Genomic DNA, 446290 nt, shown 5'->3' with positions numbered 1-446290 from the left:
ACTCAGGTGTGTCGCTGCGCGACGAGGACGCCTGGACCGGCGAGCTGATGGCGATCGTCGACCAGCCGCCCGAGGGCGACGAGTCGGTCGCCGAGGCCGTCGTGGTCGAGGATGCCGGCGAGCCGCAGCATGTCGTCAACGGCAGCTCGGCAACCAACGGCAACGGGAGTGCCGCGGCGGGCAAGCTCAAGCCGTTCGCGCCGCAGCCGAAGGCCGAGCCGATGGTGGAGAAGCCCAAGCCGCCGTCGCCGTTCGCCGGACCGGCGGACCCCCAGCCGCCGGCGCTGATCACCACCCCGAAGGTCGAGCCCGTGCTGCCCGACCCGGAGCCGGTGGTCGTGGAGGAGCAGCCGGAACCGACCGCGCTCGAGAAGAAGCGGATGCGCGCGTACGCCCTGCTGTCCGACTGGCCGGCCGGTCACGAGCGCACGGCCAAGACGCTGGCCGACGCGATCACGTCGAGCGAGCCGATGGCCGCGCGCTTCATCGAGCAGTACGAGGCCGAGCACGGAGTCGTGTTCGCCTCGCAGAACTGAGCAGCGCTGATCGTGGGACTGCCGGTGGACCTCAGAGGTTGAGGTTCACCGGCAGTTCGGCGAGACCGCTCACCAGCACGCGTCGCCACTCGAGTTCTTCGGCCGGCTTCGCGAGACTCATCCGCGGGAACCGGCGTACCAGGGCCAGCAGCGACTCCTGCAGCTCGATCCGCGCCAGCTGTGCGCCGAGGCAGAAGTGCGGCCCGAAGCCGAAGGACATGTGCTTGTTCTCCGGCCGGTCCACCCGCAGCTCGTCGGGGGCGTCGAACGCCCGCGGGTCGCGGTTGGCCGAGTTGAGCGCGGCCATCACGCCTTCACCGGCCTTGATCTGAACGCCGTGCAGCTCGAGGTCCTCGACCGCGACCCGCAGCTGACCGACCTCGCTGAATCGGTTGAACCGCAGCAGCTCCTCGATCGCGGACGGAATCAGCTCAGGCTCCTCGACCAGGCGGGCCCAGTTCTCCGGCCAGCGCAGCAGGGTCGCGACGCAGCTCGAGATCTGGTTCGCCGATGTCTCGTGACCGGCGACCAGCAGGTTCACGCCGAAGGCGATCAGCTCTTCCTGGCTGAGCCGGTCACCCTCCTCGCGCGCCCGGACGAGCTCGTCGAGCAGGTCCTCGGCCGGCTGGTCGGTGTTCGCCAGCTTCTTGGTGACCAGGTCCTCGATGTAGGCCGTCAGGTTGGTCATCGCGTCCTCGACCAGGTCCTTCTCGGCCATCTTCATGCTGTACCCGAGCTCGGTCCACTCCCGGAACTGCGCACGGTCGGCATACGGTACGCCGAGCAACTGGCAGATCACCTGGATCGGCAACGGCAACGCGACGAGCTGCCGGATGTCGGCACCGTCTCCGGCGCGGGCGAGGTCCTCGGCCAGCTGCGCCGACAGCTCCGCCACCCACGGCCGGGTCCGCTCGATCTTCCGGTGCGCGAACGTTGGCACCACCAACCGTCGCAGCCGGGTGTGCTCCGGCGGGTCGGTCGTCGTCAGGCTGTTCGGCATCGGCTTGGCCAGCGCGACCCGCGGGGCTCCTTGCTTCACGACTGCCGCCCGCGAGAACCGCGGATCGGCGAGCACCAGCTTCACGTCGTCGTACCGCGTTACCAGCCACACCTCGGCCCCAGCCAGCGTCCGCACCCGAGCCACGGGCTCGTTCTCCCGCAGCTCGGCGAACGTAGGCGACGGATCGAACCGAAAAGCGTCCTCGAACGGAATCTCCAGCACCATGGCGTCAACCCTAAGCAAGTTAGGTAACCCTTGCTTCATGCCCCCGCGCGTCGGGGACCAGTGGCGACGGCCGGCACGATGCAGGCGGCGGCGAGGATCAGCAGCAGGACTCCGCCGATGAGGGAGCCGATGGTGATGCCCTCGACGACCGGCAAGGTCGCGCCCATGCTCAGTTCGGCGTCGACGTTCGGTGACCCGTCGGCGTTCATGATCACGACGGACCAGTCGCCTCCGGTGGCGTTCCAGCGCACGGAGCCGGTTCCGCCGGCGACCCAGAAGGACTGGTCGGCGGGAGCGGCAGCAGGCTTGTCGCCGGCCCGCGCCGTCGTCGAGAGCTTGAACGGATCGACGTCGAAGTCCGCCACCTCGTCGTGCCCGACGCCGTTCAGGTACGCCGCGACCTCCGCGGCCGGCCCGATGCCGACGAACACCGGGGTCCCGTTCTTCGACTTGGCGTCGATGCGAACCTCACCGAGGAAGTCGTCGCCGTACAACGCGTCCGGACCGGTCCCACCGACGTCGAGGGACGGCGCCACCAGCGCGGACGTACTGGTGGTGACCCGCTCCGGTCCCGCGGTGAAGGATCCGTTGGCACGTTGCTGCTGAACCCATAGGCCGAAGCCGCCGATCGCGAACAGGATGAGGCTGACCATGCCGAAGACGCCGCCCACGATGACGAGCAAGGTGCGCCCGCCGCCCCACCTGCGTTGGACCGGGGGAGAAGAAATGGTGGTCATGAGACTGGCTCCTTCACGATGGTGGTGTTGACGGCTGCGGCTGGTGCGGGACTGGTCCAGAAGCGACGGCTGACGATCAGCAGGACGAGGGCGACGGCGCACCACACAGCGACGTACAGCCAGGTCTCGCGCGTCGCGTCGCCACCGGCCGGCCAGAGGTCCTCGGTGTTGATGCTGCCTTCGGTTGCGTGTGCGATCAGCGTGATCAGAGCGCTGCCGGCGGCGTGGTTGAACAGCCACGCGTACCAGAAGGTGACGGCGACCGTGGTCAGCGCCTCGAACGGCTGCAGGCCGAACGACGAGATCAAGAACAGCGGCACGTGCCAGCCGGTGATGGCGACAGCCATGATCGCGGTCGCGGCGAGTGGTGTGCGCTTCGACTGGAGTCTCGGCTGCGCGAAGCCCCGGAAGCTCGGCTCCTCGCTGAACGGGCCGCCCATCGGGTCGACGATGTTCATCCCGATGACCATCGCGAGCCCGTAGAACGGCGTGAACTGTCCGGTGCCGGGCGCCGACGCACCCAACGCCGTGTTCACGGAGATCGTCACGAAGTGCACGAGCAGCGGTACGGCGATCGCGGCGACGTACCAGACCCAGCGGACCCGCCAGCGGATCAGCCGGGCGCCGACCGAACGCAGGCCGGCCAGGCCCTCGGTCAGCGTCACGACGACGACGGCGCGATCAGGGCGCCCGGGGCGAAGAAGCTCCCGAACGGGACAGCGCCCCAGGCCAGCGCGTAGGCGAGGACGAAGAAGGTCGCCACGGGGTGATTGCGGATGAACGTCATGATGGATCTCCTCTGCAGCGGATCAGGGGTGGGCTCCCGGCGGGGCCGGGGCTCGGGCTCGTTCTGGATCACGCGCGACTTGTGCACTTGCTCCTCCAGGGACTCGGTCTACGTCCGAGACTCCCGTTTCCGGGCGCGTTCGGGAGACCGGTCGGCCGGTGAAGGAGGGTTCGGGTTTCTGGTGTCAGGCCCGCAGGTAGAGCAGCACGGCCAGCACCCGGCGGGACTCGTTCCGGGTGGTCGGGATGCCGAGCTTGGTGAAGATGCCCGAGACGTACTTCTCGGCGGCGCGCAGCGTGATCGTCAGGGCGTCCGCGATGCCCTGGTTGGAGGCGCCGGTAGCCATCAGCTCCAGGGCCTCGCGCTCGCGCGGGGTCAGTGCGGCGAGCGGGTCGTCGTCACGCCGCCGCTTCAGCAGGGTGGAGACGATCTTCGGATCGACGGCCGAGCCGCCGCCGGCGACCCGCCGTACCGCGTCGATGAAGTCGTCGACGTCGCTGATCCGGTCCTTCAACAGGTAGCCGACGCCTTCGGCCGAGTCCGACAGCAACTGCAGGGCCAGGCCGAGTTCGAGGTACTGCGACAGCACCAGCACACCGATCTCAGGGTGCTGCTCGCGGATCCGCAGCGCGGCCCGGATCCCCTCGTCCTTGTGCGTCGGCGGCAACCTGATGTCGAGGATCGCGACCTGCGGCGGGACGCTGCGGACGTACCGCAGCAGGTCGTCGGCGTTGTCGTACGCCGCGACCACGTCGAGACCCGCACTCGCGAGGATCCGGGTCAGTCCCTCGCGGAGCAGCACGCTGTCCTCGGCGATCGCTACCTGCACGGGAACTCCGCCTCCAGCCGGGTCCCCTGCCCGGCCGGACTCCAGATCCGCAGCCGGCCGCCGACCGCCTCGACCCGGTCGGCGAGACCGCGAAGGCCCGTTCCGCCTTCGGTGTCCGCGCCGCCGATACCGTCGTCGACGATCTCGACCACCACGACGTCGCTCGAGCGGGTGACGTGCACGGAGGCCGCGGTCGCTCGGGCGTGCTTGCCGATGTTGGTGAGGCTCTCGCTGACGACGTAGTACGCGGCAACCTCGATCCGTTCGGCCAGCCGTTCGTCGACCGCGACGTCGAGCTCGACGGGTACGGCGGCCTGGGCGGCGAGCGACTCGAGCGCGACCGCCAGACCGTGGCCGGTGAGGACCGCCGGATGGATGCCGCGCGCAACGTCGCGCAACTCGTCGAGCGAGGCGGTGACCTCACGTTTGGCCTGCAACAGCCGGGCGGAGGTTTCGGCGTCTCCCGTCGAGCTGCGGGCGATCAGCTGGAGTTCGAGCGCCAGGGCGACCAGGCGTTGCTGTGCGCCGTCGTGCAGGTTGCGTTCGAGTCGTTGCCGCTCCTTCTGACCCGCGTCGACGACCCGGCCCGCGAGCCTTGGAGCTCCTGCAGACGGGCGCGGAGCTCGACCTGGAGCCGGCTGTTCTCCAGCGCGATCCCGGCGGCCGCGGCGACGGCGTCGAGCAGCTCCCGTTCGTCGGCGAGAGTTCGGTCGAACTCCAGCGCGACGACGGGCTGGTCGTCGCGGTAGATGATCCGGGTCGCGCGCCCCTCCTCGGCACCTCGCAGCGTGACCGCTCGTCCGTCCGGATCGGCCCAGGTGTCGTACTGCGGAAGCCAGTAGGCGAGGGTCAGCGACGGATCGTGCAGGGCGCGTGCCAACGGCTCGCGGAGATCACCGGTCGGGTGGGCGCGCAGCTCCATCAGCAGCGCGCCGACGTCCGCGCGGGCCAGTCGGGCGTCCAGGAGGCCGAGCAGGAACGCGATCGGCGCGAGACCGAGGGCGGCGAACGTGATGTGCCGGACGGTTTCGATCTGTCCCCAGCCACGGAGTCCCGCGATGTAGAGGACCGCGAGCATGATCAGGGCGAGGCCGAAGGCGTCGACCAGCAGCGTCGCCGGGCGTCTGCGCGCAGGGCTCCGGCGTACCAGCAGCAGTGCGGAGCCGGTCAACAGCAGAACGCTCATGACGATCAGCTGGACCTGTTCGATCCGGCCCGCGAGTGCTGCGTGCGAGGCAATTGCGAACAGACTGTCGGGATAGGCGCCGAGCAGGATCTTCGCCAGTTGGAGGATCATCACGGTCGCGTAGCCGGCGACGACGAGCACCTGGCGCGGCCGGGTCTCCAGCCGTCCGGTCGGGTACGCGAGAAACACGTGCAGGAACATGGCGGACGGCACCATGTCGAGCAGATGCCCGAGTGAGAACAGCCCGGGTACCTGCGACCACTGCAGAGCGGTCAGCGCCATCACGAACGCCGTCGCGATCATCAGCGGGCCGAGCCTGCTCTCCGGCCGGCGCCACCAGGCGAGCGCCCCGCTGATCAGGTACGGGATGGTGATCCAGTTGAACAGAAAAGCCTGCAGACCCGGCCGGACGAGTTCGTCACCCGCCATGGCGAGACCGATCGAGCCCAGCAACGTGCCGAGGCCCACCACCACGGTCCCGCACAGCACCCACGGCCCAGGGCCACGCGCGCCGAGTTCGGCCGGCGACGTCGAGCCCCCCACAACGGCCACGGTTCTCACGCCTCTTCCGAGTGAGCCGATCGCTGTGTCGATCCCCTGATCGTCAGCGTGCGCCCTCAGCTCGGTCCAGGCAATGCCTTGGTGCTGCCGGAGAGCCCGGGCCGGGGAGCCGGCCCGGGCTCGGGTGCGCCGGGACTACTTGGTGCCGAAGCTGTAGATCGTGCTGGTCCGGTAGGTCTCGCCGGGGCGGAGGACCGTCGACGGGAAGTTGGGGTGGTTGGGGGAGTCGGGGAAGTGCTGGGTCTCGAAGGCGAAGGCGTCGCCCTGGCGGTAGGCCTTGTTGCCGATGCCGAGGAAGGTGCCGTCGAGGAAGTTGCCGCTGTAGAACTGCACGCCGGGCTGGTCGGTGTGGACCTCGATGGTGCGGCCGTGCTCCGGCTCCCAGAACCGGCCGGCCAGGCGCATGCCGTGGCTGTCCGGCTGTCCGGCGAGCACGAAGTTGTGGTCGTAGCCGCGGCCGAAGATCAGCTGCTGGTGGTCGCCGCGGAGGCGGGCGCCGATCGCGGTCGGACGGTGGAAGTCGAACGGTGTCCCCGCGACCGGTGCGATCTCGCCGGTCGGGATCAGGTTCACGTCGACCGGGGTGTACTTCGCGGCGTTCAACTCCAGCACATGGTCGTAGATCGTGCCGTTGCCCTCGCCGAGCAGATTGAAGTACACGTGGTTGGTCAGGTTGACGATGGTCGCCTTGCCCGCCACGGTCGCGTGGTAGTCGATCCGCAGGTCGTCGCGCCGGTCCAGCGTGTACGTGACGGTGCTGGTGAGCTCACCGGGGAAGCCCATCTCGCCGTCCGCGCTGACGTAGGTGAACGCGACGCCGACCGCCATGTCGGACTTGACGACCTTGGCCTTCCACACCTTCTTGTCGAAGCCGATGGTGCCCCCGTGCAGGGCGTTCTCGCCGTTGTTGATCGGGATCTGGTACGTCGTCCCGTCGAGTGTGAACCTGCCCTTGGCGATCCGGTTGCCGTAACGGCCGATGGTGGCGCCGAAGTACGGGCTGAGCGCCGCGTAGTCCGGCAGGTTGTCGAAGCCGAGGCTGATGTTCTCGTGCTTCCCGCGCCGGTCCGGCGTGACGACCTTCTGGATGGTCGCGCCCCAGGTGAGCATCGAGATCGTCACCCGGCCGTTGGTGAACGTGTACACGTCCACTGCCTGGCCGTCCGGGGTCGTGCCGAACGGGTCCTTGTGGATCTCGAGCTTGCCATGGTGTTCGCCCATGGCGCTCAACTTATCCGTCGTACCAGCGCTGGAATTGGTCTGGGTGCCGGCGTCCGCGGTGCTGGTGAGAGCGCCCGCGGCGGCGGCACCGAGGCCCAGCGCGCCGGCGGTCCGCAGGACCTGGCGGCGGGGCAGGTGATCGGGCATCGCAATCCCCTCAATCGTTGTAGAAGCAGACCTTGGCACGATAAGCGCGCCAGACCGGTGTTTGGAACAGTTCGGATCGGTGTGAATTCGTCCGATCTCTTCACGGTGGTCGGTGGGATGACCAGATCGGTCCGGTCCGAGCCTCGATCGAGCCTTCCGCGGTACGGCGCCCGCGGGCCATCCTGGTTCAATGGCCCGAACCGCACTGATCGTGATCGACGTCCAGGAATCCTTCAAGGTCCGCGCGAACTGGCAGCTGGTGAACCACGCGGACATCGCCGAGCGGGTGAACCGTCTGGTGCACGCCGCCCGGGACCAGGGCGACCTGGTCGTGTGGGTGCTGCACACCGAGCCCGGCGCCGGCGGCCCGTTCGACCCGGCCGAGGGGCACGTCCGGCTGATGGACGGCCTCGAACCGTTGCCCGGTGAGCCGATGATCACCAAGACGGCGCACAACGCCTTCACCACAACGAATCTGCAGCAGCTGCTGACCCAGCACGGTGTCGGCAAGATCGTTGTCAGCGGCATCCGTACCGAGCAGTGCTGCGAGACGACCGCCCGGGTCGGATCGGACCTCGGGTACGAGGTCGTGTTCGTGACCGAGGCGACCGCGACGATGGCGCTGGCGCACTGGTCCGTGAGCGACGAGGCGACCGTCGAGGAGATCCTCGCCGATCCCCGGACCCTGACCGCCGAGCAGGTGGCCGAGCGTACGGAGTACGTGCTGGCGGGCCGCTTCGCCACGATCCGGACAATCGACGAGCTCATCGGCGTACCCGTGGCATCCTGACCGAATGCGTCCCACCCGTGTGGTCTTCCTGCTCGTGCCCAAGGTGCACCTGCTGGATCTGGCCGGCCCGGCGCAGGTGTTCTCGACGGCGAACGACCTCGGGTACGGATACGAGGTCAGTTATGTAGCCGAAGCCGACGAGGTGATGACCGCGCAGGGAGTGCCTCTGCGGGCACAACTGGACTGGCCGGAGATCACCCCGGACGACCTGATCGTCGTACCGGGGTGGCGGTCGCCGCGGCTGTCGCCGGTCCCGCCGATCGGGCCGGCGACCAGGCAGCGGCTGCGCGACCACCATGCGGCCGGTGGGACGGTGGCCAGTGTTTGTTCGGGCGCCGACGCGCTCGGGGCGAGCGGTCTGCTCGACGGCCGGCGGTTCACGACGCATCACGATCTGACCGACGAGCTGGCCGCCCGCTATCCGCTGGCGACCATCGTCCGCGACGTGCTGTACGTCGAGGACGACCGCGTCATCACCTCCGCCGGGATCGCGAGCGGCATCGACCTGACGCTTCACCTCGTCGCCGTCGCGCATGGTGCGGAGGCGGCCGCGCGGGTCGCCCGGCAGATGGTCGTGTACGCGCGCCGCAACGGCGACGAACTGCAGGAGTCCGCGATGCTCCGCCACCGCGGCCATCTCAGCGACGTCGCGCACCGCGTCCAGGACGTCATCGACGCCCGGTACGCCGACCGGCTCCCGCTCGCCGACCTCGCCGGCCAGGTCGGCGTCAGCGAGCGCACCCTGACCCGCATCTTCACCACCGCCACCGGCCTGACCCCGCTGCGCTACCAACAGGTCCTCCGCCTCGAACGCGCCGAACACCTCATCGGCCACGGCGCCACGATCGAGACCGCAGCCCGCACAGTCGGCTTCGAAGACGCCCGCATGCTGCGCCGCCTCCGCAGCCGAACCACCGTCTAGAGCTTCGAGGCCGCGGTCAGCTTGGTGATCGCGGTGGTCAGCTGTCCGGTGAGGACGGCGTGGTCCGCGTCCGAGACGAGTTTGGATGCGGGTTCGTCCAGGTTCTGGCCGATGTGGTTCTGGGCGATCCAGCGGGCGACGCCGACGACCGCGTCGTCCTCGGCGAAGCTGTCTGTCCTGGTGCGCTCCAGGAACTTGACGGACTGTGCCGCCGCGGCCAGCGCGATGGTTGCCTGCGGCCCCGACCAGTCCTTGACGCCCAGTGCGACGCTCGCGGCGACACCGGCCGCCAACGCGTACGGATCGTGCTGACGCAGCAGGCTGTTGCGCGCCACGGTCAGCTGCTGCCGGGCGGCCGCTTGTGTGGTCAGGCCCCAGCCGAACGGATACTGCGGATCGTACGACGCGTCGCCGACGTTCAGCGGCTGCTGGTCCTCGGCGCGCGGCCAGCTGACCGGCAGCCGCCCGCTGAACGGCACCTTCCCGAACAGTACGTCGGCAACGCCGGCGCCCTCGGTCCCCGGCAACCACGACGCGACCACCGCGTTGATCGTGCCGAGTTGGTCCGCGATCACCTGCGGCCGCCCGGACACGATCAGCACGACGCACTTCATCGCCCCGCACACCTTGTCCACCGCGGCCTTGTCCGCGGCCGAGAGCTGCAGGTCGTGACCGTTGCCCACGTCACCGATTCCCTCGGCGTACGGGCGTTCGCCGACCACGACAACCCCGACGTCATGGCCTTCCAGCGGGGCGGAGGCGTCGGCGCTGAACGTTGCCGTCGGCACCACCTGCTTGATCCCGTCGAGGATCGTCGTACCGGTGGTCGTCGCACCGGAACCGCCCTGCCAGGTGATGCTCCAGCCGCCCATCTGGTTGCCCAGGTCATTGGCGTTGCTGCCGGCAACATAAACCTTCGCATCAGCCTTCAGCGGCAGCAGATTGCCGTCGTTCTTCAACAGTACTTGGGACTTCGCCGCCGCCTCGCGCCCGACCGCGCGGTGCGCGGCCGATCCGACCGACGAGCTGTTCGACGTGTCGGCATACGGGTGCTCGAAGAGGCCGAGCCTGAACTTCTCGGTGAGGATCCGCCGTACCGCGTCGTTCACTCGCGCGAGCGGGACCCGGCCGGCGCCGATCTCGTCGGTCAGCCCCTGGATGAATCCCTGGTAGTTCGTCGGCACCATGATCATGTCGAGTCCGGCGTTGATCGAGGTACGGATGTCGCTCGCGTAGTCGCCCGGCAGCTGGTCGATCGCCTGCCAGTCGCTGATCACGAACCCGTCGAAGCCCATCCGCTGCTTCAGCACGCCGTTGATCAGCTCGCCGTCGGCGTGCATCTTCATCGGCGGCGCACCGTCGATCGACATGCTCGAGTACGACGGCATCACGGTGCCGATGCCCAGATCGACCGCGGTCCGGAACGGCGGCAGGTGCACGGACTCCAGTTGCTGCCGGGTGACCTGCGTGATCCCCTGGTCGATCTTGTACGAGCCCGTCGTCGAGCTGCCGTACGTCGTACCGCCGTCGCCGACGAAGTGCTTCGCGGTCGCCAGCACGTGGTTGTTCTTCGAGAGCTCGCTGCCGTCCGCCTTGCCCTGCAGCCCGGTGATGACGGTCTCCATCGACTGCACGAGCGCCGGGTCCTCGCCGTACCCCTCGTACGCGCGCCCCCAGCGGTCGTCGCGGACCACGCACACGCACGGCGCGAAGTCCCACGGGATGCCGGTCGCCCGAACCTCGGTCGCGGTCACCTCACCGGTACGACGGGCCAGGTCCGGGTCGCGGGTCGCGCCGATCGCGATGTTGTGCGGCAGGATCGTCGCGCCGACGACGTTGTTGTGTCCGTGGACCGCGTCGACCCCGTAGATCAGCGGGATCTGCAGCCGGGTCGCCTGCGCGTTGAGCTGGAAGTTGTCGATCATCGCGGCCCAGGCGGCCGGGGTGTTCGGGGTGGGGACCGAGCCGCCGCCGGAGAGCAGGGAGCCGAGCGCGTACGACGCGATGTCCGAGCGGGACCGCAACGCGTTGCGCTCGGCCTGCGTCATCTGGCCGACCTTCTCGGCCGTCGTCATCCGGGCGAGAAGGTCGTCGACGCGCTTCTTGATCGGGAGCTTCGGGTTCAGGTACGGCAGGTCGTGGGCGTTGATCACCACGGCGGGTTGGGTCGAGGGCGCCTTCGCGCCGGTGACCGTGAGCTCGAGCGGGATGGTCTCGGCGGCCTCTGCCGCCTTGTCCTTGCGAGTGGCGACCGCGACGCTCTGGGTCGTGTTGGACGCCGTACCCGCCGGGAAGGTGAGCGTGCCGCTGACCGGCGTGTAGTCGTCGGCGGAGGCGCTGCCTGCGCCGGTCTTGTAGTCGACCGTGACCGGCTCTTCGAGCGGGGTGCCGTCGGTGGTCGCAACCGACACCTTGACCTGGGCGGGGGCGCCCTCCTTGACCGGGTAGACGCCGGCGTCGGTGACGACGCTCGCCTTCAGCGCCGGGTCGGCCTTGCCGTACACCTCGATCTGGTCGATCGCGAACTCGCCGGGGGTCCCGACGGGCATGGTGAACGCGTAACCCCACATGTGGGTCAGGTTGAGGATCTGGTCGATGCCGCCGACCGGTTGGTAGTCACCGCGGTACACCAGCTGGCTGAACGGGATCTCGACCTGGTGCCAGCCCTGCCAGTCGTCGGTGAAGCTGGTGTTCCACAGCTCGGAGGCCTCGGCGTTCGCGCCGCCGTCCTTGATCTCGAAGAAGATCCGCTTCCCCGATCCGGGCGGCAGCGGTGCGGTGTTCTGCCCGTACCACCAGAACCGGATCCCCTTGTACACCGACCAGTCCGCCGGGTTCACGTCGTACGTGATGTCGTGGCTGAAACCGCCGTACCCGCTGATGTTGTACGTCCCGTGCAGCACCTTCTCGCCGGCCGGCGCGTCCGCCCGGGTCTGCAGCTCCATCGTCGGCGGGTCGTCCGCGTCGCTGCCCCAGGTGAAGATCCCCGCGTTCGGCGGTGAGGCGAACGGCTCGCCGCCCTCGAACGCCGCCAGCGTGACCGGCGTCGGATCGTCGGCCACCGCGTCCAACGGGAGCAGCCCGGCGATCAGCGCCGCCGCCGCAACCAGAGCAATCCGCCGAAACCCTCGCATGGGCGCTCCCCACCTCAGCGCGGGCCGCACACCCGCGTCGGGCCCGACTCTCAGCCCTCCCGCCGCACCGGTCAATACCTCGCCGGTTCCGGAACTAGAGCGCTCTCACGGCCTCCGGCCGCATGTGCGGTCTGGCGCTCTGGTGGTGGTCGGAGCGGACCAGTTCCGCGGTGGGGATCGTGGTGGTGCCGATGGGGGTACAGCGGTGGGCGGCGACCCAGTCGATCAGCTCGGTCGGCCGTGCGATGCCGGTGGTGAAGTGGAGGAGGTTGAGGTACCAGATGTCGCGGCGGTCGGGCTCGTACCAGGCGTCGGGGCCGAGCTCCGTGGCGAGTCGGTCGCTGAAGACGTCCGCGTTGGCGTCGAGCGACTCGGCGCAGGCCATTACCGAGCCCGGAGTCAGGGTCAGGCCGGTGATCCGGAAGCGAGCGGGCCAGTCGCCGGCGACTGTCGCCCGGTGGAGGGCGGACCGGTAGCGGGCGAGGGTGGGATCGTCCGGCGGGATCACGTCGCGGCGCGGTTCGAGCGCGCGGACGGTCAGGTGGGCGGAGCCGAGTTGGCCGGTCTCCCAGTGGCCGGGGCCGGCCAGCGCGGCGGCCTCTGCCGTCAGGGCGTCGAGGGCGTGTGCGAGCTCGTCCAGGGGAGGCCGCAGTACGACGGAAACAGGCCAGCGGCCGCCGTCCTTGGGTAGCTCGTCGCGCTGATGGGTGCCCTGTGCAATCTGCCGGGCGGCGTCGGTGAACAGCTGGTCGAACTTGTCGATGAGAGTTCTCCCTTGAGTCGGTTCGGGTAGGACGCGAAGTCTGGACAGTTGGTTGTCGGTTGGGTGACTGTGGTCGCGGCAACGAGGGGGAGGGGACTCCATGAAGCTCCGGTATGTGCTGAGCAGCGTGGCGCTGGTCGTTCCGATGGCTGTGGTCGCGGTGGTGTCACCCGCCTCCGCGGTATCCACGCAGGACCCGGCAGCGTCGGCGAAGGTGCCGACGATGCTGCGGGATGCTGCCAAGGTTGCGGCGGTCAAGGGCAAGTCGGCCGGCATCCAGTCCCGGGCCATGAGCGCCGAGAGCCCCGGCCGCCTCGGCGTCCAGGTGTACGCCGCCGCACCGATCACCGCGCAGCAGCAGGCGCAGCTCGCCTCGCTGGGTGTCTCGGTGGAGAAGAACGCCGCCGACTTCAAGGCCGTTCCTGGAGTCGACCTACCGACCACGGGCCTCGTGTCCGCGTCCGTGCCGTACGACAAGCTGGACGCAGTAGCCGCGCTCGACTGGGTGACCGCCCTGCGACCGTCGCTGCGGCCCGCCGTCGACGTCGGCCCGATCACCGCCGAAGGCGTCCAGCTGCACAAGGCGGACAAGGCGCAGGCCCGCGGTCTCACCGGCAAGGGTCAGAAGATCGGGGTGATCTCCGGCGACGTCGACCACCTCGCCGATTCGGTGGCCGCGGGTGAGTTGCCGGCCGGGATCCAGGTCCTCCAGCAGTCGGCGTCGTACGAGGACGACGAAGGCACCGGGATGATGGAGATCATCCACGACATGGCGCCGGGTGCGAAGCTGGCCTTCGCGAGCACGCTGGACACCAACGCGGACTATTTCGAGGCCTTCCACGTGCTGGCGAACGCCGGCGTCACGATGATCGCCGAAGACATCGCGCTGGACGACGAGCCGGTGTTCCAGCAGGGCCTCGGCGCCACCACCGCCGAAACGCTCGCCAGGCACGGGATCTGGGTCAGCTCGTCGGCGGGCAACCTCGGCACCCGGCACGGGCCCCGGATGACCGCGACCGGCACGGGCGCAGGTCCCGACGGCGTGACCGGACCGTTCACCGGCTGCCCGACCGCACCCGACAACGTGGTGAAGCTGCGCGGCAGCGACACGTCGTACGACCTCACCCTGCAGCCCGGCGCGGCGCTTCTGCCGACGCTGCAGTGGAGCGAGCCGCGGGCGATCTACCCGACCGCCGGCCAGGGCGGGTTCACCGACCTCAACCTCTACCTGATGGATGGCACCGGGACGAAGTGTCTCGCGGTCAGCAACGCGGTGCAGGCGAACGGCGTCGGTGACACCATCGAGCAGTTCATCTACCAGAACACGACCGACGCGGCCCAGCCGGTCAAGCTTGTCGTCGACGTCCAGGGGACCTCGACGGCCCGCAAGGCGCCGATCCTCGACCTGCGCTGGCGTGCGCTCACGGCCGGCGTCGCGAACGTCGACCCGGCGGACCGGGCCGGGTCGATGAACCCGGACTCCAACTACCTCGGCTTCGCCACCAGCGCGGGCGCCGTCGGCGCGAACGTGTCGGTCGATCCCAAGGCGACCCCGCTGCAGCCGTACAGCGGAACCGGCCCGATCCAGATCGTCACGACGACCCGCTGCCCGGGTGGCAAGCCCGGCCCGTGCCGCGGCGTACCGGGCGGGGGCTCGTTCAGCTTCCCCGCGCCGTCCTGGGTCGCGTCCGACACGGTCTCGGTGAGCGGAGCCGGCGGCTTCGGCGCCGGAACCTGCCCGACCACGACGCAAGGCGCCTGCGTGTTCCCGGGGACGTCGGCCTCCGCGCCGAGCGCAGCCGGTGTCGCGGCGCTGACCCGGCAGGAGTTCGGCGGCCGCCTGGCGCCGGTCGCGCTGAATGCGATCCTCGCGCTGCGGGCCGTCCACCGCAGCGGTCCCGGCTTCGGAGCGGGGGTCCTGAGCGCCCGGTGAATCGCCGGGTGAATTAAGAAGCTGCAGTGGTCCGATTGAGTGCAAATTCAGTACTCGTAGTGATGGACCGATACCGCCATCCCCGGAAAGGATGGCGGTATGACTACACGTTTCGGGGTTTTCGTCCCGCAGGGCTGGAAGATGGATCTGGCGCAGATCGCCGATCCGATCGAGCAGTGGGAGGCGATGACGGACGTCGCCAAGCGCGCCGACGAGCAGTCCTGGGACTCGATCTGGCTGTTCGACCACTTCCACACGGTGCCGGAGCCGAGTGACAACACCACGTTCGAGTGCTGGAGCGCGACCGCGGCGCTGGCCCGCGACACCAAGCGGGTGAACATCGGCCAGATGGTCGGCTGCAACGGGTACCGCAACCCGTCGCTGTACGCGAAGATCGCGTCCACCGTCGACGTCGCCAGCCACGGCCGCCTGTACGCCGGCATCGGCGCGGGCTGGTACGAGCACGAGTGGAAGGCATACGGCTACGAGTGGACCGACATCCCGCAGCGGATGGCCGCGTTCCGCGAGGCGACCGAGATCATCTACAAGATGTGGACCGAGGACAAGCCGGTCTACAACGGCAAGTACTACTCGATCGACGCGCCGATCAACGAGCCGAAGGGCGTCCGCAAGCCGCACCCGAGCTTCTGGATCGGCGGCGGCGGCCCGAAGGTCACGCTGAAGCTGGTCGCGCAGTACGCCGACGCGGCGAACATCGGCGGCGGCAACCCGGAGACGTTCAGGGAGAAGGCCGACATCCTCCGCGGCCACTGCCAGAAGGTCGGCCGGGACTACGACGAGATCATCAAGTCGACGAACTTCAACGTCTTCCCGATCGACAAGGGCGACGACCCGCAGAAGGCGACCGAGAAGGCGCTCGGCCCGATGAACCGGGAGAAGTTCGACCGGGACAACCTGATCACCACCGAGGACGAGATCGCGAACAAGGTCGAGGCGGTCCTCGAGGCCGGCGCCGACTACGTCATCTTCTACATCCCCGGCGTCGCCTACGACCTCGACCTGCTCGAGCGCGTCGAGAACATCACCAAGCGCTTCAGCTGAAAGAAAAGTGGGCCTGACCGGTACCGGTCATGGCGGGTGTACGTCAGACGGACCGGTGGACCGGGGCTGAAGGCAACTGACAGGCTCCCGATGATGGCCTCGCATGGGTCGGGGCATCGGGAGGTGTCCGCCTGTGTTTCCCCGAACGCCCCGGTTCGCATCCGGTCTGCTCGCTGCGGTGGTCGTCAGTTCCCTGCTGCTGACGACCACCCCGGCGCACGCCGCCCTGCCTGCCGCTGCCGATCCGACGCCGGGTGCGTCGGTCAAGCGGATCACCCTCGTCACCGGCGACGTCGCCGAGCTGACCACCAACGCCGACGGCCAGGTTTCCGCGCGGCTGACCGACGACGAGCCGTACTACTTCGGCACGTTCGACGGTGAGCTCAGCCTGATCCCGTCCGAGGCCTACCCGCTGCTGACCGCGGGACGGCTGGACAAGCGCCTGTTCAACCTCACCGAACTCGCTGCGCAGGGGTACGACGACGCGAGCAGCGATCGACTGCCCCTCCTCCTCACGGCGCCGGCATCCCTGCGCAGCGTTCCGAGCACGCCGGCCGCGGCCACGCTCCGCCGTACCCTCAGCAGCGTCGGAAGCTCCGCGGTCACCGTACAGAAGTCCGACGCGAAGGCCTTCTGGGACGGCATCAGCGGCCCGACCACGTTGAAGTCCGATCAGGTCACCAAGATCTGGCTCGACGGGCGTACTCACGCCACCGACGAGCAGTCGGACAAACAGATCGGTGCCCCGACCGCCTGGAAGCAGGGGTACGACGGCCATGGTGTCAAGGTGGCCGTCCTCGACACCGGGTACGACGCCGGCCACCCCGACCTCGCCAAGCAGGTCGTCGCATCGGAGAGCTTCGTCCCCGACGAGGCAGTCCAGGACCTGTTCGGACACGGTACCCACACCGCCTCGATCGTCGCCGGCCTCGGTACTGCGTCCGACGGCAAGCGCAAGGGTGTCGCGCCGGGCGCGGACCTGCTGATCGGCAAGGTACTCGACAACACCGGCGACGGCTACGACTCCGAGGCGATCGCCGGCATGGAGTGGGCCGTCCAGCAAGGCGCGAAGGTTGTCAGCATGAGCTTCGGCGGCCTGGCGACGGACGGCACCGACCCGATGAGCGAGGCCGTCGACCGGCTGTCGGAATCGAGCGGCACGCTGTTCGTGATCGCGGCCGGTAACGCCGGCGTCGAGCAGGGCGTCGGTGCGCCGGGCGCGGCGTCGGATGCGCTCACCGTCGGTGCGGTCGACCAGAACGACAGCCTGGCGAGCTTCTCCAGCCGTGGCCCGCGCATCGGCGACGGCGCGCTGAAGCCCGAGGTGACCGCGCCGGGCGTCGAGATCGCCGCCGCCCGGGCCGCCGGCACCGAGCTGGGTCACATCCTCGGCCAGTACTACACCGCGATGAGCGGCACCTCGATGGCGACGCCGCACGTCGCCGGCGCCGCCGCGATCCTGGCCCAGCGGCACCCGGACTGGACCGGCCCGGAGCTGAAGGCAGCGCTGGCATCGACGGCTGTCCCGTCCGCCGGCGCCCGCACCGACCAGCAGGGTCTCGGCCGGATCGACATCCCGAACGCGCTCGACCCGAAGGTCCTCCCGGACACCGCCAACCTGTACTTCGGCGACCTCTCCTGGACCGGACCGGCCGCTCCCGCACCGGTCTCCCGGACTGTTGCCTACCACAACCACTCGAACCGTCCGGTGACGCTCGACCTGTCCCTCGACGTACAGTCCCCGGCGCACGTGAAGGCCGCGATCTCCGTGCGACCTTCGCGTCTGACTGTCCCGGCCGGCGGCACTGCCTCCGCGACGGTCACGCTCGACCTCGCCAGGACACCGGCCACCAACTACGCCGGCGTACTGACGGCGCGGACCGGGAACACCTCGGTCCGCACCGGGCTCGGGTTCACGGCCGGCGGCCGGTTGAACCATGTGACCGTGAAGGCGATCGGCCGCGACGGCAAGCCCGCGACCGCCGCCGTCGGCTCGAGCGGGGTGCAGCTGTGGAACCAGGCCACCGGCAAAGTGAACCTGATCGCGTTCGACCAGACCGGCAGCCAGACCCTCGACCTACCGACCGGGCGTTACAGCGTGATGGCGTACGCCTTCGGCGGTGACGAGGCGAAGCAGGTCAACTCGACCACGCTGCTGGGTGATCCGGACGTGTTGATCAGCACCGACCGCACCTTCACGTTCGACGCCCGGACAGCGCACAAGGTGACGATCAAGACGCCCCGGCCGGCCGACGCGTACAGCGTCGCTCTCGCCTGGCATCGCAAGGTCGGCGACCGCGATGCCGTCTCCGGCTGGGTGGACAAGGGCAAGGTGGCCGACGGCGTGTACTCGCAGGACTTCGGCAAGGTTGCGGACGGCACCTTCCAGGTCCTGCAGCGCTGGGACATCGCCCAGCCGCAGCTGACCGTGGACGTACCCGGCGTGGGCCGGCTGCCGACCCCGGGAGCCGGATCCTCCTGGACCGTGTTCGTCGGGCACGAGAACCTGCCGCTCTACAACGGCGGTGACGGTACGCCGGCCGAGCTGACCGGCGCCAAGGACAAGATCGCGCTGATCCGCTGGAGGTCCACCGACGAGATGAACGCCCAGCTGCAGGCCGCGAAGGCGGCGGGTGCCAAGGTCGTCTTCTTCTACAACGAGGCGCCCGGCTACTGGTCGACCGGATCCGAGCAAGGCATCCCGCTCTACCTCCTGCGCGCCGAGCAGGGCAGGCAGTTGCTCGGCGTACTCGCGAACGGTCCGGTGTCGCTGCAACTGAATGGAGTCCGCGACAGCACCTACCGGTACGACGTCGTCCTCGGACAGTCGACGGTGAAGGGCCCGCTGACCTACGACGTTGCGAAGATGCACCCGGCCGTGGTGACGATGAACTACCAGCGCAACGACGTGTTCCCCACGCACCACGACGAGCGGAGCGCGCACCTGCCGGGGACCGCCGTCGGGCTGACCTCGTCGCGCGAGGTGACCGGTCCGGTCACCCGTACCGACTACCTGGTCACCGACCTCAAGGGCGTGACCTGGGACGAGACGGCGGTGGCCGGGGAGTGGAATGAGAGCGGCAGCGAATCCTCGGTTCCCCGCGGCTATCGCCCGGACGAGCACGCCACCCGGAGTTGGTGGGAGCCGCTGACGCGTCCCGCCGTACCGGGGCTGTCGGACGCGGCCGGTGATGTGGCGCAGGGGTGGCCGCCGGCGCGGTTCGAGAACGCGTTGCGGATCGCGATCCCGCAGTACGTGAGCGGCGATCGGAGCGTGTTCGCCTGGGGCGACCGCGGCGACGTGACGAGCATGAAGCTGAGCAGCAACGGAGTCGAGCTCGGCAGCAAGAGCTGGTCGGTCGGGCAGTTCGCCGTCCCGGAACGAGCCGCGTGGTACGACCTGACACTGGACCAGCAGCGCGGTCCGAACAGCTGGACGACCACGTCGACGTCGACACACACGACGTGGCACTTCCTGTCGGTGCCGACCAGGAGCCGGGCGGTGCTGCCTCTCGTGCAGGTCGACTACAAGCACACCAACGGGTGGCTCGAGCTGACACCGCGCTACCAGCCTGGTGTGCGTGGTCCGGGGATCTTCCGGACGACGGCCGAGATCTCGTTCGACGGGAAGACCTGGCAGAAGTTGTCGCTGAGGGGGATCGGAGGCACTGTCCGGGCGCAGGTCCCGGCCGGTTCCTATCCGAGCATCCGGGTGACCGCCAAGGATCTGATCGGTAACAGCATCACCCAGACCATCGACAGGGCCTGGCAGAACTGAACGTTAAAAAGGCGACGCCACGAAGCCGGGGGGATGTGCTCCGTGGCGTCGCCAGGGGCGCACCTAGGGAGGGGTGGGGGCAGGTGCGCCGGTCTGTGAGGGCTCAGCTCCCGAGGATGCCTCCACCGAGAACGCCCAGTAGTCCGAGCAGGGACAGCAGGTTGCGGATGACCTGGTCGACCGCCTTGGCCCCACCGGTCTGGTAGGCGGTCACGCACTTCTGCAGCTGGTCCTGGGTCGGCTTGGTGATCGTCACCTTCGCCATCTCGGACTGGCAGTACGTCGTGGCAGTCTGCAGCTCGCCAACGGTGGAGCCGACCGTGCCGACGATCAGGCCGACGGCCGTGGTGAGGGTCGAGACGCCGGGCGTGGTCGTGGTCGGGATGGTCGGCTTCGACGTCGGCTTGGTCGGGTCCGGCTTACCGGGCGTCGGCTTCGACGTCGGCTTGCCAGGCGTGGGCTTCGACGTCGGGCGGTCGGTCGGCACGACGGTCGGCCGGGTCTCGTCCCGCTCGTCCGTCGGCGTCGTGATCACCCCGGGCGGCGGTGTCGGCAGGTCGATCGTCTTCGGCAGGTTCTTGTCCGACGGCGCGTTGATGTCCTCGCCGCCGATCTGGCCGCGGGCCTCGTCGACGTCGTCGCCGGCGGTCCCGTTGCCGACCGCGATCCAGCTGCCACCGGCGTACGCCTTGGCGATGCTGACCACGAGGTCGACGTACTGCTGGGAGTGGTTGTAGCGCAGGACGGCCGAGTTGACGTCGGAGGCCTTGGACAGGTCGGTCTTGCCGGAGCACAGGTACACCGCGGTCGACATGGCCGCGTCGTCGATGTCCTGCGGATTCCGCACGCCGTCGCCGTCGCCGTCGACTCCCATGGCCCGCCAGGTGCCCGGGATGAACTGCATCGGGCCGACCGCGCGGTCGAACGCCCCGTCGCCGTCGAACGCTCCGGCGTCGCTGTCGGAGATCTTGGCCATGCCGGACGAGCCGTCCAGCCGCGGGCCGAAGATGCCGGGGATCGCGACGCCCTGCGAGTTCAGCGCGTTGCCGCCGAAGCGGCCGTGGTTGGACTCGACCCGGCCGATCGCGGCCACCAGCGTCCAGGGCAGGTGACAGGACGGGTCGACCTGGGCCAGCACCTGCTGGGCCCGGGAGTACGCCTTCAGTGCGGCGTTCGGGATGCCGTTCTTCGACAGTCCCGAGACGACCTGGGTCGGCTGCTCGCCAGGATCGACGCCCTGGCCGACCGATCCCGGCACCGGCACGTTGGCCGGCTCGGAGATCGGCTGCTTCGGCACGACGACCGACTTGCCTCCGGACAGACCTTGCTCCAGCGACGCCGTGGCGACCGCCGGATCATCCGTGGCACTGACGGTGAATGCGCTCGCGAACAGCGCCAACGGGATCAGCGGCGCCACCTGACGCCACCCGCTACCCGTGGCGCGGCGCTTGCCCTTCGCCATCGATGATTCCCCTCCGTGACTCATCGACCAGCCCGGCCCCACGCCGCGGACAGTCTTTGTGTCTTTCCCGGTTACTGCCGTAATAGGTCTAACGTCCGCCCCGTTGCGTGGGTTACGCGCCGGACGAGACCGTGTACGTGCGGTTACCGGGTACCCATACTGGCGCGTAACAAAGCGCCTGTGAACCCCCTGCGCACGATCCACCGCTGTAATTCGGACCGACCTGCCCACCGGCCCGCGTACCCGGTCGGGGAGAATGTCCGGCGTGCCCGCACACACAGAACAGTCCGCCGAGCTCTTCGACAGGGCCTCCGCAGTCACCCCGGGCGGGGTCAACTCTCCCGTACGTGCGTTCCGCGCCGTCGGCGGCGTACCGCGATTCATGACATCTGGTGACGGATGTCACATGACCGACGTCGATGGCAACCGCTATCTCGACCTGGTCTGCTCCTGGGGCCCGTTGCTGCTCGGACACGCTCACCCGGAGGTGATCGCCGCCGTCCAGGCCGCGGTCGGCCGGGGTACGTCGTACGGGACGCCGACCGAGACCGAAGTGCTGCTCGGCGAGGAGATCGTGGCCCGGACGCCGGTGGACAAGGTCCGGCTGGTGTCGTCCGGGACCGAGGCCACGATGTCCGCGCTCCGGCTCGCCCGCGGGTTCACCGGGCGCGCCAAGATCATCAAGTTCGCCGGCTGCTACCACGGTCACGTGGACGCGCTACTGGCCCAGGCCGGCTCCGGCGTCATCACGCTGGGCATCCCCGGTACGCCGGGTGTCACCGAGGCGACCACGGCCGACACGATCGTCCTGCCGTACAACGACCAGGCCGCGGTCACCGCCGCGTTCGCGGAGTACGGCGACCAGATCGCCGCCGTGATCACCGAGGCGTCGCCGGGCAACATGGGCGTCGTCCCGCCGCGGGACAACTTCAATGCGTTCCTGGCGCGGGCCTGCCGCGACAACGGCGCGCTGTTCATCTCCGACGAGGTGATGACCGGCTTCCGGATCACCCGCTCCGGCTGGTACGGCGTCGACGGCGTGCAGCCGGATCTGATGACGTTCGGCAAGGTGATGGGCGGCGGCTTCCCGGCCGCTGCCTTCGGTGGCCGCGCCGACGTGATGGCCCACCTGGCGCCGGAGGGCTCGGTCTACCAGGCCGGGACCCTGTCCGGGAACCCGATCGCGACCATGGCCGGTCTGACCACGCTGCGGCTGGCGACCGACGAGGTCTACGCCAAGATCGACGAGACGTCGCTCACGATCCAGCGGCTCGTGTCGACGGCGCTGGACAAGGAGGGTGTGCCGCACGTCATCCAGGCCGCCGGGAACCTCTTCAGCGTCTTCTTCGTGGAGTCCTCGGAGGGACCTGCCGAGATCCGGGACTTCACCGGTGCGAACGCTCAGGTGCTGCCACGGTTCACGGCGTTCTTCCATGCCATGCTGGACGCCGGCGTCTACCTGCCGCCGAGCGCCTTCGAGGCCTGGTTCGTCAGTGCGGCCATCGACGACGACGCGTTGGCCGCGTTGGAGTCGGCCCTCGCCCCGGCTGCTCGGGCGGCAGCCGCAGTAACGACAGTAGAGAACTGAAGGGACAGCGGTGACCGAAACGACGGTCGTGCACCTGATGCGTCACGGCGAGGTGCACAACCCGACCGGCGTGCTCTACGGCCGGATCCCCGACTTCCACCTGTCCGAGCTCGGCCGTGCGATGGCCGAGCGTGTGGCCGAGCACGTCAAGGGCCGCGACATCGTGCACCTGGTCAGCTCGCCGCTGGAGCGGGCCCAGGAGACGATGGAGCCGATCGCCAAGGTGTTCGGCATCACGCCCGACATCGACGAGCGGGTGATCGAGGCGGCGAACCTGTTCGAGGGCAAGAAGTTCGGCGTCGGCGACGGCGCGCTGAAGAACCCGAGCGCCTGGTGGCTGCTGCGGAACCCGTGGAAGCCGTCCTGGGGTGAGCCGTACCAGCAGCTCGTCCGGCGGATGCGGGACGCGATCGAGACCGCCCGCGAGAAGGCCGCCGGGCACGAGGCGCTGATCGTGTCGCACCAGCTGCCGATCTGGATCGTCCGGTCCGCGATCGAAGGCCGCCGGATGCTCCACGACCCGCGCAAGCGGCAGTGCAGCCTGGCCAGCCTGACCTCGTTCACCTTCCACGGCGACCAGATCGTCTCGGTCGGCTATTCGGAACCGGCGAAGGATCTGCTGCCGGTGAAGAACCCGAAGAAGTTCGTCGGCGGCGCGTGATGATGATTCGTCGTACGGCGGTCGTGGTGGCCGGACTGCTCCTCGTCGCGGGGTGCAGCTCGGGCCAGCAGGCGTCGCAGAACCGCCAGGGCCAGTCGGGCTTCGTCAGCGGCGCCGGCAACGTGTCTGTGTTCGCGGCGGCGGACCGGAAGGCTGCGCCGGAGCTGACCGGGAAGACGCTGGACGGGAAGACCTGGACGCTGTCCGACCAGTCCGGCAAGGTCGTCGTACTGAACGTGTGGGGCTCGTGGTGTCCGCCGTGTCGCAAGGAAGCGCCTGACCTGGTCGCGGCGTCGAAGGAGCTCGGCCCGTCGGTGCAGTTCATCGGCTTGAACACGCGTGACCTCGATCCGGCGCAGGCGAAGAAGTTCGTGCAGGAGTTCGGGGTTCCGTACCCGAACCTCTACGACCCGGACGGCAAGGGCCTGCTGCGGTTCCGCGGCCAGATCTCCTCGGCGGCGATCCCGACCACCTTGGTGATCGACAAGACCGGCAAGGTCGCCGGGCGGGTCGTCGGCGAAGTCACGAAGCAGACTTTGCTCGGCATGGTGAAGGACGCCGGTTGAGCTGATGGGACAGTGGTTCGCCGACTCGATGACGGGGTCGATGCTGGTAGCACTGCCGATCGCGGTGCTCGCCGGCGCGATCTCGTTCTTCTCGCCGTGCGTCGTACCGCTGCTGCCGGGCTACCTGTCGTACGTCACCGGCCTGTCCGCTGCCGAGCTGGACTCGGCCAAGCGCGGCCGGATGCTGGCCGGTACGGCGTTGTTCGTGGCCGGGTTCTCGGCGGTGTTCATCCTGACCGGGGTGGTGTTCGGCAAGGCCGGTGATCTGCTGATCGATCACCAGACCGCGATCACCCGGGTGCTCGGCGGGCTGACCGTCGTGCTCGGCATCGTCTTCCTCGGCGGGTTCGGGTTCATGCAGCGGGACCTGCGGGTGCACCGGGTGCCGGCGGTCGGGATCGCGGCGGCGCCGCTGTTCGGCGTACTGTTCGGATTCGGGTGGACTCCGTGTATCGGTCCGACGCTCGGGACCGTGATGACCTTGGCCACCACCGAGGGCAGCACCGGGCGGGGTGCGGCGCTGGCGCTGGTGTTCAGCCTCGGGCTCGGTATTCCGTTCATCGTCGCGGCCCTGGCGTTCCGGCGGATGCTGGGCGCGGTGGCGTGGGTCCGCAAGCACCAGCTGCTGGTGATCCGGATCGGTGGCGTACTGATGATCGCGGTGGGACTGCTGCTGCTGACGGGAGTGTGGGATGCGATGACCGCGGAGCTGCGGCAGTGGGTCGCCAACTTCGGATCGGCGGTCTGAGATGAGCGACGTCAAGGACCGGATCGCGGCGTCCTCGAAGCCCGAGGAGCCGTCGACACCGCCGGCGATGGGACTGGTCGGCTGGCTGCGGTGGACCTGGCGGCAGCTCACGTCGATGAAGACCGCGCTGGTGCTGCTGTTCCTGCTCGCGCTCGGCGCGGTGCCCGGATCGCTCGTCCCGCAGACGGCGATCGACCCGATCAAGGTCTCGGACTTCCTCGCCGCGCACAAGACGCTCGGCCCGATCTACGACAAGCTCGGGCTGTTCGACGTCTACAAGTCGGCGTGGTTCTCGGCGATCTACCTGCTGCTGTTCATCTCGCTGATCGGTTGCGTCGTACCCCGGCTGTCCGTTTACGCGAAGGGTCTGCGGGCCCGCCCGCCGAAGCCCCCGCGGAACCTGAACCGCTTGCCCGGGTACGAACGCTTCGAGGTCGATGCCGAAGGCGACGTCCTCGAGGCCGCGACCCGGGAGCTCCGCAAGCGCCGGTTCCGGGTCCAGACGTACGAGGGCGCGGTCGGCGCGGAGCGCGGCTATCTGCGCGAGGCGGGCAACCTGCTCTTCCACTTCTCGCTGATCCTGGCGCTGGTCGGCGTCGCGTGGGGTTCGCTGTTCGGGTACCGCGGCACGGTGCTGGTTGTCGTGGGCAACGGATTCTCGAACACGGTCGCGCAGTACGACGACTTCAATCCGGGGCGCGCGTTCAACGGTGACGACGACCTGCCGCCGTTCTCGCTGACCGTCAAGGACTTCCAGGTGAAGTTCCAGGAGGACGGACCGCAGAAGGGCGCGGCGCGGGAGTTCAAGGCGCAGCTGGACTACCAGCAGACGCCGGACGCGCCGCAGCAGTCGTACGAGCTGCAGGTCAACCATCCGCTGAAGCTGGACGGCAGCAGCGTCTACCTGCTCGGCCACGGATACGCGCCGCGGGTGACGGTGAAGGACGGCCAGGGGAACGTGGCGTTCTCGGGGCCGGCGCCGTTCCTGCCGCAGGACACGAACTTCTCGTCGTTCGGCGTGATCAAGGCGCCGGACGCCCGGCCGATGACGCTGGGCTTCGAAGGCTTCTTCCTGCCGACCGCGGTGATCGGCCAGAACGGTCCGGTGTCGGTGTTCCCCGACGACCTGAACCCGGAGCTGGTGATGACCGGGTACTACGGCCGGCCGCAGCCGGAGACCGGGAAGCCGGAGTCGGTGTACCAGCTGGACAAGTCGAAGCTGACGCAGTTCCAGCAGAACGGCGACAAGTGGCGGTTCCAGCTCGCGCCCGGGCAGACGGTCCCGCTGCCGGACAAGGCCGGGTCGATCACGTTCAACGGCTACAGCCGGTGGGTGAAGCTGCAGGTCAGCCACACCCCGGGCACGGATCTCGCGCTGGCGGGCATCCTGCTGGCGATCCTCGGGCTGATGGGCTCGCTGTTCGTGCATCCGCGGCGTACCTGGGTGCGCGTCCGCGACGAGGACGGGCGTACCGTTGTCGAGGTCGCCGGTCTGGACCGAGGCCCTGAACGCGGCCTCGGCGACGAGATCCACGCCATCACCAAGAGCCTTAGACCCGCCGGCCCGAGCAACGAGGAGCAGCCATGAGCCCGGAGACCTACGCACAAGTCTCCAACTTGCTGATCCCCACCGCCACGGTGATCTATGCCCTGGCCCTGGTCTCACACGCCATGGAGTGGGCCCTCGGCCGCACCGCCGTGGCAAAGGCTCCGGCGGAGCAGGAAGCCGATGCCGGGGTTCTGGTCGGCTCCGCCACTGCGGCGTCCGCTTCGACGGGGTCCGTCGCCTCGGGCTCGACCGGCTCCGGCTCAGCCGCGCCCTCCACGTCCGGTGCCGAGGGCGCCGCTTCCTCCGAGCGGATGGATGCGGCCAGCCGGATCGGTCTTCTGCTGACCTGGTTGGCGTTTGTTCTCCATCTGGGTGGTGTGGTGACGCGCGGGCTCGCGGCGGGGCGCGTGCCGTGGGGCAACATGTACGAGTTCTCCATCACGGCTTCGCTCGCGGTGGCGATCGTTTATCTGATCTTCGTGCAGCGGTACAAGCTGCAGTGGCTCGGACTCGGCGTGACGTTCGTGATCACCGCCGTGCTCGGCCTCGCATCGCTGGCGCTGTACACGCCGGCGGGTCCGCTCGTCCCGGCGCTGCACTCGTACTGGCTGGTGATCCACGTATCCGCGGCCGCCACCTCCGGCGGTGCGTTCACGGTCGGCGGGCTGATCTCCGTGCTGTACCTGGTGAAGGCCCGCGCCGAGCGCAAGGTCCTTGCCGGCGGCACGATGTCCGCCTCGCTGCGCCGGCTGCCGAGCTCCGAGGCGATGGACGGCACGGCGTACAAGGTGCTGGCGTTCGCGTTCCCGCTGTGGACGTTCGGCGTACTGGTGGCCGGTCCGATCTGGGCGGAGCACGCCTGGGGCCGGTACTGGGGCTGGGACCCCAAGGAGGTCTGGTCGCTGGTGACCTGGGTGGTGTACGCCTCCTACCTGCACGCCCGCGCGACCGCGGGCTGGCGGGGCCGCCGGGCCGCGACGATCGCGATCGTCGGCTGGGTCGTCTTCATCTTCAACTTCGTCGGCGTGAACCTGTTGGTCTCCGGCATGCACTCCTACGCTGGGGTGTGAGATGAAGGAGTTCGCGATCTACACCGGCCTGCGGGCGGCGTTGTTCGCCGTCTGCTTCGCGGTGCTGTGGTTCGCGCTGCGCAGTTGGCTGACGATCTTCCCGCTGCTCCTGGTCGCGCTGATCGTCTCCTCGATCCTGTCGATCTTCGTCCTCCGCGCCGCCCGCGAACGGCTGGCCGGCAAGATCGAGACCCGCGCCGCGAACATCTCGCAGCGCCTCGAGCAGGCCCGTACCGCCGAAGACGACGACTGAGCCTCCGTCCGGCGTGACAACGCCGTACCAGTGATCCACTGGTACGGAGAGTGACCTATGCCACTCGTGAATTCTGCGGAAAATCCTTTGTGCATTCCTTCACATGAGTCGTAGAGTGATGGATGAAACGAAACAGTTTCGTTCTATCGGTGTTCTTGTAGCTACGCAGGGTGATGAAGATGGACGCAGCAGGCGTACGGCAGCGGCCGCGGGTCGAAGGCGGCCGTGAGGACGAGATCCTCGACGCGACCGTGGCGGTGGTGGCCGAGCTCGGCTACGACCGGCTGACGATGGACGCGGTGGCGACGGCGGCGAAGGCCAGCAAGGCGACGCTGTACCGGCGCTGGTCCACCAAGGCCGAGCTGGTGGTCGACGCGATCAGCCGGGCGAAGGGCTGCCCGATGCCGGAGGAGGTCGACACCGGCAGCCTGCGCGGCGACCTGATCTCGATGGCGTGCGGGGCCGGCGGCTTCACCGACGAGCTGCCGATGTCGGTGATCGCGGGTCTGCTGACCGCGCTGCACCGCGACGACGAGTTGCAGCAGGCCTTCCGCGAGCGCTTCCTGGCGCCCCGGCAGGCGCTGACCAACAAGGTGTACGAGCGTGCTGTCGAGCGCGGCGAGATCGCGCCGGACGTCGACGTCGTCCTGCTGTCGGTGACGTTGCCCGCGGTGATCATCCACCACGCCTACATCCTCGGCGTCGAGCCGAGCGACGACCTGATTCTTCGAGTGATCGACAACGTGATCCTGCCTGCGGCGCGGGGGTCGCAGGTGAGCTGACCGGTGAGGGGCCGGTCCGCGACAAGCACGACAGTCTGCCCAAGAGGGGAAGTTTTTCTTATGTCCGAAGAAGTCATCAAGGCCGATCCGCCGGAAGGCAGGCCGACCGATGCGGTCGCCGGGTCCGACGGCCACGGTCACCGCAATCTCGGCATCGCGCTGGCGCTGATCTGCATGGCGCAGCTGATGGTGGTGCTGGACGGCACCATCGTCAACATCGCGCTGCCGCACATCAAGGGTGCGCTCGGTTTCAGCGACGCGTCGCTGCCGTGGGTGGTCAACGCCTACGCGCTGGCGTTCGGCGGTCTGCTGCTGCTCGGCGGCCGGATCGGTGACATCCTCGGTCGCCGCAAGGTCTTCGTGTTCGGCGTCATCCTGTTCGGCCTGGCGTCGTTCGTCGGCGGTATCGCGCAGAGCGAGACCGTGTTGCTGGTCAGCCGGATCCTGCAGGGCCTCGCGGCCGCCGCGGCCTCGCCGAACGCGCTCGCCCTGATCACCACGACGTTCCCGGCCGGCAAGGAGCGCAACCGGGCGATGGGTGTGTACGCCGCGATGTCCGGTGCGGGTGCTGCCGTCGGCCTGATCCTGGGTGGCGCGCTGACCGAGGCGTCCTGGCGCTGGACGTTCTTCATCAACACGCCGATCGGCCTGCTGGTCGCCGTACTGGCCTTCCGGTTCCTGGGTGAGTCGGCCCGCCAGTCCGGCAAGTTCGACCTGCCCGGCGCCATCACCGGCACCGTGGGTCTGACCTCGCTGGTCTACGGCCTGACGCACGCCGCCACCAACGGCTGGGGCGACGCGCTCACGCTGACCTACATCCTCGGCGGCCTGGCGCTGATCGGGATCTTCCTCGGTATCGAGGCCCGGTCGCGGCACGCGCTGATGCCGTTCCGGATCCTCGCGAACCGGACCCGCGGGGTCAGCTTCTTCGTGATGCTGATCGTCGGCGCCGCGATGTTCTCGATGTTCTACTTCCTGGGCATCTTCGTGCAGAGCATCATGGGCTACAGCGCGCTGAAGACCGGTATCTCGTTCCTGCCGTTCAGTGTCGGCATCGTGGTCGCGGCCCAGGTCGCGTCGACGCTGGTGGCGCGGATGGACCCGCGCTGGATCTCCGGCGTCGGTGGCGTGTTCGTCGCGGCCGGCATGTTCGGGTTCAGCCGGCTCGAGGTCGACTCGACGTACTGGACGCACCTGCTGCCGTACATCCTGGTGCTCTCGTTCGGCATGGGCCTGATCTTCGTGCCGCTCACGCTGACCGCGGTCAGTGGGGTCGCGGCGGAGGATTCGGGAGTGGGATCGGCCGTGCTGAACACGGTCCAGCAGATCGGTGGTGCGGTCGGCCTGGCGCTGCTGGGCACGATCTCCACCAGCGCGATCAAGGACAAGTTCGCCGAGCTGGCCCCGGGCCTGCAGAAGGCGGCCGAGTCCGGGCAGTCGCCGGACCAGATCAAGCAGCTGCAGGGTCAGTTCACCGCGCTGGCCACGACGCACGGTTTCACCCGGGCGTTCGTCTGGTCGGGGTTCCTGGCGCTGGGCGCCGCGCTGATCACGCTGGTCGGCCTGTCGATCAAGCACAAGGACCTGGCCAACGACGGCCAGGCCCCGGTCCACATGGGGTAGGTAATGCTCGAAGGGCCCGCTTCCCGGGAGGGGGGAAGCGGGCCCTTCGTCTTTGCTCAAATGAAATCTGAAGAGAAGAACAACCAAGGGAACTGGCTTCGGTGACCGGCGAACACGCTGGTCGGCGCGAGTTCGTGCGGGCGGGGGAATCTGGTTGGAGCGGCATGACCGCCCGGTATGTCCGCGACACCCGTCGGCGGGTGATCCCGTCGGGATCGGCGAGCACGGTCTGGGCGCCCCAATCTCCACGGCCCGGCTACTACCCCCGCCCGCTCGCCGGGCCGTGGCAACCGGCTCCGAGCCCGTCCGCCGAGTCGTGGAGAGGGGCTGTGAAAATCTGCCTTGATCCACGACTCGGCGTTCGAGGTCGGAGCCGTTCGCCACGACTCGGCGGGGCTGTGGATGACGTTGGCCGCCGGGTGGGGGAAAGCTGGACGACGGCAGGGTGTTGTTCACGGTGGCGCAAGCACGTGCCGCGGGATGTTGCGGGGATGTCGCGGGGCATTTGGTACTGGCCCTCAAAGGTGTTTTTGCATCACGATCTCGCGGCGTACGCCGTCCGGCATCAGGTCGCCGGGCTCGTCGGTGTCGACGTATCCGTGGCGGAGGTAGAGGTTGTGGGCCGGATCGTTGCCGGGGACAACGGATAGCTTGAGGGTGGTGGCGCCGATGCTGCGGGCCCAGTCCTCGATGGCGGTCATCAGCGCGTTGCCGACGCCTTTGCCGCGACCGGCCGAGGCGACCCACATCGACACCAGCTCGGCGTGGTCGTCGGCCGGGAACCCGCCGGCCATGCCTACCGGCGTACCGTCGATCGAGGCGATCACCTGGTAGGCGCCGGGCGCGCTGAGTCGCTCACGCCAGCGCTCCTCGGGGGCGTCGATCCAGTCCGCGAGCTGCGAACCGAAGGCGAACGGCGCTTCTTCCAGCGCGGCGAGCCGGAGTCGGCTCCAGGGTTTCCAGTCGTCCGGGCCGATGGCCTGTATGTCGATCACGCGCACAGGATCGCAGTCGGCCCGGACGATCGACCAGTCAGTTTCGGGTCAGGTTCGGGGTGGGAACCTGGACGAGACCCAGTCGCGGACGCCGCCCAGACCGTCGCCCAGGTCGCGGAGCAGCTTCGCCAGCGGGTCCTGGGAGCGGTTGAACGCGTCGGTGTACGACTTGGCGGCGTTCTTCGCCTCCTGCGAGATCGAGGCGTTGCCGTCGTCCTGGCGCTTCGGGTAGTCGCCGGACACGATCGTCGTGTACTCGCCCTCGTCGACCCAGCGGCGCAGCTCGTGCGCGCGGATGACGGCCAGCGGGTGCGACTGCGCCTCGAGCAGCAGCAGCTTCAGCACGCTGTCGCGCAGGTCGCCGGCGCTCTCGTACTCCGTGCCCTGCGCAAGGAACGCCGTCGTGTCGAGCTCGGCGAGCTGACCGCCGCTGGCGAGCTTCATCTGGACGCGCAGCGCGACCGCCGGGTCCTGGGTCGCGAGCAGACCGGCGCGGTCACCCGACAGCTCCGCCTTGCGGGACCACTCGTGCAGGGCGGCGATGATCGCGCGGAGCCCGAGCGCGCCCATCGGCATCCAGTTGAACGCGCCGGTGAGACGCATCAGCCAGAGCAGCAGCGACTGGTACAGCGCGTGGCCGCTCTGTGCGTGACCGAGCTCGTGGCCGAGGACGAACCGCAGCTCCTCCTCGTCCATGCCCTGGAGCAGCGCGCTGTTGACCACGATGAACGGCTTGTCCATGCCGATCGTCATCGCGTTCCAGATCGGGCTGTTGGTGACGAACAGCTCGGGAAGCTCGCGGACGTCCAGGGTCGCGGCCGCCTCGGTGAAGAGCCGGTGCACGGTCGGGAACTGCCGGTCGTCGACCCGGATCGCCGAGCCCAGGAACTGCAGGCGGAACGCGCGCTCGTTGATCAGCCCCGACATCTTCCGCAGGACGTAGTCGAAGCCCTTCAACTGCCGCAGCGCCACCAGCGCACCGCGGTCGGCAGGGTGCTCCCACGCCCGCGAACTGATATCGGTCAACGTCACCCGCTGCCGCGTCGGCCGATCGCCGTTCTCGCTCATCGCTCCCCCTGCTTCCCGGTCGTCATGGACCCCCAACTTAGCTCGCCTTCGGGTCTGATCGAGGTTTGAGTACTACGGCCAGCAACAAGGTCGGCAGCCAGCCCAGGGGCACGGCCCACCAGCCGAGGCCCCGGCCTGCCGCGAGCGCGGTGGTGGCGAGGCAGATCGCCGTACCGGACAGCCAATATCCGAACGCGCTCCAGCCCGGGTGGTCCTTGGCGCGGAGGTGACCGACCCAGGCGAACGTGAGGGTGGCCGGGAGGGCCAGCGCGGTCGCGCCGAGCGTCAGGACGGCGAGGATCAGGGCGACGTCGCCAGGGGAGAACTCGACCGCTCCGAGGGGGATCATGGGTCCGATCCTGTCGCCTGCCGGCCCCGGTCACCGAGCGTAGGAATACTCAAATCCCGCTATAAGTCCTAGCCTGGCCCGCATGAGTGAGGCTGACAGGGTGTGCCGCGAGGTCGACCGGCGGGACGACAAGGCACGCGCCTGGGTGTCCGAGGCGATCCGGATCGTCGACGCCGACGCGAACCGCAGCGCGGACACCCATCTGCACGTGTTCCCGATGCCCGAAGGTACGGGCGTCGACCTGTACCTCAAGGACGAGTCCGTCCATCCCACCGGCTCGCTCAAGCACCGGCTCGCCCGGTCCCTGTTCCTGTACGCCCTGTGCAACGGCTGGATCCACGAGGGCACGACGGTCATCGAGGCCTCCAGCGGCTCGACCGCGGTCAGCGAGGCGTACTTCGCCCGCCTGCTCGGGCTCCCGTTCGTGGCGGTGATGCCCCGCTCGACCAGCCCCGAGAAGGTCGAGCTGATCGAGTTCTACGGCGGTCGCTGCCACTTCGTCGAACGCTCCGGCCAGATCTACGGCGAGGCCAAGCGCCTGGCCGAGGAGACCGGCGGGCACTACATGGACCAGTTCACGTACGCCGAGCGTGCGACGGACTGGCGCGGCAACAACAACATCGCCGAGTCGATCTTCGGGCAGCTGTCGCTCGAGCAGCACCCGATCCCCGCCTGGATCGTGGTCGGCGCCGGCACCGGCGGTACGTCGGCCACCATCGGGCGGTACGTCCGCTACCAGCGGTACGACACGTCCGTCGCGGTCGTCGACCCGGAGAACTCCGCCTTCTTCCCCGCCTTCGAAGCCGGCGACCACGAGTTCTCCACCGGCCGCCCCTCCCGCATCGAAGGCATCGGCCGCCCGCGAGTCGAACCGTCCTTCGTCCTCGGCGTCGTCGACCGGATGATCTCGGTCCCCGACGCGGCCTCCATCGCCGCCATGCGCTTCTGCTCCCGCGTCACCGGCCGCCTCGTCGGCGGCTCCACCGGCACCAACCTCTGGGGCGCCCTGCGCCTGGCCGCCGAGATGCGCCGTACCGGATCCCGCGGCAGCATCGTCACCCTCCTCTGCGACAGCGGCGAACGCTACGGCAACACGTACTACGACGACGCCTGGCTACGCACCAGCGGCATAGACATCACGCCGTACACCACCACCCTCGAAACCTTCACCCGCACCGGCGTCTGGACCGAACCCCAGTAACACAGACTCCGCCCCGCCGCCCCGCCCGGCCGCCGGTCGCGCCAGCGGATATCCGCGCGGATTGGGGGTTCTCTGCTGGTATGCCAACGAACAACCCCCAACACCAGGGGATATCCACCCGAATGAGCCGCGCGTCGGCGCGGGTGCGGGGGGTGTCAGGCGCCGAGGGCTAGGCCGAGGGCCAGGCCGATGGCGTAGAGGAGTTCGGTTTGTCCGGTTCCTTTGAGTACTGGGATCAGGGCGGGGCCTACGGCGTCGCTGAGGACGACTCGGATCGACTTGATCGCTAGGGGTGCGGCGATGAAGGCGAGGAGGGTCCATGGGGTGGCGATGACGGAGACGGCCGCGAGGACGAAGGCGAGGATCACCAGGGCGGCGTACAGCTTGCGGGACCGCGGAGCGCCGAGGACTACGGCGAGGGTGCGCTTGCCGGTGACGGAGTCGGTCGGGATGTCGCGGAGGTTGTTGGCCACCAGGAGGGCGCAGGCGATGGAGCCGACCGAGATGGCGCCGGCGACGGCGGGCCAGGTGATGGTTTCGGCCTGCGCGTACGTCGTGCCCAGGACGGCGACCAGGCCGAAGAAGAGGAAGACGCTGACTTCGCCGAGGGCGCGATAGCCGTACGGGCGCTTGCCGCCGGTGTAGAACCACGCGCCCAGCAGGGACGCGGCGCCGGCGACCAGCAGCCACCAGGAGGTGGTGGCGCACAGGACGATGCCGAGGACGGCCCCGATGCCGAAGCAGGTGAAGGCCGCGGCCTTCACCTGGCCGGGAGGGGCGACCTTGGAGCCGACGAGGCGGAGCGGGCCGACGCGGTTCTCGTCGGTTCCGCGGATGCCGTCGCTGTAGTCGTTGGCGTAGTTGACGCCGATCTGCAGCGCCAGCGCGACGCCGAGGGCCAGCAGCGCTTTCCACCAGACGAAGCCGTCCAGGTACGCGGCCGCGCCGGTTCCGACGAGGACAGGGGAGATCGCGGCGGGCAAGGTGCGGGGGCGGGCGCCTTCGATCCACTGGGCAGGTGTGGCCATGACCGTCGATTCTGTCAGCCGGGAGGCCGAGTGCCGGAAGTGGGCCGGTCGGTGGATCGTCGAGCCGTGGGCCGGCGTCGAAGCGGCGGGCCGTACGCTCGGGGTTGTTATGGCTAGGTTGCGGCTGGTTTCGGGGACGCCGGATGCGGTGTTGGCGGCGCTCACCGGCGTGTTGGACGGCAGCGGTACGCCGTTCGCGCCGGTGCCGGAGGATGCGGTCGGGGCTGCGCGGGTCGAGCAGGCGGCTGTACCGGGTGAGCCGGTCGACGACGGGTGCGCTGTGGTGCTGACCACATCCGGGTCGTCCGGCGAGCCGAAAGGGGTGCTCCTGTCGCGGGAGGCGCTGATCGCGTCCGCCGTGGCTACACACGAGCGCCTGGGCGGGCCAGCGCAGTGGCTGCTCCCGATGAAGCCGTACTTCGTGGGTGGGTTGCAGATCCTCACGAGGTCGCTGATCGCGGGTACGACGCCGGTGATCCTGGGGGAGAGTTTCACCGGGAGCGCTGCCGCGATGACCGGCGCCCGGCGGTACACGGCGATGGTGCCGACGCAGCTGGCGCGGTACCTGGCGACGGATCTGGCGGCGCTGCGGTCGTTCGACGCGATCATCATCGGTGGGGCGTCGACGCCGGAGTCGTTGAAGGCGAAGGCGGCGGAGGCGGGTGTGACCGCGATCCCGTCGTACGGGATGACCGAGACCGGGAGCGGCTGTGTGTACGCCGGAAAGCCGCTGGACGGTACGTCGATCGCGCTCGACGACGATCAGCGGATCCTGATCAAGGGGAGCACGCTGTTCTCCGGGTACCGGTTGCGGCCGGAGTTGACGGCCGAGGTGCTCAAGGACGGGTGGTTCCGGACGCAGGACCGCGGCGAACTCGTGGACGGGCTGCTGCGGGTGGTCGGCCGGGTCGACGATGTAGTGATCTCCGGCGGGGTGAACGTGACGCTGACGACCGTGCAGGCGCGCCTGCTCGAGCATCCACAGGTGAAAGACGCCGTGGTCCTGGGCGTTCCGGACGCAGAGTGGGGGACCCGAGTGGTCGCGTTCGTGGTCGGGGAACCGGCTGGGATCGAGCGGGATGCGTTGCGGGACTGGGTGAGTGGGACCTTGCCTCGTACCTGGGCTCCGCAGGACGTGATCAGCCTGGAGGCTCTGCCGATGCTTGCCTCGGGCAAGGTTGATCGGCAGGGGTTGCTGGAGGGCGTGCGGTGATCACGTACTCGATCGGGTTGAAGAACAAGTTTCGCGGCATCACCGTTCGCGAGGGCATGCTGTTCGAAGGTCCGGCCGGGTGGGCGGAGTGGAGCCCGTTCCTGGACTACGACGACGCGACCTGTGTCTCCTGGTTGCGCGCGGCCCACGAGGCCGCGGAGCGAGGCTGGCCGGCGCCGGTGCGCGACCGCGTCCCCGTCAACTGCACCGTGCCCGCGATCGGTCCGGAGAAGGCCGCGGAGATCGTCAGAGCCAGTGGCTGCGGTACGGCGAAGGTGAAGGTGGCCGAGCCGGGACAGACGCTGGCCGACGACATCGCACGTGTAGAGGCAGTCCGGGACGCGATCGGCGCCGGGCAGGTCCGGATCGACGCGAACGGCGCGTGGTCCGTCGACCAGGCCGTGCGCAGCCTCAAGGAGCTGCAGCGCTTCGACCTCGAGTACGTCGAGCAGCCGGCCAGGACGGTGGAGGAGTTGGCGCAGGTACGGCGACGCACCGCCGTACCCGTGGCCGCGGACGAGTCGATCCGGCGGGCCGAGGATCCGCTGCTGGTGAAGAAGCTCGACGCCGCGGACATCGCCGTACTGAAGGTACAGCCCATCGGCGGCGTTCGCGCGTGCCTGGACATCGCCGAGCAGATCGGACTGCCCGTGGTGGTGTCGTCGGCCTTGGAGACGTCGGTGGGGATTGCCGCGGGCGTCGCGTTGGCAGCCGCGCTTCCTGAGCTTCCGTACGCATGCGGTCTGGCGACGGTGTCGATGTTCACCAGCGAAGTAGTTGCAGAGCCACTAGTTGCAGTCGACGGCTTTCTGCCGGTCAAGCGCGTCGTGCCCGATGCACAACGACTGGAAGCGGCCCGAGCCGACACCGAGCGGACCGCGGTGTGGGAAGAACGCCTGACCCGAGTGAGGAGTGCGGGATGAACCCGTCCACGGCCTTTGCGACTGTGGTGGTCGATGAGCTGATCCGCAACGGCGTGCGCGAAGCGGTGGTCTCGCCAGGCTCGCGGAGCGCGCCACTGGCCCTGGCCTTCGCGGAGGCCGACCGCGCCGGGCGACTGAGGCTCCACGTGCGCATCGACGAACGTACGGCGGGGTTCCTCGCCATCGGCCTGATGCGCGGCACCGGACTGCCCGTGCCAGTGGTCACCACGTCCGGCACGGCGGTGGCAAACCTGCACCCCGCCGTCCTGGAGGCATCGCACAGTGGGCTCCCGCTGATCGTGCTGAGCGCGGACCGGCCGCCGGCCCTCAGAGGGAGCGGTGCGAACCAGACGACCGACCAGATCAAGGTGTTCGGCTCTGCGGTCCGCCTGTTCCACGAGATGGGTACGCCGGTCCGTGAGATCGGCCAGGTGGCGTACTGGCGGTCGCAGGTCGCCCGGGCAGTCGCCAACGCGACAGGTGCCCGCTCCGCTGATCCAGGACCGGTGCAGCTCAACTGCCCACTCAGTGAGCCCCTGGTGCCCACAGACGGACCAGAGTGGCCGGAAGCGTTGAGTGGGCGCAGCACCGGGCCGTGGACTGCCGTGCACGCGGCGAGCGGTCACCCGGCGGCAGTGTCTCCGGGGCCTAGAACCGTAGTGGTTGCGGGTGACGGCGCTTCGCAGGCGGCGCGACTCGTTGCCGAGGCTGGGCGGTGGCCGTTGTTCGCGGAGCCGTCGAGTCGGGCGCGCACCGGGCCGGCGGTGATCGCGGCGTACCGGTTGTTGCTGCAGGCAAGCCCGCTCGCCGATCAGATCGAGCGGGTGCTGGTCTACGGGCATCCGACGTTGTCGCGGCCGATCTCGAAGCTGCTGGCGCGGCCGGACGTCGAGGTCGTCGTGGTGTCACCGACCGGGCTGTGGCCGGACCCGGCGCGCCGCGCCAAGTCCGTGGTGACCGCGTTGGAGGTCACCGCACCGGACACGACCGACTGGCTGACCAGGTGGCAGCATGCTGACCAGGCGGCGCGTCCGGAGATCGACAAGGTGCTGGCGGACGGCCTGAGCGGACCGCGCGTGGCGGCGCTGGTCGGCGAGGCCGTCGGCGCCGACGGCATGCTCGTGGTCGCGTCGTCGAACCCGGTCCGCGACCTCGACCTCGCCCCGGTCGTCCCGATCCGCACCATCGCGAACCGCGGTCTGGCCGGCATCGACGGCACGATCTCGACCGCCGTCGGCGCCGCGCTGGCGAACGCGGGGCCGACGTACGCGCTGATCGGCGACCTCGCCTTCCTGCACGACAGCAACGGGCTCGTCATCGGCCCGGACGAAGCCCGGCCCGACCTGCGGATCGTGGTCGTCAACGACAACGGCGGCGGGATCTTCTCCACGCTGGAGCAGGGCGACCCGACCCATGCGTCGCACTTCGAGCGAGTCTTCGGCACGCCGCACAACGTGGACCTCGGCGCACTGTGTGCCGCCACGCAGACGCCGTACACGCGGGTCGGGACGGTCGACGAGTTGCGTTCGGCGCTGGCGCCGACGGTCGCCGGCCTGGACGTCGTCGAGGTGAGGATCTCGCGCGGCAACCACCGCCCGCTGGGTGAGGCCATGGTGGCAGCGCTCAAGCGGCTGTAACCGGGACCTTCGAAGGCTTCCGGGCCGGGTGCAGCGTGCGGAGGTGGTTGAGCAGCGGCAAAGCCGCCGCGATCACCAGCGCCGTCGTCGTCAGGATCGGGATCGTCGCACCGCGCAGTGACGAGTTCAGCGGTGCGGCGATGGTGAGGATCAGGCTGACCGCGGTGATGATCGTCGTCAGCTTCCGGCCGGGCCGCACCACCGCCAGGAACGGCAGGCACCACAGGAAGTACCAGTCGTGTGCGCTCGGACCGAGCACCACCACCGCGAGGAGTGCGACACCAACGGCCCGCGCCGCGTAGTGGATCGACGACCGGAGACTCAGCCACGCGATCAGACCGAGCGCGGCGACCATTCCGAGCAGTCGGACGATCTGAAGGGCCTGCGCGGCCGCAGTGTCCTCACCCAGCCAGCCGAGGACGCCAGAAGCCGCCATACCGATCAGGTTGGCGACAGAGAACGGCGAACGGACCAGTCCGGGGACATCCAGCGCTCCAAGCCAGCCGGAGCCCACACCGGTCAGTGCGCCGATGGTGACCAGCGTCAGTACCGACACGGCCCCCGCAATGACCAGACTGGCGAACCGGAGCAGCCGTCCGGCGAGTGGACTCATCACTGCCGCGATGGCTATCACCACAAGCCCACCTGGCAGCTTCACCGCTGCTGCAGCGCCTGCCACGACAGCCGCCGTACCCCAACGACCAGTCAGCGCCAGCGCGAACGCACTGCAGGCGAGGCCCAGCATCAGTACGTCGTTATGGGCTGCACCGATGCCGTGGGTGATCAGCATCGGGTTCAGCACAACCAGCCAGGTGGCAAAAGCCGGGTCGACCCGACATGCGGTTGCCAAGCGCGGTACAGCCCACGCGATGAGCACTATGCCCAGTACAGCGAGGAGGCGGTGCGCCAGCATGAGCACGTACGGGTCCATGGTGAGGTGGGCGACCAGACCGCCGTACGCGAGCGGCAGGGGACCGTACGGCGCCGGCGTCTGCATCCACATCGGGTCGACTGCCTCGACGATGTGGCCGGACAGTACGCCGGGTCCCACGTCGTACGGGTTGTACCCCTTCGCGACGAGTGCGCCTTGGGCCGCGTAGCTCCAGGCGTCCCGGCTGAACAGCGGCGGAGCCAGCAGCAGCGGTGCGCTCCAGTACGCCGTCATGCGGAGCAGCTGGAACCGTTCGCCGGCCATGACTCGACGGCCCACGGTCAGCCAGGCCCAGGCCATCAGCCCGAGCCCGGCGACCATGAACGTCAGTCCGACCATCCGGCCGAGCAGTGTGTGCCGCAGGTCGCCCGTCACCGGCAGCGCGGCGACCCAGGAGGACGCCGGCACCACCGACGTCACCAGACTCGCCACAGCGACTATGACGGAGCCGACGACCCCACGGACCATCGGCGAACGCATGGCCGCACCGTAGCCCGGCCATGCGACGCACCGATGAACACTAAGCGGACTCCTTGCGGAACGTACGCGCACCGACAGCCAGACCGATCACGGTCAGCAGCACGACCCAGAACAGGCCCCAGAGCGACGCGGAGCTGCCGATGTCGCCGCGGAACAACGCCCGGACGCCGTTCACGACGTGCTTCAGCGGGCTGATGTCGGACAGGCGCTGCAGCCAGGTCGGACCGATCTGCATCGGCAGCAGGATGCCGGACAGCAGCAGCAACGGCATGGCGATGCCGTTGAGCAGCGGCGCCAGTGCGTCCTCGCTCTTGGTGATGAGCGCGACGGAGTACGACAGCGAAGCGAAGGTCGCGCCGAGCAGGGCGACGATCACCAAAGACAGCAGCACGCCGCCCCACGGGGCGCGCAGGCCGAGTGGGAGCGCCGCGAGCAGCAGCAGGATGGACTGAACCAGCAGTACGACGACATCGCGCAGTACCCGGCCTGCCATCAAGGCGATGCGGGACGCCGGGGTGACGCGGTCGGCCTCGATCACGCCGGCCCGGTACTCCGCGATCAGGCCGAAGCCGACGAACATCGCGCCGAACATGCCGAGCTGGACGATCAGACCGGGGATGAACACCTGGTAGGCGTTCGTGGTCGCGCCCTGGCTGATCTGGGCGGTGATCGGCTTCAGCAGCGGGCCGAACAGGAACAGGTACATCAGCGGCTGGCTGAGCATCAGGATCGACCACATCGGATTCCGCAGCGACAACCGCATCGCCCGGTGGAACACGATCCACGTCTCACGCAGGACGGTCATGCGGCAGCCTCTTCCTTCTTCTCCTCGGGCGCGCCTTCGTCGCGCAGCGAGCGGCCGGTCATGGTCAGGAACACGTCGTCGAGGGTCGGCCGGTGTACTTCGACACCGTGCAACTCGATGCCCTGGGCATCGATCGAGCGGAGCAGGCCCGGCAGCACCGAGCCGCCGCGCTGGATCCGGAAACCGACCACGTCGACGTCGGTCTCGACCTCCACCGCGCCGTCGAGCTCCTGGACGATCTTCATCACCTCCGGCGCCCGGGTGTTGTCCGCGAGGCTCAGGCGGACCGCGTCACCGGAGACCTGCTGCTTGAGGTTGTCCGGGGTGCCGGAGGCAACGATCTTGCCGTGGTCGATGACCAGGATCCGGTCGCAGAGCGCGTCCGCCTCGTCCAGGTAGTGCGTGGTGAGGAAGATCGTCGCGCCGCGGTCGCGGAGCCCGCGGATGTGCTCCCACAGGTTCGCGCGGGCCTGCGGGTCGAGGCCGGTCGTCGGCTCGTCCAGGAAGATCAGCTTCGGGTCGTGGATCAGGCCCATCACGATGTCCAGCCGCCGCCGCTGGCCGCCGGACAGCGTCTTGCACTGGCGGCGCCACAGGCCGGGGAGGTCGAGCTCCTCGAACAGCCGCCGGCCGTCCGCGGCAGCCTTCGCCTTCGGTACGCCGTACAGGCGGGCGTGGTCGACGACCTCGTCGCCGGCGACCGCCTCGGGGAGCGTGGATCCGCTCTGCGGCACGTACCCGATACCGCGGCGTACGCCGACCGGGTCCTTGGCGAGGTCACAGCCGGCCACGGTCGCGGTCCCGCTGGTCGGCTGGATCAGGGTCGCCAGCATCCGCATCGTCGTGGTCTTGCCGGCCCCGTTCGGGCCGAGAAAGCCGACGATCTCCCCGTCGGCCACATCGAGGTCAACACCTTGCACAGCCTGGACGGGTCCACGTTTGGTCTTGAAGGTCCGCACCAAGCCACGAGCTTCGATCATCATGCGAGACAGTGTGACTAATCAACTTTGACTAGTCAATGTTGATTAGTGGGTGGATCGGGGATCTCGCCCCAGTGGGTGATCATGCCGGGGTAGGGCTCCCAGTCGCCGGGTTCGTCGGCGAAGGCGTAGTCGCCGGACTTGATGCGGTCGTGGAACTGGCGGGTCCACTCCAGCTCGCCGCGGTCGCGCGCGGTGGTGATCCGGAACATCTCGACCACGTGGTTCGGCGTACCGGGGTCCTCGCGGATCTGGCGTTCGGAGTACGGGCCGGACTTCAGCCAGGCCTCCAGTTGGGAGATGCGGGCCTCCAGCGCGTCCAGCACCTCGTCGCGGCGCAGCGACCACATGAAGCTGAGGGCCGCCTGCATCTTGTCGGGGTGGAAGCCGTCGACCGTCCACAGCATGCCGCGGAGCAGGGAGAAGTACTCCGTCTCGCCGTCGACGGTGAGTTTGTACGACGTACGCCCGGGTCGGTGCGCGCCGTCCTGCTCCAGCTCCTGGAGATAGCCGTGCTTGGCCAGCGTCCGCAGCCCGGTGTAGATCGAGCCGGGGTTGATGTTCGCCCACGCCTGCACGTTCCACGTCATCAGCTCGCGCCGCAGCTGGTACCCGTAGGCCGGCTGGAAGATCCGCACGACCCCGAGCAGCAACAACCGCGTGGTGGACATGTTCGCAGTGTAAATCCGGACGACCCGCAACGGTCCCCAGGCGTACGCTCCGGGCATGGATGTCCGGGTGACGAGCGATCCGCAGGCGTTCGAGCAGGCCGTGTTCCCTTTCCTGCAACAGGATCCGGTGCTGCACACGATCATCATGAGCAATGTCCACGAGCGCGCGAACGGTACGGCGCCTGCCGAGCCCGAGCCGTCGTACTTCGTCTCCGTGCACGACCCGGACGTGATCGGCGTCGCGATGCGTACGCCGGGCCGCGGCGTGTACCTCGGTGCACTGCCCGAGGATCTCGCCGAGCTGATCGCCGATGCGTACGCCGACGTACTGCCGGAGCTCCCCGGTGTGGCGGGCGATCGGCCGGCCGCCCGCCGGTTCGCGGAGCGCTGGGTCGAGCGCCGCGGCGGGGGCCTGACCGAGATGCGGGGCACCCGGTTGCACAAGCTGATCGACCTCACGCCGCTCGAGGCGGAAGGCTCCGCCCGCCTGATGAGGGCCGACGAGGTCGAGCTGGTCGCGGCCTGGGGCAAGGACGGGTTCGCCGAGGAGCTGGCGACCGGCCATCGTGAGTGGGCCGAGCGCCGGATCGACGACGGGACGATGTGGATGTGGGAGGTCGGCGGCGAGGCGGTGAGTATGGCCGGCTACCACCTCCCGATCTTCGGCGTCTGCCGGGTCGGTCCGGTCTACACGCCGCCGGGCAAGCGTCGCCACGGGTATGCCGGCGCGCTCACCAGCCAGGTCTCCGCCACGATCCTTGCCGATGGCAACCAGGCCTGCCTGTACACGGACCTGGCGAATCCGACGTCCAACAAGATCTACTACCAGGCCGGCTACCGCCCGGTGGCCGATTTCGTCGATGTGGAGTTCAGTGCATGATCGTCCGTACCACCGCTGACCCGGCCGCGTTCCGGGAGCTCGTCTTCCCTTTCCTGCAACGCGATCCGGTACGCAACTCGACGATCCTGACCAACATCGCCGACCGGGTCAGCGGCATCATGAACGATCCGGAGCCGCCCGTCTTCGTCTCGGTGCACGACGGCGACGCCGGTGACGACGCCGGCGACGCCGGCGAAGTGGTTGGTGTGGTGATGTGCACCGCGTTGCGCGGCATCAACCTCGCCGATCTCCCGGTCGAGCTCGTGCCGGTGGTGGTCGACGTACTGGCCGAGGCGTCCCCGCGGGCGATCGGCGCGGTCGGGCCGGAGGAGTCGGCCCGGTTGTTCGCCGAGCAGTACGCCGTACGCACCGGGCGGACCTTCCGTGAGACGGAGCGGGCCCGGCTGCATCAGCTCGGCGAGTTGGTCGAGCAGAAGGCGGACGGGACGCCCCGGAGGGCGACGGTGGCGGATCTGGAGGTCGTCGCGCCGATGTTCGGGGGCTTCCGCGCCGAGTCCGGTCATGCGGGCGAGGGTGCGGCGGCCGATCGGCGCTGGATCGAGCAGCGGATCCTGCGGGATCGCGTGTGGGTGTGGGAGGACGGCGGCCGTGTCGTCAGCCTGGTCGGCCACCAGGAGCCGGTGTTCGGCGCGGCCCGGATCGGTCCGGTGTACACGCCCCCGGAGTACCGCGGCCGGGGCTATGCAAGCGCGCTGACGGCGGAGGTGAGTCGGCGGTTGCGCGATGCCGGGGATGAGGTGTGTTTGTTCACCGACCTCGCGAATCCGACGTCGAACCGGATCTATGCGGCCATCGGGTTCCGGGGTGTGCGGGATCTTGTGGGTTATGCGTTCGATTGATCCGGTGCGCTGACCGTCAGGGGTGTGGGCAGGTCGTGGCGGGAGGCGATGCCGAGCTTGGTGTAGATGTTGCCGAGGTGGTATTCGACGGTGCGGGGGCTGAGGAACAGCCGGCTGCCGATCTCGGGGTTGGAGAAACCGTCGCCGGCCAGGCGGGCGATCTGGCTTTCGCGGGCCGTTAGTTGGGTGGTTGTGGCGGGAGTGCGTTTGCGGGCGGTTTCGCCGGTGGCGAGGAGTTCCCGGCGGGCGCGTTCGGCGAAGGCTTCGGCTCCCATCTCGGTGAACAGGTCGTCGGCGGTGTGGAGATGTTCGCGGGCGTCGTTGCGGCGGCGCCGTCGCCGGAGCCATTCGCCGTACAGGAGGATGGCGCGGGCGAGTTCGGTGCGGACGCGGGTCCCGGCGAGTCGGTCGATCGCCTCACGGTAGAGGGTTTCGGCCGTCCGGTCGTCGCTGACCAGCGCGCGGGATCGGGCCTCGATCCCGAGGGCCCAGTCGGTGCCGCTCGCGCTGGTCATCGGGGTGATCCAGCCCAGCGTTTCCTTCGCCGCCTCGAGCCGCCCGCTGCGGACGGCCGCCTCGACGAACTCGGTCGCGGCCCAGCTCATCGCGCCCGGAGTCCGCGCCAGGGGAACGTTCACCTGGCCGAGTGCGCGGTGCGCGGCGGCCATCGCCTCGCGGTAGCAGCCGTGGCCGTTGTTCAGTACCGCCGTCGCCCGTTCGGCGACAACGACCCCGATGCCCTCGCCCCGGTGGGTCGCGTCCGGAATGGTGGTTTCGATCCGCGTGGACACCTCGGCGGTCGCACCGCGGAGCGCGGCAACGGCGAGTCCGGCGTACGGCGACGGGTTGCTGCCGGTCGCCTCGGTCACGGTCTGGATCTCGTCGACGAGTGCCCCCGCGGCGCCGAGTTCGCCGGTGAGCAGCAGCAGGTACGCGCGCATGCTGAGCGCGAGCGGAAGCTGACTCAAAGCGCCGGTCGTGCGGGCGAGCTCGAGGTACCGGGCGGAAAACCGGTCCCAGCACACGTCGTCCCACAAATGCAGAGCCGCCTCGCACGCCAGCCACGACCAGCGCAGCTCCTCCGGGGCGGACAGGTCGTCGCCGAACGAGGTCACGGCTCGCCGCAACAACGGCAGGCCGGCCGCGTAGCCCTCGGTGAAATTGGCGGCCAGGCCGGCCAGGAGGAGATCCGGTGAGGTGGGCTCGTGCGGTCGGGGCGTCGTACTGGCAGCTCGCGCCACGGCCAGGGTGTCGCCGTCCGGAGCGGCCAGTCGGCCCGCGAACATGGCAGCCGTCAGTGCGTCCAGGTAGGTCTCCCGGGACAGCGCGGTGTCGATCGGCTCGAGGCGCTTCGCGGCCTTGAGCAGCAGCGGCGCGGCGTCTCGGCCCCGGTTGGTAGCGAAGGTGACCTGCGCGCGCAGGAGGTCGACGCGAGCCCGTTGCAGTTCACTGAGCGGTCCCGCTTCGGCCATCACCAGCAGGTCCAGCGCGGCATCGAACGCTCCGGCCTGGCTCTTCGTCTGCGCCGCCGCCAGCGCCCGGGTGGCCCGCTGTGCCGGATCGATGGTCAGCCGCGCGGAGCGCTCGAGGAACGCGGCTGCCGCGGCCAGACCGCCGCGGGCCTGGGCGCGGCCGGCGGACTGTTCCAGTTCCGCGGCGATGGTGTCGTCGGGGCCGCTCGCCGCGTGGGCGAGATGCCAGGCCCGGCGGTCCGCGTCGCGCGCCGGATCGATGACCTCGGCCAGCGCACGGTGCGCCTCCCGGCGTTCCTGCGGCGTCGCCTCCCGCTGGATCGCCGAGCGCACCAGCGGATGCCGGAAGGTGATCCGCTCGTGGAACTGCACCAGGCCGGCGAACTCGGCCGGATCGACCGTGTCGACGGCGATGCCCAGTCGCTGCGCGGCACGGCGTACCAGGGCCGCGTCCCCGGCCGGCTCGACCGCGGCGATCAGGAGCAGCCGGCGGGTGTCGGACGGTAACGGTGCGAGGCGGCGCTGGAAGGTGCCCTCGATCCGATGGGTGAGTTGCTGTGCGTCGGGCAAGCCGAAGCCGCCGGCGAGTTCGGCGTAGCTGAGATCCTGCGGTAGTTCCAGAAGCGCCAGCGGGTTCCCGCGGGTCTCGGCCAGGATGCGGTCGCGGACCCGCTCGTCGATCGGTCCGGGGATCGCCGCGCTGAGCAGCTCTCGTGCGTGGTGTGGCGGGAGGCCGCCGAGGTCGAGCCGGGGTACGCCGGAGAACGGCCCGGCGTCGGCCGAGTCGCGGAGGGCGAAGACCAGGGCGACGGACTCGTGCATCAGCCGCCGGGCCACGAACGTGAGAGTTTGTGCGGAGGTGTCGTCGAGCCATTGCGCGTCGTCGACGACGCAGAGCAGTGGTTCGTCGGTCGCGGCGTCGGCCAGCAGGCTGAGGACGGCCAGGCCGACCAGGAAGCGATCCGGTGGCGGACCCGTTCGAAGGCCGAAGGCGGTGCCGAGCGCCTCACTCTGGGGGGACGGAATGTGGTCGAGCCGGTGCAAGAGCGTTGCGCACAGCTGGTGCAGGCCGGCGAACGCGAGCTCGGCTTCGGCCTGTACGCCGGCCGCCCGCATGACCCGGCACTTGGACGCCTCGCCGACCAGATACTCGAGCAACGCCGACTTGCCGATCCCCGCTTCCCCGCGGATCACCAGGGCCTGGCTCAGGCCGCTCCGGACGTGACCGAGGAGCTCGTCGAGCTGCCGGCGCTCGGCGATCCGATCAACCAGCCGGTCAACCAGCATGGTCTGAAAATAGACCGGTTCGACCCCCGGGACCATGACCCGGCCCGGTGATCGAACCCCGGGACTCCCGGATACGAAGGGCGAGACGACGCGGAAGGCTTTCGGACGACCAACCAGCAGCGGAGGTACGTCGCGCCATGACCACTGTCGAAGCAGCAGCGACCGAGGTACCGCTCCAGATCAACGGCCGGCAGCACGTCGTCGTACTCGAGCCGCGCGTCAGTCTGCTCGACGCGTTGCGTGAGCATCTCGATCTGACCGGTAGCAAGAAGGGATGCGACCAGGGGACGTGCGGGTCGTGCACGGTGTGGATCGACGGCCGCCGGGTGCTCGCCTGCCTGACGCTGGCGGCCGCCGCATCGGGGCACGAGATCGTCACGATCGAAGGGCTGGCCGACGGCGACCAGTTGCATCCGATGCAGCGAGCGTTCATCGAGTACGACGCGTTCCAGTGCGGTTACTGCACGTCCGGCCAGATCATGTCCGCGGTCAAGCTGATCGAAGAGGGCAATGCCGGCACCGACGAGGACATCGGCGAGTTCATGAGCGGCAACATCTGCCGGTGTGCGGCCTATCCGAACATCCGGGCAGCCATCCGGCACGTCCGCGACGCAGCGGGAGGACGGTCATGAGGCCCCTGACCTACAGCCGGGCCGCGGATGTGCAGGACGCGATCGCGCTGGCGACAGCGAATCCGGCGAGCGCATTCCTCGCGGGCGGGACCACCGAGGTGGACCTGATCCGGGCCGGCATCTCCGGATCCGAGCATCTCGTCGACATCAACGAGCTGCCGCTGCGCGGTGTCGAGGACCAGCCGGATGGCGGCCTGCACATCGGCGCCTTGGCGCGCATGAGCGATGTCGCGCGTACGCCGAGTGTCGTCGAGCGATACCCGGCGATCTCCCGGGCCTTGCTGCTGGGCGCCTCGGAGCAACTGCGCAACATGGCGTCGATGGGAGGCAACCTCCGCCAGCGCACCCGCTGTGCCTACCTGCGCGACGGCGTCTCGCCCTGCAACAAGCGCGAGCCGGGGTCCGGCTGCGCGGCGCTCGACGGGCTGAACCGCGGCCACGCGATCCTCGGCACCAGCGAGCACTGCATCGCCACGCATCCGTCCGACGTCGCCGTGGCGCTGGTGGCGTTCGACGCCGTCATCCGCACGGTCGGGCCGGCCGGTGAGCGCGAGATCCCGTTCGACGACTTCTTCCTGCTCCCGGGCGACACACCGCACCTCGAGCATCCGATCGCCCCGGGCGAGCTGATCGTCGGGATCGACGTACCCGGCGCGCCGATCGCCCGCGGCTCGATCTATCTCAAGTTCCGCGACCGGCAGTCGTACGAGTTCGCCCTGGTATCGGTCGCCGCCGCGATCGAGGTCGAGGGCAACCTGGTCACGGGCGTGCGGATCGCCATGGGCGGTATCGGTACCAAGCCCTGGCGGGCGCGCCGGGCCGAGGCCGCACTCGTCGGAAGTCCGGCGAACGAGACGTCGTTCCGGCACGCCGCCGCGGCCGAGCTGGCCGAAGCCGACGTACGGGAGCACAACGCGTTCAAGGTCGAGCTGGCCCAGCGGGCGATGGTGCGGGGCCTCGTCCACAGCTTGAACAGGAGCCAGTCATGAGTGCCGTCGGTACGCCGGTCACGCGCGTGGACGGCCCGGCCAAGGTCACCGGCGCGGCGAAGTACTCCGCCGAGATCAGTCTGCCCGGGATGACCTACCTGGCCGTCGTCGGAGCCACCATCGCCAGCGGGCGGGTGACGGCGGTCGACGCCGGGGCGGCGCGGGCCGCTGAGGGCGTGCTCGCCGTACTCACCCCGGAAGATCTGCCGAAGATCGCGGCCGAGCCCCATCTGTTGCCGTCCCTGGTCGGCGGCCCGGCTCCGGGCGAGAGCTTCTTCCCGATGCAGGACGACATCGTCCGGTACGCCGGACAGCCGGTCGCGCTGGTGATCGCGGAGGAGTACGAACAGGCGCACCACGCGGCGTCGTTGGTGCGGATCTCGTACCAACCGGCGAAGGCGGTCACCACGATCGACGAAGGCCGCGATCAGGCGTACGAAGCGCAGCGGCTCTTCGGCGGCCTGATGCCGGCGCGCAGCGAGCGCGGCGATGTCGAGGCCGGCCTGGCCGCCGCGGACGTGCGGATCGAGGTCGCGTACAAGATGGCGGCCAACCACCACAATCCGATCGAGGCACCCTCGACGGTGGCGACCTGGGACGGCGGCAACCTGACGCTGTACGAGTCGACCCAGGGGATCCGCGCCACCCAGCAGACCGTGGCCCTTCTACTCGGTCTGCCGATCGCCCGCGTCCGGGTCATCACCCGGTTCGTGGGCGGTGGGTTCGGTGCCAAGGCGATGGTGTGGCCGAACGTGACGCTGACTGCGATGGCCGCCCGGCACCTCGGCCGGCCGGTGAAGCTGATGCTCACCCGGCCGCAGATGTTCACGTCCAACGGGCATCGCGAGGAGCAGGAGCAGCGGATCACGCTCGGTGCCGCGCGGGACGGGCGGCTGACCGCGATCCGGCACGAGAAGCTGTCGATCACTTCGCCGTTCGACGACTGGGCCGAGCCGGCCACCGGTGTCTCGTCGCAGCTCTACGGCTGCCCGAACTACCTCGGCATCCACCGGCTGATCAAGGGCAACACGATGACGCCCACGTTCACCCGCGGCCCGGGTGAGTCGCTCGGCGTGTTCACTCTTGAGACGGCGATGGACGAGCTCGCCTACCAGCTGGAGATCGACCCCGTCGAGCTGCGGCTGCGCAGTCACACGCCGGTCGACCCGTTCGGCAATCCCTGGTCCAGCGACGGCCTGGTGGAGTGTCTCCGCCTCGGCGCCGAGCGGTTCGGGTGGTCCGAACGGAACCCCGCTCCACGGACGTCCCACGACGGCGAGTGGCTGATCGGCACCGGGGTGGCGTCGGCGGCGTACCCGATCGCGTTCTTCATGCCGCCGCAACGGGCACGGGCCCGGATCTTCGCCGACGGCAGCGCGATCGTGCAGACCTCGACGCAGGAGTTCGGCACCGGCGTACTCACGATGGCCACCCAGGTCGGTGCCGACGCACTCGGCGTCGCGCTGCGCGACATGGAGTTCCAGGCCGGCGACAGCGACCTGCCGAACAGTACGGCGGCCGTCGGCTCGGCCGGTGCCGGCATGGTCAGCTCCGCGGTCCACGCGGCCGGTACGGCGCTACGCGAGCAGCTGATCGCCTTGGCCGTCGGCGATGAGAAGTCGGCCCTGCACGGAGCCGGACCGGGTTCTGTGAATGTGGCGGACGGACACCTGACGTCGGCCGAACGTCCGGGGGCGGTCGACACGTACCGCGAGCTGCTGTCGCGCAATCACCTGTCCGACGCCGAGGCGCTCGGGACGTGGAGGCCGCCACCCTTGGACACGCCGCACGGGCTGCTCACGTTCGGCGCGCAGTTCGCCGAGGTCGCTGTCGATCCCGAGCTCGGCCTGGTCCGCGTACGCCGGCTGAACGGCGCGTTCGCGCCCGGGCGAGTGCTCAACCCGCTGCTGGCCCACAGCCAGCTGATGGGCGGCATGTTGTGGGGGATGAGTCAGGCGCTCCTCGAGGGCAACCACATGGATCCTCGGTACGGCCGCTGGGCCGAGACGAACCTGGCGGAGTACCTCGTCCCGGTCAACGCCGACGCCCCAGACGTGCACGTGGACTTCGTCGATGTGAACGACGAACTGGTCGGCCCGCTCGGTGCCAAGGGTGTGGGCGAGATCGGTCAGGTCGGTGTGGCGGCCGCCATCGCGAACGCGGTCTTCCATGCGACCGGCCGACGGGTCCGCAGTCTGCCGATGGCGCCGGAGCTCGTGATGGATCCGGCAGCCGGCGGGCAATGAGCGAGACCGGGCCGGCGGGCTCCGCGCTGCCCACCGGCCAATCCTGGTTGCCGGAACGACCGCCGATCTCGCAACCACGCAGCATGGGCTCGCGGTCGTCCCAGCAGCCCGCACTCGGGCTGCTCGGCCTGCTGCTCGTCGTCCCGATCGCCGTGCTGCTGGCAATAGGTGCTGGAGGCAACGGTTCGGCGCGCGTCCTCGGACCGCTCGTCACCTTCTCCCTGCCGCTCGTCGTGATGATCGCCTTCTGGTGGGAGGACTGGCCGGGCACCCGGCTGCGCAGTAGCTGGGCCGGCTGGGCCGACACCGCGCTGATCGTTGCGGGCGCGATCGTCCTGACCGCGGTCGGTCAGACCCTGGCCGGTCGTCTGGATCCCGTGGCTCTCTTCGACGCCTCACCCGGTCCGGGCCACGTACCGACGTTTCCCGCGACCATGCCACTGGCCGGCCTGGCGTTCGTCCTCATGCTCGAGATCACGCTTGTCGGTGAGGGGTGGCCGCTGCGGCGCCTCCCGCCGCTGGTCGGCGGTCCGATCGCGCTCGGGATCTCCTGGGCCGTCGCGATCGCCGGCTACCTGACCGTCGTACGGGTGGAGTCGCCGGCTGGTTCGGATGTGATTGCGCGGGACGGGCCGGTGCCAGGCGCCGTACTCGGCGCGGTGCTGGTCCTGATCGGCGCCTGGCAGGTGCTCTGTTACGTCGTCTGGCGCGGGTGGCCGTTCGCGACTGTCGCGAGTCGGGCGGTCCGCCTCACGATCGCCCACGTGACGGTGATCGGCGGCGGGATCGTCAGCTACCTCGTACTGCGTGAACTGCTGGAGCTGGCTCCTTCGCGCATCGCCGAACTCAGTGGCTGCTTCATCGCCGCCGGCCTGTTGTTCGGCATGCTGTTCGAGGGCTGGCTCAGCAACCGCACGGCCCTGTTGGTGGTCACGCTCACGCTGACGGCCGTACTAGCGGTGGCCTTGCAGGCGACCGCCGGCGCGATGCATCTGACGCACAGCGCCGCGGACGACTGGGTCGGCCACGCAACCCTCAACGCCCTCGCGGTCTCCACCATCCTGCACGTGGCGATCGGGCGCCGCTGGCCCTTTCAGTTGATCTCGGTGGACTCGCCCGGGGCCAGGCCGACGTAGGGGCGGTCGTCGGTGTCGAGGAAGCGGGAGAACATGCTCTGGCCGATCGGGCTGAGCAGGGCGTCGTGGATGCCGACGGTCTGCTGGGACTTGATCGACCGGGCGTAGTCGACGGCCGGCGGGAGCGCGAACCAGGGGCCGGAGATCGGCACCAGGTTGGTGTGTACGGCGCGGTCGGGCTGGGTGAACGAGTCGCCCGGGTGGTACACGGCGTCGTCGACCAGGAAGCCGATGTTCTCGCACGGCACACCCCACTCGGGCAGGATCACCGCGTGGTCCTTGCCGTAGGCACTGACCGAGAAGCCCGCGGCCTCGAACGACTGCCCACCCTCGACCACGTGCACCCGCTCGCCCAACGCAGTCAGCTGCGCGGCGACGCCGGCGTTCGTGTAGACGGGTACGTCGAGCGCCGCGACCCGGTCGACGTCCAGGTGGTCCTGATGCTCATGCGTGACGAGGATGGCGTCGGCCCGCTCGAACGCCGCATCCTCACTGAACGATCCCGGATCGATCAGCAGAACCTTCCCGTCCCGCTCCAACCGGACACAAGCGTGTGCGAACTTGGTGAGCTTCAACTCAATCTCCTAGCGCGTCTCTCATCGGTACCAGCTTGGCGTTCGTCTCGGCCAGTTCGGCGTCGGGGTTGGAACCCGCGACGATGCCGGCTCCGGCGAACAGGCGCATCCGGCGGGGGTTGTCCGGGTCGGCCTGGCCGCAGCGCAGGGCGATGCACCATTCGCCGTCGCCCGCGGCGTCCATCCACCCGACCGGTCCGCTGAACCGGCCGCGGTGCATGCCCTCGATCTCGCCGATCAGGTCACGCGCGACCGGCGTCGGCGTACCGCAGATCGCCGCGGACGGGTGCAGAGCGGCGGCCAGGCCGAGGGCGGACGCGCCGTTGTTCGCGACGCCGGCCACGTCGGTGGCCAGGTGCATCACGTTCGGCAGGTGCAGCACGAAGGGGGTCTCCGGCACGTTCATCGACTTGCAGTGCGGCTCGAGCGCCTCGGCGACGGACCGTACGGCGTACTCGTGCTCCTCGAGGTCCTTCGACGACCGCGCCAGCGACGCGGCCAGCGCCAGGTCGTGCGCGTCGTCCCCGGTACGGCGGATCGTCCCGGCCAGGACGCGCGACGTGATCAGGCCCTTCTCCCGGCGTACCAGCAGCTCGGGAGTGGCGCCGATCAGGCCGTCGACGGAGAACGTCCAGCAGTTCGGGTACGACGTCGCGAGCCGGTGCAGCGGCCACCGCAGGTCGATCGGCTGCGCGGCGATCGCGATCAGGTCGCGCGCGAGCACCACCTTGTCGAGCTCGCCCGCGGTGATCCGGCGGACCGCATCGGCCACGATGCTCGACCAGGCGGTCCCGGTCCGCGCGCCGTCGGCGAACGTGACGTCGTACACCGGGGACGGCTCGTGCTTGACCAGATCGGGAGGTGCGGCCAGGGAACTGGCCGGCGACACCGTGGTCACCCAGGTCGTCCCGGCGCGGCGGCCGACGATGACCTCGGGCACCACCAGCGCGCTCGGGTCCTGGTCGGTGAAGCCGAACGATCCGAAGCAGATCAGCCCCGAGCCCGGTACGCCGACGTCGTCGCGGACCACCGCCGCGGCGGTCAGCTCCTGCCACCAGCGCACCGCATCCTGAAAGCGGTTGCTACCGGCAACGTCGAGACGGGCGGCGGCACCCCAGCCGACCTGGCCGTCGCCACGCCGGACCCAGGCGAGTCCCCCCTCGGCCGGCAGGTGGTCCAGCAGCTGCGCCGACACCTCGTCGACGACCTGGCTGCGGATCACCAGGCGCGGAGCCTGGTTGCGAACCGGCTCAGACAAACTCACGGGACCACTCCTCGCACGTGCTGCGGCCCCGGGTTGCGGCGGCCGGACGGCTCCCAAGAGATGTACTCACGAGATGCAAGCGTATGCCTGCCCGTCGGCGGACCGCGTCACCCGTGATGAACTAGACAGGTGACCCGCGCTGATCTGAGTAAGGAACCGCATGCCGTGGCGGCCATGTTCGACAACGTGGCCGAGGGGTACGACCGGACCAACGCGGTCGCGACGATGGGTCTGGAGAAGCACTACTGGCGACCGGAGACCTTCAAGGAGATCGCGCCGCGGAAGGGGATGAAGATCCTCGACCTGGCCGCCGGGACCGGTGCGTCGAGCATCAGGCTGCGCGAGGCCGGCGCCGAGGTGGTGTCGTGCGACTTCTCGGTCGGCATGCTCCGGGTCGGCAAGCGCCGCCACCCCGAGCTCGACCTGATCGCCGGCGACGCGCTCCGGCTCCCGTTCACCGACGACACCTTCGACGTGGTGACGATCTCCTGGGCGCTGCGGAACGTGAACGACGTCACGGTCGCGCTCGAGGAGATGCTCCGGGTGACCCGCCCCGGCGGGCGGCTCGTCGTCCTCGAGCAGTCGCACCCGACCTGGAAGCCGTTCCGGGTGGTGTACCTCGAGTACATGATGCGCGCCGTACCGGCCGTCGCGAAGGTGGTCTCGAGCAACCCCGAGGCGTACGAGTACCTGGCCGAGTCCACCCGCGCCTGGCTCCCGCAGGAGCCGCTGGCCCGCGCGATCCAGGAAGCGGGCTGGACCCACGTCCAGTGGCGCAACCTGACCGGCGGCCTGGTCGCCATCCATCGCGGAGTGAAGCCAACTCAGGGTAAAAGCGCGGCCGTTTAATTACGCAACGGAACTTAAGCGTAATTTGCTTGCCTGCAAGGGGGTTGGGGCGAGTTTCGTGTCCGCGTCAGGCAGTCCTAGACTGTCAAGTGACGAGTGCTCGTGAAGCGATTCACGAGCGCACCAGCCCCCCTCAGCCAGGCCAGGAATCGAGATGAGCCAGAGCGTGCCGAGCGCGCAGCAGGTGGAGACCGCCGATGTGATCGTCGTCGGTGCCGGGCCCGCCGGATCAGCGGCGGCGTACCACCTGGCGAACGCCGGTCTCGACGTGCTGCTGCTGGAGAAGACCGCGTTCCCGCGGGAGAAGGTCTGCGGCGACGGGCTCACCCCGCGCGGCACCAAGCAGATCATCAACATGGGCATCGACATCTCCGAAGAGGCCGGCTGGATCCGCAACTACGGTCTGCGGATCCAGGGCGCCGGGCACCAGCTGCAGCTCGACTGGCCGGATCTGGCCAGCCACCCGAACTACGGCCTGACCCGCAACCGGATGGACTTCGACGACATGCTCGCCCGGCAGGCCGTGAAGGCCGGGGCGCGGCTGCGCGAGCGGACCAACGTCGGCGCCCCGATCCTGGACGACAAGGGCTTCATCGTCGGCGTCACCGCGAAGCCGGTCGACGACAACGGCCGCCGGGCCGGCGCAGACCTGGAGTTCCGGGCGCCGCTGGTGATGGCGGCCGACGGCAACTCGTCCCGGCTGAGCATCGCGATGGGCATCCACAAGCGCGACGACCGCCCGATGGGCGTCGCCGTCCGGACGTACTTCACCAGCCCGCGCACCCACGACGACTACCTGGAGTCGTGGCTGGAGCTGTGGGCCGACGACCCGAAGCAGCCCGGTGGCCGGGTGCTGCTTCCCGGCTACGGCTGGATCTTCGGGATGGGCGACGGCACCGTCAACGTCGGCCTCGGCATCCTGAACACCTCCGACGCGTTCGGCAAGGTCGACTACGCCGACCTGCTGAAGGCGTGGCTGAAGAACACGCCGGAGGAGTGGCAGTTCCGCGACGAGTTCCAGACCATCCCGATCCGCGGCGCGGCCCTGCCGATGGGCTTCAACCGCCAGCCGCACTACACCCGCGGCCTGATGCTGCTCGGCGACGCCGGCGGCATGGTCAACCCGTTCAACGGCGAGGGTATCCCGTACGCGATGGAGTCCGGGGCGTTCGCCGCCGAGGTCGCCGCCCAGGCCCTGCGCCGGCAGCCGAACCAGCGCGAGCGCGCGCTGACGGCGTACCCGAAGGCGCTGAAGCAGGAGTACGGCGGTTACTACACGCTCGGCCGGATCTTCGTGAAGCTGATCGGAAATCCGGAGGTGATGCGGCTGTGCACGAAGTACGGTCTGCCGCGCACCACCTTGATGAAGTTCACCTTGAAGTTGCTCGCGAACCTCACCGACCCGCGTGACGGGGACGTGATGGACAAGATCATCAACGGACTTACCAGGCTCGCACCGGCGGCGTGACCGGCGGGGCGAGTGAAGTGAGCCACAGCGGTACTGATAACACAGTCCTGGTAACCGGGCTGACCCGATAGACAGAACCAACCGGCTGAAGGAGGGAGCACCCAGCGATGCACCCCTACACACCGATTCTCGCTCTTGGTGTGCTCGCGGCGCTCTTCGTCGCAGGCAGTATCACCGTGAGCGCGCTGGTCGGCCCGAAGCGCTACAACCGGGCCAAGCTGGACTCCTACGAGTGCGGCATCGAGCCGACCCCGCAGCCGGTCGGCGGTGGACGCTTCCCGGTGAAGTACTACATCACCGCGATGCTGTTCATCGTGTTCGACATCGAGATCATCTTCCTCTACCCCTGGGCGGTCGCCTTCGACCAGATGGCCCTGTTCGGGTTGGTCGAGATGGTCATCTTCATCGTCACCGTCTTCGTCGCGTACGCCTACGTATGGCGCCGCGGCGGACTGGAGTGGGACTGACATGGGTCTAGAAGAACAGCTTCCGGCCGGCGTCCTGCTGAGCACCGTCGAAGGACTGCTCGGCTACATGCGCAAGGCGTCGTTGTGGCCGGCAACCTTCGGGCTGGCGTGCTGCGCGATCGAGATGATGACCACCGGGGCACCGCGCTACGACGCGGCCCGGTTCGGCATGGAGGTCTTCCGGGCGTCGCCGCGGCAGGCCGACCTGATGATCGTGGCCGGCCGGGTGAGCCAGAAGATGGCCCCGGTGCTGCGCCAGATCTACGACCAGATGCCCGGCCCGAAGTGGGTGCTGGCGATGGGCGTGTGCGCCTCGTCGGGCGGCATGTTCAACAACTACGCGGTCGTCCAGGGCGTGGACCACGTCGTACCGGTCGACATGTACCTGCCCGGCTGCCCGCCGCGGCCGGAGATGCTGCTGGACGCGTTCCTGAAGATCCACGACCAGATCCAGCACATGAAGCTCGGCGCGCACAAGAAGGCGCTGCAGACCGAGCAGGAGGCCGCGGCCCTGGTCGCCGCGCCGACGATCGAGATGAAGGGCCTGCTCCGGTGAGCGATACGCAACCCGAGAACTTGCCGGCGACGTCGGCCGCCAGTGACGCGCAGACGCCGCAGGCCGAGGTGATCGAGCAGCGCGAGGGCATGTTCGGTGTCCGCGGTACCGGTGACACCTCCGGCTTCGGCCGGCTCAAGCGCCAGATCGCGCTGCCGGGCAGTACGCCGAAGCCGTACGGCTCGTGGTTCGACGGCGCCACCGACCGGCTCGAGGGCCTGGTCGGCGAGGGCGCGATCGAGAAGGTCGTGGTCGACCGCGGCGAGCTGACCCTGCACATCAAGCGGGAGAACCTGGTCGAGGTCTGCCGGCACCTGCGCGACGACGAGGCGCTGCGGTTCGAGTTCTGCTCCGGTGTCAGCGGGGTGCACTACCCCGAGGAGACCGGCCGCGAACTGCACGCCGTCTACCACTTCCTGTCGATCACCCACAACCGCCGGATCCGGCTGGAGGTGTCGGCGCCCGACGGCGACCCGCACATCCCGTCGATCGTCTCGGTCTACCCGGCCAACGACTGGCACGAGCGGGAGACCTGGGACTTCTTCGGCATCGTCTTCGACGGACACCCGGCGCTGACCCGGATCCAGATGCCCGACGACTGGCCGGGCCACCCGCAGCGCAAGGACTACCCGCTCGGCGGCATCGACGTCGAGTACAAGGGCGCTGTCATCCCACCGCCCGACACGCGGAGGTCTTACAACTGATGACCACTACAGACCCGTACGCGACCACCCGGGACACCACCGAGGGCAAGGTCTTCACCGTCACCGGCCAGGACTGGGACTCGGTGGTATCCGGTCTCGGCGACGAGCCGGAAGAGCACGTCGTCGTCAACATGGGCCCGCAGCACCCGTCCACGCACGGCGTGCTCCGGCTGATCCTCGAGCTCGAGGGCGAGTCGGTGACCGAGGCCCGGTGCGGCATCGGCTACCTGCACACCGGCATCGAGAAGAACATGGAGTTCCGCTCCTGGGTGCAGGGCGTCACGTTCGTCACCCGGATGGACTACCTGTCGCCGTTCTACAACGAGGCGGCCTACTGCCTCGCGGTCGAGAAGCTGCTCGGGATCGAGGACGAGATCCCGGACAAGGCCAACGTGATGCGGGTGCTCCTGATGGAGCTCAACCGGATCAGCAGCCACCTGGTCTGCATCGCCACCGGCGGTATGGAGATCGGCGCGCTGACCGTGATGACGATCGGCTTCCGCGAGCGTGAGAAGACCCTGGACCTGTTCGAGCTGATCACCGGCCTGCGGATGAACCACGCGTTCATCCGGCCGGGCGGCGTCGCGCAGGACCTGCCGCCGGGCGCGCTGGACAACATCCGCGAGTACATCACCTGGATGAACAAGCACCTGCCGGAGTACGCCGAGCTCTGCAACGCCAACCCGATCTTCAAGGCCCGGCTGCAGAACGTCGGCTACCTCGATCTGGCCGGCTGCATGGCGCTCGGGATCTCCGGCCCGCCGGTGCGCTCGACCGGCTACGCGCTCGACCTGCGCAAGTCCCAGCCGTACTGCGGTTACGAGACCTACGACTTCGACGTACCGACCTGGGACACCTCGGACTCGTACGGACGGTTCCGCGTCCGGCTGCAGGAGATGCACGAGTCGCTGAAGATCGTCGAGCAGTGCGCCGACCGGCTGGAGAAGATGGAAGGCCAGCCGGTGATGGTGGCCGACAAGAAGATCGGCTGGCCGAGCCAGCTGGCCGTCGGCGCCGACGGGATGGGCAACTCGCTCGACCACATCAAGCACATCATGGGCGAGTCGATGGAAGCGCTGATCCACCACTTCAAGCTGGTCACCGAGGGCTTCCGGGTCCCGGCCGGCCAGGCGTACGTGGCGATCGAGTCGCCGCGCGGTGAGCTCGGCGCGCACGTCGTCTCCGACGGCGGCACCAAGCCGTACCGGGTGCACTTCCGTGACCCGTCCTTCGCAAACCTGCAGGCGATGCCGATCATGTGCGAGGGCGGCCAGGTCGCCGACGTGATCGTCGCTGTCGCCAGCCTTGACCCGGTGATGGGTGGAGTGGACCGCTAAATGGCCGAGAACCACACGACTGCTACCGACAAGCCGGTGCCCTACAGCACCGGTGACTCGAAGATCACCGACGCCACCGTCGCGGAGATGCGCGAGCTGATGGCGCGGTACCCGCAGGCCCAGTCGGCGCTGCTGCCGATGCTGCACCTGGTGCAGTCGGTCGAGGGCCGGGTCACCCCGGAGGGCATCGAGATCTGCGCCGAGCTGCTGGGGCTGACCGGCGCCGAGGTGTCGGCGGTGGCCACCTTCTACACGATGTACAAGCGCCGTCCGGTCGGCGACTACCACGTCGGCGTCTGCACCAACACGCTGTGCGCGGTGATGGGCGGTGACGCGATCTTCGACCGGTTGAAGCAGCACCTCGACGTCGGCAACGACGAGACCACCGAGGACGGCAAGATCACCCTCGAGCACCTCGAGTGCAACGCCGCCTGCGACTACGCACCGGTGATGATGGTGAACTGGGAGTTCTTCGACGACATGACGCCGGAGTCGGCGACCCAGCTGGTCGACGACCTGCGCGAGGGCGCCGAGGTCAAGTCGCCCCGGGGCGCGACGATCTGCACCTGGCGTGAGACCGAGCGGGTGCTGGCCGGCTTCTCCGACGGCCGCGCCGACGAGGGACCGACCGGCGGCAAGGCGACGCTGGCCGGCCTCCGCCTGGCCCGCGAGCGCAACTGGACCGCGCCCGGCGCCACCTCGAACGCCGACACCCGGAAGGAGGACTGACCATGGCTGACACGCTGACCCCGGTGCTGTCCGACAACTGGGACCAGATCAGGTCCTGGCAGTTGGCGTCGTACCAGCGCTCCGGCGGGTACGACGCCCTCCGTACGGCGTTCGGCATGCAGCCGGCCGACGTCGTTGCCGCCGTCAAGGACTCCGGTCTGCGCGGTCGTGGCGGCGCGGGCTTCCCGACCGGGATGAAGTGGTCGTTCATCCCGCAGGACAACCCGAAGCCGAAGTACCTCGTGGTGAACGCGGACGAGTCCGAGCCGGGCACCTGCAAGGACATCCCGCTGATGATGGCCTCGCCGCACACGCTGGTCGAGGGCGTCGTCATCGCGTCCTACGCGATCCGCGCGAGCGTCGCGTTCATCTACGTGCGCGGAGAAGTGCTGCACGTGGTCCGCCGGCTGCAGCAGGCCGTGCAGGAGGCCAAGGACGCGGGCTTCATCGGCCAGAACATCCTCGGCAGCGGCTACGACCTGGACGTGGTCGTCCACGCCGGCGCCGGCGCCTACATCTGCGGCGAGGAGACGGCGCTGCTGGACTCGCTGGAAGGACGTCGCGGTCAACCCCGGCTGCGTCCCCCCTTCCCCGCTGTCGCGGGTCTGTACGGCTGCCCCACTGTTATCAACAACGTCGAGTCGATCGCATCGGTTCCCGCCATCCTGAAGAACGGCGCGGACTGGTTCTCCTCGATGGGCACCGAGAAGTCCAAGGGCATGACGCTGTACTCGCTGTCCGGGCACGTCACCCGCCCGGGGCAGTACGAGGCGCCGATGGGCATCACGCTGCGGGAGCTGATCGACCTGGCCGGCGGTGTCCGGGCGGGACACACGCTGAAGTTCTGGACGCCGGGCGGTTCGTCCACGCCGCTGCTGACGGCGGAGCACCTCGACGTGCCGCTGGACTACGAGGGCGTCGGCTCGGTCGGGTCGATGCTGGGCACCAAGGCCCTGCAGATCTTCGACGACACCACCTGCGTGGTCCGCTCGGTGCTGCGCTGGACCGAGTTCTACAAGCACGAGTCCTGCGGCAAGTGCACGCCGTGCCGCGAGGGCACCTGGTGGCTGGTGCAGATCCTCGAGCGCCTGGAGCACGGCAACGGCACCGAGGAGGACCTGGTCACGCTGCTCGACCTGTGCGAGAACATCACCGGCCGGTCCTTCTGTGCACTCGCCGACGGCGCGACCGCGCCGATCAGCAGCTCGATCCAGCACTTCAAGGACGAGTACCTGGCGCACTTCGAGAACGGCGGCTGCCCGTTCGACCCGATGGCAAGCACTGTCTTCGCGACCGCTGGAGCTAGCGCATGACGATCCAAGCGAACCCGCCGGCCGGGTCGGAGGTGGAGCGGACCGACCTGGTCACCGTCACCATCGACGACATCGAGGTGAAGGTTCCGAAGAACAGCCTGGCGATCCGGGCCGCCGAGCAGATCGGGATCCAGATCCCGCGGTTCTGCGACCACCCGCTGCTCGACCCGGTCGGTGCCTGCCGGCAGTGCCTGGTCGAGGTCACCGACGCGGGCAACGGCCGCGGTATGCCGAAGCCGCAGGCGTCCTGCACGCTGACGGTCGCCGACGGCATGGTGATCCGCACCCAGGTGAGCTCGCCGGTGGCCGACAAGGCCCAGCACGGGAACATGGAGTTCCTGCTGATCAACCACCCGCTGGACTGCCCGGTCTGCGACAAGGGCGGCGAGTGCCCCCTGCAGAACCAGGCGATGTCCAACGGCGGCGGCGAGTCCCGGTTCCACACGAGCCATGGGATCAAGCGGACCTACCCGAAGCCGATCAACATCTCGGCCGAGGTGCTGCTGGACCGCGAGCGCTGCATCCTCTGCGCGCGCTGCACCCGCTTCTCCGAGCAGATCGCCGGTGACCCGTTCATCGCGCTGATCGAGCGCGGCGCGCTGCAGCAGGTCGGCATCTACGAGAAGGAGCCCTTCGAGAGCTACTTCTCCGGCAACACGATCCAGATCTGCCCGGTCGGCGCGCTCACCAGTGCGGCGTACCGGTTCCGCTCGCGGCCGTTCGACCTGGTGTCGGTGCCGTCGGTGGCCGAGCACGACTCGTCCGGTGCGGCGATCCGGGTCGACTACCGGCGCGGCAAGGTGATGCGCCGGCTTTCCGGCGACGACCCGCAGGTCAACGAGGAGTGGATCTCCGACAAGGACCGGTTCGCGTTCCAGTACGCGACCACCGGCGACCGGCTGACCCACCCGATGATCCGCGAGGACGGCGAGCTCCGGCCGGCGTCCTGGCCGGAGGCGCTGACCTTCGCGGCCGGGAAGCTGAACGCGGCCCGCGGCAATGCGGCCGTGCTGACCGGTGGCCGGCTCACCCTCGAGGACTCCTACGCGTACTCGAAGTTCGCGCGGGTCGCCCTCGGCAGCAACGACATCGACTTCCGGGCCCGGCCGCACTCGGCCGAGGAGGCGGACTTCCTCGCCGCCGCGGTGGCCGGCACCGGCCTGGGTACGACGTTCGCCGATCTGGAGAGCGCCGGCTCCGTCCTGTTCGTCGGGTTCGAGCCCGAGGAGGAGGCCCCGGCCGTCTTCCTGCGGGTCCGCAAGGGCGTCAGGACGCACGGGACCAAGGTCTTCACGGTCGCGGCGTACCCCTCGCGCGGTATCGAGAAGCTCGACGGCGTCGTCGTACCGGCGTCGCCGGGCACGGAGGCCGCCGTCCTCGCGGACCTCGGCAACGCCGGTGAGGCCGGGGCAGCTGCCCGGGCCGCTCTCGGCGCGGACTCGATCATCGTCGTCGGCGAGCGGCTGGCGAGCGTCCCGGGTGGGTACTCGGCGGCGCTGCGGCTGGCGCTCGACACGGGTGCGCAGCTGGCCTGGATCCCGCGTCGCGCGGGTGACCGGAGTGCGCTCGAGGCCGGCTGCCTGCCGGGCCTGCTGCCCGGCGGCCGGCTGGTGAACGACCCGCAGGCGCGGGTCGACCTGCAGGCTGCCTGGGGGGTGGAGAACCTGCCGGGCGAGACCGGCAAGGACCTCACCGAGATCATCGCGAACGCCGGATCCCTGCAGGCGCTGGTGGTCGCGGGTGTCGAGATCGACGACCTGCCCGACCCGGCCGCGGCGCTGGCCGCGCTTGAGGCGGCGCCGTTCGTGGTCAGCTTCGAGGTCCGCAACAGCCAGGTGACCGAGTACGCCGACGTCGTCTTCCCGGTCGTACCGCCGGTGGAGAAGTCCGGCACCTTCGTGAACTGGGAGGGCCGCGAGCGGTCGTTCCCGGTCGTGCTCAAGGTGCCGACCGCGATGCCCGACGTCCGGGCGCTGGCCGCGCTGGCGCAGGAGATGGGCCGCTCGATCGGGTTCAGCACGCCGGACGGCGCGAAGCGCGAGTTCGACGAGCTCGGCCGCTGGGACGGCGACCGCGCCCAGGAGCCGACGTACGGCGCCGCTCCGGCGCTCGGTGCGTTCGACTCCACCCGGCTCGCGACCTGGCGGATGCTGATCGACGACAGCCGCGCCTGCGACGGTGAGCCGCACCTGACCGCGACCGCGCGGACGCCGGTCGCCCGCATCTCGCTCACCACCGCGCACCGGGTCGGCGTCGCCGACGGGGACGAGCTGGTGGTCAGCACCGACGCCGGGTCCATCCGGCTGCCGGTGGTGATCACCCCGATGACCGACAACGTGGTCTGGCTGCCGGCCAACTCGGCCGACTCCCACGTCCGCCGGTCGCTGCACGCCGACCATGGCTCGATCGTGACGATCGCCGGAGGGAACTCATGAACATCCCGCTCGCCGTGCCGGATGCGGGGGTCGGTCACGACCCCTGGTGGGTGATCCTGATCAAGGTCCTCTTCATCTTCGTCTTCCTGGTTGTGCTGACGCTGTTCAACATCTGGTGGGAACGCCGGGTGGTGGCGCGCATGCAGCACCGGATCGGCCCGAACGTGCACGGACCGTTCGGTCTGCTGCAGTCGCTGGCCGACGGCGTGAAGCTGATGCTGAAGGAAGACCTGATGCCCAAGGGCGTCGACAGGTTCGTCTTCGTGCTGGCGCCGGCGATCGTCGCCGTACCGGCCTTCCTCACCTTCGCGGTGATCCCGTTCGGGCCGACGGTGAAGATCCCCGGCACCGACACCTACACCCGGCTGCAGCTGACCGACCTGCCGGTCTCGGTGCTGTACATCATGGCGATCGCCTCGATCGGCATCTACGGCATCGTGCTCGGCGGCTGGTCGTCGAACTCGACGTACTCGCTGCTCGGCGGCCTGCGGTCCAGTGCGCAGATGATCTCGTACGAGGTCGCGATGGGCCTGGCGCTGGTGACGGTGTTCCTGTTCGCCGGCTCGCTGTCCACCTCGGAGATCGTGGCGGCGCAGTCGCACCAGACCGTGCACTGGTTCGGGACCTCGATCCCGCTGCCTGGGTGGTACGCGTTCCTGTTGTTCCCGTCGTTCGTGATCTACGTGATCTCGATGGTCGGCGAGACGAACCGGGCCCCGTTCGACCTGCCGGAGGCCGAGGGCGAGCTGGTGGCCGGCTTCCTGACCGAGTACTCCTCGATCAAGTACGCGATGTTCTTCCTGGCGGAGTACATCAACATGGCGACCGTGTCCGCGCTGGCCACCACGCTGTTCCTGGGCGGCTGGCGGGCGCCGTGGCCGATCTCGCTCTGGGACGGCGCGAACTCCGGCTTCTGGCCGGTGCTGTGGTTCATGGGCAAGCTGATGGGCTTCATCTTCTTCTACATCTGGCTGCGCGGAACGCTGCCGCGACTGCGCTACGACCAGTTCATGAAGCTCGGCTGGAAGATCCTGATCCCGATCTCGCTGGCCTGGATCCTGCTGGTCGCCACCGTGCGCGCGGTCGGCCGGGAGACCAACTTCAGCCGTACGACGCTGCTGGTCGCGGCCGCCGTGGTGCTGGTGATCGCGGTCATCAGCATGTTCGTCCCGCAGAAGCCCAAGGAAGACAAGCCCGAGGTCGCCGACGGCAAGGAGTTCGACGCCTTCGCCGGCGGCTTCCCTGTGCCACCACCGCTCGTGAACACCGCGAGCCGAAGCGAGACCGACAGCCGAAGCAAGGAAGGCAGCCGTGGCTAGTGTCAAAGAGTCCCTCTGGGACCCGGTAGCCGGGTTCGGCGTCACCTTCCGGACGATGTTCCGGAAGGTGTTCACCGAGCAGTACCCGTTCGAGAAGAAGCCGACCGCACCACGGTTCCACGGCCGGCACCAGCTGAACCGCTGGCCGGACGGGCTGGAGAAGTGCATCGGCTGTGAGCTGTGTGCGTGGGCCTGCCCCGCGGACGCGATCTACGTCGAAGGCGCCGACAACACCGAGGGCGGCCGGATGTCGCCGGGTGAGCGGTACGGGCGCGTCTACCAGATCAACTACCTGCGCTGCATCCTCTGCGGTCTGTGCATCGAGGCCTGCCCGACCCGGGCGCTCACGATGACCAACGAGTACGAGCTGGCCGACACCAGCCGCGAGTCCCTCATCTACGAGAAGAAGGACCTGCTGGCGCCGCTGCTGCCGGGCATGCAGGAGCCGCCGCACGACATGCAGCTCGGCACGACCGAGAAGGACTACTACCTCGGTCTGACCGGTGCCGCCGTACCGGCCGAGGGGAGTGACGCCAAGTGATCGGCTTGGTTACCGGCCCGCAGGTCGCGTTCTGGCTGCTGGCCCCGGTGATGATCCTGGCCGCGATCGGCATGGTGCTCGTGCGCAAGGCGGTGCACTCGGCGCTGCTGCTGGCGACCGTGATGATCTGCCTCGCCGTGCAGTACGCCGCGCAGGACGCGCCGTTCCTGTTCGCCGTACAGATCATCGTCTACACCGGCGCGATCCTGATGCTGTTCCTGTTCGTGCTGATGCTGGTCGGCGTCGACGCGTCCGACTCGCTGGTGGAGACGATCCGCGGTCAGCGGCTGCTGGCCTCGATCGCCTTCATCGCCTTCGGTGTCCTGCTGGTCGCGGCCGTCGGCAATGCGACGTTCGGGCACCCGACCGGCCTCGCCGACGCGCAGCCGGACGGCAACCCGAAGGGCATCGCCGCGCTGCTGTTCGGCAAGTACGTCTGGGCGTTCGAGGTCACCTCGGCGCTGCTGATCACCGCTGCGATGGGCGCCATGATGCTGGCCCACCGCGAGCGGCTGACCAAGAAGCGCACCCAGCGCGACCATGCCGAGGAGCGGATCCGCAAGTACTCCGAGCAGGGCATCCACCCGGGGCCGCTGCCGACTCCCGGTGTGCTGGCCCGGCACAACGCCGTCGACACCCCGGCGCTGCTGCCGGACGGGTCGATCGCACCGACCTCGGTTTCGCGCGTGCTCCAGGCTCGTGGCACCGTGTTCCCCGAAGCCGAGGAGCGCGCCGACGTCGAAGAGGTGCGCGCGCTCGACCTGGGTGAGGCTTACCCGCGCGAAGCGGAGAGCACCGACACGACCGGATTTGGGCAGGAGGACAAGAAATGAGCACCGAGCCGTACATCGTGCTCGCGGCGATCCTGTTCAGTATCGGCGCGCTCGGCGTGCTGGTCCGCCGGAACGCGATCGTCGTCTTCATGTGCGTCGAGCTGATGCTGAACGCGACCAACCTCGCGTTCGTCACCTTCGCCCGCCAGCACGGCAACCTCGACGGCCAGATCGCCGCCTTCTTCGTGATGGTGGTGGCCGCGGCCGAGGTCGTGATCGGGCTGGCGATCATCATGGCCATCTTCCGCACCCGTCGCTCGGCCTCGGTCGACGACGCCAACCTGCTCAAGTACTGAGGTAAGCACCGATGAGTCATGAGCTGACGTGGCTGCTGGTCGCGGTACCGGCGGTGTCCGCGGCGATCCTGCTGCTCGGTGGCAAGGCCACCAACGCATGGGGTCACCTGCTGGGCACGCTGGCCCCGCTGATCTCCTTCGCCTTCGGCGTCGTGCTGTTCGTCCAGATGCGCGGCAAGGCCGAGGGTGAGCGGTCCGAGACGGTCCGGCTGTTCGAGTGGTTCTCGGTCGGCCACATCAAGGTCGACTTCACGCTGCTGATCGACCCGCTGTCGATCCTGTTCGTGCTGCTGATCACGGGTGTGGGTTCGCTGATCCACATCTACTCGATCGGCTACATGGAGCACGACGTACGGCGGCGCCGGTTCTTCGGCTACCTGAACCTGTTCATCGCGGCGATGCTGCTGCTGGTGCTCGCGGCCGACTACCTGCTGGTGTTCGTCGGCTGGGAGGGCGTCGGCCTGGCGTCGTACCTGCTGATCGGCTTCTGGCAGCACAAGAACTCGGCCGCGGTCGCCGCGAAGAAGGCGTTCGTGGTGAACCGGGTCGGTGACATCGGCCTGTCGCTCGCGGTGATGAGCATGTGGGCGCTGTTCGGCTCCTCGGCCTTCACCACCGTGAACTCCGGCGCCGAGCACCTGTCGAAGACCTGGGCCACGCTGCTCGGCCTGATGCTGCTGCTGGCCGCCTGCGGCAAGTCCGCGCAGGTGCCGCTGCAGTCCTGGCTGCTGGACGCGATGGAGGGCCCGACCCCGGTGTCGGCGCTGATCCACGCGGCGACCATGGTCACCGCCGGCGTCTACCTGGTGGTCCGCTCGCACGCGATCTTCGAGCAGTCCGACGCCGCCTCCACCGCGGTGGTGATCGTCGGCACGGTCACCGCGCTCGCCGGTGCGATCATCGGTTGCGCCAAGGACGACATCAAGAAGGCGCTGGCCGGTTCGACGATGAGCCAGATCGGCTACATGATGCTCGCCGCGGGCCTCGGCCCGGTGGGGTACGTGTTCGCGATCTTCCACCTGCTGACCCACGGCTTCTTCAAGGCCAACATGTTCCTCGGCGCCGGTTCCGTCATGCACGGCATGAACGACGACGTGAACATGCGGCACTACGGAGCCCTGCGGTCGGCGATGAAGGTCACCTTCGTGACGTTCGGCTTCGGCTACCTGGCGATCCTCGGCGTCCCGCCGTTCGCCGGCTTCTTCAGCAAGGACAAGATCATCGAGGCCGCGTTCGCGGACAACCTCGTGATCGGTCTGTGCGCGCTGCTCGGCGCCGGCATCACAGCGTTCTACATGACCCGGGTGATGATGATGACGTTCTTCGGCAAGAAGCGCTGGGCCGAGGACGTGCACCCGCACGAGTCGCCGAAGGTGATGACGTGGCCGCTGATCATCCTGGCGGCGCTCTCCCTCGGTGGCGGCGCGCTGTACTTCGCCGGCCACTGGATCGTCGACTGGCTGACGCCGATCGTCGGCCACGAGGAGGAGCACGCCCGGCTGAACGCCACCGTGATGACGATCATCACGCTCGCGGTCGTTGCCGTCGGCATCGCGATCTCGGTGCTGATGTACCGCCGGGACATCCCGCGGGAGGCGCCGGCCGGATCGCCGATCACCACGTTCGCGCGGCGTGACCTGTACGGCGACGCGCTGAACGAGGCCCTCTTCATGCGCCCGGGGCAGTACCTGACCCGGACGCTGGTCTGGCTCGACAACCGGGGCGTCGACGGCCTGGTCAACGGGCTGGCCGCACTCTTCGGCGGACTGTCCGGCCGGCTCCGTCGGTTCCAGACGGGCTTCGTCCGTTCGTACGCACTCAGCATGGTCTTCGGCGCCGCATTCGTGGTCGTCGCCCTCCTCGCGGTGAGGTTGTCGTGAACATCGGTTGGCTGACCCTGTTACTGCTCCTGCCGTTCGTCGGGGCCGTCGCGACGATGCTGGTGCCCAAGGCGAACGGCCTGCTGGCCAAGCAGGTCGCGCTCGGGTTCTCGCTCGTCACGCTGGTGCTGACCGCGATCGTCGCGATCGGCTACCACCGCAACGGCGCCGAGGACTACGCCGAGACGCACACCTGGATCAAGGCCTTCGGCGCGCACTACGCGCTCGGCCTCGACGGCGTCGGTGTCGTCCTGGTCGTGCTGACCGCGCTGCTGTCGCCGATCGTGATCATCGCTTCGTGGAACGACGCGCAGGACGGCCGCTGGTCGGAGAAGTCCTTCTTCGCCTGGATCCTCGGCCTGGAGGCCCTGTCGATCGGCGTGTTCGCCGCCACCGACGTGTTCCTCTTCTACGTGCTGTTCGAGGCGACGCTGATCCCGATGTACTTCCTGATCGGCGGCTTCGGCGGCCCGCAGCGTTCGTACGCCGCGGTGAAGTTCCTGCTGTACTCGCTGCTCGGCGGTCTGCTGATGCTGGCCTCGGTCGTCGGCCTGTACGTCGTCTCCGCCAAGCACGGCGCGCCGTCGTACCTGCTGACCGACATGATGAAGCTGGACATCAGCCAGAACACCGAGCGCTGGCTCTTCCTCGGCTTCTTCTTCGCCTTCGCGGTGAAGGCGCCGATGGTCCCGTTCCACACCTGGCTGCCGGACGCGGCCGGTGAGGCGACGCCGGGCACCTCGGTGCTGCTGGTCGGCATCCTGGACAAGATCGGCACGTTCGGGATGATCCGGTTCTGCCTGGGCCTGTTCCCGAACGCGTCCCAGTGGGCCACCCCGGTCGTCCTGGTGCTGGCGCTGATCTCGGTGCTGTACGGCGCCTTGCTGGCGATCGGGCAGACCGACATCAAGCGGCTGATCGCGTACACCTCGATCTCGCACTTCGGCTTCATCGTGATGGGCATCTTCGCGCTGACCTCGCAGGGCCTGACCGGGTCGACGCTGTACATGTTCAACCACGGTCTCTCCACGGCGGCGCTGTTCCTGGTCGCCGGGTATCTGATCTCCCGGCGCGGATCGGCGCGGATCGCGGACTACGGCGGGGTGGAGAAGGTGGCGCCGGTACTGGCCGGCACCTTCTTGTTCGCCGGCCTGTCCAGCCTCGCGCTGCCCGGTCTGTCGCCGTTCATCTCCGAGTTCATGGTGCTGGCCGGGACGTTCAGCCGGCACAAGGCGATCGCGGTGATCGCCGTACTCGGAATCGTGCTGGCCGCGCTGTACATCCTGCTGATGTACCAACGTACGATGACCGGCCCCGTCCGCGACGGGATCGAGAAGCTGAAGGACCTGAACAAGCGTGAGGTGCTCGCGATCGCGCCGCTGGTCATCCTGATCATCGGCCTGGGCATCTTCCCGAAGCCGGTGGTCGACATCATCAAGCCCGCGGTCGAATCGACCATGCAGCGGGTCGGCGTGACCGACAAGGCACCGCAGATCCCCGTGACGGAGGGACAGAAGTGAGCGCGATGTTGCTGCCGCTGGCGGACTTCACGGCGCCGAAGATCGAGTACAACGAGCTGGCTCCGCTGCTCGTCGTCTTCGGTGCGGCGTGCGTCGGCGTCCTGGGCGAGGCGTTCCTGCCCCGGCCCCTGCGGCACCTGGTGCAGCTGGCGATCACGGTGGTCGCCGTGGTCGTGTCCGGCGTACTGACCGGCATCCTGATGAACGACAAGAAGGAGCTGATCGCCGCCCAGGGCGCGATCTCGGTCGACGGCCCCGCGCTGTTCACCTGGATCATCCTGCTGGCGCTGACGCTGATCAGCGTGCTGCTGTTCGCCGAGCGTTCGGTCGACGGCGGCCTGTCCGCGTTCGCCGGCCAGGCGGCCGCCGTACCGGGCTCCGAGGCCGAGCGGGAGGGTACGGCGGCCCGGATCGAGCACACCGAGATCTTCCCGCTGACGCTCTTCGCGGTCGGCGGCATGATGCTGTTCGCCGCGTCGAACGACCTGCTGGTCCTCTTCGTAGCGCTCGAGGTCTTCTCGCTGCCGCTGTACCTGCTGTGCGGCCTGGCGCGTCGTCGCCGGCTGATCTCGCAGGAAGCCGCGATGAAGTACTTCCTGCTCGGTGCGTTCTCCTCGGCGTTCCTGCTGTTCGGGATCGCGCTGCTCTACGGGTACGCCGGCACGATGTCGCTGGGCGGGATCGCGGACGCGCTGTCCACCCAGACCAGTGGCGACACCATCCTGCTGGCCGGCACCGGCCTGCTGGGGGTCGGCCTGCTGTTCAAGGTCGGCGCAGTGCCGTTCCACTCCTGGACCCCGGACGTGTACCAGGGCGCCCCGACGCCGGTCACCGGCTTCATGGCGGCCTGCACCAAGATCGCCGCGTTCGTCGGGTTGATGCGGGTCTTCTACGTCGCCCTCGGCGGCACGCGCTGGGACTGGGCGCCGATGATGTGGATCGTCGCGATCCTCACCATGGTGGTCGGTTCGATCGTCGCGATCACGCAGACCGACGTGAAGCGGATGCTCGCGTACTCGTCGATCGCGCACGCGGGCTTCCTGCTGACCGCGTTCGTCGGTCTCGCGCAGGTGGGCAACGGCGTACACAACGGGATCACCTCGACCCAGGCGGTGCTGTTCTACCTGGTCTCGTACGGCTTCCCGACCATCGGCGCGTTCGCCGTCGTCACGCTGGTGCGCGACGCCGGCGGCGAGGCGACCCACCTGTCCCGCTGGGCCGGGCTGGGCAAGAAGTCGCCGTTGCTGGCCGGCATCTTCGCGTTCTTCCTGCTGTCCTTCGCCGGCATCCCGCTGACCGCGGGCTTCACCGGCAAGTGGGCGGTCTTCAGCGCGGCGTGGACCGGAGGCGCCTGGCCACTGGTTGTCGTCGCCGTACTGTCGAGCCTGGTGGCCGCGTTCTTCTACGTCCGCGTGATCGTGCTGATGTTCTTCTCCGACCTGCCGGCCGACGCGCCGGACGTGGCGCTGCCCGGCTGGCAGACCACCTCGGCCGTCGCGCTGGGTCTCGCCGCCACGGTGGTTCTCGGTCTGGTTCCCGGACCGGTGCTCGACCTGGCGGCCCGAGCTGGTGAGTTCATCCGTTGAGTCCGACCCCGCTGCCGGCCGAGAGCCTGGGATTCGAGTTCGCCGATGCGGCGCTCGAGTCCCGGGTTCGTGCTGGGCTGGAGCGGGTCGAGCAGGCTCTGCTCGACGCGACCCAGTCCGAGGCGCCGTTCGTCACCGCGGCCGCCCAGCACGTCATGGTTGCCGGGGGCAAGCGGTTCCGGCCGTTGCTGGTGCTGCTCGGGGCCGAGTTCGGTGCTGACGTCGCGTCCGACGAGGTGGTGAAGGCGGCGGTCGTCGTCGAGCTCACGCACGTCGCGACGCTGCACCACGACGACGTGATGGACGAGGCGGCGCTGCGTCGCGGCTCGTCCACCGCGAACGCGCGCTGGGACAACTCGGTCGCCATCCTGTCCGGCGACTGGCTGTTCGCCCGCGCGTCGGACCTGGTCGCGGATCTCGGGCCGGAAGCGGTCCGGATCCAGGCGCGGACCTTCGGCCGGCTGGTCGAGGGCCAGATCCGCGAGACGATGGGCGTCGGCGAAGGTCAGGACCCGTTGAAGCACTACCTGTCGGTGGTCGCCGACAAGACCGGCTCACTGATCGCGACGTCCGCCCTCTTCGGTGCCCGGTACGCCGGTGCCTCGGAGGAGGTCCAGGAATCGCTGCGGGCCTTCGGCGAGGAGATCGGCGTGGCCTTCCAGCTCGCCGACGACCTGCTCGACATCGCCTCCGAGTTCGACCAGTCCGGCAAGACGCCCGGCACCGACCTTCGCGAGGGCGTTCCCACCCTCCCGGTCCTCATCTTCCGGGCGCAGGCAGACCCGACCGATCCCACGGACGTCCGTCTGCTGGAGCTGCTGGACTCCGACCTCTCCGACGACGCCCGCCTGGCGGAGACGCTCGATCTCCTCCGCTCCCACCCGTCCTTCGCCCAGGCAGAGGACGACGTACGCCGCCGCGCCGCCGACGCCCGCAAGCTCCTCAGCACCCTCCCCGAAGGCCCCGGCCGCGAAGCCCTCGACACCCTCTGCGACCTGGTAGCAACGCGTAACGTCTGAGCAAGGCCTGTCCGGCACGGCGACGTTGTGCGATGCTGTGCCGACTATGAGTAAGGTCGCGGGTTCGGACACGACGTTGCCGGTGGCATCGTTGACCGTCGAAAGCCTGGCGGAGAGCGTGTTGCTGCATCTGCCGGCGCTGACCGACGCGCTGGTCGAGACGATCTACGAGCAGAACCCCGCTTATCGCGAGCTGGATTCGGTGCCACAGCAGGATCTGTGGCGGTCGTGTCATGACAACGTCGCTCGGGTCGTGCAGATGGTCGCCGATGCGAACCCCGGCGTTCGGTACTTCGACGCGGCGCTGGAGACCGGGCGTCGCCGGGCCGAGCAGCGGATGCCGCTGGACGACGTACTGCGGTCGTACCGCCTCGGCGGCCGGCTGGTGTGGGAGGCATTGATCGACGAGGCCCGCGCGCAGGGTGTCGTCGAGTCCGCGGCGCTGCTGGATGTCGCCAGCAAGGTCTGGGAGGTCGTCGACCGCACCTCCGCACAGGTCGCGGCCGCCTATCACGCCGCCGAACGACACCTCGTCCGTGCTGACGAGCGCCGGAGATCGACCCTCTGGGAGGGTTTGCTGCACGGCCGGGCGAAGGATCGCGCGTTCGTGCAGGAGGCGGCGACCGTCCTCGACGTCCCGGTGACCGGCCGATACGCGGTGGTGGCGATCGACAACCTGATCGACGACGACTGCACGGCGGCCTGGCTGGAGCGACAGCTCGCCCGCGTGCGCGTCGGCTCCGCGTGGCAGGTGCGCCCGCAGACGGTCGTCGGCTTGCTTGCCTTGGGCATGGAATCGCCCGAGACGGTGCTCCAGGTCCTGCGCGACTCCGTCCATGCGCCCGCCGGCCTGTCGGGCGTTGTCAACGGACTGGCCGAGGTGGAGATCGCGTACCGGCAGGCGATGCTGGCCCGGCGGACGTTGCTCGCGGGTCAGATCGACGTGGCGGCGCTGACGGACCGGCTTCCCGAGGCGTTGTTGCTCAGTGCACCGGAGTTGGCCGAGCAACTGGTCCAGACCTGGCTGGTGCCGCTGATGACCGTACCGACCGCCGAACGTGAGCTGCTGCTGGACACGTTGGACAAGTGGGTGACCGCGGCCGGATCGGTTCGCCGTACCGCGGATCTCGCGCACTGTCACCGCAACACGGTGATCAACCGGCTGCACCGCATCCATCAGATCACTGGCCGTGACTTGAACGACGACGGGCTCCGGTTGGAGCTCGGCCTTGCGCTGCGTGCTTTCAGGCTGTTCCCGCCTCCGGCGTGACCGACGGACCCCTCTGTGCGTTGTGCACAGTGAAGCCCCTTGAAACGTGGGCATCGCGGCTATCCCGCCGCGCGGCGGCCGGTGCCAGACTGCGTTCCCAGCATTGCTCAAGCACGGAGGTCCTTCATGGCCGGACAAGGTCAGCTCGGGCGGCGTCGCGTCCTCGGATACCTGATCGCGGCACCCACACTCGCGGTCGGCGTGAGCTGGATCGCGGACTCGACCGAAACCCAGAAAGCTGACGCCGCGGTTCCCTCACTGCCGCAGCCGGAGGACATCTTCGACCTCGGCGACCTGCAGAACCTCGCCGCCGCGGCGACGTCCGGCCTGATCACCGTCGAGCTCCGGACCGACGGTACGGCGTTCTTCGCGGTGCCCCGGGCCGAGGTCGGCCAGGGCATCACCACGGCGTTCGCGATGATGGTCGCCGAAGAGCTCGACCTGCCGATGGACAAGGTCGAGATCGGTCTCGCGGACGCGCGGCCGGAGCTGCTGATGAACCAGCTCACCGGCGGGTCGAACTCGATGCGCAGCATGTACCTCCCGGTCCGCACCGCGGCCGCGATCGCCCGGCAGCGCCTGCTCGACACGGCCGCCGCCGAGTGGGGCGTGGGGTCCGGCCGGGTGACCGCTCGCGCCGGCGTGGTGAGCGGTCCGGGCGGCCTGACGGCGACGTACGGATCGCTGGCCAAGGCGGCGGCCAGCGCCACGACGCTCACGGTGACCGCGCAGCTCAAGTCCCCGTCGGAGTTCAAGGTCCTCGGGAAGCCGCGCAGCCGCGTCGACGCCCACGACATCGTCACCGGCCGCAAGCAGTTCGCGATGGACATGCAGGTCCCGAACGCGAAGCCGACCATGGTGGCCAGGCCGCCGACGATCAACGGGACGCTGAAGTCGGTCAACAACCTCGGCGCGCTGCGGGCGATGCCGGGCGTCACCGACGTCGTCGCCATCGCCCACGGCGTCGCGATCCGGGCGGACACCTTCGGTCAGTGCATCGACGCGATCCAGAAGGTCGACGCGACCTGGGGACCGGGCACGGTGGACAACGAGTCCGATGCCACCGTGCTGGCGAAGCTGCGCGCGGCCCAGCTGCCGATGGCCGTGCCGCCGCTGTTGTCGAAGACGATCGACGCCGAGTTCGTGTTCGCCTTCGCCAGCAACAGCCCGCTCGAGCCGGACTGCGCGATCGCGGACGTCCGGCCGGACAGCGCCGAGATCTGGTCCAGCCTGAAGGTGCCGATCGTGGCCCAGGAGGACATCGCCAAACAGCTCGGCCTGCCGATCGACGCGGTGAAGGTGCACGTCGTCCAGGGCGGCGGCTCGTTCGGCCGGCACCTGTTCCACGACGTGGCGGCCGAGGCCGCGGACATCTCGCAGAAGATGGGCAAACCGGTCAAGCTGTCCTGGTCGCGGACGGACGACTTCCGCCACGGCCGTACCCATCCGATGTGTACGTCGCGGGTCCGGGCGAACTACCTGGCCGGCAACGTGCTGACCTACGAGCAGCGGCACACCAGCGTGCAGACCGACTTCGGTCACGGCCTCGGCGAGATGATCACGGCGTTCGCGGCGGATCTGCCGGTGGGCGGCAACCTGTCGTTCGCCGAGACGATCTTCGAGCTCAGCCAGTCCTCGCCGTACAACTTCGGCGTCACCACTCAGCTGCTCAACGAGATCCCGCTGAAGTTCAACACCGGCAGCATGCGCAACATCTACTCGCCGAACGTGGTCTGCGCCGAGGAGCTGGTGGTCGACCAGCTCGCCGCGAAGATGGGCCAGGACCCGGTCCGGTTCCGCCGGAGCTTCTTGAAGGACCAGCGGCTGCTCGCGGTGCTGAACAAGGCGGCCGAGGTCGGCAAGTGGGGCAAGGCGATGCCGAAGGGCACCGCACAGGGTGTCGGCGTGCACTCGGAGTACCGGGCCGCGGTCGCGACACTGGTCGAGATCGACTGCCGGCCCGAGACGGTGAACCGGCCCGTTCGCGACGGCGTGACCGGTCCACGCGTCACCAAGGCGGTGATCGTGGTCGATCCCGGCTTCTGTATCAACCCCCGTGGTCTCGAGGCGCAGATGATCGGCGGTCTGCAGGATGCGATCGCGCTGGCGCTGACCTCGAGCCTGCACATCAAGGACGGCATCCCGCTCGAAGGCAGCTGGGACAACTACTTCTACACCCGCGAGTGGAACTCCCCGCTGGACGTCGAGGTCGTGATCATGCCGAACACCAGCGAGAGCCCGAGCGGCGCCGGTGAGCTGGCCGTCGCGCCGGCGTTCGCCGCGGTCGCGTGTGCCTACGCCAGGGCGACCGGCACGATGCCGACGTACTTCCCGATCAACCACGGCACGCTCGGCTTCGAGCCGCTGCCGCTGCAGCCGTCCACCCCGCAGTCGCCGACCGACGGCCTCGACAACACGTTCTGAGGAATCCATGCCAACGCACACTTTCAAGCTCAACGGCAAGCAGATCAGCGTCGAGGCCGAGGGCAACGTCCGGCTGCTGTGGGTTCTCCGGGACCTGCTCGGCGTCACCGGACCGAAGTACGGCTGCGCCCTGGAGGTGTGCAAGGCCTGCACCTCGCACATCAACGGCAAGGCGTTCAACCCGTGCTCGGTGCAGGTGAAGGACATCGCGCCCACCGACGAGGTCACCACCATCGAAGGGCTGCCGGCGACGGTCGGCAAGGACCTGCACCCGATGCAGGAGGCGTGGCTGAGTGTCGACGTCGCCCAGTGCGGGTACTGCCAGCCGGGCCAGATCATGGCTGCTGTCGCGAAGGTCCGGCAGGCGAAGGCGGAGGGCCGCGACATCACCGACGCGGACCTCGACGAGCTGCGCAACATCTGCCGGTGCGGCACGTACTCGAGAATCCGCGAAGCGGTGAAGGCCGGCGCGGAGCAGATGGGTGCGTGACGTTGTCCAGCACGTCCGTGGGTGGTACGCCGAGGGTGATCGGTTCGCGATCGCCACGGTGATCGACACCTTCCGCTCGGCTCCTCGCCAGCCCGGCGCGGCGATGGCCGTGTCCAGCGTGGGGGTCGCGGTCGGCAGCGTGTCCGGCGGCTGCGTCGAGTCCGACGTGTACGCCGTGGCTGAGGAGGTCGTCCGGACCGGCGTACCGGCGGTCCGTCGGTACGGCGTCTCCGACGAGGACATGTTCGCCATCGGGCTGACCTGTGGCGGTGTGGTCGAAGTTCTCGTCGAGCCGGTAGATGCGGCGTCGTTCGCGGAGTTCGAGGCGGTCACGGCCGCGATCGAGTCGGGTGAGCCGGTTGCGGTTGCGACCGTGGTCACGCCGGGCGATCGTCTTGGCCGTCGCCTGGTCATCTGGCCGGATGCAGTCACCGGCAGCCTGGGCGATCCGGGTTTGGACAACGCTGTGGTCGAGGATGCCGTGGCCATGCTCGACAGCGGTTCCACAGCGATCCGGGAGTACGGCGTCCACGGGGAATGCCGGCGTGCCGAGGTCGCGGTGTTCGTGCAGTCGTTCACACCACCGCCGCGGATGTTCGTGTTCGGCGCGATCGACTTCGCGGCCGCGGTCGCCCGGGTCGGCAAGTTCCTCGGGTACCACGTGACGGTGTGCGACGCGCGTGGCGTGTTCGCCACCCGGCTGCGGTTCCCGGAGGCGGACGAGGTGGTGGTCGATTGGCCGCACCGGTTCCTCGCCGGGGCACTCGACCAGGTCGACAGCCGTACGGCGCTGTGCGTGCTGACCCACGATCCGAAGTTCGACGTACCGCTGCTGGAACTGGCGTTGCGGACCGACGCCGGCTACATCGGCGCGATGGGCTCGCGACGGACCCACCACGATCGGCTGTCCCGCCTACGGGCCGCGGGTGTCACCGAGGTCGAGCTCGCCCGGCTGCTGTCGCCGACCGGGCTCGATCTCGGCGCGCGGACCCCCGAGGAGACGGCGATCTCGATCGCTGCCGAGATCATCGCGCAGCGCAGCGCGGCGAGCGCCCGGCCGTTGTCAACGACGACCGGCCGCATCCACGCGGCCGTCCTCCCGTGAAGTGAGTTGACGGTTGGCCGGGCGGTGCTGTTCGACGTACCCGCCGCTGGGGAGCCGGAGGATCCGGCCGGTCTCGATCCCGTGCGTCGCGATCTCCGCGTCGCGTCGCTGCAGGCCAAGGCAGAGGCGGCGGGTGATCGTGAAGGCGACCGGTGGGCCCAGGATCAGCAGTGCTTGGAACAGGTGGATGAGAGCGTTCACCGAGAGGTGGAACTGGACGGCCATCGTGTCGGCGCCGGCGGCCGCCCAGAGTGTGCCGTAGAAGACGACTCCGGCCACACCGATGCCGGTGCGGATCGGGTTGCTGCGCGGGCGTTCGAGCAGGTGGTGCTCCCGCCGGTCGCGGGTCACCCGCTCCTCGATGAACGGGTAGATCCCGACGAGGGCGAGGAACAGCGTGCAGACCGCGACCGGCAGCAGGATGGCGAAGCTGATGGTCCTGCCCCACCAGACGGTCTCCCAGCCCGGCGCCAGCCGCAGGGCACCGTCCAGGAAGGCGAGGTACCACGCCGGACCGACTCCGGCGGAAGTGTTCGCCGGATCGGCGGGGCCGAACAGCCACACCGGGTTGATGGTGGCCAGCGAGGCCATCAGACCCACCACCCCGGCCACGAAGCAGAACAGGCCCGCGCCCTTGACCACAGCGACGGCTGCCCGACTTCCGACCACGTTGTCCTCGGTTCGCCCGGGGCCCGCGAACTGCGCCGGTTTGTTCCTCAGCGCGAGGACTCCGCCGGCGATGAAGAGCACAACGAGTAGTGCCGGCAGGACGATGATGTGCAGCGGGTAGAACCGGGTGATCACATCGCCCGGGAAGTCCCCTCCGAACAGCAGGGCCGAGAGCTGCGTACCCACGAACGGAGTCGCCTGCAGGACGCCGTCGAGTACGGCGAGACTCGTGCCGGACGCCATGTCGTCCGGGAGCGACGTACCGGTGAGGCAGGCGCCCAGGGTGATGATCAGCAACCCGAAGACGACCAGCCAGTTCAGCCGCCGCGGCCGGCGGAACCCCGCGGTGAAGAACAGCCGCAACAGGTGCAGCAGGATCGCCGCCACCATGATCAGTGCGCCCCAGTGGTGCATCTGGCGGATCAGCAGGCCGCCACGCATCTCGAAGCTGATCTTCATCGTCGAGTCCAGGGCCTGTGACATCTGTACGCCGTGCAGCGGTGCGTACGATCCGTCGTACACAACGTGTCCGGCCGACGGCTCGTACGGGACCATCAGCACGAGTCCGGTGAGCGTCACCACGACGAAGCTGTAGAAGGCGATCTGGCCGAACAGCAGCGTCCAGTGGTCAGGGAACACTCTCGCTCGCAGATCGCGCAGATTGCGCAGATTGGGACCCGGCACGATTCGGCCCTCCTCGGTCATACATACGACCCCGCAGCGACCGGGTTTGTGACGTCCCGTGTCGGACCTCACACAGCGCTAGAAGGTGTTCCGGCGGCGGGCCGCGCGGGGGCGGCCGTCGGGATCGTAGACGTGGTCGGCGAGCCAGCCGGCCCAGAGCGACTCGAACCGGCCGAGGGGCTGCGGGTGATGGGCGCGGATCCGTCCGGTGGGGCGTGGTCCGCGGCGACCGCCGGCGTGCCACTGGTCCAGGGCTGCGGCTGTTGTCCGCCAGTTGCTGAAGCCGGTGATCGGGTCCAGGTCGGGGTCGGGTTCGCCGAGGTGTTCGGACCAGAGCTGTGCGCGGAGGGACCGGGCGAGGTCGGGGGCGTCGATCGCGCAGGTGAGTTCGCTGTCGTTGGTCCAGGAGCGACGGTTGAAGTTGTCCGAGCCGCAGGTCATCCAGGCGTCGTCGACGATACAGACCTTGGCGTGGACGTAGATCGGTACGCCGTCGTCGTTCTCGAGGTCGTAGACGGCGACGCGGTCGGAGTCCAGCCGGTGGAGCGCCTCCAGTTGGGCATGCCGTGCGGGCGGCCCGCTGATGCGGCCGTCCTGGTCCGGGTACCGCGGTACCACCGCGATGATCCTCAGCTCCGGAGATCGTTCCAGCGCTTCCCGGAGCGCTTCGGCCACCGGTTCGGACCACAGGTACTGGTCTTCCAGGTAGATAAGGGACTTCGCCCGGCCGAACGCCTTCAGGTAGGCGCGCGCGATGCTGTGCTCACCGCGTGGTGCGAACGGGAATCCGGGATGCTTGTGCGCGTACGTCCGCAGTACCTGGACGGTGTCCTTCCCGGCCGTCGGCGGATCCGGGAACGCCTCCGGCAGGTCGCCGGGGTGCCGCGGCATCCGGGCCAGCCGCTGCATGACCATCCGGTACGGCGTCCGCCGGTCGAGTGGATGCGGATCGTCCCAGCGCTCGACGAAGGTTCGCAGCAGGTCCCCGACCACCGGACCGTGGATCTCGAGCGTCAGGTCGTGCCACGGCGCCCGGTCGCCGTACCGCGGATCCATCGGTGCGGTCTGCGGATCACCCAGGTGGCGCTCGTCGTCGCGCCGGCCGTGGCACAGATCGATGCCGCCGACGAAGGCCACGTCGGCGGCCGGATCGTCGCGATGCCGGATCACGAAGAGCTTCTGGTGGTGGGACGCAAGCCGGCGTACCCGTTGGTCCAGCAGCACCTCGCCGCCGGCCTCGTTGAGCTCGGTGCCGAGGTGCTGGTTCTCCCGCGAGTTGAAGCTGAGGTGGTCCGAGTGCGAGCGCCACAGGAGCGCCCGGACCTCGACTCCGGACCGGGCGAGGTCGCACAGCACCTCGCCGATCGACGGACCGTCGTCGTACAGCACTTCGTCCGGGTCACCGCGCCAGTCGGTGAAGTACACCCGGTCTCCACGCTGCAGCTTGCACAGCTCGTCGTACAGACGCCGGAAGTACGTCGCCCCGTGCACCAGCGGCCGGACGAGGTTGCCCTCGGACCAGGCACCGTCGGAGTCGATGTCTGTCGCCGGGTTTCCGCGTTCGGCCGCTGTCAGGAACCAGTCGTGCGCCATGGCTCCCTGTGCCCATCAGCTCAGACCTGACGCGTCTGCCAGGCCGGGCTCTCCACATAGTGGTTGTCGTACACGTCGCTGGTCTCCGCGACGTCGGTCCAACTGGTCTCTCCCCGGTAGGCGGACTCGAGCAGGCGGTAGTAGCCGAAGCGGGGTTTGGCCTGCGTGAGGACGAAGAGGACCTCGGCCGGTACGTCGCCGGCGGCCTCGAAGGCGTGCGGTGTGTTCGGCGGGACGAGCAGGAAGTCGCCCTGCTCGAGCGTGACCAGGTCCTCACCGACGAGCACCCGGAGCGATCCCTTCAACACGAAGAACAACTCTGCGGCCTCGCGGTGCTGGTGCGGGGGAGCGCCTTCCTTGCCGGGCCGGAAGATCGAACGGTGGCTGGTGAGATGGCCGTGGGTGTCGGGCACGTCGGCCAGCAACGTGACACCGCTCGCGGACAGAACCTCGGCTTCGTCGGCACGAACCAGAACAGTCATGACAGTTTCTCCTTCAGTTGCGTAGGGCAAAGACATGATTGAGGACATTGAATATCCAGAATCAATGCGTGGGTGAGACGAGCGCCGAGCCGATCAGAGGTTGGCGAACCTGTTGCGGGTGTTGCCCGGGGCGCTCGGGTTGAGGCGGACCACTTCGGCCGCGATGTCGGCGATCGACCTGCTCGCCAGCTCGCGGCGATAGGTCAGCTCGGCGCCGCGCATCGCCTGCGAGATCACGCAGACCTTGGTGTAGTCGGCCCGCGCGTCGGCGCCCGGACCCTCCTTGAGGATCTCCATGCAGCGGAACGCGTCGTCGGCTCCGTCGATCGCGACGACGATGTCGAGCAGGCTGATGTCGCGCGGGTCGCGGGCCAGCTGGAAGCCGCCCTTCGGCCCGGAGACCGAGGTGAGGATGCCGGCCCGGGCGAGTGCCTGGAGCTGCTTGTTCAGGTACGCCGTGGGCAGGTTGTAGAAGGCCGCGAGCCGCTTGGCGGCAACCGCCTCGCCGGACGCCCAGCTGAGATTCACACAGCTGTGCATCGCCCACTCGACGCCCTCGTTCATTTTCATAACCTGGATATTAGATGTCCTGAATAGGTGGCGTCAAGCAGTTCGAGTGGATCGGCGGGGTGCGTCAGACCGCGGAGGCGGTGACTGCGGCGCGTTCGAGGGCGAGGGTCCGGCGCCGGGAGTGCATGCTGTCGAAGGTGAACATGGCCAGCGCGACCCAGACCAGGCCGAATCCGGCCCAGCGCATCGACGTCATCTGCTCGTGGAAGATCAGCAGGCCGCAGATGAACTGCATGATCGGGGCGATGTAGTTCAGCAGCCCGAGGGTCGTCATCGAGATCCGGGTGGCCGCGGCGCCGAAGAGGAGCAGCGGTACGGCGGTGATCGGGCCGGTCAGCAGCACGAGGACGAGGTACCCCGTGCCGTGGTGGGTGACCGTCGCGTGGCCCTGCAGCCCGAGTACGACGATCGCGGCGAGCGCCAGCGGGGCGACGGTGCCGGACTCGACGGCCATCCCCTCGATCGCGCCCGCGCCGGCCTGCTTCTTCGCCAGTCCGTAGCACCCGAACGAGAACGTCAGGATGATCGCCACCCACGGCGGCTTCCCGTTCTCGATCGCCAGTCCGAGCACGGCGACGAAGGCGATCGCCAAGGCGGTCCACTGCAGCGGACGAAGCCGTTCCTTCAGTACGAAGACGCCGAGCAGGACCGTGAACAGCGGCGTGATGAAGTACCCGAGCGAGGTCTCCACGACGTGGCCGTTGCCGACGCCCCAGATGTAGGTGCCCCAGTTCGCCGAGATCAGGAACGCCGCCGCGATCAACGGCCAGTGGCGGCGCGGCTCGGCGAGGAGTGCCTTCACCCGGCCGTACTTCCGCAGTACTGAGACGAGGATCACGATCGTGACCAGCGACCAGAGCACGCGGTGGGCCAGCAGCTCGATCGCGCCGGACTGGTCGAGGAGTTTCCAGTACAGCGGGAACAGGCCCCAGATCAGGTAGGCGCTGAACCCGTAGGTGAATCCTCTTCGCTGTTCCGGCACGGCGTCAGCGTAAGCCCCCGCGACAGTCGCATCCAACAACTTTGCTCATGACGTGAGACGAGGTGCGACGTGGGGCGTGGGCGGGCTGGTGTGATGGGGTTGGATGGTGGTGTGAACACCAGGAGGCACGCGTGGGTGTGAGGACCGGTCTGGTCTCGGTGACGTTCCGTCAGTTGCCGGTCGACCAGGTGGTGGAGGTGGCGGCGAAGTCCGGGCTCGCGGCGATCGAGTGGGGCGGTGACGTGCATGTCCCGCTCGGCAACCTCGTCAACGCCAAACGGGTGCGGAACCTGACCGAGGTGCACGGCCTGCAGATCGCGGCGTACGGCTCGTACCTGCGGGCCGGCAACGTCGACCGGGAGGAGATGCGCTCCGCGGTCGCCACCGCCGAGGCGCTCGGCGCTCCCCGGATCCGCGTCTGGGCCGGCAACGTCGGTACGGCGGAAGCGGGCGTCGGGGACCGGATGGCGGTGACGCGTGGACTGGGCGAGCTGGCCGACATGGCCGCCGGTTCGGGGATCGAGATCGCGATGGAGTTCCACCGCAACACGCTCACCGACGAGGTCGACTCGACGATCACGCTGCTGCTCGACGTCGGCGCATCGAACCTCAAGACGTACTGGCAGCCGCCGGTCGACCTGGACGACGCTCAGTGCCTTCAGCAGCTCGAGGCGCTGATGCCGTGGCTGAGCACGGTCCACGTGTTCTCCTGGTGGCCGTCCAACAACCGGCTGCCGCTCGCGGCTCGCGAGTCCCTGTGGCGCCCGATCCTCGACCGCCTCGCCGCCGAGCCCCGCGAGATCAACGCCCTGCTCGAGTTCGTCGCCGAGGACTCGCCCGAGCAGTTCACCAAGGACGCGGCCGACCTGCACAGCTGGGTCTAGGCCGGCTCGTACAGCGCGATGGCGAGCTTGCCGCCGGTCGGCTTGCCGGCGTTCACGTAGAAGTCGACCGTCTTCGGCTCGGTCTGCGGACTCTCGTCGTGCCACCCGAAGCCGCCGCTCATCGGGCCGTCCTGGTGCGCGTCCAGGCCGTCCCAGCGCGTCCACACCCCGGCGCCGATCCCGACGCTGCCGTACGACCAGATGAACGGCTTGCCGACCGGAGTGGTCAGCTGGACCCGGCCCTGGGTCGCCGGTACGACGACCGAGCGGACGAAGCGGTACTTCGTGCCGTCGGACACCTTCTCCCGGTCGAAGTCGATCCCGTTCTGCCGGACCTGCGGCCCCGGATCGTAGATCGCCACCCCGATCCTTGCCTGCGGCACCGAAACCGGCTTGCCGCTCTTGTCCACCAGGCGGGCGGTCACCCGCATGGGGCGACCGGGCGGTCCCGTCAGCTGCAGCGGCACACTCGTGTCGACCTGGGACTGGTCGCCGGCCGACGTGTACCCGTTGACGGTCGTGCCGTCGCCGAAGCGGACCTGCACGCGGTACTCCGACGGGTTGTACAGGTAGTCCTGCGGCGTACCGACGGTCTGGACGACGACCGCGTGGCTGGTGGGGACGAAGCTCGTCGCGACCTGCATCGCTCCGCGATCGCCGATGACCGCGCCGAGCCTGGTCTGCGTGCCGACCTGCTTGCGGAACTGCAGTCCGCCGAGCACGTAGTCGCCGGGCCGCGTCTGGTCCGGTGGGTTGTTGCTCTCTGACTCGTCGGCGTAGATGCCGACCCCGATCTGCTGCTTCGGATCGTGGACGGCACGTCCCTCGGCATCGACCAGGTCGACGGTGACCTTCGCGGGCCGGCCGATCGGGGCGTCGTTCCAGAGGATGCTCTGGATCGGTACGGCGTTGCGGATCGGACCGCCGTCCCGAGTACATGGACCGGTGTCGACCGTGACGCCGTTGACGCGTACCCAGACCAGCACCTCGGAATCGACCTTGCAGCGGCTGACGAAGCTGATCTCCTTCGACGCCGGGGTCCAGTCGAAGGAGAGCTGGTTCTCGCCGACGTGCCCGGCCCAGCCCTTGAGCAGCTCGTCGCCGTCGAGCTCGCCGGGCAGCGTGAAGCCGTTCTGCGTGTACGACGGGTGCTCGGCCGGGTCGGGTGCCGGGGTGTTGAGCACCCCCGGTACGGCGGTGGCGGCGATCGCCAGCGCTGCCGCGGCCGTACCAGCGGCGGAGATGATCCGGCGCTGCTTGGTCCGGCGGATCTTGTGCTTGACGCCGGGGAGCAGGTCGGCGGGGTGCTGGTCGGTGGAGGCGGCGCGGGTGGCCAGCTCGTCGCGCAGGTCTTGGAGGTTCATCGCGGGGTCTCCAGGTCTGCCGTCGTACCCGCGGTGAGGGCGGGATCGACGCGGAGTTTGGCCAGGGCCTTGGCGGTCTGGCTCTTCACGGTGCCGACGCTGCTGCCCATCAGGCGGGCGGTCTCGGCTTCGGTGAGGTCTTCGTAGAAGCGCAGCACCACCACGATGCGCTGCCGGCGCGGGAGGCGGCCGATCGCGTCCCAGAGGTCGAGCCGGTCCTCACCGTGCGGGACGGGGGACTCCGGCAGTTCCTCGGTCGGTATCTCGCCGTTCCAGCGGCGCCGCCACCAGGAGGAGTACGTCGTGACGAGGATCCGCCGGACGTACGGCTCCGGGTTGTCCTCGCGGATCCTCGCCCAGTGGAACCACGCCTTGGCCAGCGCGGTCTGCACCAGATCCTCGGCGAGCGCATGATCGCGGGTCAGCAGGTACGCGGTCCGCAACAAGCTCTGCGACCGCGCCACCACGAACGCATCGAAGCTGCCCGTGCCGTCGCTGGCCCGCATCCGCGTCACCCCCGTCGTGACTACGCCATCCTCAATGCTCACATGCAGCTGGACCAGCTGGCCCGCTCAGATGGTTGCCTCCTGGTCGAGCGGGCGGTCGCCGAAGTCTGTCAGCGGCGGCAGATCCAGTTCTATCGCTGCTGCCAGGCGTTCCCAGCCCGCCCGGCCGAAGGGTTCCGTGCCTGCGGTGAAGTCGTGCTCCAAGGTGTGGGCGGCGGTTTCGGCTGCTTGGCGTTCGGCGTCGGTGACCAGGCCGGCGGCGTGGGCGTCGGCCAGTTCGTCCCAGTCTTCGGTGCCGATCGTCCCGTCCGCGCGGCGGAACGGGTCCAGCTCCAGGTCCTCGAACGTCCACTCAGCGCCCACGAGCGCCGGTTGGGTGCTCACGTCGACGTGGAGCAGGCCGCTGTGGCGGAAGTACGCGAACCACCATCCGTCGTACGGCGCGAGGTGGACCGAATGCTCGCCCGGCAGACCCGGACCGAGCTGGGCGACCTCGCACACCTCGCCGTTGTTCGCCCGGAAGAGCGAGTGCGCCGGCGTGTAGAACCACGTGCCGAACGCGTCGGTCCCCAGCTCGTACGTCGGCCAGAGCCCCGACCCCGACGGCCGCTTGCGTTTGCGGATGTACGTCGTCTTCACAGCAGCTGGCTCAACGTGTGGATGAGGAGCCCGACGAGCGCTCCGACGACGGTCCCGTTGATGCGGATGAACTGGAGGTCACGTCCGACGTGGAGCTCGATCCGGGCGGCGGCCTCCCGTCCGTCCCAGCGTTCGATCGTGTCGGAGATGACCGAGACGATCTCGGTGCCGTACGTGCGGACGACGTATCCGACCGCCTCGGCCGCGCGGTCGTCGACGCCGGCGCGGAGGGCCTCGTCGTCCTGGAGTCGCCGGCCGAGGTCGTGCAGGGCTCTGATCCCGCGGGACCGGAGGGTGCTGTTCGGGTCGTTGATCGCGTCGATCAGCGCCGTTCGCATCGCGTCCCAGACCGCCGTCAGGCTCGAACCCATGTCCGGATGCGTCAGCATCCGCGCCTTCCAGGCCTCGAAGCGTTCCATCGTCTCCGGGTCGTGCTGCAGGTCGTCGGCCAGCTTCGCGAGCAGCCGGTCGACCGCGCGTCGCGCCGGGTGCGACGGGTTGTCGCGTACGTCGGCCAGCCACGCCAGCGCCTCGCGATGGATCCGGTCGATCACGATCCGGTCCACCCACTGCGGCGACCAGCGCGGCGCCCGCGGGCCGACCACGTCCGCGAGCAGCTCCCGGTTGTTCGCCAGCCAGTCGTACGCCTCGACCATCAGCAGGTCGAACAGCGCGTGATGGGCGCCGTCCTCGACCACGGACTGCACGAAGTGCCCGGCGATCGGGCTCAACGGCTCCTTCACGAACCGCGGCAGCAACGACCCCCGCACGAACGCCGACACGTCGTCGTCGCCGAGCTTCGGCAACGCCGCCCCGATCGTCCGCGCGCCCTCGGCCACGATCCGCTCGGCGTGGTTGCCGTCGGCAAGCCACTCACCGGCCCGCCGGCTCACCTCCGCGGTGCGCATCTTCTCGGCCACCACTTCCTCGGACAGGAAGTTCTCGGTGACGAACTGCTCCAGGCTCTCGGCCAGGCTGTCCTTGCGGGTCGGCACGATCGCGGTGTGCGGGATCGGCAGCCCGAGCGGCCGCCGGAACAGCGCGGTCACCGCGAACCAGTCCGCCAGCGCACCCACCATCGCCGCCTCGGCCGCCGCGTTCAGGTACGCCCAGCCGCCGCTCAGGTGCAGCGTCGCCACGTAGATCACGGCCGCGAGCACCAGCAGCGCCAACGCCACCGACCGCATCCGCCGCAGTCCACTCCGCCGTACCTGGTCGGCAGCGCTCAGGGTCATGGTCGCCATACCCCGATTCAACCAAGTGGGCGGTGATGATCAGGTCAGGCAAGCACCTGATTTGTCCCTCGACGTTCCATCAGGCCGGAGATCAGCGCCAGCAGCAGACCGGCGACCGCGAGCGCGGCACCCAGCCGGCTCGGCCATTCGTAGCCGTAGCCGGCCGCGAGTACGACGCCGCCGAGCCAGGCGCCCAGCGCGTTGGCGATGTTCAGCGTCGAGTGGTTCAGCGACGCGGCCAGCGACTGACCCTCGTGCGCGACGTCCATCAAGCGGGTCTGCAGCGCCGGCACCAGGATGCTCGCCGAGCACCCCATCGCGAACACGGCGACCAGCGCGCCCGTCCGCGTCTGCGCGAGCCAGCCGAACGCCCCCAGTACGACGGCCACCGCGACCAGTCCGCCGTACACGCTGCCCATCAGCGAGCGGTCCGCCAGCCGTCCGCCCAGTACGGTGCCGACGGTCATGCCGACGCCGTACACGGCGAGCACGATCGTCACCGCGGACTCCGAGAAACCGGCCAGTTCCGTCATCGTCGGCGTGATGTAGGAGTACGTCGCGAACATCCCGCCGAAGCCGACCATCCCGACCAGCAGGGCCATCCACACCTGCGGCCGCGCCAGCGCACTCAGCTCGCTCCGGACGTTCACGTCGCTGCCGACCGGCTGCGGCGGCACCCAGAACCACACCGCGACGAGTGTCACGAGCCCGAGCACCCCGACCGCGAGGAACGGCACCTGCCACCCGAGCTTCTGCCCGAGCAAGGTCGTCAGCGGTACGCCGATGATGTTCGCGACCGGCAGCCCGACCATCGTCATCGACACGGCCCGCGCCCGGCGCTCCGGCGCTACCATCGACGCGCCGACGACGGCGCCGATCCCGAAGAACGCGCCGTGCGGCAGCCCGGACAGGAACCGCGCCGCCATCAGGAACTCGTAGCTCGAGGCAACCGACGACAGCACGTTGCCGACCACGAACACCGCGACCAGCCCGAGCAGCAACCGCTTCCGCCCGGTCCGCGCGCCGAACGCCGCGATCAACGGAGCGCCGACCACGACGCCCAGCGCGTACGCCGAGACGACATGGCCGGCCGTCGGGATCGAGATGTGTACGCCGTCAGCGATCTGCGGCAGCAGCCCCATCGTGACGAACTCGGTGGTCCCGATCGCGAAACCACCGGTCGCCAGCGCGAACAACGCCAGGCTGACGTGCCGCGCAGTGCCGCGTGTGTCAGGAGTCACCGAACTTGTCACACCTGATTGTCGCAGAGATCAGCAGGGCCACCGCGAGGAGGGCGAAGACCGTGTTGCCGACCAGATCGGTGGTGTGCGGGGCGTCGAAGACCGGCGTCTCGGGGAACGCGTGCCACGCGTAGGTGAGCAGCGCGCCGCCCGCGACCGCCATCGTGTGCTTCTGTGTCCAGCTCGTACGCCGCGAGTAGTGCACCAGGACGACGGCTGCCACAACGTCGATGACGAGCATCACGGCCGCACCCAGCCAGCCGTTCTTCACCACGTCGCTCGCGACCATCCAGCCCGAGCTCACCGCCAGGCCGGCCACCGCGAGCAGCCAGACCGGGGGCACCGTGCCCGCGGTGCGAGGCCGCGGCCGCTGGCCGATCCGGGCCGCGACGACGACCAGTACGACGATGGCGACCGCGACGCCGGCGAACTGGGCCGGCGATGCGACGAAGGAGTCCATCCCGAGTTGGACCGCGGTCGTGGCGACGATGCCGACCACGAACAGCGCGACGTACACACTGAGCCCGACCTTGCCCAGCCACGGATCACGCGGCCGGCGTGACATCGACTCCATCAGCACGATCGGGATCGTGATGCTCCAGATCGTGTGCAGTCCGAGCACGAACACCGTCCACGGCGCGCCCATGCCCAGGAAGCCGATGTGCCCCGGGTCCAGGAGCCGCTGGTCGACGTAGTTCGGGTTGAACAGCGACTGCGTGGTGATGCCCTCCTCGAGGACGCCGTACGCGAGCGCGAGGACCACCACGCTCGGGTAGCCCCAGCCGCGCCGCCGGACGATCTCCCGGATCAGGACCGCGCCGCCGCCGTACAGCGGCGCCAGGCCCAGTAGCGCGAAGAGGGCGCTGATCGGGATGTTCCCGAGCAGGAACTCCGCGACCAGGGGAGACAGGAAGAACAGGCCGAGGGCGGGCAGGCTCCGCTTCACGCTGTAGCGCTGAGGGGCGGTCACCACATTCGTGTTCGTCATGTCCACAACTCTCGTGGTCGCGGGCCGGTCGGGTGGATGCGATCCGTCCGGATCCTGCGCTGACGGACGTCCGGCCCCGGGCCTGACGGATGTCATGGCTCAGGGTCCGGTCAGGGTCATTCTGCCTATACGGCGTATAGGGAATGTGTATTTAATGGTCGTCATGAGAGACGTGACGACCAAGGACCGGATCACCGCCGCGGCGACGTACCTGCTGACCGAGCACGGCGCCGCCGGGGTGTCGATGCGGAAGGTGGCGGCCGCGGTCGGCATCACGCCGATGGCGATCTACCAGTACTTCGGGGATCGCGAGTCGTTGCTGAACGCGGTCGCGGACGCGGCGTTCGTCGAGCTGGTGCGGCGCTGGGAGTCGGCCGAGCGTCCCGTGGCGGCGGACGAGCTGCTGCGGGAGATGCTGATCGACCACGTCGACTTCGCGCTCGGGCAGCCGCGGCTGTACGACTACATGTTCACCGAGCGGCGCGACCAGGCGCGGAAGTTCCCCGCGGACTTCCAGGCTCGCAGGTCACCCACACTCAACCTGGTCGCCGACGCGATCATCGCGGGCGTCGACCAGCAGTTGTTCCGCGCCGACGCAGACCTGTGGGAAACCAGCCTGATGTTCGCCGCTCTCCTCCACGGCCTGATCCAACTCCACCACGGCGACCGCATCGGCATGCCGGACTCCGAGTTCCGCGCCCTCTGCCTCCGCCTGGGCGAAAGGATGATCAATGAACTACGTATCTAGACGGGTCGCGATCGCGGCGGCTGCCGGCACCGGGGTGCTGTTGTACTTCGGGTCCGGCTTGCACGCGATCCCCGCTCTGACCTGGCTTGCGCCTGTTCCGGTGTTTCTCGTGGCTCCTCGTCTTCGGGCCGGAGCGGCGGCTCTGACTGCCTGTGTGGGTTGGCTTCTGGGATTGTCCAACCTTGCGCGGTATCTGCTGGGTGATCTGGAGTTGCCGGTCGTCGTGCTGGTGTTCCTGCTGTTGCTGGCGGGGGTGTTCGCGCTCACCGTGGTGTTCTTCCGAGGGCTTGTCGTGCGGGGGCATCCGATCGTGGCGGCGGTCGCGGCTCCGGCTTTGTGGGCCGGGCTTGACTATGTGATCGCGGCCGTGTCGCCGCACGGTGCGTTCACGAGTCTTGCGTACACGCAGGTGGAAGTTGCCCCGGTCAACCAGATCGTGTCGTTGACCGGGCCGTGGGGGCTGAGTTTCCTGCTGCTTCTCCCGGCCGCGGTGATTGCCGCCCGCAAGCCGATGCTCGTCGGCGCCCTCGTGATAGTTGCCATCAGCACCTGTCTGTACGGCGCCGTCCGCCTGCACGGAACTCCGCAGAGCCGGCCCGTGAAGATCGCCGTCGTGTCCGCGCAAGGAGCCGGCAATGCCCGCTGGCCGAATGCCGGTGGACCGGCGATTCTCGAGCGTTATCGCCCACTGGTCGCCCGAGCCGCCAGTTCCGGCGCGAAGATCGTGCTGCTGCCGGAGAAGATGATCGACGTCGAGACCAGAGATCTCCCACAGCTCTCGCAACAGTTCCAAACGCTTGCCGCCAGCAACAAGATCGAGCTGGTCGTCGGTCTCACGGTTCTCGGCGACGGGGATCACAACCGCGCCCTGATGTTCCATCCCGACGGCACCGCGCCCACGTCGTACGACAAGCACCACCTCATCCCTGGGATCGAGCCGTACACCCCGGGCGACCAGCTGGCGACGTACGACACCTGGGGGCTGATGATCTGCAAGGACATGGACTTCCCGGCGCTGGCCCGTCAGTACGGCGAACTCAGTACCTCGCTCCTGCTCGTCCCCGCGCTCGACTTCGTCGACGACGGGTGGCTGCACAGCCGGATGGCGCTGCTCCGCGGTATCGAGAACGGCATCCCGATCGCCCGCGACGGCAGCCAGGGCCGCCTGACCCTCACCGACGCCAACGGCCGCATCGTCGCGGAGACCACCGCTCCCAAGGATGGCCCGGCCGTCCTGATCGGCGAGCTCCGGCCGGGCATCGACCGGACGATCTACACCGCCTGGGGTGACTGGTTCGCCTGGCTGTGCTGTCTGGTCGCCCTGGCCGGGTTGCTGTGGTTGAGGTCCCGCGGCGGGCGTGAAAACATCCGGCATGGCCAACTTCGGGGACTACCAGTTGCAGATCTACCTGCAGGGGATGTTGCAGGGGACGAAGCCGGAGATCACGACGGACCTGGCCCGGCTGGAGTCGCAGGCGGCCGGGAAGCTCCCGCTGGAGGCGATGGGGTACATCGTGCCGAGCGCGGGCGGCGGCGCGACGGCGCGGGCCAACCAGGCCGCGTTCGACCGGTGGCGCCTGGCGCCCCGGATGCTCCGCGGCAGCACCGAACGTGACCTGTCCTGCACCATTCTCGGTACGGCGATGCCCGCGCCCGTCCTGGTCGCACCGATCGGTGTCCAGACCCTCGCACATCCGGACGGCGAGCTGGCGACGGCACGGGCCGCCGACACCCTCGGCCTCACCTATACGCACTCGACCCAGGCGAGCCACGCGATCGAGCAGATCGAGGCGAGCAACAAGTGGTTCCAGCTGTACTACCCGACCGACCGCGACGTCTGCCTCAGCTTCCTGCAGCGCGCCAAGGCCGCGGGGTACGCCGTACTCGTCGTCACGCTGGACACCGGGACGATCGGGTGGCGGCCGGCCGATCTGGACCGCGGGTTCCTGCCGTTCCTGAAGGGGGAGGGCCTCGCGAACTACTTCAGCGACCCGGCCTTCCGGTCGAAGCTGGCCAAGCCCGTCGCCGAGGACCCGGGCGCGGCGGTGATGCTCTGGGCGCAGATCTTCCCGAACGTCGGGCTGGCCTGGGACGACCTGTCGTTCCTGCGCGACAACTGGGACGGCCCGATCGTCCTCAAGGGCATCACCGCGGTCGAGGACGCCAAGCTGGCCGCCGAGCACGGCGTCGACGGCATCGTGGTCTCGAACCACGGTGGTCGCCAGGTCGACGGTGCGGTGGCCTCCCTGGACGCACTGCCGGCGATCGCGGACGCGGTCGGCGAACAACTGACGGTCCTGTTCGACTCCGGCGTACGGACCGGCTCGGACGCGGCGAAGGCGCTCGCCCTGGGAGCCAAGGCGGTGCTGCTCGGTCGTCCGTTGCTGTACGGCCTCGCCCTCGCGGGGCAGACCGGTGTCGAGCACGTACTGCGCTGCTTCCTGGCCGAGCTCGACCTGACGTTGGCCTTGTCCGGGTACGCGAACCACCGCGAGCTCAACCGCGACTCGGTCGTGCGCGCATGAAGGCCGTCATCTTCGACCTCGACAACACCCTCTTCGACCACACGCTGTCGGCGACGTACGCGGTCCGGAGCTGGGTCACGGACCTCGGCGGTACGCCGACCGACGAGCTGGTCGCGCAGTGGTTCGGGATCGAGGACCGCGTCTACGGCCGCTGGCTGTCCGGAGAGCTCACACACCAGGGCCAGCGCCGTGTCCGCCTGCGCGAGTTCCTCCCGTTGATCGGCCAACCGGTCCCGACTGCCGACGCCGACCAGGACGAGGCCTTCACGGGTTACCTGCGGCACTACCAGGGCAGCTGGACGGCGTACCCGGACGCGCGGCCGGCGCTGGAGGTTGCCCGGGGCAACGGTTGGCGGATCGGCGTACTGACCAACGGCAACACGGTGCAGCAGAACGCGAAGCTGGCCGCGATCGGCCTGGCGGACCTGATCGACGTGGTGTGTACGTCCGAGGCCCTCGGCTTCAGCAAGCCCGCGCCCGAGGCTTACCTGCGCACCTGCGAGGCGTTGGGGGTCGAGCCGTCCGAGGTTCTGATGATCGGCGACAACCTCGACCTGGATGTGCTCGCCGCGCAGGCGGCCGGACTGGCGGCGCGGCACCTGGATCGCACCGTGGGACACACTCTGCCGGACCTGCTCGAGCTCATGTAGTCTCTGCGACAGAGATCCAATTCTCTGAAGCGATCATTACAGGAGGTCGCGATGCGGAACGTGCCGGCGCTGGTCCGGCGGTACGTCGACGACGGCCGGTTCCCGGGCACCGTCACGGTGGTCGCGCACCGCGACGAGGTGCTGCTGTTCGATGCGTACGGGCATCGCGACGTCGAGCGCGACCTGCCGATGACCGCGGACACGATCTTCCGGATCTACTCGATGACCAAGCCGATCGCGAGCCTCGGGCTGATGCAGCTCTACGAGGAAGGCCGCTTCCAGCTCGACGACCCGGTGGTGAAGTACCTGCCGGAGCTCGGCCGGCCGAAGGTGTACGACGACGGCACGCTCCGCGAGTCCACCCGCGAGCTGACCGTGCGGGATCTGCTGATGCATACGTCCGGACTCGCGGCCTCGAACGGCAAGCATCCGGTCAGCCTGCTCTATCAGCAGGCCGGGCTGACCGGGATGGATTCGGACGCATCGCTGTCCGAGCTGCCGGGCCGGCTGGCCGGCCTGCCGTTGCAGGCGGACCCCGGGACGCGCTGGATCTACGGAGTCTCCACCGATCTCGTCGGCCTGCTGTGCGAGGTGATCGGCGGACAACCGCTGGACGCGTACCTGCGGACCCGGATCTTCGAACCGCTCGGCATGACCGACACCGGCTTTTCGGTGCCCGAGGCAAGCATCTCGCGGTTCGCGGCCTGCTACGGATACGACGACGGCGGGTTCACGCTCACCGACGATCCGCGGACGAGTGCCTATGCCAGGCCGCGCGCCTTCCTGTCCGGGGTCGCCGGGCTGGTGTCGACGGCGAGCGACTACCTACGCTTCACCCGGATGCTTGCCGGTGGCGGTTCGCTCGACGGGACCCGGATCATCGGGTCGCGGACGCTGCGGTTCATGACCACCAACCATCTGCCCGGTGGTCAGGATCTCGCCGCGTTCGCGGACTTCGGCGGCGAGACGAAGCGGGCCGGCCAGGGCTTCGGCCTCGGCTTCGGGGTGTTGCTCGATCCGACCGTCGCGCAGACCATCGGGACGTCCGGTGAGTACTTCTGGGGCGGCAAGGCGTCGACCGCGTTCTTCGTCTCCCCGGCCGACGAGCTCGTCGTCGTCCTCCTCACCCAACTCGTCCCCTCCGCCAGGTACCCGATCCGCCGCGAACTCAGGGCCGCCGTCTATGGCGCACTTGACGGCTGACGACGGCTGCCGGCTCTGGACGGAGGTGAGTGGCTCCGGACCATCCGCCGTACTCGTGCATGGCGGTCCTGGCTGGTGGGACGTGTTCCACGACCTGTCGCTACCAGGGTTCACGCTGCACAGGTGGGACCAACGAGGCTGCGGCCGCTCGGAGCGCCGCGGTCCGTACACGCTCGCCCGCTTCGTCGCCGACCTCGCCACCGTGTGCGGCCCAGGTCCGTGCATCGTGATCGGGCATTCCTGGGGAGCCTCGCTGGCGTTGGAGTTCGCCCAAGCACATCCGGACGTCGTGTCCCGGTTGGTGCTGGTGTCGTCGGTCGGACTCGACGGTCCGCCGCCCGACTACCGGGCGCGGGTCGCCGAGCGCCTCGCCGGTACTGCGGAAGCTGATCCGTGGATCGCGCGGATCTCGGTGAACCTCGCCGATCGGATGACGGCCCTGACCCGGGCTCGCAGGTTGAACACGCCGTGGTTCGAGCCCAACCAGGTGTGCGCCGATGCGTTGCGCGACGAGCTGAGTGCCGTGCCGGATCGGGCGGGGGCTTGCCGGCGGGTCGTCGTACCGACGCTGATGGTGCACGGCGCGGAGGACCTGCGGCCGCCGTACGTGACCGACAGCTTGCTCGAGGCCCTGCCCAACGCGGAACGGGTAGTGCTCGACGGTGTCGGGCACTACCCGTGGATCGAAAACCCGACCGACTTCCAAAAAGCCGTCCGCGAATTCCTCACCCGTCCGAACGACGAGGTCGGATGAGCTGACCAAGGCGATGGTTATGTATTGCAAAACTAGGTAACGCTTACTACGTGGAGCGCGAATTCGATGAACCGCGCCCGCCGGCCACGCTCCGGCCGACACTGTTCATCGGACCACCCAGGCAGCTGGGTGGTGCATTGTTGGAGGTTATGGTCGAGATGAGTCCGCCTCGGGACCTCCATGTCTTTCCTGTGATGGTTGCACGGGGAAAGCACCTCGAGCGGATGGAGGAGGGCAGATGAGCGAGAAGGACTACGACGCGGCTGCGGAGTGGGCAGAGCACGACATGCAGCTCCCCGAGCAGTCGAAATCCGCTCTTCGGGGCGAGGCGGCGGCCGCCTTCGGCAAGGATCTCGTCGAGCGGTCCCGCGGCGGCCGGCCATCGATCGAGCCCGAGGCCGGGCCGGGCGAGGCCTCACCGGTTCGGCAGGTGCGCTTGCCCCGTGCCATCGACAACGACCTGGTTGTCTTCGCCGAGCAGAACCATCGCAACCTCAGTGAAGTGATGCGTGAGGCCATCGTCGAGTACCTGACCGCCCACCGACAGGCCAGCTAGTCCAAACGCGAGGCCCAAAGGCCAAGGGGATCTCGAGCCGATTCGCCATCGAGATCCCCGCGACGCTGCTAGTTGATCGTCAGTTGATCGTCCAGGTGTCGGCGCCGGTGACCAGGGCCTGCAGGTCGCCGGTGCCCTGGGTCTCCTGGGCGGTGGTGATCTGCTGGCGGACCAGGTCGTCGTACGCCGGGCGCTCGACCGAGCGGAACACGCCGATCGGGGCCTGGTGGAGGACGCCCGCGTCGGTCAGCCGGGACAGCGCGAACGCGTACGCCGGGTCCTCCGTGTGCGCGTCGTGGACGACGAGGTCGGCCTCGCCGCCGGGCAGGTCCGCGACCTCCCGGACGGCGAGGGACGCGAACCCGTCGCGGACCACACCGAGGTGTCCGTCCGTGCCGAAGCGGATCGGCTCGCCGTGGACCAGCGGGATGATCGCGTCGTCCCGGGTCTCCGGGTCCTTGAACGCCTCGAACGCGTTGTCGTTGAAGATCGGGCAGTTCTGGTAGATCTCGACGAACGCCGTACCGCGGTGCTCGGCCGCGGCCCGCAGTACCGAGGTGAGGTGCTTGCGGTCGGAGTCGACCGTCCGGGCCACGAACGTCGCCTCCGCGCCGAGCGCCAGCGAAACCGGGTTGAACGGGTTGTCGACCGAACCCATCGGCGTCGACTTCGTCACCTTGCCCGGCTCCGAGGTCGGCGAGTACTGCCCCTTGGTCAGGCCGTAGATCCGGTTGTTGAACAGCAGGATCTTGAGGTTCACGTTCCGCCGCAGCGTATGGATCAGGTGGTTGCCGCCGATCGACAGCGCGTCGCCGTCACCGGTCACCACCCACACGCTCAGGTCGGGCCGCGCCACCGCGAGGCCGGTCGCGATCGCCGGCGCGCGGCCGTGGATCGAGTGCATGCCGTACGTCGACAGGTAGTACGGGAAGCGGGACGAGCAGCCGATCCCGGAGACCATCGCGACGTTCTCGCGCTTGATCCCGAGCTCGGGCAGGAAGCCCTGGAAGGCCGCGAGTACGGCGTAGTCGCCGCAGCCCGGGCACCAGCGGACCTCCTGGTCCGACACGTATTCCTTGCGGTTCTGCGGCTCGGTCGCGGCCGGCACGCCACGCAGGCCACCGGGCAGACTCGGCAGACCGAGGTCGACCGTGCTCATCGTGCTCCCTCCGACGTGTGCAGTTGGCCGTTGGACTGGCCGTTGGACTGGCCGTTCGGTTCGGTGTGCAGCGCCTCGCCGTGGGTCAGGCTGGCGGCCGCCGAGCCGAGATGGCGGGCGTCGTCGTCGATGCCCTCGGTCTCCTCGACCAGGTTGCCGATCACCTCGGCCAGCTCCGCGGCGCCGAGCGGCATACCGCGGACCTGTGCGTACGAGACGACGTCGACCAGGTACTTGGCCCGCAGCAGCATCGCGAGCTGGCCCAGGTTCATCTCCGGGACCAGGACCTTGTCGTAGCTGCGGATCAGGTCGCCGAGGTTGTCCGGGAACGGGTTCAGGTGGCGCAGGTGGGCCTGCGCGACCTTGCCGCCGACCTTGCGGACCCGGCGGACACCGGCGCCGATGGGGCCGTACGTCGAACCCCACCCGAGCACCAGGACCTTCGCCGTACCGTCCGGGTCGTCGACCTCGACCGGCGGGATCGACCGCGCGACCGCGTCGACCTTGGCCTGGCGGGTGCGGATCATCAGGTCGTGGTTGGCCGGGTCGTAGGAGATGTTGCCGGTCTTGTCCTCCTTCTCCAGACCACCGATCCGGTGGTCCAGGCCCGGCGTACCCGGGATCGCCCACGCACGGGCGAGGGTCTCCGGGTCGCGCAGGTACGGAAGGTAGGTCGGCTGACCCTTGTCGTCGGTCGCGTTCGGCTCGAGGGTGAAGTTGGGCTCGATCGTCGGCAGGTCAGCGACCACCGGGATCTGCCACGGCTCGGAACCGTTGGCCAGGTAGCCGTCGGACAGCACGATCACCGGAGTGCGGTAGGTGATCGCGATCCGGGCCGCCTCGACCGCGATCGCGAAGCAGTCCGCGGGGGACTGGGCCGCGAGCACCGGCAGCGGCGCCTCGCCGTTACGGCCGAACATCACCTGCAGCAGGTCGGCCTGCTCGGTCTTGGTCGGCATACCGGTCGAGGGACCGGCGCGCTGGATGTCGCAGACGACCAGCGGCAGCTCGAGCATCACGCCGAGGCCGATCGTCTCGGACTTCAGGCTGATACCCGGGCCGGACGACGTGGTCACGCCGAGCGCGCCGCCGAACGACGCGCCCAGGGCGGCGCCGATGCCGGCGATCTCGTCCTCGGCCTGGACCGTGGTGACGTTGAACCGCTTGAGCTTGGACAGCTCGTGCAGTACGTCGGACGCCGGGGTGATCGGGTACGCGCCGAGGACCAGCGGCAGCCCGGCCTGCTGGGCGCCGGCGACCAGGCCGTACGCCAGCGCGAGGTTGCCGGAGATGTTCCGGTAGGTGCCGGTGGCCATGCTGGCCGGCTTCACCTCGTACCGGACGGAGAACTCCTCGGCCGTCTCGCCGAAGTTGTAGCCCGCGCGGAAGGCCGCGATGTTCGCGTCCCGGATGTCCGGCTTGCCCGCGAACTTCGTCTCGAGGAACGTGATCGTCGACTCGACCGGTCGCTGGAACAGCCAGGACACCAGGCCGAGCGCGTACATGTTCTTGGCCCGGGAAGCGTCCTTGCGGGTCAGCCCGAACTCCTTGACCGACTCCACCGTCATGCCGGTCAGGTTGAGCGGGACCACGTGGTACGCCTCGAGCTCGCCGGTCTCCAGCGGGTTCTCGTCGTACCCGATCCGCTTCAGGTTGCGGGCGGTGAAGTCCGCGGTGTCGATGATCAGCGTCGCACCGCGCGGGACGTCCTTGAGGTTCGCCTTCAGGGCCGCCGGGTTCATCGCGATCAGCACGTCGGGCGCGTCGCCCGGCGTGAGGATGTCGTGGTCGGCGAAGTGGAGCTGGAAGGACGACACTCCCGGCAGGGTCCCGGCTGGTGCCCGGATCTCGGCTGGGAAGTTGGGCAACGTCGACAGGTCATTGCCGAACGATGCCGTTTCCGCTGTGAACCTGTCCCCCGTGAGCTGCATCCCGTCACCGGAATCGCCGGCGAAGCGGATCACCACGCGGTCGAGCTGCTTGACCTCGATGGTCACTGTTCTTTTCATCTCCAAGTCGAAGCTTGGGTCGTCCGGCCGCCTTGTGGGCGACAGTCCGATCCCCCCGTCAGGGCGATAACCCCAATATTAGTTCGCCCTTAGAACAGAACCATGCGGAAGCCCCGGTGGTCCACAGCCTGGGACGCGGTGTTAACGGGTCGTTGGGTCAGGTAGAGACGAAACCTCCCAGTGTCACACTCCGCAGCGACTCGCTTGCGATCCGAAGTGAGAACCGGCAGGGTGTCGTCATCAAGCTGTGACTTCAAGGAGTTGTTTCATGCGTCGTGTGCTGGCCGGACTACTGACGTTGCTGCTCGCGGGGTGCGCGGCGCCGGTCGCCCCGGCGGACAGCTCGCTGAGTCTGGGCAGTACGGCGTCCGCGGCGGTTGCGGCGTCCGCGGCGCCGACGCGGACCGCGAAGATCGCCAGTATCCGGACGACGGACGCGACCAAGGGCGTGATCACCGTGGTCGGGACGCTGACACCCGCGCCGGCGGCCGGCACGCGGATCCCGCTGCACCAGTGGATCCCGTCGTTGAAGCGCTGGCAGGAAGTCGCGCACGGGTACTCGTCCGGCAGCAGCGTGACGATCACCACGGTCCAGCCGGGGTCGATCCGGACGTACCGGATCGCGGTCGGTGCGCAGGCGCCGTACGCCGCGGCGATCTCGCCGATGATCAGCTTCAAGCACTACGTGTGGCGCGGGATGTTCAAGAAGGGCCTCGTCGCCGCGGGCGGAGCGGGCCAGCCGCAGTTCACCGTCGTACCGCCGAGCGAAGGACCGCGGCGGGCCGAGGCGGATCTGCTGGCGAACCAGGGCGGGTACGTCTGGGGCGACGTGGACTCGACCGGCTGCCGCTACGCGCGGAACTGGCTCGGCAACCTGACCGACGGTCTGGTGCGGGTCTCGCTGCACAACGGGACGACGGCGATGACGTCGGTCCGGATGCAGCAGGAGACCGAGACCTGGCTGAACTACGACATCTCCGGCGTGACCCGGCTCCGGTTGCAGGTCGCGGACATCCGCTCCGGGTACGGGCCGTACGTTTCGATCGACTCACTGCTGCTCTGCACGAACTAAGCTGCTGCCTGTGTCGGACAGCTATGGCGTAGTCGCCGCGGTGGTCGCGCTCGGCCTGGTCGGGCTGATCGGCGCGTTCGCGCTGAACAAGGCGCTGACGGTCACCTATCCGACCGAGAACAAGCTCAAGACGTACGAGTCCGGCGTCGACCCCGTCGGCGAAGGCTGGGCCCAGGTCCACATCCGGTACTACCTGTTCGCCTACCTCTACGTGATCTTCGCCGTAGACGCGATCTACCTCTTCCCCTGGGCGACGATCTTCGCAACCCTCGGCTACGCCACCCTCATCGAGATGTTCGTCTTCCTGGCCTTCGTAGCCGCCGGCCTCCTCTACGCCTACCGCAAGGACGTCATCCGCTGGACGTGAGCGCCGGCGGCGGACCTGGGGCACTCACCAACCTGCCTCGCCGGCCTCTTTCGGCCGGCAGTTGAGCGTGAGCCGCCTCGACTGCCGGCGGTTGGTGAGTGCTGGAGGTCCGCTAGCCGCGGGCGAGTGCGGCGGCGATGGCCCAGTCCTGGGCTCCGACGCCGACGGACTTGAAGACGGTTCGGCCTTGGGGGGTTGGTGGCGTGGCGAGGGCGGGGCCGAGTTCGACCAGGTCTGGCTCTCGGAGGGCGCCCGACTTGATGGCGTCGATGATTTCGCCGGACTCTTCCAGGGCGGCTTCACGCTGGTCGACGAGGACGGTGGATGCGGTGGTGAGGAGGTCGCGGGGGAGTTCGCGCATGGTGGGGCGGAAGGCGCCGATGGCGTTCACGTGGACTGCGGCGGGCAGGGCGTCGGCGGAGAAGAGCGGGGTGGCCGAGGATGTGGCGCAACAGATGATGTCCGGGTCGGCGACGGACTCGGCGACGTCGGTGCTGGGGGTGAACTTCACCTCGGGGAACTCTGTCGACAGCTGGTCGGCGAGCGTGGTCGCGCGCTCCGCGGACCGGCCGGTGATCGTGACCTGAGCGATGGGCCGGACGGCGAGTACGGCGCGGACCTGGTCGGCGGCCTGCGCGCCGGTCCCGATCAGCGTGAGGCGGGTGGCGTCGGCGCGGGCGAGCAGGTCGGTTGCGACGCCGACGACCGCGCCGGTGCGCAAGGTGGTGATCGACCCGCCGTCGGCGACCAGCTGCTCGCCGTTCCCGGTCCAGATCAGGGTCGCGCGGATCGCCGGCACCTGGTCGAGGGCGATCCCGATCTTCTTCACCACCGCGGTCCCGGTCGGTGTGTGGTACGCCGACATCACCAGCACCGTCCCGTCCCCGAAGATCTGCCGCGGCGGCAGCACGAAGTTCCCGGCCGCCAGCTCCCGGAACGCGTCTCGCACGGCGTCGACCGCCGTACTCATCGGGACCAGCCGGCGAACATCCTCAGCAGAAAGAACCTTCACCGGCCCGAGCATATTCTGGTCCGATGGATCTGCACCGTGACGCGATCGTGGCCGACGGGCACAACGACCTCTTGATGCTGGTGGCGCGACGGCCCAAGGAGGTGTGGCCGGAGTACTTCCGGGAGCGGTGGATCCCGCAGCTGCGCGCCGGCGGGATCGACGTACAGGTCCTGCCGGTGTTCATCGACTCGGAGTTCCTGCCCGAGGGCGCGCTCCGCGAGACGCTGCGGATGATCGAGGCGGCGCACCGGATCGCGGCGGCGAACTCCGACGAGGTCGCGCTGTGTACGGCGCCCGGCGACATCGAGGCCGCTACGGCCACGGGCAAGCTCGCGCTGGTGCTCGCGCTCGAAGGCTGCCCGCAGATCGATACCGACCTCGAGCTTCTGCAGACGCTGCAGCGCCTCGGCGTACGGATGGTGTCGTTCACCCATTTCGGCCGCAGCGCGCTCGGCGACGGCTCCGGCGAGGACGCGACCCGCGGCAGGTTGACGCACGCCGGCGTCGAGGCAGTGGGACTGCTCGAGGAGCTCGGCGTACTGGTCGACGTCTCGCACGTCGGCCGCGCCGGGGTCGAGCACATCCTCGAGTTGGCCACCAAGCCGGTGGTCGCGTCGCACTCGAGCGCGTTCGCCTTGCGCGAGCACCACCGCAACCTGACCGACGACCAGCTGCGTGCCATCTCCGCGACCGGCGGCGTGATCTGCGTGAACTTCTTCGCCGGCTTCCTGACCACGGACGAGAAGCCGACCGTCGACCACCTGGCCGACCACATCCTGCACGTCCTCGACATCGCCGGCGAGGACCACGTCGGCCTGGGCAGCGACTTCGTCGCCGAGGTCTTCGGCGAGAAGATCCCCGCCTGCGACCGGCCGGTGATCATCCAGGGCCTCGACGCCGAGCTCTACGTCCCCGGCCTGGAGGGCCCGGCCGGCCTGCCCCTGGTCACCGACGCCCTCGTACGTCGAGGCTTGCCCGAGACAACCATCCGCAAAGTCCTCGGCGAGAACCTGGTCCGCGTTCTCGGCTGAGTATTACGTCCGCCCTTCGGTAAGGAGCGCTTCATGCAGCAGTGGCTCGACGAGAACCTGACCCGGCTGATCGGCAAGCACGGCGTACCCGCGGCTTCCGTCGCGGTACTGGCCGATGGCCGGGTGAGTACGGCCGCGGCCGGCGTCCTCAACCGGAACACCGGGGTCGAGGCAACTGTCGACTCGGTCTTCCAGGTCGGCTCGATCACCAAGCTCTGGACGACCACGCTGATCATGCAGCTGGTCGGAGAGGGCAAGGTCGATCTCGATCGCCCGGTCCGCGAGTACCTACCCGACTTCAAGCTCGCCGACGAGTCCACTGCGGCGGCGGTCACCCCGCGGCACCTCCTGACGCACACCAGCGGCTTCTCCGGCGATGCCTTCATCCCGACGTCGCGCGGCGACGACGGCGTCGAGCTGTTCGTCCGCGACGTCGTGCCGGGTCTGCCGCAGGAGGTCCCGCTCGGCGCCGGGTACTCGTACAACAACGCCGGATTCGTGGTCCTCGGCCGGATCGCGGAGGTCCTGCGCGGGAAGCCGTTCCACGAGCTCGTCCGCGAACACATCGCCGCACCGCTGGAGCTCGGGCACGTCGCGACGATTCCGGACGAGGCCCTCTTCCATCGGGCCGCCGTCGGTCATGTCTCGCCGAAGCCGGGCGCGCCGCTCGACGTCGCGCCGGTGTGGAGCCTGGTGCACAGCATGGCGCCGGCCGGATCGTTGCTGGCGATGAGCGCGAGCGATCTGATCACCTTCGGCCGGACGTTCCTCGACGCGACGCTGCTCGACCGGGCGACGATCGATCGACTGTGGGAGGCCCAGGTCGACGTACCCCAGACCGGTGGCGATCTGCATCAGCTCGGCCTCGGCTGGATGATCTTCGACAGCGAGCACGGCCCGTACTTCGGGCACGACGGCGGCACGGTCGGACAGGCCGCGTTCTTCCGGCTGGTCCCGGACCGGAACGTGGCCGTCGTACTGCTCACCAATGGCGGCAGGGCCTCGGCGCTGTACGACGAACTGATGGGTCACGTCCTGCGCGAGACGGCCGGGGTCGAACTGCCGGCGCGGCCGGTCCCGCCTGCGGAGCCGGCCGAGATCGCCGCCGAACTTGTTGTCGGACGGTACGACGGCGTGTTGTTCCGGGCGACAATCAGCGTCGAGGACGGCGAGTTCTGGGTGCTGGACGAGCCGCTGAGCGACGAAGCGAAGGTGCTGCTGTCCGAGCCGGAGCGTTCCCGGCTGGTAGCGCTCGACGGGTCGCGGCTGATCGCGGCCGAGCCGGAGAACGGAATGCACGAGGTGATGGCGTTCATGGAACCGGTCGACGGTCGCGCGACGTACTTGTTCAGGGGCGGACGCCTCAGCCCTCGTGGTGACTGAGAGTAGTTACCCGGCCCGATCCCAACTCGTTGCCTGATCACCCTTTGTGATTGCAGTTGGCAACAAACGTGAGTTTTAATCGCCTTTCTTAACGGTATGCGTACAGACGGTCGCCAAGTGGTGGGTTCGGGTCTATCGTGATTACACGGGGGAACGGGGCGAATACCGGACGGTGAGGCTATGTCGTGGCAACTCTGGGTGGTGATCGCACTCGCTGCGGCCGCGGTGGTGCTGTTGGCCGCGGCGCGCATGCGGCGCGCGCGTAAAGTCTTCGACGACATCACCGATCTGAACCGGCCGATCCGCATCACGCCGCCGGTCACAGCGGACGACCTGGCCCGAGCTCGCGCGCGGCACGCGCGCCCCGAGCCGGATCGCCACCGCAAACACGGTTAGGGCGCGTCGAGCAGGCCGTCACGGCGGGCCACTGCCGCCGCCTCCGTCCGCGAGCGGACGCCGAGCTTGGCCAGGATGTTCGACACGTGCACGCTGACGGTCTTCTCGCTGATGTACAGCTCGCGCGCCAGCTGCCGGTTGGTCCGTCCCTCCGCGAGCAAACGCAGTACTTCGGTCTCCCGGGACGTCAGCGCGCTCGCGCCGCCGGTGTCGCCGCCGCCGGTCTCGGCCAGCAGCGGCTTCGCCCGCAGCTCGCGACCGACCTCGCCGGCCAGCGCTGTCTGCTCGTTGGCTTCCGCGACCCGGCCTGCGGCCCGCAGCGCCGCCGACAGCCGGACCCGCGACCACGCCTGCTCGTGGATGTATCCGTACCCGAAGGCGTCCGTCGTCCGCTCCCAGGCGGAGACATGCTCCTCCGGCGTCGGCGCATCGACCCCAGCGAGCCACCGCAGCCGCTCCCACTCCGACTCCAGCCGCGCCAGCCAGGCGAGTCCCTCGACGCCCATCAATCGCCCGGGCGGCAGCCCCTTCTCCGCTGTCGCCTGCCCGAGTGCAACCAGCTCCGCACCGCGCGACACCAACTCGGCCGCCGCTGACGGCTCACCGACGGCGCGGTGGCACAGCAGTTGCAGACCGAGCGCCGAGAACCGGATCTGCGCGAAGAACCACTCGGTCTGGAACACGTCGGCGCACAGCGTGGACACGTCGGTGATCAGCTTCTCCGCCTCGGCCGGCTGATCCAGCTGCAGGTACGCCTCGACAGCCGGCTGCAGCCCGATGAGCGGCAGCATGATGTCGAGATCCCACCACTTCCGGGACAGCTCGAACTCCTCAGCGACCGCGGTGTCACCCCGCCCGCTTCGGACCGAGAACTCCACCGCCCGCAGCGCCGCCGCGGCCGCCGCAGGCGTCATCGAGTCGGTGCGGGCGGTCACGGTCGCCTCGTCCCACTCGCCGAGCATGAACTGCGTCAGCGCGAGCAGCCGCCGCGCGTCGAACCCGTACGCCGCCCACTGCCGCCCGAGCTCACCGGCGCGTTTCACCGCGAACGAGAAGGCGGACTTCGCGTTCAGCAGGTCGCCCTGCTCGTAGTGCGTCGACCCGAGCAGGAACCGGCTCCGCACCTCGGCAGCAGGATCGCCGGTGAGCTGCGCCCGTACGGCGGCCTCCTCCAGCTGCTTCGCCGCCGTCTCCGGATCGCCGGCCCGGCGACGGAGCTGGGCGAGCGTGATCCCCGCGTCACTGGCTGCGGACTCCTGACCGGCCTCGCGGGCGATCTCGAGCGCGCGGTGTGCCCAGCGCTCGGCCTCCATCGGCCGGCCGAGCGCGTCGGACACCCGCGCGTACAGCGAGGCGACCTGCGCCTTGAACACGCTGGACGGCTCGTCGTGGACCAGCTTGAGCGCCTGCGTGATCGCCTCGCTCGCCTCCTTGTCCTGGTCGATGATCAGCGCGATATCGGCCAGCGGCAGGAGGAGCTCGGCGCGCTGCAGCTTCGGTGCGTCGGCCGGCAGATCGGCCAGCGCCTTCCGGAGCAGCTTGAGGGCGCGCAGATGCTGTGAGGACAGCGTGGCCGCCGTCGCCGTGTCGACGATCAGCCAGGTCTTGTCGACCGTGCTCGTCGGTGCGGCGTTCGGGAACAGCTCCAGCGCCATCTCGTAGTGCTTCAGCGCCTCCTGCGGCGCCGCGACCGACAGCGCCTCCTGACCGGCCCGGACCCGCGCCTCGAACGCGGTCGCCAGGTCGTGCGACCGGGTGGCGTGCCCGGCCAGCTCGGCCGCGGTCCCTGCGACGGTCTTGTCTTCGAGTGCTTGTACGTACGCCGCGTGTTCGCGAACACGCTCGCCCGGCAGCAGATCGTCGTACACCGCCTCGGCAAGCAGGGCGTGGCGGAAGTAGTACCGATCGTTGGTCGGTACGTCGATGATGTGCGCATCGATCAGCTCGCGCAGGGCGTCGTCGAGCTCGCGATCCGGCAGCTTCGCGACCGCGGTGAGCAGGTCGTGTGGGACGCGGCGGCCGGCGACCGCGATCACGCGGGCGACCTGGCGGGCGTCGTCCGATACCGGGTCGAGGCGGACCAGCAGCAGGTCGGCGAGATCGGGCGGCACGGTGTCGCCGTCACCCATCGAGGCCGCGGCGGCCAGCTCCTCGGTGAAGAACGCGTTGCCGCCGGCGCGCTCGAGGATGCGACGCTCCTCGACTGCGGACAGGGGCTCGGCGAGCAGCGAATTCAGCAGGGTGCGGGACTCGGCGGCGTCGAGCGGCAGGAGGTTGACCCGGCGCACCCGGGGGTTGCGGGACCACTCGGCGATCGGACGGCGGAGCGGGTGGCGGCGGTGCAGGTCGTCGCTGCGGTACGACACGACCAGGGCGAGGCGCTGCGAGGTCAGCCGGGTGATCAGGAAACCGATCAGGTCCCGGGTCGAGTCGTCGGCCCAGTGGGCGTCCTCGATGATCACGACGATCGGCTCGCTGGTGGAGAGCGCGGTGAAGGCGCCCAGGACGGCGTCGAACAGCGCGGCGCGGTCGAGCTGGCCGTCCTGCGGCGCTGGCTGGGCGCTGAGCAGGCGGTGGGCCGGGAGCAGCCGGCTGATCGCCGGGAAGTTGGTCAGCACGCTCTCGACGAGGTCGGGGCGGTCGCCGGCCAGGCGGCCGAAGATCTCGGAGAACGGCTGGTACGGCAGGCCGGCGTCGCCGAAGTCGGTGCAGTGCCCGACCAGGACGCCGAAACCGCGCTCGTGCGCGCCGGTGGCCACCTCGTCCAGCATCCGGGTCTTGCCGACGCCGGCGTCGCCGGACAGCAGTACGGCGCCGGCGCGGCGCGTTTTCGCGTCGTCCACGGCGCTGAGCAGGGCGGCCATCTCGGTCGAGCGGCCGACGAGAGGTGTCGAATTCCAGGGCACGTCGTCCATCTTCGCCCCTGAAGCCGACACAAATCGACGGCATCCCGTCCGCTGAGCCCCGGTTCTGCTGTCCGCCGTGCTCGCCGCGGGTAAAAGAGCGCCGTCCCTGATCGGGTGATCAGGGACGGCGGCTTTGGCGGTCATCGGGCCGTGGTGGGTCGGAGGGCCCGGCGCTGGTGGCGCGGCTCGGGCTGCGAACCCTTCGCCGCGCGCTGCCGGCGGGTCGCGGAGCCGAAGTCACGCTTCGTCCGCTCCAGCCGGTACGCCGTCTCCGCCTTGATCGTGTCCTGACTCAGTGGAGTGTTGAACATGGTTTTCCTCCCTTCAGGCTTTCCGGCCGAACAGGTGGTTGATGGTCCGGCGGGCTCCGGTGTGCCGGTGCTGCCGGAAGTCGCGGCTGAGGCGCTCCCTGCGGTAGGCGACCTCTGCCTTGACCGAGTCGTTCGTGTACATGTCTTCCTCCGTCTTTCGGTGCCAGCTCCTTGCTGACAGGTGTAAATCTGCTCGTCTGAGGGGGGTCCGCACATCGGAACTCCTCCCTATCCCCGGGCGGGGTGGCGCCTTAGCCGGCCTTAGGGGGTCCTAGGCGGTGTCCAGGGACCCCCTGACGACGCCCGGAACAGGCCTGGAACGACGGTGGCGGGGGGGGGGGGGCCCCCCCCGCCCCCCCCCCGGGGGGGGGGGGGGGGGGGGGGGGGGGGGGGGGGGGCCCACCCCCCCCCCCCCCCCCCCCCCCCCCCCCCCCCCGCGCCCCCCCCCCCCCCCCCCCCCCCCCCCCCCCCCCCCCCCCCCCCCCCGTGGGGGGAGGGGGCCTGGGGCGGTGATCGAGCGGTCACATCGCCGGACGTGCACGCAGCTCGGGCGCACATTGCGCAGACGGCCGCTGCTCGAGCTTGCGCTGGAACCAGAACGGCCGCTGGAAGTCCCGCCGGATCCGCTCCTGCCGATACTTCATCTCGGCTCGCACCGCGTCGGTCGAGTACATGAACATGATGTCCTCCGAGCTCCTGTCGATGAGTAGACAGTGCGCCCCTGAGGCCACCCCCCACATCCGCACAACTCCCTATGCCACCGGCAACCAACCCCTTAGTCGCGCGCGGGGCTGGTCAGGTGCGGTAGGAGAGGTTCAGTTCGTAGTGGGTGGGGTCGAGGAGTTCGTCGGCGTGCTCGGCGAAGTGGTCGTTGGCGGTCCAGCTGGTTCGGGTGGTGTGGAGGAACCAGGTGCCGTCGGGGCGGTCGAGCTGGCCGGCTTCGGTGGGGGTCAGGGGGCGGCCCCGGAGGCGCTGCTCGCAGTGGTCCAGGTAGAGGCCGGCGCGGTTGAGGGTGACGCTGATCGAGTCGTTGTCGAGACCGCGTTCGGGGAGATCGCGGAGGGCGTCCAGCGCGGGGATGCGGCTGCGTTCGAATGAGATCGCCGTACCGTCGGTCAGCTGCCGGACCCGCTCGACGACCACCACCGCGGGAGATTCCAGACCCAGTCGGGAAGCCAGCTCGGGATCGTCCTCGCGTTCGATGCGTACGGTCCGCATCCGCGTCTCCACGCCCTGCTCGGACAGGGCATGGGTCCACCCGAGCCGCCCGTCCAGCGCCCGCCCGTCGAACAGCACGTACGACCCCTTGCCGGTGTGCGTCGCGATCAGCTCGTCCTCGGCCAGTACGGCGAGCGCGGCGCGGACCGTGTTCCGGCTGACCGAGAAACGCTTCGCCAGTTCCACCTCACCCGGCAGTTGCGCTCCACGCCGTACGACGCCGGACTTGATCTCCCGCGCGAGCACCCGCGCGACCCGCTCGTGTTTCAGGGAGATCCGCCGCATCACCGCAACTGCTCCACGTGCACGATCTCGATCATCGGCGCGTACAGCCGCATGATGTCGAGCGCCTTGCGATGGTTCTCGTCGGTCGATCCGGCGCAGGCGTCCTCGACCACCTGGACCTGTACGCCGGCGTCGACCGCGGCCAGCGCCGTACTGATCACGCAGCAGTCCGTCGTCACCCCGCCGAGCACGAGCCGCCCGCCCGCCGCGGCGGCCAGCTCCGGTCCCCACTTCCCGAACGAGATCTTGTCCACGGTTGGAGCGCCCTTGAACTCGTCGACCAGCTCGTACTCCGCCGCGTCCGGCGGCTGCAGCGCGAACGGGAACTCCTGGTAGTACGGCACCCAGGCACCGAACGGTTTCTCCGGCGCCACGAACCGGGTGAGGACAACGTCGGGCGCGAACAGCTCGATCAGTTGCTTCGCCGGCTCGATCACCCGCCCGAAGTCCGGCGTCGCCCAGCCGGACTCCGGGTCCGCGAAGATCCGCTGCAGGTCGATGAGAGCCAGCACCATCAGGCGGTCGCCTCCTGCCGGCGTACGGCGGACGCGCGGCCGAACCACTGCACCAGGAATCCGATCACCAGCGCCGCCAGCACGCCGAGGTTCGCGTACGCCCACGCGCCTTCCTTGCCGCCGAGGCCGAACGCTCCGAGCAGGTACCCCTGCCAGGTCAGCCACGACGCCAGCGTGTTCGTGACGAGGCCCCACCCGATGCCGGTGGCAACGAGCATGGTTGCCACCGGCAGCCATTGCACGTCGCCGTACCGCCCCTCCGGCCGGTACAGGTCGTCCTCGGCGTAGTCGCGCTGCCGGGCGATGATGTCGGCGAGCATGATGCCGCACCACGCCGCGATCGGTACGCCGAGCGTGATCAGGAACCCCTGGAACTGCCCGAGGAAGTCACCGCCGTAGAACACGACGTAGATCGTCCCGCCGATCATCACCACGCCGTCGATGAACGCCGCGACGTACCGCTTCACCGGCAGCCCGAGCGACAGCAGCGCGAGCCCGGACGAGTAGATGTCGAGTACGGCGCCGCCGACGAGGCCGAGCACCGCCACGATCACGAACGGCACCAGGAACCACGTCGGCAACGCCTCCGCCAGCGCACCGATCGGGTCGGCACTGATCGCCTTGCTGAGGTCCGCCGACGAACCCGCGAGCAGCAGACCGAAGATCAGGAGTACGACAGGAGCCACCGAGCCGCCGAACGTCGTCCACCCGATCACGCCGCGACTCGACGACCGCCGCGGGAGGTACCGCGAGTAGTCGGCGGCCGCGTTCACCCAGCCGAGCCCGAAGCCCGTCATCAGGAAGACCAGCGCACCGATCACGGCTTGCGCGGAGCCGCTCGGCAGCGCGGACACCGTGCTCCAGTGGATCTGGTCGGCGACCAGGATGATGTAGACGATCGTGAGTACCCCGGTGACCACGGTGATGATCGTCTGCGCCCGCATGATCAGGTCGAAGCCGAGCACGCCGCAGGCGACGGTCAGCAGACCGACGACAACCAGCGCGATCACCTTGGTCAGGTTGCCGCCGCCCCAGCCGAGCCGCTCGAACACGGTCGCGGTCGCGAGCGTCGCGAGGATCGTCAGCACGGTCTCCCAGCCGACGGTCAGCAGCCACGACACGAGTGACGGCAGTTTGTTGCCCCGGACACCGAACGCGGCGCGGCTCAGCACCATCGTCGGCGCCGATCCGCGCTTGCCGGCCAACGCGATCAGCCCGCAGAGCAGGAACGAGAACACCACCCCGATCACGCCGGCGATCACCGCCTGCCAGAACGAGATCCCGAATCCGAGTGCGAACGCGCCGTAGCTCAGCCCGAGCACGGAGACGTTCGCCCCGAACCACGGCCAGAACAGCTGGCTCGGACGGCCCTTCCGGTCCGCGTCGGCGATCACGTTCAGGCCGTTGGTCTCCACCGAGAGCGCGCGGGTCTGCTGAAGCTGTTCGGTCATAGGAGCTCTCCAACCCCTGAATGGACCTGTCCAGTCCTGTTCAATCACGGTAAGCCCGGCCGATCGGATGGTCAACAATGGGCGGATGCTGAGCGAAGCGGTGGACGGTTTCAGGCTCGCGTACGACCGGGACGGTGAAGGTCCCGCGGTGGTGCTCCTGCACGGCTGGCCCGGTGATCGGACCGACTACCGGCGGCTCGCGCCGCTGCTGGTCGAGCGCGGGGTCGAGGTGGTCGTGCCGGACCTGCGCGGGTTCGGTGGGTCGGACAGCCAGTCGATGGATCCGCAGCAGTACGGCGTGGACGCGCAAGGGCGCAGCGTCGTCGCGCTGATCGAGGAGCTCGGGCTGGATCGGCCGGTGCTCGCCGGGTACGACGTCGGCAGCCGGATCGCGCAAGGGATCGCCCGGAGCCGGCCCGAGCTGATCGAGGGCCTGGTGATCGCGCCGCCGCTGCCGGGGATCGGGAAGCGGGTGTTCTCCGAGCAGGCGCAGGCCGAGTTCTGGTACCAGGCGTTCCATCGGCTGCCGGTGATCGAGGAGCTGATCGACGGCAAGCCGGACGCGGTCCGCTCGTACCTGCTGCATTTCTGGACGCACTGGTCCGGGCCGGGGTTCGAGCCCGAGCTGGAGCACCTCGTGGATACGTATTCACAGCCGGGCGCGTTCACGGCGTCGATCCAGTGGTACCGGGCGGGCGCGGGTTCGGTCGCGGTGTCGGCCGCGGAGACAGCGCCGCCGTCGTACGACCGGATCGCGGTACCGACCGTGGTGCTGTGGCCGGAGTTCGACCCGCTGTTCCCGCGGGCCTGGTCCGACCGGGTCGACGACTTCTTCAGCGACGTCCGGGTGCGGTACGTCGACGGCGCCGGGCACTACGCCCCGCTGGAGTACCCAGAGGTCCTCGCGGAGGAGATTGTCGGACTAGGCTGACGGTATGACGGAGCTGGGGATGCCGACGGTGCGACCGGCGGTCGGCGCGCTGGCGAAGCTCGCGCCGGAGCCGGTTCGGTACCTGCTGAACTGGGGGCGGAAGTACTCGCTCTGGGTGTTCAACTTCGGGTTGGCCTGTTGCGCGATCGAGTTCATCGCCGCGTCGATGGGGCGGCACGACTTCATCCGGCTCGGCGTGATCCCGTTCGCGCCCGGTCCGCGGCAGGCCGACCTGATGGTGGTGTCGGGGACCGTCACGGACAAGATGGCGCCGGCGATCAAGCGGCTGTACGACCAGATGCCGGAGCCGAAGTACGTGATCTCCTTCGGCTCCTGCTCGAACTCGGGCGGCCCGTACTGGGACTCGTACTGCGTGACGAAGGGCGTCGACCAGATCATCCCCGTCGACGTGTACGTGCCTGGCTGCCCGCCGCGGCCGGAGGCGTTGCTGCAGGGGATCCTCAAGCTGCAGGAGAAGATCGCGGGCGAGGCGCTCGCCGATCGGTACGAGGAGCCGTCCGCGGCGGCACTGACCCGCGGCCTGGTGCAGCCTTGACCGCCGACGCACTGGAGGCGCTGACGAGTGCCGGCATCACCGCGACGTCGTCGGACAGCTTCGGCCCGATGGCGATCGACGTGCCGCCGGAGTCGTGGGTCGCGGCGCACGAGGTGCTGCGGGACGCTGTCGGGTTCACGTTCTTCGACTTCCTGAGCGCGTCGGACGAGCTCACCGACGGGTTCCGGGTGGTGTCGCACCTCGCGGACTTCTGGGGTGGATCGCACGTCGAGCATGTGCTGGTCCGGACGCTGGTGCCGCGGGACAAGGCGGTGCTGCCGACGCTGTCCGAGCTGTACGCCGGGGCGAACTGGCATGAGCGCGAGACATGCGAGATGTTCGGGATCAGCTTCGACGGGCACCCGAATCTGATCACCCTTCTACTGCCGGACGAGTTCGAGGGGCATCCGCTCCGCAAGGAGTTCGTGCTGGCCTCGCGAGTAGCCAAGCCGTGGCCCGGCGCCAAGGAACCCGGCGAGTCAGACCACGCCCCCACCGGCGCCCCCAGCCGCCGCCGAACCCTCCCCCCAGGCGTCCCCGACCCCGAGACGTGGGGACCCCGCCCACCCGGCTCCCCAGAGCCCGACCCCTTGGCCGCCGCGCAGGCAGCGGCAACTCCCGCCCGCCCCCGCCGAGCAGGCGCAGCCGGAGAACGCCGCACCCGCCGCCAGTCCCCACCAGCCGACGCCCCACCCGCCGACCCGGCGTCCTCGGATGGGTCGGAGGGTGAGTCGTTGTGATTCCTTCGGCTGAGGAGCTGGCGCGGTACACGTTGGAGCGCCAGCATCCGCTCACCCGTACGTGGGTCGACGACGCGCGCCGGCTGGCGATCCTGACCGAGGAGCACGCGGCGCTGGACATCCTGCTGGCCGAGGATCACGACATCGCGGCACAACGGGCCGCACGATTGGCCCCGGGGAAGCCGGCCGAAACGATGCTCAACCGATGGGTTGCCGTAGGCAACGACCTGCAGGTGATGTTCAGCATGCGCTTCGAGAACCTGAACCTCGCCAAACCGTTCGTCGACGCAACCCCGATGAGCCGCTCACCCGAGCCGCGCGACCTCCCGGCGCTCGCCGCGGCCGCCCAGGAGTACTACGGCATCCACCACCCGCTCTACCTCCGCCTGTGGAGCGCAGAGCCCGGCGTCGACGGGACCGTGCCCGACCGCCGTTTCCTCGCCGCACCGATCAGCGAGCTGCAGCCACACGACGTGCCGCCCGGCCTCGCCCTCCGCCAGGCGAAGACGGTCGCCCACTACGACGAGGCCCGCCGCGCGTACGAAGCAGTGGACGCCGACCACCCGCACCACACCGAGGAAGCAACCATCCAGGACCTCGACGATCTCCAGGAGTCAGCGGATGACGGCCTCCTGTTCGAGGTGACGGTGAACGACGACTGGGCCGGGTACGCCGCCGCCATCATCAAGCCCGACGACGCCCTCGGCCTGCCCGCCTACGTCGTCCGCGAACTGATCCTCGCCGAACACCACCGAGGCCACGGCTACGGCCCCCACCTCAGCACCCTGCTCGCCCAGGCCCTCCCTGACCCGACCCGCATCTTCATCGGCACCATCCACTCCGCCAACCAAGGCGCCCGCACCGCCGCCCTGACCGCCGGCCGCCACGACGTAGGCGGCTGGCTTCAACTCCCACTCGGCGGCGTGTAGTAGAAGACGTCTTCGCGGGTGATTTGGCCGGACTCGACTGTGCAGAGGGAGAGTTTGGTGGCTCGGGATCGGGTGCCGGTTGTGGTGTTGCGTTGGGTGAAGGTGAAGCGGATGGCGAAGTGGTTGGCGTGGAGGAGGGGGCCCAGGGTCTCGACGGCCAGGTATTCCACGTCGGTGTTGAGGCGCTGGGCGTTTTCGAGGATGGCGGCCGTGCCTTTGAGTTCGGTGGCTGACTCGAGTGGGGCGGCGCGGACCACGTCGGGGGCCAGGAAGCTGAAGGCTTCGTCCAGCCGGCCGGCGGACAGGGCGTCGACGTACCCCTGGGCTACCTCGGCGGTGGACAAGACGCGGAACTCGTCGGCGTGTTCGCGGGTCCAGTCGGCGAAGGTGAGGGCGGGGCGGCCGGTGAGTTCGGCGACGGTAGTGGTGATGGGCTCGGGGTTGTCGACGAGTGAGGCCCAGTAGTTGACCGCGCTCGCGGCGAGGGCCGGGGCGGCGCCTTGGTCGAGCATGGCCTGGCGGGCGGCGTCGCCGGCCAGAGGTACGACGTGGATGTCCCTGCCGACCGCTCGGCCGATGGTGGCGACCTGCTCGGCCTGGGTCAGCGCCTCGGGGCCGGTGAGCTCGTAGATCTGGCCGACGTGGCCGGGGTTGACGAAGGTGAGTACGGCGACGGCCGCGATGTCGCGCTCGTGGATCATCGAGCGAGAAGCCTCCGGGTACGGAAGGCGCAGCGAGTCGCCGGAGCGGATGGCGTCGGCCCAGCCCTGGGCATTGACCGCGAACCCGCTCGGCCGCAAGAACGTCCATGCCTTGTCCGACGAATCGCGCAGCAACTGCTCGATGTCACCCCACACCCCGCCCGAGGCGGCGTTCAGCGAGGACAGGTACACGACCCGCGAAGGCAGCTCCGGGACGATCTTCTCCACACCCTCCGCGCTGTACGACGGCCACAGCAGGAACGCAGCATCCACGCTCGCCGCGGCCCGTCGTACGGCATCGGCGTCGTGGATGTCGCCCTGGACCAGTTCGACGTCGGGCGGGAATCCGGCGAGGTCCGGCGTACGGACGAGGGCGCGAACGGTCACCCCGGCGGCGCGCAGTCCGGCGACGACATGCCGGCCGACCCGGCCGGTGGCTCCAGTGACAAGAACGGTAGTCATGACACCACCATTCGACCTAAACATTGGTTGAGGTCAAGCCGGACGCACTAGGCTGACGCTCATGCTGGAGTTCGTGGTGCGGGTGGTGGGCGTCCTGGTCGCCTTCCTGGTGGCGCCGTTGCTGGTCGGTCAGGCCGAGCACAAGGTGATGGCGCACATGCAGTCACGGCTCGGCCCGATGTACGCCGGCGCGTTCCACGGTTGGGCTCAGCTCGTCGCGGACGGGGTGAAGTTCGTCCAGAAGGAGAGCGTCGTCCCGGCGGCCGCGGACAAGCGGGTCTTCGAGTGGGCCCCGATCGTCGCGATCCTGCCGTACCTCGCCGCGCTGGCCGCGATTCCGCTGGCGCCGGGCATCGTCGGCGCGGACCTCGATTCCGGGCTGTTCTTCGTGCTCGCGGTGATGAGCATCGGCGTACTCGGGTCGCTGATGGCGGGCTGGGGCAGCGGGAACAAGTACAGCCTGCTCGGCGGTCTGCGGGTCGCCGCGCAGCTGATGAGCTACGAACTGCCGTTCGTGCTGTCCGCGGCGAGTGTCGCGGTCGCGGCCGGATCGCTCAGCCTGACCGGCATCGCGCACGCATGGAATCCGTGGTGGCTGCTCTGGCAGCTGCCCGGCATGATCGTCTTCTTCATCGCCGGACTGGCCGAGCTGCAGCGGCCGCCGTTCGACATGCCGGTCGCGGACTCCGAGGTGATCTTCGGGCCGTACACGGAGTACACCGGGCTCCGGTTCGCGATGTTCCTGCTTGCCGAGTACGCCGGGATCGTCGTCCTCGCGGGGCTGACCACAGTGCTGTTCCTCGGCGGCTGGAGCGGACCGGGGCCGGAGTCGATCGGCTGGATCTGGACTGTTCTGAAGGTCGCCCTGGTGTCGCTCGTGGTGATCTGGGTGCGCGTCTCGTTCCCCCGGATGCGCGCCGACCAGCTGCAGAAGCTGGCCTGGCAGGGCCTGGTGCCGGTGGCGCTCGCGCAGCTCGCACTCACCGGCATCGGCGTCGTCGTTTTCTGACGCGGACCTGCACCACTCACCAACCCCGCTTGTTGCGCTGCGCAGCGACGTGCTGAGCGTGCACGTCCGTCGATGGCGTTGGTTGGTGAGTGGTGGCGGTCCGTCAAGGCGTTGCAAGTGCCTCCGTCGGGGAGAGGCGCGAGGCGCGGACGGCGGGGTAGAGACCGGCCAGGGCGCCGATGATCAGCGTGGCCACGACGCCGCCGGCGAGGGCCCAGACGGGGATGACGGTCAACCAGTTCTGGTACGACGCGTACGCCGCCGTGACCGCGGATCCGAGCGCCGCGCCGCCGACTCCGCCTAGCGCGGAGAGCAACAGCGACTCGGTGAGGAACTGCGTGCGGATCTGGCCGCGGGTCGCGCCGAGTGAGCGGCGTAGGCCGATCTCCGCGCGGCGTTCGAGCACCGAGATCACCATGATGTTGGCGACCCCGACGCCGCCGACCAGGAGCGCGACCGCGCCCAGTCCGAGCAGCAGGCCGGTGAATGCCTGGCCGGCGGCCTGTTTCGCGGCGAGCGCGTCCGACGGCCGCGACACCTCGACCTCGTTCGGCGCCTCCGGATTGGCTGTTGCCCCGAGCACCGATCGGACCGCCGGCACCTGCGCGTCGTCCGACCTCGTGTAGATCGTGGTCGGATGCCCGTCGAAGGAGAGCCGGCCGGCGGCAGGCCAACCCATCAGGGCCGCGCTGTCGAGCTCGGGCGCCAGCGCGGCCGGCTCGAGAATGCCCAGGACCGTGAACCAGGTGTTGCCGATCAGCACCTGGGTGTCCGGGCCGGCCTTCGTGATCCCGAGCCGGTCGGCGGCACTCGAGCCGAGGACCGTCGCCGGGTAGGAGCCGGTTGCCGCGTCGATCCACTTGCCGCTGCGGACGGTCGCGCCGATGGTGTCGAGCAGGTTGTCGCGGGCGGCGTACGCGATGATGCCGTTGGTCTCGACGTCCGGGATCTTGTTGGTCCGGTAGACGGATGCGTCGTCGACCTTGCCGACGGCGGACTCGGTGCGAACCGGTGCGATCCGGCGGACCATGGCCTCGGCGGTCAGTGGCAGCTGGGCCTGCTCGCCGGTCAGTCGAGTGCTTGGAGCAACTGTCAGCAGATTGGTGCCCAGGGCATCGAGTTGGCCGTCGAGCTCGGCCCGCGAGGACGACGAGATCCCGACGACGGAAACCATGGCGGCAATCCCGATCGCGATCCCCAACGCGGACAGGAACGCCCGGGTAGGCCGGGTCCGCAGTCCGATCGCGCCGACCCGGACAACGTCCCGGAACTTCAGGGACGCCGGCTTGAGCTCGCCCCTCACGTGTGCACCTCCTCGATGATCAGGCCGTCGCGCATGCGGATCTGGCGGGGCAGGGAGGCGGCGATGTCGCGGTCGTGGGTGATGACGACAACCGTCGTACCTGCCGCGTGGAGGTCCTGCAGAAGTTGCATGACGCCGGCTCCGGACGCGGAGTCGAGTGCGCCCGTAGGTTCGTCGGCGAGCAGTACGGCGGGTTCACCGGCGACTGCCCGCGCGACAGCGACACGTTGCCGCTCACCACCGGACAGCTCGTGCGGCTCGTGATCCAGCCGGTGGGCGAGGCCGACGCGTTCCAGAGCGGCCGCAGCGCGTTTGCGTCGTACGCCGAGGCGAAGTCCGGAGTACAGCAACCCGTCCGCCACGTTGTCGACCGCGCGGACCCCGGCGGCCAGGTGGAACTGCTGGAACACGAACCCGATCCGCGTCGCCCGCAACGCGGAAAGTCCGGCGTCGGACAGCCGCGCCACGTCGTACCGGTCGATCCGGACCGTGCCGGAGGTCGGGCGGTCGAGCGTGCCGAGCACGTTGAGCATCGTCGACTTGCCCGAGCCGGACGGGCCGACGATCGCGACGAGTTCGCCCGGATCGATCCGCAGGCTCACACCGCCGAGCGCGTTCACCCCGCCCGGGTACACCTTGGTCACCTCGCTCAGCTCGATCACTTCGGGATCCCCACGGTGGTGCCGGCCTTGATTCCGGTGCCGCTGACCTCGACCTGACCGCTCGCGAACAGTCCTGTCTTCACCGGTACGTAGTGCGTCGACGTACCGTCCGTGACCTCGACCCCGAAGCCGCCTTCGCGGAGCGCGACCAGGGCCGCGACCGGGACGGTCAGCACGTTCTTGCGCTCCGAGGCGGTGAAGGTGACATCGGTTGCCGCCGACGACCACGCGGCGACGGCCTTCTGGTCGGCGATGGCAACGATCACCTCGACCTTGGTCTCCGGATCCTTGTCCGGGCTCTCCGCCGGAATGATCACCGTCGACACCTTCTCGATCCGGCCCGGCACGGTCTTGCCGTCCGGGAGCGCGACCGTGACGGCCGCGTTGAGCGTCGCAAGTCGCTGGTCCGCCGCGTCGAGCTGGACCGTCACGGCGCGGGTGGTGCCGGTGTAGCTGAGCACCGGCTGGTTCGGCCCGAGCGGCGTACCTTCCTGGCCCTGCACGCTGTCGACGCGGATCTGCCCCGGCGCGAACAGCACGCTGCCGAGCTCGACCACGCCGGTCTCGTCCAGACCGAGATCGTCCTGCCACTCCTCCACGGCTTCGGCGGTCGCGTCGGTGTACTCGTCGTCCACGGTGAAACCCGTGTACCCCATCGCCTTCAGGTTCTGCTCGAGCTGCAGTACGTCGTTGCCCTCAGCCCCGATCGCGAGCCTGCGGTACGCCGGAAGCGCGCCGTACAGCAAGGTGGTCGGCTTGTTGTCGATGCTGTAGACGGTGTTCCCGCGACGCAGCTCCTGCCCGCTGTCCGGGACGGCGGTAACGGTGCCGGCGGTCCGGCTGACGGCGGACGACGTCGTACCGAAGCCGAGTTGGCCGTCCTCGGTCTCGGTGTCCTTCAAGGTCTGCTGCGTGACCTTGGTGGTGTTGACCGGCAAGGCCTGCGCCGGCTGGTTCGATGCCTGGCTGGTGTCGCCGCGGTTCACCAGGAAGGCGCTCGCTGCGCCCCCGGCGGCCAGGACGACGACAGCCGTGAGGGCCTTACGCATCACCGCGCCGCCAGGATGCTCTGGCAGGCGTCCTGCGCCTTCTGGAAGTCCGGGTCGTCGGCGACGCCCGGGCCGATCATGATGCCGCGCTGGTCCGGCTTCGGGTCCGGGAACTTCTCGACACCGTTCTTCCGCATGCACTCGGCGTACTTGCGGCCGTTCTCCGCCTGCTGGGGGTTGGCACTGCCCTGCGACTGTGGGTTGTACTCGCGGCACGCCTCCATCGCTTTCTGGACTTGTTCCTGGGTGATACCGGAGTTCTTGTCGAACTTCAGCATCGGCCCCTTGCCCGGCTCCGGGTCCGGGACGTTGAGGCCGTTCTCCCGCAGGCACTGGGTGAACTTGACCGCCATCTCGTCCTGGCTCAGGCTGGCCGGCGCACTGGTCGGGGTGGTCGACTGGGCTCCTTCGCTGCCGGAGGCGACCTGGGCGTCGGGCTTGTCGGCTCCGCAACCAGTGATGAGTACGGCGGCCGCCAGCGCGGTGGCGGCCAGGATGGTCTTGCGCATCGGTGCGCTCCTCTCGTTTCCCCGAAGCCTTCGCCGGACGCCGTTTCCCGGCCGTTTCCGAGTGCGCTAACACCGGGGAAACACGGTCGTCGGGGATCATGGGATGCGTGCGGGTTCTGGTGGTCGAGGACGAGCCGTTGCTGGCGGCAGCGATCGCGGAGTGGTTGCGCGACGAATCACATGCCGTCGACGTGACCGGCGACGGCGGCGCTGCGCTCGAACGGCTGTCGGTGAACGCGTACGACGTACTCGTGCTGGATCGCGACATCCCGGTCGTGCGCGGCGACGACGTGTGCCGGCAGCTGGTGCAGTCCGGGTCGGACACCCGGGTGCTGATGCTGACGGCCGCCGCTGCGGTCACCGACCGGGTGGAGGGGCTCGGGCTAGGTGCGGACGACTACCTGACCAAGCCGTTCGCGTTCAGTGAGCTGGCCGCCCGGGTGCTGGCGTTGGGGCGGCGGAGTCGTCCGGCTGATCCGCCGGTACTGCGACGCGCCGGGGTGACGCTGGATCCGGCACGGCACGAGGTGTTCCGCGACGGCCGGTACGTGCCGTTGTCGAAGAAGGAGTTCGCCGTACTCGCGGAGCTGCTGCGAGCCGACGGCGCGACCGTGTCGGCCGAACAACTGCTGGAGAAGGCATGGGACGAGCACGTGGACCCGTTCACCGGGGCGGTGCGGCTGACGATCCTCAAGCTGCGCCGCAAGCTGGGCGAACCGGGGCTGGTCGAGACCGTCACCGGCGTCGGGTACCGCATCCCATGAGGCGGCTGACGCTGCGAGGACGGCTGACCCTGCTGTACGGCGGCTTGTTCATGATGGCGGGTGTGGTGCTGCTCGGCGTGACGTACGCGCTGTTCAACGCGAACCTCGGGCAGCAGTACCGGGTGATCGTGAAGGGGACGTACCTGAGCCCGGGGCCCGGTGCGCAGAAGCCACCGCCGCCGAGCAACGACGTCTACGTGATGAACAAGGACGGCGCGGTGCTCACCGGCTCCGATGCCGAGCGCGTGCTCAGCGAGCAGCGGGAGCAGGTCCGGCAGGCGGCGATCAAGTCGTTGCTGATCCAGGGGAGTGTCGCGCTGGTCCTGGTCGGCGGGTTGGCGGCGGGGTTCGGGTGGCTGGTCGCCGGGCGGGTGCTGGCGCCGCTGCATCGGGTCACGGACACAGCGCGGCGGATCTCCGCGTCACCTGCGGCCTTACATGAGCGGATCGCGTTGCAGGGGCCCGATGACGAGGTGAAGAACCTGGCTGACGCGTTCGACACGATGGTCGAGCGGCTGGACCATTCGTTCGACGGTCAGCGGCGGTTCGTCGCCAACGCGTCGCACGAGTTGCGTACGCCGTTGACGCTCGCCCGGGCACTGGTCGAGGTCGCGATGCATCGGCGTACCGCGTCTGCCGACGTCAAGGAACTGGGCGAGAGCCTGCTGACGATCAACGCCCGGCACGAGCAACTGATCGAGGGGCTGCTGATCCTCGCCGACTCCGAGAAGCAGTTGACGACGGTCTACCCGGTGAACCTGAGCGACATCGTCACGCACGTGTGCAGCCAGCTGAGCTCCGAGGCGGATGCGGTCGGTGTCGGACTCGTCCGCGGGCCAGGGGATGCGCCGACCCGCGGAGACGCTCTGCTGCTGGAACGCCTGGTCCACAACCTGGTCGAGAACGGCATCCGCCACAACCTCCCCGACGGTGAGCGGTGGGTGCGTGCGGTCAGCAAGACGGTCGGGGATCAGGCGCGGGTGGTCGTGACCAACACCGGTCCCGAGATTCCGCCGTACGAGGTGGAAAGCCTGTTCAAGCCGTTCTACCGCCTGGGCGCCGAGCGGCTGGTCAGCGGGAAGGGCGCCGGCCTCGGGTTGTCGATCGTGCGCTCGGTGGCCGAGGCGCACGGCGGCACCGTGACCGCCGTACCGCGCGCCGGCGGTGGGCTGGAAATTACTGTGGAGCTACCTGTCGATCCGGGCTGAGTTGATTCGTACAGCTGATGAGAAGGAGGAAACGATGAACCAGTACCTGCTCAGCATCTACCAGCCCGACGGCGCGATCCCGGAGCCGGAGGTCCTGGACCCGATCCTGCGGGAACTCCAGGCCTTGAACGAGGAGATGCAGTCAGCCGGCGTGTGGGTGTTTGCCGCCGGGTTGCATCCGCCGGAGACGGCAACCGTGCTGAAGGCGCACGGTGACGAGGTCCTGATCACGGACGGTCCGTTCACCGAGGGCAAGGAGCATCTCGGGGGATTCACCGTCATCCAGGTGGACGACCTGGACGCCGCGCTGCACTGGGCCCGGCGCCTCGCCAAGGTTCTGCGCAACCTGTCCGTGGAAGTCAGACCCTTCCAGTCGTGACACCTGATCTGGCCGGGATCTTCAGGGCCGAGCACGGGCGGGCGGTGGCTGTGCTGACGCGCGTGTTCGGGGATCTGGAGATCGCGGAGGACGCCGTACAGGATGCGTTCGCGACGGCGGTGGAGAAGTGGCCGGACAGCGGCGTACCGCCGAGTCCGGCCGGCTGGATCATCACCACCGCCCGGAACCGGGCGATCGACCGCCTGCGCCGCGAGTCGGCGCGGGCCGACAAGCAGGCCCAGGCGGCCCAGGCGGCACTGCTGCATGCCGAGGGCGAGCCGGAGGAGGTGGGCGCCGTGTACGACGACCGGCTCCGGCTGATCTTCACCTGTTGCCACCCGGCCCTGGCGCTGAACGTCCGCGTCGCCCTCACCCTCCGCATGCTCGGTGGCCTCACCACCGCCGAGATCGCGCACGCGTTCCTCGTCCCCGAGCCGACCATGGCCCAGCGGCTGGTCCGCGCCAAGGCGAAGATCCGGGCTGCCGGCATCCCGTACCGCGTCCCCTATGAGGCCGACCTGCCCGAGCGCGTGCGCGGCGTACTCGCGGTCGTCTACCTGATCTTCAACGAGGGGTACGCCGCCTCGTCGGGTGAATCGCTCGTCCGCGACGAGCTCGCGCTGGAGGCCATCCGCCTCGGTCGTCTGATGGTCGACCTGATGCCCGACGAGCCCGAGGCCGCCGGCCTACTCGCCCTGATGCTCCTCCAACACTCCCGCCGCCCAGCGCGGGTCGGCCCGGACGGCGCCCTGATCCGCCTGCCTGACCAGGACCGCGCGCTGTGGGACCGCCCGCTGCTCACCGAAGGCCAAGCGCTCGTCCGCCAGTGCCTCCGCCGCAACGACCCCGGCCCGTACCAACTCCAGGCCGCCATCAACGCCGTCCACGCCGACGCGGCGACCGCCGAGGGCACGGACTGGCGCCAGATCGTCCAGCTCTACGACCACCTGCTGACGCTCGAGCCTTCTCCGGTCGTCGCCCTCAACCGAGCGGTCGCAGTAGCCGAGGTAGACGGCCCCGCCGCGGCGCTGACCCTCGTCGAGGCGCTGGACCTCGACACGTATTACCTCTTCCACGCCATCCGCGCTGACCTGCTCACCCAACTGGATCGCTCCTCCGAGGCGCAGACGGCGTACCGGCGTGCCCTGTCGCTGACCCCCAACCAAGCAGAACAAGACTTCCTTCGCACCCGTCTGGCGTAAGGTCCACCCGTGCGGGGATTCGAGTTGGTTTGTGAGGTAGAGCCGCCCACTCGGCCTGATCTGAAGCGGGTTCGGCATCAGATCGGGGTGATGAGTCCGATCGCGGACGGGTTCCTCATCCCCGACAACCACATCGGCCGGGCGACCGTCTCCAGTGTCGCGGTGGCCAACGAGGTGCAGTTGATGGGTGCCCGGGGCATCGCCTGCCTCAACTCCCGCGACCGGAACCTGCTCGGCTTCCGCCGCGACCTGCTGACCGCGGCGGCGTACGGCGTGGAGCAGTTCCTGTTCGTCCACGGGGACGATCCGGCGGAGGGCGCACGGACGAGCCAGCTCACGGTCCGCACGATGATCGAGCAGGCGCGCGAGACGACGTACCCGGGCTGCAACCCCTTCCAGGTCGGCGCCGCGACCCGGCTGACGAAGGTCCCGCGCTGGAAGGCCGAGGCCGACTTCCTGTACGTCCAGGTCAGCTACGACCTCGACGAACTACTCCGCTGGCGCGAGAGCGTCGACCTCGACATCCCGGTGTACGCCGGCGTGATGGTGCTCGCCTCCGCGAAGATGGCCCACAATCTGGCAGCCCTGCCGCAGCTGAAGATCCCGCCGGCCCTCGTCGAGGCAGTCGAGTCCGACCGGGACGCCGGCGTGGACCATGCGTGCGAGCAGATCCTCGAGATCCGTGACTCCGGCGCCTTCGACGGCGTTCATCTGGTACCGGTGAGCCGCTACCGGCAGGTGGCCGCGCGGCTCGAGCGGGAGCTTTAGCGCGGCGGATCGGGCCGTGGGACGCTAGTGTCCTGCTAAGAGACGGGAGGTGGAGCGTGGGGGTGCCTGGTAAGGGGCTCGTCGAGGGGCTGAAGGTCACCGCGAGGACGCTGGCCCGTCGGTCGGTCACCGAGCAGTATCCGGACGTTCTGCCGGAGCTGCCGCCGCGCAGTCGTGGTGTGATCGCGCTGATGGAGGAGAACTGCACCTCCTGCATGCTGTGCGCCCGCGAGTGCCCGAGCTGGTGCATCTACATCGACTCGCACACCGAGACCGCGCCGTCGGTCGGCGAGCAGGCCCGCGAGCGCAGCCGGAACGTGCTGGACCGGTTCGCGATCGACTTCAGCCTGTGCATGTACTGCGGGATCTGCATCGAGGCCTGCCCGTTCGACGCGCTGTTCTGGTCGCCGGAGTTCGAGTACGCCGAGACCGACCTGCGCAACCTGACCCACGAGAAGGACCGCCTCCGCGACTGGATGTGGACCGTTCCCGCGCCGCAACCCATCGACCCCGGCCCGCCGGCCGAGCCTGCTCCTCCCGTGGAGGATGGGGCGTGACAACAGCTCTGTTCAGCGTTGCGGGCGCCGTCGCTCTCATCGCCGCCGTCATCGTCGTCACCTCCCGGCGGATCGTGCACGCCGCGCTCTGGCTCGTCGTCGCGCTCGGCGCGGTCGCGGGCTGCTTCGGCGCCTTGCACGCCGAGTTCGTCGCGCTGGTGCAGATCCTGGTGTACGTCGGCGCGATCGTCGTACTCGTCCTGTTCGCGCTCATGCTGACCAAGGCCCCGACCAACCCCCTGCCCAGCCTGACCACCGGCCGCAGCCCGTTCGCGGCCGTCGTCGCGGTCGTACTCGCACTGATCCTCGGTACCGGCGTGGTCCTCGCCTTCGGCAACGAGAAGATCAAGCCGGTGGCGGACGGGTCCGCGCAGGCCGTCGGCACGCAGGTCTTCAAGACCTGGGTGCTCCCGTTCGAAGTTCTCTCGGTCCTCCTGCTGGCCGCGCTGATCGGCGCGATCGCCCTGTCCCAGCGGAAGAAGGAGGACTGACGTGCCGTTGATCCTCCCGCTGCTGCTGGCCGTCGCGCTCTTCTGCATCGGGGTGTACGGCGTTCTCGCGCGCCGCAACATGATCACCCTGCTGATGTCGTTCGAGCTGATGCTGAACGCCGTCAACCTGAACCTCGTCGCCTTCGACGCGTGGCGGATCGACGATGCCACCGGCCAGACGCTGGCGGTCTTCGTGATCACGCTGGCCGCGGCCGAGATCGGTCTCGGCCTGGCGATCGTCCTGCTGCTCTTCCGCGGGCACGGTCATGTGGACGCCGACGCCGCCCGCGACCTGGTGGAACAGGAGAGGCCGACGTGATCGCCACCGCCTGGCGGGTGGCCGGCGTCGGCTTCTCGCTGCTCGTCGTGCTGGCGTCCGCCCTGCTGTACGGCGTGGATCCGCAGCAGAGCCATGCCGGCGGAGCCATGATCGGCCAGGACTTCTGGTTCTCCTACGAGTTCCGCACCGACGGGCTGACCGTGCTGATGCTCGCGATCGTCGGTGTCGTCTCCACCTGCGTCCAGGTCTATTCGATCGGGTACGTGCGGGAGCGCATCGCGTCGTACACGGCGCTCGTCACGCTGTTCACCGCGGCGATGGTGACCGTGGTCATCTCGGACAACCTGTTCCTCCTGCTGATCGGCTGGGAGGTGATGGGCGTCTGTTCGTACCTCTTGATCGGTCACTACTGGGAGCGTCGCGACGCCCGGGCCGGCGCGATGAAGGCGTTCCTGATGACCAGGCTGGCCGATGTCGGCTTCCTGTTCGGGATCTTCGTGCTCGGTGTCGGGTACCACGGGTTCCGGATCTCCGAACTGGGCACCAGCCCGATCGCGCCGCACACGCTGACGGTCGGCACGATCCTGCTGCTGGTCGGCGTCGTCGGCAAGTCCGCGCAGGTGCCGCTGCAGACCTGGCTGCCGGACGCGATGCCCGGCCCGAGCCCGGTCAGCGCGTTGATCCACGCTGCCACGATGGTTGCCGCCGGCGTCTTCCTGATCGCCCGGCTGTACAACGTGTTCGTCGAGGCGCAGACCACTCTGACGGTGCTGGCCGTGGTCGCCTGCGTGACGATGCTGTTCGCGGCGTCCTGTGCGATGGCGGCCGTGGAGGTGAAGCGGGTGCTCGCCTGGTCGACCGTGAGCCAGTTGGCGATCATGTTCGCCGGCCTCTCGCTCGGCACGCGTGACGGTCGCCATGCGGCACTCTTCCACCTGCTGACCCATGCCGCCTTCAAGGGCCTGCTCTTCCTCTGCGCCGGCGTTCTGTTGCATCAGGTGGGCAGCGCGGCCTTCGTCGTACTGCGTCGGTACACGCGCCGCGGCGCCTTGCGGAAGCGGCTGCGGGTCACGTTCGTGACGATGACGATCGGCCTCGCCGCGCTGGCCGGCGTACCGGGCTTCGCCGGGTTCTTCTCCAAGGACTCGGTCGTCGAGGCGGCGTGGGAGCAGGCCCGGGACGGTTCGACGGTCGGCTGGATCGTGCTCGTCTCGGTCTGCCTGACGGCCGCGATGACAGCCTTCTACTGCGTACGCCTGTGGTTGTGGGTGTTCTTCCGTACTCCCGCCCTCGCGGGCGCGGTCGGCGCGTTCGAGGGCGATGACCCGATGGCGGATCTCGACGAGCCGGACGCGACCAAGGTGCGCGACGGCTCGTGGCTGATGCTCGCGCCGATGGTGCTGCTCGCTGCCGCCGCGATCGCGTTGGGCTACACCGACGGTGTGCACGTCAACTGGCCGATCGCGCTGATCACGACTGTGCTCGCGGTGCTCGGCGCGCTCGCGGCGTACTCGCTGTGGCATCGCGGCGCTGATCCACGACCGGTCGTGCTCGAGCGCGAGTACGGCGTGGATCCGGCGTACCAGCGCCTGTTCGTGGTGCCGGTGCAATGGTTCGCGAAGCTTGCGGTCGGTGGGGATCGGGATGTGATCGGTGCCTACGTACGGGCGACCGGGCGGGCCGGCGTGCTCGCCTCGGAGGGCTTCCGGAAGCTGCAGACGGGCAACGTACAGACCTATCTGACCGCGGCCGTGGTCGGTGCGGTCGCGCTCGCGATCCTCGCGGGGGTGATCGGCTCGTGAGCGATTGGCTGCTGATCGCGCTCATCGCGGTCCCGGTGCTGACCGCCGTCGTGCTGTGGGCGCTGCCCGTGGTGACGGCCGATCGTGTCGCGGCGCTGGTCGGGACGATCGTGTCGGGGGTCCTGCTGGTCGCGTCGTTCGTCCTCTGGTGGGACATGCGCCGGCCGCACTGTCCGTGCACCACCGAGCTGGTGGATGTTTATGGGGCGCCACCGCGGACCGTGCCCGGCAAGCTCACGCCGTACGTCGACATCAACGTGCCGTGGATCCCCTCGCTGGACGTGCGCTTCCACCTCGCGGTCGACACCATCTCGATCCCGCTGATCGCATTGACGACGCTGCTGGTCTTCCTGTGCTGCGTCTACTCGCTGAAGATCACCCCGCGCATCGGCCGGACCCGCTCGCTGATCGCGCTGCTGCTGGTGATCGAGACCGGTGTGATCGGCACGTTCGCCGCCTCCGATCTGGTGCTGTTCTTCGTGTTCTTCGAGATCGTCCTGATCCCGATGTGGCTCGTGATCGACATCTGGGGCGACGATCACGACCGCGCCGGGCGTCGCCGCGCGGCGACCACCTTCATCCTGATGACGGTGTTCGGCTCGGCGCTGATGCTGCTGGGCTTCCTGCTCATCCATCGGCACGCGGGGACGTTCGACCTGGTGTTCCTCGGGCAGCATCCGATCAAGGGCGGACACGGCGTACCGCTGGCGGCCGCGGTACTGATCGCCGTCGGGCTCGCGGTGAAGATGCCGCTCTGGCCGCTGCACATCTGGTTGCCGGACGCCCATGCCAAGGCGCCGACGGTGGGCTCGGTGCTGCTGGCCGGCGTACTGCTGAAGCTCGGCAGCTACGGGATGATCCGCATCCTGCTGCCGGTCCTGCCGGACGCGACGGCCACCATCGCGCCGTACCTGGCCGGCTTCTCGGTCGTCGCGATCATCGCCGGCTCGCTGGCCTGCCTGGCGCAGACCGACGTGAAGCGGCTGATCGCGTACTCGAGTGTCGGGCACATGGGCTTCATCGGGCTCGGCATCGCGACGATGTCCCCGGAAGGACTGAACGGCGCGCTGTACGCGAACCTTGCCCACGGCATCATCACCGGCCTGCTGTTCTTCCTGGCCGGCGCGATCAAGGACCGGCACGACACCAGCGACCTGCGCGCGATCGGCCGGGCGCTGTACGCGCGGCTGCCGCGGATCAGCGGACTCCTGACGTACGCCTGTCTCGCCTCGCTCGGCCTGCCCGGGCTGGCCGGCTTCTGGGGCGAGATGCTGGTCCTGCTCGGTGCGTACCACCCGGCCGATTGGTTGCCGCGGGCCACATTCATCGTGCTGATGGTGATCGCCGGGCTCGGCGCCGTACTGACCGCCGCGTACTTCCTCCGGCTGATCCGCGAGCTCTGCCAGGGCGATCCGGCCGAGCATCCGGCCGCCGCGTTCGCGGTCGACCTCAGCCGGATCGAGCTGGTCACCTTTGCGCCGCTGGTCGTGCTGACGGTGTTCCTCGGCCTGTGGCCGTTCACGTTGCTCAACCAATGGACGTTCCTATGACGCTGACGTGGACCGCTTGGCAGGCGATCGCCGTACCGCTGGTGCTGGCGATCGGCGCGGTTGCCGTGTTGCTGATCGACAGCTTCTGGAAGAGCGCGTCGGCCGAGCTCCGGCACACTGTCGTCACGCTGCTGACCAGTGCTGTGCTTCTGTTCGGGCTGGTGTTCGTCTGGGCGCAGCGGGGTGGGTTCAAGGTCGCGTTCTGCCGGCCGGCGGTCGAAGGGCCGGCGGAGTGCAGCTTCGTGTTCGAGCCGTTGACGGCCGGGTTGTGGGCGGTGCTGCTGGTCGGTGGGCTCGGCGTGGTCGGCCTGTCGACGTACCGGTTGCTGGCCTCGGATGTGCCGATCGGGGAGTACCACTTCCTGTTGCTGAGCGCACTGACCGGTGCGACTGTGCTGGCGGGTGCGCGGGATCTCGCGACGCTGGTCATCGCGCTCGAGGTGGTGTCGCTGCCGAGCTTCGCGATGGTCGGGCTGCGGCGCGACCGGCGCGGCTCCGAGGGCGCGATGAAGGCGTTCCTGGTGTCGGTGCTGTCCACCGCGGTGATGCTCTTCGGCGTCTCCTATCTGTACGGCGTCACCGGCTCGCTGTACCTGACCACCATCGCGAACCGGCTGACCGGCCTCGACCCGGACCTCGGGCGGGTGGCGTTCGCGGCCGGGCTGTTCGTGATCGTCGGGTTCGCGTTCAAGATCGCGGCGGTGCCGTTCCACGCCTGGCTGCCGGACACGTACGTCGGGGCCCCGGTCGAGGTGACCACGTTCCTCGCGGTCGTCTCGAAGTCGGCCGGAGTCGCCGGACTGCTCGTCCTCGTGACGGCCGGGATCGCGCCGGACGGCTCGCAACTGCGGACCGTGATCGCGATCCTCGCAGCCGTGACGATGACGGTCGGCAACCTGGCCGCGCTGCGTCAGGTCGAGGCAGTCCGGCTGCTCGCCTGGTCGTCGATCGGGCAGGTCGGCTTCCTGCTCGCGCCGCTGGCGGTCGGCGACGCGCAGGCCGTCGTCGGGTACCTGGCCGCGTACGTCGTGGTCACGCTCGGCGCCTTCGGAGCGGTTGCCGTTGTCCAGCGTCATCGGGCCGGCGGGCTGCTCACCGACTACCGCGGCATGGTCCGCTCCGAGCCCGGTCTCGCCGCGGCCCTCATCTTCTTCCTCGTCGTCCTGGCCGGCCTGCCGCCGGGTCTCGCGGGCCTGTTCACCAAGTTCGCCGCCTTCCAGGCCGTCATCGACGCCCACCTGGGCTGGCTGGCGATCATCATGGCCGTCAACGTGATGATCGGCCTCGCCGTCTACCTCCGCTGGGTCGCCGAACTCTTCCGCCTCCCCGCCGACGACCCGTTCTCGGTCGACATCGAAACCCCGGCCGTCGCCATGCTCTCCCTCTTCGCCGCGGTAGCCGCCGTACTCTCGGTCCTCCCCAGCGTCCTCTTCGCACTGGCCACCTGACCGGCAGCTCGACAGGACGTATGCGTCCACTGCCGCCAAGCTCTCGCCTGCGCACACAGGGAATCGGGCGCAATGCCCCGACACCTCCTGTCGAACTGCAGATCAGGACCGAGTAGTCCTCGCGAGGAAGTCCTCGTACTGCGACCAGGCGCGGCGCCAGAGGTGGTCGCGGTCGGTCGCGGTGTAGTGGGGGAGGGGGAGGTGGAAGACGTCGGCGAGGACGTCGAAGTAGTCGGTGGGAGTTTCGAGCAGGGTGTTGTCGACTCGGTCGGCGGAGGTCTCGGACAGGCCGACGGAGCGGAGTACGACGACCGACGTCGGCGTACGGCGGAAGGCCGAGGCCAGGCGGACGAACGGGGAATCCGGCTCGGTGGACAGCCGGGCGTGCTGGGCCGCGAACGCGTCCAGGCCGACGGGGGCCGACTCGAAGTCCATGCCGATCAGGTTCGCGCGGGGATCGTGGTCGAGGCGCCAGCCATCGGTCAGCTCCGACGCGCGGAGCCGCAGCCTGAACGGGTGCTGGTAGACCTCGCCGGCCTCGAGCGGCATCGGCTGACGCAGGCCGTCGCCGAGTCCCACGTCGACCAGCCACACGCGATCCGGGTCCTCGATCAGCCCGGTCACCGTGAGGACCATGTGGCTGGCGTCGACGCCGCCGGGGCGGTTGGCCGTCTGTACGCCGCCCCGATGCATCTGCACGCCGTACCCGAGCTCCGTCAGTAGCAGTGCGAACGACCCGTTCATCTGGAAGCAGTAGCCGCCGGCCTCCCGCGCGATCATCCGCTTCGCCACGTCCTCCGGCTCCAGCGGTCCGCCCGTCGTCAGCTGGTACTGGATGGACTCGTACGGCACCTGGTCGACGAACGCCTCGTGCAGCTGGGCCAGCGCCTCCAGCCGGGGCGGACCGTCGTACCCGGTCAGTCCGATCCGCTGCAGGAACGCCGTGGTATCCATGCGCCTTAGGCTAGGCGAGGTGATCGACGTCCTCGACCGAAACGCAGCGCTCGCCCTCGCTCCTGAGCTCGGCGAGGTGTTCGCCGCGGCCTTCGGAGCGCCTGGGTACGACGAGGAGCCCGACCCCGGCCATTTCGCGACCGACCAGCTGCCGACGCACGCGGACCGCGACGACTTCAGGTTGGTCGCCGCACGCTCGGGCGGGAGCGTCGTCGGCTTCGCGTACGGGTTCACCGGGCAGCGCGGGCAGTGGTGGTCGGATCGGATCGCCGGTGCCGTGACCCCGGAGCTGGCCGGCGAATGGATCGGCGGGCACTTCGAGGTCGTCGAGCTCGCCGTCCGCCCCGATGCCCAGCGCAACGGTCTCGGCGCCGCGCTGATGACGGCGTTGATGTCCGGGCTACCTCATCGCAAGGCCCTGCTGACGACGTACGCCGATGACCGTCCGGCACCGCGGCTGTACCGACGGTTGGGATGGCAGCTGCTCGTCCCGGACCTCGGGTGGGGCAGCGCCCTCTACGGTTTGGACACGGGCGTGCCTGTCGCCCGATGAGCTGGCAGGGTAGGGCTCATGACTTCTGAGCGGATCTATGTCGGGAGCTACACCAGTCAGGCCGGCGGTGGGGACGGGATCGCGTTCGGCCCGCTGGACTCGCTGAATGGGATTGCTGGCTTGGCGACGGTGGCGACGATCGCCGACCCGTCGTTCCTGGTCAGGTCCGCGGACGGGCGGTTCCTCTACTCCACCGACGAGGAGGACAACGGCCGGATCGCGGCGTTCGCGATCCAGCCGGACGGCGGGCTCGAGCTGCTCAACCAGCAGCCGACCGGCGGTGTGCACCCCTGCCACCTGGACATCGACCCGTCGGGCCGGTTCGTGCTGTCGGCCAACTACACGTCCGGCTCGGTCGCCGTGCACCCGATCAACGAGGACGGTTCGCTCGGCGAGACGGCGTTCTTCCTCCAGCGCTCCGGGACCGGGCCGAACGCGGAGCGTCAGGAGGGGCCGCACGCGCACCAGATCGCGTTCGACCCGGCCGGTGCGTACGTGTTCGACATCGACCTGGGGTCCGACAGCGTCTACTCGTCCACGCTGACCGCGGACGGGAAGCTGGAGGAGGTCGACCGGCTGCAGATCCACCCGGGCGCGGGACCGCGGCACATGGTGTTCCACCCGGTCGCGGGCGCGGCGTACGTGATCAACGAGCTCGACTCGACGCTGACCGTCTGCAGCTACGCCGAAGGGAAGCTGCAGGTCGTGCAGACCGTCTCGACCCGGCCGGCCGACTCGCCGGGGGAGAACTTCCCGGCCGAGCTGCTGATCTCCGCCGACGGCCGGTTCCTCTACGGCTCGAACCGCGGCGACAACACCGTCGCGGTCTTCGCGACGGCGGCCGACGGTCTGTCCGTCGAGCTGGTGCAGACCATCGGCTCCGGCGGCGACTGGCCACGACACCTTGCCTTCAGCAACGACGGACAGACCCTGTACGCCGCCAACGAGCGCTCCGACCAGATCGCGACGTTCAGCATCGACGACGGCCGGCTGACCGCTCAGGGTGAGCCGGTCAGCTGGCCGAAGCCGGTGTGCATCCTGCCCGTCTAGACGAGCTTCTCGAAGAAGAACTCGTGCTTGAGGAACGACACGTCGTACTCGTGGCCCGGGTACGGCGGGTTCAGCTGCGACGCCTGGAACAGGCGCCAGCCGTCCTTGAGTGCGTCCAGACCGGTCTTGTACGGCGGCTCGTCGGAGTCACCCGTAGTGGGGTGGGTCTCGCCCGTGCCGTCGTACGTCGACCAGCCGACCACGCGCGCGTCCAGCGCGGAGGAGGCCAGGTAGAGCACCAGCACCTGCTGGCGCAGTCCGGTCTGCACCGGGGTCTCTGCCGTGGCGGTCATGCCATCTCCTTCTTGACCTTGGCGTGCGGGTTGTTGGCGCGGTCGGTGACGACGCGCTGCGGGCGGTTCGAGACGCGGGTGACCCAGTAGTTCGGGTCGTAGGTGTCGTCGCCGCTGATCGCCCGCCACATCACGATGCGGTTGTACTTCTCCAGCCGGCCGGTCGCGTTCTCGTACCACGGGAAGCTCTGATCGAGCTCGGCCGCGACCGCGTCGTCGTACAGGTCGTCGGTGTTCCACAGCCGGACCTGGCGGACGGTCGGGTTGAAGCGGATCTTGAACATGTAGCGGTCCAGGTCGCTGTCGTTCTTGCGGCCGCCGTGCCAGATGCCGTGGTGCAGGAACTGGACGGTGCCGGCCGGGCAGACCAGGCGGGTCTGGCCGAGCAGGTTCTGGTAGCGGCCGGTGTCGGACTCGTTGGTCCGGCGCAGGTGGCTGCCGGGAACGCTGAGCGTGCCGCCCATCTCGAGCGTCACGTCCTGCGGGTAGTACATGAGTTGTACGTCGAACGCGTCGGTGCGGACGTCGATGATCGCGTCACCGTGCAGGTTCTGCGCCTCGCCCTCGTGGGCCTTGCGGATGTGCACGGCGTGGTGGTCGACGGTCGGCTCGGGGCCGACCAGGCTGTGGATGGCGCCGGCGACCTCCGGCAGCTCCACCAGCCGCTGGACGAACTCGCTGTCCGCGAACGCCTCCGACAGCGGGGTGCCGTACGGAACCCCCGGAACGCCGTTGTTGAGGACCTCGATCGCCTGCTGGTTCATCTCGTCCGGTACGACGGCGTCCATCCGGAACGCGCCGGTGGCCACGAAGTGCGCCATCTGTACCGAGGTGAGCAGGTGCTTGCGATGCGGATGGGGCATCAAGACTCCCATGGTGGGTAGTGGTTACTACTCCTCCAGCGTAAGTTTGGACAGCGTTGTCTCGCGTGGGCTGTGATCACCACTAGTGGTAATTTCTCACCATGATCGAGTTGCACCTGGCTGCTCCGCCCGAGGTGGTGAACGTCGGCGCGGGGATCCACGGGGTGCGTAAGCGCCGGGACGTCTTCCGCCTGCCGGACCTGTGGCAGCTGCACGTGTACAACTACACGGCCGAGCTCACGGTGGACGGGACCACTTACACCGTGGCTCCTGGCTACGTCTCCCTCACACCTGCCGGGGCTTCGGTGCAGTTCGACTACCTGGGGCGTTCGGAGCATCTCTACGCCCACTTCCGGCCGCGTATGTCAGGCCAGCCGTCGCGCGTCCCCGTCGTCCAGGACGCGGCGGCGACTGCGCCTCTGCTCTCCACGCTGCTCCGGTCGGCCATCGAGTCGTCCCCGTCCGGCTCCGGCCGCACCACCGCCGAGGTCTGGACGGCGCTGTGGCGCATCGCCGACCTGACGCCCGCCACGACCGAGACCGGCCACCCGGCGGTCGCCACGGCCATCGCGTACATCGAGGCGAACCTCGCGCAGCCGTTGACCGTGCCCGCGCTGGCCCGGTTGGCCGGCATCTCGCACAACCACCTGACCCGTCTCTTCCAGCACGAGACCGGTCTGACGGTGATCGCCTACATCCGCACCCGCCGGATGAACCGCGCCCGCCATCTCCTGGTGTCCTCCACCTTGTCCATCCCCGCGGTGGCCGCATCGGTGGGGATCGCGGACCTGCAGGCCTTCAACAAGACCTGTCACCGCGAGCTCGGCGCGTCGCCGCGCGCGGTGCGTAATGCGGTGGCCGGGGCCGCGTCGGCGGGCTAGCGTTCGAGACATGTATGAGCTGATCCCGGTCGCCGACGGTCCGCAGTACGACGAAGAGGCCGAGCAGCGCTTCGTCGAGGAGTGGCCGGAGTTCATCTTCCACGACGAAGGCGTCAAGCCGTACCGGGATCGGCGCGTGGAGTACTTCCCGCAGTGGGAGTTCTATCTCGTGTCGTCCGACGAGCGGCTGATCGCGGGGTGCTGGGGAGTGCCGATCGCGTGGGACGGGACGGTGGGGGATCTGCCCGGTGGGTTCACGGACTCGCTGGCGCGGTCGGTGACGTCGTACGAGGAAGGCGTCGTACCGAACACCTTCGTGCTGATGGCGGCGGCCGTACGCTCCGACGAACAGGGCCAGGGCCACGCCGGCCGCGTAATCACGGCGGTCCGCGACCGTGCGATCGCCGGTGGCCTTCCGCAGGTCATCGCGCCCGTCCGCCCCACCCTGAAGTCGCGGTACCCGCTGACCCCGATCGAAATCTTCATGAACTGGACGCGCGACGACGGCCTACCGCTCGACCCGTGGCTCCGCACCCACGTCCGCCTCGGCGCCAAGCTCCTGGCCCCGGCCGTCGCCTCCCAGACCATGACCGGCACCGTTGCCGAGTGGGAGAAGTGGACCGAGATGCTGTTCCCGTCCACCGGGACCTACACCATCCCCGCCGGCCTGACCACCTTGACCGTCGACCGCGAGGCCGACCTCGGCACGTACGTCGAACCCAACATCTGGCTCCGCCACGCCTAGGCGGTATCGGCGACGGGGAACGCCGTAGCGACGGCCGCGGTGCGGCTGTTCACGCCGAGGCGCTCGTAGATGTTCTCCAGGTGCTTGCGAACGGTGCCCTCGGCAACGAACAGCCGGCGGGCGATCTGGGTGTTGCTGTGCCCGGCCGCGACCAGGCGGAGCAGCTCCCACTGGCGGCTGGTCAGATCGGGGATGCCTGCGCGGCGGCGCTCCAGGTCGCGGCGGATGTCGATCAGGTGCGGCCGGAGCAGCTGAAGCATCAACCGCTCACGCTCCGAGAAACCAGGTCCGTCGGACCGGAACAGCAGCATCCGGCGGTCCTCACCGTCGTGCTCCGGGAACGGCACCGCGATCTCGCTGCGTATTCCGTGTATCCGATCCCACAGGCCCTCCTCGCTGTTCACCAGTTGACGCAGGGACAGGTAGTCGGACAGCATCCAGACGCTCTCGTGGTCACCGGTCACCTGGGGCCGGCTACAGGTCTTGTGCCGCCAGTACAACTTCCAGAACAGGTCGTCCCAGCCGTCGTCTTCGTCCTCCGGAGGCAGGGTCGTCAGCTCCTCCAGGCCGATGAAGACGCGATCGTGCGGCCGGCTCACCTGGAACGTGATGTCGTCGGCCGGGATCAGCTCCCGGAGCGCGCGGAGTACGTCGCGCGGGAACTCCTGCCCGGCGCCGCCCCACCGCTGGTGATCGACGACGTCGAGCATCCGGTGCAGATCGCGTTCGGTGACCGTCAACTGTTCCATGGCTGCCCTCCCCCTGGAATTCAGCCTAGGCCCGATCCGCCACGGGGCAATACGCCGAACTGCGTATGGCCCGCCGGGTCCGGTGGCGGCAACGGTGGATGAGGGCGGCATCGCGCCGCCCGTTCTCGGGAAGGAACGACCATGAAACTACTGACTCGTCTTGCCGCACTGCTCGGCACGCTGGTCCTGTCCGGGGTGGCCTTGTCCGGTACGGCGTTCGCGATGCAGCCGCGTGATCCTTCGGGGCATTCGGTCCCTGCGGCTGTGCCCGCGAGTGCCCCGCCGTCGAATGTCGCGCCATCGATCGTTCATTCGGTCGGACCGTCCACACTGCAGGTGATCGGACTGATGCTCTGCGCGGCCGTGATCGCGTCGATCCTGACCGCCTTCGTCCTGCATCGGCCCCACCTGCGCGCGGCGTCGTGACGCGGCTGCCGGCCGGAGGGGGAGAGTCTGATGAGAACCGCATGGCTGGTCACCGGAGCGTTGGTTCTGACCGGTGTCGGGTTGTCGCCGGTGCCGAGCTCGGCCGGTGTGAGTGATGCTGCGCCGGTGCTCGATTGGAGTCGGTACGCGACGCAGGCGATCGTGACCGGTCGCCCGCCGGCCAGTTCGGAGGTGCTGCTCGGGATCGTGCACATTGCGATCGCGGACACGGTGGCCGGGCTCGGGTACGGCCGGCCGTTCAAGTTCGCAGTACGGCCGGATCATCGGGCGTCGGCTCCGGCGGCGGTTGCTACGGCGGCGTACGACGTACTGCGGGCTCGGGTACCTAACGCAACTGGGCTTGACGCGACGTACTCCGGCTATCTGGCTGGTGTGCCGGCTGGGCTCGCGAAGGACCGCGGCGTGGCCTTGGGGCGGTCCGTGGCGGCCGCGGTACTGGCGTGGCGGGCGGGAGACGGGTTCGACAACACCGTGCCGTACGTGCAGAGGACGCCGGGGCCGGGGGTGTGGGAGCCGACGGCGCCGACTCCGCCGGTGGACATCGTTCTGACGCAGGTCCGACCGCTCGCGTTGCGGTACCGGTCGCAGTTCCGTCCGGACGGGCCGGATGCGCTGACGAGCAAGCGGTACGCGCGCGACGTGGCTGAGGTCGCTTCTCTCGGCCGGAAGGACAGTACGACGCGGACTGCCGAGCAGACCGAGACGGCTCAGTTCTGGTCCGAACAGACTGCGCAGCAATGGAGTCGCGCGTTGTTGCAGCTGGCGGGGGACCGGCATCTCTCCCTGTCCGCGGCGGCGCAGATGCTCGCACTGGTGCACGTGTCGGCCGGTGACTCGGTGATCGCGTGCTGGGACGCCAAGTTCCACTATCTGTCGTGGCGGCCGGTGCATGCTGTCCAGCGAGCCGATACCGACGGCAACCCGCGTACGCAGGCCGATCCGAGCTGGCAGTCGCTGCTGAACGTGAACCACCCGGAGTACCCCTCCGGCCACGCCTGCTTCACCGCTGGTGCAGCTGGTGCGCTGCGGGCGTTCTTCCACACCTCGCATGTGCGGTTGGTGATGTCCAGTCTGGTCACCGGCACGACGCGGGTGTACCCGGACCTGTCCGCCGTGCGTAGCGACGTACGGGAAGCCCGGATCGTCTCAGGGCTGCACTTCCGTCACTCGATGACGGACGGCGACGCCCTGGGAAGTCAGGTCGCCGGATGGATCAGTGCTCGCCACTGACCGCCAAAGCTGCCAGGCCGTGGTCGAGGATTCCCTTGACCACGGCCAGGGCGTAGGACTCCTCTGGGCCGGTGATGGCCTGGTGGGACCAGCCGACGACGTCTTCGAAGGCTCTGACGTGGCGGTAGTAGTGGATGGCGTCCTGATCCAGGGTGTGAGGGCCGTAGCCCTCGAGGAATGCCTCGAGCTGGCTGGACGTGGTCGGCCCGACGTCGCCCATGCCGCCGAGCATGAACATCAGGTCCTGCTCGCGAGGGGCGTAGATGACGTCGTCCCAGTCGATCAGGTGGAGATGCTCGTCGACCAGGACGTTGCCGAGGTGCGGGTCGCCGTGGCAGATCACCCGCGGGCCGATCGGCGCCGGCGGGCGGTTGGTCTCGAGGTCCGTCACGACGTGCTCGTGCTGCTCCCACACCGCCGCCAGCTCCTCCTCGACCTCCCCATCGGGCGTCTGGAGCCGCTTGCGTACCTCCTGGGCGATCGCCGGCGTCCGCGCGTCGATATGGCTGTGCTTCGGCAGGGCATCCCTCAGCCGGTGCGGCGGCTCCGAGTCGTGCACCCGCCGGATGAGTACGCCGTACTCCGACCACTGCTCGTCCGTCAGCCCCGACTGCGCGGCCCGCACGCCGTCGATCCACGGCGTGATCGTCAGCCTCTTCTTCGCATGGACGCTCCACAGGCCACCCTCAGCGGTCCGGATCAGCTCCGGTACGCCGGGCAGCCCGCTGTCGGCCAGGAACGCCGCCACCTGATGGCCCGTGTTCGTGCCGGCGGCGCTCCACTTCACGGCGTACGTGTTGGTCGCCGTACCGGCCTTCCACACCTGCGCCGCGATGTCGGCGCCGTACGCCACCGGTGTGAGCTCCACCACCTCGAGCCCGAAGTCGGCCAGCAGCCATTTCCGCAGCAACGTCTCACCCACGCCCGCCAGCATGCCCGCCAACCGGCTCGCGTGCGAACCGATTAGGGGCGCGCCGGCCGTGGCAGGGTCAGCGGTAGTTGACGAACTGGACGGCGAAGTCGAGGTCCTGACCCTTGATCAGGGCCTGCACGGCCTGCAGGTCGTCGCGGCTCTTGCTGGAGACACGCAGCTCCTCGCCCTGGATCTGCGCCTTGACGCCCTTCGGGCCCTCGTCGCGGATCAGCTTGGACAGCTTCTTCGCGTTCTCCTGGGTGATGCCGGCGTCGATCGTGGCGGTGATCTTGTAGATCTTCCCGGACAGCTTCGGCTCGTCCGTGTCGAGCCCCTTGAGCGAGATCTGCCGCTTGACCAGCTTGTCCTTGAACACGTCCAGGACGGCGCTGACCCGCTCCTCGGTGTTCGCCTGCATGTCGATCGACTCGCCGGACCACTTGATCTGAGCGTCCACGTTCTTGAAGTCGAACCGCTGGCTGATCTCCTTCGCCGCCTGGTTCACGGCGTTGTCCACCTCCTGACGGTCCACCTTGTTCACGATGTCGAAGGAGGACTCCGAAGCCATGGGCACATCCTTTCCGATTTGCTGTCAGGGCCACTACCTGTTGTATCGTCTCCCACGCCGGTTCACGAACCAGCACCACCCTGGCGGGTTGCCCGAGCGGCCAAAGGGAGCAGACTGTAAATCTGTCGGCGTATGCCTACGCAGGTTCGAACCCTGCACCCGCCACCAGCTGTAAACCAGCCCCTGACCTGCGGAAACGTGGCTCAGGGGTTGTTCTTTGGGGTGGGCTGAGTGGTCGGGGGGCGCAGGGCGAGCCATTGTTCGGCGTTCCAGGCCTCGAAGCGTTCCAGTTCGGTGAAGCCCAGGTTCGTGGCCAGGCGCATTGAGCTGGTGTTGGCGGTTTGGGTGGTGAGAATGACGGGCTCGCCGGGGAGGGTGGCGCCGAACCAGGCGAGGGCCGCGGTGCAGGCCTCGGTGGCGTAGCCGAAACCCCATGCTTGGGGGAGGAAGAGGTAGCCGAGGTCGGCCTTGCCTCGGGCGGCCAAGGGACAGCGGACCCCAGATCTTCCATCCGCGCACGCTGACAAATGGTCGAACCAACGTCCTGCGGTCGTTCGAGGTGAGACCGGTGTCTGTCAGGATCACGGGTGTGCAGGAGTACTGGGAAGAGTCGTTGCCGGAGGCGTTGCGGGACGAGGTTTTGGGGCGGTACGGCGGGAAGCGGGTTGCGTACCGGGAGCGGTATCTCAGGGGAGTGCTGAAGGCGTTCGACGCGTTGGAGCAGTTGGCTACCGATCCGACGGCGGTGCGGTTGGCAGTGTGGTTTCATCGCGCCGAGAAGGACACCGAGGCGTCGGCGCGGCTGGCGGAGGAGCTGTTGCCGAAGTACGGCGTGAGCTCGGTGCGGACCGCCGAGGTCGCCCGGCTGGTCAGGCTGACCGACGCGCGCGCCACCGAGTCGGATGCCAACGGCAACGTCTTGCTCGATGCGATCAACTCCGTGTACGCCGATCCGCGGTACTCGACGCACGCCTCCGAGGTACGCCGAGCCTCGCACTACGACGTACAGGGCCGGCGTCAGCAGGTCGAGGCGCTGCTGGCGAGCGAGCGGATCTATCGGACGCAGCTCGCCCACGACCGCTACGAGACCGAGGCCCGCGCCAATCTCACCGAGGAGTTGGCGACGCTCGACGGACTGACGCCTCACCCGTGGCGCGGCTGGCAGCGGGCGGCGCTGCACACGGCGGCGGTGCTCTCGGCGCTCGTCGCGTTCATCGCGGGCGTGGCGGCGGTACGCAACCCCTGGCGCATCCCGGCGTACAGCGGCGACTCGGTCTGGCCGGCCGTCGTGCTGATGCTCGCCGCGCTCGCCACCGTCGCAGTCGTCTACAGCGCCGTACGCCGCAACGCCCGGATCGTGGCGGCCGCACCAGCAGTGGTCGGCGCCGCAGGGGTGCTGATCGTCTGGCTCACCACGCCGGACACCAACGGCGCCTCCGGTGTGGGCCAGCGCGTCCCGATGCTGATGATCCTGTCGATCATGCTCGTCGTGGCCGGTGCGGCGGCTTTCGCAGCCATCAGGTTCACCCGCAGCGAGACCAGGAACCGCGGCCAGCTGATCGCAGGCGTAGGCGCAGCAATAGTCGTGGTCCTGGCGGTCCTCCTGGTCATCGACCCGATACAGCGCGCCTACCTCCTCAGCGCCAACGAGTATCTGGAAACAAGCCAGCAGCCGGCCAACGACGCACGGTCGACTCTCGCCGGCGGATCGCTCTGGACCGCCCCGGGCAACTTGCAGAGCCTGGTCGCGACCTCTCATGGCATCGCGATCGCCCGCGCCCGGGGCTTCGTCGAGATGCTCGACCCCGCCACCGGCTCGTCGCGCTGGCGCTACACCCGCGCCGACACCGACGACGTACCGCATCTCTACTCGCTGAACGGCGGTCAGCAGGTGCTCGCGTCGTACGACGACCTCGGGTACATCGTCCTCGACGCGGACACGGGCAAACGCACAGCGGCCTGGCCGCAGAGCACCCGCGACTACGACATCGACGACACCGATCCGCTCATCACCGGCAAGTCGGTCAGCAAGGGCTCCGACAAGCTGTACGGCACGAAGCTCGACGGCTCGAACCGCTGGACCTACGAGCCCGGCCGCTGCACCAGCATCGGCGCGACCGCCACCGACGACACGGTCGTCGTCCAGCTCGACCACAGCTGCGGCAGCGAGCCGGACCAACTCGTCGGTCTCAACCTGAAGAACGGCAAGAAGCTGTGGACCCGCGACGACTCGATCAACGACCTGGCCACCGCCGGCGGCCTGGTCGTCGGTCTCCAAGGGAGACAAGGCCCGCTCGTCGGCGTCGATCCACGGACCGGTGACGTGAAATGGCGCTCGGACATCCCGACGGAGTGGGACTGCCCGCTCAAGACCGAGTCGTCCGGCGACCGCGTCGTACTGATGAGCTGCCCGAGCGAGGCGCAGAAGGTGACCGACACCGTCGTACGCGTCGTCGACGCCCGCACCGGGCAGACGATGTCGACCGCGTCGGCCAAGGTCCAGTTCGACGGGCGGTACGCCGTCACCGCGGACGGCGTCGTGGTCGGGATCGGGCCGTCGTACGGCGGGATCTGCCGACTGGCGACCGTCACCGACGGCAACGTCGCCTACCACGACCTCGATCGGTCGATCTCCTGCGGGTACGGCGTCCAGGCGGCCGGGAACCTGGTCTTGGTCAGTGGCGAGGACGGGATGATCGCGCTCAGATAGTGGGGAATAGGGTCTGCTTGGGCGGGAGTTGAAGGTTCCGACGGAGTGTCCGAGCGAGGAGAGCAATGAAACCCACTGAGTTCGTGAAGGTGAACGCACAGTTCTGGGGGGAGCACCTGAAGGAGGCCGCCGGTCACCTGCCGGTGAGCCACCGGGGCGAGCTGCCCGGGCCGATGCTGTTCCCGCGGATGATGGTGCTGACCGAGACGCCGGACTGGAACATCCTCGAGCTCGTCGGCCTGAGCCGCGAGTACCGCACCCTCGAAGTACGGCGGCAGAAGCTGGCCACCGTGGAGGAGTACTTCGGACTCGGCGACGGCACCGTGGTGGCGAACCTCGAAGGGCAGAACTGGTTCAAGGACGCGACGATCGCGACCGAGCCGGGACGGCACTCGCTGGACAAGCGGTTCCCGACAGCCGTGAACATGCTGGGCAACGAGGTGGTCGGCCCGGCGGACGAGCTGATGCGGTTCGCGCCCGGCAACTACTCGACCTTCGACCGGACGCTGCTCGTGCACGGCGGCGGCGACTCGCTGCGCGCGCACTGGGTGTTCTTCGCGCTGGCGATCCACCGCTCGGAGCCGGTCGACAAGTACCTGGACTTCCTGCGGAACTACTCCAACTCCCAGCCGCACATCGACCCGATCGGCACCATCAGCCTGCCCATCGACCCGGCCGAGCTGAAGGCGGACGCGTTCGAGAGCACGTACCTCGCGCACGGGCTGCAGGACTCGACCGTCGACGAGTTCCTCGACAAGCACGAGGGCATCCTGCTGTCGGCGTTCGACGCGGCCCGTTTGCTGCGGCAGCCGTCGCTCGACGACCTGCAGCCCGACTTCATCCTCGAGCGGGCCGATGGCCGTCACATCGTCGGCCGCCTCGAGCTCCCGGTCGTCGACGTCGTCAACGGCAAGAAGCGCCGCCGCTCCTTCCGGGTCCCGGTCCTCGAGAGCGCGGCCGAGCTCGAGCGCTACGCGGAGTACTTCGCGACCGCGGACAACCGCTCCCAGGTGAAGTCGAAGTACGACGTCGACGTGGCCGACCCGCGGCAGTTGCTGATCGTGCCGAGCCAGGAGACCGTGGTGCCTGCGCCGGGCGTGGAGATCGTCGACTACGACACGATGCTGCGCTTCCACCTGGCCGGCAAGTGACGCAGTACTTCGTCTACGGCCGCGATCGCGCCGGCACGGGTGACCTGAAGGGCCGGCTGACCGAGGAACACTGGGCCTTCATGGATCGGTACGCCGCGGAGCTGATCGCCCGCGGCCCGACCCTCACCGAGGACCGTGAGGAGTCGACCGGCAGCCTGCACATCGTCGACCTCCCGGACGACGAGGCGCTCAAGGTCTTCGCCTACGACGAGCCGTACTACGTCGGCGGCGCCTTCGAGACGGTCGAGCTGTACCGCTTCCACAACCGCACCGGCCGGACGATGTGGGAGTTCGCCACCGCGGTCGAGGGCTACAACCGCTATCTCGTCCTCACCAAGGACGAGTCGCGACCGCTCAGCTCCGATCACCTGATCGTGTACGGCGATCTGCGCGACGGCGACACGCACGTTGGTCGCGCGGCCCTCGTGGAGGCGCCCGACGCGGCGGCCGCGGCCGAGCTGGTCGAGGCCGAGCACGCCGAAGTACATCCTGGGGAGTTCGGCGGCAGGCGGTAATGAATTGGTCCCGGATTCAGCTGGGGCGCTCAGCGTTGCTGTGTGATCGATGACGAAGAGCTGTTCGAGTCGCACTCCTCACGGCGTTGATCACCGCGGCTGACCAGGCAATCCACGGCGGCCTGGGCGACGCGGCGACCATCAGCCGACGCGTCGCCCAGCCCGCAGGTCGAATGCGTCAGCCCCTCGAATTCCAGATACGTGAAACCAATGCCTTGCAACACCGGCCTGAGCTTCCGAAGCCGCCGGATCGCAGGGTCCGCCGTACCGAGGTAGGCCACCTTCACGCCCGGGTAGAGCCTGAGCTCGTGGTGCCAGTCGTACGAGCGACAACCCCGCCAGAACTCCAACGCAGGGCGCGGTAACCGCGGCTCCCGCTCGAGCCGCCGCATCTCCCCGTCGGTCGGGAACCCGATCGGCGAGACACCGCCCATGACCAGCGCCGTCGCGCGATCCGTCGACCGGGCGGCGATCTGCAGGACCCGGAATTGCTTGGAGAGCGTGTCGGCGATCGGGTAGTCCGGTGGGCGGCGGTTGTTCTTCATCAGTACGAGTGCCGGGCCGGAACCGCTTGCCCGGTAGGCGATGCGGGCGCCGGCCAGCTCGGCGTACTGGTACGTCATCGGGTGAGGATCGACTGGAGGGCGGCGGTGAGGGTGGCGCGGGTGCCGGCGGGGAGGTGGGAGGTGAGGTCCTGGATGCGGTCGACGACTGCGTCGTGGCACTGATGGGCCAGCTCTTTGCCGGCGGTCGTCAGCTCGATGTGGCACGCGCGGCGGTCGGTGGGGTTGGCGACGCGGGCCACGAGGTCGCGGCGTTCGAGGCGGTCGACCATGCTCGTCAGGCTGGAGCGCTCGATGCTCAGGATCCGGCTGAGGTCGGTCATGCCGAGCGGGCCGGTGATCAGCACGCAGAGCAGATGGGCCTGCTGTGGGGTCAGGCCGAGCGGCCGGCTCGTCTCGGCATGCAGGTCCTGCAGCCGATGCATCGTCTGGACCATCGCGCTCGCGAGGTCCGCGTCCCGAGCGGTCGTCGTCACCATCCCACCATGATAGTCCGGCTGCCTAATAGTTTGCTGTTCTAATGATTCGTGGTACTACTAGTTAGAACAGCGAACTATCTGAAGGAGTCGATATGACCGTGCGTTTCGGCTACGGATCGCCGGACGGAGTGCAGGAGGTGCCCGGGATCCTGCGGCTCGCCGAGCAGGCGGATCGCGACGGGTTGGACCACGTGAGCCTCGCGGACCATCCGTACGTGCCGGACATGCTCGACGGGTACGCCGCGATCGCGTTCGTCCTCGGCCGCACCGAGCGGCTGTCCGCGTTCGTCAACGTGACCAACCTGCCGCTGCGTCCCGCGCCTGTTCTTGCGCGTACGGCGACCTCGTTGTCCGCGCTGTCCGGTGGGCGATTCGTCCTCGGTCTGGGCGCCGGCGGGGCCTGGGACCGGATCACCACGATGGGCGTGCCGGAGCTGCGTCCTGGCGAGGCGGTCGAGGCGTTCGAGGAGGCGATGCAGTTGGTGCACTCGATGTCCGGCGGCGGATCTCCGAAGCCGACCAAGCATTACCCGATCGGCGCGCTCCGGCCGGCCGCCGTACCAGCGCCGCTGATCTGGACCGGCTCCAACGGTCCGAAATCGCTGGCAGCGACCGGAAGACAAGCCGACGGCTGGATCCCCGGCCACGCCGCCGACTGGCTGAGCGACCGCTACCGCTGGTCCCGCCCGATCATCGACGCGGCCGCGCTCGCCGTCGGCCGCAAACCTTCCGATGTGGCCACCATCTACAACTTCCCCGGTGCGATCACCGCGACCCCGCTCCGCCGTACCCGCGACGAGGACGGCCGCTGGATCGGGGGCTCCCCGGCCCAATGGATCGAAGAACTGACCGACGCCGTCGTCAACCACAACGCCGCCGGCTTCACCCTCTTCCCCCGCGGCGCCGACCCCTACGAAACCCAACTGACCCGCTGGTCCCAAGAAGTAGTCCCGGCCGTCCGGGCGGCAGCCGGAGTCTGATCAGTCCAGGGTCGCGAGTTCTTCTCGGGACAGCTGCAGGGCGCCGGCGGCGATGTTCTCCTCGAGGTGGGCGGGGTTGCCGGTGCCGGGGATGGCCAGGACGTTGGGGGACTGGTGGAGGGTCCAGGCCAGCCGGACCTGCTGGGGAGTGACGTTGTGAGTGGTCGCGATCTTCTCGATGGCCGCCGAGTGGTCGGTGGCGGCGCCGGCCTCGCGGGACGAGCCGGCGATGGCGAAGAACGGGACGTAGGCGATGTCGCGGCCGGCGCAGAAGCGGATGAGCTCGTCCTCGTCGCGGCGCTGATCGACGGCATAGCTGTTCTGTAGGCAGACGATCGGTGCGATCGCGAGCGCTTCCTCGACATGATCCAGCCGGACGTTCGAGATGCCGAGCTGCCGGATCAGGCCCTCGTCGCGGAGGTCGACGAGCCAGCCCAAGCGCTCGGCGATCGAGTCCTCACCGGGCTTCTTCATGATCCGCAGGTTCGCCACGTCGAGGGTGTCGACGCCGAGCTGCCGCAGGTTCGTCTCCACCTGCTCGCGCAACTCCGCGGCCGTCGAGGCGTGGTAGAACCCGCGCTCGGCATCCTCGCCCGGCCCGACCTTCGTGGTGATGGTCAAACCATCGGGGTACGGCGCCAGCGCCTCGCGGATCAGCTCGTTCGCGTACCGCTTCTCGCCCTCGCCGACCCGCAGCGTCCCGCCCGGTGACGCGTAGAACGCAGCTGTGTCGATGTGGTTCACGCCGAGCTCGACGGCGCGACGCAGTACTGCGATCGCGACCGAACGATCCGGGTTAGCGGTGATCCGCATCGCGCCGAAGCCCATCCGATTGACCGTGACGTCGCCCAGCCGCCAGGTCCCTGCCGCTGCCGCGTTCATTCCTCGATCGCTCCTCTCACCGCACGAAGATGCTGCCGGAACGTCAACGACGGATCCGCGGCCCGCTTGTCCAGGTACTCCGAGAACCGCACCTGCTCGCGCAACGACCGGCCGGCCCGGGTCTCGTCGGCCTGCCGGTGCTCGGTGTCACGGATCGACTCCGCGAGCGTCAGCAGCTCGTCCAGCCGCTCCGCCGGTACGAAGATCGCCCCGTCCTCATCCGCGAGTACGACGTCCTCCCGCGTCACCGTCCACTCGCCGATCGTTGCCTTGGACAACGCGTCGCCGGGCAGCGGGTCGAGCCGCAACGGACCGGTCGGCAGCGCGCCGAGGCTGAACACCGGCAACCCGATCGCGGTGATGTCGACCGTGTCCCGGTGCAGTCCCCAGATCACGATCCCCGCGATCCCCGCGGCCGCCGCCTCCAACGCAACCAGGTCCCCGACGCAGGCCTCGTCCCGCCGGCCACCGTTGTCCACGACCAGTACGTCGCCGTCAGCTGCGGACTCGAACGCCTCCAGGAACACATCCACGCTGCCCACATGCTGAGCCGGCAACACCCGTCCCGCGACCCGCTCGCCGACCACGGCCGTCAACGACACCGTTCGCACCGGCACACCAGCTCGAACACAAGCATCAGCAACATGCGCGGTGGTCAGGGCCGCAAACCGCTCAAACATGTCGATCCTCCCGGCGAAAGCGCTCACGACAGGAGGTAGTCCACCACGCCCGTCGACTTCCCGCGTGCGCGCCCCGCACTCGGCCGCGTGAAGCCGACTACCTCCTGTCGTTAGCGCGACAGAAACCTCAGTACGTCTTCCATCGGTGTCTCGGCTGTGGTGTCGATCGTGAGGCTGGGGACCGGTAGGTCAACGGCCTGGAAGGCGTTGTGGGTCCGCAGGCGGGCGTCGGCGCTGATCTGGGCGTCCTCGTGGGCCGAGCGGCGCGGGTCCGAGGTGGTCCGGTCGGTGATCCGTGCGAGCGCGACCTCGGCCGGCACCGTGCAGTGCACGATCCGGATGTCGGCGCGGGCGAGCAGCGGGGTCAGTCCGGGATTCCACAGCCGGTCCTGGAAGGCCGCCTCCGCGACCACCGTCGTACCGCGGCCGATCAGCAGGCCGATGACGTCGAAGAACGTCGACAGTGTCCGCATCGTGAGCGGATCACCGGGTCCGGGGACGAATCCCGGCGTCGCGTGCGCCATGCCTTCCTTGATCTCGTCGCGGCAGATCGCCGGGCAGCCGATCGCGGCCGCGATCCGGTGCGCCAGCGTCGTCTTCCCGGACCCGGGCGGGCCACTCACCACGACAAGCATCGGTTTCGAATGCACTCGCCGTACCTTATCGGTGACTGTCGGCGGGCGGTGTAAGACCAGCGTCAGGAACTGTCGGTGGGCGCGATTAGCGTCTGGTTCGTGACGACGTACTCCGCGGTCCGGACGACGGGGATCTACTGCCGGCCAGGCTGCGGCGCCAAGCCGCTCGCGGAGAACGTGAGCACCTTCGAGCTGCCCGCCGCGGCGGAGGCGGCCGGGTATCGCGCCTGTCTGCGCTGCCGTCCGTACCGAGTGGCAGGGACGGTCGCGGACGAGGCGCCGGAGCTGGTCTGCCGTGCGGTGCAGCTGATCATCGGCGGTCTGCTGGACGAGTCGGGCGAGGAGGAGCTGGGGGCGCGGCTCGGCGTCTCTGCGCGGCATCTGCGCCGGATGTTCAACGAGCACCTCGGTGTCACGCCGGACCAGTTCGCCCGGTCGCGGCGGGCACACTTCGCGCGCCGGTTGCTCGACGACACCGATCTCGGCATCGCGGAGATCGCGTTCGCGTCGGGGTTCGGCAGTCTGCGGCAGTTCAACCGGGCGATGCGGGAGATCTTCCGGGCGTCGCCGCGCGAGCTGCGCGACCGCCGGCGTCAGGGCGATCGCCTCACGGCTGACGGCGGACTGGTGCTGCGCTTGCCGTTCACCGCGCCGTACGACTGGGACGCGATGAGCGCGTTCCTGCAGGCACGCGCGATCCCGGGCGTCGAGTCGGTCGAGGACGGTGTGTACCGGCGGACGATCTCACTCGACGGCGAGCCGGGTGTGCTCGAGCTGAGACCGGGCGGCGATGATCATCTGATCCTGCGTGCGCACCTTCCGTTCTGGGAGGGCGTGATGCACGTCGTCGACCGGGCTGCTTGTCTGGTGGGTCTGGATTGTGAGCCGGTTCGGGCTCGTGCGCACCTCGCGGCCGATCCGGAGTTTGCGGCGATGGTGGCGGCTCGGCCCGGGGTTCGGGTGCCTGGTGCGTGGGGTCCGTTCGAGGTCGCGGTTGCCGCGGTCGTCCGGGATCAGTTGCCGCCGGAGGATGCGACCGAGGCTCTGCACAAGCTCGTCGAGGTGTACGGCGTGCCGGTGCCGGGGCTCGCGCACGGCCTGACGCACGCGTTCCCGGGGCCGGCGGCGCTGACCGGCGCGGAGCTGGTCGGGCCCCTCGCCCGGGAAGTTGCTGATGGCAACATCATGCTCGAGGGGGACCTTCAGGCGTTGGCTCCGTCCCTCGAAACCGTCACCAGCGCGCGTGCCGCGCAAGAGATCGCGCTACGCCTGGGCGCCCGCGATGCGTGGCCGCTGCCCGGCGAGAGCGAGCGCCTCCGCCCGTGGCGCTCACTCGCCGCCGTCTATCAGCTGGCCATCGCCTCGTAGGTGCCGGTCGTCAGCAGTTCCTTTGCCGCGGTGGTTGCCAAGGCATAGGCGGCACCGGTGATCGCCGGGCCCACGCTGATCCGGGCGACGCCGAGCTCCGCGAGTCGGCCGACGGTGGGAGCCCCCGGACCGACCATCACGTTGAGCGGTAGCGGCGATCCCTCGACGAGCTCCGCGATCGTCGCCGCGTCGACCACGCCGGGCACGAACAGCACGTCGGCACCCGCGTCGGCGTACATCTTCGCGCGCTCCAGCGTGCCCGTCCTGTCGCCGAACAGGTACGTATCGGTTCGTGCGTTGATCACCAGCTCGATGCCCGCGGCAACAGCCGCCGCCCGGGCCGCCTTGATCCGCTCGACGTGTACCGACGGCTCATCGAGCACCCGCCCAGTGCTGTCCTCGAGGTTCACGCCGACCACCCCGGCCTCGAGTACGCCGGCAATCGTGCCCGCGACGTCGCCGTACCCTGCCTCGATATCAGCCGTCACGGGAACCGGGACCGCCGCGCAGATCAGCCGCAGTGCGGCGACCGCCGACTCCCGGTTCAGGCCGCCCGCGTCGTCGACGCCATGCGCCCACGCGACACCGGCGCTCGTCGTCGCGATCGCCGTCGCCCCGGCGGCCTCGATCGCCCGTGCCGAGCCGGCGTCCCACGCGTTCGGCAGTACCAGCGGCGGCTGTTCGTGCAGCTCACGCAGCCGCCGCGCCAACTCGTTCTGCTCACTCCGCATCTGCATCCTCCTAAGGTTCGTCCCTCAAGGTTCGCCCGCCGGGCCGCCCCGGTCTGGCCATATTCGGTCAACTATGTCGTCTCATATTTCAAGACAATATGTCTCATAAATCAAGATTGTGGATTAGCGTGGACACTGTCGAGAGAGGGCAAAGGAGCCTGGGATGAACAACGTGTACACGCACGGACATCACGAGTCGGTACTGCGATCGCACAACTGGCGCACCGCCGGGAACTCGGCCGGATATCTGCTGGCGCACCTCCGCCCCGGGATGTCGTTGCTCGACGTCGGCGCCGGCCCGGGCACGATCACCGCCGACCTGGCCCGCCTGGTCGAGCCCGGCCGGACCACCGCGCTGGAGGCCAGCGACTCCGCCCTCGACATCACCAGGGCGACGTTCGCCGAGCTGGACCTCGACGTGGAGTTCGTCGTCGGCGACGTCCACGCGCTCGAGCTGCCGGACGATACGTACGACGTCGTCCACGCGCACCAGGTCCTGCAGCATGTCGCGGATCCGGTGCAGGCATTGCGCGAGATGCGCCGGGTCTGCAAGCCCGGCGGGATCGTCGCCGTTCGCGACTCGGACTACCACGGCTTCATCTGGTACCCGGAGCTGCCCGAGCTGGACGAGTGGATGGCGCTCTACCAGCGAATGGCGCGCGCCAACAGCGGCGAACCGGACGCCGGCCGGCGCCTACTGTCCTGGGCGCTGGCCGCCGGCTTCGAGGACGTCGAGGCCACCACGTCGACGTGGTCCTTCACCAACCCCGAGGACCGCGCCTTCTGGGGCGGCATGTGGGCCGACCGCATCCTCAAGTCCGCCCTCGCCGACCAGGCCCGCGCGGCCGGTGTGCCGGAGCAGCGCCTGGAAGCGATCTCCCGAGCCTGGCAGACCTGGACCACCACGCCGGACGCGACGATCTCGATCCTCCACGGCGAACTAATCTGCACGGCGTGAGCGCTGGCGCGAGATCTCGTAGAGGGTTGCGGTCGCGGCGTTGGCGGCGTTGAGGGAGCTGGCCGAGCCGGTGATGGGGATGCGGACCAGCTGGTCGGCCGCCTCCTTCCAGGCCGAGCTCAGACCGGCGGTCTCGTTGCCGATCAGGAGCAGGACCGGCTGCGTGAAGTCGAAGTCGTAGACGTCGGTCGACCCGTGCTCGTCGGTGCCGACGACAACGATCGGCACCGGCGAACGGCGTACCCAGTCGAGGACCTCGCGATGGGAGGGTACGCGGACGGCGGGAACCGCGAACAGCGAGCCCGTCGTCGCGCGGACCGCCTTCGGGTCGTACACGTCGGCGGCGTGCCCGGTGACGATCAGCCCGGCCGCGCCGAACGCGTCCGCGGACCGGATGATCGAGCCGATGTTCCCCGGCCCGGTCGGCCGGTCGAAGACCACCCCGAGGAACTCCGGCCCGACCGGGATCCGGTCGAGATCGTCGGCCGGCAACTCCAGTACGGCGATCAGCTCCGCGGGATCGTCCTTCTCGCAGAGCTCGGCCAGCAGCTCCGGGGCCATCGCGACCCGCTCGGCGCCCGGGACCCGCTGCAGCAGCTCCGAAGCCCATTTCGACGGCCGCCGCGAGGCGTCGGTGATCACCGTGCGCACCAGCCATCCGTTGTCTACAGCAACAGAAATCGGCCGCACGCCCTGGACCAGGAACTCGCCCGCCCGCTGCCGTTTGGTCCGGTTGGTCAGCGAGGCCTGCCAAACCTGAAACCGCGCATTCCGCGACGAGATCCGTTGCACGGCCACCACCCTACGACGGCGGCGGCGCGGTCGACTCCCGCACGATCAGCTCCGGGCGGAACAGCAGCGACTGCCCCTGGGTCGGACCCGAGTCGTCCAGCCGGGCCCGGAGCTGGGTGAACGCGGCCGAGGCCATCTCCGGCATCGGCTGCCGAACAGTGGTCAGCGTCGGCGCGTACAAATCGGCTAGCACGATGTCGTCGAAACCGACCACCGAGACGTCCTTGCCCACCTCGAGCCCGCCGTCCCGCAGTCCGCGGCAGACGCCGAGCGCGCACATGTCGTTGATCGCCACGATCGCCGTCGGGGGCTCGTCCAGCGCCACCAGCTCGGCGGCGGCTGCGCGGCCCAGTGCCGACGCCTCGACGTCGCCGAAATCGTCCGAGTCGCCCTTGACCGGCGCTCGCACCGACGCTGCCGGATCGATCCCCGCCTGCTCGAGACCGGCAGTGAACCCGCGGAACCGCTCCTTGCGGTTCACGCTCGCGAGCGCTCCGGACACGAAGGCCAGCCGGCGATGCCCGAGCTCGGTCAGATGCTGCGTGGCCAGTTGACTGCCGATCGCGTTGTCGACGCTGATACTCACCAGCGATGCGGGGTCCCCGGCCTGCGACGTACGGTCGAACGCCACCAGTTGGAGCCCGCGCTCGACCAACGGCATCACGTGCTCGAGCGACGGCAGCGACGAGCACAGTACGACGCCGTGCACGCCGTCGGCCCACAACTCGTCGATGTAGTCGCGCTCGCGGCGGGGATCGCGCTCGGAGTTGCAGAGCAGCACGTGGTATCCCTCGGCCAGCGCAGCGGACTCCAGATGCCGCGCGAGCGCGCCCCAGAACGGGTTGCCCACCGAGGGGACGACGAGGCCGATCGTGTTGGTGCGACCGGTGCGCAGTTGCCGGGCCGCCCGGTTCGGCCGGTAGCCGAGCTTGTCGATCGCGCGCTCGATCCGCTGCCGGGTCTCGGGCAGCATCCGGTGGTTCCGCCCGTTGAGCAGGTTGGACACCGTGCTCGGCGAGACGCCCGCCTCGGTCGCGACCTGCTGGATCGTCACCTCTCCAGTCCTCAATTCACCGCCCACCCGCGCATTCTGTCACCCCGTCGTCCTGCCGTCTCGCGGTGCAACGATGCATCACAGCCTCGCGAAAGTCCAGCCGAACTCGATCCTGGCCAACCCCTTGACGGCTGACGAAATCGCTTCCTAGCATGCGGTGCATCGTTGCACCAGCCTCGCACAGCTGCGCCGCTCCGGCTGGTAGATCGTTGCACCACTCCTCTTCCGCAGCACCACGAAAGGCGCGCCATGGAGTACACCCGCAGATCTGTCCTGACGGCCCTCGGGCTCGGCGCGGTCGCCGCCGCCACCGGGTGCTCGGCGTCGTCCGGCACCACCCAGGCGGCCGCCGACGGACCCGCCGAAGGCGAGATCACGCTGCTGACCCCGCTCTTCGAGGGCAGCACCGGTAAGCAGCTGCTGGAGGGCAAGCTGCTGCCGGCGTTCAAGCAGAAGAACCCGAACGTGACGGTGAAGGTCGACTACACGACGTACAGCGCGCTGAACGAGAAGCTCACCACCAGCCTGGCGGGCGGCCTGATGCCGGACGTGGTGATGCTCGGGGTCGGCTGGATCCCCCCGTTCGCGCACAAGAAGGTGCTCGCGCCGCTGCCCGACGCCCTCGCCAAGCGGTACGAGTACGAGGACCGGGTGCTCGAGCCGTCCCGGTTCGACGGCAAGCTGTACGCGCTGCCGATGGTGCTGGACACCCGGATCGTCACCTATCGCAAGGACCTGTTCGCCGAGGCCGGGATCAAGGCGCCGCCGAAGGACTGGGCCGAGCTGCGCGAGATGTCCAAGGAGCTGGCCCGCCAGGACGGCGCCGGCAAACTCACCCGGGTCGGGTTCGACCCGTTCTCGATCGATCTGCGGCAGTGCTGGGAGACCTTCCTGTTCGCGAACGACGGCAACCTGTTCGACGAGTCCGGGCAGCAGGTGAAGTTCGACGACGACCGCGGTGTCGAGGCGCTGCAGTTGTTCCTCGACGTGATCAAGGACAAGTCGGCGGACTACTCGTTCAAGTCGTCGGCCGGTCAGCCGAGCACTCTGCAGCAGGGCCGCGCCGCGATGATGATGGCGAACAACTCGCTCTGGGTGCAGCTGAAGCAGCAGACCCCCGAGCTGCTCGCGGAGGACAAGGTCGGTGCGTTCATCCTGGCCAACAAGGTGCCGGCGATGTTGCAGGGCGGGACGCTGGTCTCCCGCTCGGCCTCGACCAAGCACCCCGCGGCGGCCGAAGCGCTGGTGGAGTTCATGGGTACGCCCGATTCGATTCTGCCGACCGCACAGCAACGCGGGTCGGTGCCCGGCGTACAGAATCTGCGGACGTCGGACTACGTGAAGAACAACGGGTTCGTGAAGCTTGCCCTGGACAACATGAGCAAGGCCCGGTCGGAGGGCGGGACGCCCGCCTGGATGGAGATCCGGGAGAAGATCAAGACCACGCTGGAGACCGCGGTGGTCGGCAAGCGGTCCGCCAAGGAGGCGATCGACGAGCTCGCCGGCCTGAGCAAGGAAGCGATCTCGCGGCTGTGAGCGGCACGATCGTGTCGGAGCGGGTGCGTTCGGCGCCACCGGCTCCGGTCGCCGACCCACCTCGCCGTCTGCAACGCGGCCGACGGCGGGCCGGGTTGCTGATGGTTGCGCCGGCCGTGCTGCACGCGCTGATCTGGATCGGCATCCCACTGGTCGCCGCGGTCGTGCTGAGCTTCACGTCGTACGACGTGCTGACGCCGCCCCGCTTCGTCGGGCTGGAGAACTTCCGCGAGCTGCTGTCCGACGACGTGTTCCGCCGGGCGGTGCTGAACACCAGTGTCTACACGTTCTTCACCGTCCCGGTGGCGATGTCGATCGCGTTGCTGATCGCACTGATGCTCAACACCAGACTGGCCGGCCGGGCGATCTTCCGGACCGCGATCTTCATCCCGCAGGTGACCGCGACGATCGCGGTGGCGCTGGTCTGGCTGTGGATCTACGACCCGCGCAGCGGTCTGGCCAACGCCGTCCTGTCGTTCCTCGGCCTGGACGGACCGAACTGGCTGTCGTCCACCGACTGGGCGATGCCGGCGGTGATCGTGGTCGGCATCTGGCAGGGCATCGGCCTGAAGATGCTGATCTACCTGGCCGCGCTGCAGAGCCTGCCGACCGAGCTGTACGAGGCGGCGTCGGTCGACGGCGCCTCGAGGGTCCGGCAGTTCTTCAGCCTCACGCTGCCACTGTTGCGACCGGCAACGTTCTTCGTCTTCGTCACCTCGGTGATCGGCGCGTTCCAGTCGTTCGACCAGGTGTACATCCTGACCGACGGCGGCCCGGCGAACAGTACGACGATGATGACGTACGAGATCTACAAGTCGGCGTTCCGCGAGTTTCGGATGGGGTACGCGTGCGCGCAGAGCCTGGTGCTCTTCGCGCTGCTGCTGGTCCTGACCCTGCTGAACCGCCGGATCACCGGAGGTGACCGTGGCACCCGTTGAGACCGTACGCCGGGCCCGCGCCGGCCGGATCGCGCTGTACCTGACGCTGACCGCGATCTCGCTGGTGATGATCGTGCCGTTCGTCTGGATGCTGCTGACGTCGGTGAAGACGCCCGGCGACATCGCCGCGGTACCGCCGCGGCTGTTCCCGACGAAGTGGGCCTTCGGCAACTACGCCGACGCGCTGCGGGCCGCGCCGTTCGCGACGTACGCGCGGAACAGCTTCGTGATCGCGGTCAGTCACACCGTGCTGAACGTGGTGATCGCGTCGATGGCCGGGTACGCGCTGGCCCGGTTGCGGTTCCGGGGCAGCTCGCTGATCTTCCTCGCGTTCGTCGGTGCGCTGATGATCCCGACGTACACGAAGATCCTGCCGGAGTTCCTGATCGTGCGGTTCATGCCGCTGTTCGGCGGCAACGACATCACGGGGCAGGGCGGTACCGGCTGGCTGGACACGTGGTGGGCGCTGATCATCCCGGGCGCGGTCAGTCCGTTCTCGGTGTTCCTGTTCCGCCAGTTCTACCTGGACCTGCCGGTCGAGCTGGAGGAGGCGGCCCGGCTGGACGGCCTCGGCGAGCTCGGCATCTACGCGCGGATCATGACGCCGCTGGTGAAACCCGCGTTCATCACCGTCGCGCTGCTCACCTTCGAGGGGTCCTGGAACAACTTCCTCTGGCCGCTGCTGGTGACCAAGAGCGACAGCCTGCGGGTGATCCAGGTCGGGCTGTCGGTGTTCCGGACCGAGAACGACACCCAGTGGGCGTTCCTGATGGCCGGGACCACGCTGGCGACCGTGCCGATGGTGGTGCTGTTCCTGATCGGGCAGCGCTACTTCGTCCAAGGTTTCGCGACCGCGGGCATCAAATGACACTCACCGAAGGGAAGCAATCGATGGAACTGCAGGGGACGCGCGCATTGGTGACCGGCGCCGGGCACGGGATCGGCCGCGGGATCGCGCTCGGTCTCGCGGCGGCCGGAGCGGACGTCGTGGTCCACTACGGCAAGTCCGCCGACGCGGCCGCCCGGACGGTCGCCGACATCGAGGAACTCGGCCGCAAGGCGATCGCGGTCGCCGCCGACGTCACGAGTACGGCGGACGTCGACCGGCTGCTCGACGAGACCGTCGGGTTCCTCGGCGGCCTCGACGTGCTGGTGTGCAACGCCGGCCACCTGATCGGCCGGGTGAAGGTCGAGGAGATGTCCGACGAGCACTACCAGCAGGTGGTCGACGTGAACCTCGGCGCGACGTTCCGGACGACGCGCGCCGCGATCCCGCACCTGGCCCAGTCGGCGACTCCGCGGATCATCACCATGGCTTCGCTCGCCGCGCACAACGGCGGCGGACCCGGCTCGGTGCTGTACGCGGCGGCGAAGGCCGGGATCCGCGGCTTCACCAAGGGTCTGGCGAAGGAGCTCGGGCCGCGCGGGATCACGGTCAACTCGGTCGCACCCGGGTACATCGCCGAGACCGCCTTCCACCAGACCTTCTCGACCGCCGAGGCGCAGGCGAACATGGTCGCCGGTACGCCGATCGGTCGCGCCGGGCAGGTCGAGGACGTGGCGAACGCGGTCCGCTTCCTGGCGCTGCCGTCGTCGGGGTACCTGACCGGGATCACCCTCGACATCGACGGTGGCACGTGGCCCCGATGACCGGACATCCGCCGATCGAGCGCGGCGGCTGGTGGCACGAGTACGTCTGCCCGGCGCACGGTGTCGAGCTCGAGCACGCCGGGTTCGACACCGGTGAGTTTCCCGCGGCCGGCGCACAGTGCCGGCACGGTTGCCGCGTCGACACGCCCGCCGTTCGCGGGGCGTGGACCGTGCTCGCGCATCACTGGTGGGCACGACGGATCCGGCTGCTCTCGTACGACGGGGGTGGCGCCGAGCTGCTCACGTCGTACGCGCGGCTCTATCAAGAGCTCACGAAGGCCGGGGAGCATGAGCAGGCGCAGGGGTGGATGCAGCGCGGGCGGCTGTTCCACCAGGCGCTGACCGACGCGGTGTGGGGCGTGCCGATCGCCCACTCGATCGTGAATCTCGCCGGCCGGGCCGATCTCGCCGAGACGTTGCCGATGCTCGACGACATGGTCGCCGGCGCTCGTCGGGCCCGGGACGCGATGGTTGCCCAGGACAAGTTCTCGTCGAACTACACCGCCTGGTTCAACGCGTTGGGCGCAACGGCGAGTCAGGCGGCGGCCGCGGTTCGGGGTGAGGACTGGGACGGGGCGCACGAATGGCTGACGGGCGAGCGCGGACAGTTCGCCCACCTGGAGGTCGCGACCGGCGAGGACGGCTGGGAATGGGAAGGCAGCACGTACTACCACGGCTTCGTACTGCGGGCGTACCTGTTGAGCTTGCGAGGCTCCGATCCGGCCGCGGTACCGGAGCGGTTGGAGCGGATGATCGCGGCACTGGCCGGCATCGCGACCGAAGGCGGAATCCTGCCCGCGCTGCACGACGGTCCGTACCGCCGGGTGCCGCTCGCCCTGGAGTGGCTCGAGATCGTTGCTCTGGCGCGGCAACTCACGACACACCACGGCCTCGACGCGGTCGCGGACCGGGCTCGAGCGGAGATCGGTCCTGAGTACGACGGTCTTGAGGACAGGTTCACCGGCTGGTTCGCGGGCCCGCCACTCGATCGCGCCGTCGCGAGCTCGAGCTCTTCCTACGCGGTGATCCGCGCTGACGGCATCCACGCGGTCCTCGACCACGGCCCGCACGGTGGTTCGCACGGGCACCACGACAAGCTCGCGCTGTACCTGTACGGCGCGAGTACCCCATGGCAACCGGATCCAGGTCAGGTGCCGTACGGACATACGGAATGGCGTCGGCACTACAAGTCCGTCGTCGCGCACCCGACGATCCGCATCGACGGTCTCGAGCCTGCTGAGGCGACAGGTGTGCTCAGCCAGGACCAGACGTCGGCGACCGCGCAGGTCGACGGCTGGTACGACGGCGTACGGGCGACGCGGCAGTTGATCGTCGAGGACGGCCGACTGGTGGATGTGGTCCGTGTGACGGCGGATCGGGAGCGCGAGATCGTCCTGCAGTTCCGGCCGGATGTCCACCTGACCGTCGAGGTCGGGCCGGACGCGATCCGGACGACCTGGGCGGGCGACGAGACGCTCTACGGCTACCACCAGGGCGACGGCGTGCCCGTGACGCGGCCAGGCCCTGGACCGGCCGACGATCCACAGCGCCCCAGGACCTGGCTGGACTGGACAGTCGTGGGCACGTCGGCGGTCTTCCGATCCGTCTACTCGACCACACCGAACCCCGGGATGACTGATGTTTGACGAGCGCATCGACGTAGTCCGTGACGGTCTCGACGGCCGGTACGCCGCACAGTGGCGGCGGCTGCGTGAGCAGTGCGACTGGTACCGCACCCAGACCCCGCCGACCGAGCATCCGTCCGCGAGCATCACGTACTTCGGGCCGGCCGCCGCCAATCTGGCGCTGGCCTACCGGCTGACCGGGAACCCCGGGTACCGGGCCGAGGCGGCGCGCTGGATCTCGGCGGCGATCGGGTTCCCGCACTGGGGCAAGGCGCATCTGCCCGACCACGACCTCGACGCGGGCTGGCTGCTGCACGGGCTGTCGCTGGCCGCGACCTGGCTCGGCGACGACTTCGAACTGGCCGGCGAACTGCGGGCGAAGCTGGAGCTGCAGGGATCCCGGTTGTACGAGTACGCCGTGCAGTCCGAGGGCTCCTGGTGGAGTTCGTCGTACTGGCAGAACCACAACTGGATCTGCTACACCGGGCTCGCCGCGGCCGGGTACGCACTCGGCCACACGGAGTGGACCGAGCGGGCGAAGGCGAACTTCGCGACCGTGATCGAGTTGCTGCCCGCGGACGGCTCGGACATGGAGGGCGTCGTCTACTGGCGGTACGGCGTCCCGTGGCTGGCGACGTACCTCGACCTGCTGCAGGACCGCGAAGAGCTGGACTGGTGGGATCGGTGCCCGTTCCTGGCGAACACGTTCTCCTACCGGTTGCAGCAGTGTGCGCCAGGCTTCGAGGAGAACATCGACCACGGCGACTGCCACGACCGGCGGAGCGGCCACAGCGTCGCGCTGTACCGCAAGCTGGCCGCGGCGTACCGGATCGGCGAGGCGCAGTGGCTGGCCGATCTGGTCGCCGAGCGGTTCTTCTGGCGGGAGGCGTACGCGAGCGGCGTGAAGCCTGGCGTGATGCCGGAGGCGTATCTCGAGCTGCTCTGGTACGACGACTCGCTGCCGGCGGTCGATCCCGCGAAGAGCACCGCGTTGTCGGCGTACTTCCCGGACCTCGGCCTGGTCACCGCCCGGACCGGATGGGACGACGAGGCAACGATGGTGTCGTTCAAGGCCGCGCCCGGCGGCGGGCATCAGGCCTGGGAGACGTCGCACCGGCTGGATCGCGAGCGCGGCTGGGACACGCTGAGCGCCGGGCATCACCATCCCGACGCGGGGTCGTTCGTGCTGACCTCACGGGGTGCGTTCCTGGCGGTCGACGAGGGGTACAGCAATCGCAAGCGGGCCGGGGACCACAACCTGATCCTGGTGGACGGTTTCGGGTTCGCCGACGAGGACCGGTACCACGTGTACAAGGGGGCGCCGTACGAACGGCAGGCCCGGATGGTCGACGTTCTCGCGGCCGACGGGATGGCGCATGCGACCGCGCAGATCGCGGCGATGTACCCGGCCGAGCTCGGGATCACCCGGCTGGATCGCACGCTGGTGTTCACGCCGGCCGGTCGCCTGGTCCTGCTCGATCGGTGCGCTGCCGAGTCGCCACGGGACTGGACGCTGCTGCTGCACGCGGACTGGCCGATCGAGTACGGCGACGACATCGTGCTGCGGTCCGGGTCCGCGCAGGCGTGGGTGCGACTGCACACCCCGCTCGAGGTCGAGTCGGCCGTGACCGAGGTCGAGGCGAATCCGACGTCGAGCACCCCGAGCCTCCGGCTGACCCGCACGATGCACACGCTGCGCGCAACGGCCGCGAAGTCGACGACCGCGACGTTGCTGACCACGATCGAGCCGACTTCGGCGCTGCACCCGTCACCACCCACCGCTCGGCGCCTGCCGATGACCCGCGGCTACGGGATCGCTTTCGACGACGAGACCGTGCTGCTGGCAGACGACGGTCTGATCGAAGGGGAGCAGGCGAAGGCCGTGATCGAGACCGCGGACGGGAGGATCACGGTATGAGCCGCCGCGCGCTGGGCTGGCTCGGGTGGCTTGCGAGTCCGGCGCTCGCCGGCGTCGCGTTCTCGGTGCTGTGTCTGGGGATCGTGACGTGGTTGCCGGCCCTGGCCGCGGTGGGGTTCGCGTTGAACAGGTGGCGGACGGACGGCGACTCGCGCTGCTTCACCGGAGTGTTCGCCGGGTGGCGCAGGTACTGGCGTCCGCTGCTGCCGCAGTCGATCCTGATGACGATCGCCGCATTGGTTGCTGTGAGCAATTTGTCGTTCCTGGCCGGGCGGTCCGGCCCGCTCGTGGTGACACTGTTCATGATCCATGTCGGCCTGATCGCCGCCGCGGTCACTTACCACGTCGCGCTCGCCGTCTCGGCCGGCCGCGACCCGTCCGCCGCCGCGGCCGAGTGGCGTCGTACGGCGTTTCGGCTCGCCTTCACATCCGTACCGCGCGGCACCGCACTGCTCGGCGCCGCCATCGCCGCACCGGTCTTCTCGCTCGTGATCCCGGCCGGCCCGTTGCTCCTCGGCGCGACCGTGCCGGTCCTCGTCGGCCTCCTGGTCGCCGATCACGCCTAGGCGCACCATCAGTGCGCGCGCCTGCGTCTTCGGCCGCGGTGTCGGAGGCGGAGGGCGCCCCACAGGATCAAGGCGGGTAGCCACAGCGCGAGCAGCCAGGGGAGGCGCCACCAGCCGGAGGCGCCGTTGAGTTTCGGTTGTCCGGGGGCGACCAGCGGCCGGGCGGACGCTGACCAGGCGAGGAAGGCGTCGCCGATCGGCAGCGCGCCGAACGCGTACCGCTTGGTCTTCAGCCCGCTGAACGGCAGTCCGACCAGCTCGCCTTCGCGTGCCAGCCGGCCGGCGAGCGGATCGTTGTGTACCCGCGCCGCGCCGATCGCGACCACGGTCGCCGACATGCTCATCCCGAAGACCAGCGGCCCGGAGTCGACATCCCCCTGACCGCCGGTGCCCTTCGGGTACTCCCGCACGCCGACCCCGGTGACGAACTTGTCCTTGAAGATCTCGTACTGCGTGCGCGCGAACGTCGGGTCGATGTCCACCAGGAACCGCTGGATCATCGCCTGCGACGAACCCCGCGCCCCGGACACCTGTGGCGCGACCTGATGCGGAAGCAGACCCGTCGCGGGATCGAGCTTCGTCTTCGCCGCCGTCACCCAGTTGCGCGCGATCTGACCGAACCTCGGCGCGACGAGTGCGTCGTACTGGCGGAGCGAGGCGATCGCGACGACGGAGTCGACCGGCCACGCCTGGCCCGGGTACGCCGCCAGGAACGGTGTCTTCGCGGTCCGGAACGCGGTGGCGAGCTCGACCGACTCGCTCGTGAACGTGTCGAGGTCTGCGGCGTCGGAGTGACCGAGCGCGATCAGCCCGCCGCGCAGCCAGTTCGTCCAGCCTGCATAGAAGACGCCGTACTGCGGTTGCAGCGACTCGTCGAAGGGAGCGGTCCCGTCCGCGCCGGCCAGCCGGTCGAGGGACCAGCGGACCTCCAGGGTCGCATCGGCGGACCGTGCCGGGTCGCCGAGCCCGATCTGGACCCAGCTGAGCCCGTACAGCACGTTGAGGAAGAAGTATCCCTCCGGAAACTGTTTCTGCGCGGCCCGGTCCGCGCCGCCCTCGATCTCGGCGCGCAGGAACGCCAGCTGCTTCGGGATGCCACGGGTGGGATCAAGAACCAGGCGCGCGGTGCCCACCCCCGCCACGAGTGTGGCGATCACCGCTACGCCGATGACGAGCTTGCGCAGCACCCGAACAAATCTAGGGCCCGTTCGGCGACTACTGGGAGTCTCGAAGGTGACGTTCAGGTGCCCAGCGTCGATTCCCGCGTGATCAGGCGGGTCGGGAGCTTCATCGGGCCGGGGTGGGCCGAGCCGGCGATCGCGTCGAGGAGCAGGTTCGCGGTACGGCGGCCGAGCTCCTCCAGCTCCATGTCGACCGTGGTGAGCGGTGGCCGGCTCGCGAGGGCCATCACCGACCAGTTGTCGTAGCCGGTGACCGCGATGTCGTCCGGGACCGAGCGGCCCAGCTCGCGCAGGCGATCGCAGACACCGCGGGCGATCTGGTCGCTTCCGCAGGCGATCGCGTCGACGTCGGGCTGCGTCCGGAGCAGTACGTCGACCGCGTGCCGGCCCCAGCGCTCGCTCCACTCGCCGTGCAGGGGCTGGCCGGCGAACGCGTCGCCCGCAAACTCCACCGTGGCGGCGGCGCGGATCTGCGCGCTGTGGTGGGAATCCGGGCCGGTGACGTGCGCGATCTTCGAGCGACCGAGCGACAGCAGGTGCCGTACGGCGGAGCCGACCCCGCCGTGGTCGTCGACGATCACCGATGTGTCGCCCGGATCGGTCGACGGGCTGAAGGCGTACACGACCGGGATCGGCACCTCGATCGGCGCCCGCGGCTCGGTCCGGCGGCCGGTCACGATGATGCCGTCGACCCGTCGCGCGACCAGCGACTTCAGGTAGTGCTGCTCGCGGAGCGGGTCGTCGCGGGTGTCGCACAACACGAGCGCCATCTCGCCGGCGCTGAGGGCGTCCTCGGCGCCGAGCATGATCGGGATGCTGAACCGGCCGGAGCTGTCGGTGGTGATCAGCCCGACGGTGAAGCTGCGGCCGGACGACAACGCCCGGCCGCGGCTGTCGGGCGTGAATCCGAGCTGCTCGGCGGCCCGGCGGACCCGCTCGCGGGTCTCCTCGCGGAGCTGGCCGGTGTCGTTGAGCGCCTTGGACGCCGTGCTCGTGGAGACACCCGCCAACGCGGCCACGTCGGTGATCCGCGGCTGCGAATGCAGCGGTGACGCCATCCGGCAACTCCTTTCCGAGGTTTCCGGGAGTCTAGCCCGAAGGGTTGACCGCCGTCAGCATCCGCTCTACCTTCGTGCAGGAAAACGTGTTCCGGATTTTCCTAGACAGATTCCGTCCTCACTCAGGAGTCACGCGATATGAGCGCAGCCCCCCGCAGCCCCGCCGCCACCACCAAGGGGCGCCGCCGCCCGCTCGGACTCGGCCAGGCCACGATCACCGGCGGCTTCTGGGCGCCGCGGCAGACCCGCAACGGTCTGGACGCGATCCCGAGCGGCCAGGACCAGCTCGAGAAGGCCGGCAACCTGCAGAACCTCCGCCTGGCCGCGGGCATCGGCGAGGGCGAGGCGATCGGCCCGGTCTTCGCCGACTCCGACGTCTACAAGTGGCTCGAGGCCGCCGCCTGGGAGTACGGGCGCAACCCGGACGACGACCTGCTCAAGCGCATCCGCGAGCTGACCGCGGTGGTCGCCGCGGCGCAGCGCGACGACGGGTACCTCGACTCGGTCGTCCAGCTCCGGTACGGCGACGAGGGCCGCTACCAGCAACTCGTCTGGAGCCACGAGCACTACTGCGCCGGCCACCTGATCCAGGCCGCGGTCGCCCAGGTCCGCTGCACCGGCGACCGGGCCCTCCTCGACGTCGCGACCAAGCTCGCCGACCACCTCGCCGCGACGTTCGGCGACGGCAAGACGGTCGATGTCGACGGCCACCCGGTGATCGAGATGGCCCTGGTCGAGCTTTATCGAGAAACAGGTACGGCGGCGTACCTGGACCTGGCCAAGTGGTTCGTCGATGCCCGCGGTCACGGGATCATCGAGAACCACGGCCACTCCCCGGCGTACTTCTCCGACCGCGTCCCGGTCCGCGAGGCGACCTCGGTCGAAGGACACTCGGTCCGCGCGGTCTACCTGGCCGCGGGCGCGACCGACGTAGCGCTGGAGACCGGCGACGCCGAGCTGCTGGAGGCGTTGAAGCGGCAGTTCGACCACATGTGGTCGACCAAGACCTACGTCACCGGCGGACTCGGTGCACGCTGGGAGGGCGAGGCGTTCGGCGACGAGTACGAGCTGCCGGCGGACCGGGCGTACGCCGAGACCTGTGCGGCGATCGGCGGGATCCAGTGGGCCTGGCGGATGCTGCTCGCGACCGGCGAGGCGTCGTACGCCGACGCGATCGAGCGGATGCTCTACAACGGCTTCCTGGCCGGGGTGTCGCTCGCCGGCACGGAGTACTTCTACGTCAACCCGCTGCAGCTGCGCGGCGGCGCGTTCCCGGACAACGGCCGCAGTCCCGCCCACGGGCGCCGCGGCTGGTTCGACTGCGCCTGCTGCCCGCCGAACATCATGCGCACCCTCTCCAGCCTCGACGGCTACCTGGCAACCACCACCGACGACGCGATCCAGATCCACCAGTACGCGACCGGTGCGATCGGCGACCTGCAGGTGGAGACCGCCTACCCCTGGGAGGGCACGGTCCGCATCACGGCTCCGGAACCAACTGTTGTCGAGCTCCGCATTCCTGCCTGGGCAGAAGGTGCCACCGTCAACGGCGAGCCGGTCGAGCCCGGCACCTACGCCCGCGTCACCGCGGCCGACATCACCCTTCAACTGCCGCTGCACTCCCGGGTGGTCGGAGCAGATCCTCGGATCGACGCTGTCCGCGGTTGTGTCGCTCTCGAGCGTGGCCCGCTGGTGTACGCCGTCGAGCAGGTGGACAACTCGGCCGACGTGGACGACCTGCATCTGTTGCTAGAGGCACCTACCGCCGAGGAATCAGATCTCCTGGGTGGCGTAACTGTGCTGAGGGCCCAGGGTCGGGTGGGTACAGGGCACAAGCCGGGGTGGTCGTTCGAGCCTGGCGCCGACGACTCGACCGGGGACGCCGTCGAGGTGACCGCGGTTCCGTACTACGCGTGGGCGAACCGGGAGATCGGTGCCATGCGCGTCTGGCTCCCCAAGGTCTGATTGTGGTCACGCGTCGGCAGTTCCTCGGCCTTGCAGCCGGAGCGACCACGGCTGGTCTGCTTCCGGGCTGTAGCTCGGTCCTGCCCGAACCCGACGTCCAGGCGGCGGGTTTCGGGACGGAAGCCACCGGCACCGTGCAGGTGTGGTGCCGGGCGGCGACCCAGACCGGCCTGACCGACCTGGTGAAGAAGTTCAACGCGTCCCAGGACCGGCTCACCGTCGAGCTGACGCCGGTCCTGGACGCGCAGTACGTGACCAAGCTGGCGACCGCGATCCGCGGCCGGAGCGTGCCGGACCTGGTCGACATCGACGACATCAACTCGATGCTGTTCATCTACCGCGACGCGTTCACCGACCTCACCGATCCGCTGGCTGCGTTGGACTTCCGGGACAAGCTCAGCCCGGGCCACCTGCGGCTGGCGACCAAGAACGAGCGCGTGTACGGCGTTCCGTACCTCGCCGACAACTCGATGTTCTGGTTCAACACCGAGCTGTGCGACCGTGCCGAGATCGATCCGGACGAGGCAGTGAAGTCGTTCGACAACCTGCTCGACGCGGCCAAGAAGCTCCGCAAGCTCGGCGATGACATCTACGCGTGGAGCTTCCCGGCGAACAGCCCGGGCGCGCTCGGGTTCGTCGTACAGCCGATGGTGTGGGCCGCGGACACCGACCTGATCCAGGGCGCGATCGGCAGCCAGTCCGGGCACATCGTCGGCAACGACGTCGTCCAGCGGATGCTCGAGCTGCACCGGCAGCTGTGGGTGGACGGATTGGTGCCGAGGGCAAACTTCTCCGACGATGCGTCCCGCTGGGGCAGTGACTTCCGGGCCGGGAAGATCGGGATCTTCCCGTCGAACTACAGCGTGGTCGTGTCCGCGTCCGACGATGCGTTCCACCAGAAGGTCACGCCGCGGCTGCTGTCCGGGCCGGACGGCGGTTCGGCGTTCTTCGACGGCGGCGACAACATGTGTATCCCGCGCGGCGCGCGCAACGCCTCGGGGGCGTGGGAGTTCGTGCGGTTCGCGCTGGACCTGCCGCAGCAGATCGACCTGCCGGCCGGCGGGTACACGCCGGTGCGGTCGGACGCGCGGACTGCGGAGTTCGCGAAGAAGTATCCGTTGGCGACGCTGCCGCTGGAGCGCATCCAGGAGGGGTACGCGCCGACGACGCTGTCCTACAACCTCCTCTACAACCAGCCGGACGGGCCGTGGCTGCAGATGTTCCGCCGTGCGGTCTTCGACGGCGAACTGGAGGCCGCGATGAAGGAAGCCCAGCAGAACTACGACCGCATCCTGAAGCAGGGGCAGGCATGAGCACACCGCGATCGTTGACGCATCCGGGACGGACCGGGCTGTTGTTGGTCACCCCAGCGGTTCTCTTCGTCGGCGTCTTCGTGCTGGTGCCGTTGGCGTTCGCACTGGTGATCTCGCTGACCAACTGGCCGCTGATCGGCTCGGTGAAGTTCAGCGGGCTGAAGAACTACACCGCGATCATCTCCGACGCCGCGTTCGCCAAGTCCGTCCTCTACACGCTCCTGTACACGGTCATCGTGACCGGGCCGATCCTGGTGCTCGGCTACGCACTCGCAGTCCTGGTACGACGGAAACGCCGCGGCTCGACGCTGCTCCGTACCGTCTTCTTCCTCCCCTTCGTCGTCGGCCTCTCGACGCTCAGCTTCGTCACGGTTCTGGAGGCGCAGCCGGAGAGCGGCGTGATCAACATCGTGCTGAAGAAGCTCGGCATCACCGACGGTACGACGGCCTGGCTGGTGGACGGGCCGCTCGCCACCGGGCTGATCTGCGTGCTGGTCATCTGGGCGGTCAGCGGGCTGACGATGATGCTGCTGATGGCCGGCATGCAGGCGATCCCGCGCGAGTACTACGAGTCGGCCGAACTCGACGGCGCGGGCTGGTGGAAGCAGGAGCGGGACATCACGATCCCGATCCTGCGTCCGACGATCGCGATGTCGGTGATCATCTCGGTGGTCGGCTCGCTGCTCGCCTTCTCGCAGTTCTACATCCTGACCCGCGGCGGTCCGGGCACCGACACCACGACGGTGGTCCAGTACATCTACAACCGGGCCTTCGTCCAGCTGCAGCTCGGTGCCGCGACCGCGCTGTCGATCGTGCTCGTGATCGTGGTCGGACTCGTCACCGCGGCCCAGTTCCGGCTGCTCCGGGAGAAGGACTGATGAGACTCAAGAACACCTTCTACGTCATCGGCGGCGGCGGCGCCCTCCTCGTCTTCGCCGTACCGTTGCTCTGGGCCCTCTTCCGGTCGGTGCAGCCGAACGACGTGATCGTCGCGGCACCGAACGCGTCGACGTTCTTCCACCTGACCTGGGACAACTTCCGGACGTTGATCGAGGGGCCGGGCAACCTTGTCCGGGCCGTCGGCAACAGCCTGATCGTTGCCCTGAGCACCGCGGTGCTGACGGCGGTGCTGGCGACGTTCGCCGGCTACGGGTTCGCGCGGTTCCGGTTCCGGAGCGCACCGGTGCTGTTCGCGCTCGTGGTGGTGTCGATGATGATCCCGTTCCAGGCGATCCTGACGCCGCTCTACCTGGAGATGAACACGCTCCGGCTGACCGACAGCCTGCTCGGCCTGGTGCTGTTCTACACCACGGTCAACCTGCCGTTCGGGGTGTTCGTGATGCGGAACTCCTTCGCCTCGGTGCCGGTCGAGTTGGAAGACTCCGCGCACGTCGACGGCTGCGGCACGCTGCGGATGCTCGGCTCGGTACTGCGCCCGCTCATCACGCCGGGCGCCGCCACCGTCGCCCTCTACGCGTTCCTCGCCGCCTGGACGGAGTTCCTCGGCGCGCTGACCTTCCTGACCAAGGACAAGCTCTACACGCTGCCCGTCGCCTTGGTGAACGTCCAGGCGGGTGCGTACGGCGAGATCAACTTCGGCTCACTCGTCGCGGGCGCGGTGATCGCGATGATCCCCTGCGTGATCCTCTACGTCGGACTGCAGCGCTTCTACGTCACCGGCCTCGCCTCCGGAGCCGTCAAAGGCTGACTTTGAGCACGCACCAACCATTTCACCGCGTCCGAAGTGGTTGGTGCGTGCACAAGGTCAAAGGCTGGGGCGGATCTCGTGGTCGGCGTGGGCGGTGGCGTGGGCCTCGCCGACCTGGCGGCACAGGGCCATCAGGTCTTCCTCGTTCAGGACGTGCTGCTTGGCCTTCGGGCCTAGCTCGGTGATGTGGTCGCGGGCGCGGAGCAGCCGCTGGAAGACCCGCTCCCGCTCGGCCGGGTCGTCGGTGTAGTCCGGGTCGAGGTAGGCGTTCGCGTCGCGGCGGATGTGGGCCATCGCGGTCTGCGTCCGCCCGCGGGTGCTGAACAGTGAGGCGAAGATGGTGATCAGCAGTACCACGAGGATCACCACCAGCGAGAGACCGGTGCTGATCTCCATCACCTCGACGTGGTCGCCGCCGTTCACGAACGGCAGGTTGTTCTCGTGCAGCGCGTGCAGGATCAGCTTGGCGCCGATGAACATCAGGATCGCGGCCAGTCCGAACGACAGGTAGATCAGCCGGTCCAGCAGGCCGTCGAGCAGGAAGAACAGCTGCCGCAGGCCGAGCAGGCTGAACGCGGTCGCGGTGAACACGACGTACACGTTCTGCGTCAGGCCGAAGATCGCCGGGATCGAGTCGAGTGCGAACATCAGGTCGGTGGCGCCGATCGCGACCATCACCAGCAGCATCGGCGTCAGCATCCGGCGGCCGCCGACCACGGTGGTCAGCCGGTCCCCGTCGTACTCCTCGCTGGTCCGGAACAGCCTGCGGGCCAGCCGCACCACGATGTTCTGCGCCCGGTGCGACTCCTCGGTCTCCGGTTTGAGCATGTTGCCGGCGGTCAGCAGCAGCGCGACCCCGAACAGGTAGAACACCCAGGAGAACGTGTGCAGCAACGCGGAGCCGGCGAAGATGAACGCGGCCCGGGCGATCAGGCTCACCACGATCCCGACCAGCAGCACCTTCTGCTGGTTCTCCCGCGGCACCCGGAAGCCGGTCATGATGATCAGGAACACGAACAGGTTGTCGACCGAGAGCGCCTTCTCCGTGACGTACCCGGCGAAGTACTCCGAACCCATCTCGGTGCCGCCGATCACGAGCGCGCCGAGACCGAACAAGATCGCGATCCCGACGTACAACGTGGACCAGACCGCGGCCTCGCGCAGCGTCGGGACGTGTGCCGACCGGACGTGGAAGAAGTAGTCGAACAGCAGCAGGCCGGCGATCGCCAGCAATGTCAGCACCCAGACCAGCGGGGAGACCGTCATGTCGTAACCCAACCATGGTGGCCGCTCCTGATTCCCCGGTTGGCAAGAAATTGCCTAAAAGGCATCTTTGCTCTTTCGGCAACTTCTGCTACGGTCGGGTCATGGCCGAAGGGTTGCGGGAGCGGAAGAAGCAGGAGACGCGGATCGCGTTGAGTTGGGCGGCGATCCGGCTCGCCGTCGAGCGCGGGTACGGCGCGGTCCGGATCGAGGACATCGCCGCGGAGGCCGGGGTCTCGCTGCGGACGTTCCGCAACTACTTCGACAGCAAGGCCGACGCGATCGCCGCGCGCGAGGTGGACCGCAGCCTGAAGATCGCCGAGGAGCTGCGGGCCCGGCCTGCCGACGAGCCGCTGTGGGTGGCGATCCGCGCGGCGATCGAGGCCCACTTCGCGCTCGGCGAGGAGGGCCACGGCGGCCGGCGGCCGCCGGACGAGCAGTGGGTCAAGGGCATCCGGTTGATGATGACCGAGCCTGCGCTGCAGGGTGCGATCGTGCTCGCCTACGCACGGGTCGGCGAGGAGATGGCGGCCGCGATCGCCGAGCGGACCGGCACCTCGGGGATGTACCCGCGGCTGGTCGCCGACGTGATCGGCGCGGCCCGAGGGGTCGCGATGGCCGAGTGGATGCGGGCCGATCCGCCCCGCTCGATCGCCGACCTGCTGGCCGAGGCGCTCGACCAGATCGAGGCCGGCCTGCCAGTGCCTGAATAAACCAACTTGTTGATCCCCCCGGTCGCCGGGGTGGTCAGTCATGCCTAAACGGAGGAACGTCATGGACGCCGAAGTCGTCATTGCCGGGGCCGGACCGAACGGCCTCATGCTCGCCATCGAACTGCGCTTGGCCGGGGTCCAGCCTCTGGTGCTGGAGCGGCTGCCCGAACCGAACTCCACTCCGCGGGCCAATGGCCTGGTCGGCCAGGTCGTGCGGATGCTCGACCGCCGCGGGCTGTACGAGCGCCTCGCCGGTACGCCGGGTCCGCCGCAGCCACAATCGGCGTACATCTTCGGCGCCATGGAGCTGCCGCTGTCCGGGCTCGAGGACAATCCGGTGTATCTGCTGCCGGTCCCTCAGGTCCGGGTCGAGGCCGTGCTTCGCGAGCGTGCGTCGGAGCTTGGCGTCGAGATCCGTGCAGGTCATGAGCTGGCCGGACTGTCCCAGGATGCGGAGTCGGTCACGGTCGAGGTTGCCGGCCCGGACGGTGTGTACGACCTGCGCGCTCGCTATCTCGTCGGCGCCGACGGCGGCCACAGCCTGACCCGCAAGCTGGCCGGGATCGACTTCCCCGGCGTGACCAACGACCGCATGGTTTCCCGTACGGCGAGTGCGCTGGTGCCGCCGGAACTCATCGACCCGGCCACGGGTGCGCTAGAGGTCCCGGGGTACGGCGTGATCCCGCCGTTCATGCACCACCGGACCGAGCGCGGGATGTTCGTGTTCGCGCCGTTCCCCGGCCGGGAGGCAGTGAGCACCGGCGAGTGGGACGATCCCGCTGACGACGGCGAGATGACTTTCGAGGAGCTTCAGCAGAGCGCCGATCGCGTGCTCGGCGTGCACCTTCCGTTGACGCCGCCGGACGGCGACGGTCCGCGGTTGCTGCGTCGCCTCGCCGGCGGGAACAGCCGGCTGGCCGACCGGTACCGCGAAGGTCGGGTGTTGCTGGTCGGCGATGCCGCCCACGTTCACTCGGCGATCGGTGGGCCCGGGCTGAACCTCGGTCTGCAGGACGCGATCAACCTCGGCTGGAAGCTGGCTGCCGAGGTGCGGGGTACGGCGCCCGAGGGTCTGCTCGACACCTACGAGTCGGAGCGGAGGCCGGTGGGGGAGCGGGTCGTCCTGCAGACGCAGGCGCAGACGGCTTTGGTTGCTCCGGGCAATGAAGTGACGGCGTTGCGGGAGCTGTTCGGTGAACTGCTGACCGATCCGCACAACGTGCAGCGGATCGCGGACCTGATCACGGGCGCGGACATCCGGTACTACGACGGCGCACATCCGCTGGTCGGCCGCTGGGCACCGGACCTCACGGTGCGAGGCGCGACGTCTTCTCCTGCGCAGGTGCGGTTGGCTGAGTTGATGCGGTCGGCCCGCCCGCTCCTCCTGGACCTGACGCCGGACGGCGCGTTCGCCGAAACCGCTGTACCTGACGAGGTCGAGGTGGTCACCGGTCGCAGCGATCGCCCGATCGCCTTGCTCATTAGGCCTGACGGATACGTCGCCTGGGCAGCCGAGCGGGATGGGGTTGTCGAGCAGGGCGGTCTGCGGGACGCGCTGGCGCAGTGGTTTCAGGCCCGGCCTTTGACCAGCGCGACCAGGTAGCGGCACGGCGTCGTACCTGGATTGTGGAAGGTCGTCGCCGACGCCGGACCCAGTTGCAGGCAGTCGCCGGTGTGCAGGTCGTGGACCTGCGGGCCTTCGTGGAAGCGGAGATGTCCGTCGAGGATCCACAGCTGCTGGTATTTGAAGATGTACGCGTCGGCCGGGTAGGAGACCGACGCGCCTGCCGGCAGCTCGACCTCGACCAGCTCCAACGGTGATTCGGTCACCGGGGACACCGCGCGTCGGTGGTACCCGGTGACCGGGTCCGTCCAGACCGGCTGGTCGGCCGCCCGTCGCAGTAGCTCGCCGGTGTTCTCCGCGCGGGCGACCAGCTCGGACAACGTCATGCCGAGCGCGCCCGACAGCTTCCCCAGCAGTACGGCGGTGGGCTGCGCCTCGCCGCGCTCGATCTTGCCGATCATCGCCCGCGACACCCCCGACCGCTCCGCCAGCGCGTTCACGGACAGGTCCTGCGCTGTGCGGGCCTGCTGCACGGTCGCGGCCAGAGAGCGAGACAGATCGTCAATCACGTTGCCACTATAGCGGCAGTTGTGGCTACTATCGTGTCATGGTTCAGGTTAGAGACGCCTCGGCGGCCGACGCCGAGGCCTGTGCGGCGATCTACGCCCCCTACGTCACCGGCTCCGCCATCACCTTCGAGATCGACCCGCCGAGCGCCGAGGAGATGGCCGAGCGGATCGCCCGCGCCCAATCCACCCACGCCTGGCTGGTCGTGGAGGACGAAGAGCGCGTGGTCGGCTACGCGTACGGCGGCCCGATGAAGCCGCGCGCGGCGTACCGCTGGTCCTGCGAAGTCAGCGTCTACCTCGAAGCAGGCCGCCGCCGCACCGGCGCCGGCCGAGCCCTCTACGAAGCCCTCTTCACCCGCCTCACCAACCGCGGCTACCGCACCGCTGTGGCCGGTATGACCCTCCCCAACCCAGCCAGCGAAGGCCTCCACAAGTCCCTGGGCTTCGAACCCATCGGCACCTACCGAAACATCGGCTGGAAACTAGACACCTGGCACGACGTCGCGTGGGTTCAGCGTCCGCTCGCGGTCCTCCCCGACCCACCTCAAGAACCCAGCTAGCTCTTCGTCGGATCCGTCATCGGTGGGCAGTCCTCGCCCGGCTTGGTGACCAGTTCGAAGTGCCAGATCTCGTTGGAGAGGGTTTGGCAGAGGCCGTAGCGGTTGCCGTGACGGGAAAGCCAGTCGTCGGCGTTGGTGGGGCCAATGTCTACTGCGTGGCCGGTTACGTGGTGGGAGGCGTCGGGCTCGGCGACGTACTCGAGGGCCTTCTTCTTGCTGCCGTACTTGCGGATTGCCTTGTCCAGCAGCTCTTCCTGGTACTTCTTGCTGCGCCAGCCCGTGGTGACCTGCATCCGGATGCCGTCGTCCTTCATCGCGGTCTCGGCCTGCTGGACGGCCTTGCGGAGCGCGGGGTCCAGCTTGGCGATACCGGGGAGGCTCGTGTCGTAGGCGGACGTGTGGTCGGGGAGTACGCCGTCTGCCGAGCGCGGCGGTCCGCTCGAGCCGGCGGTCGACGGTGACGGGTCCTCCTGGGCCGAGACCGCCGTACACGAGGTCAGCCCCAGGCAGGTGACTGCGGCAACAATCGCCACGACAGTGGTGCGGTGATCGGTCAGCATGCAGACAGTTCATCCAAGGCGATGTTGCGAGAGCGTCTGCAAATCCGGATACGTTTTCGATACGCCCGGCCTGGTTCAATGGGTGGTATGCGGGTGCTTGTCGTCGAGGACGAGGTCTATCTCGCCGAGGCGATCCAGGCGGGGCTGCGGCTGGAGGCGATCGCGGCCGATCTGGCGTTCGACGGGAACGCCGCGCTGGAATCCGTCACCGTGAACGCGTACGACGTGGTCGTCCTGGACCGCGATCTCCCCGGCGTCAGCGGCGACGAGGTCTGCCGACGGATCGTTGCGCAGGGCATCGGATGCCGCGTGCTGATGCTCACCGCGGCGGGCGATCTCGACGACAAGGTCGCCGGGTTCGAGCTCGGCGCGGACGACTACCTGACCAAGCCGTTCGAGCTGCGCGAGCTCGTCGTACGCCTCCGGGCCCTGGTACGCCGCCCCGCTGCCGCCACGCCGACCGTGATCGAGTACGCCGGGGTGCGGCTCGATCCGTATCGGCGGGAGGTCTACCGCTCGGGGCGGTACGTGAAGCTCGCGCGGAAGCAGTTCGCCGTACTCGAGGTGCTGATGGCGGCTCGTGGCGGGGTCATCAGCGCGGAAACGCTGCTGGAGAAGGCCTGGGACGAGAACGCCGACCCGTTCAGCAACGCAGTACGGCTGACGATCTCGGCGTTGCGGAAGCGGCTGGGCGATCCGTGGGTGATCCACACCGTGCCCGGCGTCGGCTACCGGATCGGTGAGCCATGAGCGACGAGCGGCTGATGACCTGGCGACCGCGGCTGACGGTCCGGCTGCGGCTGACGCTGAGCTACGCGGGACTGCTGGTCGTGGCCGGCGCGGTCCTGTCGTGCATCATCTGGCTGGTCTTCCGGATCGTGCCGAACTACCCGCTCACCGCGGCCAACCCGCACGACCGGCAGCCCGCGCCGACCCGCGGCGAGATCCTCCATCTGGTGGTGACGCTGTCCGGGTGGGCGCTGGGATTCCTGGCCGTCATCGGGCTGGTCGGCGGGTGGTTCCTCGCGGGCCGGATGCTCAAGCCGCTGCAGGAGATCACGGCCGCGGCCCGGAAGGCGGCGAGTGGGTCGCTGGACCATCGGATCGGGCTGACCGGGATCCGGGACGAGTTCACCGATCTGTCGGACACGTTCGACGAGATGCTGGAGCGGTTGCAGCGGTCGTTCGAGCAGTACCGGCGGTTCGCGGCGAACGCCTCGCACGAGTTGCGCACGCCGCATGCGGTGATGAAGACGATGCTCGACGTGGCGCAGGCGGATCCCGAGCATCAGGACGTGCCGCAGCTGGTCAAGCGGCTGGCGGAGACCAACCAGCGCGGGATCGACATCGTGGAGACGCTGCTCAGCCTGACGGCGCTGAGCAACCGCGCAGTGGAGCTGGATCCGGTCGACCTGTCCGCCGTACTGCGGTCCGCCTGGCCGGCCTTGTCGGCGGAGGCGGCCGCGGCCGGAGTGACGCTGTCGTCCGAGCTGACCGAATCCGTTGTCGAGGGCAATGATGTGTTACTGCACCAAGTGGTAACGAACCTGGTGCAGAACGCGATCCGGCACGGCGGTCGCGACGTCGCGGTCACGGTCGCGCGCGGCGAGCTCGTCGTACGCAACGACGGCGCGGTGCTCGCCCCCGCGGCGGTACGGACGTTCGTGGAGCCGTTCGCGAAGAGCAGGTACGGCGCCGGGCATGGGCTCGGTCTGGCGTTGGTGGATCGGATCGTCGAGGTGCATCACGGCCGGTTGGCCCTGGCCGCGAACGTCGACGGTGGGCTGACCGCGTCCGTCGTACTGCCGGAAGCTCGACTGGATACCTGACCCGGCAGGTTGGTTGGCCCGGTGTGGGGGAGAGGATGGCGCGGTGAGTGACGAACGCCCTTCAGCCGACCGCCAGGTGACCGTACGAAGTGCTGTCGAGGAGGACGATGCCGCGCTGCTCGCGATCGAGCGCGTTTCGTGGGACGCGTCCTCCGGGTTCCCGTCGTACCAGGAGAACCTGAAGGACACGTTCTTCGCGCGCAGCGGGCCTGAGGCGCACCTGGTGGCGGAGTACGACGGTGAGGTCGTCGGCTATCTGCGGCTGCAGGACAAGTACCCGTTTCCCGAGGGCGCCGGTGTGCTGACCATCAACGGACTCGCGATCGCACCCACCGCGCGCCGCCTCGGCGCAGCCTCCGCACTCCTCGAAGCCGCCACGGCCGAGGGCGAACGGCAGGGCGCCCGCAAGATCAGCCTTCACGTCCACAGCACCAACACCGCAGCCCGCCGCCTCTACGAACGCCACGGCTACGTGGTCGAAGGCACCCATCCCAACGAATTCCTCATCGAGGGCGACCTCATCGCCGCCCTCGACATGGCCAAGATGCTCCAGCAGTAGCGAACTACGGGTTGAGGCCGTGCTCGCGGAGCCAGGGCTCGGGGTCGATGGGCGCGCCGCCGTGGGGGAGGACTTCGAGATGGACGTGCGGGCCGGTGGTGTTGCCGGTCATGCCGATGCGGCCGACCATGCTCCCGGCCTCGACAGAGTCGCCGACGGAGACGTCGAACTCCTCCATGTGGCTGTACGACGTGACGGTGCCGTCGGCGTGCCGGACCTTCACCTGGCGGCCGTAGGCGCCTTCCCAGTCGGCCTGGATGACCTCGCCGGCCATCACCGAACGGACCGGCGTACCCATGGGGGCCGCGAAGTCGAGTCCGGTGTGGTTGTGGGCCCAGCGGCCGCCGGCCTGGTTGAAGCGGGCGGTCAGGTGGTACCCCGTCGTCGGGAGGACGATCTTCGGCGCGGCCTTGGCGATGGCGGCTGCCTTCGCGATCGCCGCTGCCTTCGCGTCGGCGAGAGCCTTGGCCGATGCGGCCGCCTTCTTCGCCGCTGCTGCCTTCGCCGCCGCCAGGGCGAGCGCCCGGCGCTGTGTCAGCGTCGCGTTCGCGGCCATCTTCGCGGCACGCTGCTGGGCGGCCTTCGCGGCCGCGGCCTTCTGCGTCGCTGCCAGCGACAGGTCGATCCGGGACGCGTCCCGGGATCCGAGGTCGCGGCGGTCGATCCGGGCGGAGGTCAGAGCGCCGGCCTGTGAGGGGCTCAGGCCGGTTCCTGCGTTGGCGGTGGCCGGACCGGCTGCGGACGAGCTGAGCCCGACGGCGGTGGTACCGGCTGCCGCTGCCAGTGCGGCGGTCAGACCGATCAGCTGGGTACGGCGGGTTGCGAGGCGACTGATCGAGCGGTGCTTGGCCACCCGGCGCGGGGCAGCCGGACGACGAAGTGCCGGCCGATCCGCTTCCGGCACGTCTTGGTGCGTGGGCACGAGAAAACCTTCCAGGGAGGGGCGTTCGCCGTCGAGGGGGTACGGCGACCTCAACGACCATAACGAGGAGATCTCAAACGCCTCAAACACAGGTTGCGACCAGATGAACGAAATTGAACACGCTCAGTGAAGCTGTCCTGTCGCCGCGTGCGCACCCAGGCGTGAACCTGCACGATGAAGACTCAATGACCGGCGTGACACGGATCACCGGCCGATTGGCGCTGAGCAGGCCCTCCCGACCGGTATAAGCCCTCCCCGACGCGAAGGCGGGCACGGCGCCTGACGCCGTACTCCGCCTCCGCCTCGACCGTCCGGTCCTACCCGTACGTAGGCTCCTGCGGCCAGCCTTCGGGGGAGTCCTCCCAGTCTTCCTGGCGGCCGTACGGAGCGTGGTCGAGGAGGTGGTTGACGAACAGCAACCGGTCGACGCCGCGCTGGCCGGTCGAGTAGGTGCGGTAAACGGTGTCGCCGTCGCGCAGGAACATGCTGAGGAGGAATCCACCGCCCGCGCCACAGTCCGCGGAGAACGTCGTACCCGCGGAGGATGCGAACGGGACAGTCCAGCCCATCCGCTTCCAGTAGCCGGCCATCTGGTCGAGCGGCATGTCCGAGACGGTCGCCCAGGCGAGTCCGCTCCGGGCCAGCATGTCGAGGTTGGTGACGTGCTTGGTGAAGTACGTGCAGCCCGGGCAGAAGTGGTCCGGCCCGGAGTGCATGAACTGGTAGAGCGCGAGCTGCTGCTGGTCGCCGAACAGGTCCAGCAGCGTCACCGGTCCGTCCACCGACGCAAACGTGTACTCCCCGAACTCCACCATCGGCAGCCGTCGGCGCTGTGCGGCGATCCGGTCCTGCTCTCGAGTGGCAGCCTTCTCCGCGACCAGCAGCTCCGCGCGAGCCTTCTCCCACTCCTCTGCCGAAACAACAGTCGGCAATGCAGTCATGAGCTGTCCTTCCTTCTTCTAGGTCCTACTCGTACGACGGAGCCGTTCGGGCCTTCTCGACATCCGATTTCTGCCGGTCGCAGACGTCGCTGGGTTCCCGGTGCCCGGACCGGTAGGACTGTGCACATGAGGATCGCGATTCTGGGTGGAACCCGGTTCATCGGCAGGGCCGTCGTCGAGCGGCTGAGCGCGGAGGGGCACACGCTTCTGGTGGTGCACCGCGGCGACCACGAGCCGGACGGCCTGGCGGCGGTGGAGCACGCACACGTCGACCGCCACGACAGTACGGCGCTGGCCGCGGCCCTGAAGCCGTTCGACCCCGAGGCCCTCGTCGACATCTCCGGGATGAACGCGGCGGCCGCCGACGCAGCCCTCGGGGCGGTCGGGGCGTCGGTGAAGCTGATCGCGATCTCCAGCTGCGACGTGTACCGCGCGTACGACGGTGTGCACTCGGACCGTACGACGGACGCGCTGCCGCTGACCGAGGAGTCGCCACTGCGCGAGCGGCGCTTCATCGACGGACCGAAGAACGAGAACCTGGAGATGGAGGAGCGGTACCTGCCGCGCGGGGCGACCGTGCTGCGGCTGGGTGCGGTGTACGGCGAGCACGACTACCAGCAGCGGTTCGAGTTCATCCTGCGCCGGGTGCGGGCCGGCCGGAAGCGGATCCCGGTCGGATCGGGGCAGTTCCTCTTCAGTCGCGTGTACGTCGGGGATGTGGCGGCCGGGGTGTCCTTGGTGCTTGCGGGGGACTTCCCGGGCGCGTTCAACCTGGCGGAGCCGTCGACTGCGCCGTACCGGTTGTTCGCCGAGCAGATCCTGGCCGCGGCGGACGCTGCGGACGTGGAGCTGGTGAAGGTGCGGGACGACCTGCTGCCGGAGGATCTGGCCCTGACCGGGACCGTCGATCAGCATCTGCTGGTCGACTCGTCGAAGGCGCGGAGCGTGCTCGGCTGGGCGCCGGCGGATCCGGCCGGGACGCTCCGGACCTCGGTCCGATGGCACCTGGAGAACCCGCCGGCCGATGAGTCGGACGACTTCGCCGCCGATGACGCCGTACTGGACTGAAATTTGGTCAGAACCACGCGTGAGAACCGGTATGCTTTCCGGGACGGACTGAGGGGCTCGCAGGGTTGGCCGGCTCGATTTCACATCGAGGTGGCGGACCGTGTAATCTCTCTCCTCGGCCCGCCCCTTTAGCTCAGTCGGCAGAGCGTCTCCATGGTAAGGAGAAGGTCTACGGTTCGATTCCGTAAAGGGGCTCTGAGAACGGCATCCCACCTCCGGGTGGGATGACGAACTCTCCCGGCGGGGTAGCTCAGGTGGTTAGAGCACACGGCTCATAATCGTGGTGTCGCGGGTTCGACTCCCGCCCCCGCTACCAACGCAGTATCTCGAGAGTGCGATCACCCAAGTTGCGCACTCATGACAGAAGAGGCAGCAGTGGCCAAGTCAACCGACATTCGCCCGAAGATCACGCTGGCGTGCACGGTCTGCAAGGAGCGGAACTACATCACCAAGAAGAACCGGCGTAACGACCCGGACCGTCTTGAGCTGAAGAAGTACTGCCACCGCTGCAACGACCACACGGACCACCGCGAGACCCGCTGACCTCATCAGCTTCGCGAGGGCCGCTTCGGATTGCCGAAGCGGCCCTTTTGCTGTGTCTCAGACGGTCAGGATCGGGCGGCCGCACTCGTAGGCGGTGAGCCGCTCGTCACGCGGAGTGAGGCAGCAGGAGCCGCACAGCGTGCCCTTGCCGACCTCGCTCGTGTAGTAGAGGCAGCAGGTGTTGCGCAGGTAGACGAGCTTCCCGGCCGCGATCTCCACCTCGCCGAGACGCGCCAGTCCGCCGGGCGCTTTGGCCGCGAACGTCTGCCAGCGCTCGAGCAAGTACGCCGGCTGCACGGTGATCTCCTCGCGGGTCGCCGCGCAGAAGCCCATCGCGCATCCGGCCGCCACTCCGCCATGGAGTTGGCGTAGACCGGCCCGCGTCCGCCGGTGTAGTTCCTCGGACAGTGGGAGCAGGTGCTGCCGCAGTACGACGTCGTACAGCGTCTCCAGGCCGCCGGGGAGGAACTCGGCCGAGCGTACGGCGACAGCTGCGATGCCGTGGCCCTCGTGCGGCCTGACCCAGAGGTTCTGCGGGCGGATGTCGAGGACGCGGCCCTCCAGCGCCCAGAGCAGCAGCGCGGTCGCCGGTGCGCGGCCGGCGTAGAACGACATCATGCTGAGCGCGTTCGCATGGGCGGTGCGGTGGTTGCTGGCCTCGTCGTCGCGCTTGAGCAGCTCGGTGAGCTCGGGACTGCCCGGCTCCAGGATCCGGTCCACCCGGAGCCACTCGTCGCCCTCTGGTACGCCTAGCTCCACCTTGTACCTCGGCGCGTACCGCGCCAGCCCTGCGACCGCCGTCACCATCAACCTTCCCCAGTCAGATCGGTGGGCGGCGGCAACCCGTAAGGAGCGTACCTGGCGGTCCCACGCCTACTGCGCGGCACTCAGCACGGCACCTCGCACCTGCTCGCTACGGCGTGGGACCGCCAGGCACGCTCCGGCAGTGTGCCAGTAGGGTTAGCGGATATGACGATCGACGCCACGATGGTCGGCCGGAGCTACGCGGCCGCCGAGTCCTACCAGGTCGGCCGGGAGAAGATCCGGGAATTCGCCGACGCGATCGGTGATCCCAACCCGGCGTACCGCGGTGATGACGCCGTGGCGCCGCCGACGTTCGCGTTCATGCTCGGCAGTCGCGCGCTCGAGCAGCTGCTGAACGACGAGGAGCTCGGCCTGCGGCTGGACCGGATCGTGCACGGCGCGCAGAAGTTCAGCTACACCCGACCGATCAAGGCCGGCGACGACATCGCCGCGACCGCGACCATCACCACCGTCCGCAAGGCCGGTGACGTCGAGGTGATCATGTACGAGACCGCCCTGACCACCGTCGACGGCGACCCGATCGCCACGTCGACGTCGACGATCTCGCACAACCGGGGTGAATCGTGATCGAGGTAGGTACCGAGTTGCCGCCGCTGACCGTCACGTTCCGGCGCGAGGACCTGGTCCGGTACGCCGGCGCGAGCGGAGACTTCAACCCGATCCACTGGAGCGACCGGATGGCCGCGGCCCTCGGGCTGCCCGGCGTGATCGCGCACGGGATGCTGACGATGGCGACCGCGGTACGCGTCGTCACGGACTGGATCTCCGATCCGGCTGATCTGCTGGAGTACGGCGTGCGGTTCACCAAGCCGGTCGTCGTACCGGATGACGACAAGGGCGTGAACGTGACGTTCTCGGCGAAGGTCGACAAGGTCACCGAGGGGCGGGCCGAGATCGACATCACGGCGGTCGCCGGCGAGGAGAAGGTGCTCGGCCGGGCCAGGGCGGTCGTGCGCGTCCAGTGAGAACGCATGTGTCGCTGGCCGACTACACCACGCTGCGGATCGGCGGGTTGGCCGACAAGTTCGTCGAGGTCAGCACCGAGGACGACCTGATCACCGCCGTCCGCGACGCCGACGCCGCCGGGGAGCCGGTGCTGCTGCTGTCGGGCGGCAGCAACGTGGTGATCGGCGACGACGGGTTCCGCGGGACAGTCATCAAGATCGCGACGTCGGGTATCCGCGTCGAGTCGGACATGTGTTCCGGGGCGCTGGTGCACATCGCGGCCGGCGAAGACTGGGACGGCGTCGTACAGCGCGCGATCGCGGAGGAGTGGAGCGGCCTCGAGTCGATGTCCGGGATCCCCGGTCTGGCTGGGTCGACTCCCGTGCAGAACGTGGGCGCCTACGGTCACGAGGTTGCGGAGACGATCGCTTCGGTTCGGGTGTGGGACCGGGTTCACGGCAAGGTGCAGACGATTTTCGCCGCGGATTGTGGATTCAGCTACCGCAACTCCCGCTTCAAGGCGGATCCGTCGCGGTACGTCGTACTCGACGTCACCTTCCAGCTGCCACTGGGCGACCTGTCCGCCGAGGTCGGATATGCCGAACTGGCCCGGGTCCTCGACGTCGAACCAGGCTCCCGCGCGCCGATGACCGACGTACGCGAGGCCGTCCTCGCCCTGCGCCGCAGCAAGGGCATGGTCCTCGACCCCGCCGACCACGACACGTGGAGCGCCGGCTCCTTCTTCACCAACCCCATCCTCGACACCCCCGCCGAGGTCCCCGCCGGCGCCCCCCAATGGCCCCAACCGGACGGCCGAGTCAAAACCAGCGCCGCCTGGCTGATCGAACACGCCGGCGTCTCCAAAGGCTTCACCATCGGCGCCGCAGCCGTCAGTACCAAACACACCCTCGCCCTGACCAACCAGGGCAACGCCACCACCAAAGAACTCCTAACCCTCGCCACCCACGTCCGCACCCAGGTCCAACACTCCTTCAACATCACCCTCATCAACGAGCCCGTCCTGGTGAACTGCTCGCTCTGAGCGTCGGCGACGCGGCGGCCTCGACGGTCTGGGGTGCGTACCGAAGAACGGGTAGTGGTGCGCGATTCGGCTGGGGGATCGGTGGCGGTGCGCCTGGCTGGGGTCGGAGGGCTGCGGGACTACCCGTTCGTCGGTACCTGTGGACAAACTTCGGCCGGATTCGGCTGCAGGGGTGCAAGATGCCGCGGTGGAGATGGTCGGAGAAGTTCTCGCTCGGCTGGGTGGTTGGGCCTCAGCTGCCGAGTTGGTGCGGGTGACCTCCCGGAAATCGCTGGCAGCGGCAGTCCGGCGTGGCGATGTGGAACGACTCGCTCGTGGCGTCTACGGATTGCCAGGTCTCGCGACTGACCTGGCGACGGCCATCGCGCATGACGGCGTCCTGTCGCACACAAGCGCCGCAGCGGTCTGGCGATTGCCGCTTCTGGTGCCTCCAACCAAGCCTCACATCACGCTGCCGACGAACAGGAACGCCAAGGCTGGTCCGCCGGCCGTCCTGCATTGGGCGAATCTGCCGGCGGCGGACCGCCGCATCCGTCGGACCTCGCTGCTGCGAACCGTGCTGGACTGCGCCCGGATTCTCCCCTTCGGCGAGGCGCTGGCGGTGGCAGACGCAGCACTGGCCACCAGCAGGGTCACAGAGGAAGAGTTGATTGCGACTGCGGTCGCCCTGTCCGGATTCGGCCGGCCGAATGCGGTGCGCGTCGCGACAGCGGCCAATGGCAGCGCCGAGAGTTTCCTCGAGTCGATGCTGAGAAGCCTGCTGATCGAAGCCGGTATCGGAGGCTTCGAACCACAGGTGCACGTGAGCGCCGGCCCGTCGCGGGTGCGGGTCGATCTCGCAGATCGTGCGCTCAGGATCGTCCTCGAAGCCGAGGGATACGAGTTCCACGGTTCACCCGCGAAGTTCGCGGCGGACTGCCGCCGGTACGACGACCTGGTTGCGGCCGGCTGGCTGGTCCTTCGGTTCACCTACCAGCAGGTGATCGGCGACCCACGATGGGTGGTCGCGACTGTCGAGAGTGCGCGAGCGGGGCGGATCGCGGTACCGACGAACGGGTAGTGGTGCCGCGTCGATCGCCGGGGCGAGCGCGGACTGTGACGGGTGAGTTGGCGATCCGGGCACCACTACCCGTTCGTCGGTACCTGAAAAAGATTTGCGTGGGGACTAGGCGAGCTGAGCGAGAGGCGCTAATCTTTTGCGCAATCTGGTGGGAGGTGGAGTGTGAGGCGTAAAAGATTTTCTCGGCGGGAGGTGTTGGCCGGGGTGGGGGCCGGGCTGGCGGCTGGTGTGGTGCCTGGGTGTGCGGGTGGGGGTGGTGGGCAGTCGGGGGCGCTGCAGGTTTGGGGTGGGGTGCCGGCGGCTTCGGGGCCGGGGGATGTGGTGAAGGCGTTCCAGGCGAAGTTTCCGCAGTACAAGGTGAACTACACGCGGTTCGTGAACGACGACCGCGGCAACCTCAAGCTGGACACCGCGCTGCAGGGTGGCGTCGACATCGATGTCTACTTCACCTATTCGCAGGGTGCGATGGCGTTGCGGGCCGGCTCCGGGCTGGCGGCGGACCTGACCGACCGGGTGAGCGACGATCCGGAGCTGAAGGTCTTCCTCGACACCGAGCAGCCGCGATCGTACATCGACAACGGCAAGGTGAAGGCGCTCGCCACCGCCCGCGAGCCGTTCTTCGTGTTGTTCAACGAGAAGCTCCGGCAGCAGGCCGGCGTCGACCTCCCGCACGCGTGGACGATCGACGAGTTCCGCAGTACGGCGAAGCAGCTGACCACCGGCAAGACCGTCGGCGCGTACACGGTCCCCGACGTCGCAAGGATCGCCCTCGGACCCAACTACTGGTACGACGGCAACCGCAGCAACTTCGGCGACCCGCACTTCGAGCAGGGGTTCCGGCTCGGTCGCGAGATGATCGCCGACGGTACGGCGTTCCCGTGGACCGAGGTACTGGCCCGCCACCTCGACGCGTACCAGCAGAACTCGTTCCTGACCGAGGAGTTCCACCTCTGGTCGACCGCGCCGTTCAACCTGCGCTACCTGTACGACGCGAAGAAGTACCCGCACGACTTCAAGGTCGCGTTCGCCCCGTCGCCGACCGTCGACGGCAAGGACTGGAACGGCGGCTCGTACAGCAACTTCATCATGATCAACCCGAAGTCCCCGAAGTTCGAGGCGGCCTGGGCGTTCGTGAAGTTCTGGCTGACCGAGGGCGCGACGCCGATGCTCAAGGGCGGCAAGCTCCCCGCGCTCGGCAGCGTCACCGACGACCAGGTGATCACCGGCATGCTCGGCAAGGAGCCGGACAAGTACTTCGACCTGGACTCGTTCCGCCGCGTCGTACTCGAGGCGCATCCCAAGCTCGCCACCGACACCCGGCTGACCGGGTTCCCCGAGATCACGCTCGCCGTGAAGCAGCAGCGCGACCTGTGCTGGCTGGGGGAGAAGGATCCGGGCGTCGCGATCCGTGAGGTACGGCGGCTCGCCGACGCCGCGATCGCCCGTAACGAGAGAAGGCCCTGATGGCCACCGCCGCAGTCGCCACCGCCTCGCGGGTCCGGACCGAGAAGGCGCCCGGGATCAAGCCGCGCGGCTGGATCGGGTTCCTGTTCATCGCGCCCAACCTGCTCGGCGTGATCGCGTTCACCCTGATCCCGCTGATCAGTGTGGTCGTGCTCGCGTTCACCGACTGGAACCTGGTGTCCGGTCTCGGCGGCATCACCTTCAACGGCATCGACAACTTCGTCGCGATCGCCCGCGACCCGGGGTTCTGGCACGCGATCGGCCTGACGCTGGTGTACGTCGTGGTGTCCGTCCCGCTCACTGTCGTACTGGGACTCGGCCTCGGCATCGCACTGAACCGCCCACTCCCCGGACGCGCTCTGCTCCGGGCGATCTTCTTCCTCCCGTACATCGTCAACGTGGTCGCGATCGGGATGACCTGGCTGATGTTGATGAACCCGAAGGCCGGCCTGGTCAACCAGGTTCTGGACGCTTTCGGCGTCCAGCCGGGCTGGTTCGCCTCGTCGCACTGGGCGCTGCCCGCGCTGATCGTGATGGCGATCTGGGGCGGCGTCGGGTACTGCTCGCTGATCTACCTGTCCGCGCTGCAGGACGCGCCGCGGCAGCTGTACGAAGCGGCCGATATCGACGGCGCGTCGGCCTGGGCGAAGTTCCGCGTGATCACCTGGCCTTCGTTGCTACCGACAACGATCTTCCTGTTGGTCACGCTGATCATCGGAGCGTCACAGGGCTTCGGCCTGATCGCGCTGATCACCGCCGGCGGTCCGGGCGACTCCACCACGACGATCTCGTACTACATGTACCAGACGGGCTTCCAGTTCTACCGGTTCGGCTACGCGTCGGCGATCGGCTTGGTGACGTTCGTCGGCGTACTCGTCCTGACACTGGTGACCTGGCGGGCGCAGCGAGGAAGGGCCCTCAATGAGTAAGAAGTGGATGTGGGGGATCCCGCTGTGGATCCTCGCGATCGCGTTCCTCGCGCCGTTCGCTTGGATGATCTCGACCGCGCTGAAGCCGGACGTGGACGCGTACAAGATCCCGATGCAGTGGATCCCGAATCCGTTCCAGTGGGACAACTTCAGCACGGTGCTGACCGGGGCAACTTCGGTCCTCCCGGCGTTCGGCCGCTCGGTGTTCGTCGCCGTATTGCGGGTCGCGGGCGAGCTGATCACCGCGACGATGGCCGGCTACGCCTTCGCGCGGATGTCGTTCAAGGGCCGCGACAAGCTGTTCCTGCTGTACCTGGCGACCGCGATCATCCCGGCGCAGTTGCTGCTCGTCCCGCGGTTCATCTACTTCCAGAAGCTCGGCCTGTACGACACGTTGTGGGCGCTGATCCTGCCCGGCATGTTCACCGTCCTCGGGACGTTCCTGATGCGGCAGTTCTTCATCAGCCAGCCGGCCGAGTTCGCCGAGGCCGCCCGGATGGACGGCGCGAACGAGTGGCGCGTGTTCAGCCGCATCTACTTGCCATTGGCAACACCGGTGATGAGTGCGCTCGGCATCCTCGCGTTCGTCTGGTCCTGGAACGACTACGAGACGCCGCTGGTGCTGATCAGCAACCCGGACCGCTACACGCTGCCGCTCAGCCTGACCAATTTCGTCGACGAACAGGGACAGATCGCGCCCGGCCTGACGATGGCCGCCTCGGTGATCTCGATCGTGCCGGTGCTGATCGTGTTCGTCGTCCTGCAACGCCGGTTCATCGCCGCCATGACTCACACAGGGATCAAATGAACAACATCTCAGGTGTCTTTCCGCATCTCGCCCAGATCGGCGACTTCGGTCCGCCGCGCAGCGAGCTCGGCGTCGGTTCGCTGATGCCGTGGAACGGGAAGCTCTACGTCCAGAACTACAACTCCCACAAGGCCCGGTCGGGCGCCGGCGTCAGCCTGCGCCGGATCGACGCCGACCTCTCGATGGAGATCGTCGCCGAGACGCTCGGGGTCGACGGCACGTACACCAACCGGTTCGTGCACTTCCCGACGTCGAAGCTCGTCCTCGGTCCGCACGTGATCGACGAGCACCACAAGATCGTCACGATCCCCGAGCTCCAGCCGTTGCGCGTCTGCGGCACCGCGCGACACCTGACCAAGCCCGACACGCACGTGTACGTGCTCGCGATGGAGGGGGAGCTGCTCGAGCTCGACCTCACGACGTACGAGTGCACGCAGCTCTTCGATCTCAACGAGGAGCTCGGCACCGACGGCGAGATGAAGGTGCACTACAAGGACTGCTACACGTCCTTCGGCCGGCTGGTGGTGTGTTCCAACGAGTACGCCGAGCCCGAGTGGGCCGGCGAGCGGTCGCGCGGCCGGCTGGCGGAGTACGACGGAAGCGCGTGGAAGGTGCTGCGGGAGGATCCGTTCACCGCGATCGGCGGGCGGCACGAGTTCGGCGGGACGATCTTCGCGACCGGGTGGGACCGGGCGTCGGCGATCCTCGAGGTGTTCACCGAGGCCGATCAGAAGTGGACGCGGTACCGGCTGCCGAAGGCGTCGCACTGCTTCGACCACAAGTGGCAGACCGAGTGGCCGCGGATCCGGGAGGTCGAGCACGAGCGGCTGCTGCTCGACCACCACGGGATGTTCTACGAGCTGTCGCCGTGGGCGTACGGCGGTCGGATCTGGGGCGTGCGGCCGATCTCGACGCATCTGTGGGTGCTGGGCGACTTCTGCTCGTGGCGCGGGATGCTGGTCGCCGGGGCGGACAACGCATCGCCGAGTCACGGGCTGAACCCGACCACGGCCGAGCCGCAGTCGGGGTTGTGGTTCGGGAAGACCGACGACCTGTGGAGTTTCGGGAAGCCGGCTGGTTGGGGCGGTCCGTGGTGGGAGACACCGGTCGAGGCCGGGGTGCCGTCGGATCCGTACCTGATGACCGGCTTCGACGGGAAGTGTCTGCACCTGGAGAACTTCGGCGAGGAGGCGATACGGGTGACGCTCGAGATCGACTTCCACGGGCACGGGCGGTTCGGTGCAGTGGAGACGCTGGCGGTCGAACCGGGCCAGATCCGGACGCATGTGTTCCCGCCTGGTTTCAGTGCGCACTGGGTGCGGGTGGTGAGCGACACCGACGGTGTGGCCAGTGCGCAGTTCGTCTATACGTGATGATCACGGGATGGCAGACGACCGGCGCGGTGGGGTGGGGAAGGAATTTCACATGGAGAGAGCTGGTAGCCCGAGTCCGTTGCAGCTGGTCAAGCGGGCTCTGCCCGAGCTGAACGGTGCGATGCAGCGGGTCGCCGAGCACATCCTGGCGAACCCGGACGAGGTCGCGCGCGGGTCGATCACCAAGCTGGCCGAGGTCGCCCAGACCTCGGCCGCGACGGTGACGCGGCTGTCGACGCATCTCGGGTACGCCGGGTACCCGGCGCTGCGGGCCGCGCTGGCCATGGAGGTCGGTCGCGGTCTGGAGGCCGGGTGGGCGAGTGACATCGGGATGGCGATCGGTCCGGCCGATCCGCCCGAACAGGTGCTGAACGTGCTCGCCTCGACCCAGGCCAACGCACTCCGCAATGCGCTTGCCGCCATCGATCTCACCGCGGCCACCCGGGTCGCGGACGCGATCGCCGGCGCGGGCCGTACCCATATCTACGGCGAGTGGGGCGACGCGATCCCGGCCCGGGAGCTGTACATCCGGCTGCTGCGGATCGGGATCCCGGTGTGGTTTTTCGACGGACCGCAGTCGTCGCAGATTGGCGCGGGCCTGCTCGGCGAGGGCGATGTGGCGTTGACCGTCACACGATCTGGGACGGACCGGACCACGCTCGACTTCGTCAAACGCTCCGGGGAGGAAGGCGCTCTGACCGTCGCCATCACCGGGATGGTCGACTCGCCGATCGCGCGGCTGGCCGACATCACCTTCGACACCGGGACGCCGAACGGCGCGAACTGGACCGAGTTCTTCGCCGGGCGCGCGAGCGACGTACTGACGGCCGGCCTGTTGTTCGTCCTGGTTGCGCAGCGGGTGCCCGATCACCTCACCGCCAATCACCCGAACGGGCCCGGGCAGCCCGTCGTCCGTCCGGACGCCGATCTCCATCCCGACACGTTCGTCAATCCTGATACCTGAGAGGTCTTTGAATGCAGCAGCTCGAGGTCCAGACCGATCTGACCGTCGTCGGCGGCGGGCTCGCCGGGATCTGCGCGGCGATCGGCGCCGCGCGGCAGGGGAGCACCGTGGCGCTGGTGCAGAACCGGCCGGTGCTCGGCGGCAACTCGTCCAGTGAGGTGCGGGTGTGGGTGTGCGGGGCGACCGCGCACGGCGTCCAGAGCTTCGCGCGCGAGACCGGCATCATGGGTGAGCTGTTCGTCGAGAACCAGTACCAGAACCCGCTGGGGAATCCGTACTACTGGGATCTCGTGCTGCTGGAAGCAGTCCGGGCCGAGCCGCTGATCACGCTCTACCTGAACACCGACGTACGGTCGGTCGAGGCCGCGGACGGAGAGATCCGCTCGGTGACCGGCTGGCAGATGGGGTCGGAGAAGGAGATCCGGTTCGTCAGCCCGGCCTTCGTCGACTGCTCGGGCGACGGGCTGGTCGGGGTGCTTGCGGGGGCCGAGTACCGGACCGGGCGCGAGCCGCGATCGCTGTACGACGAGTCGTGGGCGCCGGACGTGCCGGACTCGAACACGCTCGGCAGCACGATCCTCTTCTACACCAAGGACGCCGGCGAGCCGGTGCGGTTCGTGCCGCCGTCGTTCGCGCGGGACGTCACCGAGACCGCGATCCCGGACCGCCGGGTGATCCGGACCGACCTGAACGGGTGCGCGTTCTGGTGGATCGAGTGGGGCGGCTCGCTCGATGTCGTCGACGACAACGAGGCGATCCGGGACGAGTTGCAGGCCGTCGTGTACGGGATCTGGGACTACATCAAGAATTCCGGGCGCTTCGACGCGGACAACCTGACGCTCGAGTGGATCGGATCGGTCCCGGGCAAGCGCGAGTACCGGCGGTTCCTCGGCGATCATGTGCTGACCCAGCAGGATGTTTTGCAACAGACCCCGTTCGAGGATCGCGTGGCCTTTGGTGGTTGGTCGATCGACCTGCATCCGCCTGGTGGGGTCTACGCGACCGAGCGCGGATCGAAGCACTGGCATCCGGACGGGAACTATCACATCCCGCTGCGCTCCCTGTACTCGCGGAACGTGCGCAACCTGTGGATGGCCGGGCGCAACATCAGCGCGAGTCACGTAGCGTTCGGTACGACGCGCGTGATGGCGACGTGTGCGCTGCTCGGCGAGGCGGCCGGGGTCGGCGCGTCTGTTGCCGTGCGCAACGAATTGTCTCCGCGGGAGGTGGCGCTCGAGCACTTCGACCTGGTGAAGCGGGCGCTGACCCGCGCCGACTCGTCGGTCCTCGGCGTGATCGACGACGATCCCGCCAACCTTGCGCTGTCTGCCTCCGTCACCGCCTCATCCACCCTCGCGCGGCCGGCTGTCGAGGTGTCGTCCGGGACTCTGCCGTTGACGAGCGACGTCGGCATGGTCATCCCCGTCGACCCGGCCCTTGACGGCTTCGAGCTGCTCGTCGACTCCACCGGTGGCACGCTGACCGTCGAGCTGCACGACCCGGTCAAGCCACAGAACTATCTGCCCGCCGCCCTCATCGACTCCTGCACGATCGAGGTACCCGCCGGCGAGAAGCGCTGGGTCCAGGTCCCGCTGTCGTGGCGGCCGTCCAGGCCGTCCAACGCCTTCATCGTACTGCGGAAGACGCCTGACATCTCGCTCCACACGGCGTCGACCGGGCTCCCCGGGACTGTGCACTTCGCCCATCGCGACCCGACTCCCGACGAGCAATGGACCGAGCAGTTCCGCGCCTGGAAACACATCCTGCCGCGCGGCGGTCTGTGCATCCGCCTCGGCGACACGGCGGCGTACTCGGCCTCGAAGGTGGTCGGCGGCTACTCCCGCCCGTACGGCGGACCCAATCTCTGGTCGTCCGAGGATCTGGCCTGGGACCCGAACCCCTGGGTGGAACTCACCTGGCCTGAGCCGGTCGAACTCTCCGAGGTCGTCGTCATCCTGGACGCCGACGTCCAGGAAGACCTCATCAATCTGCACCACCACCGCACCCCGTTCGAGTCGCTCCCCACGCTGCTCGCCGACTACGCGCTCGAATCGCGTATCGACGGTGGATCCTGGCAGCCCATCGCGACTGTCACCGACAACCACCACCGCACCCAACGACATCAACTGGCCGACCCCACCCAGGCCACCCAGCTGCGTCTGATCGCCCACCGCACCAACGGCGCCTCACGAGCCCACGTCGTCTCGATCCGCGCCTATGGTCAGTAGCGCCAGTCGAGTTCGTGCTCCTGCATCCACTGGGACAACGGATCGGCAGCGCGCGGGGAGGTGGCGGCACCGGTGAGCAGGTCCGCGAGGACCTGGCTGGGTGCGGCGAGGCGGAGTCCGGTGGAGGTCTTGCGCGCGCGGGTGTAGACGACGTCGGCCGCCGGCTCCGCGAGGACGATCGACCCCGTCTTTGCCGGTACCAGCTCCCAGGCGATCGCGGCGGCTTGCGCGTCCGGGGTGTAGATGACTGTCGGCCCGCTGGGAGTCTCCGGGGACCAGTGCCGGGCTGCTTGGGTGCCAGTGAGAGCGTGGCGAATCGGGGTGGTCGGGATGCGATCAAGGACGGGGCGGGCGCCTGGTTTGGTACGCCAGTAGGTCAGGCGGGTGGTGCGGGTGAAGCGGAAGTCCTCGTTCCAGCGGCGTAGCAGGGCAAGCCAGCCCGGGACGGTGACGACCCCGGGGGCACGACGTTCGACGAGTTCCTCTTGCTCGAGCCGGTCGACGATTCGCCGTACGGACTGGGCTGGAACGCCGCTGGTGGTCACCAGGTCGTGCGTCGTCCACAGGCTGCGGAAGTCCAGGAGGGCGCGGATGACCAGTGCGGCCTTGTCTCCGGCGTACGGCGTGGCGGCGGTCGCGTTCATCCGCCTGCCCCGTCGCTCGCCACCTGGATCCCGAGCGGCACGGTCGCGTACGTCGTCCACTCGTACTGGTCGTGGTCGCGGTTGAGCTCGATCAGGGTGACCTCCGTCAGTTCGGTCGTGGCGACCCCGCCGCCGAGAGCGCGCGCCAGCTTCTCGAGCGGCTCCGCGGGCGCGATCTGGTTCCAGTAGCCGAGGGAGACGTGGGGATCGAGCTCTGGCAGCACGGGCACGGAGTCGCGGCCCCAGACGTCGGTGATCGCGGCCCGGAGCTGAGCGCGGAGCCTGCGCATCCGATCAACCGGTGTGACCGGAAGTTGGAGGCTCTCGACATCGACGACCGCGGGGCCGAGCTTGATCTCGAACGGCCGGAAGTGCTCGAGCCGCCGCTGCGTCGCCTCGAGGATCGGCCCGAGATCGGTCTGCGGGACCTTGTCCGTGAACCCGACTCCTTGCAGCGTCAGATGCAGCCACTGCTGAGGAACCGGCGTGATCCCGGGGAGCGCCTCGACCAGTTGCTGGTACGCCGCGTGCACCTCGGTCAGCACGGAGTCCTCCGGAAAGAGGATGTGCCAGGTGTAGAACGATCGCCCGGGCCGCCAGTTGGGCCGCCAATACCAGTGATCGCGGACTTCCTTGATCATGTCTGGTCCTCTCGCATGCGTCGTGCCGTGTAGATACGTCGGGCATCGGCCGCCGTGAACCCGTTGGTCGTCGACCGGGCAGTGAGGTCCGGGCGCTGGGTGAACTCGACGACCCGGTCCCGGAGCAATCGGGTCTTCGCACTCCGCCCGAACGGCGCTGTGAGTGCCGCGACCTCTGCGAGCCGCTGGATCAGTGGGCGAACGCGGTACTCCGGCTGCGTGTCCAGCACCGGCTCGACGGCCTCCAGGGCACCGTCGAGCTCACCGAGGATCAGCCGCGCTTTCGCCTGCTGCAGGCGGGCCATGCGTTCGGATCCGACGTTCCGCAGGGCGTACGGCGCGGCCTCGAACAGGGCGACGCTGTGATCCGCATGCTCCGCCGTCTGGTGCGCCTCGCCGAAGGCCAGGTAGGTGTCGGTCCACAGCCCTCCGGCGCGCTCAGGCGTGCAGACGAAGATGCCGCCTGGTTCGGATCCCGCCTGCCGAACGGTGAGGGTCTGAGCCATTTCGAGCAGCTCGCGGGCCTTGTTCGTCCGGCCTGCCCGGGCGAGGTCGACCGAGGCTGCGCTGGCAAGGAAGAGCCGTGCTGTGCCGGCGGCGTACCGCAGTCCGTCCTCGGCGTACTCCGCCGCGCGGGCGAAGTCGTCCTGCCAGAACGCGGCGGTGTGCTGGGTGGCTCGGATCCAGCCCCGCAGTACGTCGTGATCCGCGGCTTCGGCGCAGGCCCAGGCTGTCCGCGTGTGGCTCTCGGCGATGTCGGGGCGGCCGAGGTCGACGGACATCCAGGCGAGCAGAGTGATGGCCCAGCCGGCGGCCGAGTACAGGTCGCGGGACTGGCGCGGCGACTGATTGCCGGCCAGCAACCCGAAGGCGCGGTCGCGGATCGCCCGGCTGGTGGCGAACAGTTGCCGCGTCGGCGTGCGGAGGTAGGACTGGGTGATGCGCTCGATGTCGGCCTGGAGTTGCTCGACGGTGAGCTCGCCGACGTTGGACTGCTCGGCGAACGACAGCAAGGTGATGGACTCGTCACCCGCGTCGATCAGGTCGTCGTCATGGCCGATCATCGACGGCGGGGCGAGGTCCGGCTCGGTGGCGGAGAGGCCGGACGGCGGGAAGAACCCGAGCTCGTTGTCAAAGGCAACATTCAGGACGTGGCGCAGGCCGGAACGGTAGGCCGCGCCGGGCCAGCGGACGGCGCCGCGTTCCAGCTTGGCGATGTAGTGGCCGTCGAGTTCGTACTTGATCTCGGTGGTGTCCCACAGCCAGGCGCAGATCGCGTCGGCCAGCTCGCCCCGGGACATGTGTTCGCCCGGAGCGCGGCGGGACGGAGTGTGTTCTCGCGCCGTCCGCAACAAGTCGTTGGGCTCTGGCATGGCGGTAACTGTAAGGCGCCGAACACCCTCTGCGACGGGCAAATCGGCCCCTGTGGATGATCTGCCCCGACATGCCCCGATCTGCCCCGGAAACACTGCTGGGAAAGGGTTTTCGGCTCTCGTCGCGTAAGGTTTGTGGCCCCGGACGCCCTCGCCGATGCCGATGAAGCCGCGCTAGACCGCTTGCTGAGCGTGAGCGCGGCGGGGCAGCACGGGGCAACCCGGGGCAGATAGGGGCAGCCCCTCACCACCCACCTGCGTCAGCCACCGGTCCTCCACCCACCCGCGCTCCACCCACCCGCGCTCCACCCACCCGCGCTCCACCCACCCGCGCTCCACCCACCCGCGCTCCACCCACCTGCGCCCCGCTCACCGACGCCGCGGCAACCCCACCTCGCTCCGCAGCCAACCCACCGTTGCAGCCCCTGCGGCCGCGGGGCATTCTGGGGCGGCCCTCGCCGGCCGCCGGCATCAGCCGATGGGCTTCCCTCCGTCCGGCTACCTGCTGTCCGGCGGGGTGGTGGGCAGTGCGGGGCAGAGTCCTGGGTGGTGGATAGGTTTGGTGGATGCCTGAGGAAGCTGTGACGACGTTGCGTGCTGAGTTGGAGCGGTTCGGGCGGGCTGAGGAAGGGTTTGCGCTGCTCGAGGTGTTTCTGGAGGTGGCTCGGCCGTGGTTGGGGGCGGTGGTGCTGGATCCGGTGGGGTTGCACCTGCCGGACGGCATGACTGAGGACCGCGCCGTCGTACAGGGGCTGATCGAGGAGCTCGAGCGGGCGCCGCGGGGGAAGGGCCGGGTTGTGGAGCGCGGGTTCGACATGGCCGATGAGCAGGCGCGGTGGGACTACGTACGGCTCGCGTACAGCTCCAACCAGGCAACGGTGTGGAGCCGACGCGGGCGAACGACGTACTTCGAGGCATCCGGGCGGCACAAGGCGACGTACTGGCTTCCGGACAGCCTCAAGCGCGACTACTTCGAGGCGCTCGGCTCCCGCGGCTGGACCATCCCGCCGGACTGGCTGACCGCGGTCGCCAAGCGCCCCAAGCCGTGGTGGAAACGCGGCGGACGCTAGCCAAGGGCGGGCAGACGGGTCAGGGCCTCGGCGACCGCCGACTGGATCTCGGCGTCGTCCCAGCTGCGGTCGGTCATGGTGTTGGAGAGATAGGCGTCGTACGCCGCCAGGTCGAGGTGGCCGTGGCCGCACAGTGCGGTGAGGATGACCTTCTCCTCGCCGGACTCCTTGCAGCGTTGGGCTTCCTCGATGGCGGCGGCGAGAGCGTGGGTCGGCTCGGGAGCGGGGACGATCCCTTCGGTGCGGGCGAACTGGACGCCGGCGGCGAAGCACTCGGACTGCGGTTTGGCGACCGCCTCGATCTCGCCCGACTCGTACAGGTGGCTGATCAACGGGCTCATCCCGTGGTACCGCAGGCCACCGGCGTGGATCGGGTCGGGGACGAAGTCATGGCCGAGGGTGTGCATCTTCATCAGCGGCGTCATGCCGAGCGTGTCACCGAAGTCGTACGCATAGGTGCCCTGCGTCAGCGACGGGCAGGCCTCGGGCTCGACTGCGCGGATGACCGGCGACATCCGGCCGGCCCACTTCTCCCGCAGGAACGGGAACGCCAGGCCGCCGAAGTTCGACCCGCCGCCGGTGCAGCCGACCAGGAGGTCGGCGGTCTCGCCGACCATCGCGAGCTGGATCAGCGCCTCCTCGCCGATGATGGTCTGGTGCATGAGCACGTGGTTGAGCACGGAGCCGAGCGCGTAGTGCACCTCGGGATCCTGGACCGCGGCCTCGACCGCCTCGCTGATCGCGATCCCGAGTGAACCGGTGGAATCGGGGTGCTCGGCAAGGATCTTCCGCCCGGCTTCGGTCAGGGCCGATGGACTCGGGTGCACGGTCGCGCCGAAGACCTGCATCATCGTCCGGCGGTACGGCTTCTGGTCGTACGACGCGCGCACCTGCCAGACCTCACACTCCAAGCCGTACTGCGCGCAGGCGAACGCGAGGGCCGTCCCCCACTGCCCCGCACCTGTCTCGGTGGTGAGCTTCCGGACGCCGGACTTCGCGTTGTAGTAGGCCTGTGGGACCGCCGTGTTGGGCTTGTGCGATCCCGCCGGCGAGACCCCTTCGTACTTGTAGTAGATCCGCGCCGGGGTATCGAGCGCCTTCTCCAGCCGATGCGCACGGTACAACGGGCTGGGTCGCCACAGCTTGTAGACGTCGAGCACCTCGCCCGGGATATCGACGTACTGCTCCGGTGAGACCTCTTGCATGATGAGGTCCATCGGGAACAACGGCGCCAGATCGTCCGGCCCGATCGGTTGCCCCGTCCCCGGATGTAGCACCGGCGGCGGTGGCGTCGGCAGATCGTGAAGCACGTTGTACCAACGGGTCGGCATCTCGTCTTCCGGCAGCAGGATCTTCGTCGGCGTCATGCCAGCAAAGTTAGGCCCGCCCCAATCCCCGAGCAATGACCTGAACCGGAACTCGACCAGCACTTAATTTGCACAGGTCAACCGCTCGACCGTGCCGCCGGTCCGGACGCGATAGACCACGTCGGACGGCTGCCGGGACTCGAGCGCATCCGGTACGCCGAGCTGCCGCAGCAGCATCCGTCCGATCATCTCGTGTGACACCGCCAACGGCCGCCGTACGCCGGCCCGCTCGATCTCCGCAAGCGCTCGACCAGCCCGTACATCGCCGTCCGCATAACTCTCACCCGCCGGAAAACGGAACCCGTACTTGTCCCGCTCCCGAACCACACGCTGCCCCGGCCAGCCCGCGTCGATCTCAGCCGACGTGAGCCCGGACCACAACCCATGGTCGATCTCCGCCAGATCGTCGAGCACCGTCACAGTCAGGCTGAGCTTCGAGGCGATGATCGAAGCTGTCCGCTGCGCACGGCCGAGCGGGCTCGCGAAGACCGCATCGATGCCCTCGGCCAACAGCAGTTCGGCGTTCCGAGCGGCCTGACGCAGGCCGAGCTCGGTGAGTGGTGAGTCCAGGCGACCTTGGCGGCGGCCGGTCTCGTTCCACTCGGTCTGGCCATGGCGGGCCAGGTGGATGGTCAGGCCGGGACGGCTGCGGGGGTGCCGAGCCACTGGTCTATTTCGGCCAGGAGGGATTTCTGGACCTCGGGTGGGGCGGTGGAGGCGAGGACCGAGCTGCGGGCGAGATCGGCCAGTTCGGGGTCGGTGAAGCCGTGGACGGTGCGGGCGGTTTCGTACTGTTCGGCTAGGCGGGAGCCGAAGAGGAGAGGGTCGTCGGCGCCGAGGGCGATGCGGGCGCCGGCCTCGTAGAGGTCGCGGAGGGGGACGTCCTCGGGGCGGCGGTAGACGCCGAGGGAGACGTTGGAGGCCGGGCAGACCTCCAGCGCGATCTGGGCGTCGACGACGCGCTTCAACAGGTCGGGATCCTCGACGGACCGTACGCCGTGACCGATGCGGCCCGCGCCCAGCTCGTCGAGGCAGGTGCGCACGGTGGCGGGACCGCACAGCTCACCGCCGTGCGGCGCGGCCAGGAGCCCGGCGTGGCGGGCGATGCGGAAGGCCGGCTCGAACTCCGACGTCGTACCGCGGCGCTCGTCGTTGGACAGGCCGAACCCGACCACCCCACGCCCGACGTACTGCGATGCCAGCCGGGCCAGCGTCCGTGCGTCCAGCGGATGGCGGGTCCGGTTCGCGGCGATGATCACCTGGACGGCGATCCCCGTCGACTCCGACGCGTCCCGCGCCGCGTCCAGCACCAGGTCCGTGAACTCCGTGATCCCGTGGAAGCGGTTCGCGTACCCGGACGGATCCACCTGGATCTCCAGCCAGCGCGATCCGTCCGCCCGGTCGTCCTCGGCCGCCTCGCGGACCAGACGCCGTACGTCGTCCTCCGTCCGCAGCACCGAGCGGGCGATGTCGTACAACCGCTGGAACCGGAACCAGCCGCGCTCGTCCGCCGCCGACAACTCCGGCGGCCAATCGGTCCGCAACGCGTCCGGCAGCCGGACCCCGTGCTTGTCTGCCAGCTCGACCAGCGTCAGATGCCGCATCGACCCGGAGAAGTGCAGATGCAGGTGTGTTTTCGGCAGCACCCGCAGATCCCGCTGCGTCATTACCGAAGGTTACCGAGGCCCTACCCGCCCGGCGAAATCCGGCCGCAGATCCGCCGGCGACATCCGGTCAGCCGAGGAGCTTGGCGATCCGGCCGAGGCCCTCGGCCAGGTCGTCGTCGCCGAGCGCATAGGACAGTCGCAGGTACCCCGGCGCGCCGAACGCCTCACCCGGCACCACCGCCACCTCGACCTCATCCAGGATCAGGTCGGCGAGCTCGGAGGACGTGGTCGGCGTACGACCGTGGATCTCCTTGCCGAGGACGCCCTTGACCGACGGGTACGCGTAGAACGCTCCGGTCGGCTCCGGGCACTCGACGCCGGGGATGTCGTTGAGCATCCGGACCATGGTCCGCCGACGCCGGTCGAACGCCCGCTTCATCTCGTCGACCGCGCTCAGGTCACCGGAGACGGCGGCGAGCGCGGCCCGCTGGGCGACGTTGCAGACATTCGAGGTCTGGTGCGACTGCAGGTTCGTCGCGGCCTTGATCACGTCCTTCGGACCGATCATCCAGCCGACCCGCCAGCCGGTCATCGCGTACGTCTTGGCGACACCGTTCAGTACGACGGTCTTGTCGGCCAGCTCCGGTACGGCGACCGGGATCGACGTCGCCTTCGCGTCGCCGTACGTGAGGTGCTCGTAGATCTCGTCGGTGATCACCCACAGGTCGTGCTCGAGGGCCCAGCGGCCGATCGCCTCGGGGCTGTCGACCGCGCCGGTCGGGTTGCTCGGCGAGCAGAACAACAGCGCCTTGGTCTTCCCGGTCCGGGCCGCCTCGAGCTGCTCGACGGTGACGCAGTAGTTCTGCGACTCGTCCGCGAGCACCTCGACCGGTACGCCACCGGCCAGACGGATGGTCTCCGGGTACGTCGTCCAGTACGGCGCCGGCAGCAGGACCTCGTCGCCCGGGTCGAGGAGCGTGGCGAACGCGTTGTACACCGCGTGCTTGCCGCCGTTCGTGACCAGGACCTGCGATGCCTCGACCTCGTAGCCGGAGTCGCGCCTCGTCTTGTCGGCGATCGCCTGCTTGAGCTCCGGCAGGCCGCCGGCCGGGGTGTAACGGTGGTTCTTCGGGTCCCGCGCGGCCTCGACCGCGGCCTCGACGATGTAGTCCGGAGTCGGGAAGTCCGGCTCGCCCGCGCCGAACCCGATGACCGGGCGCCCGGCCGCCTTGAGCGCCTTCGCCTTGGCGTCGACCGCCAGCGTCGCCGATTCACTGATGGCGCCGATCCGCGCCGAGATCCTGGAACCCATGCGGCCATCCTGGCACCCGCTCCGACCGCCCGCCGCGCGGTATCACCAGGTGACGTGGATCCCCAGGCCATCACAACCGGCGGTTTGCGATCGGCCCGGGCGGGCACGGCCCCGGGCGGGCCGATTGTGATGGCCTGGGGATCCGGGAACACGCGGGGGGTGCGGTCCGTTGGGACCGGGTGGAGGCTGTATGGTTCTGGTCGCGGTGCGGCGCCCGGGTAAGGGGTCGTTCGGGTGGAGCCTCAGTTCGACCAGGTGGCTCAGACCCCGTACACTCTTCTAGTCCGGGCGTTGGTGGCCCTGATCCGGCATGCCTGAGATCAGGTTCGACGCGGCGTCCGGATGGATTGCAGAGGGCACTAGCTCAACTGGCAGAGCATCGGTCTCCAAAACCGAAGGTTGGGGGTTCAAGTCCCTCGTGCCCTGCAAATCCTGACCGGCGCAGGGCCGGTCAGGCCGCCGCTAGCGAAAGAGGTAGGTCGTGACGGAGACGCGCACCCCGGCACCGTCCGGCGCCGGCAAGCCTGCGGAAGGCAAGCAGCGCCGTGGACTGGTGCGCTTCTACCGCGAGGTGGTCGCCGAGCTCCGCAAAGTCGTCTGGCCGACCCGCAAGCAGCTCTCCACCTACTTCGTGGTCGTGCTGACCTTCGTGGTGTTCGTCATCGCGATCGTCTCGGTCCTCGACCTCGCCTTCGGCTGGGCGATGTTCAAGATCTTCGGCTGAGGTTCGCCGAACGACCCACCGCAGGCCCGACCCGAAGCAGACAGACCCCGATCCAGATGACGGAGTACGACGTGTCCGAGCGCGACGACGAGATCCTCGACAACGAGGACGAGTTCGACGTATCCGACTCCGACGACGACCTCGAGGTCGACTTCGACGAGAACGCCACCGACGATGACCTGTTCGGTGACGACGACGACGATGACGACCCGTTCGCGGACCTCGACGACGAGGACAGCGACGAGGACGTGGTCGACGAAGAGTCCGACAACGAGTACGCCGCCGACGACGAGTCGGAGGTGCCCCCGGCCGACGCCGACACGTCCGACGACGAGCCGGTCGTCGTGGTCGCTGCCGCCGACGAGGCCGAGGACGCCGAGGTGGTGACCGAGGAGGACGTCGAGGACGCCGCCGAGGAACTGGCCGAGGAGACCGCCGAGACCGCGCCGCTGACGACCACCGAGCCGCCCGTCGCGGCCGACGACGTAGTCTTCTCCAGCGGCGAGACCGACGACGCGGACGACGACGCCGACACCGAGGCGCTGGCAGCAGCCGCCGCCGCTGCGGAGGCCGACGCCGCAGAGGCCGAGCCGGAGGAGCCGGGCGATCCGCTCGAGGAGCTTCGCAGCCGGCTGCGCTCGCAGATCGGCGACTGGTACGTCGTACACACGTACTCAGGGATGGAGAACCGGGTCAAGGGCAACCTCGAGAACCGGATCAACTCCCTGAACATGGAGGACTACATCTTCGAGATCATCGTGCCGACCGAAGAGGTCGCCGAGATCAAGAACGGTCAGCGCCGGATGGTCAAGCGCACCGTCCTCCCCGGCTACGTGCTGGTCCGGATGGACCTGACCGACGAGTCCTGGTCGACCGTGCGGCACACGCCGTCGGTGACCGGCTTCGTCGGGAACAGCCAGAAGCCGGTCCCGCTCAGCCTTGAAGAGGTTGAGAAGATGCTCGCTCCGGCCGTCGTGGCGGCGGCCGAAGCGGCGGCAGCCGAAGCTGGCGCCGCACCCGCCAAGACCGCGGCCAAGAAGAAGGTCGAGGTCGCCGACTTCGGTGTCGGAGACTCGGTCATGGTGGTCGACGGGCCGTTCGCGACCCTGCACGCCACAGTCACGGAGATCAATGCCGAGGCCCAGCGGATCAAGGCCCTGGTGGAGATCTTCGGCCGGGAGACCCCGGTGGAACTCAGCTTCAACCAGATCCAGAAAGTCTAAGGACCCGACAGAATGCCTCCCAAGAAGAAGATCGCTGCCCTGGTCAAGGTGCAGCTCCAGGCCGGTGCCGCGACGCCGGCGCCGCCGGTCGGTACCGCGCTCGGTCCGCACGGCGTCAACATCATGGAGTTCTGCAAGGCGTACAACGCCCAGACCGAATCCATGCGCGGAAACGTCGTACCGGTCGAGATCACGATCTACGAAGACCGTTCCTTCACCTTCATCACCAAGACGCCGCCGGCGCCGGAGATGATCAAGAAGGCCGCGGGTCTGCAGAAGGGCTCCGCCGTTCCGCAGCGCGACAAGGTCGGCAAGATCACCCGCGACCAGGTCCGCGAGATCGCGACCACCAAGATGCCGGACCTCAACGCCCGCGACATCGACGCTGCCATGAAGATCATCGAGGGTACGGCGCGCTCCATGGGCGTCACCGTCGACGGCTGACCGGCACCTACTTTCATCACGCAGTTGTGGCAGGGCGAAGCGCCGCCCGGGAGACCACACCCCAGAGAGGAACATCAGTAATGGCACAGCGCAGCAAGGCTTACCGCGCCGCCGCGGACAAGATCGACTTCGATCACCTGTACACGCCGCTCGAGGCGATCCGGCTGGCCAAGGAGTCTGCCGGCACCAAGAAGTTCAACTCGACCGTGGACGTCGCGATGCGTCTCGGGGTCGACCCCCGCAAGGCCGACCAGATGGTGCGCGGCACCGTCAACCTTCCGCACGGCACTGGCAAGACGGCACGGGTCCTCGTCTTCGCCACCGGTGAGAAGGCCGAGCAGGCGAAGGCCGCCGGCGCCGACTTCGTGGGCGACGACGACATGATCAAGAAGGTGACCGACGGCTGGCTCGACTTCGACGCCGTCGTCGCGACCCCTGACCTGATGGGCAAGGTCGGCCGTCTCGGCCGCGTCCTCGGCCCGCGTGGTCTGATGCCGAACCCGAAGACCGGCACCGTTACGCCGGACGTGGTGAAGGCCGTGAACGACATCAAGGGCGGCAAGATCGAGTTCCGGGTCGACCGGCACGCGAACCTGCACTTCATCATCGGCAAGGCGTCGTTCGACGAGGCCCAGCTGGTGGAGAACTACAGCGCCGCGCTCGACGAGATCCTCCGCCTCAAGCCGGCCAGCTCCAAGGGCCGCTACATCAAGAAGACCGTCTTCTCGACCACGATGGGACCGGGCGTACAGGTTGACCCCAACCTGTCCCGCAACCTCTCCGAGGACTCGGTAGAGGCCTGAAGCCTCACCTCTTCGCCAGCAATGCCCCCGGAATCTCCGGGGGCATTGCTGTTTCCCGTACTTCCGCGTCGTACCACCGCTCCGAGGTTAGTTCGTGAGGGTGGTTACCAGGTCCGGGGTTAGGGAGGACGGGGTGGGGTGGCCGATTAGACGGAGGGTGTGGGCCAGTTCTGCGGTTAGGTCGGTCAGGAGGCGGGTTACGGCGGGGGAGGAGCCTGCGGTCAGGGCCCAGAGGGCCGGGCGGCCGATGAAGGCTGCTCGGGCGCCCAGGGCGAGGGCGGCGAGGATGTGTTCGCCGCGGCGGATGCCGCCGTCGACGTACACCTCGACTCCGGTGCCGGCTACGGCTTCGGCGACCTCGGGCAGGGCCTGGGCGGTCGGGATCGAGGCGTCGAGCTGTCGGCCGCCGTGGTTCGACACGATGATCCCGGCGGCGCCGGCGTCCGCGCAGCGTTTCGCGTCGTCGCCGCGCAGTACGCCCTTCACGACCACGGGCAGACCGGTGCGCTCGGCCAGCCAGCCGATCACGTCGGGGTTCAGGTCGTCGGCCTTGTCGAGGTCCTCGTCGGTCCACTCGCCTTCAGGCAGGTTGGCGAGGAACTGTCCGGGTTCCGCCAGGTCCCAGACCGTCTCGCCGTCGTCTTCCTTCCGGCCGACCACCGGGGTGTCGACGGTGAGCACGACCGCTCGCGCGCCGGCTTCGACCGCGGCGTCGAGCATCCGATGGGTGATCTCGCGGTTCCGCAGGATGTAGAGCTGCAGCCACCACGGGGCCCCGGTCGCGCCGAGCTCGGCGAACTTCGTGCCCGCGTTGCTGGAGATCCCGAGCAGGGACTTCGCCGCGCCGACCCCGCGCGCCATCGCCAGCTCGCCGTCCGGATCGGCCATCCGGTGCATCGTCGACGGCGAGACCAGGATCGGCGAGTCGACGGGCACGCCGAGCACGGTCGTCCTCAGGTCGATCCTGGAGACGTCGTTCAGTACATGCGGGCGGAACCGGTACGCGGACCAGGCCGCGGTCGCCTCCCCCACACTCACGCCCCCGGCTGAGCCCTGCCGGAAATACCGGTGGACGGCCTCCGGGAGCTTCTCGGCGGCCGCGGCTTCCAGGGTGTCGATCCATCGCATGCGGCCCATCGTCGCACTCGTCCCGTCGGTGGTGCGATGAAATTTCGAGGGCGCCCCTGGTGCGAGGGCGGTACAGTTGACGGCATGACGCAGTACGGGCGGCGATTTCTGCGCCCCGGCCGGCACGACGGTGCCGACGGGGTGAGCTGCTGCTGCGCTCTCTCCTGAGGTGACCGCGGCCGACCGGGGTGGACCCCCGTTCGAGACCGTCATCCTGGAGAGAAACCCATGTCTGTCCTCACTGCTGAAGAACTCAACGCTGCCCTGGCGCTCCGCGACCTCACCGATCCGGCGCAGGGGGCACACTCCGTCCAGCTGATCGTCGACTCGATCCGTACGTCGCTCGGCGCGGCCTGGCCGTACACCGAGATCTGGACCCGCCGCGACCATCCCGTGGTACCGCTGGCGGACAACTACGACAACCTCGGCTACGCGACCGGCGCCGTGACCCGCGAAGCCCGCTACACGCGCTACGTCTCGGAGACCGAGGTACTGCGAAGCCACACGTCCGCGATGATCCCGCCCGCGCTTCGTGAGCTCGCGAAGTCGGACGTGTCCGATGTGCTGATGATCTGCGCGGGCATCTGCTACCGCCGGGACTCGGTCGACTGGCAGCACACCGGGACCCCGCACCAGCTCGATCTGTGGCGGATCAGCCGCAACGTGACGCTGGGCGAGCCGGAGCTGGAGGAGATGATCGCCCGCCTGGTCGACACGATCCTTCCCGGTCAGACCTACCGCACCGTGCCGGCGGTCCATCCGTACACGATCCACGGCCGCCAGATCGACGTACTGCTGGACGATCAGTGGATCGAGATCGGTGAGTGCGGGGTCGCGGCTCCGCACGTACTCCGCATGGCCGGTCTGGACGAGAGCTGGACCGGACTGGCGATGGGGCCCGGTCTCGACCGGCTCCTCATGCTCCGCAAGGGGATCCGCGACATCCGCCTGCTCAGATCGACGGAGTCACGCGTAGCGAGCCAGATGCTGGATCTCTCGCCGTACAAGCCGGTCTCGTCCATGCCGCCGGTACGACGCGACCTGTCCGTCGTGGTCGGAGCGGAGGCCGACGTGTCGGCGGAGGTGCTTGGTGACAAGGTCCGTGCCGCGCTCGGCGCGGACGCCGATGCGGCGGAGTCGCTGGAGGTGCTGGGCGAAACGTCGTACGACGACTTGCCGACGGGTGCCCGTGAACGCCTCCAGCTGACCCCGGGTCAACGCAATCTGCTGGTCAGGCTGGTCCTGAGGCCGGTGGACCGCACGCTGACCGACGCGGAAGCCAACTCCCTGCGGGACAAGGTGTACCGGGCTCTGCACGAAGGTCCGGTGATGGAACTCATCGCCTCTTGAGCTCGCGGGCCGCGACCACGAACGCGCACACGGCCAGGGGCAGCTCCAGCAGCAACGCCTCGGTCAGCGAGAGGGTGCGATCGAAGCCGGCCGACGCAGTACTGACGTCGAACCAGGCGTCGGCCGTCAGGAGCGTGCCGGCGGCCATCGCGCTCAGAGCGGCGTACCTGTTGCGCTTGTGCAGCAGGTACGCCGTGAGGCCCGCGGCGATCGCGGTGCCACAGTCGAGCCCGATCCAGGTGAGTTTCCAATGGCCAGCCTGGTAGGTGCTCGGCAGCGTGGCCGCGAGGATCAGGCACCACGGAAGCAACACCGCTGCAACGCCTGCAGCGACAAACGCGGCCAGACCCTGAGGGGATCGGCGTGGTCGGATCAGGCCGTCCAGCCGGCCCTCGGCGATGTAGTCCTCGAGGGCGTCGGCCACCCGGTCGTCGATCGCGTCGCCGAGCTTGCCGTCCAGGGCGTCAGCGACCGGGGCGGCGGGGTGGGGAAGGTGTTTGTACGGCCTGTTACCGAGTGTCGTCGTCATGTCTTCGAGCATCCCGGCGGCCCCCGCCCGGCACAGTCCGGTCAGCCCACGAACCGGGGTGGGGATAACCCCCGGTGAGCTCGGTGGGATGTCCTCATACCGGCTGCCCGTCCCGACGACGTAGGTTGTGACGGCACGCAGGCGCTGATACGGGGAGGTGGTCCGGATGACGGTTGTGGCGAGTCCGGTTCCCCGGGCACCGTGGCGGCTGTGGCGTTCGCCGTACTTGTGGTTGGCAACGATCCATCTGCTCGGTGATGCGGTGGTCGTGCTCACGTCCGGCCTGCTGGTCCTGCTGACCGTCACGGTCGCCGTCGTCGCCTGGCCGCTGGCGTACGTCGGCATCCCGCTGACCGTCGGCGCAAACCGGTTCGTCTACTCTGTGGCCGGCTGGGAGCTGGCCCGGGCGCGGATCACCCGCGGGCAGCAGATCCGGCCGTTGGTGCCGCCGCTGCCGACCGGTTCGCGGATCGCGGACGCGCGGGAGGCGCGGGTGGACCAGGGACTGTGGCGGCAGTTCCTGTACTACGTCCTGCTGTTGCCGCTAGCAATGATCTGGATCGCGCTGATCGTGGTCGCCTGGTCGATCCCGCCGGTGCTGATCGCGTTGCCGGCGTACTACTCGCACTTCGCCGCGTCGCAGGCGCAGCTCGGGCCGTTCGTGGTCGACTCGGTCACGAAGGCATCGGTGGTGGCGGTCATCGCGGCGATCTTCCTACTGTTCGCCTCGCCCTGGCTGATCCGCGCGGCGTCGGCCCTGGATGCGGAGCTCGCGCGGTCGCTGCTCGGCCGGTCCGAGACCGGCGCCTTGGCGGAGCGCGTCTCCCAGCTGGTGACGAGCCGGCAGCAGGTGGTCGACTCGGTCGAGGCCGAGCGGCGGCGGATGGAGCGTGACCTGCACGACGGTGCGCAGCAGCGGCTCGTGTCGCTGGCGATGACACTCGGGCGGGCCAAGAACCGGTTGGGGGACAAGGAGCCCGCGGTGCGTTCGCTGATCGAGGAGGCGCACTCCGAGGCGATGCAGGCGATCGCCGAGATCCGTGATCTGACCCGAGGTCTGCATCCCCCGGTGCTGAGCGACCGCGGTCTGGACGCGGCGTTGTCGGCTGTCGCGGCCCGGTCGCCGGTGCCGGTCCGGCTGAGTGTCGACGTACACCCGCGGCCGTCGCTGACGATCGAGTCGATCGCGTACTTCGTGGTGACGGAAGCGTTGGCCAACGTCGCCAAACATGCTGACGCGGCTCAGGCGGAGGTGCACGTGGCGCGGGTCGGTGACGTACTGCGGGTCGAGGTCAGTGACGACGGGCAGGGTGGTGCCGATCCGGCGAAGGGGAGCGGGTTGCGCGGACTGGCCGACCGGGTGGCCGGTGTTGACGGACGACTCACTGTGGACAGTCCGCTCGCCGGCGGGACCACGCTGATCGCGGAGGTGCCGTGTGGTTGAGCTGCGTGTGGTGATCGCCGAGGACTCGGTGCTGCTGCGTGAGGGCATCGTGCGGCTGCTGGAGGAGCAGGACTGCACGGTGGTCGCGGCGGTCGGGGACGGCGACGCGCTGCTGAAGGCTGTCGAGGCGCACCGGCCCGACGTGTGCGTGGTCGACGTACGGATGCCGCCGACGTTCACCGACGAGGGGCTGCGGGCAGCGCTGGTGATCCGCGAGCAGTACGCGGACGTCGGCGTACTGGTGTTGTCGCAGTACGTCGAGGAGCGGTACGCGAGCGAGCTGATCGGCGGGAATCCGGGTGGAGTCGGATACCTGCTGAAGGATCGGGTTGCCGATGTGGATCAGTTCATCGACGGACTGCGCCGGGTCGCGGACGGTGGCGCGGCGCTGGATCCGGAGGTGATCTCGCAGCTGCTGGTGCGCTCGCGCCGGGTGGATCCACTGGCTGTACTCAGTCCGCGGGAACAGGACGTTCTCCGGGCGATGGCGGAGGGCAAGTCGAACGGCGGGATCGCGCAGGCGCTGGTCGTGGGTGAGGGCGCCGTCGAGAAGCACATCAGCAACATCTTCCTGAAGCTCAACCTCACGCCGACCGACGGGGAGCATCGCCGGGTGCTCGCTGTCCTCAAGTTCCTCGGCACGTGATGACGAGCGCGCAGCGAAGGATGCTGATCATCGGACTGGTGCCGTTGCTGGTGCTTGTCGTCATCGGGTCCGCGGTGACGGTGTCGTTGATCCGGGGCAAGCTGTCCTACAGCTACTCGGCCGCCTTCGCGCCGGGCGCCGACGGGGTGCGGATCACGGCCGACGTGCCGACCCAGGTGCTGGCCAGCGTCGACGGGCAGGTGCATGTGAGCGTCGACGGGACATATGCCGAGCAGAAGCCGGACCTGAAGGTGTCGACGGTCGGCGGCCGGTTGCTCGTCGAGACCAGATGCCCGGACGCGCATTGCTCGGTCGATCTGACCGTGGAGGTGCCGACGGCCGCGGCAGTCCAGGCGAAGGTAGACAGCGCCTCGGTCAACGTGGTCGGCGTCTCGTCGCCGCTGACCCTGGCGGTCAGCGACGGGTCGGCCGACCTGATCCGGGTGCGGAGTCCACAGGTGTCGGTGGACGTCCAGCGCGGGTCGGCCACGCTGAGCTTCGACAGCCCGCCCGACCGGATCGCGGCGACCACGAGCGACGGATCGCTGACGGTGCAGGTGCCGCAAACCGCGACGTACGCGATCGATGCGGTGGCCGCGCAGGGGTCCACCGACTTCCACGTCCCGGACGATCCCACTTCGACCCGCCACATCTACTTGCGATCCAGCTACGGCAGCATCACCATCCAGTAGCTACAACGCCGCGCAGAAGGTCTTCGCCTTCGTCGTGATGGACGACCAGTTGGCGGCCGCGACGTCGGCCGGGGAGACGACGTCGGTGCCCGCGCTCACGGCCAGGGCGCCGGCGGCGAGGAAGTCGTGAGCGTTGGTGGCATTGACGCCGCCGGAGGGGATCAGCGGTACGCCGGGGAACGGGCCGTTCAGGTCCTTGAAGTACTTCGGCCCGAGGTGGTGGGCGGGGAAGATCTTCACGGCGGTCGAGCCGAGAGCCAACGCCGTCATCACCTCGGAGGGCGTGAAGGCGCCCAGTACGGCGGGGATCCCCGCGGCGCGCGCTGCCTCGGCGATCGCGGCCGCCCCGGGACCCTGGCCGGGGGTGACGAGGAACTGGGCGCCGGCGTCGATCGCCCGGGTTGCCTGGTCGGCGGTTTGCACGGTGCCGGCGCCGACGACCGCCCCGGTCTCGGCGGCCGTGGTGGCGGCGCGTTCCAGGTGCCGCGGCAGGTCGGGGGTGGTGTAGGTGAGCTCGACGACATGGATGCCGCCGGCAACCAATGCGGCGCAGAGGTCGCGGGCGTCGGAGATCTCCGGGGCGCGGACGACGGTCAGCACCCGGTCGGCTCGAAGCAGCTCCAAGGTGTTCACGGCAGGTTCCTCTCAGCTGGTGGTACGGCGAATGGCGTGGCCGGGGCGGGCCGACGTTCGGTGCGAGTCGTCGATGACGGGGGCACCGTTGACGAACACGTACGGGATGCCTTCGGCCTGTTGACGGGGCTCGGGGAAGGTGGCGGCGTCGCGGACGCTGTCGGGGTCGAAGAGAACCAGGTCCGCGGCGTAGCCCTCGCGAACGAAGCCCCGGTCGGGGAGGCGCAGGCGACGGGCCGGGCGGCCGGTGAGGTGGTGGATGCAGTCGGCGAGCTCGAGTACGCCGAGCTCGCGGACATAGTGCGCGAGGTACCGCGGAAAGGTGCCCCACGAGCGCGGGTGGGGTTTGCCGCCGACCAGGATCCCGTCGGAGCCGCCGGTGTGCGACGGGTGCCGCATGATCGCGCGGACGTTCTCCTCGTGGCCGACGTGCTGCAGGATCGAAGTGGCGAGGTCGTCGCCGACCAGGATGTCGAAGAAGATATCGGCCGCGGGAGTGCCGGAGCGCGCCGAAAGCTCAGCGATGGTGTGACCGACGGCGTCGGCCAGCAGCGGGTTGCGGACCCCGCCGATCTCGATCGTCTCCCACTCGACGACGCAACCGTGGCACCCGTCCGAGCCGACCTGCTCGAGTTCGTACGTGATCTTCGACCGCGCCGCCGGATCCTGAAGCCTGGCCAGCAACGCGTCCGGTCCGCCCTCGGCGGTCCAGCTCGGCAGGATCGCGGCCAGGGTGGTTGCCCCGGGCAAGTACGGGTAGGTGTCGGTGGTCAGGTCGACCCCGCTCGCGAGGGCCTCGTCGATCATGGCGACGAGGTCGGCCCCGCGGCCCGCGTTCGGCGCGAAGTTCATCACCGCGTGCGTCAGGTGCAGCGCGCAGCCGGAACGGCGGGCCACGTCGACCATCTCGCCGTACGCCTCGAGCGCACCTTTGCCGTACGAGCGTTGATGCGGCGCGTAGTACCCGCCGTACTGCGCGACGACCTCGCAGAGCGCGACGAGCTCGTCGGTGTCGGCGAACATGCCGGGTGTGTAGGTCAGCCCGCTGCTCATCCCGACCGCGCCGTCGCGCAGGCCGTCGGCGAGCAGCTGCTTCATCGTGGCAAGCTCCGCGGCGGTCGCTGGACGGTTGGAGGTGCCAACGACCATCATCCGCAGCGTGCCCTGCGGGACGAGATACGCCGCGTTGCAGGCGATGCCCTCGTCGAGACGGTCGAGGTACCCGGCAACCGTCGACCAGTTGAAGTCGAAGTCGTCGGGCTCGCCGTTCCAGCCGGCGATCTGACGGCGTACGACGGCCCGGGTCGGATCGTCGATGGGTGCGAACGAGAGCCCGTCCTGGCCGAGCACCTCCAGCGTGACGCCCTGGCTGACCTTCGCGGTGTGGTCCGGGTTGACCAGGATCTGCAGGTCCGAGTGCGAGTGCATGTCGATGAAACCGGGCGAGAGCACCAGCCCGTCGGCGTCGATGGTCCGATGCGCGGCAGGCAGGTTGTTGCCGATGGCCACGATCCGCCCGGCGTCGACCGCGACGTCGGCGTGGTATCCGGGCGACCCGGAGCCGTCGATGACCAGCGCCCCCGTGATGAGTAGATCCGTCATCTCAGAAGAACGTCCGGACCAGGTCGACGATCACCGGATCGGCCGCGTCGGGGTCGTCGATGACCGGGATCAGGCCCCACTTGTCGAACGCCGTACAGGGATGGGAGAGGCCGACGCGGAGTTCGTCGCCGATCACGACCGGTTGCTCGTCGCCGAAGTGCAGGTAGCCGTGCTGGTCGTTCAGGTTGGTGACGGTCATGCCGGTGGCCGGCAGGATGGGCGAACCCTCGGATCGCGGCCGGATCAGCTGCGGTTCGGGCCAGTCCTGGTCGAACGGGAAGTCGCGACGCCCGCCGTCGAAGATCGCCAGGCCGGGCTCGGGCTGGGAGGTGATCCGCATCCAGCCGTGCATCGCCGATACGAGCTGCTCGCCGTCCGTGCGCGGGTTCGCGCCGAGCGGCGACACCCGGCGGTAGAGCCCGTCGTCGTGCGTGATGTACGCACCGGACCGCAGTACGACCCGGGCGCCGTCGCCGGCCTCCGAGGCGAGGACCTTCGCGACCTGCTCGAAGTACTGGCTCCCGCCCGCACTGACGATGGGTACGACGTCCGCGTCGTACACGCTCTTGAGCCGGTGGTGGACCTCGGCCAGATCGCGCAGGTACGCGCGGACCTCCTCGAGGTTGGCCTCGTCGACGCCGTGGCCGATCGCGCCCTCGTACCCGGCCACGCCGACGAGCCGCAGCGTCGACGCGTCGGCGATCGCGTTGCCGACGGCCAGCGCGGTCTCGGCGTCGCGGGCACCGGTCCGGCCGCCGATGCCGCCGACCTCGACCATCACGTCGAGCGGACGCGCGTCGGGTCCGACGTACGCCGACCTGGCCGCCTCCATGATCTCGACGGTGCGGACCGAGTCGGCCCACACCATCACCTCGAACGACGGGTCGGCGGCGAGCTCGTCGGCGATCCAGCGCAGTTGGAGCGGGGAAATGACCGCGTTCGCGATCAGCACCCGCTGTACGCCGTACGCACGGGCGACGCCGAGCTGGAAGCCGTTGGCGAGCGTGATCGCCCAGGCGCCGGCGTCGAGCTGCATCGCCCAGAGCGCGGGCGCCATCGTGGTCTTGCCGTGCGGCGCGAGCTCGACGCCGTGGCGCTTGCACCAGGTGTCGAGGGTGTCGACGTTGTGCCGCAGGCCGGGCGCGGACAGCGTCATCAGCGGGGTGGGCAGTTGGGACAGCCGCGGCCGGCCGGCCAGGACCTCGGCGACGGTCCGGCCCCAGAAGGCGGGTGGAAAAGCCTTGTCCTGCCAACTCACCTGCTGATCGGCAAGAGCGGCGACGGCGGCGGCATCGTAAGCAGGCATCTGATCCCCTGGGGTCGAAGTTGCAGAATACGCAACGCTCATTGCGTATTCTGACTCGTCGGTTGTAGCATCACGGCCAAAGTTGCGTCAACGCACACCTATCCCATCACCCCGCCGCCAAGGAGTGCCGATGCCCGAACCGCTCCCTGAGACGGCAGCTGTCTGCATCGGCGAGGCGATGATCATGCTGGCCGGCGGGCCGGGGCCGCTCGCGGACGTCGAGGTGTTCCGGCGGTCGGTGGGCGGCGCGGAGTGCAATGTCGCCGGTGGGCTCGCCGCTCTGGGCGTTCCGACCGCCTGGATCTCGCGGCTGGGCGACGACGGCTTCGGCCAGCATGTACTGCGGGACTTGCAGAAGCGCGGCGTCGAAGTCGGAGGTGTGGAGCAGGATCCGGTTCGTCCGACGGCGCTGTACGTCAAGGAGTCGGAGGACGGCCGGTCGCGGATGCACTACTACCGGACCGGCTCGGCGGCAGCCGCAATGGATCCAGGGTTCCTGGACCGGCCCGCTGTGAGCGAGCGACTCACGCAAGCCCGGCTCGTACACACAACCGGCATCACTGCGGCGATCTCTGCGACCAGTGCGCAGATGCTGGAGCGGCTCGCGACCGAGCCGAGGTCCTTCCTGCTGAGTGTGGATCTGAACTGGCGGCCGATGCTGTGGCGGGACAAGGACCCGGCGCCGTTGTGGCGGTTGCTGAAGGCGGCCGACATCGTGCTGATCGGTGCGGATGAGGCGGAGGTCTTTGCCGGGACTGGCGACCCGGACGGGCTCTACGAGCGCATCGGCGCCTCCACGTTGGTGGTGAAGAACGACGCGCACACTGCGACGGTGATCGAGCCGGACGGCCGCACTGACGTGCCGGCGTTGTCGGTAGACGTCGTGGAGACCGTCGGGGCAGGGGATGCGTTTGCGGCGGGGTTCCTGGCAGGGACGCTGGGTGGGCTGCCGATGGTTCAGCGGCTGCGGCTGGGACACCTGACTGCCGCGGCTGTATTGACGGCGCCCGAGGATCACGCGCCGCCCCCGGCGCCGGAAGTGCGTGAGCGGCTGCTGACCTGCACCGACGAGGAGTGGGCGGCCACGAAGATCGGCCCGGCATGAGTCAGAGCCTCGGGCGGGCCCTGCAGATCCTCACCAGCCTCGGCGAGGGTGAGCGATCGCTGGACCAGCTCGCCGGTGAGCTGGGGGTGCACAAGACGACAGTGTTGCGGCTCCTGCGCACCATGGAGGCTGACCGGTTCGTCCGGCGCGACGCCGCGCACCGGTACCGGCTGGGGTCGCGACTGTTCGCCCTCGCGGATGTTGCGCGCGAACAACACGTCGTACGCGAAGTCGCCGCGCCGTACCTGCGTGAGCTGAACCAGAAGACCGGCCAGACCGTCCACCTGGCCGCGTGGGAGAACAATGAGGTCATCTACGTCGACAAGCTCGACAGTGTGCGCTCGGTGCGGATGTACTCACAGATCGGCGTACCGGCTGCGCTGCACTGCACAGCGGTCGGCAAGGTCCTGCTCGCCGCGCAGCCCAAGCGGCGGCGGGAGGCGTTGATCGAGGCGCTGGACTACCACGTTTACACCCCGAACACGATCACTGACCCTGGCCGGCTGCGGGACGAGCTGGACACGGCAAGAGAGCGTGGCTGGGCCCAGGACAAGGCGGAGCACGAGGCGTTCATCAACTGCATCGGTGCGCCGCTGAAGGACGGCGCCGGCCGCGTTGTGGGGGCCGTGTCGCTGTCGGTTCCCGACGTACTGCTGAACTATGAGCAGGTGCTCGAACTGCTACCCGAGCTGCTCGCCACCGCCAACGCGATCAGTGCCGACTACAACTGATCAGTGCCGACTACAACTGAGAGGTGTCAGACCTGATGTCCGACAAGACCGTCGTCTCCACCACCGACGCGCCGCCGCCGATGCCCGTGTTCTCCCAGGGCGTCCGCAAGGGCAACATCCTGCAGGTGTCCGGCCAGGGGTCGGTCGACCCGGCCAGCGGCGACTTCGTCTTCCACGGTGACGTGAAGGCGCAGACCACCCGGGTCCTGCAGAACATCGAGGCGATCCTGAAGGCCGGCGGGGGGAGTATCGACGATGTCGTGATGCTGCGCGTCTACCTCACCGAGCGCGACAACTTCGCCGCGATGAACGAGGCGTACGCCGACTTCGTGTCGACCCGCACCCCGAGCGGCGTGCTGCCGTCGCGTACCACCGTCTTCACCGGCCTGCCGCTCGCGGACATGCTGGTCGAGATCGACGCGCTCGCCGTTCTGAGCTGATTCACCCGAAGCCCGGGCCAGGTGGTCCGGGCTTCGAATTGCCCGCGCGCTTTCCCGTATGGCGGGATATGATTTCACGATGCAGGAAACCCGGGGTTCGGTGCAGTCGATCGACCGTGCTGTGGCGATCCTGCGGTGTTTCGACGCGCGTACTCCGGATCTCGGGATCAGTGATCTGGCCCGGGCAACCGGTCTGTCCACGAGCACGGTGCATCGGCTGCTGCTGGCCATGCAGGAGAACGGACTCGTCCGGCAGACGGCCCACCGGCGGTACGCGATCGGTCCGCTGGTCGTGCAGCTCGCGCACAGCGGTGGGATTCCGGCCGGCCTCCGCGACGCCGCCATGCCGGTGCTCCGTGCACTCCGCGATGACACAGGGGAGACCGCGGCCGTGCACGAGTTGCTGCCGTCCGGGCAGCGCGTCGTATTGGACCAGGTCGAGAGTCACCACCAGTTGCGCCGTACCTACACGGAATTCGGTCTACCGGTCGCGTTACCGCTCGGTGCGCCGGGGAAGTCGCTGCTCGCGTTCCTGCCGTTCGAGCGGCAGCAGGAGGTCCTGAAGGGGCCGCTCGAGCAGGTACAGCCGGCGACCATCACCGATCCGGAGGTGCTGGCCGAGCAGTTCGCGGACATCCGTCGGCGCGGGTTCGCGATGTCGAGGACCGAGCGGACGGCGGGGATCTGCAGTGTGGCGGCGCCGGTGTTCGGCTACTCCGGGCAGGTGGCCGGCTGTCTGAGTGTGTCCGGCCCCGAGACGCGGATGCCGGTCGAGCGGATGGAGGAGTTCGGGATGAGGGTCGTCGCGGGTGCCTGGTCGGTGTCGGAGTTGCTGGGTGCCACCCCGGCCGCACGGGACCGCAGTACGGCGCTGGCCGGCGGCCGGTGATGTCCCAGGCCCGAAGTCTTCTGAAGATCGCACCCGCGGTCTATCTGCCCGCTCTGCTGTACGGAATCGGCCAGGGCGCCATCGCGCCGGTCGTAGCGCTCTCGGCCACTCATCTGGGCGCCTCGGTTGCTGTCGCCGGTCTGGTCGTCGCGGCAGCCGGACTGGGCCAGGTGATCGGTGACATCCCAGCAGGTGCGCTGACGAACCGCATCGGTGAACGCAGGGCCATGCTCGGCGCGACAGTCCTGGTTGCGATCGCGCTGGCCGCATGTCTCGTCGTTCCGAATGTCTGGGGCCTGGCCATCGCCATCGGCTGCACCGGACTCGCCGGTGCGGTCTGGGGCCTGGCCCGGCAGGCGTATCTGAGTGAGGCCGTTCCGATCGAGCTCCGCGCTCGCGCACTGTCGACGCTGGGCGGCGTACAGCGCATCGGCTCCTTCATCGGCCCGTTCCTCGGTGCGGGCGTGATGAAGTTCCTCGGTACGGACGGCGCCTACTGGGTCCACCTGGTGGCCGCACTACTGGCTTGTGCGGTCCTGGTGAGCCTGCCGGATGTCGCACACACCCGCGACCACAGACCGGTCGCAGCACAGTCCACCTGGGTCGTCATCCGCGACCACCTCCCCGTACTGCGGACTCTCGGCGTCGGTGCGCTACTGGTAGGAGCAGTCCGGGCCTCGCGGCAGGTGGTGATCCCGCTGTGGGCGCTGCACATCGGACTGGATCCGCAGACGACCAGCATCATCTTCGGACTGTCCGGTGCGGTGGACATGCTGCTGTTCTATCCAGCCGGCTCGGTGATGGACCGGCTAGGCCGCAAGTGGGTCGCCGTACCGTCGATGTTCGTGCTGGGACTCGCGCACCTTCTACTGCCGCTCACGCACACCGCTGTCACGCTGACCCTGGTCGCGATGCTGATGGGGATCGGGAACGGGCTGGGCGCCGGCGTGATCATGACACTGGGCGCGGACGCGTCGCCGCCGGTCGGCCGGGCCCAGTTCCTCGGGGCGTTCCGGCTCTTCGCGGATACCGGCAACGGGGCAGGACCGTTGCTGCTGGCCGGTGCGACCGCCCTGCTCGGTCTCGGGCCCGCCATCGTCATCATGGCGGGCACCGGCTGGGCTGCGGCCACCGCGATGAGCCGCTGGATCCCACCGCATCCGGCGCGCTCCGACTGAGGTGGGTCACTGGTTCAGATAGGCCAGCACAGCGCGGACGCGGCGATGTGACTCGTCGTCCGGAGGGAGGTCGAGCTTGGTCAGGATGTTCGTGATGTGCTTCTCCACCGAGGCCGGGGCGAGCACCAGTTCCGAGCAGATCGCCGAGTTCGACAAGCCCTGGGCGACCAGGCCGAGGACCTCGCGTTCCCGTGGGGTCAGCGCACCGATGCCCTGATCGCCGCTGTTGCGCGCGAACAGCTGCCGGATCACCTCGGGGTCCATCGCCGTACCGCCCGCCGCCACCCGTTCGATCGCGTCCAGGAAGTCGTCGAGCGCTGTCACCCGATCCTTGAGCAGGTAGCCGACCGCGCCGTGCCCGTCGGCCAGCAACTCGGCCGCGTACACGCGCTCGACGTACTGGGACAAGATCAGCACCGGAGCCGTCGGCCGGCGCGCACGGATCGCGAGGGTGGCTCGCAGGCCCTCGTCGCGGAAACCGGGCGGTAGGCGTACGTCGACGATGGAGAGGTCGGGCTCGTACTCCTCGACGGCGGTCTCCAGCGCCGGTGCGCTGTCGACGGCCGCGACCACGGTGTGCCCTGTGTCGGTCAGCATCCGGACCAGGCCGTCGCGCAGGAGCAAGAGGTCTTCGGCGATCACGATGCGCATGGCAACTCCGTGAGGACGACGGTCGGGCCGCCAGGTGGACTGGTGATGGTCAGCGTGCCGTCCAGAGCCTCGACCCTGCGACGCAGGCCGACCAGCCCGGATCCGGCCGGGTCGGTCCCGCCGCGGCCGTCGTCACGGACCTCGACCTGAAGGCGTTCCGGCGTACGACGGACGACGACTGCGCACTCGGATGCCGCACTGTGCTTGGCGGCGTTCGCCAGCGCCTCCGCGACCACGAAGTAGGCCGCCGACTCGACGGCGGCCGGAAGCCGGCCGGCGTCCGCCGCATCGATGGTGACGGGCATCGGGGCATCGCCGGCCAGCGCGACGAGTGCGGCGGCCAGTCCGCGGTCGGTGAGGATCGGCGGATGAATGCCGCGGACGAGGCGGCGGAGCTCGGCGAGGGCGTCGTCGAGTTGGCGACGGGCGGTCCGGACGCCCTGCTGGACAGGATCGTCCTCGGGCACAGCCGTTCGCAGCCGGCGCTCGGTCAGCGCCAGCGTCATCCCGGCCGCGACGATCCGGGCCTGGGCACCGTCGTGCAGGTCCCGCTCGATCCGCTGCAGCTCGGCGGCCTGTGCGTCCACCACCCGGCGGCGGGTGTCGGCCAGCTCGACCGCCCGGTCCGCGAGCCGCTGGCGTGGGCCCGGTCCCAGCAGCTGCTCGGCAATGGTTGCCTGGAGCATCGAAATCCGGCGGACCAGCCAGGCGGAGAGCGGGGTCAGCGACAGCCCGATCGGAACCAGCAGCAGCAACCCGGGCACGGTGTTGACGAAGAAGTCGATTCCCGGCGGGGCGTTCGGGTTCGGGACGAAGCCCAGCCAGAGCGGTGCGAGCGCCATCCCCGTGGTCACCAGGGCCGCGATCGTGCCGATCAGGCCGATCCCGGTCCCCAGCGGGAACAGCAGCACGAGCCAGGCCAGGTCCCGCCAGGTCGCCGCCTGCCGGGCCAGTGCCCGGCCGCTGGTCCACGGGTTCCGCGTGCTCACGGTTTCGTACGGCGCGGCGACCCGCCGGCCGAGGACCCAGCCGGCCCGGCGCCGTTCCCCGCCGGCGATCCGGCGGGTCACCCAGGTCACCGGGACGAAGACCGGCGGGCCGAGGTACGTGATCGACAGCAGGCTGCAGATCACCGTGGTCACCACGACCCAGAACAGGGCGACGGGCCCGACCAGGACGCCGGCGACCAGCGACGCGAATCCCCTGACCGTACGACGAAGCACAGGCCCAAACCTAGCGGCCGGAGGGCGGATCACAGGCCGGGAAGGGACCGGCGCCGGATCACCAGGTGGGCGGGGACGGCGCCGGCGACGATCCCGAGGGCGGCCACGCCGCCCAGCAGACCGAAGTACCGCAACGGCTCGGCGAACAGCCGCCACCGACCGTCCTGGCCGACGCTGAACGCGCCGACCACGATCCCGGTGATCAGGCAACCGATCATCAGCGCGACCGCGACGGTGATGACCGTCTCCCGTGCGAGCAGACGGTGGAGCTGTGGACCGGTCGCCCCGGCCAGCCGCAGCCCGGTGAATTCCCGCCGCCGCGCCCCGGTCGAGACCGCGAACGTGTTGACCACCGCGATCGCGGTGAAGCCCAGCGAGATCAGGACCATCAGCTCCCACGCGCCCTGCTGCTTGCTCGCGTCACCCGGCTTGCTCGCCGTGTCGCTGACGACGGTCAGGCCGGGCCGGTCCGCGTGGATCGTCCGACCCAGCGTGTCCGGTCCGGTCAGGTGGAGCGCGCCGACCAGCCCACGCGGATCGTGTTCGACGACCAGGCCGGCCGGCAGCACCAGCTCGCCGAAACCGCGCCAATTGCCGTAGACGGCGATCACCGTGAGTTCCTTGCGCGTCCCGTCGGCCAGCCACAGGGGAATCCGGTCGCCGACCTTCCAGCCGCGCTGTTCCGCGATCGGCCGGCTGACGGCCACAGCGTCGTCGCGCAGGTCCAGCCGGCCGGACACCACGTCCAGATCGACGACAGCGCGCCCAGCCGACCGGAGTCCCTGAGCAGGATGGTGCTTGGGCTTGCCGCCCTCGTCGAGGATCACCTGCGTCGGCACGGTGGCCGCGGAACCCGCGACGTCCGGCGCGGACGCCAGCCGGATCGCAGTCCAAGGGGCAGACCGTCGCCGCTGACGCTGACGGTCGCCGCCGCGGTCCGGGCGGCCTCCTGATCAGCGGTGACCTTGGCGAGGATGTCGCCGTTGGCCAGCATCGTTGCGTTGACGGCGAACATCAGCGTCAGCGGAATCGCCACACCGGCGATCCGCCGGATCTCGGCCCGGCTGATCGCGGCCGCGACCCGGCCGGTGACCCCGGTCAGGGCGACCGGCCGGGACACCACGGCGGTCAGGAGCCGGACCACGACCGGCCCGGCGGCCGCCGCCGCGCAGAGCAGCAGCGAACTCGAGATGAACCCCATGCCCATCCCGAACGGCCCACCCAACGGCACCAGGATCAGCACAGCCGCGGCGCCGCCGGCCAGTACTGCGGCGACGACGACCCGCACGACCCATCCGCAGGCGGCTTCGGTCACCGTCTCTTGCAGTGCTTGCGTCGGAGCGATCTTGACCGTACGGCGGACGGCCACCCGCGTGGACACCTGCGACACCACAAGGCCGACCACTGCCGCGCCGATCAGCACCAGCGGATCGAGGCTGACGGCGAACTGCGCCGGCACCGCGCCGAGGTCACGCAGCCGGGTGGCGATCAGATGCGCGGCGACGATCCCCAGCGGCAGCGCCGGTACCGCCGCAACCAGCGTGACCAGGGCGTTCTCGAGCCCCAGCATCCGCCGCAACTGACCAGGGGTCGCACCGATGGTGCGGAGCAGAGCGAGTTCGCGCAACCGCTGCCGGACCCCGAGCGAGATCGTGCCGGTCAGCACGAACATCGCGGTGAACCCGGTGATACCCAGCACGAACCCGAAGATCGAGATGGCGGCGACGTAGTCCGGCACCGCACCCGGCAGATCCGCCATCGCCTTGTCGTGCCCCGTGCGTACCGGGAAACCACCCGCGGCCCTGCGCAGATCGGCGATCAGCCGGCCCCGATCCACCGACCCGTCGGCCAGTACGCCGATCGCGGTCGGTCCGGCCAGTCCGGACAACTCGCTGACGTCCTGATCCGCAACGAAGACGGCGGCTTGTCCCGGCACCTCGGTCGCAGCAGCGGCCACGCCGGCCAGGCGGAGGTCGCGTTCACCTGTCCTGTCGCTCAGATGGATCTGCTGACCCAGCCGCAGGCCCGCCGCGAGGCTCTTCTCGACAACCACCTCGCCCGGACCGGGCGCCGTACCGGCGGTCAAGCTGTACGGCGCCAACTGTGCCGACTGCCAGCCGTGAGCGACGACGGAACCGCGTTGTGGTGCGTGCAGCGGCCGGCCGGCCGACTCGAGCGCAACGGGAAAGGCGAAGTCCGCCACCGCGTGGGCCGTTCCGGGAATGCCGGCAACGGTTGCGGTCAACTCAGCAGGCAGGACGGGAGCACCGGTGAGCTGTTCGCTCTTGGTCTTGACCTTGACCTTGTCCTTCTTGTCCTTGGTCGTGCTGAGGACCACCGACCGCTCACCCGACACCATCGCCGCCGCGGCGCCGAAGCGGCTCTGCGCTGTCCCCGCGGTCAGCACGGAGAAGAGCAGCAGGCCGCCGCCGGCGAGCAGGGCGATCGCGAGCAGCGCGGTCAGGAAGGTTCCGGCGAACGCACCGAGGCGCTTCCGGGTGGTCGCGGCCGCGAGCCGGAGGCTCATCGGGTCAGCTCCGTCATCCGCGTCGCCACCACGTCCGCGGTGGGAGCGGTCAGGTCGCCGGCCAGCCGGCCGTCGGCGAGGAAGACCACCCGGTCGGCCCAGGCCGCGGCAGCCGGATCGTGAGTCACCATCACGATCGTCGCGGCGAACTCGTCCACGAAGCGGCGCAGCAGTCCGAGTACTTCGCGGCCCGTCGCGAGGTCCAGGGCACCGGTCGGCTCGTCGCCGAAGATGACCTCCGGCCGCGCGGCCAGCGCCCGGGCCAGGGCCACGCGCTGCTGCTGACCGCCCGACAGTTGCCCGGGCCGTGCGTGCTCACGACCCCGCAGGCCGACTCGATCGAGCACCTCGCGGGCCCAGTCCCGGTCCGGGCTGACGCCGGCGAAGCGCTGCGGCAGTACGACGTTCTCCAGGACGGTCAGCGCATCGACCAGGTTGAACGCCTGGAACACGAAACCGACATGGCGCCGACGTACCGTGGTCAGCTTCGGCTCGCGCAGCGCGCCGACGTCCTTCCCGGCCAGGGAGACCCGGCCGGACGTGGGCCGGTCGAGGCCGGCGGCGCAGTGCAGCAGGGTCGACTTGCCCGATCCGGACGGCCCCATCACCGCTGTGAAGGATCCCCGGGCGAAGCTCGTGGTGACGTCGTCGAGCGCCCGGACGCCGGTCCGGCCGGGATAGATCTTGGAGACCTCGGTCAGTTCGACCACGTCGCCGGTGTGGGGCCGCTGGGACTTCCGCCTGAACATCATGCGGTCGATCCTTCGCGAACGCGCTTCCCGCGCCCACCGTGCGACCCTGGATCATCGGGGTAGGGCAGGCCCTACCCCGGACCCGGCAACCGATTTGGTCCTGTCAGGCGGGCGTGTCACACTGGTTCCTGCCGAAGACCGCTGGTTGTCACCTCCGGGTGACTGAAGGTCCCATTCAGGTGGGCGGCCCGCGTAGGTGACTTGGATAGTGAAGCATGTATGTTCACGCCCCTTGCGCCTGCGCAAAGGGGCGTTTTTCTTTGTTCAGGGGTCCTAGGCGTGGAAGCCGATAGAAGGAGACCCCCATGGCGAGGCCGGACAAGGCAGCCGCTGTCGCGGAGCTGACGGACGAGTTCCGCAGCTCCAACGGCGCCGTGCTGACCGAGTACCGCGGTCTCACCGTTGCGCAGCTCAAGCAACTGCGGACTGCGCTCGGTGACGACGTGAACTACGCCGTGGTGAAGAACACGCTGACCAAGATCGCGGCCAAGGACGCAGGTGTCGACTCGTTCGACTCCCTGCTCGAAGGCCCCTCCGCGATCGCCTTTATCAAGGGCGACCCGGTGGTTGCGGCCAAGGGACTGCGTGACTTCGCCAAGGCGAACCCCCTGCTCGTCATCAAGGGTGGAGTGCTGGAAGGCAAGGCACTCGGCTCTGACGAGATCAGCAAGCTCGCTGACCTGGAGTCGCGTGAGGTCCTCCTCGCGAAGCTCGCAGGTGCGATGAAGGCGGCCCCGCAGCAAGCGGTGTCGCTGTTCGCTGCTCCGCTGTCGCAGGCCGCGCGCCTGTTCGCGGCGCTGCAGGACAAACTGCCGGCCGAGGCCGCCCCTGTGCAGGACGCAGTGGCGGACGAGGCGCCGGCCGTGCAGGACACGGTCGAGGCACCTGCCGAGGCGAGCACCGAGGAGACCGCTTCAGCCGAGAGCTGAGGCAGATCTCATCCGCAACACCCCATCAGTGATCACCAAGCAACATTTGTCAGGAAGGACCGCCATCATGGCGAAGCTCAGCACCGAAGAGCTCCTCGGCCAGTTCAAGGAACTGACCCTGCTGGAGCTGTCGGAGTTCGTTAAGGCGTTCGAGGAGGAGTTCGGCGTCACCGCCGCCGCCCCGGTCGCCGTTGCCGCTGCCCCGGCCGCGGGTGGAGGCGCCCCGGCCGAAGAGGCCGCGGAGCAGGACGAGTTCGACGTCGTCCTCGAGAGCGCCGGCGACAAGAAGATCCAGGTCATCAAGGAGGTGCGCGGTCTCACCAGCCTTGGGCTGAAGGAGGCCAAGGACCTCGTCGAGTCGGCCCCGAAGCCGGTTCTCGAGAAGGTCGACAAGGCTGCCGCGGAGAAGGCCAAGGAGGCCCTCGAGGGCGCCGGCGCCACCGTCACCCTGAAGTGACCTCAGTTACACTCCGTCAAGGAGCGTAACGAATGTGTAGAGAAGGGCGGTCCCCGCAGGGGGACCGCCCTTCTCGCATTTCGTCATGGTTAGGATCGCAACCGCTTGACTTCCAGGGGTTACGCAAAACCGTACTCGTGCGTAACCTAGGCCACTGCTCCGTCGTTGGACCCGCGTACTCGTCGGTTCGGGGCAGCCAGAACATTCCCGTGAGGAGGACCGGTGGGCGTAGAAGTCCGCGTCGAGGGTCTCACCAAGTCCTTCGGCAGCCAGCTGATCTGGGGCGACGTGTCCCTGACTCTGCCGGCCGGTGAGATCTGCGTCATGCTCGGCCCGTCCGGCACCGGGAAGTCCGTGTTCCTGAAGACGCTGATCGGGCTGCTCAAGCCCGACAAGGGACATGTCTGGATCGAAGGCACCGACATCGCCACCTGCAGCGAGCGTGAGCTCTACGACATCCGCAGGCTGTTCGGCGTGCTGTTCCAGGACGGCGCGATGTTCGGCTCGATGAACCTGTACGACAACGTCGCGTTCCCGCTGCGCGAGCACACCAAGAAGTCCGAGTCCGACATCCGCTCCATCGTGATGGAGAAGATGGAGATGGTCGGCCTGGTCGGCGCCGAGCGGAAGCTGCCCGGCGAGATCTCCGGCGGGATGCGCAAGCGGGCCGGCCTGGCCCGCGCGCTGGTTCTCGACCCGGAGATCCTGCTCGTCGACGAGCCCGACTCCGGTCTGGACCCGGTGCGGACGTCGTTCCTCAACCAGGTGATGATCGACCTCAACGAGGCATTCAGCCCGACGTTCCTGATCGTCACCCACGACGTGAACACCGCGCGGACGGTGCCGGACAACATCGGCATGCTGTACCACCGCCACCTGGCCATGTTCGGCCCGCGCGAGATGCTGCTGTCGAGCGAGGAGCCGGTGGTCCGCCAGTTCCTGAACGCGCAGATGGTCGGCCCGATCGGCATGTCCGAGGAGAAGGACGCCGAGGAGCTGGCCGCGGAGGCCGGCCAGGAGCTGCCGCCGCTGCCGCCGATCCCGATCCAGCAGCTGCCCAGCAGCGGCATGCTCCGGCCGACGCAACGTGAGCCGGGCGCCTGGTGCCGGGAGAACGGCGTCACCCCGCCGCCCGGTTCGTTCGAGTCGAACGTGGTGGGCGCCAGGTGACAGTTTCTGCAACCGCCCCGCTGAAGCACGCAGGTTCGCTGTTCGCTTTCGCTCTCGACACCGGCCGGGCCACGTTCCGGCGGCCGTTCCAGGTCAAGGAGTTCCTCCAGCAGGCCTGGTTCGTCGCGAGCGTGACGATCATCCCGACCGCGCTGGTCGCGATCCCGTTCGGCGCGGTGATCGCGCTGCAGGTCGGCGGCCTGATCAAGCAGTTCGGCGCGCAGGCGTTCACCGGCTCCGCGGCGGTGCTGGCCGTCGTACGAGAAGCGTCGCCGATCGCGACCGCGTTGCTGATCGCCGGGGCCGGTGGATCGGCGATCTGCGCGGACCTCGGCTCGCGGAAGATCCGTGAAGAGCTCGACGCGATGATGGTGCTCGGCATCGACCCGATCCAGCGCCTGGTCGTGCCGCGGGTGCTGGCGACGATGCTGGTCGCCTTCTTCCTCAACGGGTTCGTCAGCGTGGTCGGTGTGATGGGCGGCTACGTCTTCAACGTGGTCCTGCAGGACGGCACACCAGGTAGCTACATCGCGAGCTTCACCGCGCTCGCGCACCTGCCAGACCTGTGGCAGGGCCAGGCGAAGGCCCTGGTGTTCGGGTTCATCGCCGCCGTCGTCGCGGCGTACAAGGGTGTGAACGCGGGCGGCGGCCCGAAGGGTGTCGGCGACGCGGTGAACCAGTCCGTCGTCATCACGTTCATGCTGCTGTTCGTCGCGAACTTCTCGATGACCGCGATCTACTTCCAGCTCGTCCCGCCGAAGGGTGCGTGACGTGTCGGCCCTGATGGACAACCTGGTCAAGAAGCCGCTGAACTCGCTCGACCACCTCGGTGAACAGCTCGCGTTCTACATCAAGGCGCTGGCCTGGTCGGGCAAGTCCGTCACGCGGTACCGCAAGGAGATCTTCCGGCTGCTGGCCGAGGTGACGCTGGGCACGGGCGCGCTCGCGGTGATCGGCGGCACGGTCGGCGTGATCACGTTCCTGGCCTTCTTCACCGGCACCGAGGTCGGCCTGCAGGGCTACTCGGCGCTGAACCAGATCGGCACGTCGGCCTTCGCCGGCTTCGTGTCGGCGTACATCAACACCCGTGAGATCGGCCCGCTGATCGCCGGTATCGCGCTCGCCGCGACGGTCGGCTGTGGTTTCACCGCGCAGCTCGGCGCGATGCGGATCAGCGAGGAGATCGACGCCCTCGAGGTGATGGCGATCCCGTCGCTGCCGTTCCTGGTCACCACCCGGATCATCGCGGGGCTCGTCGCGGTCATCCCGCTGTACGTCGTGGGTCTGCTCGCGTCGTACTTCGCCACCCGGCTCACCGTGACCACGTTCTACGGGCAGAGCACGGGCACGTACGACCACTACTTCCATCTGTTCCTGCCACCCGGAGACGTGCTCTGGTCGTTCGGCAAGGTGCTCGTGTTCTCGGTCCTGGTCATCCTGGTGCACTGCTACCACGGCTACCACGCGACCGGCGGTCCGGCCGGTGTGGGCGTCGCCGTCGGTCGCGCCGTACGGACCTCCATCGTCGTCATCAACGTCGTCGACCTGCTGCTGTCGATGGCCATCTGGGGTACGACGACAACGGTGAGGTTGGCCGGATGACCAGGCTGATCTCGCACAAGGTCCTCGGCGTCGCGTTCATCGGCGTGCTGTGCTTCCTGCTCTGGCTCACCTACGCGTTCTACGCGAAGGTCTTCACCAAGACCGTGGACGTGGAGCTGAAGACCAGCCACATCGGCCTGCAGCTGAACGAGCACGCCGACGTGAAGCTGCGCGGGATCATCGTCGGCGAGGTCCGCGGGGTCTCCACCGACGGTGACGAGGCGACCGTCCGGCTGTCGCTGAAGCCGGACCAGGTCGGCGAGATCTCGCGCGCGGTCAGCGCCCGGATCCTGCCGAAGACGCTGTTCGGCGAGAAGTACGTCGCGCTGGTGCCGCCGACCGGCGCCGAAGGCCCGCACATCAAGGCCGGCGACGTGATCAGCCGGGACAAGACCGCGGTCGGCATCGAGATCGAGAAGGTGCTGAACGACGCGCTCCCGCTGCTGCAGGCCGTCGACCCGGCCGACCTGAACGCGACCCTGAACACGCTGGCCACCGCACTCGAGGGGCGCGGCACCGAGATCGCCGGGACGCTGACCCAGCTCGACGGCTACCTGAAGAAGCTGAACCCGAGCATCCCGAAGCTGATGGACGCCCTCGTCAGACTCACGCAGGTCTCCGACCTGTACGGCGACGTGACGCCCGACCTGGTCCGCGCCCTGCGCAACCTGACCATCACCGGCAACACCGTGGTGGAGAAGGAGCAACAGTTGCAGCAGTTCTTCGGCAACGTGCAGAACCTGTCCACGACCGGGAACGCGTTCCTGAAGGAGAACGAGGACCGCGTGATCCGGCTCGGCCAGGTCAGCCGCCCGGTGCTCGACCTGCTCGAGAAGTACTCGCCCGAGGTGCCGTGCTTCCTCCAGGTGATGACCGAGACCGCCCCGATCCTGAACGACACGTTCCGCGACGGCCGGCTGAACATCAACCTCGAGCTGATCACCAACCAGCCGACGCCGTACGAGCCGAACGAGCTCCCGGCCTACAAGGACCACCGCGGCCCGACCTGCGTCGGCAGGAACTACAGCCACCCCGGGTCGAAGCCCGGGCCGTACACGCAGGAGAACCCGGCGCCGTACATCACCGGTGACGACGGCGTGATCGGTGACCACAACAAGAACCAGCGCTTCCCGCTCAACCTGCAGCTGAACCGCGCGATGCCGGGCTTCGCGATGGACACCCAGGGCGTCGGCACGCCGGCCGAGCAGAAGGTCGTCGACTCGGTCGTCGGCCCCGAGATGGGCGTCGCGCCGCAGGACGTACCGGACCTGACCACGCTGATGGTCGGCCCGCTGCTCCGCGGAGGCCAGGTGAACCTGAAATGAGCTTCTTCGACAAGAAGACCACCTTCGACACTGTCCGGCTCGGGATCTTCGTGGTGGTCACCACGATCGCGACCGCGCTGCTCGCGGTGACGATCGGCAACATCACCTTCAACTCGACGACGAAGTACCGCGCGGTCTTCACCGACGCGGTCGGGCTGAACCAGGGCGACGACATCCGGATCGCCGGTGTGAAGGTCGGCCAGGTCGACAAGATCCAGCTGTACCAGAACACGCTGGCGATGGTGACGTTCAGCGTCGACTCCGACCAGGTCGTCGACACCTCGACGCACGCGACGCTGCGCTACCGGAACCTGGTCGGCAACCGCTACGTCGCGCTGACCGACGGCGTCGGCGGCGGGCAGCGGCTGAAGAAGAACGGGATCATCCCGAAGGAGCACACGACGCCCGCGCTCGACCTGTCGGTGCTGTTCAACGGCTTCAAGCCGCTGTTCACCGCGCTCACGCCGGCGGACGTGAACCAGTTCGCGTTCGAGGTGATCAAGGTGCTGCAGGGCGAGGGCGGCACGATCGAGTCGCTGCTGGCCAAGACCGCGTCGCTGACCACCACGCTGGCCGACGCGGACCAGGTCATCGGGGACCTGATCACGAACCTGACCTCGACCCTGCAGATCGTCTCCCAGCGGCAGCAGAACTTCTCCCAGCTGCTGGTCAACCTGCAGCAGTTCATCACCGGCCTGAGTCAGGACGTCACCCCGATCCTGAACTCGCTCGGCTCGATCAACTCGCTGAACACCAAGACCGCCGGCCTGCTGCAGCAGACGCGGGTGCCGATCAAGGCCGACCTGGACAAGCTGCGGATCACCGCCTCGACGCTGGACGACACCCAGGCGATCTGGGTGAAGACCCTGCAGTTCATGCCGCAGAAGCTGAACTCGATGACCCGCACCGCGTCGTACGGCTCGTGGTTCAACTTCTACCTGTGCAACTTCGACGGCAACGTCACGCTGCCGACGGGGACTCGCGTTCCGGTCGCCTACGACCTCAACTCGGCGAGGTGCAAGAAGTGAAGCCGTTCCGCGAGCAGAACCAGGTGACGATCGGCGTGATCGGGCTCACCGTGATCGGCCTGATCATGCTGGCCGCGTTCAAGGCGCAGGACCTGCCGCTGATCGGCGGCGGGACGAAGTACTCCGCGCAGTTCTCCGAGGCCGGCGGCCTGAAGGCGAACGACGAGATCCGGGTGGCCGGCGTCCGCGTCGGCAAGGTCCGCAAGGTCGAGCTCGAAGGCACCCACGTCCGCGTCGACTTCGTGGTCGACAAGGGCGTGAAGCTCGGCGACCAGACCGGCGCCGAGATGAAGATCAAGACGCTGCTCGGCCAGAAGTACCTGAAGCTCGACCCGGCCGGGCAGGGCCAGCTGAAGGCCGGCTCCGAGATCCCGTTGGCCCGGACGGTTTCGGCGTACGACGTCGTCGACGCCTTCACGGATCTGGCCAACACGACGGACCGGATCAACACCGCGCAGCTGGCCAAGGCGCTGGACACGTTGTCGGCGACGTTCAAGAACACACCCGAAGAGGTGCAGGCCTCGCTGACCGGACTGTCGCGGCTGTCGCGGAACGTGGCCAAGCGGGACGAGCAGCTCAAGTTGTTGCTCCAGCACTCCAACGTGGTCACCAAGGTCCTTGCCGACCGCAACCAGCAGCTGATCAAGCTGATGAAGGACGGCAACACGGTCTTCCAGGCGGTGCAGGCGCGGCGGGCGCTGATCCACCAGTTGCTGGTGTCGACGCAGCAGCTGTCCGCGCAGATCACCGCGCTGGTCCGGGAGAACCGCAAGGACCTCGCCCCGACCCTGCAGAAGGTCAACGCGGTCCTCGCGGTCCTGCTGCAGAACCAGAACTCCCTGGACGCGAGCATCAAGGGCCTGGCCCCGTTCGTCCGGGTCTTCACCAACACGCTCGGCACCGGGCCGTGGTTCGACACCTACCTGCAGAACCTCGCGCCGGTCCCGGAGATCCCGCTGCCGAAGGTGCCGATCCCCGGGCTGCCGGCGATCCTGGGAGGTGGCGGCTGATGAAGGTCAACGCCCTGTCCCGGCTGATCGCGATCGGCGTGGTCGTGGTGATCCTGGCGGTCAGCGCCGTGACGTTGTGGCCGAAGCCCGAGCGGGTGACGGCGACGGCGTACTTCCCACGCGCAGTCTCGGTGTACCCGGGGTCCGACGTCCGGATCCTCGGCATCAAGGTCGGCGAGGTGGAGAGCATCACGCCGGCCGGCCGGACCGTCCGGGTGAAGTTCTGGTGGGACGCGAAACACAAGGTGCCGGCGACCGCGAAGGCAGTGATCGCGTCGCCGTCGATCGTCGCCGACCGGTACATCCAGCTGACCCCGGTGTACTCCAAGGGCGCTGTGATGGCCGACGGCGCGCAGATCCCGATCGAGCGGACCGCCGTACCGCTGGAGCTCGACCAGATCTACCAGAGCCTGAACGACCTGTCCGTGGCGCTGGGTCCGAAGGGTGCGAACGACCAGGGCGCGCTGGCGCGGCTGCTGGACGTCTCGGCGAAGAACCTGAACGGCCAGGGCGCCAAACTGAACCAGACCATCACCGACGTCTCGAAGCTGACCAGCACGCTGTCCGGCAACTCCGCGGCGTTGTTCAACACCATCCGGCAGCTGCAGACGTTCGTGTCGGCGCTGGCCGCCAACGACCAGCTGGTCCGGCAGTTCAACTCGAACTTCGCCGCGGTCTCGACCACCCTGGCCGGCGAGCGTCAGGACCTGGGCTCCGCGTTGTCGCTGCTCGCGACAGCGCTCGGCGAGGTAGCGACGTTCGTCAAGGACAACCGCGGCCTGGTGAAGACCACGGTCAGCAGCGCCACCAAGCTGTCGCAGATCCTGGTCAAGGAGAAGGCCGCGATCGCTGAGGTGCTCGACACCGCGCCACTCGGTCTCGGCAACCTGGCCCGGATCTACAACCCGCAGTTCGGCACGCTGGACCAGCGCATCAACCCTGCTCAGCTCGACGATCCGGCGACGTTCATCTGTTCGCTGCTCCTGCAGGCGAACCAGTCGATGTCGACCTGCTCGGCCTTGAAGCCGGTCCTCGACGCCCTGGCCAAACTGCCGCTGATCACCCAGCTGACCGGGACCAACGCGGCGATCAGCGGCGGCCCGGCCGGTACGCCGTGGGCGCCCCCGCCGAAGGCTCCGTTGAGCAGCCCCGACCCGGTCGATCCGACGCTCGGGGGGCTGGTCAAGTGAGACGCCCCAGAACCCACCGCCGTACGTCGATCGTCGCGGGAATCGCCGCGCTGGCGATGCTGCTGAGCGGCTGCGACTTCAGCGTGTACTCGCTGCCGTTGCCGGGCGGCGCCAAGATCAAGGGCCCGTCGTACACGGTCACCGTCGAGTTCGCCGACGTGCTAGACCTGGTGCCGAAGTCGACGGTGAAGGTGGACGACGTCACCGTCGGCACGGTCGAGAAGGTGTGGCTGGACGGGTACGTCGCGAAGGTGCGGATCAAGCTGCCGAAGAGCCTCGACCTGCCGGACAACACCCACGCCACGATCCGCCAGACCAGCCTGCTCGGCGAGAAGTTCGTGTCGCTGTCGCGGCCGACCGGTTCCGAGCAGCCGCGCGGCAAGCTCGAGAACGGCGAGCTGATCCCGTTGTCGAGGACGACCAGCAACGTCGAGGTCGAGGAAGTCCTGTCCGCGCTGTCGCTGCTGCTGAACGGCGGCGGTGTCGCGCAGCTGCAGATCATCACCCAGGAGCTGAACAAGGCGCTGACCGGCAACGAGCCCGCCATCCGGGACGTGCTGACCCAGCTGAACACCTTCGTCGGCACCCTGGACCAGAACAAGGCGCGGATCGTCACCGCGATCACCGCGGTCGACGCGCTGGCCAAGAAGCTGAACGCGCAGAAGGTGACGCTGGCGACCGCGATCGACTCGCTGCCGAAGTCGATCGCGACCCTGGACAAGCAGCGGGCCGCGCTGGTCAAGACGCTGCAGGCCCTGGCCACGCTGGGCAACACCGCGACCCGGGTGATCACCTCGGCGCAGAAGGACCTGGTGGCCAACCTGCAGTCGCTCTACCCCATCCTGACCAAGCTGGCCGAGGCGGGGGAGAACCTCCCGAAGTCGCTCGAGCTGCTGTTCACCTATCCGTTCCCGGACCAGGCCGCCAACGCCGCGAAGGGCGACTACACCAACCTCGGGATCACCGTCGACGTGAACACCCAGAAGGCACTCAAGGGCCTGCTCGGACTGACGCTGCCGACGGTCGGACCGACCGCGCTGCCGACCGGCCGGATCAGCCTCCCGGTGCACCTGCCGACCAGTCCGGGCAAGAGCGGTGCCATCCTGCCGACGCTGCCGGTCCCGACCGGTACGGCGACGACCTGCATCACGCTGCTCGGACTGCCGGTCTGCACCCCGCAGCTGAAGCGGTCCGGATTCGATCCCGACCTGGCTCGGGCGCTGATGCCGGGGGCGGTCAAATGATCACCAGAGCGGTCCGGATCCAGCTGATGGTGTTCCTGCTCATCACCGTCGTCGGCGTCGCGTTCGTCGGCGCGAAGTACGCGCAGGTCGACAAGCTGATCGTCGACACCGACTACACCGTCAGCGCCAGCTTCGCCGAGTCCGGCGGCATCTTCTCCGGCGCCGAGGTGACGTACCGCGGCCAGCCGGTCGGCCGGGTCGGGCAGCTCAAGCTGCTGTCCGACGGCGTGGACGTGAACCTCGTGATCGAGAAGAAGTTCAAGATCCCGAACGACCTGCTCGCGGTGGTCGCGGACCGGTCCGCGATCGGCGAGCAGTACGTCGACCTGCAGCCGCGCCGCGACGGAGCGCCGTACCTGCAGAACAACTCCAAGATCGCCCGGCAGGACACCGCGATCCCGATCGACACCACCGAGCTGCTGCTGAACCTCGACCAGCTGGTGAACTCGGTCGACAAGAACAGCCTGAAGACCACCGTCCGCGAGCTCGGCGAGGCGCTGAAGGGCAAGGGCACCGACCTGCAGAAGATCATCGACAGCTCCGGCCAGCTGATCGACACCGCGGACGCGAACGTGCTGCAGACGATCAAGCTGATCAACGACGGCGACACCGTGCTCGCCACCCAGGTGGCCAGCGGCGACGCGATCAAGACCTGGGCGAAGAACCTGGCGCTGCTGTCCGACACCCTGGTCAGCTCGGACGCGAACCTGCGCAAGGTGATCGACCAGGGCTCGCTCGCATCCACCCAGATCACCGGGCTGATCCAGGACAACCGCGCGGACATCGCGGTGCTGCTGGGTAACCTGCTGACGGTGAGCGAACTGACCGCGGTCCGGCTGGATGCCGTCGAGCAGCTGTTCGTCGTCTACCCGGCGGTGGCGATGGGCGGGTACGTCGTACCGGCCAAGGACCCGGGCACCGGGCACTACGACGCGCACTTCGGTCTGGTCGTCGGCCTGACCCCGCCGGCCTGCCGGCCCGGGTACGGCGGCACGGACAAGCGGGTCCCGCAGGTGACCACGAATACCCCGGCCAACACCAAGGCCGGCTGTACGGCGAGCCCGTCGACGGGGATCAACGTCCGCGGCGCGCAGAACAAGCCGAGCCCGTCGTCGCGCGACCTGAACCGGACCGGCTACGGAGTCGGGTACGACCCGGTCACCGGCCAGGCGGGCGGGACGGCCGGGATGCCGGAACTCACGCTCGGCTCGACCGGCGGTCAGGAGGAGCTGCTCGGCAGCGACTCCTGGAAGGCCCTGATCCTCGGACCGGTGACGAGCAAGTGATCGCACGGAACGGCCGGATGATTCTGGCCTGGGCACTGAGCGTCCTGCTCCTGGTGGCGCTGGCCGGGCTGACGCTGTCGGTGGTCGGCCTGAGCAAGCAGCGGGCCGCCGACTCGCAGCGCGACGGCGCGATGAAGGCCGCGCGGCAGCTGGCGCTGGACTTCACGACGTACGACTACCAGACCTGGGACGCGGACTCCAAGCGGGTGCTGAACGACTCGACCGGGCAGTTCAAGCAGGAGTTCCAGTCCGGGATCGATGCGGTGAAGACCGACGTGGTGGCCAACAAGGCGACCTCCAAGGGGGACGTGAAGGAGGCCGCGGTGGTCTCGAACGACAAGGACTCCGCCCAGGTGCTGGTGATCGTGAACGCGGTGGTGACGAACACGGCCTCGACCGACGGGGTCGAGCGCCGGTACCGGATCAAGCTGGATCTGGTCCGGGAGAAGAGCCACTGGCTGACCGCCGACCTCCAGGTGGTGGGCTGATGGCAGACCGCCGCAACCGTCCCCGCATCGCCGGCCAGCGCCGCACTGCCGGTACGACGCCCACGGTCGACGAGACGCCCGTTGCCGACGACATGCTCGTCGCCGACGAGACGCTCGAAGCGTCGCCGCCCGTCGAGGACAAGGTCTCCGATGCCGTTCCGGAGGATGTGACACCAGCCACACCCGAGCCCCCGAAGGCCGAAACCAAGGCCGCTGTCACTACGCAGCGTGATCGTCGGCAGAGCGATGTGCTGCTCGCGGCCCTCGGGCTGGTCGTCGTTCTGACCCTGGTCGTCGCCGGCATTCTCGGGGTGAAGGCATGGCACGGGAAGCAGGCCGAGGGCGCCCGCGACCAGGCCGCGGTCGCCGGCCGGAAGGCGGCCGAGACCGCGCTCAGCTATGACTACCGTGACCTGGACAAGAGCTTCGCCGCCGCTCGCGCGACGATGACCCCGGACTTCGCCGCGAAGTTCGACGCGACCGCCAAGGTGGCCGGCGAGCTCGCCACCAAGACCAAGGCGACGGTGAAGGCCGACGTCCGCGAGGTCGGGGTCCGCGACGGCGACGCCGACCGGGTCACGCTGATCATCTTCGTCAACCAGACCACCACCAGCACGATCACGAAGGGTAGTCCCCGGGTGGATCTGAACCGGACCCGGTTCACAATGGTCCGAAACGGCGATCGATGGCTGGTCCAAGAGATCGCCGGACTGTAATCTCTAGGTGACTCCGCACCAAGAGGACGCTGGATGTCTCGTGGGTGATCTACCCACTGGAGACCCCGGGTCGGTCCTTGACGGAGAGGGTGGTCCAACGGCAAACTATTGGACCCCGTTGGACAGGCTTGCCTGGATCATGTAGCCTATTGCTTTGCGCTGCCTTTTTCCTCGCCTCGGCTTCGGGTCTCGACTTGACTGGGGCGGCTTGGCGTGCGCTCCCAGCACCGATGTGATTTTGCGAGCCCGTGGAAGGACGCCCCTTGGTCGCCTCGCGCAACCCCCAGTCCGACAGCATTTCCAACGTCACCGGCCCCCGCCGCATCTCCTTCGCAAAGATCTCCGAGCCGCTTCAGGTTCCGGATCTGCTTGCGCTTCAGGTGGATAGTTTCGACTGGCTGGTCGGTAACGAAACGTGGCAGGCCCGTGTGGCCGCCGCCGAGGCCGAGGGGCGGTCGGACCTGTCCGGCCCCAGCGGCCTGGAAGAGATTTTCGAGGAGATCTCCCCGATCGAGGACTTCAGCGGCACCATGTCGCTGTCGTTCCGCGACCACCGCTTCGAGCCTCCGAAGAACACGGTGGACGAATGCAAGGAGCGCGACGTCACGTACTCCGCGCCGCTGTTCGTCACCGCCGAGTTCATGAACAACGAAACCGGTGAGATCAAGAGCCAGACCGTCTTCATGGGCGACTTCCCGCTGATGACGCGCAAGGGCACCTTCGTCATCAACGGCACCGAGCGGGTCGTCGTGTCCCAGCTCGTCCGCTCGCCCGGTGTGTACTTCGAGCGCACCCCGGACAAGACGTCCGACAAGGACATCTTCACCGCCAAGATCATCCCGTCGCGCGGCGCGTGGCTGGAGTTCGAGGTGGACAAGCGCGACATGGTCGGCGTCCGCCTCGACCGCAAGCGCAAGCAGAACGTCACCGTCCTGCTCAAGGCGCTCGGCTGGACCGACGCGCAGATCCTGGAGGAGTTCGGCGACTACGAGTCGATCCGGCTGACCCTGGAGAAGGACCACACCTCCGGGCAGGACGACGCGCTGCTGGACATCTACCGCAAGCTGCGTCCGGGTGAGCCGCCGACCCGCGAGGCCGCGCAGGCGCTGCTGGAGAACTACTACTTCAACGGCAAGCGCTACGACCTGGCCAAGGTCGGCCGCTACAAGATCAACAAGAAGCTCGGCCGTGACGAGGCGCACGACATGGCGGTGCTGACCGTCGACGACATCGTCGCCACGATCAAGTACCTGGTCGCGCTGCACGAAGGCAAGACCGAGCTGCCGGCCCCGAAGGGCGAGATCGTCGTCGAGGAAGACGACATCGACCACTTCGGCAACCGCCGTCTGCGCACGGTCGGCGAGCTGATCCAGAACCAGCTCCGCACCGGCCTGGCCCGGATGGAGCGGGTGGTCCGGGAGCGGATGACGACCCAGGACGTCGAGGCGATCACGCCGCAGACCCTGATCAACATCCGTCCGGTGGTGGCGGCGCTGAAGGAGTTCTTCGGCACCTCCCAGCTGTCGCAGTTCATGGACCAGACCAACCCGGTCGCGGGCCTGACCCACAAGCGCCGGCTGAACGCGCTCGGCCCGGGTGGTCTGAGCCGTGAGCGGGCCGGCTTCGAGGTCCGCGACGTGCACCCGTCCCACTACGGCCGGATGTGCCCGATCGAGACCCCGGAAGGCCCGAACATCGGCCTGATCGGCTCGCTCGCGTCGTACGGCCGGGTGAACGCGTTCGGCTTCGTCGAAACGCCGTACCGCCGGGTCGTCAGCGGCCAGGTCACCGACGACGTCGACTACCTGACCGCGGACGAGGAGGACCGGTTCGTCATCGCGCAGGCCAACGCCGCGCTGACCGACGAGAACCGGTTCGCCGAGGAGCGGGTGCTGGTTCGCCGGCGTCACGGTGAGGTCGAGCTCGTGCCGGTCGACGACGTGGACTACATGGACGTCTCGCCGCGCCAGATGGTGTCGGTGGCGACCGCGCTGATCCCGTTCCTCGAGCACGACGACGCCAACCGCGCGCTGATGGGTTCGAACATGCAGCGCCAGGCGGTGCCGCTGATCACCTCGGACGCGCCGCTGGTCGGCACCGGGATGGAGTTCCGCGGTGCGGTCGACGCCGGCGACGTGGTGGTGTCGGACAAGGCCGGCGTGGTCAAGGAGGTCTCGGCCGACCTGATCGAGATCGCCGCCGACGACGGCACGTACCAGACCTACCGGATGGCGAAGTTCCGCCGCTCGAACCAGGGCACCTGCATCAACCAGCGTCCGCTGGTCGACGCCGGGCAGCGGGTCGAGATCGGTTCGCCGCTGGCCGACGGTCCGTGCACCGACGAGGGCGAGATGGCCCTCGGCCGGAACATGCTGGTCGCGTTCATGCCGTGGGAGGGTCACAACTACGAAGACGCGATCATCCTGTCCCAGCGCGTCGTACAGCAGGACCTGCTGACCTCGATCCACATCGAGGAGCACGAGGTCGACGCCCGCGACACCAAGCTGGGTCCGGAGGAGATCACCCGGGACATCCCGAACGTCTCCGACGAGATGCTGGCCGACCTCGACGAGCGCGGCATCATCCGCATCGGCGCCGAGGTCACCACCGGCGACATCCTGGTCGGCAAGGTCACCCCGAAGGGTGAGACCGAGCTGACCCCGGAGGAGCGGCTGCTCCGCGCGATCTTCGGTGAGAAGGCGCGCGAGGTCCGCGACACGTCGCTGAAGGTGCCGCACGGCGAGGAGGGCACCGTCATCGGTGTCCGCGTCTTCGACCGCGACAACGGCGACGAACTGCCGCCGGGCGTCAACCAGCTGGTCCGGGTGTACGTCGCCCAGAAGCGGAAGATCTCGGTCGGCGACAAGCTGGCCGGCCGCCACGGGAACAAGGGCGTCATCTCCAAGATCCTGCCGGTCGAGGACATGCCGTTCCTCGAGGACGGCACCCAGGTCGACATCATCCTGAACCCGCTGGGCGTGCCCGGCCGGATGAACGTCGGTCAGGTCCTGGAGACCCACCTCGGCTGGATCGCCAGCCGCGGCTGGGAGGTCGACCCGGACAACACCGAGGAGTGGGCACAGCGGCTGATCAAGATCGGCGCCGGTTCGGCCGAGCCGATGACGAACGTCGCCACCCCGGTCTTCGACGGCGCCAAGGAAGAAGAGGTCACCGGCCTGCTCTCCTCGACGCTGCCGAACCGCGACGGTGTCCGGATGGTCGACGGCTCGGGTAAGGCCAAGCTGTTCGACGGCCGCTCGGGTGAGCCGTTCCCGGAGCCGGTGGGCGTCGGCTACATGTACATGCTGAAGCTGCACCACCTGGTCGACGACAAGATCCACGCACGGTCGACCGGTCCGTACTCGATGATCACCCAGCAGCCGCTGGGTGGTAAGGCCCAGTTCGGTGGCCAGCGGTTCGGCGAGATGGAGGTGTGGGCCCTCGAGGCCTACGGTGCCGCCTTCGCGCTGCAGGAGCTGCTGACCATCAAGTCCGACGACGTCGTCGGGCGGGTCAAGGTGTACGAGGCGATCGTCAAGGGCGAGAACATCCCGGAGCCGGGTATCCCGGAGTCGTTCAAGGTTCTGGTCAAGGAAATGCAGTCCCTCTGCCTCAATGTCGAGGTGCTCTCGTCCGACGGAAGCCGGGTCGAGATGCGCGACAGCGAGGAGGACGTCTTCCGGGCGGCAGAGGAACTGGGCATCGACCTGTCCCGGCGCGAGCCGAACAGTGTCGAGGAGGTCTGAGCGGGTTGCCGCTTGACATCAACAACCAACCCACTCAGACCACTTTTAGCAACGGGAGATAACACATCGTGCTCGACGTGAACTTCTTCGACGAGCTTCGGATCGGCCTGGCCACCGCGGACGAGATCCGCCAGTGGTCCCACGGCGAGGTCAAGAAGCCGGAGACGATCAACTACCGGACGCTCAAGCCCGAGCGTGACGGACTCTTCTGCGAGAAGATCTTCGGTCCCACCCGGGACTGGGAGTGCTACTGCGGCAAGTACAAGCGCGTTCGCTTCAAGGGCATCATCTGCGAGCGGTGTGGCGTCGAGGTCACCCGCTCCAAGGTGCGCCGTGAGCGGATGGGCCACATCGAGCTGGCCGCGCCGGTCACCCACATCTGGTACTTCAAGGGTGTCCCGTCGCGGCTCGGCTACCTGCTCGACCTCGCCCCGAAGGACCTGGAGAAGGTCATCTACTTCGCGGCGTACATGATCACCGACGTCGACGACGAGGCCCGGCACCGCGACCTGTCCTCGCTCGAGGGCCGGGTGGACGTGGAGCGCAAGCAGCTCGAGAACCGTCGTGACAACGACATCGAGCAGCGGATGAAGAAGCTCGAGGAGGATCTGGCGCAGCTCGAGGCCGAGGGCGCCAAGGCCGACGTACGCCGCAAGGTGAAGGAAGGCGCCGAGCGTGAGGTCAAGCAGCTGCGCGACCGTGCGCAGCGCGAGATCGACCGCCTCGACGAGGTCTGGACCCGGTTCAAGAACCTCAAGGTCCAGGACCTGGAGGGCGACGAGATCCTCTACCGCGCCATGAAGGAGCGGTTCGGCAAGTACTTCGAGGGCGCGATGGGCGCCGCCGCGATCCAGCGCCGGCTGGAGACCTTCGACCTGAAGGCCGAGGCGGACAACCTGCGCGAGACGATCAAGACCGGCAAGGGCCAGCGCAAGACGCGGGCCCTGAAGCGGCTCAAGGTCGTCACCGCGTTCCTGGCCACCAACAACAGCCCGATGGGCATGGTGCTGGACTGCGTCCCGGTCATCCCGCCGGACCTGCGCCCGATGGTGCAGCTCGACGGTGGCCGGTTCGCGACCTCGGACCTGAACGACCTGTACCGCCGGGTGATCAACCGGAACAACCGGCTCAAGCGACTGCTCGACCTGGGCGCGCCGGAGATCATCGTCAACAACGAGAAGCGGATGCTGCAGGAGGCCGTCGACGCGCTGTTCGACAACGGCCGTCGTGGCCGTCCGGTCACCGGCCCGGGCAACCGGCCGCTGAAGTCGCTGTCCGACATGCTCAAGGGCAAGCAGGGCCGTTTCCGTCAGAACCTGCTGGGCAAGCGCGTCGACTACTCGGGCCGCTCCGTCATCGTGGTCGGCCCGCAGCTGAAGCTGCACCAGTGCGGTCTGCCGAAGGCGATGGCGCTGGAGCTGTTCAAGCCGTTCGTGATGAAGCGGCTGGTCGACCTCAACCACGCGCAGAACATCAAGTCCGCCAAGCGGATGGTCGAGCGTCAGCGCGCCCAGGTCTGGGACGTGCTGGAAGAGGTCATCACCGAGCACCCGGTCCTGCTCAACCGTGCGCCTACGCTGCACCGGTTGGGTATCCAGGCGTTCGAGCCGCAGCTGATCGAGGGCAAGGCGATCCAGATCCACCCGCTCGTCTGCTCCGCGTTCAACGCGGACTTCGACGGTGACCAGATGGCGGTGCACCTGCCGCTGTCGGCCGAGGCGCAGGCCGAGGCCCGGATCCTGATGCTGTCGACGAACAACATCCTGAAGCCGGCCGACGGCCGTCCGGTCACAATGCCGACGCAGGACATGATCATCGGCATCTACTTCCTGACCATGCTGAAGGAAGGCGCCAAGGGCGAGGGCCGGGCGTTCAGCTCCGTGGCCGAGGCGATCATGGCCTTCGACCGCAAGGAGCTGTCGCTGCAGGCCAAGGTCAACCTGCGGCTGGACGAGTCCGGTGTGCCGGCCGGTGTGACCGAGCGGGCCGAGGGTGGCTTCGCGCTGGAGACGACGCTGGGCCGCGCGCTGTTCAACGAGGCGCTGCCGCACGACTACCCGTTCGTGGACGTCGAGGTCGGCAAGAAGCAGCTGGGCGGGATCGTCAACGACCTGGCCGAGCGGTACACCAAGGTCGAGGTCGCGAACGCCCTCGACAACCTGAAGGACCTCGGTTTCCGCTGGGCCACCCGCTCCGGTGTCACGGTGTCGATCGACGACTTCAGCACGCCACCGTCCAAGCCGGAGATCATGGCCCGGTACGAGGCCCAGGCCGAGAAGGTCCAGAAGCAGTTCGAGCGGGGTCTGATCACCTCGTCCGAGCGGCGCCAGGAGCTGATCGAGATCTGGACCGGCGCCAACGCCGAGGTCGGTAAGGCGATGGAGGAGAACTTCGCCAAGGACAACCCGATCTGGATGATGGTGCACTCCGGTGCCCGAGGCAACATGATGCAGATCCGGCAGATCGCCGGTATGCGTGGTCTGGTCGCCAACCCGAAGGGCGAGATCATCGCCCGGCCGATCAAGTCCAACTTCCGCGAGGGCCTGTCGGTGGTCGAGTACTTCATCGCCACCCACGGCGCCCGGAAGGGTCTGGCCGACACCGCGCTGCGGACCGCCGACTCGGGGTACCTGACCCGTCGTCTGGTGGACGTGTCGCAGGACGTGATCATCCGCGAGGAGGACTGCGGCACCGAGCGGGGCCTGCCGAAGCAGATCGGCGAGAAGGACCCGTCCGGCAAGGTCGTGCACGCCGAGAACGTGGAGACCAGCGCGTACGCGCGGACCCTGGCCACCGACGCCCTGGACGCCGACGGCAACGTCGTGCTCGCCGGCGGCGCCGACCTGGGCGACGTGTCGATCGCGAAGCTGGTCGCGGCCGGGATCGAGGAGGTCAAGGTCCGGTCGGTGCTCACCTGTGACGCCAAGACCGGTACCTGCGCGAAGTGCTACGGCCGTTCGCTGGCGACCGGCAAGCCGGTCGACATCGGCGAGGCGGTCGGCATCATCGCGGCCCAGTCCATCGGTGAGCCGGGTACGCAGCTGACGATGCGCACCTTCCACACCGGTGGTGTCGCGGGTGATGACATCACCCACGGTCTGCCGCGTGTGGTCGAGCTCTTCGAGGCCCGTCAGCCCAAGGGCAAGGCGCCGATCGGCGAAGCGGCCGGCCGGATCGCGATCGAGGACACCGACAAGACCCGGAAGCTGGTGCTCACCCCGGACGACGGTTCCGAGGAGGTCGCCTACCCGGTGTCGAAGCGGGCCCGGCTGCTGATCGAGGACGGTCAGCACGTCGAGGTCGGTCAGCAGCTGACGCAGGGTACGCCGGACCCGCAGGAGGTTCTGCGGATCCTGGGTGTCCGCAAGGCGCAGGAGCACCTGGTGGACGAGGTCCAGGAGGTGTACCGGTCGCAGGGTGTGGCCATCCACGACAAGCACATCGAGATCATCGTCCGGCAGATGCTGCGCCGGGTCACGGTGATCGAGTCCGGCGAGGCGAACCTGCTCCCGGGTGAGCTCGCGGACCGGATCATGTTCGAGGCGGAGAACCGCCGCGTCGTGGCCGAGGGCGGTACTCCGGCCTCGGGTCGTCCGGTGCTGATGGGTATCACCAAGGCCTCGCTGGCCACCGAGTCGTGGCTGTCGGCCGCCTCCTTCCAGGAGACGACCCGCGTCCTCACCGAGGCCGCGATCCACGGCAAGTCCGACTCGCTGGTCGGTCTGAAGGAGAACGTCATCATCGGCAAGCTGATCCCGGCCGGTACGGGCATGGACCGGTACCGCAACATCCGGGTGGAGCCCACCGAGGAGGCGAAGGCCGCGATGTACTCGATGGTCGGCTACGAGTCGTACGACTACGACTTCGGCCCGTCCTCGGGCCAGTCGGTCCCGCTCGACGACTTCGACCTCGGTTCGTACCAGAACTGATTCGAAGCACGCGCAAGAGGGCGGCATTTCCCACTGGGAAGTGCCGCCCTCGCCGTTTGTTCGGGCCTGGTCACACGAGCGGATATCCACGCGTCTTGGGGGTTCTGCACTGGCACACCAGCGCAGAACCCCTCACTCGAGGGGATATCCACTCGTGTGTGGGGCACGGCCGGCGGGGTGTGTGCGGGCACAGTCGGGAAAAGACACTCGGGGTGGCGGCTGAAAGTGTGCGCGGGATAGGCCAAGATTGGTGCATGACGGATCTGCCGGCCTACCTGCGGCCTTTCGTCTTGGGGGTTCTGGATGGTCCCGATGTACGTGTCGATCGCTTGGGGGAGATCGACCTGTACCGCCCGCCCGGGACCGCCCGAGGCGGTGCAATTCTCTTTGTGCACGGGGGTCCTGGACCTGCCGGTCTCGAGGTCATGCCTCGGGAGTGGCCGGTCTACAAGGGCTATGCGACCGCTGCCGCCAGGCGAGGCCTGGTGGCTGCAGTCGTCGACCACAGCCTGATCCACGGACTCGACCGCCTGGTCGCGGCCGCGGACGAGGTGGAGGCCGCGGTCGGCGTACTGCGTTCCGATCCGCGGGTCGACCCTGATCGGGTCGGTCTGTGGTTCTTCTCCGGTGCCGGCCTGCTCGCCGGGGAGTGGCTGGACAGCCGCCCCGACTGGTTGCGGTTCGTCGCCCTGACCTACCCCCTGCTCGCCACCCCGCCCGGTGTCGACGAACTCGTTCCCGCCGCCGAAGTGATCGGCAAACACGACCGGGGCGGTGGGGCGGGGAAAGCATCAAGTACAGACCTGCCGGTTTTGCTGACCAGAGCTGGACTCGAGCGTGAGGAGCTCGCCGGTCCGGTCGCGGAGTTCGTTTCCGCGGGAGGCGCCGCGCTGGACATCATCGACGTACCGAAAGGGCACCACGGGTTCGACATGCTCGACCACACCGAAGAATCACGCGCCGCCGTCACCAAGGCTCTCGACTGGGCTATCGCCCACCTCGGCGAAGAGCCCGGCGACGACGGCAAGCTCCTCGTCCCACCCCCGGCCAAGAAGAAGACCACCGCGACCCGGCGTACGCCGACGGTCGCCAAACCGGCCGCAGCGGTCAAGGAAGCGCCTGCCGGGCCCGCCGGCCAGCAGACGCTGCCCACGACCCCCAAGGCCACTCCTGCCACTCCTGCTCCCGCTGTAGCCCCTGCACAGGCCCCGCTCGCCGATCTGGGGATGGCGACCATCGCGGCCGTCACCGCCGACACTCCGGCCGCCCGGGTGATCAGTCGCGAGCACGCAGCGTTCGCAGCGCACGACCTCGAGGCCTTCCTGGCCATGTACTCGCCGACGGCGCGGATCCTGCTCGCCGACGGCACCGAGCTGAAGGGCCGCCGGTTCCTGCGCGAGCACTACCGGCCGCGGTTCGACGCCGGCCAGTGCAAGACCGAAGTGGTGCAGCGACTGATGCTGGGGGAGTGGGTGGTCGAGCACGTGCTGTCGTACGACGACAGCGGGACCACTCCGCAACTCGGCCTGTACCGCGTCGTCGACGGCCTGATCACGGACGTCGAGTTCCGCGCCTGACCCGTGATCGACCACCTCGCCGAATTCGACCGGACGGCCGCGCTGTTCGCGGCCGTCCTGGCCGACGCCGACCCGGCGCTCCCGGTGCCGGCGTGCCCGGGCTGGACCGTCGCCGACCTGGCTCTGCACCTCGGAGCCGGCCAGCGCTGGGCGGCCTCGATCCTGCTCAGCAGCACGTCCCAGAAGGTCCCGCAGGTACTGCGTACGACGATCTCCTGGGCGGACTGGTATGCCGGGACCAGCGCGGCCCTGATCGCGGCGATCCGGGCGATCGACCCGGACGAGCCCTGCTGGAACTTCGCGCCGGTGGACCAGCGCGCGGGATTCTGGACCCGGCGGCGCATGCATGAGACGGCGATCCACCTCGTGGACGCCCTGCAGGCAACCGGTTCCGGGACGACTGGTCCGGCGACCGTACCTGCGGAGATCGCGGCCGATGGGGTGGACGAGGTGTTCGGGGTGTTCCTGCCCCGGATGCTGGCCCGCGGGTTCGCGCCGGCGGTGACCCGGCAGGTCGGCGTACGCGCCACCGACACCGGCCACGAATGGACCCTGATCCCTGTGTCACAAGGCGATCGGCCGCAGGTGGAGCGGGGCCGGGCGGTCGGGGAAGCGGTCCTGTCAGGGACCGCGTCGGAGCTCGACCTGTGCCTGTGGAAGCGCTTGCCGGGAGCCGTTCTGACGGTCGAGGGGGACGCCGGCGCGGCGGCTGATTTCCTCGCGGGGAGAGCCACTCCGTAGGCCTTGTACACTGGAACAGCGAAAGGTCCTCGACCGTGGTCGATTACTCATTTTGACCGTGCTTGAGGCACCCGCTAGTCTTAACGATCGTGCCCGGGGTCTTCCTTGGGCCGTCATGCGTGCCCCTCGTCCAACGGGTCGGGCCGCGTGGCACGGGACTTCTGACCGACAGTCTTGAGATTAAGGCCCCGGTACGCCCGTGCGCACGCGACACACCCGACCGCGGGGGTCAGGCAAGAGCTACAAACCCAGCCGGACGACAGAAAGAGACCCACGCGGTGCCCACCATTAACCAGCTGGTCCGCAAGGGCCGCCAGGACAAGGTGTCCAAGAACAAGACGCCGGCCCTGAAGGGTTCCCCTCAGCGTCGTGGTGTGTGCACGCGCGTCTACACGACCACGCCGAAGAAGCCGAACTCCGCTCTTCGTAAGGTTGCGCGTGTCCGCCTGACCAGCGGTATCGAGGTCACCGCGTACATTCCCGGCGTCGGCCACAACCTGCAGGAGCACTCGATCGTGCTCGTCCGCGGCGGCCGGGTGAAGGACCTCCCCGGTGTCCGGTACAAGATCATCCGCGGTTCGCTCGACACCCAGGGTGTGAAGAACCGTAAGCAGGCTCGCAGCCTCTACGGCGCGAAGAAGGAGAAGAGCTAATGCCGCGCAAGGGCCCCGCCCCGAAGCGCCCGGTCATCATCGACCCGGTCTACAGTTCGCCGCTCGTCACCCAGTTGATCTCCAAGATCCTGGTCGACGGCAAGAAGCAGATCGCGCAGAGCATCGTCTACAACGCGCTCGAGGGCACTCGCACCAAGACCGGCACCGACCCGGTGATCACGCTGAAGCGTGCGCTGGACAACGTGAAGCCGAGCATCGAGGTGAAGAGCCGCCGCGTCGGTGGTGCCACCTACCAGGTGCCGATCGAGGTCAAGCCCGGTCGCTCCACCACGCTGGCGCTGCGCTGGCTGACGTCGTACTCCCGCGCTCGTCGCGAGAAGACCATGTCCGAGCGCCTGATGAACGAGATCCTGGACGCGTCCAACGGTCTCGGTGCGTCGGTGAAGCGCCGCGAGGACACGCACAAGATGGCCGAAGCCAACAAGGCTTTCGCCCACTACCGCTGGTGATCCGGGGTCCGATCCGGACCCCAGCGATCACCGTTTGACGCAAGACAGAATCGAGAGGTAGACCACCGAGGTGGCCGTACAAATCACCACCGACCTGGCCAAGGTCCGCAACATCGGGATCATGGCCCACATCGACGCCGGCAAGACGACGACGACCGAGCGGATCCTCTTCTACACCGGTATCACCTACAAGATCGGTGAGGTCCACGACGGCGCCGCCACGATGGACTGGATGGAGCAGGAGCAGGAGCGCGGCATCACGATCACGTCCGCCGCGACGACCTGCACCTGGAAAGACCACACCATCAACATCATCGACACCCCGGGGCACGTCGACTTCACCGTCGAGGTGGAGCGCTCGCTGCGCGTCCTCGACGGCGCTGTCGCGGTGTTCGACGGTGTCGCCGGTGTCGAGCCGCAGTCCGAGACCGTGTGGCGCCAGGCGGACCGGTACGGCGTGCCGCGGATCTGCTTCGTCAACAAGCTGGACCGGACCGGCGCGGAGTTCATGCGCTGCGTCGACATGATCGTCGACCGGCTGGCCGCGGTGCCGCTGGTGCTGCAGCTGCCGATCGGTTCCGAGTCCGACTTCATCGGTGTCGTCGACCTGGTCGGCATGCGCGCGCTGACGTGGCGCGGTGAGACCACGATGGGTGAGGACTACACCGTCGAGGAGATCCCGGCCACCCACACCGAGATCGCCGCCGAGTGGCGCGACAAGCTGATCGAGACGCTGGCCGAGGCCGACGACGAGATCATGGAGATGTACCTGGAGGGCGACGAGCCCACCCAGGAGCAGGTTGTCGCGGGCATCCGGCGGGCGACCATCGCCAGCAAGCTGACCCCGGTGCTGACCGGCACGGCGTTCAAGAACAAGGGCGTCCAGCCGCTGCTCGACGCGATCAACGCCTACCTGCCGAGCCCGCTCGACGTCCCGGCCATCGAGGGCCACGACGTCAAGGACGCGGAGCAGGTCGTACTGCGCAAGCCGTCCGACAGCGAGCCGTTCTCGGCGCTGGCGTTCAAGATCGCGGCCGACCCGCACCTGGGCAAGCTGACCTTCATCCGGGTCTACTCGGGCAAGCTCGAGACCGGCACCCAGGTGCTGAACCCGACGAAGGGCCGCAAGGAGCGGATCGGCAAGATCTACCGCATGCACGCGAACAAGCGTGAGGAGATCGCGTCGATCGGCGCCGGCCACATCGTCGCCGTGATGGGCCTGAAGGACACCACCACCGGTGAGACCCTGTCCGACCCGGCCAAGCCGGTCGTGCTGGAGTCGATGCAGTTCCCGGCCCCGGTGATCTCGGTCGCCATCGAGCCCAAGTCGAAGGCCGACCAGGAGAAGCTGGGCGTCGCGATCCAGCGGCTCGCCGAGGAGGACCCGACCTTCCAGGTCCGGACCGACGAGGACACCGGCCAGACGATCATCGCCGGTATGGGCGAGCTGCACCTCGAGGTGCTGGTCGACCGGATGAAGCGCGAGTTCCGCGTCGAGGCGAACGTCGGCAAGCCGCAGGTGGCCTACCGCGAGACGATCAAGAAGAAGGTCGAGAAGGTCGACTACACGCACAAGAAGCAGACCGGTGGTTCGGGTCAGTTCGCGCGTGTGATCATCAACATCGAGCCGACCTCGGTCGAGGCCGGCGGCGAAGGCGGCTACGAGTTCGTCAACTCCGTCACCGGTGGCCGGATCCCCCGGGAGTACATCCCGTCGGTGGACGAGGGCGCCCAGGAGGCGATGGAGTTCGGCGTACTGGCCGGCTACCCGATGGTGGACGTCAAGGTCACGCTGACCGACGGCGCCTACCACGATGTCGACTCCTCCGAGCTCGCCTTCAAGATCGCCGGTTCGATGGCGTTCAAGGACGCGGCCCGGCGGGCGACCCCGGTCATCCTCGAGCCGATGTTCGCGGTCGAGGTCATCACCCCCGAGGACTACATGGGTGAAGTGATCGGCGACCTCAACTCACGCCGTGGCCAGATCCAGTCGATGGACGAGGGCCCCGGTGGCAGCCGGGCCGTGAAGGCTCTGGTGCCGTTGTCCGAGATGTTCGGGTATGTCGGTGACCTGCGGTCCAAGACCCAGGGCCGCGCGTCCTACTCGATGCAGTTCGATTCCTACGCCGAGGTTCCGAAGAACGTGGCGGAAGAGATCATCAAGAAGGCCCGGGGCGAGTAATCTCTCGCTCCTGACCACCACACCCCAAAGCGCGTCGGCGTACGGCGTAGTCAACATTTATCCAGGAGGGCCCCAGTGGCGAAGGCGAAGTTCGAGCGGACCAAGCCGCACGTCAACATCGGCACCATCGGTCACATCGACCACGGTAAGACCACGCTTACCGCGGCGATCACCAAGGTGCTGCACGACAAGTACCCGAACCTCAACGAGGCGTCGGCCTTCGATCAGATCGACAAGGCGCCCGAAGAGCGTCAGCGCGGTATCACCATCTCCATCGCGCACGTCGAGTACCAGACCGAGGCCCGGCACTACGCCCACGTCGACTGCCCGGGTCACGCGGACTACATCAAGAACATGATCACCGGTGCGGCCCAGATGGACGGTGCGATCCTGGTCGTCGCCGCCACCGACGGCCCGATGCCGCAGACGCGTGAGCACGTGCTGCTCGCCCGTCAGGTCGGCGTGCCGGCGATGGTCGTCGCGCTGAACAAGTGCGACATGGTCGACGACGAGGAGATCCTGGAGCTCGTCGAGCTCGAGGTTCGCGAGCTGCTCTCGGAGCAGGAGTTCGACGGCGACAACGCGCCGATCGTGCGGGTTGCCGCACACCCGGCGCTGCAGGGCGACGCCAAGTGGGGCGAGTCGATCATCGAGCTGATGAACGCGGTCGACTCCTACATCCCGCAGCCGGAGCGCGAGGTCGACAAGCCGTTCCTGATGCCGGTGGAGGACGTCTTCACCATCACCGGTCGCGGCACGGTCATCACCGGCCGGATCGAGCGCGGTGTGGTCAAGATCAACGAGACGGTCGACATCGTCGGCATCCGTCCGGAGAAGCAGACCACCACGGTCACCGGTATCGAGATGTTCCGCAAGCTGCTCGACGAGGGCCAGGCCGGTGAGAACGTCGGTCTGCTGCTTCGCGGCACGAAGCGCGAGGACGTCGAGCGCGGCATGGTCGTCATCAAGCCGGGCACCACGACCCCGCACACCAACTTCGAGGCTTCGGTCTACATCCTCTCGAAGGAGGAGGGCGGCCGTCACACGCCGTTCTTCCAGAACTACCGTCCGCAGTTCTACTTCCGGACCACGGACGTCACCGGCGTCGTCACGCTGCCCGAGGGCACCGAGATGGTCATGCCGGGCGACAACACCGACATGTCGGTCGAGCTGATCCAGCCGATCGCCATGGAGGAGGGTCTGAAGTTCGCGATCCGTGAAGGTGGCCGCACCGTCGGCGCCGGCCGGGTCACCAAGATCCTGAAGTGATCTCACGAGGTCCGCGTGGGCTCGTAGTCTGAGCCCCGCGGACCTCTGCTGTGCGCCTGATCCGGCGCTCAGGTGGTACCGGATCAGGCGTGGAGCCACCCGATTGGCGTTTCGGCGCCGATCTCTGGCACAATATTCAGGTTGCTCAGGCGAGGCCGCCGGGGTGCGCCCCAGATCTTCCGATCTGGCTGGTGCGCCGGACCGGAGACCATGCCGAGGTTCGGTCCGAGACCGGGCCCCGATCACCATCCCAGGTCGAAGAAGCGGTGGGTCACGCGCGTGCCGCGCAGTATTGCACCGGTGTGGCGACACACCCGACCTCGGGGGTCGGAGCAACGCACCGAAAGACGATAGAGAAGGACGAAGCGAAGCGATGGCGGGACAGAAGATCCGCATCCGGCTGAAGGCCTACGACCACGAGGTCATCGACAGCTCGGCACGCAAGATTGTCGACACGGTGACGCGTACTGGTGCGAAGGTTGCTGGCCCGGTGCCGTTGCCGACGGAAAAGAACGTGTTCTGCGTCATCCGCTCGCCGCACAAGTACAAGGACAGCCGCGAGCACTTCGAGATGCGCACCCACAAGCGGCTCATCGACATCATCGACCCCACGCCGAAGACCGTCGACTCGCTGATGCGCCTCGACCTGCCGGCCGGTGTCGACATCGAGATCAAGCTCTGAGGACGCGGAAAGACCAATGAGCACTGTTAAGAACACGCGCGGTCTGCTGGGCACCAAGCTCGGCATGACCCAGACCTGGGACGAGAACAACCGAGTCGTCCCCGTCACCGTGATCCAGGCCGGGCCCTGTGTCGTCACCGGCGTCCGCACCGCGGACCGGGACGGCTACGACGGCGTCCAGATCGCCTTCGGCGACATCGACCCGCGCAAGGTGACCAAGCCCCAGCGCGGCCACTTCGACAAGGCCGGCGTGACGCCGCGGCGCCACCTGCTGGAGTTGCGCACCGCCGACGCCAGCGAGTACACGCTGGGTCAGGAGATCAAGGCCGAGGCCTTCGAGGCCGGTGAGCGGGTCGACGTTTCCGCCACCAGCAAGGGCAAGGGTTTCGCCGGTGTGATGAAGCGGCACGGCTTCCACGGCCTGCGCGCCACCCACGGTGTGCACAAGAAGCACCGTTCGCCGGGCTCCATCGGCGGTTGCGCCACCCCGGGCCGGGTCTTCAAGGGCCTGCGGATGGCCGGCCGGATGGGCGCCGAGCAGATCACCACGCAGAACATCAGCGTGCACGCGATCGACACCGAGCGCGGCCTGATCCTGCTCAAGGGCGCCGTACCCGGCCCCAAGGGCGGGCTCGTGCTGATCCGCAACGCCGCGAAGGGAGCTGCGAAGTGAGCACCGTCGACGTCGTCGTCGTGAAGGGCGACAAGGTCAGCAAGAAGGGTTCCGCCGAGCTTCCGGCCGAGCTGTTCGACGTCCAGGTCAACGTGCCGCTGATCCACCAGGTCGTGGTGGCCCAGCTGGCCGCGGCCCGCCAGGGCACGCACAAGGCGAAGTCCCGGGGCGAGGTGTCCGGCGGTGGCGCCAAGCCGTACCGCCAGAAGGGCACCGGTCGCGCCCGCCAGGGTTCGACCCGCGCGCCGCAGTTCACCGGCGGTGGCGTCGTCCACGGCCCGGTGCCGCGCGACTACAGCCAGCGGACCCCGAAGAAGATGATCGCCGCCGCGCTCCGCGGCTCGCTGTCGGACCGGGCCCGTGACGGCCGCGTGTTCGTCGTCGAGAGCTTCGTGGACGGCGACAAGCCGTCCACCAGGTCGGCGCTGAAGGTGCTCGCCGAGGTCACCGACCCGGGCAAGGCGCTGGTCGTGGTCGACCGCGCCGACGAGCTGACCTGGCTGAGCCTGCGCAACGTGCAGCACGTGCACCTGATCGCGGCCGACCAGCTGAACGCGTACGACGTGCTGTGCAGCGACGCGGTCGTGTTCACCAAGAGCGCGCTCGACTCGTTCGTCGCCGGCGCGCCCAAGGGCAAGTCCGTCAAGGCCGTCGCCACGTCGACCGAGGCCGAGGAGGTAGAGGCATGAGCCACGGAATCAACAAGGACCCGCGCGACGTGCTGCTCCGGCCGGTCGTGAGCGAGAAGAGCTACGGCCTGCTCGACGAGCAGAAGTACACGTTCGAGGTCGACCCGGACGCCAACAAGACCGAGATCAAGCTCGCGGTCGAGAAGGTGTTCAAGGTCAAGGTCTCCGACGTCAACACGCTGAACCGCAAGGGCAAGCGCCGCCGGACCCGTAGTGGCTTCGGCAAGCGTCCCGACACCAAGCGGGCGATCGTGACCCTCAAGGGTGACGACCGCATCGATATCTTCGGAGGCCAGTCGTAATGGGAATCCGCAAGTACAAGCCGACGACCCCGGGCCGCCGTGGCTCGAGTGTGGCCGACTTCGTCGAGCTCACCCGTTCGACCCCCGAGAAGTCGCTGCTGCGTCCGCTGCCGAAGAAGGGCGGCCGGAACAACTCCGGCAAGATCACCACCAGGCACCACGGTGGCGGTCACAAGCGGGCGTACCGGCTGATCGACTTCAAGCGGTACGACAAGGACGGCGTGCCGGCGAAGGTCGCGCACATCGAGTACGACCCGAACCGCACCGCCCGGATCGCGCTGCTGCACTACGTGGACGGCGAGAAGCGCTACATCCTCGCCCCGTCGAACCTGCAGCAGGGCACGGTCGTCGAGAACGGCCCGGCCGCCGACATCAAGGTCGGCAACAACCTGCCGCTGCGCAACATCCCGGTCGGTTCCACCATCCACGCGGTCGAGCTGCGGCCGGGCGGTGGCGCCAAGATGGCCCGCTCCGCCGGCTCCAGCATCCAGCTGGTCGCGAAGGAAGGCCGGATGGCCACCCTGCGGATGCCGTCCGGCGAGGTCCGGATGGTCGACGTGCGCTGCCGCGCCACCCTCGGTGAGGTCGGCAACGGCGAGCAGTCGAACATCAACTGGGGCAAGGCGGGCCGGATGCGCTGGAAGGGCAAGCGCCCGACCGTCCGCGGTGTCGCGATGAACCCGGTCGACCACCCGCACGGTGGTGGTGAGGGTAAGACCTCGGGTGGTCGCCACCCGGTGTCCCCGTGGGGTCAGGCCGAGGGCCGGACCCGCACCCGCAAGGAAAGCGACCGCATGATCGTCCGGCGCCGCAAGGCCGGCAAGAAGCGCTGATAGGAGCCGGCCAGAATGCCACGCAGCTTGAAGAAGGGCCCGTTCGTCGACCACCACCTCGCGAAGAAGGTGGAGGTGCAGAACGAGAAGGGCACCAAGAACGTCATCAAGACCTGGTCCCGCCGATCGATGATCGTGCCGGACATGATCGGCCACACGATTGCGGTGCACGACGGCCGCAAGCACGTGCCGGTGTTCGTGACGGACGCGATGGTCGGGCACAAGCTCGGCGAGTTCGCACCGACCCGGACGTTCAGGGGTCACGAGAAGGACGACCGGAAGTCACGGCGTCGCTGACCATGGTCAGTGACGAAGCGAAAGCAACCTACGGAGAGATTCGAACATCATGAGCGTTCAAGAGCGTAGGGCGATCAGCGCCCGTCGCGAGAGCCTGCTGGGCGAGCAGCCCGGGGCCTTCGCGGTCGCGCGCTTCGTCCGCGTGACGCCGATGAAGGCGCGCCGCGTGGGTGACCTGGTGCGCGGTCTGGGCGTCGACGACGCACTCGCCACTCTGAAGTTCGCCCCGCAGGCCGCTGCCGCGACCGTGTACAAGGTCGTCGACAGCGCCGCGGCGAACGCCGAGGGCACCGAGCACCTGAGCCGGGCCGACCTGGTCGTGGCCAAGGTCCTCGTGGACGAGGGGCCGACGCTGAAGCGTCACCGCCCGCGTGCGCAGGGCCGGGCCACCCGGATCGACAAGCGGACCAGCCACATCACCATCGTGGTGACCCCGCGCGTCACCGACGAGCCGGTCGAGAAGGCCCCGGCCAAGAAGACGGCCGCCAAGAAGTCCGCGGACACCGCGGACACGGCGAAGAAGGCCCCCGCCAAGAAGACGGCCAAGAAGGCCGCCGACAAGGCAGAGGCCGCCGACAAGCCGGCCAAGAAGGCGACCGCCAAGAAGTCGGCCGCCAAGAAGGCCACCGCTGAGAAGAAGGAGTCCTGACGTGGGACAGAAGGTAAACCCGCACGGGTTCCGTCTCGGCATCAGCACCGACCACAAGAGCCGTTGGTACGCCGACAAGCTGTACAAGGACTACGTGGGCGAGGACGTCAAGATCCGCCGCCTGCTGAGCAAGGGCATGGAGCGCGCCGGCATCTCCCGCGTGGAGATCGAGCGCACCCGTGACCGGGTCCGGGTCGACATCCACACCGCTCGTCCGGGCATCGTCATCGGCCGCCGCGGCGCCGAGGCGGACCGGATCCGGGGCAGCCTGGAGGAGCTCACCGGCAAGCAGGTGCAGCTGAACATCCTCGAGGTGAAGAACTCCGAGGTCGACGCCCAGCTGGTCGCACAGGGTGTGGCCGAGCAGCTGTCCGGCCGCGTGGCGTTCCGCCGCGCGATGCGCAAGGCGATGCAGACCACCATGCGTGGCGGCGCCCTGGGCATCCGGATCCAGTGCTCCGGCCGGCTCGGTGGCGCGGAGATGTCGCGGTCGGAGTTCTACCGCGAGGGCCGCGTCCCGCTGCACACGCTGCGGGCCGACATCGACTACGGCTTCTACGAGGCCCGGACGACCTTCGGCCGGATCGGCGTGAAGGTCTGGATCTACAAGGGCGACGTCGCCGGCACCCGCGCCGAGCGCGAGGCGCAGGCTGCGGCCCGCGCAGCCACCCAGCAGCGTGGCCGTCCGGCCCGCCGTGACGGTGGCGACCGCGGCGACCGTGGCGGTCGCGGTGGTGACCGTGGTGGTCGCGGTGGTGACCGTGGCGGTCGTCGTGACGACAACAACGCCCGGAACGACGCGCCGAAGGCCGAGGCCGCCCCGGCGGCCGAGAAGCCGGCCGCGACGACCGGAACGGAGAGCTGAACCATGCTCATCCCCCGCAAGGTCAAGCACCGCAAGCAGCACCACCCGAAGCGGACCGGTGCTGCCAAGGGCGGTACGACGCTCGCCTTCGGTGAGTTCGGCATCCAGGCACTGGAGAGCCACTACGTCACCAACCGGCAGATCGAGGCCGCGCGTATCGCGATGACCCGGCACATCAAGCGTGGCGGCAAGGTGTGGATCAACATCTACCCGGACCGCCCGCTGACCAAGAAGCCGGCCGAGACCCGGATGGGTTCCGGTAAGGGTTCGCCGGAGTGGTGGATCGCCAACGTCAAGGCCGGTCGCGTGCTGTTCGAGCTCTCCGGTGTGCCGGAGGACATTGCTCGCGAGGCGATGCGCCGCGCGATCCACAAGTTGCCGATGAAGTGCCGCTTCATCTCCCGAGAGGCAGGTGAGAACTGATGGCTACCCTGACCGCCGCCGAGCTGCGGAACCTCGGGCGGGACGAGCTGATGACCAAGCTCGGTGAAGCCAAGGAGGAGCTGTTCAACCTCCGGTTCCAGGCTGCCACGGGCCAGCTGGAGTCCCACGGCCGGCTGCGCGCCGTCCGCAAGGACATCGCCCGCATCTACACGGTGCTGTCCGAGCGTGCGCTCGGGATCACCGAGGAGGTCGACGCCCCGGTTGCCGAGGCGGAGGCCGACGAGCCTGCGGACGACAGTGAGAAGGCGAACGCATGACCGAGAACGTGAAGGACGAGACCGTGAGCACGACCCCCGAGGCGCGAGGCCGCCGCAAGACCCGTGAGGGTCTGGTGCTGAGCGACAAGATGGACAAGACCGTCACCGTCGAGGTCGAGGACCGGGTCAAGCACAAGCTGTACGGCAAGGTCATCCGGCGTACCAGCAAGCTCAAGGCGCACGACGAGCAGAACGCCGCCGGTATCGGCGACCGCGTCCTCCTGATGGAGACCCGGCCGCTGTCGGCGACCAAGCGCTGGCGCGTCGTCGAGATCCTCGAGAAGGCCAAGTAGTTCCCGGCCCCCGGCCGGAAACCATTCGAATTTATTCGTTCCGCAAGGCTCACGCGAGTGAGAACCAGCGAGACAACCAGGAGATCAACAGATGATCCAGCAGGAGTCGCGACTGAAGGTCGCCGACAACACGGGTGCCAAGGAGATCTTGTGCATCCGCGTTCTCGGTGGCTCCGGTCGGCGCTACGCCGGTGTCGGTGACACGATCGTCGCCACCGTCAAGGACGCGATCCCCGGCGGTGGTGTCAAGAAGGGTGACGTCGTGAAGGCGGTCGTCGTGCGGACCGTGAAGGAGCGCCGGCGTCCGGACGGCTCCTACATCCGCTTCGACGAGAACGCCGCGGTGATCCTGAAGGCCGACGGCGAGCCGCGCGGCACCCGTATCTTCGGGCCGGTCGGCCGGGAGCTGCGGGAGAAGCGCTTCATGAAGATCATCTCGCTCGCGCCGGAGGTGCTCTGAGATGGCCCAGCAGAAGAAGCTGCACGTGAAGAAGGGCGATCAGGTCCGTGTGATCGCCGGTAAGTCCAAGGGCCTCGAGGGCAAGATCATCCAGGTCTTCCCCGACGACGAGAAGGTCATCGTCGAGGGCGTCAACCGGGTGAAGAAGCACACCAAGGTGCAGCAGGCCCAGCGCGGCGGCACCACCGGTGGCATCGTCACCCAGGAAGCCCCGATCCACGTCTCGAACGTGGCGCTTCTGGTCGAGGTCGACAAGGACGGCAAGAAGCAGAAGGTGACCACCCGCGTCGGCTACAACCGCGTCGAGGTGCAGAAGCGCCGTCCGGACGGTTCGACGTACACCGGTTTCCGGAGCGTCCGGATCGCCCGGCGTACCGGCGAGGAGATCTGATGACGACCGCAGTAACCGAGAGCAGGGTCCAGCCGCGGCTGAAGACGAAGTACCGCGAGGAGATCGTCGGCAAGCTGCAGGACGAGTTCCACTACGCCAACGTCATGCAGGTGCCCGGGCTCACCAAGATCGTGGTGAACATGGGCGTCGGCGAGGCGGCGCGTGACTCCAAGCTGATCGAGGGCGCGGTGAAGGACCTGGCCGCGATCACCGGCCAGAAGGCCCAGGTCACCAAGGCCCGCAAGTCGATCGCGCAGTTCAAGCTGCGCGAGGGGATGCCGATCGGCGCCCACGTGACGCTGCGCGGCGACCGGATGTGGGAGTTCCTGGACCGGCTGCTGGCGCTCGCGCTGCCCCGGATCCGCGACTTCCGCGGTCTGTCGCCGAAGCAGTTCGACGGCACTGGGAACTACACCTTCGGTCTGACCGAGCAGGTGATGTTCCACGAGATCAACCAGGACCGCATCGACCGGGTCCGGGGTATGGACATCACCGTGGTGACCACCGCGAAGAACGACGACGAGGGTCGGGCCCTGCTGCGGGCGCTCGGCTTCCCGTTCAAGGAGAACTGACGTGGCGAAGACAGCACTCAAGGTCAAGCAGGCCCGGAAGCCGAAGTTCGCGGTGCGTGGCTACACGCGCTGCCAGCGCTGCGGCCGGCCGAAGGCGGTCTTCCGCAAGTTCGGCCTGTGCCGGATCTGCCTGCGGGAGATGGCGCACCGGGGCGAGCTGCCCGGTGTGACCAAGTCCAGCTGGTGACCGTCTCCACCCCCGAACTTCTCCCCATTCACCATCTAGTCACCGTAGGTCGCCGAACGGCGAAACCACGGCGGGAAAGAGGCCCCAGGCCATGACGATGACCGACCCGATCGCAGACATGTTGACGCGTCTGCGGAACGCCAATCAGGCGTACCACGAGTCGACCGCGATGCCGTACAGCAAGATCAAGCAGGGTATCGCCGACATTCTCCAGCAGGAGGGCTACATCGCCTCCTACAAGGTGGAGGAGCCCAAGGAGGGCGCCGTCGGCAAGACCCTGATCGTGGACCTCAAGTTCGGCCCGAGCCGGGAGCGCTCCATTGCGGGCGTGCGCCGGATCAGCAAGCCGGGCCTGCGGGTCTACGCGAAGTCGACCAGCCTGCCCAAGGTCCTCGGTGGCCTGGGCGTCGCGATCATCTCGACGTCCCAGGGACTGCTGACCGACCGTCAGGCCAAGAACAAGGGCGTCGGCGGGGAAGTCCTCGCCTACGTCTGGTGACGAAGAACCGGAAGGAGGACCACTGAAATGTCTCGCATCGGTAAGCTCCCGGTCACGGTCCCGTCCGGCGTCGACGTCACGATCGACGGCCAGACGGTCACTGTGAAGGGTCCGAAGGGTCAGCTGTCGCACGTCGTCGCTGAGCCGATCGCGGTCAACCGCGAGGAGGACGGCGCGATCGCCGTCACCCGCCCGGACGACCAGCGCAAGAGCAAGGAACTGCACGGCCTGTCCCGCACCCTGATCGCCAACCTGGTCACCGGGGTCACGGACGGCTACGAGAAGAAGCTGGAGATCGTCGGCGTCGGGTACCGCGTCCTGTCCAAGGGACCGACCCAGCTGGAGTTCTCGCTCGGGTACAGCCACACCATCACGGTGGACGCGCCGGAAGGCATCACGTTCAACGTGGAGGCGCCGACCCGGTTCTCGGTGATCGGCATCGACAAGCAGTCGGTCGGTGAGGTCGCCGCCAACATCCGCAAGCTGCGTAAGCCCGAGCCGTACAAGGGCAAGGGTGTGCGGTACGCCGGCGAGCAGGTGCGCCGCAAGGTCGGAAAGGCTGGTAAGTAACCCATGGCGATCGGACTGCGTCCGCACAAGCACTCCGCCAAGAAGACGGCCTCCCGGCTGCGTCGGCAGATCCGGGTCCGGAAGAAGATCAACGGCACGGCCGAGCGGCCGCGGCTGGTGGTCACCAAGTCCTCGAGGCACCTGTTCGTTCAGGTCATCGACGACGTGGCCGGCAAGACGCTGGTCTCCGCCTCCACCATGGAGGCCGACCTGCGCGGCGCCGAGGCCAACAAGACCGACAAGGCCAAGACCGTCGGCGGCCTGATCGCCGACCGCGCCAAGGCTGCCGGGATCGACTCGGTCGTGTTCGACCGGGCCGGGAACAAGTACCAGGGCCGCATCGCAGCCCTGGCCGACGCCGCCCGCGAGGGCGGGCTCGGCTTCTGATGGCGACAAGGGAAGAAGGTAGTTCGAAATGAGCGGAGGCCAGCAGCGTCGCGGAGGCGGCGCCGGTGGTGAGCGCCGTGGCCGCGACGGTGGTCGCGGTCAGCAGGCGGACAAGACCGCCTACATCGAGCGCGTGGTAGCCATCAACCGTGTCGCCAAGGTCGTGAAGGGTGGTCGTCGCTTCAGCTTCACCGCCCTCGTGGTCGTCGGTGACGGTGAAGGCACCGTCGGTGTGGGTTACGGCAAGGCCAAGGAGGTGCCCGCGGCGATCGCCAAGGGCGTCGAGGAGGCCAAGAAGGCGTTCTTCAAGGTGCCGCGGATCCAGGGCACCATCCCGCACCCTGTCCAGGGCGAGAAGGCCGCAGGCGTTGTGATGCTGCGTCCGGCCGCTCCCGGTACCGGTGTGATCGCGGGTGGCTCGGCGCGCGCCGTACTGGAGTGCGCCGGGATCCACGACATCCTGAGCAAGTCGCTGGGCTCGTCCAACTCCATCAACGTGGTTCACGCCACCGTCGAGGCGTTGCGCAGCCTGGAGACCCCGGAGGCCGTGGCCGCGCGCCGTGGCCTGCCGGTCGAGGACGTCGCGCCGGCGGCCCTGCTGAAGGCACGGGCGGAGGTGTCGTCCTGATGGCTCGCCTGAAGGTGACCCAGACCCGTTCCGGCATCGGTGGCAAGCAGAACCAGCGCGACACGCTGCGCACCCTGGGCGTCAAGCGGATCGGCGACACCGCCGTCCACGAGGACAAGCCTGAGGTTCGCGGCATGGTCCGTGCGGTTCGCCACCTCATCACCGTCGAGGAGGTCGACTGACATGGCGCTCAAGGTTCATCACCTGCGCCCGGCGCCCGGCGCCAAGACCGCCAAGACCCGCGTGGGTCGTGGTGAGGGCAGCAAGGGCAAGACGGCCGGCCGCGGTACGAAGGGCAGCAAGGCTCGTAACAACATCCCCGAGTGGTTCGAGGGTGGCCAGATGCCGCTGCACATGCGGCTCCCGAAGCTGAAGGGCTTCAAGAGCAGGAACCGGGTGGAGTTCCAGGTCGTTAACCTGGACAAGCTCGGACAACTGTTCCCCGAAGGTGGCGAGGTCGGCATTGCGGACCTGGTCGCCAAGGGCGCGGTCCGTCGCGGTCAGCCGGTCAAGGTACTGGGTGACGGCGAGCTGACCGTGGCACTGCAGGTCTCGGCTCACAAGTTCTCCAAGTCCGCCACGGACAAGATCCAGGCGGCTGGGGGGACCACGACCGAGGTGTGACACGTGGTCCAGGGCTCGTAACGCCCGGTGCTTGATATCCTGCGCCGGTCGGACGAGCCCTGGCTCGTCTCTTGCCCAGCGGCTTAGCTAGGCCCCTGCCGTGCCCGCGGCAAGGGAAACTTGTGGGAGGACAGGGTGTTAGGCGCCTTTGCCAACGCGTTCAAGACTCCGGACCTGCGCCGGAAGATCTTGTTCGTGCTCTTCATCGTCGTGATCTTCCGGATCGGCTCCGTCGTACCGGCACCCGGCGTCAACGTTCAGTCTCTGCACACGTGTATCAAGATCTCGCAGGGCGGTGCGAACGCCAACCTGTACAGCCTGATCAACCTGTTCTCCGGCGGAGCGCTGCTGCAGCTCGCGATCTTCGCGCTCGGCATCATGCCCTACATCACCGCCAGCATCATTCTGCAGCTGCTCACCGTGGTGATCCCGCGGCTGGAGTCGCTGAAGAAGGAAGGCCAGGCGGGACAGGCCAAGATCACCCAGTACACCCGGTTCCTGACCGTCGGTCTCGCGATCCTGCAGTCGACCGCGTTCGTGGCGCTGGCCCGGACGCCGGGCCGCCTGTTCCAGGGCTGCACCGAGCCGCTGCTGTACAAGGACGACTGGTTCACCGTCAGCGTCATGGTGCTGACCATGACCGCCGGCACCGGCGTGATCATGTGGCTCGGTGAGCTGATCACCGACCGCGGCGTCGGCAACGGCATGTCGATCCTGATCTTCACCCAGATCGTCGCCACCTTCCCGACCAATCTGTGGAGCATCCGCAAGCAGAAGGGCGTCACCACCTTCGTCGTGGTGATCGCGATCGGGTTGGTCATCATGGCCGCGGTCATCTTCATCGAGCAGGCCCAGCGCCGGATCCCGGTGCAGTACGCCAAGCGCATGGTCGGACGCAAGATGTTCGGCGGTACGTCGACGTACATCCCGCTGAAGGTCAACCAGGCCGGTGTCATCCCGGTGATCTTCGCGTCCAGCCTGCTGTATCTCCCCGTCCTGGTCAGTCAGTTCCAGCAAGGCAAGGGCTGGTCCAACTGGATCCAGGGCAACTTGGTCAAGGGCGACCACCCGATCTACATGGTGACGTATGTCGCCCTGATCATCTTCTTCACGTACTTCTACGTCTCGATTACCTTCAATCCGAAGGAAGTTGCGGACAACATGAAGAAGTACGGCGGCTTCATTCCCGGGATCCGGGCGGGGCGGCCGACGGAGGAATACCTCAAGTACGTGTTGGACCGCATCACGCTGCCGGGCGCGGTGTACCTCGCGGCGATCTCGATGATCCCGCTGGTCGCTCTCGTCCTGCTGAACGCGAGCCAGAACTTCCCGTTCGGTGGTACGTCGATCCTGATCATGGTCGGCGTCGGACTCGACACGGTGAAGCAGATCGAGAGTCAGCTGCAGCAGCGAAACTACGAAGGGTTCCTGCGCTGATGAGAATGTTGCTGATGGGTCCGCCCGGGGCGGGCAAGGGTACGCAGGCAAAGGTGCTTGCCGATCGCCTGAATATCCCGGCCGTGTCCACCGGCGACATCTTCCGTGCGAACGTGAAGGACGAAACGCCGCTGGGCATCGAGGCCAAGCGGTACATGGATGCCGGCGACTACGTCCCGGACGAGGTCACCAACGCGATGGTGCGTGACCGGCTGTCCGAGGCCGACGCCGGCGACGGCTTCCTGCTGGACGGATATCCGCGGACACTCGCCCAGGTGGGCACGCTGGACGACATCCTGGCCGACCACGGCCACAAGCTGGACGCGGTGGTGGCGCTGGTTGCCGACATCGACGTCCTGGTCGGCCGGATGCTCAAGCGGGCCGAGACCGACGGCCGCACGGACGACTCCGAAGAGGTCATCCGGCACCGGCAGGACGTCTACACCGCCGAGACCAAGCCACTGCTGCAGGTGTACGCCGAGCGTGGCGTGCTGGTCGAGGTGGACGGTGTCGGCGAGATCGACGAAGTGAGCGAGCGGGTGCTCGCTGCCCTCAAGACGGTGACCGAATAACCCGATGATGTTCAGGGACCGCGGGATCGAGATCAAGACCCGCGAGCAGATTCTGGCCATGCGCAAGGCCGGCCTGGTGGTCGGCCGCACGCTGGAGCTGCTCCGCGGGCAGGTCAAGGCCGGTATCAGCACCGGTGAGCTGGACGCGATCGCGGAGGACAACATCCGGTCCTCCGGCGCGACCCCGTCGTTCAAGGGGTACCACGGCTTCACCGGCTCGATCTGCGCCTCGGTGAACGACGAGATCGTGCACGGCATCCCCGGCGGCCGGGTGCTCGCCGACGGTGACCTGATCTCGATCGACTGCGGCGCGATCGTCGACGGCTGGCACGGCGACGCCGCGATCACCGTCGGTGTCGGCGCGGTCGAGGACGAACTGCTCGAGCTCGCCCGGATCTGCGCGGAGTCGATGTGGCGCGGGTTCGCCGCCGCCCGGCTCGGCGGCCGGCTGACCGACATCTCGGCCGCGATCGAGGCGCACGTCCGCGCGAACTCGTCGTACGGCATCGTCGAGGACTTCGTCGGCCACGGGATCGGCTCGGCCATGCACCAGCCGCCGAACGTGCCGAACTTCGGCCGCCCGGGCCGTGGCCCGAAGCTGGTCGAGGGGATGGCACTCGCCGTCGAGCCGATGCTCACGCTCGGCAAGCAGGACAACCACACGCTCGAGGACGACTGGACGGTCGTCACCGACGACGGCCGGTCGGCCGCGCACACCGAGCACACGTTCACGCTCACGCCGCAGGGCCCGTGGGTGCTGACCGCGATCGACGGCGGCGAGTCGAAGCTGGCCGAGCTCGGCGTCAAGTTCGGCGCCCTGGCCGACTGACGGACACGGGGGTCCACCCGTCGGGGGACGCCGGGCGGACCGGAGCTGGGGCACACTTGAGACATGCCTCAGTACCAGCCGTACCAGCGTTTCACCGAAGCCGACCGGGACAAGATCGCCGGACGGCTGCGGGACGCGTTCGCGGACGGCCGGCTGGATCAGCCTGAGTTCTCGTCCCGCCTCGATCAGCTGTACACCGTCCAGACCTACGGCGAGCTCGAGCCGCTGGTGCGGGATCTGCCGCCGGTGCGCACCTACCAGACGCCCGCGGTCGTGCAGGACGCCAAGCCGGCCCCGGCTCCCGGTGACTTCCCGGAGAGGAAGAAGGATGCGCGTCCGCACCGCCACGGGCTCGGCGCGCTGGGTGGCGGCTTCACCGGCGTCGTGATGATCAACGTCGTGATCTGGTTCGTGATCGGGCTCGGCAACGGCGGGCACTGGCCGTCGTTCTGGCCGGTCTGGCTGCTGATCCCCTGGGCGATCATCGCCCTCGGCGGCCTCGGCAGGCGCCGTTGACGGCGGCCCAGGTCAGGGCGTACCTCCCGGCCCCACGGCTCCGGGCGGATCTCGCCTGGCAGCTGCACCAGGGGGCCGCGGTGGTCTACGTGATCTGGTTCGCGGTCGCCGTACCGCTGGCGATCGTGGGGCTGCTGCTGGAGCCGCGCTGGGTGGGCTGGTTCGTGCTGGCCTGGTTCCTGGTGCTGGTCGGGTTCACGCTGGCGCTGCGGGTCGCTGACGGACGCCGGCGGCGGTCGTGGACCGACGCGGCGGAGCAGATGGGCTGGCGGATCAGCGCCACCGGGGCGGACCTGCGCGACCGTTGGCCGTTCCCACCGTTCAACAGCGACCCCAAGGCCGAGGTCGTCGACGTGACCACCGGGCGGCACCGGGGCCGGGAGTTCTGGACCGGGCGTTTCCGGCACAAGGTACGGCGGCGCGAGCTCGGCTTCGACTTCCTCGACCTGCAGGTGGATCGCCCCCTGCCGCCGCTGCAGGTGCTGCCCGCGGGCCTGGCGCCGGTCGCCGCGGCGAGCCTGCTGCCGCTGCCGCTGACCATCGACGGGCTGCCGGCGCAGTACCGGTTGTTCAACGGCCGTGAGGACCACGCGATGGCGATCCTGCACCCGCGGGCGGTCGAGGCGCTGGCCGGCGTACCCCCGTTCGGCTTCAGCTGCGAAGGCAAGCGGTTCGTCGCGATCCTGCCGGCGTACCGCGATTCGGTCACTGCGCTCGCACAGTTGGATGCGGTCTGTGACGTCCTGGACCTGATGCCCGAGCAGGTGTGGCGCGAGGGCGAGCAGTGGGCGGCCACCCATACCTGAGCGGGGGGCTCGATTGGGTTTCCCGTGGGTGTGTGGCGTACACTTTTTCCTTGGCTCTTTGTAGCCATAGCCAGTCACGTCTACAGAAGTGCGAGGACATGCCCAAAAAAGAGGGAGTAATCGAACTCGAGGGCACCATCGTCGAGGCCCTGCCGAACGCGATGTTCCGTGTTGAGCTGTCCAACGGGCACAAGGTGCTCGCGCACATCAGCGGCAAGATGAGGCAGCACTACATCCGGATCCTCCCCGAGGACCGGGTCGTCGTGGAGCTGTCGCCGTACGACCTCACCAGGGGTCGGATCGTCTATCGGTACAAGTAAGACCCACCAACACCTGTCGAAGAAAGTAGCTCGATGAAGGTCAATCCGAGCGTCAAGAAGATCTGCGACAAGTGCAAGGTGATCCGCCGGCACGGCCGGGTCATGGTGATCTGCGAGAACCCGCGGCACAAGCAGCGGCAGGGCTGACAAAGCTCGACGCAGTACACGGCACTTTCGCACCACAGCGCGCATGCTCATCCAGGCGACTGGATGTTGCCCCCGGAACAGAGGCCGGGGCCTTGCCGGTGAACGCAATCCTCACCGAGGCGGGCAAGGACGCAGCGCGCCACCACACCTCTGCCGACGAAAGGAACACCGCCACATGGCACGCCTCGTAGGAGTCGACCTGCCGCGCGACAAGCGCATCGAGGTCGCTCTGACCTACATCTTCGGCGTGGGCCGCACGCGCGCCCACGAAACGCTGAAGAACACCGGGGTCTCCCCGGACAAGCGCGTCCACGAGCTGGGCGACGACGAGCTGGTCAAGCTCCGGGACTGGATCGAAGGCAACTACAAGATCGAAGGTGACCTCCGTCGCGAGGTGACCGCGGACATCCGCCGCAAGATCGAGATCGGGTCGTACCAGGGTCGCCGGCACCGCAGCGGGCTCCCGGTGCGCGGTCAGCGCACGCGGACCAACGCCCGTAGCCGCAAGGGTCGCCGTAAGGCGATCGCCGGCAAGAAGAAGAAGTGACCCGGATGCCTGCAAACGATTCCGTCGACCAGCCCAGGAGCAACTGACCTATGCCTCCCAAGAGCCGCAGCGCGGCCGGCGCGAAGAAGGTGCGCCGCAAGGAGAAGAAGAACGTGGCCGCCGGCCACGCGCACATCAAGAGCACGTTCAACAACACGATCGTGACGATCACCGACCCGACCGGCGCGGTCATCTCGTGGGCTTCCGCGGGCACCGTCGGCTTCAAGGGTTCGCGCAAGTCGACTCCGTTCGCCGCGCAGATGGCCGCCGAGGCCGCCGGGCGCCGGGCGATGGAGCACGGCATGCGCAAGATCGACGTGTTCGTCAAGGGTCCCGGCTCCGGCCGTGAGACCGCGATCCGTTCGCTGGGTGCGGTCGGCCTCGAGGTCGGCACCATCCAGGACGTCACCCCCGTCGCCCACAACGGCTGCCGCCCTCCCAAGCGGCGCCGGGTCTGACCCCAGAGAGAGGAAGGTAGCGAACCATGGCCCGTTACACCGGACCTATGACCAAGAAGTCGCGCCGTCTCGGGGTCGACCTCGTCGGTGGCGACAAGGCGTTCGAGCGTCGTCCGTACCCGCCGGGTATGCACGGCCGCGGCCGCCCGAAGGAGAGCGAGTACCTGCTCCAGCTGCGCGAGAAGCAGAAGGCGCGTTACTCGTACGGCGTTCTCGAGAAGCAGTTCCGCCGGTACTACGAGGAGGCCTCGCGGCGCTCCGGCAAGACCGGTGACAACCTGCTGCAGATCCTCGAGTCCCGCCTGGACAACGTGGTCTACCGCTCCGGCCTGGCCCGGACCCGGCGGCAGGCCCGTCAGCTCGTCGTCCACGGTCACTTCACCGTGAACGGCGTCAAGGTGAACATCCCGTCGTACCGGGTGGCTGCGCACGACATCATCGATGTCAAGCAGAAGTCGGCCGAGACGACGCCGTTCATCGTCGCCCGCGAGACGCACGCCGAGCGCGTCGTCCCCGCGTGGCTCGAGGTGATGCCCGAGCGTCTGCGGATCCTCGTCCACCAGCTGCCGACCCGGCAGCAGATCGACACCCAGGTCGCCGAGCACCTGATCGTCGAGCTCTACTCGAAGAACTGACCGCGTGCCGGCCGGTGGCCCCCGGGCTGCCGGCCGGTCCGGCGCGTTCTTCATCCATCGCGACCTCAAATAGTGGTCGTCGCGACAGAGAAGGAACACGAAGTTGCTGATCGCACAACGCCCCACCCTGACCGAAGAGGTCGTCGACGAGTACCGCTCGCGGTTCGTGATCGAGCCGCTGGAGCCGGGCTTCGGTTACACCCTCGGGAACTCGATCCGCCGGACCCTGCTGTCCTCCATCCCGGGGGCAGCCGTCACCAGCATCAAGATCGACGGTGTCCTGCACGAGTTCTCGACCGTTGCCGGGGTCAAGGAAGACGCCACCCAGCTGATCCTGAACCTGAAGGACCTGGTCGTCTCGTCCGAGCACGACGAGCCGGTCACCATGTACCTGCGCAAGCAGGGCCCTGGTGACGTGACCGCCGCCGACATCGCGCCGCCGGCCGGTGTCGAGGTGCACAACCCGGACCTGAAGATCGCCACCCTGAACGAGAAGGGCCGGCTCGAGATGGAGCTGGTCGTCGAGCGCGGCCGCGGTTACGTCTCCGCCGTGCAGAACAAGTCCGCCGACGCCGAGATCGGCCGGATGCCGGTCGACTCGATCTACTCGCCGGTGCTCAAGGTCACCTACAAGGTCGAGGCGACCCGTGTCGAGCAGCGCACCGACTTCGACCGCCTGGTCGTCGACGTCGAGACCAAGCCGTCGATGCTGCCCCGCGACGCCGTCGCGTCGGCCGGTAAGACGCTGGTCGAGCTGTTCGGCCTGGCCCGCGAGCTGAACGTCGAGGCCGAGGGCATCGACATCGGCCCGTCGCCGGTGGACGAGCAGATGGCCGCCGACCTGGCCCTGCCGGTCGAGGACCTGCAGCTGACCGTCCGGTCGTACAACTGCCTCAAGCGCGAGGGCATCCACACCGTGGGTGAGCTGATCTCGCGCAGCGAGCAGGACCTGCTGGACATCCGGAACTTCGGCTCCAAGTCGATCGACGAGGTCAAGCTGAAGCTGGCCGAGATGAGCCTGTCGCTGAAGGACTCCCCGCCCGGGTTCGACCTGCGCGCCGCGTCCGGTGCCTACGGCAACGAGGCGGACGACGAGGACGAGAGCTTCGCCGAGACCGAGCAGTACTGAGCTGACCAAAGGCCCGTCGAGGCCTCTTCCCGAGGCCCCTGGGCCTGAGATTCCTGGAGTAATGAGATGCCAACCCCCACCAAGGGTGCCCGGCTGGGCGGCAGCCCGGCGCACGAGAAGCTGATCCTCAGCAACCTCGCGACGTCGCTGTTCGAGCACGGCGCCATCACCACCACCGCGGCCAAGGCCAAGCGCCTGCAGCCGCTGGCGGAGCAGATGATCACCAAGGCGAAGCGTGGTGACCTGAACTCGCGCCGTCAGGTGATGAAGCGGATCAAGGACAAGAGCGTCGTGCACGCGCTCTTCACCGAGATCGGCGAGCGGTACGCCGACCGTCCGGGTGGCTACACCCGGATCACCAAGCTCGGCCCGCGTAAGGGCGACAACGCCCCGATGGCGAAGATCGAGCTGGTCGAGGCGCTGGCCGACTCCCCGAAGGCCAAGAAGACCGCCAAGAAGGCTCCGGCCAAGAAGGCGGCCGCTCCGAAGGCCGAGGAGAAGGTCCAGGACGAGCCGAAGTCGGACGTCCAGGACGTCGAGGCCGGCAAGTTCGAGAACTCCGCTGCTCCGCTCGCCGACGGCTCCGCGCCGGCCGGCTTCACCATCAAGGGCAACGAGAACTCGATGAAGTACCACACCGCCGAGTCGCCGTGGTACGACCAGACGGTCGCCGAGGTCTGGTTCAAGACCGAGGCGGACGCCGAGGCCGCGGGCTTCGCCAAGGCCGGCGAGACCGAGGACGACGACAAGTAAGCACTCCTTCAGTGCTCCTCGGAGCCCCCTCACCGCACGGTGAGGGGGCTCTGTTGCGTTAGATTGCCGTGTGCGTTGGCGGATAGACCTCAGGTACGACGGAACGGGCTTCCACGGCTGGGCGCGTCAAGAGGGACTCCGTACCGTGCAAGGTGCGCTGGAGGAGGCCATCCGGGTCGTACTGCGGCTGCCGGAGCCGGTGACCGTGACCTGTGCGGGCCGGACGGACACGGGGGTTCACGCCCGCGGCCAGGTCACCCATGTGGACGTGGAAGGCGCTGTGGACCCGCTGAGGCTCCTGAGAGGGCTGAACGGCGTCCTGCCCGAGGATGTAGCTGTCACGGCCGTCACGGCGGCTCCAGAGGGCTTTGACGCCAGGTTCTCCGCTCTGGCCCGCCGGTACGTGTACCGTCTGTGCGACGACCCGGCCGGCTGGGACCCGCTGACCAGGGGACAGGTACTGCGAGTGGGGCGGCCGCTCGACGTGGACCGCATGAACGCCGCCGCGGCCGGTCTGCTCGGCGAGCACGACTTCGCGGCGTACTGCAAGAAGCGCGAGGGTGCCAGCACGGTGCGCGCGCTGCTGGACTTCTCGTGGCAGCGCACCGGCCTCGGGCAGTTGAAGGGCACCGTGATCGCGGATGCCTTCTGTCACTCGATGGTGCGGGCTCTGGTCGGTTCGATGATCCCGGTGGGTGACGGACGCCGCGATGTGGAATGGCCGAGCGCCGTACTGGCCGGGAAGGTGCGGGACTCGGCTGTGTCCGTGTTGCCGGCGCATGGGCTGACGCTCGAGGAAGTGCGGTATCCGGCGGACGACGAGTTGGCCGCACGGGCGTTGCAGGCCAGGCAGGTCAGGGGAGAGGTGCATCAGCGTGGGTGACCACTTCTTCTCCGCGGACCCGCAGTCGGCGGACGTACGGCGTACCGTCGAGGCGCGGATCTGGGGGAAGCCCTACGTGTTCACGACGGCGACCGGTGTGTTCTCCCGGGACCGTCTGGACATCGGTACGGCGGTGTTGCTGCGGGAGACCGAGCCGCCGAAGCAGGCCGGCACGTTCCTCGACCTGGGCTGTGGCTACGGGCCGATCGCCTGTGCGCTGGCGCTGGAGGTCCCGAAGGCGACGGTGTGGGCGGTCGACGTGAACAACCGGGCGCTCGAGCTGACCGGGGTGAACGCGGCGGCGGCGGGGGTTGCCGAGCGGGTGCGGGCGGCGCTGCCTGACGACGTCCCCGAGGTCGTGCTGTTCGACCAGATCTGGTCCAACCCGGCGATCCACATCGGCAAACCCGAGCTGCACAAGATGCTGCTGCGCTGGCTGGCTCGGCTCGCCCCCGACGGCGTGGCCTGGTTCGTCGTCGGCAAGAACCTGGGTGGCGACTCCTTGCAGCGCTGGATGACCGAGCAGGGCTACCCCTGCGAGCGGGTAGGTAGCGCGAAGGGCTTCCGGGTCCTGCGGGCTACCCGCGGCCGTTGACGCCCTTGCCTGGCTGCCCCTTGCCGGACTGATGACCGCGCTCCGTTGAGGGATCCGCGCTGCTGGCCAGGGTGCTTCCGGCGCGTGGCTGGCCGGCCGTGGCGGCAGCGACGCTTCTGAGCAGGGCCTCGTCGCCCGAGACGCTGGTCTTGCTGACAGGCCTACCGGCCTTATTGATCGCTGCAGTGACCTGGTGGCTCAGCCGCTCGCCGGCCGTGGCCCGGTTCCAGGAGTGGAGCTTCGTCTGGCCCGACTGGTCGGCCTCCGCTGCTTTCGCGATGATGGTCCGCAGGTTCCCGGCCAGGGTCTCGCGGGCGCTCTCCAGCTGGGCCCTGTCGACGACTGCGCCGGGTTCGGCGAGGTTGAGGGCTGCGACCGTCTCGATGCGTTCGCTCGGCGGCGTGGTGAGCAATCTGGCCGTGATCTCGTGTGGCTCCAGGCCGAGCCTGCGTCCGGCGCTCTCGGTCAAGGTCGCGACGACCTGCGCGGTGGCCGTCGTACTGCGGGGAGCATTGTCGCCCAGCTGATCCGTGTCGAAGCCGAGTGCGGTGAAGACGCGGGTCCGTTGCCGGCCGACGAAGTCACTGCGGAGCTGGTCCTCGAGCGCCTGGTCCGCGGGATCGTTCGGCGTGGTTCCAGGGGTGACCGGGTTGCAGAGGCGGGTGGCCTGAGCAGTGACCTCGTCGACGGCCTGCCGGAGCTCCGGCGTGGGCGGTCTGCTCGGGTCGGCGGTCACGAGGACGTCGATCACCTTCTCCCGGTCGAAGGTCAGGGAGCGGTCCGTGCCCGCGAACCCGAGTGCTCCGTCGGGGAGGCCCGATGCGTGCAGTGCGCCGTTCCAGTAATCGGTCTTCATCTTGAGTTGCAGCACCGACGTCCCGCTCGCGCCGCCCTGCGAGATGGGCGCTCTGCCGGTGGACAGCTCGGTCTGGACGACCGCCATGACGTCCGCGACCTGCTGGTAGCCAGGCCGATCGGTGCTGATCTCGTCCCGTGCTTCCGCGTTGCGGCTGAGCAGGTTCGTCACCGCCTGCCGGCCCAGGTCGTCGCCGCGGCTCCGGGCACCGCGCGCCGGCTCGCTGCTCCGGTCGTGACACCGCTGGAAGGTGTCGTCGAGTTCCCGGACGAGGGACGCTTTCAGCCGGGCCACGTGATCGTCCGGCAGAGTACGCGCGGAGCCGTCCGGCAGCCGCCGCTGCAGGGGATCGTTCTCGATCACGGCATCGGCCAGGACGTCGAACCGCTGGGCCGGAGGAGTCCGGATCAGCAGGTCGTCGAGTTCGCCCGGCCGCATCCCCAGGTGGTTGCCCAGTCGCTCGGTGAGCGTGCTCGTCGCCCCCTGGACCAGCGGATGCAGGTCGTCCAGGTCCCGGAGCTGCGGAAAGGCACGATGGACGAGTGAGTCCTCGATGATCCGCGGGAGTACGACGTTGGCGCGCAGTCCCCGGTCCAGGGCCTCCAGCGCAGGGGTCATGGCCGGGTCGGGCGGCGCCACCTTCTCGAGGTAGACGGTGACGAAGGCGTCCAGCGCCTGCCGGACGTTCTCGGCTTCCTCGCGCGTCGGCTGGTACTGCCCCGCGTAGTGGGCGTTGAACATCCGGCCGCCGCACGTCTCGAGCCAGTGGGCGGTCCGCGCGCCGAGGAGGATCGAGCCGTCGGACCGTACCCTGCTCCGGTTGTCGTTCCAGTCGGTCCGCCGGTACAGGTCGAACACGTCGTACCGGCTGTTGTGACCCAGGACGGAGGTCAGCTTGTGTGCCCAGTCGAACGCCTGCTGGTCACCGCGACTGAAGCGACCATCGATCAATTCGTATCTGCCCGGCATGTCGCGGCCCTTCGTCCTCGGGGGAAGAACCGCGCCAGACTAGCGACGGAACGGGCTACGAACAGCAGGCGTCAAGCACCGATTGGGTTACGCTGCGGACCGTCCAGTGCCGGGATCCCGGGTCCCGCTGCAACGAACGCGCCACCGGCGCCGTCCTGAGGGTATGGAGGCAGCCTTGGCGGCAGCACAGGCACGGACAGGGCCGCTCGACTTCGAGGTGTGGGTCACCGCGAAGGCAGACGCCCTGCTGCGGTTCGCCTATGTGCTGACCGGCGACGCCAACCTCGCGGAGGACGCCGTACAGGATGCCCTGACGACGGCGTGTGCGCGCTGGGGTCGGGTCAGCCGGGCCGACGACCCCGAGGCGTACGTGAAGCGGATGGTGGTGAACGCGCACATCTCCTGGTGGCGCAGGTTCCGCCGGCGGGAGACACCCGCGCCGGACCCGGTGCGGACCGCTCGTGCTGTTTCGGACGGGACGGCGGCCCGGGCCGAGTCCGAGGCGATCTGGGCGCTGTGCGCGACGCTGCCGGACAAACAGCGAGCTGCCGTCGTACTGCGCTTCTACGAGGAGCTGTCGTACGCCGAGATCGCGCAACTGCTGCATTGCGCGGAGGCGACCGCACGGTCGCATGTCCATCGAGCACTGGCTGCACTGAAGACCACGCTGAGTACGGAAGGAGCCGAGGATGCCTGAGCACGACCCTGAGCAGGAGCTCGGCCCCAAGTTCACAGCTGCACTGCACAACCAGGCCGCCCACCAGGCTGCCAACCAGATCCACCCGCAGAACAGCGGCCTGGCCCACGAGGCCCGTCGGCGTGTGCATCGGCGCAGGCAGGGGTGGTCGGTCGCGGCAGGCGCAGTACTGGTGGCTGCTGCCATCGGAGGTGTCTGGGGCCTGGCCGGGGGCGAGTCGCCGGTTGCCACCAGCAACAACGACTCCAGCGGCGACAGCAAGGCTGCGGCCCCGAACACAGTTCAAGGTGTCGCTCCGTCCCACCAGTCGGCGGTCGGGTGTCCGGTCGACCACCCGATCCTCAAGGCGGCCGGTCCGGACGTGCTGCAGGCCGACGTCGGGCTCGACGTGAACACTCCGGTGACCGGGCTGCGTGCCTGCCGCTACGGCTTTGCCGCGGGTGGGACCGGGCTGCTCGGGCAGGAGTCGTTCAACGCTGCGACGGCACAACAGGTCGTCAACGCGATCAAGGTGCTCCCGGAGCGGAACGCGCAGCTCCCGACGTTCAAGTGCGTACCGCAGATCGCCAAGCCGTCCGAGGCGATCGTGCTCCGCTTCGACACCCCTGCGGGTATCCGGGAGATCTGGGTCGAGTACGACGGTTGTCAATCGGCCGGGTTCTTCACCGGCACGCACACCTACGGCCTGTTCTCGGCGCCGCTCAAGCTGTTCATGACCGGATCGGTCCGTCCGTCCGGCGGGACCTACCTGGACGCGCTCAAGGACTGGTAGCTCACTCGACTCCGCGCTGTGGCATGCGGACCGAGCGGTCCCGGCTGCTCGTACAGCTTGCCGTTCCAGTGCGAGCCGGCAAACGATAACCGGTCGCCCGGGACGGGCCTCGGCGGTCAGACTGGGGGGATGGGTCACGTGGATGTCGGTGGTGTCGGGTACGAGTTGCCGGACGGGCGGGTGTTGCTGGACGACATCACGTTCCGCGTCGGCGACGGCGCGAAGGTCGCACTGGTCGGTGCGAACGGGTCCGGCAAGACCACGCTGACCCGGATCATCGCGGGCGACCTGAAGCCGCACAGTGGCAGCATCGCCCGGTCCGGTGGGCTGGGCGTGATGCGGCAGTTCGTCGGCTCGGTGCGGGATTCGTCGACCGTTCGCGACCTCCTGCTCGGGGTGGCGCCGGAGGCGATCCAGCAGGCCGCGGCCAAGCTCGACAAGGCCGAGCTGGCGATGATGGAGTCCGACCACGAGAAGACCCAGCTCAAGTACGCGCAGGCTGTGTCCGACTGGGGCGAGGTCGGCGGGTACGACGCCGAGGTGCTGTGGGACGTGTGTACGACGGCAGCGCTCGGCGTACCGTTCGACCGCTGTCGCTGGCGTGAGGTGAAGACGCTGTCCGGCGGTGAGCAGAAGCGCCTGGTGCTGGAGGCGTTGCTGCGCGGTCCGGACGAGGTGCTGATCCTGGACGAGCCGGACAACTACCTCGACGTACCGGGCAAGCGCTGGCTGGAGGAGCAGCTGCGCAGCAGCGACAAGACCGTGCTGTACATCAGCCATGACCGGGAGCTGCTGGCGAACACCGCCACCAGGATCGTCACCGTCGAGCTGGGCGCCGCGGGCAACAACGCGTGGACGCACGGCGGCGGGTTCGCGACGTACCACGAGGCCAGGCGGCACCGGTTCGAGCGCTTCGAGGAGCTGCGCAAGCGGTGGGACGAGGAGCACGCGAAGCTCCGGGCACAGATGCTGATGTACAAGCAGAAGGCGGCGTACAACTCCGACATGGCGTCGCGCTACCGCGCGTCCCAGACCCGGCTGCGCAAGTTCGAGGAGGCCGGTCCGCCGCAGGCGCTGCCGCGCGAGCAGAAGGTCAGCATGCGCCTCACCGGCGGCCGCACCGGCAAACGGGCCGTGGTGTGCACCGGGCTCGAGCTGACCGGTCTGATGAAGCCCTTCGACCTGGAGGTCTGGTACGGCGAACGCGTCGCCGTACTGGGATCGAACGGCTCCGGGAAGTCGCACTTCCTCCGGCTGCTCGCCAACGGCGGTTCGGATCCGGACGTGGAGCACCAGCCGGTCGGTGACGTGAAGATCGCCCCGGTGGCGCACACCGGCAACGCCAAGCTCGGTGCGCGCGTGCGGCCCGGGTGGTTCGCGCAGACACACGAGCACCCGGAGCTGCTCGGCCGGACGCTGCTGGAGATCCTGCACCGCGGTGACGACCACCGCGAGGGCATGGGGCGCGAGCTGGCGTCACGGAAGCTGGACCGGTACGAGCTGGCGCATGCGGCCGAGCAGTCCTTCGACAGCCTGTCAGGTGGGCAGCAGGCGCGGTTCCAGATCCTGCTGCTCGAGCTGTCCGGCGCGACGCTGCTCCTGCTCGACGAGCCGACCGACAACCTGGACGTCGAGTCTGCGGAGGCACTGGAAGAGGGTCTGGACGCCTTCGACGGCACAGTCCTCGCAGTCACCCACGACCGCTGGTTCGCCCGCGGCTTCGACCGCTACCTCGTCTTCGGCGCCGACGGCTCCGTCTACGAGCCCGACGAACCGGTCTGGGACGAGGGCCGCGTCGAACGCGCACGCTAGGGCGCGACGCACCAGCCGTCGCGGTAGGCGGTCCAGTTGCCCTCGGTGGCGGCGAAGTCGACGTACAGGGCCAGGCCGAAGTTCTGACGGGTTGAGTCGCCCAGACCGAGGCGGGCGCCGCGGACTGCCGCTGCGACTGTCTCGGCGTGGCCCCAGTGGGCCGGGTTGTTCTCCCAGTACGCAGGGAGGCCCATGAGGAGGTCTGTGGTCGGAGGAGTGACCTCCAGCGCCAGCTTGGTCTGCTTGGCCACGTACCCGCCGTACAGCGATTCCAGGGGCATGGCGGTGTCGTAGGACATGACAGCGATCTGGTTGACCCTGCGCGCCACCTGAGCGAAGTAGTCCTGCGACCACCACTTGTCGATCGGGATCGCGTGCAGATACCAGAGCGGGTCGATCTGCGCGGCCGCGACCGACAGTGTCGTGCCCAGTGCGCGAGTCTCGTCCAGGACCGCCAGGTAGCCGTTCGAACCGGACCGCACCGGCTCGAAGTCGTAGTGGATGCCCTGGAACCCCTGCTCCAGCACGGCTTTCGCCGACGTGACGACCTGCCGGCGGACGGCTGGATCCTCGAGATCCATCCCGGGGTCCTTGCCCGGCTGTACGACGTCGCCGAGCCAGGCCTGCACACGTACGGCGGGTGCCGCCGCGTGCATCGCGTCGACGAACCAGCGCGCCTTCGGCGATACCTTTGCCAGCGGCAACGAACCGTCGTGCTCCAGCGGTCCGGCGTGTACGTACAGGTCGCGGATGCCGGTGCCCTGCAACCGCTGGGCGAGCGCCGTCACGTCGGCGGGGGTCTTGCGGCCGTCGACCCAGGCATGTCCGAGCCAGAGCGCGTCGTGGTCTCGTGTCCGGCCCGATGGGTCTCCGGAGTACTGCAGTCGAAGCGAGGCCGCATAGGTGCCCAGCGGTGCGACCAGCAGTACAACGACAGCGAGGGCAGCCGGCACGACGATTCGCCGGAGGCGGGACCAGGAGCGCCAGCGGCGTCTCACGAACGCGGCTCGAGGCCGTCGTAGATCAGGGCGAGCATCCGGTCACGGATCGCCGGCTCGAGCTTGACCGCGGTCGCGCCGCGGGACGCGCCGATCAGCAACGCGTACACCTCGGCCATCTCCGCGTCCGCCCGGACCGCGCCGGCCCGTTGCGCCGCGGTGAGCAGGCCGTTGAACGCCTCCCGCATGCCGCGACCGGCCGCCTGGGCTTCCTCGCCGGCAGCCGCTCCGGCGGCGGCCAGCGCCTCGCCGATCGCCAGCTTCGACGCCGACTCCGACACCACCTGGGTGAAGAACTCGAAGAACGCCTTCCCCGGGTCGTCGCAGCCGGCCAGCTCCAGCGCCCGGTCCCGCAGCCGCTCCAGCCGCAAGGTCAGGACGGCCTCGAGCAGCTCGGTCTTGGTCGGGAAGTGCCGGAACACGGTGGCGATCCCGACCCCGGCCAGCCGGGCGACATCGTCGGTGGACGCGCTCGGCGATCGCCCGAAGACATCGTCCGCCGCGGTCATGATCCTGGCCCGGTTGTCGCGCGCGTCTGCTCGCACCCCAGCTCCCCTCCGTCGCCCTCAGCCTAAGAGACGCCGCGAATCGCTCATGGGTTGTAAACGAAGTCGTTACTCCATATATTCGATAGTCATCACTCCGTTTATCTCCTGTGAGGAACCCGATGACTCCCGAAGAGGTCTTCCTGAAGCTGGTCCACGGCGTCGCCGACCGCGACTTCGCCGTACTGCCCGAGCTGTACGCCGAGCAGACCGACGTCCGCCACCCGATGAACCCGTACGGCGACCATCCGCTGCTGTCGAAGGCCGCTCTCGCGGAGCACTTCGGCGTGACCGGTCCGCGGGTGACCGAGGTGGTTCGCTTCCAGCCGGCCAACCTCCGGGTCCACCAGACCGCCGACCCGGAGGTGATCGTCGCCGAGTTCGAGTACGCCGGGACCGTCGTGGCCACCGATGAGCCGTTCAGCGTGCCCGCGATCTTCGTACTCCGCGTCCGTGACGGCCTGATCGTCGAGTCCCGCGACTACATCGACCACCTGGCGATGATCCGCGCCCGCGGCCAGGTCGAGGAACTCATCAGCCACCTACGGGAACCGGCCACCGCTCCGGCGGCGTCCTAGTCCGCAGAGGCGCCGGATGGCCCCGGACCGAGGCACTCAGCCCGCCCGGGGCCATCTCCAATCCAGCTACTCCAGCCGGCGCCCGTCCAGCTTCAGCCGGCGGACTGTCGTCTCTGGGAAGCGCGCACGGTCCCGCGTGTCCGGGTACGGCGTTACCGTCGCGGGCTGCCCTTCGACTCGAGCGATCTCGGCCAAGAGCTGCTCCCGCAGTCCGGATGCGATCTCCTGGTGGTTCACGCTGTCGATCAGGTTGTCGAGCTCGTACGGATCGGCGTCGAGGTCGTAGAGAGCCCGCTCGACGTACGTGTCAGCCGCCGGCACATCGCCGGCCGAGGGAGCGTGCACGTAGTACTTCCACCGGTCTGTCCGTAGTGCCCGGCCCACCTCGGACTCGCTGACCTGGATCAGCACACCGTCGCGTGCAGACTCCCGCAGTGGTACTCCGTCGAGGTGGTCCGGCAGTGCGATCCCAGCGGCGTCCAGCAGCGTCGGTACGACGTCCACCGTGCTGACCGGTGTGCTGACGCGAGCACCACCGCGGTACCCGGGCCCCTCGACCACCAACGGCACCCGGACCGACCCGTCATGTGGTGAGCGCTTGTACTCGCTGTTGCGGGTCTTGAAGTGCGAGCCGTGGTCAGACGTGTACAGCAGGAGCGTGTCGTCCGTGAGGTCGAGGCTGACGAGTGCGTCCCGCAGTCGGCCCAGGCACTCGTCCACACGTTTGATCTGGCCGTAGTACCCGGCTGCGTGCTGATGCGCCGTACCAGGGAGGGTCGCCAGGTCAGGTGGGAGCCACGCGTCGGTGTAGGTGTCCCGGTAGACCTGCGGCGCCGGGTAGTCGTCGTGCTCGTTCTGGTGGTGCGGCTCGATCAGCGACAGGAACAACATGAACGGTCCGTCGGCTCTGGTGATGAAACGGATCGCCGCGTCGGTCAGTGCGTCCGGCCGGTAGCCCGGCAGGAACACCGGTTCGCCGTCGCCGTCGTACACGACGGTCCGATAGGCGTCCGAGGTGAACTCGAGCAGGTTCGAGGCCAGCCAGTAGTCGTACCCGGCCTGCTCGTCGCGCGGCACCGGGTCCTGCGTGGCGAGGTGCCACTTGCCGATGTACGCCGTCTGGTAGCCCGCCTCGCCGAACAGGCGGCCGAGCGTCGGTGCGTCGGTCGGCAGCGGTACGCCGTTGCGGAAGACGCCGGTGTTGGTCGGGTACATCCCGGTCTGCATCGCGGCGCGGGCCGGTGCGCAGACCGGGTTGGTGGTGCAGGCGGTCTCGAACATCGTGCCGCGACGGGCCATCAGGTCGAGGTTGGGCGTGATGCCCAACGGGCTCCCGACGGTGTCCCAGCGCTGCTGGTCGGTGAAGAAGACGATCACATTAGGGCGCATCAAGAGGTCTCATTTCAGTCCGGAGAGAGCGATGCCCTCCACCAGGAACTTCTGGGTGATCACGAAGAAGACGGCGGTCGGGATGAACAGGATCAGCGCGCCGGCGGCGGTCAGGTTCCACTGCGTGAAGTACTCCTGGTTGAACAGCGTCAACCCGATCGGCAGCGTGCGCATCTCGGTCCGGCTGGTGACGATCAGCGGCCAGAGGAACTCGTTCCACTGGAAGACGAAGGTGAACAGTCCGAGCACGGCCAGCGCCGGCTTGCACTGCGGCAGGATCACCCGCAGATAGATCCGGAACTCGCCCGCGCCGTCCACCCGGGCCGCCTCGATCAGCTCGTCCGGCAGCGGCCGGATGAACTGCCGCATCAGAAAGATGCCGTAGGCATCCATCAGGAACGGCACGATCAGCCCTTGGTAGCTGTCGATCCAGCCGAGGCTCGCGAAGATCGAGTAGATCGGCAGCATCCGGACGAAGAACGGCACCATCAGCGTCGACAGCACAGCGACGAACGCGATCCGCTTGCCCGGGAACTCCAGCTTCGCGAACACATACCCGACCAGCGGGTCGAAGATCAGGTGCGAGACCGTGATCGCGCCGGCCATCACCAAGCTGTTCAGGAAGAACCGCCCGAACGGCGCGGCCTCGAACAGCCGGGTGAAGTTGTCCCAGTGCAACTCGGCCGGCCACAGCACGGGGTCACCCGACTGCACCTCGCCGTCGCTCTGCAGCGCCAGCACGATCATGTAGAGCAGCGGAAGTACGGTGACCAGGGCGAGCGCGACGAGGACGACGTACGCCGCGATGCGGTCACCGGGGAAGAGTCGTTCACGCATCGGTCTTGTCTCCGATCCGCAGCTGTACGAGGGACAGGATCAGGACGACGATCAGCAGCAGCAGCGAAAGCGCCGACGCGTACCCGAAGTCGTTGTCGTTGAACGCGACGATGAACAGGCGATGCGCGTACAGGCTCGTCGCGTTGCCCGGGCCGCCGCCGGTCACGATGTACGGCAGCGCGAACTGTTGCAGCGTGCTGATCAGCCCGATGATCGAGACGAACAACGTCGTCGGCGCGAGCAGCGGCAGCGTGATCGAGAAGAACCGGCGCCACGGTCCGGCGCCGTCGATCCGCGCGGCTTCGTAGTACAGGCCCGGAATGCCTTGCAGGCCGGCGAGGAACAGGACCATCGTGTAGCCCGCGCTCGACCAGACCGTGATACCGACGATCGTCGACAGCGGATGGGTGCTGAGCCAGGTCTGGCCGGGCAGGCCGATCGCCTCGAGCAGCCGGTTGAGGATGCCGACCTGCGGGTCGAGGATGTTGCGCCAGAGCAGGCCGATGATCGACACCGACGTCAGGTACGGGATCAGCAGTACCGAGCGGAACAGGGTGCGGCCGCGCAGCGACTGGTTGAGGATCACGGCCAGTCCCAGGCCCACCGCCGTACCGACGACCAGCGTGCCCGCGGCGTACGCGAGCGTGATCAGGAACGAGTGCACCACCTCGGGATCGCCGAAGGCGCGGCTGAAGTTGCCCAGGCCGACGAACGAGGCGCCGTCGGAGTCGTACACGCCGGTCAGCAGTTGGTTGCCGATCGGGAGGAAGAACAGGAGCACGAAGAACAGCACTGCCGGGGTGAGGAACAGCCATGCGGTCAGCGCCTGCCGGCGACGGATCACAGTGCCGCCCCGGCCTGCTTGCGGAAGTCGTCCAGCGTCGGGCCGACCGGCGCGTGCTGGATGATCATCTGCTGGTAGGCCTTCTTCCACAGCTCGTTGATCTGCGCGGCCTTGCCGCTCGCGGACAGGGCGATGTCCTGCTTGGCCACGACCGCGAGCGACTTGGCGATGACGGCCAGGTTCGGATCGGCGGCGACGGACGGGTCGGCGGCCCAGCTCTTCCGCGGCATCGACATGCCGGCCTCCTTGGTGGCGGCCAGCTCGACCTTCACCGCGGCGAGCTTGGTGATCAGTTCCCAGGACAGCTTGGGGTCCTTCGCCTTCGACGGGATCATCAGCCCGGACCCCGCCATCGCCGCGGACTGGACCGCGCCGGTCAGCGGTACGGCGACACCGAGCTCGATGTCCGGACTGCCCTGCCGGATCGGCCCGATGTCCCACGGCCCGGACACGAACATGGCGGCGCGCTTGGCGGAGAACAGCTTCTGCGGACCCGAGTAGTCGGTAGTCGCCACCGGCGCGGGGGAGACCTTGTGGGTGTAGACCAGGTCCTGCATGAACTGCAGCGCCTTCAACGCGTCGTCGTCCGGCATCATGAACTGCTTGGCGCCGACGTTGCTGAAGTCCACCCGCTGCTGGTTGTAGAACGGCGCCGCGTAGCTCGCGTCGGAGTTCAGCGCGCAGCCCGAGACCTTGTCCTTGGTGTTGGACTTGGCCGCATCGAGGAACTCGTCCCAGGTCGTCGGCGGGGTGTCGACCATCGCCTTGTTGTAGAAGAGCAGGCCGTTGGCGGTCAGGTGCAGCGGGATCGAGTACGTCTTGCCTTCGTACTGGCGGGCGACGACGGCCTGGTCGAGGAAGTCGCCGGGGAAGCCGAACGCCTTGTCGTTCGTGGCGAAGTCGTCCAACGCGAGGACGTTGCCAGCCAGGCCGTACTGCGTGCCGGTGCCGGCGCTGACCTCTTCGACCAGGTCAGGCACGTTGCCGGAGCGGAAGTCCGCGGTCAGCTTGGTGGTCAGGTCGGGCCACTGGAACTTCTGCCAGTTCATCTGCAGGTCGTGGTCCTTGCCGAACTGGTCGATCACTTCCTTGTAGGCCTGGTACCCGTGCCCGGCGTTCCAGTAGATGGTGAACGTCCGGCTGTCGGCCTTCTTCGAGGCGGGTTTCGCGGGCGAACAGCCGACGGCGCCGAGCACGGTGGCGCCGAGGCCGAGCTGGAGGAACGAGCGGCGGTTGAAGGAGGGCATGACAAACCTTTCGAACGGCGTTTCTGGGGGCGCGGTGGTTCTGCGGTCAGGCGGAGGCGCGGTGGTTCAGCACCCAGGGCATGGACAGCTCCCGGGCCGGCAGCGTGGGATCGTCGATCCGGGCGAACAGCGCCTCGACCATCTCGGTGAAGTCGAGTTGGTGCATGCCGACGCTGGTCAGCGGCGGCTGGGAGTACGTCGCCTCCCGGGTGTTGCCGGTACCGATCACGGCCAGGTCGTCCGGCACCTTGACGCCCCGGTCGACCGCCGCCTGCAACGCCGCGAACGCGCCGCGATCGGACTCGGAGACGACCGCGTCCGGCGGGTTCGGTGAGTCGAGCAGCTCCCGGACCACGAGTACGGCGTCCTCACGGGAGGCGGCTCCCACCCGGACCAGGTTCGGATCGACGTCCCGGCCGGCCTGCCGGTGCGCGTCGACGTACCCGAGGTAGCGATCCTCGGGGGCGCCGTTGTGGGACAGGAAGGCGATCCGCTCGCGGCCGGCGTCGATCAGGTACGAGGTCGCCTCCGCGAGCGCCGTACGAACGTTGTTGCGGACGACATCGACCCCTGGCATCCGCAGGCCGTCGCTGAAGGCCATCAGGGCGCGGGTGGAGCGGCGGGCGGCGGTCAGGTCGAGGTCGTCGCTCAGGCCCGGGGTGAAGATCGCGCCGTCGACATGGCCGCGGGTGATGACCCGCAGGGACTGGGCGGCGCGGTCGAGACGGCGTACGGGAACGCCGATCACGGAGTACCCGTGCGCGGCAGCGACGTCCTCGCACTCCCAGGTCAGCCGATCCAGCCACGGTCCCACCGGCGGGGCATACACGATCGCAATCAACTCCGACCGCTGCCGCCGCAAGCTCCGCGCCGCGGTGTTGCCCTTGTAGCCGAGCTTCTGTGCCGCGGTCTGCACCCGCTTCCGGGTCGCCTCCGGCAACGGCGTGGTCCGATCGGCCCGCCCGCTCAGCACATAGGAACAGGTAGCAACGGAAACCCCCGCCGCCTCCGCCACATCCCTGAGCGTCGTCCGCCCTTCCCGAACCATGGTGAAAGCATTAACCTACCTACAGAAGCAGGCAATACCTCTAAGTTGGTTAATTTCCTACACATTAACCAGTTCGGCAACCCCCGCGGGTTTCCCGCCGAGTCGTGGCGATCGGTCGGCCGCCCAGCCGACGAGTCGTGGATTCTGGCTGGAATTCGTCGCCCTGTCCCACGACTCGGCGAGCGGCTCGAAGTTGCGGATGCCGGCGGAGGTCGGAGCGGAGCGGGGGTGGGGTCGGTGAAGACGCCGACCTGCGCGTCGCGACCTGGCCAAGCGGCTCCCGTACGACGACGCCGCGTTCGATGACGTCATGGCGTCCCTTGTCCTGCACTACCTGGAGGACTGGACCGAGCCGCTCGCCGAGCTCCGTCGCGTCCTGAGGGGGCGGACGCCTGATCCTGTCGGTGAACCACCCGATCGTGTACCAGGCGTTGAACCCAGACGCCGACTACTTCGACGTCACCGAGTTCTCCTTCGACGCCGGACACGGCGGCCGCGGCGACGAGGACATGCGAACGGCCCCTCGGCCGGGAGTGGTCGAGGGGCCGTCCGAGCGAATTGAGGTCAGCGGTCGCCCATGGGGACGTACTGGGTGCCTCGTTCGCCGGTGTAGATCTGCTTGGGGCGGGCGATCTTCTGGTCGCCGTCGCCGAGCATTTCCAGCCACTGCGCCAGCCAGCCGGAGGTGCGGGGGATGGCGAACAGGACGGTGAACATCTCCGGCGGGAACTGCAGGGCCTCGTAGATCAGGCCGGAGTAGAAGTCGACGTTCGGGTAGAGCTTGCGGGAGACGAAGTACTCGTCCTCCAGCGCGATCTTCTCCAGCTCGACGGCGATCTTCAGCAGCGGGTTGATGCCGGTGACCTCGAAGACGTCGTCGGCGGCCTTCTTGATGATCTTGGCCCGCGGGTCGTAGTTCTTGTAGACCCGGTGGCCGAAGCCCATCAGCCGCTCTTCGCCGTTCTTCACGCCCTCGATGAACGACGGGACGTGGTCGACCGAGCCGATCCGGCGGAGCATCTTCAGCACGGCCTCGTTGGCGCCGCCGTGCAGCGGGCCGTAGAGCGCCCCGATCCCGCCGGCCACCGCGGTGTACGGGTCGACCTGGGTGGAGCCGATCGCGCGGACCGCGTTCGTGGACGCGTTCTGCTCGTGGTCGGCGTGCAGGATGAACAGGATCTCCAGCGCGCGCACCAGCCGGTCGTCGGCGGCGTACTTCGGCTCGCTCATCTTGAACAGCATCGACAAGAAGTTCGCCGTGTAGCTGAGCTCGTTGTCCGGGTACACGTACGGCTTGCCCTGCGCGTGCCGGAACGCGAACGCGCCGAGCGTCGGCATCTTCGCGATCAGCCGGCGGATCTGCAGCGCCCGCGACTCCTCGTCGAAGATGTTGCGCGACTCGGGGTAGAACGTGGACAGGCCGCCGACCGAGGCCAGCAGCATCCCCATCGGGTGCGCGTCGTACCGGAAGCCCTGCATGAAGGTCTTCAGGTTCTCGTGCACGAACGTGTGATACGTCACGTCGTGCGCCCAAGCCTCGTACTCCGCCTTGTTGGGCAGCTTGCCGTTCACCAGGAGGTACGCGACCTCGAGGTAGTTCGACTGCTCGGCGAGCTGCTCGATCGGGTACCCGCGGTACTCCAGGATGCCCTTGTCACCGTCGATGAAGGTGACGGAGGAGCGGCAGGACGCGGTGTTGACGAAGCCCGGGTCGTAGGTGGCCAGGCCCCCGTCGCCGTCGGATGCGCTGATCTGCTTGAGGTCGGCGGCACGGATGGTGCCATCGGTGATGGCAAGGTCGAAGTCCTTGCCGGTCCGGTTGTCCCGGACGGTGAGCGACTGTTCGGTCACAATGCCCTCTTCGGAAGCTGGCGTCATCGCCTGGATGAATGAGGGTAGATCAGCCGGCGGGACGCGGGTTCGGACTGCAATCTTCACCGCTAAACTAGTGCGGTCCTCAGCTGCTTCCAAGCCGGGGTCCCCTCGGCGTGTGGGCTCGCTTTGACCCACGCGTGGCCTCACCGGTATTCTGGGCTGCTGTTGTGCGTTCCAGGTCGATGCCGTGTCGGCTGACCGCTCGCCGACGTCCAGTTCTAGTCAACCTCTGAGAAACGAAGGTCAACGACCGTGCGCACGTACAGCCCGAAGCCTGCTGACGTCACTCGTGAGTGGCACGTGATCGACGCCACCGACGTCACGCTCGGTCGGCTCGCCGTCCAGATCGCCACCCTGCTGCGCGGCAAGCACAAGCCGACGTTCGCACCGCACGTGGACGGCGGCGACTTCGTCATCGTCGTCAACGCCTCCAAGGTGGCCCTGTCCGGCACCAAGCGGACCGACAAGCTGGCGTACCGCCACTCGGGTCACCCGGGTGGTCTGACCGCGACGCCGATCGGCGAGATCCTCGACAAGGACCCGCGTAAGGCCGTCGAGAAGGCCGTCTGGGGGATGCTGCCGAAGAACCGCCTGAGCCGGAAGCTGCTGACCAAGCTGAAGGTGTACGCCGGCCCGGAGCACCCGCACACGGCCCAGCAGCCGAAGCCGTTCGAGATCACCCAGATCGCCCAGTAAGCGATCGACGAACCAGGTAAACGAGGATTCACAGCGTGAGCGACATCACCACCGAGACCGAAGAACTCGACACCGAGGTCCCCATCGACACCGAGGGCCCGGTCGCCTACACCTCCGAGACCAACCCGGCTCCGGAGCAGCGCGCCGAGCAGGGTCGGGTCGCGGTCATCAACCCGGCCGGCGCCACTGGTCGCCGCAAGGAGGCCGTCGCCCGCGTCCGGATCGTCCCGGGCACCGGCAAGTGGAAGATCAACGGGAAGGACCTCGACGTCTACTTCCCGAACAAGGTCCACCAGCAGCACGTGAACGAGCCGTTCGTCGTCGCGGGCCTCGAGGGCTCGTACGACGTGATCGCCCGGATCAACGGCGGCGGCATCACCGGCCAGGCCGGTGCGCTGCAGCTCGGGGTGGCCCGCTGCCTGAACGCGGCGGACCTCGAGGCCAACCGCCCGGGTCTGAAGAAGGCCGGTCTGCTCACCCGCGACGCGCGGATCAAGGAGCGCAAGAAGGCCGGACTCAAGAAGGCCCGTAAGGCGCCTCAGTACAGCAAGCGCTGATCACCTGATGGGGCGTTTGTTCGGCACGGACGGAGTCCGTGGCCTGGCGAACGTGGACCTGACCGCGGAGCTGGCGCTCGACCTCTCGGTCGCGGCAGCTCACGTACTCGGCGAGGCCGGTGCCTTCGAAGGGCACCGGCCACGCGCCGTTGTGGGCCGGGATCCTCGTGCCAGTGGTGAGTTCCTGGAAGCCGCCGTGGTGGCCGGTCTGGCCAGCGCCGGCGTCGATGTCGTCCGGCTCGGCGTACTGCCGACGCCGGCCGTCGCGTATCTGACCGGCTCGACCGGCGCCGACCTCGGTGTGATGCTGTCCGCCAGCCACAACCCGATGCCGGACAACGGCATCAAGTTCCTGGCCCGCGGCGGGATCAAGCTCGACGACGTGATCGAGGACGCCATCGAGGCCCGGATGAACGAGGAGTGGCAGCGTCCGACCGGCGCGGCCGTCGGCCGCGTGATGGACGACGGGCAGGGCTTCGAGACATATGTCTCGCACCTGGTCCGCTCGGCCCCGAACCGGTTCGACGGGCTCAAGGTCGTGATCGACTGCGCCAACGGCGCCGCCTCGCAGACCGCGCCGGAGGCACTGCGCCGGCTCGGCGCCGAGGTGGTCACGGTCGCCGCCGCCCCCGACGGCCTGAACATCAACCTGAACTGCGGATCCACGCATATCGAGGGTCTGCAGCGCGAGGTGATCGGTCACCGCGCCGACGTGGGTATCGCCCTCGACGGCGACGCCGACCGCTGCCTGGCGGTGGACGCGAACGGCGAGCTCGTCGACGGCGACCAGATCCTCGCCGTACTGGCGCTCGCGATGCGCGACAGCGGCCGGCTGTCCAACGACACCGTCGTCGCGACCGTGATGAGCAACCTGGGCTTCGTCCAGGCGATGGTGCGGGAGCGGATCGCGGTCGAGCAGACCAAGGTCGGCGACCGGTACGTGCTCGAGGCAATGAAGGCCGGCGGCCACAAGCTCGGCGGTGAGCAGTCCGGGCACGTGATCCTGTCCGACCACGCCACCACCGGCGACGGCACGCTGACCGCGGTCATGCTGTTGGCCCGGGTCGCGCAGACGGGGAAGAGCCTGGCCGACCTGGCCGGCGCGATGACCCGCCTCCCGCAGGTGCTCGTCAACGTGAAGAACGTCGACAAGTCCCGCGCCGGCACCGACAGCGCGGTCCAGTCCGCCGTCGCCGAGGCCACCAGCCGCCTGGGCGACACCGGCCGGGTCCTGCTTCGCCCGTCGGGCACCGAGCCCCTCGTCCGGGTCATGGTCGAAGCCGAGTCCTCGGACACCGCGGACGAGATCGCTCACTCCCTCGCAGACGTGGTTGCGACTTCCCTGAAACTCTGACGTCCACACCCAATGGGGGCCTTGAACAAGCAATAACTTGTTCAAGGCCTCCACTGCTTGTGACCGGGTGGTGGCGTGGGGGCTGTGACCGTCGCGCCGGGGAAGAGCTTGGCGGGGACCAGTTGGGGTGGGAGCGGGTCGGCGCCCTCGAGCTCGCGGATCAGCGCCTCGGTGCCGAGCTGGCCAAGTTCCGGGCCGGGAGTCCGCATCATGGTGAGTTCCGGGTCGGACATGGCCGCGGTCTCGGGGACCATCAGCAAGGCCAGCACCGACAGGTCGCCGGGGATGTCGCGGCCGTTGTGTCGGAGGCCGGAGACGACTCCGAGCGCGGCGTACTCGTTCAGGACCAGGACCGCGGTCGTCTCGGGATGGTCGGCCAGCAGGCGTTCCGCGGCGAGCTTGCCGGCCTGAGTGGTGTCCGAGCAGGGGAGTACGACCACCGGCAGCCCGTACGACGCCGCGACCCGTCGATAGGCGTCCTCGGTCCGGACCCAGGGGCCGTAGTCGTGGAACCGCGGATCGTCCAGATCGCCCGAAATCAAGGCCATTTCGCGATGCCCGTGCTCGTACAGATGCTTCACCGCGTCCTCGACCGTCGTGTCGAAATCGATGTCCACGTGCGACAGTCCTTCGAGCTCGGTGGTCCGGCCGATCAGCGCGAACGGCGTCCGGGCCTGCTGCAGTACGTCGACCCGCGGATCGTCCAGCTGCACCTCCATCAGTACGACACCGTCGACCAGGCCCTGGCCGAGGAGCTCGCGCAATTCGACCCCGTCGTTGCCGACCGGCCACAGCACAAGGTGGTAATCCTCCTTGCGCGCCGCCTCGGCCGCGCTGGTGAAGAACTCCGCCGTCGACATCCCGAACCGGTGCTCGAGCGCCGGGTACGCCATCGCGATGATGTGCGTACGACGGCTCGCCAGCGCGCGGGCCACCACGTTGCGGCGGTACCCGAGCTCGGCCATCGCCTGCTCGATCCGCGCCCGCGTCGCCGCCGTCACCGGTTTCGTGTCGTTCAGCAGGAACGAGACGGTCGCGATCGACACACCGGCACGCTGAGCGACGTCCCGCATCGTGACCATCGATTCAACCCCCTTCGAGGACCTCTGACCTCTTGACAGCGATGTGACCTACGGAACATAGTCCTTCAACGCCTCAGTTAAGCGGTTTACCGCCCAATCGACAAGTGCATCACCGGTTTTCCTCGTCCCTTGGTTAAACGCTTAGAAGGAGCCCGATGTCATGATCAGCAAGCGGATCGCCGCCGCGCTGGCGGGTGCGACGACGGTGTCGCTCCTGCTGGTCGCCTGCGGCGACAACGGTGGCGGCGGCCAGTCGTCGTCCTCGTCCGGCGACAGCGTCAAGAGCCTCACGATCCTGGACTACTACAACAACGACCCGGACAAATCCCTTGTGCAGAAGGGACTTGACTCCTGCGCGTCGAAGCTCGGCATCACCATCCAGCGGGAGACGGTGCCTGGTGACACCTTGATCCAGAAGGTGCTGCAGCAGGCCTCGTCGAAGACGCTGCCCGACGTGCTGATGCTCGACAACCCCGACGTACAGCAGATCGCCGCGACCGGCGCGCTGGCGCCGCTCAACGACATGGGGCTGAGCGGCGACGGAGTCATCAAGGGCATGGTCGACGCGACGTCGTACCAGGGCAAGCTCTACGGGCTCGCCCCGGTGACGAACACGATCGCGCTGTTCTACAACAAGGACATGCTGGCCGAGGCCGGCGTACAACCGCCGAAGACCTGGGACGAGCTGAAGGCCGCGGCCAAGAAGCTGACCAAGCCCGGCCGCTACGGGATGGCCTTCAACGCCAACGCGACGTACGAGGGCTCGTGGCAGTTCCTGCCGGCGATGTGGACCAACGGCGGTGACGAGACCGACCTGACCAGCCCGCAGGTGGCCGAGGCGCTGCAGCTGTGGACCGACCTGGTGAAGTCCGGGTCCGCTTCCAAGAGCGTGATCAACTGGACCCAGGGCGACGTCAACGACCAGTTCATCGCCGGCAAGACCGCGATGATGGTCAACGGCCCGTGGCAGATCCCGGCGCTGAACAAGAATCCCAAGATCAAGTGGGACGTGGTCACGTTCCCGCTGAACAAGCCGGACCAGACCCCGGTCGCGCCGCTCGGCGGCGAGGCGTGGACGGTCCCGCTGAACAAGGACCAGGCCAAGCAGCAGAAGGCCGCGGACTTCGTGAAGTGCCTGAACTCGGACGAGAACGAGCTGGCCTGGGCGAAGGCCCGGTTCACCATCCCGACCAAGACCTCGCTGCTCGACGAGTACGTCAAGGAAGTGCCGTCGATGAAGGCCTTCACCGAGCAGGTCAAGACGGCCCGCGCGCGGACCGGCAAGCTCGGCGACAAGTGGCCGGACGCGGCGAAGGTGATCTACCAGGCCATCCAGCTGGCGCTGACCGGCAAGGCCTCGCCCCAGGACGCCTTCAAGCAGGCGTCCGGAGGCTGATCCATGGTGGCTCTGACACGTACGTCGGTGGCCGGCCGCGAGCGGGTACGCGGCCGGCGCCGCCGGGGCGAGGACCTGACCAAGATCCTGTTCGTGCTGCCGGCCGCGGTGGCGATGGTCGCGCTGTTCGGCTACCCGGTGGTGAAGAACCTGCTGATGAGCCTGCAGGACTACGGCCTGAAGACGTTCTTCACCGGGGTCGCGCCGTGGGTCGGGCTGCAGAACTACTCCACGGTCGTGCACGACAAGCTGTTCTCGGACGCGATGCTCAACACCGCGCTGTTCACGATCGGGTCGATCGCGTTCCAGTTCGTGATCGGGCTCGGGCTGGCGCTGTTCTTCCGGCAGCGCTTCCCGCTCGGCGGCCTGCTGCGCTCCCTGCTCCTGCTGCCGTGGCTGCTGCCGCTGATCGTGTCGAGCGCGACCTGGCGCTCGATCCTCGAGCAGGACAGCGGCATCCTCAACCGGACCCTGATGGGCCTGCACATCGTCAACGATCCGGTGCCGTGGCTGAACTCGCCGTCGGTCGCCCTGATCGCGGTGATCGGCGTGAACATCTGGATCGGCATCCCGTTCAACGTGACGCTGCTGTACTCCGGTCTGACCGAGATCCCGGACGAGCTCTACGAGGCCGGGCAACTCGACGGCGCGACCGGGTGGCGCGCGTTCTGGCACATCACCTGGCCGAACCTGCGGTCGGTGGCGGGTGTGGTGCTGATGCTCGGGGTCGTCTACACGATCAAGGTCCTGGACATCATCCTCGGCCTGACCGGCGGCGGACCGGCGAACGCGACCCAGACGCTCGCGACCCAGTCGTACGAGAAGTCCTTCGTGGAGTTCAAGTTCGGGCAGGGCGCCGCGTTGAGCAACATCCTGATCGCGATCTCGTTCGTGTTCGCGATCTTCTACCTGCGCAGCACCCGCCGCGCGGTCGACGAGTAGGAGGGCAGCATGCGACGTACGGCGTACACCGTCATCGGGATCGTGATCCTGGCCGTGATGCTGTTCCCGGTCTACTGGATGGTCAACGCGTCCCTGCAGCCGTCCGGCAACACCTTGACCGCCGGCTTCCTGCCGTTGCACCCGACGTTCGGCGGCTACAAACGCGCCCTCGACGAGCAGGGCGGCAACCTGGTCACCAGCATGATCATCGCGGCCGGGACGGTCGTGCTCAGCCTCGCGATCGCGACGCCGTGTGCCTACGCGTTGTCGCAGTTCAGGTCCCGCTGGGTGTCGATCGGGCTGCTGGCGATCCTGATCTCGCAGATGATCCCGGGGATCGTGATCGCGAACGCGCTGTACACGGCGTACGAACGGATCGGGCTGCTGAACTCGATCCCGGGGCTGATCGTGGCGAACTGCAGCAGCGGGATCCCGTTCGCGATCCTGATCCTGCGTTCGTTCATGATGTCGCTGCCGCCGTCGCTGGTGGAGGCCGCGCGGGTGGACGGCGCCGGGCTGTTCTGGGCGTTCGTGGCGATCGTGCTGCCGATCAGCAAGAACTCTCTCATCACCGCGGGACTGTTCAGTTTCCTCTTTTCCTGGAGCGACTTCCTGTTCGCGCTGACGCTGACCACCAAGGGCGGCATACGGCCGGTGACGCTCGGGATCTACCAGTACCTCGGCACGCAGGTGCAGAACTGGAACGCGGTGATGGCGACCGCGGTGCTCTCGGCGATCCCGGCCATCGTGCTGCTGGTCGCCGCGCAGAAGTACATCGCCGCCGGCGCCATCGGCGGGGCCGTCAAATAACCCTTACAAACAAGGACAGACTATGACGATTCGCGTACTCGTCTGGGGCGAGAACCGGCACGAGCAGATCGAGCCGCACGTCCGGGAGATCTATCCCGACGGCATGCACACCACGATCGCGGCCGGGATCGCCGAGAACCTCACCGACGCCAAGGTCACCACCACGACGCTGGACGAACCGGAGCACGGCCTGACCGAGGAGGTGCTGGCCGAGACCGACGTACTCGTGTGGTGGGGTCATGCCGCACACGGAGAGGTCGACGACAAGGTGGTCGACCGCGTGTACCAGCACGTGCTGTCGGGTATGGGCCTCATCGTGCTGCACTCCGGTCACTGGTCGAAGATCTTCGGCAAACTGATGGGGACCACGTGCACGCTGCGCTGGCGCAGTGAGCGCGACCGTGAGCTGGTGTGGACGATCAACCCGACGCACCCGATCGCGCAGGGCGTCCCGCACCCGATCGTGATCGAGCAGCAGGAGATGTACGGCGAGTTCTTCGACATCCCGGTCCCGGACGAGCTGATCTTCGTGTCGTCGTTCACCGGTGGCGAGGTGTTCCGCTCCGGCTGCACGTTCCGCCGCGGGCACGGGAAGATCTTCTACTTCTCACCGGGTGACCAGGACTTCCCGGTGTACCACCACAAGGACGTCCGTCGCGTCATCGCGAACGGGGTCGCGTGGGCGAAGTCCGACCTGCCGGAGCGGGCGGTGCCGACCTTGCTGCGGTACGAGACCGACGACTTCTTCAACGGTCACGGCTACACCGGCCCGATCGAGGAGCCTGCGGATGCCTGAGCCGTTGCGCCTGCTCCAGGTCGGCGCCGGCGGCATGGGCCGCGCCTGGCTCCGCACCATCGCCGCGAACCCAGATGTGCGGCTGGTAGGGCTCGTCGACCTCGACCTCGAGACGGCGCGCGCGGCCGCCGACGAACACGGCTACCCCGACCTCCCCATCGCGACCTCGATCGACGAACTAGCCGGCCAGGCGGAGGCGCTCATCGACGTCACCGTCCCGGTAGCGCATCCGAAAGTCAGCGTCGACGCACTGCTTCGCGGCCTCCCGGTCCTGTGCGAGAAGCCCTTGGCCGAGACAGTCCGCGAGTGCCTGCAGATGGTCGCGGCTTCCGAAGTCAGCGGCAAACTGCTGATGGTCTCGCAGTCCCGCCGCTACTTCCGCGCCGTAGCGGCCTTCCAACGCCAGCTCGCCGAGCTCGGCCCGATCGGCACGCTGTCGTGCGAGTTCTACAAGGCCCCGCACTTCAGCGGCTTCCGGGAGCGGATGGCCGAGCCGCTCCTGGTCGACATGGCGATCCACCAGTTCGACCTGTCCCGCAAGCTGATCGGGGCCGAGCCGGTCTCGGTGTACTGCGACTCGTACAACCCGTCCTGGAGCTGGTTCGACGGCAACGCGGCCGCGTCCGCGATCTTCACGTACGCCGACGGCACCCGCTTCTCCTTCGTCGGCAGCTGGTGCGCGTCAGGCCTCGAAACGTCCTGGAACGGCCTGTGGCGAGCCAGCACCCCAGGCGGTACGGCGACCTGGGACGGCGACAACCCGCCCGTCGCACAACTGTCCTCCGGCGATCCCCTCCCCGCCGTGATGGCCGACGAGCCCGAGGAGATCGCCGGCTCGTTGGTCGAGTTCGTCAACGCGGTCCGTACGTCGGCGACGCCGCAGTCCGAAGTCCACTCCAACGTGGTAAGCCTCGCCATGGTCGAAGCCGCCGTACGCTCCGCCACCACCGGAGCGCCCGTCCGCATCGCCGACGTCATCACCGGCGCGTACGACGAGGCGCTCGCAACCACTGAGGACCCGGCCCTTCACGCCGCGCTGAAATCCTGGCCCAACCCGCTGAAGGCCGTCGGCCTCGAGCCCTAGCCTCGGACAGCCTCCGGGGACCTTGGACAAGCAATGCCTTGTCCAAGGTCCCCAGTGCTGGTCAGAAGATCGCTTCCGCAGGCGCTGAACCTGCGGGACATTTCCGTTTAGCCTGTCGGCCATGACGACGACGCGGTCACGGCTGATCCCCATGCGCCCGAGGGACCCGCACGAGCCTGGTCGCACGGCGTCCTCGCTCGAACTGTTCTTCGACCTGGTGTTCGTGGTCGCGGTGAGTGTCGCCGCGTCCCAGTTGCACCACGCGCTGTCGGACAAGCACATCGTCGACGGCCTGGGGTCGTACGCGATGGTGTTCTTCGCGATCTGGTGGGCGTGGATGAACTTCACCTGGTTCGCCACCTCGTTCGCCACCGACGACTGGCTGTACCGGCTGCTGACGATCCTGCAGATGAGCGGTGTACTCGTGCTCGCCGCAGGTATCGAGCAGGTCTTCGCCGACCGTGACTTCAAAGTGGTGGTGTTCGGCTACGTCGTGATGCGGGTCGCGATGATCGCGCAGTGGCTGCGGGCGTCCCACCGGACCGGGGAGAGCCGGCAGGCGACCCTGCGGTACGCCGGTGGGATCGCCGTCGTGCAGGTGCTCTGGCTGACCACACTGGTGATGTCCGGGCCGGTGGTGGTGGTCGCCTGGTGCATCTTCGTGCTCGCCGAGCTCGCGGTACCGGTGGTGGCGGAGCGGCGCTGGACGACGCCCTGGCACCCGCACCACATCACCGAGCGGTACGGCCTGTTCACGCTGATCCTGCTCGGCGAGAGCCTGCTCGCGTCCGCCAACGCGATCATCGAGGCCGTCCACGACCACGAGTCGCTCGGCCCGCTGATCGCGCTCTCGGTGCTCACGCTCGTGGTCACCGCGGCAATGTGGTGGATCTACTTCTGGCCGCCGCATCACACCGCGATCAGGTCGTTCACGAGCTCCTTGCGGTACGGCTACACGCACTACTTCGTGTTCGCCGCAGCCGGTGCGTTCTCGGCCGGAATCGAGGTCGAGATCGACAGCATCACGCACCACACCGAGCTGAGCGACATCGCCGCGTCCTACACGGTGACGATCCCGATCGCGATCTTCGTCCTCAGCATCTGGTGGATCGCGATCCGCGACAACGCCGATCGGACCGTCAACGTCGTCGTACCGCTGGGTGCCGTGCTCGTCCTGCTGGATCCGCTGATCCCCGTCCCGTTCGCCCTCACCGCGGTGTTCATGGCGCTGATCGTGGCGACCCTCGTCGTCCACCCGCCGGTGCAGCGGTCAGATGGGGTTGCGGAGCTCCGCTAGAGCGGTCGCCACGCGGCCGTGAGCGGCCTCCAGAGCGGCCCGGGCCTCCCCGACGGGTGATCCGGTGAGGAGATGGACCAAGGCGGGCTTGAGCTCGCCGTCGGCCTCGGCCAGGGCGGTCTCGCAGGCGGCCTCGTCGGCGCCGGTCGCCTCGGCGAGGATGCGGAGCATCCGGCCGCGGAGCTTGTTGTTGGTCGCGACCAGGTCGACCATCAGGTTGGACCAGGTGCGGCCGAGCTTGATCATCAGCGTCGTGGAGAACGCGTTCAGGATCATCTTCTGCGCGGTGCCGGCCTTCAGCCGGGTCGAGCCCGCGATCACCTCGGGGCCGGTGTCCGCCGCGATCACCACGTCGGCCAGCGGCGCCAGCGGGGCGTCCGGGTTCGACGTGACCAGCACGGTGGTCGCCCCGGCCGCCCGGGCGGCCTTCAAGGCGCCGGCGACGTACGGCGTGCTTCCGGAAGCGGCGAGGCCGACGACGAGGTCCTGGCCGGTGACAGCGGCCGCGTCCAGCGCGCCGCCCTCCTCGGAGTCCTCGACGTTCTCGACCGCGCGCAGCAGCGCCTCCATCCCGCCGGCATGGTGGGCGACCACCAGACCGTCCGGCACATGGAACGTGGGCAGCAGCTCGGCGGCGTCCAGGACCGCCAGGCGTCCCGACGTTCCGGCGCCGAAGTAGTGCACCCGGCCACCGCCGCGGACCGCCTCGACGGCGGCGTCCACGGCCTTGGTCAGCTCCGGGATCACTGCGCTGACGGCGCCCGCGACGCGGGCGTCCTCGTTGTTCAGCATCTGGAGGATCTCGGACGTGCCCACCGCATCGATGGCGAGCGTCCTCGGGTTGCGCTGCTCGGTCGGTGAGGTCACGGGATTGATGTTAGTTTTCTACTGAAGGATTTTCAATTCCGTTCATCTTTGACAAAAGGGTTGACGTCACTCGGAACCTTTGAGCCGGTGCCCGCGGACCGCGCTGGCGGTCTCCTCGAGCGCCTTCCGGGCGTCCGGCAGCACCTGCTGAGCGACCCCGATGAACAGGCAGTCGATCACTGTCAGTTGCGCGATCCGGCTCGCCATCGCTCCCGAGCGGTACGTCGTCTCGCGGGCGGCCGTGGTCAGGACGAGATCCGCCGTCCGGGCCAGCGGCGAGCGCGGGAAGTTCGTCACCGCGACCGTGGTGGCGCCGTGCTTGGCCGCCTCCTCGAGCGCCTCGACGACCTCGACCGTGGTGCCGGTGTGCGAGATGCCGATCGCGACGTCGCCCTCACCGAGCAGCGCGGCGCTGGTCAGCGCGATGTGCACGTCGGACCAGGCGAACGCCACGCGGCGGATCCGGTGCAGCTTCTGCTGCAGGTCGAGGGCCACGAACGCGCTCGCGGCGAAACCGTACAGATCGACCCGCGGCGCCTTCACGACGGCATCGACCACCTTGGCCAGGGCGTTCACGTCGACCTGCTGCGCGGTCTCGCGGACCGCCCGCTCGTCGGCGAACGCGACCTTGCTGACAACGTCGGCCAGCGAGTCACCGGGCTCGATGTCGCCGCCCACCTCCGGGCGGATGCTCTCCTGCGCAGACTGGGCCGCCAGTTGCAGGCGGAGCTGCGGGTAGCCGGGGACGCCGATCTGCTTGCAGAACCGGATGACCGTGGTCTCCGAGGTGGAGGCCACCTCGGCCAGTTCGGAGATCGTCATCGCGGCCACTCCGCCCGGGTCGGCGAGGACCGCGTTCGCCACCCGCTGCTCGGCCGGCGCCAGCGCGGGCATCACCGCGCGGACCCGGACCAGCAGCGGCCCCGTGGGTTCTGGAGAGGTTGTTGAATTCATGACAGCCACGGTACGGCGACTATGCACGAAGTGGGGTCACCGACGCGAAAGTCTCCAACCTGTTGCGGTAAATGATTCAGGCGTTCGTTCGCCGTCGAGAAGAACACCAGTCCCGCTCGTGATCTTCACACCGTCGACGTAGACACCGCGGCCCTGGTACAGCGGGTCGGTCGTGTACCGCCAGCGGATCGTCTGATCGCCCGCACCCAGCTCAGCGGTGACCTGATGCCAATGCCGGTCGCCGGAGCCGCTGATGGAGCCGTCGGTGTCGGTCACCGAGCCGCGGTCCCGCACCGAGAACGGAACTTTCGTCCAGGTCGTCCCATCGGCGGAAGTCTCCAGATACAGCAGATCCGTGTCCTCGGTGTCGACGAACAGGTCGAAGGCCAGCTTGGCTCCGCCCGCCGGTACGGCGACCTTGGTGGACAGCGTCGTGGTCGCGTTGTCCGTCGTACCGGAGAACCAGGCGTCCTTGCCGTGGCGCGGGCCGACGCCGAGCGCCAGCGCGAGCGCCTGGGTGACGGCCCGCCGGGCCGGGTTGTTGCTGCCCCAGTCGCGGCTCGGGTGGACCCGGTTCGTCAGCAGGATCGCGAACGACCGGGAGTCGAAGTCGATCACGATCGAGGTGCCGGTGTACCCGGTGTGGCCGGCCGTCCGTGGGCCGGACAGACCGCCCATGTACCAACGCTGGTTGAGCTCGAAGCCGAGGCCGTGGTCGTTGCCCGGGAAGGCCTGGTTGAAGTTCGTGATCATCGCGGTGACCGAGGATTCCTTGAGGATCCGGGCGCCGCGGTAGCTGCCGCCGTTCAGGAAGGTCTGCGCCAGTACGGCGAGGTCGTCCGCAGTACTGAAAACGCCCGCGTGGCCGGCGACGCCGCCCAGCGACCAGGCGTTCTCGTCGTGCACCTCGCCCCAGACCATGCCGCGCGGCGGCGAGGTCTGGTACTCCGTGGCGGCGATCCGCGGCTTCTTCTTCGGGTCCGGGTTGTAGCCGGTGTCGCGCATCCGCAGCGGCTTGGTGATGCCGTCGGCGACCAGCTTGTCGAGCGTCTTGCCGGTCACCCGGTGCGCGACCTCGCCGAGCGAGATCAGGTTCAGGTCGCTGTAGAGGTAGGTGCTGCCGGGCGGGTTCTGCAGCTTCGCGGTCAGCGCCATGTGCAGGCGGGAGGCCGGGTCCGGCTGCGAGCTCCACAGCGGCAGCCAGGACGGGAATCCGCTGGTGTGCGTAAGCGCCATGCGGACGGTCACGGCCTCCTTGCCGTTCTCCGCGAACTCCGGGACGTACGTCGCGATCGGCGCGTCCAGGTCGACCTTGCCCTTCTCGACCAGCTGCATCACCACGATCGACGTGAACAGCTTGGACACCGACGCCAGGTCGAAGATCGTGTCGGTCCGCATCGGGATCTGCTGGTCCGGCGGCAACTCGGTCCCGGCGCCGTCGGCGTACTTCAGCGCCATCCCCGTGGCCGTCCGGGTGACGACCTTCCCGTCGTGGCCGAGCAGCGTGACCGCGCCGGCGTACAACGGCTTCGTCGTCCCGCTCGGTTGCGTCCAGCCGGCCACCTGGGTCAGGGCCGCGTCGATCGGCGCCGGGTCCAGGCCCGCGGCCGCAGGGGTCGAGTCGCGCAGCAGCGTGGACTTCGGCGCGTATCCGTCGTACGGGTGGTCGAACCGGCCCGAATTGTTGCCGCCAGCAACCGCAGGCGTTCCCATCGTCAGCATCACCGCCGAAGCTATCGTGAGCGCAGCGAGCCGTTTCATCGGTGCGCGCCCTTGTACAGAAGGTACTTCGCCCGGCGGGCCGTCCAGGCGTCGGTCTCGGACTTCCAGGCTGCCACGATCTCCTCGGCGGTCGCATCCGCCAAAAGCATGGTCCGGAACCGGTCCGATCCGGTGAGCAGATCGATCCACCGGCCGGGTGGGGTCTCCTCCCGCCAGGTGAATTCCGGGTAGAGCTTACGGGCCTCGACGATCATGTGCGTCGCCGCGGTGATCGCCTCGATCCGGTGCGGGTCGGTGATCTGCACCTGGACGCCGCCGCAGAGCACGTTCGCGTTCTTGCTGATCGTCGGCGTGAAGTACGCCTCCCGGAACGCCACGCCCGGGATGTTCTTGGTCTGCAGCGCCTCGGCCCACTTGTAGTCGACGTACGGCGCGCCGATCAGCTCGAACGGTCGCGTCGTACCGCGGCCCTCGGACATGTTGGTCGCTTCGAACAGGCACAGGCCCGGGTACACCAGCGCGGTGTCCGGGGTCGGCATGTTCGGGCTGGGCATCACCCAGGTCAGCCCGGTGTCGTCGTACAGCTGGTCGCGCTTCCAGTTCGACGCCTGGATGACCTGGAGCTCCTTGAGCCGGCCGCCGTTCGGCTCGAGCGGGAGGTACTCCGCGTTGAACATGCGGGCCAGCTCGCCGACGGTCATGCCGTGCTGCTGGACGATCTCCTTCTTGCCGACGCCGGAGGTGTAGCCGGGCTTGAGCATCGGACCGCGGGCGTAGCCGCCGACCGGGTTGGGCCGGTCGAGGACGACGAACTTCGCGCCGGTGCGGACCGCGGCCAGCATCGCCTCGAACATCGTCCAGATGTAGGTGTAGAAGCGGGCGCCGACGTCCTGGATGTCGAAGACGACGGTCTCGACGCCGGCCTTGGTGTAGAGACCGGCCAGCTTGTCCGCGTTCGCGCCGTAGGCGTCGTACACCATGATCCCGGTGCGCGGGTCGATGTGGTCGCCCTCCGACCCGCCGGCCTGCGCGCTGCCGCGGAAGCCGTGCTCGGGGCCGAACACGGCGGCGATGTTCACCTTCCCGGAGGCGTGCATCGTGTCGACGATGTGCTGGAAGTCCGGCAGGATCCCGGTCGGGTTGCTGATCACGCCGACCTTCTGCCCGGCCAGCGCCCGCCAGCCGTCCTTGGCCAGCACCTCGGCGCCGGTCATCACCTTGCGACCCGACGCGGGCTGTGCGGCCCCGCCGGCCTGGGCGGCCGGTACGTCGATCAGCGGGGCGGCGGCCAGCGCACCGGCGCCGGCGAGCAAACTACGTCGCTTCATGGACATCTCCTCAGGGACGGAACGTGAGGTCGGCGATCATCGGACGGTGATCGCTGGCGGCCTGAGCCACTGGTACTTCGGCGGGCACCTCGGCGTGGCGCACTGTCAGACCGGTGCCCACCGTGACGAAGTCGATCCGCTTGTTGGCGGCCACCGCCGGGTAGGTGTACGGGCCGCCGGTCGTCGAGCCGGCCGCGGCCCACGAGTCGGTGAGCCGGGTCCACAGCCCGGCCAGCTCCGGCGCGTCGGCCTCCGCGTTGAGGTCACCGACGAGGACCTGCAGATCCTTCTTGCGGTCCTGGGCCAGGATCCGGAGAGTGTCTGCCACCTGCATCTGCCGGACCGACGGGTCAGCTCGATAGTCGAGGTGCGTGCAGTAGACGTGCAGCCGACGCCCGCGCACGTCGACCTCCGCCTCGAGGAAGCCGGGCGCGGGAGCGGGGACCGGGTTCGGGTCTTGCGTGGACAGCCGCGTGATCGAGTGGTTCTCGGTCCGGATGAGCGGGAAGCGCGAGAGCAGCCCGACGCCGTACTGACGCCTCGGCTGACCGGCGGCCGGCGGGTCGAGGTCGTAGATCGGCGCGAACGCCGAGTGCATGCCGAGCTTGGTCGCGAGCTCCGACAGAGTGTCCAGCCATTGGCTACGGACGTCCCAGTGGACGTCGACCTCCTGTAGCCCGATCACGTCGGCATCGAGCGCCTTCAGGGCCTGCGCGGTGCGGTCCAGGTCGAAGACGTTGTCCTCGCCGGCGCCCGCGTGGATGTTGTACGAGGCAACGGTCAGGCGGGTCCGCCTGGGGTCGAAGGTCAGCCCATGACCGAACGGATGCATGGCCTTGGCCGGATCTGCCTTGGTCGGGATGTCCACCGGGAGCTTCCCCGTCGGGGCGATCTCGCCGTACAGGACCTTGGCCAGCGCTTCCATCGACGGAGCCGTGCTGCCGTACGTGACGAGCGTCGTCGGCGCCGGGTCGAAGTACGCGACGTCGTACGGGTCACGCACCGGAACCACGATCACCGGCCGGCCTGTCGCGAGCAGCGCGTTGACCAGTTTCTGCTGTTTGGCCTGCTTGTCGGTGACCTCGGTGTCCCACGCCTTGTTGGTCAGCACCACCGTGAGATCCGCGACGGCGGCCACCGCGTCGGCGATCTTCGCGTCGGTCGGCGTCGTGCCGGTGTCCTTCACAACCGCGGTGGCGCCGCGCGCCTGGAGCGCGGCCGCGAGGTTCGTGGGGCTGTAGCCGGTGACCAGGATGGTTCGCGGCGCGGGGGAGAGCGGCAGCAGGGCGGCGTCGTCGCGGAGGAGCGTCGTACTGCGGTCCGCGATGCGCTGCGCCTCCGCGTAGTTGGCCGGCGTACCGACGATCTTCGCGACGCGGGCCAGGTCGACGTACGGGTGGTCGACCAGACCGGTGCCGCGCTTCAGGGTCAGGATGCGTCCGACGCTCTCGTCGATCCGCGACTCGCTGATCCGGCCGCTGCGGACCGCGTCGAGCACCGAGTTGTACGCGAGGCCGGGGTCGACGGGCATCAGCAGCTGGTCGACGCCGGCCTCGATCGCCCGGAGCGGGATCTCGGCGTCGCCGTACTTGTCCCGGACGCCCTGCATCCCCAGCGAGTCGGTGATCACCACGCCGTCGAAGCGGAGCTGCTCGCGCAGGATCCCGGTCAGGATCGGCCGGCTCAACGTCGCCGGGTCGCCGGACGGGTCGAGCGCGGGCACGACGATGTGCGCGGTCATGATCGACTGGATGCCGGCCCGGATCGCGGCCTGGAACGGCGGCAGGTCGATCCGGGTCCACTCGTCGAGGGTGTGGCCGATCACCGGGATGCCGGTGTGGCTGTCGGTCGCGGTGTCGCCGTGGCCGGGGAAGTGCTTCGCGGTCGAGACGACCCCGCCGTCGCGCTGGTAGCCCTTCACCTGGGCGGCGACGAGCTCGGCGACCAGGGCCGGGTCGGACGAGACCGAGCGGACACCGATGACCGGGTTCAGCGGGTTCACGTTGACGTCGGCGTCCGGCGCGAAATCGGTGGTGATGCCGAGCGCCTTGAGCTCGCGGCCGGCGATCGCCCCGGCCGAGCGCGCGTACGCCGCCGAGCGGGTCGCGCCGAGCGCCATCCCGCCGGGGAACTGGGTCGCGGGCGGTCCGACCCGGACCACCGAGCCGTACTCCTGGTCGGTGCCGATCTGCAGCGGGATGCCGGTGTTGGTGAGCGACGCCTCCTGCAGACCGTTCGACAGGCGGGCGATCTGCTGCGGGTCCTTCGTCGAGTCGGTCCAGGTGAAGTAGATGACGCCGCCGAGGTTGAACTTGGCGACCACCTCGGCCGGCGTGGCCACGCCGTACAGGCTGGTGTTGCGGGCGTCGGCGGTGTCGGCGGCGGGCCCGTAGGCGTAGCAGACGAAGAGCTGGCCGACTTTCTGCTCGAGCGTCATCCGGCGCAGGGTGTCGCGGACCCAGCGGTCCGGGGTGGCGTCAGCGGTCGTGGTAGCGGCAACCGTCGTCCCCGCGACGGCTGCCGCCGCGAGTCCGAGGGTCTGTCGGCGGGTCAGTTCCATGGGCGTCACCAAATCGGTCCGGCGGGCAGGGGCGAACGTCACGGTAATTGAATTACAGATACTCCCCCGCGACGCGAAAGTTACCCACGCGCGCACGGTGGGTCAAGAGTCGGTGACGGTCAGCGTAGAGAGGTGTCGTGACGTACGACGATCTCGGTCAGCCCGACGGGCGCTACGACGGCGAGCACGGCGCCCCTCCACGGCACGTATGTGACGAGAAGCTCCGGGTCGGATTCCACGACGCCACCACCGAGCGGCATTGCGCGCCGTAGCCCGGACTGCCTCAACCCGAGCCCGCGGGCCTTTCCGACTGCTTCTTTTGCCGTCCACAGCTCAAGGAACGCGACCAGTCCATCGGGCTGCTGTTTCGTCCACGCCAGCTCCTCCGAGCTGAACCGGCGCTGGGCCAACCGCTGCACGTCCCGCGGGTAAACCTCCTCGAGATCCACGCCGACCGGACCGTCGTCCGACGCTGCGACGACGACCAGGTGATGGCTGTGGCTGATGCTCACCGCCAGCCCCGGCACGTGTGGTCGCCCGGTCTCGTCGTGGTGGAGGACGGGCTTGTCGACCAACGTGCCCGCCAGATCGAGCAGCAGCCTGTGAGCCGCCGCACGCGGCTCGGCGCCAGCGGGCGCGACCCAGACATGTACAGAACCGCCCACTGGTCGAAGGTATCCCGACCGGCAGACGTCGCCTCAGGAACCTTTGTCGACAAACTGACACACCTCCTGTAATTGGTCCTCTCGACCGCCTGGAAACTGGATCTGTGGCTCGTACCGGTATCGCACTAACTTCGAGATATGACCGCCGCGTGTGAGATCCCCACAGTCCAGGTAGCCAGTCACGGACGCTTGCTGAACAGCCAGTTCGTGCGGTTGCTGGCGATGGTGTTCGGGTCGGGGTTGAGCATGTATCTGCTGACCTCGGTCGTGCCGCTCTACCTGGCCGCCAACGGCTCCGGTGGGATGGGCGCCGGGCTGTCGACCGCCGCGATGATGTTCTCCGCGGTAGGGGTCGAGTTGCTGGTGCCTCGGATGCTGGCTCGCTGGGGCTATCAGGTCGTCCTCGGGCTCGGTCTCGTGCTGCTCGGCGCACCCTCGCTGGTCCTGCTCGCCTCCGCGGCGCTGCCGGTCGTGCTCGGCGTCTGCATCGTGCGCGGCGCCGGCCTGGCGATCCTGGTCGTCGGCGCGGTCGTGCTGGTCGCCGAACTCACCCCGTCCACCCGCCGCGGTGAAGCCCTCGGTGTGTACGGCGTGGCTGTCGGCGTACCCGCGGTCATCGGCCTCCCGCTCGGCGTGTACCTGACCAACGTGATCGGCTTCGGCGCACTGTTCGTCCTGGCTGCGGTCGCCTCGCTCGCCGGCCTCCTCGCCTTGGTCGGTCTGCCGGGTAAGGCGAGCACCGAGGAGCAGCACGTGAAGGTGCTGGGCGGCGTACGGCCCAGCGGGCTTCTGACCCCTACTCTGATCTTCGCCGCAGTGACTGTTGCTGCGGGCATCAGCGTCACCTTCCTGCCGCTGGCCGTTGCCGGTGACAAACATTCCCTTGTCGCCACAGCCCTTCTGCTGCAGGCGATCGGAGCGCCGATCGCCCGCTGGCTGGCAGGTCGCTACGCCGACCGCGTGGGTCCTGCCAAGCTCCTGGCGCCCGCGCTCGTCCTCGCCGCCGCGGGTGCTGGTTCGCTCGTCTTCCTGCCCAGCGCCGTCGCGATCCTGGTCGGCTCGACCTGCTTCGGCATCGGCTTCGGCGCCGCGCAGAACCTCACCCTGACCCTGATGTACAACCGCGTGGATCGCTCCCGCTACGGCCAGGTCAGCGCGCTGTGGAACCTGGCGTACGACGGCGGCTGGGGTGCCGGCGCGATGATCTTCGGCGCGGTGGTCGGCGGGGTCGGTTTCCAGGTCGCCTTCGCGCTGACAGCGGCGGTCGTCGCGGCAGCCGTCGTGCCTGCGATCAGAGCTTGCGCAGTCTGACCCAGCGGACGGCGTGGTCGGGGCCCTTGCGGAGGACCAGAGTTGCGCGGGAGCGCGTCGGGAGGATGTTCTCGCGCAGGTTCGGGCCGTTGATGCCGTCCCACAGCGACTCGGCCTTCTTGATCGCTTCCTCGCGGCTCAGCTCGCCGTAGCGGACGAAGTACGACTCGGGGTTGCGGAACGCCGTCTCCCACAGCTTGAGGAAGCGCGCCACGTACCACGAGCGGACGTCGTCGGCCGCGGCGTCGACGTACACCGAGAAGTCGAAGAAGTCGCTGACCGCGAGGCCGCTCTTGCCGTCCGCGTGCCGCGGCGCCGGCTGCAGGACGTTCAGGCCCTCGAGCAGCAGGATGTCCGGCTGCTCGACCGTCGTCCGTACGCCGGGCATCCGGTCGTAGTGGAGGTGCGAGTAGACCGGCGCCTCGACCGCGTCGATGCCCGACTTCACCTCGACCACGAACCGGAGCAGGGCCTTGCGGTCGTACGACTCCGGGAAACCCTTGCGCTGCATCAGGTTCCGGCGCTCGAGCTCGGCGTTCGGCCAGAGGAATCCGTCGGTGGTGACGAGCGCGACCCGTGGGTGCTCCGGCCAGCGGGCGAGCAGTTCGCGCAGCAGACGGGCGGTCGTGGACTTGCCGACGGCAACCGACCCGCCGATGCCGATCACGAACGGGGTGCGGGTCGCGGCCGGCTGGCCGAGGAAGCTCTCGGTATCGGCGTGCAGCGCGCGGGCGTGCCGGACGTACAGCGACAGGATCCGCGACAGCGGCAGGTACACCTCGCGGACCTCGTCCATGTCGATCTCGTCGCCGAGACCGCGCAGCCGCTCCACCTCGTCCGCCGTCAGCGGTGAGACCGTGGTCTCGGCCAGTTGCGCCCAGGTGGCCCGGTCGAGCTCGGTATAGGGAGTCACCTCCCGCGACGGCTGCAGCATGTGGCCCATTCTTCCCACCGGCGGGGATCGCACCCACATCGGGCCGACGTGGCCTTCGTCTCAACTGAGCCACGACGCCGAAACTTTCGGTGACCGCCTGGTGTGTAAGGATCACCATCCGATGACCGTTGATCCCGCCTGGCTCGGTTTCCAGCGGCTGCCCGAGGTGACGGTGCATGCCTCCGGGGCGCTCGCTCAGACGATCCGTGCCGAACTCCGGCAGACCCGGCGCGTGCGCACGGACGTACAAGTTGCCGTGTGCATCCTGACCCGGGTCCGGGAAACCCCGTTGTGGCGTGAGGTCGAGGCGGCGGTGCCCGAGCACGGCCTCGGCCTCGAAGGGTTCGTGGTGGTTCGACGCGGCAACGATCTCGTCGTCGCGGCCGAGGGCGGCCACGGACTGCTCTACGGCTACTTCTACCTGCTCCGGTACTTCGAGTGGATGAGCGGCGACTTCACCGTCGTCGAGCAGCCGGCGGTCCCGATCCGGATGCTGGACCACGGTGACCAACTGACCGGCGTGGTCGAGCGCGGGTACTCAGGTCGATCGATATTCTTCCGCGACGGCCGGGTGCTGCCCGACCTCACCAGGGTCCGTGCGTACGCGCGCCTGCTGGCCTCGATCGGGATCAACGCCGTCGCGCTCGCCAACGCCGACCTGCCCGAGGTGGCCCGGCTGGCGGCGGTGTTCCGCGAGTACGGGATCGCGGTCAGCCTCGCGGTCGAGTTCGCCGACGATCCGTCCGACGAGCGGGTCGCCCGCTGGTGGTCCGCCACGATCAGCCGCGTGTACGACGCCGTACCCGATTGCGGCGGCCTCGTCGTGCGCGCGGGCCGGGATGCCGAGGGTGCCAACCTGCTCGCGCGGGCGGTCGCGCCGTACGGCGGGACGGTGTTCTGGCGGTGTTCCGGCGACGAGCAGAACCACGACTGGCGTGATCGCGGTGCGGATCGCGCGCGGGCGGCGTACGACCAGCTGATCCCGCTCGACGGGCGGTTCGAGGAGAACGTCGTACTGCAGGTCAAGCACGGACCGACGGACTTCCAGGTCCGCGAGGCGATGTCGCCGGTGCTCGGCGAGTTGCAGGAGACGACGTTCGCTCTCGAGCTGCAAGTTACGCAGGAGTACTCCGGTCAGCAGCAGGACCTGTGCTATCTCGGGCCCTGGTGGCGGGAGATCCTGCAGTTCGACACCACCGGCGGCGGCGGTACGACGGTTGCCGACCGCATCGGCGCGATCGTTGCCATGTCCAACGTTGGCGACGACGACAATTGGACCGGACACAAGCTTGCCCAGAGCAATCTCTACGCCTTCGGCCGGCTGGCGTGGGAGCCGGCCGCGGATCCGGTCAGCCTGCTGCACGAATGGGCCGCGGCGACGTTCGCGATGGACGACCGGACCCGCAGCGAGCTGGTCACGATCATGGCCGGCTCGTGGCGGACGTACGAGCGGTACACAGCGCCGCTGGGTGTCGGATTCATGGTGACGCCGCGGACGCACTATGGGCCGAGCGTCAACGGGTACGAGTACTCGGCGCGCGGGACGTACCACTTCGCGGACCGGTACGGCGTCGGCGTGGACCGGACCGTGAAGACCGGGTCCGGATTCACCGGGCAGTACCCGGAGCCGCTCGCCGGCCGGTACGAGGACGTCAGCACCTGTCCGGACGAGCTGCTGCTGTTCTTCCACCATGTGCCCTATGACCATGTGCTGCACAGCGGCAGCACGGTGTTGCAGCACATCTACGACACGCACTTCCAGGGGTACGCCGAGGTGCAGGCGATGGTCGCGCGCTGGCGGGTGATCGCTGAGCGGTTCGAGCCGGTGGTGCGCGAGAACCTCACGGCCCGGTTCGAGGCGCAACTGGCGAACGCGCGGGAGTGGCGCGATCAGGTCAACACGTTCTTCTACCGGCTCAGCGGCATACCGGATGCCCAAGGCCGCACAATCCACAGGTAGGCTGGCTCGAAAGTTTCGAACCGGGAGGCGTGGTGAGCGAGCGGCCGACCATTGCGAAAATTGCGGAACAGGCCGGGGTGTCGGTGCCGACCGTCTCCAAGGTGCTGAACGGTCGCGCCGATGTGGCAGAGGCGACCCGGGCCCGGATCGAGAGCCTGATCCAGGAGTACGGGTACCGGCGGCGGAGCCCGGGTACGGCGGCCAGCCCGATGATCGACCTGGTGTTCAACCAGCTCGGCGGCGAGTGGGCGATGGAGCTGATCCGCGGCGTCGAGGAGGTCGCCCGGGCCGAGGGCGTGGAGCTGGTGCTGTCCGAATGCGGCGGAGCGCTGCGCCCCCGGCAGGAGTGGATCGAGTCGGTGCTGAACCGGCGGCCGCTGGGCGTGATCATGGTGTTCTCGGACCTCGACACGGATCAGCGCGCGCAGCTGGAGGCGCGGCGGATCCCGTTCGTGGTGGTCGATCCGGTCGGCGACGTGGGTGACGACGTACCGTCGATCGGCTCGGCGAACTGGAACGGCGGGCGGATGGCGACGACCCATCTACGCACGCTCGGCCACACCCGGATCGCGATGATCGGCGGGCCGGTCGAGACGCTCTGCTCGCGGCAGCGCGTGGACGGCTACACCGATGCGCTGCGCTCCACCGGCATCGAGGTGGATCCGGACCTGATCCGGTACGGCGACTTCGAGGTCGGCGGCGCGCATCGCGAGGCGCTCGCGCTGCTGAGCCGGCCGGACCGCCCCACCGCGATCTTCGCCGGCAGCGACATGCAGGCCCTCGGCGTCTACCAGGCGGCCCGCGAGCTGGGCCTGGACATTCCCCACGACCTGTCCGTCGTCGGCTATGACGACCTGCCCGTCGCCCAGTGGGTCACCCCAGCGCTCACGACCGTCCACCAACCCCTCCACCAGATGGCCGAGCTCGCTGCCCGCGTGGTCCTGGACCTCTCCCGCGGCCGCACCCCGACCGCCCTCCGCCTGGACCTGGCCGTGGACATGAGAGTCCGCCACTCCACCGCGCAACCCCACACCTGACGCCCCTCTCACCCCCGGCCGCCCCGCCCCCGCCGTCCTCGTCCATTTGAGAGGTGAGGCGCACGGGGCACGCGGTGGGGGAGGTGGGGCGGCTAGGCTGGCCCGCATGATCGTCGGCGTGGGAATCGATGTGGTCGACGTGGATCGGTTCATGCGGACGCTGGAGCGGACGCCGAGTTTGCGGGAGCGGGTGTTCACGCCGCTCGAGGCGGTGAAACCGCCGGCCTCGCTGGCGGCTCGGTTCGCGGCCAAGGAAGCGTTGGCCAAGGCGCTCGGCGCTCCCGCGGGCATGCACTGGCACGACGCCGAAGTACAGACCGACGAGACCGGCCGGCCGTGGCTGGAGATCAGCGGGACCGTGGCGGCGCAGGCGTCGCGGCTCGGCGTACAGAACCTGCATCTGTCGCTCAGCCACGACGCGGGCATCGCCTCGGCCGTGGTCATCCTGGAGGGCTGACCATGCGCAGCGCGCACACCGTCGAACAGGTCCGCGCCGCCGAGGCCGACCTGATGGCCCGCCTGCCCGAAGGCACCCTGATGCAACGCGCCGCCACCGGCCTGGCAGTTGCCATCAGCAACTTTCTCGGCGGCACGTACGGCGCCCGTGTGGTCCTGCTGATCGGCTCCGGCGACAACGGCGGCGACGCCCTGTACGCCGGCGCCCGCCTGGCAAGACGCGGTGCCCAGGTCACCGCCGTCCTCCTCTCCGACAAGGCCCACACAGCCGGGCTCGCAGCGCTTCGGCTCTCCGGTGGTCGGGCCGGCTCTGTCGACGACATCCGGACCGCCGACGTGGTCGTCGATGGGATTGTGGGCATCGGCGGACGTCCGGGTCTCCGCCCCGACGCTCTGGCGGCGGTGCAGCTCGCCGAGCATCACGGCGTACCGATCATTGCCGTCGACACTCCCTCCGGCGTCGACGTCGACACCGGCGAGACGCCCGAGCCTCACGTCCACGCCGCCCTCACCGTCACCTTCGGCACTCACAAGATCTGCCACTTCATCGACCCCGCCGCCACCGCCTGCGGCCCGGTCCACCTGGTCGAGATCGGCCTGGATCTTCCACCCGCCGAGGTCGAGTCCCTCCAGGCCCCCGACATCCGTCACACCTACCCCGTCCCGCACGGCGAGTCGGACAAGTACTCCCGCGGCGTCCTCGGGCTGATGGTCGGCTCGACGCAGTACCCCGGAGCCGCCGTGATCGCGACCGCCGGCGCCCTCGGCGGACCGGTCGGCATGGTCCGGTATGTCGGACCGGATGCCGTCGCGGAGGCTGTTCGCGCCGCACATCCCGAGATCGTCGCCGGCGACGGCCGCGTGCAGGCCTGGACGATCGGTTCCGGCCTGGGCGACGAGCTCGACATCCCGCGCATCCGCGAACTGCTCGACGCCGAGGAGCCCGTGGTCCTGGACGCGGACGGCCTGAAGGCCCTGGACGACACCGGCGACCACGTCGACGTACTCGCCACTCCGCACGCCGGCGAACTCGCCCGCCTCCTGGACGTCGACCGCGCAACCGTCGAGGCCGAACGCCTGAAGCACGCCCGCCTGGCTGCCGAACGCTTCGACGTAACCGTCCTGCTCAAGGGTGCGACCACCGTGATCGCAGCCCCCGACGGCCAGGTCCGCGTCAACGCCAACGCGACCCCCTGGCTGGCCACCGCTGGCGCCGGCGACGTCCTGGCCGGCCTCTGCGGCTCCCTCCTGGCCGGCGGTCTGACCCCACTGGACGCAGCCAGCCTCGGCGCTTACCTCCATGCCGCCGCCGCCAACCTCGCCTCCTCGTCGGGCCCGATCACCGCACTGTCGGTCGCATCCGCTCTCCCAGAAGCCACGCGGTATCTGCTGGGGTAGATCCACCCTTGTGAATCCGATCACAAAGGGGTGGGTGGGCCAGTATTGCTGGAAGGATCTGGGCATGGCCAGCGACGGTGCGCGACGGCGAGGGGCCGGCGTTCGTCTGTGGCTGGACAAGATGAACGAGACCTGGGTCCCGCCGGACGCGACCGATCTGACCGGTCCGATGCGCTTCCTGTACTGGCTGACTCGTTCGCAGGCGCGAAGGATCGCGTTGGGCGCGGCGCTGGGCACCTGCTGGACTGTCGGCCTGACTGTGCCGCCGTGGGTGCTGTCCCGTGCCGTCGATGACGGACTCGTCGCAGGCGACAACGCCGCCCTCGTCGAATGGGCTCTTGTCTTGCTCGCAGTCAGCGTGCTCAACGCGCTGCTAGGCATCGCCCGGCATCGGACGATGACCAAGATCCGGATGGACGCATCCTTCCGCGCCGTCCGCGCCACTGTCTGGCACACCTCCCGCTTGGGGGCTTCCTTGGCGAGGCGTGTCAGCGCCGGCGAGGTCGTGACGGTCGGCATCGCCGACGTGTACACGGTCGCGATGGCCCTGACTGTGACCGGTCCCGGCGTCGGCGCGGTCATCGCGTACGCCGTTGTCGCGGTGGTGCTGTTCACCATCTCCCCGCTACTTGCCGGGGTGGTCCTGGCTGGAGTCCCACTACTTGCCATCGCAGTAGGCCCGTTCCTGCAGCGCATCGAACGTACTGGTGGCGACTACCGTGTCCACCAGGGCCGGTTGACGATCCGTCTGGTCGACGTACTGGCTGGGCTCCGGGTCCTGAACGGCCTTGGTGGCAAGCGTTTTGTCGCCGATCGGTACGAACGGCAGTCGCAAGGACTGGTACGACAGGGATACCGGGTCGCCGGGCCGAGCAGTTGGGTCGGCGCGTTGTCGGCCGGCCTGCCGGCACTGTTCCTTGCCGTCGTGGTGTGGTTGTCGGCGCGGATGGCCGCCACCGGAGCGATCACGATCGGCGATGTCGTCGCCGTCTACGGGTACGTCGCCGTTCTCGTCGTACCGGTGTCGTTCTTCATCGAGGGTGGCGGGGACATCGCTCGCGCTCGGGTGGCGGGGCAACGAATCGTCGACCTGCTCAATCTTCCAGTTGCTCGCGGCAACGACGTTTCCGTGTCCGGGCCGTTGGCCGACCTCGAGTCGGGCGTGATCGTCCGGCCCGGTGTGCTGACCGCGTTGGTCGCTGCGCGGCCGGCGGAGGCGATCGCGGTGATCGATCGGCTCGGGCAAGTGAGCACTCGAGCGACCGTGGGCATCGACGAGCCTGCCCGCGAGGAGTTCAGGCGCCGGTTGGTTGTCGCCGACAACGACGCCGAGGTGTTCGCGGGTACGGTTCGTGACGTTGTGGCGGGGCGACTCGAGCCCGACGACAAGCGGATCCGCGCGGCTCTTCGCGTCGCGGTGGCCGAGGATGTCGTGGAGGCGCTGCCCGGTGGTCTGGACGCGCGGATCGCCGCCGGTGGCAGTGATCTGTCCGGCGGCCAACGGCAACGGATCCGGCTCGCCCGCGCGGTCTATTCGACCCCCGACGTCCTGCTCGCCGTCGAACCGACGTCCGCGGTCGACGCGAACACCGAAGCGGCCATGATCGACCGGATCCGCGAAACCCGGCGCGACACGACAACGGTGATCACGACGACGTCGCCGCTCGTACTGGACCGCGCTGACGAGGTCATCGTTCTGGTCGACGGCAAGGTGTCGGCGGCCGGGACGCACGCGGAACTCCTGCGCAGCGACTCCTTCTACCGCGACCTTGTCTCCCGTGCTCAGGGTGAGGCCACATGAGTCCGCAGATGCCGGTTGCGAGCCCAGCCGAAGTGCGCGCCGCGGCGATCCGCGACCTGGGCGCGGATCGTGGCGCTGTGGCCGGGGTCGTCCTGGTCAACGGGCTCGCCGCCGCGGCAGGTCTGGTGGGTCCGTGGTTGCTCGGCCGAATCATCGACACGATCCGGGCCGGCTCCGGGGACGTGCTCGGCGCGGTGGATCGGCTTGCGTTCGGCGCGCTGCTGTTCACCGTCGTACAGTCGGTGCTCGCGTGGTGGGCGCTCAAGATCGGCTACCGGTTCGGCGAACGTACGGCGGCACGGGTTCGGGAGCGCTTCTTGCAGCGGACCCTGGCGCTGCCCCCGCGGGTGGCGGACCACCTTCCCGCCGGTGACCTGATTTCGCGCGGAAGCACCGACGCCTCGCTCGTGGCGTTCACGCTGCGATCCGCCGTACCCGAGGTCCTCATCGCCATTGTCCATGCGCTCTTTCTCATCGTCGCTGTGCTGTTCCTTGATCTGCGTCTTGGGCTCTGCGGGCTGGTGTGCTTGCTCGGCGTCGGAGCGGCGGTGCGGTGGTACGTACGTCGGGCGCGGCCGGCGTACCTGGCGGTTGCGGCGACCGGCGCAGAGATGGCCGATGTCGTCGCCAGTACTGCGAAGGGCGCCCGTACGGTCGAACTGCTCGGGCTCGAGCACCGCCGGACGGAGGCGACCGAAGCCGCGATCACTCAAGCCCGCTCCGCGCGACTGCGGGCGCTGTGGTTGCGGACGGTTCTCTTTCCGTGGTCGGAAGTCTCGCTGGCGCTCCCGGTGGTGGGCGTCCTGCTGGTCGGCGGCGCGCTGTACGCGAACGACCTGGTCAGTCTCGGAGTCGTCGTGACGGCGACGGTCTACCTGCGCCAACTTGTCGGTCCGCTCGACACGCTGATGCTCTGGATCGAACAGCTACAAGGTGCCGGAGCCTCGTACGCACGCGTCGAGGGCCTGGCCGACATCCCCGAGGCGGAGCTGACTCCATCTGCCCGGAACGTCGCCGGTGACCGCATCCGCGTGGACAACGCCCACTACAGCTACACGGGCGCGCGCGACGTACTGCATGGAATCGACCTGGTCGTGCAGCCCGGAGAGCGCCTGGCCATCGTCGGCACGTCCGGAGCCGGCAAGTCGACCCTTGCGCGTCTGCTCGCGGGCCTGGACCGTCCGCACACCGGGTCGGTGACGATCGGTGGTACGCCGGTCGCCGACCTGCCACCCGACCAGCTGCGCGAACACGTCGTACTGATCACCCAGGATCATCACGTCTTCCACGACACCGTGCGCGACAACCTGCTGATCGCACAACCGGCCGCAACCGACGACGAGCTGTCCGCCGCACTCGACGCAGTCGGGGCTACCTGGTGGAACGATCTGCCTCAGGGACTGGACACCGAGATCGGCCGGGAGACCGAGCTCGACGACGCCGCCGCCCAGCAACTCTCCCTCGCCCGGGTCGTCCTCGCCGACCCCCACACGCTGATCCTCGACGAGGCAACCTCACTCCTGGACCCCAGAACAGCCCGTCGGACAGAGCAGTCCCTGGCCGCCGTACTGCGGGGTCGCACAGTGATCGCGATCGCCCACCGCCTGCAAACCGCCCACGACGCCGACCGGATAGCAGTAATGGAAGCCGGCGAACTGGTCGAACTAGGCACCCACCAGGCCCTGGTCACCGCCAACGGCCCGTACGGCCAACTCTGGCAGACCTGGCACGCAGAAACCTGACTGTAAGCGCACTGTCGGCGAGCGGTCAGCGCGCCCTCCTAGCTTCCTCGGTATCCGCCCGAGTCATTCACGACAGCCAAGGAGGGCAAGATGAGAGCACATCGAATTCTGAGCACCGCGGTGGCCGTCGGCGCGCTGGGGTGCGCGAGCCTGGCGAGCCCCGCGATGGCCGCGTCGAGCGGAGGACTGCATCCCGGAAGCTGTGGCGGCGCACGGTCGTCGATCGGCTTCGAGTACGAGACGGACCTCGGGCACGACTGGGTCTGCTGGGAGGGCCACGGCGACCAGGTGGACACCGACATCGACATCGTCCACTTCCTCGCCGGCCCCGAATCCTCGGGCTACTTCTGGTACGCCGGCCAGGGCAGCGACGCCTGCGTCAACCAGAAGCACTTCACGTCACTACAGACCGAGGACTTCGTCGTGCCGATCAACCTCTGCTCGATCCACTTGAACTGACGCACTCGACCGCCCCCAGGCTGCCTGCCTGGGGGCGGTCGTGCAGGCGGCGAGACGACGGACCGCAGTACCAAGGCGCGCGGTTATCTGTTGCGCGGTCCGCCTTCGCGGACGTAGGACTGGTGTTGCTGGTGCCTCCGCCGCCTTTGGAGTGTGCACGTGAAGCGATTCGTGGGGTTTGTGGTTCTTGTCCTGCTGGCCGTTCTCCCGGTGCCGGCTGTTGCGCAACCGCATCAGTACGTCGCCGACGCGCGGACCAAGATCGACGTGATGGGGGAGTGGGCCCATCCCGACGACGACACGAGTTTCATCGGGCCGTGTGGTGTGTGGCATCAGCTGTACGGCGTGAAGTGCGGCGTGATCATGGTGACCCGCGGCGAGGGCGGCGGGAACGCGGCCGGCAACGAGCTCGGCCCGGATCTCGGCCTGCGCCGCGAGAACGAGGATCGCGTCGCGCACTACCGCTCCGGCACGGTCGACATCTTCAACCTCGACCGGATCGACTTCTTCTACAACCAGAGTGCGCCGTTGACGCAGTACTTCTGGGACGAGCAGGAGACGCTCCGCCGGGTCACCCGGGTGATTCGCGAGACCCAGCCGGACGTCTACATCGGCTTCACGCCGACCCTCGCCGCCGGCCACGGCAACCACCAGCAGGCCGGTCGGCTGATCTGGGAAGGCGTGATCGCCGCTGCCGACCCGACCATGTTCCCGGAGCAGCTGAAGGGCCCGCACGCGCTCAGCACCTGGCAGGTGAAGAAGGTCTTCTCCGGCGGCAGCACGGCGGGCACCGGCGGTACGACGACCGCCGCGAACTGCACCACCGGATTCACCCCGACCGGCGTCGACACCGTCGCCGGCGTGTGGACCGGCTACAACTCGCCGTACACCTGGCCGGCCGGCAACTCGCAGGGGCAGCCCGTCGGTACGCCGAAGAGCTGGCAGCAGGTGACCGACGAGGGCCGCGCGGCGTACCCGACGCAGAGTCGGGTGATGTACAAGGGCGTCTCGGTCCCGGCCTGCCCGCGCTTCGGCATGACCGAGTCGTTCGTGCCGTTCCAGCCGAACAGCAACGCCGCGGCCGGGCGTGACGACGCGATCCTGTTCGGCGCGAAGAAGCCGGACCCGGGCGGACTCCCGCTCGGAACGCTCGAGTACATCACCTTCAGCCGCTTCTACAACGTCGCCGGCGAGCCGTTCCAGGCGACCGTCCACCTCAAGGCGCCGCACGGAAAGCTTGCCAAGGGCAACGTTGCGTTGACGGCGCCGGCCGGCTGGTCGGTCAGCGGACCGCAGCAGGTGAAGTCGAAGCCGTCCGCCGACCTGACGTTCACCGTGACCCCGGCCGCCGGCGCGACCGTCGACCAGAACGCGAAGATCTCCGCGCTCTACACGACCAAGCACGCGACCGGCTACACCGACAACGTCGTACGGATCGTCGCCGCCGCCGAAGGACGCTTCCAGCGCTGGGGCAACTGGGCGGAGTACGACCAATGGCTGCAGACCACCGCCCCGCAGGCCAACCGTCTCGGCCGTTCCCAGGCGATCCAGTCGATGGGCATCGGCCAGACCATCGACGTACCGGTCGTCGTGCACAACTGGTCCACGCAACCGCAGACCGGTGCGGTCTCGCTCGACCTGCCGGCGGACTTCACCATCGACGCGGCATCCAAGCCGTACGACGTGCAGCCCGGAGCCGACCAGACGGTCACGTTCAAGCTGACCAACACCGACACAACCCTGCCCGCCAACCAGAACGTGAGCATCCCGATCCGCACCGCCACCGGCAGCGAGACGCTGACGCTCACCCTGGTCCCGACCACGGTGATCCCGCAGGCGACACCGGTCGTCGACGGCAAGGCCGAGCCGGGCGAGTACCCGGGCCAGACCCTCGACCTCGGCCGGATCTGGCAGGGCGCAGCCACCTGCACCGGCGTCGACGACTGCGGCGTTTCGGCAACCGGAGAGGGCAGTACCGCGAAGGTGAGCTGGTCCGGCGACGCGCTGTACTTCTTCGTCCACGTCCGCGACGACTACCAGTCGTACGCCGTGACCCCGGCCGAGTGTGTCGGTCACTGGCAGGCCGACTCCGTCGAGATCCTGCTCGACCCGCGCGGCAACGCGTCCGAGGCGCTGAAGGACACCGCGAACACGTTCAAGCTCGGCATCTTCCCGTTCACCCAGAGCGGCGGACCGTGCTGGGAGCGTGACGCGGACAACCACCAGGGCTACTCCAGCGGCGCCCTCGACACGGGCAACGCGCCGGGCGTCCAGGTCGCGTCGACCGCACAGTGGGTCGGCAGCAACGAGACGACCGTGCCGCACGCGTACGCCGGTGGCGGGTACGACCTCGAGGTGAAGATCCCGCTCGCGGACCTGCCGGCCGCCGTCGACCCGTCGCGGCTGGGGATGAACATCACGCCGTACGACAACGACGACACGTCGGCTCCTGGTACGACGACGTTGCGGCACATCGACATGAGCACGCGACTGGGATGGTCGGCGCTCGGATCCGTGCAGTCCGACCCGTACCGCTGGGGTCTGGCCACGCTCCCCGGCTACACCCCGCCGGCCGATCGTCCGACGACGCCGGCGCCGCCGAACGTCTCGAACCCGAACCTCAACGGCGCGCTGTCTCCGCAGACGATCGCGCAGTCCGCGCGGAACGGCGTACCGATCTCCGGTCGCGTGCCGACCGACGACCTGAAGATCCTGTCCAGCAAGGTGCGCCCGACCGGAGTCGATCTGGTCACATCGTCGAAGGGCTCCGGTACTGCCCGGGCCTTCCTGACCAGCGGGCAACTGGCAGCGATCCCGGTCTGGACGACGTCCTGCACCACAGATCCGCCACCGGACTACGGCTTCACTCCGTGTGCCATCACCGACGGCGCCACCCCGCCGTGGTCACCGGACATGAGCGGTCACCTGGTCAAGCAGGCCAGCCAACCGATCACCCGCGGCGTCCAGCACTGGACGATCCCGCTGACCGCGGCCCAACGCGCACAACTGAAGGACCGCGGCCACCTGCTCGTCTCCTACGAAACAACCCGGAACGAGGTCCAAGCCTTCGATATCCGCATCGCCTAGTCAGCGGACCGCCGTGAAGTCCAGGCCACCGCCCGCGGAGCGCAGCTTGAGGGTCGCGCTGTCGACTTCGTAGGTCACTTCGCCCTTCAATCCCTTCAGCAGTTGGGATTCCAGCTTCGCGGCGTCGCCGGCGCAGGCTCGGCGGGTGGTGGCAAGCTCGCCGAAGGTGAGCTTGCCGGTGGACCGCGCCACCGTGCCCTGGAACTCGTTGCAACCGGTTGAACCGGTAACGCGTTCGCCGTTCAGCGTCAGCCACGCCGTCTCGGACCCGGCCTGGTGCGAGGCGGCCTCACCGGTGATGACCGAGGACAGCGCCCACTTGGTGCCGTCGACGGCGACGTCGGGCTCGGCGACCTTCCGGTCGGTCAGGGAGATCGTCGTACTGCCCGCGGTGAGGTCGAGTTTGCTGCCGTCCAGCTTCCAGGCCGGCTTCGCGCTGATGATGCCGGCCAGCCACGCGTCCTGGCCCTGCTGCGGGCCGGGGCACCCCATCGCGGTCGATGCCAGCTCGCCGTCCAGCGTGAGCTTGCCGTCCTTGGTCGAGACCTTCGTCTGCATCGAGTTGCAGCCGGCGTCGGCGACCAGCCGGCCGTCGTCGGTGAACTGCAGCCGGACGCGGGTCTTCGGCGCGAGCTGCTTCGGCTTGCCGTTCTCGGTCACCGACGTGGACAGGTACGTCCTGCCGGTGGGGGAGCCGCCGGCGTCGGTGGTCGTGGTGGTGCTCTGCCCGCAGCCCACCAGCAGCAGCGTCGCTCCGACGAGGCCGATCATCCGTTTGTTCACACCCCGAGGACGTCACCACGCACGTTCGCGTTGCGTTAAATCGGTACCCAGGGTTGGCAGGCATGATCACGGTTCGATAACGTCACCGCCGTACGCGAGAGCGAATAGCACGACAAGGCCGGACAAACCGGCCCCTCTGGGGATTCAATCGAACAGGTGAGGGCCGCGCTGCAGTTCTGGGGCGAGCAGGGCGACCCGTCGAGCAAACAAAGGAACGCTTCGCATGCCCCCCACCCGAACTGCCCGGCGTCGCAAGCTCGTCCCGGCGGTGGTCCTTGCTGTCGGCGCACTCGTCGCTGCGCCGATCGTCGTACACGCGGCCAAGGACTCGCCGGTCTCGACTGCGAACGCAGCGGACAGCACGGTCTCTGCCCTCCCGAGCGTCGGACGCGTCGAAACCTGCGTCCTGGACGCGTACTCCGGCTGCACGGTCCTGCACGGTTTCGGCCAGAAGCCCGTCGCGATCACCGCGACCGCTTCCGGACCGGCGATGGTGTCGATCGACCCGAGCCGCACCACAGACAAGGACTACCGGTTGCGCGCCGTGCGGTACGACGGCAAGAAGTACCGCGCCGGCACCAAACTGACGTACACGGTCCACTACGACTTCACCGCCGTACCCGCGCAGCCGACCACGCCGACGCCGACCAGCGCGCCGACCACGACGGCGACGCCGACCAAGCCGCCGACGACGACCACCCCCACCGCGACGCCGACGCACACCACCACGACGCCGACCAAGCCCCCGACCTCGACGACGACCGCGCCCACCACGACGACCCCCACGTCGACCGGTAGCCCGAGCGCGACCTGCACCAACCCGTCGTTCGTCACCACGTCGACGAACAACCAGGGTGACGGCCGGACGTTCGGTGCGTACTACGTCCACAACAACATGTGGAACAACGACAACGGCACCTACACGCTGAGCGCCTGCAACTACAACAACTGGTTCCTCGACGTGACCCAGCCGAAGCCGGGCGACAACGGCGTCCAGGCGTACCCGAACGTGCACAAGGACTACAACGACGTCGCGCTGTCGAAGATTCAGTCGGCCAAGTTCGCGGCCAGCACGCCGGCCAACTGCTCGGCCTGCGTCTACGACGTGGCGTTCGACGTCTGGGTCGGCGACGGCCTGAACAACGAGTTGATGATCTGGACCGACAACAAGGGCCAGACCCCGGCCGGCCGCAAGTCGGGCACGGTGACGTTCGGCGGCTTCACCTACGACGTCTGGCACGAGGACGGCTACACCGCGTACGTGTCCCAGGTGACGCAGAAGTCGGGCACGATGCCGCTGGCCAGCTTCTTCAACGACATGGCGACCCGCGGCTGGGCGCCGAAGCAGACGACGTGGCAGGTCGACTACGGCGTCGAGGTCGTCTCCACCGGCAACACCAAGCAGCGCTTCAACTTCACCGACTTCTCCATCCAGGAGAACTGACCCCCGGATCGCTCGCGCGTACCGCGGGGGATATCCGGCTCGCGCCACGCGAGGGGATATCCCCCGCTGTTGCTGCTTCTTCGTCTTCATACCAGGGCAGAAGGAGCAGCAGGAAGGGATATCCCATCGGGTGCCGGTGGGGCGTTGCATAGGGTTCTGTTGTGATCGGACTGGTGATTTTCGACAACGACGGTGTGCTGGTGGACTCCGAGCGGCTGGCCAACACGATCTTGGCCGAGCTGCTCACCGAGGCAGGGCTGCCGTACAGCTTCGAGGAGACGGTGCGGGACTTCATGGGCGGCTCGATGGCCTCGATGCGGCAGAAGGCCGAGGCGCAGCTCGGGCGGCCGCTGCCGGCGGATCTCGAGGACCGGTACCACCAGCGGTTGTTCGACGGGTTCGCCCAGCTCCGGGCGATCGAGGGCGTTGAGGCTGTCCTCGATCACCTGGACGCCCGCGGCATCGTCTACTGCCTGGCCTCGTCCGGCACCCATCGGCGGATCCGTACGGCGCTGACCGCGGTCGGGTTCCTGCACCGGTTCGAGGGCCGGATCTTCAGCGCCGAGGACGTTGCCCACGGCAAACCGGCGCCCGACCTGTTCCTGCACGCGGCCGGTTCGATGGGCGTGAAGCCGGCCGACTGCCTGGTGATCGAGGACAGCCCGCTCGGTGTCGCCGCGGCGGTCGCGGCCGGGATGAAGGTGTTCGGGTACGCCGGGATGACGGACCCGGCGAAACTTTCCGATGCGGATACGGTTTTCCACAACATGACGGCCCTGGCCGACCTGATCGACGGCGCCTGAGACACTGGACTGACCATGTCTACTCCTCAGTCACGTCCGGTCCGCGCTGAGGCGGTCGTCGATCTCGCTGCGATCCGCCACAACGTCGCCACGCTGCGTGCCCGCGCCGAGGGTGCGCAAGTGATGACCGTGGTCAAGGCCGACGGCTACGGGCACGGGATGGTGCCGGTCGCCCGGGCCGCCCGCGAGGCCGGCGCCGGCTGGATCGGCGCCGCGGTGCTCGAGGAGGCCCTCGCCCTGCGCGAGTCCGGTGACACCGGTCCGATCTTCTGCTGGCTGACCACGCCCGGAGAGCCGCTGACCGACGCGATCGACGCGGGGATCGACCTGTCCGCGGGGGCGCCGTGGGAGATCGACGAGCTGGCCGCCGGCGTCACGGACCGGCCCGCCCGGGTGCACCTCAAGATCGACACGGGCATGTCGCGCGGTGGCGCTGTACCGGAGGAGTGGCCGGCGTTGATCCGGGCCGCGGTCCGTGAGCAGGCGACCGGGCGGATCGAGATCAAGGGCATCTGGTCGCATCTGGCCTCCTCCGACGAGCCGAAGAGCTCGGCGAACGAGTCCCAGCTGGCGACCTTCACCGAGGCCGTCGAGGTGGCGGAGTCGTTCGGCATCGACGCCGAGTTCAAGCACCTGGCCAACTCGGGCGCGACGCTCGCGCTGCCGGAGACCCGTTTCAGCCTGGTCCGGCCGGGCGTCGCGACGTACGGCTTGTCGCCGTTCGGGCATGCGTTGCCGTCGTCGGAGCTCGGGCTGGAGCCGGCGATGACGCTGAGGGCTCGGTTCGCGATGGTGAAGCGGGTGCCGGCCGGTGCGGGCGTCTCGTACGGTCTGACCTGGACCGCGCCGCGTCCGTCGACCCTCGGCCTGATCCCGCTCGGGTACGGCGACGGTCTGCCGCGGCACGCGTCGAACGGCGCCCCGGTGCAGGCCGGCGGCAAACGCCGTACGGTCGTCGGCCGGATCTGCATGGACCAGTGCGTGGTCAACCTCGAGGACGACGAGGCCGCCGCGGGCGACGAGGTCGTGCTGTTCGGTCCGGGTACGTCCGGCGAGCCGACGGCCGACGACTGGGCCGATGCGGCCGGCACCATCAACTACGAGATCGTCACCCGCCTGGGCGCCCGGATCCCGCGCAGGTACGTCGACAGCGAAAGGTAGACCAGCATGTCCAAGGCAGGGCGGACTGCTGGTCTGATCGGGGCCGCGGTCGGTGTGCTGGCTGCCGGTGCCGCAGCCGGAGTCGCGGTCGAGCGCACAGTCATCGGCCGGCGATCGGGTCAGCGCAAGCAACTCGAGGCGGAGCCGTTCGGTTCACAACGCGGTACGCCGCACATCTTCACCGCCGACGACGGCGTCGAGCTGTACGTCGAGGTCGACGAACTGAAGCGGTCCCGGCGACCTGCTCCGGCGCCGAAGCGCCGACTCGGCCTGACCGGGGCGGCGGGGCGGGGAAAGAATGAGCACAGCAAGCTTGCGTTGCCGCCCGAGGACCTGACCGTGATCTTCGCGCACGGCTACGGGCTGAACATGGATGCCTGGCACTTCGAGCGCCGTGACCTGGCCGGCATCGGGACGATGGTCTTCTACGACCAGCGCTCGCACGGGCGGTCCGGGCGGTCGCCGAGGGAGCACGTCAGCATCGAGCAGCTCGGCCAGGACCTGTACGGGATCGTCGAGCGGTTCGCGCCGACCGGCCCGGTGATCCTGGTCGGTCACTCGATGGGCGGCATGACGATCATGGCGCTGGCCGAGCAGCACCCCGAGATCTTCGGGGACCGGGTGATCGGCGTCGGCCTGTGCTCGACCAGCGCGGGCGGGCTGGACGGCGTCCCGATTGTGTTCCCGGGCAAGCTCGGCATGCTCGCGCGCTCCCTCGCGACGCCGACGGTTGCGGCGCTGGCCCGGATCCCGGACGTGGTCGAGCGCAGCCGGAAGGCCGGCTCGGACATCAGCTACCTGCTGACCCGGAAGTACTCGTTCGGCTCGGAGGTGCCGCCGGCGTTCACCGAGTTCGTCAACGAGATGATCGCGGCCACGCCGATCGAGGTGATCGCGGAGTTCTACCCGATCTTCGCGCTGCACGACAAGTTCGACGCCCTCGAGCCGCTGCAGAAGGTCGAGTGCGTGGTGATCGGCGGCGACAAGGACCACCTGACGCCGTTCGCGCACGCCGAGGAGATCGTCCGGCGGGTGCCCGGCGCGGAGCTCGTCGAGGTGAAGAACTGCGGGCATCTGGGCCTGATCGAGCACCACCGTGAATTCACCGCAGCCCTCCTTGGGATGATCGAGAGAGCCGAACAATCCTTGGGACCCACATGACCGACTTGCACGTCGTCGATGCCACCGCCGAACACGTGGATGACATCGTCAAGGTGATTCACCACGCCTTCTCTGCGCGGCGGGTGCTCGACCCGCCGTCGACTGCCCTGTCCGAGAACGCCACCACCGTTGCCGCGGTGGTTGCGGAGCACGGCGGGTTGCTGGTGCTGCGCGACGGCGCTCCGGTGGGGGCGATGCTGTTCGAGCAGACCGGCGACATCCTCAACCTGCGCCGCGTCTCCGTCGACCCGCGATGCCAGGCCCGCGGTGTCGCCTCGGCGATGGTCGGCTGCGCCGAGGAGGTCGCCGTACGGCGTGGGCTCACCCGGGTGAACCTGATCGCCCGGGTCGAACTGCCGGACACCGTGGAGTTCTGGCGGCGACGCGGCTACTCCATAGTCGATCAGCAGGCGCACAACCTGACGTATGCGAAGGCTCTCCCGATCGAGCTGACCGTGCCGACCGCCGAGGACATGCAGGCGATCGGCGAGGAGCTCGCCGGGCAGCTCCGGCCGGCTGACCTGCTGGTGTTGTCCGGTGACCTGGGTGCCGGCAAGACGACGTTCACGCAGGGACTCGGAGCCGGGCTGAAGGTGCGGGGCGCGATCACCTCGCCGACGTTCGTGATCTCGCGGGTGCATCCGTCGCTCGCCGGCGGGCCGGCGCTGGTGCATGTCGATGCCTACCGCATCGGCGGCTTCGCCGAGCTCGACGACCTCGATCTGGATGCGAGCCTCGAGGACGCGGTCACGGTGGTCGAGTGGGGTCACGGTCTGGCCGAGGCGCTCGCGCCGGACCGGCTGGAAGTCGTGATCACCCGAGGCGACGACGACACCGACGAGACCCGCGCGCTGCGCATCACCCCCGTGGGTCCGCGCTGGGCCGCATCCGGCGTCCGGGTGTCCGTACTGGAGAAGAACTGACATGTTGCTTGCCTTTGACACCTCGAGTGCCGCCGTCACCGTCGCACTGGCCACGCCGGAGGGCGAGATCGTTGCCTCGTCGACGACCGTGGACGCGCTACGCCATGGCGAGTTGCTCGCCCCGGCGATCGCGGCCGCGCTGGAATCGGCCGGAATCACGCCGCGCGATCTGACCGGCATCGCGGTCGGAGTCGGCCCAGGTCCGTTCACCGGGTTGCGGGTCGGTCTGGTGACCGCGCGAACCATGGGCGAGGCCCTCGGCATCGAGGTTTCCGGCGTCTGCAGCCTCGACATCCTCGCGCGGCAGTCGTCGTTGTCGCTGCCGGTCGCGGTCGCGACGGATGCCCGGCGCAAGGAGATCTACTGGGCGCTGTACGACGGCCCGGCCGCGGACGGCAGCCGCCGTCGGCTCGAGGGACCCGCTGTCGACAAGCCGGCCGAGGTCGCGCACGTGCTGTCCGGTCTGCCGGTGATCGGCCGCGGCGCGGTGCTGTACGCCGACGTGCTGGGCGTGGCCGAGGTCGACGTCACGGAGTACCCGTCGGCCGACGTACTGGCGATGGGTGTGGCGACCCGGACGCTCGACGTCGTCGCGCCGGAGCCGCTGTACTTGCGCCGGCCCGACGTGACGATGTCTGCCGGGCCCAAGAGCGTGCTGTGAGACCTGCCATCAGGGCGGCGGTGGCGGACGATCTGCCCGCGCTGGCCGCGCTCGACGAGGTGTGCTTCGGGCCGGCGGCCTGGAGTACCGTCGCGTGGTCGGACGAGTTCGAGCGGCTGTCCGAGGACCGGGTGATCCTGGTCGCGGACGAGGGCGCGGTCGTCGGGTACGTCGTGCTGCTGGTGCCGCCGGTGGTGGCGGACGTGGTCGAGGTACTGCGGATCGCGGTGATCCCGGCCGAGCGGCGAACGGGCATCGGCGGGCAGCTGATGACGGCGGCCCTGGGCCGGTGTGCGGGGCGGACCGTCCTGCTGGAAGTTGCTGCGGGCAACGAGTCGGCGCGAGGGATGTATGCGGGGTTCGGGTTCGAGGAGATCAGCCGGCGGCGTGGGTACTACGGTGACGGCGAGGATGCGGTGATCATGCGGTGGAGGATCGATGAGTGAGCCCCTGATCCTGGGGATCGAGACGTCGTGCGACGAGACCGGTGTCGGGATCGTGCGCGGGCAGACGCTGCTCGCCGACGCGATCGCGTCGAGTGTCGAGGAGCACGCCCGGTTCGGCGGCGTCGTACCCGAGGTGGCCAGTCGCGCGCACCTCGAGGCGATGGTGCCGACGATCCGGCGTGCGTGCGAGACGGCCGGCATCAAGCCGACCGACGTCGACGCGGTCGCGGTGACCAGCGGACCCGGCCTCGCCGGCGCGCTGCTGGTCGGCGTCGCCGCCGCCAAGGGTTTGGCGCTGTCGCTGGACAAGCCGCTGTACGGCGTGAACCACCTGGCGGCGCATGTCGCGGTGGACACGCTGGAGCACGGCGATCTGCCGAAGGGCTGCGTCGCGATGCTGGTGTCCGGCGGGCACTCGTCGCTGCTGTCGGTCGAGGACATCACCGACGGCGTCGTGCCGATGGGCAGCACGATCGACGATGCGGCCGGCGAGGCGTTCGACAAGGTGGCGCGGGTGCTCGGGCTGCCGTTCCCCGGTGGGCCGTACATCGACAAGGCGGCGCGGGACGGCGGGGACCGGTTGTACGTGACGTTCCCGCGCGGGCTGACGTCGCAGCGGGACCTCGAGCGGCACCGGTTCGACTTCTCGTTCTCGGGGTTGAAGACCGCGGTGGCGCGCTGGGTCGAGGCACGCCGGCGGGACGGCGAGGACGTGCCGGTGAACCACGTCGCCGCTGCCTTCCAGGAGGCGGTCTGCGACGTGCTGACCCGCAAGGCGATCGACGCGTGCAAGGACCGCGGCTTCGAGCACCTGCTGATCGGCGGCGGCGTCGCGGCGAACTCACGGCTCCGGGTGATGGCCGAGGAGCGTGCGTCCGCTGCGGGTATCGCCGTACGGGTGCCGCGGCCGGGGTTGTGCACCGACAACGGTGCGATGGTCGCGGCGCTGGGCTCGGAGCTCGTCCGGGCCGGTCGGGCGCCGTCGCCGCTCGACCTGCCTGCTGATTCGTCGATGCCGATCACGGAGGTGCTGAACAAGTGAAGTGGACCGGGGCGGACGGCTTCGAGGCCGATGACGATGCCGCGCGCATCGATGTCGACGTGGTGCACGGCTTCCTGAATACGTCGTACTGGGCGCCTGGGATCCCGCGTGAGGTCGTGCAGCGGTCGATCGAGGGCTCGCTGAACCTGGGGGTCTACGACGCCGACGGGGCGATGGTCGCGTTCGCACGGATGGTGACCGACCGCGCGACCTTCGCCTGGCTGGCGGACGTCTTCGTGCTGGAGTCGCACCGCGGGCACGGCCTCGGCCGGTTCGTGGTGTCCACGCTGCTCGAGCACCCGGACCTGAAGGGTGTCCGGCGGTTCATGCTGGGGACCGCGGACGCGCATGAGCTCTACCGCTCCTACGGCTTTGCCGAACTCCCCGACCCGGGCAGCATGATGATCATCCGCAAGGACCCGGCGGACATCTACGGCCGCGGGTGAGTCCGCCCGGGGTGGACCTGGTGTGGAATCCGGCCGGGGCGACCGATCTCGTCCTGCTGGCCCACGGCGGCATGGAAGAGTCGAAGGCGAATCCACACGCGTGGCGCGCGCCCATCCTCCGCATGTGGCCGTTTGCCGCAGCCGCCCGCGCAGCCGTGCCGAACGCGGCCGTCGGTCTCGTTCGCTACCGGTACCGGGGGTGGAACGGCGCTGCGGACCCCGCGATGGATCTGCGTGCTGTGCTTGACGAACTCCCGCCGGTGATCCGCCGGGTCGTCCTGATCGGCCACTCGATGGGCGGGCGCGCGGTCGTCGCCGTGGGCGATCATCCCCGGGTGGCCGGCGTACTGGCTCTGGCTCCCTGGCTCCCGGACGGCGAGCCGCTCACCAAACTCCGCGGGCCCGTCACCTTCGCGCACGGGACCGACGACACCATCACCGACCCGCGCGCCACCACCGCGTACGCCAACCGGCTGCGCGCAGCCGGTACGCCGGTCACCGTCTATGCGGTCACCGGCGAGACCCATGCCATGCTGCATCGCCCCGCCGACTGGAACGCACTGGTCGCCACGTTCGCTGCCGGCGCCCTCACGTCCTCGGACCCCGGGCCGGTATCTGAGGCCGGCACCGAGCCACTGCCGGAGTGCGCGCCGAGGTCGTCGCTGCCTGCCGCGGTCGGGTCGATCGCGCTGGCCCGTCTTCGCCTCCCGGTCGTCGAACGCTTCGAGGTGAAGAGCAGCCCGGCACAGTAGAAGTTAGTGGCGGGCCTCCGGGGAGTGCGGCAGCGGACGCAGCACCTCGCCCGCCGGCTTGTCACCCGGAGACCCGCTCGCAGATCGATCATATGTTCGAATATGCGTCGAGCGCAAGTGCCGTCCGGGAGTCGTCCCGACGAGGGCCGAGAACGCCGCGATGAAGCCGCTCGGATTCGCCCAGCCGCACGCGTGGGCGACGTACGTGGTGTCGTGGCCGTCGGCGAGCAGGACGAGGGCATGATAGATCCGCAGTTGCGTGCGCCATTCGTAGTACGTCATGCCAAGCTCGTCGCGGAACAGGCGGCTGAGCGTGCGAGCGCCGGCTCCCGCCTTGCGTCCCAGCTCAGCGAGTGAGGTGTTGTCCGCGGGGTTCTCGTCGAGGTGCTGCGCGATCGTGCGCAGGCGATCGTCGCGTGGCTCCGGCAGCTGCAGGGGCTGCTCGGTCGCCTCGTGGAGCTCGTCGACGAGGACCCGCTGGAGGCGGGCGCGGGCGGCTTCGTCGAGCTGACGGCTGGTGAGGGCGAGCACAACCTCGCGGGCGAGGCCTGAGGCCAGGAAGACCGCAGGGCGGTCCGGGATGTGCCGGGCGAGTGTGGCCGGCAGGAACACGATGCGCATGTCGGTCTCGCCGTGCGCGCGGTGCTGGTGGGTGAATCCGGCCGGTGTCCAGGCGACTCGGTTGGCGGGGACGATCGACGTACCCCGGTCGGTATGCACGGACAGCACGCCGCGGGCGGCGTACACCAGATGCCCTTCTTCATGCGTCTGTACGGAGCTGGTGCCGCCGGAGGCCCACTCGTGCGCGCCCGCAGCAGGGAAGAGTTCCGAGCGGAGCGGTTGGCCGTCGTCGGGCATAGCTGGGGATTCTATCGGCTGTCGGCCAGCCTGCGGCAGGAGTAGGCGACTGCGTCCCTGCCGATCCGGGTGATGATCAGGGTCGCCGACGCCGAGCCCTTCGGAGCGAGCTTCTTACGCAGCTGGGCCGGGTCGACGTCCACGCCGCGCTTCTTGATCTCCAGCGTCCCGATGCCCTGGCCGCGAACCCAGGAGCGCAGCGCCTTCTCCTTGTAGGGCAGCTCGTCCACCACCTCGTACGCCGAAGCGAGCGGCGTCGGGATGTGCTTCGCTGCCGTGACGTAAGCGATACGCGGATCCAGCAGCCAACCGTCTACCGCTGCGGCGACCGCAGTGACCAGACCGGCCCGGACGACTGCACCGTCGGGCTCGTAGACGTACTGGCCGACCGGACCGACCTCAGCTTCCGGTGCGTCCGTCACGGTCGCCTGGCTGGGCAGCAGGGTCGCCCGCCGCTGCGTACCGCCGTAGAGCTCGCCGGACCACAGCGCGGCCTCCTTCACCTCGCCGGAGTCGCTGATCCACTCCGCTTCCACACCAGCGGGGATCGCATCGTGCGGGATGCCGGGTGCCACCTTGACGCAGGCAGTGCGCTGCAGCAGCTCGAGGACGAACGACCAGGGCGGCGAGTAGGCGTTGTGATCGAACACGCGCCGCCCATCCGCCCGCCGAGCTGGGTCGGCGAACACCACGTCGTACGGCGTGAGGTCGGTCGACTCGGCCTCGCCTACCAGGACGTCACCGACCAGTCCGAGAGCTGCCAGGTTGGCGCGGGCGGTGGCCGCTGTCTCGGGATCACGTTCGACGCCAGTCACTCGCAGGCCTGCGCGGGCGGCGCTGATGAGGTCGCCGCCGATCCCGCATCCCAGGTCGACCACGCCGGCGTCCGGCAGAGTCGCTGCGAGCCGTGCGGCGCGGTGCGTGCCGACTGTGGTCCGAGTGGCTTGCTCGAGGCCGTCTGGTGTGAAGTACATGCGCTCGGCGTCCGGACCGAACTTGGGAACCGCCCGACGTCGCAGCGCGGCCTGCGTGACTGCAGTGGTGACAAGCGTCGCGTCGTACCGGCGTCGCAGCTTCTCGACCAACTGAAGCTCACGCCCAGGCTGGTACTCCGCACACGCCGCCGCGAGCACCTCTGCGCCCGGTCCGTCGAGCAAGGCCGTGACTGTCACCCGGCAACTCTAGAGCGGGCTGGAACAGCTCCTGCTCCAGCTTCTCGTTGCCATCGAGTAGAGGCGCCAGTTCATCGCTGAGCGCGTCTTGGGGCCGTAGATGCCGTCGACGACCAAGTGGTGCTTGCGCTGGACCGACTTGATCACCGCGCGGGTATTGCTGCCGTAGATGCCGTCGACGGCGAGCTTGGTGCCGTAGCAGAAGTTCAGGTTGCGCTGGAGCACCTGGATGGCGGTGTCCGGGTCGCCGTACCGGTTGGAGCCGCGGTACGGGTCGTCGCCGTACATGAGGTTGCAGGTGGTGCTGCTGCTCGCGTAGATCGACGGCATCGGGATGCCCCAGCTGCGGTTGACCGGGACGAGCCGGGCCGCCCGGCACTGCGGCAGGGCGGCAGCCGCCTTGAGCTCGGCAGCGGTCGCCTCGTGGGAGGCGGTCTGGTCGGTCGGGGCCTTGGGCGCCGGCGCGGCCGCTGGTGCGGCGGCGGCCGGGGACTCGTGCTTCGACGCGTTGGCGGCGACGGCTCCGACCGCGACCGCGGCGACGGCGGCCAGGAGTGCGATCGTCCGGCCGGAGAGCTTGGGCAGTGCCGGCAATGAGAACGCCATGGCTCCTCCTCGGACCCGTTCTGACGCAACGGTCCCATGAACGCGCGGCCTTGACCACAATCCGTGCCCGCCCGCTTACCGGCCCTGAGTGCCTCAGGGTGAGAATCCTTTGGCACTCGAGTTGACCGAGTGCTAATCGCGGCCTAGATTCGGTGTTGGCACTCTCGGTGTGAGGGTGCCAGCGGTCCGGCCCTTGACCCCCGCGACGGCAGGGGAGCGCGACCACCATGAACGCAGCCAAGCAAATCGACCGTGGAGGTCAGCAAGTGTCGGTCACGATCAAGCCGCTCGAGGACCGCGTCCTCGTCGCGCCGCTCGAAGCCGAGCAGACCACGAAGTCCGGCCTGGTGATCCCGGACACCGCCAAGGAGAAGCCGCAGGAGGGCGAGATCCTCGCCGTCGGCCCGGGCCGGATCGACGACAACGGCAACCGCGTCCCGCTGGACGTCGCCGTCGGCGACAAGGTCATCTACTCCAAGTACGGCGGCACCGAGGTCAAGTACGACGGCCAGGACTACCTGATCCTGGGCGCCCGCGACATCCTCGCAGTCGTCAGCAAGTGACGACCGCTCGCTGTTCCTGACCGACACCGCCCTGGTGCCCTCCGGCGCCGGGGCGGAGTCGGTGCAGGACCCGGCGATGGTTCGTACCTGCAACGATTTAGCGATTTCAGAGAGGGACTGGATTTTTCATGCCGAAGATCCTCGAGTTCGACGAGAACGCTCGGCGCGCGCTGGAGCGCGGCGTCGACAAGCTCGCGAACACGGTGAAGGTGACGCTGGGCCCGAAGGGCCGCTACGTCGTCCTGGACAAGAAGTGGGGCGCCCCGACCATCACCAACGACGGTGTCACCGTCGCCCGTGAGGTCGAGCTGGACGACCCGTTCGAGAACCTTGGTGCGCAGCTGACCAAGGAGGTCGCCACCAAGACCAACGACATCGCCGGTGACGGCACCACCACCGCGACGGTGCTGGCGCAGGCGCTGGTGCACGAGGGCCTGCGGGCGGTCGCCGCCGGCGCCAACCCGATGGGCCTCAAGCGCGGTATCGAGGCGGCCGTCGAGGCCATCTCGGCCAAGCTGGTCGACACCGCCCGCGCGGTCGACGACAAGGGCGACATGGCCCACGTCGCGACCATCTCCGCGCGTGACGCCGAGATCGGCACGCTGATCGCCGACGCGTTCGACAAGGTCGGCAAGGACGGTGTCATCACCGTCGAGGAGTCGAACACCTTCGGGACCGAGCTCGAGTTCACCGAGGGCATGCAGTTCGACAAGGGCTACATCTCGCCGTACTTCATCACCGACGCCGAGGCCGGCGAAGCGGTGCTGGAGGACCCGTACATCCTGATCCACCAGGGCAAGATCTCCGCGATCGCGGACCTGCTGCCGCTGCTGGAGAAGGTCGTGCAGTCCGGCAAGACGCTGCTGATCATCGCCGAGGACGTCGAGGCCGAGGCCCTGTCCACCCTCGTGGTGAACAAGATCCGCGGCAACTTCACCTCGGTCGCCGTCAAGGCGCCGGGCTTCGGCGACCGCCGCAAGGCGATGCTGGAGGACCTGGCCGCGCTCACCGGCGCGCAGGTCGTGGCCCCGGAGGTCGGCCTCAAGCTCGACCAGGTCGGTCTGGAGGTGCTCGGTACGGCGCGCCGCATCGTGGTCACCAAGGACAACACCACGGTCGTCGAGGGCGCCGGCAAGGCCGAGGACATCGAGGGCCGGGTCAACCAGATCAAGTCCGAGATCGAGCGCACCGACTCCGACTGGGACCGCGAGAAGCTGCAGGAGCGGCTGGCCAAGCTGGCCGGCGGCGTCTGCGTGATCAAGGTCGGCGCGGCCACCGAGGTCGAGCTCAAGGAGAAGAAGCACCGGATCGAGGACGCGGTGTCCGCGACCCGGGCCGCGATCGAGGAGGGCATCGTCGCCGGCGGCGGCTCCGCCCTCGTGCACGCGGCCACCGTGCTGGACAAGGACCTCGAGCTCGACGGTGACGAGGCCACCGGCGTCCGGATCGTCCGCAAGGCGGTCGTCGAGCCGCTGCGCTGGATCGCCGAGAACGGCGGCTACGAGGGCTATGTCGTGGTTGCCAAGGTGTCCGAGCTGGAGCCGGGCTTCGGCTTCAACGCGGCCTCCGGCGAGTACGGCGACCTGCTCGGCAGCGGCGTGCTGGACCCGGTCAAGGTGACCCGGTCCGCGCTTGCCAACGCCGGCTCGATCGCCGCGCTGCTGCTGACCACCGAGACCCTGGTGGTCGACAAGCCCGAGGAAGAAGAGCCCGCGGCGGCCGGTCACGGCCACGGCCACGGTCACTGAGCCTCAGGCAACCAGTTCGACAGCACGGCACACAGCACGGCACAGCACCACAGCACCACAGCACCGCCCGGCAGGTAACTGCCGGGCGGTGCTTTCATGGGGCCTGTGCTGATTCGAGAGCGTCGTGACGATGACCTGGCCGTCTGCGTGGAGTTGCTGCGGGACGTGCACGAACTAGCCGGCTACCCGATCAACTGGCCCGCCGAGCCGGCACAGTGGCTGAGCCCGAAGAACGCTCTGGGCAGCTGGGTCGCGGTCGGGGACGGGCCGGTCGTCGGGCACGTCGTACTGACCGCGGTCGACGATCACGCCGAGGTCGAGCGGCTCTTCGTCGACCCGAAGGCGACCCGCCAAGGGCTCGGCCGGTTGCTCCTCGACCGCTGCGTCCGGACCGCTGCCGAGCTGGGGCGGAAGCTCTCGCTCGAGGTCGTCGACAATCGAGGCCCCGCGGTTCAGCTTTACCGGCGGGCGGGTTGGCTCGAAACCCGTCGTACGCCGATCGACTGGGGCGGCGATCAGGCCTCGGAGCTGATCCACTTCAGCGGACCCGATCAGTGAACTCGTGAGTAGTGACGGATCGTGATCAAGTGGCCGGTAGTGACCACGAATTGCCACTAGGCAAGAAGAGTTGAGCGCCGTACCATCTTTCAGGCTGACCGGTCTGAACACGAGGGGGCGAGGGGTGACCGAGGTCCGAGTACCTGACACCCACGACCGGGTCGAGCTTAGGGATCTTGCCGCGCTGGCCGGCGACGGGGACCGTACAGCTCTTAACGACCTGCTCACACGGGTGCGCGCTGTGGCGCACCGATACGTACGGTCCCGTCTGTGGACCTATCCCGGCGGCGCCGACATGGTCGACGACGTCGCACAAGAGGTTTGTGTCGCGGTCTTCGGTGCGCTGAGCCGGTACCGCGACGAGGGGAGGCCTTTCGAGGCTTTCGTCTACGGCATCGCGGCCCGCAAGGTCGCCGATGCCCAGCGTGCGTTCGCGGTCGCCGACGTCTCGACGCCGGACCTGCCGGACGGCGCGGACGAGTCACCGACGCCGGAGGAGCGTGCGGTCCGGCAGTCCGAGGTCCAGCACATCATGGGCCTGCTGGACAAGCTGCCGGAGAAGTTGCGGGAGATCCTGCGCCTCCGGGTGGTCGCGGGGATGTCAGCCGAGGAGACCGGCCGGGCACTGGGGATGACACCGGGGGCGGTGAGGGTCGCACAGCATCGGGCGTTGAACACGCTCAGGGGGTTCGTGGGGCATGAAGCACAGCTGGAACGAGGAAGAGCAGGGGAGGGGCATCATGGCTGACCGTTTCGACTTGGACGCGATCGAGGCCGATGACGCGCTGCTCGATCTGCTCGCCGCCGGTGGGGAGTCCGCCCGTGCGGCGGGCGAGCACGACGCGGCCGTTCAGCTACTGGCCGAGCTACGGCTGGCAGTTGAGGTCGAGGACGAGCTCCCGGTGGAGACCATCGACGATCCGGAGAGCTTCCTGGCGCGTTGCGCCGCGCTCAACCCGATCACCGACCCGTTCGCCCGCAAGATGGCGACCCGTGGTCTGGCGCTCGGAGTGGCCGCGGTCGCCGCATTGTCGGTTTCCGGGGTGGCCGCGGCCGTCAACGGCGACCCGCTGTCGCCGTACGAGAAGGTCATCGAGAAGATGGTCGACGCGGTCCGTCCGCAGACCAGCTTCCCGAAGGAAGACCTCGACGGTCTGCCGGTGATGGACAAGACGAAGATCGTCAAGGTCGGCAAGGACTACAAGAAGCAGGTCCAGGCCGAGCACGCCGCCCAGGCGGCGGGCAAGGGCTCACTCATCGACGTCGACCCGAACGCGGTTGACCTCAAGGTGTCGCCGCCGATGGTCGTGCCGGAGAGGCCGCTGGCGATCCAGATCGAGCAGAAGCCGGTCGCGCCGCTTCCGGTGAAGACCGAGGACCCGGACAACGTCAGCGTCGACAAGCCGACCGACACCAAGACGGATCCGCCGACCGACACCACGGGTGACGGCACGGACGGCACCACGGACGGCACCACGACGCCGACGCCACCGCCGTCCACGCCGACGGACACTCCGACGTCGACACCGACCGACACGCCGACGTCGGAGCCGACGGACACCGCGACGGACACGCCGCCGGCGAACGTCGACACCGGCACGGGCGACAACACCACGGACGGCGGCACGACCGGCACTCCGACCACGACGCCGACCGGCGACACCGGTCAGACCAACGGTTCCGGGGCCGACGGCAGCGGTTCGAGCGACAACAGTGGTTCGAGCGACAACAGCGGTTCGGACTCGACGACGCCGGCCGGCGACGACCAGAAGCCGGGCGACGAGGTCACCCAGGTTCCGGACGTCCCGAAGGCCGTGGCGGACGCACTCGAGAAGGTCCTGCCGGTGCTGCCGACGCCGACCGGCGAGCCGATCGCGATCGAGAGTGCCCAGCAGTTCTTCGGCGAGTCGCAGGCGGGCAAGCCGCCGACGGTGAAGAAGCCGGCCACCACCAAGAAGGCCACGGCGGCCAAGAAGGCGGCGCAGAAGGCGGCCGGGAAGCACTCGACCGGGAAGGTCACGACGGGATCGGTCCGTAAGACCTACCCGACGGGCAAGCACTCGACCGGTCAGTACCCCGAGGGCAAGCACGCGGCGATCGAGCGTACCTACGGGTCCACCGCCGACACGGACGTCCTGGCGATCCTGCAGGTCGTCAACGCGCCGGTCAACAAGTAGCCGACCACCCGCTCCGCCCGCCGCAGCACTGCGGCGGGCGGAGCGCTGTGGACGGCCGGTTCGGGGGCCGGTGCGGGCGCGGATAGGATGGGGTTCCGTTCTCGCCGTGTAAAGGTGCTTGTTTTACCCATGGACATCACACCCGCTGGAGTTCCCGACAAGTTCGCCGTCCTCGGCCTCACCTTCGACGACGTGCTGCTGCAGCCCAACGAGTCCGACGTCATCCCCTCCGAGGCGAACACCCGGTCCCGGGTCAGCCGCAACGTCTGGGTGAACATCCCGCTGATGTCGAGCGCGATGGACACCGTCACCGAGGCCCGGATGGCGATCGCGATGGCCCGCCAGGGCGGTCTCGGCGTCCTGCACCGCAATCTCTCGATCGAGGACCAGTCCCAGCAGGTCGACCTGGTCAAGCGCTCCGAGTCCGGCATGATCGCCCAGCCGATCACGATCGGTCCGGACGCCAGCATCGGCGAGGCCGACGCGCTCTGCGCGCAGTACCGGATCTCCGGTGTGCCCGTCGTGGACGACGCCGGGGTGCTGGTCGGCATCGTGACGAACCGCGACATGCGCTTCGAGAACGATCTGTCCCGCCCGGTGCGCGAGGTGATGACCAGGCAGCCGCTGATCACCGGCAAGCAGGGCATCTCGGCCGACGACGCGATGGCGCTGCTGAGCAAGCACAAGGTGGAGAAGCTGCCGCTGGTCGACGACGCCGGCAAGCTGACCGGCCTGATCACGCTGAAGGACTTCGTCAAGCGCGACAAGTTCCCGCTGTCCACCAAGGACGCCTCCGGCCGGCTGATGGTCGGCGCCGCGATCGGCTTCTTCGGTGAGGCGTACAAGCGGGCCATGTCCCTGGTCGAGGCCGGTGTCGACGTGCTGGTGGTGGACACCGCGCACGGCCACTCGCAGGCGCAGCTGGAGATCATCCGCAAGCTCAAGGCCGACCCGGCGACCCGTGGCGTGGACATCGTCGGCGGCAACGTCGGCACCCGCGCCGGTGCGCAGGCGCTGGTCGACGCGGGCGCTGACGGCGTGAAGGTCGGCGTCGGGCCGGGCTCCATCTGTACGACGCGGGTCGTGTCCGGCGTCGGCGTGCCGCAGGTCACCGCGATCTACGAGGCGTCGCTGGCGTGCAAGCCGGCCGGGGTCCCGGTCATCGGCGACGGCGGCCTGCAGTACTCCGGTGACATCGCCAAGGCGCTCGTCGCCGGTGCGGACACGGTCATGCTGGGCTCGCTGCTGGCCGGCTGCGAGGAGTCGCCGGGCGACCTGGTGTTCATCAACGGCAAGCAGTTCAAGGCGTACCGCGGGATGGGTTCGCTCGGCGCGATGCAGTCCGGCGGCCTGCGCAAGTCGTACTCGAAGGACCGCTACTTCCAGCACGACGGCGGCTCCGACGAGAAGCTGATCGCCGAGGGCGTCGAGGGCCAGGTCCCGTACCGCGGCCCGCTGTCGGCCGTCGCGCACCAGCTGATCGGCGGCCTGCGGCAGTCGATGTGGTACACCGGCGCCCGCACCGTCCCGGAGCTCCAGGAGAACGGCCGCTTCGTCCGCATCACCTCCGCCGGCCTGCAGGAGTCCCACCCGCACGACATCCAGATGACGGTCGAGGCCCCGAACTACTCCGGCCGCTGACCGCCTGCACCAGAAGAGGAACCAGATGACCGAGATCGAGATCGGCCGCGCCAAGCGCGGGCGGCAGGCGTACGCGTTCGACGACATCGCGATCGTGCCGTCGCGCCGGACGCGGGACCCCGAGGAAGTCTCGGTCGCCTGGCAGATCGACGCGTACCGGTTCGAGCTGCCGATCCTGGCCGCGCCGATGGACTCGGTGATGTCGCCGGCCACCGCGATCGCGATCGGCAAGGCCGGCGGCCTCGGCGTACTGAATCTGGAAGGTCTCTGGACGCGGTACGAGGACCCGGCGAGCCTGCTCGAGGAGATCACCAGCCTCGATCAGAAGCAGGCCACGCACCGGCTGCAGGAGATCTACGCGGCGCCCATCAAGCCCGAGCTGATCTCCCAGCGGGTGCAGGAGATCCGCGACTCCGGCGTGACCGTGGCCGGTGCGCTGTCGCCGCAACGGACCAAGCAGTTCGCCAAGCACGTCGTGGACGCGGGCGTCGACCTGTTCGTCATCCGCGGTACGACGGTGTCGGCCGAGCACGTGTCCGGCCAGGCGGAGCCGCTCAACCTGAAGCAGTTCATCTACGACCTCGACGTACCGGTGATCGTCGGCGGCTGCGCGACCCATCAGGCGGCGCTGCACCTGATGCGGACCGGCGCGGCCGGCGTGCTCGTCGGCTTCGGCGGTGGCGCGGCGCACACGACGCGCAAGGTGCTCGGCGTTGCGGTCCCGATGGCAAGCGCGGTGGCTGACGTGGCGGCGGCGCGGCGAGACTACATGGACGAGTCCGGCGGCCGGTATGTGCACGTCATCGCGGACGGCTCGGTCGGTCGGTCCGGCGACGTGGCGAAGGCGATCGCCTGCGGCGCGGACGCGGTGATGGTCGGCTCCCCGCTGGCGCGGGCGAGCGACGCCCCGGGTGGCGGGTTCCACTGGGGCGCCGAGGCCTGGCACCAGGATCTGCCCCGCGGCGAGCGGGTCGAGGTCGGCGTCACCGGCACGATGGAGCAGATCCTGTTCGGCCCGTCCTGGGTCCCGGACGGCACGATGAACCTGGTCGGCGCCCTCAAGCGCGCGATGGCGACCACCGGTTACACGGAGCTCAAGGAGTTCCAGCGGGTCGAGGTCGTTGTAGGTTGAGCAGCACCGGCGTACTACTCCTCCATGGTTCGAGTGGTGCGCCGGACCTCCAGCGCGCCCGTCTGCTCGAGGCCGAGGGGTACGACGTCCTCGCGCCGCGGTGGACCGTCACGCACGAGGTGCCGCTGGAGTCGTTTCCGCTCGACGAGTTGGCGGCGCGCAACGACCGGCTGGTCGTGATGGGCAGTTCATGGGGTGCCGAGGCCGCGCTGCTGCTCGGCGCGCTCGACGACCGGTTGGACTCGGTGGTCGCGTTCGCGCCGAGCGCCTACGTCTGGGGCCGAGTCCTGGAGGACGGGAGCCAACGGTCGGCGTGGACCTGGCGGGGGGAGTCGCTGCCGTTCGTGCCGTTCGACCAGGACTGGAAGGCGGACGACGATCCGCCGAGCTACGCCGGTCTGTACCGTCAGAGCTTGCTCAGCGCGCCCGAGGAGGCACGGATCCCGGTGGAGCGCATCGGTGATGTGCTGCTGATCGCCGGAGGGGACGACAAGGTGTGGCCGGCGGTGGAGTTCGCGGAGGAGATCGTCCGCCGGCGCGGCGAGCGTCCGACCCGGCTCCTGGTCGGGCCGGAGGCGGGGCATCGTCCGGTGCTACCCGGCGAGGAGCCGAAGTCGGCCGGGCAACGGATGGCGCGAGGTGGGACCGAGCAGGCCGATCGTGAGCTCGGCGCGCGAGCCTGGACCGAGATCCGGAGCATGCTCGCAGGCTGAGCGACGTGCTAGGAGTCCACACACCTTGATGGGTTCTGCAAGGATTGCCGCATGGGACTTTTCAGCCGACGGAGCAGCCAGGACACGGACAATGTTGCCCTCGCCGCAGCGCGAGGCCAATTGTCCCCCGATGACGTGGACCAGGTGCGTTTCCTGATCACCACCAAGAAGGCGGTGCATGCGGTCAAGCTGATCCGCGACCGCACCGGGCTGGACCTCAAGCAGTCCAAGGAGCTGGTCGACGACATCCGCCTCGGCCGCTACGTACCGCCGACCACCGGCACACCGCTCGTCCGCCGCCCGGGCACCAACCTGGCCGAGCGCACCCGCGCCCTCAAGGCCGCGGGCGAGCTCCACCAGGCGACCGCCCTCGTCGTCTCCGAAACCGGCATGACCGAGGTCGAAGCCGGCCTGTTCGTCGGTGCCCTCCGCGCCGACGCCCAGGACCTCTAACCCTTGACGTAGGAGAGCTTCTCGGCGATCTTCCCGTCGCGCAGCCGCAGTACGTCGACCCCGCGGATGTGGCCGCGATCGCCGGAAGACTCGCGCCAGGAGTAGCGCCACCGCACCACGGCCCGATCACCGAACCGCACGGTCTCCTCGGTCTCGAAGTGCGGGTCGCCCGTGTTCGCGAACAGCCGCGCCCACTCCGCCCGTACGGCGTCCGCGCCCTCCAGCCGGTTGCCGTCCGGGGCGGGCGACGTGGACTCGAAGACGATATCGCCGGTGACCAGCGACATCACCGCGTCCAGATCCCCTGCGTCGAAGGCGCTTCCGAACCGCTCGATCAGCTCGAGCGCCGGGCTCCAGCGCGGATCACGGCCGAAGGCTGCCAGCAGTTCGTCGGCCGCCGTGGTGAAGCCTTCGAGGTGTTTGCCGATCATGCCGGCCGAGCGGTAGATCTGCTCGCGGTCCGCGAACCACGGCCCGACCTCGCCGACCAGATCCGAGTCGAGCCGGGGATCGGCGCCGATTGCCACCGCCAGGTCCCACCCGTGGATCAGGTGATCGGCGGCGAGTTGGCGCAGGTACTCGTGCGGATCCTCGTCGCCGTACGACAGATGCACCTTGGCGATCGGCCGGCTCGCCGCCGTGGCCGCCTCCCGGGCCGCAGCCGATGCCGCGCCGGCCGGATCCTGGCCGAGCAGGTCGCCGTCGAGCTCGTCCCCGACCTCGGCGATCGTCTTGCCCGCCATCAGCGGCACGGCCCACCGCTCCTCGCCGACAACGTGGTTGACCAGCGCCCGGACGTCCCAGTCCGAGCAGGGCGTCGGCGCCGACCATTGATCGGCCGCCACCCCTGAGACCAGCTCCGCGAAGTTCGCGACCGTGCGGTTGTGCAGTTCTACGACATCCATTGCCCGCACCCCCTCCCAGCGTCAGCGTCCGCCCGCGACAGGGTCCGGTCAATTACCCCGGGGTTACCTACCGGCCGAGCTGGAGCTGCTCGGCCGCCTCGTGGGCGTGGCGGGACGCGGTCAGGTCGCCGGCCGCGGAGAGCAGGTTGCCGTGGTGCCGGTAGCAGGACCCGGCCAGCTCCTTCATCGTCTCGTTGTCGTCGGTGAACGGGATCAGCGCGGTCGCGACCTCGGCGCACCAGCCGCCCAGGTCGAGCGCGATGTCGGTCCGGCCGGCCTGGTAGTACGCCTCGGAGATGTCGAGCAGGAGCTGTGCCCAGATCGGCACGTACGTGCTGGTCTCGTACCGCATCCGGTGCGACTCGCGCTCCGACGAGATCGCGAACAGGTAGTGCGCCTCCAGCCCGAGCGTCAGCGCGGCGTCCCCGTCCTGCAGGAGCAGCGGCGGGACCAGCTCCGCCAGCTCGGTCGCGCGTACGGCGGCCGATTCCGGGTCCGTCCGGCCCGACACCGTCGCGAGCGTCATCCCCGGCGCGGGCTCGCTCAACGCCAGCAACCGGTGGTACTGCTCGAACGGCCCCAGCTTGATCTCCGCGTTCTCCAACGCGGCAACCAGCGTCAGCGGCAGCCCACGGTCCAGCTCCTCGACCACCCGGACGGCCGTCTCGCCGTCGGTGTCGTACGCCGTCCGCAGGCACGCCTCACCCTCGAGGCGGCCGACGATGCCGAGGTGCTTGCCCTTCCGGACGAGTGCGGCGACCAGCGTGCGCATGTCGGTCGGCGAGTCCGAGTCGGCGAGCGTGTCGGCGGTGGTCAGCCCGATCTCGTCGGCCTCGAGCGCGAGGTCGAGTCGTCCCTCGGCTGCATGGACGTCGGCCGACACCGCGGTCGCCGTACACAGGTAGCGGGCGTAAGACAGCGACTGGGGGCTCTCGTTGATCTGGTCGGCGAGCTGCAGGAACAGCTGGGTCGCCGCATCCGCGGACGCGACCGCCAGCGCGGGATCGCCGTACCGCCGCAGGATCAGGGCGTTCATCGCGAGCACCCGGGCGAAATCCGGCTGGTGCTTGATGCCCTCTTCGCCGCCGACCAGCTGGCCGTACGCGATCACCGCGCCGTCCATCTCCAGTACGGCGGTGGCGCCGTGGCCGCGATGCGCCTGCGTCATGGCGCGCCGGGCGCGGATGTCGGCGAGGAAGCAGGTGGCATCCAGTACGCCGGCGTCCTGCAACTCGGTGTAGCCGAGTTGGGCCTCGTGCAGCGCGGCCAGCGCCTCCTCGTGCCGGCCGGACGCGTTCAGCGATCCCGCCAGCTCGTACTGGGTCGCGGCCATCAGGTGCTTGGCCTCGTAGTGGTTCGGGTGCCCTTCGGCCCGCTCCCTGGCCAGCTCGATGACCCGCTGCTGGTACGGCCCGGCCTCGTCGGCGCGGCCTTCCTCGATCAGCACCTGGGCTGTCTGCAGCGCCTCGCCGAGCTCGTCCTCAGGAGGCGTCCAGAGCCCCCCGCTGTCCACCATCTTGACGTTCCACCCCTTCGCAGGCTTCAGCCGCACAGCTTAATGGGGATCTGATACTGACACTGTCGATTACTGGCAGGTAGCCTAGGCAGATGAGTGAGCAGACGTCGATCCCCGCGGATCCGGAACTGGATCCGACCGCGTCGTATGCGACCGACCAGTCGGTCATCCGCCGGTTGTCGGGGCTGCTGCGGGCGACGGCCGGCACCAGGACGTCGTACGCGCCGGCGACCGGGCAGCCGATCGCGGACCTGCCGGTGTCGAGCGAGGACGACGTGGTCGCCGCGGTCCGGCTGGCCCGGAAGACGCAGCAGACCTGGCGGCGGGTGCCGCTCGCCGAGCGCGCCGCGATCCTGCTGCGGTACCACGACCTGGTCCTCGACCACCGCCACGAGTTGGTCGACCTGATCATCCGCGAGTCCGGCAAGGCGCGGAAGCAGGCGTTCGAGGAGCTCGCCCACGTCGCGCTGACGGCGCGGTACTACGGGCGCAAGGCGCAGGAGCTGCTCGAGCCGCAGCGCAAGCTCGGCATCTTCCCGGTGCTCACCCGCGCCGAGGAGCGGTTCGTGCCGAAGGGTGTCGTCGGCATCATCTCGCCGTGGAACTACCCGCTGACGATGGCGATCTCCGACGGCCTGCCCGCGATCCTGGCCGGCAACACGGTCGTGCACAAACCGGACAGCCAGACCCCGCTGACCGCGCTCCGCGGGATCGAGCTGCTGTACGAGGCCGGCCTGCCGCGCGAGGCCTGGCTCGCCGTGAACGGCGACGGCCCGACCGTCGGCGGCGCGCTGATCCAGAACGCGGACTACATCTGCTTCACCGGCTCCACCAGGACCGGCCGGCTGGTCGCGAAGCAGTGCGGTGAGCGGCTGATCGGCTGCAGCCTCGAGCTCGGCGGCAAGAACCCGATGCTCGTACTGCGCGACGCCGACATCAACCGGGCCGCGGAAGGCGCCGTCCGCGCCTGCTTCGCGAACGCGGGCCAGCTGTGCGTCTCGATGGAGCGGCTGTACGTCGCCGACCAGGTGTACGACGCCTTCGTGACGGCGTTCGTGGACCGGGTGAAGAAGCTCCGCATCTCGGCCGGCACCGGCTGGGACGTCGACATGGGCTCGCTGATCTCGAAGGCTCAGCTGGAGACGGTCACCCGGCACGTCGAGGACGCTCGCTCGCGGGGCGCGACGGTCCTGGCCGGCGGCAAGCCGCGCCCGGACATCGGCCCGCTGTTCTACGAGCCGACCGTGCTGTCCGGCGTCACCCCGGCGATGGAGTGTTTCGACAACGAGACCTTCGGGCCGGTTGTCTCGATCTACCGCTTCTCCGACGAGTCCGAGGCGATCCAGCGCGCCAACGAGGGCGAGTACGGCCTGAACGCGAGCGTCTGGACCCGCGACGGCCGGCGCGGCCGTGCGGTCGCCGCACAGCTGATGGCCGGCACGGTCAATGTCAACGAGGGGTACGGCGCGACGTTCGGCTCGATCGACACGCCGATGGGCGGCATGCGGTCCTCGGGCCTCGGCCGGCGGCAGGGCGTCGAAGGGATCCGCCGGTACGTCGAACCGCAGGCGATCGCCACCCAAAGACTGATCCCGATCGCTGCCTCGCACGGCCTGTCCGACGAGAAGTTCGCCGAGCTGATGACCGGCGCACTGCGCGTCCTCAAGAAGATCGGCCGCCCGTGAGGTTCGACTACGACGTCGTCATCGTCGGGTCCGGCTTCGGCGGGTCCGTGTCGGCTCTGCGGTTGACCGAGAAGGGCTACCACGTCGCCGTCATGGAAGCCGGCGCGCGATTCGAGGACGGCGCCTTCGCGAAGAACTCGTGGGACACCAAGCGGTTTCTGTTCGCGCCGAAGCTCGGCATGTACGGCATCCAGCGGATCAGCGCGCTGCGCGACGTGATCATCCTGTCCGGCGCCGGTGTCGGCGGCGGCAGCCTCGTCTACGCGAACACGCTCTACGAACCGCTGCCCGCCTTCTACACCGACCGCCAGTGGGCGCACATCACCGACTGGAAGTCCGAGCTCGCGCCGTACTACGACCAGGCGAAGCGAATGCTCGGCGTCACGACGTACCCGGGCTTCACGCCGGCGGACAAGGTGATGAAGCAGGTCGCCGACGACCTCGGGGTGGGGGAGACGTTCCACCCGACGCCGGTCGGAGTCTTCTTCGGGGAGGCCGGTGTCGAGGTCGACGACCCGTACTTCGGCGGCGCCGGACCGCGGCGTACCGGCTGCATCGACTGCGGCGAGTGCATGACCGGCTGCCGGCACAACGCGAAGAACACGCTGACGAAGAACTACCTCTACCTGGCCGAGAAGTCCGGCGCCGAGGTGTACTCGCTGACCACCGTCACCTCGGTCGAGCCGCTGCCCGGCGGCGGGTACGCCGTGGACACCCGCCGTACGTCGAACCGGAAGCTCACCCGGCGCTTCACCGCCCAGCAAGTGATCTTCGCCGCGTCGGCCCTCGGTACGGCGAAGCTCCTGCACCGGCTCCGCGACGAGGGGAAGCTGCCCGGGCTGTCCGACCGGCTCGGCGTGCTCACCCGGACCAACTCGGAGTCCCTGCTCGGCGCGATCGCGAAGGACCGCGACGTCGACTACAGCCGTGGGGTCGCGATCACCTCGTCGTTCCACCCGGACGACATCACCCACATCGAGCCGGTGCGGTACGGCAAGGGCAGCAACGTGATGTCGCTGCTGCAGACCGTGCTGACCGACGGCGACGGGGACAAGCCGCGCTGGCGGACCTGGCTGCGGGAGCTCGGCGTACAGCGGAAGAACATCCGCAAGCTGTACGACCTGAAGCACTGGTCCGAGCGGACCGTGATCGCGCTGGTGATGCAGACCGCGGACAACTCGATCACCACGTTCGGCAAGCGGGACCGTCTCGGCCGCTGGCGGCTGACGTCCAAGCAGGGCCACGGCGCCCCGAACCCGTCCTGGATCCCGGTCGCGAACCAGGTGGTCCGGCGGATGGCGAAGCTGATGAACGGGACCCCGGGCGGCACGATCGGGGAGCCGTTCAACGTGCCGATGACCGCGCACTTCATCGGCGGCTGCGCGATCGGCGACTCCGCCGCATCCGGAGTGGTGGATCCGTACCACCGCGTCTACGGGTACGACGGCCTGCACATCGTCGACGGCTCGACGATCTCCGCGAACCTCGGCGTCAACCCGTCGCTGACGATCACCGCCCAGGCCGAGCGAGCCCTGTCCTTCTGGCCGAACAAAGGCGGAATTGATCCCCGCCCCGCGGCCGGTGCCGGCTATCTGCGCATCCAGCCGGTCAAGCCCGAACACCCCGTCGTCCCGGCCGACGCCCCCGGCGCTCTGCGGCTGCCGATCTTCCCGAAACAGTCTGTGACGAAGCCGTAACGCATTCGCGATCCGCGGAGATCGAAAAGAATGCGCCGGTGGGGAAATGAATAAGCCTCAGCAGTAAGTTTGCTGAGGCTTTGTGAAAAGGTCCGGAAAAGGGAGCAGGTCCCTCGGGAACGTTTCCGCCCAAATCGTTTCCCGAGGGACCCACTCAAGCCGGGGTGAGGCGCCCGGCGCTTTGGGATCGGGTCACCAACCATGGCTGGCGACCCGAGCTCTTGGTTACTACCTTACATCCGATTCCCACCGCTTCGAGGCCTTGTGACCACTCTGCGTGCTGATCGTAATGATCAGCTTTTGTTGCTCCTGGTAACCGGGTGGCGGTCTTCCTTGCGGTAACCGCCTTCGTACACATCAACGAGCCCGTCTACGGGGGGTTACGAGGTTCCAAAGAAAAGTCCAGAAACTTTTCCCGGGAAGTGCGGAGAGTGGTCGTGAGGCACCATGGCCCGATCTGTTCCACGTGACGCCCGCCGCAGAACCGGCGTACCTGTCTGACCTACTCTGAGCCGACCGTTCTGATGAGGCAGGAGAAGGCATGAGCGACATCCTGGACGTGGCACGTGAGCAGGTTCTGGGGCAAGGCACCGGGCTGAGCCAGGAGCAATTGGTCGAGGTCCTCGGCACACCCGACGACCGGCTGCCCGAACTGCTCGCCCTCGCGCACGACGTTCGGGTGAAGTGGTGCGGCGAGGAGGTCGAGGTCGAGGGGATCATCTCGCTCAAGACCGGCGGCTGCCCCGAGGACTGCCACTTCTGCTCCCAGTCGGGTCAGTTCACCTCGCCGGTGCGGTCGGTCTGGCTGAACATCCCCGAGCTGGTCGAGGCCGCCAAGGAGACCGCGAAGACCGGCGCGACCGAGTTCTGCATCGTCGCCGCGGTCCGCGGGCCGGACCAGCGGCTGATGAGCCAGGTGAAGGCCGGCATCGAGGCGATCAACGCCGAGGTCGACATCAACATCGCCTGCTCGCTCGGCATGCTTACCCAGGAGCAGGTCGACGAGCTCAAGTCGTGGGGCGTGCACCGGTACAACCACAACCTCGAGTCGGCCCGGTCGTACTTCGGTGACGTCGTCACCACGCACTCCTTCGAGGAGCGCTGGGAGACCTGCCTGATGGTGCGCGACTCCGGGATGGAGCTGTGCTGCGGCGGTCTGGTCGGCATGGGGGAGTCCCTGGAGCAGCGTGCCGAGCTGGCCGCGCAGCTGGCCGAGCTGGACCCGCACGAGGTCCCGCTGAACTTCCTCAACCCGCGACCGGGTACGCCGTTCGGCGATCTGGAGGTCATGGACGGCAAGGACGCGCTGCGGACCATCGCCGCGTTCCGGCTGGCCATGCCGCGCACCGTCCTGCGGTACGCCGGCGGTCGCGAGCTGACCCTTGGCGACCTAGGCACCCGGGAGGGACTGCTCGGCGGGATCAACGCCGTCATCGTCGGCAACTACCTGACCACCCTGGGCCGCCCGGCGACCGCCGACCTCGACCTCCTCACCGAGCTGAAGATGCCGGTGAAAGAGCTGCAGAAGACGCTGTGACCGAGACCTACTGCGGTCGCTGTGGCCGCGAGGTCGCCGACGGCGGTCACGACGACTGCGGCCGGGCGCTCGCGCTGGAGCCGCCGAGGTACTGCGCCGAGTGCCGCCGCCGGATGATCGTCCAGGTGCACCCGATGGGCTGGACGGCCCGCTGCTCCGTCCACGGTGAACTGGCCTCCGACTGAGCGCGGCTAGGCTGGTCGGCATGTCCGACGACGTGCCTCGCCTGCTGATCGCTGTGTACGGGCCGACCTCGGCGGGCAAGACCGCGGTGTCGGTCGACCTGTGCCTGCGGATCCGGGACGAGCTCGGGCTGCCGCCGACGGTCGTCTCCGCGGACTCGCGGCAGGTGTACCGGTACATGGACATCGGCACCAGCAAGACGACGCCGGCGGAGATGCGCGGCGTCCCGCACACGATGATGGACGTCACCGAGCCGGTGCGGAAGCTGGAGCTGGAGACGTTCGTCTCACGGGCACGCAAGCACATGGAGGACTGCTGGACGTCCGGCGGCGTGCCCGTGATCGTCGGCGGCACCAGCGTGTACGTCCGCTCGCTCCTCGAGGGCTGGGAGGTGGACGCGGTCGCCGAGGCGCGGAACGCCGTCCGCCGCGACTTCCCGCGGAGCATGGCCGAGGACGCGTACGCCGTACTCACCCGGCTCGACCCGAAGGCGGCCGGGAAGATCCACGCGAACAACTACGACGCGATCGTGAACGCGCTGGCACGAGCCATGGGCAACGATCCGGAGCGGGCCGTGGCCCCGGCCACCCGGCAGGTCGTGCTGTCGGTCGATCGTCCTGCCGCCGAGATCGATCAGCGGGTCGCGGCGACGTACGACCGTCAGGTCGAGCTCGGGCTCCGCGACGAGGTCCTCCGGCTCGACGAGCGGTACGACGTGCTCTCGCAGTACCGCCGGCTCGGACAGAAGTCGCCCAACCAGGTCGTCCACACGCACGGGTACACCGAGTGGTTCGACGTGGCGATCGAGCATGGCAAAGCGGTCGAGGACCTGGGCGGCGCCGACCTGGTCGAGGTGCGGAGCCGGGTCGTCGAGCGCATCCAGACCCACACCCGCCGGCAGCGGTCCGCGATCCCCAAGCTGACCGGCGTCCGGCCGATCCGAAGCGCGGCCGAGGCATTCGCAGCGGTGAAGAAGAGCCTGGAGCCCGGCCCTGCTCCGGCGTCCACCACACGAAAGCGCCCAGGTGGCCGAAAGGGGCGCACTGTCGCTCGGAAACGTGGGATCGGACCGGGTTCACCGGCTGCTCGGCGGAGTGTGTAGCCCCGGTTGGGCTGACCCGAGCCGTCGGATATCTTCCTTGTGTGGTTAACGTCGCCGACCCACTTGTGCTCCCGGAGCTGGGCAAGCCGAAGTGGACCCCGGCGCAGATCTTTGCCTACGAGATCGCTCTCGAAGGCGTCCGGCAGGCGGTCGCGTTCTACGCCCACCACCTCGCCGCGGCGGAAGCGGCGGAAGCGGCCGACGAGCCCGACGAAGCCGCGATCGCCACCCTGCGCGCGGCTCAGGCCGCCTGGGCGGCCCGCGGCCAGGAGCTCGACCCACTCGATACGCGCGCGGTCGGCCGCGTCCGCGACGATGCCGACGAGCTCCTCAGCGAGGACGGGGACGAAGAGGACGGCGCCGGCGGGGACGCCGGCGAAGAGGACGCACAGGGGGAGGGCGGCGAGTCAGGTGAGCTGGATGGCCCAGGTGACTGAGCTTGATCGGTTCCTGCTGAGCGACGCGGACAACGAGCGGATCTTCCGCGACCGGATCGTCCCCGACGTGCTCACCGGTACCGCGCAGGACCGTCCCGTGGCCGTCTTCGTCGCCGCTCAACCCGGCGCCGGCAAGGCCTCCGTCACGGCTCTCGTCAAGGCCGTCCTGGCCAGGCGCGGCCGTCCTGTCGTGCTCAGCCCCCTCACCCTGGAGGGCTACCACCCACGGCTCCACGAGCCGATCACCGACGAGCTCCCGACCCTCGACCGGTCCGTCGAGACCGACGGCCTGCGTTGGCTCGCCCGCGCCGAGGAGCTGGTGATCCAGGAGCGGTACGACGTGATCGTAGAGACCGAGCTGGTCGACCCGGAGGCGTTCGCGGCCTCGGCCCGCGGGTTCAAAGCAGCCGGTTACCACGTCGAGGTCGCGATCGTGGCGGTGCACGAGGCCCTCAGCCGCCTCGGGGTACTGCAGCGTCACCTCCGTGCCCTGGAAGCCTTCGGGTTCGGCCGCCTGGCTACGCAGAGCCGCCACGACGCCGGGTACGCCGGCGTACTGCGAGCCGCCGAGCTGATCGACGGAGGCGACTGGGTCGACCGCATCGGCGTACTGCGGCCGGACGGCCAGCTGATCTACGGCAACGAGCGCGACGGCGACTGGCAGCAGCCGGCCCGGACCGTGGACGCGATCACCTGGGAGCGCGAACGGACCTGGACGGTGGCCGAGTCGCGCGACTTCCTCGATGCGTCCAGCGCGATCGAGCGGTTCGGGCTGTCGGCGCCGGTGCAGTGGATCCGGGACGAGGGGGTCGACGGGGCGAGGGCCCTGATGGCGCTGGCCAGGCCGCGCCTCGATCCGGTAGCCGTCACGTTGCACATCGCGAAGGCCGGGACGTCGTTCTAGAGGCGCTGATCACATCCTGACCACCCGTGAGCCGGGTCGGTCGACGCAGCGATTACCGTGGTGAATCCTCAGGACGGAGGCGGACGGTGTCACAGTCGGTCAATGCGTGGCGACAGCGGGACGCGGAGCTGCTCTGGCACCCGTATTCCTCGCTGACCGAGCCGTCACCGGTGCGGCTGGTCCGGGGTGCGTCGGGCGTCCGGTTGCAGCTCGACGACGGCGCCGGCGGGACCGTCGAGGCGATCGATGCCATGTCGTCGTGGTGGTGCATGATCCACGGCTACCGGCACCCGGTGCTCGACGCGGCGGTGAAGAGTCAGGTCGACGACTTCAGTCACGTGATGTTCGGCGGGCTGACGCACGAGCCGGCGATCCGGCTCGCGGAGCGGCTGGTGGAGATCACGCCCGCAGCGCTGCGGCACGTCTTCTTCTGCGACTCGGGATCGGTCTCGGTCGAGGTCGCGATCAAGCTGGCCCTGCAGTACCAAGTTGCGCGCGGCAACAACGGCCGGACCCGGATGCTCACCGTCCGCGGCGGCTACCACGGCGACACGTTCGCGCCGATGAGTGTGTGCGATCCGGTCAACGGCATGCACTCCCTCTTCACCGGCGCCCTGAAGGAGCAGGTCTTCGGCCCGCAGCCACCAGCCGGTTTCGACCGACCCTCCGACGACCCGGAGTTGCAGGCCTGGGCCGACTCGATCGCTGACCTCGCCGAGCGGCATTCGGATGAGGTCGCCGCCATCATCGTCGAGCCGATCCTCCAGGGGGCGGGCGGAATGTACCCGTACAGCCCGGCCTGCCTGCGGGTACTACGCGAGCTGGCCGACCGCCATGGCTTCCTCCTGATCCTCGACGAGATCGCCACCGGCTTCGGCCGCACCGGCACGCTTTTCGCCTCGGAGCACGCCGGCGTCGAGCCCGACATCCTGTGCGTCGGCAAGGCGTTGACCGGCGGCTATCTGACTCTCGCGGCCATGCTGTGTACGACAGAGGTCGCGCGAACGGTCTCGGACGGGCCGGGGGGTGCGCTGATGCACGGGCCTACGTTCATGGCGAACCCGCTGGCGTGTGCGGTCGCGCTTGCTTCGATCGAGTTGCTGTTGTCCCAGGACTGGGCTGGACGCGTGCATGCGATTTCTGCGGGGCTGGCCGCCGGCCTGGCACCTGCGCGCGAGTTGCCTGCGGTGAAGGACGTGCGGGTGCTGGGCGCGGTCGGCGTCGTACAGCTCGGTGGGCCGGTGGATCTGCCGCGGACGACCGAGGCGGCGTTGCGGCGCGGGGTGTGGGTGCGTCCGTTCCGCGACCTCGTCTACACGATGCCGCCGTACGTGTGCACCGACGAGGAGATCGCGACGATCGCGGCGGCGATCACGGGCGCGGTCGAGGAGGCCGGCTGATGCTCGAGGACTGGCTCGCGCCGAAGGCGGCCGCGCTGGAGGCCCGGGGGCTGACCCGGCGGCTGCGGGTCCGGTCCGCAGACGACGACCTGATCGACCTCGCGGGCAACGACTACCTTGGTCTGTCCAACGATTCCCGGGTCATCGCCGCGGCAGCCGATGCCGTTCGTACGTGGGGCACCGGCGCAACCGCCTCCCGTCTCGTGACCGGCACGACGGCCTTGCACGAGGAGCTCGAGTCCGCGCTGGCTGCTTATGCCGGGCAGGAATCCGCGCTCGCTTTCTCGTCCGGGTACCTCGCGAACCTCGGCGTTGTCACCGCGCTCGGCGGACCGGGTACCTTGCTGGTCTCCGACGAGCACATCCACGCCTCGCTCGTGGACGCTTGCAGGCTGTCCCGATCCCGTGTCGAGGTCGTGCCGCACAACGACCTGGAAGCCGTCGAGAAGGTGCTTGCCGAGCGCAACGAACCGCACGCCGTGGTGATGACTGAGTCCGTCTTCAGCGTGCTCAGCGACGAGGCGCCGCTGACCGAACTGGCGGCCGTTGCCGAGGCTCATGACGCGCTGCTGCTGGTCGACGAGGCCCACGGCCTGGGCGTCACCGGCAAAGGCCACGGCTCCGTCCACGCCCGCGACTTGGCAGGCCTGGACCACGTCGTCATCACCATGACCCTCTCCAAAGCCCTGGCCTCCCAGGGCGGCGTAGTCCTGGGTCCGGCGATCCTCCGCGACCACTTGATCAACCGCTCCCGCCCCTTCATCTACGACACCGGCCTGACCCCCGCCGCCTGCGCCGCCGCCCTCGCCGCCCTCCAGATCCTGAACTCAGAACCCGACCGCCCCGCAGCGATCCACGCCGCGACAACTCGCCTGGCTGCAGCCTGCGGCGTCCCCCCGGCGTCTGGCCCGGTCGTCTCGATCCCGATGCCCGGCCCTCGCGAGACTGTCCGCGCGGCCGAGTTGTGCCTGACCGCAGGAGTGCGGGTCGGCAGCTTCCGGCCGCCGTCCGTGCCTGACGGCATCTCCCGCCTCCGCCTCACGGCGAATGCCGGGTTGTCCGCCGCGGACCTCGATCGTGCGTGCGCGGTGATCGCGGACGCGATCGGCAAGGTGTCATGATCACGCTGATCACCGGCACCGACACCGAGGTGGGCAAGACGATCACGACGGCTGCGCTCGCGGCTCGGGCGGGTGGCTCCGTGGTCGTGGTCAAGCCCGCCCAGACCGGGGTGACTCCGGACGAGCCAGGCGATCTCGCCGAGGTTGGCCGGCTCACGGGGGTTACCGCGCTGCACGAAGGCGTCCGGCTGCCCGAACCGCTCGCGCCGACGACCGCCGCTCGGCGTGCCGGGGTTGCGCTTCCGTCGGTCGGGGAGCATGCCAAGTCGATCGACGAACTCGCGGGGCGCTACGAGTCCGTGCTGGTCGAGGGCGCGGGCGGGTTACTTGTCGGGCTTGATGCTGACGGCAACAACCTGGCTGATCTCGCCGGGCACCTGACGGTGCCGTTCCGGTTCGTGGTGGTGGCGCGGGCCGGGCTGGGCACGTTGAACCATTCGGGGCTGACCCTCGAAGCGCTGCGGGCTCGTGGGCTGCCGGTCGAAGGTCTCGTGATCGGTGCGTGGCCGGCTGAGCCCGACCTTGCCGAGCGGTGCAACCTGGAAGATCTGCCGGCCACGACCGGCGTTCCGGTGATCGGACGGATCCCGGCCGGGGTCGGGGGACTGGGCCGGGAGGACTTCCTCGCCGCCGCGCCGGGATGGTTCGAGTGAGCGGATGTCCTGCTCGGTACGACGAAGGGCTTGGGTACTGGGTCGTCGATGATCCGGCGCTGGCGCGTGAGGTTCTGCTGGATCCGGAGACGTTCCGGCCGGACAACGCCGTACTCGCGCATACTCCGCTGTCGGTGAAGGCGTTGCGGGTACTGTCGGGGGTCGGGTTCGCGTTGCCGCCGACGTTGGCCAACAACGCCGGGGAGTCGCATCGGCCGATCCGGGCTGCCGTCGCTCGGTTCTTCAGTCCGGCGCGGGTCGCCGCCGTCGAGCCGTTGACCAGGGAGCTGACGTCCGTGCGGGTGGCTGCGGCCTCGGCGCGCCTCGCCGCCGGTGAACAGGTGGACCTCGTGCAGGCGATCGCCGCGGAGCCGCCGGCCATCGTCGTACTGCGGCTGCTTGGACTGCTCGACGTCGACGTACCGCTGCTGAAGGCTTGGAGCCTGGACTCGCTCGAGCTGTTCTGGGGCTGGCCATCCGAGGACCGGCAGTTGGAGTTGGCCCACAGTGCGGCCGAGTTCTACGCCTGGTTGCGGGCGAGGACGACGGCTGCTCGACGCGCGCCTGCGGACGATTTGTTCGGCGTGCTCGTCGGTCTGGGGTTGAGCGACGAAGAGGTCTGCGCCGTCGGCTACTTCTTACTGATCGCCGGCCAGGAGACCACGACCCAGCTCATCTCCACCGCCTTCCACCGGTCGTTGCGTGACCTCTGTGAGCCGGCGGAGGTCGTCGAGCAGGTGCTGCGGGAGGCGTCGTCCGTCCCCACCTGGCGGCGGATCACCTCGAGCCCGGCGACCGTCGGTGAGGTCGAGCTCCCCGCGGGCGCGCCGGTGCTGCTCGGGTTGAGCGGTCATGGCGGGCCGGCTGATCTTGCGTTCGGGATCGGGATCCACCGGTGCCTCGGCGCCGGCCTCGCCCGGATGGAGGCGCGGGTCGCGTTGGAATGTGCTCAGGGCTTGTTGGCTGGTGTGCGGTTGGTGGAGCGGCCGCCGATGATCGACCTGCTCTCGTTCAGGGCGCCGAAGCGGCTGCTGGTGACTGCATTACAGCCTTCGTGACCTGCACCGATACCCTTTGCACGTGGCTGAGCATGAACTTGTCCTGGTTGTTGACTTCGGCGCGCAGTATGCGCAGCTGATCGCGCGGCGCGTGCGCGAGGCGAAGGTGTACTCCGAGATCGTGCCGCACTCGATGCCGGTCGAGGAGATGCTGGCGCGCAAGCCGAAGGCGATCATCCTGTCCGGCGGTCCGCAGTCGGTGTACGCCGAGGGCGCGCCGCGGGTCGAGACCGGCCTGTTCGAGGCCGGCGTACCGGCGTTCGGGATCTGCTACGGCTTCCAGGCGATGGCGCAGACGCTCGGCGGCGACGTACGGCGGACCGGGCTGCGCGAGTTCGGCCGGACGCCGGTCACCGTCAGCGAGCCGGGGACGCTGCTCGCGGACATTCCCGAGGACCTGAACGTGTGGATGTCGCACGGCGACGCGGTGCACGCTCCGCCGGCGGGGTTCGCCGTACTGGCCGCGTCCGAGGGTGCGCCGGTGGCGGCGTTCGAGGATCTGGACCGGCGGCTGGCCGGCGTCCAGTGGCACCCGGAGGTCCTGCACTCGCAGGCCGGTCAGGCTGTGCTGGAGCACTTCCTGTACAAGATCGCCGGCTGCAAGGGCGACTGGACGACCACGAACGTCGTCGACGAGCAGGTCGAGCTGATCCGCCGGCAGGTCGGCGACAAGCAGGTGCTGTGCGCGCTGTCCGGCGGCGTCGACTCCGCGGTCGCGGCGGCCCTGGTGCACAAGGCGATCGGTGACCAGTTGACCTGTGTGTACGTCGACCACGGCCTGCAGCGGGCCGGTGAGTCCGAGCAGATCGAGAAGGACTTCGTCGCCGCGATCGGGATCCGGCTCGAGGCGATCGACGCCGAGGAACAGTTCCTGTCCGCGCTGGCCGGGGTGATCGATCCCGAGCAGAAGCGGAAGATCGTCGGCCGGGAGTTCATCCGGACCTTCGAGGCGACCGCGCGCAAGGTGGACGCCGAGCGGCACATCGAGTTCCTGGTCCAGGGCACGCTGTACCCGGACGTGGTCGAGTCCGGCGGCGGCACCGGCGCGGCGAACATCAAGTCGCACCACAACGTCGGCGGTCTGCCCGACGACCTGCAGTTCAGCCTGATCGAGCCGCTGCGGACGCTGTTCAAGGACGAGGTCCGCGAGCTCGGCCTGGCGCTCGGCCTGCCGGAGACGATGGTCTACCGGCACCCGTTCCCGGGTCCCGGCCTGAGCATCCGGATCATCGGCGAGGTCACCCGCGAGCGCCTGGACATCCTCCGCGCCGCCGACCTGATCGCCCGGACCGAGCTGACCGCGGCCGGTCTCGACCGCGACATCTGGCAGTTCCCGGTCGTGCTGCTGGCCGACGTCCGCTCGGTCGGCGTCCAGGGCGACGGCCGGACCTACGGACACCCCGTCGTACTGCGTCCCGTCACCAGCGAGGACGCGATGACGGCGGACTGGGCCCGCCTGCCGTACGACGTGATCGAGCGCATCTCGACCCGCATCACCAACGAGGTCGACGAGATCAACCGCGTGACCCTCGACGTCACCAGCAAGCCCCCGGGCACCATCGAGTGGGAGTAGTTCGTCACTGGAGGTGAACCCGGCGGCTGTTAATGTCGAAGGGTCGCCTACTGACCACGGTGGGTGACTTCCTCGGGGGAGGGGGTCGTGGTGTTCCGCATTCATTTCGAATGCACGGATCTGGCCAGGACGACGATTGCGCAGCGGCCGGATCCGCTGTGGGAGGTCCTGCTGGGGCTTCACGTCCTGCAGGGAGACGAGGAGCCGGAGGTCTACGGGCCTTGGCGCGAGCGGGCGCGATCCCGCCTGAGTGCGCTCGAGCACGAGTTGCTCGCGTTGACGCCGCCGGTGGGGTACTCGCCGGACTTCCTCACGCCGCGCGCGGCGGGGGAAGGGCTCGACGCGGGGTTGGCCGCGGTCGCGGCGACGCCGTCCGGGCAGCTGATGTCGGAGCTGCGGCGGTTGTCGGACAGCGTCCGGCTGCCGGCCTGGACCCGGCGGCTCGCGACCGGCGACACGAAGGTGATGACGCGGCTCGTGCATGGGCTGCGGTCGTTCCACCGGACCAAGATCGCGCCGCAGATGCCGATGATCGCGACCGCGATCCAGCCGACCGTCGCGCGGCACAACGACACCGTGGCCAGCGACGGATTCGAGTCGTTGATCCCGCAGCTGCATCAGTCCCTGCGCTGGTCGGCGCCGGTGCTCTCGGTGGACACGCCGCACATCGAGCGCGACCTGCACCTGAACGGCCGGGGTCTTCGGCTGGTGCCCTCGTTCTTCTGCTGGAAGTACCCGATGATGCTGCTCGATCCGTCGCTGCCACCGGTGCTGGTGTATCCGGTGCGGCACGATCCCGGGCAGCCTGCCGTCGTCGTACGCCGCCCAGATCGCGACCGTGCGGTCGCCGACCTGCTCGGCAAGACGAGAGCGCTGGTGCTTCGGAGCATCTCGGTCGGTGCTTGCTCGACGAGTGAGCTCGCGGCCCGGGTCGGCATCTCGTTGGCATCGGCAAGCGAACACGCCCGGGTGCTCCATGACACCGGTCTCGTCACCACCCACCGGATCGGAAGCTCGGTCCGCCACAGCCTCAATCCGGTCGGCGCCGACGTCTTGTCGGGGATCCGCACCTGATGGCTGGTTCGGATCGGTGACGACGGCGTACCTTTCCGTCAGGGGGTGGGGGACATGGCTCTGACGGTGGGCACGTTCAATCTGAACAACCTGTTCGACCGGTGGAACTTCGAGGGCGCGGTCGACGTGCTGGCGAGCGGGACCGGTTCGGTGCCGGCGACGTACACGTTCGACGACGAGCACCGGCGGCGGTTGCAGCTCGACGGGCACGGGAAGTTGCTGACGGCCAAGAAGCCGGAGGACACCAACCGGGTGGCGGAGCGACTGCTCGGTGCGGACGTGGATGTCTGGATCGTGCAGGAGGTCGAGAACGTCGACGTACTGCGGGAGTTCAACCGCGACCACCTGAGCGGGGCCTACGAGCACGTGATGGTGATCGACGGGAACGACTCGACGCGGTTCATCGACATCGGGCTGCTGTCGCGCCGGCCGCTCGGCGGGGTGACGAGTTATCAGCGGACGTTCCATCCCGACGTACCGGATCGGCCGATCTTCTCGCGTGATCTGGTCGAGGCGGAGATCCTGGACGCCCGCGGGCGGAAGGTGCTGACCGTGTTCGGCACACATCTGAAGTCGAAGTACGTCGACTTCACCGTGCCGGACCAGGCAGCGGCTGAGGCGGCGGCGCTGCTGTTGCGTCGGCAGCAGGCCGAGACGATCGTGCGGATCATGGCTTCGCGGATGGGCACTCGCCAGCGGTACCTGCTCTGCGGCGACATGAACGACACTCCGGACTCGTCCGCACTGGTCGCGTATACGCAGTCCGGGCTCGTCAACGCGCTGACGGCGCCGACCGAGATCGGCACGGTGCAGACGACGGTGGAGCTGCCGGCCAGCGCGGCGTGGACGTCGACGTTCAAGGAGTCGCGGCAGCCGCGGTCGTTCGACCTGATCGATCAGATCTGGTTGTCGCCTGCGCTCGCGCCGCGGTTGACGGGATCGTTCATCGGTCGCCGGCGCAAGCTGGCGCGCGACGGGACGGACCACGATCCGGCCTGGATCACCCTTGATCTATAGGGGTTTCATCGCCTGGATCCCGTCCAGGAGGCGGTCGAGGCCGTAGCGGTACGAGTCGGCGGCAGTGGACTGGTAGCCCTTCGCGTGCCAGATCGACGTCATCGTGGGATGCCTCTCGACATCGAAGTACGTCTCCCACAGGTCGTTCCGCTCGTACCACCAGGCGTCGTTGGTCTGCCCGGTCGTGCGCTCGACCAGGCGGCTCTCTGCCTCGAGGTGAGCCGCGGAGTCGACGTACGTCGTGATGGCGAGCGCGGCCGTATTCGTCTCGGTGGGGCTGAGGCCGAGTGCCAGCACCGCCGACAGCAGGTACTCGCGGCCGGCCAGCATGCCGGGTCCGACCGGCGGACGGATCGTCGAGACCTGCGACAGCCAAAGGTGTTGCTGGAACATCGCACGGGTCTGCTGGGAGTAGACCTCCACCTGCTCGCGCCAGTCGTCGGGGCGTGGCGCCCCCGGGCCGGGGAGCTCGCGCTCGACGAGGACCTGGTCGACCATCAGATCGAGCAGCTCGTCCTTCGACGGCACGTACGTGTAGAGGGTCATCGTGCCGACGCCGAGCTCCTTGGCGAGCCCGCCCATCGACGCCGCCGCGAGCCCCTGGTCATCCGCCAGCCGGATGCCTGCCTGCACCACGTCGTCGACGTTGAGCGATGGTCTGCGGCCTGCGCCGCGGCTCCTTGTCGGCTCGTTGGCTGCCGGGTCCGAGCCGGGACGGCGGTGGTTGCGCCACAGCAACGCCAGTGTCTTGTCTGGCTGGCCTTCACCGCTCCGACGCTCGCTCACGAGCCAACGATAGGCGCTGATTTGAATTCCCGTATACCCTACGAGAATTGTTGGCGAGAGGGGAGAGGCATGACGATCCTGGTGACGGGAGCGACTGGCAGCGTCGGTCGGCTGTTGGTGGACGAGTTGGTGTCGGCGGGCGCGGCGGTCCGGGCGTTGACGAACCACCCGGCCCGCGCCGCGCTGCCGGACGGGGTGGAGGTCGCCCGCGGGTATCTGGGGAAGCCGTCGACGCTGCCGGCTGCGCTGGCCGGCATCGATACGGTCTACCTCGCGCCGCTTCCGGCGTACGTCGACGACTTCGTCCGCTGCGCCAAGGACGCCGGCGTGCGGCGGGTCGTCGTACTCTCGGGCGAGCCGGCCGAGTATGAGGCGCAAGGGGATCCGGCGGCGTGGCACTACTACCGGATCGAACGGGCGATCGAGGCGGGTGGCTTCGAGTGGACTTTCCTGCGGCCGGGGCAGTTCATGACCAACACGCTCGGCTGGGCGCCGTCGATCAAGGCCGAGAGCGTCGTGCGGGCGCCGTACGCCGGGGCTGTGCAGACGCCGATCGATCTCGGGGATATCGCCGCGGTGGCGCGCGTGGTGCTGCTGTCCGAACGCTTCAACGGCCAGAAGATCATGATGAGCGGGCCGGAAGCGCTCACTCCGCCGGAAGAGGTCGAGCAGATCGCGGAGGCCATCGGGCGAGAGGTGCGGTTCGTGGAGCAGACGCCGCAGGAGTATCTCGACGAGCTGGCGCCGGCGATCGGGCTGGAGACGGCGCAGTGGTTGCTGGACGGCTTCCGGATGATGGCGGAGTGGCCGATGAAGCCAGAGCCTGCCGTGCCTGAGCTCACCGGTCGACCCGCGATCACCTACCGCGAGTGGGTGAAGGCGAACGCCGACGCCTTCCGCTGACTTGCCTGTGAGCTCGAGCCTGGTTCCTTGAGCGCGGAGAACGTGGTGGCGGTGTTAGAGCTCAGAGCCGCGCACGGATTTGGTTGCGGCGATCAGTGCCGCGAGCAGGCAGATCACCGCGCACCCTGCGAAGAAGACGCCTGTCCCCCAGGCCGCCGCGACGAAGCCGGTGGCCGGGTACAGGAGTGGACTCAGGCCCACGGTGGAGAGGGAGGTCACCGAGCTGACTCTGCCGAGGTAACGAGGATCGGTCTTGCGTTGCAGTACGGCGTTGCCGATCGCAGACGCGACACCGCTGAGCGCTCCGAGCACAGCCGCACAGGCGATGAGCAGGCCGGCGGTGGTGACCTGCCCCAAGGTGCCGACCAGAACGGCGGTCGCCAGCAGGCAGCACGCGAGTGCGACGCCTGCTCTCCGGACGCGCGTCAGAGCGGTGAGCAGAATCCCGGCGACGGCACCTCCGACGCTGAACGCACTGAGCGTCCATCCGAGAACGGCCGGGGCCCAGTGGCGTTCGGCGGTGAGCAGGACCAGGCCGATGCTGACCGGGCCGCTGAAGCACAGCTCTCCCAGCCCAACCACTACAACCAGCCGGGTCAGTTGCCGGTTTCGCCGCAGGTGTCGCAGCCCGTCCTTGAGGTCGGCGAACGGTGAGCCTGTCGACCGCACGCCGGGTTGGATCCGGTTCAGGCGCACCGCAAGCAGAAGACCTACGGACAAGCTGAACAGCAAGCCGGCCAATCCGAACCCTGCGGCAACTCCTGCGGCGCTCAACACGATCGCCGCGATCAGGGGACCGACCGCGTTGCTGAGCCGGACCGCCAGCATCCGCAGCCCTTGGACCCGGCCGAGTTGCCCCACATCGGTGAGCCGGCCGGCCAGGGCCCCGACCGCAGGCATGAACAACGCGTCGATCACGCCGAAGATCAGCGCGACGGCGAACAGCAGCGGCAGCCGAGCAGCTGCGAACTGCATCAGCCCGGCGGCGCAGAACACGATCAGGCAGCGGGCGAGATCGCTGCCTATCACCACGCGGCCGGGCCCGAACCGGTCGGCGATCACCCCGCCGGCCAGCATCAGCACCGCCCGGGGAACGGCACCGACGGCCAGGACCGCGCCGACCTGGGCAGGTCCGGCCATCCGGGTCACCGCCCAGGGCAGGGTGAGGAAGAAGACCACGTCGCCACTGACCGATGCGGTGTAGGCGGCCGTCCAGCGAAGGACATTGCCGTCCCGGTAGGCGACGCCGGGAGTTGCGCCGCTAAGCGTCATCGTCGGGCTCTACCAGCGGAAAGGCGTGCAACTGCAGGGCTACGGGCACGCCCGCACCCTCATCGCGGTCGCGGTACTTCTTGATCACCGCGGCCAGCTCGGACTTGGCCTCGTTGAGCTCTTCCGGCGTCATTCGGAGCGTGTAGTTGCTGAAGGTGGACGCCTCGTACCACTCGTCCGGCAGTAGCGGCGCGGTGTAGGCGAGCCGTCGCAGCTGCTCGCTGTACGCCAGCACCACCGCATGCAGGTATGCACGGCTGTCCTGTTGCTCGTCGGGACCGCTGTCGGCGGGCTGGTGCACCGACGAGCGATGCCGAGCCCGCCACCAGCGGTCACGCCGGGTGCCGCGCTCGTGGTCCTCTTCGATCAGACCTCCGTCCGCCAGCCGCCGCAGGTGATAGCTCGCCGCACCCGAGTCGATCTCGTACTGCGCCGCAAGCTGCCGTGCTGTCGCAGGACCGCGCTGCCGCAGGTGCTCCAGCAAGGTCAGCCGCATCGGATGAGCCAGCACCCGCAGGGTCGCCGCATCCAAGACGATGTCGCGTGACGGCGTCTGATCGCTCATGACGCCAGCCTAACCCAGAAGAGTTCTTCGCGAAGAGTTCTTCTTCATTGAGGAGGGCTCCGCGGTCCGTGGTCAAGGTTTGTTCTGGAGATTTAAGGGAACATGTGTTCGACTATATGGCATGAGATGGGCAGGTCAGCAGATCGATGTCGAGACCCCGGGGACGCTGCCAGGGCTCGGGTTGATCGCGGGACTGGTCAGGTCGGTGACGACGCCGGAGTTCCAGGGGATCACATTCCATGAGGTGCTCGCGCGGTCCGCGCTGAACTCGGTGCCCGGGACGGGGCTGCCGTTCAACTGGACGGTCAATCCGTATCGCGGCTGCACACACGCCTGCAGGTACTGCTTCGCCCGGCCGACCCACAAGTACCTGGAGCTCGACACCGGCCAGGACTTCGACCGGCAGATCGTGGTGAAGACCAACGTCGCCGACGTGCTGCGGCGCGAGCTCGCCCGCCCGTCCTGGACCCACGAGCAAGTTGCCCTCGGCACCAATACCGATCCGTACCAGCGCGCCGAGGGCCGCTACCGCCTGATGCCCGGCATCATCGAGGCCCTCGCCGCGTCCGGCACGCCGTTGTCGGTCCTCACCAAGGGCACCTTGCTCCGGCGCGATCTGGCCTTGCTGTCTTCGGCGGCTGCCGAGGTGCGGGTCGGCATCGGCATCTCCCTGGCTCTGGGCGACGAAGAACTCCGCCGTCGCCTGGAGCCCGGCGTCCCATCGGTCCGCGGTCGCCTCGACCTCATCCGCGCGATCCGCGATGCCGGTCTCCCGTGTGGGGTGATGGTCGCCCCCGTCCTCCCGTGGCTGACGGACTCCGCCGACCACCTGGACCACCTCTTCGCCCAACTCTCCGAAGCCGGCGCCACGGGCGTGACCACCCTCATCCTCCACCTACGCCCCGGCGTCAAAGACTGGTTCATGAGCTGGCTGGCCCACGACCATCCCAACCTCGTCAGCCGCTACGAATCCCTGTACGCCCACGGCTCCTACGCCAGCCCCAGCTACCGCAAAGCCTTCGAAGACAAGGCCCGCCCCCTCCTCGACAAACACGGCTTCGGCCGAGGCTCCTCCCACCGCTCCAAACCCATCAACGGCATGCACCCCACCGGCATCGTCGAAGTCTCCGGCTCCATCTCCGAATCCGGCTGGGGCGAGCCCGATCCCACCACCAGCCGCTTCCGCGCCCCACCCACAGGAGCGCGCACCGGCGGGCAGCGCCGGGCCCGCCGGCAACCGCGCCCCGAACCCCCGACCCAGCAACCCCTCTTCTGAGGCCGCCGGACGATCATCAATGAGCCGCTGGAGGAGCGATCGTCAAGTTCGCACTCAGCGTCTGCGAGTAGCGTTTGCTGCCTTGCTCGTAGACGAACCTGACGCCATCGGACTTGAGTGGTCGCGTGCTGGTGGTGACCCGGATGTGCAAGTAGACGACCTTGTCGTCCGGCAAGGTCTGCCCGGGGAACAGCGTGAAGCCCCGGACTTCGGTCGACGGCTTCGTCGACGGATCGTCGTTGGCCGAGCCACCGCTGGTATCCCATGACATCGGGATACCGGCGATGAACGCGTCCTTGTCGAAAGCCTGGCTCCGACAAAGGTCAAACCCTCGGGCAAGGTTCCGGGCTCGACACCTTCCAAGGTCAACTTCTCCGCCGACTGGTTGGTGATGGCGGGCGCGAAATACCAGTCGGCGGGCTCTCGAACCGCCGGCCAAACCCCGATACAGACCGCCGCCAGACACGCGACGCCCGCGATCACGCGCCTCTTCCGCACCTGTTCCTCCGTAAGCAGTGCTTAGGGAAGGGTGAGGATCTGGGGGCCGTCCTGGGTGATGGCGACGGTGTGTTCGGCGTGGGCGCCTCGGGTTTTGTCGGCGGAGCGGAGGGTCCAGCCGTCGTCGTCGATGAGGTAGGTGCTGCCGGGGCCGGACCAGAACCAGGGTTCGATGGCGAAGACGTGGCCGGCGCGGAGTTTGAGGCCTCGGCCGGGGCGGCCGCCGTTGGCGATGTGGGGATCTTCGTGCATCCGCCGGCCGACGCCGTGGCCGCCGAAGTCGAGGTTCGTGCCGACGCCGTCGCGCTTGCCGATCCGTCCGATCGCGGCGCTGATGTCGCCGATGCGGTTGCCTGCGACGGCGGCCGCGATGCCCGCGGCGAGTGCTTCCTCGGTGGTCGCGATCAACTCGAGGTCCTCGGCCCGCGGCGTACCGACGCAGAAACTGGTCGCCGCGTCCGCGCACCATCCGTCGACCGACGCCCCGCAGTCGACGTTGAGGAGGTCGCCGTCCTCAAGCCGGAGGTCGCTCGGCAGGCCGTGCAGTACGGCGTCGTTCACCGACGTGCAGATCACCCCGCTGAACGGCGATGTCGCGAACCCGGGCTGGTACCCCTCGAACAACGACACCGCCCCGGCGGAACGCAGTACCTCCCGCGCGACCTCGTCGAGTTCGCGGAGCGAGACCCCGGGCGCGGCCTCTTTCTTCACCGCGGCCAGCGCGTTGCCGACGACCCGCCCGGCCTCGCGCATCTGCTCGATCTCCGCCGCCGTCTTCAACTCGACCATCGTTCTGCTTCCTCGTCCACGACTCGATTTCCCGGGATAACTATACCGGTACTACTATCACACTCATGGTCCGACCACCTTTGTCCAGCTGGGATCGCGAACGCGGTCGCCAGCTCGGCCGTCTGCTCCGGGAGGCACGCGGCGAGCGCAGCATGGTCGAGGTGGCCGCGGCGTGCGGCGTCTCGGTCGACACGCTCCGCAAGATCGAGACCGGGCGCATCCCGACGCCGGCGCTGTTCACGGTGGCTGCCGTCGCCGCGACCCTCGAGATCTCCCTCGACGACCTGGTCAACGCCTGCCAGGACAACCGGCAGGACGGCAGAACAGGCAGCTCGAACCTGATCGCCTAAGACACGATCAGATCTCCGTCCCAACCAACAGCCCTTGTGTCGCGTCTTCATCGGCGACAAGGGGGGTGGGGATGGCAGTACGACGACGTGCGGTGCTCGGGGGGATGCTTGCCGGCGCCGCGGCGATGGCGACGACCGGATGTATCGCGGACACCTACGCGGACACGACCAGCGGTCAGGCAACGAAGAGCGCGCCGCCCAAACCGCGCAACGAGCCTGACCGGATCACAGTCGTGGCGACCGGCGACGTACTGCTCCATGAGCGCCTGTGGACGACGGCCAAGCATGACGGCAAAGGTGGAGCCTGGGACTTCGCGCCGCTGATGAGCAGCGTGAAACCCCTTGTGCAGAAGGCGGATCTCGCCATCTCGCACCTGGAGACGCCGCTCGCACCGCTCGGCGGTCCGTACCACGGGTACCCGCTCTTCCAGGGTCCGCCGCAGATGGCGACCGCGCTCAAGCAGACCGGGTACGACTTGTGCACCACCGCCAGCAACCACAGCTTCGACGGCGGTGCGGCCGGTGTCGATCGGACCCTCAACACCTTGGAGAAGGTGGGTTTGAGGCACGCGGGTACGGCGCGGTCGCGGGTCGAGGCCGAGCAGACGACGATCATCGACGTCGGCGGTGTGAAGATCGCTTCGCTCAGCTTCACGTTCGGGTTCAACGGGCTCCCGTACCCGAACGGTCAGACGTGGCGCGCAGGCACGATCGACCCGAAGATGATCAGCCGCAAGGCGCAGGAGGCCAAGGACCGCGGTGCCGACCTGGTGCTGGTCAGCTGCCACTGGGGTACGGAGTACTCGAGCAAGCTGAACGACCAGCAGCGCGAGATCGCTCCGCAACTGCTTGCCGATAGCAACATCGATCTGGTGCTCGGCCATCACGCGCATGTGGTGCAGCCGATGGAGGAGATCGACGGCAAGTGGGTCGCGTACGGCCTCGGGAACCTGGTCGCGGCGCATCGCGAGCCCCAGAGCGCCAAGGCTGAAGGGCTTCTGGTTCGCTTCACGTTCAAGCGCGACGGGGATCGCTGGTCGACCGAGCACGCTGAGTTCGCGCCGCTGTTGATGACGGATGTGCTGCCGGTACGGGTCCTCGACGTACGGCGTGAGTTGGCGAAGGGTGCGTCCGTGGCGAAGAAGAGCCGGCTCGAGCTGGCGCAGCGGCGTACGACGGAGACGGTTCTGTCGCTGGGGGCGGCGCCGAAAATGCTTTGAGGCGTGGCGGTTCGACGGTCTAGGGTCGGTCGCATGAATACGTACTTTGTGATGGTCCGTCGTGCCCGGCTCCGGGCAGGCGAGGGGTGCCTGGGGATGGCATCCGCTCGATAGTCGTTGGGCCCAACGGGTTGTGGACGCGGCCGGGGTCGAACCGGGTGAGCTCGTCCTCGACGTCGGGGCCGGACTCGGTGCGCTGACCGCGCCGCTGGTGCGGGCTGGTGCCCGGGTGCTCGCCGTCGAACTCCATCCTGGTCGCGCCGATCGGTTGCGCCAGCGGTTCGCGGATGCGCCGGTGACGGTGGTCCGTGCCGATGCCGGTGATCTCCGGTTGCCGTCGCGGCCGTTCCGGGTGGTGTCGAGTCCGCCGTACAACATCTCCACGTTGCTGCTGAAGCGGTTGCTGGCGCCGGGCTCGCGTCTGGTGTCGGCGGATCTCGTGCTCCAGCGCCAGGTGGCGAACCGGTGGGCACGCGGCGAAGCACCCGGCGCAAACCGCTGGTACCGCTACTACAACCCGTCCATCGGACTACGCCTTCCCCGCAAGGCTTTCACCCCACCCCCACACGTCGACTCCTCAGTCCTCCAACTACGCAAACGCTGAAAGACCCCGGCCGGGATGGCGGGGGTCTTTCAGTTAGGCGTGCCAGGAGGTCCAGAGGGCGGCGTACGAGCCTTGGCGGGTTACTAGGTCGTCGTGGCTGCCTAGTTCGGTTATGCGGCCGTCTTCTACTACTGCGACGCGGTCGGCGTCGTGGGCGGTGTAGAGGCGGTGGGCGATTGCTATGACTGTGCGGCCTTCCAGAACGGCGGCTAGGGAGCGCTCCATGTGGCGGGCGGCTCGGGGGTCGATCAGGGACGTCGCCTCGTCGAGGACCAGCGTGTGCGGGTCGGCCAGGACCAACCGGGCTAGTGCCAACTGCTGTGCCTGGGCAGGGGTTAGCGCCAACTGACCAGAGCCGACGCGAGTGTCTAGCCCATCCGGCAGCGCCTGCGCCCACTCACGCGCGTCAACCGCCGCCAACGCCTCCAGCAGCTCGGGGTCCGTGGCCGACGGACGCGCCATCGACAGGTTGTCCCGCAGCGTGCCGACGAAGACATGGTGTTCCTGGGTGACCAGCGCGACCTGCTTGCGGAGCTCGTCCAGCGGAAGGTCGGTCATCCCGACACCGCCGACCGTCACCGAACCGGTCCGCGGCGGGTGAATGCCCGCGACCAGCCGCCCCAGCGTCGACTTCCCCGCACCGGACGGCCCGACCATCGCGATCCGCTCACCCGGCTGGATGGTCAGGTCCACACCGTGCAGTACGTCGCGACCCTCCACGTACGAGAACCGCACATCGCGCGCCTCGACCAACTCCGACGAAGGTTCCTGCCCCGAAGGCGTCCGGTCATCCGGTACGTCGCTGATGCCCAACAGCCGCGCGAAGGCAGCACCACCGGACTGAAGCTCGTCCAGCCACGAGAGCAGTCGGTCGACCGGATCGATCAGCTGGTTCACGTACAGCACGGCGGCCGTCACCGCGCCGAGCGAGACATGACCGTTGAGGTGCAGCCAGCCACCGAACAGCAACGTGCCCACGACCGGCACGAGATACCCCAGCTCGGCAGCCGGGAAGTAGATCGTCCGCAAGAACAACGTGTACCGCTCGGCGAGGTACGAACCCCGGATGTCCACATCACCGCGCCGCACGCGATCGTCGTACCGCCGGAGCGCCTCGACGGTGCGTGCGCCCTCGACCGTCTCGGCGAGCGAGCTGGTCATCTGCGCGTACGCCGCATTCTCGCGAAGGTAACCGGCCTTCGCGCGACGCAGGTACCACTTCGTGCTCAGCCACAGCAGCGGGACCATCGCGACCAGCGGCACCAGCACCCAGACCCCGACCAGCACCGTCGCGACGACCGTGAAGATCACGGTGACGAACGCGATGATCGTCTCGGGTACGGCGAACCGCACCGTCCGCGACAGCGTGTCGACGTCCCGCGACGTCCGGGACAGCAGGTCGCCGGTGCCGGCCCGCTCGACCGTGCCGATCGGGAGCGCGAGCGCGTTGTCGACGAACTCCTCCCGCAACTCGGCCAGCACCTGCTCGCCCAGCGCGAACGAGCGGTACCGCGCCCAGCGGGTCAGCAGCGACTGCGCCACGATGAAGACGGCGATCACGACGATCACCTCGTTGACCTTCGTGGCGGTCGTGCCGTGCTGCACGTCCTCCACCAGGTCACCGATCAGCCGCGGCGCCGCCAGCCCGGACACTGCCGCCAACGCGTGCAACACCAACGCGATCAACAGATTGCGCGGGTGCCGCCGGGCCAGCCGGCGAGCATGCTGCCGAATCTCGGCCGACCCGGCCACGGGCAGGATCTGCCTCATCGGAGGGCCTCCTCTTCTTCGGTCTGGCGGGTGACGGTACGGCGGTACTGCGGCTCGCTCTCGAGCAGCTCACGGTGCTTGCCGGTGGCAACCACCCGGCCGGCGGCGACGAAGATGACCTCGTCGACCCGGTCGAGCAGCAGCGGACTCGCGGTCAGCACGACAGTGCTCCGGCCGGCTCGGTGGTCGCGCAGCCGCTCCGCGATCCGCGCCTCGGTGTGCGCGTCCACGGCCGAGGTCGGCTCGACCAGGACCAGCACCGACGGGTCCGCGAGCAGCGCCCGCACCAGGACGAGTCGCTGGCGTTGTCCACCGGAGAACGAGCGGCCCTTCTCCTCCACCTCGGAGTCGAGCCCGTCCGGCAGCGCGACGAGGACGTCCTCCGCGGACGCCGTACGCAGCGCGGCCATGAGCTCGTCATCGGTACGGCGTCCGTCCGGGTCGAGCTCGGTCCGCAGTACTCCGGTGAACATCTGGGAGCCGATGTCGCTCACCAGGATCCGCTCCCGGACATCCGCCCTGGTCGCGCTGGCCAGCGTCACTCCGCCGTACCGGACCTCGCTGCTGTCGTCGTAGCGACCTAGGCGGTCTGCGAGGTCGGCGTAGCTGTCCGACTCGGCAGAAACGACCGCGGTGAGCACTCCGTCGCGCGCTCGGACGCCTGACACCGGATCGACCAGGTCGCCGTGGTCCGGCAGCCGCACCGGCTTCTCCGGATCGGTGACGTCCGGCTCCAACTTCAGGACCCGGATGACCCGGCCCGCGGCGACCAGCCCACGCATGAGCTGGTTCGCGAAGTCGGTCGCTGTCCGCAGGGGGAGGACCAGGAACGTCGCATATCCGTAGAAGGCCACCAGCGACCCGGCGCTCAGGTCACCTCGCAGCGCGAAGTGCGCACCCAGGCCGACCACGAGCACCACGAAGATCCCTGGCAGCAGCACCTGGGCCGCATCCAGCACCGACTGGATCCCGGCCACCCGGACGCCTGCCTTCCGCACCTGCTGCGACTCACTCCGGTATCGCCGGGAGAACGACTCCTCACCGCCGATACCGCGCAGCACCCGCAGCCCGGCCACGATGTCCGAACCCAACGAGTTCAGCTCGCCGACTGCCTCGCGCTGCGCGGACTGCCTCCGGTGCAGCGGCCTCAGCATCGGTCCGAGACAGAACAGCATGATCGGCACCCCGATGAGCACGACCAGGCCGAGCGTGGTCGAGGACGACAGCAGAATCGCCGCGACCACGACGAACGCGACGATCGCGCCCGCGAACCGGGCCGAGACCTCCATCAGGTTCCCGACGTAGGCGAGGTCGCCGGCGCCGACGCTGACGACCTCACCGGTGGCCAGGTGCTTGGGCAGCGTCGCTCCGAGGTGGGCCGACTTCCGCGTCACCACCTGGACCGTCCGGTACGCCGCCATCAGCCAGTTGGTCACCGCGAACCGGTGCCGCATGATGCCGGCCAGCGCCTGCACCACGCCGACCACGAGCAGCAGCGCCGTCCACCGCAGCAGCCGCTCGCCGTCCTGCGCGGCGATGCCCTCGTCGATCGCCCGGCCGAGGATCGCCGGGATGAAGGCCTGCGCCCCCATCCACAGAATGCCGAAGGCCATGCCGCCGGCGAGCGTGCGGGCCTGACCGCCGGCGACCCACCACAGGTAGCGGGCCGGCGAGCGGTGATTCGGGACGCCGGGATCGGCGAGGGGAAGTTGTCTCATGGCCCCCTCAGGCTAGGTGTCGGCTCCGACAGTTTGCATGCGAATTAATCGCGTCTGTGGACCCCGCGAACGGCACCCTCGTGACGGTCGGTAGAGCTTCACCTTGCGTTGGGCAACGGGTTCCCGACGGGCAATCTCCGGCCCCTGTCCTGGATCCATGTTGGTGATCGCGCATCGGGGAGCGAGCGGCTACCGCCCGGAACACACGCCGGCGGCCTATCGGCTGGCCGCGGCACAGGGCGCCGACTACCTGGAACCCGATCTGGTCGCGACCCTCGACGGCATCCTCGTCTGCCGGCACGAGAACGAGATCTCCAGTACCACGGACGTCGCCGAGCATCCGGTCTTCGCGGACCGGAAGATCACCAAGATCGTCGACGGCACCGCGGTCACCGGCTGGTTCGTCGAGGACTTCACGCTCGCCGAACTGCGCACGCTGCGGGCGCGCGAGCGGATGCCCGCGCTCCGGGCGGGCAACACGGCGTACGACGGGTCGGAGGAGATCCCGACCTTCGACGAGGTGGTCGCGCTGGCGCGGCGGGAGTCCGCGCGGCTCGGGCGGCCGATCGGGGTGATCCCCGAGATCAAGCATCCGGCGTACTTCCGGCGGCTCGGGCTGCCGCTGGAGGAGCTGCTGACGGAGCGGATCCTGGCGCTCGGACTGCGCGAGGACGAAGTCATGGTGCAGTCGTTCGAGCCGACCAGTTTGCGGCGGCTGTCGGTGATGACGCGGGTGCCGTTGGTGCAGCTGATCGACTCCGAGAGTGCGCCGAACGACTTCCTGCGGAACGGTGACGGTCGCACGTACGCCGATCTGATCGAGCCGGCGGGGCTGCGGGAGATTGCGACGTACGCTCAGGTACTGGCGCCGAACAAGGACCTGGTGATCCCGCGGACCGTCGACGGGTGTCTGGGGGAGCCGACCCGACTGGTCGAGCAGGCGCACCGCGCCGGGCTGGCGGTCCAGGTCTGGACGTTCCGCGCCGAGCGCCGCTTCCTGCCCGCTGCGACCGACTACCCGACCGAACTGAAGCGCTTCGCCGCTCTGGGGTTGCAGGGCGTCTTCGCCGACCACCCGGACCAGGCGCTCGCAGCACTTCGCAAGCCGGCCCTGCAGGTCTAGACGGTCGCCGGCGGAGTGATCGCCGGTGCGATCACCCCGCCGTGTTCGCTGCGCCTGCGCGAGGCGCAGACGGTGTCATGCGGCCGGGGGCTTGTTGTTGGTCGTGGTGTCGTCGTAGATGCGGGAGGCGATGTCGTTCTCGGTCGTGTCCTGGTGCTGGTGCTGGTGCTGGTTCTGGTTGACCGACTGCTGGACGTTCTGCCACACGGCCTTGCCGTCGGACTCCGGGATCACGATCCAGGCGACCGCGTAGCCGATCATCGCGGCGCCGCCGGTGATCAGGGTGAGGCCGACCCAGCCGAGGCGGACCAGGGTCACGTCGATGTTCAGGTACTCGGCGATGCCGCCGGAGACACCGGAGAGCATCCGCTGGTTCGAGGACCGACGGAGGACCTTGCCGGACAGGTTCTGGAACGGTGCGTTGGAGTTCGTCATGGCTCAACTGTCCCGTTCCGGCACCCCTCACCACATCAGGATCCGTACCGACCGACCCCTGATCGACCCCTGACGACTTTCGATTCCGCAGTACGCCGTCCGTGCGGGAACCCCAGGTAGCAGTCACCCTGTCTGTAGGGGTGAGGAGGGGCGGATGGACGAGTTCACGGAGTACGTGACCGCGCGCTGGCCCACGCTGGTCCGAGCGGCGGTTCTGCTCGGCTGTACCCCGCCAGAGGCCGAGGACCTGGTCCAGACCGCCCTGGAGCGCTGCCTGGTGAAGTGGAACCGCGTCCGCGCCGCCGACGACCGCGACGCCTATGTGCACCGGGTCTTGGTCAACTGCTTCCGCTCCTCCCGCAGACGCCGCTGGCACGGCGAGCTGCCGTCGGCCGCCATCCCGGAGTCCGGCGGTGGCGACCGGACCGCGGATGTCGACGACTCGGACGCGGTTATGCGCGCACTCGGCCGCCTACCGGACGACCAGCGGACAGCCGTCGTACTGCGGTACTACGCGCACCTGAATGAACAGCAGATGGCCACCGTCCTGGGCGTCGCCGCCGGCACGGTCAAGAGCCGCCTGTCCCGTGCGGTGAAGGCACTCGCACAGGACCCACACCTGGCAGAACTGCGAGACCCCCGATGACCAACCTGACCGACCTCCTGGAACGCGCAGCCGACCAAACCCCGGTAGGCCCGCCACCACTCGACGCCTTGTACGCCGGAGCGACCCACCGACGGCGTCGTCGCACCGTCGTTTGGTCGGCGCTCAGCACCGCCGCTGTGGTCGCGGTCATCGCTGGGACGACACTGGCCGCTCAGCGCGGTCCCGCTGTGTCACCACCTGCTACATCTCCCAGCCCGCCGCCGGCCGCCATGCGTCTGGTCGGCCTCGGACACATTGCTATCGCCGTACCCAGTGACTGGGGGACGAATCAGAGCCGATGCGGTACGCCGCTGCGGGACACGGTCCAGATCGACGATCCCAGTGCGGGGCAGTACTGCATGGCCTATCGCCCGGCCGGGGTCGACAGCGTGAAGCTGGGACGTGGCGGACCCGATCTAGGGGTCAAAACCGACCAGCACATCACGGTGGGCGGCGTACCTGCCTTACGACGGCAGACGACGTGCGCCACCGGAAGCAGCGGCGTCCGGATCTGCTCGGGTGAGGTGCGTTTTTCCGACGTGTGGTTCCGTGCCGAGTCCTCGACGAGCGCCGCTGAGGTCGACCGGCTCCTGTCGCGGGTCGTGATCGTGCCTGACCAGGTCGGCGTACCCGGCTACCAGTCGTTTCCGCAGGTGCTTCGGGGTGTGCAGTACGCAGCTGTGCTCGAGCAGCTCGGATTGAAGGCGACCTTCCGGTCGACCAAGAACGTCAACTACCTCTCTGGACAGGTCCTCGGGGTCTCGCCTGCTCCGGGCACGATGCTGGCGCTCGGGACGGCTGTGACGGTCACCGTGGTGAAGTGAAACTGTCGGCGGGGGTGCTTAGCGTCGGGGTATGGATGCGCAGGTGGTGGTGAAGGTGATGGCTGGGTTGCCGGGCGCCGAAGAGCATGAGGGGTGGGCGGGGCAGCCGGTGTTCAAGGTGCGGAACAAGAGCTTCGCCTACATGTCCGAGGACCAGACGCAGCTGCACCTCAAGGCGCTCCGCGAGGAGCAGGAGGCGCTCGTCGCCGAGAGCCCTGAGGTCTACGCCAGGTCGTGGGACGGCGGCCGCTTCACCTGGGTCCTCATCCAGCTGGACCTGGCCGACGAGGAGGAGCTGGCCGAGCTGATCACCGAAGCGTGGCGCCTGACTGCCCCGAAGTACCTCATCGCCCAGCTGGCCGGCTGACCGAACGCGGCCCGCAGGGCAGCCGGTGTGACCGGATGCGTCCGGTGGAGGACCGGGATGAGACTGTTGCGGGACAGATCGTGATGCCAGATTGTGAGCATGTCGAACGAACCTCAAGCAGTCCTTCTCGATAACGCCGAAACCACCGCGGTCGCACCGGGCATCGTCCGCCGTGCGCTGCCGTCCAGCGGGCAGGTCCTGGTCCGCGCCTTCGATCTCGAGCCCGGGATCACCTGGCCGGAGGTCGACGTGCACGACCGGGACGAGTTGATCTATGTCGCGTCGGGCGAGCTGCTGGACCACGGCCGGTCCTACCCGGCGGGGACGTACCTCTACTACCAGGCCGGCAGCCGGCACCAGCCGGGGACCGAGACCGGCGTCCGGATCATCGTCTTCGGCCCGGCGGAGGCGTGAGCGTCCGAGGTGCCTGGCTTGCACTCGTTTGGGTCGAGTGCTAATACTTGGTTAGCACTCCAAGGGCGAGAGTGATAAGTGCTCGCGCCCCGGAGTGTGCAAGAAGACGGCCTCGATGAGGTGCCGGAGCGTGGCGGGACATGAGCGTCGCGGGTCGGTGCCGTCCGTCGCGGGCATCCGGGCCGGCTGGACCACAAAGACTCGACGCGGGAGGACTCGCGGAGAATGCCCAAGCTGATTGCTTTCGATGAAGAGGCGCGCCGTGGCCTCGAGCGAGGGATGAATACCCTCGCCGATGCCGTCAAGGTGACGCTCGGCCCGAAGGGCCGCAACGTCGTGCTGGAGAAGAAGTGGGGCGCCCCCACGATCACCAACGACGGCGTCTCCATCGCCAAGGAGATCGAGCTCGAGGACCCGTACGAGAAGATCGGGGCCGAGCTCGTCAAGGAAGTTGCCAAGAAGACCGACGATGTCGCCGGTGACGGCACCACCACGGCCACCGTGCTGGCACAGGCTCTCGTCCGCGAGGGTCTGCGCAACGTCGCGGCCGGCGCCAACCCGATGGGCCTGAAGAAGGGCATCGAGAAGGCGACCGAGGCAGTCAGCGAGCAGCTGCTGTCGCTGGCCAAGCCGGTCGAGACCCGCGAGCAGATCGCGGCGACCGCGTCCATCTCGGCCGCGGACACCCAGGTCGGCTCGATCATCGCCGAAGCGATGGACAAGGTCGGCAAGGAAGGCGTCATCACCGTCGAGGAGAGCAACACCTTCGGCCTCGAGCTCGAGCTCACCGAGGGTATGCGCTTCGACAAGGGCTACATCTCGCCGTACTTCGTGACCGACACCGACCGGATGGAAGCGGTCCTCGACGACCCGTACGTCCTGATCGTCAACAGCAAGATCTCGAGCATCAAGGACCTGGTCCCGGTGCTGGAGAAGGTCATGCAGACCGGCAAGCCGCTGGCCATCATCGCCGAGGACATCGAGGGTGAGGCGCTGGCGACCCTGGTCGTCAACAAGATCAAGGGCACCTTCAAGGCCGTCGCCGTCAAGGCGCCGGGCTTCGGTGACCGCCGCAAGGCCATGCTGGTCGACATCGCCGTCCTTACCGGCGGCGAGGTGATCTCCGAGGAGGTCGGTCTCAAGCTCGACTCGGTCGACCTGGAGCTGCTCGGCCAGGCCCGCAAGATCGTCGTCACCAAGGACGAGACGACCATCGTCGAGGGCGAGGGCGACGCGGACCAGATCGGCGGCCGGGTCAACCAGATCCGCGCCGAGATCGAGAAGTCGGACTCCGACTACGACCGCGAGAAGCTGCAGGAGCGCCTGGCCAAGCTGGCCGGCGGTGTTGCGGTGATCAAGGTCGGCGCGGCCACCGAGGTCGAGCTGAAGGAGCGCAAGCACCGCATCGAGGACGCCGTTCGCAACGCGAAGGCGGCCGTCGAGGAGGGCATCGTCGCCGGTGGCGGCGTGGCTCTGCTGCAGGCGTCCGTCGCGGCGTTCGAGAAGCTGGAGCTCGAGGGTGACGAGGCGACCGGTGCGCAGATCGTGCGCCAGGCCGTCGAGGCTCCGCTCAAGCAGATCGCCGTGAACGCCGGCCTCGAGGGCGGCGTCGTGGTGGAGAAGGTTCGCAACCTCGAGCCGGGTCACGGTCTGAACGCCGCGACCGGTGAGTACGTGGACCTGATCAAGACCGGCATCATCGACCCGGCCAAGGTGACGCGCTCGGCGCTGCAGAACGCGGCGTCCATCGCGGCCCTGTTCCTCACCACCGAGGCCGTCATCGCCGACAAGCCGGAGAAGGCCGCGGCCGCTCCGGGCGGCGCGCCCGACATGGGCGGCATGGACTTCTGATCTGAAGTCCGACAACACCCAGCAGTAACCAAGCGGTCCCGGGCCCCGTCCCGGGACCGCTTGCCGTTGCACCAGGACCCGCATCCCCCAGCCCCCTCCACCGCCACCCCGCCCACCACGCCCCACCAGCTCCGCCCCGCCAGGCCCGCCCCCGGCCAGGCCCGCCCTCCGCCAGGCCCGCCGCCCGGCCAGGTCCGCCCCGCCCAGCTCGCCCCGCCAGGTCCGCCCGGCCAGGTCCGCCCCGCCCAGCTCGCCCGGCCAGGTCCGCCCGGCCAGGTCCGCCCCCGGCCAGGCCCGTCCCGCCAGATCCGCTCCGCCAGGCCCGCCGCCCGCCAGGTCCGCCCCGCCGTCCCGCCCGGCCAGGTCCGCCCGCCGGCTAGGTCCGCCCTCCGCCAGGTCCGCTTTGCCGAGTCGTGGTGTTTGGGTTGTTTGTGGAACGGCGAGTCGTGGGTTGGGGCTGGAATTTGTCGCCGTATCCCACGACTCGGCGAGGCGGCCTCCAGCCGTTTGACACGACTCGGGGCGGAGGGCTGGGGGGAGGGGTTAGAGGCCGGTGATTAGGTTGTGGGCTAGGAGGGGGGAGAAGGTTCGGGTGGGGAGGGTGGGGGTTTGGCCGCAGGGGCCGTCGGATTCGCCGGGGGTGCGGAGCCAGAGGTGGAGGTCGACCGGGGAGGGGGCCTTGGCGGGGGGAGTGCCTAGTTTGCGGGCGGGTGGGTTGCAGGAGCTGCCGTCGGAGCCGTTGCCGTTGCGGCTTGTGTCGATGACGTAGTGGCTGCCACCGCCGAGCGCCTGGAGGATCGCCGTACCGCGGGTGACCGACTGCTCGGTCGTGAAGTAGTTCGCCGTGTTCAGCGCGAAGCCACGGACCTTCCCGACATCGGCGAGCCGGAGCCGGCGCGCCATCTCCTTCGCGTCGCCGGACGACACGTTCCCGGCGTCGAGGTACACCCAGGTGTTCGCGTTCTTCACCGCCAGCAGCCCGACGGCGTACTTCAGCATCGCGATCCGCCCGTCCCACTGCGCGGGCGGGAAGCAGTCGAGCCGCGCCAGCGCATCCGGCTCGAGCACCACGACGGCAGGCCGTGCGCCGATCCCGGCCGACAGAGCCGCGATCCAGCCCTGGTACGCCGCTGCGTCGGCGGCCCCGCCACCGATACCGCAGGGTCCACCGGGCAGGTTGTCCGCGACCAGCACCGGCAGCTTGTCGGCCTGGTCCGCAGCCGTCGTGTACGCCGTGACGCCCGCCGTCACGTCCCCGCTCCACGCGCCGAACCACCGCGCCGACGCCTGGCCGGCGATCTTCAACGCGAGCTCGGTGTCCTCGGGGTGCCGTCGTACGTAGGCTGCCGCGGCCGAGTCGGGGTCGACGTACAGCCCGTTGGTCAGCTTCAGCGGGTCGCCGGTCGCTTCGGCCAGCCCGGCTTCGGGCCGGCCGAAGGCGAGCAGCGCGGCAGCCAGCAACAGACCGGCAGCCACCGCACGGCCGGCACGGCCCAAACGGCCCGCACGGCCCAAACGGCGGGCGCGACACGCAGGGCCTGGTCGCGGAGTCGGCATCGGTGAGGCGTCCTTCCATCGATGGAGTGATCACTCAACGTGCCGACGAGACTACTCTCAGCGGTTCAGCTGTTCTCGTCCACCTCGCAGAACGTCGCGTAGTGGTCGCCGGTGTAGTAGAGGTGCTCGGGGTCGGTCGTCGCGCCGCCGCCGATCAGCCGGCGGGCACCGCGGTCGGTGGAGCCGGGCGTCTTCACGGTGTACTCGTGGTAGTAGCTGCTCGACTCGTCGGGGAGGATGCCTTCCCGGTTCTGGAAGACGATGCCGTCCTGGCGGTACGGGAACGGTCCGCCGGAGTGGATCAGGCCGAGCGTGTCGGCTGCCTGCGACGGCAGCGAGCTGAGCGCACACGTGTCGATCGCAGCGACGACGTACGTGCTGGAGGCGGGGCTGGAGGTGGGGGCGGTGGTCGGGGCGGCGTAGGCCGTGGAGCCGAAGGCGGCGGTGGTCGCCAGGACCACGGCGGCGATGAGGGTTCTCATGCCTGGACGCTTCCCCGGCAAACAAACGTTCGTACATCCCAGGTGTGAATACCAGATGGACTATGACCCCGCCCGGCCCCTAAGCTCTGGCCCGGCGAGAACGACGATGGAGTGGAAGGAGCGACCGATGAGCACACCGACTTGTTTCCCGGCGCACCTGACCCGCTCCCGCAGCTCGCACTGAGCCGGTCCGCGCCTCCTGCTGGAGGATTCGTGACGATTCGCAACACCGTCGAGGCCGACCTCGACACCATCCTTGCTCTGATCGAGCAGCAGAAGTCCGTCAACACGGTCACCCACGAGCGGTACCTCGAATACGTTGCCGAGGGCTACTACCGGCACGAGTGGAACTGGGTCGTCGAGGAGAACGGCGTGATCCAGGCCCTCGCCATCTGGTGGGGCGCACCGGGCGAGGAGCAGCCGTTCAGCATCGACGGCCTGTACTACACCGGCGACGGCGACCCGGTGCCCGCGTGGACCGAACTGATCAAGCATGTCCTCGCCTCGAGGCCGGCCGACGCCGAGCCGCCGGAGTACCACTTCTTCCTGGCCGGCGACTGGCAGGACAAGCCGGATGTCGTCGCGGCGCTCGAACCGCGGGCCCAGGCGGCCGCGGCGGCCGGGCTGACCGCGATCACCGACCGGCTGCGCTACGAGTGGAAGCCGGAGTACGGCCTGCCGGAGCGTTCCACGCGGATCAGGTTCGAGCCGGCCGACGACGAGGCGTTCGTCGACGTGTTCATGCGGGTCAGCCAGGGCAGTCTGGACGCCGCGACCGCGCGGGAGATCGCCCGGCTCGGCGTCGAGGGCTCGGCCCGGGAGGAACTCAAGGTCTACAAGTCGATGCCGAACAGCGACCGGGCCTGGTGGCGGCTCGGGTACGACGACGCCGACGGCAAGCTGATCGGGTTCGCCATCCCGTCGGCGAACGCGGCCGGCCCGACGGTCGGCTACCTGGGTGTCGTGCCCGAACAGCGCGGCCACCGTTTCATCGACGACCTGCTGGCCGAGATCACCCACATGCAGGCTGAGATGGACGCCAAGCGGGTCCGGGCCGACACCGACTTCGGCAACGTCCCGATGGCGAAGTCCTTTGAACGGCAGGGATATCGGAACTTCGCAGTCCGCCGGGTGCTGTCCTTCCCGGAGAGCTGAACTCGCGCTTCCGAGGTACAGACGAGCGACGACCCCGCGCCCTATGCTCCCTGACATGTCAGTTAGCTCCGGGGGGAGCGGGGAGCGGGGGAGTCGCCGCGATGCGTGACATCGCGCTGATTCTGCACGTCGTGGCGGGGATTCTCGCCGTGCTGTTCGGCCCGCTCGCGATCGTGCTGACGCTGCGCCGGCGCGGGCTGAACTGGGCCGGCGAGGTCTACCACTGGACGATCGCGCTGGTCTGCCTGAGCGCCCTGGTGATGGTCCCCTACGACTGGGGCCGGCTCTGGTACTTCTGGCCGATCACCATCGCGTCGTACCTGTTCGTGTACCTCGGCCAGCGCTCCGCCGAAGCCCCCGGCGGTCTCTGGTACCGCGGGGTCCTGCGTGGGTACGGCGGGGGCTGGATCGCGCTCTGGACCGCCGTCGCCATCGTCAGCATCCCGCGCCACCCGTGGACCTGGGCCATCCCGATCGTCGTCGGCTCGACCGTCATCGAATGGCTGTGCTTCAACCCGTCGCCGGTGTGGACCCACGAGCCGCAACCAGGCAGCTGACGAGCCGCGACATGCCTGCTGGGAGACAATAGGCGGGTGACCGAGTTCGAGCGGTTCCTGCGGCAGTTGCCCGCGGACGAGGCGGATCGCGGCCGCCGGTTGTTCCGGCCGGTGCGGGTCGAGCGCGGGGAGCTGTTCGTGCGGCAAGGCGATGCACCGAATCGGGTTGCGCTGGTCGAGCACGGGCTGTTCCGGTTGTTCGGCGCCGACGAGTCCGGCGCCGAGCGGACGCTCGCGTTCCGCGCCGAGGGCGAGCTGGTGTGTGCGTACAGCGCCGTACTCCGGCAGGAACCGTCGCGGATCGCGATCGAGGCGCTCGAGCCTTCCGAGGTGATGGTCGCCGAGCGGCCGGCGTACGACGATCTGGTTGCCGAGAGCCCCGGATGGCAGCAGCTGATCGCCAAGCTCACCGAGGCGCTGTACGTGCGGCTCGACCAGCGGCAGAGCGAACTGCTGCTGGACGACGCGGGCACCCGGTACCAGCGCTTCCTCGCCGACCAGGGCGCCCTCGCGTCCCGGCTCACCCAGCGGCACATCGCGTCGTACGTCGGTGTCACGCCCGAGGCGCTCAGCCGGATCCGGCGGCGATTGATCTCGATCAACGACAGCCGGCCCGGTGCTGCCTACCGTCGTGAGCATGACGACGATGCGCGCGATGGCAACCGATCGAGTGGGTCCCGGAGCAACGCTCCGGCCGCACACCCTGGCGGTGAAGGAACCCGCTGACGGCGAGGTCCTGATCAAGGTGCTGGCCGCGGCGGTGAACCCCGCGGACCTCGGCATGGTGGCCGGCCAATACCGGTGGTACGACGAACTTCGCCTGCCGCTGGTCCCGGGGTACGACGTGGCGGGCGTCGTCGAGGCCGGTGACTGGCCGCGTGGTGCGGCGGTCATCGCGAGCACCGGTCACTCGCGGAGCCAAGCCGGTGGGTACGCCGAGTACGTGACGCTGCCGGCGTCGTACGTCGCTGCGGCCCCGGAGAACCTGGACTGGGCCGAAGCGGCGACGATCCCCCTCGCCGGCCTCACTGCTCACCAGGCGCTGGAGCTCCTCGATCTGAAGCCGGGTCAATCCCTGCTCGTGAACGGCCCGCGCGGCGCGATCGGACGCTTCGCGGTCGAGCTCGCCCGCGCCGGCGGCATCACGGTCATCGAGGCGGGCCGCGACAGTGCCCCGGTCGCCGAGGCTTCGGTTGATGCTGCGCTCGATGTCGTGGGTGGACCGCGAGCGCGCCAGGCCTTCGCGGCCGTCCGCGACGCCGGCGTCTATGTCACCACGGTGCCTGAGTTCTGGGTGCCTGGCGGCCAGTTCACCGCCGAGCGCGGCATCGAGCCGCAGATCGTTCGCGCGGAACCGGACGGCACCCGGCTCGCCGCCCTCGTCCGCGCAGCGGAAGCCGGCGAACTCACCACCTCGGTCGCCAAGACCCTGCCGCTCACCGACGCCCAGCAAGCCCTGGATCTGCTCGCGACCGGCGGCGCCGGCGGCAAGCTGGTCCTGATTCCTTAAGCCTGTCCGGCCTGCTCCTCCGGGGTGGCCTTGCGGACCACCAGGCGGGTCCAGGCGCCGACGTAGATGCGGTCGTCCGGGTTCAGCTCCTGGCGTTGGCCCGGGATGATCGGGTCCTCCGGGAGCGGTCCGGCGGCCGAGGCGACGTACGTGCCGTTGGAGGACTGCAGGTCCTCCACCCACCAGCGCTGGCCGTCGGTGGTGAGCTGGGCCTGGCGGCGACTGACGCCGGTGTCGTCGCCGCAGTCGATCTCGGGGTGGATGTTCCGGCTGCGGGACGGACGGCCGATCAGCAGGCTCTTCTCGGTCAACGGGATGACGGTCGGCAGGCCAGGTGACGGACACGGGTCGTCGCTCTGCTGTACGGCGTACCAGTCCGGGTCGACCCAGCGCTCGGCCACCCACTCGGCGATCGCAGCGGGCGGGGCCGGCGGTGCCGGAGTACTCGAGATGTCCAGCGAGGACGCGGCCCGTGGCATGGTGCCGGTGGTGAAGTCGTAGCCGCAGTTCTCACAGAACAACGCGTCCGTGGACGCCGGCTCCTGGCAGTTGGGGCACGTCTGTCCGGCCGGAGCAGGCGCCGGCGTGGCAGCCGGACCAGGCGCGGCAACCGCGGGCGCCGGGACGGAGGCCGCCGCCGGAGTGGCGGCAGCGCCGATCGGGAGGCCGCAGACGTCGCAGTAGTCGGTCGAGGTGGACGGGTGCCCACTCGGACAGTTGACGGTCATTTCTTCACCCGTGTCGTCTTGGTGGAGGCCGTGTCGAGAGCCATCTCGTCGGCCTTCTCCACGGTCCGCTTCAGCCGCACCGTACCCGTTTCCTGGTCGTCGATGTCGACAACCTTGCGCAGCCGCGTGGTCGCTTCCTCGTTGCCGGTCGCGGCCGCGAGCTGGACCGCCCGGCCGAGCTTCGTCGTCGCAGTCGCCGTGTCACCGGCGGCCTTGGCGGCCAGACCGTCCTGGATCGCCTGCGCCAGCTCGGTCTGCCCGGTGTAGTGCGCGACCTCCGGGCTGATCCGGGTCGTCAGCGCCTCGTCGGCCGACCACAGCGCCTTGACCAGGCCCTGCGCGACCACGTCGTCGCCGAGCACTAGCTGGACCCGCGCAGCGAGCTGCTCCTGCCCGATCGCCTTCGCGGCCAGCCGGATCGCCACGTGGTAGTCGCGGGACTCGTCACCCCACGAACCGGTCGGGTAGGACCCCGTGAGCGGGTTGATCGCCGTACGCCGGGACGTCAGGTCCTCGACCGTCGGAGCGACCTGCCGGACGAACAGCACCTCGGCGCCCTGCGGCGCCCACACCCGCAGGTCCGCCTGGGCCACACCGCGGCTCATGGCGTTCTGAATCAGTTTGGAGAACTCGGCGGCCAGCTGGTCCGGCGCCGGGATGATATCGACGGTGCCGAGCAGGGCCTGCGCGATCCGCCGTACTTCGTCCACCTGCCAGGCCACGCCGACGCCACGGGTGTCGCACTGGAACTGGCCGGTCACCGACTCGATGGCCTGGGTCAGCGCCTCCGGGGTCTCGTGCTGGTTCTCGCCGTCGGTCAGCAGGATCGCGTGCTTCTGGGACAGCGACGGCACGGTCGCGAAGACCCGCGACGCCAGCCGCAGCCAGGTGCCCATCGCAGTACCGCCGTCGGCGTAGAACCGGGACACGGCGTCCTTGGCCGCCTGCCGCGTGTAGGGGTCCATCCTGACCATCACCGGCTCCGCCGACGGCGGGAAGGCGAGCTGCGCGCGGTCGTTGCCGGAGATCACCGCGAACCACACCCCGTCGAGGATCTGGTCGAGCGCGGTCTGGGCGGCGAACGCCGCGGCCTGCACGCCGTCGCGGCCCATCGAGCCGGAGGTGTCGACGATGATGATCTCGCCCGCGTCTCCGCTACCGGACTGCCCGGCAGCGCCGGCACCGGTGCAGTTCACCGTGACGATGGCGTGTACGTCGGTCCCGCCGTCGGGCAGGAACTCGTTCTGGTAGACGCTGGCGGTGAAGTCGGCCATCTCGGGTCTCTCTCCTTAGACGCGTGCGAGCGCGACGGTGATGTTGTCCTGGCCACCCTGGGCGTTGGCCCAGTCGACCAGTGCGGACGCGGTGGCCTTCGGCTCGCCACCACACCCCGCAGCTGTCTGACGGACGAGGTCGGCCAGCGGTGCCGCCTCTGAGCAGTAGTTCCACAGGCCGTCCGAGCAGACGACCAGCCAGCCCGGCCCGGTCACGTGCAGCGTCGTGGTCCGGGGCGTGTGGTCGGGCGCGTCCTTGCCGAGCCAGCGGGTGATCGCGTGCGCGTGCGGACCGGACTCGGCCTCCTCACGCGAGATGCCGGTCGCGATCAGCTCGGCCGCCCAGGAGTCGTCGACGGTCAGTGCGACCGGCTCAGCCTCGTCCGGGAACCAGTACGCCCGGCTGTCTCCGACATTGCCCGCCACCAGCAGCCCGTCCTCCAGGACCGCCGCCACGAAGGTGCAGGACGCCGGGTTGGGGCTGTCAGGACTGGTGTTGTCCAGTACTGCGTCACTCGCAGCGTCAGCCGCGGCCTTGAGCCGAGCGGCGATCGCACTGCCCCGGGAGGAGTCGGTGCCGAGGCCCTGCGCGTGCCCGGCCTGCAGCACCTCACACGCTGCCCGGGCCGCCGCGAGCGACGCGACGTCGGAGTCGAGCGAGGAGCTGACGCCGTCGCAGACCACGAGCAGCGCCCGGCTGCCCGGCTCGGCGTCGGCCGCGATCGCCATGGCGTCCTCGTTCCGGCTGTGGCGGATGCCGCGGTCGCACACGCCGGCCACCCACGGTGCGGGCTGCTCCTCGAAGTGGTCCCGCAGCTTGGCTGCCTTGACGCCGCACGTCTCGCAGTACCCGTCCGCGCCGACGACGCCGCCGCACGACTTGCACGGGCCGACCTCCTCGACCGTGGCCGCGGTGATCTCGATCGTCGGCTCGGTGTCGGTGTCCAGAGCAGTCGAGCTGGGCGCGGCCGCCGCCGGGCTGAGCTCGGCGCCGCAGGCCTCGCAGAAGCGATCCGCCTCGGACACCGGCCCGCCGCAGCTGGGACAGACCGTCTCGGTCGTACTCGTCATCGCAACGTCCATCCTCGAACCTCGTTGGCCTGGTCGACCAGGGCGATCCGTTCCGGCCGGGTCCCGGCCTGGTCGGCCAGCAACCGGTAGGTTGCCTCGAGCCCGTCCCGCAGGGCCGGCTCGGTGGCTGCCCGCCCGTCGATCCGCAGAGCCTCCTGCGGACCGGACTGCTGGACCTCGGCCAGCGCGGTCCGGAACACGTCCGCGGCCAGGTTCGCCCGGTCGATCGGGTCGATGGTCAGCGCGGTGATGCTGTCCATCGCCTGGGCGAGCGCGGGAAGGCCACGCCCCGATCCTGCCAGCAGACCGGCTCGCTGGCGACGGGCCCGCACATACGCGCCGCTGGTCCGGGGGACGAGGTCGAGGGCGCCGAGCGCTCCGTCGAGGTCGTTGCGCTGCGTACGGATCGTGGCCAGGCCGAACGCGGACGGTGCGATGTAGTTGGCGTCGGTCCGCGCACAGGTGAGGTAGAGGCCCTCGGCAACGTCGTACTCGCCGGAGTGCTCGCAGGCGATCGCCAGCGCGAGCTTCGGCCCCAGCTCGCCCGGCACCTGGCCGTAGACGGCGTTGAACGCGGACTGCGCAGCTGCCGAGTCACCGCGAGCCAGAGCGACCAGTCCAGCCATCCAGACTGCCCGCCACTCCCACGGGTCGGCGTTGAGCAGGTCGGCGACCGCAGTGTCCACCATGTCGTAGCGCTCGGGTCCGACCTCCAGTGCGGCCTCTGCGACCTCCAGCAACGTCTGTGCGGACTGCTCCGGTGCGTCGATCAGCAGCTCGAGCCGCTTGGCAGCGTCCGGCACGCTGACGGTCTTCAACCAGCCGGCCATCTTGTCGCTCTCGTCGGGTGCCAGCGACGGCAGCTGCTGCCATGGCTCTACCGTGTCGCCCAGTCCGGTGGACTTGTCACCCGGCGTGCCGAACAGCAGCGACGACGCGGAGTGCTGCGCTGCCTTCACGCCCTGCTTGTCCGCCACCACCTCACGCAGTACGCCGAGCAGCTGCACGCGGAACTCGTCCGCGGACTGGAAGCGGTCCGCCGGGTCCTTCGCGCACGCCTTGGCCAGCAGGCGATACACCGAGTCGTACTTCTGGAAGAGCGGTACTTCGGCCACCGGCGGCAGCGAGTCGACGTACCGGCCCTGGTACCCGCGGAACTCCATGGCCAGCACGCACAGCGTCCGGCCGAGCGTGAAGATGTCGGAGGCAACCGACGGGCCGACCTCAGCCACCTCGGGCGCCTGGAACCCGACCGTGCCGTAGATCGCCGAGTCGAGGTCGTCGATCCGCCGGACACCGCCGAGGTCGATCAGCTTGACCGCGTCGCCGACCTGGATGATGTTGTCCGGCTTGAAGTCGCAGTACACCAGGCCGAGGTCGTGCAGGTACGAGAACGCGGGCAGGATCTCCAGCAGGTACGCGATCGCCTGGTCGATCGGCAGCGCGTCGTACTGGCCGTTGTTGGCGGTCATCCGTTGCTTGAGCAACGTCTTCAGCGAGGTGCCGCCGACGTACTCCATCACGATGTAGCCGGCGCCGTCGTGGGTGACGAAGTTGTAGATCTCGACGATCAGCGGGTGCTCGACGCGGGCCAGGAACTGCTGCTCGGCGATCGCGGCGGCGACGGCGTCCGGGTCCTCGGAGTTCAGCAGGCCCTTCAGAACGACCCAGCGGTTGGACACGTTCTGGTCCTGGGCCAGGTAGATCCAGCCGAAACCGCCGTGGGCCAGGCAGCCGGCCACCTTGTACTGGCCGCCGACCAGGTCGCCTGCCTGCAGCTTCGGCGAGAACGAGAACCGGTTGCGGCACTTCGGGCAGAAACCCTCGGTCCGGCCGGGCTGCCCGCTGCGGGACCGGCCGACCGGGTTGCCGCAGCTCGGGCAGTTCCGGCGGTCCTCCGGGACCATCGGGTTGGCCAGGATCGCCTTGCTGGCGTCGATCGCGGGGATCGACGGCACGTGCGTCAGGCCGGCGCCGAGTCGCGCGCCGCGCAGGCGAGTGGACGACGTACCGAGTTTGCGGGTCAGCTTCGAGCCGGCCTGGGCGGCGCGGGCCGACCCGAGCGGCGTGGAGGCCAGGCGGTTGGAGGCGCGGGAGACGGTCGACACGGTGCTGATCGGGTCGGCCTCGTGGACGACGGCCGGGGCTCCGGAGACCGCGGACGGGCTGGAGGCGCCATCCGGCGCGGGCGAGCCGCAGACGTCGCAGTACCCGTCGACGTACGTGCCGGTGCAGCCGGGCTGGGTGCATCCACCGGTCGTGGCCGCCGCTTGGCTCGGGGCCGCGGGGGAGCCGCAGACGTCGCAGTACCCGTCCACGATGGAGCCGGTGCAGCCCGGTTGAGTGCAGGTCGTCATTTCGTCCCTTCCAGGTAGGCCTGGTAGGCCGCTACCAGTGCACCGAGGCGGGCCAGGTCCACCGGCTCCGCCTCGATCACCGCTCGGCCGCGCCGGTACAGCTCGGCGAGATCCTCGTTGCCTGGGGCAACACTTGCCGCCTTCACCTGATAGGCGTCCAGCAGTTGGGCCAGCTCGTCCCGTTTACCCAGCGCAGCGCCGTACGCCGCCTGCGCCTGGCCGAGCGCCCGCCGTACGGCGTCCAGCCGGGTCAGGTACTTCTCGAGCTCGGCCGGCGTGTTCGGAACCGGTCCGAGTGCGGTGACATCCGGTACGGCGAGGCGCGGGGCCGGGGTGACCGTGGCGACAGCCTTGTCGGCGAGCGCGCGAACCGCAGTACCCTGCGCTTCGAGCTCGCCGCGCAGCGTTCGCGCCCGGGCGACGTCGGCGGCCCGTTCCTTGCGGGTGGCAGCGCCGACGATCAAGTCGCGTTCGGTGCGGGCGGCATCGATCTCGAACGGCCCGATCAGGCCGCCGATGTCCGCGCCGCGTTTGTTGCGGTCGGCAAGGTCCGTGAGACGGCGATCCAGGTCGTGGTGCTGCGCGAGCGCCTGGTCGCGGACGTTCGCCGGCTCCAGCTTGACCAGGTCGCTGATCCGCTCGACCTGCGCGCGCAGCTGCCGAAGCCGTGCGGCCAGGTCGGCGTCACCGGGCTCGAGCGCCAGCTTGGCGCGCAGGGTCGCCGCCAGCGCATCCGACAGTTTGCATGCTTCAGGCAACGAAACCGCGAGCGATCCGCCCGCGCCGCCGGCATCCAGTCCGCCCCAGATCAGCGCCGAGATCCGCTCGGTCTCCGTCTGCCCGACCCGGCCCGAGTCCCACGTCACCAGGATCAGTTCGTAGCGGTCCGACACCGCCTTCCAGACCGTCATGCTGAGCACGACGTCAGCGCTCAACGCATCCCCGTCCGGCGAATGCAGCGCAGCCTGGTCCAGCTCGTCCAGCTCCGCCTTCCGCCGATCCCGCCAGCTCCCCAGCGCATCCAGGAAATGCAGCAACTCCGAAGCCGGAACGCTGCTCCCCATCTTCCCCGGCGGCGGAGGCGCCGACACGGTCGGCGTACGAACGGTCATGGCGTCCGGCCGTAGACGGCTGCCGGCGGGGCTGCCAGCTTGCCCAGGTCTGTTCCCAGCCACTTGTTGTACGACGTCATCCACGCGCTGGTGCCTGAAGGGCCAGGGGTCTTCATCTGTGCGAGGGCGGCGTTGACGAACCGGACGAAGTCCACGTTCTCCTTCTTGATACCGAGGCCGTAGGGCTCGTCGCTGAACCGCTCCGGCAGGATCTTGGCGTACGGGTCCTGCGCGGCGTCGCCGGCCAGGACAGTGTCGTCGCCGCTGATCCCTTGTGCCTTGCCCTGCTGGAAGAGGACCAGGCAGCCGGTGTCCGTGTCGGCCGTGACCGGCTTGACCGCCGGGTTCTTCTTCTTGAGGTTGTCCAGGCTCGTCGACCCGGCTGGAGCGCAGATGGTCTGGCCGTTCAGGTCGGCCGTGCTCTTGGCCGTGGAGTCTCGCTGCACGAGCGTCTTCTGGCCGGAGCGGTAGTACTCGGCCGAGAACGCGATCTGCTGCCAGCGGGCGCAGTTGATGGTCATGTTCCGGGCGACGATGTCGACCTGACCGCTCTGCAGCACCGGGATGCGCTGCGGACTGGAAATCACCCGTAGCTCGACCTGGTGTGGCCGGCCTGGCGCGGGAGGACCGAAGATCGCGTCGGCGACCATGTTGATCATGTCGATGTCGAAGCCCTCGATCTGCCCGCTCAGCGGGTTCCGGGAGCCGAGGTGCAGGCTGTCCGCCGAGACGCCGGCGATCAGCCGGCCGCGCGCCTGGATCTTCGCCATCGTCGTGTCGGCCGTCATGTGCATGGGCGCGGGCAGCGGGCCGTCGGGTGCGTAGGACTGTAGCTCGGTGGTCTTGTCGCACGGCGCAGTCGTGGTCGGGGCCGCCGACGAGGTCGTCGGCGCGGGCTCGGCCGGCATCTGGGTCGCCGCGTAGTTGCCGGAGCCGCAGGCGGTGAGGAGAAGGGCGCTCGCTAGCGCGAGGGGGATGAGCTTTTTCATCGGTACTCCTCCAGGCGCTGTGACATGCCCCAGGCGACGAGTAGGGCGGCGAGGATGCCGATCGGGAGGCCTAGCCAGCCGAAGAAGCGGATGCTGCCGCGGGCGTCGGAGAGCTGGCTCGAGACGTCGTCGCTGGTGGACTGCAGTTGGCCGGCCGACTGCTCGTCGAACGCCTTGAAGGTCGCGACCGAGTTGTCCGCGGTCTTCGTCGTACCGACGGCCATGTCGACGGCCCCGTCCCAGTTGCCGTTGGTGGCGTCGGCCGTCCGGATCTTCTTGTGCACGTCTTTGTATTTGCCCCACAGGCGCTGCAGACCGTCCGTCGTACCGGATGCCTTGCCGAGCTGGTCGTCGACCTCGGCCGCCGCGTCGTTGTAGGCCTTGTCGAAGGCGTCACCGGACCCGCGAGCGATGAGCGTCAGGCTTTCGTTCGAGCGGGCGTCGTACGCCGCGATCCGGGCCGTCGACAACGCCAGCGTCTTCGCGTAGGCGTCGGACCGGGTGTCGGACGCCGCGCCGGACGCCGACGAGAGCGAGACGCCGCCCATGATCGTGACGATCAGGACGAGCGCGGCTCCTACGACGATCGGGATGTTCAGATAGCGATGCGTACGCCGGGCCAGCCAGCGCAGGGTGATCCCGAAGACCACCAGCGTCAGCAGACCGCCGACGAGGACCCAGATCGTTCCGTGCCCGATGCCGTCGAACTCGTCGCTGACCCGCTTCTGGTTGGCCTGGACCAGTGCGTTCACCAGCGGGAGCGAGTCGTCCTGCAGGACGGCGTTCGCGTCCTTGAGGTACTGCGATCCGATCGGGAGGCCCTGCCGGTTGTTCGCGCGGGCCTGCTCGATGAGGCCGTTGTAGGTGAGCAGGGTCGTGTTCAGCTGGCCGAGGACGTTCTGGTCGGCGGGCTGTGCGGTCGACGCCTCGGAGATCAGCCGGGCGGCCGCGGCCATCGAGTCGACGAAGTGCTGACGCTGGTCGGGCGGCTCCAGACCGCCGACCAGGAAGGCGTTGGTGGCGTCGGCGTTGGCGCTGACCAGGTTGGTGTGGATCCCCTGGATCCGGACCAGTTGGGCCGCGTTCGCCTCGGCGCGCTCGAGCGCGCCGTTCGACTGGGCGTGGCCCTGGGCGGCCGCGATGCCGAACAGGATGCTGACCACCGCGGCCAGGATCAGGAACGCGCGCATCCGGCCGGGGGTGCCCTGGAACCACTGGGCGACGGCGTTACGGCGGCTCGGTGTCCGGGCGGCGGGTTGCGCCGTACCTGCGGGTGGTGCCGGCGGCGACCAGGTCGCAGGAGGCGCACTGTGGGTCTGGGTCACGCCTGATCTCCTTGGTCTTCGTCCTCGGTCGGCTCGTCGGTCGGCTCGTCGGTGAGGTCTTCGGCGAGGATCTGACGCAGTTGGTCCGTGGTCGGTGCCGTGACGTCGCGCAGGCGCCAGGCGTGGCGGCCGATGGCGGCCTCGAGGACGTTGCGGGCGAAGCGGCCGTTGCCGAACGAGCTGTCGCGCGGCGTCGCGACCAGGATCTCCTGGAACTTCTCCAGCGACTCCGGAACCAGCTCGTAATCGGACGCTTCGGCGAGCCCGGTGAGGATGTCGGCGAGTTCTTCGTCGGTGTAGTTCTCGAACTCGATCGTGGTCCGGAACCGGCTGGCCAGACCGGGGTTCGCGGCGATGAACGCCTCCATCGGCTCGGGGTACCCGGCGACGATCACGACCAGGTCGTCGCGCCGGTCCTCCATCTCCTTGACCAGTGTGTCGACGGCTTCCCGCCCGTACTGGTCGGCGCCGGTGTCGCCCGAGGTCAGGCTGTACGCCTCGTCGATGAACAGCACGCCACCCGCCGCGGACGCGACCACCTCGGCCGTCTTCGTGGCGGTCTGCCCGAGGTAGCCGGCCACCAGCTCGGACCGGTCGACCTCGACCAGTTGGCCCTTGGACAGCAGTCCGAGCGCCTTGTAGATCCCACTCACCAGCCGCGCGACTGTGGTCTTCCCGGTGCCCGGATTCCCCACGAACACCAGGTGCCGGGTGATCGTCGGACTCTTCAGTCCCGCCTCGGCCCGCAGCTTCTCGACCCGCAGTACGGCGACCTGCCGGTGCACCTCGCGCTTGACCCGAGCCAGCCCGGTCAGCTCGTCCAGCTCGGCCAGCAGCTCCTCGACCGTCTTCGCGGGAACCTCTACTTCTTCTGCTTCTTTTACTGGTTCCTGAGGCTGCGGTGTCGAGGCAGCTTGGAGTGGCCTTGCGCCCGCGGCCTGCAGTTGCGCGGCTGCTGCCACCGATGCATTGCCTACTACCCGCATGGTCGGCTCGCCCAGCGTGCATGCGGCCGACGCCACCTCCGCCAGCGCCTCGGCGTACGCCGCCTTCTCCGCGGAGCCGTTGGCGACCAGCTCGGTCAGGACACCCGTCGGAGCGCCCCGCCAGCGACGTCCGCGGACGGCCGCGTCGAAGAAGTCCTGTGTTGTGCCGCCCGGGACCGCCTTCGCCCAGTCGGCAGGTGCGCCCGGGGCCGACTCGGCCAACGCGGCAGCCAGCGCAAGCGCCTCGCCGCGCGCGGTGTCTTCCGTGACACCGGCCCTGGCGGCGACGGTGACCAGCGCAGACAGCGCCTCCGGAAGTCCCCCCGTGCCGCTCATGACCCTCCTCGTCCCGGTGGTGGTGCAAGTGGTCCCGCCGGCCCTGGATCGGGTGGCGGGGTCGACGCGGTCGGGCCGAGGGCCAATCCTCCGCCGGTGGAGCCGGTGCCGAACTTCTCCTGCAGGAACCTGCCGTGGGCGATCAGCGCCGCCGCGTCGGCCCGGTTCACCGCGTCGAACACCTTGTCCATCGTTGCGGCCAAGAGGTCCAACTGGTCGATCAGGATCATCAGCGACGTCTTCCCGCGGTCGACCGGCCGGGTGTCCGCCCACTGCCGGGGCAGCCGCAGGTACCCGCCGATGGCCTCCGGCAGGTAGTCGGTTGCCGTCGCCATCACGGAGTACGCCTGCGCGCTGCCGCCGAGGTTCCCGAGCCGGGGGATCGTCTCCCGTACGACGCGGACCACGCGGCCGACACGCGACGCGACGACGGCCGGTACGGCGCCGCCCGCGACCAGTTCCTCCACCCTGACCAGCGCCGCCAGCAGGTCGTCGTTCGTCGGCGGCCCGGGCACCGGGGCAGGCTCGGGCTCCTCCTTGCGGCCGGTCAGCCGCGCGAAGAAGTCACCGATCGCCATGCAGTTCCCCCAGTCGAGCCGTGGATCAGCGACCGAGGTCGAGGTCGAGGCTGCCGTGCACGACCTGCTGGTTCTGCTGGGCGACCCGGTCCAGGTAGCTGCGGGACTTGGTCACCTCGGTCTCCAGCGTGCCGATGGTGGCGGCCATGTTGTCCAGCGCTTCGACCTTGTACGTGTCGATCGCGTCCATGGTCGCGTAGATGTTCGCGAACGCGGCCTGCAGCTGCGGCAGCCCGATCGAAGCCGACGCGGCCTGCTGCTGGATCGCCACCGAGTTGTCCCGCAGCATCTCCGAGGTGCGCTCGATCATGCCGCTGGTGGTCGTGTTCAGCGCGGTGATCTGGTCCAGCACGAGCTTCTGGTTGCCCAGGGCCTGCGCCACGATGACCGCCGTACGCAACGCCGAGACCGTGGTCGTCGACGCGCGGTCGACGCCCTTGATCAGCTCGATGTTGTTCTTGATCACGATGTCGATGGCCAGGTAGTTCTGGATCGACACGGCCAGCTGGGTGAGCAGATCCTGGTGCTTCTGGCGGACGTAGAAGAGCACGTCCTCGCGGAACGCCTTCGCCTTCTCCGGGTTCGTCGCTTCGAGCTCGGCGATCGCCGCGGACAGCCGCGCGTCGAGGCGCTCGGCGACGTACACGTACTGGTTCAGCCGGGTCATCGCGTCCCAGAGGTTCTGCTTCTCCATGTTCAGCGCGGCGTTGTCCTTGCCGAGCTCGTCCTGGCCGTTGCGCAGGCTGTGCAGGATGCCCTCGAGGTGGTTCTGCGCGCTCTGGTACTTGCGGAAGTAGTCCTCGATCTTGTCGCCGAACGGGATCATCCCGAGCAGCTTCTTGGCCCCGGTGGCTTCCTTCGGGTCGAGGTCCTCGACGGTACGGCGCAGTTCGAGCAGCGTCTTGCCGACGGTCGACCCTTCCGACAGGCCACCGCTCTGCAGCGCCTTCACCGGCTGCTGCAGCAACCGGTTCGAGCTCTCGGCCGCGGCGCGGATGTCGACGTCGCCCATGCTGCGGACGTCACCCGCCTTCGCCGCGAACTCCGGCGACCGCGGCTCGGCCGCCATCAGCGAGGTCAGGAACGTGTCGACCTTCGCGTCGAGCCCCGGCAGGGCAGCCGCGTCGACGGCCGGCGCCATCGTCGGCGCCGCGGTGGCCGCGACAGGCTGTGACGGCGGCGGCGCGGTCAGTATCAGTCCCGGCGCGGTAGCCGTAGGCGGCTGCAACGGCTGTGCCGCGGCGGCCGATTGTGCCGCGCCTGCTGTGTTGTCTGCTTCGGTCATCGTCGTTCCCCTCCGGTGGCCTGTGGCAGGCGTCCCCTCCCGCCCGCGCGCTGTCACCTCCGTGACGCGCACACAATCTAGTCGGTTCCAGGTCCCCGTGGTTGACCTGTTGCCTACTCGTTGCGAGGTGTGATCGCCAGACCCCACCTAGCTGCGGCGGTAACTAACAAAGGTGAAGCCGTCGCGGGGGTCGCGGGCTGTTTCGGTCCAGTCTGCTGCGGTAATCGGCGGGAAGGTGACGTCACCCTCGGGGGACTGGTCGACCTCAGTGAGTTCGAGGGTGTGGGCGTGGGGGAGGGCCTGGCGGTAGATGTCGCCGCCACCGGCGACGTACAGCGTGCCGTCGTACGCGAGGGCCTCGTCGAGGGAGTTGGCGACGGTGACGCCGTCGGCGGACCAGTCCGGTTGGCGGGTGACGACGACGGTACGGCGGCCCGGTAGCGGCCGGCCGATCGAGTCGTAGGTCTTGCGGCCCATGACGAGGGTGTGGCCGAGCGTCAGCTGCTTGAACCGTTGCAGGTCCTCGCGGATGCGCCAGGGCAGGTCATTGTCCCGCCCGATCACGCCGTTCTGCCCGACCGCGGCGATGAGGATGATGCTCATACCGCGATGGGCGCCTTGATGCCGGGGTGCGGGTCGTACCCGACCAGCTCGACGTCGGCGATCTCGTAGCCGTCGATCGAGTCGCGCTTCGCCAGCTGCAGCGTCGGCAGCGGGCGCGGCTCACGGGTGAGCTGCAGGCGAGCCTGGTCGAGGTGGTTCAGGTACAGGTGGGCGTCGCCGAGCGTGTGGACGAAGTCGCCGACCTCGAGCCCGGTCTGCTGCGCGACCATGTGGGTGAGCAGCGCGTACGACGCGATGTTGAACGGCACGCCGAGGAAGATGTCGGCGGACCGCTGGTACAGCTGGCAGGAGAGCCGGCCGTCGGCGACGTAGAACTGGAACATGGTGTGACACGGCGGCAACGCCATGTCGTCCACGTCGGCCACGTTCCACGCGCTGACGATGTGGCGGCGCGAGTCCGGGTTGTGCTTGATCGACTCGATCAGCTTGGTGATCTGGTCGACGTGCCGGCCGTCCGGCGTCGGCCAGGACCGCCACTGGTATCCGTACACCGGCCCGAGCTCGCCGTCTGCGTCGGCCCACTCGTCCCAGATCGAGATGTTGTTCTCGTGCAGCCATTTGACGTTGGTTGAGCCGCTGAGGAACCAGATCAGCTCGCCGATCACCGACCGCAGATGCAGCTTCTTCGTCGTCACCGCGGGGAAACCCTGGGTGAGGTCGTACCGCGACTGGTACCCGAACACACTCAACGTGCCCGTCCCGGTCCGGTCCCCCTTCTCCGCCCCGTTGTCCAACACATGCTTCAACAGATCCAGGTACTGCCGCATGCCGCCAACTTACACCGGGGCGGCGGATCCCCAGGCCATCACAATCGCGGCCGGCTGCCGTGTCCCCGCCGAAGCCCCAGCGCCACAGGCCATTGTGATGGCCTGGAGATCCGCACTGGCAGACTCGCGTCTGTGGAACAGGTATTGACCCTGGTGGTCCGGGTGGAGAAGAACGCGCGGCCGGCGCAGACGGATGCGTTGGAGACGGCCGCGCGTGCGGTGCTCGCGATCCTCGCGGACGAGCGGTCGTACGGCGAAGGCGAGTGGGCGGAGGCGATGACGTCCTGGCAGGACGACCGCATCCGCAAGATCGTCAAGCGCGCCCGCGGCACCGAATGGCGTCGGGCCGAGACCCTGCCGGGGATCACCGTGCATGGTCGCGGGGTTGGGGCCGAGGAGACCGCGGCCGCTGAGGTTCGGGTGTTTCCGCCTACCGGGGTTGATGTTGTTCCGGCTGAGATTGCCAACCTGCAGGTGAGTGGGACGGACTTTGTGGATGCCGGGGAGCTGCCGTCGGTCGAGGCCGGAGTACCTGTGCTGTGGGTGAATCCGGAGTTGGAGATGTCGAGCGGCAAGGCGATGGCCCAGTGCGGTCACGCGGCGCAGCTCTCCTGGTGGGCGTTGTCCGACGAGGCCCGCAAGGAGTGGCAGGCGTCCGACTTCGCGCTGGCCGTGCGTACGGCGACCCGCGCGCGCTGGAGCGAACTCCTAGCGAGCGACCGCCCCGTCGTCCAGGACGCCGGCTTCACCGAGATCGCGCCCGGCTCCCACACCGTGATCGCCGACCACCCTCAACTCAACCGATAACCCGCCAGCACGATCCGCTCCAGATCCGGGGCGTCGGCCGGCGGCATGCCCTCGTAGACGAAGCCGAACAGCGCGCTCAGCGCGTCCTCGCCGAGCTCCAGCGGGTTGAAGTCGAACGGCTGCTGCTTGACCGCGACGGGCCGCTCGACGACCACGAACTTGGTGAATTCGGCCCAGTCGGCGTCGTCCTCCTCGGCCCGCTCACCGGCCCAGTACGGCTGTTCGAACGGCAGCGGGTCGCCGACGTTCTCCAGGATCCCGTCGTCCGGCGACAGGCTCAGCGACCGTCGCAGTACGCCGTTCTCCCAGACCGCGTAGGCGAACCAGCCCACGACGCTATGCATGGCATGCAGGTAGACAGTCCGCCCCTGCGCCTCGTCGATGAACCGCTGAGGCAGCTTGGAGGGGCAATCCTGAGCAGCCTCTTCGGTCAGGAGCACGGTGAGCCCGGGATAGACCCCGGCGTACACCGTGCCGTCTTCCGGATTCGACTGCTCTGCGAGAGTGCCGTCCTCGAAGGGGATCACGCTGGCGCCCGGATGAAGCCGTTCGACGAATGCGCGGGTGGCGGCGCGGTCGATCGGCGGGTGGTCTCGGAGTACACCCGCGACGTCTGTGTCGGCGTACATGATCATCCAGTCCTTGGCGCCCATGCGGGACTTTCTATCGGATGACGCGGTAATGCAGGTGGGTGACACGGTCGCCTTGGACGAATCGGGGGTTGTCGAGGATGACCTGCGGGCCGACGTACTCGCCGAAGAACTTCACGCCGGCGCCGAACAGGACCGGGACGAGGTTGTACGCGATCTCGTCAACCAGGCCGGCCGCGATCGCCTGGCCGGTGAGGTTGCCGCCGGTGACGCTGATGTCGTGGTCGCCGGCATGGTCCCGCGCCTGCGCGATCGCGTCCTCGATGCCGTTGACGAACGTGAACGGCGCGTCCGGGAACGGCCAGTCGGCCGGCGGCTCGTGCGTGACGACGAAGACGTGATCGCCGACAGCCGGTACGCCGTTCCAGCCGTTGGTGATGTCGAACAGCCGGCGCCCGATGACACACGAGCGGACGTTCGGCCAGGTCGCGTTGATGTAGTCGGCGCTGGCCTGACTGAGGTGGAACGGCCGGTCGGGATCGGTCCCGTAGACCTCGACCGGGCCGTTGCCGTACCAGTCGAACAGCGGCCCGACCCCGTCCTCGGTGTCCGCGACGAACCCGTCCAGCGATACCGCTGCAGTTGCGATGACGTTGCCCATGGCTACTTCTCCTTCACGATGTCGTAAGTGAGGTGCTGCGCGCTCGGAGTGGAGACGGCCTCGGTCAGGTCGAGCTTCAGCCCGTTCGCCGGCTCGGCCGGGAACAGCCGCGTCCCGTCACCGAGTACGACGGTTGCCACGTGCAACCGCAGTACGTCGGCCAGCCCGGCGTCGAGGACCTCGTGACAGATCTGGCCGCCGCCCATCACCACGACGTCCTTGCCATCAGCAACTTCCAGTGCCTGCGTGACCGCCTCGGCGGGGCTGCCGAGGAACCGGAACCGGTCGCCGAGGCGAGTCTTCTCCGGCGGAGTGTGGGTGACGACGAAGACCGGCGGATTCACCTCGCCGGTCGGCTTCGCGCCGTACCCCATCTCCTCGCTCCAGCCACCGGGCCCGTCGATGATGTCGAACAGGTTGCGGCCCTGGATGACGGCGCCGGTCTCCTCGAAGGCGGCGTCCAGTACGGCGCGGTCCGCGTCGTTGCCATGGAAGACCCAGTCGTGCAGGGCCATGCCGTTGTCACCGAGCCCGTTGTCGAGGCCGACGTTCGGGCCGGTGACGTAGCCGTCCAGGGATACCGAGATGTCGACGACGACCCGGCTCATGACTTCGCCAGCAGTTCGGCGAGGCGGTCCATGGAGTCGTTGATGCCGTTCTCCATGCCGTACTCGATCGACTGGTCGCGGGCGCCGACCGACGGGAACACCGACTGCTGGTGCAGCCGTACGCCGTTCTCGGTCGGCTCGAGCGTCATCTTCTCCAGGCAGACCTCGCCCGGCGCGCCTTCCCACTCGAAGGTCTGGATGACCAGCTTGTCCTGCTCGACGGTGTGGAAGACCCCACGGAACGCATACTCACCGGAGTCGTCGCGGTGGATGTAGCGGTAGGTGCCGCCGGGACGAACGTCGTACTCCTCGACGGTTGCGTCCAGGTTCCGCGGGCCGAGCCAGTCCGCGACCAGGTCGCGGTCGGTCATGATCTTGAACAGCTGGGCCGGCGTGGCGGCGAACTCCCGGGTGACCTCGACGAACGGGGTCCCTGCGGGGGTGTTGATGACGGTTCCAGTCATGATGTCTGCTCCCTCAACAGTGCTTCCATTCGGCGGAAGCGGCGTTCGGTTTCGAGCCGGTACTCGTCGATCCAGCTCGTCAGTGCTTCGAGGGCCGACGGCACCAGGTGACACGGGCGGCGCTGGCCGTCCCGGCTCCGGGTGATCAGCCCGGCGGCCTCGAGCACCTGGATGTGCCGCGACACCGCCTGCTTGGTGATCGGGAACGGCTCGGCCAGCTCGTTCACCGTGGCCGGTCCGCGCGACAGTCGCGCGATCATCGCCCGCCGGACCGGGTCGGCGAGTGCCGCGAACGACCGGTCAAGCTGATCATCGTCAACTGTCATCTTTATCAACCATTCCCTTGATCAACCGATGTGTTGAATATATGACTCGGGCGTGCGGTCGTCAACCCCGGTCGGCGTTAGCAACCTTGGTTGACAGTCTGGTCTTGTCAACCTAAGTTGCTTACATGACCGAGTTGGTGGATCCCGAGGACCCTGCGGCCGGGCTGGCCGCGGTGGTGGCGCTGCGCCGGCTGGCTGACCGGCTCGAGGACAGCCAGGTGGAGCGCGCGATGCGGTCCGGCTGGAGCTGGGCGGAGGTGGCCGAGGTGCTGGGGGTCACCCGGCAGGCGGTGCACAAGAAACATGCCCGGCGGCTGCTCGCCGCCGGCGTTGCCCTGAGGAGGCGCTGATGTCGACCGATGTTCGCTCGATCCTGGTGCGGTCGGCCCGCGCCGAGGCCCGCCGCGACGGCTCCCGGACGATCGAGGCCGAGCACGTACTGCTCGCGCTGGCCGGGATGCGGGACACGGCGGCCGCGCAGCTACTGGCCGAGGAGGGGCTGTCGGAGGAGGCGATCCGGGCCGCGCTGGACCGCGAATGGGAGCAGAGCCTGGCCGTCGCCGGGATCGCGGTCCGGATGGGACTGTTGCCAGAAGCAACACCCGACCGCGCCCGCGACCCGCACATCGGCGAGTCCACCAAACTCCTGCTCCACCGCGCGATGGACGCGGCACCCAAGCTCGGCGGCGGCCGCATCGGTCCGATGCGCATCCTCGTCGGCCTGCTCGCCACCGAACGCGGCCGCGTGGCTCGCGCCCTCGAGGCCGCCGGCGTAGACCGCGCCGCCCTTCGCACGAGGGCCGCTGACGCGTTAGCTGCAGGCACACGCTGATGTCCGCGTCGGTGGTCGTCGAGCGCCGGACTCTGACGGATCGGCTGTTGGTCTGCGGCCTGATGGCGGGCCCGCTCTTCGTCGCCGTCTTCATGCTCGAGAGTGCGTTCAAGGGCGCCGGGTACAGCGCGTTCCGGCATCCAGTCAGCTCGCTGTCGCTCGGTGCCGGCGGGTGGGTGCAGGTCCTGAACTTCGTTGTCGCCGGCGTGCTCACGATCGCGTTCGCTCTTGGTGTCTGGCGATCTGGCCATCGCGCGGGCGCCGTATTGATCGGTGTTTGGGGAGTTGGGCTGCTCGGGGCGGGTGTGTTCACAACCGACCCGGTGAGTGGCTTTCCACTCGGTACGCCGGCTTCGTCCGACTACACCACCTCCGGCGCACTGCATGACGGCTTCTCGTTGCCGGCTTTCTTGGCGTTGTTCGTTGCGCAGCTTGTGCTGTCCCGGGGCAACGGCCGGAGGTGGTTGGCGTATTCGTTGCTTAGTGCAACGGCCTGTCTGGTCTGCTTCTTCCTTGCCAGTGCGGGCTTCAATCAGACGGCGGGGTTGGTCGCGGTGGGCGGGTTGTTCCAGCGGCTCGCGGTTGTTGTCGGGTGGGGGTTCACGGTCGCGCTCGCGGTTCGGTTGCGTCGTACCTAGATCGTTTCGAAGGCGGCCATCATTGCCATGTCCTCGTGTTCGAGATTGTGGCAGTGGATCAGGTATTTGCCCTTGTGGGCGGTGAACCTGACCAGGACCTCGACCACCTCCGCCGGACGGATGTCGACGGTGTCCTTCCAGCCGTGGTCGTACTCCGCCACCTTCGTCTTCCCACCGCGGCTGAGCACCTGGAACGGCGCGAGGTGGACGTGGACCGGGTGGTGGACGTCGGTGACGAAGGTCCAGATCTCGTACTGATCCAGCTTCACCTGCGCCTGCATGACCTGGGGATCGAACGCCTTCCCGTTGATCGTCCACCCCGAGTGACCACCCCCGCGGCGGAAGCGCCACTCCCGCCGTACGACGCCGGTCGGCCGGGGCGTGACGGCGTACGACGAGAGCTTGGTCGGGATGCTGCTCTCGTCGACGGCCTTGCGGGCGACCTTGAAGCGCATGACGTCGGCGTTGTTGTCGAGCTTGTTGACGATCGTCACCTCGTCGCCCGGCTGGTACTGCGAGAAGTCGACGATCACGTCGAACCGCTCGGCCGGCGCGATCACGATCGTCTTGTGCTCGACCGGCTTGTCGAGCAGTCCGCCGTCGCTGCCGATCTGGACGAACGTCGCCGGCCCCTTGTCGAAGGCGAGCTCGTACCGGCGGGCGTTGCTGGCGTTGAGGATGCGGAAGCGGTAGCGGACCGCGTCCACCTCGTGCACCGGCCACGGCGCGCCGTTGACCAGTGTGACGTCCGCGATCACGCCTTCCATGTACGCCGGTTCGACGCCGTGACCGTCCTTCGCGGCCGGGTACAGGAACGAGCCGTCGGCGTCGAACGCTCGGTCCGCGATCACCAGCGGGATCTCCCGATCGCCCTTCGGGAGCGGGAGGTTGTCCTCCTCGTCGTCACGGACGATGTGCAGCCCGAACAGTCCTCGATAGACCTGTGGTGCGGTGTAGTCCATCGTGTGGTCGTGGTACCAGAGCGTCGCGGCGCGCTGGGTGTTCGGGTACGTGTACGTGCGTTTGCCCATCGCCATGTCACCGCCGGACATGTGGTCCGTGTGGTCCATATGGTCCATGTCGTCGCCGTTCGCGGGCATGATGAGGTCGAGCGGCCAGCCGTCGCTCGGCGCCGGTGTGTGGCCGCCGTGCAGGTGGACCACGGTCGACACGTCGAGCTCGTTGACCTGCTCGACGACGGTCGTGCGGCCGCTTCGTACGTCGAAGGTCGGCCCGGGCAGCAGGCCGTCGTACCCCATCACCTCGGTTTTGAGTCCGGGCAGGATCTCGAGGCTCGCCTTGCGCTGGACGACGCGGTAGTAGTCGGCCTTCGCATCCGAGCGGGTCGGCTTCTTCACCGGTGGGATCGGGAGCGGGACCTGGAACGGCACGGGGAGTTTCGCCTTGCTGCGCAGGAGTTCGCCGGCCTGCCCGGGGTCCGCCTCCTCGCCGCACGCGGTGAGAACCAGGGTGCCGCCGGTCGCGGCCAGGAACACTCGGCGGGACATCTTCATCGCTTCGCCTCCCGGCGGCTCAGGCGTGCGGTGGAACGGAACGACCAGACCGTCATCCAGACGACGGCGGTCACGATGGCGGTGCCGAGCGGGATGTGTACGGCGAAGTTCTGCAGATAGCCGAACGTGAGCTGGACGAACTCCGCCACGAGCAGTCCTGCCGATGCGACGACCGGCCAGACGCGACCACGACCCGCGATCGTGTAGCACGCGGCGACGATCGTCTGGAGGAACGCGACCATCCAGACGGATCCGCCGATCGTCGCGTGGATGTCGGTCATCGCGTCGACGTTGCCGGCCAGGAAGTACCCGGCCGCGATCGGCTGGGCGATGATGAGCGCGGCGTGCGCGACGAGGACGATGCGCAGTACCTGCAGGCTGACGCGCGGACGGCGTACTTTGGTCGGCTGCTCGAGCGTGGCGGTCATGCCGTCACCTGCCGGCGGTTGACCCAGAACGCGAAGACCACTGTGCCCGCCACCAGCGCCACGCCGAGCGGGATGTGGATCGCGAGCTGACGGCTGTAGCCCATCGAGACCTGGACGACTTCGCCGGCCAGGATCAACAGACTCACCGCCGCCACCGTCCAGCGGCCGCCCGCGCGCGACCAGATTATTGCCGCCAGCAACTGCGCGAGCCCGAGGAAGACCAGCGCCAGCCCGGTCGGCTCATGCATCCGCATGCCGGCCGGCGAGCCGTTCAAATACAGCCCCGCGAACACCGGCTGCAGGCAGATCGCAACAGCATGCACCCCGGCCGTCACCCGCAGCACCACCAAAGCCCTCATGTAGACAGACAATAGTAGTCTGGCTACATGTAGATCAATCAGGTATTCCCCGGAGGGTCAGGTGAGGTGTCCCAGGGGTGCGACGGTGATGCCCGCTCGTTCGCAGACCCAGTGGGGGTCGGGGCCGAGCTCTGGTTCGATGCGGAGTTCGTGGTCGTGGAGGTCGTCGCAGGCGGTGCAGCGGGGCCAGCGGATGCCGGAGTCGACGAGGCGGTCCTGCACGTCTTGCGCGACCAGGCCGGCGATGTGCTCGGCTCCGTCGGGCCACTGGTCCAGCCACCACTGACGACCGGCCACGGCGTCCTCCAGCAGCGACACCATCACCGCGTCGTCGAAGCTCCGCGCGGCGAGGTCGTGGAGCACCATCGCCCGCGCGGTCAGTAACACCCCTGGCTCGTTCATCGCCCTTCAGAGTGCCAGACGACACCGACAAATCCACGCCTCCTGAAGTGCGCACCGAGGGATATCCCCTGGCGTTGCCGGTTCTCCCGTCCTTGCAGGAGGGGAGAACCGGCGCGACCAGGGGGATATCCGTTGGTGTAGCTCAGCCGAGGGTGGTGCAGGTCGGGTCGATGCGGTTGGCGAGGCGGAGTTCGCGTTCGGCGGTGGAGCGCAGTACGGCGCTGAGGCGGGCGCGGACCGCGCGCGGCCGGCGGCGGGGCTCGTCGTACTCCTCCTGGGGAGCGTTCGGAAGAGCCGACTGGGCGAGGTTGCGGGCGTTTTCGACCGCGGTGTTGCCGGGGATGAAGTACGTCATGATTCTGCTCCCTCCTGAGAGCGTGGTTGATCAACCTGGGAACCGGACGGTTCCAGGTGGGTGTGTGGATTTGTCAGCGCTTCGGAGCCGGCCCGCTGCTGGAGCGGACGATCAGCTGCGTCGGCATCAGTAGTTGGCGCTCGGTGGTCGTCGGGTCGAGCAGGATGCGACCGACCGTGCGTCCTTTGTCCTTGATCGGCTGCCGGACCGTGGTCAGTCCGGCGGCCTCCGCGGCGGGGATGTCGTCGAATCCCGCCACGGTCAGATCGCGACCGGGGGTCAGCCCCCGGACCTTCATCGCTTCCATCACGCCGATCGCCTGGACGTCGCTCAGCCCGACGATCGCGGTCGGCCGGTCCTGCGAGTCGAGCACGTACTCCGCGCCGCGCAACCCGGAGGCGAACGCGTTGTGCCCGCCCGAGACGATCCGCAGCCGCGCGTCCGGCATCGTCTTCTGCAGGCCGCGGATCCGCAGCTCGCAGTCGGTGTACCCGACCTCGTCGAGCGTCAGCTCCACCGGCGGGCCACCGGCGGCCTGGGCGTTGTCGACCAGTACGACGACGTCGCGGTGACCGAGCCGGGCCAGGTGCTCGCCCAGTTGCGCGGCCGCCTCCACCTCGTCGATCGCGACCCAGGACAGGTCCGGGTGGTCGCCCCGGTCGGTGGACACCGCGGGAATTCCACGGTTGGCGAGGATCTCGAGCGCCGGATGCCCGCCCGGCACACAGAAGATCGCCGCCGCGTCGATGGCTGCCTGCTGTACTGCGTTGCTGCCGCCGGCGATGTCGGTCGAGCTGAGCGGCATCAGCAGCAGGCTGGTGGCGAACTCCTCGGCGACCTCCGCGAGCCCGGCCAGGAAGCCAACCGCGTACGGGTCCGAGAAGGCGTAGGCCAGCTTGTCCGTGAACAGCACCCCGACCGCGCCGGCCCGCCCGCTTCGCAGAGCGCGTGCCGATGCGTCCGGTCCGGCGTACCCGAGCTCCTGCGCGGTGGCCAGGATCCGCTCGCGGAGCCCGGTGGAGAGCTGGTCGGGCTTGTTGTACGCGTTCGAGACGGTCGACGGCGACACGCCGACGGCCTTGGCCACCGTCTTCAGCGTCACTCCCGCCATCTCGCCCACCTCTTCTGTATCGTTCTTCTAAATCGATCTAGAAAAACGATACAGAAGCCTGGCGGCGAGTGCAACACCATTTCGCGGAAGGTGCGAGAAGATAGCGGTCATGGGTTCGTTGCTGGAGATCATCGCGCTGCATCCGGCGGATGCGGAGGCGGCGCAGGAGGGTGGGGCGGACCGGCTGGAGCTGTGCGCCTCGATGGAGGCGGACGGGTTGTGCCCGTCGGTGTCGACGGTCAGTGCGATCCGGCGCGTCACCGATCTGCCGCTGCGGGTGATGCTGCGGCTGGAGAACTCGTTCACCACCAACGGCGCCGAGCTGAACCGGCTGACCGCCATGGCGCAGTCCTACCTGTCTGCCGGTGCGGATGGGTTCGTGCTGGGCTTCCTGACGCCCGACAACCAGGTGGACGTCGAGTCGGTGTCCGCACTGACCAGCACCTTCGCCGGTACGCCGTGGACGTTCCACCGCGCTGTTGACGCAGTGCTCGAGCAGCAGCGTGCCTGGGCCGCACTGCGCACGCTGCCCGGTCTGGACTGCGTGCTGACCGCCGGTTCGTCGATCGGTGTCAGCCACGGGCTGGATGACCTGTGCAAGCTGGCCAAGGAGGACCCTGCCGTAGCCGGCGTCATGATGGCCGGCGGCGGGCTCCAGCCGGAGCATGTGCCGTGGCTGTACCAGAGCGGCGTACGGCGTTTCCACGTCGGCACGTCGGTGCGCCAGGACGGCTCGTGGACGAAGGCGTACGTGAACTCCAGGTTCGTCCGCGCCTGGCGCAATCTGCTCGACGCCCAGGACGCCCGCGGATGATCCTCATCGACCCACCCGCCTGGCCGGCCTGGAACAGAGTCTGGTCCCACCTGGTCAGCGACGAGTCCTACGAGGAGCTACACACGTTCGCGAAGGCCGCCGGCATCCCGTCCCGCGGCTTCGACCGCGACCACTACGACGTACCCAGCGACCGCTACGACGACCTGGTCGCAGCCGGCGCCGTACCTGTCTCCAGCCGCGAGCTGGTCCGCCGGATCACCGCTGCGGGACTTCGGCACAGAAAACGGCCCCCGACCGAATAGATCGGGGGCCGTTGTTCAGTCGAGCAGTTCCGTCACGGTGCCGGCGGCTACGGTGTGGCCGCCTTCGCGAACGGCGAAGCCGAGGCCGACGTTCATCGCGATCGGCTTCTCCAGCTCCACGCCGAGGTCGATCGTGTCGCCGGGCAGCACCAGGGTGATCTCACCGAGGTCGATGCCGCCGGACACGTCCGTCGTACGGAAGTAGAACTGCGGGCGGTAGTCCGCGGCGAACGGCGTGTGCCGGCCGCCCTCGGCGGTGGACAGCGCGTGCAGGGTCGCCCGGAACTTCCGGTGCGGCTGCACACTGCCCGGCAACGCCACCACCTGGCCGCGACGTACCTCGTCGCGCTTCACACCACGCAGCAGCACCGCCGCGTTGTCGCCCGCGTCGGCGGACTCCAGCGACTTGCCGAACGTCTCCATGCCGATGGCCGTGCTGGTCACCGTCGGGCCGAGCCCGACCACCTCGACCGCGTCGCCGAGCTTCAGCGAACCGCGCTCGACCGCGCCGGTGACCACTGTGCCGCGGCCGCTGATGGTGAGCACGTTCTCGATCGGCATCAGGAACGGCTCGCCCAGCTCACGGTCCGGCACCGGTACGTAGCTGTCGACCGCGTCCAGCAGCTCGCCGATCGCGGCGGTCCACTTCGGGTCGCCCTCCAGCGCCTTCAGACCGGACACGCGCACGACCGGTACGTCGTCACCCGGGAAGCCGTACTCCGACAGGAGCTCACGGACCTCCAGCTCGACCAGGTCGAGCAGCTCGGGGTCGTCGACGGTGTCCGCCTTGTTCAGCGCGACCACCAGGTACGGCACACCCACGCGGCGCGCGAGCAGCACATGCTCCCGCGTCTGCGGCATGGCGCCGTCCTGCGCGGAGACGACCAGGATCGCGGCGTCCACCTGCGCGGCGCCGGTGATCATGTTCTTCACGTAGTCGGCGTGCCCGGGCATGTCGACGTGCGCGTAGTGGCGGGTCGCCGTCTCGTACTCGACGTGCGAGATGTTGATCGTGATCCCGCGCTGGATCTCCTCCGGCGCACGGTCGATGCCGTCGAAGGCGATGAAGCGGTTGACGCTCGGGTCGCGCTCCGCGAGCACCTTGGTGATCGCGGCGGTCAGGGTGGTCTTGCCGTGGTCGACGTGACCCATCGTGCCGATGTTGAGGTGCGGCTTGGTCCGCACGAACTGGCTCTTGGCCATGAGTTTTTCCTTAGCTATCAGTCGAATTGACGAGCCAGGACCCTCCGGCAAGCCCTCCAGTGCTGTCACCGCGTGGAGGGGGCCGGTGCGGGCCACCCTCCTCCGCGGGTCCTGCAGAGCAGGAGGAGGGTCAGCGTCGCGCGCCGGTGCAATCGACTGAAGCAGCCCACGTGGGAGCGCCCGTCAGGCCGGTGCCTGACAGGTCGTGCTCGAAGAGAACCACGCGGAACATGGGCATCACGGTAGATGTCAACGCTGCCCTGGGCAACGGAATTCCCGGCGGCTAGTTCAGTGCGAAGAGGCGGGTGCCGTCGGAGAAGACCGGGCGGGCGGCCGCGACTGTGACGGCCGGCTTGTTGCAGGTGACCTCTTCGGACTTGGCCACCGGCTGGGCGTTCACGCTGGGCAGGATCGGTCGCGGCTGGACGCCGGTGGAGCCGATCATGACGGGGGAGCAACTGCCGTTCGGCTGCGGCATCAGCGTGACCACTCGCCCGTCCGGCAACAGCCCGAACCCGTTCCGCGGGTACTCCGGTTGCTGCAACTTCGGCGGCACCTGCAGGAGGTGGTGCCACTGCGGCGTACCGTCAGCGGGACTCGACGACGACACGTCGTACGTCTGCGGCTGGCCAGGGTCGTTCCCGGTGCGGCACGTGACGAGTACCAGCGACGCGTGTGTGGCGGCCAGTTGCGCGTCGCAGGACGACGACCCGAGCCGCGGCCGCGGCGTGCCGGGGACCGGCGTGGTCCAGATGACGTGACCCTCGCTGACGTCGACGCTCCACTGGTACAGCGTCCCGCCGGCAGCCCCGGTCCAGATCAGCCCCGACACCTCACGAGTGTCCGGTACGGCGACCAGGTCCCCGACCCAGGTCGACGGGTCCAGCTCCGCGCTCAGATCGATGCGGGCGCCCAGGTCGACCTCCCAGCGCTGGGCGCCGGTCTTGAGGTCCAGTCCGCGTACGACGGCACTGTTTCCGGCGCATGCGTCCACAACGACTGCCTGGTCGCCGATCAGCGTGCCCTGTGTCACGTGGCAGCGCACCTGCGCCCGCCAGTGCGTCGGGCTGCTCACGCCGTGCGCGACGACGTAGTTGCCTTCAGCCACGAGCAGCTGGTTCTCGTCGACCGCCAGCGCCGTCCCGTCGGTGTGAACCTCGGTCAGCACCTTGCCGCTCACCGCATCCAGTACGGCGTACGTCGGCAGGTCGATACCCGCGGGTTCGCGGTAGTCGGAGTGCGGGAGATGTGCGGCGATGGTCCTGGTGTCCGCCGACACCAGCAAGCCCTTGGCGCCACTGGACGCGGCGTCCTGAACGTCGGCGCGCGAGTAGCGCCACCGGATCTGGCCAGTGGCCGCGTCGGACATGACCACACCGTCGGAGCGCAACTCGGCGACTCCACCCGCAGTACCCGTGATCGCCCCGGTCGCCGGCACCTCGCGGCTCCACGCCAGCGTTCCGTCGAGCTGCACCGGGAGCTGGGTCGGCTCGATCGTGGTCGTCGTACTGACCGTGTTGGCCGTCTCCAGCCGGGCCTGCACGAACGGCTCACCGGCTGACACCACGACCCAGGCCAGCAGCGCACCGAACACGGCGGTCGCACCGACACCCAGCCAACCCGGGGGAGCCTGCGCGTACGGCGGCGCCAGCCGCAACCGTCGCGCCAGCGCCAGCAACGCACCGGCCAGCACCAGTGCCACCGAAGCGAGCATCAGGTACGGCCAGCGCTCCGACATGGCCGCGCCGGGCTGTGCGGCCGGCCAGCGCCACCAGCACACGCCGATCGCGGCCACTCCGACGACAGCGAAGAGGATCGCCGGAACGGTCACCAGCCGCTGCTGGGACCGCCGGAACCACGCACAGGTCAGGGCCGCCGCAACCGCCGTACCGGCGATGGGCGCCCACACCGGGAAGCCGCTGACGTCGGACGGGTCGGCCGGCCACTTGGCAGCTGCACCGAGGCCACGGCCGAGTAGTACCGAGGATGCGACGATCGCACCGAGAGCAGCGCCGAAGTAGATGACCGGAATCAGCCCGCCGATCGGCCGGGCCGCCCTAGGGCCCAGTGACCCGACCTCCCGGGTCAGGTTGTCCCGGGCTGGTCGTTCCCACTCCTCATGGCCTCTCGGCGTCGCGTACAGGCGCGTCTCGCTCAGGCTCTGCAGGAACGTCATCCGGCCGCGGGCGAAGTCCCGGTCGGCGATGTGCGCGTACTCCTGGCGGATGCCCGCGGCGTACTCGTCGTAGCGCTGCGGCGGCAGGCTCAGGATCCGCAGGTCGGCGTCGCACAGTACGGCGCCGTTGCGGTCGTCCGGCGCGCAGTCGTGCTTGGCGGTCAGCCGGACCAGGCGACCGATCTCCTCGACCCGGGCGGCCTCGACGCCGTACGCCGCCAGCTCGAGCTCGGCCAGCTGGGCCGAGACCTCCTCGTTCTCGCCGGGGTCGGCCTGCGGGTCGTAGATCGCGTCGTGGAACCAGGCCGCCAGCCGGACCGAGTCCGCGTCGTCGGCGTACTCGGCCAGTTCGTCGATGGTCTCCAGCACGTCGGTCAGGTGGCGCTGGTCGTGATAGTGGCGGTGTTGCTCTGCGTAACGAGCCAGCAGATCGTCGCCCAACGGCTGCGCGTGCGGCAGCAGGCGATTCCACCGGTCGCGCAGGTCCATGGCCAATGAGTCTGGCACCGGTTGGGAGTCTGTACCGACCGATCCGGGCTTCCCGGATAGGGTCGTGGCCAAAGCGATATCGGCTCGTCACCTGACCGGTTCGACAGGTGCGTCCGGCATCGAATTCCACCGGTGGGATTGCGGTGCAGATCACACTTTCGGCTCCGGGAGGACGAGATGCGGTTCGGTCTGGTGGGGACGGGCCCGTGGGCGACGCGGACGCACGGCCCGGGGCTCACGGCGGCGGCCGGGGTCGAGTTGAGCGGCGTGTGGGGCCGGCATCCCGGCAGAACCGCCGTCCTCGCGGGTGAGCTCGGCGTGCCGGCGTACGACGACTACGCGGAGTTACTCGAGTCCGTGGACGCGGTCGCGTTCGCCGTACCGCCCAGGGTGCAGGCGGCGATGGCGCTCGAGGCGGCCGCGGTGGGGAAGCATCTGCTACTCGACAAGCCGGTCGCGGACTCGGTGGACGACGCCCGCGCGCTCGACGACGAGGTCACGGCCGAGGGTGTCGCATCGGTCGTGATGCTCACCCAGCGGTTCCAGCCGCCGATGCGGGAGTTCTTCGCGGGCCTCGAGGCCACTGGTGGCTGGAAGGGCGGCTGGTGCCGGATGCTGGCGTCGCTGGACGCCCCGGGCAACCCGTACGTGAACTCGGTCTGGCGGCGTGAGCAGTGGGGAGCGCTGTGGGACGTCGGTCCGCATGCGCTGTCCAACCTGACCTCGATGCTCGGTCCGATCGGTGAGCTGCGCGCTGCCGGCGGCGACGACGGTCTGATCCATATGGTTCTCACCCACGAGTCCGGCGCGACCAGCACCGTCAGCATCACCCTGTCTGCCCCACCGGCGGGGCAGACCTTCGAGACCGGCGTGTGGGGCGAGTCTGGTACGGCGCTGCTGCCGCAGCGGACCACAACAGGCGCCGAGGCGCTCCAGCTTGCCGCGGAGGAGCTGGTCGTGGCGGCGGAGTCCGGCGAGTCCCACCCGACCGACGTTGCCTACGGCACCCGCATCGTCGAGCTCCTTGCCTCCGCCCAGCAGCAACTCTCGTGAGTGGTCCCCGCGCGCTTTCGCTTGCCCTGCGTTGAACATGTGTTTAGTCTGTTAAACATGCGTACAGCGGATCTCACGGCGACGGCCCGGATCCGGAACGCGGCGATCGAGCTGTTCGCCCGGGACGGATTCCAGAAGACGAACGTCCGCGCGATCGCGACCGCCGCGGGAGTCAGTGCCGGGCTGGTCATCCATCACTTCGGCAGCAAGGACGGACTGCGGACGGCCTGCGACGAGTACGTGCTGGAAGTGCTGACGAGCCGGGCGCGGGCCGCCGGGTCGTCCGATCTGCTGCGTGAGTACCTCGCCGATCCGGGCGGGTACCGCCGGCAGATCCAGTACATGAACCGGGCGCTGGCGGAGGACTCCACGGCCGCGCAGGCGTTCGTCGAGCGCTTGGTCAGCGAGTCAGAGGCGGTGCAACAGGCCGGCGTGGCCTCCGGCGCCATGCGCCAGTCCTCGGACCCGCGGGCGCTGGCCGTGTTCAACGTCCTGGTCAGCCTCGCCACCTTGACCATGCCACCGGCGCTGGCGCGGGCGCTCGGCCAGGACGAGTTCGGGCCCGCAGTACTGCGTCGGCTCGCCGTACCGACGCTCGAGCTCTACACGCACGGCCTCTATACCGACGACAGCGCACTGCGGACTGCAACCGCGGCGCAGGAGGAGATGGGCGAGTCATGACGATCACGCTCCCGAAGTTCGACCAGCTGGAGAGCAGCCTGTGGCTGACGTTGTGCGGTCGAGCGCTCGACAACCGCCGGGACCACCCGGTGCTGGGGGATGAGCTGGCGGACCGGATCGTCCGGACGCTCGACTACGACTACCGCGCGCTGAAGGTCAGCGCGAGCAGTGCGATCTACATCGCGCACCGGGCCCTGAAGCTCGACCAGATCGCGCAGAACTTCGTCAGCGCCCACCCGGACGCGATCGGGCTGGACCTCGGCGCCGGTCTGGACTCACGCGCGCACCGGATCGAGCTGCCCACGACGGCCGACTGGTACGACGTGGACTTCCCGGACGTCGTCGCCGCGCGCGGACAGGTCGTCCCGGCGCATCCGCGGGCGCACGACCTGGCGGCCGATCTCGGCGACCCGGGCTGGCTCGACGCGATCCCGTCGGACCGTCCGGCGGTCGTGGTCGCGGACGGCCTGCTCGCGTTCTTCCCGCTGGCCGAGTGGAGCGCCATCCTGAACCGGATCATCGACCACTTCCCGAGCGGCGAGATCGCGTTCAACGGCTACTCGACGTTCGCGGTCAAGGCCGCGAGGATCTTCCCGGTGGGGAAGGCCGTCCGGGAGATCATGCGGTCCGAAGGCTTCGACGACCCGCGGACGCCGGAGCAGTGGAATCCGAAGCTCAAGCTCGTCCGCGAGATCCTGATGACCCGCGAGCCCGAGGTGGAGCAGTTCCCGGCCGGGCTGCGATGGGCCAACAAGCTGTCGGCGCGGAGCGAGTCGTTGTCCCGGCGCGGCAACGTCGTACTGCACTACCGGTTCTGAGTCAGCGCAGAGCGATGACGGTGTCCGTTCCGGACGTGAGGACGAGGTTGCCGACGGCGCGGGGGTCGCGGCTGCAGGAGATGCCGGTCGGCAGGCGGACCTGACGGAAGCCGGCCTGGCTGATCACGTTCGCGAGGCAGCCGGTGGAGCCACGGCTCAGGGAGATGACGCGGCCGTCGGCGGTCACCGTGACCTTCATGCGTGGGCTGACCGGCGCCTCGGTCTGCCAGGCGGTCAGACCGGTGTTGGCGTCGACCGCGGTGACGATCGTCTTGCGGTTCTCCAGGCTGCTCGGTCCTGGGCAGTCGACGACGATCAGGTACTTCCCGGCCGCGTTGAGAAGAGTGCGGCAGGCCCAGGTCCTCGGCACTTCCCAACGCCAGCGGATGTCGCCGGTGCGCGGCTCGATCGCTGTCAGTGCGGCAGGTACGTCGGAGTCCCCGCCGGGCTCGGCCACGACCACCAGGCCGCCGACGACGACAGGCCGGCGGTACGTGTCCGACGTCTTGGTCCACAGCTTCTTGCCGGACTGCACGTCCAGGGCGGCCATCTCGTCGGGCCGGTCGTCGCAGGTGTGACTGACGAACGTGACGACGGTCTCGGCCGTCGAGATGGCGCCCAGGTCGGTGCAGCTCCCGGAGTCGTACGTCCAGCGTTCGTGGCCGGTAGGGTCCACGCCGTGCAGCTTGCCGGAGCGTTCGCCGGTCAGCAGCGGCTGGGACTGCTGGATGAAGCGGTCCCGCGTCCGGCCGGGCCAGGCGGCCTTGCGCCGGCCGGTGTTCGCGTCGAGCAGCAGGTAGCCGACATCGGCGAACTGGGCGAGCACGTAGTCGCCGTTGCCGGTCGCTGCGATGACCGGCTTCTCGTCGGAGTCGGAGCGGCTGTAGCGCCAGCGCAGTTCGCCGGTGGCTGCGTCGAGCATCTCCACCACGCCGCTCGGGCGGGGGATCGCGATGCCGTAGCGAGTGCCGATCGCTTCCTCGGCGCCAGTGCCGGCAACCGACCCACTGACCCACGCGACGCGGCCGTCGAGGACGGACGGAGCCGACTTGCCCGCTTCACCCGGTGTTCCCTCGACTCGCTCGTTCGAGCCGAGCACATAGCCGCGGGACAGCGGCTGGATGATCAGCAACAGGGCGAGAGCCACCGCGGCCGGTGCTGCGAGCCACGCGAGCTGCTGGCCGAGGTTGCGCGCGGGGAGGAAGCGGGCGGTCCTGGTGCGAAGCAGCGAGGCCACAAGAGCGGCGGCGCCGGCGATCAGCAGCAGGAGGAGTGCGGAGATCAGCAGCGGTACGCGAAGGCCGACGCCGACGGCAACGTTCGTCCTGGGGGCTTGGGCCCAGGCGATGAGCAGTCCGGTCACTGCGATCGCCAGGACCGCGCCCGCGATGAGGCGAGCGCGCTGACTGGCGCTACGGGCGCAGCGGAAGAGAATCGGTGCGCTGAAGAACGAGAGGACGGCCAGCGCGACAGGTGGCCAGCCTGGTTCGTCTTGTGCTGCAGGGGTCTGCCAGGACGCGCCGGAGGCGGCGATGGCGACCACAGCGGCAGCGATCGCCGTGAAGGTCGCGGTTGCGGTCAGCGCGGCCTGTTGCCAACCACGCCAAGGGGCCGGGAGCTCCGTGTCCAGTCCGGCCAGCTCCGACTCCAGGTTGACCCGCGCGACCGGGCCGAGCCGTTGACGGGCCAGCTGGGTGCGGTACAGGTGGCCGTCGAGCAGTTCGCGCACGTCGCCGTACCGGTGTTCGAGCGCGGTCTTGCGGTCACTGGCGTCGCGGCGCACCTCGGCGGTGTGTACGGCGTACCGGCTGGGGTCGGAGGCGAGGATCGCGTTGACGGCGTCGAGCAGTACGTCGCCGTTCGCGTCGCGGCGGGGCGGGGCGTAGGAGTCCGGTGGTGGTGCGGCGAGGTCACCGGTCAACCGGATCAGCCGGGCCACCTCGGCGATCCGGATCGGCGCAACGCCGTACTGCGGGAGGATCTGCTCGGCCAACCGGGCCGAAGCCTCGGCGTCCTCGGACGGCGTGCCGCCGGGCTCGTGGACCGCGCGGTGGAACCAGGCCGCCAGCCGGACGCTCGTCGGGTCGGTCGAGAGCTGGATGAGTGAGTCCAGTGCGGTCAGGACGATGCCGAGGTACTGGTCCCGGTACGCGCGCCGGTTGCGTTCGACGTAGCGGGCGACCAGCTCGTCGGCCAGCGGGGCAGAACCGGGCACCAGGTCAGCCCACCGCGCCCGAAGCTCCACCACTGCTTCAGTCTGCCAGCCGCACTTCTACAACCAGCCCTCGATCACCCCACCGCCACCTTGCGGTTGGAGGTCGGGTTCACCAGGCGTGTGCGAGCGGTTACTGCTTCGCGCCCAGGATGCCCGTGAGCAGGCCCGGGTAGAGCGCCTCGAGGTCCTCGCGGCGCAGGATGCTGATCCGGCGGGTGCCGTCGGTGTGCGTGGACAGCACACCCGCTTCCCGCAGGGTCTTGAGGTGGTGGGCCCGCGTGGACGCGGTCACCGGGAGCTCGATCTCGCCGCAGGCGATACCTGCCGGGCTGTCGGCCAGCGCACGGACGATCGTCAGCCGGACAGGCTCGCCCAGTGCCTGCAGAACCGCTTCGACGCGGATCTCGTCCCGCTCCGGCTGCGGGAGAACCTTAGAACTCATCGACGCCCTCCGCTTCGCTCCGGGCGCCGGCGAGGCACGAGGTGGCTGTGCTGGTAGATGAACTCGCTCCGCTCGTTCATGGTGTCCATAGTACGACGCCGGTCGAAGTTCGATGAAGATCGTAGTACGATGACGATCGAACTACTGAACCTCGTCCGGAAGGCCTTCGATGTCCGCACGGATCTACCTGCTCGGCGCCGGTGCGTTCGCGGTCGGCACCAGCGCGTACGTCGTGTCCGGTGTGCTCCCCGACGTCAGCTCCGAGCTGCACGTCTCGCTGACCGCCGCGGGCCAGCTCGCCACCGCGTTCTCCTTGTCCTATGCGATCGGTGCGCCGATCCTCGCCACGCTGACCGGCCGGTGGGAGCGCCGTACGCTCCTGATCGCCGCCCTGGTCCTGGCCGCGCTCGGCAACCTGATCGCCGCGCTGGCCGTCAACTACCCGATCCTGATCGCCGGCCGGGTGGTGGCCGCGTTCGGCGCCGCCATGTACACCCCGGCTGCCACGCTGTTCGCCACCAGCCTGCTGCGACCGGAGGAGCGCGGGAGGGCCGTTGCCATCGTGTTCGGCGGCCTGACCTTCGCACTGGTCCTGGGTGTGCCGGCCGGCACACTGCTCGGCCCGACGCTTGGCTACAAGGGTGTCTTCGCCCTTATCACCGCAGTGGCCGTGCTGGTCGCGATCGCCGAGCGGACCGCGCTGCCCACGGTCGACGCACCTCCAGTGGTCAGTCTGCGCGAACGCTTCGCCGGTGTGACCGATCGTCGGGTGCAGATCATCCTGGCGATCACGGTCCTCGCAGTGCTGGCCGCCTTCAGCGTGTACATCTACATCGTCCCGTTGCTGAAGCACACCGCCGGCCTGACCGGCAACATCACGGGCCTGCTGCTCCTGCTGTACGGCGTCGGCGCGGTCGTCGGCAACTTCCTCGGCGGACGGATGACGGACCGCTTCGGCAGCCTGCGTACGCTCGCGGTCCTGATGACGGGCATCACCGCCCTCCTCGCCACCCTCGATGTCACGCTGACGACCGAGGTGGGCGCGGGTGTGGCCCTGGCGGTGTGGGGCATGTTCACCTGGGCCATCAACCCGCCGATCCAGAACCTGCTGCTCGAGCTCGGCGGCGGTCTGCTCATCTCGCTCAACGCCTCTGCGATCTACCTGGGCGCCGGGCTGTCGGCAGTGGTGGGCGGACTGGTCATCAAGTCGTTCGGTGTCGGCTATCTGTCGGTGCTGGCGAGCGCACTGTCGCTGGTCGTACTCGGTCTGGTCTACGCGCTCTGGCGGGACACTGCGCTCCAGCAGGTCGAGAAGCTCGAGCGCGAGGACGACATCTACGTCACAGCCGCCGCTGACTGAAGAGGACCTGCGGTAGGGCAGGCTTCTGCCCATGCGTCTGCTTGCCGGTGTGCTGTTGCTCGCCTCCACCCTGACGGGCTCCAGCGATCCGGCGGCCGTGGTGGACGGCTGGAAGACCTCACCGGTGTACGTCGATCCGACACAGCGATCTCTGGTGTCGGACAAGGACGCCGCTGAGCTGGCCGAACGGGTGAACGGGCACGATCCAGCGATTCGCATCGCGGTCGTGCCCGCCGCCGTACTCAAGGCCGGTGACCAGAGTGCCGCGGCCCATACGTACGTCGATCAGGTGGTGGATCGTCAGCAGGCGGATGGCATCTACCTGGTGGTGTTCGGCGGAGCCATCAGCTGGGGGAGCGCGGTCGGCGTAGACACGCCGATCGCGGACATCCTCACCGACGAGCTCGGTAAGCACAGCCGCTCCGATCCGGTCGGCACGCTCAACGGCGTGCTCGACCAACTCGACGTGCCGAAGGCGTCCAGTCGTGGGCCTGGCTGGCTGTGGCCGCTGCTGATCGTCGTCGTTCTGCTGATCGCCGGCGGCCTGGCGCTGCGCTGGTGGAAGACACGCGCGCGCAAGGACGAAGGGCCTGCGCTCTACCGACCGTCGTACGACGTGCTGCCGGACGAGGTGGACACGGTCGACGAGAGGCGTGCGACTGCCCGCGAGGACGTCACGCGGTTCGGTGAGGAACTGGATGCGGCGGACGTGCGTCTGGACAGCCATGACCTCACTGGCACTGCGGCGGATGTGCAAGCGGCGATGGATGCGTACGCCGACGCCGGACGCGTGGTCGACGGTCAGCCGGACGACGACAAGCTGCGCGAGGTCCGCGCCACGGTCGAGTACGGGCGCTGGCGACTGGCCTGTGCGCAGGCCAAGGTCGCCGGAACGCCTTCACCTGCGCGCCGCGCAGCATGCTTCTTCGACCCCGGCCACGGCACGTCCGTGACCGACTGGATGTACACGCCACCCGGCGGCAGGTCCCGGGAAGTCCCGGTCTGCAGTGCCTGCCGCGACCGCCTCTCGGGAGGATCACGATGAAACGACTGCTCGGTGCGCTCGCACTGATCACTCTCTGGGCGCTACCCGTGTCGCCGGCACACGCCGAGACGGATCCGGACGCGTACATGAACACCGTCGCCAGTCACCTGGGTGACGCCGGTGTCTGGGTCGACCCGGACGTGAAGGAGTTGACCCCGGCCGAGGTCGCCCAGCTCGACGCCGCCGCCAAGAGCGCGGCCGCTCCGATCCGCATCGCCGTCATCCCCGCTGCCAAGATCAACACCTCGGACAGCGGGTACTTCGTGAACCTCGCCTGGGAGGGTGAGGAGATCGCGGACCAGCTGTACGACCGCGTCGGTGTCGAGGGCGTGTACGGCGTTCTGGTCGACGCGAACTCCGAGTCCGACGGGCGTGGATTCCACGCTGTTCAGCGGGCCGACCACGGGCCGACGTACTTCGTGGGCGACGCGGTGGACCAGGCAGTCGACTGCTGTGCACCCGAGTACGAGCCGATGCTGGAGCGGTTCATCCAGCGCGCACAGGTGGTGAACAAGCCGTTCTACGTCGACGCAGCGCCGTACGCCGGTGGTTTGGCCGGGGTGATCGCGCTCTGGTGCAGCCTGACCGCGCTGGGCGCCCGCAGGGAACGGCGGCGGGACGAGAAGGCCCACCTGGAGCTCACCAGGCCGCTGCTCAACGAGGAGATCATCGCGCTCTCGCAGCAGGTCTCCGCACTGCCGACCGTGTCGGACCCGCAACAGTCGAAGCTGTCGAAGGACGTGCTCGACACGGTCGAGAAAGCGCGGCACCGCCTGGACGAGGCCAAGGGCGACAAGGACGTCGAGGCTGTCACCACGCTGCTCGGTTCGGCCCGCTATGGGATGGTGTGTTTGGACGCCGTACGAGCCGGCAAGCCGATCCCCGAGCCGACGGCGCCCTGCTTCTTCGACCCGCGGCACGGGCCCAGCACGGACCAGATCGAGTGGAAGCCCGAGGACGGATCCGCTCGCGCGGTCGACGTGTGCGCGGCCTGCAAGCAGCGCGACGAGGCTGGTCAGGCGCCTGAGATCCGGATGGTCACGCGGGTACAGACCCCGCGGCCCTACTGGGAGTTCGGCGAGGACCTGGCCGCCTACGTCGACGGCTACTGGTCGCAGGGCGACGGCCGCGTGTGGTGGTTCCCGGACTCCGACTTCCGGCGGCGTGGCGAGGAGATGCGGTCGCGTTGGAGGTCCCGCCGGCCGGGTGCGCGCTTCGGCCGGTTCAGCTCGAACGTCGGCAGCTCAGTCGGTGACTGGGCGGCTTCGTCCAGCAACAGCTCGGACGACGGCGGCGGGAGCAGCTGGTACAGCGGTTCGAGCCGACGCAGCTCCTGGTCGTCCCGCACCCGCTCCAGCGGTGGCGGCTCGTCCCGGCGCTCGTCACGCCGGTCCGGTGGGTCACGCGGCTTCTAGTACTCCTGGTAGGTCTTCGCGGTGCACCACGATCAGTGAGGTGACCGCACGGGTCAGGCAGACGTAGAGCCGACGGAGGCCGGTCCGCTCGTCGGCCTCACCTGCCACGATGTCAGCCGGCTCCACGAGCACCACATGGTCGAACTCGAGACCCTTGGCCAGGGACGCCGGCACGACGTCCAGGTGGGCGTCGGCGTCGTCTTCGTCGCCAAGGACCGAGAACGCGATGCCATGCAGGGCCTTCCGGGTCGCTGGCACCAGTGCGTCCGGAACGATCAGTCCGATCGACCCGGGACGCTCGGACACCTCACGGACGGCTGTGACCGCGGCAACGAGGCTGTCCGGTACGCGGGAGATGGTGAGCTCACCGCGCGCCCGCCGTACCGCTGTCGGGGGCTTGAGGTGCGGTGCGATCGTCGGGAGGAGGCGGGCGGCGTACTCGATCACCTGGCCGGGGACGCGGAAGCCTGCGGTCAGCTCTTCGGTGTGGGCGCCGGTCTTGCCCAAGTGCTTCAACGCGTCGTCCCAGGACGGCGTGGCCCACGGTGTGGTGCCCTGCGCGATGTCACCGAGGACAGTCATCGAGCCGGTGGAGCAGCGTCGGCCGACAGCTCGCAGCTGCATGGCGGACAGGTCCTGTGCCTCGTCCAGCACCACGTGGCCGAGAGACGGCGTGCGGTCGACCAGGTCGGCGATCTCGTCGATCAGAGTGGCGTCGGCGACGGACCACTTGGCCGCACCGGCCGACCGCGGCACCTTGTCCCAGATCAGCATGGCCTGCTCGTCAGCGGTGAGGATGCCGTCGGCGTGCTCGGCCAGCAGCTCCGGATCGGAGAAGAGCCGGAAGAGCAGCTTCGCCGGGTCTACAGCCGGCCACAGCGCCTCGGCGTACTGCTTGACCGGTCGGCTCCGCGCCACCGAGTCCTGCACGCGGTCGTCGGGGGAGTCGCCCGCAGCCTCCATGCGCAGCAGCACCGCGTGGGCGAGTCGCTGCGGCAGCATCGCCCGCCCGGCGCCGTACCGGATGCCGCGGTTGCGCAGCTCGGTGATCAGCTCCTCGGCCTGGTACGCCGCGACTCGCCAGCGGTGCGCTCCGCGGGGCACGACCAGCGACTCCTTCGGCAGGTCGACGTGCGACCAGACGGCGCGGTGCAGCACCTTCGCCATCCGCACGTCGCCCTTGAGCACGTCGACCAGCGCGGGCCCGGGCCCGGCGATCTTCACCCGGGAGACCAGCTCCTCGACGGTGGTCTGCTTCGCCTCGATCTCGCCCAGTGCGGGGAGGACGTCGCCGATGTAGCGCAGGAAGCTCGCGTTCGGGCCGACCACGAGCACACCGGCCCGGCTGAGCTGGTCGCGGTACGCGTAGAGCAGGTACGCCGCCCGGTGCAGCCCGACTGCCGTCTTACCCGTGCCAGGCGCCCCCTGCACACAGATGGTGTCGTCGACACCAGCCCGGACGATCACGTCCTGCTCGGGCTGGATGGTCGCGACGATGTCCCGCATCGGGCCCGAGCGAGGGCGCTCGATCTCGGCGTCCAGGATGTTGCTGTGCTGCTGGGTCGGGGCCGTGCTGGTCAGGTCCTCGTCCTCGAACGCGGTCATCTCGCCGTGCGTGAAGCCGAACCGCCGGCGTACCCCCACGCCCATCGGCTCGGTCTTGCTGGCCCGGTAGAACGGCACCGAGATGTCCGCTCGCCAGTCCACCACCAGCGGTTCGCCCAGTGCGTCGTTCACGTGCCGGCGGCCGATGTGGAACGTCTCGTCGGTCGGCTCGAGGTAATCCAGCCGGCCGAAGAACAGCGGCACGTCGGGGTCGTCCTCCAGCTCCTTCATCCGCCGGTAGATCGCGGCCTTCAGGAACTCCTGGTTGACCCGGTCGGCGCTGTGGATCTCCAGGGCGCCGGTCTTCTCCCGCATGACCGCCAGCGCGGCCCGGGAGTTCTTGAGGTAGTCCTTCTCGGCCTGGAGGGTGTCAGACGTATCGGGGGGCATGCAGAAACCTCCGGCAGCAGTGGGGGAGCCCAGCTACGTTACTTGAGCACCTTCCGCGGTGGTACCGAATTACGCGTCCTGCGCTTATAGGCGTGCAGACCGGGGCGGAGCAGGAGCGGCAGACTGACGGCGAGCAGGAGCAGTGCGACGATGCCGTCCAGCCAGTAGTGGTTGGCCGTCACCACGACCACGGTGAACGTGATGATCGGGTGCAGCAGCCACAGCCAGCGCCAGCGCGACCTGGTGATCAGGATCATCGACAGCGCGATCAAGGCCGCCCAGCCGACGTGCAGGCTCGGCATCGCGGCGAACTGGTTCACCGGGCCGCCGGAGTGCTCCTGGCCGTACACGGACTGACCGAACCGCAGCCCGGTGTCGACGAAGCCCGGCATCATCCGCGGCGGCGCCAGTGGGAACGCGATGTGACCGATCAGTGCCAGTCCGGTCAGCGACACCATCGTCCAGCGCACATGCGAGTACGCCTTCGGTCGCCAGATGCTCAGCCAGAGCAGTACGGCGGCGGTCAACGGCGCGTGCACGCTCGCGTAGTACAGGTTGGCGCCCTGGATCAGATGAGGGAACTGCAGCGCCCAGTGCTGCAGCGTGGCCTCGTTGGGCAGATGCAGCCAGTTCTGGAACGACAGCACCTCGTGTGCGTGGTCGAACGCGGATCCGGTATGTCGGGCCGCGATCTGCCGGCCCGCACTGTAGACGAGGAAGAGGGTGGCCAACAGGACTGCTTCCCGTACCACCCTCCAGAAGACCTGAGTCTTCCGCTGTTGCTCTTCCCCACCCTGCCCCACCCGCTCCAGCGCTTCGATCCCCATACTTTTCGACGGTACCCGTCGTTCCCACAGGGTTTGCCCAGGCGCAACCCTGGCGTTGCCCTGGGCAACCCCGGAACGACGCTTCGAGACGGAGCTGTGATCAGCCCTTTACAGCGCCGGTGAGCACGCCCTTGGCGAAGTGCCGCTGCAGGAACGGGTAGATGATCAGGATCGGCACGATCGAGACGACCAGGATCGCCATCTGGATCGACGCCTGCGGCGGGAGCAGTTCGGTGCCCAGCTCGGCGCTGCCCAGTTGCGTGTCGTTGATGACGTACGTCCGCAGTACGAGCTGCAACGGCCAGAGCTTGGAGTCGTTCAGGTAGAGCAGCGCGGAGAAGAACGCGTTCCAGTACGCCACCGCGTAGAACAGGCCGATCACCGACAGCACCGCCTTGGACAGCGGCAGCACGATGTAGGTGAACGTCTTGAGCTCACCCGCGCCGTCGATCCGGGCGCTCTCGGTGATCTCGTTCGGCAGGTTCATGAAGAACGCCCGCAGTACGACGACGTTGAACGCGCTGATCATCGTCGGCACGATCAGCGCCCAGATGCTGTCCAGCAACCCGGCGCCCTTCACGGTCAGGTACGTCGGGATGATGCCGGGCGAGAACAGCATGCTGAACAGCACGACCAGCAGGATCGGCCGCCCGGCTGTGAACCCGGGTCGCGCCAGCGCGTACGCGAGCAGGCACGACACGGTCAGGCTGAGCAGCGTGCCGATGACGGTGACGAAGATGCTGACGAACAGTGCCTGCGTGACCACGCCGCCGGCGAACAGCGATTCGTACGCCGCGAAGTTCACCGACTTCGGGAACAGCACCAGACCGCCGGACTCGTTGATCTGCTTGTTCGGCGCGACGCTGGTCGAGATCACCCCGACGAACGGGATGATCACGACCGCGCAGAAGATCAGCAGGACGAGGCCCTTGAAGATCCGCATGGGCCAGCCGGGCATCGGCACCCCCTGGACGATTTTGGCGGTCATCGCTGGTACACCCCTTGCTCGCCGAAGATGTGGGCGACCTTGTTCGCGGTCAGGACGAGGATCACGCCGACGACGCCCTTCACCAGGCCGACGGCGGCTGCCACACCCCAGGCGCCACCGAGGACGCCGTTGTTGTAGACGTACGTGTCGAGTACCTCGCTGACGTCCCGGCCGACCGCCTGTTGCTGCAGGATGATTTGCTCGAACCCGACGGTCAGCGAGTCACCGAGCCGCAGGATGAACAGCAGGATGATGATCCCGCGCAGTCCGGGCAGCGTGACGTGCCAGAGCTGCCGCATCCGGGTGGCCCCGTCCACACTCGCCGCCTCGTACAGCTGCGAGTCGATCTGGGACAGGGCGGCCAGGAACAGGATGGTCGCCCAGCCGGTGTCCTTCCAGATGATCTGCGACGTCAGCAGCACGTGGAACAGCTCGGAGTTCCCGATGAGGTTGATCGTGGCCAGGTCGTGGGACCGCAGGTAGTTGTTCAGCAACCCGCTGCCGCCGAGCATCTGCTGGAACAGCGCGACCACGATCACCCACGACATGAAGTGCGGCAGGTAGAGGATGCTCTGCGCGATCCGCTTGATCCGCTCGGAGAAGAGCGAGTTCAGCAGGAGGGCGAGCAGGATCGGCGCCGGGAACACGAAGACCGACTGCAGGCTGGTGAGGATCAGCGTGTTCTTCAGCGCCCGCAGGAATGCCGGATCGCCGTTGAAGATGACGGTGAAGTTCTCCCAGCCCGACCAGTCGCTGCCGGCGATGCCGAGGAACGGCTGGTAGTCCTTGAACGCGATCACGTTGCCCAGCAGCGGCACGTAGTGGAAGACGATGATCAGCGCGGTCCCGGGCAGCGCGAACAGCAGCAGGACGCGGTCCCGCAGCAGCCGCCGGCCGAGGCTCAGCTGCTGCTGCGGACCCGTCTTGGATCTAAAGAGCGAGGATCGTTGCAGCATTACTTCCCGCCTGCCGTGGCGAAAGCGTCCTGCAGCTCGCCGCGGATCTTCTCACCGCCGGAGGACAGGAAGGTCTTGACCGCGGGCGCCCAGTCGGACACCTGCTTCTTGCCCTGCACGATCTGGTTCTCCAGGTCGGTCAGTACGCCGGTCAGCTGGCCCCACTGCTTCGACATCGTCTCGGAGTACAGCCCGTACGACGCGTCGTACACGAGCCGGTCCGCGATCTTCTGCTGGATCTTGTGCTGGTTCGTCGGTACGGCGGGCTTGCCGGCCCAGTAGAGCGCCAGCGTCGAGTCGGAGATGTACTGCAGGCCGATGCCCGTCTCCACGACACCGGTCTTGGTCGGGACCGGGTCCGTGCCCTGCATGGTGTAGTGCCGGCCTTCCACGCCGTACTTGCGGAACAGGTACTCCTCCGTGCCGAACGGTGCGGCCATCCAGTTCGCCACCTTGAGCAGCGTCTCCGCGGAGTGCTTGGTGGACTTGTTGAACGCGGTGACGTTGTTCAGCGCCGCGCCCATCCACACCTTGCCGTCACCGCTGCTGAAGCCCGGTACGTCGAGCATGTTGACGCCGAACGCGTCGCCCGCGGTGTTGTCGGAGTAGTACTGGTTCCAGGCCACGAAGCTGTCGTAGTCGAAGGCCGCGGTGCCGCCGTTGAACCACTGCTTGCGGGCCGCCGCCTTGGCGCTGAACGTGTCCGGGTTGACGACGCCGGCGGCCACCATCTTGCGGGCCGCCTCGAGCGCGTCCTCGTTGCCGTCCACCTCGTAGACCGACGTGAACTTGCCGCCCTCCTCCTTCCAGTTGTTCGGAAGGCCGAGCATCATCCGGATGTACGAAGTAGGCACGCGGGTCCACGACCAGCGGTTCTCCTTCGCCGCGGTCATCTCCTTGCACAGGTCGAAGAACTCCTCGAAGTTCTTCGGCGCCGGGTCGTTGATGCCCTTCACGGCGAGCAGGTCGGTGCGGTACAGCGGCAGCGACGTACGGGACATACCGCGCGGCACCGGCACGCCGTAGATCGCGCCGTTGAAGACGCAGCCCTTCCAGTACAGGCTCGGGATGTTCGCCAGGAACGGGTACTTGTTCACCGCGTCGCCGGACAGGTGCTCGGTCAGGTCCATCGCCTTGGCCTTGAGCAGCCCCGGGATCTGCGGCGTGCCCGGCGGGACGTTGAGGATGTCCGGCAGGTCACCGCCGGCGATCCGGGTGGCGAACTTGTCGTTGTACTCGTCGTTCGACGCCATGCTGATCTGCAGCTCGGAGCCGAGCCGCTTGTTCAGCTCCTGCCAGAACTGGTTCTTGTCGACGCCTGGCGGGATCGCGCCGGGGATGTTCGTCATGAACGTGATCGGCTTGCCGTCGCCCGGAGCGTCGGCGATCGCCTTCACCGGGTTCGCCGGGTACTTCAGGAAGCCGTCGAGCACCACGTCGGTGCCGGGCAGGTCCGGCTTGATCTCGCCGTACTTGGTGTACGTCGGGAGTTTCACCGCCGAGTTGGCGGCCGCGGTGTTCTTCTTGTCCGACGCGCACCCCGCCAGCAGCGGCGTACCCGTGACCGCGACAGCGGCGGCGGCCAGGCCACCGCCGAGGAAAGATCTTCTGCTGACTGGCATGAGGCCTCACTTCCATCGGAGGGCCACACCATGACATAGTACGTCCTATGTCTTCAAGAGTCGGCACGGTGGAAATCGTCTTCGACCCTGCTGGGAGCGGCTATCACACGTTCCGGATCCCATCCGTCGTGGCGCGGGGCTCCCTCGTGCTGGCGTTCTGCGAGGGGCGGCTGCACGGGTCCGGCGACGCGGGTGAGATCGAGCTGGTCCTGCGGCGTTCGCTGGACGGCGGGCAGACCTGGTTGCCGCTGCAGGTGGTGTCGGCGGTGGCCGGCAAGACCTGTGGGAACCCGGTGCCGGTCTTCGACCCGGTGTCCGGCGACGTCGTGCTGGTGACGGTGGAGAACGGTGCGGACGCGGTCGAGATGTCGCTTGCCCGGGGCACCGATCCTGAGTCGGGACGGCGGGTGTTCGTGCAGCGGTCGTCGGACGACGGTGCGTCGTGGACGCCGACCGTGGAGGTCACCTCGCAGGTCAAGCCGGCCGACTGGGGCTGGTACGCGACCGGTCCGTGCCACGGGATCGCGCTGCGGTCGGGGCGGATCGTCGTACCGGCGAACCACTCGTTCGTGCCGTCGGAGCCGGTCGACGATCTGATCCGGCTCAATGGCGGGCACTGCATCTACAGCGACGACGGTGGGGTCACGTGGGCCGTTGGCTTCGTGGATCGCAACGACGGCGCGGAGATCAACGCCAACGAGACCACCGTGGCCGAGCTGCCCGACGGACGCCTGTACTTCAACGCCCGCAACCACCAGGGCACCGGACCGGCCCGGGTGCACGCCTGGTCGTCCGACAACGGCCAGACCCTCGATGCGCCGTACGCCGGGATCCCTGAGATCACCGCACCGGGCATCCAGGGCAGCGTCGTTTGTCTGCCCGACGGACGGTTGCTGCTGTCGACACCGGTGAACCCGTCTTCGCGCCGGGAGCTGACCGTCTTCGTTTCCGAGGACTCCGGTGTGTCGTGGGAGCCGGCCTTCGTCGTACACGAGGCCATGGCCGGTTACTCCGATCTGGTGCTGCTCGCCGACGGGTCGGTCGGCATCTTCTACGAGGCCGGTGAGACGTCCTCGTTCGCGACCTTGCGCTTTGCCACATTCGCCCTTTGAGGTTGGGAGACCCCTTGACCGCATCCGCCCGCTTGACTGGCGTCGTACCGCCGCTCGTCACTCCGCTCACCCCGTCGTACGACGTCGACACCGCATCGCTCGCGCGGCTGATCCAGTACCAGCTGACCGGAGGTGTGGACGGGGTATTCGTGCTCGGCACCTCCGGTGAGGGCACGTTCCTGACCGACGAGCAACGGCAGGTCGTGCTGGAGACGACTGTGGCGGAGGTGGCCGGGCAGGTTCCGGTGCTGGCCGGCGTCATCGACACGTCGACCAACCGGGTCGCCGCACACGTCTCTGCCGCTCTCAAGGCAGGTGTCGACGCACTGGTCGCCACAGCGCCCTTCTACGCAGCCACACATCGCGCCGAGATCGAACGCCACTTCGAGAAGCTGGCTGGTCTCGCGGGCGACGTGCCGCTCTATGCCTACGACATCCCTTCCCGGGTGGGCACCAAGCTCCCCGCCTCCGTCGTCATGGCTCTTGGCGAGCAGGGGGTGATCGCCGGTGTGAAGGATTCGTCCGGCCAGGAGACCTCGTTGCGCGAGTTGGTGCTGTCGCGTCGCGAGAAGCAGTTGGACGACTTCGCGATCATGACCGGTTCCGAGGTGACGGTCGATTCCGCACTGGCCTTCGGGGTGGACGGCGTCGTACCTGGTCTCGGTAACGTCGACCCGGCCGGCTATGTCCGGCTGTTCAACGCGGCTGTCGCTGGTGACGCGGCGGCTGCGCGGGCGGAGCAGGACCGGCTGTTCCGGTTGTTCGACATCATCAACGTCGCGGACCGGTCGCGGATGGGCGCGAGCTCGGCCGCACTGGGCGCGTTCAAGGCGGGGCTGCATCTGCTCGGCGTGATCGACTGCCCCGTGACGGCGTACCCCTGCATTCCTTTGAACGACACGGAGATCGCGGCAGTCCGGCCGCTACTGGACCGCGCCGGATTACACTGAGCGGTCCTGACCAAGGGAGGCCGGCAGTGACAACGGGTGGGCTCAGCCGGGCACGAGGTGCGGCGGGGAATCAGTCCTTCATCCGGGATGCGATGAAGTCGTACATCCTGGAGCGTGGGCTGAAGGCGGGTGACCCGCTGCCCAACGAGCAGGAGCTGATGGCTCAGCTCGGCGTCGGCCGGCATCCCCTGCGCGAGGCGATGAAGGCGCTGCAGGCCGTGGGAATCATCGAGATCCGGCACGGGTACGGCACGTACGTCGGCGAGGTGAACCTGCAGTCCCTGGAGGACGGTCTCGCCTTCCGCATGTCCCAGTCGATGGCCGGCGACCTCCGCGACGTACAGAACGTCCTGGAGGTCCGCCAGGCCATCGAGGTCGGCCTGGCCGACGACGTGGTCGACCACTTCAAGCAGTACGGGTACGACGCGCTGGAGCCCATCGTCCAACGGATGGAAGCCAAGGCCGCCGACGGCGAGTACTTCCCCGACGAGGACTGGGCCTTCCACCAAGCCCTCTACGAGCCTCTCGGCAACGCCCTCGTCATAGACCTACTCTCCGTCTTCTGGCGAACCTTCGCCCAGGTAGACGCCCGCCTCCCCGGCGCCCGCTACACCCCCGCCGACGCCGCCGCCTGGCACCGGGACCTCCTCAACGCCCTACAGTCCGCCAACCCCGACACCTACGCCCACTCCATGAAAAGCCACTTCAACGGCATCCACACCCGCCTGGGCGAGTAGGTTCACCTGCATCTCGACAGGACGTATATGTCCACTGTGAGGCAGCGGCGAATCGGCTGAGCGTGCAGATGGCGGCTGAGGGCGCACACCTCCTGTCGAGTTGTCGCCTGTGGATGAACCAACGCAGCGGCCGGCCGATGTGAGGCACCATCCTGGGATGCAATCGGTCGCCCAGTTCGTGATGCACCAGGGTGGCTAGGCTACCTTCGCCGACCTGGCGCGGGTGGCCTCTCGCCACGCTGTTGCGAAGGCGCTCGAGCGCGGCGAGATCCAGCGGATCGCGTCGGGAATCTATGCGTTGCCCGACCTTCCGGCCGACACCGTGGCGGTGCTTGCCTACGACGGCGTCCTCTCGCATGTCAGCGCTGCGGCTGCCTCGGGTCTGCCGCTTCTGGTGACACCGGAGAAGCCCCACGTGATGGTTCCGCCGCACCGTCGTCCACGCCCTGGCCCACCCGCTGTGGTGCACTGGGCGGATGTCAGTTCCGGCGAGCGACGGGACCGAGTCACCTCGCTGTCGAGGACTGTCCTCGACTGTTCGCGAACCCTGCCGTTCGCCGAGGGACTCGCCGTCGCGGATGCAGCGCTGGCAACCGGGCGCTTGAACTCGGAGGAGCTGGTCTCCGGCGCAGTCGCGATGCGGGGCGCCGGTTGCCCGAAAGCTCGCCGGGTGGCCGTCGCTGCGACGCCGCTGTCCGGCAGCTTCCTGGAATCGATGCTCCGCGCGTTGCTTGTCAGCCAGGCCATCGAGGACTTCGAACCGCAGCTCCTGGTCACGCACGAGGGCTTCCGGGCACGGGTGGACCTGGGACATCGGCGGGCCAGATTGGCGCTGGAAGCCGAAGGCTTCGAGTTCCACGGTTCTCGACGGGATTTCGCGGCGGACTGCTACCGCTACGACGAGCTGAACGCGGCCGGTTGGCTGGTGCTCCGGTTCACCTACGAGCAGATCATCGGCGACCCCACCTGGGTCGTGGCCACCGTTCGCGCGACGCTGGCTCAGCTGCTCGCCGGATGACTCCTGCATCTCGACAGGAGGTGTCCCTCAAATCGCAACGGACGGTCGCCGTGCTGAGCGTGGCGATCGCTCGCTCCAGCCGACACGTCCTGTCGAGATGCAGATTCAGGAGCTAGGCGAAGAGGTTCTCGGCATCCACGATGGTGTAGGCGTAGCCCTGTTCGGCCAGGAAGCGTTGGCGGTGGGCGGCGAATTCGGCGTCGATGGTGTCTCTGGCGACGATGGAGTAGAAGCGGGCGGTTCGGCCGTCGCCCTTGGGGCGGAGGACTCGGCCCAGGCGCTGGGCTTCTTCCTGGCGGGAGCCGAAGGTGCCGGAGACCTGGATGGCGACGGACGCCTCGGGGAGGTCGATGGAGAAGTTGGCGACCTTGCTGACCACCAGGCGGGTGATCTCGCCGTGGCGGAAGGCGTCGAAGAGCCGCTGGCGCTCGCGGACGGTGGTCTCGCCCTTGATCACCGGGCATTCGAGCCGTTCACCCAGCTCGTCCAGCTGGTCGATGTACTGACCGATGACGAGCAGCGGCTCACCGGCGTGGTGGTCGGCGATGCGTCGCACCAGCCGGGACTTGGCCGGTGTGGACGCGGCCAGGCGGTAGCGGTCCTCGGGCTCGGCGGTCGCGTACACGAACCGCTCGGTCTGCTCGAGATCCACCCGCACCTCGATGCAGTCGGCCGGCGCGATCCAGCCCTGGGCCTCGATGTCCTTCCACGGCGCGTCGTACCGCTTGGGGCCGATCAGCGAGAACACGTCGCCCTCGCGGCCGTCCTCGCGCACCAGCGTCGCGGTCAGACCGATCCGGCGCCGGGTCTGCAGGTCCGCGGTCATCCGGAAGATCGGCGCCGGTAGCAGGTGCACCTCGTCGTACACGATCAGGCCCCAGTCGCGGGCGTCGAACAGCTCCAGGTGGGAGTAGACGCCCTTCCGGCGCGTCGTCATCACCTGGTACGTCGCGATCGTGACCGGGCGGATCTCCTTGCGCGCGCCGGAGTACTCGCCGATCTCCTCCTCGGTCAGGCTGGTCCGCCGCAGCAGTTCGTCCTTCCACTGCCGCGCCGACACGGTGTTGGTGACGAGGATCAGCGTGGTCGCGGACGCCTGTGCCATCGCGGCCGCGCCGACGATCGTCTTGCCGGCCCCACAGGGCAGTACGACGACACCGGAGCCGCCGTGCCAGAACGAGTCGACCGCCTGCTGCTGGTACGGGCGCATCTCCCAGCCGTCCAGCTTCAGCTCAATCTTGTGCGCCTCGCCGTCGACGTACCCGGCCAGGTCCTCCGCGGGCCAGCCGAGCTTCAGCAGGGTCTGCTTGAGGTGGCCGCGCTCCGAGGGGTGTACCAGGACGGTGTCGTCGTCGATGCGCTCACCCAGCATCGGCTTGACCTTGTTACTGCGCAGCACCTCCTCCAGCACCGGCCGGTCGGTCGTCACCAGCACCAGTCCGTGCTGCGGGTGCTTCTCCAGGCGCAGCCGCCCGTACCGGTCCAGTGTCTCGGCGATGTCGACGAGCAGCGAGTGGGGGACCGGGTAGCGGCTGTAGCGCAGCAGCACGTCGATGACCTGCTCCGCGTCGTGCCCCGCGGCCCGAGCGTTCCACAGCCCCAGCGGTGTCAGCCGGTAGGTGTGCACATGCTCCGGCGCCCGCTCCAACTCGGAGAACGGCGCAATAGCCTTCCGACACTCGTTGGCGTCCGCATGCGCGGTCTCCAACAACAACGTTTTGTCCGACTGCACGATCAGTGGACCGTCTGTCACGCGTTGCTCCTCAATCTCGCCCCGACCTTCCATTGTGCCTGAGCGGTCAATTCACAGGGCTGCGGTCACGACCTCGAGCTGCTTCTGGGTGCTCCAGCCCGCTTCGACAACCAGCGCGCTGTCCTCCGCCGGTGGCTGGAACCGCCGCTGCACGCGCTGCAGAACCTCGTCGGAGAGCATGTGGCGGTCCGGTGCCGCAACAGCGACGCTGCGCCGGGTGTCGAGCAGCTCCTGGTCAGCGGCGAGGTACACGACCTGATGGCGCATGCCGCGTGCCGACGCGAAGTCTCGCCAGCGCCGGCGATCGCGCTCACTCGGATTGACCCAGCTGAGGACGACCACGTCCGCGCTGCTCTCCTCGATCCTCGCCTCTGCCTGGCGGATGGTTTCCGGCCACTCTGCCATCGGTACGCCGTCCTCGATCCGGAAGCCGCGCTCGCGGTTGATGTGGTCCAGCTCGACCACGGTCGCGCCGTTGCGTTCGAGTGCGCGAGCCAGCGTCGTCTTACCGCTGTACGGCAAGCCGGTCAGGACTACCAGCAGCGCGGTCAATCGACGACCCGGGCGGCGGAGATGCGGTGGAGGGCGTAGGTGCGGGGGTTGTCGGTGGTGTCGTCGTACGCGGTCAGCCAGCCGTCGGCCACCCGGACCGGCTCGACGATGCACTCCGACGAGGTGCCGTTGTGGTCGACGTACGCGATCCAGGTGCGGGTGTGGGACTCGGCGGCGTTGGTCAGTACGGCGATGGTCTCGGCGGGAGCGGCCGGCTCGACCAGGCCCTGGTCGCCGGGGCGCTCGGCGACGATCCGGTCGCCGGCGCGGACCTTCTCGATGACTGCCTTCACCTGGTCGTCGGTCAGGTCGAACGCGCTCTCGTTGAAGTCCCGGCCGGTACGGCGACGCGGAGCCTCGCCACGCCGCGGCGTACCGGTCACGTGCAGAGCCCCGTCGAACGTCTCGGCGAGTGGCGCCAACCCGGCGTCCCGCAGTCGGCTCAGCACCATGTCCGGCGGCGACGGCGACACCACCACGGTCGGCGCCAGGCGACGGAACCGGACACCAGGCAGGTTCGAGTTGAGCAGCTGGGTCAGTACGTTCTCGTCGTCGCACCGCAGGTACGTCGACGCCGTCCCGAGCCGCAGTACGCCGTGACGTCGCGCAACGTCGTCGATGAGGTACGCCAGCGGCTGTGGCACCGGAGTACGTGAATGCTCGGCCAGCCAGGTGTGCAGCTGCTCCGCGGTCCGCCCGAGGTCGAACGCGCGCCGCACCGAGCTCTCGCTGAACCGGTAGACACCCGCGCCACCGTCCGACTCGACATCCGCCATCGCGGACAGCTCGTCCTGCACAACCCGCACCAGCGGGCCGGGAGCGATCGCGGTCAGGTCAGCCTGCAACAGCACCTCGGACACCGGCTCCGGCATCAGCGGACTGATCGCGTCGGCCAGCTCGTCAGCGGTCGGCTCCGCACCCAGCAGTGGTTGTGCATGACTCGCCAGCGCGCCCAGCCCGGTCACCCCGAGCAAGGCCGCCTCAGACACGCTCCACTCGACCAGGTCGTCCCGGAACTGCCCACCGCGCCGAGGCCGATGCCACGCGACCCACGTCACCACTGTCTGCGGAGCCGGCGCATTACCCACGCCGGCGCCGGCCAGGGCCTGCAACGCAAGGACGCGGATCTCCGGCGCCAGCAGCCGCTCCAGGTCCGGCGCCAGTGCGTTGATCAGACGCTCACGAGCAGCCGCCGTACCAGCACCGCTGTCGCGCCGTCCGATCAGTCCGATCGCCCTGAGCCCGGAGAACCAGGCCATGACCAGCTGGGCCCACCGATGCGCCAGGTCCAGCTCCAGCCAGTCGTCGTACGCACCGGTCGGCAGCCACAGCTCACTGGTCCCGACCTCGACCGCAGCGACCAGTCCGGCGGCGTACGCGATCTCCAGCACCGCTGCGGCGTTCTGCTCCTCGGCGCCGATCTTCCCCGCCACATTGCGCAGCTCACGAACGCCGATGCCACCAGTCCGTAGTACCGGCGGCGGCTCGGTCCCCAGCTGCTCCAGCGCCCGGTCGACCAGCCGGACGAGGTCCAGCGCAGCCCCCGCCGCGGCGCGGTCGGCGATCGAAGCCGACACCTTCTTCCCGTCCAACGGCGGAGGCACCGGCCTGGTCGACGCCAGCACTCGCCCGCCGCGCAGGTGCAGACCGATCTGCCGCGGCAGTACGACGGTGTTCGGATCCTTGGGTACGACGAGACCTCGCGCCAGCAACCGCTCCACCGGAGTACGGGCGGACGCGATCGTCACCGGCCGCTCGGCCTTCTCCACCGAACCGGTCGGCGGACCCCAGGTCAGCTTGTCGAGCACGGCCCGCGCGTCGGGACCGGCCTCCTCGATCAGCTTGTCCAGGTCACCGAAGTGCCGCGTGGTGACCGGACCGAGCCCGGCTGGTGTGGGACCGAGCAGCTCGTGCACCGCGCGGATCGGCCGCAGGTCGTCCTCTGTGCCCCACACGAGGGCGAGGTCCAGCAGCTCGGTCACCCGCGGCCGGACCACGGCCACCGGCTGATCGACACCCCGCGCGAGCGCCTCCAGGTCGACCGGCTCGGGCAGTGCCGACAGCGACTCGAGCAGGTCCACACCGAACTCGTCCAAGCGGTTGACCGCCCGCGCAGCCGACGCGTTGCTCGTCGCCCGCGCCGCCAGCTGCCCGGTGTCCGCAGGAATCGGCAGCGCCAGATCGGGCCGCCGCCGCAGCAGCTCACCGAGCCCGGCGTCGTCCCACGTCCGCAGCGCCTCGGCGAGGGTACGGGGGCGGGTCGGCTCGGTAGTGCTCATCCTTCCAAAGGTACGGCCCCGGCGGTCTCGACCCCAAGGTCGGTCAGGATCTGGCCCACGGTTTTGTCGAGTGCGCTGTCCGGACCGATCACAGTCTGCTCGACGCCGTCCAGTAGGTCCCGCTCGCAATACCACTCCCGCATGGCCTCGACGCTGAACTCCCCAGCCAGCTCCCGCGTGGCATGCCGAACGGCGGTCTCCTCGAACGGAATGTCGAAGTAGTAGTGCAGTGTGCTGCCGCGGTGGTCAGCCGTCAGCCGGCGGAGCATGTCGCCGTAGCGGCCGGCGTTCAGGATGCCCTCGAGCAGCACGTCGTACCCGTGGTCCAGCGCGTAGCGGACGTTCAGATCGATGAGTCCGATGTTCACATCGCCCGGGAGGTCGTGCTCGCGGAGCAGGATGCGGCGGAGGTGGTCCTGCTCGACCCACGCGGTGCCGCGGCCGAGGCGCTCGCGCAGTGCCCGTGCCGTGGTGGACTTGCCGGAGCCCGAGTTCCCGCGTAGTACGACCAGGCGGGAGGTCGGGCTGCCGGTCACTCTGCGGCCCCGGCGCTCCCGATCCGGTGGAAGCCGACGCGCTCGTAGACGGCCGCGACGGCGTCGGACTCGGCCGACAGCAGCACGAGGTCAACTCCGTTGGCGAAGGCGTGCTCGACCAGCGTCGACGTCACAGCCGCTCCCAAACCGCGGCGGCGCATGGACGGGACCGTTCCGACGCCGACGATCTCGGCGGTGGCATCGACCGGCGCGAGCGTCCCGCTGGCCACCATGCCTTCGTCGGTGAACGCACCCGCGTTGACTGCAACACCCCGTAGCGCCCGGTCTCGCAGCGTCGCCACCATCTTGTCGGCCATCTCAGCGGCTGCCGCGTCCCGCTCGGCCGGCCCAGCGGCGCCCACCGCAGTACCCGGGTCGCTGAACGCCAGGTTGGCGACCGCACGACACTGCCGGAGGACGTCCTCGTCTGCGGACAAGATCTCCACGCGAGCATCAGTCACGACAGGTCGGAAGTCGTCCCGCTCCAGCACCAGCAACGGGTGCTCGACGACGCTCAGGCCCGCCGCAGCCGCAGCCGCTCCCAGCGACGGGCAGGTCTCCACGACCCACTCGAAGCTCAGCGGGATCTCCAGCTCGGCGCAGCGCGCACGGACGAGTTCGACATCGTCCGGCTTGATCGTGACGCCGGATCCCGGCACCGGGCGCGCGTAGTACGGCCAGACCGTCGTACTACGGAACAAGGTGAACGGTCCGACCTGCTCGGCGACTGCACCGGACAGCGGGACGCTGTGAAGGTAAGTGTCGACTCTGTTGATCATCGCGACGCAGTGAATCACCCGGACCGGTTCACCGCCAGTGGATATGTCGAAAGCTCCCCATCGGCTCCGACGTCACAACCGTCAACGCCGAACTGGAGGGCAACATGGAGACAGTGACGTCTGCGGACGGTACGACGATCGCCTACGACCGACTGGGCAGCGGGCACCCGTTGATCCTGGTCGGAGGAGCGCTGTGCGACCGGCACTCGCTCCGGCCGCTGGCTGACGAGCTGGCGAACCATTTCGACGTGGTGACGTACGACCGGCGAGGTCGCGGGGACTCCGGCGACGTCACGCCGTACGCCGTCCAGCGCGAGGTGGACGACATCGCCGGGCTGGTGACGGCGGTCGGCGGTACGGCAGCCATCTACGGGCACTCGTCCGGTGCGGGACTCGCGGCGATCGCAGCGAGCACCGGGCTGCCGTTCACACACGTCATGCTGCACGAACCGCCGTACGGCCCGGATGACGTGGATCCCTCGGACGACGGCGAGCAGGTGCTCGAGCGGATCCGCGAGGGTCAGAACCGGGAGGCTGTCGAGCTGTTCATGATGATGACGGGCCTGCCGAAGCCGATCGCACTCGAGACGGCCGCCACTCCCGGCCTCGCCGAGCGCGCGCCCACGCTCGCCTACGACTTCGCGGTGATGGCACACGGCCTCACCGACGGCGGTACTCCGGTCGAGGTGCTGAGCGCGATCAAGCCGGAGACCCTCGTCCTCGCCGGTACCACCTCGGCTCCGTTCATGGTCGACGCCGCCCATCGGATCGTGACCATCCTGCCCGCGGCCGAACTCGTCGAGCTCGCGGGCCACCACCACGTCGTACCGCCGGAGGTGCTCGCTCCGGTCCTCACCGACTTCGTCAGTCGGCGATGATCTCGATCGACACCTTGTCCGGGTAGAACGCGACGTGCTCGCGGATGTCCGCGACCGCGTCGTACGGCTGCTCGTAGGTCCAGACGGCGTTCACCCCGTCCGCCCCGGCGGGGAGGACGCTGTAGTACGCGGCGTCGCCCTTGTACGGGCAGTAGCTCTCGTGTTCGGTCCGCTCGAGCTGCGTGAGGTCGACGTCCTTCCGCGGGATGTACTGCACCGCCGGATAGTTCGCCTCCTGCAGCGACAGGGCGTCGTGGGTGTCCGCGATGACCTGGTCACCGACCTTCACGACGACGCGGTCCGGGTTCTTCCCGACGGTGATCGGGTGGTCCGGCCCAGGAATCTTCACAGTCTTCTCCGCCATACCCCCTGACAACCCCGGTCGCCGCGGGGGCATTCCCCCGTGGATCATGTCGATGTGGAGCTACGGCAGATCCAGTACTTCGTGACCGTGGCCGAGGTGCTCAATTTCGGCCGGGCGGCCGAGCAACTCGGCATCGGCCAGCCCGGCGTGAGCCAGCAGATCGCCCGGCTCGAACGCGAGCTGGACGTCCTCCTGTTCGACCGCTCGGCCCGCGCCATCCGCCTCACCGAAGCCGGCCAACGCTTCCTGCCGGCCGCCCGCGCCGTCCTCACCGCTGTCGACAACGCCCGCGCCGCCGCCACCGGTCGCCCGGGCAGAACACTCCGACTCGGCACCAGCACAGGACTGGGCGAGCGGCTCGAGACCGTGGTCGCGGAGCTCTCGTCGCAAGGCCTGCACGTGGAGCTGGTGAGTACGCCGACCCGCGCCAGACTGGACCGGGTGCGCGGCGGCCAACTGGACGCTGCCTTCGTCCGGGGCCTCGACGAGGCAGCCGGTCTGGAGTTCGTCCCGGTCTGGGAGGACGCACTGCTGGTCGCACTGCCCGCCTCCGCCGCACCGTCGGGCGAGATCGACCTGAGCGACCTTCGCGACCTCCCACTCCGCATCACCGAACGCCGCACCAATCAACCGCTCGTCGACCTGGTCATGTCGGCCTGCGCCGCGGCGGGCTTCGAGCCCGTGCTCGGCCCGCGCTCCAGCAGCCTGCAGGACACACACGCCGCGATCGGCGCCGGCACCCCGAGCTGGACGGTCATCTACGAGTCGCACGCCCGCCTCCTCCGCGAAGGCCGGGTGGTGTTCCGGCGACCGCGCCCCCGGCTGGCGCTGACGACGAGCCTGGCCGTCCCCGCCGGTACGACGGTCGGCGGCGATCTCGCCGTACTGCTGGACGCCTGCCGGAAGGCGTCCGATCAGTTCGAGTGATGGGAGCGCATCGGTACTGCGTCTCGTTCGCGGCGGCCGCGACGGCTGGAATGGGCTCACAACCCAACGCAGAAAGGAAGATCCGATGCCCATCGTCACCGTCCTCCAAGGCCCGCGGACCCCGGAGCTCAAGCGCGAACTGGTCCAGAAGGTCACCGACGCCTTCGTCGACAGCCTCGGTGTCCCGGCCGAGAGCGTCCAGGTCTGGATCCAGGAGACCCCGCCGGACAGCTGGGCCATCGGCGGCACTCTTACGGCTGACAAGTAGCCGCTTCGGCGTCCTGCCTGGTCGCCGTGGTCGGCTCAGTCCGCGGTGAGCTCCTCCAGCTCGACGACCAGGCACGGGCCGCCGTCGAACGCGCCGCCGTCGATGCCCAGCACGAGGTCGTCGGCGTACAGGTGCGGTCCGGTCAGGAACCGCGGGTCGATGCCCAGCTGGTCGGCCACGATGCTGTGGCCGTGCACGATCCGGTGACCACCGAGGTGCTGCAGCATGATGCGGGCGATCTCCGGCCCGCCGTCGCCGCGGAACGCGTACCGCGACGTCATCCGGCGCCAGATCTCCCACCACACCTCGATGTCGTCGGAGTGCAGCTCGGCGCTCGCGGCGGCGTTGATCGCGTCGAGCGAGTCGCCCCACTCGACGTACTCCGCGGTGTCGGAGTGCATCAGCAGGTGCCCGGCGTCGAGGGCGAGCATCGGCCGGTCGAGCAGCCAGGCGGTCTCGTCGTCGGTGAGCAGCTCCTGGTCGCGGTCCTGCCCGCCGTTCAAGGCCCAGGAACGCTCGAAGCTGCGCAGTGTGATGCCGTCGTGCGGTACGAACGTGTCGCCGAACTGGCGCATCCCGAGCGCGAGGATCTCGTGGTTGCCGAGCAGCATCTGGATCGCGTCGTCCGGCGCCTGCTCGATCAGGTCGCGGACGTAGCGCAGTACGCCGATGCCGTCCGGGCCACGGTCGAAGAAGTCGCCGAGGAACCACAGCCGGGCGTCCGCGCCGGCCCAGTTGCCGTCGGCATCGGTGAGGCCGGCGGCCGCCAGCGCGGGGGTCAGTTTCTCCAGGTGGCCGTGGATGTCGCTCACGGCGAACACCCGCGTCACGTCATCCCCGAACGGTCAGCACGATCAGTACGACGTTGAGGGCCGTGACGGCGGTCGCTACCAGGCATGCCGCGAGAGTAGTCGCCCTGCGGTTGACAAGGTTACCCATGACGCGCCGGGATGCGGTCAATCTCACCAACGGCCACAGCGCGCACGGGATCCCGAAGCTCAGCACCACCTGGGAAACGACCAGGGCCCGGCTCGGGTCGATGCCGATCGCGAGGACGAGCAGGGCGGGCACCAGAGTGATCAGGCGGCGGGCGGCCAGCGGGACGCGTCGCTGCCAGAAGCCGTCCAGGATGACGGAGCCGGCGTACGTCCCGACCGACGAGGAGGCGAACCCGCTGGCCAGCAACGCGAGCGCGAACAGGAGCGCCGGGAGCTGGCCGAGACGGTCGCCGATCGCCACGTGCGCCGCGTGGAGCGAATCCGCGCCGCTGCCCTTCAGGGCGGCCGCTGCCAGCACGACCATCGCCAGGTTGACGGCCCCGGCCAGCGCCATCGCGATCGCCACATCCATCCGGGTGGCCCGCAGCACCCGCGATTTGCCTTCCTGGGAGCGGATGCTCTTCCAGTGCCGGTCGGTGACCAGGGCACCGTGCAGCCAGATCGCGTGCGGCATCACGGTCGCGCCGAGCATGCCGGCCGCCAGCACGAGCGACTGCGTCCCGTCCAGGCGGGGCACCAGTCCGCCGACCACGCCGCTCGCGGACGGATCCGACTTCGCCGTCGACACCACGAAGCCGATGAGTACGACGGCGAGCAGGCCGATGATCGCTGCCTCGAAGGGGCGTTGGCCGCGCTTCGACTGATAGATCAGCAAGGCGAACGACACCGCGCCGGTGATCACGCCGCCAAGCAGCAGCGGGATCTTGAACAGCAGATTCAGCGCGATAGCACCGCCGACCACCTCGGCCAGGTCGGTCGCGATCGCCACCACCTCGGCTTGCGCCCACAGCCCGGTCGACGTCGACCGGCGGAAGTGGTCACGGCACAGCCGCGGCAGGGTCCGCCCGGTCGCGATGCTCGCCTTGGCCGCGAGGTACTGCACCAGGACGGCCATCAGGTTGGCGCCGACGACCACCCAGCAGAGCAGGTAACCGTACGTAGCGCCGGCCGCGATGTTGGTCGCGAAGTTCCCCGGGTCGACGTACGCAACGGCCGCAACGAAGGCCGGTCCGAGCAGTAGGAGCCCGGACCGACTGAGTTGCCGCCGCAGCGGCGCCGGTGCGTACATGAGAGAAGTCTCTACGAAGGCACCGACAACGCAACACCTGTTCTGCTTTTGAGACGCGCGTTACGCCCAGGCGAAGTGCACTTCCAGGGAGACGGAGACAATGTGGTCGCCCGGAGTGATGTTGATCGCTGAATCGTAGGCGCCGCCCATGCCGAGGGACACGCCCTGCGGGTGGATCGGGAAATCGCCGCGGGTCTCGCTGATCGCGGTGACCGAGCCGAGCGAGTAACCCGACAGGGCCGCCAGTTGCCCGGCCTTCTCCTTGGCCTGCTGGAAAGCGAGTTCCCTGGCCCGGGTCAGCAGCTCGGACTTGTCCTCGATGTCGAACTGCAGCCCGTGCAGCCCCAGGCTGTTGCCCACGGCATCAACCGCCGCGTTGAGCAGCGCGCCGAATCCGATCAGGTCCCTCGTCTGGACAGTGATGGTGTGCGACGCCCGGTACGCCGGAGTCGCGTCGGGCTCCTTGTAGTCCTGGTACACATTCACCGCACTGGTCCCGAGCTGCGACTCCTCGATCCCGTGCCCGCGCAGCGCCGCGATGACCGCGTCGGTCTGCTCCCCGACCCGGGCGACCGCGGACGCGACGTCCGGCGCCACCTGGTCGACCCCGAACGACACTCGCAACACGTCCGGCGTCCCACTGACCTGCCCCGACCCGATAACACTGACCCCAGTATCCATATCCGCCAGTCTGCATCACCTGGATGTCACGTGGGCATCACACACTTCACCATCGACCATCCACCCTGATAGAGGAGCCTTTCGATGTGCAGTGACCTACAGGCCCACCGGGACTCTGACTTGACGCGTGCGTTCCTGACCACTGACCGCAGTACTGCGTGGACCCTGGTGGAGCGGGTGCCGCTGGAGTTCCCGACGTACCACCCGCAGGGGTTCGCGCTGGTCGGGGAGCTGATCTTCATGACCAGCGTCGAGGTGCTGGAGGCGCCGGAGAAGTATCCGGAGCCGGTCGACGGGTACGACCGCACGCCGGGCACGGGGATCGGGCACCTGCTCGCCATCGATCGGCAGGGGAGGCTGATAGAGGACATCCGGCTCGGCGAGGGTACGGCGTACCACCCGGGCGGACTGGATTTCGACGGGCAGGACCTGTGGGTGCCGGCGGCGGAGTACCGGCCGGACTCGCGGGCGATCGTCTACACGGTCGACCCGACGACCTACGAGGTCAGCGAGCGTTTCCGGGTGAATGATCACGTCGGAGGAGTAGTGCGCGACCGGACGACCGGTCAGGTGCACGGGGTGAGCTGGGGCTCCCGCACTCTCTACAGCTGGACTCCCACCGGCCGGCAGCTCAGCAAGCTCGCCAACGAGTCGCACTTCCTCGACTACCAGGACTGCAGCTACGCCGCCCACGGCAAGCAGCTGTGCGGCGGTGTGACCACGCTCCCCGGCCCGGACAACACGTCGTACGACCTCGGCGGACTGGCCCTCCTGGACCTACGCACCAACCGGATCCTCCACGAGATTCCGTTCCCGTACTTCTCCCCCACCACCAACCACAACGCCACCCGCAACCCAGTAGCCCTCGAAACCACCCCCACCAAACTCCGCCTCTACACCGCTCCCGACGACGGCCAAGCCCCCTCAGGCACCGAACTACAAATCTACGAGACACCGCTCAGGTAGGGATGACGGTCTGGGCGGCCTCGAACAGGCGACTGGCCGAGTCGATGCTCTTCGCGGCGTCCGCGGCAGACACCGAAGTGGCCTGGTACTGCGACTTGGACTTGCGCCTCAACAACCGGGACAGCGTCGCGCTGCTGTCCCGGCCCGCAGACCCCGCACCTTTCAACTCGGCGATCGCCTCCGAGTGGTTGTCGGAAATGAGAGACCCTGTTTCCTGCCGCATGTGCACTTGCAGCGTCATCGGGCTGAGGTGACGATGAAGGGATGAGCCTTCCGTCGTACGCGTCCGGGGTGTCCGAGGTTCCGTTGCTGGGTGAGACGATCGGCGCGAACCTGAGACGAACGATCAGCGAGTACGGCGATCGCGAAGCCCTGGTCGAGGTGCAGACCGGAAGACGCTGGACGTACGACGAGTTCGGCGCGGAGGTCGAACTCGTCGCTCGCGGCCTGCTGGCGCGGGGGATCGCGAAGGGTGACCGGGTCGGCATCTGGGCGCCGAACCAGGCCGAGTGGACGATCACGCAGTACGCGACCGCGTTGATGGGCGCGATCCTGGTGAACATCAACCCGGCGTACCGGACCCACGAGCTGTCCTACGCGCTGAACCAGTCCGGTGTCCGGTTGCTCGTCTCGGCGACCGAGTTCAAGACGAGCAACTACCGCGAGATGGTCGAGGAGGTCCGGCCGAAGTGTCCCGCGCTCGAGGAGACGATCTACCTCGGCACCGGTGACTGGGACGCGCTCCGCGGCGACGCCGGCCGGATCAGCGTCGACGAACTGACTGCCCGCGAGGCCGAGCTGTCCTTCGACGACCCGATCAACATCCAGTACACCAGCGGCACAACGGGATTCCCGAAGGGCGCGACCCTCAGCCACCACAACATCCTGAACAACGGCTTCTTCGTCACCGAGACGATCGCGTTCACCGCCGACGACCGGTTGTGCATCCCGGTGCCCTTCTACCACTGCTTCGGCATGGTGATGGGCAATCTGGGCTGCACCACTCACGGCGCCTGCATGGTGATCCCCAGTCCGGCGTTCGACCCGGCCGCGACGTTGAAGGCGGTGCAGGACGAGCGCTGCACGGGGCTGTACGGCGTACCGACGATGTTCATCGCGGAGCTCGGTCTGCCGGACTTCGCGGACTACGACCTGACCAGCCTGCGGACGGGCGTGATGGCCGGGTCGCCGTGCCCGGTCGAGGTGATGAAGCGTTGCGTCGCGGACATGCACATGGCCGAGGTCGCGATCTGCTACGGGATGACCGAGACGTCGCCGGTGTCCACGCAGACCAGGCGCGACGACGATCTCGACCGCCGTACGTCGACGGTCGGTCGCGTCATGCCGCACGTCGAGGTGAAGCTCGTCGACCCGGCCACCGGCCTCGTCGTACCGCGGAACGAGCCAGGGGAGCTGTGCACCCGCGGGTACTCCGTGATGCTCGGCTACTGGGACGAGCCGGACAAGACCGCGGAGGCGATCGACCAGGCCCGCTGGATGCACACCGGCGATCTCGCCACGATGCGCGAGGACGGGTACGTGAACATCGTCGGCCGGATCAAGGACATGGTCATCCGCGGCGGCGAGAACGTCTACCCGCGTGAGATCGAGGAGTTCCTCTACACCCACCCGTCGATCGCGGACGTCCAGGTCATTGGTGTGCCCGACGAAAGGTACGGCGAGGAACTCTGCGCCTGGATCAAACTCAAGCCCGGCGCCGATCCGCTCGACGCCGACGCGATCAGAACGTTTGCCACCGGCAAGCTCGCGCACTTCAAGATCCCGAAGTACGTCCTGCTCGTCGACGACTTCCCGATGACCGTCACCGGCAAGATCCGCAAGGTCGAGATGCGCGAACGCTCCGTCGACCTCCTCGGCCTGGCGTAAGGAAACCCGCTCAGCCGATCTCCGGATGCGCCTTCAGCAGGCGCTTCGGGGCGCGCGCCCGCCAGGAGTCGGTGACGATCTCGCGGAGCTCGTCCGCTGCCAGCGCGTCGAGGTGGGCGAAGACGGCCGATGGGAACGCCTTGGCCAGCCAGTAGGCCTCTGGGTTGCTGCCGGCGAGCGCCTCGCGGTCGTCGGTGGTCCAGAACTGCAGGATCTCGCGGTTGTCGTCGTCGCGGCGCAACCGGGCGAACTGGTGGCCGGCGACGTCGTACGCCGGTGAGCCCTCGTGGGCCCGGCCTGCCAGCGCGGCGGGGAGAGCGAGGGCGATCCGGCCGACGTCCGCCCAGGTGGACATCTCAGGCGCCCTTGAGGTGTTCGGCGAAGGCCTTGACCGAGGGGGTGTCTTCGCCGCGGCGCCAGATGAGGGCGAGGGCCGACTCGGGGATGCCGGTGAGTGGGACTGTGGTGATGCCGGCGCGGTTGTTGAGGGCGGCTGTAGGGCGGCAGATGATCATGCCGCCGCGGTCGGCGGCGATCAGCGACAGGCCTTCTTGGAGGGTCTTGACGTCCGGGCCGCGGTGGATGAGTGCCCCGCCGGGCGTCTGGGTGGGCGCCTGGGCCTGGCGCCAGTAGTTCGGGGCCGGTCCGGCGAACGCGATCAGCGTTTCGCCGGCAAGGTCCTCGACGTCGATCGAGGCGCGGTCCGCGAGTCGGTGGCGGGTGCACACCGCGAGCGTCTGCGGCTGGCGGGAGAAGATCGGGCCGACGACGAGGTCGTCCTCGGCGACCGGCAGCAGTACGACGGCCGCGTCGAGCTCACCGTGCCGGAGTGCCCCGAACGGATCGTTCAGCGGGATCTCGCAGACGTCGATCAAGCAGTTCGGGTTGCGGGACTGGAATCCCGAGACCGCGCCGAGGATGTCGTCGTTCGCCGTGCCCTGGAAGCCGATGCGGAGCTTGCCCTTCGTGTTGGCGGCGTACTCGCGAGCGCCCTCGACGACCCGCTCGAGCGCCGCGTACGCCGGTCGCAGCGAGGTCAGGAACTCCTTCCCGAGCGGCGTCAGCGCCACCCGCCGGCTCGTCCGCTCGAACAGCGGGCCGCCGATCCGGCGCTCGAGCGACTGCAGCAGCTGGCTGACCCGGCTCTGCGACAGGTACAGGCGCTCCGCCGTACGGCCGAAGTGCAGCTCGTCGGCGAGGACCAGGAAGCATTCGAGCTCACGGACCTCCACAGCCACGGCATACCTCCGATCGATTAGCTCAGCTAATACAAGCATGATCACATCGCCGTTGTTCCGCACCACCTCGCGGCGGCTCACTGGATGTATGACGACGATCTGCGCTGACGAGGTGGGCACCCGGGGCTGGGCGGCGCCGATCACGATGGCCGGGACGGTGTTCACGGTGGTGACCGCCGAGATGCTCCCGGTCGGGTTGCTCACCCCGATGGCCACCGGTCTGCAGATCAGCGAAGGAACCGCCGGTCTCAGCCTGACCGTCACCGGCGTGGTCTCCGCCGTCGCAGCCCCCGTCCTCCCGCTCGTCCTGGGAACACTCAACCGCCGCACAGTCCTGGCCGGCCTGATGGTGCTCCTCGCGGCCGCGGGATTCCTCGCCGCCCTCGCGCCGTCCTTCTGGATCTTCATGCTCGCGCGGGTCCTGATGGCTGTCTCGATCGGCGGCGTCTGGCTGCTCACCATCGGCCTGGCCCGCCGCGTCGTACCCGAACATGCCGCCGGTCCCGCCACCTCGCTCATCTTCAGCGGCATCGGAATCGCCTCCGTGCTCGGCATCCCGGCCGGCGCGTACGTCGGTGAACTCCTCGGCTGGCGCTGGGCCTTCGCGGGTGTCGGCCTGCTGTCGCTGGCGCTGACCACCGCGCTGATCTACCACCTTCCGTCCCTCGCTCCCGAGAAGGCGGTGCGATGGTGCGACGTACGGGATGTCCTGCAGATCAAGGACGTCCGCGTCGGCCTCGTCCTGGTCGCCTTGATCGTGACCGGCCACTTCGCGGCGTACACCTATATCCGGCCGCTCCTCGAGCCGCACACCGGTCCGGCGCTGATCGGGACCTTCCTGCTCGCGTACGGCGTGGCCGGTGTCCTCGGCAACTTCCTCACCGGCGCGCTGCGCCCGACCCGCGCCCTCGCCGTGATCGCCGGCGGCATCGCGCTCGCCACCTTCGCGATGCCCGTGCTCGGCGCCACCGCCGCCGGATCCCTTGTCCTGCTGGTGATCTGGGGCCTCGCGTACGGCGGAACGAGTGTCAGCACCCAGGCCTGGGGACATGCCGCGGCGCCCAGTGCCCCCGAATCGTCGTCCGCTGTCCTGGTGGGGGTCTACAACGGATCGATCGCAGTGGGCGCCTTCACCGGCGGCCAGGTCGCCGACCACCTCGGTACGACGACGGTCACCTGGCTCCCTGCGGTACTGGCGACTGCGGCGCTCATCGTCCTGCTAGCGAACCGCCGCCAGCGCGGCTGAGTCCTCGTCGCCGAAGTCGTCCTCGAGTTTCTCGGGGGAGTAGTCGAGGTCGATGCCGGCCACGTTCGCGCCGACGGCCGACTCGATCGCGCCGAGGCGACGAGTCGCGCGGTCACCGGCGTACGTCATCAGGGCGGTCGGGTTGATCTCCGGCGGGAGCTCGGCGGTGTTGTCCATCGCCCACTGGATCTGCGTCAGCGCGTGCGGGAGGAGCTCCTCCATCGTGTCGGTGACGATCTTCCAGTTCCCCTCGTCCGCGGCGACGTGCCGGCGGCAGGTGAACGTGCCCCACGCCATGTGCCGGCGCTCGTCGTCGCCGATCCGGCGGATCAGCTCCTGCATGCCGGGCAGCACGCCACGCGCAGTACAGAGCAGGTTCCATGCGTGGTACCCGGTCAGGGCCAGAGTTCCTTCCACTACGTGGTTGTAGGTGACCGATGCGCGGACCTGGTTCGCCGGTGAGGGGTCGTCGGCCAGCGACTTGAGTGCGACGGGCAGAGCCTCGTAGAAGATCGCGCGGTACCCGGGGTTGTTCTCGACATAGTGATGCAGGTCCTCGGTGACGCCGACCGCGTCCAGCCAGAGCCGGAAGACCGCGGTGTGCTTGGCCTCCTCGAAGCAGAACTGGGTCAGGTACATCTCGTCGCCGAACCGTCCCTCGGCGGCCATCGCCTGCAGGAACGGCTGCAGGTCCTCGGTCACCGCCTCCTCGCCCGCGATGAATTGCGAGCAGAGCATCAGCGCGTTGTCCTTGTCGTTCTCGCTCAGCTCCTGCCAGTCCTTGGCGTCCTGGCTGAAGTCGATGTCGCGCGGGTTCCAGAACTTGCCGTTGCCCTTGTCGAACAGGCGCAGCGGCAGCGCGTCCCAGTTCAGGCCACCGGCCTTCAGCGAGCTGAACCCTTGCCTGTGCAGTTCGTTCATACGTGCTGCCTCCTCGACTCGGACAAGAACGGCGAGAGGACGCGAGCCAGCTGATCGGCCACCGTCGCCGGGGGAGGGCCCGGCGTGACGATGTGGCTGATGACAACGCGCAAGGCGACGTCCATACAGCTGGTCGCGTCCTCCGCGGGGACCTCCGGCCAGTGCTCCCTGACGTGCGCACCCAGCCGGAGGTGGGCCAGTTCCAGCACCTGCTGCCCCCGTGTGGTCAGCAGTTGACTTGCCTGGTCCGATCCCGGCTGGCTCAGGGCCGCCTTCACCAGCGGGTTCTCCCCGGCCAGCGTGAGCGCGCGCTCGACCGCGGCCCGGAGACCGTCGATCGGGTGAGGCTGCTCGGCGAGCGCAGTGTTGACATCCAGCAGGAACCGCTCGGTCTCGCGGGCCGCGACTGCCTCGAGCAGGCCCCATTTGTCGCCGAACTCGTTGTAGACGGTCTGGCGCGAGACCCCGGTCCGGCGAGCCACCGCGGCCATCCGGAGTCCGTCGTATCCGCCGGCGACGACCGCCTCCTGCGCCGCGTCGAGCAGTTCGTCACGCAGCCGGCGTTTGGTTCGATCGGCAAACGAGGTCATGAGGTCGAGGGTTTACAAAAGTGTCTCCGATGTCAAGTGCTCGGACAGAAGGCCGCTGAATGTCCAATTTGGTCCGGCTGCCGGTGGTTCATTCGGAGCACGTAGGGTTGGGGACGTGTCAACCGCCGAGATCCAGCCCGCCCCGACCGCCGCCGATGTGCCGGAGCTCGTGGTCGGATTCGACCTGGACATGACGCTGATCGACTCCCGGCCGGGGATCCAGGCCGTCTGGGACCTGCTGGCCGCCGAGACCGGGGTGTACATCGACACCGACCTGGTGGTGAGCCGGCTCGGGCCGCCGCTGACCTGGGAGATGGCGAACTGGTTCCCGCCGGAGCAGGTCGACGCGATGGTGGCGCGGTACCGCGAGCACTACCCGTCGCACGCGATCACGGGCAGCCTGCCGCTGCCGGGCGTGGCCGAGTCGCTGGCCGCGATCCGGGCGTTGCGCGGGCGGACCATGGTCGTCTCCGCGAAGTACACCCCGTCGGTCCGGCTGCACCTCGAGCACCTCGGGCTGGACGTCGACGAGCCGGTCGGCGACCTGCACGGAGCCGAGAAGGGTACGGCGCTGCGCGAGCACGAGGCGACGATCTACGTCGGCGATCACACCGCCGACATCGACGGCGCGCACGCGGCCGGGGCCCTCGCGGTCTCGGTTGCGACCGGTCCGTTCACCGCCGACGAGCTGCGGGCGTACGGCGCCGACGTCGTTCTGAACGACCTCACCGAGTTCCCGGCCTGGGTCGACGAGTACGTCCTCGAGCAGCGGCTGGAAGCGTTGATGAAGCGGCTGTCGTCGTACGACAAGATGGTCGTCGCGTTCAGCGGCGGCGCCGACTCGGCGTTCCTGCTCGCGGCCGCGGCCCGGGCGATCGGGCCGGCCAACGTCGTCGCGGCGACCGCTGTGTCTCCTTCGCTGCCGGCGGCGGAGCTGGAGCCGGCGGCGCGGTTCGCCGACACCCTCGGCGTACGCCATGTCACCCCGCACACGCACGAGATGGAGCGCGAGGGCTACCAGGCCAACTCGGGCGCCCGCTGCTACTTCTGCAAGGCCGAGCTGATCGAGACGCTGCAGCCGATCGCGGACGAGTTCGGCATCACCGCGATCGCCACCGGGACGAACGCCGACGACGCGATCGCCGGGTTCCGTCCGGGCATCCGCGCCGCCTTCGAGCGGGGCGCGCTGACGCCCTTGCGGGACGCGCGGTTGACCAAGACGCAGATCCGTACGGCGTCGCGCAGCTGGGGGCTCGAGACCTCGGACAAGCCGGCCGCGGCCTGCCTGTCGAGCCGGATCGCGTACGGCATCCGCATCACGCCGAACCTGCTCGCACGGGTCGACCGGGCCGAGCAGACGGTCCGCGCGCGACTCGCGTCGTACGGTCTGCAGAACGTGCGCGTACGCGATCTCGGCGAGAGCGCGTCGATCGAGATCGACGCCGATCTGCTCGATCGGGTGGACCAGCAGGAGCTGGTCGATGCGGTCATCGCCGAAGGGTTCGCGGCGGCGCGGGTCGACCCGCGTGGGTTCCGGTCCGGATCCATGAACGAGCGGCTCTCGGATCCCGAAAAGTATCGGAGTATGTGAGGTGCGGGAAGACTGCCGGATCAGGTAGTTTCCCGGAGGCGCGGTTGCGCCGGGTCACGTACGCTGGGTTTCCTGATCGGGCCTCACGGCTCGATCGCTTCCGACGATACCGATGAAGAGGTCCCCGTGCCCGTTGGCAAGGTGAAGTGGTACGACTCCGACAAGGGGTTCGGTTTCCTCAGCAAGGAGGAGGGCGGGGACGTCTATGTCCGCGCCGAGGCCTTGCCGGCCGGTGTCACCAACCTGAAGCCCGGGCAGAAGGTCGAGTTCGGCGTCGTCGAGGGACGCAAGGGCGAGCAGGCCCTGCAGGTCCGGCTGATCGACCCGCCGCCGTCGGTCGCGAAGGCGATGCGCCCGAAGCCGGAGGAGATGCAGGTCGTCATCGAGGACCTGATCAAGCTCCTCGACCGCATCGGTGAGAACTACCGCCGCGGCCGCCAGCCGGACAGCAAGTCCTCGAAGCAGGTCGCGACCGTGCTCCGCGGGGTCGCGGACAAGCTCGACTTCTAGTTGCGGACGAGCTCGACTTCTAGGTGCGGCGGCTGATCAGCGTCTGGATGCCGTCGAGGACCGTGGTCAGGCCGAAGTAGAACTCGGTCGGGTCGTTGTCGATGAAGTCCTGCGGCTGCTCGAGGGTCGCCTTGATCGCGGGGAACCGCTCCGATGTGGCGAGCATGCGCAGACGGCGGGCGTAGCGTTCGCCGGCGGCGGCTGCCTCCTGCGGCGGCAGGTTGAGCATGTTCACGCTCAGGCCGGTCGTGCCGCGGACGTAGATGTTGACCAGGAGCATCGCGGACAGCCGGTCGCTCGGCGTGAGCGGCGTGTCCTCGAACGCGCGCAGGCCCTCCTCCATCCACACGAGCTGGTTCGGTGACAGCGGGGGCTCGAACACCGGGACCTGCAGGATCCACGGGTGCGCCTGCAGCGCGGACCGGAACGCCTCGGCCCAGGTCGTGATCCGCTCCTGCCAGTCCTCCGCGTCGCTGGTGTCCGGCGGCAGGCCGAACGCCTCGTCGAGCATGACGATGTAGAGGTCGTCCTTCGCTTCGACATACCGGTAGAGCGCCATCGTGGTCACGCCCAGCTCGGCGGCCACCTTGCTCATCGAGACCGCGGTCAGCCCGCCCGCATCGGCGAGCTTGATCGCCGCGCGGCCGATGTCGCCCACCTGGAACGCGGGCTTGGGGCCCGGCCGGCTGCGCCCCTCGATGCCCCACAGCTGCTGAAGCACCCGCGGCAGTTCTTCGTCCATGACTTCCTCCCTCGACGCCCGCATCTTATCTGTTTACATCATAGACAGTCTCGGTTATGGTCTGTCTATGTCGTACACAGTGTGCGGCGTAGACAGATCCCTCAGGAGGGTGTCATGAGTGCAGAACGAGCGGGACGCAAGGAGTGGATCGCGCTCGGCGTGCTCGCACTGCCGCTGCTGCTGGTCTCGATGGACGTGTCGGTGCTGTACTTCGCGGTCCCGTTCATCAGCGCGGACCTCGGCGTGTCGGCCACCGAGCAGCTGTGGATCTTCGACATCTACGGGTTCGTGCTCGCCGGCCTGCTGATCACCATGGGCTCGCTCGGCGACCGGATCGGACGGCGCCGGTTGCTGATCTTCGGTGCGATCGGCTTCGGACTCGCCTCGGTCGCGGCGGCGTACGCGCAGAACCCGGAGCAGCTGATCGCGGCCCGTGCCCTCCTCGGGATCGGGGGAGCGACCCTGATGCCGTCGACCCTCGCGCTGATCCGGAACATGTTCCACGACCCGAAGCAGCGGTCGAAGGCGATCGCGTTCTGGAGCGCGGTGATGATGGGCGGAATCACTCTGGGGCCGGTGCTCGGCGGGTTCCTGCTGGAGCACTTCTGGTGGGGCTCGGTGTTCCTGATCAACACCCCGGCGATGGTTCTGCTGCTGGTGCTCGCGCCGATGCTGCTGCCGGAGTTCAAGACTCCTGCTGGTGGACGGTTCGATCTGCTGGGCTCGGTGCTCTCGCTGGCGGCCGTGCTGCCGGTCATCTGGGGAATCAAGGAGGTCGCGGCCAACGGTGCTTCGATGATGCGGATCGTGGCAATCGTGGCCGGGCTGGTGTTCGGGGTGCTCTTCGTGCAGCGGCAGCGGACCGCGGCGCACCCGATGGTCGACCTGTCGATGTTCCGCAACCGGGCGTTCAGCGGATCGCTGGCCGCCAACACCGTCGGGACCCTGGCGCTGGTGGGGAACGCTGTTTTCCTGACCCAGTATCTGCAGTTGGTGCACGGACTGAGCCCGCTGAAGGCGGCGCTGTGGTCGCTGGCTCCGTCGGTGCTCGTTGGCGGCGCGGCTCCGCTGGCCACTGCACTGGCCAACAAGATGGACCGGGCGTACGTGATCGGTGGAGCCTTCGTACTCGCGGCCTCCGGGTACGCCGTACTCACTCAGGTGCACGTTGACTCGTCGCTCGCGGTGCCGCTGACTGGTGCGGGTCTGCTGGCTGCCGGTCTGGTGATGGTGATGACCCTGGTCACCGAGGCGGTTGTCGGTTCGGTCGCCCCGGAGCGGGCCGGCTCGGCGTCCGCCGTGATGGAGACCTGCTCCGAGTTCGGTGGAGCGCTCGGCATCGCGATCCTGGGTTCGATCGGTACTGCGGCGTACCGCGCCGACCTCCCGTCCTCGCTGCCGGCCGGTGTTGCCGGGCCTGTCCGTGAGGGTCTGCCGGCTGCGACTGCCGCGGCCGCTCACCTGCCGGGTGAGCTGGCCGACACCGTACTGACCACTGCCCGCCACGCCTTCACCCACAGCATGAACGTCGTCGCCCTGGTCGGCACCCTGCTCCTGCTGGCCACCGCGGTGACCGCCACCCTCGCCCTCCGCGGCACCACCCACGCCGAGCCAGCGCCCGACCTAACCCCGGTCCGCTAGCAACCATCCGCCGAGTCGTGAGATGCGGCTGCGAAAGTCAGCCGTGATCCACGACTCGAGGTTCGGGGTCACCGCCGAACGCCACGATTCGGCGGTCAGCGGGGTGGGCGGCGGTTGTTGTCGCCGCCGGGGCGGCGTTTGAACAGGCCGCCGCCGGGGTTGCGTTCCTCGGTGGGCTCTTCGGCCCAGGGGGTTTGGTTCTGGGTGGTGTCGTCGTCCTCGTCGGGTTGGCCGCTCCACCAGCGACCGGCCGATGGATCTGGCCGGCTCTCCGGCTCCGGTCGGCTGCGGGGACGTCGATCCGGCCGGCTGTCCGGGGCTTCGCGGTTGCCGGAGTGGTCGTTCGGGCGTGGGTCGGT

Annotated in this window: 449 protein-coding genes, 4 tRNA genes and 2 pseudogenes (2 of these 455 only partly in view); 286 read left to right on the top strand and 169 right to left on the bottom strand. The window is 68.8% G+C overall.

Annotation, left to right across the window (positions count from 1 at the left end; all coding sequences use genetic code 11):
- Positions 1-536, top strand: the final stretch of a protein-coding gene (locus ACIA58_RS02530; RefSeq protein ID WP_396401816.1) for a hypothetical protein. 862 nt of this gene lie to the left of the window's left edge; only the last 536 of its 1398 coding nucleotides appear in the window; the start codon falls outside the window, past its left edge; its stop codon occupies positions 534-536.
- 31 nt (positions 537-567) lie between these two features.
- Here the strand turns inward: ACIA58_RS02530 and ACIA58_RS02525 are convergent, their stop codons facing one another.
- The 8 genes from ACIA58_RS02525 to ACIA58_RS02490 all read right to left on the bottom strand — a co-directional run bounded on the left by ACIA58_RS02525 (position 568) and on the right by ACIA58_RS02490 (position 7229).
- Positions 568-1761: a cytochrome P450 gene (locus tag ACIA58_RS02525; RefSeq protein ID WP_396401815.1), complete on the bottom strand. Its 1194-nt coding sequence runs from the start codon at positions 1759-1761 to the stop codon at positions 568-570.
- Positions 1762-1796: 35 nt separating this feature from the next.
- Positions 1797-2498, bottom strand: coding sequence for a hypothetical protein (locus ACIA58_RS02520; protein ID WP_396401814.1), 702 nt, complete (start codon positions 2496-2498; stop codon positions 1797-1799).
- Complete coding sequence (locus tag ACIA58_RS02515; protein ID WP_396401813.1) at positions 2495-3163, bottom strand: type II CAAX prenyl endopeptidase Rce1 family protein; 669 nt, start codon at positions 3161-3163, stop codon at positions 2495-2497. The genes ACIA58_RS02520 and ACIA58_RS02515 overlap by 4 nt, the downstream gene beginning before the upstream one ends.
- Positions 3160-3285 carry a hypothetical protein gene (locus tag ACIA58_RS02510; protein WP_396401812.1) on the bottom strand — a complete coding sequence of 42 codons (126 nt, stop codon included), beginning with the start codon at positions 3283-3285 and terminating at the stop codon, positions 3160-3162. Before ACIA58_RS02510 ends, ACIA58_RS02515 begins: the two co-directional genes overlap by 4 nt.
- A gap of 184 nt (positions 3286-3469) precedes the next feature.
- Positions 3470-4114: a response regulator gene (locus ACIA58_RS02505; RefSeq protein ID WP_396401811.1), complete on the bottom strand. Its 645-nt coding sequence runs from the start codon at positions 4112-4114 to the stop codon at positions 3470-3472.
- Positions 4105-4617 (bottom strand): sensor histidine kinase, encoded by a 513-nt coding sequence (locus ACIA58_RS02500; protein ID WP_396403298.1) that lies wholly within the window; start codon positions 4615-4617, stop codon positions 4105-4107. Before ACIA58_RS02500 ends, ACIA58_RS02505 begins: the two co-directional genes overlap by 10 nt.
- On the bottom strand, positions 4596-5852 hold the full coding sequence (locus ACIA58_RS02495) for a hypothetical protein (protein ID WP_396401810.1): 1257 nt from the start codon (positions 5850-5852) through the stop codon (positions 4596-4598). Before ACIA58_RS02495 ends, ACIA58_RS02500 begins: the two co-directional genes overlap by 22 nt.
- 144 nt (positions 5853-5996) lie before the next feature.
- A complete protein-coding gene (locus ACIA58_RS02490) occupies positions 5997-7229 on the bottom strand; it encodes an aldose epimerase family protein (protein ID WP_396401809.1) in 1233 nt (410 codons plus the stop codon).
- A gap of 190 nt (positions 7230-7419) precedes the next feature.
- On the opposite strand from ACIA58_RS02490, the gene ACIA58_RS02485 reads away from it, so the two are divergent.
- Both ACIA58_RS02485 and ACIA58_RS02480 read left to right on the top strand, forming a co-directional pair.
- On the top strand, positions 7420-8019 hold the full coding sequence (locus ACIA58_RS02485; RefSeq protein ID WP_396401808.1) for an isochorismatase family protein: 600 nt from the start codon (positions 7420-7422) through the stop codon (positions 8017-8019).
- A gap of 4 nt (positions 8020-8023) precedes the next feature.
- Positions 8024-8941, top strand: a complete 918-nt coding sequence (locus ACIA58_RS02480) for a GlxA family transcriptional regulator (RefSeq protein WP_396401807.1) — start codon at positions 8024-8026, stop codon at positions 8939-8941.
- On the opposite strand, the gene ACIA58_RS02475 is transcribed toward ACIA58_RS02480, so the two are convergent.
- On the bottom strand, positions 8938-12075 hold the full coding sequence (locus ACIA58_RS02475; protein ID WP_396401806.1) for a glycoside hydrolase family 3 N-terminal domain-containing protein: 3138 nt from the start codon (positions 12073-12075) through the stop codon (positions 8938-8940). The two genes, ACIA58_RS02480 and ACIA58_RS02475, sit on opposite strands and share 4 nt — an antisense overlap.
- A gap of 94 nt (positions 12076-12169) precedes the next feature.
- Positions 12170-12940 carry a hypothetical protein gene (locus ACIA58_RS02470; protein ID WP_396401805.1) on the bottom strand — a complete coding sequence of 257 codons (771 nt, stop codon included), beginning with the start codon at positions 12938-12940 and terminating at the stop codon, positions 12170-12172.
- Here ACIA58_RS02470 and ACIA58_RS02465 point away from each other — a divergent pair.
- The 3 genes from ACIA58_RS02465 to ACIA58_RS02455 all read left to right on the top strand — a co-directional run bounded on the left by ACIA58_RS02465 (position 12939) and on the right by ACIA58_RS02455 (position 19611).
- Positions 12939-14771, top strand: coding sequence for a hypothetical protein (locus ACIA58_RS02465; protein WP_396401804.1), 1833 nt, complete (start codon positions 12939-12941; stop codon positions 14769-14771). The genes ACIA58_RS02470 and ACIA58_RS02465 overlap by 2 nt on opposite strands.
- A gap of 99 nt (positions 14772-14870) precedes the next feature.
- Entirely contained in the window at positions 14871-15833 is a 963-nt protein-coding gene (locus tag ACIA58_RS02460) for an LLM class F420-dependent oxidoreductase (RefSeq protein ID WP_396401803.1), read from the top strand.
- A 133-nt stretch (positions 15834-15966) separates the two neighbouring features.
- The gene (locus tag ACIA58_RS02455) at positions 15967-19611 is read left to right on the top strand and encodes a S8 family peptidase (protein WP_396401802.1); all 3645 of its coding nucleotides are present in this window, start codon (positions 15967-15969) and stop codon (positions 19609-19611) included.
- Positions 19612-19714: 103 nt separating this feature from the next.
- Here ACIA58_RS02455 and ACIA58_RS02450 read toward each other — a convergent pair whose 3' ends face one another.
- The gene (locus ACIA58_RS02450; RefSeq protein ID WP_396401801.1) at positions 19715-21073 is read right to left on the bottom strand and encodes a lytic transglycosylase domain-containing protein; all 1359 of its coding nucleotides are present in this window, start codon (positions 21071-21073) and stop codon (positions 19715-19717) included.
- Between the two features lie 256 nt (positions 21074-21329).
- Between ACIA58_RS02450 and hemL the strand changes: the two genes are divergently transcribed.
- The 9 genes from hemL (at position 21330) to ACIA58_RS02405 (ending at position 29913) form a co-directional block, all read left to right on the top strand.
- A complete protein-coding gene (gene hemL, locus ACIA58_RS02445; protein WP_396401800.1) occupies positions 21330-22661 on the top strand; it encodes a glutamate-1-semialdehyde 2,1-aminomutase in 1332 nt (443 codons plus the stop codon).
- 37 nt (positions 22662-22698) lie between these two features.
- Complete coding sequence (locus tag ACIA58_RS02440; protein ID WP_396403297.1) at positions 22699-23322, top strand: histidine phosphatase family protein; 624 nt, start codon at positions 22699-22701, stop codon at positions 23320-23322.
- A complete protein-coding gene (locus ACIA58_RS02435; RefSeq protein ID WP_396403296.1) occupies positions 23322-23888 on the top strand; it encodes a TlpA family protein disulfide reductase in 567 nt (188 codons plus the stop codon). Before ACIA58_RS02440 ends, ACIA58_RS02435 begins: the two co-directional genes overlap by 1 nt.
- A gap of 4 nt (positions 23889-23892) precedes the next feature.
- The gene (locus ACIA58_RS02430; protein ID WP_396401799.1) at positions 23893-24636 is read left to right on the top strand and encodes a cytochrome c biogenesis CcdA family protein; all 744 of its coding nucleotides are present in this window, start codon (positions 23893-23895) and stop codon (positions 24634-24636) included.
- 1 nt (position 24637) lies between these two features.
- A complete protein-coding gene (locus ACIA58_RS02425) occupies positions 24638-26224 on the top strand; it encodes a cytochrome c biogenesis protein ResB (protein WP_396401798.1) in 1587 nt (528 codons plus the stop codon).
- Positions 26221-27255, top strand: a complete 1035-nt coding sequence (gene ccsB / locus ACIA58_RS02420) for a c-type cytochrome biogenesis protein CcsB (protein WP_396401797.1) — start codon at positions 26221-26223, stop codon at positions 27253-27255. The genes ACIA58_RS02425 and ccsB overlap by 4 nt, the downstream gene beginning before the upstream one ends.
- A gap of 1 nt (position 27256) precedes the next feature.
- The gene (locus tag ACIA58_RS02415; protein WP_396401796.1) at positions 27257-27508 is read left to right on the top strand and encodes a DUF4229 domain-containing protein; all 252 of its coding nucleotides are present in this window, start codon (positions 27257-27259) and stop codon (positions 27506-27508) included.
- 179 nt (positions 27509-27687) lie between these two features.
- Positions 27688-28290 carry a TetR-like C-terminal domain-containing protein gene (locus ACIA58_RS02410; protein ID WP_396401795.1) on the top strand — a complete coding sequence of 201 codons (603 nt, stop codon included), beginning with the start codon at positions 27688-27690 and terminating at the stop codon, positions 28288-28290.
- Positions 28291-28350: 60 nt separating this feature from the next.
- On the top strand, positions 28351-29913 hold the full coding sequence (locus tag ACIA58_RS02405) for an MFS transporter (RefSeq protein WP_396401794.1): 1563 nt from the start codon (positions 28351-28353) through the stop codon (positions 29911-29913).
- Between the two features lie 518 nt (positions 29914-30431).
- Here ACIA58_RS02405 and ACIA58_RS02400 read toward each other — a convergent pair.
- The 3 genes from ACIA58_RS02400 to ACIA58_RS02390 are packed head-to-tail and all read right to left on the bottom strand — an operon-like array spanning position 30432 to position 32325.
- On the bottom strand, positions 30432-30908 hold the full coding sequence (locus tag ACIA58_RS02400) for a GNAT family N-acetyltransferase (protein WP_396401793.1): 477 nt from the start codon (positions 30906-30908) through the stop codon (positions 30432-30434).
- Between the two features lie 48 nt (positions 30909-30956).
- Positions 30957-31976, bottom strand: coding sequence for a M48 family metallopeptidase (locus ACIA58_RS02395; RefSeq protein WP_396401792.1), 1020 nt, complete (start codon positions 31974-31976; stop codon positions 30957-30959).
- A gap of 37 nt (positions 31977-32013) precedes the next feature.
- Positions 32014-32325, bottom strand: coding sequence for a hypothetical protein (locus ACIA58_RS02390; RefSeq protein ID WP_396401791.1), 312 nt, complete (start codon positions 32323-32325; stop codon positions 32014-32016).
- A gap of 82 nt (positions 32326-32407) precedes the next feature.
- On the opposite strand from ACIA58_RS02390, the gene ACIA58_RS02385 reads away from it, so the two are divergent.
- Positions 32408-33526 (top strand): PLP-dependent cysteine synthase family protein, encoded by a 1119-nt coding sequence (locus ACIA58_RS02385; protein ID WP_396401790.1) that lies wholly within the window; start codon positions 32408-32410, stop codon positions 33524-33526.
- A gap of 155 nt (positions 33527-33681) precedes the next feature.
- Here the strand turns inward: ACIA58_RS02385 and ACIA58_RS02380 are convergent, their stop codons facing one another.
- Positions 33682-34554, bottom strand: a complete 873-nt coding sequence (locus tag ACIA58_RS02380) for a 1,4-dihydroxy-2-naphthoate polyprenyltransferase (protein WP_396401789.1) — start codon at positions 34552-34554, stop codon at positions 33682-33684.
- On the opposite strand from ACIA58_RS02380, the gene ACIA58_RS02375 reads away from it, so the two are divergent.
- Genes ACIA58_RS02375 through menD form a run of 3 tightly spaced genes read left to right on the top strand, consistent with a single transcriptional unit; the run spans position 34553 to position 38327 of the window.
- Entirely contained in the window at positions 34553-35767 is a 1215-nt protein-coding gene (locus ACIA58_RS02375) for an AMP-binding protein (RefSeq protein ID WP_396401788.1), read from the top strand. The two genes, ACIA58_RS02380 and ACIA58_RS02375, sit on opposite strands and share 2 nt — an antisense overlap.
- Complete coding sequence (locus ACIA58_RS02370; RefSeq protein ID WP_396401787.1) at positions 35764-36690, top strand: o-succinylbenzoate synthase; 927 nt, start codon at positions 35764-35766, stop codon at positions 36688-36690. Before ACIA58_RS02375 ends, ACIA58_RS02370 begins: the two co-directional genes overlap by 4 nt.
- Entirely contained in the window at positions 36687-38327 is a 1641-nt protein-coding gene (menD, locus tag ACIA58_RS02365) for a 2-succinyl-5-enolpyruvyl-6-hydroxy-3-cyclohexene-1-carboxylic-acid synthase (protein ID WP_396401786.1), read from the top strand. Before ACIA58_RS02370 ends, menD begins: the two co-directional genes overlap by 4 nt.
- Here the strand turns inward: menD and mptB are convergent.
- From mptB to ACIA58_RS02345, 4 genes are read right to left on the bottom strand one after another with little or no spacing between them, the layout of a single operon-like run.
- A complete protein-coding gene (gene mptB / locus ACIA58_RS02360; RefSeq protein WP_396401785.1) occupies positions 38314-39738 on the bottom strand; it encodes a polyprenol phosphomannose-dependent alpha 1,6 mannosyltransferase MptB in 1425 nt (474 codons plus the stop codon). The genes menD and mptB overlap by 14 nt on opposite strands.
- 40 nt (positions 39739-39778) lie before the next feature.
- The gene (locus tag ACIA58_RS02355; RefSeq protein ID WP_396401784.1) at positions 39779-40543 is read right to left on the bottom strand and encodes an ABC transporter permease; all 765 of its coding nucleotides are present in this window, start codon (positions 40541-40543) and stop codon (positions 39779-39781) included.
- On the bottom strand, positions 40540-41526 hold the full coding sequence (locus ACIA58_RS02350; protein ID WP_396401783.1) for an ATP-binding cassette domain-containing protein: 987 nt from the start codon (positions 41524-41526) through the stop codon (positions 40540-40542). Before ACIA58_RS02350 ends, ACIA58_RS02355 begins: the two co-directional genes overlap by 4 nt.
- Positions 41527-41558: 32 nt before the next feature.
- Positions 41559-42194: a PadR family transcriptional regulator gene (locus tag ACIA58_RS02345; protein ID WP_396401782.1), complete on the bottom strand. Its 636-nt coding sequence runs from the start codon at positions 42192-42194 to the stop codon at positions 41559-41561.
- Positions 42195-42249: 55 nt separating this feature from the next.
- Here ACIA58_RS02345 and ACIA58_RS02340 point away from each other — a divergent pair, with 55 nt between their 5' ends.
- Both ACIA58_RS02340 and ACIA58_RS02335 read left to right on the top strand, forming a co-directional pair.
- The gene (locus tag ACIA58_RS02340; RefSeq protein WP_396401781.1) at positions 42250-43074 is read left to right on the top strand and encodes a GNAT family N-acetyltransferase; all 825 of its coding nucleotides are present in this window, start codon (positions 42250-42252) and stop codon (positions 43072-43074) included.
- Complete coding sequence (locus ACIA58_RS02335; protein ID WP_396401780.1) at positions 43071-43934, top strand: GNAT family N-acetyltransferase; 864 nt, start codon at positions 43071-43073, stop codon at positions 43932-43934. Before ACIA58_RS02340 ends, ACIA58_RS02335 begins: the two co-directional genes overlap by 4 nt.
- Here the strand turns inward: ACIA58_RS02335 and ACIA58_RS02330 are convergent.
- Positions 43919-46693: an AAA family ATPase gene (locus tag ACIA58_RS02330; RefSeq protein WP_396401779.1), complete on the bottom strand. Its 2775-nt coding sequence runs from the start codon at positions 46691-46693 to the stop codon at positions 43919-43921. The two genes, ACIA58_RS02335 and ACIA58_RS02330, sit on opposite strands and share 16 nt — an antisense overlap.
- A gap of 137 nt (positions 46694-46830) precedes the next feature.
- On the opposite strand from ACIA58_RS02330, the gene ACIA58_RS02325 reads away from it, so the two are divergent.
- Genes ACIA58_RS02325 through ACIA58_RS02310 form a run of 4 tightly spaced genes read left to right on the top strand, consistent with a single transcriptional unit; the run spans position 46831 to position 51696 of the window.
- Positions 46831-47325 (top strand): (2Fe-2S)-binding protein, encoded by a 495-nt coding sequence (locus ACIA58_RS02325; protein ID WP_396401778.1) that lies wholly within the window; start codon positions 46831-46833, stop codon positions 47323-47325.
- Entirely contained in the window at positions 47322-48314 is a 993-nt protein-coding gene (locus ACIA58_RS02320; RefSeq protein ID WP_396401777.1) for an FAD binding domain-containing protein, read from the top strand. The genes ACIA58_RS02325 and ACIA58_RS02320 overlap by 4 nt, the downstream gene beginning before the upstream one ends.
- The gene (locus ACIA58_RS02315; RefSeq protein ID WP_396401776.1) at positions 48311-50560 is read left to right on the top strand and encodes a xanthine dehydrogenase family protein molybdopterin-binding subunit; all 2250 of its coding nucleotides are present in this window, start codon (positions 48311-48313) and stop codon (positions 50558-50560) included. The genes ACIA58_RS02320 and ACIA58_RS02315 overlap by 4 nt, the downstream gene beginning before the upstream one ends.
- A complete protein-coding gene (locus ACIA58_RS02310) occupies positions 50557-51696 on the top strand; it encodes a hypothetical protein (RefSeq protein WP_396401775.1) in 1140 nt (379 codons plus the stop codon). Before ACIA58_RS02315 ends, ACIA58_RS02310 begins: the two co-directional genes overlap by 4 nt.
- Here the strand turns inward: ACIA58_RS02310 and ACIA58_RS02305 are convergent.
- Both ACIA58_RS02305 and ACIA58_RS02300 read right to left on the bottom strand, forming a co-directional pair.
- On the bottom strand, positions 51654-52271 hold the full coding sequence (locus ACIA58_RS02305) for an MBL fold metallo-hydrolase (protein ID WP_396401774.1): 618 nt from the start codon (positions 52269-52271) through the stop codon (positions 51654-51656). The two genes, ACIA58_RS02310 and ACIA58_RS02305, sit on opposite strands and share 43 nt — an antisense overlap.
- Position 52272: 1 nt before the next feature.
- Positions 52273-53535 carry an isochorismate synthase MenF gene (locus ACIA58_RS02300; RefSeq protein ID WP_396401773.1) on the bottom strand — a complete coding sequence of 421 codons (1263 nt, stop codon included), beginning with the start codon at positions 53533-53535 and terminating at the stop codon, positions 52273-52275.
- 129 nt (positions 53536-53664) lie between these two features.
- Between ACIA58_RS02300 and ACIA58_RS02295 the strand changes: the two genes are divergently transcribed.
- The 21 genes from ACIA58_RS02295 to ACIA58_RS02195 all read left to right on the top strand — a co-directional run bounded on the left by ACIA58_RS02295 (position 53665) and on the right by ACIA58_RS02195 (position 77676).
- A complete protein-coding gene (locus tag ACIA58_RS02295; RefSeq protein WP_396401772.1) occupies positions 53665-54384 on the top strand; it encodes a demethylmenaquinone methyltransferase in 720 nt (239 codons plus the stop codon).
- Between the two features lie 154 nt (positions 54385-54538).
- The gene (locus ACIA58_RS02290; protein WP_396401771.1) at positions 54539-55852 is read left to right on the top strand and encodes a geranylgeranyl reductase family protein; all 1314 of its coding nucleotides are present in this window, start codon (positions 54539-54541) and stop codon (positions 55850-55852) included.
- A 107-nt stretch (positions 55853-55959) separates the two neighbouring features.
- The gene (locus ACIA58_RS02285) at positions 55960-56319 is read left to right on the top strand and encodes an NADH-quinone oxidoreductase subunit A (RefSeq protein ID WP_355482202.1); all 360 of its coding nucleotides are present in this window, start codon (positions 55960-55962) and stop codon (positions 56317-56319) included.
- A gap of 1 nt (position 56320) precedes the next feature.
- On the top strand, positions 56321-56875 hold the full coding sequence (locus ACIA58_RS02280) for an NADH-quinone oxidoreductase subunit B family protein (RefSeq protein WP_130441831.1): 555 nt from the start codon (positions 56321-56323) through the stop codon (positions 56873-56875).
- Complete coding sequence (locus ACIA58_RS02275; protein ID WP_396401770.1) at positions 56872-57579, top strand: NADH-quinone oxidoreductase subunit C; 708 nt, start codon at positions 56872-56874, stop codon at positions 57577-57579. The genes ACIA58_RS02280 and ACIA58_RS02275 overlap by 4 nt, the downstream gene beginning before the upstream one ends.
- Positions 57579-58916, top strand: a complete 1338-nt coding sequence (locus ACIA58_RS02270) for an NADH-quinone oxidoreductase subunit D (protein WP_396401769.1) — start codon at positions 57579-57581, stop codon at positions 58914-58916. Before ACIA58_RS02275 ends, ACIA58_RS02270 begins: the two co-directional genes overlap by 1 nt.
- Positions 58917-59645, top strand: coding sequence for an NADH-quinone oxidoreductase subunit NuoE (nuoE, locus tag ACIA58_RS02265; RefSeq protein WP_396401767.1), 729 nt, complete (start codon positions 58917-58919; stop codon positions 59643-59645).
- Positions 59646-59647: 2 nt separating this feature from the next.
- The gene (nuoF, locus tag ACIA58_RS02260) at positions 59648-60958 is read left to right on the top strand and encodes an NADH-quinone oxidoreductase subunit NuoF (RefSeq protein WP_396401766.1); all 1311 of its coding nucleotides are present in this window, start codon (positions 59648-59650) and stop codon (positions 60956-60958) included.
- Complete coding sequence (locus ACIA58_RS02255) at positions 60955-63393, top strand: NADH-quinone oxidoreductase subunit G (protein WP_396401765.1); 2439 nt, start codon at positions 60955-60957, stop codon at positions 63391-63393. Before nuoF ends, ACIA58_RS02255 begins: the two co-directional genes overlap by 4 nt.
- Positions 63390-64712 (top strand): NADH-quinone oxidoreductase subunit NuoH, encoded by a 1323-nt coding sequence (gene nuoH / locus ACIA58_RS02250; RefSeq protein ID WP_396401764.1) that lies wholly within the window; start codon positions 63390-63392, stop codon positions 64710-64712. The genes ACIA58_RS02255 and nuoH overlap by 4 nt, the downstream gene beginning before the upstream one ends.
- Positions 64705-65253, top strand: a complete 549-nt coding sequence (gene nuoI, locus ACIA58_RS02245) for an NADH-quinone oxidoreductase subunit NuoI (RefSeq protein ID WP_396401763.1) — start codon at positions 64705-64707, stop codon at positions 65251-65253. Before nuoH ends, nuoI begins: the two co-directional genes overlap by 8 nt.
- The gene (locus ACIA58_RS02240; protein WP_396401762.1) at positions 65250-66086 is read left to right on the top strand and encodes an NADH-quinone oxidoreductase subunit J; all 837 of its coding nucleotides are present in this window, start codon (positions 65250-65252) and stop codon (positions 66084-66086) included. Before nuoI ends, ACIA58_RS02240 begins: the two co-directional genes overlap by 4 nt.
- Positions 66083-66382, top strand: a complete 300-nt coding sequence (gene nuoK, locus ACIA58_RS02235) for an NADH-quinone oxidoreductase subunit NuoK (RefSeq protein WP_396401761.1) — start codon at positions 66083-66085, stop codon at positions 66380-66382. Before ACIA58_RS02240 ends, nuoK (ACIA58_RS02235) begins: the two co-directional genes overlap by 4 nt.
- A gap of 11 nt (positions 66383-66393) precedes the next feature.
- Positions 66394-68262, top strand: coding sequence for an NADH-quinone oxidoreductase subunit L (gene nuoL, locus ACIA58_RS02230; protein WP_396401760.1), 1869 nt, complete (start codon positions 66394-66396; stop codon positions 68260-68262).
- The gene (locus ACIA58_RS02225) at positions 68259-69782 is read left to right on the top strand and encodes an NADH-quinone oxidoreductase subunit M (protein WP_396401759.1); all 1524 of its coding nucleotides are present in this window, start codon (positions 68259-68261) and stop codon (positions 69780-69782) included. The genes nuoL and ACIA58_RS02225 overlap by 4 nt, the downstream gene beginning before the upstream one ends.
- Before the next feature lie 5 nt (positions 69783-69787).
- Positions 69788-71368: an NADH-quinone oxidoreductase subunit NuoN gene (nuoN, locus tag ACIA58_RS02220; RefSeq protein ID WP_396403295.1), complete on the top strand. Its 1581-nt coding sequence runs from the start codon at positions 69788-69790 to the stop codon at positions 71366-71368.
- Positions 71365-72387 (top strand): polyprenyl synthetase family protein, encoded by a 1023-nt coding sequence (locus ACIA58_RS02215; RefSeq protein WP_396401758.1) that lies wholly within the window; start codon positions 71365-71367, stop codon positions 72385-72387. The genes nuoN and ACIA58_RS02215 overlap by 4 nt, the downstream gene beginning before the upstream one ends.
- 46 nt (positions 72388-72433) lie before the next feature.
- Positions 72434-73657 (top strand): PucR family transcriptional regulator, encoded by a 1224-nt coding sequence (locus ACIA58_RS02210; protein WP_396401757.1) that lies wholly within the window; start codon positions 72434-72436, stop codon positions 73655-73657.
- Positions 73658-73783: 126 nt separating this feature from the next.
- Positions 73784-76081, top strand: coding sequence for a molybdopterin cofactor-binding domain-containing protein (locus ACIA58_RS02205; protein ID WP_396401756.1), 2298 nt, complete (start codon positions 73784-73786; stop codon positions 76079-76081).
- Between the two features lie 7 nt (positions 76082-76088).
- A complete protein-coding gene (locus ACIA58_RS02200; RefSeq protein WP_396401755.1) occupies positions 76089-76571 on the top strand; it encodes a (2Fe-2S)-binding protein in 483 nt (160 codons plus the stop codon).
- Entirely contained in the window at positions 76564-77676 is a 1113-nt protein-coding gene (locus ACIA58_RS02195; RefSeq protein ID WP_396401754.1) for an XdhC family protein, read from the top strand. The genes ACIA58_RS02200 and ACIA58_RS02195 overlap by 8 nt, the downstream gene beginning before the upstream one ends.
- Here the strand turns inward: ACIA58_RS02195 and ACIA58_RS02190 are convergent.
- The 5 genes from ACIA58_RS02190 to rarD all read right to left on the bottom strand — a co-directional run bounded on the left by ACIA58_RS02190 (position 77635) and on the right by rarD (position 82656).
- Positions 77635-79029 (bottom strand): cytochrome bc complex cytochrome b subunit, encoded by a 1395-nt coding sequence (locus ACIA58_RS02190; RefSeq protein WP_396401753.1) that lies wholly within the window; start codon positions 79027-79029, stop codon positions 77635-77637. The two genes, ACIA58_RS02195 and ACIA58_RS02190, sit on opposite strands and share 42 nt — an antisense overlap.
- Before the next feature lie 78 nt (positions 79030-79107).
- Complete coding sequence (locus ACIA58_RS02185) at positions 79108-80622, bottom strand: phospholipase D family protein (RefSeq protein WP_396401752.1); 1515 nt, start codon at positions 80620-80622, stop codon at positions 79108-79110.
- A 20-nt stretch (positions 80623-80642) separates the two neighbouring features.
- Complete coding sequence (locus ACIA58_RS02180; protein ID WP_396401751.1) at positions 80643-81104, bottom strand: cupin domain-containing protein; 462 nt, start codon at positions 81102-81104, stop codon at positions 80643-80645.
- Positions 81105-81197: 93 nt separating this feature from the next.
- Positions 81198-81674, bottom strand: a complete 477-nt coding sequence (locus ACIA58_RS02175; protein ID WP_396401750.1) for an RrF2 family transcriptional regulator — start codon at positions 81672-81674, stop codon at positions 81198-81200.
- Positions 81675-81738: 64 nt separating this feature from the next.
- Positions 81739-82656 carry an EamA family transporter RarD gene (gene rarD, locus ACIA58_RS02170; RefSeq protein WP_396401749.1) on the bottom strand — a complete coding sequence of 306 codons (918 nt, stop codon included), beginning with the start codon at positions 82654-82656 and terminating at the stop codon, positions 81739-81741.
- A 131-nt stretch (positions 82657-82787) separates the two neighbouring features.
- On the opposite strand from rarD, the gene ACIA58_RS02165 reads away from it, so the two are divergent.
- Positions 82788-83540: a sugar phosphate isomerase/epimerase family protein gene (locus tag ACIA58_RS02165; RefSeq protein ID WP_396401748.1), complete on the top strand. Its 753-nt coding sequence runs from the start codon at positions 82788-82790 to the stop codon at positions 83538-83540.
- On the opposite strand, the gene ACIA58_RS02160 is transcribed toward ACIA58_RS02165, so the two are convergent.
- The 6 genes from ACIA58_RS02160 to ACIA58_RS02135 are packed head-to-tail and all read right to left on the bottom strand — an operon-like array spanning position 83537 to position 89513.
- Complete coding sequence (locus ACIA58_RS02160) at positions 83537-84904, bottom strand: hypothetical protein (protein WP_396401747.1); 1368 nt, start codon at positions 84902-84904, stop codon at positions 83537-83539. The two genes, ACIA58_RS02165 and ACIA58_RS02160, sit on opposite strands and share 4 nt — an antisense overlap.
- Complete coding sequence (locus ACIA58_RS02155) at positions 84901-85452, bottom strand: SigE family RNA polymerase sigma factor (RefSeq protein WP_396401746.1); 552 nt, start codon at positions 85450-85452, stop codon at positions 84901-84903. Before ACIA58_RS02155 ends, ACIA58_RS02160 begins: the two co-directional genes overlap by 4 nt.
- A gap of 24 nt (positions 85453-85476) precedes the next feature.
- On the bottom strand, positions 85477-86049 hold the full coding sequence (locus tag ACIA58_RS02150) for a DUF402 domain-containing protein (protein WP_396401745.1): 573 nt from the start codon (positions 86047-86049) through the stop codon (positions 85477-85479).
- Positions 86046-87293, bottom strand: a complete 1248-nt coding sequence (locus ACIA58_RS02145; RefSeq protein WP_396401744.1) for a DUF445 domain-containing protein — start codon at positions 87291-87293, stop codon at positions 86046-86048. The genes ACIA58_RS02150 and ACIA58_RS02145 overlap by 4 nt, the downstream gene beginning before the upstream one ends.
- 35 nt (positions 87294-87328) lie before the next feature.
- Complete coding sequence (locus ACIA58_RS02140) at positions 87329-88525, bottom strand: MFS transporter (protein ID WP_396401743.1); 1197 nt, start codon at positions 88523-88525, stop codon at positions 87329-87331.
- A complete protein-coding gene (locus ACIA58_RS02135) occupies positions 88515-89513 on the bottom strand; it encodes a hypothetical protein (RefSeq protein ID WP_396401742.1) in 999 nt (332 codons plus the stop codon). The genes ACIA58_RS02140 and ACIA58_RS02135 overlap by 11 nt, the downstream gene beginning before the upstream one ends.
- Positions 89514-89676: 163 nt before the next feature.
- Here ACIA58_RS02135 and ACIA58_RS02130 point away from each other — a divergent pair, with 163 nt between their 5' ends.
- From ACIA58_RS02130 to ACIA58_RS02100, 7 genes are all read left to right on the top strand, one after another.
- On the top strand, positions 89677-90261 hold the full coding sequence (locus ACIA58_RS02130) for a TetR/AcrR family transcriptional regulator (RefSeq protein ID WP_396401741.1): 585 nt from the start codon (positions 89677-89679) through the stop codon (positions 90259-90261).
- A complete protein-coding gene (locus ACIA58_RS02125; RefSeq protein WP_396401740.1) occupies positions 90245-91876 on the top strand; it encodes a nitrilase-related carbon-nitrogen hydrolase in 1632 nt (543 codons plus the stop codon). Before ACIA58_RS02130 ends, ACIA58_RS02125 begins: the two co-directional genes overlap by 17 nt.
- Positions 91764-92786, top strand: coding sequence for an alpha-hydroxy-acid oxidizing protein (locus ACIA58_RS02120; protein ID WP_396401739.1), 1023 nt, complete (start codon positions 91764-91766; stop codon positions 92784-92786). The genes ACIA58_RS02125 and ACIA58_RS02120 overlap by 113 nt, the downstream gene beginning before the upstream one ends.
- A complete protein-coding gene (locus ACIA58_RS02115) occupies positions 92783-93436 on the top strand; it encodes an HAD family hydrolase (protein ID WP_396401738.1) in 654 nt (217 codons plus the stop codon). The genes ACIA58_RS02120 and ACIA58_RS02115 overlap by 4 nt, the downstream gene beginning before the upstream one ends.
- Positions 93437-93487: 51 nt before the next feature.
- Positions 93488-94639, top strand: coding sequence for a serine hydrolase domain-containing protein (locus ACIA58_RS02110; RefSeq protein WP_396401737.1), 1152 nt, complete (start codon positions 93488-93490; stop codon positions 94637-94639).
- Positions 94620-95393: an alpha/beta fold hydrolase gene (locus ACIA58_RS02105; RefSeq protein WP_396401736.1), complete on the top strand. Its 774-nt coding sequence runs from the start codon at positions 94620-94622 to the stop codon at positions 95391-95393. Before ACIA58_RS02110 ends, ACIA58_RS02105 begins: the two co-directional genes overlap by 20 nt.
- A 238-nt stretch (positions 95394-95631) precedes the next feature.
- Positions 95632-95949, top strand: coding sequence for a hypothetical protein (locus tag ACIA58_RS02100; RefSeq protein WP_396401735.1), 318 nt, complete (start codon positions 95632-95634; stop codon positions 95947-95949).
- Positions 95950-96028: 79 nt separating this feature from the next.
- Here ACIA58_RS02100 and ACIA58_RS02095 read toward each other — a convergent pair whose 3' ends face one another.
- Together ACIA58_RS02095 and ACIA58_RS02090 are read right to left on the bottom strand one after the other, a co-directional pair.
- The gene (locus tag ACIA58_RS02095; protein WP_396401734.1) at positions 96029-97108 is read right to left on the bottom strand and encodes a 2-oxoacid:ferredoxin oxidoreductase subunit beta; all 1080 of its coding nucleotides are present in this window, start codon (positions 97106-97108) and stop codon (positions 96029-96031) included.
- Positions 97105-99117 carry a 2-oxoacid:acceptor oxidoreductase subunit alpha gene (locus tag ACIA58_RS02090; protein ID WP_396401733.1) on the bottom strand — a complete coding sequence of 671 codons (2013 nt, stop codon included), beginning with the start codon at positions 99115-99117 and terminating at the stop codon, positions 97105-97107. The genes ACIA58_RS02095 and ACIA58_RS02090 overlap by 4 nt, the downstream gene beginning before the upstream one ends.
- A 268-nt stretch (positions 99118-99385) precedes the next feature.
- On the opposite strand from ACIA58_RS02090, the gene ACIA58_RS02085 reads away from it, so the two are divergent.
- Entirely contained in the window at positions 99386-100189 is an 804-nt protein-coding gene (locus ACIA58_RS02085) for a hypothetical protein (RefSeq protein WP_396401732.1), read from the top strand.
- Positions 100190-100199: 10 nt separating this feature from the next.
- Positions 100200-100556: an NADH-quinone oxidoreductase subunit A gene (locus ACIA58_RS02080; RefSeq protein WP_396401731.1), complete on the top strand. Its 357-nt coding sequence runs from the start codon at positions 100200-100202 to the stop codon at positions 100554-100556.
- 112 nt (positions 100557-100668) lie between these two features.
- Here ACIA58_RS02080 and ACIA58_RS02075 read toward each other — a convergent pair whose 3' ends face one another.
- Positions 100669-101568, bottom strand: coding sequence for an ornithine cyclodeaminase family protein (locus tag ACIA58_RS02075; protein WP_396401730.1), 900 nt, complete (start codon positions 101566-101568; stop codon positions 100669-100671).
- 23 nt (positions 101569-101591) lie between these two features.
- On the opposite strand from ACIA58_RS02075, the gene ACIA58_RS02070 reads away from it, so the two are divergent.
- From ACIA58_RS02070 to ACIA58_RS02060, 3 genes are all read left to right on the top strand, one after another.
- Positions 101592-102599 (top strand): dipeptidase, encoded by a 1008-nt coding sequence (locus ACIA58_RS02070; RefSeq protein WP_396401729.1) that lies wholly within the window; start codon positions 101592-101594, stop codon positions 102597-102599.
- Between the two features lie 33 nt (positions 102600-102632).
- The gene (locus tag ACIA58_RS02065; protein ID WP_396401728.1) at positions 102633-103982 is read left to right on the top strand and encodes a serine hydrolase domain-containing protein; all 1350 of its coding nucleotides are present in this window, start codon (positions 102633-102635) and stop codon (positions 103980-103982) included.
- Between the two features lie 180 nt (positions 103983-104162).
- Positions 104163-104378 (top strand): hypothetical protein, encoded by a 216-nt coding sequence (locus ACIA58_RS02060; RefSeq protein ID WP_396401727.1) that lies wholly within the window; start codon positions 104163-104165, stop codon positions 104376-104378.
- Here the strand turns inward: ACIA58_RS02060 and ACIA58_RS02055 are convergent.
- From ACIA58_RS02055 to ACIA58_RS02025, 7 genes are all read right to left on the bottom strand, one after another.
- On the bottom strand, positions 104375-107293 hold the full coding sequence (locus tag ACIA58_RS02055; RefSeq protein WP_396401726.1) for an AAA family ATPase: 2919 nt from the start codon (positions 107291-107293) through the stop codon (positions 104375-104377). The genes ACIA58_RS02060 and ACIA58_RS02055 overlap by 4 nt on opposite strands.
- A 131-nt stretch (positions 107294-107424) precedes the next feature.
- Positions 107425-107595: a hypothetical protein gene (locus tag ACIA58_RS02050; RefSeq protein ID WP_396401725.1), complete on the bottom strand. Its 171-nt coding sequence runs from the start codon at positions 107593-107595 to the stop codon at positions 107425-107427.
- Between the two features lie 13 nt (positions 107596-107608).
- A complete protein-coding gene (locus ACIA58_RS02045) occupies positions 107609-107737 on the bottom strand; it encodes a hypothetical protein (protein ID WP_396401724.1) in 129 nt (42 codons plus the stop codon).
- Between the two features lie 379 nt (positions 107738-108116).
- Entirely contained in the window at positions 108117-108275 is a 159-nt protein-coding gene (locus tag ACIA58_RS02040) for a hypothetical protein (protein ID WP_396401723.1), read from the bottom strand.
- 115 nt (positions 108276-108390) lie between these two features.
- On the bottom strand, positions 108391-109098 hold the full coding sequence (locus ACIA58_RS02035) for a GntR family transcriptional regulator (protein WP_396401722.1): 708 nt from the start codon (positions 109096-109098) through the stop codon (positions 108391-108393).
- Positions 109098-109613, bottom strand: coding sequence for a cysteine hydrolase family protein (locus ACIA58_RS02030; protein WP_396401721.1), 516 nt, complete (start codon positions 109611-109613; stop codon positions 109098-109100). The genes ACIA58_RS02035 and ACIA58_RS02030 overlap by 1 nt, the downstream gene beginning before the upstream one ends.
- Positions 109613-111064, bottom strand: coding sequence for a purine-cytosine permease family protein (locus ACIA58_RS02025; protein ID WP_396401720.1), 1452 nt, complete (start codon positions 111062-111064; stop codon positions 109613-109615). Before ACIA58_RS02025 ends, ACIA58_RS02030 begins: the two co-directional genes overlap by 1 nt.
- 85 nt (positions 111065-111149) lie before the next feature.
- Here ACIA58_RS02025 and ACIA58_RS02020 point away from each other — a divergent pair, with 85 nt between their 5' ends.
- The 4 genes from ACIA58_RS02020 to ACIA58_RS02005 are packed head-to-tail and all read left to right on the top strand — an operon-like array spanning position 111150 to position 114220.
- A complete protein-coding gene (locus ACIA58_RS02020; protein WP_396401719.1) occupies positions 111150-111995 on the top strand; it encodes an alpha/beta fold hydrolase in 846 nt (281 codons plus the stop codon).
- Positions 111996-111999: 4 nt separating this feature from the next.
- Positions 112000-112551, top strand: coding sequence for an NADH-quinone oxidoreductase subunit B (locus ACIA58_RS02015; RefSeq protein ID WP_134120366.1), 552 nt, complete (start codon positions 112000-112002; stop codon positions 112549-112551).
- Positions 112548-113291: an NADH-quinone oxidoreductase subunit C gene (locus ACIA58_RS02010; RefSeq protein WP_396401718.1), complete on the top strand. Its 744-nt coding sequence runs from the start codon at positions 112548-112550 to the stop codon at positions 113289-113291. The genes ACIA58_RS02015 and ACIA58_RS02010 overlap by 4 nt, the downstream gene beginning before the upstream one ends.
- Positions 113288-114220 (top strand): GNAT family N-acetyltransferase, encoded by a 933-nt coding sequence (locus ACIA58_RS02005; RefSeq protein WP_396401717.1) that lies wholly within the window; start codon positions 113288-113290, stop codon positions 114218-114220. Before ACIA58_RS02010 ends, ACIA58_RS02005 begins: the two co-directional genes overlap by 4 nt.
- Here the strand turns inward: ACIA58_RS02005 and ACIA58_RS02000 are convergent.
- A complete protein-coding gene (locus tag ACIA58_RS02000; RefSeq protein WP_396401716.1) occupies positions 114196-115383 on the bottom strand; it encodes an NAD(P)H-binding protein in 1188 nt (395 codons plus the stop codon). The two genes, ACIA58_RS02005 and ACIA58_RS02000, sit on opposite strands and share 25 nt — an antisense overlap.
- Positions 115384-115444: 61 nt before the next feature.
- Here ACIA58_RS02000 and ACIA58_RS01995 point away from each other — a divergent pair, with 61 nt between their 5' ends.
- A complete protein-coding gene (locus ACIA58_RS01995) occupies positions 115445-116392 on the top strand; it encodes an NADH-quinone oxidoreductase subunit H (RefSeq protein WP_396401715.1) in 948 nt (315 codons plus the stop codon).
- 103 nt (positions 116393-116495) lie between these two features.
- Here ACIA58_RS01995 and ACIA58_RS01990 read toward each other — a convergent pair whose 3' ends face one another.
- Genes ACIA58_RS01990 through ACIA58_RS01975 form a run of 4 tightly spaced genes read right to left on the bottom strand, consistent with a single transcriptional unit; the run spans position 116496 to position 119915 of the window.
- Positions 116496-117695, bottom strand: a complete 1200-nt coding sequence (locus ACIA58_RS01990) for an ABC transporter permease (RefSeq protein WP_396401714.1) — start codon at positions 117693-117695, stop codon at positions 116496-116498.
- On the bottom strand, positions 117692-118357 hold the full coding sequence (locus ACIA58_RS01985; RefSeq protein WP_396401713.1) for an ABC transporter ATP-binding protein: 666 nt from the start codon (positions 118355-118357) through the stop codon (positions 117692-117694). The genes ACIA58_RS01990 and ACIA58_RS01985 overlap by 4 nt, the downstream gene beginning before the upstream one ends.
- Positions 118354-119406 (bottom strand): peptidoglycan-binding protein, encoded by a 1053-nt coding sequence (locus ACIA58_RS01980; protein WP_396401712.1) that lies wholly within the window; start codon positions 119404-119406, stop codon positions 118354-118356. Before ACIA58_RS01980 ends, ACIA58_RS01985 begins: the two co-directional genes overlap by 4 nt.
- The gene (locus ACIA58_RS01975; RefSeq protein ID WP_396401711.1) at positions 119406-119915 is read right to left on the bottom strand and encodes a hypothetical protein; all 510 of its coding nucleotides are present in this window, start codon (positions 119913-119915) and stop codon (positions 119406-119408) included. Before ACIA58_RS01975 ends, ACIA58_RS01980 begins: the two co-directional genes overlap by 1 nt.
- A 107-nt stretch (positions 119916-120022) precedes the next feature.
- Here ACIA58_RS01975 and ACIA58_RS01970 point away from each other — a divergent pair, with 107 nt between their 5' ends.
- From ACIA58_RS01970 to ACIA58_RS01920, 11 genes and pseudogenes are all read left to right on the top strand, one after another.
- Positions 120023-120679 carry a response regulator transcription factor gene (locus tag ACIA58_RS01970; protein ID WP_396401710.1) on the top strand — a complete coding sequence of 219 codons (657 nt, stop codon included), beginning with the start codon at positions 120023-120025 and terminating at the stop codon, positions 120677-120679.
- On the top strand, positions 120676-121887 hold the full coding sequence (locus tag ACIA58_RS01965; RefSeq protein ID WP_396401709.1) for a sensor histidine kinase: 1212 nt from the start codon (positions 120676-120678) through the stop codon (positions 121885-121887). Before ACIA58_RS01970 ends, ACIA58_RS01965 begins: the two co-directional genes overlap by 4 nt.
- A gap of 34 nt (positions 121888-121921) precedes the next feature.
- On the top strand, positions 121922-122266 hold the full coding sequence (locus ACIA58_RS01960) for a YciI family protein (RefSeq protein WP_396401708.1): 345 nt from the start codon (positions 121922-121924) through the stop codon (positions 122264-122266).
- Positions 122263-123468 carry an RNA polymerase sigma factor gene (locus ACIA58_RS01955; protein ID WP_396401707.1) on the top strand — a complete coding sequence of 402 codons (1206 nt, stop codon included), beginning with the start codon at positions 122263-122265 and terminating at the stop codon, positions 123466-123468. The genes ACIA58_RS01960 and ACIA58_RS01955 overlap by 4 nt, the downstream gene beginning before the upstream one ends.
- A gap of 90 nt (positions 123469-123558) precedes the next feature.
- The gene (locus tag ACIA58_RS01950) at positions 123559-124236 is read left to right on the top strand and encodes a methylenetetrahydrofolate reductase (protein WP_396401706.1); all 678 of its coding nucleotides are present in this window, start codon (positions 123559-123561) and stop codon (positions 124234-124236) included.
- A 191-nt stretch (positions 124237-124427) separates the two neighbouring features.
- A pseudogene (locus ACIA58_RS01945) lies at positions 124428-124643 on the top strand (4Fe-4S binding protein); the annotation flags it as partial.
- Between the two features lie 146 nt (positions 124644-124789).
- Positions 124790-125284, top strand: a complete 495-nt coding sequence (locus ACIA58_RS01940) for an NADH-quinone oxidoreductase subunit J (protein ID WP_396401705.1) — start codon at positions 124790-124792, stop codon at positions 125282-125284.
- Between the two features lies 1 nt (position 125285).
- Positions 125286-125603, top strand: a complete 318-nt coding sequence (nuoK, locus tag ACIA58_RS01935; protein WP_396401704.1) for an NADH-quinone oxidoreductase subunit NuoK — start codon at positions 125286-125288, stop codon at positions 125601-125603.
- On the top strand, positions 125600-127366 hold the full coding sequence (locus ACIA58_RS01930; protein ID WP_396401703.1) for an NADH-quinone oxidoreductase subunit L: 1767 nt from the start codon (positions 125600-125602) through the stop codon (positions 127364-127366). Before nuoK (ACIA58_RS01935) ends, ACIA58_RS01930 begins: the two co-directional genes overlap by 4 nt.
- The gene (locus ACIA58_RS01925) at positions 127363-128916 is read left to right on the top strand and encodes a NuoM family protein (RefSeq protein ID WP_396401702.1); all 1554 of its coding nucleotides are present in this window, start codon (positions 127363-127365) and stop codon (positions 128914-128916) included. Before ACIA58_RS01930 ends, ACIA58_RS01925 begins: the two co-directional genes overlap by 4 nt.
- Positions 128913-130364, top strand: a complete 1452-nt coding sequence (locus ACIA58_RS01920; RefSeq protein ID WP_396401701.1) for an NADH-quinone oxidoreductase subunit N — start codon at positions 128913-128915, stop codon at positions 130362-130364. Before ACIA58_RS01925 ends, ACIA58_RS01920 begins: the two co-directional genes overlap by 4 nt.
- A gap of 102 nt (positions 130365-130466) precedes the next feature.
- Here ACIA58_RS01920 and ACIA58_RS01915 read toward each other — a convergent pair whose 3' ends face one another.
- Complete coding sequence (locus ACIA58_RS01915; protein ID WP_396401700.1) at positions 130467-131318, bottom strand: arylamine N-acetyltransferase; 852 nt, start codon at positions 131316-131318, stop codon at positions 130467-130469.
- Positions 131319-131337: 19 nt separating this feature from the next.
- On the opposite strand from ACIA58_RS01915, the gene ACIA58_RS01910 reads away from it, so the two are divergent.
- A complete protein-coding gene (locus tag ACIA58_RS01910) occupies positions 131338-131871 on the top strand; it encodes a GNAT family N-acetyltransferase (protein ID WP_396401699.1) in 534 nt (177 codons plus the stop codon).
- Positions 131872-131889: 18 nt separating this feature from the next.
- Complete coding sequence (locus ACIA58_RS01905; RefSeq protein WP_396401698.1) at positions 131890-132921, top strand: lactonase family protein; 1032 nt, start codon at positions 131890-131892, stop codon at positions 132919-132921.
- Here the strand turns inward: ACIA58_RS01905 and ACIA58_RS01900 are convergent.
- Both ACIA58_RS01900 and ACIA58_RS01895 read right to left on the bottom strand, forming a co-directional pair.
- Entirely contained in the window at positions 132918-133214 is a 297-nt protein-coding gene (locus ACIA58_RS01900) for a hypothetical protein (protein WP_396401697.1), read from the bottom strand. The two genes, ACIA58_RS01905 and ACIA58_RS01900, sit on opposite strands and share 4 nt — an antisense overlap.
- Positions 133211-134077 carry a phytanoyl-CoA dioxygenase family protein gene (locus ACIA58_RS01895; protein ID WP_396401696.1) on the bottom strand — a complete coding sequence of 289 codons (867 nt, stop codon included), beginning with the start codon at positions 134075-134077 and terminating at the stop codon, positions 133211-133213. The genes ACIA58_RS01900 and ACIA58_RS01895 overlap by 4 nt, the downstream gene beginning before the upstream one ends.
- Positions 134078-134178: 101 nt before the next feature.
- On the opposite strand from ACIA58_RS01895, the gene ACIA58_RS01890 reads away from it, so the two are divergent.
- Together ACIA58_RS01890 and ACIA58_RS01885 are read left to right on the top strand one after the other, a co-directional pair.
- A complete protein-coding gene (locus tag ACIA58_RS01890; protein WP_396401695.1) occupies positions 134179-134958 on the top strand; it encodes a helix-turn-helix domain-containing protein in 780 nt (259 codons plus the stop codon).
- 10 nt (positions 134959-134968) lie between these two features.
- Positions 134969-135703, top strand: a complete 735-nt coding sequence (locus tag ACIA58_RS01885; RefSeq protein WP_396401694.1) for a hypothetical protein — start codon at positions 134969-134971, stop codon at positions 135701-135703.
- Here the strand turns inward: ACIA58_RS01885 and ACIA58_RS01880 are convergent.
- Positions 135700-136452 carry a response regulator transcription factor gene (locus tag ACIA58_RS01880; RefSeq protein WP_396401693.1) on the bottom strand — a complete coding sequence of 251 codons (753 nt, stop codon included), beginning with the start codon at positions 136450-136452 and terminating at the stop codon, positions 135700-135702. The two genes, ACIA58_RS01885 and ACIA58_RS01880, sit on opposite strands and share 4 nt — an antisense overlap.
- Positions 136453-136593: 141 nt before the next feature.
- Here ACIA58_RS01880 and ACIA58_RS01875 point away from each other — a divergent pair, with 141 nt between their 5' ends.
- On the top strand, positions 136594-136878 hold the full coding sequence (locus ACIA58_RS01875; RefSeq protein WP_396401692.1) for a hypothetical protein: 285 nt from the start codon (positions 136594-136596) through the stop codon (positions 136876-136878).
- A gap of 30 nt (positions 136879-136908) precedes the next feature.
- Positions 136909-138129 (top strand): vanadium-dependent haloperoxidase, encoded by a 1221-nt coding sequence (locus ACIA58_RS01870; RefSeq protein WP_396401691.1) that lies wholly within the window; start codon positions 136909-136911, stop codon positions 138127-138129.
- On the opposite strand, the gene ACIA58_RS01865 is transcribed toward ACIA58_RS01870, so the two are convergent.
- A complete protein-coding gene (locus ACIA58_RS01865; RefSeq protein WP_396401690.1) occupies positions 138113-139051 on the bottom strand; it encodes a phosphotransferase enzyme family protein in 939 nt (312 codons plus the stop codon). The genes ACIA58_RS01870 and ACIA58_RS01865 overlap by 17 nt on opposite strands.
- A 67-nt stretch (positions 139052-139118) precedes the next feature.
- Positions 139119-139610, bottom strand: a complete 492-nt coding sequence (locus ACIA58_RS01860; RefSeq protein WP_396401689.1) for a YajQ family cyclic di-GMP-binding protein — start codon at positions 139608-139610, stop codon at positions 139119-139121.
- A gap of 82 nt (positions 139611-139692) precedes the next feature.
- Between ACIA58_RS01860 and ACIA58_RS01855 the strand changes: the two genes are divergently transcribed.
- Positions 139693-139778, top strand: a tRNA-Tyr gene (locus ACIA58_RS01855).
- A gap of 35 nt (positions 139779-139813) precedes the next feature.
- Here the strand turns inward: ACIA58_RS01855 and ACIA58_RS01850 are convergent.
- On the bottom strand, positions 139814-140137 hold the full coding sequence (locus ACIA58_RS01850) for a GNAT family N-acetyltransferase (RefSeq protein ID WP_396401688.1): 324 nt from the start codon (positions 140135-140137) through the stop codon (positions 139814-139816).
- Between the two features lie 41 nt (positions 140138-140178).
- Here ACIA58_RS01850 and ACIA58_RS01845 point away from each other — a divergent pair, with 41 nt between their 5' ends.
- The 3 genes from ACIA58_RS01845 to ACIA58_RS01835 all read left to right on the top strand — a co-directional run bounded on the left by ACIA58_RS01845 (position 140179) and on the right by ACIA58_RS01835 (position 143986).
- Positions 140179-142320 carry a PQQ-binding-like beta-propeller repeat protein gene (locus ACIA58_RS01845; protein WP_396401687.1) on the top strand — a complete coding sequence of 714 codons (2142 nt, stop codon included), beginning with the start codon at positions 140179-140181 and terminating at the stop codon, positions 142318-142320.
- A 65-nt stretch (positions 142321-142385) separates the two neighbouring features.
- Positions 142386-143471 (top strand): hypothetical protein, encoded by a 1086-nt coding sequence (locus ACIA58_RS01840; protein WP_396401686.1) that lies wholly within the window; start codon positions 142386-142388, stop codon positions 143469-143471.
- Complete coding sequence (locus tag ACIA58_RS01835; protein ID WP_396401685.1) at positions 143468-143986, top strand: YciI family protein; 519 nt, start codon at positions 143468-143470, stop codon at positions 143984-143986. Before ACIA58_RS01840 ends, ACIA58_RS01835 begins: the two co-directional genes overlap by 4 nt.
- Before the next feature lie 29 nt (positions 143987-144015).
- On the opposite strand, the gene ACIA58_RS01830 is transcribed toward ACIA58_RS01835, so the two are convergent.
- Positions 144016-144609, bottom strand: coding sequence for a hypothetical protein (locus ACIA58_RS01830; RefSeq protein WP_396401684.1), 594 nt, complete (start codon positions 144607-144609; stop codon positions 144016-144018).
- A complete protein-coding gene (locus ACIA58_RS01825) occupies positions 144606-145028 on the bottom strand; it encodes a MarR family winged helix-turn-helix transcriptional regulator (RefSeq protein WP_396401683.1) in 423 nt (140 codons plus the stop codon). The genes ACIA58_RS01830 and ACIA58_RS01825 overlap by 4 nt, the downstream gene beginning before the upstream one ends.
- Before the next feature lie 92 nt (positions 145029-145120).
- Between ACIA58_RS01825 and ACIA58_RS01820 the strand changes: the two genes are divergently transcribed.
- Positions 145121-146008, top strand: a complete 888-nt coding sequence (locus ACIA58_RS01820) for an LLM class flavin-dependent oxidoreductase (protein ID WP_396401682.1) — start codon at positions 145121-145123, stop codon at positions 146006-146008.
- Here ACIA58_RS01820 and ACIA58_RS01815 read toward each other — a convergent pair whose 3' ends face one another.
- The 3 genes from ACIA58_RS01815 to ACIA58_RS01805 form a co-directional block, all read right to left on the bottom strand.
- On the bottom strand, positions 146009-146890 hold the full coding sequence (locus ACIA58_RS01815; protein ID WP_396401681.1) for an aldo/keto reductase: 882 nt from the start codon (positions 146888-146890) through the stop codon (positions 146009-146011).
- On the bottom strand, positions 146887-147570 hold the full coding sequence (locus tag ACIA58_RS01810; protein WP_396401680.1) for an RraA family protein: 684 nt from the start codon (positions 147568-147570) through the stop codon (positions 146887-146889). Before ACIA58_RS01810 ends, ACIA58_RS01815 begins: the two co-directional genes overlap by 4 nt.
- 110 nt (positions 147571-147680) lie before the next feature.
- Entirely contained in the window at positions 147681-148220 is a 540-nt protein-coding gene (locus ACIA58_RS01805) for an AAA family ATPase (protein WP_396401679.1), read from the bottom strand.
- Positions 148221-148304: 84 nt separating this feature from the next.
- On the opposite strand from ACIA58_RS01805, the gene ACIA58_RS01800 reads away from it, so the two are divergent.
- Positions 148305-149573 (top strand): bifunctional transcriptional activator/DNA repair enzyme AdaA, encoded by a 1269-nt coding sequence (locus tag ACIA58_RS01800; RefSeq protein ID WP_396401678.1) that lies wholly within the window; start codon positions 148305-148307, stop codon positions 149571-149573.
- Here ACIA58_RS01800 and ACIA58_RS01795 read toward each other — a convergent pair.
- Positions 149552-150304 (bottom strand): isocitrate lyase/phosphoenolpyruvate mutase family protein, encoded by a 753-nt coding sequence (locus ACIA58_RS01795; RefSeq protein ID WP_396401677.1) that lies wholly within the window; start codon positions 150302-150304, stop codon positions 149552-149554. The genes ACIA58_RS01800 and ACIA58_RS01795 overlap by 22 nt on opposite strands.
- A gap of 163 nt (positions 150305-150467) precedes the next feature.
- On the opposite strand from ACIA58_RS01795, the gene ACIA58_RS01790 reads away from it, so the two are divergent.
- On the top strand, positions 150468-151262 hold the full coding sequence (locus tag ACIA58_RS01790; protein WP_396401676.1) for a class I SAM-dependent methyltransferase: 795 nt from the start codon (positions 150468-150470) through the stop codon (positions 151260-151262).
- Here ACIA58_RS01790 and ACIA58_RS01785 read toward each other — a convergent pair.
- Entirely contained in the window at positions 151245-152054 is an 810-nt protein-coding gene (locus tag ACIA58_RS01785; RefSeq protein ID WP_396401675.1) for a TrmH family RNA methyltransferase, read from the bottom strand. The two genes, ACIA58_RS01790 and ACIA58_RS01785, sit on opposite strands and share 18 nt — an antisense overlap.
- A 10-nt stretch (positions 152055-152064) precedes the next feature.
- Positions 152065-153108: a LacI family DNA-binding transcriptional regulator gene (locus ACIA58_RS01780; RefSeq protein WP_396401674.1), complete on the bottom strand. Its 1044-nt coding sequence runs from the start codon at positions 153106-153108 to the stop codon at positions 152065-152067.
- 249 nt (positions 153109-153357) lie between these two features.
- Here ACIA58_RS01780 and ACIA58_RS01775 point away from each other — a divergent pair, with 249 nt between their 5' ends.
- The 7 genes from ACIA58_RS01775 to ACIA58_RS01745 are packed head-to-tail and all read left to right on the top strand — an operon-like array spanning position 153358 to position 161341.
- The gene (locus tag ACIA58_RS01775) at positions 153358-154644 is read left to right on the top strand and encodes an ABC transporter substrate-binding protein (RefSeq protein ID WP_396401673.1); all 1287 of its coding nucleotides are present in this window, start codon (positions 153358-153360) and stop codon (positions 154642-154644) included.
- On the top strand, positions 154641-155582 hold the full coding sequence (locus ACIA58_RS01770; RefSeq protein ID WP_396401672.1) for a carbohydrate ABC transporter permease: 942 nt from the start codon (positions 154641-154643) through the stop codon (positions 155580-155582). Before ACIA58_RS01775 ends, ACIA58_RS01770 begins: the two co-directional genes overlap by 4 nt.
- A complete protein-coding gene (locus ACIA58_RS01765) occupies positions 155569-156450 on the top strand; it encodes a carbohydrate ABC transporter permease (RefSeq protein WP_396401671.1) in 882 nt (293 codons plus the stop codon). Before ACIA58_RS01770 ends, ACIA58_RS01765 begins: the two co-directional genes overlap by 14 nt.
- A gap of 23 nt (positions 156451-156473) precedes the next feature.
- Complete coding sequence (locus ACIA58_RS01760; protein WP_396401670.1) at positions 156474-157232, top strand: SDR family NAD(P)-dependent oxidoreductase; 759 nt, start codon at positions 156474-156476, stop codon at positions 157230-157232.
- The gene (locus ACIA58_RS01755) at positions 157229-158878 is read left to right on the top strand and encodes a heparinase II/III family protein (RefSeq protein WP_396401669.1); all 1650 of its coding nucleotides are present in this window, start codon (positions 157229-157231) and stop codon (positions 158876-158878) included. Before ACIA58_RS01760 ends, ACIA58_RS01755 begins: the two co-directional genes overlap by 4 nt.
- Positions 158871-160775: a hypothetical protein gene (locus ACIA58_RS01750; RefSeq protein ID WP_396401668.1), complete on the top strand. Its 1905-nt coding sequence runs from the start codon at positions 158871-158873 to the stop codon at positions 160773-160775. Before ACIA58_RS01755 ends, ACIA58_RS01750 begins: the two co-directional genes overlap by 8 nt.
- Complete coding sequence (locus tag ACIA58_RS01745; protein ID WP_396401667.1) at positions 160772-161341, top strand: hypothetical protein; 570 nt, start codon at positions 160772-160774, stop codon at positions 161339-161341. The genes ACIA58_RS01750 and ACIA58_RS01745 overlap by 4 nt, the downstream gene beginning before the upstream one ends.
- Positions 161342-161349: 8 nt before the next feature.
- Here ACIA58_RS01745 and ACIA58_RS01740 read toward each other — a convergent pair whose 3' ends face one another.
- On the bottom strand, positions 161350-162528 hold the full coding sequence (locus tag ACIA58_RS01740; protein WP_396401666.1) for a hypothetical protein: 1179 nt from the start codon (positions 162526-162528) through the stop codon (positions 161350-161352).
- 53 nt (positions 162529-162581) lie between these two features.
- Entirely contained in the window at positions 162582-163580 is a 999-nt protein-coding gene (locus tag ACIA58_RS01735; RefSeq protein ID WP_396401665.1) for a LacI family DNA-binding transcriptional regulator, read from the bottom strand.
- 138 nt (positions 163581-163718) lie between these two features.
- Here ACIA58_RS01735 and ACIA58_RS01730 point away from each other — a divergent pair, with 138 nt between their 5' ends.
- The 4 genes from ACIA58_RS01730 to ACIA58_RS01715 are packed head-to-tail and all read left to right on the top strand — an operon-like array spanning position 163719 to position 168566.
- The gene (locus tag ACIA58_RS01730) at positions 163719-165545 is read left to right on the top strand and encodes a glycoside hydrolase family 127 protein (RefSeq protein ID WP_396401664.1); all 1827 of its coding nucleotides are present in this window, start codon (positions 163719-163721) and stop codon (positions 165543-165545) included.
- A gap of 2 nt (positions 165546-165547) precedes the next feature.
- The gene (locus ACIA58_RS01725; RefSeq protein WP_396401663.1) at positions 165548-166858 is read left to right on the top strand and encodes an extracellular solute-binding protein; all 1311 of its coding nucleotides are present in this window, start codon (positions 165548-165550) and stop codon (positions 166856-166858) included.
- Positions 166855-167736: a carbohydrate ABC transporter permease gene (locus ACIA58_RS01720; RefSeq protein WP_396401662.1), complete on the top strand. Its 882-nt coding sequence runs from the start codon at positions 166855-166857 to the stop codon at positions 167734-167736. The genes ACIA58_RS01725 and ACIA58_RS01720 overlap by 4 nt, the downstream gene beginning before the upstream one ends.
- The gene (locus ACIA58_RS01715; protein WP_396401661.1) at positions 167736-168566 is read left to right on the top strand and encodes a carbohydrate ABC transporter permease; all 831 of its coding nucleotides are present in this window, start codon (positions 167736-167738) and stop codon (positions 168564-168566) included. Before ACIA58_RS01720 ends, ACIA58_RS01715 begins: the two co-directional genes overlap by 1 nt.
- Before the next feature lie 57 nt (positions 168567-168623).
- Here ACIA58_RS01715 and ACIA58_RS01710 read toward each other — a convergent pair whose 3' ends face one another.
- Positions 168624-169832 carry a TerC/Alx family metal homeostasis membrane protein gene (locus ACIA58_RS01710; RefSeq protein ID WP_396401660.1) on the bottom strand — a complete coding sequence of 403 codons (1209 nt, stop codon included), beginning with the start codon at positions 169830-169832 and terminating at the stop codon, positions 168624-168626.
- Positions 169833-169933: 101 nt separating this feature from the next.
- Here ACIA58_RS01710 and ACIA58_RS01705 point away from each other — a divergent pair, with 101 nt between their 5' ends.
- Both ACIA58_RS01705 and ACIA58_RS01700 read left to right on the top strand, forming a co-directional pair.
- Positions 169934-170542, top strand: coding sequence for a TetR family transcriptional regulator (locus tag ACIA58_RS01705; protein WP_396401659.1), 609 nt, complete (start codon positions 169934-169936; stop codon positions 170540-170542).
- 61 nt (positions 170543-170603) lie between these two features.
- Positions 170604-172145, top strand: a complete 1542-nt coding sequence (locus tag ACIA58_RS01700) for an FAD-dependent monooxygenase (protein WP_396401658.1) — start codon at positions 170604-170606, stop codon at positions 172143-172145.
- Here ACIA58_RS01700 and ACIA58_RS01695 read toward each other — a convergent pair.
- Positions 172112-172675: a helix-turn-helix domain-containing protein gene (locus ACIA58_RS01695; RefSeq protein WP_396401657.1), complete on the bottom strand. Its 564-nt coding sequence runs from the start codon at positions 172673-172675 to the stop codon at positions 172112-172114. The two genes, ACIA58_RS01700 and ACIA58_RS01695, sit on opposite strands and share 34 nt — an antisense overlap.
- Before the next feature lie 38 nt (positions 172676-172713).
- Here ACIA58_RS01695 and ACIA58_RS01690 point away from each other — a divergent pair, with 38 nt between their 5' ends.
- Positions 172714-173235, top strand: coding sequence for a GNAT family N-acetyltransferase (locus ACIA58_RS01690; RefSeq protein ID WP_396401656.1), 522 nt, complete (start codon positions 172714-172716; stop codon positions 173233-173235).
- On the opposite strand, the gene ACIA58_RS01685 is transcribed toward ACIA58_RS01690, so the two are convergent.
- Entirely contained in the window at positions 173232-173795 is a 564-nt protein-coding gene (locus tag ACIA58_RS01685; RefSeq protein WP_396401655.1) for a M15 family metallopeptidase, read from the bottom strand. The two genes, ACIA58_RS01690 and ACIA58_RS01685, sit on opposite strands and share 4 nt — an antisense overlap.
- Before the next feature lie 87 nt (positions 173796-173882).
- On the opposite strand from ACIA58_RS01685, the gene ACIA58_RS01680 reads away from it, so the two are divergent.
- The 3 genes from ACIA58_RS01680 to ACIA58_RS01670 are packed head-to-tail and all read left to right on the top strand — an operon-like array spanning position 173883 to position 176183.
- Positions 173883-174545 (top strand): response regulator transcription factor, encoded by a 663-nt coding sequence (locus ACIA58_RS01680; protein ID WP_396401654.1) that lies wholly within the window; start codon positions 173883-173885, stop codon positions 174543-174545.
- Entirely contained in the window at positions 174542-175624 is a 1083-nt protein-coding gene (locus ACIA58_RS01675) for a sensor histidine kinase (protein ID WP_396401653.1), read from the top strand. The genes ACIA58_RS01680 and ACIA58_RS01675 overlap by 4 nt, the downstream gene beginning before the upstream one ends.
- Before the next feature lie 43 nt (positions 175625-175667).
- Positions 175668-176183 carry a GNAT family N-acetyltransferase gene (locus ACIA58_RS01670; protein WP_396401652.1) on the top strand — a complete coding sequence of 172 codons (516 nt, stop codon included), beginning with the start codon at positions 175668-175670 and terminating at the stop codon, positions 176181-176183.
- Between the two features lie 4 nt (positions 176184-176187).
- Here the strand turns inward: ACIA58_RS01670 and ACIA58_RS01665 are convergent, their stop codons facing one another.
- The gene (locus ACIA58_RS01665; protein ID WP_396401651.1) at positions 176188-177105 is read right to left on the bottom strand and encodes a M23 family metallopeptidase; all 918 of its coding nucleotides are present in this window, start codon (positions 177103-177105) and stop codon (positions 176188-176190) included.
- A gap of 317 nt (positions 177106-177422) precedes the next feature.
- Positions 177423-178046 carry a DUF899 family protein gene (locus ACIA58_RS01660; protein ID WP_396401650.1) on the bottom strand — a complete coding sequence of 208 codons (624 nt, stop codon included), beginning with the start codon at positions 178044-178046 and terminating at the stop codon, positions 177423-177425.
- Positions 178047-178172: 126 nt separating this feature from the next.
- On the opposite strand from ACIA58_RS01660, the gene ACIA58_RS01655 reads away from it, so the two are divergent.
- The 4 genes from ACIA58_RS01655 to rpmG all read left to right on the top strand — a co-directional run bounded on the left by ACIA58_RS01655 (position 178173) and on the right by rpmG (position 179657).
- Entirely contained in the window at positions 178173-179114 is a 942-nt protein-coding gene (locus ACIA58_RS01655; protein ID WP_396401649.1) for an NAD-dependent epimerase/dehydratase family protein, read from the top strand.
- Between the two features lie 122 nt (positions 179115-179236).
- Positions 179237-179309: transfer RNA gene (locus ACIA58_RS01650), tRNA-Thr, on the top strand.
- A 44-nt stretch (positions 179310-179353) separates the two neighbouring features.
- Positions 179354-179430, top strand: a tRNA-Met gene (locus tag ACIA58_RS01645).
- 59 nt (positions 179431-179489) lie between these two features.
- Positions 179490-179657 (top strand): 50S ribosomal protein L33, encoded by a 168-nt coding sequence (gene rpmG / locus ACIA58_RS01640; protein ID WP_130384703.1) that lies wholly within the window; start codon positions 179490-179492, stop codon positions 179655-179657.
- Positions 179658-179714: 57 nt separating this feature from the next.
- Here rpmG and ACIA58_RS01635 read toward each other — a convergent pair whose 3' ends face one another.
- Complete coding sequence (locus ACIA58_RS01635) at positions 179715-180461, bottom strand: hypothetical protein (protein WP_396401648.1); 747 nt, start codon at positions 180459-180461, stop codon at positions 179715-179717.
- A 165-nt stretch (positions 180462-180626) separates the two neighbouring features.
- On the opposite strand from ACIA58_RS01635, the gene ACIA58_RS01630 reads away from it, so the two are divergent.
- The 10 genes from ACIA58_RS01630 to ACIA58_RS01585 all read left to right on the top strand — a co-directional run bounded on the left by ACIA58_RS01630 (position 180627) and on the right by ACIA58_RS01585 (position 191295).
- Positions 180627-181049, top strand: coding sequence for a MaoC family dehydratase N-terminal domain-containing protein (locus tag ACIA58_RS01630; protein ID WP_137258601.1), 423 nt, complete (start codon positions 180627-180629; stop codon positions 181047-181049).
- Positions 181043-181447, top strand: a complete 405-nt coding sequence (locus tag ACIA58_RS01625; protein ID WP_396403294.1) for a MaoC family dehydratase — start codon at positions 181043-181045, stop codon at positions 181445-181447. The genes ACIA58_RS01630 and ACIA58_RS01625 overlap by 7 nt, the downstream gene beginning before the upstream one ends.
- Entirely contained in the window at positions 181444-182469 is a 1026-nt protein-coding gene (locus tag ACIA58_RS01620) for a UDP-N-acetylmuramate dehydrogenase (RefSeq protein ID WP_396401647.1), read from the top strand. The genes ACIA58_RS01625 and ACIA58_RS01620 overlap by 4 nt, the downstream gene beginning before the upstream one ends.
- A 193-nt stretch (positions 182470-182662) precedes the next feature.
- Positions 182663-183529: a DUF559 domain-containing protein gene (locus tag ACIA58_RS01615; protein ID WP_396403293.1), complete on the top strand. Its 867-nt coding sequence runs from the start codon at positions 182663-182665 to the stop codon at positions 183527-183529.
- Between the two features lie 291 nt (positions 183530-183820).
- Positions 183821-184993, top strand: coding sequence for an ABC transporter substrate-binding protein (locus ACIA58_RS01610; RefSeq protein WP_396401646.1), 1173 nt, complete (start codon positions 183821-183823; stop codon positions 184991-184993).
- On the top strand, positions 184993-185922 hold the full coding sequence (locus ACIA58_RS01605; protein WP_396401645.1) for a carbohydrate ABC transporter permease: 930 nt from the start codon (positions 184993-184995) through the stop codon (positions 185920-185922). The genes ACIA58_RS01610 and ACIA58_RS01605 overlap by 1 nt, the downstream gene beginning before the upstream one ends.
- Positions 185915-186730, top strand: a complete 816-nt coding sequence (locus tag ACIA58_RS01600; protein ID WP_396401644.1) for a carbohydrate ABC transporter permease — start codon at positions 185915-185917, stop codon at positions 186728-186730. Before ACIA58_RS01605 ends, ACIA58_RS01600 begins: the two co-directional genes overlap by 8 nt.
- Complete coding sequence (locus ACIA58_RS01595) at positions 186727-188103, top strand: hypothetical protein (protein ID WP_396401643.1); 1377 nt, start codon at positions 186727-186729, stop codon at positions 188101-188103. The genes ACIA58_RS01600 and ACIA58_RS01595 overlap by 4 nt, the downstream gene beginning before the upstream one ends.
- A 52-nt stretch (positions 188104-188155) precedes the next feature.
- Complete coding sequence (locus ACIA58_RS01590; RefSeq protein WP_396401642.1) at positions 188156-189067, top strand: MurR/RpiR family transcriptional regulator; 912 nt, start codon at positions 188156-188158, stop codon at positions 189065-189067.
- Between the two features lie 11 nt (positions 189068-189078).
- Positions 189079-191295, top strand: coding sequence for an FAD-dependent oxidoreductase (locus ACIA58_RS01585; RefSeq protein ID WP_396401641.1), 2217 nt, complete (start codon positions 189079-189081; stop codon positions 191293-191295).
- Here ACIA58_RS01585 and ACIA58_RS01580 read toward each other — a convergent pair.
- Genes ACIA58_RS01580 through ACIA58_RS01570 form a run of 3 tightly spaced genes read right to left on the bottom strand, consistent with a single transcriptional unit; the run spans position 191289 to position 193953 of the window.
- Positions 191289-191939 (bottom strand): MarR family transcriptional regulator, encoded by a 651-nt coding sequence (locus ACIA58_RS01580; protein ID WP_396401640.1) that lies wholly within the window; start codon positions 191937-191939, stop codon positions 191289-191291. The two genes, ACIA58_RS01585 and ACIA58_RS01580, sit on opposite strands and share 7 nt — an antisense overlap.
- Positions 191936-192580, bottom strand: coding sequence for a 2'-5' RNA ligase family protein (locus tag ACIA58_RS01575; protein ID WP_396401639.1), 645 nt, complete (start codon positions 192578-192580; stop codon positions 191936-191938). Before ACIA58_RS01575 ends, ACIA58_RS01580 begins: the two co-directional genes overlap by 4 nt.
- Positions 192577-193953 (bottom strand): hypothetical protein, encoded by a 1377-nt coding sequence (locus ACIA58_RS01570; protein ID WP_396401638.1) that lies wholly within the window; start codon positions 193951-193953, stop codon positions 192577-192579. Before ACIA58_RS01570 ends, ACIA58_RS01575 begins: the two co-directional genes overlap by 4 nt.
- Positions 193954-194519: 566 nt before the next feature.
- Here ACIA58_RS01570 and ACIA58_RS01565 point away from each other — a divergent pair.
- The gene (locus tag ACIA58_RS01565; RefSeq protein WP_396401637.1) at positions 194520-195023 is read left to right on the top strand and encodes a hypothetical protein; all 504 of its coding nucleotides are present in this window, start codon (positions 194520-194522) and stop codon (positions 195021-195023) included.
- Here ACIA58_RS01565 and ACIA58_RS01560 read toward each other — a convergent pair.
- From ACIA58_RS01560 to ACIA58_RS01545, 4 genes are all read right to left on the bottom strand, one after another.
- Positions 195020-196390, bottom strand: coding sequence for a TrpB-like pyridoxal phosphate-dependent enzyme (locus tag ACIA58_RS01560; RefSeq protein WP_396401636.1), 1371 nt, complete (start codon positions 196388-196390; stop codon positions 195020-195022). The two genes, ACIA58_RS01565 and ACIA58_RS01560, sit on opposite strands and share 4 nt — an antisense overlap.
- A 63-nt stretch (positions 196391-196453) precedes the next feature.
- Complete coding sequence (locus tag ACIA58_RS01555; protein WP_396401635.1) at positions 196454-197056, bottom strand: histidine phosphatase family protein; 603 nt, start codon at positions 197054-197056, stop codon at positions 196454-196456.
- On the bottom strand, positions 197023-198057 hold the full coding sequence (locus ACIA58_RS01550; protein ID WP_396401634.1) for an adenosine deaminase: 1035 nt from the start codon (positions 198055-198057) through the stop codon (positions 197023-197025). The genes ACIA58_RS01555 and ACIA58_RS01550 overlap by 34 nt, the downstream gene beginning before the upstream one ends.
- 67 nt (positions 198058-198124) lie before the next feature.
- Positions 198125-199309: a pyridoxal phosphate-dependent aminotransferase gene (locus ACIA58_RS01545; RefSeq protein ID WP_396401633.1), complete on the bottom strand. Its 1185-nt coding sequence runs from the start codon at positions 199307-199309 to the stop codon at positions 198125-198127.
- A gap of 353 nt (positions 199310-199662) precedes the next feature.
- On the opposite strand from ACIA58_RS01545, the gene ACIA58_RS01540 reads away from it, so the two are divergent.
- The 5 genes from ACIA58_RS01540 to rplA all read left to right on the top strand — a co-directional run bounded on the left by ACIA58_RS01540 (position 199663) and on the right by rplA (position 202503).
- Positions 199663-199735: transfer RNA gene (locus tag ACIA58_RS01540), tRNA-Trp, on the top strand.
- A gap of 55 nt (positions 199736-199790) precedes the next feature.
- Complete coding sequence (gene secE / locus ACIA58_RS01535; protein WP_134107100.1) at positions 199791-200033, top strand: preprotein translocase subunit SecE; 243 nt, start codon at positions 199791-199793, stop codon at positions 200031-200033.
- 299 nt (positions 200034-200332) lie between these two features.
- Positions 200333-201256, top strand: a complete 924-nt coding sequence (nusG, locus tag ACIA58_RS01530; RefSeq protein WP_396403292.1) for a transcription termination/antitermination protein NusG — start codon at positions 200333-200335, stop codon at positions 201254-201256.
- A gap of 12 nt (positions 201257-201268) precedes the next feature.
- Entirely contained in the window at positions 201269-201700 is a 432-nt protein-coding gene (gene rplK, locus ACIA58_RS01525; RefSeq protein ID WP_396401632.1) for a 50S ribosomal protein L11, read from the top strand.
- Between the two features lie 80 nt (positions 201701-201780).
- Complete coding sequence (gene rplA / locus ACIA58_RS01520) at positions 201781-202503, top strand: 50S ribosomal protein L1 (RefSeq protein ID WP_396401631.1); 723 nt, start codon at positions 201781-201783, stop codon at positions 202501-202503.
- Between the two features lie 87 nt (positions 202504-202590).
- Here the strand turns inward: rplA and ACIA58_RS01515 are convergent, their stop codons facing one another.
- On the bottom strand, positions 202591-203631 hold the full coding sequence (locus ACIA58_RS01515) for an alpha-hydroxy-acid oxidizing protein (protein ID WP_396401630.1): 1041 nt from the start codon (positions 203629-203631) through the stop codon (positions 202591-202593).
- 228 nt (positions 203632-203859) lie between these two features.
- Here ACIA58_RS01515 and ACIA58_RS01510 point away from each other — a divergent pair, with 228 nt between their 5' ends.
- On the top strand, positions 203860-204981 hold the full coding sequence (locus ACIA58_RS01510; protein WP_396401629.1) for a hypothetical protein: 1122 nt from the start codon (positions 203860-203862) through the stop codon (positions 204979-204981).
- Here the strand turns inward: ACIA58_RS01510 and ACIA58_RS01505 are convergent.
- Positions 204968-205510, bottom strand: coding sequence for a hypothetical protein (locus tag ACIA58_RS01505; protein ID WP_396401628.1), 543 nt, complete (start codon positions 205508-205510; stop codon positions 204968-204970). The two genes, ACIA58_RS01510 and ACIA58_RS01505, sit on opposite strands and share 14 nt — an antisense overlap.
- A 166-nt stretch (positions 205511-205676) precedes the next feature.
- On the opposite strand from ACIA58_RS01505, the gene ACIA58_RS01500 reads away from it, so the two are divergent.
- Genes ACIA58_RS01500 through ACIA58_RS01490 form a run of 3 tightly spaced genes read left to right on the top strand, consistent with a single transcriptional unit; the run spans position 205677 to position 208292 of the window.
- Complete coding sequence (locus ACIA58_RS01500; protein ID WP_396401627.1) at positions 205677-206954, top strand: sensor histidine kinase; 1278 nt, start codon at positions 205677-205679, stop codon at positions 206952-206954.
- 1 nt (position 206955) lies between these two features.
- Positions 206956-207600 (top strand): response regulator, encoded by a 645-nt coding sequence (locus ACIA58_RS01495; protein ID WP_396403291.1) that lies wholly within the window; start codon positions 206956-206958, stop codon positions 207598-207600.
- Positions 207601-207620: 20 nt separating this feature from the next.
- Complete coding sequence (locus ACIA58_RS01490) at positions 207621-208292, top strand: DUF4097 family beta strand repeat-containing protein (protein ID WP_396401626.1); 672 nt, start codon at positions 207621-207623, stop codon at positions 208290-208292.
- Here ACIA58_RS01490 and ACIA58_RS01485 read toward each other — a convergent pair whose 3' ends face one another.
- Genes ACIA58_RS01485 through ACIA58_RS01475 form a run of 3 tightly spaced genes read right to left on the bottom strand, consistent with a single transcriptional unit; the run spans position 208293 to position 211833 of the window.
- On the bottom strand, positions 208293-208925 hold the full coding sequence (locus ACIA58_RS01485; protein WP_396401625.1) for a bifunctional 4-hydroxy-2-oxoglutarate aldolase/2-dehydro-3-deoxy-phosphogluconate aldolase: 633 nt from the start codon (positions 208923-208925) through the stop codon (positions 208293-208295).
- Positions 208926-208937: 12 nt separating this feature from the next.
- Positions 208938-210527 carry an amidohydrolase family protein gene (locus tag ACIA58_RS01480; protein WP_396401624.1) on the bottom strand — a complete coding sequence of 530 codons (1590 nt, stop codon included), beginning with the start codon at positions 210525-210527 and terminating at the stop codon, positions 208938-208940.
- 1 nt (position 210528) lies between these two features.
- Positions 210529-211833, bottom strand: coding sequence for an amino acid deaminase (locus ACIA58_RS01475; RefSeq protein WP_396401623.1), 1305 nt, complete (start codon positions 211831-211833; stop codon positions 210529-210531).
- A 130-nt stretch (positions 211834-211963) separates the two neighbouring features.
- Between ACIA58_RS01475 and ACIA58_RS01470 the strand changes: the two genes are divergently transcribed.
- From ACIA58_RS01470 to ACIA58_RS01450, 5 genes are all read left to right on the top strand, one after another.
- Positions 211964-212938: a sugar kinase gene (locus ACIA58_RS01470; protein ID WP_396401622.1), complete on the top strand. Its 975-nt coding sequence runs from the start codon at positions 211964-211966 to the stop codon at positions 212936-212938.
- A complete protein-coding gene (locus ACIA58_RS01465; protein WP_396401621.1) occupies positions 212935-213669 on the top strand; it encodes an IclR family transcriptional regulator in 735 nt (244 codons plus the stop codon). Before ACIA58_RS01470 ends, ACIA58_RS01465 begins: the two co-directional genes overlap by 4 nt.
- Before the next feature lie 35 nt (positions 213670-213704).
- Complete coding sequence (locus ACIA58_RS01460) at positions 213705-214109, top strand: RidA family protein (protein ID WP_396401620.1); 405 nt, start codon at positions 213705-213707, stop codon at positions 214107-214109.
- 79 nt (positions 214110-214188) lie between these two features.
- Entirely contained in the window at positions 214189-214998 is an 810-nt protein-coding gene (locus ACIA58_RS01455) for an IclR family transcriptional regulator (protein WP_396401619.1), read from the top strand.
- The gene (locus ACIA58_RS01450) at positions 214998-216176 is read left to right on the top strand and encodes an MFS transporter (protein ID WP_396401618.1); all 1179 of its coding nucleotides are present in this window, start codon (positions 214998-215000) and stop codon (positions 216174-216176) included. The genes ACIA58_RS01455 and ACIA58_RS01450 overlap by 1 nt, the downstream gene beginning before the upstream one ends.
- 6 nt (positions 216177-216182) lie before the next feature.
- Here the strand turns inward: ACIA58_RS01450 and ACIA58_RS01445 are convergent, their stop codons facing one another.
- Genes ACIA58_RS01445 through ACIA58_RS01425 form a run of 5 tightly spaced genes read right to left on the bottom strand, consistent with a single transcriptional unit; the run spans position 216183 to position 221329 of the window.
- Positions 216183-216827 (bottom strand): response regulator, encoded by a 645-nt coding sequence (locus tag ACIA58_RS01445; protein ID WP_396401617.1) that lies wholly within the window; start codon positions 216825-216827, stop codon positions 216183-216185.
- Positions 216815-218050 (bottom strand): sensor histidine kinase, encoded by a 1236-nt coding sequence (locus ACIA58_RS01440; RefSeq protein ID WP_396401616.1) that lies wholly within the window; start codon positions 218048-218050, stop codon positions 216815-216817. Before ACIA58_RS01440 ends, ACIA58_RS01445 begins: the two co-directional genes overlap by 13 nt.
- A 29-nt stretch (positions 218051-218079) precedes the next feature.
- Positions 218080-218889: an FtsX-like permease family protein gene (locus ACIA58_RS01435; protein WP_396401615.1), complete on the bottom strand. Its 810-nt coding sequence runs from the start codon at positions 218887-218889 to the stop codon at positions 218080-218082.
- Complete coding sequence (locus ACIA58_RS01430; protein ID WP_396401614.1) at positions 218874-220577, bottom strand: ABC transporter permease; 1704 nt, start codon at positions 220575-220577, stop codon at positions 218874-218876. The genes ACIA58_RS01435 and ACIA58_RS01430 overlap by 16 nt, the downstream gene beginning before the upstream one ends.
- Positions 220574-221329, bottom strand: coding sequence for an ABC transporter ATP-binding protein (locus ACIA58_RS01425; RefSeq protein WP_396401613.1), 756 nt, complete (start codon positions 221327-221329; stop codon positions 220574-220576). The genes ACIA58_RS01430 and ACIA58_RS01425 overlap by 4 nt, the downstream gene beginning before the upstream one ends.
- A 305-nt stretch (positions 221330-221634) precedes the next feature.
- Between ACIA58_RS01425 and rplJ the strand changes: the two genes are divergently transcribed.
- From rplJ to ACIA58_RS01145, 56 genes and pseudogenes are all read left to right on the top strand, one after another.
- A complete protein-coding gene (rplJ, locus tag ACIA58_RS01420; RefSeq protein ID WP_396401612.1) occupies positions 221635-222258 on the top strand; it encodes a 50S ribosomal protein L10 in 624 nt (207 codons plus the stop codon).
- A 67-nt stretch (positions 222259-222325) separates the two neighbouring features.
- Complete coding sequence (gene rplL, locus ACIA58_RS01415; protein WP_396401611.1) at positions 222326-222715, top strand: 50S ribosomal protein L7/L12; 390 nt, start codon at positions 222326-222328, stop codon at positions 222713-222715.
- Between the two features lie 222 nt (positions 222716-222937).
- The gene (locus tag ACIA58_RS01410) at positions 222938-223885 is read left to right on the top strand and encodes an ABC transporter ATP-binding protein (RefSeq protein ID WP_134107140.1); all 948 of its coding nucleotides are present in this window, start codon (positions 222938-222940) and stop codon (positions 223883-223885) included.
- Positions 223882-224655, top strand: a complete 774-nt coding sequence (locus ACIA58_RS01405) for an ABC transporter permease (RefSeq protein WP_137258634.1) — start codon at positions 223882-223884, stop codon at positions 224653-224655. Before ACIA58_RS01410 ends, ACIA58_RS01405 begins: the two co-directional genes overlap by 4 nt.
- Positions 224656-224668: 13 nt before the next feature.
- Entirely contained in the window at positions 224669-225487 is an 819-nt protein-coding gene (locus ACIA58_RS01400) for an MlaE family ABC transporter permease (RefSeq protein ID WP_396403290.1), read from the top strand.
- Positions 225484-226812: an MCE family protein gene (locus tag ACIA58_RS01395; protein WP_396401610.1), complete on the top strand. Its 1329-nt coding sequence runs from the start codon at positions 225484-225486 to the stop codon at positions 226810-226812. The genes ACIA58_RS01400 and ACIA58_RS01395 overlap by 4 nt, the downstream gene beginning before the upstream one ends.
- On the top strand, positions 226809-227840 hold the full coding sequence (locus tag ACIA58_RS01390; protein WP_396401609.1) for an MCE family protein: 1032 nt from the start codon (positions 226809-226811) through the stop codon (positions 227838-227840). Before ACIA58_RS01395 ends, ACIA58_RS01390 begins: the two co-directional genes overlap by 4 nt.
- The gene (locus ACIA58_RS01385; protein ID WP_396401608.1) at positions 227837-228850 is read left to right on the top strand and encodes an MCE family protein; all 1014 of its coding nucleotides are present in this window, start codon (positions 227837-227839) and stop codon (positions 228848-228850) included. Before ACIA58_RS01390 ends, ACIA58_RS01385 begins: the two co-directional genes overlap by 4 nt.
- Positions 228850-230040, top strand: a complete 1191-nt coding sequence (locus ACIA58_RS01380) for an MCE family protein (RefSeq protein WP_396401607.1) — start codon at positions 228850-228852, stop codon at positions 230038-230040. Before ACIA58_RS01385 ends, ACIA58_RS01380 begins: the two co-directional genes overlap by 1 nt.
- A complete protein-coding gene (locus tag ACIA58_RS01375) occupies positions 230037-231284 on the top strand; it encodes an MCE family protein (RefSeq protein ID WP_396401606.1) in 1248 nt (415 codons plus the stop codon). Before ACIA58_RS01380 ends, ACIA58_RS01375 begins: the two co-directional genes overlap by 4 nt.
- Entirely contained in the window at positions 231281-232570 is a 1290-nt protein-coding gene (locus tag ACIA58_RS01370; protein ID WP_396401605.1) for an MCE family protein, read from the top strand. Before ACIA58_RS01375 ends, ACIA58_RS01370 begins: the two co-directional genes overlap by 4 nt.
- Before the next feature lie 17 nt (positions 232571-232587).
- Complete coding sequence (locus ACIA58_RS01365; RefSeq protein WP_396401604.1) at positions 232588-233058, top strand: hypothetical protein; 471 nt, start codon at positions 232588-232590, stop codon at positions 233056-233058.
- Positions 233058-233774 (top strand): hypothetical protein, encoded by a 717-nt coding sequence (locus tag ACIA58_RS01360; protein ID WP_396401603.1) that lies wholly within the window; start codon positions 233058-233060, stop codon positions 233772-233774. The genes ACIA58_RS01365 and ACIA58_RS01360 overlap by 1 nt, the downstream gene beginning before the upstream one ends.
- 263 nt (positions 233775-234037) lie before the next feature.
- Complete coding sequence (gene rpoB, locus ACIA58_RS01355; protein ID WP_396403289.1) at positions 234038-237520, top strand: DNA-directed RNA polymerase subunit beta; 3483 nt, start codon at positions 234038-234040, stop codon at positions 237518-237520.
- A 68-nt stretch (positions 237521-237588) separates the two neighbouring features.
- Positions 237589-241449: a DNA-directed RNA polymerase subunit beta' gene (locus ACIA58_RS01350; protein WP_396401602.1), complete on the top strand. Its 3861-nt coding sequence runs from the start codon at positions 237589-237591 to the stop codon at positions 241447-241449.
- Positions 241450-241874: 425 nt separating this feature from the next.
- The gene (locus tag ACIA58_RS01345) at positions 241875-243026 is read left to right on the top strand and encodes a nuclear transport factor 2 family protein (protein ID WP_396401601.1); all 1152 of its coding nucleotides are present in this window, start codon (positions 241875-241877) and stop codon (positions 243024-243026) included.
- 3 nt (positions 243027-243029) lie between these two features.
- On the top strand, positions 243030-243767 hold the full coding sequence (locus ACIA58_RS01340; protein WP_396401600.1) for a maleylpyruvate isomerase N-terminal domain-containing protein: 738 nt from the start codon (positions 243030-243032) through the stop codon (positions 243765-243767).
- Between the two features lie 278 nt (positions 243768-244045).
- A complete protein-coding gene (rpsL, locus tag ACIA58_RS01335; protein WP_130384649.1) occupies positions 244046-244420 on the top strand; it encodes a 30S ribosomal protein S12 in 375 nt (124 codons plus the stop codon).
- Positions 244420-244890, top strand: coding sequence for a 30S ribosomal protein S7 (gene rpsG, locus ACIA58_RS01330; protein ID WP_130384648.1), 471 nt, complete (start codon positions 244420-244422; stop codon positions 244888-244890). Before rpsL ends, rpsG begins: the two co-directional genes overlap by 1 nt.
- A 121-nt stretch (positions 244891-245011) precedes the next feature.
- Positions 245012-247072, top strand: coding sequence for an elongation factor G (gene fusA / locus ACIA58_RS01325; protein WP_396403288.1), 2061 nt, complete (start codon positions 245012-245014; stop codon positions 247070-247072).
- 75 nt (positions 247073-247147) lie between these two features.
- Positions 247148-248341, top strand: a complete 1194-nt coding sequence (gene tuf, locus ACIA58_RS01320) for an elongation factor Tu (RefSeq protein WP_396401599.1) — start codon at positions 247148-247150, stop codon at positions 248339-248341.
- A 373-nt stretch (positions 248342-248714) separates the two neighbouring features.
- A complete protein-coding gene (rpsJ, locus tag ACIA58_RS01315; protein ID WP_012923688.1) occupies positions 248715-249023 on the top strand; it encodes a 30S ribosomal protein S10 in 309 nt (102 codons plus the stop codon).
- Between the two features lie 16 nt (positions 249024-249039).
- Entirely contained in the window at positions 249040-249696 is a 657-nt protein-coding gene (gene rplC / locus ACIA58_RS01310) for a 50S ribosomal protein L3 (RefSeq protein WP_396401598.1), read from the top strand.
- Complete coding sequence (gene rplD, locus ACIA58_RS01305; protein WP_396401597.1) at positions 249693-250385, top strand: 50S ribosomal protein L4; 693 nt, start codon at positions 249693-249695, stop codon at positions 250383-250385. The genes rplC and rplD overlap by 4 nt, the downstream gene beginning before the upstream one ends.
- Positions 250382-250687 carry a 50S ribosomal protein L23 gene (rplW, locus tag ACIA58_RS01300; protein ID WP_396401596.1) on the top strand — a complete coding sequence of 102 codons (306 nt, stop codon included), beginning with the start codon at positions 250382-250384 and terminating at the stop codon, positions 250685-250687. The genes rplD and rplW overlap by 4 nt, the downstream gene beginning before the upstream one ends.
- A complete protein-coding gene (rplB, locus tag ACIA58_RS01295; RefSeq protein ID WP_396401595.1) occupies positions 250687-251520 on the top strand; it encodes a 50S ribosomal protein L2 in 834 nt (277 codons plus the stop codon). Before rplW ends, rplB begins: the two co-directional genes overlap by 1 nt.
- 15 nt (positions 251521-251535) lie before the next feature.
- A complete protein-coding gene (gene rpsS / locus ACIA58_RS01290) occupies positions 251536-251817 on the top strand; it encodes a 30S ribosomal protein S19 (RefSeq protein WP_329003461.1) in 282 nt (93 codons plus the stop codon).
- A gap of 49 nt (positions 251818-251866) precedes the next feature.
- Positions 251867-252466, top strand: a complete 600-nt coding sequence (gene rplV / locus ACIA58_RS01285) for a 50S ribosomal protein L22 (RefSeq protein ID WP_130441494.1) — start codon at positions 251867-251869, stop codon at positions 252464-252466.
- Position 252467: 1 nt separating this feature from the next.
- Positions 252468-253331 carry a 30S ribosomal protein S3 gene (gene rpsC, locus ACIA58_RS01280; protein WP_396401594.1) on the top strand — a complete coding sequence of 288 codons (864 nt, stop codon included), beginning with the start codon at positions 252468-252470 and terminating at the stop codon, positions 253329-253331.
- A 3-nt stretch (positions 253332-253334) separates the two neighbouring features.
- Positions 253335-253754 carry a 50S ribosomal protein L16 gene (gene rplP / locus ACIA58_RS01275; protein WP_350859551.1) on the top strand — a complete coding sequence of 140 codons (420 nt, stop codon included), beginning with the start codon at positions 253335-253337 and terminating at the stop codon, positions 253752-253754.
- A complete protein-coding gene (gene rpmC / locus ACIA58_RS01270; protein WP_396401593.1) occupies positions 253754-254032 on the top strand; it encodes a 50S ribosomal protein L29 in 279 nt (92 codons plus the stop codon). The genes rplP and rpmC overlap by 1 nt, the downstream gene beginning before the upstream one ends.
- Complete coding sequence (gene rpsQ / locus ACIA58_RS01265; RefSeq protein WP_350859548.1) at positions 254029-254325, top strand: 30S ribosomal protein S17; 297 nt, start codon at positions 254029-254031, stop codon at positions 254323-254325. The genes rpmC and rpsQ overlap by 4 nt, the downstream gene beginning before the upstream one ends.
- A gap of 91 nt (positions 254326-254416) precedes the next feature.
- Positions 254417-254785 (top strand): 50S ribosomal protein L14, encoded by a 369-nt coding sequence (gene rplN, locus ACIA58_RS01260; protein ID WP_012923677.1) that lies wholly within the window; start codon positions 254417-254419, stop codon positions 254783-254785.
- A gap of 1 nt (position 254786) precedes the next feature.
- On the top strand, positions 254787-255176 hold the full coding sequence (gene rplX / locus ACIA58_RS01255) for a 50S ribosomal protein L24 (RefSeq protein WP_130441484.1): 390 nt from the start codon (positions 254787-254789) through the stop codon (positions 255174-255176).
- Positions 255176-255748: a 50S ribosomal protein L5 gene (gene rplE, locus ACIA58_RS01250; RefSeq protein WP_396401592.1), complete on the top strand. Its 573-nt coding sequence runs from the start codon at positions 255176-255178 to the stop codon at positions 255746-255748. The genes rplX and rplE overlap by 1 nt, the downstream gene beginning before the upstream one ends.
- 1 nt (position 255749) lies before the next feature.
- On the top strand, positions 255750-255935 hold the full coding sequence (locus tag ACIA58_RS01245) for a type Z 30S ribosomal protein S14 (RefSeq protein ID WP_012923674.1): 186 nt from the start codon (positions 255750-255752) through the stop codon (positions 255933-255935).
- A 91-nt stretch (positions 255936-256026) separates the two neighbouring features.
- A complete protein-coding gene (gene rpsH / locus ACIA58_RS01240; RefSeq protein WP_134107189.1) occupies positions 256027-256434 on the top strand; it encodes a 30S ribosomal protein S8 in 408 nt (135 codons plus the stop codon).
- Between the two features lie 27 nt (positions 256435-256461).
- Complete coding sequence (rplF, locus tag ACIA58_RS01235; protein WP_137258654.1) at positions 256462-257004, top strand: 50S ribosomal protein L6; 543 nt, start codon at positions 256462-256464, stop codon at positions 257002-257004.
- A 3-nt stretch (positions 257005-257007) separates the two neighbouring features.
- Positions 257008-257391: a 50S ribosomal protein L18 gene (rplR, locus tag ACIA58_RS01230; protein WP_130441476.1), complete on the top strand. Its 384-nt coding sequence runs from the start codon at positions 257008-257010 to the stop codon at positions 257389-257391.
- Between the two features lie 28 nt (positions 257392-257419).
- Positions 257420-258019: a 30S ribosomal protein S5 gene (rpsE, locus tag ACIA58_RS01225; RefSeq protein WP_134107195.1), complete on the top strand. Its 600-nt coding sequence runs from the start codon at positions 257420-257422 to the stop codon at positions 258017-258019.
- Entirely contained in the window at positions 258019-258201 is a 183-nt protein-coding gene (gene rpmD / locus ACIA58_RS01220) for a 50S ribosomal protein L30 (RefSeq protein WP_020388092.1), read from the top strand. Before rpsE ends, rpmD begins: the two co-directional genes overlap by 1 nt.
- A 1-nt stretch (position 258202) precedes the next feature.
- Positions 258203-258643 carry a 50S ribosomal protein L15 gene (gene rplO / locus ACIA58_RS01215; RefSeq protein WP_396401591.1) on the top strand — a complete coding sequence of 147 codons (441 nt, stop codon included), beginning with the start codon at positions 258203-258205 and terminating at the stop codon, positions 258641-258643.
- Positions 258644-258778: 135 nt separating this feature from the next.
- On the top strand, positions 258779-260080 hold the full coding sequence (gene secY, locus ACIA58_RS01210) for a preprotein translocase subunit SecY (RefSeq protein WP_396401590.1): 1302 nt from the start codon (positions 258779-258781) through the stop codon (positions 260078-260080).
- A complete protein-coding gene (locus ACIA58_RS01205; RefSeq protein ID WP_396401589.1) occupies positions 260080-260652 on the top strand; it encodes an adenylate kinase in 573 nt (190 codons plus the stop codon). The genes secY and ACIA58_RS01205 overlap by 1 nt, the downstream gene beginning before the upstream one ends.
- A 4-nt stretch (positions 260653-260656) precedes the next feature.
- Complete coding sequence (map, locus tag ACIA58_RS01200; protein ID WP_396401588.1) at positions 260657-261481, top strand: type I methionyl aminopeptidase; 825 nt, start codon at positions 260657-260659, stop codon at positions 261479-261481.
- Between the two features lie 63 nt (positions 261482-261544).
- Entirely contained in the window at positions 261545-261997 is a 453-nt protein-coding gene (locus ACIA58_RS01195; RefSeq protein WP_396401587.1) for a DUF1707 domain-containing protein, read from the top strand.
- Positions 261994-262803 (top strand): hypothetical protein, encoded by an 810-nt coding sequence (locus ACIA58_RS01190; RefSeq protein ID WP_396401586.1) that lies wholly within the window; start codon positions 261994-261996, stop codon positions 262801-262803. The genes ACIA58_RS01195 and ACIA58_RS01190 overlap by 4 nt, the downstream gene beginning before the upstream one ends.
- 98 nt (positions 262804-262901) lie before the next feature.
- On the top strand, positions 262902-263123 hold the full coding sequence (gene infA, locus ACIA58_RS01185; protein ID WP_012923661.1) for a translation initiation factor IF-1: 222 nt from the start codon (positions 262902-262904) through the stop codon (positions 263121-263123).
- Positions 263124-263156: 33 nt separating this feature from the next.
- Positions 263157-263270, top strand: a complete 114-nt coding sequence (gene rpmJ, locus ACIA58_RS01180; protein WP_008361054.1) for a 50S ribosomal protein L36 — start codon at positions 263157-263159, stop codon at positions 263268-263270.
- 175 nt (positions 263271-263445) lie between these two features.
- A complete protein-coding gene (rpsM, locus tag ACIA58_RS01175) occupies positions 263446-263817 on the top strand; it encodes a 30S ribosomal protein S13 (RefSeq protein ID WP_184840609.1) in 372 nt (123 codons plus the stop codon).
- Positions 263818-263867: 50 nt separating this feature from the next.
- Positions 263868-264275 (top strand): 30S ribosomal protein S11, encoded by a 408-nt coding sequence (gene rpsK / locus ACIA58_RS01170; RefSeq protein ID WP_130384622.1) that lies wholly within the window; start codon positions 263868-263870, stop codon positions 264273-264275.
- 26 nt (positions 264276-264301) lie between these two features.
- On the top strand, positions 264302-264910 hold the full coding sequence (gene rpsD / locus ACIA58_RS01165; protein WP_134107206.1) for a 30S ribosomal protein S4: 609 nt from the start codon (positions 264302-264304) through the stop codon (positions 264908-264910).
- A gap of 103 nt (positions 264911-265013) precedes the next feature.
- Complete coding sequence (locus ACIA58_RS01160) at positions 265014-266039, top strand: DNA-directed RNA polymerase subunit alpha (RefSeq protein WP_396401585.1); 1026 nt, start codon at positions 265014-265016, stop codon at positions 266037-266039.
- 66 nt (positions 266040-266105) lie between these two features.
- Positions 266106-266657, top strand: a pseudogene (rplQ, locus tag ACIA58_RS01155) (50S ribosomal protein L17); the annotation flags it as partial.
- A gap of 205 nt (positions 266658-266862) precedes the next feature.
- Positions 266863-267675: a tRNA pseudouridine(38-40) synthase TruA gene (gene truA / locus ACIA58_RS01150; protein WP_396401584.1), complete on the top strand. Its 813-nt coding sequence runs from the start codon at positions 266863-266865 to the stop codon at positions 267673-267675.
- On the top strand, positions 267668-268270 hold the full coding sequence (locus ACIA58_RS01145; RefSeq protein ID WP_396401583.1) for a class I SAM-dependent methyltransferase: 603 nt from the start codon (positions 267668-267670) through the stop codon (positions 268268-268270). The genes truA and ACIA58_RS01145 overlap by 8 nt, the downstream gene beginning before the upstream one ends.
- Here the strand turns inward: ACIA58_RS01145 and ACIA58_RS01140 are convergent.
- Positions 268254-270095 carry a hypothetical protein gene (locus ACIA58_RS01140; RefSeq protein WP_396401582.1) on the bottom strand — a complete coding sequence of 614 codons (1842 nt, stop codon included), beginning with the start codon at positions 270093-270095 and terminating at the stop codon, positions 268254-268256. The two genes, ACIA58_RS01145 and ACIA58_RS01140, sit on opposite strands and share 17 nt — an antisense overlap.
- Positions 270096-270270: 175 nt before the next feature.
- Here ACIA58_RS01140 and ACIA58_RS01135 point away from each other — a divergent pair, with 175 nt between their 5' ends.
- The 3 genes from ACIA58_RS01135 (at position 270271) to ACIA58_RS01125 (ending at position 273376) form a co-directional block, all read left to right on the top strand.
- On the top strand, positions 270271-270792 hold the full coding sequence (locus ACIA58_RS01135; RefSeq protein ID WP_396401581.1) for an RNA polymerase sigma factor: 522 nt from the start codon (positions 270271-270273) through the stop codon (positions 270790-270792).
- The gene (locus ACIA58_RS01130) at positions 270785-271564 is read left to right on the top strand and encodes a hypothetical protein (RefSeq protein ID WP_396401580.1); all 780 of its coding nucleotides are present in this window, start codon (positions 270785-270787) and stop codon (positions 271562-271564) included. Before ACIA58_RS01135 ends, ACIA58_RS01130 begins: the two co-directional genes overlap by 8 nt.
- 129 nt (positions 271565-271693) lie before the next feature.
- Positions 271694-273376: an ABC-F family ATP-binding cassette domain-containing protein gene (locus ACIA58_RS01125; RefSeq protein ID WP_396401579.1), complete on the top strand. Its 1683-nt coding sequence runs from the start codon at positions 271694-271696 to the stop codon at positions 273374-273376.
- Here ACIA58_RS01125 and ACIA58_RS01120 read toward each other — a convergent pair.
- Together ACIA58_RS01120 and ACIA58_RS01115 are read right to left on the bottom strand one after the other, a co-directional pair.
- On the bottom strand, positions 273373-274374 hold the full coding sequence (locus ACIA58_RS01120) for a hypothetical protein (protein WP_396401578.1): 1002 nt from the start codon (positions 274372-274374) through the stop codon (positions 273373-273375). The two genes, ACIA58_RS01125 and ACIA58_RS01120, sit on opposite strands and share 4 nt — an antisense overlap.
- On the bottom strand, positions 274371-274919 hold the full coding sequence (locus ACIA58_RS01115; RefSeq protein ID WP_396401577.1) for a TetR/AcrR family transcriptional regulator: 549 nt from the start codon (positions 274917-274919) through the stop codon (positions 274371-274373). Before ACIA58_RS01115 ends, ACIA58_RS01120 begins: the two co-directional genes overlap by 4 nt.
- A gap of 122 nt (positions 274920-275041) precedes the next feature.
- Between ACIA58_RS01115 and ACIA58_RS01110 the strand changes: the two genes are divergently transcribed.
- Positions 275042-275497 carry a nuclear transport factor 2 family protein gene (locus tag ACIA58_RS01110; protein ID WP_396401576.1) on the top strand — a complete coding sequence of 152 codons (456 nt, stop codon included), beginning with the start codon at positions 275042-275044 and terminating at the stop codon, positions 275495-275497.
- 66 nt (positions 275498-275563) lie between these two features.
- Here ACIA58_RS01110 and ACIA58_RS01105 read toward each other — a convergent pair whose 3' ends face one another.
- Genes ACIA58_RS01105 through ACIA58_RS01085 form a run of 5 tightly spaced genes read right to left on the bottom strand, consistent with a single transcriptional unit; the run spans position 275564 to position 280862 of the window.
- Complete coding sequence (locus ACIA58_RS01105) at positions 275564-276886, bottom strand: sulfatase-like hydrolase/transferase (protein ID WP_396401575.1); 1323 nt, start codon at positions 276884-276886, stop codon at positions 275564-275566.
- A 9-nt stretch (positions 276887-276895) separates the two neighbouring features.
- Positions 276896-277723 carry a carbohydrate ABC transporter permease gene (locus ACIA58_RS01100; RefSeq protein ID WP_396401574.1) on the bottom strand — a complete coding sequence of 276 codons (828 nt, stop codon included), beginning with the start codon at positions 277721-277723 and terminating at the stop codon, positions 276896-276898.
- Complete coding sequence (locus ACIA58_RS01095; RefSeq protein WP_396401573.1) at positions 277716-278567, bottom strand: carbohydrate ABC transporter permease; 852 nt, start codon at positions 278565-278567, stop codon at positions 277716-277718. Before ACIA58_RS01095 ends, ACIA58_RS01100 begins: the two co-directional genes overlap by 8 nt.
- Positions 278564-279814 (bottom strand): extracellular solute-binding protein, encoded by a 1251-nt coding sequence (locus ACIA58_RS01090; RefSeq protein WP_396401572.1) that lies wholly within the window; start codon positions 279812-279814, stop codon positions 278564-278566. The genes ACIA58_RS01095 and ACIA58_RS01090 overlap by 4 nt, the downstream gene beginning before the upstream one ends.
- Positions 279815-279860: 46 nt before the next feature.
- Complete coding sequence (locus ACIA58_RS01085; RefSeq protein WP_396401571.1) at positions 279861-280862, bottom strand: LacI family DNA-binding transcriptional regulator; 1002 nt, start codon at positions 280860-280862, stop codon at positions 279861-279863.
- Positions 280863-281172: 310 nt separating this feature from the next.
- On the opposite strand from ACIA58_RS01085, the gene ACIA58_RS01080 reads away from it, so the two are divergent.
- Positions 281173-281424, top strand: coding sequence for a hypothetical protein (locus tag ACIA58_RS01080; RefSeq protein ID WP_396401570.1), 252 nt, complete (start codon positions 281173-281175; stop codon positions 281422-281424).
- 2 nt (positions 281425-281426) lie between these two features.
- On the opposite strand, the gene ACIA58_RS01075 is transcribed toward ACIA58_RS01080, so the two are convergent.
- Positions 281427-282713, bottom strand: a complete 1287-nt coding sequence (locus tag ACIA58_RS01075; RefSeq protein ID WP_396401569.1) for a citrate synthase — start codon at positions 282711-282713, stop codon at positions 281427-281429.
- 276 nt (positions 282714-282989) lie between these two features.
- Between ACIA58_RS01075 and rplM the strand changes: the two genes are divergently transcribed.
- The 3 genes from rplM to glmM are packed head-to-tail and all read left to right on the top strand — an operon-like array spanning position 282990 to position 285344.
- Positions 282990-283433 carry a 50S ribosomal protein L13 gene (gene rplM, locus ACIA58_RS01070; protein ID WP_130441431.1) on the top strand — a complete coding sequence of 148 codons (444 nt, stop codon included), beginning with the start codon at positions 282990-282992 and terminating at the stop codon, positions 283431-283433.
- A 35-nt stretch (positions 283434-283468) separates the two neighbouring features.
- Positions 283469-283990: a 30S ribosomal protein S9 gene (rpsI, locus tag ACIA58_RS01065; RefSeq protein ID WP_130441429.1), complete on the top strand. Its 522-nt coding sequence runs from the start codon at positions 283469-283471 to the stop codon at positions 283988-283990.
- A gap of 7 nt (positions 283991-283997) precedes the next feature.
- On the top strand, positions 283998-285344 hold the full coding sequence (gene glmM, locus ACIA58_RS01060; RefSeq protein ID WP_396401568.1) for a phosphoglucosamine mutase: 1347 nt from the start codon (positions 283998-284000) through the stop codon (positions 285342-285344).
- Positions 285345-285385: 41 nt separating this feature from the next.
- On the opposite strand, the gene ACIA58_RS01055 is transcribed toward glmM, so the two are convergent.
- Positions 285386-286426, bottom strand: coding sequence for a LacI family DNA-binding transcriptional regulator (locus ACIA58_RS01055; protein WP_396401567.1), 1041 nt, complete (start codon positions 286424-286426; stop codon positions 285386-285388).
- A gap of 160 nt (positions 286427-286586) precedes the next feature.
- Between ACIA58_RS01055 and ACIA58_RS01050 the strand changes: the two genes are divergently transcribed.
- From ACIA58_RS01050 to ACIA58_RS01025, 6 genes are all read left to right on the top strand, one after another.
- Positions 286587-287822: an extracellular solute-binding protein gene (locus ACIA58_RS01050; protein WP_396401566.1), complete on the top strand. Its 1236-nt coding sequence runs from the start codon at positions 286587-286589 to the stop codon at positions 287820-287822.
- Positions 287823-287825: 3 nt separating this feature from the next.
- Positions 287826-288764: a carbohydrate ABC transporter permease gene (locus ACIA58_RS01045; protein ID WP_396401565.1), complete on the top strand. Its 939-nt coding sequence runs from the start codon at positions 287826-287828 to the stop codon at positions 288762-288764.
- 9 nt (positions 288765-288773) lie between these two features.
- Entirely contained in the window at positions 288774-289574 is an 801-nt protein-coding gene (locus tag ACIA58_RS01040) for a carbohydrate ABC transporter permease (protein ID WP_396401564.1), read from the top strand.
- 22 nt (positions 289575-289596) lie between these two features.
- On the top strand, positions 289597-290370 hold the full coding sequence (locus ACIA58_RS01035) for a ThuA domain-containing protein (RefSeq protein WP_396401563.1): 774 nt from the start codon (positions 289597-289599) through the stop codon (positions 290368-290370).
- Positions 290363-291454 (top strand): Gfo/Idh/MocA family protein, encoded by a 1092-nt coding sequence (locus tag ACIA58_RS01030; protein WP_396401562.1) that lies wholly within the window; start codon positions 290363-290365, stop codon positions 291452-291454. Before ACIA58_RS01035 ends, ACIA58_RS01030 begins: the two co-directional genes overlap by 8 nt.
- A 121-nt stretch (positions 291455-291575) precedes the next feature.
- Positions 291576-292751, top strand: a complete 1176-nt coding sequence (locus tag ACIA58_RS01025) for a low temperature requirement protein A (RefSeq protein WP_396401561.1) — start codon at positions 291576-291578, stop codon at positions 292749-292751.
- Here the strand turns inward: ACIA58_RS01025 and murQ are convergent.
- The 6 genes from murQ to ACIA58_RS00995 all read right to left on the bottom strand — a co-directional run bounded on the left by murQ (position 292725) and on the right by ACIA58_RS00995 (position 300847).
- Positions 292725-293618 carry an N-acetylmuramic acid 6-phosphate etherase gene (murQ, locus tag ACIA58_RS01020; RefSeq protein ID WP_396401559.1) on the bottom strand — a complete coding sequence of 298 codons (894 nt, stop codon included), beginning with the start codon at positions 293616-293618 and terminating at the stop codon, positions 292725-292727. The two genes, ACIA58_RS01025 and murQ, sit on opposite strands and share 27 nt — an antisense overlap.
- A gap of 66 nt (positions 293619-293684) precedes the next feature.
- Positions 293685-294572, bottom strand: a complete 888-nt coding sequence (locus ACIA58_RS01015; protein ID WP_396401558.1) for a MurR/RpiR family transcriptional regulator — start codon at positions 294570-294572, stop codon at positions 293685-293687.
- Positions 294573-294608: 36 nt separating this feature from the next.
- Positions 294609-296294 carry a serine hydrolase gene (locus ACIA58_RS01010; protein ID WP_396401557.1) on the bottom strand — a complete coding sequence of 562 codons (1686 nt, stop codon included), beginning with the start codon at positions 296292-296294 and terminating at the stop codon, positions 294609-294611.
- Between the two features lie 35 nt (positions 296295-296329).
- A complete protein-coding gene (locus tag ACIA58_RS01005; protein ID WP_396401556.1) occupies positions 296330-297622 on the bottom strand; it encodes an exo-beta-N-acetylmuramidase NamZ domain-containing protein in 1293 nt (430 codons plus the stop codon).
- Positions 297623-297632: 10 nt separating this feature from the next.
- Positions 297633-300182, bottom strand: coding sequence for a glycoside hydrolase family 3 N-terminal domain-containing protein (locus ACIA58_RS01000; RefSeq protein WP_396401555.1), 2550 nt, complete (start codon positions 300180-300182; stop codon positions 297633-297635).
- A gap of 119 nt (positions 300183-300301) precedes the next feature.
- Complete coding sequence (locus ACIA58_RS00995) at positions 300302-300847, bottom strand: 4'-phosphopantetheinyl transferase family protein (RefSeq protein WP_396401554.1); 546 nt, start codon at positions 300845-300847, stop codon at positions 300302-300304.
- 138 nt (positions 300848-300985) lie between these two features.
- Here ACIA58_RS00995 and ACIA58_RS00990 point away from each other — a divergent pair, with 138 nt between their 5' ends.
- Complete coding sequence (locus ACIA58_RS00990) at positions 300986-302158, top strand: MFS transporter (protein WP_396401553.1); 1173 nt, start codon at positions 300986-300988, stop codon at positions 302156-302158.
- On the opposite strand, the gene coaA is transcribed toward ACIA58_RS00990, so the two are convergent.
- Positions 302139-303092: a type I pantothenate kinase gene (coaA, locus tag ACIA58_RS00985; RefSeq protein WP_396401552.1), complete on the bottom strand. Its 954-nt coding sequence runs from the start codon at positions 303090-303092 to the stop codon at positions 302139-302141. The two genes, ACIA58_RS00990 and coaA, sit on opposite strands and share 20 nt — an antisense overlap.
- A gap of 121 nt (positions 303093-303213) precedes the next feature.
- Here coaA and ACIA58_RS00980 point away from each other — a divergent pair, with 121 nt between their 5' ends.
- The 8 genes from ACIA58_RS00980 to ACIA58_RS00945 all read left to right on the top strand — a co-directional run bounded on the left by ACIA58_RS00980 (position 303214) and on the right by ACIA58_RS00945 (position 315032).
- The gene (locus ACIA58_RS00980; protein ID WP_396401551.1) at positions 303214-305052 is read left to right on the top strand and encodes an alpha-glucuronidase; all 1839 of its coding nucleotides are present in this window, start codon (positions 303214-303216) and stop codon (positions 305050-305052) included.
- A 32-nt stretch (positions 305053-305084) separates the two neighbouring features.
- Positions 305085-306089 carry a LacI family DNA-binding transcriptional regulator gene (locus tag ACIA58_RS00975; protein WP_396401550.1) on the top strand — a complete coding sequence of 335 codons (1005 nt, stop codon included), beginning with the start codon at positions 305085-305087 and terminating at the stop codon, positions 306087-306089.
- Positions 306090-306195: 106 nt separating this feature from the next.
- Positions 306196-306546: a holo-ACP synthase gene (locus tag ACIA58_RS00970; protein WP_134120168.1), complete on the top strand. Its 351-nt coding sequence runs from the start codon at positions 306196-306198 to the stop codon at positions 306544-306546.
- Between the two features lie 2 nt (positions 306547-306548).
- A complete protein-coding gene (locus ACIA58_RS00965; protein WP_396401549.1) occupies positions 306549-307943 on the top strand; it encodes an NAD(P)H-hydrate dehydratase in 1395 nt (464 codons plus the stop codon).
- A gap of 64 nt (positions 307944-308007) precedes the next feature.
- The gene (locus tag ACIA58_RS00960; protein WP_396401548.1) at positions 308008-309744 is read left to right on the top strand and encodes an ABC transporter transmembrane domain-containing protein; all 1737 of its coding nucleotides are present in this window, start codon (positions 308008-308010) and stop codon (positions 309742-309744) included.
- A complete protein-coding gene (locus ACIA58_RS00955; protein WP_396401547.1) occupies positions 309741-311486 on the top strand; it encodes an ABC transporter ATP-binding protein in 1746 nt (581 codons plus the stop codon). The genes ACIA58_RS00960 and ACIA58_RS00955 overlap by 4 nt, the downstream gene beginning before the upstream one ends.
- Before the next feature lie 90 nt (positions 311487-311576).
- The gene (locus tag ACIA58_RS00950; RefSeq protein WP_396401546.1) at positions 311577-311945 is read left to right on the top strand and encodes a hypothetical protein; all 369 of its coding nucleotides are present in this window, start codon (positions 311577-311579) and stop codon (positions 311943-311945) included.
- Positions 311946-312104: 159 nt separating this feature from the next.
- Positions 312105-315032, top strand: a complete 2928-nt coding sequence (locus ACIA58_RS00945) for a PIG-L family deacetylase (RefSeq protein ID WP_396401545.1) — start codon at positions 312105-312107, stop codon at positions 315030-315032.
- Here ACIA58_RS00945 and ACIA58_RS00940 read toward each other — a convergent pair whose 3' ends face one another.
- Positions 315033-315815 carry an META domain-containing protein gene (locus tag ACIA58_RS00940; protein ID WP_396401544.1) on the bottom strand — a complete coding sequence of 261 codons (783 nt, stop codon included), beginning with the start codon at positions 315813-315815 and terminating at the stop codon, positions 315033-315035. It abuts the gene before it with no gap.
- 223 nt (positions 315816-316038) lie between these two features.
- On the opposite strand from ACIA58_RS00940, the gene ACIA58_RS00935 reads away from it, so the two are divergent.
- The 10 genes from ACIA58_RS00935 (at position 316039) to ACIA58_RS00890 (ending at position 324654) form a co-directional block, all read left to right on the top strand.
- Positions 316039-317259 (top strand): hypothetical protein, encoded by a 1221-nt coding sequence (locus ACIA58_RS00935; protein WP_396401543.1) that lies wholly within the window; start codon positions 316039-316041, stop codon positions 317257-317259.
- A gap of 161 nt (positions 317260-317420) precedes the next feature.
- A complete protein-coding gene (locus tag ACIA58_RS00930; protein ID WP_396401542.1) occupies positions 317421-318062 on the top strand; it encodes an HAD family hydrolase in 642 nt (213 codons plus the stop codon).
- Positions 318063-318077: 15 nt separating this feature from the next.
- Entirely contained in the window at positions 318078-319223 is a 1146-nt protein-coding gene (gene alr / locus ACIA58_RS00925; RefSeq protein ID WP_396401541.1) for an alanine racemase, read from the top strand.
- Between the two features lie 6 nt (positions 319224-319229).
- Positions 319230-320384 carry an alpha/beta fold hydrolase gene (locus tag ACIA58_RS00920; protein ID WP_396401540.1) on the top strand — a complete coding sequence of 385 codons (1155 nt, stop codon included), beginning with the start codon at positions 319230-319232 and terminating at the stop codon, positions 320382-320384.
- Positions 320381-321307 carry a tRNA (adenosine(37)-N6)-threonylcarbamoyltransferase complex ATPase subunit type 1 TsaE gene (tsaE, locus tag ACIA58_RS00915; protein ID WP_396401539.1) on the top strand — a complete coding sequence of 309 codons (927 nt, stop codon included), beginning with the start codon at positions 320381-320383 and terminating at the stop codon, positions 321305-321307. Before ACIA58_RS00920 ends, tsaE begins: the two co-directional genes overlap by 4 nt.
- A gap of 1 nt (position 321308) precedes the next feature.
- Positions 321309-321968: a tRNA (adenosine(37)-N6)-threonylcarbamoyltransferase complex dimerization subunit type 1 TsaB gene (gene tsaB / locus ACIA58_RS00910; RefSeq protein WP_396401538.1), complete on the top strand. Its 660-nt coding sequence runs from the start codon at positions 321309-321311 to the stop codon at positions 321966-321968.
- Positions 321965-322414, top strand: coding sequence for a GNAT family N-acetyltransferase (locus tag ACIA58_RS00905; RefSeq protein ID WP_396401537.1), 450 nt, complete (start codon positions 321965-321967; stop codon positions 322412-322414). The genes tsaB and ACIA58_RS00905 overlap by 4 nt, the downstream gene beginning before the upstream one ends.
- The gene (gene tsaD / locus ACIA58_RS00900; protein ID WP_396401536.1) at positions 322407-323456 is read left to right on the top strand and encodes a tRNA (adenosine(37)-N6)-threonylcarbamoyltransferase complex transferase subunit TsaD; all 1050 of its coding nucleotides are present in this window, start codon (positions 322407-322409) and stop codon (positions 323454-323456) included. The genes ACIA58_RS00905 and tsaD overlap by 8 nt, the downstream gene beginning before the upstream one ends.
- A complete protein-coding gene (locus ACIA58_RS00895) occupies positions 323453-323902 on the top strand; it encodes a GNAT family N-acetyltransferase (RefSeq protein WP_396401535.1) in 450 nt (149 codons plus the stop codon). The genes tsaD and ACIA58_RS00895 overlap by 4 nt, the downstream gene beginning before the upstream one ends.
- Positions 323899-324654: a dienelactone hydrolase family protein gene (locus ACIA58_RS00890; RefSeq protein WP_396401534.1), complete on the top strand. Its 756-nt coding sequence runs from the start codon at positions 323899-323901 to the stop codon at positions 324652-324654. The genes ACIA58_RS00895 and ACIA58_RS00890 overlap by 4 nt, the downstream gene beginning before the upstream one ends.
- Positions 324655-324657: 3 nt before the next feature.
- Here the strand turns inward: ACIA58_RS00890 and ACIA58_RS00885 are convergent, their stop codons facing one another.
- From ACIA58_RS00885 to ACIA58_RS00875, 3 genes are read right to left on the bottom strand one after another with little or no spacing between them, the layout of a single operon-like run.
- A complete protein-coding gene (locus ACIA58_RS00885; RefSeq protein WP_396401533.1) occupies positions 324658-325512 on the bottom strand; it encodes an AraC family transcriptional regulator in 855 nt (284 codons plus the stop codon).
- Between the two features lie 11 nt (positions 325513-325523).
- Positions 325524-326684, bottom strand: coding sequence for a methyltransferase domain-containing protein (locus ACIA58_RS00880; RefSeq protein ID WP_396401532.1), 1161 nt, complete (start codon positions 326682-326684; stop codon positions 325524-325526).
- A 9-nt stretch (positions 326685-326693) separates the two neighbouring features.
- Positions 326694-327290: a peptidoglycan-binding protein gene (locus tag ACIA58_RS00875; RefSeq protein WP_396401531.1), complete on the bottom strand. Its 597-nt coding sequence runs from the start codon at positions 327288-327290 to the stop codon at positions 326694-326696.
- 266 nt (positions 327291-327556) lie between these two features.
- Between ACIA58_RS00875 and groES the strand changes: the two genes are divergently transcribed.
- From groES to ACIA58_RS00830, 9 genes are all read left to right on the top strand, one after another.
- Positions 327557-327853, top strand: coding sequence for a co-chaperone GroES (gene groES, locus ACIA58_RS00870; RefSeq protein WP_130384566.1), 297 nt, complete (start codon positions 327557-327559; stop codon positions 327851-327853).
- Between the two features lie 128 nt (positions 327854-327981).
- The gene (gene groL / locus ACIA58_RS00865) at positions 327982-329601 is read left to right on the top strand and encodes a chaperonin GroEL (RefSeq protein ID WP_396401530.1); all 1620 of its coding nucleotides are present in this window, start codon (positions 327982-327984) and stop codon (positions 329599-329601) included.
- A 96-nt stretch (positions 329602-329697) separates the two neighbouring features.
- On the top strand, positions 329698-330159 hold the full coding sequence (locus ACIA58_RS00860) for a GNAT family N-acetyltransferase (protein WP_396401529.1): 462 nt from the start codon (positions 329698-329700) through the stop codon (positions 330157-330159).
- 124 nt (positions 330160-330283) lie between these two features.
- Positions 330284-330907 (top strand): RNA polymerase sigma factor ShbA, encoded by a 624-nt coding sequence (gene shbA / locus ACIA58_RS00855; protein ID WP_329003334.1) that lies wholly within the window; start codon positions 330284-330286, stop codon positions 330905-330907.
- Positions 330900-332336, top strand: a complete 1437-nt coding sequence (locus ACIA58_RS00850; protein ID WP_396401528.1) for a hypothetical protein — start codon at positions 330900-330902, stop codon at positions 332334-332336. Before shbA ends, ACIA58_RS00850 begins: the two co-directional genes overlap by 8 nt.
- Before the next feature lie 129 nt (positions 332337-332465).
- The gene (guaB, locus tag ACIA58_RS00845; RefSeq protein WP_396401527.1) at positions 332466-333977 is read left to right on the top strand and encodes an IMP dehydrogenase; all 1512 of its coding nucleotides are present in this window, start codon (positions 332466-332468) and stop codon (positions 333975-333977) included.
- A 25-nt stretch (positions 333978-334002) separates the two neighbouring features.
- Positions 334003-335109 carry a GuaB3 family IMP dehydrogenase-related protein gene (locus tag ACIA58_RS00840; RefSeq protein WP_396401526.1) on the top strand — a complete coding sequence of 369 codons (1107 nt, stop codon included), beginning with the start codon at positions 334003-334005 and terminating at the stop codon, positions 335107-335109.
- Positions 335106-335822, top strand: a complete 717-nt coding sequence (locus ACIA58_RS00835; protein ID WP_396401525.1) for an alpha/beta fold hydrolase — start codon at positions 335106-335108, stop codon at positions 335820-335822. The genes ACIA58_RS00840 and ACIA58_RS00835 overlap by 4 nt, the downstream gene beginning before the upstream one ends.
- Before the next feature lie 51 nt (positions 335823-335873).
- Positions 335874-336275, top strand: coding sequence for a hypothetical protein (locus ACIA58_RS00830; protein ID WP_396401524.1), 402 nt, complete (start codon positions 335874-335876; stop codon positions 336273-336275).
- Here the strand turns inward: ACIA58_RS00830 and ACIA58_RS00825 are convergent.
- Complete coding sequence (locus ACIA58_RS00825; protein ID WP_396401523.1) at positions 336272-337180, bottom strand: TIGR03086 family metal-binding protein; 909 nt, start codon at positions 337178-337180, stop codon at positions 336272-336274. The genes ACIA58_RS00830 and ACIA58_RS00825 overlap by 4 nt on opposite strands.
- A gap of 67 nt (positions 337181-337247) precedes the next feature.
- Positions 337248-338696 (bottom strand): hypothetical protein, encoded by a 1449-nt coding sequence (locus ACIA58_RS00820; protein WP_396401522.1) that lies wholly within the window; start codon positions 338694-338696, stop codon positions 337248-337250.
- A gap of 92 nt (positions 338697-338788) precedes the next feature.
- Between ACIA58_RS00820 and ACIA58_RS00815 the strand changes: the two genes are divergently transcribed.
- The 14 genes from ACIA58_RS00815 to ACIA58_RS00750 all read left to right on the top strand — a co-directional run bounded on the left by ACIA58_RS00815 (position 338789) and on the right by ACIA58_RS00750 (position 354137).
- Entirely contained in the window at positions 338789-340381 is a 1593-nt protein-coding gene (locus tag ACIA58_RS00815) for a succinic semialdehyde dehydrogenase (RefSeq protein WP_396401521.1), read from the top strand.
- The gene (locus ACIA58_RS00810; RefSeq protein WP_396401520.1) at positions 340378-342078 is read left to right on the top strand and encodes a GMC oxidoreductase; all 1701 of its coding nucleotides are present in this window, start codon (positions 340378-340380) and stop codon (positions 342076-342078) included. The genes ACIA58_RS00815 and ACIA58_RS00810 overlap by 4 nt, the downstream gene beginning before the upstream one ends.
- Positions 342079-342619: 541 nt before the next feature.
- Positions 342620-343615, top strand: a complete 996-nt coding sequence (gene bioB, locus ACIA58_RS00805; RefSeq protein ID WP_396401519.1) for a biotin synthase BioB — start codon at positions 342620-342622, stop codon at positions 343613-343615.
- Positions 343612-343800: a hypothetical protein gene (locus ACIA58_RS00800; protein WP_396401518.1), complete on the top strand. Its 189-nt coding sequence runs from the start codon at positions 343612-343614 to the stop codon at positions 343798-343800. The genes bioB and ACIA58_RS00800 overlap by 4 nt, the downstream gene beginning before the upstream one ends.
- Before the next feature lie 20 nt (positions 343801-343820).
- Complete coding sequence (locus ACIA58_RS00795; RefSeq protein WP_396401517.1) at positions 343821-344900, top strand: tRNA (adenosine(37)-N6)-dimethylallyltransferase; 1080 nt, start codon at positions 343821-343823, stop codon at positions 344898-344900.
- Positions 344901-344941: 41 nt separating this feature from the next.
- Positions 344942-345337 (top strand): hypothetical protein, encoded by a 396-nt coding sequence (locus ACIA58_RS00790; RefSeq protein WP_396401516.1) that lies wholly within the window; start codon positions 344942-344944, stop codon positions 345335-345337.
- The gene (locus ACIA58_RS00785) at positions 345330-346241 is read left to right on the top strand and encodes a zeta toxin family protein (protein WP_396401515.1); all 912 of its coding nucleotides are present in this window, start codon (positions 345330-345332) and stop codon (positions 346239-346241) included. The genes ACIA58_RS00790 and ACIA58_RS00785 overlap by 8 nt, the downstream gene beginning before the upstream one ends.
- Positions 346242-346327: 86 nt before the next feature.
- The gene (locus tag ACIA58_RS00780; protein WP_396401514.1) at positions 346328-347641 is read left to right on the top strand and encodes an adenosylmethionine--8-amino-7-oxononanoate transaminase; all 1314 of its coding nucleotides are present in this window, start codon (positions 346328-346330) and stop codon (positions 347639-347641) included.
- Positions 347641-348762: an 8-amino-7-oxononanoate synthase gene (locus tag ACIA58_RS00775; RefSeq protein WP_396401513.1), complete on the top strand. Its 1122-nt coding sequence runs from the start codon at positions 347641-347643 to the stop codon at positions 348760-348762. Before ACIA58_RS00780 ends, ACIA58_RS00775 begins: the two co-directional genes overlap by 1 nt.
- Positions 348759-349415 (top strand): dethiobiotin synthase, encoded by a 657-nt coding sequence (gene bioD / locus ACIA58_RS00770; RefSeq protein WP_396401512.1) that lies wholly within the window; start codon positions 348759-348761, stop codon positions 349413-349415. Before ACIA58_RS00775 ends, bioD begins: the two co-directional genes overlap by 4 nt.
- Entirely contained in the window at positions 349412-350473 is a 1062-nt protein-coding gene (locus ACIA58_RS00765) for a hypothetical protein (protein ID WP_396401511.1), read from the top strand. The genes bioD and ACIA58_RS00765 overlap by 4 nt, the downstream gene beginning before the upstream one ends.
- A 22-nt stretch (positions 350474-350495) precedes the next feature.
- A complete protein-coding gene (gene guaA, locus ACIA58_RS00760) occupies positions 350496-352046 on the top strand; it encodes a glutamine-hydrolyzing GMP synthase (RefSeq protein WP_396401510.1) in 1551 nt (516 codons plus the stop codon).
- A gap of 87 nt (positions 352047-352133) precedes the next feature.
- Positions 352134-353120, top strand: coding sequence for an ArsR/SmtB family transcription factor (locus ACIA58_RS00755; protein ID WP_396401509.1), 987 nt, complete (start codon positions 352134-352136; stop codon positions 353118-353120).
- Between the two features lie 54 nt (positions 353121-353174).
- On the top strand, positions 353175-354137 hold the full coding sequence (locus tag ACIA58_RS00750; protein ID WP_396401508.1) for an endonuclease/exonuclease/phosphatase family protein: 963 nt from the start codon (positions 353175-353177) through the stop codon (positions 354135-354137).
- Here the strand turns inward: ACIA58_RS00750 and ACIA58_RS00745 are convergent.
- Positions 354132-354923, bottom strand: a complete 792-nt coding sequence (locus tag ACIA58_RS00745; RefSeq protein WP_396401507.1) for a TetR/AcrR family transcriptional regulator — start codon at positions 354921-354923, stop codon at positions 354132-354134. The two genes, ACIA58_RS00750 and ACIA58_RS00745, sit on opposite strands and share 6 nt — an antisense overlap.
- Positions 354924-354992: 69 nt before the next feature.
- On the opposite strand from ACIA58_RS00745, the gene ACIA58_RS00740 reads away from it, so the two are divergent.
- The gene (locus ACIA58_RS00740; protein WP_396401506.1) at positions 354993-355826 is read left to right on the top strand and encodes an NAD(P)H-binding protein; all 834 of its coding nucleotides are present in this window, start codon (positions 354993-354995) and stop codon (positions 355824-355826) included.
- A gap of 54 nt (positions 355827-355880) precedes the next feature.
- Here ACIA58_RS00740 and ACIA58_RS00735 read toward each other — a convergent pair whose 3' ends face one another.
- On the bottom strand, positions 355881-357098 hold the full coding sequence (locus ACIA58_RS00735; protein ID WP_396401505.1) for an MFS transporter: 1218 nt from the start codon (positions 357096-357098) through the stop codon (positions 355881-355883).
- Positions 357088-357663, bottom strand: coding sequence for a helix-turn-helix domain-containing protein (locus ACIA58_RS00730; protein ID WP_396401504.1), 576 nt, complete (start codon positions 357661-357663; stop codon positions 357088-357090). The genes ACIA58_RS00735 and ACIA58_RS00730 overlap by 11 nt, the downstream gene beginning before the upstream one ends.
- A gap of 121 nt (positions 357664-357784) precedes the next feature.
- Between ACIA58_RS00730 and ACIA58_RS00725 the strand changes: the two genes are divergently transcribed.
- On the top strand, positions 357785-358939 hold the full coding sequence (locus ACIA58_RS00725) for an Rv2578c family radical SAM protein (RefSeq protein WP_396401503.1): 1155 nt from the start codon (positions 357785-357787) through the stop codon (positions 358937-358939).
- Between the two features lie 16 nt (positions 358940-358955).
- Here the strand turns inward: ACIA58_RS00725 and ACIA58_RS00720 are convergent, their stop codons facing one another.
- Both ACIA58_RS00720 and map (ACIA58_RS00715) read right to left on the bottom strand, forming a co-directional pair.
- Positions 358956-359210: a hypothetical protein gene (locus ACIA58_RS00720; RefSeq protein WP_396401502.1), complete on the bottom strand. Its 255-nt coding sequence runs from the start codon at positions 359208-359210 to the stop codon at positions 358956-358958.
- Between the two features lie 248 nt (positions 359211-359458).
- Positions 359459-360226, bottom strand: a complete 768-nt coding sequence (gene map, locus ACIA58_RS00715; protein WP_396401501.1) for a type I methionyl aminopeptidase — start codon at positions 360224-360226, stop codon at positions 359459-359461.
- Positions 360227-360291: 65 nt separating this feature from the next.
- Here map (ACIA58_RS00715) and ACIA58_RS00710 point away from each other — a divergent pair, with 65 nt between their 5' ends.
- The 3 genes from ACIA58_RS00710 to ACIA58_RS00700 all read left to right on the top strand — a co-directional run bounded on the left by ACIA58_RS00710 (position 360292) and on the right by ACIA58_RS00700 (position 362400).
- Positions 360292-360576 carry a helix-turn-helix domain-containing protein gene (locus ACIA58_RS00710; protein WP_396401500.1) on the top strand — a complete coding sequence of 95 codons (285 nt, stop codon included), beginning with the start codon at positions 360292-360294 and terminating at the stop codon, positions 360574-360576.
- Positions 360577-360647: 71 nt separating this feature from the next.
- A complete protein-coding gene (locus ACIA58_RS00705) occupies positions 360648-361796 on the top strand; it encodes a CapA family protein (RefSeq protein WP_396401499.1) in 1149 nt (382 codons plus the stop codon).
- Positions 361797-361857: 61 nt separating this feature from the next.
- Complete coding sequence (locus ACIA58_RS00700; RefSeq protein ID WP_396401498.1) at positions 361858-362400, top strand: rRNA adenine N-6-methyltransferase family protein; 543 nt, start codon at positions 361858-361860, stop codon at positions 362398-362400.
- A gap of 33 nt (positions 362401-362433) precedes the next feature.
- Here ACIA58_RS00700 and ACIA58_RS00695 read toward each other — a convergent pair whose 3' ends face one another.
- A complete protein-coding gene (locus ACIA58_RS00695; protein ID WP_396401497.1) occupies positions 362434-364170 on the bottom strand; it encodes an ABC transporter ATP-binding protein in 1737 nt (578 codons plus the stop codon).
- Positions 364167-365888, bottom strand: a complete 1722-nt coding sequence (locus ACIA58_RS00690) for an ABC transporter ATP-binding protein (RefSeq protein WP_396401496.1) — start codon at positions 365886-365888, stop codon at positions 364167-364169. Before ACIA58_RS00690 ends, ACIA58_RS00695 begins: the two co-directional genes overlap by 4 nt.
- A 157-nt stretch (positions 365889-366045) precedes the next feature.
- On the opposite strand from ACIA58_RS00690, the gene ACIA58_RS00685 reads away from it, so the two are divergent.
- Positions 366046-367011 carry a glycerophosphodiester phosphodiesterase gene (locus ACIA58_RS00685; RefSeq protein WP_396401495.1) on the top strand — a complete coding sequence of 322 codons (966 nt, stop codon included), beginning with the start codon at positions 366046-366048 and terminating at the stop codon, positions 367009-367011.
- 75 nt (positions 367012-367086) lie between these two features.
- Here the strand turns inward: ACIA58_RS00685 and ACIA58_RS00680 are convergent, their stop codons facing one another.
- Positions 367087-367446 (bottom strand): PspC domain-containing protein, encoded by a 360-nt coding sequence (locus tag ACIA58_RS00680; protein ID WP_396401494.1) that lies wholly within the window; start codon positions 367444-367446, stop codon positions 367087-367089.
- A gap of 154 nt (positions 367447-367600) precedes the next feature.
- Between ACIA58_RS00680 and ACIA58_RS00675 the strand changes: the two genes are divergently transcribed.
- The 5 genes from ACIA58_RS00675 (at position 367601) to groL (ACIA58_RS00655) (ending at position 371548) form a co-directional block, all read left to right on the top strand.
- Positions 367601-368092: a SigE family RNA polymerase sigma factor gene (locus ACIA58_RS00675; RefSeq protein WP_396401493.1), complete on the top strand. Its 492-nt coding sequence runs from the start codon at positions 367601-367603 to the stop codon at positions 368090-368092.
- A complete protein-coding gene (locus tag ACIA58_RS00670; RefSeq protein WP_396401492.1) occupies positions 368089-368916 on the top strand; it encodes a PASTA domain-containing protein in 828 nt (275 codons plus the stop codon). The genes ACIA58_RS00675 and ACIA58_RS00670 overlap by 4 nt, the downstream gene beginning before the upstream one ends.
- Before the next feature lie 31 nt (positions 368917-368947).
- A complete protein-coding gene (locus ACIA58_RS00665) occupies positions 368948-369283 on the top strand; it encodes an MmcQ/YjbR family DNA-binding protein (RefSeq protein WP_396401491.1) in 336 nt (111 codons plus the stop codon).
- A 99-nt stretch (positions 369284-369382) separates the two neighbouring features.
- Positions 369383-369697, top strand: a complete 315-nt coding sequence (locus ACIA58_RS00660; protein ID WP_396401490.1) for a cupin domain-containing protein — start codon at positions 369383-369385, stop codon at positions 369695-369697.
- A gap of 225 nt (positions 369698-369922) precedes the next feature.
- Positions 369923-371548 carry a chaperonin GroEL gene (groL, locus tag ACIA58_RS00655; protein ID WP_396401489.1) on the top strand — a complete coding sequence of 542 codons (1626 nt, stop codon included), beginning with the start codon at positions 369923-369925 and terminating at the stop codon, positions 371546-371548.
- 543 nt (positions 371549-372091) lie between these two features.
- Here groL (ACIA58_RS00655) and ACIA58_RS00650 read toward each other — a convergent pair.
- A complete protein-coding gene (locus ACIA58_RS00650) occupies positions 372092-373024 on the bottom strand; it encodes a glycoside hydrolase family 6 protein (protein ID WP_396401488.1) in 933 nt (310 codons plus the stop codon).
- 146 nt (positions 373025-373170) lie between these two features.
- A complete protein-coding gene (locus ACIA58_RS00645; RefSeq protein WP_396401487.1) occupies positions 373171-373587 on the bottom strand; it encodes a ribonuclease domain-containing protein in 417 nt (138 codons plus the stop codon).
- Between the two features lie 213 nt (positions 373588-373800).
- Here ACIA58_RS00645 and ACIA58_RS00640 point away from each other — a divergent pair, with 213 nt between their 5' ends.
- From ACIA58_RS00640 to ACIA58_RS00625, 4 genes are all read left to right on the top strand, one after another.
- Positions 373801-374742, top strand: a complete 942-nt coding sequence (locus ACIA58_RS00640; RefSeq protein WP_396401486.1) for a GNAT family N-acetyltransferase — start codon at positions 373801-373803, stop codon at positions 374740-374742.
- 101 nt (positions 374743-374843) lie between these two features.
- Positions 374844-375299: a hypothetical protein gene (locus ACIA58_RS00635; RefSeq protein WP_396401485.1), complete on the top strand. Its 456-nt coding sequence runs from the start codon at positions 374844-374846 to the stop codon at positions 375297-375299.
- Positions 375300-375335: 36 nt separating this feature from the next.
- The gene (locus tag ACIA58_RS00630) at positions 375336-376025 is read left to right on the top strand and encodes a Crp/Fnr family transcriptional regulator (protein ID WP_396401484.1); all 690 of its coding nucleotides are present in this window, start codon (positions 375336-375338) and stop codon (positions 376023-376025) included.
- Positions 375937-376809, top strand: coding sequence for an NADP-dependent oxidoreductase (locus tag ACIA58_RS00625; RefSeq protein WP_396401483.1), 873 nt, complete (start codon positions 375937-375939; stop codon positions 376807-376809). The genes ACIA58_RS00630 and ACIA58_RS00625 overlap by 89 nt, the downstream gene beginning before the upstream one ends.
- On the opposite strand, the gene ACIA58_RS00620 is transcribed toward ACIA58_RS00625, so the two are convergent.
- From ACIA58_RS00620 to ACIA58_RS00565, 12 genes are all read right to left on the bottom strand, one after another.
- A complete protein-coding gene (locus ACIA58_RS00620) occupies positions 376806-377537 on the bottom strand; it encodes an FHA domain-containing protein (protein WP_396401482.1) in 732 nt (243 codons plus the stop codon). The genes ACIA58_RS00625 and ACIA58_RS00620 overlap by 4 nt on opposite strands.
- A complete protein-coding gene (locus ACIA58_RS00615; protein ID WP_396401481.1) occupies positions 377534-378811 on the bottom strand; it encodes a VWA domain-containing protein in 1278 nt (425 codons plus the stop codon). The genes ACIA58_RS00620 and ACIA58_RS00615 overlap by 4 nt, the downstream gene beginning before the upstream one ends.
- 15 nt (positions 378812-378826) lie before the next feature.
- Complete coding sequence (locus tag ACIA58_RS00610; RefSeq protein ID WP_396401480.1) at positions 378827-379894, bottom strand: PP2C family protein-serine/threonine phosphatase; 1068 nt, start codon at positions 379892-379894, stop codon at positions 378827-378829.
- Positions 379879-382239: a tetratricopeptide repeat protein gene (locus ACIA58_RS00605; protein ID WP_396401479.1), complete on the bottom strand. Its 2361-nt coding sequence runs from the start codon at positions 382237-382239 to the stop codon at positions 379879-379881. Before ACIA58_RS00605 ends, ACIA58_RS00610 begins: the two co-directional genes overlap by 16 nt.
- Positions 382236-383351, bottom strand: a complete 1116-nt coding sequence (locus tag ACIA58_RS00600; protein WP_396401478.1) for a hypothetical protein — start codon at positions 383349-383351, stop codon at positions 382236-382238. The genes ACIA58_RS00605 and ACIA58_RS00600 overlap by 4 nt, the downstream gene beginning before the upstream one ends.
- Positions 383348-384340, bottom strand: a complete 993-nt coding sequence (locus ACIA58_RS00595; protein ID WP_396401477.1) for a glutamate ABC transporter substrate-binding protein — start codon at positions 384338-384340, stop codon at positions 383348-383350. The genes ACIA58_RS00600 and ACIA58_RS00595 overlap by 4 nt, the downstream gene beginning before the upstream one ends.
- Positions 384337-385665: a hypothetical protein gene (locus ACIA58_RS00590; protein WP_396401476.1), complete on the bottom strand. Its 1329-nt coding sequence runs from the start codon at positions 385663-385665 to the stop codon at positions 384337-384339. The genes ACIA58_RS00595 and ACIA58_RS00590 overlap by 4 nt, the downstream gene beginning before the upstream one ends.
- Positions 385662-386987, bottom strand: a complete 1326-nt coding sequence (locus tag ACIA58_RS00585) for an AAA family ATPase (protein ID WP_396401475.1) — start codon at positions 386985-386987, stop codon at positions 385662-385664. Before ACIA58_RS00585 ends, ACIA58_RS00590 begins: the two co-directional genes overlap by 4 nt.
- Positions 386984-387565 carry a hypothetical protein gene (locus ACIA58_RS00580; protein WP_396401473.1) on the bottom strand — a complete coding sequence of 194 codons (582 nt, stop codon included), beginning with the start codon at positions 387563-387565 and terminating at the stop codon, positions 386984-386986. Before ACIA58_RS00580 ends, ACIA58_RS00585 begins: the two co-directional genes overlap by 4 nt.
- A 25-nt stretch (positions 387566-387590) precedes the next feature.
- A complete protein-coding gene (locus ACIA58_RS00575; protein WP_396401472.1) occupies positions 387591-388850 on the bottom strand; it encodes a toxic anion resistance protein in 1260 nt (419 codons plus the stop codon).
- A gap of 147 nt (positions 388851-388997) precedes the next feature.
- Positions 388998-389453, bottom strand: a complete 456-nt coding sequence (locus tag ACIA58_RS00570; RefSeq protein WP_396401471.1) for a dihydrofolate reductase — start codon at positions 389451-389453, stop codon at positions 388998-389000.
- Positions 389450-390241: a thymidylate synthase gene (locus ACIA58_RS00565; protein ID WP_396401470.1), complete on the bottom strand. Its 792-nt coding sequence runs from the start codon at positions 390239-390241 to the stop codon at positions 389450-389452. Before ACIA58_RS00565 ends, ACIA58_RS00570 begins: the two co-directional genes overlap by 4 nt.
- A 132-nt stretch (positions 390242-390373) precedes the next feature.
- Between ACIA58_RS00565 and ACIA58_RS00560 the strand changes: the two genes are divergently transcribed.
- Positions 390374-391048: an aminoacyl-tRNA hydrolase gene (locus tag ACIA58_RS00560; protein ID WP_396401468.1), complete on the top strand. Its 675-nt coding sequence runs from the start codon at positions 390374-390376 to the stop codon at positions 391046-391048.
- Here the strand turns inward: ACIA58_RS00560 and ACIA58_RS00555 are convergent.
- Genes ACIA58_RS00555 through ACIA58_RS00535 form a run of 5 tightly spaced genes read right to left on the bottom strand, consistent with a single transcriptional unit; the run spans position 391033 to position 393697 of the window.
- Positions 391033-391701, bottom strand: a complete 669-nt coding sequence (locus ACIA58_RS00555) for a DUF6928 family protein (RefSeq protein WP_396401467.1) — start codon at positions 391699-391701, stop codon at positions 391033-391035. The genes ACIA58_RS00560 and ACIA58_RS00555 overlap by 16 nt on opposite strands.
- Before the next feature lie 10 nt (positions 391702-391711).
- On the bottom strand, positions 391712-392299 hold the full coding sequence (locus ACIA58_RS00550; protein WP_396401466.1) for a dihydrofolate reductase family protein: 588 nt from the start codon (positions 392297-392299) through the stop codon (positions 391712-391714).
- 2 nt (positions 392300-392301) lie between these two features.
- Complete coding sequence (locus tag ACIA58_RS00545; RefSeq protein ID WP_396401465.1) at positions 392302-392907, bottom strand: dihydrofolate reductase family protein; 606 nt, start codon at positions 392905-392907, stop codon at positions 392302-392304.
- Positions 392904-393371 (bottom strand): SRPBCC domain-containing protein, encoded by a 468-nt coding sequence (locus ACIA58_RS00540; RefSeq protein ID WP_396401464.1) that lies wholly within the window; start codon positions 393369-393371, stop codon positions 392904-392906. The genes ACIA58_RS00545 and ACIA58_RS00540 overlap by 4 nt, the downstream gene beginning before the upstream one ends.
- On the bottom strand, positions 393368-393697 hold the full coding sequence (locus ACIA58_RS00535) for an ArsR/SmtB family transcription factor (RefSeq protein ID WP_396401463.1): 330 nt from the start codon (positions 393695-393697) through the stop codon (positions 393368-393370). The genes ACIA58_RS00540 and ACIA58_RS00535 overlap by 4 nt, the downstream gene beginning before the upstream one ends.
- 125 nt (positions 393698-393822) lie before the next feature.
- On the opposite strand from ACIA58_RS00535, the gene ACIA58_RS00530 reads away from it, so the two are divergent.
- Genes ACIA58_RS00530 through ACIA58_RS00520 form a run of 3 tightly spaced genes read left to right on the top strand, consistent with a single transcriptional unit; the run spans position 393823 to position 395167 of the window.
- Positions 393823-394047, top strand: a complete 225-nt coding sequence (locus ACIA58_RS00530) for a hypothetical protein (protein ID WP_130441176.1) — start codon at positions 393823-393825, stop codon at positions 394045-394047.
- Positions 394047-394529, top strand: coding sequence for a Clp protease N-terminal domain-containing protein (locus tag ACIA58_RS00525; protein WP_396401462.1), 483 nt, complete (start codon positions 394047-394049; stop codon positions 394527-394529). The genes ACIA58_RS00530 and ACIA58_RS00525 overlap by 1 nt, the downstream gene beginning before the upstream one ends.
- A complete protein-coding gene (locus ACIA58_RS00520; protein WP_396401461.1) occupies positions 394529-395167 on the top strand; it encodes a DUF998 domain-containing protein in 639 nt (212 codons plus the stop codon). Before ACIA58_RS00525 ends, ACIA58_RS00520 begins: the two co-directional genes overlap by 1 nt.
- Here ACIA58_RS00520 and ACIA58_RS00515 read toward each other — a convergent pair.
- From ACIA58_RS00515 to ACIA58_RS00490, 6 genes are all read right to left on the bottom strand, one after another.
- Positions 395164-396681 (bottom strand): multicopper oxidase family protein, encoded by a 1518-nt coding sequence (locus tag ACIA58_RS00515; protein ID WP_396401460.1) that lies wholly within the window; start codon positions 396679-396681, stop codon positions 395164-395166. The two genes, ACIA58_RS00520 and ACIA58_RS00515, sit on opposite strands and share 4 nt — an antisense overlap.
- Positions 396678-397109: a hypothetical protein gene (locus tag ACIA58_RS00510; RefSeq protein ID WP_396401459.1), complete on the bottom strand. Its 432-nt coding sequence runs from the start codon at positions 397107-397109 to the stop codon at positions 396678-396680. Before ACIA58_RS00510 ends, ACIA58_RS00515 begins: the two co-directional genes overlap by 4 nt.
- Positions 397106-397468, bottom strand: a complete 363-nt coding sequence (locus ACIA58_RS00505; RefSeq protein WP_396401458.1) for a hypothetical protein — start codon at positions 397466-397468, stop codon at positions 397106-397108. Before ACIA58_RS00505 ends, ACIA58_RS00510 begins: the two co-directional genes overlap by 4 nt.
- A 57-nt stretch (positions 397469-397525) precedes the next feature.
- Positions 397526-397870 carry a hypothetical protein gene (locus tag ACIA58_RS00500; protein WP_396401457.1) on the bottom strand — a complete coding sequence of 115 codons (345 nt, stop codon included), beginning with the start codon at positions 397868-397870 and terminating at the stop codon, positions 397526-397528.
- Positions 397871-398012: 142 nt separating this feature from the next.
- Positions 398013-398225 carry a hypothetical protein gene (locus ACIA58_RS00495; protein WP_396401456.1) on the bottom strand — a complete coding sequence of 71 codons (213 nt, stop codon included), beginning with the start codon at positions 398223-398225 and terminating at the stop codon, positions 398013-398015.
- Positions 398226-398298: 73 nt separating this feature from the next.
- Entirely contained in the window at positions 398299-399336 is a 1038-nt protein-coding gene (locus ACIA58_RS00490; protein WP_396401455.1) for a LacI family DNA-binding transcriptional regulator, read from the bottom strand.
- Between the two features lie 109 nt (positions 399337-399445).
- On the opposite strand from ACIA58_RS00490, the gene ACIA58_RS00485 reads away from it, so the two are divergent.
- Positions 399446-400150 (top strand): copper homeostasis protein CutC, encoded by a 705-nt coding sequence (locus ACIA58_RS00485; RefSeq protein WP_396401454.1) that lies wholly within the window; start codon positions 399446-399448, stop codon positions 400148-400150.
- Positions 400147-400413 carry a DUF4031 domain-containing protein gene (locus tag ACIA58_RS00480; protein ID WP_396401453.1) on the top strand — a complete coding sequence of 89 codons (267 nt, stop codon included), beginning with the start codon at positions 400147-400149 and terminating at the stop codon, positions 400411-400413. Before ACIA58_RS00485 ends, ACIA58_RS00480 begins: the two co-directional genes overlap by 4 nt.
- 15 nt (positions 400414-400428) lie before the next feature.
- On the opposite strand, the gene tuf (ACIA58_RS00475) is transcribed toward ACIA58_RS00480, so the two are convergent.
- Together tuf (ACIA58_RS00475) and ACIA58_RS00470 are read right to left on the bottom strand one after the other, a co-directional pair.
- Complete coding sequence (tuf, locus tag ACIA58_RS00475) at positions 400429-401616, bottom strand: elongation factor Tu (protein ID WP_396401452.1); 1188 nt, start codon at positions 401614-401616, stop codon at positions 400429-400431.
- 283 nt (positions 401617-401899) lie between these two features.
- Complete coding sequence (locus ACIA58_RS00470; RefSeq protein WP_396401451.1) at positions 401900-404299, bottom strand: PQQ-binding-like beta-propeller repeat protein; 2400 nt, start codon at positions 404297-404299, stop codon at positions 401900-401902.
- A gap of 159 nt (positions 404300-404458) precedes the next feature.
- Between ACIA58_RS00470 and ACIA58_RS00465 the strand changes: the two genes are divergently transcribed.
- Genes ACIA58_RS00465 through ACIA58_RS00455 form a run of 3 tightly spaced genes read left to right on the top strand, consistent with a single transcriptional unit; the run spans position 404459 to position 406833 of the window.
- Entirely contained in the window at positions 404459-405334 is an 876-nt protein-coding gene (locus ACIA58_RS00465) for a Gfo/Idh/MocA family protein (RefSeq protein ID WP_396401450.1), read from the top strand.
- Between the two features lie 57 nt (positions 405335-405391).
- Positions 405392-406015: a TetR family transcriptional regulator gene (locus ACIA58_RS00460; RefSeq protein ID WP_396401449.1), complete on the top strand. Its 624-nt coding sequence runs from the start codon at positions 405392-405394 to the stop codon at positions 406013-406015.
- On the top strand, positions 406012-406833 hold the full coding sequence (locus ACIA58_RS00455) for a class I SAM-dependent methyltransferase (RefSeq protein ID WP_396401448.1): 822 nt from the start codon (positions 406012-406014) through the stop codon (positions 406831-406833). Before ACIA58_RS00460 ends, ACIA58_RS00455 begins: the two co-directional genes overlap by 4 nt.
- A gap of 1 nt (position 406834) precedes the next feature.
- On the opposite strand, the gene ACIA58_RS00450 is transcribed toward ACIA58_RS00455, so the two are convergent.
- Together ACIA58_RS00450 and ACIA58_RS00445 are read right to left on the bottom strand one after the other, a co-directional pair.
- Positions 406835-409081 carry a PQQ-binding-like beta-propeller repeat protein gene (locus tag ACIA58_RS00450; protein ID WP_396401447.1) on the bottom strand — a complete coding sequence of 749 codons (2247 nt, stop codon included), beginning with the start codon at positions 409079-409081 and terminating at the stop codon, positions 406835-406837.
- Between the two features lie 97 nt (positions 409082-409178).
- Complete coding sequence (locus ACIA58_RS00445; RefSeq protein WP_396401446.1) at positions 409179-409490, bottom strand: ArsR/SmtB family transcription factor; 312 nt, start codon at positions 409488-409490, stop codon at positions 409179-409181.
- Positions 409491-409659: 169 nt separating this feature from the next.
- Here ACIA58_RS00445 and ACIA58_RS00440 point away from each other — a divergent pair, with 169 nt between their 5' ends.
- From ACIA58_RS00440 to ACIA58_RS00430, 3 genes are read left to right on the top strand one after another with little or no spacing between them, the layout of a single operon-like run.
- Positions 409660-410850: an MFS transporter gene (locus tag ACIA58_RS00440; RefSeq protein ID WP_396401445.1), complete on the top strand. Its 1191-nt coding sequence runs from the start codon at positions 409660-409662 to the stop codon at positions 410848-410850.
- A 31-nt stretch (positions 410851-410881) separates the two neighbouring features.
- Positions 410882-411895, top strand: coding sequence for a hypothetical protein (locus ACIA58_RS00435; protein WP_396401444.1), 1014 nt, complete (start codon positions 410882-410884; stop codon positions 411893-411895).
- Positions 411892-413310, top strand: a complete 1419-nt coding sequence (locus ACIA58_RS00430; protein ID WP_396401443.1) for a hypothetical protein — start codon at positions 411892-411894, stop codon at positions 413308-413310. The genes ACIA58_RS00435 and ACIA58_RS00430 overlap by 4 nt, the downstream gene beginning before the upstream one ends.
- On the opposite strand, the gene ACIA58_RS00425 is transcribed toward ACIA58_RS00430, so the two are convergent.
- The 5 genes from ACIA58_RS00425 to ACIA58_RS00405 form a co-directional block, all read right to left on the bottom strand.
- Positions 413296-415305, bottom strand: coding sequence for a HelD family protein (locus ACIA58_RS00425; protein ID WP_396401442.1), 2010 nt, complete (start codon positions 415303-415305; stop codon positions 413296-413298). The genes ACIA58_RS00430 and ACIA58_RS00425 overlap by 15 nt on opposite strands.
- A 38-nt stretch (positions 415306-415343) precedes the next feature.
- Positions 415344-416132, bottom strand: a complete 789-nt coding sequence (locus tag ACIA58_RS00420) for a phosphatase PAP2 family protein (RefSeq protein WP_396401441.1) — start codon at positions 416130-416132, stop codon at positions 415344-415346.
- Positions 416133-416232: 100 nt separating this feature from the next.
- The gene (locus tag ACIA58_RS00415) at positions 416233-417120 is read right to left on the bottom strand and encodes a carbohydrate ABC transporter permease (RefSeq protein WP_396401440.1); all 888 of its coding nucleotides are present in this window, start codon (positions 417118-417120) and stop codon (positions 416233-416235) included.
- Entirely contained in the window at positions 417117-418076 is a 960-nt protein-coding gene (locus tag ACIA58_RS00410) for an ABC transporter permease subunit (RefSeq protein WP_396401439.1), read from the bottom strand. The genes ACIA58_RS00415 and ACIA58_RS00410 overlap by 4 nt, the downstream gene beginning before the upstream one ends.
- Positions 418076-419698, bottom strand: a complete 1623-nt coding sequence (locus tag ACIA58_RS00405) for an extracellular solute-binding protein (RefSeq protein WP_396401438.1) — start codon at positions 419696-419698, stop codon at positions 418076-418078. Before ACIA58_RS00405 ends, ACIA58_RS00410 begins: the two co-directional genes overlap by 1 nt.
- A gap of 47 nt (positions 419699-419745) precedes the next feature.
- Here ACIA58_RS00405 and ACIA58_RS00400 point away from each other — a divergent pair, with 47 nt between their 5' ends.
- From ACIA58_RS00400 to ACIA58_RS00385, 4 genes are all read left to right on the top strand, one after another.
- Positions 419746-420810 carry an exo-alpha-sialidase gene (locus ACIA58_RS00400; RefSeq protein WP_396401437.1) on the top strand — a complete coding sequence of 355 codons (1065 nt, stop codon included), beginning with the start codon at positions 419746-419748 and terminating at the stop codon, positions 420808-420810.
- 14 nt (positions 420811-420824) lie between these two features.
- The gene (locus tag ACIA58_RS00395) at positions 420825-421760 is read left to right on the top strand and encodes a dihydrodipicolinate synthase family protein (protein WP_396401436.1); all 936 of its coding nucleotides are present in this window, start codon (positions 420825-420827) and stop codon (positions 421758-421760) included.
- A gap of 26 nt (positions 421761-421786) precedes the next feature.
- The gene (locus tag ACIA58_RS00390) at positions 421787-422497 is read left to right on the top strand and encodes a FadR/GntR family transcriptional regulator (protein WP_396401435.1); all 711 of its coding nucleotides are present in this window, start codon (positions 421787-421789) and stop codon (positions 422495-422497) included.
- Positions 422498-422720: 223 nt separating this feature from the next.
- The gene (locus ACIA58_RS00385; protein WP_396401434.1) at positions 422721-423515 is read left to right on the top strand and encodes a DUF559 domain-containing protein; all 795 of its coding nucleotides are present in this window, start codon (positions 422721-422723) and stop codon (positions 423513-423515) included.
- Between the two features lie 112 nt (positions 423516-423627).
- Here ACIA58_RS00385 and ACIA58_RS00380 read toward each other — a convergent pair whose 3' ends face one another.
- From ACIA58_RS00380 to ACIA58_RS00360, 5 genes are read right to left on the bottom strand one after another with little or no spacing between them, the layout of a single operon-like run.
- Positions 423628-425268, bottom strand: a complete 1641-nt coding sequence (locus ACIA58_RS00380; RefSeq protein ID WP_396401433.1) for a DNA repair helicase XPB — start codon at positions 425266-425268, stop codon at positions 423628-423630.
- Positions 425269-425319: 51 nt separating this feature from the next.
- Complete coding sequence (locus ACIA58_RS00375; protein WP_396401432.1) at positions 425320-425820, bottom strand: AAA family ATPase; 501 nt, start codon at positions 425818-425820, stop codon at positions 425320-425322.
- Positions 425817-428099 carry a helicase-associated domain-containing protein gene (locus ACIA58_RS00370; RefSeq protein ID WP_396401431.1) on the bottom strand — a complete coding sequence of 761 codons (2283 nt, stop codon included), beginning with the start codon at positions 428097-428099 and terminating at the stop codon, positions 425817-425819. Before ACIA58_RS00370 ends, ACIA58_RS00375 begins: the two co-directional genes overlap by 4 nt.
- Positions 428096-428635 carry a kinase gene (locus ACIA58_RS00365; protein WP_396401430.1) on the bottom strand — a complete coding sequence of 180 codons (540 nt, stop codon included), beginning with the start codon at positions 428633-428635 and terminating at the stop codon, positions 428096-428098. The genes ACIA58_RS00370 and ACIA58_RS00365 overlap by 4 nt, the downstream gene beginning before the upstream one ends.
- Entirely contained in the window at positions 428632-429414 is a 783-nt protein-coding gene (locus ACIA58_RS00360; RefSeq protein WP_396401429.1) for a GNAT family N-acetyltransferase, read from the bottom strand. The genes ACIA58_RS00365 and ACIA58_RS00360 overlap by 4 nt, the downstream gene beginning before the upstream one ends.
- A gap of 104 nt (positions 429415-429518) precedes the next feature.
- On the opposite strand from ACIA58_RS00360, the gene ACIA58_RS00355 reads away from it, so the two are divergent.
- Positions 429519-430292 carry an alpha/beta fold hydrolase gene (locus ACIA58_RS00355; protein WP_396401428.1) on the top strand — a complete coding sequence of 258 codons (774 nt, stop codon included), beginning with the start codon at positions 429519-429521 and terminating at the stop codon, positions 430290-430292.
- Here ACIA58_RS00355 and ACIA58_RS00350 read toward each other — a convergent pair.
- Positions 430279-430656, bottom strand: a complete 378-nt coding sequence (locus ACIA58_RS00350) for a DUF427 domain-containing protein (protein ID WP_396401427.1) — start codon at positions 430654-430656, stop codon at positions 430279-430281. The two genes, ACIA58_RS00355 and ACIA58_RS00350, sit on opposite strands and share 14 nt — an antisense overlap.
- 54 nt (positions 430657-430710) lie before the next feature.
- On the opposite strand from ACIA58_RS00350, the gene ACIA58_RS00345 reads away from it, so the two are divergent.
- Entirely contained in the window at positions 430711-431583 is an 873-nt protein-coding gene (locus ACIA58_RS00345; protein ID WP_396401426.1) for a LysR family transcriptional regulator, read from the top strand.
- Positions 431531-431851 (top strand): 4-oxalocrotonate tautomerase DmpI, encoded by a 321-nt coding sequence (gene dmpI, locus ACIA58_RS00340; protein ID WP_396403287.1) that lies wholly within the window; start codon positions 431531-431533, stop codon positions 431849-431851. Before ACIA58_RS00345 ends, dmpI begins: the two co-directional genes overlap by 53 nt.
- A gap of 35 nt (positions 431852-431886) precedes the next feature.
- On the opposite strand, the gene ACIA58_RS00335 is transcribed toward dmpI, so the two are convergent.
- From ACIA58_RS00335 to ACIA58_RS00325, 3 genes are read right to left on the bottom strand one after another with little or no spacing between them, the layout of a single operon-like run.
- The gene (locus ACIA58_RS00335; RefSeq protein WP_396401425.1) at positions 431887-432663 is read right to left on the bottom strand and encodes a metallophosphoesterase; all 777 of its coding nucleotides are present in this window, start codon (positions 432661-432663) and stop codon (positions 431887-431889) included.
- Positions 432664-432682: 19 nt separating this feature from the next.
- The gene (locus tag ACIA58_RS00330; protein WP_396401424.1) at positions 432683-433918 is read right to left on the bottom strand and encodes an Nramp family divalent metal transporter; all 1236 of its coding nucleotides are present in this window, start codon (positions 433916-433918) and stop codon (positions 432683-432685) included.
- Between the two features lie 60 nt (positions 433919-433978).
- A complete protein-coding gene (locus tag ACIA58_RS00325; RefSeq protein WP_396401423.1) occupies positions 433979-434599 on the bottom strand; it encodes an SIMPL domain-containing protein in 621 nt (206 codons plus the stop codon).
- A 120-nt stretch (positions 434600-434719) separates the two neighbouring features.
- Between ACIA58_RS00325 and ACIA58_RS00320 the strand changes: the two genes are divergently transcribed.
- Positions 434720-435565 carry a DUF6454 family protein gene (locus ACIA58_RS00320; RefSeq protein ID WP_396401422.1) on the top strand — a complete coding sequence of 282 codons (846 nt, stop codon included), beginning with the start codon at positions 434720-434722 and terminating at the stop codon, positions 435563-435565.
- Here the strand turns inward: ACIA58_RS00320 and ACIA58_RS00315 are convergent.
- Positions 435558-435806 carry a hypothetical protein gene (locus ACIA58_RS00315; protein ID WP_396401421.1) on the bottom strand — a complete coding sequence of 83 codons (249 nt, stop codon included), beginning with the start codon at positions 435804-435806 and terminating at the stop codon, positions 435558-435560. The genes ACIA58_RS00320 and ACIA58_RS00315 overlap by 8 nt on opposite strands.
- A 23-nt stretch (positions 435807-435829) precedes the next feature.
- On the opposite strand from ACIA58_RS00315, the gene ACIA58_RS00310 reads away from it, so the two are divergent.
- Positions 435830-437452: an AMP-binding protein gene (locus ACIA58_RS00310; RefSeq protein ID WP_396401420.1), complete on the top strand. Its 1623-nt coding sequence runs from the start codon at positions 435830-435832 to the stop codon at positions 437450-437452.
- 10 nt (positions 437453-437462) lie between these two features.
- Here the strand turns inward: ACIA58_RS00310 and ACIA58_RS00305 are convergent, their stop codons facing one another.
- Positions 437463-437807 carry a hypothetical protein gene (locus ACIA58_RS00305; protein ID WP_396401419.1) on the bottom strand — a complete coding sequence of 115 codons (345 nt, stop codon included), beginning with the start codon at positions 437805-437807 and terminating at the stop codon, positions 437463-437465.
- A gap of 1 nt (position 437808) precedes the next feature.
- Positions 437809-438690, bottom strand: coding sequence for a LysR family transcriptional regulator (locus ACIA58_RS00300; protein WP_396401418.1), 882 nt, complete (start codon positions 438688-438690; stop codon positions 437809-437811).
- Positions 438691-438778: 88 nt separating this feature from the next.
- Between ACIA58_RS00300 and ACIA58_RS00295 the strand changes: the two genes are divergently transcribed.
- Positions 438779-439936 (top strand): MFS transporter, encoded by a 1158-nt coding sequence (locus tag ACIA58_RS00295; RefSeq protein ID WP_396401417.1) that lies wholly within the window; start codon positions 438779-438781, stop codon positions 439934-439936.
- Here ACIA58_RS00295 and ACIA58_RS00290 read toward each other — a convergent pair.
- Together ACIA58_RS00290 and ACIA58_RS00285 are read right to left on the bottom strand one after the other, a co-directional pair.
- Positions 439910-440857 (bottom strand): R2-like ligand-binding oxidase, encoded by a 948-nt coding sequence (locus ACIA58_RS00290; protein ID WP_396401416.1) that lies wholly within the window; start codon positions 440855-440857, stop codon positions 439910-439912. The two genes, ACIA58_RS00295 and ACIA58_RS00290, sit on opposite strands and share 27 nt — an antisense overlap.
- Positions 440854-441447 (bottom strand): TetR family transcriptional regulator, encoded by a 594-nt coding sequence (locus tag ACIA58_RS00285; RefSeq protein ID WP_396401415.1) that lies wholly within the window; start codon positions 441445-441447, stop codon positions 440854-440856. Before ACIA58_RS00285 ends, ACIA58_RS00290 begins: the two co-directional genes overlap by 4 nt.
- A 115-nt stretch (positions 441448-441562) precedes the next feature.
- On the opposite strand from ACIA58_RS00285, the gene larE reads away from it, so the two are divergent.
- Positions 441563-443038, top strand: coding sequence for an ATP-dependent sacrificial sulfur transferase LarE (gene larE / locus ACIA58_RS00280; RefSeq protein WP_396401414.1), 1476 nt, complete (start codon positions 441563-441565; stop codon positions 443036-443038).
- Positions 443039-443164: 126 nt separating this feature from the next.
- Positions 443165-443548 carry a cold-shock protein gene (locus ACIA58_RS00275; RefSeq protein ID WP_396401413.1) on the top strand — a complete coding sequence of 128 codons (384 nt, stop codon included), beginning with the start codon at positions 443165-443167 and terminating at the stop codon, positions 443546-443548.
- Positions 443549-443567: 19 nt separating this feature from the next.
- Here ACIA58_RS00275 and ACIA58_RS00270 read toward each other — a convergent pair whose 3' ends face one another.
- Entirely contained in the window at positions 443568-444290 is a 723-nt protein-coding gene (locus ACIA58_RS00270) for a TetR/AcrR family transcriptional regulator (protein ID WP_396401412.1), read from the bottom strand.
- Positions 444291-444404: 114 nt separating this feature from the next.
- On the opposite strand from ACIA58_RS00270, the gene ACIA58_RS00265 reads away from it, so the two are divergent.
- Positions 444405-445931, top strand: a complete 1527-nt coding sequence (locus ACIA58_RS00265) for an MFS transporter (RefSeq protein WP_396401411.1) — start codon at positions 444405-444407, stop codon at positions 445929-445931.
- Positions 445932-446026: 95 nt separating this feature from the next.
- Here ACIA58_RS00265 and ACIA58_RS00260 read toward each other — a convergent pair whose 3' ends face one another.
- Positions 446027-446290: the final stretch of an MFS transporter gene (locus ACIA58_RS00260; protein ID WP_396401410.1), read on the bottom strand. The gene runs 1815 nt beyond the window's last position; the window shows 264 of its 2079 coding nt (coding positions 1816-2079); its start codon lies off the right edge, out of view — the gene reads right to left on this strand; the stop codon is at positions 446027-446029.

This window comes from Kribbella sp. NPDC051586 (assembly GCF_044453965.1).
GTDB lineage: Bacteria > Actinomycetota > Actinomycetes > Propionibacteriales > Kribbellaceae > Kribbella.
Note: the sequence above shows the minus strand (reverse complement) of the source record. Positions and strands in the feature narration are given on the sequence as shown.

Excerpts from the sequence above, each read along its gene's own strand:
- ACIA58_RS02525 (WP_396401815.1), bottom strand. The coding sequence starts at position 1,761 with ATGGTGCTGGAGATTCCGTTCGAGGACGCTTTTCGGTTCGATCCGTCG.
- ACIA58_RS02520 (WP_396401814.1), bottom strand. The coding sequence starts at position 2,498 with ATGACCACCATTTCTTCTCCCCCGGTCCAACGCAGGTGGGGCGGCGGG.
- ACIA58_RS02510 (WP_396401812.1), bottom strand. The coding sequence starts at position 3,285 with ATGACGTTCATCCGCAATCACCCCGTGGCGACCTTCTTCGTCCTCGCC.
- ACIA58_RS02490 (WP_396401809.1), bottom strand. The coding sequence starts at position 7,229 with ATGCCCGATCACCTGCCCCGCCGCCAGGTCCTGCGGACCGCCGGCGCG.
- ACIA58_RS02485 (WP_396401808.1), top strand. The coding sequence starts at position 7,420 with ATGGCCCGAACCGCACTGATCGTGATCGACGTCCAGGAATCCTTCAAG.
- ACIA58_RS02480 (WP_396401807.1), top strand. The coding sequence starts at position 8,024 with ATGCGTCCCACCCGTGTGGTCTTCCTGCTCGTGCCCAAGGTGCACCTG.
- ACIA58_RS02475 (WP_396401806.1), bottom strand. The coding sequence starts at position 12,075 with ATGCGAGGGTTTCGGCGGATTGCTCTGGTTGCGGCGGCGGCGCTGATC.
- ACIA58_RS02465 (WP_396401804.1), top strand. The coding sequence starts at position 12,939 with ATGAAGCTCCGGTATGTGCTGAGCAGCGTGGCGCTGGTCGTTCCGATG.
- ACIA58_RS02470 (WP_396401805.1), bottom strand. The coding sequence starts at position 12,940 with ATGGAGTCCCCTCCCCCTCGTTGCCGCGACCACAGTCACCCAACCGAC.
- ACIA58_RS02460 (WP_396401803.1), top strand. The coding sequence starts at position 14,871 with ATGACTACACGTTTCGGGGTTTTCGTCCCGCAGGGCTGGAAGATGGAT.
- ACIA58_RS02450 (WP_396401801.1), bottom strand. The coding sequence starts at position 21,073 with ATGGCGAAGGGCAAGCGCCGCGCCACGGGTAGCGGGTGGCGTCAGGTG.
- hemL (WP_396401800.1), top strand. The coding sequence starts at position 21,330 with ATGTCCGGCGTGCCCGCACACACAGAACAGTCCGCCGAGCTCTTCGAC.
- ACIA58_RS02440 (WP_396403297.1), top strand. The coding sequence starts at position 22,699 with ATGCGTCACGGCGAGGTGCACAACCCGACCGGCGTGCTCTACGGCCGG.
- ACIA58_RS02435 (WP_396403296.1), top strand. The coding sequence starts at position 23,322 with ATGATGATTCGTCGTACGGCGGTCGTGGTGGCCGGACTGCTCCTCGTC.
- ACIA58_RS02430 (WP_396401799.1), top strand. The coding sequence starts at position 23,893 with ATGGGACAGTGGTTCGCCGACTCGATGACGGGGTCGATGCTGGTAGCA.
- ACIA58_RS02425 (WP_396401798.1), top strand. The coding sequence starts at position 24,638 with ATGAGCGACGTCAAGGACCGGATCGCGGCGTCCTCGAAGCCCGAGGAG.
- ccsB (WP_396401797.1), top strand. The coding sequence starts at position 26,221 with ATGAGCCCGGAGACCTACGCACAAGTCTCCAACTTGCTGATCCCCACC.
- ACIA58_RS02415 (WP_396401796.1), top strand. The coding sequence starts at position 27,257 with ATGAAGGAGTTCGCGATCTACACCGGCCTGCGGGCGGCGTTGTTCGCC.
- ACIA58_RS02410 (WP_396401795.1), top strand. The coding sequence starts at position 27,688 with ATGGACGCAGCAGGCGTACGGCAGCGGCCGCGGGTCGAAGGCGGCCGT.
- ACIA58_RS02405 (WP_396401794.1), top strand. The coding sequence starts at position 28,351 with ATGTCCGAAGAAGTCATCAAGGCCGATCCGCCGGAAGGCAGGCCGACC.
- ACIA58_RS02395 (WP_396401792.1), bottom strand. The coding sequence starts at position 31,976 with ATGAGCGAGAACGGCGATCGGCCGACGCGGCAGCGGGTGACGTTGACC.
- ACIA58_RS02390 (WP_396401791.1), bottom strand. The coding sequence starts at position 32,325 with ATGATCCCCCTCGGAGCGGTCGAGTTCTCCCCTGGCGACGTCGCCCTG.
- ACIA58_RS02385 (WP_396401790.1), top strand. The coding sequence starts at position 32,408 with ATGAGTGAGGCTGACAGGGTGTGCCGCGAGGTCGACCGGCGGGACGAC.
- ACIA58_RS02375 (WP_396401788.1), top strand. The coding sequence starts at position 34,553 with ATGACCGTCGATTCTGTCAGCCGGGAGGCCGAGTGCCGGAAGTGGGCC.
- ACIA58_RS02380 (WP_396401789.1), bottom strand. The coding sequence starts at position 34,554 with ATGGCCACACCTGCCCAGTGGATCGAAGGCGCCCGCCCCCGCACCTTG.
- menD (WP_396401786.1), top strand. The coding sequence starts at position 36,687 with ATGAACCCGTCCACGGCCTTTGCGACTGTGGTGGTCGATGAGCTGATC.
- mptB (WP_396401785.1), bottom strand. The coding sequence starts at position 39,738 with ATGCGTTCGCCGATGGTCCGTGGGGTCGTCGGCTCCGTCATAGTCGCT.
- ACIA58_RS02355 (WP_396401784.1), bottom strand. The coding sequence starts at position 40,543 with ATGACCGTCCTGCGTGAGACGTGGATCGTGTTCCACCGGGCGATGCGG.
- ACIA58_RS02350 (WP_396401783.1), bottom strand. The coding sequence starts at position 41,526 with ATGATGATCGAAGCTCGTGGCTTGGTGCGGACCTTCAAGACCAAACGT.
- ACIA58_RS02345 (WP_396401782.1), bottom strand. The coding sequence starts at position 42,194 with ATGTCCACCACGCGGTTGTTGCTGCTCGGGGTCGTGCGGATCTTCCAG.
- ACIA58_RS02340 (WP_396401781.1), top strand. The coding sequence starts at position 42,250 with ATGGATGTCCGGGTGACGAGCGATCCGCAGGCGTTCGAGCAGGCCGTG.
- ACIA58_RS02335 (WP_396401780.1), top strand. The coding sequence starts at position 43,071 with ATGATCGTCCGTACCACCGCTGACCCGGCCGCGTTCCGGGAGCTCGTC.
- ACIA58_RS02330 (WP_396401779.1), bottom strand. The coding sequence starts at position 46,693 with ATGCTGGTTGACCGGCTGGTTGATCGGATCGCCGAGCGCCGGCAGCTC.
- ACIA58_RS02325 (WP_396401778.1), top strand. The coding sequence starts at position 46,831 with ATGACCACTGTCGAAGCAGCAGCGACCGAGGTACCGCTCCAGATCAAC.
- ACIA58_RS02320 (WP_396401777.1), top strand. The coding sequence starts at position 47,322 with ATGAGGCCCCTGACCTACAGCCGGGCCGCGGATGTGCAGGACGCGATC.
- ACIA58_RS02315 (WP_396401776.1), top strand. The coding sequence starts at position 48,311 with ATGAGTGCCGTCGGTACGCCGGTCACGCGCGTGGACGGCCCGGCCAAG.
- ACIA58_RS02310 (WP_396401775.1), top strand. The coding sequence starts at position 50,557 with ATGAGCGAGACCGGGCCGGCGGGCTCCGCGCTGCCCACCGGCCAATCC.
- ACIA58_RS02290 (WP_396401771.1), top strand. The coding sequence starts at position 54,539 with ATGAGCCAGAGCGTGCCGAGCGCGCAGCAGGTGGAGACCGCCGATGTG.
- ACIA58_RS02285 (WP_355482202.1), top strand. The coding sequence starts at position 55,960 with ATGCACCCCTACACACCGATTCTCGCTCTTGGTGTGCTCGCGGCGCTC.
- ACIA58_RS02280 (WP_130441831.1), top strand. The coding sequence starts at position 56,321 with ATGGGTCTAGAAGAACAGCTTCCGGCCGGCGTCCTGCTGAGCACCGTC.
- ACIA58_RS02270 (WP_396401769.1), top strand. The coding sequence starts at position 57,579 with ATGACCACTACAGACCCGTACGCGACCACCCGGGACACCACCGAGGGC.
- nuoE (WP_396401767.1), top strand. The coding sequence starts at position 58,917 with ATGGCCGAGAACCACACGACTGCTACCGACAAGCCGGTGCCCTACAGC.
- nuoF (WP_396401766.1), top strand. The coding sequence starts at position 59,648 with ATGGCTGACACGCTGACCCCGGTGCTGTCCGACAACTGGGACCAGATC.
- ACIA58_RS02255 (WP_396401765.1), top strand. The coding sequence starts at position 60,955 with ATGACGATCCAAGCGAACCCGCCGGCCGGGTCGGAGGTGGAGCGGACC.
- nuoH (WP_396401764.1), top strand. The coding sequence starts at position 63,390 with ATGAACATCCCGCTCGCCGTGCCGGATGCGGGGGTCGGTCACGACCCC.
- nuoK (WP_396401761.1), top strand. The coding sequence starts at position 66,083 with ATGAGCACCGAGCCGTACATCGTGCTCGCGGCGATCCTGTTCAGTATC.
- nuoL (WP_396401760.1), top strand. The coding sequence starts at position 66,394 with ATGAGTCATGAGCTGACGTGGCTGCTGGTCGCGGTACCGGCGGTGTCC.
- nuoN (WP_396403295.1), top strand. The coding sequence starts at position 69,788 with ATGTTGCTGCCGCTGGCGGACTTCACGGCGCCGAAGATCGAGTACAAC.
- ACIA58_RS02210 (WP_396401757.1), top strand. The coding sequence starts at position 72,434 with ATGAGTAAGGTCGCGGGTTCGGACACGACGTTGCCGGTGGCATCGTTG.
- ACIA58_RS02205 (WP_396401756.1), top strand. The coding sequence starts at position 73,784 with ATGGCCGGACAAGGTCAGCTCGGGCGGCGTCGCGTCCTCGGATACCTG.
- ACIA58_RS02200 (WP_396401755.1), top strand. The coding sequence starts at position 76,089 with ATGCCAACGCACACTTTCAAGCTCAACGGCAAGCAGATCAGCGTCGAG.
- ACIA58_RS02185 (WP_396401752.1), bottom strand. The coding sequence starts at position 80,622 with ATGGCGCACGACTGGTTCCTGACAGCGGCCGAACGCGGAAACCCGGCG.
- ACIA58_RS02180 (WP_396401751.1), bottom strand. The coding sequence starts at position 81,104 with ATGACTGTTCTGGTTCGTGCCGACGAAGCCGAGGTTCTGTCCGCGAGC.
- ACIA58_RS02175 (WP_396401750.1), bottom strand. The coding sequence starts at position 81,674 with ATGAAAATGAACGAGGGCGTCGAGTGGGCGATGCACAGCTGTGTGAAT.
- ACIA58_RS02160 (WP_396401747.1), bottom strand. The coding sequence starts at position 84,904 with ATGAACCTCCAAGACCTGCGCGACGAGCTGGCCACCCGCGCCGCCTCC.
- ACIA58_RS02145 (WP_396401744.1), bottom strand. The coding sequence starts at position 87,293 with ATGGCGACCATGACCCTGAGCGCTGCCGACCAGGTACGGCGGAGTGGA.
- ACIA58_RS02135 (WP_396401742.1), bottom strand. The coding sequence starts at position 89,513 with ATGACGAACACGAATGTGGTGACCGCCCCTCAGCGCTACAGCGTGAAG.
- ACIA58_RS02130 (WP_396401741.1), top strand. The coding sequence starts at position 89,677 with ATGAGAGACGTGACGACCAAGGACCGGATCACCGCCGCGGCGACGTAC.
- ACIA58_RS02125 (WP_396401740.1), top strand. The coding sequence starts at position 90,245 with ATGAACTACGTATCTAGACGGGTCGCGATCGCGGCGGCTGCCGGCACC.
- ACIA58_RS02120 (WP_396401739.1), top strand. The coding sequence starts at position 91,764 with ATGGGGTACATCGTGCCGAGCGCGGGCGGCGGCGCGACGGCGCGGGCC.
- ACIA58_RS02115 (WP_396401738.1), top strand. The coding sequence starts at position 92,783 with ATGAAGGCCGTCATCTTCGACCTCGACAACACCCTCTTCGACCACACG.
- ACIA58_RS02110 (WP_396401737.1), top strand. The coding sequence starts at position 93,488 with ATGCGGAACGTGCCGGCGCTGGTCCGGCGGTACGTCGACGACGGCCGG.
- ACIA58_RS02105 (WP_396401736.1), top strand. The coding sequence starts at position 94,620 with ATGGCGCACTTGACGGCTGACGACGGCTGCCGGCTCTGGACGGAGGTG.
- ACIA58_RS02100 (WP_396401735.1), top strand. The coding sequence starts at position 95,632 with ATGAGCGAGAAGGACTACGACGCGGCTGCGGAGTGGGCAGAGCACGAC.
- ACIA58_RS02095 (WP_396401734.1), bottom strand. The coding sequence starts at position 97,108 with ATGAGCACGGTCGACCTCGGTCTGCCGAGTCTGCCCGGTGGCCTGCGT.
- ACIA58_RS02090 (WP_396401733.1), bottom strand. The coding sequence starts at position 99,117 with ATGAAAAGAACAGTGACCATCGAGGTCAAGCAGCTCGACCGCGTGGTG.
- ACIA58_RS02085 (WP_396401732.1), top strand. The coding sequence starts at position 99,386 with ATGCGTCGTGTGCTGGCCGGACTACTGACGTTGCTGCTCGCGGGGTGC.
- ACIA58_RS02070 (WP_396401729.1), top strand. The coding sequence starts at position 101,592 with ATGGATCTGCACCGTGACGCGATCGTGGCCGACGGGCACAACGACCTC.
- ACIA58_RS02065 (WP_396401728.1), top strand. The coding sequence starts at position 102,633 with ATGCAGCAGTGGCTCGACGAGAACCTGACCCGGCTGATCGGCAAGCAC.
- ACIA58_RS02060 (WP_396401727.1), top strand. The coding sequence starts at position 104,163 with ATGTCGTGGCAACTCTGGGTGGTGATCGCACTCGCTGCGGCCGCGGTG.
- ACIA58_RS02055 (WP_396401726.1), bottom strand. The coding sequence starts at position 107,293 with ATGGACGACGTGCCCTGGAATTCGACACCTCTCGTCGGCCGCTCGACC.
- ACIA58_RS02050 (WP_396401725.1), bottom strand. The coding sequence starts at position 107,595 with ATGTTCAACACTCCACTGAGTCAGGACACGATCAAGGCGGAGACGGCG.
- ACIA58_RS02045 (WP_396401724.1), bottom strand. The coding sequence starts at position 107,737 with ATGTACACGAACGACTCGGTCAAGGCAGAGGTCGCCTACCGCAGGGAG.
- ACIA58_RS02040 (WP_396401723.1), bottom strand. The coding sequence starts at position 108,275 with ATGTTCATGTACTCGACCGACGCGGTGCGAGCCGAGATGAAGTATCGG.
- ACIA58_RS02035 (WP_396401722.1), bottom strand. The coding sequence starts at position 109,098 with ATGCGGCGGATCTCCCTGAAACACGAGCGGGTCGCGCGGGTGCTCGCG.
- ACIA58_RS02030 (WP_396401721.1), bottom strand. The coding sequence starts at position 109,613 with ATGGTGCTGGCTCTCATCGACCTGCAGCGGATCTTCGCGGACCCGGAG.
- ACIA58_RS02025 (WP_396401720.1), bottom strand. The coding sequence starts at position 111,064 with ATGACCGAACAGCTTCAGCAGACCCGCGCGCTCTCGGTGGAGACCAAC.
- ACIA58_RS02020 (WP_396401719.1), top strand. The coding sequence starts at position 111,150 with ATGCTGAGCGAAGCGGTGGACGGTTTCAGGCTCGCGTACGACCGGGAC.
- ACIA58_RS02015 (WP_134120366.1), top strand. The coding sequence starts at position 112,000 with ATGACGGAGCTGGGGATGCCGACGGTGCGACCGGCGGTCGGCGCGCTG.
- ACIA58_RS02000 (WP_396401716.1), bottom strand. The coding sequence starts at position 115,383 with ATGACTACCGTTCTTGTCACTGGAGCCACCGGCCGGGTCGGCCGGCAT.
- ACIA58_RS01995 (WP_396401715.1), top strand. The coding sequence starts at position 115,445 with ATGCTGGAGTTCGTGGTGCGGGTGGTGGGCGTCCTGGTCGCCTTCCTG.
- ACIA58_RS01980 (WP_396401712.1), bottom strand. The coding sequence starts at position 119,406 with ATGCGTAAGGCCCTCACGGCTGTCGTCGTCCTGGCCGCCGGGGGCGCA.
- ACIA58_RS01975 (WP_396401711.1), bottom strand. The coding sequence starts at position 119,915 with ATGCGCAAGACCATCCTGGCCGCCACCGCGCTGGCGGCCGCCGTACTC.
- ACIA58_RS01965 (WP_396401709.1), top strand. The coding sequence starts at position 120,676 with ATGAGGCGGCTGACGCTGCGAGGACGGCTGACCCTGCTGTACGGCGGC.
- ACIA58_RS01960 (WP_396401708.1), top strand. The coding sequence starts at position 121,922 with ATGAACCAGTACCTGCTCAGCATCTACCAGCCCGACGGCGCGATCCCG.
- ACIA58_RS01950 (WP_396401706.1), top strand. The coding sequence starts at position 123,559 with ATGAGTCCGATCGCGGACGGGTTCCTCATCCCCGACAACCACATCGGC.
- ACIA58_RS01920 (WP_396401701.1), top strand. The coding sequence starts at position 128,913 with ATGACGCTGACGTGGACCGCTTGGCAGGCGATCGCCGTACCGCTGGTG.
- ACIA58_RS01915 (WP_396401700.1), bottom strand. The coding sequence starts at position 131,318 with ATGGATACCACGGCGTTCCTGCAGCGGATCGGACTGACCGGGTACGAC.
- ACIA58_RS01905 (WP_396401698.1), top strand. The coding sequence starts at position 131,890 with ATGACTTCTGAGCGGATCTATGTCGGGAGCTACACCAGTCAGGCCGGC.
- ACIA58_RS01900 (WP_396401697.1), bottom strand. The coding sequence starts at position 133,214 with ATGACCGCCACGGCAGAGACCCCGGTGCAGACCGGACTGCGCCAGCAG.
- ACIA58_RS01895 (WP_396401696.1), bottom strand. The coding sequence starts at position 134,077 with ATGCCCCATCCGCATCGCAAGCACCTGCTCACCTCGGTACAGATGGCG.
- ACIA58_RS01890 (WP_396401695.1), top strand. The coding sequence starts at position 134,179 with ATGATCGAGTTGCACCTGGCTGCTCCGCCCGAGGTGGTGAACGTCGGC.
- ACIA58_RS01885 (WP_396401694.1), top strand. The coding sequence starts at position 134,969 with ATGTATGAGCTGATCCCGGTCGCCGACGGTCCGCAGTACGACGAAGAG.
- ACIA58_RS01880 (WP_396401693.1), bottom strand. The coding sequence starts at position 136,452 with ATGGAACAGTTGACGGTCACCGAACGCGATCTGCACCGGATGCTCGAC.
- ACIA58_RS01875 (WP_396401692.1), top strand. The coding sequence starts at position 136,594 with ATGAAACTACTGACTCGTCTTGCCGCACTGCTCGGCACGCTGGTCCTG.
- ACIA58_RS01870 (WP_396401691.1), top strand. The coding sequence starts at position 136,909 with ATGAGAACCGCATGGCTGGTCACCGGAGCGTTGGTTCTGACCGGTGTC.
- ACIA58_RS01860 (WP_396401689.1), bottom strand. The coding sequence starts at position 139,610 with ATGGCTTCGGAGTCCTCCTTCGACATCGTGAACAAGGTGGACCGTCAG.
- ACIA58_RS01840 (WP_396401686.1), top strand. The coding sequence starts at position 142,386 with ATGAAACCCACTGAGTTCGTGAAGGTGAACGCACAGTTCTGGGGGGAG.
- ACIA58_RS01830 (WP_396401684.1), bottom strand. The coding sequence starts at position 144,609 with ATGACGTACCAGTACGCCGAGCTGGCCGGCGCCCGCATCGCCTACCGG.
- ACIA58_RS01825 (WP_396401683.1), bottom strand. The coding sequence starts at position 145,028 with ATGGTGACGACGACCGCTCGGGACGCGGACCTCGCGAGCGCGATGGTC.
- ACIA58_RS01820 (WP_396401682.1), top strand. The coding sequence starts at position 145,121 with ATGACCGTGCGTTTCGGCTACGGATCGCCGGACGGAGTGCAGGAGGTG.
- ACIA58_RS01815 (WP_396401681.1), bottom strand. The coding sequence starts at position 146,890 with ATGAACGCGGCAGCGGCAGGGACCTGGCGGCTGGGCGACGTCACGGTC.
- ACIA58_RS01810 (WP_396401680.1), bottom strand. The coding sequence starts at position 147,570 with ATGTTTGAGCGGTTTGCGGCCCTGACCACCGCGCATGTTGCTGATGCT.
- ACIA58_RS01795 (WP_396401677.1), bottom strand. The coding sequence starts at position 150,304 with ATGCGGAGTGAGCAGAACGAGTTGGCGCGGCGGCTGCGTGAGCTGCAC.
- ACIA58_RS01790 (WP_396401676.1), top strand. The coding sequence starts at position 150,468 with ATGAACAACGTGTACACGCACGGACATCACGAGTCGGTACTGCGATCG.
- ACIA58_RS01775 (WP_396401673.1), top strand. The coding sequence starts at position 153,358 with ATGGAGTACACCCGCAGATCTGTCCTGACGGCCCTCGGGCTCGGCGCG.
- ACIA58_RS01760 (WP_396401670.1), top strand. The coding sequence starts at position 156,474 with ATGGAACTGCAGGGGACGCGCGCATTGGTGACCGGCGCCGGGCACGGG.
- ACIA58_RS01755 (WP_396401669.1), top strand. The coding sequence starts at position 157,229 with ATGACCGGACATCCGCCGATCGAGCGCGGCGGCTGGTGGCACGAGTAC.
- ACIA58_RS01750 (WP_396401668.1), top strand. The coding sequence starts at position 158,871 with ATGTTTGACGAGCGCATCGACGTAGTCCGTGACGGTCTCGACGGCCGG.
- ACIA58_RS01745 (WP_396401667.1), top strand. The coding sequence starts at position 160,772 with ATGAGCCGCCGCGCGCTGGGCTGGCTCGGGTGGCTTGCGAGTCCGGCG.
- ACIA58_RS01735 (WP_396401665.1), bottom strand. The coding sequence starts at position 163,580 with ATGGCGTCACCGCTGCATTCGCAGCCGCGGATCACCGACGTGGCCGCG.
- ACIA58_RS01730 (WP_396401664.1), top strand. The coding sequence starts at position 163,719 with ATGAGCGCAGCCCCCCGCAGCCCCGCCGCCACCACCAAGGGGCGCCGC.
- ACIA58_RS01720 (WP_396401662.1), top strand. The coding sequence starts at position 166,855 with ATGAGCACACCGCGATCGTTGACGCATCCGGGACGGACCGGGCTGTTG.
- ACIA58_RS01715 (WP_396401661.1), top strand. The coding sequence starts at position 167,736 with ATGAGACTCAAGAACACCTTCTACGTCATCGGCGGCGGCGGCGCCCTC.
- ACIA58_RS01710 (WP_396401660.1), bottom strand. The coding sequence starts at position 169,832 with ATGACGGTCTCCCCGCTGGTCTGGGTGCTGACATTGCTGGCGATCGCC.
- ACIA58_RS01705 (WP_396401659.1), top strand. The coding sequence starts at position 169,934 with ATGGCCGAAGGGTTGCGGGAGCGGAAGAAGCAGGAGACGCGGATCGCG.
- ACIA58_RS01700 (WP_396401658.1), top strand. The coding sequence starts at position 170,604 with ATGGACGCCGAAGTCGTCATTGCCGGGGCCGGACCGAACGGCCTCATG.
- ACIA58_RS01690 (WP_396401656.1), top strand. The coding sequence starts at position 172,714 with ATGGTTCAGGTTAGAGACGCCTCGGCGGCCGACGCCGAGGCCTGTGCG.
- ACIA58_RS01685 (WP_396401655.1), bottom strand. The coding sequence starts at position 173,795 with ATGCTGACCGATCACCGCACCACTGTCGTGGCGATTGTTGCCGCAGTC.
- ACIA58_RS01680 (WP_396401654.1), top strand. The coding sequence starts at position 173,883 with ATGCGGGTGCTTGTCGTCGAGGACGAGGTCTATCTCGCCGAGGCGATC.
- ACIA58_RS01675 (WP_396401653.1), top strand. The coding sequence starts at position 174,542 with ATGAGCGACGAGCGGCTGATGACCTGGCGACCGCGGCTGACGGTCCGG.
- ACIA58_RS01660 (WP_396401650.1), bottom strand. The coding sequence starts at position 178,046 with ATGACTGCATTGCCGACTGTTGTTTCGGCAGAGGAGTGGGAGAAGGCT.
- ACIA58_RS01655 (WP_396401649.1), top strand. The coding sequence starts at position 178,173 with ATGAGGATCGCGATTCTGGGTGGAACCCGGTTCATCGGCAGGGCCGTC.
- ACIA58_RS01630 (WP_137258601.1), top strand. The coding sequence starts at position 180,627 with ATGACGATCGACGCCACGATGGTCGGCCGGAGCTACGCGGCCGCCGAG.
- ACIA58_RS01615 (WP_396403293.1), top strand. The coding sequence starts at position 182,663 with ATGGTCGGAGAAGTTCTCGCTCGGCTGGGTGGTTGGGCCTCAGCTGCC.
- ACIA58_RS01605 (WP_396401645.1), top strand. The coding sequence starts at position 184,993 with ATGGCCACCGCCGCAGTCGCCACCGCCTCGCGGGTCCGGACCGAGAAG.
- ACIA58_RS01600 (WP_396401644.1), top strand. The coding sequence starts at position 185,915 with ATGAGTAAGAAGTGGATGTGGGGGATCCCGCTGTGGATCCTCGCGATC.
- ACIA58_RS01595 (WP_396401643.1), top strand. The coding sequence starts at position 186,727 with ATGAACAACATCTCAGGTGTCTTTCCGCATCTCGCCCAGATCGGCGAC.
- ACIA58_RS01590 (WP_396401642.1), top strand. The coding sequence starts at position 188,156 with ATGGAGAGAGCTGGTAGCCCGAGTCCGTTGCAGCTGGTCAAGCGGGCT.
- ACIA58_RS01585 (WP_396401641.1), top strand. The coding sequence starts at position 189,079 with ATGCAGCAGCTCGAGGTCCAGACCGATCTGACCGTCGTCGGCGGCGGG.
- ACIA58_RS01580 (WP_396401640.1), bottom strand. The coding sequence starts at position 191,939 with ATGAACGCGACCGCCGCCACGCCGTACGCCGGAGACAAGGCCGCACTG.
- ACIA58_RS01575 (WP_396401639.1), bottom strand. The coding sequence starts at position 192,580 with ATGATCAAGGAAGTCCGCGATCACTGGTATTGGCGGCCCAACTGGCGG.
- ACIA58_RS01570 (WP_396401638.1), bottom strand. The coding sequence starts at position 193,953 with ATGCCAGAGCCCAACGACTTGTTGCGGACGGCGCGAGAACACACTCCG.
- ACIA58_RS01565 (WP_396401637.1), top strand. The coding sequence starts at position 194,520 with ATGCCTGAGGAAGCTGTGACGACGTTGCGTGCTGAGTTGGAGCGGTTC.
- ACIA58_RS01560 (WP_396401636.1), bottom strand. The coding sequence starts at position 196,390 with ATGACGCCGACGAAGATCCTGCTGCCGGAAGACGAGATGCCGACCCGT.
- ACIA58_RS01550 (WP_396401634.1), bottom strand. The coding sequence starts at position 198,057 with ATGACGCAGCGGGATCTGCGGGTGCTGCCGAAAACACACCTGCATCTG.
- ACIA58_RS01545 (WP_396401633.1), bottom strand. The coding sequence starts at position 199,309 with ATGGGTTCCAGGATCTCGGCGCGGATCGGCGCCATCAGTGAATCGGCG.
- rplK (WP_396401632.1), top strand. The coding sequence starts at position 201,269 with ATGCCTCCCAAGAAGAAGATCGCTGCCCTGGTCAAGGTGCAGCTCCAG.
- rplA (WP_396401631.1), top strand. The coding sequence starts at position 201,781 with ATGGCACAGCGCAGCAAGGCTTACCGCGCCGCCGCGGACAAGATCGAC.
- ACIA58_RS01515 (WP_396401630.1), bottom strand. The coding sequence starts at position 203,631 with ATGCGATGGATCGACACCCTGGAAGCCGCGGCCGCCGAGAAGCTCCCG.
- ACIA58_RS01510 (WP_396401629.1), top strand. The coding sequence starts at position 203,860 with ATGTCTGTCCTCACTGCTGAAGAACTCAACGCTGCCCTGGCGCTCCGC.
- ACIA58_RS01505 (WP_396401628.1), bottom strand. The coding sequence starts at position 205,510 with ATGACGACGACACTCGGTAACAGGCCGTACAAACACCTTCCCCACCCC.
- ACIA58_RS01500 (WP_396401627.1), top strand. The coding sequence starts at position 205,677 with ATGACGGTTGTGGCGAGTCCGGTTCCCCGGGCACCGTGGCGGCTGTGG.
- ACIA58_RS01490 (WP_396401626.1), top strand. The coding sequence starts at position 207,621 with ATGCTGATCATCGGACTGGTGCCGTTGCTGGTGCTTGTCGTCATCGGG.
- ACIA58_RS01480 (WP_396401624.1), bottom strand. The coding sequence starts at position 210,527 with ATGACGGATCTACTCATCACGGGGGCGCTGGTCATCGACGGCTCCGGG.
- ACIA58_RS01475 (WP_396401623.1), bottom strand. The coding sequence starts at position 211,833 with ATGCCTGCTTACGATGCCGCCGCCGTCGCCGCTCTTGCCGATCAGCAG.
- ACIA58_RS01470 (WP_396401622.1), top strand. The coding sequence starts at position 211,964 with ATGCCCGAACCGCTCCCTGAGACGGCAGCTGTCTGCATCGGCGAGGCG.
- ACIA58_RS01465 (WP_396401621.1), top strand. The coding sequence starts at position 212,935 with ATGAGTCAGAGCCTCGGGCGGGCCCTGCAGATCCTCACCAGCCTCGGC.
- ACIA58_RS01460 (WP_396401620.1), top strand. The coding sequence starts at position 213,705 with ATGTCCGACAAGACCGTCGTCTCCACCACCGACGCGCCGCCGCCGATG.
- ACIA58_RS01455 (WP_396401619.1), top strand. The coding sequence starts at position 214,189 with ATGCAGGAAACCCGGGGTTCGGTGCAGTCGATCGACCGTGCTGTGGCG.
- ACIA58_RS01450 (WP_396401618.1), top strand. The coding sequence starts at position 214,998 with ATGTCCCAGGCCCGAAGTCTTCTGAAGATCGCACCCGCGGTCTATCTG.
- ACIA58_RS01445 (WP_396401617.1), bottom strand. The coding sequence starts at position 216,827 with ATGCGCATCGTGATCGCCGAAGACCTCTTGCTCCTGCGCGACGGCCTG.
- ACIA58_RS01430 (WP_396401614.1), bottom strand. The coding sequence starts at position 220,577 with ATGAGCCTCCGGCTCGCGGCCGCGACCACCCGGAAGCGCCTCGGTGCG.
- ACIA58_RS01425 (WP_396401613.1), bottom strand. The coding sequence starts at position 221,329 with ATGATGTTCAGGCGGAAGTCCCAGCGGCCCCACACCGGCGACGTGGTC.
- rplJ (WP_396401612.1), top strand. The coding sequence starts at position 221,635 with ATGGCGAGGCCGGACAAGGCAGCCGCTGTCGCGGAGCTGACGGACGAG.
- rplL (WP_396401611.1), top strand. The coding sequence starts at position 222,326 with ATGGCGAAGCTCAGCACCGAAGAGCTCCTCGGCCAGTTCAAGGAACTG.
- ACIA58_RS01400 (WP_396403290.1), top strand. The coding sequence starts at position 224,669 with ATGGACAACCTGGTCAAGAAGCCGCTGAACTCGCTCGACCACCTCGGT.
- ACIA58_RS01395 (WP_396401610.1), top strand. The coding sequence starts at position 225,484 with ATGACCAGGCTGATCTCGCACAAGGTCCTCGGCGTCGCGTTCATCGGC.
- ACIA58_RS01390 (WP_396401609.1), top strand. The coding sequence starts at position 226,809 with ATGAGCTTCTTCGACAAGAAGACCACCTTCGACACTGTCCGGCTCGGG.
- ACIA58_RS01380 (WP_396401607.1), top strand. The coding sequence starts at position 228,850 with ATGAAGGTCAACGCCCTGTCCCGGCTGATCGCGATCGGCGTGGTCGTG.
- ACIA58_RS01370 (WP_396401605.1), top strand. The coding sequence starts at position 231,281 with ATGATCACCAGAGCGGTCCGGATCCAGCTGATGGTGTTCCTGCTCATC.
- ACIA58_RS01365 (WP_396401604.1), top strand. The coding sequence starts at position 232,588 with ATGATTCTGGCCTGGGCACTGAGCGTCCTGCTCCTGGTGGCGCTGGCC.
- ACIA58_RS01360 (WP_396401603.1), top strand. The coding sequence starts at position 233,058 with ATGGCAGACCGCCGCAACCGTCCCCGCATCGCCGGCCAGCGCCGCACT.
- ACIA58_RS01345 (WP_396401601.1), top strand. The coding sequence starts at position 241,875 with ATGCCTCGGGAGTGGCCGGTCTACAAGGGCTATGCGACCGCTGCCGCC.
- rpsG (WP_130384648.1), top strand. The coding sequence starts at position 244,420 with ATGCCGCGCAAGGGCCCCGCCCCGAAGCGCCCGGTCATCATCGACCCG.
- fusA (WP_396403288.1), top strand. The coding sequence starts at position 245,012 with ATGGCCCACATCGACGCCGGCAAGACGACGACGACCGAGCGGATCCTC.
- rpsJ (WP_012923688.1), top strand. The coding sequence starts at position 248,715 with ATGGCGGGACAGAAGATCCGCATCCGGCTGAAGGCCTACGACCACGAG.
- rplC (WP_396401598.1), top strand. The coding sequence starts at position 249,040 with ATGAGCACTGTTAAGAACACGCGCGGTCTGCTGGGCACCAAGCTCGGC.
- rplW (WP_396401596.1), top strand. The coding sequence starts at position 250,382 with ATGAGCCACGGAATCAACAAGGACCCGCGCGACGTGCTGCTCCGGCCG.
- rplB (WP_396401595.1), top strand. The coding sequence starts at position 250,687 with ATGGGAATCCGCAAGTACAAGCCGACGACCCCGGGCCGCCGTGGCTCG.
- rpsS (WP_329003461.1), top strand. The coding sequence starts at position 251,536 with ATGCCACGCAGCTTGAAGAAGGGCCCGTTCGTCGACCACCACCTCGCG.
- rplV (WP_130441494.1), top strand. The coding sequence starts at position 251,867 with ATGAGCGTTCAAGAGCGTAGGGCGATCAGCGCCCGTCGCGAGAGCCTG.
- rplP (WP_350859551.1), top strand. The coding sequence starts at position 253,335 with ATGCTCATCCCCCGCAAGGTCAAGCACCGCAAGCAGCACCACCCGAAG.
- rpmC (WP_396401593.1), top strand. The coding sequence starts at position 253,754 with ATGGCTACCCTGACCGCCGCCGAGCTGCGGAACCTCGGGCGGGACGAG.
- rpsQ (WP_350859548.1), top strand. The coding sequence starts at position 254,029 with ATGACCGAGAACGTGAAGGACGAGACCGTGAGCACGACCCCCGAGGCG.
- rplN (WP_012923677.1), top strand. The coding sequence starts at position 254,417 with ATGATCCAGCAGGAGTCGCGACTGAAGGTCGCCGACAACACGGGTGCC.
- rplX (WP_130441484.1), top strand. The coding sequence starts at position 254,787 with ATGGCCCAGCAGAAGAAGCTGCACGTGAAGAAGGGCGATCAGGTCCGT.
- rplE (WP_396401592.1), top strand. The coding sequence starts at position 255,176 with ATGACGACCGCAGTAACCGAGAGCAGGGTCCAGCCGCGGCTGAAGACG.
- rpsH (WP_134107189.1), top strand. The coding sequence starts at position 256,027 with ATGACGATGACCGACCCGATCGCAGACATGTTGACGCGTCTGCGGAAC.
- rplF (WP_137258654.1), top strand. The coding sequence starts at position 256,462 with ATGTCTCGCATCGGTAAGCTCCCGGTCACGGTCCCGTCCGGCGTCGAC.
- rplR (WP_130441476.1), top strand. The coding sequence starts at position 257,008 with ATGGCGATCGGACTGCGTCCGCACAAGCACTCCGCCAAGAAGACGGCC.
- rpsE (WP_134107195.1), top strand. The coding sequence starts at position 257,420 with ATGAGCGGAGGCCAGCAGCGTCGCGGAGGCGGCGCCGGTGGTGAGCGC.
- rpmD (WP_020388092.1), top strand. The coding sequence starts at position 258,019 with ATGGCTCGCCTGAAGGTGACCCAGACCCGTTCCGGCATCGGTGGCAAG.
- rplO (WP_396401591.1), top strand. The coding sequence starts at position 258,203 with ATGGCGCTCAAGGTTCATCACCTGCGCCCGGCGCCCGGCGCCAAGACC.
- ACIA58_RS01205 (WP_396401589.1), top strand. The coding sequence starts at position 260,080 with ATGAGAATGTTGCTGATGGGTCCGCCCGGGGCGGGCAAGGGTACGCAG.
- map (WP_396401588.1), top strand. The coding sequence starts at position 260,657 with ATGATGTTCAGGGACCGCGGGATCGAGATCAAGACCCGCGAGCAGATT.
- ACIA58_RS01195 (WP_396401587.1), top strand. The coding sequence starts at position 261,545 with ATGCCTCAGTACCAGCCGTACCAGCGTTTCACCGAAGCCGACCGGGAC.
- infA (WP_012923661.1), top strand. The coding sequence starts at position 262,902 with ATGCCCAAAAAAGAGGGAGTAATCGAACTCGAGGGCACCATCGTCGAG.
- rpmJ (WP_008361054.1), top strand. The coding sequence starts at position 263,157 with ATGAAGGTCAATCCGAGCGTCAAGAAGATCTGCGACAAGTGCAAGGTG.
- rpsM (WP_184840609.1), top strand. The coding sequence starts at position 263,446 with ATGGCACGCCTCGTAGGAGTCGACCTGCCGCGCGACAAGCGCATCGAG.
- rpsK (WP_130384622.1), top strand. The coding sequence starts at position 263,868 with ATGCCTCCCAAGAGCCGCAGCGCGGCCGGCGCGAAGAAGGTGCGCCGC.
- rpsD (WP_134107206.1), top strand. The coding sequence starts at position 264,302 with ATGGCCCGTTACACCGGACCTATGACCAAGAAGTCGCGCCGTCTCGGG.
- ACIA58_RS01140 (WP_396401582.1), bottom strand. The coding sequence starts at position 270,095 with ATGCCGGGCAGATACGAATTGATCGATGGTCGCTTCAGTCGCGGTGAC.
- ACIA58_RS01130 (WP_396401580.1), top strand. The coding sequence starts at position 270,785 with ATGCCTGAGCACGACCCTGAGCAGGAGCTCGGCCCCAAGTTCACAGCT.
- ACIA58_RS01125 (WP_396401579.1), top strand. The coding sequence starts at position 271,694 with ATGGGTCACGTGGATGTCGGTGGTGTCGGGTACGAGTTGCCGGACGGG.
- ACIA58_RS01110 (WP_396401576.1), top strand. The coding sequence starts at position 275,042 with ATGACTCCCGAAGAGGTCTTCCTGAAGCTGGTCCACGGCGTCGCCGAC.
- ACIA58_RS01105 (WP_396401575.1), bottom strand. The coding sequence starts at position 276,886 with ATGCGCCCTAATGTGATCGTCTTCTTCACCGACCAGCAGCGCTGGGAC.
- ACIA58_RS01100 (WP_396401574.1), bottom strand. The coding sequence starts at position 277,723 with ATGCGTGAACGACTCTTCCCCGGTGACCGCATCGCGGCGTACGTCGTC.
- ACIA58_RS01090 (WP_396401572.1), bottom strand. The coding sequence starts at position 279,814 with ATGCCCTCCTTCAACCGCCGCTCGTTCCTCCAGCTCGGCCTCGGCGCC.
- ACIA58_RS01085 (WP_396401571.1), bottom strand. The coding sequence starts at position 280,862 with ATGGTTCGGGAAGGGCGGACGACGCTCAGGGATGTGGCGGAGGCGGCG.
- ACIA58_RS01080 (WP_396401570.1), top strand. The coding sequence starts at position 281,173 with ATGGCGTCCCTTGTCCTGCACTACCTGGAGGACTGGACCGAGCCGCTC.
- glmM (WP_396401568.1), top strand. The coding sequence starts at position 283,998 with ATGGGGCGTTTGTTCGGCACGGACGGAGTCCGTGGCCTGGCGAACGTG.
- ACIA58_RS01055 (WP_396401567.1), bottom strand. The coding sequence starts at position 286,426 with ATGGTCACGATGCGGGACGTCGCTCAGCGTGCCGGTGTGTCGATCGCG.
- ACIA58_RS01050 (WP_396401566.1), top strand. The coding sequence starts at position 286,587 with ATGATCAGCAAGCGGATCGCCGCCGCGCTGGCGGGTGCGACGACGGTG.
- ACIA58_RS01045 (WP_396401565.1), top strand. The coding sequence starts at position 287,826 with ATGGTGGCTCTGACACGTACGTCGGTGGCCGGCCGCGAGCGGGTACGC.
- ACIA58_RS01040 (WP_396401564.1), top strand. The coding sequence starts at position 288,774 with ATGCGACGTACGGCGTACACCGTCATCGGGATCGTGATCCTGGCCGTG.
- ACIA58_RS01035 (WP_396401563.1), top strand. The coding sequence starts at position 289,597 with ATGACGATTCGCGTACTCGTCTGGGGCGAGAACCGGCACGAGCAGATC.
- ACIA58_RS01030 (WP_396401562.1), top strand. The coding sequence starts at position 290,363 with ATGCCTGAGCCGTTGCGCCTGCTCCAGGTCGGCGCCGGCGGCATGGGC.
- ACIA58_RS01025 (WP_396401561.1), top strand. The coding sequence starts at position 291,576 with ATGACGACGACGCGGTCACGGCTGATCCCCATGCGCCCGAGGGACCCG.
- ACIA58_RS01015 (WP_396401558.1), bottom strand. The coding sequence starts at position 294,572 with ATGAATTCAACAACCTCTCCAGAACCCACGGGGCCGCTGCTGGTCCGG.
- ACIA58_RS01010 (WP_396401557.1), bottom strand. The coding sequence starts at position 296,294 with ATGCTGACGATGGGAACGCCTGCGGTTGCTGGCGGCAACAATTCGGGC.
- ACIA58_RS01005 (WP_396401556.1), bottom strand. The coding sequence starts at position 297,622 with ATGAAGCGACGTAGTTTGCTCGCCGGCGCCGGTGCGCTGGCCGCCGCC.
- ACIA58_RS01000 (WP_396401555.1), bottom strand. The coding sequence starts at position 300,182 with ATGGAACTGACCCGCCGACAGACCCTCGGACTCGCGGCGGCAGCCGTC.
- ACIA58_RS00990 (WP_396401553.1), top strand. The coding sequence starts at position 300,986 with ATGACCGCCGCGTGTGAGATCCCCACAGTCCAGGTAGCCAGTCACGGA.
- coaA (WP_396401552.1), bottom strand. The coding sequence starts at position 303,092 with ATGCTGCAGCCGTCGCGGGAGGTGACTCCCTATACCGAGCTCGACCGG.
- ACIA58_RS00980 (WP_396401551.1), top strand. The coding sequence starts at position 303,214 with ATGACCGTTGATCCCGCCTGGCTCGGTTTCCAGCGGCTGCCCGAGGTG.
- ACIA58_RS00970 (WP_134120168.1), top strand. The coding sequence starts at position 306,196 with ATGATCGTCGGCGTGGGAATCGATGTGGTCGACGTGGATCGGTTCATG.
- ACIA58_RS00965 (WP_396401549.1), top strand. The coding sequence starts at position 306,549 with ATGCGCAGCGCGCACACCGTCGAACAGGTCCGCGCCGCCGAGGCCGAC.
- ACIA58_RS00960 (WP_396401548.1), top strand. The coding sequence starts at position 308,008 with ATGGCCAGCGACGGTGCGCGACGGCGAGGGGCCGGCGTTCGTCTGTGG.
- ACIA58_RS00955 (WP_396401547.1), top strand. The coding sequence starts at position 309,741 with ATGAGTCCGCAGATGCCGGTTGCGAGCCCAGCCGAAGTGCGCGCCGCG.
- ACIA58_RS00950 (WP_396401546.1), top strand. The coding sequence starts at position 311,577 with ATGAGAGCACATCGAATTCTGAGCACCGCGGTGGCCGTCGGCGCGCTG.
- ACIA58_RS00935 (WP_396401543.1), top strand. The coding sequence starts at position 316,039 with ATGCCCCCCACCCGAACTGCCCGGCGTCGCAAGCTCGTCCCGGCGGTG.
- alr (WP_396401541.1), top strand. The coding sequence starts at position 318,078 with ATGTCTACTCCTCAGTCACGTCCGGTCCGCGCTGAGGCGGTCGTCGAT.
- ACIA58_RS00920 (WP_396401540.1), top strand. The coding sequence starts at position 319,230 with ATGTCCAAGGCAGGGCGGACTGCTGGTCTGATCGGGGCCGCGGTCGGT.
- tsaE (WP_396401539.1), top strand. The coding sequence starts at position 320,381 with ATGACCGACTTGCACGTCGTCGATGCCACCGCCGAACACGTGGATGAC.
- tsaB (WP_396401538.1), top strand. The coding sequence starts at position 321,309 with ATGTTGCTTGCCTTTGACACCTCGAGTGCCGCCGTCACCGTCGCACTG.
- tsaD (WP_396401536.1), top strand. The coding sequence starts at position 322,407 with ATGAGTGAGCCCCTGATCCTGGGGATCGAGACGTCGTGCGACGAGACC.
- ACIA58_RS00885 (WP_396401533.1), bottom strand. The coding sequence starts at position 325,512 with ATGCCCGACGACGGCCAACCGCTCCGCTCGGAACTCTTCCCTGCTGCG.
- ACIA58_RS00875 (WP_396401531.1), bottom strand. The coding sequence starts at position 327,290 with ATGGCGTTCTCATTGCCGGCACTGCCCAAGCTCTCCGGCCGGACGATC.
- groL (WP_396401530.1), top strand. The coding sequence starts at position 327,982 with ATGCCGAAGATCCTCGAGTTCGACGAGAACGCTCGGCGCGCGCTGGAG.
- ACIA58_RS00860 (WP_396401529.1), top strand. The coding sequence starts at position 329,698 with ATGGGGCCTGTGCTGATTCGAGAGCGTCGTGACGATGACCTGGCCGTC.
- ACIA58_RS00850 (WP_396401528.1), top strand. The coding sequence starts at position 330,900 with ATGGCTGACCGTTTCGACTTGGACGCGATCGAGGCCGATGACGCGCTG.
- guaB (WP_396401527.1), top strand. The coding sequence starts at position 332,466 with ATGGACATCACACCCGCTGGAGTTCCCGACAAGTTCGCCGTCCTCGGC.
- ACIA58_RS00840 (WP_396401526.1), top strand. The coding sequence starts at position 334,003 with ATGACCGAGATCGAGATCGGCCGCGCCAAGCGCGGGCGGCAGGCGTAC.
- ACIA58_RS00830 (WP_396401524.1), top strand. The coding sequence starts at position 335,874 with ATGGGACTTTTCAGCCGACGGAGCAGCCAGGACACGGACAATGTTGCC.
- ACIA58_RS00825 (WP_396401523.1), bottom strand. The coding sequence starts at position 337,180 with ATGGATGTCGTAGAACTGCACAACCGCACGGTCGCGAACTTCGCGGAG.
- ACIA58_RS00820 (WP_396401522.1), bottom strand. The coding sequence starts at position 338,696 with ATGGTGGACAGCGGGGGGCTCTGGACGCCTCCTGAGGACGAGCTCGGC.
- ACIA58_RS00815 (WP_396401521.1), top strand. The coding sequence starts at position 338,789 with ATGAGTGAGCAGACGTCGATCCCCGCGGATCCGGAACTGGATCCGACC.
- bioB (WP_396401519.1), top strand. The coding sequence starts at position 342,620 with ATGAGCGACATCCTGGACGTGGCACGTGAGCAGGTTCTGGGGCAAGGC.
- ACIA58_RS00795 (WP_396401517.1), top strand. The coding sequence starts at position 343,821 with ATGTCCGACGACGTGCCTCGCCTGCTGATCGCTGTGTACGGGCCGACC.
- ACIA58_RS00775 (WP_396401513.1), top strand. The coding sequence starts at position 347,641 with ATGCTCGAGGACTGGCTCGCGCCGAAGGCGGCCGCGCTGGAGGCCCGG.
- bioD (WP_396401512.1), top strand. The coding sequence starts at position 348,759 with ATGATCACGCTGATCACCGGCACCGACACCGAGGTGGGCAAGACGATC.
- ACIA58_RS00750 (WP_396401508.1), top strand. The coding sequence starts at position 353,175 with ATGGCTCTGACGGTGGGCACGTTCAATCTGAACAACCTGTTCGACCGG.
- ACIA58_RS00740 (WP_396401506.1), top strand. The coding sequence starts at position 354,993 with ATGACGATCCTGGTGACGGGAGCGACTGGCAGCGTCGGTCGGCTGTTG.
- ACIA58_RS00735 (WP_396401505.1), bottom strand. The coding sequence starts at position 357,098 with ATGACGCTTAGCGGCGCAACTCCCGGCGTCGCCTACCGGGACGGCAAT.
- ACIA58_RS00730 (WP_396401504.1), bottom strand. The coding sequence starts at position 357,663 with ATGAGCGATCAGACGCCGTCACGCGACATCGTCTTGGATGCGGCGACC.
- ACIA58_RS00725 (WP_396401503.1), top strand. The coding sequence starts at position 357,785 with ATGAGATGGGCAGGTCAGCAGATCGATGTCGAGACCCCGGGGACGCTG.
- ACIA58_RS00720 (WP_396401502.1), bottom strand. The coding sequence starts at position 359,210 with ATGTCATGGGATACCAGCGGTGGCTCGGCCAACGACGATCCGTCGACG.
- map (WP_396401501.1), bottom strand. The coding sequence starts at position 360,226 with ATGGTCGAGTTGAAGACGGCGGCGGAGATCGAGCAGATGCGCGAGGCC.
- ACIA58_RS00710 (WP_396401500.1), top strand. The coding sequence starts at position 360,292 with ATGGTCCGACCACCTTTGTCCAGCTGGGATCGCGAACGCGGTCGCCAG.
- ACIA58_RS00705 (WP_396401499.1), top strand. The coding sequence starts at position 360,648 with ATGGCAGTACGACGACGTGCGGTGCTCGGGGGGATGCTTGCCGGCGCC.
- ACIA58_RS00695 (WP_396401497.1), bottom strand. The coding sequence starts at position 364,170 with ATGAGGCAGATCCTGCCCGTGGCCGGGTCGGCCGAGATTCGGCAGCAT.
- ACIA58_RS00690 (WP_396401496.1), bottom strand. The coding sequence starts at position 365,888 with ATGAGACAACTTCCCCTCGCCGATCCCGGCGTCCCGAATCACCGCTCG.
- ACIA58_RS00685 (WP_396401495.1), top strand. The coding sequence starts at position 366,046 with ATGTTGGTGATCGCGCATCGGGGAGCGAGCGGCTACCGCCCGGAACAC.
- ACIA58_RS00680 (WP_396401494.1), bottom strand. The coding sequence starts at position 367,446 with ATGACGAACTCCAACGCACCGTTCCAGAACCTGTCCGGCAAGGTCCTC.
- ACIA58_RS00675 (WP_396401493.1), top strand. The coding sequence starts at position 367,601 with ATGGACGAGTTCACGGAGTACGTGACCGCGCGCTGGCCCACGCTGGTC.
- ACIA58_RS00670 (WP_396401492.1), top strand. The coding sequence starts at position 368,089 with ATGACCAACCTGACCGACCTCCTGGAACGCGCAGCCGACCAAACCCCG.
- ACIA58_RS00665 (WP_396401491.1), top strand. The coding sequence starts at position 368,948 with ATGGATGCGCAGGTGGTGGTGAAGGTGATGGCTGGGTTGCCGGGCGCC.
- ACIA58_RS00660 (WP_396401490.1), top strand. The coding sequence starts at position 369,383 with ATGTCGAACGAACCTCAAGCAGTCCTTCTCGATAACGCCGAAACCACC.
- groL (WP_396401489.1), top strand. The coding sequence starts at position 369,923 with ATGCCCAAGCTGATTGCTTTCGATGAAGAGGCGCGCCGTGGCCTCGAG.
- ACIA58_RS00645 (WP_396401487.1), bottom strand. The coding sequence starts at position 373,587 with ATGAGAACCCTCATCGCCGCCGTGGTCCTGGCGACCACCGCCGCCTTC.
- ACIA58_RS00635 (WP_396401485.1), top strand. The coding sequence starts at position 374,844 with ATGCGTGACATCGCGCTGATTCTGCACGTCGTGGCGGGGATTCTCGCC.
- ACIA58_RS00625 (WP_396401483.1), top strand. The coding sequence starts at position 375,937 with ATGACGACGATGCGCGCGATGGCAACCGATCGAGTGGGTCCCGGAGCA.
- ACIA58_RS00620 (WP_396401482.1), bottom strand. The coding sequence starts at position 377,537 with ATGACCGTCAACTGTCCGAGTGGGCACCCGTCCACCTCGACCGACTAC.
- ACIA58_RS00615 (WP_396401481.1), bottom strand. The coding sequence starts at position 378,811 with ATGGCCGACTTCACCGCCAGCGTCTACCAGAACGAGTTCCTGCCCGAC.
- ACIA58_RS00610 (WP_396401480.1), bottom strand. The coding sequence starts at position 379,894 with ATGGACGTTGCGATGACGAGTACGACCGAGACGGTCTGTCCCAGCTGC.
- ACIA58_RS00605 (WP_396401479.1), bottom strand. The coding sequence starts at position 382,239 with ATGACGACCTGCACTCAACCGGGCTGCACCGGCTCCATCGTGGACGGG.
- ACIA58_RS00600 (WP_396401478.1), bottom strand. The coding sequence starts at position 383,351 with ATGACCGTTCGTACGCCGACCGTGTCGGCGCCTCCGCCGCCGGGGAAG.
- ACIA58_RS00595 (WP_396401477.1), bottom strand. The coding sequence starts at position 384,340 with ATGAAAAAGCTCATCCCCCTCGCGCTAGCGAGCGCCCTTCTCCTCACC.
- ACIA58_RS00585 (WP_396401475.1), bottom strand. The coding sequence starts at position 386,987 with ATGAGCGGCACGGGGGGACTTCCGGAGGCGCTGTCTGCGCTGGTCACC.
- ACIA58_RS00580 (WP_396401473.1), bottom strand. The coding sequence starts at position 387,565 with ATGGCGATCGGTGACTTCTTCGCGCGGCTGACCGGCCGCAAGGAGGAG.
- ACIA58_RS00575 (WP_396401472.1), bottom strand. The coding sequence starts at position 388,850 with ATGACCGAAGCAGACAACACAGCAGGCGCGGCACAATCGGCCGCCGCG.
- ACIA58_RS00570 (WP_396401471.1), bottom strand. The coding sequence starts at position 389,453 with ATGAGCATCATCCTCATCGCCGCGGTCGGGCAGAACGGCGTGATCGGG.
- ACIA58_RS00565 (WP_396401470.1), bottom strand. The coding sequence starts at position 390,241 with ATGCGGCAGTACCTGGATCTGTTGAAGCATGTGTTGGACAACGGGGCG.
- ACIA58_RS00555 (WP_396401467.1), bottom strand. The coding sequence starts at position 391,701 with ATGGGCGCCAAGGACTGGATGATCATGTACGCCGACACAGACGTCGCG.
- ACIA58_RS00550 (WP_396401466.1), bottom strand. The coding sequence starts at position 392,299 with ATGGGCAACGTCATCGCAACTGCAGCGGTATCGCTGGACGGGTTCGTC.
- ACIA58_RS00545 (WP_396401465.1), bottom strand. The coding sequence starts at position 392,907 with ATGAGCCGGGTCGTCGTCGACATCTCGGTATCCCTGGACGGCTACGTC.
- ACIA58_RS00540 (WP_396401464.1), bottom strand. The coding sequence starts at position 393,371 with ATGACTGGAACCGTCATCAACACCCCCGCAGGGACCCCGTTCGTCGAG.
- ACIA58_RS00535 (WP_396401463.1), bottom strand. The coding sequence starts at position 393,697 with ATGACAGTTGACGATGATCAGCTTGACCGGTCGTTCGCGGCACTCGCC.
- ACIA58_RS00530 (WP_130441176.1), top strand. The coding sequence starts at position 393,823 with ATGACCGAGTTGGTGGATCCCGAGGACCCTGCGGCCGGGCTGGCCGCG.
- ACIA58_RS00525 (WP_396401462.1), top strand. The coding sequence starts at position 394,047 with ATGTCGACCGATGTTCGCTCGATCCTGGTGCGGTCGGCCCGCGCCGAG.
- ACIA58_RS00520 (WP_396401461.1), top strand. The coding sequence starts at position 394,529 with ATGTCCGCGTCGGTGGTCGTCGAGCGCCGGACTCTGACGGATCGGCTG.
- ACIA58_RS00515 (WP_396401460.1), bottom strand. The coding sequence starts at position 396,681 with ATGAAGATGTCCCGCCGAGTGTTCCTGGCCGCGACCGGCGGCACCCTG.
- ACIA58_RS00510 (WP_396401459.1), bottom strand. The coding sequence starts at position 397,109 with ATGACCGCCACGCTCGAGCAGCCGACCAAAGTACGCCGTCCGCGCGTC.
- ACIA58_RS00505 (WP_396401458.1), bottom strand. The coding sequence starts at position 397,468 with ATGAGGGCTTTGGTGGTGCTGCGGGTGACGGCCGGGGTGCATGCTGTT.
- ACIA58_RS00500 (WP_396401457.1), bottom strand. The coding sequence starts at position 397,870 with ATGAACGAGCCAGGGGTGTTACTGACCGCGCGGGCGATGGTGCTCCAC.
- ACIA58_RS00495 (WP_396401456.1), bottom strand. The coding sequence starts at position 398,225 with ATGACGTACTTCATCCCCGGCAACACCGCGGTCGAAAACGCCCGCAAC.
- ACIA58_RS00490 (WP_396401455.1), bottom strand. The coding sequence starts at position 399,336 with ATGGCGGGAGTGACGCTGAAGACGGTGGCCAAGGCCGTCGGCGTGTCG.
- ACIA58_RS00485 (WP_396401454.1), top strand. The coding sequence starts at position 399,446 with ATGGGTTCGTTGCTGGAGATCATCGCGCTGCATCCGGCGGATGCGGAG.
- ACIA58_RS00480 (WP_396401453.1), top strand. The coding sequence starts at position 400,147 with ATGATCCTCATCGACCCACCCGCCTGGCCGGCCTGGAACAGAGTCTGG.
- tuf (WP_396401452.1), bottom strand. The coding sequence starts at position 401,616 with ATGGCCAAGAGCCAGTTCGTGCGGACCAAGCCGCACCTCAACATCGGC.
- ACIA58_RS00465 (WP_396401450.1), top strand. The coding sequence starts at position 404,459 with ATGCGGTTCGGTCTGGTGGGGACGGGCCCGTGGGCGACGCGGACGCAC.
- ACIA58_RS00460 (WP_396401449.1), top strand. The coding sequence starts at position 405,392 with ATGCGTACAGCGGATCTCACGGCGACGGCCCGGATCCGGAACGCGGCG.
- ACIA58_RS00455 (WP_396401448.1), top strand. The coding sequence starts at position 406,012 with ATGACGATCACGCTCCCGAAGTTCGACCAGCTGGAGAGCAGCCTGTGG.
- ACIA58_RS00445 (WP_396401446.1), bottom strand. The coding sequence starts at position 409,490 with ATGAGTTCTAAGGTTCTCCCGCAGCCGGAGCGGGACGAGATCCGCGTC.
- ACIA58_RS00440 (WP_396401445.1), top strand. The coding sequence starts at position 409,660 with ATGTCCGCACGGATCTACCTGCTCGGCGCCGGTGCGTTCGCGGTCGGC.
- ACIA58_RS00435 (WP_396401444.1), top strand. The coding sequence starts at position 410,882 with ATGCGTCTGCTTGCCGGTGTGCTGTTGCTCGCCTCCACCCTGACGGGC.
- ACIA58_RS00430 (WP_396401443.1), top strand. The coding sequence starts at position 411,892 with ATGAAACGACTGCTCGGTGCGCTCGCACTGATCACTCTCTGGGCGCTA.
- ACIA58_RS00425 (WP_396401442.1), bottom strand. The coding sequence starts at position 415,305 with ATGCCCCCCGATACGTCTGACACCCTCCAGGCCGAGAAGGACTACCTC.
- ACIA58_RS00420 (WP_396401441.1), bottom strand. The coding sequence starts at position 416,132 with ATGGGGATCGAAGCGCTGGAGCGGGTGGGGCAGGGTGGGGAAGAGCAA.
- ACIA58_RS00415 (WP_396401440.1), bottom strand. The coding sequence starts at position 417,120 with ATGACCGCCAAAATCGTCCAGGGGGTGCCGATGCCCGGCTGGCCCATG.
- ACIA58_RS00410 (WP_396401439.1), bottom strand. The coding sequence starts at position 418,076 with ATGCTGCAACGATCCTCGCTCTTTAGATCCAAGACGGGTCCGCAGCAG.
- ACIA58_RS00405 (WP_396401438.1), bottom strand. The coding sequence starts at position 419,698 with ATGCCAGTCAGCAGAAGATCTTTCCTCGGCGGTGGCCTGGCCGCCGCC.
- ACIA58_RS00400 (WP_396401437.1), top strand. The coding sequence starts at position 419,746 with ATGTCTTCAAGAGTCGGCACGGTGGAAATCGTCTTCGACCCTGCTGGG.
- ACIA58_RS00370 (WP_396401431.1), bottom strand. The coding sequence starts at position 428,099 with ATGAGCACTACCGAGCCGACCCGCCCCCGTACCCTCGCCGAGGCGCTG.
- ACIA58_RS00360 (WP_396401429.1), bottom strand. The coding sequence starts at position 429,414 with ATGATCAACAGAGTCGACACTTACCTTCACAGCGTCCCGCTGTCCGGT.
- ACIA58_RS00355 (WP_396401428.1), top strand. The coding sequence starts at position 429,519 with ATGGAGACAGTGACGTCTGCGGACGGTACGACGATCGCCTACGACCGA.
- ACIA58_RS00350 (WP_396401427.1), bottom strand. The coding sequence starts at position 430,656 with ATGGCGGAGAAGACTGTGAAGATTCCTGGGCCGGACCACCCGATCACC.
- ACIA58_RS00330 (WP_396401424.1), bottom strand. The coding sequence starts at position 433,918 with ATGTACGCACCGGCGCCGCTGCGGCGGCAACTCAGTCGGTCCGGGCTC.
- ACIA58_RS00325 (WP_396401423.1), bottom strand. The coding sequence starts at position 434,599 with ATGGATACTGGGGTCAGTGTTATCGGGTCGGGGCAGGTCAGTGGGACG.
- ACIA58_RS00315 (WP_396401421.1), bottom strand. The coding sequence starts at position 435,806 with ATGACGCTGCAAGTGCACATGCGGCAGGAAACAGGGTCTCTCATTTCC.
- ACIA58_RS00310 (WP_396401420.1), top strand. The coding sequence starts at position 435,830 with ATGAGCCTTCCGTCGTACGCGTCCGGGGTGTCCGAGGTTCCGTTGCTG.
- ACIA58_RS00305 (WP_396401419.1), bottom strand. The coding sequence starts at position 437,807 with ATGTCCACCTGGGCGGACGTCGGCCGGATCGCCCTCGCTCTCCCCGCC.
- ACIA58_RS00295 (WP_396401417.1), top strand. The coding sequence starts at position 438,779 with ATGACGACGATCTGCGCTGACGAGGTGGGCACCCGGGGCTGGGCGGCG.
- ACIA58_RS00290 (WP_396401416.1), bottom strand. The coding sequence starts at position 440,857 with ATGAACGAACTGCACAGGCAAGGGTTCAGCTCGCTGAAGGCCGGTGGC.
- ACIA58_RS00285 (WP_396401415.1), bottom strand. The coding sequence starts at position 441,447 with ATGACCTCGTTTGCCGATCGAACCAAACGCCGGCTGCGTGACGAACTG.
- ACIA58_RS00270 (WP_396401412.1), bottom strand. The coding sequence starts at position 444,290 with ATGGACGAAGAACTGCCGCGGGTGCTTCAGCAGCTGTGGGGCATCGAG.
- ACIA58_RS00265 (WP_396401411.1), top strand. The coding sequence starts at position 444,405 with ATGAGTGCAGAACGAGCGGGACGCAAGGAGTGGATCGCGCTCGGCGTG.